418 protein-coding genes, 19 tRNA genes, 2 other RNA genes, 3 pseudogenes and 1 riboswitch (1 of these 443 running past the window's edge) are annotated in these 461,373 nt (G+C 38.3%); of the genes and pseudogenes, 261 read left to right on the top strand and 181 right to left on the bottom strand.

What is annotated here, in order from left to right; genetic code table 11:
- Positions 1-111 precede the first annotated feature (111 nt).
- The 6 genes from RICGR_RS06215 to RICGR_RS06190 all read right to left on the bottom strand — a co-directional run bounded on the left by RICGR_RS06215 (position 112) and on the right by RICGR_RS06190 (position 3,413).
- A complete protein-coding gene (locus tag RICGR_RS06215) occupies positions 112-360 on the bottom strand; it encodes a hypothetical protein (protein ID WP_040615227.1) in 249 nt (82 codons plus the stop codon).
- A gap of 250 nt (positions 361-610) precedes the next feature.
- Positions 611-1,423: a nucleotidyl transferase AbiEii/AbiGii toxin family protein gene (locus RICGR_RS06210; RefSeq protein ID WP_006035904.1), complete on the bottom strand. Its 813-nt coding sequence runs from the start codon at positions 1,421-1,423 to the stop codon at positions 611-613.
- Positions 1,420-2,259, bottom strand: a complete 840-nt coding sequence (locus RICGR_RS06205) for a type IV toxin-antitoxin system AbiEi family antitoxin (RefSeq protein WP_006035129.1) — start codon at positions 2,257-2,259, stop codon at positions 1,420-1,422. The genes RICGR_RS06210 and RICGR_RS06205 overlap by 4 nt, the downstream gene beginning before the upstream one ends.
- Before the next feature lie 797 nt (positions 2,260-3,056).
- Positions 3,057-3,132: transfer RNA gene (locus tag RICGR_RS06200), tRNA-His, on the bottom strand.
- A 25-nt stretch (positions 3,133-3,157) separates the two neighbouring features.
- Positions 3,158-3,234, bottom strand: a tRNA-Arg gene (locus RICGR_RS06195).
- A 102-nt stretch (positions 3,235-3,336) separates the two neighbouring features.
- Positions 3,337-3,413, bottom strand: a tRNA-Pro gene (locus tag RICGR_RS06190).
- Between the two features lie 280 nt (positions 3,414-3,693).
- Here RICGR_RS06190 and RICGR_RS06185 point away from each other — a divergent pair.
- Positions 3,694-7,128 carry an acyl-[ACP]--phospholipid O-acyltransferase gene (locus RICGR_RS06185; RefSeq protein WP_240992238.1) on the top strand — a complete coding sequence of 1,145 codons (3,435 nt, stop codon included), beginning with the start codon at positions 3,694-3,696 and terminating at the stop codon, positions 7,126-7,128.
- A gap of 58 nt (positions 7,129-7,186) precedes the next feature.
- Here the strand turns inward: RICGR_RS06185 and RICGR_RS06180 are convergent, their stop codons facing one another.
- The 10 genes from RICGR_RS06180 to rplM all read right to left on the bottom strand — a co-directional run bounded on the left by RICGR_RS06180 (position 7,187) and on the right by rplM (position 14,557).
- Positions 7,187-8,491 carry a replication-associated recombination protein A gene (locus RICGR_RS06180; protein WP_006034655.1) on the bottom strand — a complete coding sequence of 435 codons (1,305 nt, stop codon included), beginning with the start codon at positions 8,489-8,491 and terminating at the stop codon, positions 7,187-7,189.
- A gap of 56 nt (positions 8,492-8,547) precedes the next feature.
- Positions 8,548-9,429 (bottom strand): 30S ribosomal protein S6--L-glutamate ligase, encoded by an 882-nt coding sequence (gene rimK / locus RICGR_RS06175; RefSeq protein WP_006035602.1) that lies wholly within the window; start codon positions 9,427-9,429, stop codon positions 8,548-8,550.
- Positions 9,426-9,875 (bottom strand): ATP-dependent zinc protease family protein, encoded by a 450-nt coding sequence (locus RICGR_RS06170; RefSeq protein WP_006035850.1) that lies wholly within the window; start codon positions 9,873-9,875, stop codon positions 9,426-9,428. Before RICGR_RS06170 ends, rimK begins: the two co-directional genes overlap by 4 nt.
- A 1-nt stretch (position 9,876) precedes the next feature.
- Positions 9,877-10,263 (bottom strand): ClpXP protease specificity-enhancing factor, encoded by a 387-nt coding sequence (locus tag RICGR_RS06165; RefSeq protein ID WP_040615642.1) that lies wholly within the window; start codon positions 10,261-10,263, stop codon positions 9,877-9,879.
- A gap of 3 nt (positions 10,264-10,266) precedes the next feature.
- A complete protein-coding gene (locus tag RICGR_RS06160) occupies positions 10,267-10,917 on the bottom strand; it encodes a glutathione S-transferase N-terminal domain-containing protein (RefSeq protein WP_006035035.1) in 651 nt (216 codons plus the stop codon).
- 48 nt (positions 10,918-10,965) lie between these two features.
- Positions 10,966-11,736, bottom strand: a complete 771-nt coding sequence (locus RICGR_RS06155; RefSeq protein ID WP_006035666.1) for a cytochrome c1 — start codon at positions 11,734-11,736, stop codon at positions 10,966-10,968.
- Positions 11,724-12,914, bottom strand: a complete 1,191-nt coding sequence (locus RICGR_RS06150; protein ID WP_006035730.1) for a cytochrome b — start codon at positions 12,912-12,914, stop codon at positions 11,724-11,726. The genes RICGR_RS06155 and RICGR_RS06150 overlap by 13 nt, the downstream gene beginning before the upstream one ends.
- A 117-nt stretch (positions 12,915-13,031) precedes the next feature.
- Positions 13,032-13,613: a ubiquinol-cytochrome c reductase iron-sulfur subunit gene (gene petA, locus RICGR_RS06145; protein WP_006034749.1), complete on the bottom strand. Its 582-nt coding sequence runs from the start codon at positions 13,611-13,613 to the stop codon at positions 13,032-13,034.
- 69 nt (positions 13,614-13,682) lie between these two features.
- Positions 13,683-14,117 carry a 30S ribosomal protein S9 gene (rpsI, locus tag RICGR_RS06140; protein ID WP_006035352.1) on the bottom strand — a complete coding sequence of 145 codons (435 nt, stop codon included), beginning with the start codon at positions 14,115-14,117 and terminating at the stop codon, positions 13,683-13,685.
- Positions 14,118-14,119: 2 nt separating this feature from the next.
- Positions 14,120-14,557 carry a 50S ribosomal protein L13 gene (rplM, locus tag RICGR_RS06135; RefSeq protein WP_006035063.1) on the bottom strand — a complete coding sequence of 146 codons (438 nt, stop codon included), beginning with the start codon at positions 14,555-14,557 and terminating at the stop codon, positions 14,120-14,122.
- Between the two features lie 163 nt (positions 14,558-14,720).
- Here rplM and hemB point away from each other — a divergent pair, with 163 nt between their 5' ends.
- The 10 genes from hemB to RICGR_RS06085 all read left to right on the top strand — a co-directional run bounded on the left by hemB (position 14,721) and on the right by RICGR_RS06085 (position 24,035).
- A complete protein-coding gene (hemB, locus tag RICGR_RS06130) occupies positions 14,721-15,716 on the top strand; it encodes a porphobilinogen synthase (protein WP_006035878.1) in 996 nt (331 codons plus the stop codon).
- Between the two features lie 45 nt (positions 15,717-15,761).
- A tRNA-Leu gene (locus RICGR_RS06125) sits at positions 15,762-15,848 on the top strand.
- 38 nt (positions 15,849-15,886) lie between these two features.
- Positions 15,887-17,203 (top strand): trigger factor, encoded by a 1,317-nt coding sequence (tig, locus tag RICGR_RS06120; protein WP_006035739.1) that lies wholly within the window; start codon positions 15,887-15,889, stop codon positions 17,201-17,203.
- Between the two features lie 89 nt (positions 17,204-17,292).
- Positions 17,293-17,955: an ATP-dependent Clp endopeptidase proteolytic subunit ClpP gene (clpP, locus tag RICGR_RS06115; RefSeq protein ID WP_006035064.1), complete on the top strand. Its 663-nt coding sequence runs from the start codon at positions 17,293-17,295 to the stop codon at positions 17,953-17,955.
- Positions 17,956-18,027: 72 nt separating this feature from the next.
- Positions 18,028-19,347 (top strand): ATP-dependent Clp protease ATP-binding subunit ClpX, encoded by a 1,320-nt coding sequence (clpX, locus tag RICGR_RS06110; protein ID WP_006034999.1) that lies wholly within the window; start codon positions 18,028-18,030, stop codon positions 19,345-19,347.
- Positions 19,348-19,368: 21 nt separating this feature from the next.
- Positions 19,369-21,858, top strand: a complete 2,490-nt coding sequence (gene lon / locus RICGR_RS06105) for an endopeptidase La (RefSeq protein WP_006035440.1) — start codon at positions 19,369-19,371, stop codon at positions 21,856-21,858.
- 110 nt (positions 21,859-21,968) lie between these two features.
- Positions 21,969-22,247, top strand: coding sequence for an HU family DNA-binding protein (locus tag RICGR_RS06100; RefSeq protein WP_006035984.1), 279 nt, complete (start codon positions 21,969-21,971; stop codon positions 22,245-22,247).
- Positions 22,248-22,292: 45 nt separating this feature from the next.
- Positions 22,293-22,368, top strand: a tRNA-Val gene (locus tag RICGR_RS06095).
- A 17-nt stretch (positions 22,369-22,385) separates the two neighbouring features.
- Positions 22,386-22,462: transfer RNA gene (locus RICGR_RS06090), tRNA-Asp, on the top strand.
- A gap of 118 nt (positions 22,463-22,580) precedes the next feature.
- Positions 22,581-24,035 (top strand): peptidylprolyl isomerase, encoded by a 1,455-nt coding sequence (locus tag RICGR_RS06085; RefSeq protein ID WP_006034924.1) that lies wholly within the window; start codon positions 22,581-22,583, stop codon positions 24,033-24,035.
- On the opposite strand, the gene ispD is transcribed toward RICGR_RS06085, so the two are convergent.
- Positions 24,036-24,764, bottom strand: a complete 729-nt coding sequence (gene ispD / locus RICGR_RS06080; RefSeq protein WP_006035298.1) for a 2-C-methyl-D-erythritol 4-phosphate cytidylyltransferase — start codon at positions 24,762-24,764, stop codon at positions 24,036-24,038.
- A gap of 166 nt (positions 24,765-24,930) precedes the next feature.
- Here ispD and cysQ point away from each other — a divergent pair, with 166 nt between their 5' ends.
- Both cysQ and RICGR_RS06070 read left to right on the top strand, forming a co-directional pair.
- Complete coding sequence (gene cysQ / locus RICGR_RS06075) at positions 24,931-25,725, top strand: 3'(2'),5'-bisphosphate nucleotidase CysQ (RefSeq protein WP_006034866.1); 795 nt, start codon at positions 24,931-24,933, stop codon at positions 25,723-25,725.
- Between the two features lie 31 nt (positions 25,726-25,756).
- Positions 25,757-26,749: a malate dehydrogenase gene (locus tag RICGR_RS06070; RefSeq protein WP_040615223.1), complete on the top strand. Its 993-nt coding sequence runs from the start codon at positions 25,757-25,759 to the stop codon at positions 26,747-26,749.
- A gap of 313 nt (positions 26,750-27,062) precedes the next feature.
- Here RICGR_RS06070 and RICGR_RS06065 read toward each other — a convergent pair whose 3' ends face one another.
- A complete protein-coding gene (locus RICGR_RS06065; protein ID WP_006034703.1) occupies positions 27,063-29,351 on the bottom strand; it encodes an FtsK/SpoIIIE family DNA translocase in 2,289 nt (762 codons plus the stop codon).
- A gap of 164 nt (positions 29,352-29,515) precedes the next feature.
- Between RICGR_RS06065 and trxB the strand changes: the two genes are divergently transcribed.
- The 4 genes from trxB (at position 29,516) to RICGR_RS06045 (ending at position 32,352) form a co-directional block, all read left to right on the top strand.
- Positions 29,516-30,472, top strand: a complete 957-nt coding sequence (gene trxB, locus RICGR_RS06060) for a thioredoxin-disulfide reductase (RefSeq protein ID WP_006035641.1) — start codon at positions 29,516-29,518, stop codon at positions 30,470-30,472.
- A 25-nt stretch (positions 30,473-30,497) separates the two neighbouring features.
- Entirely contained in the window at positions 30,498-31,226 is a 729-nt protein-coding gene (locus tag RICGR_RS06055; protein ID WP_006035906.1) for an MlaA family lipoprotein, read from the top strand.
- A 91-nt stretch (positions 31,227-31,317) separates the two neighbouring features.
- Positions 31,318-31,797: a Dps family protein gene (locus RICGR_RS06050; RefSeq protein WP_006035320.1), complete on the top strand. Its 480-nt coding sequence runs from the start codon at positions 31,318-31,320 to the stop codon at positions 31,795-31,797.
- 153 nt (positions 31,798-31,950) lie between these two features.
- Positions 31,951-32,352: an RNA recognition motif domain-containing protein gene (locus RICGR_RS06045; protein ID WP_006035652.1), complete on the top strand. Its 402-nt coding sequence runs from the start codon at positions 31,951-31,953 to the stop codon at positions 32,350-32,352.
- Between the two features lie 58 nt (positions 32,353-32,410).
- On the opposite strand, the gene RICGR_RS06040 is transcribed toward RICGR_RS06045, so the two are convergent.
- A complete protein-coding gene (locus tag RICGR_RS06040) occupies positions 32,411-33,142 on the bottom strand; it encodes a ComF family protein (RefSeq protein ID WP_006034813.1) in 732 nt (243 codons plus the stop codon).
- Positions 33,143-33,297: 155 nt separating this feature from the next.
- On the opposite strand from RICGR_RS06040, the gene glmS reads away from it, so the two are divergent.
- Positions 33,298-35,133 (top strand): glutamine--fructose-6-phosphate transaminase (isomerizing), encoded by a 1,836-nt coding sequence (gene glmS, locus RICGR_RS06035; RefSeq protein WP_006034900.1) that lies wholly within the window; start codon positions 33,298-33,300, stop codon positions 35,131-35,133.
- A 31-nt stretch (positions 35,134-35,164) separates the two neighbouring features.
- Here the strand turns inward: glmS and glmM are convergent, their stop codons facing one another.
- From glmM to RICGR_RS06010, 5 genes are all read right to left on the bottom strand, one after another.
- Positions 35,165-36,499: a phosphoglucosamine mutase gene (gene glmM / locus RICGR_RS06030; protein ID WP_420806107.1), complete on the bottom strand. Its 1,335-nt coding sequence runs from the start codon at positions 36,497-36,499 to the stop codon at positions 35,165-35,167.
- A 39-nt stretch (positions 36,500-36,538) separates the two neighbouring features.
- Entirely contained in the window at positions 36,539-38,467 is a 1,929-nt protein-coding gene (ftsH, locus tag RICGR_RS06025; protein WP_006034696.1) for an ATP-dependent zinc metalloprotease FtsH, read from the bottom strand.
- Between the two features lie 124 nt (positions 38,468-38,591).
- Positions 38,592-39,221 carry a 23S rRNA (uridine(2552)-2'-O)-methyltransferase RlmE gene (rlmE, locus tag RICGR_RS06020; protein ID WP_006035412.1) on the bottom strand — a complete coding sequence of 210 codons (630 nt, stop codon included), beginning with the start codon at positions 39,219-39,221 and terminating at the stop codon, positions 38,592-38,594.
- Positions 39,208-40,527: an MFS transporter gene (locus tag RICGR_RS06015; RefSeq protein ID WP_006035926.1), complete on the bottom strand. Its 1,320-nt coding sequence runs from the start codon at positions 40,525-40,527 to the stop codon at positions 39,208-39,210. The genes rlmE and RICGR_RS06015 overlap by 14 nt, the downstream gene beginning before the upstream one ends.
- A gap of 66 nt (positions 40,528-40,593) precedes the next feature.
- Positions 40,594-41,916, bottom strand: a complete 1,323-nt coding sequence (locus RICGR_RS06010) for an MFS transporter (RefSeq protein WP_006035335.1) — start codon at positions 41,914-41,916, stop codon at positions 40,594-40,596.
- A 294-nt stretch (positions 41,917-42,210) separates the two neighbouring features.
- Between RICGR_RS06010 and RICGR_RS06005 the strand changes: the two genes are divergently transcribed.
- Positions 42,211-42,296 (top strand) — tRNA-Leu (locus RICGR_RS06005).
- 7 nt (positions 42,297-42,303) lie between these two features.
- Here RICGR_RS06005 and ispF read toward each other — a convergent pair.
- Entirely contained in the window at positions 42,304-42,906 is a 603-nt protein-coding gene (ispF, locus tag RICGR_RS06000) for a 2-C-methyl-D-erythritol 2,4-cyclodiphosphate synthase (RefSeq protein ID WP_240992236.1), read from the bottom strand.
- An 80-nt stretch (positions 42,907-42,986) separates the two neighbouring features.
- On the opposite strand from ispF, the gene RICGR_RS05995 reads away from it, so the two are divergent.
- Genes RICGR_RS05995 through RICGR_RS05970 form a run of 6 tightly spaced genes read left to right on the top strand, consistent with a single transcriptional unit; the run spans position 42,987 to position 49,028 of the window.
- Entirely contained in the window at positions 42,987-43,574 is a 588-nt protein-coding gene (locus RICGR_RS05995; RefSeq protein WP_006035169.1) for a YqgE/AlgH family protein, read from the top strand.
- Positions 43,567-43,986: a Holliday junction resolvase RuvX gene (gene ruvX, locus RICGR_RS05990; RefSeq protein ID WP_006035448.1), complete on the top strand. Its 420-nt coding sequence runs from the start codon at positions 43,567-43,569 to the stop codon at positions 43,984-43,986. Before RICGR_RS05995 ends, ruvX begins: the two co-directional genes overlap by 8 nt.
- On the top strand, positions 43,983-45,518 hold the full coding sequence (gene murJ / locus RICGR_RS05985; RefSeq protein WP_006035010.1) for a murein biosynthesis integral membrane protein MurJ: 1,536 nt from the start codon (positions 43,983-43,985) through the stop codon (positions 45,516-45,518). The genes ruvX and murJ overlap by 4 nt, the downstream gene beginning before the upstream one ends.
- Positions 45,511-46,443 carry a bifunctional riboflavin kinase/FAD synthetase gene (ribF, locus tag RICGR_RS05980; protein WP_006035582.1) on the top strand — a complete coding sequence of 311 codons (933 nt, stop codon included), beginning with the start codon at positions 45,511-45,513 and terminating at the stop codon, positions 46,441-46,443. Before murJ ends, ribF begins: the two co-directional genes overlap by 8 nt.
- A gap of 55 nt (positions 46,444-46,498) precedes the next feature.
- Complete coding sequence (locus RICGR_RS05975; RefSeq protein ID WP_006034786.1) at positions 46,499-48,235, top strand: SGNH/GDSL hydrolase family protein; 1,737 nt, start codon at positions 46,499-46,501, stop codon at positions 48,233-48,235.
- Positions 48,236-48,284: 49 nt separating this feature from the next.
- On the top strand, positions 48,285-49,028 hold the full coding sequence (locus RICGR_RS05970; RefSeq protein ID WP_006035738.1) for a ferredoxin--NADP reductase: 744 nt from the start codon (positions 48,285-48,287) through the stop codon (positions 49,026-49,028).
- A 23-nt stretch (positions 49,029-49,051) separates the two neighbouring features.
- Here RICGR_RS05970 and ribH read toward each other — a convergent pair whose 3' ends face one another.
- From ribH to mpl, 4 genes are read right to left on the bottom strand one after another with little or no spacing between them, the layout of a single operon-like run.
- Complete coding sequence (gene ribH, locus RICGR_RS05965; RefSeq protein ID WP_006035282.1) at positions 49,052-49,552, bottom strand: 6,7-dimethyl-8-ribityllumazine synthase; 501 nt, start codon at positions 49,550-49,552, stop codon at positions 49,052-49,054.
- 12 nt (positions 49,553-49,564) lie between these two features.
- Positions 49,565-50,773, bottom strand: coding sequence for a bifunctional 3,4-dihydroxy-2-butanone-4-phosphate synthase/GTP cyclohydrolase II (locus tag RICGR_RS05960; protein WP_006034958.1), 1,209 nt, complete (start codon positions 50,771-50,773; stop codon positions 49,565-49,567).
- A 41-nt stretch (positions 50,774-50,814) separates the two neighbouring features.
- On the bottom strand, positions 50,815-51,897 hold the full coding sequence (gene ribD, locus RICGR_RS05955; protein ID WP_006035431.1) for a bifunctional diaminohydroxyphosphoribosylaminopyrimidine deaminase/5-amino-6-(5-phosphoribosylamino)uracil reductase RibD: 1,083 nt from the start codon (positions 51,895-51,897) through the stop codon (positions 50,815-50,817).
- The gene (gene mpl, locus RICGR_RS05950) at positions 51,894-53,252 is read right to left on the bottom strand and encodes a UDP-N-acetylmuramate:L-alanyl-gamma-D-glutamyl-meso-diaminopimelate ligase (protein WP_006034814.1); all 1,359 of its coding nucleotides are present in this window, start codon (positions 53,250-53,252) and stop codon (positions 51,894-51,896) included. The genes ribD and mpl overlap by 4 nt, the downstream gene beginning before the upstream one ends.
- 69 nt (positions 53,253-53,321) lie before the next feature.
- Here mpl and RICGR_RS05945 point away from each other — a divergent pair, with 69 nt between their 5' ends.
- Together RICGR_RS05945 and RICGR_RS05940 are read left to right on the top strand one after the other, a co-directional pair.
- A complete protein-coding gene (locus RICGR_RS05945; protein WP_006035929.1) occupies positions 53,322-54,581 on the top strand; it encodes a 6-phosphofructokinase in 1,260 nt (419 codons plus the stop codon).
- A 142-nt stretch (positions 54,582-54,723) separates the two neighbouring features.
- A complete protein-coding gene (locus tag RICGR_RS05940) occupies positions 54,724-55,392 on the top strand; it encodes a LexA family protein (protein ID WP_006035337.1) in 669 nt (222 codons plus the stop codon).
- Between the two features lie 22 nt (positions 55,393-55,414).
- Here RICGR_RS05940 and RICGR_RS07555 read toward each other — a convergent pair whose 3' ends face one another.
- The gene (locus RICGR_RS07555) at positions 55,415-56,125 is read right to left on the bottom strand and encodes a 4'-phosphopantetheinyl transferase family protein (protein ID WP_006034723.1); all 711 of its coding nucleotides are present in this window, start codon (positions 56,123-56,125) and stop codon (positions 55,415-55,417) included.
- Between the two features lie 451 nt (positions 56,126-56,576).
- Here RICGR_RS07555 and RICGR_RS05930 point away from each other — a divergent pair, with 451 nt between their 5' ends.
- The 4 genes from RICGR_RS05930 (at position 56,577) to RICGR_RS05915 (ending at position 61,351) form a co-directional block, all read left to right on the top strand.
- Positions 56,577-58,271 carry a GspE/PulE family protein gene (locus tag RICGR_RS05930; RefSeq protein WP_040615626.1) on the top strand — a complete coding sequence of 565 codons (1,695 nt, stop codon included), beginning with the start codon at positions 56,577-56,579 and terminating at the stop codon, positions 58,269-58,271.
- 14 nt (positions 58,272-58,285) lie between these two features.
- Positions 58,286-59,410, top strand: a complete 1,125-nt coding sequence (locus RICGR_RS05925; RefSeq protein ID WP_006035521.1) for a type II secretion system F family protein — start codon at positions 58,286-58,288, stop codon at positions 59,408-59,410.
- A complete protein-coding gene (locus RICGR_RS05920; RefSeq protein ID WP_006034736.1) occupies positions 59,411-60,229 on the top strand; it encodes a prepilin peptidase in 819 nt (272 codons plus the stop codon).
- A 117-nt stretch (positions 60,230-60,346) separates the two neighbouring features.
- Entirely contained in the window at positions 60,347-61,351 is a 1,005-nt protein-coding gene (locus RICGR_RS05915) for an NAD(P)H-dependent glycerol-3-phosphate dehydrogenase (protein WP_006035516.1), read from the top strand.
- A gap of 11 nt (positions 61,352-61,362) precedes the next feature.
- Here the strand turns inward: RICGR_RS05915 and RICGR_RS05910 are convergent, their stop codons facing one another.
- The gene (locus RICGR_RS05910; RefSeq protein WP_040615219.1) at positions 61,363-63,291 is read right to left on the bottom strand and encodes an aconitate hydratase; all 1,929 of its coding nucleotides are present in this window, start codon (positions 63,289-63,291) and stop codon (positions 61,363-61,365) included.
- 192 nt (positions 63,292-63,483) lie between these two features.
- Between RICGR_RS05910 and RICGR_RS05905 the strand changes: the two genes are divergently transcribed.
- Positions 63,484-64,002 (top strand): disulfide bond formation protein B, encoded by a 519-nt coding sequence (locus RICGR_RS05905; RefSeq protein WP_006035910.1) that lies wholly within the window; start codon positions 63,484-63,486, stop codon positions 64,000-64,002.
- 15 nt (positions 64,003-64,017) lie between these two features.
- Here RICGR_RS05905 and RICGR_RS05900 read toward each other — a convergent pair whose 3' ends face one another.
- The 4 genes from RICGR_RS05900 to gyrB form a co-directional block, all read right to left on the bottom strand.
- A complete protein-coding gene (locus RICGR_RS05900; RefSeq protein WP_081441709.1) occupies positions 64,018-65,184 on the bottom strand; it encodes a serine/threonine-protein kinase in 1,167 nt (388 codons plus the stop codon).
- Between the two features lie 145 nt (positions 65,185-65,329).
- Positions 65,330-65,914, bottom strand: coding sequence for a YggT family protein (locus RICGR_RS05895; RefSeq protein WP_006035152.1), 585 nt, complete (start codon positions 65,912-65,914; stop codon positions 65,330-65,332).
- A gap of 5 nt (positions 65,915-65,919) precedes the next feature.
- Positions 65,920-66,861, bottom strand: a complete 942-nt coding sequence (locus RICGR_RS05890) for an LD-carboxypeptidase (RefSeq protein WP_006035294.1) — start codon at positions 66,859-66,861, stop codon at positions 65,920-65,922.
- 87 nt (positions 66,862-66,948) lie between these two features.
- Positions 66,949-69,360 (bottom strand): DNA topoisomerase (ATP-hydrolyzing) subunit B, encoded by a 2,412-nt coding sequence (gene gyrB, locus RICGR_RS05885; RefSeq protein ID WP_040615623.1) that lies wholly within the window; start codon positions 69,358-69,360, stop codon positions 66,949-66,951.
- A gap of 408 nt (positions 69,361-69,768) precedes the next feature.
- Between gyrB and alaS the strand changes: the two genes are divergently transcribed.
- The 9 genes from alaS to RICGR_RS07550 all read left to right on the top strand — a co-directional run bounded on the left by alaS (position 69,769) and on the right by RICGR_RS07550 (position 81,569).
- A complete protein-coding gene (alaS, locus tag RICGR_RS05880) occupies positions 69,769-72,384 on the top strand; it encodes an alanine--tRNA ligase (RefSeq protein WP_006035069.1) in 2,616 nt (871 codons plus the stop codon).
- A 31-nt stretch (positions 72,385-72,415) separates the two neighbouring features.
- Entirely contained in the window at positions 72,416-73,639 is a 1,224-nt protein-coding gene (locus tag RICGR_RS05875) for an aspartate kinase (RefSeq protein ID WP_006035916.1), read from the top strand.
- 181 nt (positions 73,640-73,820) lie between these two features.
- A complete protein-coding gene (gene csrA, locus RICGR_RS05870; RefSeq protein ID WP_006034764.1) occupies positions 73,821-74,039 on the top strand; it encodes a carbon storage regulator CsrA in 219 nt (72 codons plus the stop codon).
- Positions 74,040-74,090: 51 nt separating this feature from the next.
- Positions 74,091-74,180, top strand: a tRNA-Ser gene (locus RICGR_RS05865).
- A gap of 368 nt (positions 74,181-74,548) precedes the next feature.
- The gene (locus RICGR_RS05860) at positions 74,549-75,481 is read left to right on the top strand and encodes a glycosyltransferase family 2 protein (RefSeq protein WP_006035295.1); all 933 of its coding nucleotides are present in this window, start codon (positions 74,549-74,551) and stop codon (positions 75,479-75,481) included.
- Between the two features lie 27 nt (positions 75,482-75,508).
- The gene (locus tag RICGR_RS05855) at positions 75,509-76,183 is read left to right on the top strand and encodes a class I SAM-dependent methyltransferase (protein WP_006034969.1); all 675 of its coding nucleotides are present in this window, start codon (positions 75,509-75,511) and stop codon (positions 76,181-76,183) included.
- A 6-nt stretch (positions 76,184-76,189) separates the two neighbouring features.
- A complete protein-coding gene (locus RICGR_RS05850) occupies positions 76,190-78,469 on the top strand; it encodes a hypothetical protein (RefSeq protein WP_006035567.1) in 2,280 nt (759 codons plus the stop codon).
- 39 nt (positions 78,470-78,508) lie between these two features.
- On the top strand, positions 78,509-79,534 hold the full coding sequence (gene galE, locus RICGR_RS05845; RefSeq protein WP_006035694.1) for a UDP-glucose 4-epimerase GalE: 1,026 nt from the start codon (positions 78,509-78,511) through the stop codon (positions 79,532-79,534).
- A gap of 37 nt (positions 79,535-79,571) precedes the next feature.
- Positions 79,572-81,569 (top strand): glycosyltransferase, encoded by a 1,998-nt coding sequence (locus tag RICGR_RS07550; protein ID WP_050764025.1) that lies wholly within the window; start codon positions 79,572-79,574, stop codon positions 81,567-81,569.
- A 394-nt stretch (positions 81,570-81,963) separates the two neighbouring features.
- On the opposite strand, the gene RICGR_RS08070 is transcribed toward RICGR_RS07550, so the two are convergent.
- Entirely contained in the window at positions 81,964-82,416 is a 453-nt protein-coding gene (locus RICGR_RS08070) for an Rpn family recombination-promoting nuclease/putative transposase (RefSeq protein ID WP_275113646.1), read from the bottom strand.
- 11 nt (positions 82,417-82,427) lie between these two features.
- Positions 82,428-82,840: pseudogene (locus tag RICGR_RS08065) on the bottom strand (Rpn family recombination-promoting nuclease/putative transposase).
- Positions 82,841-83,198: 358 nt separating this feature from the next.
- Here RICGR_RS08065 and RICGR_RS05830 point away from each other — a divergent pair.
- From RICGR_RS05830 to hemW, 7 genes are all read left to right on the top strand, one after another.
- On the top strand, positions 83,199-83,774 hold the full coding sequence (locus RICGR_RS05830) for a hypothetical protein (protein ID WP_006035403.1): 576 nt from the start codon (positions 83,199-83,201) through the stop codon (positions 83,772-83,774).
- A 342-nt stretch (positions 83,775-84,116) separates the two neighbouring features.
- Positions 84,117-84,758 carry an ankyrin repeat domain-containing protein gene (locus tag RICGR_RS05825; protein WP_006035299.1) on the top strand — a complete coding sequence of 214 codons (642 nt, stop codon included), beginning with the start codon at positions 84,117-84,119 and terminating at the stop codon, positions 84,756-84,758.
- Between the two features lie 265 nt (positions 84,759-85,023).
- On the top strand, positions 85,024-86,196 hold the full coding sequence (locus RICGR_RS05820; RefSeq protein WP_040615217.1) for a beta-propeller fold lactonase family protein: 1,173 nt from the start codon (positions 85,024-85,026) through the stop codon (positions 86,194-86,196).
- 241 nt (positions 86,197-86,437) lie between these two features.
- A complete protein-coding gene (ku, locus tag RICGR_RS05815; protein WP_006034790.1) occupies positions 86,438-87,250 on the top strand; it encodes a non-homologous end joining protein Ku in 813 nt (270 codons plus the stop codon).
- Positions 87,251-87,263: 13 nt separating this feature from the next.
- Complete coding sequence (gene ligD / locus RICGR_RS07730) at positions 87,264-88,829, top strand: non-homologous end-joining DNA ligase (protein WP_081441707.1); 1,566 nt, start codon at positions 87,264-87,266, stop codon at positions 88,827-88,829.
- Positions 88,830-88,834: 5 nt separating this feature from the next.
- On the top strand, positions 88,835-89,749 hold the full coding sequence (ligD, locus tag RICGR_RS07725; protein WP_240992235.1) for a non-homologous end-joining DNA ligase: 915 nt from the start codon (positions 88,835-88,837) through the stop codon (positions 89,747-89,749).
- Between the two features lie 42 nt (positions 89,750-89,791).
- Entirely contained in the window at positions 89,792-90,967 is a 1,176-nt protein-coding gene (hemW, locus tag RICGR_RS05805) for a radical SAM family heme chaperone HemW (RefSeq protein WP_006035596.1), read from the top strand.
- A 15-nt stretch (positions 90,968-90,982) separates the two neighbouring features.
- Here the strand turns inward: hemW and trmB are convergent, their stop codons facing one another.
- Both trmB and elbB read right to left on the bottom strand, forming a co-directional pair.
- Positions 90,983-91,654: a tRNA (guanosine(46)-N7)-methyltransferase TrmB gene (gene trmB, locus RICGR_RS05800; RefSeq protein WP_240992234.1), complete on the bottom strand. Its 672-nt coding sequence runs from the start codon at positions 91,652-91,654 to the stop codon at positions 90,983-90,985.
- Positions 91,655-91,673: 19 nt separating this feature from the next.
- Positions 91,674-92,333: an isoprenoid biosynthesis glyoxalase ElbB gene (elbB, locus tag RICGR_RS05795; protein WP_006035824.1), complete on the bottom strand. Its 660-nt coding sequence runs from the start codon at positions 92,331-92,333 to the stop codon at positions 91,674-91,676.
- A 187-nt stretch (positions 92,334-92,520) separates the two neighbouring features.
- On the opposite strand from elbB, the gene RICGR_RS05790 reads away from it, so the two are divergent.
- The 3 genes from RICGR_RS05790 to RICGR_RS05780 are packed head-to-tail and all read left to right on the top strand — an operon-like array spanning position 92,521 to position 96,152.
- Positions 92,521-94,275 carry a glycosyltransferase family 39 protein gene (locus RICGR_RS05790; RefSeq protein WP_006035345.1) on the top strand — a complete coding sequence of 585 codons (1,755 nt, stop codon included), beginning with the start codon at positions 92,521-92,523 and terminating at the stop codon, positions 94,273-94,275.
- A gap of 15 nt (positions 94,276-94,290) precedes the next feature.
- Entirely contained in the window at positions 94,291-95,235 is a 945-nt protein-coding gene (locus RICGR_RS05785; RefSeq protein ID WP_006035777.1) for a glycosyltransferase, read from the top strand.
- A 5-nt stretch (positions 95,236-95,240) separates the two neighbouring features.
- A complete protein-coding gene (locus RICGR_RS05780) occupies positions 95,241-96,152 on the top strand; it encodes a 4-deoxy-4-formamido-L-arabinose-phosphoundecaprenol deformylase (protein ID WP_006035153.1) in 912 nt (303 codons plus the stop codon).
- A 1-nt stretch (position 96,153) separates the two neighbouring features.
- Here RICGR_RS05780 and RICGR_RS07535 read toward each other — a convergent pair whose 3' ends face one another.
- On the bottom strand, positions 96,154-96,879 hold the full coding sequence (locus RICGR_RS07535) for a GNAT family N-acetyltransferase (RefSeq protein ID WP_006034928.1): 726 nt from the start codon (positions 96,877-96,879) through the stop codon (positions 96,154-96,156).
- 82 nt (positions 96,880-96,961) lie between these two features.
- Here RICGR_RS07535 and RICGR_RS05770 point away from each other — a divergent pair, with 82 nt between their 5' ends.
- Entirely contained in the window at positions 96,962-97,975 is a 1,014-nt protein-coding gene (locus tag RICGR_RS05770; protein ID WP_006035584.1) for a bifunctional UDP-4-keto-pentose/UDP-xylose synthase, read from the top strand.
- Here the strand turns inward: RICGR_RS05770 and lpxK are convergent.
- From lpxK to RICGR_RS05755, 4 genes are all read right to left on the bottom strand, one after another.
- Complete coding sequence (gene lpxK / locus RICGR_RS05765; protein ID WP_006034922.1) at positions 97,935-98,927, bottom strand: tetraacyldisaccharide 4'-kinase; 993 nt, start codon at positions 98,925-98,927, stop codon at positions 97,935-97,937. The two genes, RICGR_RS05770 and lpxK, sit on opposite strands and share 41 nt — an antisense overlap.
- A complete protein-coding gene (locus tag RICGR_RS08145) occupies positions 98,927-99,070 on the bottom strand; it encodes a hypothetical protein (RefSeq protein ID WP_006035949.1) in 144 nt (47 codons plus the stop codon). Before RICGR_RS08145 ends, lpxK begins: the two co-directional genes overlap by 1 nt.
- Positions 99,071-99,083: 13 nt before the next feature.
- Positions 99,084-99,944, bottom strand: coding sequence for a pyridoxal kinase PdxY (gene pdxY / locus RICGR_RS05760; protein WP_006035171.1), 861 nt, complete (start codon positions 99,942-99,944; stop codon positions 99,084-99,086).
- Between the two features lie 37 nt (positions 99,945-99,981).
- Positions 99,982-100,058, bottom strand: a tRNA-Arg gene (locus RICGR_RS05755).
- 219 nt (positions 100,059-100,277) lie between these two features.
- Here RICGR_RS05755 and RICGR_RS05750 point away from each other — a divergent pair.
- Positions 100,278-101,555, top strand: coding sequence for an MFS transporter (locus RICGR_RS05750; protein WP_006034692.1), 1,278 nt, complete (start codon positions 100,278-100,280; stop codon positions 101,553-101,555).
- Between the two features lie 18 nt (positions 101,556-101,573).
- Here RICGR_RS05750 and RICGR_RS05745 read toward each other — a convergent pair whose 3' ends face one another.
- Both RICGR_RS05745 and ygfZ read right to left on the bottom strand, forming a co-directional pair.
- Positions 101,574-101,990 (bottom strand): hypothetical protein, encoded by a 417-nt coding sequence (locus tag RICGR_RS05745; protein ID WP_006036011.1) that lies wholly within the window; start codon positions 101,988-101,990, stop codon positions 101,574-101,576.
- Positions 101,991-102,000: 10 nt separating this feature from the next.
- Positions 102,001-102,915 carry a CAF17-like 4Fe-4S cluster assembly/insertion protein YgfZ gene (gene ygfZ / locus RICGR_RS05740; RefSeq protein ID WP_006034894.1) on the bottom strand — a complete coding sequence of 305 codons (915 nt, stop codon included), beginning with the start codon at positions 102,913-102,915 and terminating at the stop codon, positions 102,001-102,003.
- A 149-nt stretch (positions 102,916-103,064) separates the two neighbouring features.
- Between ygfZ and RICGR_RS05735 the strand changes: the two genes are divergently transcribed.
- The 6 genes from RICGR_RS05735 to RICGR_RS05705 all read left to right on the top strand — a co-directional run bounded on the left by RICGR_RS05735 (position 103,065) and on the right by RICGR_RS05705 (position 108,511).
- A complete protein-coding gene (locus RICGR_RS05735) occupies positions 103,065-103,574 on the top strand; it encodes a Csu type fimbrial protein (protein WP_006035491.1) in 510 nt (169 codons plus the stop codon).
- 54 nt (positions 103,575-103,628) lie between these two features.
- Positions 103,629-104,114, top strand: a complete 486-nt coding sequence (locus RICGR_RS05730; RefSeq protein WP_006035603.1) for a Csu type fimbrial protein — start codon at positions 103,629-103,631, stop codon at positions 104,112-104,114.
- Between the two features lie 367 nt (positions 104,115-104,481).
- A complete protein-coding gene (locus RICGR_RS05720; RefSeq protein ID WP_275113645.1) occupies positions 104,482-104,949 on the top strand; it encodes a fimbrial biogenesis chaperone in 468 nt (155 codons plus the stop codon).
- Positions 104,950-105,025: 76 nt separating this feature from the next.
- Positions 105,026-107,353 carry a fimbria/pilus outer membrane usher protein gene (locus tag RICGR_RS05715; protein ID WP_006034984.1) on the top strand — a complete coding sequence of 776 codons (2,328 nt, stop codon included), beginning with the start codon at positions 105,026-105,028 and terminating at the stop codon, positions 107,351-107,353.
- Entirely contained in the window at positions 107,344-107,847 is a 504-nt protein-coding gene (locus RICGR_RS05710) for a Csu type fimbrial protein (protein WP_006034934.1), read from the top strand. The genes RICGR_RS05715 and RICGR_RS05710 overlap by 10 nt, the downstream gene beginning before the upstream one ends.
- Before the next feature lie 178 nt (positions 107,848-108,025).
- Complete coding sequence (locus tag RICGR_RS05705) at positions 108,026-108,511, top strand: Csu type fimbrial protein (protein WP_006035027.1); 486 nt, start codon at positions 108,026-108,028, stop codon at positions 108,509-108,511.
- A 25-nt stretch (positions 108,512-108,536) separates the two neighbouring features.
- Here the strand turns inward: RICGR_RS05705 and RICGR_RS05700 are convergent, their stop codons facing one another.
- The 3 genes from RICGR_RS05700 to RICGR_RS05690 are packed head-to-tail and all read right to left on the bottom strand — an operon-like array spanning position 108,537 to position 110,661.
- Positions 108,537-109,121, bottom strand: coding sequence for a phosphoheptose isomerase (locus tag RICGR_RS05700; RefSeq protein ID WP_006034773.1), 585 nt, complete (start codon positions 109,119-109,121; stop codon positions 108,537-108,539).
- On the bottom strand, positions 109,118-109,510 hold the full coding sequence (locus RICGR_RS05695) for a YraN family protein (protein ID WP_006035523.1): 393 nt from the start codon (positions 109,508-109,510) through the stop codon (positions 109,118-109,120). Before RICGR_RS05695 ends, RICGR_RS05700 begins: the two co-directional genes overlap by 4 nt.
- 8 nt (positions 109,511-109,518) lie before the next feature.
- Positions 109,519-110,661 (bottom strand): penicillin-binding protein activator, encoded by a 1,143-nt coding sequence (locus RICGR_RS05690; RefSeq protein ID WP_240992233.1) that lies wholly within the window; start codon positions 110,659-110,661, stop codon positions 109,519-109,521.
- Between the two features lie 117 nt (positions 110,662-110,778).
- On the opposite strand from RICGR_RS05690, the gene RICGR_RS05685 reads away from it, so the two are divergent.
- On the top strand, positions 110,779-111,345 hold the full coding sequence (locus RICGR_RS05685; protein WP_006035503.1) for a Smr/MutS family protein: 567 nt from the start codon (positions 110,779-110,781) through the stop codon (positions 111,343-111,345).
- On the opposite strand, the gene uvrD is transcribed toward RICGR_RS05685, so the two are convergent.
- From uvrD to RICGR_RS05665, 4 genes are all read right to left on the bottom strand, one after another.
- A complete protein-coding gene (gene uvrD, locus RICGR_RS05680; RefSeq protein ID WP_006035249.1) occupies positions 111,331-113,499 on the bottom strand; it encodes a DNA helicase II in 2,169 nt (722 codons plus the stop codon). The two genes, RICGR_RS05685 and uvrD, sit on opposite strands and share 15 nt — an antisense overlap.
- 116 nt (positions 113,500-113,615) lie before the next feature.
- Positions 113,616-114,578, bottom strand: a complete 963-nt coding sequence (locus RICGR_RS05675) for an ABC transporter substrate-binding protein (protein WP_006035076.1) — start codon at positions 114,576-114,578, stop codon at positions 113,616-113,618.
- Positions 114,563-115,411: an ABC transporter permease gene (locus RICGR_RS05670; RefSeq protein WP_006035842.1), complete on the bottom strand. Its 849-nt coding sequence runs from the start codon at positions 115,409-115,411 to the stop codon at positions 114,563-114,565. Before RICGR_RS05670 ends, RICGR_RS05675 begins: the two co-directional genes overlap by 16 nt.
- Positions 115,411-116,136 (bottom strand): ABC transporter ATP-binding protein, encoded by a 726-nt coding sequence (locus RICGR_RS05665; RefSeq protein ID WP_006035754.1) that lies wholly within the window; start codon positions 116,134-116,136, stop codon positions 115,411-115,413. The genes RICGR_RS05670 and RICGR_RS05665 overlap by 1 nt, the downstream gene beginning before the upstream one ends.
- Positions 116,127-116,219, bottom strand: a riboswitch (TPP riboswitch). It overlaps the preceding gene by 10 nt.
- A gap of 230 nt (positions 116,220-116,449) precedes the next feature.
- Between RICGR_RS05665 and RICGR_RS05660 the strand changes: the two genes are divergently transcribed.
- Positions 116,450-116,884 carry a TlpA family protein disulfide reductase gene (locus RICGR_RS05660; protein ID WP_006035160.1) on the top strand — a complete coding sequence of 145 codons (435 nt, stop codon included), beginning with the start codon at positions 116,450-116,452 and terminating at the stop codon, positions 116,882-116,884.
- 2 nt (positions 116,885-116,886) lie between these two features.
- Here RICGR_RS05660 and RICGR_RS05655 read toward each other — a convergent pair whose 3' ends face one another.
- Positions 116,887-119,355, bottom strand: a complete 2,469-nt coding sequence (locus tag RICGR_RS05655; RefSeq protein WP_006035630.1) for a penicillin-binding protein 1A — start codon at positions 119,353-119,355, stop codon at positions 116,887-116,889.
- A 239-nt stretch (positions 119,356-119,594) separates the two neighbouring features.
- Here RICGR_RS05655 and pilM point away from each other — a divergent pair, with 239 nt between their 5' ends.
- The 7 genes from pilM (at position 119,595) to RICGR_RS05620 (ending at position 126,614) form a co-directional block, all read left to right on the top strand.
- Positions 119,595-120,536, top strand: coding sequence for a type IV pilus biogenesis protein PilM (pilM, locus tag RICGR_RS05650; protein ID WP_006034981.1), 942 nt, complete (start codon positions 119,595-119,597; stop codon positions 120,534-120,536).
- A 42-nt stretch (positions 120,537-120,578) separates the two neighbouring features.
- On the top strand, positions 120,579-121,118 hold the full coding sequence (locus RICGR_RS05645) for a hypothetical protein (RefSeq protein WP_006035439.1): 540 nt from the start codon (positions 120,579-120,581) through the stop codon (positions 121,116-121,118).
- A gap of 175 nt (positions 121,119-121,293) precedes the next feature.
- On the top strand, positions 121,294-121,983 hold the full coding sequence (locus RICGR_RS07530; protein ID WP_240992232.1) for a pilus assembly protein PilP: 690 nt from the start codon (positions 121,294-121,296) through the stop codon (positions 121,981-121,983).
- A gap of 11 nt (positions 121,984-121,994) precedes the next feature.
- Positions 121,995-123,323 (top strand): type IV pilus secretin PilQ, encoded by a 1,329-nt coding sequence (gene pilQ, locus RICGR_RS05635; protein ID WP_006035615.1) that lies wholly within the window; start codon positions 121,995-121,997, stop codon positions 123,321-123,323.
- Positions 123,324-123,375: 52 nt separating this feature from the next.
- Entirely contained in the window at positions 123,376-124,458 is a 1,083-nt protein-coding gene (locus RICGR_RS05630) for an FUSC family protein (RefSeq protein WP_006035714.1), read from the top strand.
- Between the two features lie 5 nt (positions 124,459-124,463).
- Entirely contained in the window at positions 124,464-125,534 is a 1,071-nt protein-coding gene (hemE, locus tag RICGR_RS05625) for a uroporphyrinogen decarboxylase (RefSeq protein WP_006035094.1), read from the top strand.
- 414 nt (positions 125,535-125,948) lie between these two features.
- Positions 125,949-126,614 carry a hypothetical protein gene (locus tag RICGR_RS05620; protein WP_006035813.1) on the top strand — a complete coding sequence of 222 codons (666 nt, stop codon included), beginning with the start codon at positions 125,949-125,951 and terminating at the stop codon, positions 126,612-126,614.
- A 69-nt stretch (positions 126,615-126,683) separates the two neighbouring features.
- Here RICGR_RS05620 and nhaA read toward each other — a convergent pair whose 3' ends face one another.
- The 6 genes from nhaA to RICGR_RS05590 form a co-directional block, all read right to left on the bottom strand.
- Entirely contained in the window at positions 126,684-127,838 is a 1,155-nt protein-coding gene (nhaA, locus tag RICGR_RS05615) for a Na+/H+ antiporter NhaA (protein WP_006035207.1), read from the bottom strand.
- A gap of 6 nt (positions 127,839-127,844) precedes the next feature.
- Positions 127,845-128,552 (bottom strand): DNA polymerase III subunit epsilon, encoded by a 708-nt coding sequence (dnaQ, locus tag RICGR_RS05610; RefSeq protein ID WP_006035400.1) that lies wholly within the window; start codon positions 128,550-128,552, stop codon positions 127,845-127,847.
- Between the two features lie 56 nt (positions 128,553-128,608).
- Entirely contained in the window at positions 128,609-131,365 is a 2,757-nt protein-coding gene (locus tag RICGR_RS05605; protein ID WP_040615597.1) for a valine--tRNA ligase, read from the bottom strand.
- Positions 131,366-131,370: 5 nt separating this feature from the next.
- On the bottom strand, positions 131,371-131,811 hold the full coding sequence (locus tag RICGR_RS05600; RefSeq protein ID WP_006034895.1) for a DNA polymerase III subunit chi: 441 nt from the start codon (positions 131,809-131,811) through the stop codon (positions 131,371-131,373).
- Positions 131,812-131,827: 16 nt separating this feature from the next.
- Positions 131,828-132,391 carry a transglycosylase SLT domain-containing protein gene (locus RICGR_RS05595; protein ID WP_006035167.1) on the bottom strand — a complete coding sequence of 188 codons (564 nt, stop codon included), beginning with the start codon at positions 132,389-132,391 and terminating at the stop codon, positions 131,828-131,830.
- Between the two features lie 135 nt (positions 132,392-132,526).
- The gene (locus RICGR_RS05590; RefSeq protein ID WP_006035744.1) at positions 132,527-132,868 is read right to left on the bottom strand and encodes a histidine triad nucleotide-binding protein; all 342 of its coding nucleotides are present in this window, start codon (positions 132,866-132,868) and stop codon (positions 132,527-132,529) included.
- A 93-nt stretch (positions 132,869-132,961) separates the two neighbouring features.
- Between RICGR_RS05590 and ppa the strand changes: the two genes are divergently transcribed.
- The 3 genes from ppa (at position 132,962) to topA (ending at position 137,138) form a co-directional block, all read left to right on the top strand.
- Entirely contained in the window at positions 132,962-133,513 is a 552-nt protein-coding gene (gene ppa, locus RICGR_RS05585; RefSeq protein WP_006035145.1) for an inorganic diphosphatase, read from the top strand.
- Between the two features lie 143 nt (positions 133,514-133,656).
- On the top strand, positions 133,657-134,811 hold the full coding sequence (dprA, locus tag RICGR_RS05580; protein WP_006035181.1) for a DNA-processing protein DprA: 1,155 nt from the start codon (positions 133,657-133,659) through the stop codon (positions 134,809-134,811).
- Between the two features lie 2 nt (positions 134,812-134,813).
- On the top strand, positions 134,814-137,138 hold the full coding sequence (gene topA, locus RICGR_RS05575) for a type I DNA topoisomerase (protein ID WP_006036001.1): 2,325 nt from the start codon (positions 134,814-134,816) through the stop codon (positions 137,136-137,138).
- A gap of 62 nt (positions 137,139-137,200) precedes the next feature.
- On the opposite strand, the gene xseA is transcribed toward topA, so the two are convergent.
- The 5 genes from xseA to RICGR_RS05550 form a co-directional block, all read right to left on the bottom strand.
- Positions 137,201-138,394 (bottom strand): exodeoxyribonuclease VII large subunit, encoded by a 1,194-nt coding sequence (gene xseA, locus RICGR_RS05570; RefSeq protein ID WP_006035695.1) that lies wholly within the window; start codon positions 138,392-138,394, stop codon positions 137,201-137,203.
- 78 nt (positions 138,395-138,472) lie between these two features.
- The gene (gene relA, locus RICGR_RS05565) at positions 138,473-140,683 is read right to left on the bottom strand and encodes a GTP diphosphokinase (RefSeq protein WP_006035168.1); all 2,211 of its coding nucleotides are present in this window, start codon (positions 140,681-140,683) and stop codon (positions 138,473-138,475) included.
- 92 nt (positions 140,684-140,775) lie between these two features.
- Positions 140,776-142,269 (bottom strand): D-alanyl-D-alanine carboxypeptidase/D-alanyl-D-alanine endopeptidase, encoded by a 1,494-nt coding sequence (dacB, locus tag RICGR_RS05560; RefSeq protein ID WP_006034938.1) that lies wholly within the window; start codon positions 142,267-142,269, stop codon positions 140,776-140,778.
- Positions 142,270-142,274: 5 nt separating this feature from the next.
- Positions 142,275-143,606 carry a 23S rRNA (uracil(1939)-C(5))-methyltransferase RlmD gene (gene rlmD, locus RICGR_RS05555; protein WP_006035732.1) on the bottom strand — a complete coding sequence of 444 codons (1,332 nt, stop codon included), beginning with the start codon at positions 143,604-143,606 and terminating at the stop codon, positions 142,275-142,277.
- A complete protein-coding gene (locus RICGR_RS05550) occupies positions 143,594-144,370 on the bottom strand; it encodes a 3'-5' exonuclease (protein WP_040615595.1) in 777 nt (258 codons plus the stop codon). Before RICGR_RS05550 ends, rlmD begins: the two co-directional genes overlap by 13 nt.
- A 405-nt stretch (positions 144,371-144,775) precedes the next feature.
- On the opposite strand from RICGR_RS05550, the gene adk reads away from it, so the two are divergent.
- Positions 144,776-145,459, top strand: a complete 684-nt coding sequence (gene adk, locus RICGR_RS05545; RefSeq protein WP_275113655.1) for an adenylate kinase — start codon at positions 144,776-144,778, stop codon at positions 145,457-145,459.
- Here adk and rluC read toward each other — a convergent pair.
- Complete coding sequence (rluC, locus tag RICGR_RS05540; RefSeq protein WP_006035508.1) at positions 145,456-146,403, bottom strand: 23S rRNA pseudouridine(955/2504/2580) synthase RluC; 948 nt, start codon at positions 146,401-146,403, stop codon at positions 145,456-145,458. The two genes, adk and rluC, sit on opposite strands and share 4 nt — an antisense overlap.
- A 173-nt stretch (positions 146,404-146,576) precedes the next feature.
- On the opposite strand from rluC, the gene gltA reads away from it, so the two are divergent.
- From gltA to RICGR_RS05525, 3 genes are all read left to right on the top strand, one after another.
- Positions 146,577-147,899 (top strand): citrate synthase, encoded by a 1,323-nt coding sequence (gltA, locus tag RICGR_RS05535; RefSeq protein ID WP_006035764.1) that lies wholly within the window; start codon positions 146,577-146,579, stop codon positions 147,897-147,899.
- Between the two features lie 206 nt (positions 147,900-148,105).
- On the top strand, positions 148,106-148,480 hold the full coding sequence (locus RICGR_RS05530) for a hypothetical protein (RefSeq protein ID WP_006035936.1): 375 nt from the start codon (positions 148,106-148,108) through the stop codon (positions 148,478-148,480).
- A gap of 241 nt (positions 148,481-148,721) precedes the next feature.
- The gene (locus tag RICGR_RS05525; RefSeq protein WP_006035364.1) at positions 148,722-149,399 is read left to right on the top strand and encodes a murein L,D-transpeptidase catalytic domain family protein; all 678 of its coding nucleotides are present in this window, start codon (positions 148,722-148,724) and stop codon (positions 149,397-149,399) included.
- A gap of 63 nt (positions 149,400-149,462) precedes the next feature.
- Here the strand turns inward: RICGR_RS05525 and dapE are convergent, their stop codons facing one another.
- On the bottom strand, positions 149,463-150,608 hold the full coding sequence (gene dapE / locus RICGR_RS05520) for a succinyl-diaminopimelate desuccinylase (protein WP_040615593.1): 1,146 nt from the start codon (positions 150,606-150,608) through the stop codon (positions 149,463-149,465).
- A gap of 259 nt (positions 150,609-150,867) precedes the next feature.
- Here dapE and RICGR_RS05515 point away from each other — a divergent pair, with 259 nt between their 5' ends.
- The gene (locus RICGR_RS05515; protein ID WP_006035541.1) at positions 150,868-151,878 is read left to right on the top strand and encodes an inorganic phosphate transporter; all 1,011 of its coding nucleotides are present in this window, start codon (positions 150,868-150,870) and stop codon (positions 151,876-151,878) included.
- A 9-nt stretch (positions 151,879-151,887) separates the two neighbouring features.
- Here the strand turns inward: RICGR_RS05515 and RICGR_RS05510 are convergent, their stop codons facing one another.
- Positions 151,888-152,112 (bottom strand): hypothetical protein, encoded by a 225-nt coding sequence (locus RICGR_RS05510; RefSeq protein ID WP_006034923.1) that lies wholly within the window; start codon positions 152,110-152,112, stop codon positions 151,888-151,890.
- 170 nt (positions 152,113-152,282) lie between these two features.
- Here RICGR_RS05510 and RICGR_RS05505 point away from each other — a divergent pair, with 170 nt between their 5' ends.
- The gene (locus RICGR_RS05505; RefSeq protein ID WP_006035432.1) at positions 152,283-154,631 is read left to right on the top strand and encodes a DNA internalization-related competence protein ComEC/Rec2; all 2,349 of its coding nucleotides are present in this window, start codon (positions 152,283-152,285) and stop codon (positions 154,629-154,631) included.
- Between the two features lie 393 nt (positions 154,632-155,024).
- Here RICGR_RS05505 and RICGR_RS05500 read toward each other — a convergent pair whose 3' ends face one another.
- From RICGR_RS05500 to ffh, 6 genes are all read right to left on the bottom strand, one after another.
- Positions 155,025-155,486 (bottom strand): methylated-DNA--[protein]-cysteine S-methyltransferase, encoded by a 462-nt coding sequence (locus tag RICGR_RS05500; protein WP_006034827.1) that lies wholly within the window; start codon positions 155,484-155,486, stop codon positions 155,025-155,027.
- 62 nt (positions 155,487-155,548) lie between these two features.
- Positions 155,549-155,938, bottom strand: coding sequence for a 50S ribosomal protein L19 (gene rplS, locus RICGR_RS05495; RefSeq protein ID WP_006035592.1), 390 nt, complete (start codon positions 155,936-155,938; stop codon positions 155,549-155,551).
- A 14-nt stretch (positions 155,939-155,952) separates the two neighbouring features.
- A complete protein-coding gene (trmD, locus tag RICGR_RS05490; RefSeq protein WP_006034913.1) occupies positions 155,953-156,699 on the bottom strand; it encodes a tRNA (guanosine(37)-N1)-methyltransferase TrmD in 747 nt (248 codons plus the stop codon).
- Positions 156,699-157,211 carry a ribosome maturation factor RimM gene (gene rimM, locus RICGR_RS05485; RefSeq protein ID WP_006035767.1) on the bottom strand — a complete coding sequence of 171 codons (513 nt, stop codon included), beginning with the start codon at positions 157,209-157,211 and terminating at the stop codon, positions 156,699-156,701. Before rimM ends, trmD begins: the two co-directional genes overlap by 1 nt.
- Before the next feature lie 65 nt (positions 157,212-157,276).
- Entirely contained in the window at positions 157,277-157,588 is a 312-nt protein-coding gene (gene rpsP, locus RICGR_RS05480) for a 30S ribosomal protein S16 (protein ID WP_006035131.1), read from the bottom strand.
- 158 nt (positions 157,589-157,746) lie between these two features.
- The gene (ffh, locus tag RICGR_RS05475) at positions 157,747-159,102 is read right to left on the bottom strand and encodes a signal recognition particle protein (protein WP_006035191.1); all 1,356 of its coding nucleotides are present in this window, start codon (positions 159,100-159,102) and stop codon (positions 157,747-157,749) included.
- Positions 159,103-159,246: 144 nt separating this feature from the next.
- Here ffh and RICGR_RS05470 point away from each other — a divergent pair, with 144 nt between their 5' ends.
- From RICGR_RS05470 to RICGR_RS05460, 3 genes are all read left to right on the top strand, one after another.
- Complete coding sequence (locus tag RICGR_RS05470; protein ID WP_006035700.1) at positions 159,247-159,681, top strand: cytochrome c biogenesis protein; 435 nt, start codon at positions 159,247-159,249, stop codon at positions 159,679-159,681.
- 25 nt (positions 159,682-159,706) lie between these two features.
- Positions 159,707-160,978: an HlyC/CorC family transporter gene (locus RICGR_RS05465; RefSeq protein ID WP_006035757.1), complete on the top strand. Its 1,272-nt coding sequence runs from the start codon at positions 159,707-159,709 to the stop codon at positions 160,976-160,978.
- A 96-nt stretch (positions 160,979-161,074) separates the two neighbouring features.
- Positions 161,075-161,344, top strand: coding sequence for a hypothetical protein (locus RICGR_RS05460; protein ID WP_006035104.1), 270 nt, complete (start codon positions 161,075-161,077; stop codon positions 161,342-161,344).
- Positions 161,345-161,448: 104 nt separating this feature from the next.
- Here the strand turns inward: RICGR_RS05460 and pgeF are convergent, their stop codons facing one another.
- Entirely contained in the window at positions 161,449-162,189 is a 741-nt protein-coding gene (pgeF, locus tag RICGR_RS05455; protein ID WP_006034846.1) for a peptidoglycan editing factor PgeF, read from the bottom strand.
- The gene (rluD, locus tag RICGR_RS05450) at positions 162,182-163,159 is read right to left on the bottom strand and encodes a 23S rRNA pseudouridine(1911/1915/1917) synthase RluD (RefSeq protein ID WP_006035504.1); all 978 of its coding nucleotides are present in this window, start codon (positions 163,157-163,159) and stop codon (positions 162,182-162,184) included. Before rluD ends, pgeF begins: the two co-directional genes overlap by 8 nt.
- Before the next feature lie 67 nt (positions 163,160-163,226).
- On the opposite strand from rluD, the gene RICGR_RS05445 reads away from it, so the two are divergent.
- From RICGR_RS05445 to RICGR_RS08055, 4 genes are all read left to right on the top strand, one after another.
- A complete protein-coding gene (locus RICGR_RS05445) occupies positions 163,227-163,442 on the top strand; it encodes a YgaP-like transmembrane domain (protein WP_006035140.1) in 216 nt (71 codons plus the stop codon).
- A 140-nt stretch (positions 163,443-163,582) separates the two neighbouring features.
- Positions 163,583-164,335, top strand: coding sequence for an outer membrane protein assembly factor BamD (locus RICGR_RS05440; protein WP_006035647.1), 753 nt, complete (start codon positions 163,583-163,585; stop codon positions 164,333-164,335).
- A gap of 175 nt (positions 164,336-164,510) precedes the next feature.
- A complete protein-coding gene (locus RICGR_RS08060; protein WP_050764018.1) occupies positions 164,511-164,924 on the top strand; it encodes an Rpn family recombination-promoting nuclease/putative transposase in 414 nt (137 codons plus the stop codon).
- Positions 164,925-164,935: 11 nt separating this feature from the next.
- A complete protein-coding gene (locus tag RICGR_RS08055) occupies positions 164,936-165,319 on the top strand; it encodes an Rpn family recombination-promoting nuclease/putative transposase (protein WP_275113644.1) in 384 nt (127 codons plus the stop codon).
- A 283-nt stretch (positions 165,320-165,602) separates the two neighbouring features.
- Here the strand turns inward: RICGR_RS08055 and RICGR_RS05430 are convergent, their stop codons facing one another.
- Genes RICGR_RS05430 through lptF form a run of 3 tightly spaced genes read right to left on the bottom strand, consistent with a single transcriptional unit; the run spans position 165,603 to position 169,442 of the window.
- The gene (locus RICGR_RS05430) at positions 165,603-167,234 is read right to left on the bottom strand and encodes an NAD+ synthase (RefSeq protein ID WP_006035330.1); all 1,632 of its coding nucleotides are present in this window, start codon (positions 167,232-167,234) and stop codon (positions 165,603-165,605) included.
- 13 nt (positions 167,235-167,247) lie between these two features.
- The gene (lptG, locus tag RICGR_RS05425; protein WP_006035919.1) at positions 167,248-168,315 is read right to left on the bottom strand and encodes an LPS export ABC transporter permease LptG; all 1,068 of its coding nucleotides are present in this window, start codon (positions 168,313-168,315) and stop codon (positions 167,248-167,250) included.
- Positions 168,312-169,442: an LPS export ABC transporter permease LptF gene (gene lptF / locus RICGR_RS05420; RefSeq protein ID WP_006035082.1), complete on the bottom strand. Its 1,131-nt coding sequence runs from the start codon at positions 169,440-169,442 to the stop codon at positions 168,312-168,314. Before lptF ends, lptG begins: the two co-directional genes overlap by 4 nt.
- Positions 169,443-169,553: 111 nt before the next feature.
- On the opposite strand from lptF, the gene RICGR_RS05415 reads away from it, so the two are divergent.
- From RICGR_RS05415 to RICGR_RS05380, 8 genes are all read left to right on the top strand, one after another.
- Complete coding sequence (locus RICGR_RS05415; protein ID WP_006035847.1) at positions 169,554-171,056, top strand: leucyl aminopeptidase; 1,503 nt, start codon at positions 169,554-169,556, stop codon at positions 171,054-171,056.
- A 96-nt stretch (positions 171,057-171,152) separates the two neighbouring features.
- Positions 171,153-171,530 (top strand): type IV pilus modification PilV family protein, encoded by a 378-nt coding sequence (locus RICGR_RS05410; protein WP_006034740.1) that lies wholly within the window; start codon positions 171,153-171,155, stop codon positions 171,528-171,530.
- Positions 171,527-172,372: a PilW family protein gene (locus tag RICGR_RS05405; protein WP_006035430.1), complete on the top strand. Its 846-nt coding sequence runs from the start codon at positions 171,527-171,529 to the stop codon at positions 172,370-172,372. The genes RICGR_RS05410 and RICGR_RS05405 overlap by 4 nt, the downstream gene beginning before the upstream one ends.
- Positions 172,362-172,976, top strand: coding sequence for a pilus assembly PilX family protein (locus RICGR_RS05400; RefSeq protein WP_040615199.1), 615 nt, complete (start codon positions 172,362-172,364; stop codon positions 172,974-172,976). The genes RICGR_RS05405 and RICGR_RS05400 overlap by 11 nt, the downstream gene beginning before the upstream one ends.
- 213 nt (positions 172,977-173,189) lie before the next feature.
- Complete coding sequence (locus RICGR_RS05395; RefSeq protein ID WP_006035537.1) at positions 173,190-173,564, top strand: hypothetical protein; 375 nt, start codon at positions 173,190-173,192, stop codon at positions 173,562-173,564.
- A 94-nt stretch (positions 173,565-173,658) separates the two neighbouring features.
- Positions 173,659-174,057: a hypothetical protein gene (locus tag RICGR_RS05390; RefSeq protein ID WP_006035821.1), complete on the top strand. Its 399-nt coding sequence runs from the start codon at positions 173,659-173,661 to the stop codon at positions 174,055-174,057.
- A 46-nt stretch (positions 174,058-174,103) separates the two neighbouring features.
- Complete coding sequence (locus RICGR_RS05385; RefSeq protein ID WP_040615197.1) at positions 174,104-174,487, top strand: hypothetical protein; 384 nt, start codon at positions 174,104-174,106, stop codon at positions 174,485-174,487.
- Positions 174,488-174,503: 16 nt separating this feature from the next.
- Positions 174,504-175,175: a hypothetical protein gene (locus RICGR_RS05380; protein ID WP_240992230.1), complete on the top strand. Its 672-nt coding sequence runs from the start codon at positions 174,504-174,506 to the stop codon at positions 175,173-175,175.
- A gap of 73 nt (positions 175,176-175,248) precedes the next feature.
- On the opposite strand, the gene htpX is transcribed toward RICGR_RS05380, so the two are convergent.
- The 6 genes from htpX to recO form a co-directional block, all read right to left on the bottom strand.
- Positions 175,249-176,184 (bottom strand): protease HtpX, encoded by a 936-nt coding sequence (gene htpX, locus RICGR_RS05375; protein ID WP_006035960.1) that lies wholly within the window; start codon positions 176,182-176,184, stop codon positions 175,249-175,251.
- 132 nt (positions 176,185-176,316) lie between these two features.
- Positions 176,317-177,978, bottom strand: coding sequence for a chaperonin GroEL (gene groL / locus RICGR_RS05370; RefSeq protein ID WP_006035555.1), 1,662 nt, complete (start codon positions 177,976-177,978; stop codon positions 176,317-176,319).
- Positions 177,979-178,017: 39 nt separating this feature from the next.
- Positions 178,018-178,338 carry a co-chaperone GroES gene (gene groES / locus RICGR_RS05365; RefSeq protein WP_006035156.1) on the bottom strand — a complete coding sequence of 107 codons (321 nt, stop codon included), beginning with the start codon at positions 178,336-178,338 and terminating at the stop codon, positions 178,018-178,020.
- Positions 178,339-178,611: 273 nt separating this feature from the next.
- Positions 178,612-179,859, bottom strand: coding sequence for an AmpG family muropeptide MFS transporter (locus tag RICGR_RS05360; RefSeq protein WP_006035451.1), 1,248 nt, complete (start codon positions 179,857-179,859; stop codon positions 178,612-178,614).
- 54 nt (positions 179,860-179,913) lie between these two features.
- The gene (locus RICGR_RS05355) at positions 179,914-180,402 is read right to left on the bottom strand and encodes an outer membrane lipoprotein (RefSeq protein WP_006034992.1); all 489 of its coding nucleotides are present in this window, start codon (positions 180,400-180,402) and stop codon (positions 179,914-179,916) included.
- 161 nt (positions 180,403-180,563) lie between these two features.
- A complete protein-coding gene (gene recO / locus RICGR_RS05350; RefSeq protein ID WP_006034792.1) occupies positions 180,564-181,280 on the bottom strand; it encodes a DNA repair protein RecO in 717 nt (238 codons plus the stop codon).
- Between the two features lie 264 nt (positions 181,281-181,544).
- On the opposite strand from recO, the gene minD reads away from it, so the two are divergent.
- Both minD and minE read left to right on the top strand, forming a co-directional pair.
- Positions 181,545-182,369 (top strand): septum site-determining protein MinD, encoded by an 825-nt coding sequence (gene minD / locus RICGR_RS05345; RefSeq protein ID WP_006035369.1) that lies wholly within the window; start codon positions 181,545-181,547, stop codon positions 182,367-182,369.
- Entirely contained in the window at positions 182,366-182,641 is a 276-nt protein-coding gene (gene minE / locus RICGR_RS05340) for a cell division topological specificity factor MinE (protein ID WP_006035267.1), read from the top strand. Before minD ends, minE begins: the two co-directional genes overlap by 4 nt.
- Before the next feature lie 8 nt (positions 182,642-182,649).
- Here the strand turns inward: minE and RICGR_RS05335 are convergent, their stop codons facing one another.
- The 3 genes from RICGR_RS05335 to ubiG all read right to left on the bottom strand — a co-directional run bounded on the left by RICGR_RS05335 (position 182,650) and on the right by ubiG (position 184,537).
- A complete protein-coding gene (locus tag RICGR_RS05335; protein ID WP_006035896.1) occupies positions 182,650-183,039 on the bottom strand; it encodes an acyl-CoA thioesterase in 390 nt (129 codons plus the stop codon).
- 76 nt (positions 183,040-183,115) lie between these two features.
- Positions 183,116-183,829 carry an HAD family hydrolase gene (locus RICGR_RS05330; RefSeq protein ID WP_006035629.1) on the bottom strand — a complete coding sequence of 238 codons (714 nt, stop codon included), beginning with the start codon at positions 183,827-183,829 and terminating at the stop codon, positions 183,116-183,118.
- A 3-nt stretch (positions 183,830-183,832) separates the two neighbouring features.
- On the bottom strand, positions 183,833-184,537 hold the full coding sequence (gene ubiG, locus RICGR_RS05325; protein WP_006034893.1) for a bifunctional 2-polyprenyl-6-hydroxyphenol methylase/3-demethylubiquinol 3-O-methyltransferase UbiG: 705 nt from the start codon (positions 184,535-184,537) through the stop codon (positions 183,833-183,835).
- Positions 184,538-184,704: 167 nt separating this feature from the next.
- Between ubiG and RICGR_RS05320 the strand changes: the two genes are divergently transcribed.
- From RICGR_RS05320 to lpxC, 8 genes are all read left to right on the top strand, one after another.
- The gene (locus tag RICGR_RS05320; RefSeq protein ID WP_006035092.1) at positions 184,705-189,558 is read left to right on the top strand and encodes an NAD-glutamate dehydrogenase; all 4,854 of its coding nucleotides are present in this window, start codon (positions 184,705-184,707) and stop codon (positions 189,556-189,558) included.
- 165 nt (positions 189,559-189,723) lie between these two features.
- Entirely contained in the window at positions 189,724-195,999 is a 6,276-nt protein-coding gene (locus RICGR_RS05315) for an HAD-IIIC family phosphatase (RefSeq protein WP_006035721.1), read from the top strand.
- A 37-nt stretch (positions 196,000-196,036) separates the two neighbouring features.
- A complete protein-coding gene (locus RICGR_RS05310; protein WP_006035894.1) occupies positions 196,037-198,478 on the top strand; it encodes an ATP-binding protein in 2,442 nt (813 codons plus the stop codon).
- 212 nt (positions 198,479-198,690) lie between these two features.
- Complete coding sequence (gene dnaE, locus RICGR_RS05305) at positions 198,691-202,191, top strand: DNA polymerase III subunit alpha (RefSeq protein WP_006035290.1); 3,501 nt, start codon at positions 198,691-198,693, stop codon at positions 202,189-202,191.
- Positions 202,192-202,397: 206 nt separating this feature from the next.
- Positions 202,398-203,183 (top strand): cell division protein FtsQ/DivIB, encoded by a 786-nt coding sequence (locus tag RICGR_RS05300; protein ID WP_006034993.1) that lies wholly within the window; start codon positions 202,398-202,400, stop codon positions 203,181-203,183.
- A gap of 151 nt (positions 203,184-203,334) precedes the next feature.
- Positions 203,335-204,558, top strand: a complete 1,224-nt coding sequence (gene ftsA / locus RICGR_RS05295) for a cell division protein FtsA (protein WP_006035410.1) — start codon at positions 203,335-203,337, stop codon at positions 204,556-204,558.
- A gap of 28 nt (positions 204,559-204,586) precedes the next feature.
- Positions 204,587-205,762, top strand: a complete 1,176-nt coding sequence (gene ftsZ, locus RICGR_RS05290; RefSeq protein WP_006034861.1) for a cell division protein FtsZ — start codon at positions 204,587-204,589, stop codon at positions 205,760-205,762.
- 2 nt (positions 205,763-205,764) lie between these two features.
- Positions 205,765-206,715 carry a UDP-3-O-acyl-N-acetylglucosamine deacetylase gene (gene lpxC, locus RICGR_RS05285; RefSeq protein WP_006035635.1) on the top strand — a complete coding sequence of 317 codons (951 nt, stop codon included), beginning with the start codon at positions 205,765-205,767 and terminating at the stop codon, positions 206,713-206,715.
- A 35-nt stretch (positions 206,716-206,750) separates the two neighbouring features.
- Here the strand turns inward: lpxC and rnhA are convergent, their stop codons facing one another.
- Both rnhA and RICGR_RS07520 read right to left on the bottom strand, forming a co-directional pair.
- Entirely contained in the window at positions 206,751-207,203 is a 453-nt protein-coding gene (gene rnhA, locus RICGR_RS05280; RefSeq protein ID WP_006034799.1) for a ribonuclease HI, read from the bottom strand.
- Positions 207,196-207,912: a class I SAM-dependent methyltransferase gene (locus tag RICGR_RS07520; RefSeq protein WP_006035247.1), complete on the bottom strand. Its 717-nt coding sequence runs from the start codon at positions 207,910-207,912 to the stop codon at positions 207,196-207,198. The genes rnhA and RICGR_RS07520 overlap by 8 nt, the downstream gene beginning before the upstream one ends.
- A 274-nt stretch (positions 207,913-208,186) precedes the next feature.
- Between RICGR_RS07520 and RICGR_RS05270 the strand changes: the two genes are divergently transcribed.
- Entirely contained in the window at positions 208,187-209,467 is a 1,281-nt protein-coding gene (locus tag RICGR_RS05270; RefSeq protein ID WP_006035781.1) for a transglycosylase SLT domain-containing protein, read from the top strand.
- A gap of 45 nt (positions 209,468-209,512) precedes the next feature.
- Here RICGR_RS05270 and galU read toward each other — a convergent pair whose 3' ends face one another.
- Both galU and RICGR_RS05260 read right to left on the bottom strand, forming a co-directional pair.
- The gene (galU, locus tag RICGR_RS05265; RefSeq protein ID WP_006035723.1) at positions 209,513-210,394 is read right to left on the bottom strand and encodes a UTP--glucose-1-phosphate uridylyltransferase GalU; all 882 of its coding nucleotides are present in this window, start codon (positions 210,392-210,394) and stop codon (positions 209,513-209,515) included.
- Positions 210,395-211,723 (bottom strand): UDP-glucose dehydrogenase family protein, encoded by a 1,329-nt coding sequence (locus RICGR_RS05260; protein ID WP_006035110.1) that lies wholly within the window; start codon positions 211,721-211,723, stop codon positions 210,395-210,397.
- Between the two features lie 170 nt (positions 211,724-211,893).
- Here RICGR_RS05260 and RICGR_RS05255 point away from each other — a divergent pair, with 170 nt between their 5' ends.
- Complete coding sequence (locus tag RICGR_RS05255) at positions 211,894-212,688, top strand: thymidylate synthase (RefSeq protein ID WP_006035562.1); 795 nt, start codon at positions 211,894-211,896, stop codon at positions 212,686-212,688.
- Between the two features lie 24 nt (positions 212,689-212,712).
- On the opposite strand, the gene RICGR_RS05250 is transcribed toward RICGR_RS05255, so the two are convergent.
- From RICGR_RS05250 to grpE, 5 genes are all read right to left on the bottom strand, one after another.
- Complete coding sequence (locus tag RICGR_RS05250) at positions 212,713-214,974, bottom strand: hypothetical protein (protein WP_006034954.1); 2,262 nt, start codon at positions 214,972-214,974, stop codon at positions 212,713-212,715.
- Between the two features lie 92 nt (positions 214,975-215,066).
- Complete coding sequence (gene greA, locus RICGR_RS05245) at positions 215,067-215,543, bottom strand: transcription elongation factor GreA (RefSeq protein WP_006034912.1); 477 nt, start codon at positions 215,541-215,543, stop codon at positions 215,067-215,069.
- A gap of 91 nt (positions 215,544-215,634) precedes the next feature.
- Complete coding sequence (gene dnaJ, locus RICGR_RS05240; RefSeq protein ID WP_006035384.1) at positions 215,635-216,780, bottom strand: molecular chaperone DnaJ; 1,146 nt, start codon at positions 216,778-216,780, stop codon at positions 215,635-215,637.
- A gap of 110 nt (positions 216,781-216,890) precedes the next feature.
- Entirely contained in the window at positions 216,891-218,897 is a 2,007-nt protein-coding gene (dnaK, locus tag RICGR_RS05235) for a molecular chaperone DnaK (protein ID WP_040615194.1), read from the bottom strand.
- 124 nt (positions 218,898-219,021) lie between these two features.
- Positions 219,022-219,678, bottom strand: a complete 657-nt coding sequence (grpE, locus tag RICGR_RS05230; RefSeq protein ID WP_006035529.1) for a nucleotide exchange factor GrpE — start codon at positions 219,676-219,678, stop codon at positions 219,022-219,024.
- A gap of 225 nt (positions 219,679-219,903) precedes the next feature.
- Between grpE and RICGR_RS05225 the strand changes: the two genes are divergently transcribed.
- The 4 genes from RICGR_RS05225 (at position 219,904) to RICGR_RS05210 (ending at position 222,190) form a co-directional block, all read left to right on the top strand.
- Positions 219,904-220,797: an NAD(+) kinase gene (locus tag RICGR_RS05225; RefSeq protein ID WP_006035146.1), complete on the top strand. Its 894-nt coding sequence runs from the start codon at positions 219,904-219,906 to the stop codon at positions 220,795-220,797.
- Between the two features lie 148 nt (positions 220,798-220,945).
- Positions 220,946-221,719, top strand: coding sequence for a triose-phosphate isomerase (gene tpiA / locus RICGR_RS05220; RefSeq protein WP_006035750.1), 774 nt, complete (start codon positions 220,946-220,948; stop codon positions 221,717-221,719).
- Positions 221,720-221,743: 24 nt separating this feature from the next.
- A complete protein-coding gene (gene secG, locus RICGR_RS05215; protein WP_006034963.1) occupies positions 221,744-222,094 on the top strand; it encodes a preprotein translocase subunit SecG in 351 nt (116 codons plus the stop codon).
- Between the two features lie 12 nt (positions 222,095-222,106).
- Positions 222,107-222,190, top strand: a tRNA-Leu gene (locus RICGR_RS05210).
- A 50-nt stretch (positions 222,191-222,240) separates the two neighbouring features.
- On the opposite strand, the gene RICGR_RS05205 is transcribed toward RICGR_RS05210, so the two are convergent.
- The 8 genes from RICGR_RS05205 to icmW all read right to left on the bottom strand — a co-directional run bounded on the left by RICGR_RS05205 (position 222,241) and on the right by icmW (position 231,177).
- The gene (locus tag RICGR_RS05205; protein WP_006035748.1) at positions 222,241-222,708 is read right to left on the bottom strand and encodes a hypothetical protein; all 468 of its coding nucleotides are present in this window, start codon (positions 222,706-222,708) and stop codon (positions 222,241-222,243) included.
- A gap of 35 nt (positions 222,709-222,743) precedes the next feature.
- A complete protein-coding gene (dapD, locus tag RICGR_RS05200; RefSeq protein WP_006035480.1) occupies positions 222,744-223,565 on the bottom strand; it encodes a 2,3,4,5-tetrahydropyridine-2,6-dicarboxylate N-succinyltransferase in 822 nt (273 codons plus the stop codon).
- A 106-nt stretch (positions 223,566-223,671) separates the two neighbouring features.
- Complete coding sequence (gene map / locus RICGR_RS05195; RefSeq protein ID WP_006035304.1) at positions 223,672-224,448, bottom strand: type I methionyl aminopeptidase; 777 nt, start codon at positions 224,446-224,448, stop codon at positions 223,672-223,674.
- A 27-nt stretch (positions 224,449-224,475) separates the two neighbouring features.
- Positions 224,476-227,178 carry a preprotein translocase subunit SecA gene (gene secA, locus RICGR_RS05190; RefSeq protein WP_006035710.1) on the bottom strand — a complete coding sequence of 901 codons (2,703 nt, stop codon included), beginning with the start codon at positions 227,176-227,178 and terminating at the stop codon, positions 224,476-224,478.
- A 67-nt stretch (positions 227,179-227,245) separates the two neighbouring features.
- A complete protein-coding gene (gene dxs, locus RICGR_RS05185; protein WP_006035116.1) occupies positions 227,246-229,123 on the bottom strand; it encodes a 1-deoxy-D-xylulose-5-phosphate synthase in 1,878 nt (625 codons plus the stop codon).
- 24 nt (positions 229,124-229,147) lie between these two features.
- Positions 229,148-230,173 carry a hypothetical protein gene (locus tag RICGR_RS05180; protein WP_240992229.1) on the bottom strand — a complete coding sequence of 342 codons (1,026 nt, stop codon included), beginning with the start codon at positions 230,171-230,173 and terminating at the stop codon, positions 229,148-229,150.
- A 31-nt stretch (positions 230,174-230,204) separates the two neighbouring features.
- Positions 230,205-230,723, bottom strand: a complete 519-nt coding sequence (locus RICGR_RS05175) for a hypothetical protein (protein WP_006035546.1) — start codon at positions 230,721-230,723, stop codon at positions 230,205-230,207.
- 1 nt (position 230,724) lies between these two features.
- Positions 230,725-231,177, bottom strand: a complete 453-nt coding sequence (gene icmW / locus RICGR_RS05170) for a type IVB secretion system protein IcmW (RefSeq protein WP_006035278.1) — start codon at positions 231,175-231,177, stop codon at positions 230,725-230,727.
- 212 nt (positions 231,178-231,389) lie between these two features.
- Between icmW and icmV the strand changes: the two genes are divergently transcribed.
- The 3 genes from icmV to RICGR_RS05155 are packed head-to-tail and all read left to right on the top strand — an operon-like array spanning position 231,390 to position 234,844.
- On the top strand, positions 231,390-231,842 hold the full coding sequence (gene icmV / locus RICGR_RS05165; RefSeq protein WP_006035383.1) for a type IVB secretion system protein IcmV: 453 nt from the start codon (positions 231,390-231,392) through the stop codon (positions 231,840-231,842).
- Positions 231,842-234,319: a type IVB secretion system protein DotA gene (gene dotA / locus RICGR_RS05160; protein WP_006035795.1), complete on the top strand. Its 2,478-nt coding sequence runs from the start codon at positions 231,842-231,844 to the stop codon at positions 234,317-234,319. The genes icmV and dotA overlap by 1 nt, the downstream gene beginning before the upstream one ends.
- 42 nt (positions 234,320-234,361) lie before the next feature.
- Positions 234,362-234,844, top strand: coding sequence for a hypothetical protein (locus RICGR_RS05155; RefSeq protein WP_006035071.1), 483 nt, complete (start codon positions 234,362-234,364; stop codon positions 234,842-234,844).
- 9 nt (positions 234,845-234,853) lie between these two features.
- On the opposite strand, the gene RICGR_RS05150 is transcribed toward RICGR_RS05155, so the two are convergent.
- The 7 genes from RICGR_RS05150 to pcnB all read right to left on the bottom strand — a co-directional run bounded on the left by RICGR_RS05150 (position 234,854) and on the right by pcnB (position 244,118).
- Complete coding sequence (locus RICGR_RS05150) at positions 234,854-236,026, bottom strand: hypothetical protein (RefSeq protein WP_006035955.1); 1,173 nt, start codon at positions 236,024-236,026, stop codon at positions 234,854-234,856.
- An 11-nt stretch (positions 236,027-236,037) separates the two neighbouring features.
- The gene (locus RICGR_RS05145) at positions 236,038-239,190 is read right to left on the bottom strand and encodes a hypothetical protein (RefSeq protein WP_006035172.1); all 3,153 of its coding nucleotides are present in this window, start codon (positions 239,188-239,190) and stop codon (positions 236,038-236,040) included.
- Between the two features lie 374 nt (positions 239,191-239,564).
- Positions 239,565-239,885, bottom strand: coding sequence for a hypothetical protein (locus tag RICGR_RS05135; RefSeq protein ID WP_040615190.1), 321 nt, complete (start codon positions 239,883-239,885; stop codon positions 239,565-239,567).
- Between the two features lie 12 nt (positions 239,886-239,897).
- Entirely contained in the window at positions 239,898-240,053 is a 156-nt protein-coding gene (locus RICGR_RS07970) for a hypothetical protein (RefSeq protein ID WP_006035580.1), read from the bottom strand.
- Positions 240,054-240,234: 181 nt separating this feature from the next.
- On the bottom strand, positions 240,235-241,110 hold the full coding sequence (locus RICGR_RS05130) for an LOG family protein (protein WP_006034853.1): 876 nt from the start codon (positions 241,108-241,110) through the stop codon (positions 240,235-240,237).
- 129 nt (positions 241,111-241,239) lie between these two features.
- Positions 241,240-242,865, bottom strand: a complete 1,626-nt coding sequence (pgi, locus tag RICGR_RS05125) for a glucose-6-phosphate isomerase (RefSeq protein WP_006035636.1) — start codon at positions 242,863-242,865, stop codon at positions 241,240-241,242.
- Positions 242,862-244,118 (bottom strand): polynucleotide adenylyltransferase PcnB, encoded by a 1,257-nt coding sequence (pcnB, locus tag RICGR_RS05120; RefSeq protein ID WP_081441697.1) that lies wholly within the window; start codon positions 244,116-244,118, stop codon positions 242,862-242,864. The genes pgi and pcnB overlap by 4 nt, the downstream gene beginning before the upstream one ends.
- Positions 244,119-244,385: 267 nt before the next feature.
- Between pcnB and RICGR_RS05115 the strand changes: the two are divergent.
- Positions 244,386-245,606, top strand: a pseudogene (locus tag RICGR_RS05115) (IS256 family transposase).
- 44 nt (positions 245,607-245,650) lie between these two features.
- Here the strand turns inward: RICGR_RS05115 and RICGR_RS05110 are convergent.
- Complete coding sequence (locus RICGR_RS05110; RefSeq protein WP_006035192.1) at positions 245,651-247,828, bottom strand: cation:proton antiporter; 2,178 nt, start codon at positions 247,826-247,828, stop codon at positions 245,651-245,653.
- Positions 247,829-247,929: 101 nt separating this feature from the next.
- On the opposite strand from RICGR_RS05110, the gene RICGR_RS05105 reads away from it, so the two are divergent.
- Together RICGR_RS05105 and rocD are read left to right on the top strand one after the other, a co-directional pair.
- On the top strand, positions 247,930-248,811 hold the full coding sequence (locus RICGR_RS05105) for an arginase (protein WP_006035828.1): 882 nt from the start codon (positions 247,930-247,932) through the stop codon (positions 248,809-248,811).
- 6 nt (positions 248,812-248,817) lie between these two features.
- Positions 248,818-250,089 (top strand): ornithine--oxo-acid transaminase, encoded by a 1,272-nt coding sequence (rocD, locus tag RICGR_RS05100; protein ID WP_006035066.1) that lies wholly within the window; start codon positions 248,818-248,820, stop codon positions 250,087-250,089.
- Here rocD and RICGR_RS05095 read toward each other — a convergent pair.
- A complete protein-coding gene (locus RICGR_RS05095; protein WP_040615567.1) occupies positions 250,060-250,653 on the bottom strand; it encodes a MarC family protein in 594 nt (197 codons plus the stop codon). The two genes, rocD and RICGR_RS05095, sit on opposite strands and share 30 nt — an antisense overlap.
- Before the next feature lie 105 nt (positions 250,654-250,758).
- Between RICGR_RS05095 and RICGR_RS05090 the strand changes: the two genes are divergently transcribed.
- From RICGR_RS05090 to rplQ, 45 genes are all read left to right on the top strand, one after another.
- Positions 250,759-250,843: transfer RNA gene (locus RICGR_RS05090), tRNA-Tyr, on the top strand.
- A gap of 146 nt (positions 250,844-250,989) precedes the next feature.
- Positions 250,990-251,064 (top strand) — tRNA-Gly (locus RICGR_RS05085).
- 75 nt (positions 251,065-251,139) lie between these two features.
- Positions 251,140-251,214, top strand: a tRNA-Thr gene (locus RICGR_RS05080).
- Positions 251,215-251,329: 115 nt separating this feature from the next.
- A tRNA-Trp gene (locus RICGR_RS05075) sits at positions 251,330-251,405 on the top strand.
- Between the two features lie 127 nt (positions 251,406-251,532).
- Positions 251,533-251,910 (top strand): preprotein translocase subunit SecE, encoded by a 378-nt coding sequence (secE, locus tag RICGR_RS07965; protein ID WP_040615186.1) that lies wholly within the window; start codon positions 251,533-251,535, stop codon positions 251,908-251,910.
- 125 nt (positions 251,911-252,035) lie between these two features.
- Entirely contained in the window at positions 252,036-252,578 is a 543-nt protein-coding gene (nusG, locus tag RICGR_RS05065) for a transcription termination/antitermination protein NusG (protein ID WP_040615566.1), read from the top strand.
- A gap of 199 nt (positions 252,579-252,777) precedes the next feature.
- Entirely contained in the window at positions 252,778-253,212 is a 435-nt protein-coding gene (gene rplK, locus RICGR_RS05060; protein WP_006035811.1) for a 50S ribosomal protein L11, read from the top strand.
- Between the two features lies 1 nt (position 253,213).
- The gene (gene rplA, locus RICGR_RS05055; RefSeq protein ID WP_006035316.1) at positions 253,214-253,912 is read left to right on the top strand and encodes a 50S ribosomal protein L1; all 699 of its coding nucleotides are present in this window, start codon (positions 253,214-253,216) and stop codon (positions 253,910-253,912) included.
- A gap of 307 nt (positions 253,913-254,219) precedes the next feature.
- Positions 254,220-254,753 (top strand): 50S ribosomal protein L10, encoded by a 534-nt coding sequence (gene rplJ, locus RICGR_RS05050; RefSeq protein WP_006035472.1) that lies wholly within the window; start codon positions 254,220-254,222, stop codon positions 254,751-254,753.
- A 39-nt stretch (positions 254,754-254,792) separates the two neighbouring features.
- Positions 254,793-255,182, top strand: coding sequence for a 50S ribosomal protein L7/L12 (gene rplL / locus RICGR_RS05045; protein WP_006034691.1), 390 nt, complete (start codon positions 254,793-254,795; stop codon positions 255,180-255,182).
- 172 nt (positions 255,183-255,354) lie between these two features.
- Positions 255,355-259,488 (top strand): DNA-directed RNA polymerase subunit beta, encoded by a 4,134-nt coding sequence (gene rpoB, locus RICGR_RS05040; protein WP_006035663.1) that lies wholly within the window; start codon positions 255,355-255,357, stop codon positions 259,486-259,488.
- Positions 259,489-259,731: 243 nt separating this feature from the next.
- The gene (rpoC, locus tag RICGR_RS05035; RefSeq protein WP_040615562.1) at positions 259,732-263,973 is read left to right on the top strand and encodes a DNA-directed RNA polymerase subunit beta'; all 4,242 of its coding nucleotides are present in this window, start codon (positions 259,732-259,734) and stop codon (positions 263,971-263,973) included.
- A 261-nt stretch (positions 263,974-264,234) separates the two neighbouring features.
- Positions 264,235-266,952, top strand: a complete 2,718-nt coding sequence (locus RICGR_RS05030; protein ID WP_006035012.1) for a hypothetical protein — start codon at positions 264,235-264,237, stop codon at positions 266,950-266,952.
- Positions 266,953-267,357: 405 nt separating this feature from the next.
- Positions 267,358-267,735 carry a 30S ribosomal protein S12 gene (rpsL, locus tag RICGR_RS05025; protein ID WP_006035912.1) on the top strand — a complete coding sequence of 126 codons (378 nt, stop codon included), beginning with the start codon at positions 267,358-267,360 and terminating at the stop codon, positions 267,733-267,735.
- Between the two features lie 25 nt (positions 267,736-267,760).
- Positions 267,761-268,303: a 30S ribosomal protein S7 gene (gene rpsG / locus RICGR_RS05020; protein WP_006035287.1), complete on the top strand. Its 543-nt coding sequence runs from the start codon at positions 267,761-267,763 to the stop codon at positions 268,301-268,303.
- Between the two features lie 24 nt (positions 268,304-268,327).
- Positions 268,328-270,448, top strand: a complete 2,121-nt coding sequence (fusA, locus tag RICGR_RS05015; RefSeq protein ID WP_420806106.1) for an elongation factor G — start codon at positions 268,328-268,330, stop codon at positions 270,446-270,448.
- A 21-nt stretch (positions 270,449-270,469) separates the two neighbouring features.
- Positions 270,470-271,672 carry an elongation factor Tu gene (gene tuf / locus RICGR_RS05010; RefSeq protein ID WP_006034718.1) on the top strand — a complete coding sequence of 401 codons (1,203 nt, stop codon included), beginning with the start codon at positions 270,470-270,472 and terminating at the stop codon, positions 271,670-271,672.
- Positions 271,673-271,690: 18 nt separating this feature from the next.
- Positions 271,691-272,026, top strand: coding sequence for a 30S ribosomal protein S10 (rpsJ, locus tag RICGR_RS05005; RefSeq protein ID WP_006034896.1), 336 nt, complete (start codon positions 271,691-271,693; stop codon positions 272,024-272,026).
- A gap of 37 nt (positions 272,027-272,063) precedes the next feature.
- Positions 272,064-272,735 (top strand): 50S ribosomal protein L3, encoded by a 672-nt coding sequence (gene rplC / locus RICGR_RS05000; protein WP_006035688.1) that lies wholly within the window; start codon positions 272,064-272,066, stop codon positions 272,733-272,735.
- 50 nt (positions 272,736-272,785) lie between these two features.
- Complete coding sequence (gene rplD / locus RICGR_RS04995; RefSeq protein ID WP_006035258.1) at positions 272,786-273,403, top strand: 50S ribosomal protein L4; 618 nt, start codon at positions 272,786-272,788, stop codon at positions 273,401-273,403.
- Positions 273,400-273,714 carry a 50S ribosomal protein L23 gene (gene rplW, locus RICGR_RS04990; RefSeq protein WP_006035839.1) on the top strand — a complete coding sequence of 105 codons (315 nt, stop codon included), beginning with the start codon at positions 273,400-273,402 and terminating at the stop codon, positions 273,712-273,714. The genes rplD and rplW overlap by 4 nt, the downstream gene beginning before the upstream one ends.
- Positions 273,715-273,729: 15 nt before the next feature.
- Complete coding sequence (gene rplB / locus RICGR_RS04985) at positions 273,730-274,557, top strand: 50S ribosomal protein L2 (protein ID WP_006035969.1); 828 nt, start codon at positions 273,730-273,732, stop codon at positions 274,555-274,557.
- Positions 274,558-274,582: 25 nt separating this feature from the next.
- Positions 274,583-274,876 (top strand): 30S ribosomal protein S19, encoded by a 294-nt coding sequence (gene rpsS / locus RICGR_RS04980; RefSeq protein WP_006035123.1) that lies wholly within the window; start codon positions 274,583-274,585, stop codon positions 274,874-274,876.
- 19 nt (positions 274,877-274,895) lie between these two features.
- Positions 274,896-275,243 carry a 50S ribosomal protein L22 gene (gene rplV, locus RICGR_RS04975; RefSeq protein ID WP_006034746.1) on the top strand — a complete coding sequence of 116 codons (348 nt, stop codon included), beginning with the start codon at positions 274,896-274,898 and terminating at the stop codon, positions 275,241-275,243.
- 2 nt (positions 275,244-275,245) lie between these two features.
- The gene (gene rpsC / locus RICGR_RS04970; protein WP_006035388.1) at positions 275,246-276,037 is read left to right on the top strand and encodes a 30S ribosomal protein S3; all 792 of its coding nucleotides are present in this window, start codon (positions 275,246-275,248) and stop codon (positions 276,035-276,037) included.
- 37 nt (positions 276,038-276,074) lie between these two features.
- Positions 276,075-276,488, top strand: a complete 414-nt coding sequence (rplP, locus tag RICGR_RS04965; protein ID WP_006035874.1) for a 50S ribosomal protein L16 — start codon at positions 276,075-276,077, stop codon at positions 276,486-276,488.
- On the top strand, positions 276,488-276,688 hold the full coding sequence (gene rpmC / locus RICGR_RS04960; protein WP_006034744.1) for a 50S ribosomal protein L29: 201 nt from the start codon (positions 276,488-276,490) through the stop codon (positions 276,686-276,688). The genes rplP and rpmC overlap by 1 nt, the downstream gene beginning before the upstream one ends.
- Positions 276,685-276,981, top strand: a complete 297-nt coding sequence (rpsQ, locus tag RICGR_RS04955; protein WP_006035837.1) for a 30S ribosomal protein S17 — start codon at positions 276,685-276,687, stop codon at positions 276,979-276,981. Before rpmC ends, rpsQ begins: the two co-directional genes overlap by 4 nt.
- Positions 276,982-276,992: 11 nt before the next feature.
- Positions 276,993-277,361 carry a 50S ribosomal protein L14 gene (rplN, locus tag RICGR_RS04950; protein ID WP_006035044.1) on the top strand — a complete coding sequence of 123 codons (369 nt, stop codon included), beginning with the start codon at positions 276,993-276,995 and terminating at the stop codon, positions 277,359-277,361.
- Positions 277,362-277,371: 10 nt separating this feature from the next.
- Positions 277,372-277,692, top strand: coding sequence for a 50S ribosomal protein L24 (gene rplX, locus RICGR_RS04945; RefSeq protein ID WP_006035113.1), 321 nt, complete (start codon positions 277,372-277,374; stop codon positions 277,690-277,692).
- Positions 277,693-277,708: 16 nt separating this feature from the next.
- The gene (gene rplE / locus RICGR_RS04940) at positions 277,709-278,251 is read left to right on the top strand and encodes a 50S ribosomal protein L5 (RefSeq protein ID WP_006035701.1); all 543 of its coding nucleotides are present in this window, start codon (positions 277,709-277,711) and stop codon (positions 278,249-278,251) included.
- A gap of 5 nt (positions 278,252-278,256) precedes the next feature.
- A complete protein-coding gene (gene rpsN / locus RICGR_RS04935; RefSeq protein ID WP_006034689.1) occupies positions 278,257-278,562 on the top strand; it encodes a 30S ribosomal protein S14 in 306 nt (101 codons plus the stop codon).
- Between the two features lie 20 nt (positions 278,563-278,582).
- The gene (rpsH, locus tag RICGR_RS04930) at positions 278,583-278,972 is read left to right on the top strand and encodes a 30S ribosomal protein S8 (RefSeq protein ID WP_476705462.1); all 390 of its coding nucleotides are present in this window, start codon (positions 278,583-278,585) and stop codon (positions 278,970-278,972) included.
- Between the two features lie 20 nt (positions 278,973-278,992).
- Positions 278,993-279,523 (top strand): 50S ribosomal protein L6, encoded by a 531-nt coding sequence (gene rplF, locus RICGR_RS04925; RefSeq protein WP_006034847.1) that lies wholly within the window; start codon positions 278,993-278,995, stop codon positions 279,521-279,523.
- A 16-nt stretch (positions 279,524-279,539) separates the two neighbouring features.
- Positions 279,540-279,902 (top strand): 50S ribosomal protein L18, encoded by a 363-nt coding sequence (rplR, locus tag RICGR_RS04920; RefSeq protein ID WP_006035492.1) that lies wholly within the window; start codon positions 279,540-279,542, stop codon positions 279,900-279,902.
- A gap of 18 nt (positions 279,903-279,920) precedes the next feature.
- The gene (gene rpsE / locus RICGR_RS04915) at positions 279,921-280,424 is read left to right on the top strand and encodes a 30S ribosomal protein S5 (RefSeq protein ID WP_006035328.1); all 504 of its coding nucleotides are present in this window, start codon (positions 279,921-279,923) and stop codon (positions 280,422-280,424) included.
- Between the two features lie 15 nt (positions 280,425-280,439).
- Complete coding sequence (rpmD, locus tag RICGR_RS04910; protein ID WP_006035373.1) at positions 280,440-280,625, top strand: 50S ribosomal protein L30; 186 nt, start codon at positions 280,440-280,442, stop codon at positions 280,623-280,625.
- Between the two features lie 2 nt (positions 280,626-280,627).
- A complete protein-coding gene (rplO, locus tag RICGR_RS04905) occupies positions 280,628-281,071 on the top strand; it encodes a 50S ribosomal protein L15 (RefSeq protein ID WP_006035961.1) in 444 nt (147 codons plus the stop codon).
- A 5-nt stretch (positions 281,072-281,076) separates the two neighbouring features.
- Positions 281,077-282,435 carry a preprotein translocase subunit SecY gene (gene secY, locus RICGR_RS04900; RefSeq protein ID WP_006035528.1) on the top strand — a complete coding sequence of 453 codons (1,359 nt, stop codon included), beginning with the start codon at positions 281,077-281,079 and terminating at the stop codon, positions 282,433-282,435.
- Positions 282,436-282,514: 79 nt separating this feature from the next.
- Complete coding sequence (gene rpmJ, locus RICGR_RS07720; protein WP_006034926.1) at positions 282,515-282,631, top strand: 50S ribosomal protein L36; 117 nt, start codon at positions 282,515-282,517, stop codon at positions 282,629-282,631.
- A gap of 185 nt (positions 282,632-282,816) precedes the next feature.
- The gene (rpsM, locus tag RICGR_RS04895) at positions 282,817-283,176 is read left to right on the top strand and encodes a 30S ribosomal protein S13 (protein ID WP_006034685.1); all 360 of its coding nucleotides are present in this window, start codon (positions 282,817-282,819) and stop codon (positions 283,174-283,176) included.
- A gap of 45 nt (positions 283,177-283,221) precedes the next feature.
- On the top strand, positions 283,222-283,665 hold the full coding sequence (gene rpsK, locus RICGR_RS04890) for a 30S ribosomal protein S11 (RefSeq protein ID WP_006035483.1): 444 nt from the start codon (positions 283,222-283,224) through the stop codon (positions 283,663-283,665).
- A 152-nt stretch (positions 283,666-283,817) separates the two neighbouring features.
- Positions 283,818-284,438 carry a 30S ribosomal protein S4 gene (gene rpsD / locus RICGR_RS04885; RefSeq protein WP_006034930.1) on the top strand — a complete coding sequence of 207 codons (621 nt, stop codon included), beginning with the start codon at positions 283,818-283,820 and terminating at the stop codon, positions 284,436-284,438.
- A gap of 11 nt (positions 284,439-284,449) precedes the next feature.
- Positions 284,450-285,496: a DNA-directed RNA polymerase subunit alpha gene (locus tag RICGR_RS04880; RefSeq protein WP_006035706.1), complete on the top strand. Its 1,047-nt coding sequence runs from the start codon at positions 284,450-284,452 to the stop codon at positions 285,494-285,496.
- A gap of 13 nt (positions 285,497-285,509) precedes the next feature.
- On the top strand, positions 285,510-285,905 hold the full coding sequence (rplQ, locus tag RICGR_RS04875; protein WP_006035703.1) for a 50S ribosomal protein L17: 396 nt from the start codon (positions 285,510-285,512) through the stop codon (positions 285,903-285,905).
- Between the two features lie 26 nt (positions 285,906-285,931).
- Here the strand turns inward: rplQ and RICGR_RS04870 are convergent, their stop codons facing one another.
- The gene (locus RICGR_RS04870) at positions 285,932-286,288 is read right to left on the bottom strand and encodes an Hpt domain-containing protein (protein WP_240992228.1); all 357 of its coding nucleotides are present in this window, start codon (positions 286,286-286,288) and stop codon (positions 285,932-285,934) included.
- A gap of 125 nt (positions 286,289-286,413) precedes the next feature.
- On the opposite strand from RICGR_RS04870, the gene prmB reads away from it, so the two are divergent.
- The 12 genes from prmB to RICGR_RS04810 all read left to right on the top strand — a co-directional run bounded on the left by prmB (position 286,414) and on the right by RICGR_RS04810 (position 298,123).
- The gene (gene prmB, locus RICGR_RS04865; protein ID WP_006035987.1) at positions 286,414-287,358 is read left to right on the top strand and encodes a 50S ribosomal protein L3 N(5)-glutamine methyltransferase; all 945 of its coding nucleotides are present in this window, start codon (positions 286,414-286,416) and stop codon (positions 287,356-287,358) included.
- Positions 287,342-288,376: an aspartate-semialdehyde dehydrogenase gene (locus tag RICGR_RS04860; RefSeq protein WP_006035157.1), complete on the top strand. Its 1,035-nt coding sequence runs from the start codon at positions 287,342-287,344 to the stop codon at positions 288,374-288,376. Before prmB ends, RICGR_RS04860 begins: the two co-directional genes overlap by 17 nt.
- A gap of 77 nt (positions 288,377-288,453) precedes the next feature.
- Positions 288,454-288,954: a hypothetical protein gene (locus RICGR_RS04855; protein ID WP_006035940.1), complete on the top strand. Its 501-nt coding sequence runs from the start codon at positions 288,454-288,456 to the stop codon at positions 288,952-288,954.
- A complete protein-coding gene (gene ankH / locus RICGR_RS04850) occupies positions 288,954-290,354 on the top strand; it encodes a Dot/Icm T4SS effector AnkH/LegA3 (RefSeq protein WP_006035296.1) in 1,401 nt (466 codons plus the stop codon). Before RICGR_RS04855 ends, ankH begins: the two co-directional genes overlap by 1 nt.
- A 41-nt stretch (positions 290,355-290,395) precedes the next feature.
- Positions 290,396-291,364, top strand: coding sequence for a hypothetical protein (locus tag RICGR_RS04845; protein WP_040615184.1), 969 nt, complete (start codon positions 290,396-290,398; stop codon positions 291,362-291,364).
- Positions 291,365-291,525: 161 nt separating this feature from the next.
- A tRNA-Met gene (locus tag RICGR_RS04840) sits at positions 291,526-291,602 on the top strand.
- 73 nt (positions 291,603-291,675) lie between these two features.
- Positions 291,676-292,137 (top strand): ribosome maturation factor RimP, encoded by a 462-nt coding sequence (gene rimP / locus RICGR_RS04835; protein ID WP_006034757.1) that lies wholly within the window; start codon positions 291,676-291,678, stop codon positions 292,135-292,137.
- 14 nt (positions 292,138-292,151) lie between these two features.
- Positions 292,152-293,690: a transcription termination factor NusA gene (gene nusA, locus RICGR_RS04830; RefSeq protein ID WP_006034741.1), complete on the top strand. Its 1,539-nt coding sequence runs from the start codon at positions 292,152-292,154 to the stop codon at positions 293,688-293,690.
- A 181-nt stretch (positions 293,691-293,871) separates the two neighbouring features.
- Positions 293,872-296,313 carry a translation initiation factor IF-2 gene (gene infB / locus RICGR_RS04825; RefSeq protein ID WP_006035760.1) on the top strand — a complete coding sequence of 814 codons (2,442 nt, stop codon included), beginning with the start codon at positions 293,872-293,874 and terminating at the stop codon, positions 296,311-296,313.
- Entirely contained in the window at positions 296,313-296,705 is a 393-nt protein-coding gene (gene rbfA, locus RICGR_RS04820; protein WP_006035588.1) for a 30S ribosome-binding factor RbfA, read from the top strand. The genes infB and rbfA overlap by 1 nt, the downstream gene beginning before the upstream one ends.
- 72 nt (positions 296,706-296,777) lie before the next feature.
- Positions 296,778-297,707 carry a tRNA pseudouridine(55) synthase TruB gene (gene truB, locus RICGR_RS04815; RefSeq protein ID WP_006035818.1) on the top strand — a complete coding sequence of 310 codons (930 nt, stop codon included), beginning with the start codon at positions 296,778-296,780 and terminating at the stop codon, positions 297,705-297,707.
- A 224-nt stretch (positions 297,708-297,931) separates the two neighbouring features.
- The gene (locus RICGR_RS04810; protein WP_006035048.1) at positions 297,932-298,123 is read left to right on the top strand and encodes a hypothetical protein; all 192 of its coding nucleotides are present in this window, start codon (positions 297,932-297,934) and stop codon (positions 298,121-298,123) included.
- A gap of 196 nt (positions 298,124-298,319) precedes the next feature.
- Here RICGR_RS04810 and efp read toward each other — a convergent pair whose 3' ends face one another.
- The gene (gene efp / locus RICGR_RS04805) at positions 298,320-298,889 is read right to left on the bottom strand and encodes an elongation factor P (RefSeq protein WP_040615551.1); all 570 of its coding nucleotides are present in this window, start codon (positions 298,887-298,889) and stop codon (positions 298,320-298,322) included.
- A 139-nt stretch (positions 298,890-299,028) separates the two neighbouring features.
- Complete coding sequence (orn, locus tag RICGR_RS04800) at positions 299,029-299,574, bottom strand: oligoribonuclease (protein ID WP_006035256.1); 546 nt, start codon at positions 299,572-299,574, stop codon at positions 299,029-299,031.
- A 265-nt stretch (positions 299,575-299,839) separates the two neighbouring features.
- On the opposite strand from orn, the gene plsY reads away from it, so the two are divergent.
- Positions 299,840-300,436 (top strand): glycerol-3-phosphate 1-O-acyltransferase PlsY, encoded by a 597-nt coding sequence (gene plsY / locus RICGR_RS04795; protein WP_006035052.1) that lies wholly within the window; start codon positions 299,840-299,842, stop codon positions 300,434-300,436.
- 41 nt (positions 300,437-300,477) lie between these two features.
- On the opposite strand, the gene tsaD is transcribed toward plsY, so the two are convergent.
- A complete protein-coding gene (gene tsaD, locus RICGR_RS04790; RefSeq protein ID WP_006034967.1) occupies positions 300,478-301,536 on the bottom strand; it encodes a tRNA (adenosine(37)-N6)-threonylcarbamoyltransferase complex transferase subunit TsaD in 1,059 nt (352 codons plus the stop codon).
- A 61-nt stretch (positions 301,537-301,597) separates the two neighbouring features.
- Here tsaD and rpsU point away from each other — a divergent pair, with 61 nt between their 5' ends.
- From rpsU to RICGR_RS04750, 8 genes are all read left to right on the top strand, one after another.
- The gene (gene rpsU / locus RICGR_RS04785; RefSeq protein ID WP_006035291.1) at positions 301,598-301,825 is read left to right on the top strand and encodes a 30S ribosomal protein S21; all 228 of its coding nucleotides are present in this window, start codon (positions 301,598-301,600) and stop codon (positions 301,823-301,825) included.
- Positions 301,826-301,827: 2 nt separating this feature from the next.
- Entirely contained in the window at positions 301,828-302,283 is a 456-nt protein-coding gene (locus tag RICGR_RS04780) for a GatB/YqeY domain-containing protein (RefSeq protein WP_006035889.1), read from the top strand.
- 78 nt (positions 302,284-302,361) lie between these two features.
- A complete protein-coding gene (dnaG, locus tag RICGR_RS04775) occupies positions 302,362-304,119 on the top strand; it encodes a DNA primase (RefSeq protein ID WP_006034751.1) in 1,758 nt (585 codons plus the stop codon).
- A gap of 191 nt (positions 304,120-304,310) precedes the next feature.
- A complete protein-coding gene (gene ald / locus RICGR_RS04770; RefSeq protein WP_006034837.1) occupies positions 304,311-305,429 on the top strand; it encodes an alanine dehydrogenase in 1,119 nt (372 codons plus the stop codon).
- Positions 305,422-306,828 carry a leucyl aminopeptidase family protein gene (locus RICGR_RS04765; RefSeq protein ID WP_006035343.1) on the top strand — a complete coding sequence of 469 codons (1,407 nt, stop codon included), beginning with the start codon at positions 305,422-305,424 and terminating at the stop codon, positions 306,826-306,828. The genes ald and RICGR_RS04765 overlap by 8 nt, the downstream gene beginning before the upstream one ends.
- A gap of 295 nt (positions 306,829-307,123) precedes the next feature.
- Complete coding sequence (locus RICGR_RS04760) at positions 307,124-308,407, top strand: DUF1601 domain-containing protein (RefSeq protein WP_240992227.1); 1,284 nt, start codon at positions 307,124-307,126, stop codon at positions 308,405-308,407.
- Positions 308,340-309,734: an RAP domain-containing protein gene (locus tag RICGR_RS04755; protein ID WP_240992226.1), complete on the top strand. Its 1,395-nt coding sequence runs from the start codon at positions 308,340-308,342 to the stop codon at positions 309,732-309,734. Before RICGR_RS04760 ends, RICGR_RS04755 begins: the two co-directional genes overlap by 68 nt.
- Positions 309,735-309,827: 93 nt before the next feature.
- Entirely contained in the window at positions 309,828-310,070 is a 243-nt protein-coding gene (locus RICGR_RS04750) for a hypothetical protein (RefSeq protein WP_040615180.1), read from the top strand.
- Between the two features lie 86 nt (positions 310,071-310,156).
- On the opposite strand, the gene folD is transcribed toward RICGR_RS04750, so the two are convergent.
- Positions 310,157-311,014, bottom strand: a complete 858-nt coding sequence (gene folD, locus RICGR_RS04745) for a bifunctional methylenetetrahydrofolate dehydrogenase/methenyltetrahydrofolate cyclohydrolase FolD (protein WP_006035727.1) — start codon at positions 311,012-311,014, stop codon at positions 310,157-310,159.
- 48 nt (positions 311,015-311,062) lie between these two features.
- Here folD and serS point away from each other — a divergent pair, with 48 nt between their 5' ends.
- The 4 genes from serS (at position 311,063) to RICGR_RS04725 (ending at position 315,852) form a co-directional block, all read left to right on the top strand.
- On the top strand, positions 311,063-312,337 hold the full coding sequence (gene serS, locus RICGR_RS04740; RefSeq protein ID WP_006034722.1) for a serine--tRNA ligase: 1,275 nt from the start codon (positions 311,063-311,065) through the stop codon (positions 312,335-312,337).
- Between the two features lie 11 nt (positions 312,338-312,348).
- Positions 312,349-314,313, top strand: coding sequence for an OPT family oligopeptide transporter (locus tag RICGR_RS04735; RefSeq protein WP_006035531.1), 1,965 nt, complete (start codon positions 312,349-312,351; stop codon positions 314,311-314,313).
- Positions 314,314-314,433: 120 nt separating this feature from the next.
- A complete protein-coding gene (locus RICGR_RS04730) occupies positions 314,434-315,687 on the top strand; it encodes an NRAMP family divalent metal transporter (RefSeq protein ID WP_006035964.1) in 1,254 nt (417 codons plus the stop codon).
- A gap of 89 nt (positions 315,688-315,776) precedes the next feature.
- A tRNA-Lys gene (locus RICGR_RS04725) sits at positions 315,777-315,852 on the top strand.
- Positions 315,853-315,941: 89 nt separating this feature from the next.
- Here the strand turns inward: RICGR_RS04725 and RICGR_RS08050 are convergent.
- Positions 315,942-316,064, bottom strand: a complete 123-nt coding sequence (locus tag RICGR_RS08050) for a hypothetical protein (RefSeq protein ID WP_006035489.1) — start codon at positions 316,062-316,064, stop codon at positions 315,942-315,944.
- 144 nt (positions 316,065-316,208) lie between these two features.
- Between RICGR_RS08050 and RICGR_RS04720 the strand changes: the two genes are divergently transcribed.
- Both RICGR_RS04720 and RICGR_RS04715 read left to right on the top strand, forming a co-directional pair.
- The gene (locus RICGR_RS04720; protein WP_006035067.1) at positions 316,209-317,543 is read left to right on the top strand and encodes a glycoside hydrolase; all 1,335 of its coding nucleotides are present in this window, start codon (positions 316,209-316,211) and stop codon (positions 317,541-317,543) included.
- A gap of 218 nt (positions 317,544-317,761) precedes the next feature.
- Positions 317,762-318,646, top strand: a complete 885-nt coding sequence (locus tag RICGR_RS04715) for an aminoglycoside phosphotransferase family protein (protein ID WP_006035670.1) — start codon at positions 317,762-317,764, stop codon at positions 318,644-318,646.
- A 163-nt stretch (positions 318,647-318,809) separates the two neighbouring features.
- Here RICGR_RS04715 and RICGR_RS04710 read toward each other — a convergent pair.
- Positions 318,810-318,886, bottom strand: a tRNA-Met gene (locus RICGR_RS04710).
- Between the two features lie 238 nt (positions 318,887-319,124).
- Entirely contained in the window at positions 319,125-319,415 is a 291-nt protein-coding gene (fis, locus tag RICGR_RS04705) for a DNA-binding transcriptional regulator Fis (RefSeq protein WP_006035819.1), read from the bottom strand.
- Positions 319,416-319,674: 259 nt separating this feature from the next.
- Between fis and dsbD the strand changes: the two genes are divergently transcribed.
- Together dsbD and RICGR_RS04695 are read left to right on the top strand one after the other, a co-directional pair.
- Positions 319,675-321,324 carry a protein-disulfide reductase DsbD gene (gene dsbD, locus RICGR_RS04700; protein WP_006035158.1) on the top strand — a complete coding sequence of 550 codons (1,650 nt, stop codon included), beginning with the start codon at positions 319,675-319,677 and terminating at the stop codon, positions 321,322-321,324.
- Between the two features lie 175 nt (positions 321,325-321,499).
- Positions 321,500-322,876, top strand: a complete 1,377-nt coding sequence (locus tag RICGR_RS04695; protein WP_006034657.1) for an ankyrin repeat domain-containing protein — start codon at positions 321,500-321,502, stop codon at positions 322,874-322,876.
- Positions 322,877-323,006: 130 nt separating this feature from the next.
- Here RICGR_RS04695 and RICGR_RS04690 read toward each other — a convergent pair whose 3' ends face one another.
- The 3 genes from RICGR_RS04690 to RICGR_RS04680 all read right to left on the bottom strand — a co-directional run bounded on the left by RICGR_RS04690 (position 323,007) and on the right by RICGR_RS04680 (position 326,928).
- The gene (locus RICGR_RS04690; RefSeq protein WP_006035259.1) at positions 323,007-323,927 is read right to left on the bottom strand and encodes a DMT family transporter; all 921 of its coding nucleotides are present in this window, start codon (positions 323,925-323,927) and stop codon (positions 323,007-323,009) included.
- Between the two features lie 22 nt (positions 323,928-323,949).
- The gene (gene parC / locus RICGR_RS04685) at positions 323,950-326,199 is read right to left on the bottom strand and encodes a DNA topoisomerase IV subunit A (RefSeq protein WP_006035490.1); all 2,250 of its coding nucleotides are present in this window, start codon (positions 326,197-326,199) and stop codon (positions 323,950-323,952) included.
- 138 nt (positions 326,200-326,337) lie between these two features.
- Positions 326,338-326,928: an acyloxyacyl hydrolase gene (locus tag RICGR_RS04680; RefSeq protein WP_006034770.1), complete on the bottom strand. Its 591-nt coding sequence runs from the start codon at positions 326,926-326,928 to the stop codon at positions 326,338-326,340.
- A 246-nt stretch (positions 326,929-327,174) separates the two neighbouring features.
- Here RICGR_RS04680 and rpmE point away from each other — a divergent pair, with 246 nt between their 5' ends.
- Positions 327,175-327,420: a 50S ribosomal protein L31 gene (rpmE, locus tag RICGR_RS04675; RefSeq protein ID WP_006035716.1), complete on the top strand. Its 246-nt coding sequence runs from the start codon at positions 327,175-327,177 to the stop codon at positions 327,418-327,420.
- A gap of 93 nt (positions 327,421-327,513) precedes the next feature.
- Positions 327,514-328,818 (top strand): MFS transporter, encoded by a 1,305-nt coding sequence (locus RICGR_RS04670; RefSeq protein ID WP_006034856.1) that lies wholly within the window; start codon positions 327,514-327,516, stop codon positions 328,816-328,818.
- On the opposite strand, the gene RICGR_RS04665 is transcribed toward RICGR_RS04670, so the two are convergent.
- Entirely contained in the window at positions 328,810-330,012 is a 1,203-nt protein-coding gene (locus tag RICGR_RS04665; RefSeq protein ID WP_006035608.1) for a pyridoxal phosphate-dependent aminotransferase, read from the bottom strand. The genes RICGR_RS04670 and RICGR_RS04665 overlap by 9 nt on opposite strands.
- A gap of 103 nt (positions 330,013-330,115) precedes the next feature.
- Between RICGR_RS04665 and uvrB the strand changes: the two genes are divergently transcribed.
- From uvrB to rplT, 6 genes are all read left to right on the top strand, one after another.
- Positions 330,116-332,125, top strand: coding sequence for an excinuclease ABC subunit UvrB (gene uvrB, locus RICGR_RS04660; RefSeq protein WP_006035446.1), 2,010 nt, complete (start codon positions 330,116-330,118; stop codon positions 332,123-332,125).
- 101 nt (positions 332,126-332,226) lie between these two features.
- Positions 332,227-332,301: transfer RNA gene (locus RICGR_RS04655), tRNA-Val, on the top strand.
- Positions 332,302-332,316: 15 nt separating this feature from the next.
- Positions 332,317-334,245, top strand: a complete 1,929-nt coding sequence (thrS, locus tag RICGR_RS04650) for a threonine--tRNA ligase (protein WP_006034664.1) — start codon at positions 332,317-332,319, stop codon at positions 334,243-334,245.
- Positions 334,246-334,331: 86 nt separating this feature from the next.
- Positions 334,332-334,838: a translation initiation factor IF-3 gene (gene infC, locus RICGR_RS04645; RefSeq protein ID WP_006035951.1), complete on the top strand. Its 507-nt coding sequence runs from the start codon at positions 334,332-334,334 to the stop codon at positions 334,836-334,838.
- Positions 334,839-334,883: 45 nt separating this feature from the next.
- Positions 334,884-335,078, top strand: a complete 195-nt coding sequence (gene rpmI / locus RICGR_RS04640) for a 50S ribosomal protein L35 (protein ID WP_006035173.1) — start codon at positions 334,884-334,886, stop codon at positions 335,076-335,078.
- Between the two features lie 33 nt (positions 335,079-335,111).
- Entirely contained in the window at positions 335,112-335,468 is a 357-nt protein-coding gene (rplT, locus tag RICGR_RS04635; protein ID WP_006035105.1) for a 50S ribosomal protein L20, read from the top strand.
- On the opposite strand, the gene recR is transcribed toward rplT, so the two are convergent.
- The 5 genes from recR to RICGR_RS04615 all read right to left on the bottom strand — a co-directional run bounded on the left by recR (position 335,465) and on the right by RICGR_RS04615 (position 338,489).
- The gene (recR, locus tag RICGR_RS04630) at positions 335,465-336,061 is read right to left on the bottom strand and encodes a recombination mediator RecR (RefSeq protein WP_006036014.1); all 597 of its coding nucleotides are present in this window, start codon (positions 336,059-336,061) and stop codon (positions 335,465-335,467) included. The two genes, rplT and recR, sit on opposite strands and share 4 nt — an antisense overlap.
- Before the next feature lie 36 nt (positions 336,062-336,097).
- The gene (locus tag RICGR_RS04625; RefSeq protein WP_006034810.1) at positions 336,098-336,439 is read right to left on the bottom strand and encodes a YbaB/EbfC family nucleoid-associated protein; all 342 of its coding nucleotides are present in this window, start codon (positions 336,437-336,439) and stop codon (positions 336,098-336,100) included.
- 228 nt (positions 336,440-336,667) lie between these two features.
- Positions 336,668-338,239 (bottom strand): DNA polymerase III subunit gamma/tau, encoded by a 1,572-nt coding sequence (dnaX, locus tag RICGR_RS04620; RefSeq protein WP_006035174.1) that lies wholly within the window; start codon positions 338,237-338,239, stop codon positions 336,668-336,670.
- Between the two features lie 49 nt (positions 338,240-338,288).
- An RNA gene (gene ffs, locus RICGR_RS07715) (signal recognition particle sRNA small type) lies at positions 338,289-338,386 on the bottom strand.
- Between the two features lie 13 nt (positions 338,387-338,399).
- A tRNA-Ser gene (locus RICGR_RS04615) sits at positions 338,400-338,489 on the bottom strand.
- Between the two features lie 150 nt (positions 338,490-338,639).
- Between RICGR_RS04615 and RICGR_RS04610 the strand changes: the two genes are divergently transcribed.
- Positions 338,640-340,226 carry a peptide chain release factor 3 gene (locus RICGR_RS04610; RefSeq protein ID WP_006035858.1) on the top strand — a complete coding sequence of 529 codons (1,587 nt, stop codon included), beginning with the start codon at positions 338,640-338,642 and terminating at the stop codon, positions 340,224-340,226.
- A gap of 65 nt (positions 340,227-340,291) precedes the next feature.
- Here RICGR_RS04610 and minC read toward each other — a convergent pair whose 3' ends face one another.
- On the bottom strand, positions 340,292-341,005 hold the full coding sequence (gene minC / locus RICGR_RS04605) for a septum site-determining protein MinC (protein WP_006035077.1): 714 nt from the start codon (positions 341,003-341,005) through the stop codon (positions 340,292-340,294).
- 96 nt (positions 341,006-341,101) lie between these two features.
- On the opposite strand from minC, the gene RICGR_RS04600 reads away from it, so the two are divergent.
- Together RICGR_RS04600 and RICGR_RS04595 are read left to right on the top strand one after the other, a co-directional pair.
- The gene (locus RICGR_RS04600; RefSeq protein ID WP_006034939.1) at positions 341,102-342,757 is read left to right on the top strand and encodes an AMP-binding protein; all 1,656 of its coding nucleotides are present in this window, start codon (positions 341,102-341,104) and stop codon (positions 342,755-342,757) included.
- A 112-nt stretch (positions 342,758-342,869) separates the two neighbouring features.
- The gene (locus tag RICGR_RS04595; RefSeq protein WP_006034763.1) at positions 342,870-344,414 is read left to right on the top strand and encodes a hypothetical protein; all 1,545 of its coding nucleotides are present in this window, start codon (positions 342,870-342,872) and stop codon (positions 344,412-344,414) included.
- Here the strand turns inward: RICGR_RS04595 and RICGR_RS04590 are convergent.
- From RICGR_RS04590 to RICGR_RS07510, 6 genes are all read right to left on the bottom strand, one after another.
- Entirely contained in the window at positions 344,401-345,813 is a 1,413-nt protein-coding gene (locus tag RICGR_RS04590; protein WP_006035536.1) for an ATP-binding protein, read from the bottom strand. The two genes, RICGR_RS04595 and RICGR_RS04590, sit on opposite strands and share 14 nt — an antisense overlap.
- A complete protein-coding gene (locus RICGR_RS04585) occupies positions 345,813-346,487 on the bottom strand; it encodes a response regulator transcription factor (protein WP_006035890.1) in 675 nt (224 codons plus the stop codon). The genes RICGR_RS04590 and RICGR_RS04585 overlap by 1 nt, the downstream gene beginning before the upstream one ends.
- 340 nt (positions 346,488-346,827) lie before the next feature.
- Positions 346,828-348,852 (bottom strand): NAD-dependent DNA ligase LigA, encoded by a 2,025-nt coding sequence (gene ligA, locus RICGR_RS04580; RefSeq protein WP_006035553.1) that lies wholly within the window; start codon positions 348,850-348,852, stop codon positions 346,828-346,830.
- Positions 348,845-349,489, bottom strand: coding sequence for a cell division protein ZipA (locus RICGR_RS07515; protein ID WP_006034919.1), 645 nt, complete (start codon positions 349,487-349,489; stop codon positions 348,845-348,847). Before RICGR_RS07515 ends, ligA begins: the two co-directional genes overlap by 8 nt.
- A gap of 144 nt (positions 349,490-349,633) precedes the next feature.
- Complete coding sequence (smc, locus tag RICGR_RS04570; protein ID WP_006035421.1) at positions 349,634-353,164, bottom strand: chromosome segregation protein SMC; 3,531 nt, start codon at positions 353,162-353,164, stop codon at positions 349,634-349,636.
- Positions 353,165-353,351: 187 nt separating this feature from the next.
- Positions 353,352-353,600, bottom strand: coding sequence for a glycine zipper 2TM domain-containing protein (locus tag RICGR_RS07510; protein WP_143549608.1), 249 nt, complete (start codon positions 353,598-353,600; stop codon positions 353,352-353,354).
- Between the two features lie 165 nt (positions 353,601-353,765).
- Here RICGR_RS07510 and dut point away from each other — a divergent pair, with 165 nt between their 5' ends.
- Complete coding sequence (gene dut / locus RICGR_RS04560) at positions 353,766-354,221, top strand: dUTP diphosphatase (RefSeq protein WP_006035574.1); 456 nt, start codon at positions 353,766-353,768, stop codon at positions 354,219-354,221.
- Positions 354,222-354,580: 359 nt separating this feature from the next.
- On the opposite strand, the gene RICGR_RS04555 is transcribed toward dut, so the two are convergent.
- On the bottom strand, positions 354,581-354,871 hold the full coding sequence (locus RICGR_RS04555) for a hypothetical protein (RefSeq protein WP_006035289.1): 291 nt from the start codon (positions 354,869-354,871) through the stop codon (positions 354,581-354,583).
- Between the two features lie 357 nt (positions 354,872-355,228).
- Here RICGR_RS04555 and RICGR_RS04550 point away from each other — a divergent pair, with 357 nt between their 5' ends.
- The gene (locus RICGR_RS04550) at positions 355,229-355,483 is read left to right on the top strand and encodes a hypothetical protein (RefSeq protein ID WP_040615174.1); all 255 of its coding nucleotides are present in this window, start codon (positions 355,229-355,231) and stop codon (positions 355,481-355,483) included.
- Positions 355,480-355,731 carry an Rpn family recombination-promoting nuclease/putative transposase gene (locus tag RICGR_RS04545; protein ID WP_006035611.1) on the top strand — a complete coding sequence of 84 codons (252 nt, stop codon included), beginning with the start codon at positions 355,480-355,482 and terminating at the stop codon, positions 355,729-355,731. The genes RICGR_RS04550 and RICGR_RS04545 overlap by 4 nt, the downstream gene beginning before the upstream one ends.
- On the opposite strand, the gene RICGR_RS04540 is transcribed toward RICGR_RS04545, so the two are convergent.
- On the bottom strand, positions 355,723-356,946 hold the full coding sequence (locus RICGR_RS04540) for an IS256 family transposase (protein WP_006034850.1): 1,224 nt from the start codon (positions 356,944-356,946) through the stop codon (positions 355,723-355,725). The genes RICGR_RS04545 and RICGR_RS04540 overlap by 9 nt on opposite strands.
- 50 nt (positions 356,947-356,996) lie before the next feature.
- On the opposite strand from RICGR_RS04540, the gene RICGR_RS07960 reads away from it, so the two are divergent.
- Both RICGR_RS07960 and RICGR_RS07955 read left to right on the top strand, forming a co-directional pair.
- A complete protein-coding gene (locus RICGR_RS07960; protein WP_338049523.1) occupies positions 356,997-357,296 on the top strand; it encodes an Rpn family recombination-promoting nuclease/putative transposase in 300 nt (99 codons plus the stop codon).
- Between the two features lie 79 nt (positions 357,297-357,375).
- Positions 357,376-357,741 (top strand): RpnC/YadD family protein, encoded by a 366-nt coding sequence (locus RICGR_RS07955; protein ID WP_240992225.1) that lies wholly within the window; start codon positions 357,376-357,378, stop codon positions 357,739-357,741.
- Positions 357,742-358,137: 396 nt separating this feature from the next.
- On the opposite strand, the gene RICGR_RS04530 is transcribed toward RICGR_RS07955, so the two are convergent.
- The 8 genes from RICGR_RS04530 to gatC are packed head-to-tail and all read right to left on the bottom strand — an operon-like array spanning position 358,138 to position 366,460.
- Positions 358,138-359,586 (bottom strand): NAD-dependent succinate-semialdehyde dehydrogenase, encoded by a 1,449-nt coding sequence (locus RICGR_RS04530; protein WP_240992224.1) that lies wholly within the window; start codon positions 359,584-359,586, stop codon positions 358,138-358,140.
- Positions 359,587-359,592: 6 nt separating this feature from the next.
- Entirely contained in the window at positions 359,593-360,462 is an 870-nt protein-coding gene (locus tag RICGR_RS04525; protein WP_006034951.1) for an HlyC/CorC family transporter, read from the bottom strand.
- The gene (gene ybeY / locus RICGR_RS04520) at positions 360,443-360,916 is read right to left on the bottom strand and encodes an rRNA maturation RNase YbeY (protein WP_006035653.1); all 474 of its coding nucleotides are present in this window, start codon (positions 360,914-360,916) and stop codon (positions 360,443-360,445) included. Before ybeY ends, RICGR_RS04525 begins: the two co-directional genes overlap by 20 nt.
- Positions 360,882-361,859: a PhoH family protein gene (locus tag RICGR_RS04515; RefSeq protein ID WP_006035953.1), complete on the bottom strand. Its 978-nt coding sequence runs from the start codon at positions 361,857-361,859 to the stop codon at positions 360,882-360,884. The genes ybeY and RICGR_RS04515 overlap by 35 nt, the downstream gene beginning before the upstream one ends.
- Positions 361,856-363,187 (bottom strand): tRNA (N6-isopentenyl adenosine(37)-C2)-methylthiotransferase MiaB, encoded by a 1,332-nt coding sequence (gene miaB, locus RICGR_RS04510; protein ID WP_006035186.1) that lies wholly within the window; start codon positions 363,185-363,187, stop codon positions 361,856-361,858. The genes RICGR_RS04515 and miaB overlap by 4 nt, the downstream gene beginning before the upstream one ends.
- Positions 363,188-363,194: 7 nt before the next feature.
- A complete protein-coding gene (gene gatB / locus RICGR_RS04505) occupies positions 363,195-364,688 on the bottom strand; it encodes an Asp-tRNA(Asn)/Glu-tRNA(Gln) amidotransferase subunit GatB (RefSeq protein ID WP_006035852.1) in 1,494 nt (497 codons plus the stop codon).
- 8 nt (positions 364,689-364,696) lie between these two features.
- Positions 364,697-366,154 carry an Asp-tRNA(Asn)/Glu-tRNA(Gln) amidotransferase subunit GatA gene (gatA, locus tag RICGR_RS04500; protein ID WP_040615532.1) on the bottom strand — a complete coding sequence of 486 codons (1,458 nt, stop codon included), beginning with the start codon at positions 366,152-366,154 and terminating at the stop codon, positions 364,697-364,699.
- Between the two features lie 18 nt (positions 366,155-366,172).
- Positions 366,173-366,460 carry an Asp-tRNA(Asn)/Glu-tRNA(Gln) amidotransferase subunit GatC gene (gene gatC, locus RICGR_RS04495; RefSeq protein WP_006035626.1) on the bottom strand — a complete coding sequence of 96 codons (288 nt, stop codon included), beginning with the start codon at positions 366,458-366,460 and terminating at the stop codon, positions 366,173-366,175.
- Between the two features lie 219 nt (positions 366,461-366,679).
- Here gatC and RICGR_RS04490 point away from each other — a divergent pair, with 219 nt between their 5' ends.
- The 9 genes from RICGR_RS04490 (at position 366,680) to RICGR_RS04445 (ending at position 374,717) form a co-directional block, all read left to right on the top strand.
- The gene (locus RICGR_RS04490; RefSeq protein ID WP_006034668.1) at positions 366,680-367,720 is read left to right on the top strand and encodes a rod shape-determining protein; all 1,041 of its coding nucleotides are present in this window, start codon (positions 366,680-366,682) and stop codon (positions 367,718-367,720) included.
- Positions 367,721-367,732: 12 nt separating this feature from the next.
- On the top strand, positions 367,733-368,614 hold the full coding sequence (gene mreC, locus RICGR_RS04485; protein ID WP_081441694.1) for a rod shape-determining protein MreC: 882 nt from the start codon (positions 367,733-367,735) through the stop codon (positions 368,612-368,614).
- An 8-nt stretch (positions 368,615-368,622) separates the two neighbouring features.
- Positions 368,623-369,108 (top strand): rod shape-determining protein MreD, encoded by a 486-nt coding sequence (mreD, locus tag RICGR_RS04480; RefSeq protein ID WP_006035844.1) that lies wholly within the window; start codon positions 368,623-368,625, stop codon positions 369,106-369,108.
- Positions 369,109-369,198: 90 nt separating this feature from the next.
- Positions 369,199-370,419: an N-acetylmuramoyl-L-alanine amidase gene (locus RICGR_RS07505; protein WP_006034774.1), complete on the top strand. Its 1,221-nt coding sequence runs from the start codon at positions 369,199-369,201 to the stop codon at positions 370,417-370,419.
- A 500-nt stretch (positions 370,420-370,919) separates the two neighbouring features.
- Positions 370,920-371,171, top strand: coding sequence for a hypothetical protein (locus tag RICGR_RS04465; protein ID WP_006035661.1), 252 nt, complete (start codon positions 370,920-370,922; stop codon positions 371,169-371,171).
- Complete coding sequence (locus RICGR_RS04460; RefSeq protein WP_006035479.1) at positions 371,171-371,380, top strand: hypothetical protein; 210 nt, start codon at positions 371,171-371,173, stop codon at positions 371,378-371,380. The genes RICGR_RS04465 and RICGR_RS04460 overlap by 1 nt, the downstream gene beginning before the upstream one ends.
- 148 nt (positions 371,381-371,528) lie before the next feature.
- A complete protein-coding gene (locus RICGR_RS04455; protein WP_006035982.1) occupies positions 371,529-372,608 on the top strand; it encodes a glycosyltransferase family 9 protein in 1,080 nt (359 codons plus the stop codon).
- 131 nt (positions 372,609-372,739) lie between these two features.
- Positions 372,740-373,510 carry a glycosyltransferase family 2 protein gene (locus RICGR_RS04450; RefSeq protein WP_006035011.1) on the top strand — a complete coding sequence of 257 codons (771 nt, stop codon included), beginning with the start codon at positions 372,740-372,742 and terminating at the stop codon, positions 373,508-373,510.
- The gene (locus RICGR_RS04445; RefSeq protein ID WP_006035719.1) at positions 373,500-374,717 is read left to right on the top strand and encodes an O-antigen ligase family protein; all 1,218 of its coding nucleotides are present in this window, start codon (positions 373,500-373,502) and stop codon (positions 374,715-374,717) included. Before RICGR_RS04450 ends, RICGR_RS04445 begins: the two co-directional genes overlap by 11 nt.
- Here the strand turns inward: RICGR_RS04445 and RICGR_RS04440 are convergent.
- Positions 374,714-375,538, bottom strand: coding sequence for a glycosyltransferase family 2 protein (locus RICGR_RS04440; RefSeq protein ID WP_006035793.1), 825 nt, complete (start codon positions 375,536-375,538; stop codon positions 374,714-374,716). The genes RICGR_RS04445 and RICGR_RS04440 overlap by 4 nt on opposite strands.
- Positions 375,539-375,730: 192 nt before the next feature.
- On the opposite strand from RICGR_RS04440, the gene RICGR_RS04435 reads away from it, so the two are divergent.
- The 12 genes from RICGR_RS04435 to RICGR_RS04380 all read left to right on the top strand — a co-directional run bounded on the left by RICGR_RS04435 (position 375,731) and on the right by RICGR_RS04380 (position 389,472).
- Entirely contained in the window at positions 375,731-378,754 is a 3,024-nt protein-coding gene (locus tag RICGR_RS04435) for a YhdP family phospholipid transporter (protein WP_006035269.1), read from the top strand.
- 186 nt (positions 378,755-378,940) lie between these two features.
- A complete protein-coding gene (locus RICGR_RS04430) occupies positions 378,941-379,399 on the top strand; it encodes a hypothetical protein (protein WP_006035868.1) in 459 nt (152 codons plus the stop codon).
- A gap of 93 nt (positions 379,400-379,492) precedes the next feature.
- Positions 379,493-380,944, top strand: coding sequence for a metalloprotease TldD (gene tldD / locus RICGR_RS04425; RefSeq protein ID WP_006034704.1), 1,452 nt, complete (start codon positions 379,493-379,495; stop codon positions 380,942-380,944).
- Between the two features lie 8 nt (positions 380,945-380,952).
- Positions 380,953-382,704 carry a lipid A export permease/ATP-binding protein MsbA gene (gene msbA, locus RICGR_RS04420; protein ID WP_040615170.1) on the top strand — a complete coding sequence of 584 codons (1,752 nt, stop codon included), beginning with the start codon at positions 380,953-380,955 and terminating at the stop codon, positions 382,702-382,704.
- Between the two features lie 170 nt (positions 382,705-382,874).
- Positions 382,875-383,054 carry a hypothetical protein gene (locus tag RICGR_RS04415; protein WP_040615169.1) on the top strand — a complete coding sequence of 60 codons (180 nt, stop codon included), beginning with the start codon at positions 382,875-382,877 and terminating at the stop codon, positions 383,052-383,054.
- A gap of 132 nt (positions 383,055-383,186) precedes the next feature.
- Positions 383,187-383,792, top strand: coding sequence for an SIS domain-containing protein (locus RICGR_RS04410; protein ID WP_006035189.1), 606 nt, complete (start codon positions 383,187-383,189; stop codon positions 383,790-383,792).
- 42 nt (positions 383,793-383,834) lie between these two features.
- Positions 383,835-384,608 carry a transaldolase gene (locus tag RICGR_RS04405; protein WP_240992223.1) on the top strand — a complete coding sequence of 258 codons (774 nt, stop codon included), beginning with the start codon at positions 383,835-383,837 and terminating at the stop codon, positions 384,606-384,608.
- A gap of 13 nt (positions 384,609-384,621) precedes the next feature.
- Entirely contained in the window at positions 384,622-385,671 is a 1,050-nt protein-coding gene (locus tag RICGR_RS04400; protein ID WP_006034702.1) for an undecaprenyl-phosphate alpha-N-acetylglucosaminyl 1-phosphate transferase, read from the top strand.
- A 169-nt stretch (positions 385,672-385,840) separates the two neighbouring features.
- Positions 385,841-386,098: a hypothetical protein gene (locus RICGR_RS07950; RefSeq protein ID WP_240992222.1), complete on the top strand. Its 258-nt coding sequence runs from the start codon at positions 385,841-385,843 to the stop codon at positions 386,096-386,098.
- A gap of 108 nt (positions 386,099-386,206) precedes the next feature.
- Positions 386,207-387,043, top strand: coding sequence for an MNIO family bufferin maturase (gene bufB / locus RICGR_RS04390; RefSeq protein ID WP_006035311.1), 837 nt, complete (start codon positions 386,207-386,209; stop codon positions 387,041-387,043).
- On the top strand, positions 387,027-387,809 hold the full coding sequence (locus RICGR_RS04385; RefSeq protein WP_006035459.1) for an HvfC/BufC N-terminal domain-containing protein: 783 nt from the start codon (positions 387,027-387,029) through the stop codon (positions 387,807-387,809). Before bufB ends, RICGR_RS04385 begins: the two co-directional genes overlap by 17 nt.
- Position 387,810: 1 nt before the next feature.
- Positions 387,811-389,472, top strand: coding sequence for a CTP synthase (locus RICGR_RS04380; protein ID WP_006034780.1), 1,662 nt, complete (start codon positions 387,811-387,813; stop codon positions 389,470-389,472).
- Positions 389,473-389,514: 42 nt separating this feature from the next.
- Here the strand turns inward: RICGR_RS04380 and RICGR_RS04375 are convergent, their stop codons facing one another.
- Entirely contained in the window at positions 389,515-390,399 is an 885-nt protein-coding gene (locus tag RICGR_RS04375; RefSeq protein ID WP_006035880.1) for a class I SAM-dependent methyltransferase, read from the bottom strand.
- A gap of 182 nt (positions 390,400-390,581) precedes the next feature.
- On the opposite strand from RICGR_RS04375, the gene RICGR_RS04370 reads away from it, so the two are divergent.
- The 4 genes from RICGR_RS04370 (at position 390,582) to RICGR_RS04350 (ending at position 393,787) form a co-directional block, all read left to right on the top strand.
- Positions 390,582-391,388: an ABC transporter permease gene (locus RICGR_RS04370; protein WP_006035887.1), complete on the top strand. Its 807-nt coding sequence runs from the start codon at positions 390,582-390,584 to the stop codon at positions 391,386-391,388.
- A gap of 10 nt (positions 391,389-391,398) precedes the next feature.
- Positions 391,399-392,157 carry an ABC transporter ATP-binding protein gene (locus RICGR_RS04365; protein ID WP_040615167.1) on the top strand — a complete coding sequence of 253 codons (759 nt, stop codon included), beginning with the start codon at positions 391,399-391,401 and terminating at the stop codon, positions 392,155-392,157.
- A gap of 34 nt (positions 392,158-392,191) precedes the next feature.
- Positions 392,192-392,692: a hypothetical protein gene (locus RICGR_RS04360; protein ID WP_006035808.1), complete on the top strand. Its 501-nt coding sequence runs from the start codon at positions 392,192-392,194 to the stop codon at positions 392,690-392,692.
- A gap of 726 nt (positions 392,693-393,418) precedes the next feature.
- Positions 393,419-393,787 carry a hypothetical protein gene (locus RICGR_RS04350; protein WP_040615165.1) on the top strand — a complete coding sequence of 123 codons (369 nt, stop codon included), beginning with the start codon at positions 393,419-393,421 and terminating at the stop codon, positions 393,785-393,787.
- Between the two features lie 80 nt (positions 393,788-393,867).
- On the opposite strand, the gene RICGR_RS08045 is transcribed toward RICGR_RS04350, so the two are convergent.
- Together RICGR_RS08045 and RICGR_RS08040 are read right to left on the bottom strand one after the other, a co-directional pair.
- Positions 393,868-394,263 carry an FkbM family methyltransferase gene (locus RICGR_RS08045; protein WP_275113654.1) on the bottom strand — a complete coding sequence of 132 codons (396 nt, stop codon included), beginning with the start codon at positions 394,261-394,263 and terminating at the stop codon, positions 393,868-393,870.
- A complete protein-coding gene (locus RICGR_RS08040; protein ID WP_040615162.1) occupies positions 394,239-394,646 on the bottom strand; it encodes an FkbM family methyltransferase in 408 nt (135 codons plus the stop codon). The genes RICGR_RS08045 and RICGR_RS08040 overlap by 25 nt, the downstream gene beginning before the upstream one ends.
- A 33-nt stretch (positions 394,647-394,679) precedes the next feature.
- On the opposite strand from RICGR_RS08040, the gene RICGR_RS04335 reads away from it, so the two are divergent.
- A complete protein-coding gene (locus tag RICGR_RS04335) occupies positions 394,680-395,900 on the top strand; it encodes an IS256 family transposase (RefSeq protein WP_006034785.1) in 1,221 nt (406 codons plus the stop codon).
- 108 nt (positions 395,901-396,008) lie between these two features.
- On the opposite strand, the gene RICGR_RS07940 is transcribed toward RICGR_RS04335, so the two are convergent.
- From RICGR_RS07940 to RICGR_RS04315, 6 genes are all read right to left on the bottom strand, one after another.
- Positions 396,009-396,455 (bottom strand): methyltransferase C-terminal domain-containing protein, encoded by a 447-nt coding sequence (locus tag RICGR_RS07940; protein ID WP_240992265.1) that lies wholly within the window; start codon positions 396,453-396,455, stop codon positions 396,009-396,011.
- Between the two features lie 135 nt (positions 396,456-396,590).
- Positions 396,591-396,950 (bottom strand): hypothetical protein, encoded by a 360-nt coding sequence (locus tag RICGR_RS07935; RefSeq protein ID WP_240992221.1) that lies wholly within the window; start codon positions 396,948-396,950, stop codon positions 396,591-396,593.
- 14 nt (positions 396,951-396,964) lie between these two features.
- Entirely contained in the window at positions 396,965-397,150 is a 186-nt protein-coding gene (locus RICGR_RS07930) for a hypothetical protein (RefSeq protein WP_240992220.1), read from the bottom strand.
- Between the two features lie 89 nt (positions 397,151-397,239).
- The gene (locus RICGR_RS04325) at positions 397,240-399,759 is read right to left on the bottom strand and encodes a glycosyltransferase family 4 protein (protein WP_006035498.1); all 2,520 of its coding nucleotides are present in this window, start codon (positions 399,757-399,759) and stop codon (positions 397,240-397,242) included.
- A 22-nt stretch (positions 399,760-399,781) separates the two neighbouring features.
- Positions 399,782-400,660, bottom strand: a complete 879-nt coding sequence (locus RICGR_RS04320) for an FkbM family methyltransferase (protein WP_006034730.1) — start codon at positions 400,658-400,660, stop codon at positions 399,782-399,784.
- The gene (locus tag RICGR_RS04315) at positions 400,657-401,658 is read right to left on the bottom strand and encodes a GDP-mannose 4,6-dehydratase (RefSeq protein WP_006034947.1); all 1,002 of its coding nucleotides are present in this window, start codon (positions 401,656-401,658) and stop codon (positions 400,657-400,659) included. Before RICGR_RS04315 ends, RICGR_RS04320 begins: the two co-directional genes overlap by 4 nt.
- A 185-nt stretch (positions 401,659-401,843) precedes the next feature.
- On the opposite strand from RICGR_RS04315, the gene RICGR_RS04310 reads away from it, so the two are divergent.
- Positions 401,844-403,007, top strand: a complete 1,164-nt coding sequence (locus RICGR_RS04310) for a glycosyltransferase family 4 protein (RefSeq protein WP_081441691.1) — start codon at positions 401,844-401,846, stop codon at positions 403,005-403,007.
- Here RICGR_RS04310 and RICGR_RS04305 read toward each other — a convergent pair.
- Positions 402,959-404,440 carry a mannose-1-phosphate guanylyltransferase/mannose-6-phosphate isomerase gene (locus RICGR_RS04305; RefSeq protein ID WP_006035507.1) on the bottom strand — a complete coding sequence of 494 codons (1,482 nt, stop codon included), beginning with the start codon at positions 404,438-404,440 and terminating at the stop codon, positions 402,959-402,961. The genes RICGR_RS04310 and RICGR_RS04305 overlap by 49 nt on opposite strands.
- A gap of 220 nt (positions 404,441-404,660) precedes the next feature.
- Between RICGR_RS04305 and RICGR_RS04300 the strand changes: the two genes are divergently transcribed.
- On the top strand, positions 404,661-405,785 hold the full coding sequence (locus RICGR_RS04300; RefSeq protein ID WP_006034666.1) for a glycosyltransferase: 1,125 nt from the start codon (positions 404,661-404,663) through the stop codon (positions 405,783-405,785).
- 47 nt (positions 405,786-405,832) lie between these two features.
- Here the strand turns inward: RICGR_RS04300 and RICGR_RS04295 are convergent, their stop codons facing one another.
- From RICGR_RS04295 to polA, 6 genes are all read right to left on the bottom strand, one after another.
- Entirely contained in the window at positions 405,833-407,119 is a 1,287-nt protein-coding gene (locus RICGR_RS04295) for an adenylosuccinate synthase (RefSeq protein ID WP_006035677.1), read from the bottom strand.
- Between the two features lie 64 nt (positions 407,120-407,183).
- A complete protein-coding gene (gene hflC, locus RICGR_RS04290; protein ID WP_006035458.1) occupies positions 407,184-408,095 on the bottom strand; it encodes a protease modulator HflC in 912 nt (303 codons plus the stop codon).
- Positions 408,092-409,264, bottom strand: a complete 1,173-nt coding sequence (hflK, locus tag RICGR_RS04285; protein ID WP_006034690.1) for an FtsH protease activity modulator HflK — start codon at positions 409,262-409,264, stop codon at positions 408,092-408,094. Before hflK ends, hflC begins: the two co-directional genes overlap by 4 nt.
- Positions 409,265-409,501: 237 nt before the next feature.
- Positions 409,502-410,602 (bottom strand): ribosome rescue GTPase HflX, encoded by a 1,101-nt coding sequence (gene hflX / locus RICGR_RS04280; RefSeq protein WP_006035263.1) that lies wholly within the window; start codon positions 410,600-410,602, stop codon positions 409,502-409,504.
- Positions 410,595-410,876, bottom strand: coding sequence for an RNA chaperone Hfq (gene hfq, locus RICGR_RS04275; RefSeq protein WP_006035877.1), 282 nt, complete (start codon positions 410,874-410,876; stop codon positions 410,595-410,597). Before hfq ends, hflX begins: the two co-directional genes overlap by 8 nt.
- Positions 410,877-411,158: 282 nt before the next feature.
- Positions 411,159-413,855: a DNA polymerase I gene (gene polA / locus RICGR_RS04270; RefSeq protein ID WP_006035855.1), complete on the bottom strand. Its 2,697-nt coding sequence runs from the start codon at positions 413,853-413,855 to the stop codon at positions 411,159-411,161.
- A 261-nt stretch (positions 413,856-414,116) separates the two neighbouring features.
- Here polA and RICGR_RS04265 point away from each other — a divergent pair, with 261 nt between their 5' ends.
- The 6 genes from RICGR_RS04265 to erpA all read left to right on the top strand — a co-directional run bounded on the left by RICGR_RS04265 (position 414,117) and on the right by erpA (position 417,424).
- Positions 414,117-415,178, top strand: coding sequence for a GMP reductase (locus RICGR_RS04265; RefSeq protein ID WP_006035221.1), 1,062 nt, complete (start codon positions 414,117-414,119; stop codon positions 415,176-415,178).
- Positions 415,179-415,210: 32 nt separating this feature from the next.
- Positions 415,211-415,609: a cytochrome c maturation protein CcmE gene (locus tag RICGR_RS04260; RefSeq protein WP_006035689.1), complete on the top strand. Its 399-nt coding sequence runs from the start codon at positions 415,211-415,213 to the stop codon at positions 415,607-415,609.
- 61 nt (positions 415,610-415,670) lie between these two features.
- The gene (locus tag RICGR_RS04255; RefSeq protein ID WP_006035095.1) at positions 415,671-416,219 is read left to right on the top strand and encodes a hypothetical protein; all 549 of its coding nucleotides are present in this window, start codon (positions 415,671-415,673) and stop codon (positions 416,217-416,219) included.
- 27 nt (positions 416,220-416,246) lie between these two features.
- Entirely contained in the window at positions 416,247-416,507 is a 261-nt protein-coding gene (locus RICGR_RS04250) for an FAD assembly factor SdhE (protein WP_240992219.1), read from the top strand.
- The gene (locus RICGR_RS04245; RefSeq protein ID WP_040615160.1) at positions 416,494-416,919 is read left to right on the top strand and encodes a protein YgfX; all 426 of its coding nucleotides are present in this window, start codon (positions 416,494-416,496) and stop codon (positions 416,917-416,919) included. The genes RICGR_RS04250 and RICGR_RS04245 overlap by 14 nt, the downstream gene beginning before the upstream one ends.
- Before the next feature lie 103 nt (positions 416,920-417,022).
- Complete coding sequence (gene erpA, locus RICGR_RS04240; protein WP_006035325.1) at positions 417,023-417,424, top strand: iron-sulfur cluster insertion protein ErpA; 402 nt, start codon at positions 417,023-417,025, stop codon at positions 417,422-417,424.
- Here erpA and RICGR_RS04235 read toward each other — a convergent pair.
- Positions 417,421-418,539: an anhydro-N-acetylmuramic acid kinase gene (locus tag RICGR_RS04235; RefSeq protein WP_006034721.1), complete on the bottom strand. Its 1,119-nt coding sequence runs from the start codon at positions 418,537-418,539 to the stop codon at positions 417,421-417,423. The two genes, erpA and RICGR_RS04235, sit on opposite strands and share 4 nt — an antisense overlap.
- 78 nt (positions 418,540-418,617) lie before the next feature.
- Here RICGR_RS04235 and rnpB point away from each other — a divergent pair.
- The 11 genes from rnpB to fumC all read left to right on the top strand — a co-directional run bounded on the left by rnpB (position 418,618) and on the right by fumC (position 433,508).
- Positions 418,618-418,975: RNase P RNA component class A (gene rnpB, locus RICGR_RS07580), an RNA gene on the top strand.
- 203 nt (positions 418,976-419,178) lie between these two features.
- On the top strand, positions 419,179-419,634 hold the full coding sequence (gene mraZ / locus RICGR_RS04230; protein ID WP_006034865.1) for a division/cell wall cluster transcriptional repressor MraZ: 456 nt from the start codon (positions 419,179-419,181) through the stop codon (positions 419,632-419,634).
- Positions 419,635-419,642: 8 nt separating this feature from the next.
- Entirely contained in the window at positions 419,643-420,581 is a 939-nt protein-coding gene (rsmH, locus tag RICGR_RS04225) for a 16S rRNA (cytosine(1402)-N(4))-methyltransferase RsmH (RefSeq protein ID WP_006035467.1), read from the top strand.
- Complete coding sequence (gene ftsL, locus RICGR_RS04220) at positions 420,578-420,922, top strand: cell division protein FtsL (protein ID WP_006035102.1); 345 nt, start codon at positions 420,578-420,580, stop codon at positions 420,920-420,922. The genes rsmH and ftsL overlap by 4 nt, the downstream gene beginning before the upstream one ends.
- A gap of 144 nt (positions 420,923-421,066) precedes the next feature.
- Positions 421,067-422,761, top strand: a complete 1,695-nt coding sequence (locus RICGR_RS04215) for a peptidoglycan D,D-transpeptidase FtsI family protein (RefSeq protein ID WP_006035272.1) — start codon at positions 421,067-421,069, stop codon at positions 422,759-422,761.
- 193 nt (positions 422,762-422,954) lie between these two features.
- Complete coding sequence (locus RICGR_RS04210) at positions 422,955-424,778, top strand: inverse autotransporter beta-barrel domain-containing protein (RefSeq protein ID WP_006035862.1); 1,824 nt, start codon at positions 422,955-422,957, stop codon at positions 424,776-424,778.
- Between the two features lie 351 nt (positions 424,779-425,129).
- Positions 425,130-426,947 (top strand): inverse autotransporter beta-barrel domain-containing protein, encoded by a 1,818-nt coding sequence (locus RICGR_RS04205; protein WP_006035093.1) that lies wholly within the window; start codon positions 425,130-425,132, stop codon positions 426,945-426,947.
- 351 nt (positions 426,948-427,298) lie between these two features.
- Positions 427,299-429,116: an inverse autotransporter beta-barrel domain-containing protein gene (locus RICGR_RS04200; protein ID WP_006035696.1), complete on the top strand. Its 1,818-nt coding sequence runs from the start codon at positions 427,299-427,301 to the stop codon at positions 429,114-429,116.
- Positions 429,117-429,163: 47 nt separating this feature from the next.
- The gene (locus tag RICGR_RS04195; RefSeq protein ID WP_040615158.1) at positions 429,164-430,960 is read left to right on the top strand and encodes an inverse autotransporter beta-barrel domain-containing protein; all 1,797 of its coding nucleotides are present in this window, start codon (positions 429,164-429,166) and stop codon (positions 430,958-430,960) included.
- 35 nt (positions 430,961-430,995) lie between these two features.
- Positions 430,996-431,982 carry an EF-P beta-lysylation protein EpmB gene (gene epmB / locus RICGR_RS04190; RefSeq protein WP_006035389.1) on the top strand — a complete coding sequence of 329 codons (987 nt, stop codon included), beginning with the start codon at positions 430,996-430,998 and terminating at the stop codon, positions 431,980-431,982.
- A gap of 116 nt (positions 431,983-432,098) precedes the next feature.
- Positions 432,099-433,508: a class II fumarate hydratase gene (gene fumC / locus RICGR_RS04185; RefSeq protein WP_006035944.1), complete on the top strand. Its 1,410-nt coding sequence runs from the start codon at positions 432,099-432,101 to the stop codon at positions 433,506-433,508.
- Here fumC and dapF read toward each other — a convergent pair.
- From dapF to lptM, 3 genes are read right to left on the bottom strand one after another with little or no spacing between them, the layout of a single operon-like run.
- Positions 433,505-434,335 (bottom strand): diaminopimelate epimerase, encoded by an 831-nt coding sequence (gene dapF / locus RICGR_RS04180; protein ID WP_006035341.1) that lies wholly within the window; start codon positions 434,333-434,335, stop codon positions 433,505-433,507. The two genes, fumC and dapF, sit on opposite strands and share 4 nt — an antisense overlap.
- Before the next feature lie 13 nt (positions 434,336-434,348).
- Positions 434,349-435,602 (bottom strand): diaminopimelate decarboxylase, encoded by a 1,254-nt coding sequence (gene lysA, locus RICGR_RS04175; RefSeq protein WP_006035907.1) that lies wholly within the window; start codon positions 435,600-435,602, stop codon positions 434,349-434,351.
- Positions 435,602-435,736 carry an LPS translocon maturation chaperone LptM gene (gene lptM, locus RICGR_RS07925; protein ID WP_006035125.1) on the bottom strand — a complete coding sequence of 45 codons (135 nt, stop codon included), beginning with the start codon at positions 435,734-435,736 and terminating at the stop codon, positions 435,602-435,604. The genes lysA and lptM overlap by 1 nt, the downstream gene beginning before the upstream one ends.
- Positions 435,737-436,079: 343 nt before the next feature.
- On the opposite strand from lptM, the gene RICGR_RS04170 reads away from it, so the two are divergent.
- The 6 genes from RICGR_RS04170 (at position 436,080) to ycaC (ending at position 441,810) form a co-directional block, all read left to right on the top strand.
- Entirely contained in the window at positions 436,080-436,751 is a 672-nt protein-coding gene (locus tag RICGR_RS04170) for an alpha/beta hydrolase (protein WP_006034942.1), read from the top strand.
- 56 nt (positions 436,752-436,807) lie between these two features.
- On the top strand, positions 436,808-438,601 hold the full coding sequence (gene lepA, locus RICGR_RS04165) for a translation elongation factor 4 (protein WP_006035545.1): 1,794 nt from the start codon (positions 436,808-436,810) through the stop codon (positions 438,599-438,601).
- A gap of 23 nt (positions 438,602-438,624) precedes the next feature.
- On the top strand, positions 438,625-439,401 hold the full coding sequence (gene lepB / locus RICGR_RS04160; protein WP_006035474.1) for a signal peptidase I: 777 nt from the start codon (positions 438,625-438,627) through the stop codon (positions 439,399-439,401).
- 110 nt (positions 439,402-439,511) lie between these two features.
- On the top strand, positions 439,512-440,204 hold the full coding sequence (gene rnc, locus RICGR_RS04155) for a ribonuclease III (protein WP_006034890.1): 693 nt from the start codon (positions 439,512-439,514) through the stop codon (positions 440,202-440,204).
- A 23-nt stretch (positions 440,205-440,227) separates the two neighbouring features.
- A complete protein-coding gene (gene era / locus RICGR_RS04150) occupies positions 440,228-441,112 on the top strand; it encodes a GTPase Era (protein WP_006035983.1) in 885 nt (294 codons plus the stop codon).
- 35 nt (positions 441,113-441,147) lie between these two features.
- Positions 441,148-441,810 (top strand): isochorismate family cysteine hydrolase YcaC, encoded by a 663-nt coding sequence (gene ycaC, locus RICGR_RS04145; protein WP_006035193.1) that lies wholly within the window; start codon positions 441,148-441,150, stop codon positions 441,808-441,810.
- 3 nt (positions 441,811-441,813) lie between these two features.
- Here the strand turns inward: ycaC and RICGR_RS07500 are convergent, their stop codons facing one another.
- Complete coding sequence (locus tag RICGR_RS07500) at positions 441,814-442,281, bottom strand: DciA family protein (RefSeq protein ID WP_006034784.1); 468 nt, start codon at positions 442,279-442,281, stop codon at positions 441,814-441,816.
- Positions 442,281-444,239 carry an APC family permease gene (locus RICGR_RS04135; protein ID WP_006035385.1) on the bottom strand — a complete coding sequence of 653 codons (1,959 nt, stop codon included), beginning with the start codon at positions 444,237-444,239 and terminating at the stop codon, positions 442,281-442,283. The genes RICGR_RS07500 and RICGR_RS04135 overlap by 1 nt, the downstream gene beginning before the upstream one ends.
- 195 nt (positions 444,240-444,434) lie before the next feature.
- Between RICGR_RS04135 and RICGR_RS04130 the strand changes: the two genes are divergently transcribed.
- The 6 genes and pseudogenes from RICGR_RS04130 (at position 444,435) to RICGR_RS04105 (ending at position 450,404) form a co-directional block, all read left to right on the top strand.
- Entirely contained in the window at positions 444,435-445,658 is a 1,224-nt protein-coding gene (locus tag RICGR_RS04130) for an ankyrin repeat domain-containing protein (RefSeq protein WP_006035139.1), read from the top strand.
- A 114-nt stretch (positions 445,659-445,772) separates the two neighbouring features.
- Positions 445,773-447,083 carry a glutamate--cysteine ligase gene (gene gshA, locus RICGR_RS04125; protein WP_006035746.1) on the top strand — a complete coding sequence of 437 codons (1,311 nt, stop codon included), beginning with the start codon at positions 445,773-445,775 and terminating at the stop codon, positions 447,081-447,083.
- Between the two features lie 27 nt (positions 447,084-447,110).
- The gene (gene gshB, locus RICGR_RS04120; protein ID WP_420806104.1) at positions 447,111-448,037 is read left to right on the top strand and encodes a glutathione synthase; all 927 of its coding nucleotides are present in this window, start codon (positions 447,111-447,113) and stop codon (positions 448,035-448,037) included.
- A 76-nt stretch (positions 448,038-448,113) separates the two neighbouring features.
- Positions 448,114-448,941 (top strand): NAD(P)H-hydrate dehydratase, encoded by an 828-nt coding sequence (locus tag RICGR_RS04115; RefSeq protein ID WP_006035587.1) that lies wholly within the window; start codon positions 448,114-448,116, stop codon positions 448,939-448,941.
- A 203-nt stretch (positions 448,942-449,144) separates the two neighbouring features.
- Positions 449,145-449,490 (top strand): annotated as a pseudogene (locus RICGR_RS04110) (transposase); the annotation flags it as partial.
- 62 nt (positions 449,491-449,552) lie between these two features.
- A complete protein-coding gene (locus RICGR_RS04105; protein ID WP_050764014.1) occupies positions 449,553-450,404 on the top strand; it encodes a DoxX family protein in 852 nt (283 codons plus the stop codon).
- A 250-nt stretch (positions 450,405-450,654) separates the two neighbouring features.
- On the opposite strand, the gene RICGR_RS04100 is transcribed toward RICGR_RS04105, so the two are convergent.
- The 10 genes from RICGR_RS04100 to RICGR_RS04055 all read right to left on the bottom strand — a co-directional run.
- Positions 450,655-450,900: a BrnA antitoxin family protein gene (locus RICGR_RS04100; RefSeq protein ID WP_006035162.1), complete on the bottom strand. Its 246-nt coding sequence runs from the start codon at positions 450,898-450,900 to the stop codon at positions 450,655-450,657.
- 230 nt (positions 450,901-451,130) lie between these two features.
- Positions 451,131-451,442, bottom strand: a complete 312-nt coding sequence (locus tag RICGR_RS04095; protein WP_006035913.1) for a Rieske (2Fe-2S) protein — start codon at positions 451,440-451,442, stop codon at positions 451,131-451,133.
- A gap of 42 nt (positions 451,443-451,484) precedes the next feature.
- Positions 451,485-451,814 (bottom strand): SUF system Fe-S cluster assembly protein, encoded by a 330-nt coding sequence (locus RICGR_RS04090; RefSeq protein ID WP_006034848.1) that lies wholly within the window; start codon positions 451,812-451,814, stop codon positions 451,485-451,487.
- Positions 451,789-452,286 (bottom strand): Fe-S cluster assembly sulfur transfer protein SufU, encoded by a 498-nt coding sequence (gene sufU, locus RICGR_RS04085; protein ID WP_006035762.1) that lies wholly within the window; start codon positions 452,284-452,286, stop codon positions 451,789-451,791. Before sufU ends, RICGR_RS04090 begins: the two co-directional genes overlap by 26 nt.
- 1 nt (position 452,287) lies before the next feature.
- The gene (locus RICGR_RS04080; protein WP_006034647.1) at positions 452,288-453,535 is read right to left on the bottom strand and encodes a SufS family cysteine desulfurase; all 1,248 of its coding nucleotides are present in this window, start codon (positions 453,533-453,535) and stop codon (positions 452,288-452,290) included.
- Complete coding sequence (sufD, locus tag RICGR_RS04075; protein ID WP_006035610.1) at positions 453,532-454,836, bottom strand: Fe-S cluster assembly protein SufD; 1,305 nt, start codon at positions 454,834-454,836, stop codon at positions 453,532-453,534. Before sufD ends, RICGR_RS04080 begins: the two co-directional genes overlap by 4 nt.
- A 4-nt stretch (positions 454,837-454,840) precedes the next feature.
- Positions 454,841-455,599: a Fe-S cluster assembly ATPase SufC gene (sufC, locus tag RICGR_RS04070; RefSeq protein WP_006035342.1), complete on the bottom strand. Its 759-nt coding sequence runs from the start codon at positions 455,597-455,599 to the stop codon at positions 454,841-454,843.
- Positions 455,600-455,642: 43 nt separating this feature from the next.
- On the bottom strand, positions 455,643-457,088 hold the full coding sequence (gene sufB, locus RICGR_RS04065; RefSeq protein WP_420806103.1) for a Fe-S cluster assembly protein SufB: 1,446 nt from the start codon (positions 457,086-457,088) through the stop codon (positions 455,643-455,645).
- Positions 457,082-457,555, bottom strand: coding sequence for an SUF system Fe-S cluster assembly regulator (locus tag RICGR_RS04060; RefSeq protein WP_006035154.1), 474 nt, complete (start codon positions 457,553-457,555; stop codon positions 457,082-457,084). The genes sufB and RICGR_RS04060 overlap by 7 nt, the downstream gene beginning before the upstream one ends.
- 423 nt (positions 457,556-457,978) lie before the next feature.
- Positions 457,979-461,373, bottom strand: partial view of an ankyrin repeat domain-containing protein gene (locus tag RICGR_RS04055; RefSeq protein ID WP_006036013.1) — the final stretch only. The gene runs 3,445 nt beyond the window's last position; only the last 3,395 of its 6,840 coding nucleotides appear in the window; its start codon lies beyond the right edge, outside the window; it ends in the stop codon at positions 457,979-457,981.

Here is a 461,373-nt window from a genome sequence, read left to right as displayed (position 1 = left end):
CCCTGTTGAATTCCTTTTTGTGTTCCGATTCGTTCAAAGCTTGTAATATAAGTCATACCATGTTTCTCTTCAAATTGCTGAATTTCTTAATTATAACGTATTTCTAAAGGCTTAGGTGTAAGCTACCCAGTCTATAAACGTGAGCAAGGCAATGACCCTGTCACAACTCTCGCGGCGAGCTGCGATAAAACAAGCAAACGGATTACCCTGATTTTCCAAAATGTGTTCTTGATTGCGATAGTCCAGTAATTTATGGATATAAAAAGAAAATTGGATAACCGGCTGTTCCCAAACGACCGATTGATAATGCTCAGGCCACCAACATGGGCTACCGTCTATGAGAATCGCCAATGCAAGCATCTAAAACAGACTTCCAACCAGTATCTGTTTCACTGCAAGGTGGGTTGATTTCTATTTCAAGGGGTTTCCGTTTCAAGTAAAGTCATGGTATTTCCTTATTATCGTTTATGTCAAAACAGATAATTGTCCCAAATAACGTGTATCTTACACTTTTCTCGTTCTTTGCGCTGCGCGATTAATTCTTTCCGTTCTAATGCTGACAACTTTCCATAGCTGTTATGGTTTATCTGTGTTTATAGTTAATTTATAGTTATAAAATGCTTTTCCATCTTTTACCTGGAAGCAATGAGATTACTTTTTCGAATACCTCTATTGTTGCTTTTTCAAAATCCCACTTAATTTCAGGTGATAATAGTGGACTAATATCTTGGCCAAAAGAGCCCGTATTAAGTTTTTGAATAAAATTTTTTTCAAATAGGGCACGGGTGATATTCTTATCTTCTTTTTTCGTATACTCAATAAAAGCAGAAATTGCTTTTTTAACATCAAAATTTTCTTGTTGAAGAGCAAACCACAAATCAAATAAATCTCGTCCTTTATCACGCTGATAAAAAGCGCGTAATTTAGTGCCAATGAGCTCGCTGAAATTATAACTTAATATATTAGCATTACCCGAAAACCACCGTGATTTGACAGAAAACTCTTTCGGTTGTAGCTCAAAAACAGAAAAATGTTCCCGAGTATTAATCTCAATTTTTAGTTTTTGTGTCGCAATAGCGTTTTCAGCTAAAATATTGTAAGTGAGAGTGAATGTTTTTTTGCTTCGTTTTCTTTCAGGTTCGCCCAGTATAGGATCGACAATACTTCTAATCGTTGTAATCGTTTTCCCAATAGGTTCTGCTTTAATTTGTACAAGATCAATATCTTCTGAATAGCGAATAGGGCGAGAGGTAAATAATTTATAAATTGCTGTGCCACCACGAAAAGCTAGTGAGTCCGAAATATCGGGATGATTGAAAAGCTCCACCAATAAGCGGCTAATTATTAAGTCTTGTTCAACCATTTTGTTATCTGACCAGGGTACAATTTGTCGCCATTCATTTAAATAAGCATTAGCAATCATTTCTCTAGATCCAATTTTTTATTGATAATTAGTTTCCACTTATTGTTTTTTACTTCTCGTGAGAATAATTTTTTATCTTTTTCTAATTTTATGGAAAATTTTTTAAGCGTAAGGGATTTTTGGGGGGATGCTACTAATAGGCGGCTGCGTACACGGCGATTTTTGAGCAATTGAAACAAACCATCACTCAAATCATTTGCTTTAATTAAATCCAGCAAATATCCAAGTCGTTGTATCTCGGTAGCTTTATTTATAGTGGATGCCAAATGTACTAATTTATTACGCTCTAATTTTTTTACCAAATCCATTAGTACGGTTAAAACATTATCTAGGCCTCCGCAGTGATCAGGATAAGTGACCATATCTATTGCGGTGGCTTCAGGACTTGAGACCCTTACGATACCTTGAGAAGTGTTAAAATTTTGAGTAGGGGTGCAATCGCTATTTTTTTTAGTGATAAAGACTATCTTAATACGCCCACAGGTAATAGATCGTCTTTTTTGATTGGTTATCACTTGAAATTGTTGTGGTCTATGATGTGCAGCACCATAATACTGTGCGGCACTTAACAACCCTATGTAATAGGATGCTTTAATATGCCGCATAAGATCAAAAATAAAATGATCCGCAGGGCGACATTCCAATATCCTATATTCAGGGGGCACTATAATATAAAAACCGCTTAGTGGCTGAGAAAGCTCCCCTTTTTCTTTCAGACGTCTTAAAGCCGCTCTTATTGCCGCGTCAGACACACCCAAAGCCTCTTTAACTTGAGGGAAAGTAAAGCTGCAATAACCTTTCGCCTCCAGGCGAGTCAGAAAAGTACTAATTTGCATGAATTATCCCATCCCGTAAGGTTTCGAAATGTAACACTTTTCGTTGTATTCTGCAACCGTATGGGGCACTGTTTTTCTTTCGGGGAGGTGTGGTTTAGGTTAAATGACGTTATCTCTTTGTGATTGAGCTCAGCTGTCCTCTTCTAATATATCTACCCGGAGAAAATACCGATTATTGCAGTTTTGTAGAGCTGACATTTTGATGTGAGGTTTTCAAGATGTTGGCTGCCTTTTCTATTGTTCCACAATGCTGAATAAATATCTCAAAAGCATTTTTCTCCATACTTATCCACTCCATTTATTTTTTTTATGAATAGGAATAAGGCAAGTCTATATAAGCTTTACGCAACACGTGTTGCGAATAGGTTCAGTAACATAAGAAAAAGCATCTAGCTACTTGGATGGCAAACAAAATAGCCGTGCAGAAGCTACATGATCGATTAAAAGCTGATCTGTGGCACCAAAGTAAATTAAAAGAAAGACCAGAACGGTTATGGTAGGATGCTGTCATCAAATGGTTGAAGGTATCAGCACATAAACGACAAATGGGTAGAACCTTATCTTAAAAACAAAAAATTAAGTGAGATGGATAGTGATATGATTGAAGCGATAGCGCAAGAAAAGTAAGAAACGAATGTTTCGCCAGCAAGAGTTAATCGGCTACTAGCGCTGATTCGATCTATCCTTAATAGAGCAGAACGTAATATGCACACTTAAATAGTGATCGTCTAAAAGAAGCCACGGGTCATGTGACTGGTACAAAACGGGTACATTTAGCCGGGCAACCCATTGAAAAATGGGGTGAACGATGGGGATCGAACCCACGACAACCGGAATCACAATCCGGGGCTCTACCAACTGAGCTACGTCCACCATTGAATCCAAACGGCAAAGATATTGGCGCGCCTGGCAGGACTCGAACCTGCTACCCTCGGCTTAGAAGGCCGATGCTCTATCCAGATGAGCTACAGGCGCGAAAATTACTAATTTTTTAAACGAGCTGGTTTACTTCTTAATGATAAGGAAGTGAACCGTTTTTTAATTATCGATTAAAATTAAGTACAAATCCAAAAATTTTGGTCGGGGTAGAGGGATTTGAACCCCCGACATCCTGCTCCCAAAGCAGACGCGCTACCAGGCTGCGCTATACCCCGTTAACCATTGGAACTTAATTGACATAATACGCCAACTATCGGTGCCAACTTTGCGTTAAGGATAATACCTGTGCAATTGATTAATATCAACTGATATCAACTGATCTTCTTATAACGTCACGTTAAAAAATAGTCATGTATTTTAATGGCGTGTTATAAGATAAAATTGAATAAGCGAATGGTATTTTTTACAAAAAATGAGGTTTAAAGCAAATTTTTTACTATGTTATACTGATAAGCTTTTTTAGAAGAGGTGTTGGTGGGTCTCATGAGGGGGGGAGTGCCTGTAATTAATCAGTTTTCCTTGTTAAAAAATCGACAATTTGTTCCTTTATTGTTAGTACAATTCTTAGGTGCATTTAATGATAATGTATTTAAAAATGCTTTAATTATATTAATTACTTATCAATTTGTTGCACAATCGCTTTTTCTGCAACAGCTTTCAGTGACGCTTGCGGCAATTTTATTTATTTTACCTTTTTTTCTTTTTTCTGCTTTTGCAGGTCAGCTAGCGGATAAGTTTAGCAGACGCTCCTTGATCATTTTTATCAAAAGTTTTGAATGCCTTTTTATGTTATTAGCGAGTATGGGATTTTATTTTCGCTCAGAAAGTTTATTGATGTTCGTTTTATTTTTGATGGGCACGCATTCCAGTTTTTTTGGGCCTATTAAATATGCTATTTTACCTGATTTATTAAGGAAAGATGCTTTAATTGCAGGAAATGCATTAATAGAAGCCACCACATTTATGGCTATTTTGATAGGAACACTTCTCGGCGGATTATTAATAGCGAACCATATTGATTTAAGATGGGTTTCAACAATAATGATGTCGATTGCCAGTCTGGGGTTAGGGGCTAGTTTTTATGTTCCAACGACGCGTAAAGCAAACCCAAATTTAAAATTAAATTTTCATTTTATTCAAGTTACGCTACAAATCATCCAGCAAGTGAAGATTGAAAAAAAAGTTTTCTTAGGGATACTTGCCATATCCTGGTTTTGGTTAATAGGCGCAACATTCTTAACACAATTTCCTAATTTTTCTAAAAATATTCTGCATGCTGATGCAAGTGTAGTGACTCTTTTTTTAATTATTTTTACAGTAGGGGTAGCAAGTGGTGCATTAGTTTGTAATCGTTTGTTAAAGCATAGAATAAGTATGAAATGGATACCGCTTAGTCTTTGGTTAATGAGTTTTTTTATATTTGATCTTTATTTTGCATCGAGCCAGGCTGCCACGCATACAGAAAAATTAATTAATTTTTCTAATTTTTTTAATACATTATCGCACTGGAGAATTTGTTTAGACTTGTTAGGTCTATCAATGGCGGGAGGTATTTATATAGTTCCTTTGTATACTTTCATTCAAACCGATACGGCTCGTGCACATCGTGCGAGGACAATAGCAGCTAATAATATTATTAATTCTTTATTTATAGTTCTTGCAAGTATCGTTATCGTTTTCTTACTTAAAATTGATTTAACGATTGCGCAAATTTTTTTATTGTTAGGGATTATTAATATAGGAATAGCGGTTTATGCAACACGTTTAATTCCCCAAGGATTGATTAAACCATTTTTACGAAAACTATTAAGCCTTCTTTACGACGTTAAGCTCAGTGGATTTGAGAATTATAGACTTGCAGGTGAAAGCGTTGTTATTATTGCGAATCACACATCTTTTTTAGATGTCGTACTCATTTATGCGTTTTTACCTGACGAACTTTTATTTGCAATCAATAGTTTTACTTCCCGAATTTGGTGGATACGGCCTTTTTTATATTTTTCTACTGTTTTTGAGCTTGATCCTTTAAATCCTTTGGCCATTAAAACATTAATAAAAGAGGTAAAAAAAGGACAAAAATGTATTATTTTTCCTGAAGGAAGAATTACCACAACAGGAGCCTTGATGAAGCTTTATGAAGGTCCTGGCTTGGTAGCACATCACGCTAAAGTTAATTTATTACCTATTCGTTTACAAGGAGCGCAATATACGCACTTTTCTCGTTTAAGAGGGAAAGTTCAACTACGTTGGTTTCCAAAAATTTATATTTCAATTTTACCTCCTCGAAAGTTTATCGTTGATCCCACAATGAGTAGTCGAAAAAGAAGACAAGTGATTAGTAATCAGCTTTATGACATGATGGTGGAGATGTTGTTTTGTAGCACAGATTACAATAAAACGTTATTTCAAGGATTATTAGAAGGGAGATCGATCCATAAGGGTAAAACAAAAATAGTAGAAGATGTTACACGAGTCGCTTTAAACTATAATCAATTAATTACACGTTGTTTTATTTTAGGGTCTTATATTGCTCAATGGACTCACTATCAAGACACTGTAGGGATTTTATTGCCCAATAGAGTGACTGCTGTTGTCAGTTTTTTTGCATTACAGGCTGTAAGTAGAGTTCCCGCTTTACTTAATTACACGATGGGTTTTTTCCAAATTGAATCGGCCTGTCATATTGCTCAGATTCGTTGCATACTGACCTCTAGACAATTTATAGAAGTTGTTAATTTATTTGAGCTTGTTAAGCGACTCAATGAAAAAGGCATACACATTATTTATCTAGAGGACGTGAAAAAGGAAATTTCTTGGAAAGATAAATTAAAAGCGAATTTATTTAGCCGATTTCCTCACTATTATTATTATAAAAAATTAAAAAAAGGAACGCATCCAGAAGATCCTGCAGTGATTTTATTTACTTCCGGATCAGAAGGTGACCCCAAAGGTGTTGTTCTCAGTCATAAAAATATACACGCTAATATTGCGCAGATGACGACACAGGTTGACTTTAACAAACGCGACATTTTTTTTAGTTCCTTACCTTTATTTCACGCGTTTGGCTTAACGGCCTGCATTATTTTACCTGTCTATCATGGAATAAAAACATTTCTTTATCCTTCTCCCCTCCATTATCGTAAAGTTCCCAATATGATTTATGAATGCAATGCAACGATTATGTTTGGTGCAGATACTTTTTTAGCAGGTTATGGTCGATATGCACATCCCTATGATTTTTACAGTGTTCGCTATGTTTTTGCAGGTGCTGAAAAATTAAAAGAAAAAACGCGTAAATTATGGATGGAAAAATTTGGAATCCGTATTTTTGAAGGGTATGGCGTAACAGAAGCGTCCCCTGTTATTAGCGTGAATACACCGATGCAAAACAAGCCAGGTACAGTCGGTAAATTTTTGCCAGGTATTCGTTATGAGATTGAGCCGGTTTCTGATATAAAAGAAGGAGGACGATTATTAATATCGGGCCCTAATATCATGCTTGGGTATTTAAGTAAGGAACTGGGCGAAATTATACCTCCCCCTCATGGTTGGCATGATACAGGAGATATTGTATCGGTCGATGGGGAAGGATACCTGACTATAAAGGATAGGGTGAAGCGATTTGCAAAAATAAGCGGAGAAATGCTTTCTTTAACGGCGATAGAAAACAAAATTTATGAATTATGGCCGGATAAATATCATGCACTATTCAGTGTTCCAGATGCTAAAAAAGGCGAACAACTTATTTTGATAACCGGTTATCAGTGCGCAACGCGATCTTTACTGATTAAAGCATTTAAGGAATTAGGGCTATCGGAATTAAGTTTGCCAAGAAAAATATATTTTATGGATAATATGCCACTATTAGGCAGTGGTAAGGTTGACTATAGAGCAGTAAAAGAGTGGTTGAAAAAAACGTTAATGCGTTAAATAAAAGGATACATAGAGAATTATTTATTAAAAAGTTTAACGATGAAATAAGTTTTTTTTATTCATTATTCACGGTTTTCTTTTTTAAATGCTTTAACTTTTCTGCAATTTTAAGCTCTAATCCGCGAGAAACAGGAAAATAATATTGTCGACCGACGAGTTCTTCAGGGAGATAATTTTCGCCGAATGCATAAGCATCAGGCTCGTCGTGTGCATAGCGGTAGTTTTTTCCATAATGAAGTTTTCGCATCAATTGAGTCGGTGCATTACGAAGATGAATGGGTACTTCTAAGCTTCCACTTTCTTTCACTTCGCGCATAACTTTTTTAAAAGCAGTATATACGGCATTACTTTTTGTAGTACAAGATAAATAAACGACCGCTTGAGCTAAAGCAAGCTCGCCTTCAGGACTCCCTAAACGTTCTTGCGCCATCCACGCATCTAAAGCAATGTGTAAACCCCGAGGGTCTGCATTGCCGATATCCTCACTGGCCATTCTTACAATACGTCTTGCGATATATAAGGGATCACATCCACCATCGAGCATCCGAGCGAGCCAGTAAAGGGCCGCATCGGGATCAGTGCCGCGAACTGATTTATGAAGTGCTGAAATTTGATCATAAAAAAATTCTCCATTTTTATCAAATCGTCTTAAACTCGTTTGAGTCATTTTTTTTAAACTATTTTGGTCAATAATATTATTTTCAGCTATTTCCGCTGCAATTTCTAAAAGATTTAAAGCTTGACGCGCATCGCCATCAGCCATGTGCGCTAATTGCTTTTTTATGGAAGTTTCCATCATTAACTGTTGACGGCCCAGACCATTGACCTGATCATTTAAAGCGCGATCAATGATTTTCATAATGTCATTGACACTCAATTTTTTTAATACATAAACGCGGGTTCTTGAAAGCAACGCATTATTAATTTCAAAAGATGGGTTTTCAGTGGTCGCGCCAATTAATATAAAAAGTCCTGATTCTACAAAAGGTAAAAGTGAGTCTTGTTGAGATTTATTAAAACGATGTATTTCATCAACAAAACAAATTGTTTTTTGAGGTTGATGTGTATTCATTTGGGATTTTATACGATCTGCAAGTTGTCGTATTTCTTTAACACCCGATTGTAAAGCAGATAAGGATTCAAATTTTGCCTGAATGTGATGTGCCATTAATTGAGCTAAGGTCGTTTTTCCTGTTCCGGGTGGACCCCATAAAATCATGGAGTGTAATTGATTGTTTAACAAGGCGCGACGTAACGGTTTTTGAGGCCCTAATAAATGAGCTTGACCAAAAAATTGATCTAAATGCTGAGGCCGCAAACGTGCCGCCAAGGGTGAAAAAGAATAAGTAGGTATTATCATTCCTTGATTTATACGAAAACACGCTTATACAGTCAAGAATTATGCTTCATTATTGCTTAATGCTTTTGGGATCGTTTTTCGATCGATTTAATAATGATTTCAGCAATGTTTTTTTGGGTGGCTTTTTCAATGCCCTCTAATCCTGGGGAAGAATTGACTTCCATGACTAAAGGGCCTCGATTGGAGCGTAACAAATCTACCCCTGCAATGTTTAAGCCAATAACCTTAGCGGCTCGAACAGCCGTTTCTCTTTCTTCAGCGGTTAATTTAGTCAGTCGAACAGTTCCACCTCGATGGATATTAGAACGAAATTCACCTAATTTAGCTTGTCGTTCCATCGCGGCAATGACTTTTCCGTTGACTACAAAACACCGAATATCAGCTGCTTTGGCCTCCTTGATATATTCTTGAACCATAATATGGGCTTGTAAATCTAAGAATGCTTCAATAACGCTGATAGCGGCTTGTTGAGTTTCAGCAAGTACCACCCCAATCCCTTGAGTGCCTTCTAAAATTTTAATGACTAAAGGAGGGCCGCCCACCATGCTAATTAAATCTTGAATATCATCAGGGGAGTAAGCAAATCCCGTGATAGGTAAACCGACTCCTTTGCGAGATAAAATTTGTAAGGAACGAAGTTTATCTTGAGCTCTGGTAATGGCAATAGAATTATTAGCCACATAGACTCCCATCATTTCAAATTGTCTGACGAGTGCAGAACCATAAAATGTGATGGAAGCGCCAATTCTGGGAATAATCGCATCGAATTTATCTAAAATTTTTCCTTTATAATGAATATAAGGATTTTGGGTGGTGATATTCATATAGCACCGTAAAGTATCTATAATTTTAACGTGATGACCTCTTTTCTTGGCTTCTTCTTCTAAACGACGCGTGGAATAGAGCTTTGGACGCTGGGATAAGATTGCAATTTTCATGGAATTATAGTTTTTTTGCTATGCAAATAAGAATAAGTTGGATTAATCGTAAAACGATGTTTTAACGCTGTTCGGCCTAATAACATTCTAAAACGCATGTTATCTCGACTCGTTAAAGTAATTTCAATGCTCCAGCATTGGGTCCCGAGGACAATAGTCGTTTGAATAACACATCTATTTTCTTTATGTCCTCCTGAGTCGGTCACTTCCCGTATATCAAATAGGTCTGCGGTACAGGGAATTGCTTTTTTAGGAAATCGCCGCGGTTGAGGATGTATAACAAAGCGTACTTGCTTTTGATGAGAATTTTTTTCAATAATTTCTACATGACAGGCGTGCAAAGCGGAAGTTCGAGCACCGGTGTCGATTTTAGCTTTTAAGCGAGGTATTCCTAACGCAGGTAAAGATACCCATTCTCTCCATCCAATCATGATAGGTAATGACATGTTATTTAACAATGGACAGTTTAGGTTTTGTCCCCGGTCTAACGCGAGGAGGTGGATTGTTTCCATCCTCATCATGGTTTTCTTTTTCTGTAAAAGCCATACCCTGACCGTTTTCCCGTGTGTAAATAGCTAACACGGCCTGAATAGGTGCATAGATGAGCATGGACTGGCCATTAAAGCTTGCTTCAAATTGTATCGCTTGTGTATCTATTTTTAAATTTAATACCGCGTCATTGGATATATTTAATGTAATTTTACCTTCTTTAATACAGTGCTTGGGTACTTCGACATGCGGTAATTCAGCATCTAAAACAATATAAGGCGTTAATTGATTATCAATAATCCAGTCATAAAATGCACGTAATAAATAAGAACGATTTGAGGTCATCATTTAAGTTTTTACTCCAAATTCAACTTCATTTAAAGTTGCTATAAATGAAGGGCGTTCAAATAAGCGCTCTTCATAGTCTTTAATTGCGCTTGGCATAGGAGATAGTTTAATATTTAAACGATTTAAACGCCACAATAAGGGTGCCATACAACAATCAACTAACGTAAATTCGTCACTCAAAAAAAATGATTTACCCGCGAATAGAGGAGCAAGACTCGCCAAGCTATTTTCTAATTTTTTTTTGGCATCCTGTAAAGTTTCTGCAGGTTTTATTGATTGGGAAGTATTTAACGCACTTTCAATTTGTTGCAGTAAAGGATACCAGTCACGTTCAATTCGATAGATCATTTGTCGACTTTTTGCACGGGATACGGGATAAACAGGTAATAAAGGGGGATGAGGAAAACGTTCGTCCAAATATTCAGTAATAATATTTGTTTCGTAAAGAACAAGATCACGATCAATAATCGTTGGTATAGTCCCATAAGGATTATGTTGCAGTAAGCTTTCAGGCAGTTCTGTCGATGGTACTTCTATCATCTCCGCATTAATTCCTTTCTCAGCCAAAACGATACGTACCCGATGACTATAAGGGTCATTGATATTGGCATATAAACACATCGTTGAACGTTTACCGGCAGGTTGTGCCATATAAAAAATTTCTCCATATAGTAATCATTTAAAATAACAGTGCTGAAATTAAGAAAAATTTTTATTTTCTATATCTCTCCAAATTCTTTTTTTTAAATTATAAGCAAAATAAATGAATAACAATAAAAATCCGCATACTTTTTTTCCCAATAAATGGCGATTATTTTTTGTAGGTTCAGCGGTATATGCTAAAAAATTGACTAAATCAGTAATTGTTTCTTCTAACATAAGATTTTTTGTTTTATTGTGATGAGTGGATGAATATACATTGTTGATCGTTTTTAAATCCTTAGTAGGAGACGACGTATGGGCGCTGTTGATACGTATGACGGCTAACGGGTCCGGCATAGCCGTATTTTTGATCAAGCGATTATTAACTCCAAAAGGCCTCGTATTATCTAAGTAAAAGCTAATTAAGTAATTATACACCCAATTAGTGCTTCGTGCCCGCGTTGTCAAAGAAAGATCCGGAGGGGGTTTCCCAAACCATAATAAACTTTCTTTTGGCCATAAATTTGATTTTATTTTATCGCTCGGTTTAGCCTGAGTAAAAAAGAGATTATTTTTTAATCGTTTTTGGGTTGCTACGTTGAATTTATCATTTTGTATATTGAGGTCTATCCCAAGCCGATTATAACGCATATGCTGCAATGAATGACAGCCCGAGCAATAATTCATAAAATATTTTGCACCTCGTTGTATTGAAGCCAGGTCTGATTGTTGAATTCCAGATTTTAAAGGTTTCGTTTCAAGAAATATTATTCGTGATAAAAATATAAAGTTAAACAGAAAAAAAATACTAATAATTAATTTCCACATAAAAGTGCTGATAATTTATTTTTTTCATATTTTGTATAAATCGGCATGAGTAAAAAAAAAAGAAAATATATACCGATTAAAATCTTTATAAGAACTATTTTATTGGGAGTGAGTAAAGTTGTACTTATGTAGGTAAGAAGGACAAAACTAAGACTGAAAATGGATAAAGCAAAACGAGAGTAAGCGCCACGATATCGCATTGATCGAACGGCGCTACGATCAAGCCAAGGTAAGATAAATAGTATAAATAAAAAGGCAACCATTGTTAAAATTCCCAATAATTTATTAGAAATAGCACAAAGTACGCCATAAAAGGGGGCTAAATACCAGAGTGGTTTTATGTGATTTGGGGTTAATAAAGGATCGGCTGGAGTAAAATTATTGGCATCTAGAAAATAACCATTCATTTCAGGAAAAAAAAATACAATCATTGATAAAATAAATAAAAAAATTAATAAAGCGAGTAATTCTTTAACTGAATAGAAAGGATGGAAAGGTACTTTAAAAAGTGCTTTGTTGGAAAAATTGAGTCTAGATGATAGAGACATTCCCTCGGGGTTATTGCATCCTACTTTATGTAAAGCAATGAGGTGTAAACGAATGAAAAGGATCAAAGATAAAGGAATGGCAATGATATGGAGTGCAAAAAAACGATGGAGCGTTTCTCCGGATACCATCGAATTCCCTCGAATCCAAAACAGGAGTGTTTGGCCAATACGTGGAATGGATTCGAATAATGAAGTGCCAATTTGACTTGCCCAATACGACGTTTGTCCCCAAGGAAGTAAATATCCCAAAAATGATTCAACTAATAAAATAATGTAGAGACATACACCGAGCAACCAAACAAGTTCTCGAGGTTTTTTATAAGATCCATACAAAAGACTCCGAAAAATATGTGCATAAACGAGAATAAAAAAAAGAGAAGCTCCCGTAGAATGTAAATACCGCAATAACCAGCCGTAAGGTACCTCTCGCATTATTATTTCAACAGAATTAAATGCTTCTTCAGGTGTGGGGGTATAAAACATGACGAGCCATATACCTGTCAAAATCTGTAAGAAAAAGGTAAAAAGGCTTAAAAACCCAAAAAAATACCAAAAATTAAGATTTTTTGGCAAATAATAGTGTGTAAAATATTTTCGACGATACTCATTAAAAGGAAAACGCTCAGACAACCAATTGAATATCCTTTTTTTATTTGAACGTTGAAATCTCTTTCTATTCAATTGACAATTTCCATAGTCATTATAGATCTTATTTCAGCTCGATTACTCAAGAAATCCATTTAAGATTTAGACGAGCGTTGGATTTTCTCCAATTAAAAGCGTATGTTCATTGATAAACCGATAAGGAGGAATTTTAAGATTAGTCGGTGCAGGTACATTTTTCATTACCCGTCCCGCAAGATCAAAACGAGAACCATGGCAAGGGCAGTAAAATCCACCTGGCCAATTGCGACTTAATTCTCCTTGAATCGGTTTAAATTGAGCTGAACATCCTAGATGAGTGCATAAACCGATGAGTATTAAATATTCAGGATTCAGTGAACGATATTCATTGTGTGTGTAAGCGGGTTGTTCTGCAGTTAACGAGTTAGGATCGCGTAATAAAGCATGAATCTTCCAAAGATTATCTAACATCGTTTGCGTTCTGCGGATAATCCAGACGGGTTTATTTTCCCAATTAACAACCATGGCGTGTCCAGGAGCGAGATGGCTTAGATTAACTTCCACCGATGATTGCGTCGATTGTTCACGTGTTTCTATGGCGGGCTGTAGTGATGCTATAAACGGGACAACAGAGATAGCCGCTAAGCCAAACCCCGACATGAGCGCTACTATAACAGTGAATAATTGTCGACGATTTTCTTCCATTTTTCCGTCGTTAAACGAGATAATTATATTTTAGACCTAAAAAATTCTAATAATAAACGACCATTATCGTTATCGTTTTGAATATTGAGTTCCTTTACGCGCTTTATGTCGCCCTACTTTCTTTCGTTCAACTTTTCTTGCATCACGAGTAACCAAGCCCGCCTGACGCAACAATCGTCGAAATGATAATTCGTTATCCGTGGTGTCATCAGTATTCGTAGTCGTCGATTCATCATAATCGATGAGCGCTCGACTTATACCGTGCCGAACAGCACCTGCCTGACCGCTGCTTCCACCACCCGATACGGTAACCACAATATCGAATCGGCCGATTTGGTCAAGCACGTCTAAAGGCTGATTGACTATCATTTGAGCGGTTTCACGGCCAAAATAATTTTCTAAAGTGCGACCATTTATTGAGATAATACCTGTTCCTTTTTTTAGAAATACGCGAGCGGTTGCCGTTTTACGTCGGCCAGTTCCATAATTCTGTTCTAATGCCATAATTATAACCTATCAATGCGAGTGGATTTAGGGTTTTGAGCGCTATGAGGGTGCGAAGAACCTGCATAAACCTTAAGTTTTTTTATCATCGCATAGCCTAAAGCATTTTTAGGCAACATACCTTTAATCGCTTTTTCAATAATTCGAGAGGGGTGATTTTTTTGCAATTTTTCAAACGTGGTACACTTTAGCCCGCCAGGGTAGCCCGTATAATGCATATACTGTTTATTTTTGGCTTTCGTACCCGATACAGTGACTTTCTCAGCATTGATAACGACGACATAGTCTCCTGTATCAACATGGGGCGTGAATTCTGGTTTATGCTTTCCGCGTAAAATAGAAGCCACCTTAGTCGCAAGATGGCCTAGCGTTTTACCTGCGGCATCAATTAAAAGCCATTTTTGTTTAATAAGGCCAGGCTTGGCCATCAATGTTTTCATAACTGGGAAGCTCCGAAGCTTTCTAAATGCAATGTGCCGAATAGAGCGGGTGATTCTAACAAAAATAAATCAAACAATACAAGTAGAGTATGAAGTATTGTTTATAGGGATCACTTTATGCGCTAAAGTAGTGAAGTTTAGAATATTAAAAAAGGGGTTCATTATGCGTCAGTTTCCCTATACGCGATTACGTCGTTTGAGAAAAAATCAATTTAGTCGACGTTTAATGCGCGAAACAAGGCTAAGCTGTGAGGATTTAATTTATCCAGTGTTTGTATTACCAGGAAACCACCAACGACAAACGATAACGACGATGCCTGGGATAGAACGACTTTCTCTGGATTATTTGCTGGATGAAATGACGATTCTGCAGCAATTAAAGATTCCAGCAGTTGCTTTATTCCCCGTTGTTCCGTTAGGAAACAAAACGTGGGATGCTTTTGAGGCTTATAACCCTGAAGGGTTAATTCCTTACGCGATAAGAACGCTCAAGAAAAATTTTCCTGATATGGGGATAATCACCGATATTGCACTTGATCCCTATACACAACACGGTCATGATGGTCTTTTATCGAAAGAAGGTGTTATCTTAAATGATGAGTCCATAGAAATATTAGTTAAACAAGCGCTTTGTTATGCAGAAGCAGGGGCAGATGCCTTAGCGCCTTCTGACATGATGGATGGCCGGATTGGCTTTATTCGAAAATCATTAGAGGAAAAAGGCTACAAAAATACCCAAATTATTGCTTATTCCGCAAAATATGCGTCCCATTTTTACGGGCCCTTTAGGGATGCCATAGGGACTCTCAATCAATTAAAAACAGCCGACAAAAAAACTTACCAAATGGATCCAGCCAATAGTAATGAGGCGCTCCAGGAGGTTGCGCTGGATCTTGCTGAAGGGGCAGATATCGTCCTGATAAAACCAGGATTGCCTTATTTGGATATTCTTTATCGGGTTAAGCAACAATTTGAAGTCCCTACGTTTATTTACCAAGTCAGTGGAGAATATACCATGCTAAAAACAGCGATTATGCAGGGATATCTAGACGAACGTGAGAGCATTTTAGAAAGCTTAATGGCGATGAAACGAGCGGGGGCTGACGGTATTGTGACCTATTTTGCCAAGCAAGCCGCGAGTTGGCTACAAATTCACTAGATTGATTTTTTTCATGATAAGATAGCTGTATAATTAACGACCTTTGCGAAAGTGGCGAAATTGGTAGACGCGCTGGATTTAGGTTCCAGTGGGTTAAAACCCTTGAGAGTTCGAATCTCTCCTTTCGCACCAGCATTGGCATGGGATTTTTACAAGATAAGAGCTTTAAAATGATGAATGAAATGCAAGTTTCGGTGGAAAGTCTTGATAATTTTACTCGACTCCTAAACATTACTGTACCCGCTAGCCAGTTAGAAGAAAGAAAAAAGCAGCATCTTCTTGAGCTGGCCAGAAAGACGCGTTTAGATGGATTTCGACCCGGGAAGGTGCCGCTGGGTCATATTGAAAAACTTTATGGAAAGAGTATATGGCACGAAGTTATAGAAAAAACCTTGCGTATCAGTTTATCGAATGCTTTAGAGCAAAAGACTTTAAATCCAGTAAGTCAGCCCCATATTGAGTCTATAAAAGCAGCACCGGGTACTGATCTTACTTATACCGCTCGTTTTGAAGTTTACCCCCCCGTGGAAGTTCCTTCATTAAAAGGGGTAAGTTTAGAAAAAATTAACGTGACGATAACCGAAGAAGATCTTGATAAAGTATTAGAGAAAATACGTAGGCAATATGCTGAATGGATTGAGGTGCCTGATAAAGCTTGTTATGGTGATAAGGTTACCTTTGATATTGTTTTCTCTGATACAGCGGAGAAAACGCGCAAAGATTTACAGTGGATTCTTGAGCCGGATAAAATTCCGGAAGGATTTTCTGCGCTGGTATCAAGCAAGGCTGGAGATACGTTATCGGTTTCTTTTCCACACGATCAAGAATCTAAGCAAACTTACACAGCAACAATAAAAGTAAAAAAAGTTGCTAAAGCGAAATTACCTGAGTTAGATGATACTTTTGCAAAAAAACTGGATATTAAAGAAGAGACAATGAGTGCTTTAAAACGCCAAACGAAGGAACATATGCAAATAGAATTAGATAACGTGTTGCGTGAAAAATTAAAAGCACAGATTATCGATAAATTGGTTGCCTTGCATGTTATTCATGAATTACCTAAAGGTGTACTTCATCAAGAATTCCAACGGTTAGAACAAGATATTTTTAGACAAGAAAAGCAACAAGGAAAGAATAAAAAAGATTTATCAGAAAGCCAAAAAAAAGATTTAATGCAGCTCGCACGTCGTCGAGTAACGTTAGGGTTATTATTTAATGCATTCATTGAAAAATATCAATTGCAGGCGGATGAGTCGCGGGTTCAACAATATATTGATCGATTCGCGAGCGCTTTTCAATATGATCAAATGATGCGCGATAAGCTGTATAAAGACAAAAATATGCTCATGAGTATTCGGTCTTCGGTTTTGGAAGATCAAGTGATTGATAAGCTGTTAGAAGAAGTCGAATATGTTGAAAAAACCGCTGACTATTCAGAGATTATGAACTTCACAAGTAAAAATCAGGAGATAGGAGATATCCTTTAATTCGTACATGAGACACATTAGGTTTTTAAAATAGCAGCGATGTTATCTTAAAGCGTTGTCTAAAATTTATTTTTATTTAGAGAGCCATTATGTATTTACGCAGTTTATCAAAGGAAAAAACGAACTCATTATTAGTCCCTATGGTTGTTGAACAAACCGGTCGTGGCGAAAGAGCTTATGATATTTATTCTCGATTATTAAAAGATCGCATCATTTTTGTTGTAGGACCTATTGAAGACCATATGGCTAATTTAATTATTGCGCAAATGCTTTTTTTAGAGTCTGAAAACCCAGATAAAGATATTTCACTCTATATTAATTCACCCGGCGGCGTAGTGACTTCTGGTTTAGCTATTTACGATACGATGCAGTTTATTAAACCGGATGTCAGTACGATGTGTATTGGTCAAGCAGCGAGTGCCGCTGCTTTGTTGCTTTGTGGTGGAACAAAAGGAAAACGCCATTGCTTACCTCATGCGCGGATGATGATTCACCAGCCATTAGGAGGTTACCAGGGACAAGCGACGGATATTGAAATACATACGCGTGAAATGTTGTTAGTTAGGGAAAGAATCAACAGTATTATGTCTAAACATACAGGGAAAAATACAGAACAGATTTTACGGGACACCGATCGTGATAATTTTATGGGCGCGCAACAGGCTATCGATTATGGTTTGATTGATGCGGTTTTAACAATGCGTTCAGAAGAGAGAGCCAGAGAATCTTTAGTGGCTTCGTCTGCCGATTAAATCGGTCAATGTCAATTTTTTTAATTTGTTTAAATATCAATATATGAATAATAGTTTGTTGAGGTAATAAATATGAGTAGTTCCATTAATGATAAAACCTCGGGGCCTCTTCACTGTTCATTTTGTGGTAAAAGTCAGGATGAGGTGCCAAAATTAATTGCAGGCCCTTCTATTTTTATTTGTAATGAATGTGTGCAACTATGTAGTGATATTTTACAAGAGGAGTTTCAGCAGGAAGCTCCACGCCAAGAAGGTGGAATGTCTATTCCTAAACCTTCAGAGATTCATGAAGTATTTAATGAGTTTGTTATTGGTCAAGAGTTTGCTAAAAAAATATTATCGGTGGCTGCCTACAATCACTATAAACGGCTAGAACTCATTAAGAAAGCGCGTCTTCATCCGTTGAATACTAAAGATGATACGGAATTAAGTAAGAGTAACGTATTGCTGATAGGCCCTACTGGAAGTGGTAAAACGTTATTAGCGAAAACACTCGCGCGGGTTTTTAACTTACCTTTTGCGATTGCGGATGCGACAACGTTAACCGAAGCAGGCTATGTCGGTGATGACGTAGAAAACATTTTACAAAAATTATTGCAAGCGGCGAATGGAAGCATTGAAAAAGCGCAGCTTGGGATTATTTATATTGATGAAATTGATAAAATTAGTCGTCGTGCTGAAAATCCGTCCATTACTCGAGATGTTTCAGGTGAAGGTGTTCAACAAGGATTACTCAAGTTACTTGAAGGAACAGTGGCTTCCGTGCCATTACAAGGTGGACGTAAACATCCTAACCAAGAAACAGTCCAAATAGACACAACGAATATTTTATTTATTTGTGGAGGTACTTTTTCTGGTTTAGAAAAAATTATTCGTGAACGTACCGAAAAAACTGGAATTGGGTTTTCTGCTGACGTACGTAGTAAAAAAGATAAAAAAAGTTTAACAACACTGCTCAGTCGACTTGATTCCGAGGATTTAATTAAGTATGGGATTATACCTGAGTTAATTGGACGTTTACCGGTTATTGCAACCTTAGAAGAACTTGATGAAAGCATGCTGATACAGATTTTAAAAGAACCTAAGAATGCGTTGATTAAACAATATTTTAAATTATTTAAAATGGATAATGTTGATTTAGAGTTTCGTGAAGATGCATTGCAGATGGTGGCAAGAAAAGCATTAGCCCGCAAAACAGGGGCGAGAGGTCTACGTGCAATCTTAGAAAGTGTTTTATTAGATACAATGTATGAATTGCCTTCTATGCAAAACGTCAATAAAATTGTTATTGAAGCAAGCACTGTTAGCAAAGGAGCAAAGCCCTTGTTAATTTATAAACAAGAAAAAGAAATCGAGTTGGATAATAAAGAAATAGCAGCGGGCAGTGAATAAATCTTTTTAAGGTTATGAACTATGGTAAAGCAATTAACGGATGACAGTGCAACTTCGAAGCGTTTACAGAAGCTACCACTACTTCCTCTCCGAGATGTCGTTGTTTACCCTCATATGGTAATCCCATTATTTGTAGGTCGAAAACAATCCATTAAGGCGTTGGAAGCCGCAATGACGGAGTCCAGCACTGAAAAGAAAGTTCTACTTATCGCCCAAAAAAATCCTGCTGAAGATAACCCAACTATTGAAGGCTTTTATCACGTTGGAACAATAGCGACTATTTTGCAATTATTAGAATTGAAAGATGGTACCGTTAAAGTCTTGGTGGAAGGTTCTCAACGCGGTAAGGTTACAGCATTTATTCAAGAAGAAGACTATATTGCAGCAGAAATTGAAGTGGTAGGCATACCTTCCATTGAGCTTGATCAAGAGATTGAGGTGCTGACACGAACTATTCTAAGTCAATTTGAACAATATGTTAAATTAAATAAAAAAATTCCTTTAGAAATTTTAAGTACGTTATCGAGTATTGATAATCCCGGCCGATTAGCGGATATGATTGCAGCGCATTTGACACTTAAAATTCAGGAAAAGCAAAAAATTCTCGAAATTTTTGATTTAAAAAAACGTTTAGAGTGTTTGTTAGCTTTCCTTGAAAGTGAAATTGATCTTCTACAAATTCAAAAACGAATTCGTGGACGCGTTAAGAAGCAGATGGAGAGAAGTCAGCGTGAATACTATTTAAATGAACAGGTAAAGGCGATACAAAAAGAATTGGGAGAATCCCAAGGCGTTACGAATGAGCTTGACGAGCTTGCAAGTCGAATTGAAAAAGCCAAAATGCCGAAAGAGGTAAAAGAAAAATCAGTTTCTGAATTAAATAAACTGAAATCCATGTCCCCAATGGCTGCCGAAGCCACAGTAAGTCGAAATTATTTAGATTGGATTTTATCCCTACCTTGGAATAAACGAAGCAAAGTTTGCTACGATTTAGATAAAGCGCAAAAGATACTCCAGGAAGCACATTATGGGTTAGAGAAGGTTAAAGAACGAATTATTGAATTCTTAGCGGTTCATCAACGCGTTAAAAAATTAAAGGGTCCCATTTTGTGCTTGGTGGGTCCGCCGGGGGTTGGAAAGACATCTTTGGGACAATCCATTGCTAAGGCTATAGGACGAGAATTTATACGTATGTCCTTGGGCGGCGTACGTGATGAAGCCGAAATTAGAGGCCATCGACGCACCTATATTGGTTCTATGCCGGGTCGAATTATGCAGAAAATGGCAAAGGTGGGTGTTCGAAACCCTCTATTCATGCTGGATGAAATCGATAAAATGGCGATGGATTTTAGAGGAGATCCGGCTGCAGCACTCCTTGAAGTGCTCGATCCCGAACAAAATCACGCGTTTGATGATCATTATCTTGAAGTGAGTTACGATTTGTCAGAGGTATTATTTATTGCGACAGCAAATACGCTGAATATCCCGCCTGCCTTATTAGATCGGATGGAGGTTATTCGTATTCCCGGTTATACAGAAGATGAAAAAATTAATATTGCAAAACAACACTTACTTCCTAAACAACTGAGTCAAAATGGCATAAAAATCTCAGCAAAAAACAAAGAGTTAATTTTAGCTGAAACGGCCTTGCAGGATATTATTCGTTATTATACCCGAGAAGCGGGTGTTCGTAGTCTTGAACGCGAAATTGCTAAAATTTGCCGAAAGGTAGTAACAGAAATAGCACGTAAACCGAGTGTAAAATCCGTGACGGTTACTCGTGATAACTTAGAAAAATTTCTTGGCGTGAGGCGTTATCGTTATGGCTTAGTGGAGCAGTATGACAAAATTGGACAAGTCAGTGGTTTAGCATGGACCGAAGTAGGTGGTGATTTATTAACTATCGAAGCAGCGGTTGTTCCTGGAAAAGGTAAAACAAGTTATACCGGTCATCTGGGTGAGGTGATGCAAGAGTCTATCCAAGCTGCGTTAACAGTCGTTCGGAGTCGTGCTGAAATATTGGGTATCCCTGTTCATTTTTATGAAAAAAAGGATATTCACGTTCATGTTCCAGAAGGTGCAACACCTAAAGATGGGCCGAGTGCTGGGATTGGTATGTGTACCGCTTTAGTCTCTGCGATTACTAAGGTTCCTGTGCGATCGGATGTTGCGATGACAGGGGAAATAACATTACGCGGTGAAGTATTACCGATAGGTGGTTTAAAAGAAAAGTTGTTAGCCGCACATCGTGGAGGCATACGTGAAGTTATTATTCCCGAAGAAAATAAACGCGATCTGAAAGAAATTCCTAAAAATATAAAGGAAGGTTTAATTATCCATCCCGTTCGTTGGATCGATCAAGTATTGGATATTGCTTTACAGCATTTAAAAAAAACGTTAGTTAAATCTAATGTGAGTAAGAAGCGTGAAAAAAAAATAGCGATGCCAATCAGTAAGCTAGTCAATAAAAAAAGTCAAACGAAAATTAATCCTACGACAAATACTCGTTAGCCAATTGCTTATTCCTTGACAGAGGATTCATGCTATTGATATAAACGGTCGCTTATATTCTATAGCAAGACGCTTGGGTTAGTTTTTAATTTCTACCGTTGTGAGGGTATATGAATAAATCAGATTTAATTGATGTTATTGGAGAAGCAGCGCAGATTCCAAAAAATGTTGCTGGAAAAACTTTAGAAAAAATTTTAGATTCTATTACGAAAGCTTTATGTGAAGGTGAAGATGTGAGCTTAGTGGGCTTTGGTGCACTGTGTGTTCGTCATCGTAAAGCACGTACTGGGCGTAACCCTAAGACTGGAGAATCTATACCTATTAAAGCAAGTAATGTGGTTGCATTTAAAGCAGGAAAGGTCTTAAAAGACGCGGTACAAAAAGGGTAGCAATATTTTATAAATAAGTTTAGAATGGCGTCCCTTTCTTCTATAGGGTGCTTAGCTCAGTTGGTAGAGCATCGCCCTTACAAGGCGAGGGTCGTAGGTTCGATCCCTACAGCACCCACCATCTATAGTATTTCAGGAGGAGTGGTAGTTCAGTTGGTTAGAATACCGGCCTGTCACGCCGGGGGTCGCGGGTTCGAGTCCCGTCCACTCCGCCAATTCTCTAGAAGAATTAAGTATAAATTGAAAATATCGTTCAAATTAGATAATAAAGATTCACTAGAATTTAAATAGATTTACCCTTAATTTTTTAGATTTTTTCACCTAAAATTTTTTATGCTACAGTCCATTCGTGATAAATCGCAAGGCTGGATAACAAATACTGTAATTGGTTTATTGATTATTATTTTTGCTTTATGGGGCATTCATGGGTACGTAGTGTTTCATGAAAGCGGAAATAATAAGATTGTTGCGAAGATTGCAGGTCAATTATTACGACAAAGTGATTTCGAAAAAATCTATCAAAGAGCCTATCAGCAAAATAGAGATTATTTGAATCAATCTTTTTCTCATGATAAAAAAAAAGTTGAAGCGTTAAAAGAGCAAGTGGTGCGAGAGTGGGAAATAACACAGGTTTTAGTTTACGCTGCGTTACAGTCAAAATATCGTATCAGCCAGACCTTAATCGATTCGTTTTTGTTACAGGTTCCAGCGTTTCAATCCGCAGGGCAGTTTTCTATTGAAAAGTTTTATAGTGTACTACGGGCCAATGATTATACTAAACTGGAATTTTTAGAAGAAATAAAAAAAATGTTACTGATTAATCAAGTGCAACAAGGCATCACACAAAGTGCATTTGTGTTACCTCAGGATATTCGTAATTATATAGAATATAACCATCAAAAAAGAGATTTTAGCTATCTTATTGTTCCCTATTCAATGTTTTTAAACCAACAAAACATTCCTGATTCCAGAATTTTTGCTTATTATCAAGAAAATAAACAGCTTTTTAGACAACCAGAGCAAGTGAGCATTGAATATGTTCAACTTTCCTTAAAAAATGAAAAGAATTTTCTAGAGTCTAGGGATAAATTAGCTCATTTGACCTATGTTCATCCTGACTCTTTAGCGATTGCAGCGAATACATTGGGCCTAAAGATACGTTCTACTCCATTTTTTGGTAAAACAGGTGGCCAACAAGGATTAAGCAAAAATCCAAAAATAATTACTGCGGCTTTCAGTCGAGATGTTTTACAGGGAAATAATAGTGCTGTCATTGATCTGAATACGAACACGGCAGTTGTTTTGAGAATTAAAAAATATAATTCTGAACATAGACAACTATTTAATGAGGTAAAAGAAAAAATAAAAAAAATATTGAATAAACAATATGCAATCACTAAAGCACAACAATTTGGAGAAAATCTGCTGAGAGACCCTCATAAAATAGAAATGAGTTCCATGGAAAAAATAAGCCAAAAATTAAAATGGCATTTTATGAAACAAATTGATCGACAGGATAAGAAATTAAACAAAGAGCTATTAGATGCCGTATTTAGATTGCTTCCTCCGGGTAAAAATGTTCCCGATTCATTTTGGATGAAAGGTTTTCGTTTGAAAAATGGAGATTATGCATTAATTAAATTAATTACAGTTTATAATCAACAAAATTTACCACTCACTCGCGCAGTTTCAGCGTCTTATCGTAAAGAAATAGCGAACGGATTTGGCCAATTAGATTACGCACTTTACACACAGTGTGTATTGAAAAAATTTAAATTGACTTCGTAGTTACTCTAAATAGGGGTTAAATGAGTGATCGGGTGGGTTGGATCGAATGGAAAGATAATAATCCAGTAAATTTAAATCTTCTTTAGTCGTTATTTTAATATTATCAGCACGTCCTTCTAATAATTTAGGTTGTTGTCCGATGAGTTCAATGGCGCTCGCTTCATCGGTAATACATTTATTTTTTTTGATGGCCAACGCAAGCGCTTTCACTAGCCAATGATAACGAAACATTTGAGGAGTGACTGCTAACCATATTTTTTGTCGATCCAATGTTTTAAATTGCTGTTTGTCGACGTATTTAACGGTGTTTTTAATCGGATGTCCTAATAATCCACCCACGGGATGGTCATTTAATTGGTTAATAAGAAGATCAATATCACTTTCATGTAAAAGTGGTCGAACGGCATCATGGATGACGATCCAATCGTTTTTTTTTGAAATGTTTTTTAAAGCTAACAAACCATTGAATACTGAATGACAACGTTCTTCCCCTCCCCATGCAGTCATTAAATGAGAAGAACGAACACGAAGTTTTGGCCAAAGATCGTCTTTTTTATGGATAACCACAACACATTTTTTAAACTTTGGAGAGTTGAGTAGCGTGGTTAATGTATATTCAAGTATTGTTTTTCCTTTAATCGAGATATATTGTTTTGGGAAATCGAGCCCCATGCGATGGCCAACACCAGCGGCCGGAACAATAGCGAAATAATTAGTAAAGTCTTTCATTTTGATCGTTATGTATCCAATTTTGGACAAAATAATAATGATTAATCAGGTTGTAAACGTGAAAGAAATTGAAGCATTGATTGTAAAACGTGGCCAGTTTCATATCTACGGCACTCTCTTGTTTATTATTTTTGTATTTTCTTGATGCATTGTATACTGCAAGTCTATGAATTTTTTGCTTAATGAAGTTATTTCTCTTGCTAAAAAAGTAGGGAATTTAGTGCTTACACTGTATCAAAGTGATTTTAGTGCTGAATATAAAAAAGATCACTCCCCTATAACTGTTGCTGATTTAGCCTCTCATGAGTGTATTTGTCAAGAATTGAAACGATTAACACCGGATATTCCTATTATTTCTGAAGAATCAGGATCGATTTCGTATCAAAAAAATCAAGTGTGGGATAAGTACTGGCTCGTTGACCCTTTGGATGGAACAAAAGAATTTCTAGAAAAAAACGACGAATTTACAATTAATATTGCTTTAATTGAACAAAATAAGCCAAGTTTGGGAGTTATATTTGTTCCTTGTAAGAATATTTGCTACTTTGCTCATAAGCGTTTGGGTGCTTATAAACAAGTCGGTCAAACGCAACCACAGGTTATACGTAGCCGCATTTTAAATGCCAAGGAACCTATTACTGCCGTCGTGAGTCGACGGCATGGTAGAGAAAGGATAAAAAAATTTTTAACTCAGTTTGCGCGTTTAAATTTATTGTCTTGTGGAAGTGCATTAAAATTCTGTTGGCTCGCTGAAGGCTTAGCAGATGTATACCCCCGTTTTTCGCCTACTTTTGCCTGGGATATCGCAGCCGGTCACTGCATATTGACGGAGGCAGGCGGTTTCATTATAGATGATATCGGGAAAGAGTTGGAATATAATCCATTCGTTTTACAACGATCTGGTTTTTTAGCGGTAGCGGATAAACAATATGCGTGGTTAAATTATCTTAAACCGTATTAAAAATTGATGCATTTTTTATAGGAATCGAATGATGAACAAAAAACCCATAAAAATAGCCATAACCGGAGCAGCCGGTCAAATCGGTTATGCTTTATTATTTCGTATTGCTTCAGGTCAAATGTTTGGTGCGGATCAACCAGTTATACTTCACCTATTGGAATTAGAAAAAAGCCTACCCATGCTCAATGGCGTGGCTATGGAACTGGAGGATTGTGCTTTTCCCTTATTAAAAAATATTATTTGTACGAGTGAATTGAAAGAATCGATGAAAGATATTAATTGGGCTATTTTAGTGGGTTCTATGCCGCGGAAAGCAGGCATGGAACGTGCTGATTTATTAAAAATAAATGGATGTATTTTTGCTCCTCAAGGAAAAGCAATGAATGCGTATGCGGCCTCCGATGTAAAAATTTTTGTCGTCGGAAATCCTTGTAATACCAATTGTCTGATTACCATGCACCATGCACCGGATATTCCTAAAAGTCGTTTTTTTGCGATGACGCTGTTAGATGAAAATCGTGCGCGTGCACAATTGGCAAAAAAGGCTGCGGTTTCAGTGAGTGAAGTGACTCAAATGGCTGTGTGGGGAAACCATTCGTCAACCCAATATCCCGATTTTTATCATGCTAAAATTGCGCATCAAGCGGTGATTGATGTTATTCCGGATAAAAATTGGTTAGAAAATGATTTTATTCACCGGGTACAAAAACGCGGTGCCGCCGTGATTAAAGCCAGAGGCGCTTCTTCAGCCGCTTCGGCAGCGAATGCAGTTGTGGACAGTATTTACCACTTAACACATGATACTCAAAAAGATGATTTTTTTTCAGTGGCCTCTTGTTCAATGGGTCAATATGGAGTTGACGAAGGTTTAATATTTTCTTTTCCTAGTCGCGTTGAAAATAATCAATTGAAAGTAGTAACCGATATTCAACATAATTTATTTGGTGAAGAAAAAATTAAATTAAGTTTAAATGAATTACGTGCTGAAAAAAATGAAGTAAAAGAAATGAAGCTTATTGACTAAGCGCATCGAAAACAAAAAATGTACGGCGGATTTATTTTAATTACTGTTTTTCCTCCGTACATAATTTTAAAGTATTTTTATTTTCGCTAAACTAAAAATTATTATTTTTAATTTTATAGTTTTTATTTTAGTTGGAATAAATAAAAAATAATACCGAATTATTTTTTATTTGTCTAAATATAAAAATTTTTTTTAAAAAAATAAGAACGGGAATTATAGTTAAGGTTGATTAACGAGAAAAATAATGAAGACTAACGATGGATTTGAAGTGTTTGAAAAAATTTTGAATCATTTAACAATAAGCCTAGAAAATTTATTCATTTAATCGGTCAGGTATAAGGATTTCGCGATTTCCATTACTTTCCATGGCGCTTACTAAACCGGCTTTTTCCATATCTTCCATTAATCGCGCAGCACGGTTGTACCCAATTTTCAGTCGTCGTTGAATGCTAGAAATGGAAGCTTTGCGCGTTTCTATAACAATTTGCACGGCTTGGTCGTAAAGTACATCTTTTTCACCTAAACTGCTCTCTGGAAAATCTAAATCTTTTTCTTCATTCACTTGGCTGAGATCAAGTTTATATTCTGGAGCTGCCAATTTTTTTAAGGCGTCAACAACATGGTGAACTTCGTGATCGGCAACAAATGCGCCATGAACGCGAATAGGAAGGCCTGTCCCCGGTGCTAAATACAGCATATCACCATGACCTAATAGTTGTTCAGCGCCTTGCTGGTCAAGAATAGTTCGCGAGTCAATTTTCGATGAGACTTGAAATGAGATACGGGTTGGAATATTTGCTTTAATTAAACCCGTGATCACATCAACGGAGGGTCTTTGCGTGGCTAATATTAAATGGATGCCTGCCGCTCTCGCTTTTTGAGCGATTCGAGCAATTAATTCTTCAACTTTTTTACCAACGACCATCATCATATCCGCAAACTCATCGATTAATACGATGATATAAGGGAGTTCTTCTAAAACTTCTGGTTTATCAAGCTTTCCGCAGGGATCATGAAGAGGCTGCCCTTTCTTGTTGGCTTCTTGTATTTTTTGGTTGTACCCTGCTAAGTTTCGGACACCTAAATGTGCCATCCATTTATAACGGCGTTCCATTTCGGCGACACACCAACGTAGAGCATTTGCGGCTTCTTTCATGTCGGTTACAACAGGCGCTAAAAGATGAGGAATACCCTCATAAATGGCAAGTTCTAACATTTTGGGGTCTATCATGATAAGCCTAACGTGTTGAGGAGTTGCTTTATACAAAATACTCAACAACATCGCATTAAGGCCGACCGATTTTCCTGAACCTGTTGTTCCAGCCACCAGTAGATGTGGCATTTTTCCTAAATCAACAATGACAGGATGACCCGCGATATCTTTTCCTAAGGCGAGTGATAGCGGTGAACGTGCTTGTTGATACGCAGTGGATGTTAATATTTCGCTGAGACGGACAATTTCACGATGTTTATTAGGCACTTCAAGCCCAATAACTGATTTACCTGGAATGACTTCTACAATACGTACACTGATTACCGATAATGAACGTGCTAAATCTTTTGCAAGACCCGTAATTCGACTGACTTTAATTCCTGCAGCAGGTTGCATTTCAAAACGAGTCACCACAGGACCTGGATGCACAGCGACAACCTGTACGTGTATTCCAAAATCTTTTAAACGGAGCTCAACGTCTCGGGATAATTGCTCTAATTCTTCGCACGTATACCCTGCTTTGTTTAATTTTTCAGCAGGATCCAAAAGGCTTAATGAGGGGAGAGAAGATCCCGTCATTGTTTTTTTAGTTGAAATGAGAGCGGGGGAGGAGTACGGCTTAATCGAAGGTGGTTTTGAGTGAATTTCTATGTGATTAGACGCGGAAGCGTTAATAATGGAATTAAAGTGAGGCGCTTGTTTGCTCGTTGATGTATTGAACGTATTGACGTTATAGGATGGATTGATGTGCGATTTTACTTTATCCGCTTCTCTTTTTTTGATGAGGTGCTGTGTAAATTGTTTAAATTTTTCCGTAATTTTTCCTGATATTAACACAATATAGTGACTTATTTTGTCAATGACATTTAACCAAGAAAAACCAGTTGCAAGTGTCGTGCTCGCTAATAAAAGCGCTAATAAAAATAAGGTGCTACCCACCACATTAAATTGAGCAATAAAACGGTTGGTAACCCAATTGCCTAGCTGCCCACCCGGCGTGATGCCTTTTATGGTCTGTGAACTATGTAGCGCCACCAGTCCACAAGCGGCAATGAATAGGGTGATATATCCTGTAAGCCGTAACGCTAGAAAAGGATAACTCAATGATAGACTGGAAAATCGGCCTTTAAAACATTGCCATCCCCCATACAATAATAATGCAGGAAATAAGTAGGCTAAAGAACCAAAATTATTAAAAAAGAAATGAGCCAGAAGATCTCCTAAACGGCCAGCAATATTGATTGAAGTTTTAGCATAAAGAAAAGGATGGTAAGTCCATAAGGCTAAAAATAAAAAAAGAGCCAAAGCACTACTCACAATGAGGAAACCTTCCAGTAGACGCTGTTTTAGGCTTAATTGTAAAAATGCTTCAGGTCTATTTTTTTTCAATGGGGCTCCTTATATAACGATAATCGTAAAGGTCTAGCATATCGTCTTTTTAATTACTTAGGGAAGTAGAGATACTATTTATAGCGTTCTTTGTTATACTTTATGCATTCAATTTAATTATAACAATTTTTTTATTATTTGGGTTTTACCCTAAAGTGGATATTATGAACAAGGTTCAAAATCACCGTTTAATTATTTTAGGCTCTGGACCAGCAGGATATACAGCAGCCCTTTATGCAGCAAGAGCAAATCTTAAGCCGGTACTCATTACCGGACTGCAAAAGGGCGGCCAACTCATGACCACAACTGATGTTGATAATTGGCCGGGTGATGAAGAAGGTTTGCAAGGGCCTGCGTTGATGGAACGGATGTATCAACAGGTACAACGCTTTAATAGTCATATTATTTTTGATCATATCAATCAAGTAGATCTATCAAAAAATCCTTTCAGCTTAAAAGGAGATGGCACACTTTATCATTGTGATGCGTTGATTATTGCAACCGGTGCATCGGCTAAATATTTAGGTCTACCGTCTGAAAAGGAATTTATGGGCAGAGGCGTTTCAGCGTGTGCGACGTGTGATGGTTTTTTTTATAAAGGTCAAAAAGTTGCTGTTATTGGCGGTGGAAATACCGCTGTAGAAGAAGCGTTATATATGGCTAATATTGCTGAACAGGTTTTTCTTATTTATAGAAAAAGTAAATTTTTCCGGCCTGAAGAAATTCTATTGGACAAGCTTATGGCAAAAGTTAACGCTAAAAAAATATCGTTAATGTTTGACACTGAAATCGATAAAATTTTGGGGGATGAAAAGGGAGTCAATGGGATAAAGCTTTTTAATAATAAAACAAAAGCGACGAGTCAATTAGACGTTCAAGGTGTTTTTATTGCAATTGGTCATAACCCCAATACCACGATATTTAAAAATCAATTAGACATGGAAAATAACTATATTTTGGTGCGTGGAGGCAATAAAGGTTTTGCAACCGCAACAAGTAAAAAAGGTGTTTTTGCCGCAGGCGATGTAATGGATTCTGTTTATCGCCAAGCGATTACTTCGGCTGGAACCGGTTGTATGGCCGCATTGGATGCCGAAAAATATTTAAGTGAAAACCCCTAGAATTATAATTCATTGGAATTCCAAAATGTATAGGAAATTATTAGGTTTTTGCTTATTGTTATTGATAGCATCGTCCGTTTTCGCAGTTGATTCGGATAATGGTGTAAATAACGACCCTTATGAAAATTATAATCGACATGCGTTTAAATTAAACCAAACGTTAGATAAAGTTTTTTTTAAACCCATTGCGACCGTCTATAAAACAATACTGCCTTGGCCTGTTACCAAAGGTATCAATAATTTTTTTAGCAATTTAGAGCAACTTCCCACGATTGTGAATGATTTATTACAAGGTGAGTTTTATGATGCGACTTCTGATGCATGGCGTTTTTTGATAAATAGTACAGTAGGGATCGTAGGCTTTGTTGATGTTGCGAGTCGAATTGGCTTGCCTGATCATCACCAGGATTTCGGTATCACATTAGCGAAATGGGGGTATACCTCATCTGCTTATTTAGTCGTCCCTATTTTAGGTCCTCGAACAGTACGAGATACCCTTTCCTGGGGGATGGATTATGGTGTTTTTTCAGTTTATCTCTATATTAATGATGTTGCTTGGCGAAATGCGTTAACAGCGGGAAGTTTTATTAATGCGAGGTCTCAACTACTGGATTTCGATCAGACCATAAAACAAGTTTCTTTTGATCCCTATATATTTCAACGTAATGCTTACTTACAACGTAGAAATTATTTAATTCGTAGGCGTAATTTAACACTGGATGAATATTGCGAAAACGATGATGAGACAGAGTAGTGTTGTGAATTTTTACAACAGATTATTTTAATTCCGTGATAAGTGATAATAAGAGTATAAAAATATAAACTTTGATTTTTTGGAGACTTCTATGAAAGAAACACTCAATGTTGGATTGACCGAAGCGAAACGGAAAAAAGTTGCTGAGGGTCTTATTAACTTATTGGCAAATAATTATGTATTATATTTGAAAACACATAATTTTCATTGGAATGTTGTAGGCTCTATGTTTCAGCCTTTACATAGTTTATTTGAAGAACAATATATTGATCTGTGGAATGCAGGTGATACGATTGCTGAACGAGTGCGCGCACTCGGGTTTCGCGTACCTGCAAGTTATGCTGATTTTGAAAAATTGAGCAAAATTAAGGAAGTTGTTGGAACACGCCCAATAAAGGCTAAAGATATGATTAGTCAGCTTGTACACGACCAAGAAGTGATGATTCGCTTAGCGCGCGAGTTGCTACCCGAAGTCGAAGAGGTAGACGATCAAGTATCTGTGGATTTACTCTCTGAGCGGATGCAGGTTCATGAAAAAAATGCCTGGATGCTGCGTAGCTTTTTAGAGTAGAAAAATTCAATGGAACGTTGACTCTCTATATCCTAGAGGATTGTCCTGTGTTACTATGATGGCGTTTAGTTTATCTTTGCCATAGCTAGATTGGGAAGCGTGTAAGCGGTTAATATTCTGGAAATGGCCTTTTTAGCCTTTTGGAGGTTTTGCGTGAATAAAAGATTGTATGTAGGTGGTTTAAGCTATAGCGTTGATGACGATGGGCTAAGAGAGCTTTTTACCCCTTTTGGGACTGTAAGTTTTGTTAAAGTAATTCGAGACTTCCATAGTGGCCGTAGCAAGGGCTTTGGTTTTGTTGAAATGTCTACACCGGAAGAAGCAAAAGAGGCTATAGAAGCTTTACATGGTAGTATCCATGAAAGACGAACGATAACAGTCTCTGAAGCGAATCCACCCGATTCCAATGCAGGAGGAGGTACTGGTGGCCGCCGAACTGGCGGAGGTGCTGGCGGTCGTCGAACTGGAGGTGCTGGTGGTCGTGGAATGGGTGGTGCCGGAGGAAACGGCGGCGCTTATCATCGTGGCCGTGAGCAACGAGAAGAGCAGTATTAGCACATTATAGAAAATTAGTGCGCTACTGCGATAATAGATAGAAGGTTTTATGTTCCACTTACGCTAAGTAAGCGCGGGAACAGCACCATACGTCTATTCTTTTTACACCGACATCATATAGAGCGCGGCTTGTCTCGATGAGTGTACGGCCTGTGGTCATTACATCATCGAGTAGCGCTATATGGTGGTGGGCAAGATCTGGGTGTGCAATAAAAGCATTTTTCATGTTAATCACGCGCTGGCTTGCAGAAAGCTTACTTTGAGCAACAGTATTGTGTACTCTTTTACATCGTCTATATTCAATAGGGATGTTCAGCTTTTTGGAAATAGGTTTGGCGAGTTCTATTGCTTGATTAAAGCCACGTTCGTATAGTCTTTTTTTATGTAAAGGAACAGGAATAATCCTATCGGGCAGTGGTTCTCCTTGATATCGAGCGTTTATTTTTTTAGCTAATAAAGTGCCTAAAATTTTTGCATAATCGAGTCTTTGTTGAAACTTAAGGCCAATAATGAATCTTTTTATGATGTCTGTATAAGAAAAAAAAATGCATAATTTATAAAAAGGTAAAGGATTTTTTAAACAAGCGCCACAAATAGATTGCGTTGTTAGGTAAGGGAGAGGGTTCGCACAAGAATAACATACTCTCTTTAGCCAAGGTAAGTCTTTTTCACAGGCTTTACACAGATCAATTTTTCTATGGGTCTTCTCACTGCAAATAATGCAATGATGAGAAAAAAGGTTATGAAGGATACCTTTATTTATTATTTTTAGTAGTATACTGATGTTCAATTTAAAATCCTTGTTAGTTTTTTTGAAGCATGGATAGAAGTATTAACTCATTCCTCCATGCTAAACTTTTTTTTAACAGGATTGAATGAATAACTTAATTTTTGTGGTGAATTGATTAATAAACCTCATATGTAGGTCCTTATAAGGTTTAGAATATGTGTGGAATTGTAGCTGGAATAGCAGCAGAACGTAATGTAGTCCCTAGTCTTATTGAGGGTTTGAAAAGTCTAGAATACCGTGGTTATGATTCGGCTGGAATCGCTATTTTGGATTCGAAGCAACACTTATTATGTCGGCGCACGGTCGGTAAAGTTGACGTATTAGAAAAAGCAATATTACCTGAAAATTTATCAGGGCCTGTTGGGATAGCACATACGCGTTGGGCAACACATGGTAAAACGAGTGAAGCGAATGCTCATCCCCATATATCGGGTAATATTGCCTTAGTTCATAATGGTATCATTGAAAATTATTTGCCGTTGAAGCAAAAATTGATAAAATCAGGCTATTTTTTTAAATCTGAAACCGATACAGAAGTTATTGCACATCTATTACATCAGGCGTTAAAAAAAAATAATAATTTTTTGGAGGGCGTCCAGAAAACAGTCATGCAATTAAAAGGCGCTTTTGCTATTGTGTTTCTTTATCAAGATGCACCTCAATCCTTAATTGCAGTTCGTAGGGGAAGTCCTTTAATGCTAGGGCTTGGACAAGGTGAAAATTTTATTGCCTCCGATCATTTAGCATTGGTTTCTGTTGCACAACAATTTATTTATTTACACGAAGGAGATATTGCTGAAATTTCTTCTGAAACGGTCAATATCTATGATAGCAAAGGTAATAAGGTCCGTCGTCCTAAGGATTTAATTAAAATTGATTTACCTAAAAAAATGGTGAGTAAAGGAAAATATCGCCATTTTATGGAAAAAGAGATCTTTGAACAACCCAATGCGGTTAATGCTGCACTTGAAGGTCGTCTTGTAAATCCACCCGAAGTTTGGGACGAAATTTTTGGCTCTCATTCAATCCGTCGTTTTTCTAAACTGAAACAGATACAAATAGTGGCTTGTGGTACAAGTTATCATGCAGGCTTAATTGCAGCAGAATGGATAGAAAGAAAGGTTAATATTCCTTGCCATGTTGATATTGCCAGTGAGTTTCGTTATCGCCACCATATTATATATCCCGATACATTATTTATTGCCTTATCTCAATCGGGAGAAACAGCAGATACGTTAGAGGCGTTAAGACAAGCTAAAACTGAAAATTATTTCGCAACATTAACAATTTGCAATGTTTCTGGAAGCACAATGGTGCGTGAATCTGATTTCGTACTATTGACACGAGCAGGTCCTGAAATTGGTGTAGCATCGACGAAAGCGTTTACATCACAATTAACGGTGTTATTGTTATTCACTTCTTTTTTAGGTTTGTCGCATGGTTGGAGTAAAAAACAGGAAGCAGATTATCTTTCTGAATTAAAAAGCTTACCCCAACTTTTGGAACAAACACTAAAATTAGATCCGGCTATAAAAAAATTGGCCACGTTATTTGCTGACAAGGAACATGCGTTGTTTATCGCGCGAGGAATTCATTTTCCAGTGGCGCAGGAAGGCGCTCTAAAGCTTAAAGAAATCTCTTATATCCAAGCAGAAGCCTATCCAGCGGGAGAATTAAAACATGGACCACTTGCTTTAGTTGATGCGAATATGCCCGTCGTTGTCTTAGCACCCTCTAATTTTTTGATTGAAAAAATTAAGTCAACTATTCATGAAGTACGCGCACGTCATGGACAATTGATTTTGTTTACGCAAGAGGCGTTAGATAACGAGCAAAGTAGCGGGATTATTATCTTACCTAAAGCGAGTGATTTGTTGAGCCCATTGATTTTTGTGATTCCATTGCAACTGTTAGCTTACCACGTCGCTGTTTTAAAAGGTACTGATGTGGATCAGCCACGTAATCTAGCAAAATCAGTTACTGTTGAGTGAAATTCTGTAGTTATTAAATCGTTTAATGCGCTTAATGTGCTAAAATTTGAACTGTTTTAGCTAATTTAAGGGCAATAGACTGTACTTCTGATAATTCAATCCCTTCGACCATAATTCGAACAACAGATTCTGTTCCTGAAGGACGTACTAAGAGGCGACCGTGGTTTCTTAATTGTAGGGTTGTCTTTTTTATTGCTTTTTTTAGAGGAGATGCGTTCATTATTGCAAGCGGATTTTCTGCAGGAACATTAATTAAAACTTGAGGAAATTTTTTCATTGATTTTTTGGCAATATGCAAGGGTATCTCTGCTAATTGAAGTGCTTCTAGAACTTGTAGTGCAATAATAATCCCATCCCCCGTTTTAGTAAATCGACGTGAGATAATATGACCAGAAGGCTCTCCACCTAATTGCCAATTTTTTTGTTGTAATGTTTCATTGACGTAACGATCACCTACCGCGGTACGAATAAAATCAAGTCCCAATTTTTTTGTTGCTAATTCTAACCCAAGATTACTCATGGTAGTGCCTACGATGCCGCCCGTAATATAGCCTTTTTTAAGGCCGTGTTGCGTTAATAAAAATAGTATTTCATCACCATCAACAATTTCGCCCAAATAATCAACCATCAGTACACGATCACCATCCCCATCGAAGGCGATACCTAAATCTGCTTTCTTTTCTAAAACAGTTTTTTGTAAAGTTTCTAAATGGGTTGAGCCACAATTTTTATTAATATTTAAGCCATTTGGCGCGGTCCCTAATAGGGTAAGATGAGCACCTAAGCCAGAAAATAACGACGGAGCAATATGGTAAGTCGATCCATTTGCGCAGTCCAATACTATTTTTAACCCATTTAAATGAAAAGATGGAGGGAGTGTAGATTTACAAAAATTCACATAACGAATTTTTGCATCCTCTACTCGAACTGCTTTTCCTAATTTAGCTGAATTAACCGTTTGAAACGGTCGAGTAAGATAAGTTTCGATTTGTGATTCAATGTTATCCGCTAATTTTGTCCCATCATGTGAAAAAAATTTAATCCCATTATCATAGTAAGGGTTATGCGATGCGCTGATTACAATTCCCGCTTGTGCACCGAGATCCGAAGTTAAAAAAGCAATCGCTGGAGTTGGAATAGGACCGAGAAGGTGGATATCGATACCTGCTGCAGATAGACCTGCCTCTAAAGCAGATTCAAGCATATAACCTGAAAGGCGGGTATCTTTCCCGATAAGGACTTTATTCTGTCCATTATCTAAAACTTTTCCTACAGCCCAGCCTAGTTTTAAGATAAATTCTGGAGTAATAGGGTATTCACCTACTTTTCCTCGAATCCCATCGGTCCCAAAATAGTTGAGCGTAATTTTTGTCATGACGAATCCAAGAATTAAATTCGTGATTAATTACAAGCTATCTGTGGCTGGATCATGATCAATGATGGTGGAATCCTTTTTTGAAGATAGTTTTTCTTCAGGGGAAGTCGATTGATCGTTTTTATTTCCATTATTCCAACCTTTCGGCTCTCTCGGTAGTTTACCTTTCATGATGTCATTTATTTGAGCGGAATCAATCGTTTCATATTTTATCAAGGCTTCAGCCATAATATGTAATTTTTCAATATTATCCTGCAATAATGATTCGGCAAGTTTGTAATTACGATCAATAATATGACGGCTTTCTTCATCGATTAATTGGGCTGTATCATCCGAAAACTTATTATTTTTAGCGATTTGATGACCTAAAAATACCTCTTCATTTTCTTGATTGTAAGTTAATGGACCAAGACGATCCGATAAACCCCATTTCGTTATCATGTTCCGTGCAATCTCAGTAGCCCGTTGGATGTCGTTTGAAGCACCTGTTGTCACTTGCTCCGGACCAAAAATTAAACTTTCAGCAATACGTCCCCCAAATAAACTAGCAATTTGACTCTCTAGGCGCTGCTTAGTATAGCTATAACGATCCTCTTCAGGTAAAAACATCGTGACACCTAAGGCTTTACCACGTGGGATAATCGTTACTTTATAAACAGGATCATGATCGGGGACCAAACGCCCTACAATAGCGTGCCCGGCTTCATGATAAGCCGTGAGTTTTTTCTCTTTTTCATTCATAACCATAGAGCGCCGTTCACTACCCATCATGACTTTATCTTTGGCTTTTTCTAGATCAATCATGTCAACGGTGGATTTATTTTCACGCGCTGCAAATAAAGCCGCTTCGTTAATGAGGTTCGCTAAATCCGCGCCCGAAAAACCGGGCGTGCCTCTTGCGATGATACCGGGTTTAACATCTTTACCGTAGGGAATTTTTCGAAGATGGACTTTTAGAATTTGTTCTCTACCACGAATATCAGGTAAGCCAACAATCACTTGACGATCGAATCGGCCGGGTCGCAATAAGGCAGGATCTAAAACATCGGGTCGATTCGTAGCGGCCATCACAATGACACCTTCGTTCCCTTCAAAACCATCCATTTCAACCAATAATTGATTGAGCGTTTGCTCACGCTCATCATGCCCACCGCCTAAACCAGCACCACGGTGACGGCCAACGGCATCGATTTCATCAATGAATATGATACAAGGGGCCTGTTTTTTAGCTTGTTCAAACATATCTCTTACGCGAGATGCTCCTACACCCACAAACATTTCAACAAAATCAGAACCTGAGATTGTGAAAAAAGGAACCTTTGCTTCACCCGCAACAGCACGTGCTAAAAGTGTTTTACCTGTTCCAGGAGGGCCCATTAACAAAACACCACGTGGAATTTTTCCGCCTAGCTTTTGAAATTTTGCGGGATCTTTTAAAAATTCAACTAATTCACTGACCTCTTCTTTCGCTTCTTCAGCACCCGCTACATCAGCAAAAGTAACCTTGACTTGATCTTCTCCAAGTAAACGAGCACGACTGCGGCCAAAGGATAATGCTCCCTTCCCTCCAGCACCCCCCATTTGGCGCATGAAAAATATCCATACGCCAATAAGCAGTAGCATAGGGAACCAATTGATAAAAATCCGCATCAAGAAACTTTCCTGTTGTGGTGGTTCCCCCTTGACATTGACATGTTTTTTTAATAGTTCAGGAAGTAAATACTGATCAGGAATGGGCATATAGCTGGTAAACGTCTTATCACTATGTAATTGACCTTTTATAATTTGGTTGCTTTGAATGGTTACAGATTGCACATTGCCTTGTTGGACATTTTGTAGAAATTCGGAATACGTTAGGCGTTCCCCAGCGTTATTACGAGGCTCGAGGTTATTAAATACGGTGATCAGTATAACCGCAATAATTAGCCATAAAAATAGATTTTTCAGCATGTCGTTCAAACTAGGCTACCTCGCAATTCTCTCAAAAGAGGGCATTATATACTAAATTTATACGTTTCGATTATTTTAAGCGCTTTTTACAACGTTTTAGGCCAGAAAGACATCCGTTATAAAATAAAAAAACTTATTTTCCTTGATAATAACCTATCGCAACTAAATAAACTTCTGTGGATCGTCCTCTAGAAGCAGAAGGTTTCCGAATAGTAACGTTTGCAAATAGGCTTCTTAATTCTTTTAGAAAAGCTTCAAATCCTTTCCCTTGAAAAGCCTTTACTACAAAATAACCTTTTGGCTTTAATACTTTCTTAGCAAAATCCAGTGCCAATTCAGCCAAAAAAATAGCCCTGGGTTGATCAACACTCCGTATTCCACTAAAGTTGGGTGCCATATCGGAAATTACAAGGTCGATAGGCTTCGATTGAATACGTTGTAATAGTTGTTTTATCACGGATTCTTCTCGAAAATCGCCTTGAAGGAATTCCACCGGAGTCAATGTCTCCATCGGCAAAATATCAAGGGCATAAACCTTTCCTGTGGTTCCTACGAGACGTGACGCGATCTGAGACCATCCTCCAGGGGCAGCACCCAGATCTACAATAACCATTCCAGGCTTAATTAATTTGGTTTTCTCTTGGATTTCTAACAACTTATAGGCTGAACGCGAACGAAAACCTTCTTTTTTAGCCCGTTTTACGTAAGGGTCCTTAAAATGTTCATTCAACCAACGTTGACTACTACTTTTATAGTGAGACATTGGATTGTTGCTGACAATGGGTTTCGCGTATTAAAAACTTTCCAATTAAAAAGGCGATTAGGTAACAGAAAGGTAAGATAATAAAAGCTTTTCGATAATCTTCAAGCGTATAAAAAGGTCTGCCATTATAATAACTTCCATTCCAACTAAAATGTAAGAAAATACCAATAAGTGGTTGAAATAAAGCGCCGCCCGCTACCGTAGCCATATTATTAATACCCATCGCTGTTCCAGCGACACTGGAATGATTATTATCCTTTACGACACCAAATGCCAGAGATTGGCCTGAGGCTGCCAGCCCAAATAAAAATAAACAAATGTAAAGCCAAAGTAAAGGCAAGTGAGGAATGTAAATCACTGGAATGAGCCCAATGAGTCCTAAACTCGCAGCAAATTTTAAGGGCACCCCGCGTAGGTTAACCGTGTCGGACCACCAGCCTAATAACGGGCAGCCGATGCCTATCGCTAGCCAAATCATGGTGCACGCTGCGGAAGCTGCTTTAGTGCTAATACCATAGGCGATAACAAGAAAAGGAATTCCCCAAAGAGCAGCAAAAGCGGTGATGGGCGCCCATACCATAAAAGAATAGAGCGCTATAAACCAGGTCTGATTATTCTCAGCAACTTGACGAAAACTATGTAATACACCTTTTTTGGAAGTGGGTTGAAATTTGTGTCCTTTTGAGACGACTTCAGGACTGTCTCGTACAATAAGCCATATTAATAAACCTAAAATAACACCGATAACGGCTAAGTTTAAAATAGTGTGTCGCCAACCCCAATGATCGACAGCGATGGTTAACGGTGTTTCACCGACGATAGCACCTATACAGCTCATCAACTCAACCAAACCTGTTAAGAAAGCAAAGTATCGAGAAGGAAACCAACGAGAGATGAGAACCAGTGTGCCTATAAATGCAAATGAAGAGCCCATTCCCATCATAAACCGCCCTGCAGAAGCAGTCGCTATCGTCGTCGTTGAACTAAATAGAAATGCTCCTAAAGCACACATCAGTATCGCAATGGTTAATAAACGTCGGGGACCGAATCGATCAAATAAAAATCCTGCGGGAAGTTGCATGGGTGTATAAGAGTAGTAATAGAAAGCGGTCATTGTTCCTAACGTAATTGCATTAAGCTTTAAATCACTAATGAGTTGATTGGTCATGACTGCAGGTGAAACTTGTAATATGAACTCATACATATAAAAACAAGAGGCGAGAATACAGATAACAACGGCAAGCAAAGTTGGTTTTTGCTTTGTTAAAGAAAGGGATGATAAATCGCTATTTTTTTTAAAAAGCATAAAAAAATTGAATGGAAGTCATATTACAAATTACAAAAATAAAGTTTAAAGTGCATGGCGATTAACTCATGTTCCATTGATATATTGAGATTTACAATGGGTTTCCCGAAGTAAAAAACGACTTACGAAAAATGCAATGATAAAACATACCGGCAATACAAAAAGTGCTTTCTGATAATCAACTCTATCATAAAAAGGAGTCCCATGATGCATGATGCCTTTCCAATTGATATAAAGTAAAACACCGATTAACGGTTGGAATAATGCCCCTCCTGCAACAACCGCCATATTATTTAAACCCATGGCTGTGCCGACGACACAAGGGGTGTTGTTATCCTTGACGACACCAAAGGATAAGGATTGTCCAGAGGCGGATAAACCAAAAATCCATAAAAAAAAGTATAACCAAGGGAGTGGTAGAGGTGGGCAATAGATAATAATTGAAAGACTGACGATTCCTAATAAAGCAGAAAAACTAAGCGGTTTAGAACGTGAATTAATTTTGTCGGAGAACCAACCGATCAATGGACTTCCTAAGCCGATACCGAGCCAGATCATTGCACTGGCTTTAGAAGCTGCTTCTGTTGAAAGAGAGTAACTCGATACTAAAAAAGGAATACCCCATAGAGCCGCGAATGCGGTGATTGGAGCCCAAATCGAGAAAGAATACAAAGCAATGAACCACGTTTGTTTATTTTTACAAACTTGACGCAATCTTTTTAATTCATTTTTTTTAGGAGGAGGCTGAAATTTATAACCTTTCAAGACCGTTTCAGGACTATCTCTAACCACTGTCCATACGAGTAAAGCAAGCAAACAACCCACAAGAGAGAGAGAAATAATGGTTGATCGCCATCCCCAATGATTGATAGCGGTGACTAAAGGAACTTGGCCAGCAATGGCGCCCGCTGAGCTCATTAATTGCACAAGACCTGTCAGTAAAGCAAAATAGTGAGGCGGAAACCAACGTGAAACAAGTAATAAAGCACCTATAAAAGAAAAAGAAGAACCAATACCCATTAAAAATCGGCCACATGAAGCCATCACAGCATCAGGGGTAATGCCAAATAAAAGTGCGCCTAAGGCGCAAATTAAAATAGCTAAGGTAATTAAACGACGCGGACCGAAACGATCGAAGAGCAAACCAGCAGGCAATTGCATGGGCGTATAGGAATAAAAATAAAAAGCAGCCATGGTGCCTAAACTCGCCGCGTTAAGCCCTAAGTCACGCATCAACTCATTCGTCATGACAGCAGGGGATACTTGCAAGGTATATTCATACATATAAAACAAGGCGGCCAATATGCAAATAATAGAAGCGAGGAGTAATTGTTTCTTACTGGTTAAGTCGGACACATCGTGTGACACTACCGCTTCATTGTTGTGCATTTTTTACCTCTTGTTAAATCAAGTTCCTCATGACTGTTTACTGATAGCTTTTTTAAAGCAAGTTAGGATGCTTATCAGGTCTGAGATAAGCCTATAGAAAACAATAAGTGATCAGGATTTTGATTGCAAGCCTTTAAAAATATCGAAATGACAACCTTTCGTGCGAAAATAATGCAAATCGTTTTTATTCTATACTATTTGTCTGTAGTGATGATGTTGAAATGTTTATCTACGTTTTGTTAATAATAAACATTGATCCAAAAAAATACTTTGCTTATACTGGCGACCGGTTGTGCCGGGATGGCGGAATGGTAGACGCGCCGGACTCAAAATTCGGTGATGGCGACATCGTGTGGGTTCGAGTCCCACTCTCGGTACCATTAAAATTTATTTGGCTTGGATGAGCGCAATTGCCGTTGCAGCGATTCCTTCCTCACGCCCAATAAACCCCAATTTTTCCGTAGTAGTTGCTTTTACGTTGATCTGATTTAAATCAATGTTCATATCGTTTGCTAAATTAATTCGCATTTTATTAAAATACGTTTGAAGCTTAGGGGTTTCTGCGAGGATGGTGATATCCACATTGTTTATACGCCAGTTATTTTTAACTAATAACTGGACGGTCGTTTGTAGAAAGATTCGACTATCCTTGTTTTTTAAGCAGTCATCGGTGTCAGGGAAATGTAAACCTATATCGCCCAAAGCGCAGGCACCTAATAAAGCATCCACAAGCGCATGGATGATAACATCACCATCTGAATGAGCTTTTATTCCCATTTTATGAGGAATTGTGACGCCGCCTAGGATAATGTGGTCACCCGCTTTAAAAGCGTGGACATCGTAACCATAGCCTATGCGAAAATTAATCGTCATATTTTTCTCTTCTAAAGGGATACGCATCATAACACGATAATAGGATCGGATAGAAAGCGATTTGTTGCTACGATTGAAATTTAAAGGCTGTGTTAAGGTGATATGACTTGATAACAAGCGCTTTTATTTATGAAAAACTAGGTGAGTGGTAAAAGGAGGTGATATGATTAACGACAGATTTTAGTCGAGAAAATTTAATGATAGAGTCGACGCATTATTTTACAAATTATTTTTTAGTGGCGATGCCCATTTTAACGGATGCCTATTTTAGTCGTTCAGTGGTCTATATTTGTGAGCATACTGAAAAAGGGGCGGTAGGTATCGTGATTAATCAACCTTTACAATCCTTACACGTTAACCTTGCAGAAATAGTACAGGAAATTACAGAAAGCAATCTAAAATCAACGAAAACCACTGCAGGAGCAAATTTTCCAATATTATGTGGTGGACCCATTCATCCAGAACGCGGGTTCGTAATACATGCCCCCTCCGGTGCATGGCAATCAAGTCTTAAAATGAATAGTGAAATATCAGTAACCACTTCAAAAGATATTTTGCTGGCCATTGCGAAGCAGCAAGGCCCTGAAAAATTTATTTTTTCATTAGGCTATGCAAATTGGATAGCCGGTCAAATGGAGCAAGAAATCATTAATAATTTTTGGTTAACTTTGCCGGCAAATCCTAATCTATTATTTGATGTTCCTTTTGAACAACGCTGGTTGAAAGCAATGGATTATCTGGGTGTTGATGTGACTAAATTGGCCTATATGGGTGGTCATGCCTGAAACGAAGACAGTGATAGGGTTTGATTTTGGTTTGAAATATATTGGCGTAGCAATAGGCCAAACTTCACCTTCACTCGCACAACCATTGACTAATTTAAGCGTAAAAAAAGGAAATTTGCCTTGGGAAGAAATTGCTCAATTATTAAAAATGTGGTCGCCGGATGTCATCGTTGTGGGTGTTCCATTCAATATGGATGGGACAGAGCAGCCGATAACGCGTGAAGCGCGTAATTTTTTAATGGAATTAAAAAATCGTTTTGAAATTCCGGTGTTTCCTGTCGATGAGCGGTTAACGACCGTTGAGGCACGTTCACGGCTTTTTGCGCTGGGTGGTTATAAGGCATTGAAAAAAAAATCCATTGATAGTATTGCAGCTCAGTTAATTGTTGAAATATGGTTAGAAAACCAATGAGTAAGATACTTTTTAAATCAACGTCCGTTGTTGCTTCCATGACAATGATTTCACGGATTTTAGGATTTGTTCGTGATATGATTGCCGCACGGATTTTTGGTGCTGCACCTGCAGTTGATGCGTTTTACATTGCGTTCAAGATTCCTAGTTTCATGCGGGGCATATTTGCAGAGGGTTCCTTTTCTGCAGCCTTTATTCCTACTTTATCTGAATATAAACAAATGCGCTCACCACAAGAAGTGCAACAATTTCTTGCCTATATTGGAGGAACATTAGGCCTTGTTTTGTTAATCGTTTGTATTCTGGGCATTTTAGGGAGCAAAAATTTGGTCAGTTTATTTGCGCCCGGTTTAGATCCGTATCGTTTTCAATTAGCCGTAAAAATGTTAAGAATTACATTTCCTTACTTGATGTTAATTTCTTTAACTGCTTTAGTGAGTGCAACTTTAAATTGTTATGGAAAATTTTGGGTTCCTGCGTTTACACCCGCGTTATTAAATATTTCTTTAATTTTTACCGCACTTGGAATGGCACGATTTTTTAAAGTGCCTGTTGAAACCCAAGCGTGGGGAGTGTTACTCGGAGGATTTTTACAATTAGGATTTCAATTACCTTTTCTTAATCGATTAAACTTATTGAAAAAACCGCGTTTTAAATGGCACGATCCAGGCGTTCAAAAAGTGTTAAAATTTATGTTGCCTGCTCTATTTGGTTCTTCAGTAGGTCAGATTAGTTTACTACTGAATACTATTTTTGCTTCGTTCTTAGTTGCAGGAAGTGTGACCTGGCTTTATTATTCAGATAGGCTGGCTTATTTTCCATTAGGCGTGTTTGGTGTCGCATTAATGACCGTTATTTTACCGCATCTTTCACGTCAGCACGCAGAAAAATCCCCTGAATTATTTTCTAGTACATTAAATTGGGGTTTACGTTGTAATTTACTGATTGGTATTCCTGCATCGCTAACCTTATTGATTTTATCGGGGCCACTTATCGTTACACTTTTTCATTACGGTAAATTTACGCTCGAGGACGTGGTGATGACACAACGCAGTGTGATTGCCTATTCAGTGGGTTTACAAGCATTTATGTTAATTAAAATATTAGCGGCTGCTTTTTATGCGAAACAAAATATAAAAACACCTGTTCGAATAGGAATTATCGCATTAATTGTGAATATGTTTTTTAATGCATTATTAATTTTCCCGTTAAAACATGCAGGTTTAGCATTAGCCAGTTCTTTATCCGCTTGGTTGAATGTCGGATTATTATTATGGGGTTTAAAGAGCCGTCACATTTTTCAATGGCAACCCGGATGGTTAAAGTTTTTATTACAAGTGTTATTTGCTAATGCTATATTGTGCGTATTTTTATATTGGTCTGCTGCAGCGATGCCTATTTGGGTCAATTGGGATTGGCAACAACGATTGTCACATATTTTTTTACTCGGTGTGGCGTCCATTTTTATTTATACTGGTGTGTTGTGGATGTGTGGTTTACGTTATCACGATTTAAAAGCGCACCATGACTGAACTGATTCGCAATAGTTATAATATAAAACCGAGACAGTATGGTTGCGTAGCCACTATCGGAAACTTTGATGGATTGCACCGAGGGCACCAAAAGGTTATCCAATCGTTAATCAAGCTTGCTCGACAATTTCACAGACCGACGTGTGTGATTATTTTTGAACCACATCCGCAAGAGTTTTTTTATCGCGAAAATGCACCTGCGCGTTTAATGCGGTTTCGTGAAAAATTTAAATCTTTACAAGCGTTAGGAATCGATCGCGTGCTTTGCTTACGGTTTAATAAACGTCTAGCAGAATGCAGCGCAACGGATTTTGTTAAAAAAATTTTAATTGAAAAATTAGGAATAAAAGGCTTAATGATTGGGGATGATTTTCGTTTCGGTAAAGCGCGTCAAGGTGATTGGGTGTTGTTGAAAAATCTCGGTCGCGAATATGGATTTAAAGTGTTTTCAACGCCCACCCTTTTATTTGACAACGAACGTATTGGTAGCTCGCGCGTAAGGAATGCAGTAAAACAAGCCGATTTTAAATTAGCAGAACGGTTGCTAGGCCATTCGTTTACACTCAGTGGTCGAGTCATTTATGGCGATCAACGTGGACGATTACTTGGTTTTCCGACGGCTAACGTTGGATTACATCGGCGGATAGCCCCCCTAGAAGGCGTATTTATTGTAAAGGTTTATGGTTTAGCATCAATACCCATTGCGGGAGTTGCCAATTGTGGTACACGTCCAACAATGAATGGATTGAAAAATTTATTAGAAGTTTATTTATTTGATTTTAACCGAACGATTTATGGCCAATTTATCGAAATAGAATTTTTAGAAAAAATACGCGATGAAAAAAAATTTGAGAGTATAGAAACACTCAAACAACGCATTGCGAAAGATGTAGCGACAGCAAAAGAATATTTTATAAAAAATTAAGTGCATGCCTCATTAATTTTTAATGGACATAATTAAAATAATAAGAAGAGTTCTCATGTTCAATCAATTATCTGTAAATAAATATAAAATAACGGGTGCGATTGCTTTTGGAGATAGTTTATCCGATGAAGGTATAAAATATAAAGAAAATATTTGTGGTTGCTTTCCGTTTAAATGGTTTTTATATCACTCCGATTATAATAATTTCACGAATGGTCATACGTGGGCTTATATTTTTGCGAACGTGCTTAATCATTGTTTAAAAGAGAAACTAAATTGGTTGACCTCAGAATCTCCTACTTATTTTAAGAATGTCGCAGAAGGTGGAGCAACCGCCTATAATTATAAAAATTTAACCAGTCTTTTTAAGTATTTTAAAGGTTTTATTTTGAGTTTTTTTCTAGGAAATATTCAGGAACAAGCAACGCGCATTAAAACAGATAAAAATATACTTCATCCCGACCTTTTAGGCATTATTTTTGCAGGAGCTAATGATTTGGCAACGATAGGGTATGATGATGTGAATGGTGTTGAAAGAGCAATCCAAGGAGTAAAGAAGACCATAAAAATTTTGACGAATAAAAACACAAAAAAAACGCTTAACTATTTAAAACATTTTTTATTTGTTGGGTTGCCTAATATTAGCGAAACGCCTCGATTTTCACATAAATCGGAAAAAGAAAAGACACGCATGGAAAAAGCATGTCAATTATATAATAAAAAATTACAAGAATTTTCCAATGAGTATCAATATATTGATTTTAGTTTATGTACACTTTATAAGTACGCTAATATTAATTGTTTAAATTTAGAAGCGATAAAAAAAATAGAAAAAGGTATTGTGGTTGTTGGAGAAGGTAGAAAAAGAACCCTTCTTTTTATTAAAGATGGAAAATTTGTAACCTGCACATCCAATGACGAACTGAAAAAAATAACGATTAATCTTTCTAAAAATAGAATGGATCTTTTTTCCAAGGAAGGCGAAATTGTAAGAACCAAGACTAATGAAGCTCAATTAGATGAATTTATTGACGAGATCGTTAAAAAAGCGAAGTTAAATCTCAGTATAAACGTGATCGATATTAGTATTTTTTTAGATGCCATTTTGAAAAATCCAGAAATTTATGGCTTTACTGCGGGTTGTGCTGTTTATTTCATCCCGAATAACAGAGAACACAATACGGATGAAACCGTAATTTCACAGCACATTTCAGGAAATGCTATTCTTTTTAAAGAAACTGAAGATGGTTTTTTGAGTTATCTTATAAAAGAAGGAGCAGTCGTGACAGAGCAAGGAAAAATAGCAAAGGTTAGCTTTCATTTAACTGCAAACAATCAAGCGCGTTTGGAGGAAAAAATTAAATCGGCTGTTAAAAAAGAGGTGATTAAATTAGCCGATAGCGAAGCACGTCATGATCGCTTGATAATTACGATTATTCAGTCGGTTATCAGAGGTTTTAAAAAGAAGTTTCATAAAGAAATGAGGCTTGCGATTATTAATGATTCTGTGTTGGAATCCATTAAAAAAAATAACTTAAATAGAAATACTATTTTTTGGGATGATTTACATCCCGCAAGGAGGTTGCATGAGTTATTAGCACTTAAAATTACGGAATTTATTAAAACGCATTATTTAATCCAAAATCCTTTTCAATTTAGTGATGATGCACGCATTGGAGTTAAACCGAAGTTACCTGAAAATATTTTTGCTGAATCTCCAGATGTTTTACCTTCTGAATCTGCTTTGCTTATAAAGAATAGTGAGGTACAGGATAGGGTCAGACTGAATTGACTATAAATGTTTTGACGAAAGCTATCCAGCTGATTAGACTACGCAAATTATGTCACGAAAAGAATTTTATCTAACACTCGAAAAGAGTGAACAAATTGCTCCAGACGTTAAGCATTTCACTTTTTATTATGAAGAAGGTGGGTGTTTTCAATTTATTCCAGGCCAGTTTATTACCTTGCATATTCCGACAGATGAAAAGATTCTGCGTCGTAGTTACAGTATTGCGAATAAAACGTATCCAGCGACCAATAAAATTGAATTTGCTGCGTCTTATGTCCCTTCTGGGGTTGCGAGTCAACTTTTATTTACATTAAAACCAGGTGATAAGGTTATGGCGACCGGTCCCTTTGGCAGACTGACATTACGAGAGGAGATGCCAGAACGCTATATCTTGGTAGCGACGGGAACCGGTGTTACGCCCTATCGGACGATGTTAGCCGAGTTAGAACATCGGTTTAAATTACGTCCCTGTTTTAAAGTTGTTTTGTTATTTGGTGTCCGCAGACCAGAAGATCTATTATATCGAGATGAATTTATTGCGTTTTCTGAAAAAAATGCTTGGTTTGAATTTCACGCCTATTATAGCCGAGTTAAATTGAATAAAGCATTAAGTTATGAACATATGGGTTATGTTTTGAATGCGTTTGGTGAAATTCAACCGAATGCTAAGCAGGATATTGTTTATTTGTGTGGCAACCCCAATATGGTTGATGAGGTTTTTACGTTGCTTGTTAAAAATTATGGTTTTCCTACCGATATTATTCGACGCGAAAAATATATTTCCTCTAATTAATAAAGTAGCGCTATAAGATTTATTTATTCCGATTCGATTTGTTCTAATAAGGAAATCATTGCCAGGGCCGTATCGACTGCATCGCGGCCTTTATGACAACGTTTTTCATCAACGCGCGCTAAAGCGAGTTCTTCATTGTCCGTGGTTAAAATGCCAAAAATAACAGGAATAGATTCTTGTAAAGCAATTTTTTGACATGCATAACTCACTTGTTGGCAAACATAATCATAATGATCGGTTTCACCACGGATAATTGCGCCCAAACAAATAATGGCTAAACAATTTTCATCAGAAATAGCGATTTGTTGTGCGGTAAGGCCTATTTCTATTGCTCCAGGGACTCTAACAATCGTAATGCAGGAATCTGGGAAATTAAATTCTTTTAAACGCTGTAAAGCGCCCATTAATAATTTTTCAGAAATGTTGGGATTAAATTGACTAACGATGAGCGCAATATTAAATTTATCTGCCTCCTGGGTGAAATCGAAAGGTTGAGCAGTAATCTCTTTTATTTTTTTTTGCATAAGGAATCCTTTTTATAAATTGAGTAAATGTCCAAGTTTGGATTGTTTCGTTTTTAAATAGGTGAGATTGGTTGGGCTCGGCGTCGCAATAAGCGGAACGCGCTCCGTAATTTCAATACCATATTGTTTTAAATCGATAATTTTTTGTGGGTTATTGGTTAATAATTTTATTTTTAATATTTTTAAGCGTTGTAATATTTGTGCACCTATCCAATAATTTCGATCGTCACTGCCAAAGCCTAATTTTTGATTGGCTTCGACGGTATCGAAACCTTGATCTTGTAAGGCATAGGCTTTAAGTTTATTGAGTAGGCCAATCCCTCGACCTTCTTGACGTAAATAAAGTAATGCGCCGCCGTGCTCACTAATTTGTGTTAAGGATTCATGGAGTTGCCAACCACAATCACAGCGTGTGGATCCAAACAGATCACCGGTAAAACATTCTGAATGAATACGTACGAGAGTGGGATGATAGGATTTTTTTATCTTTTCTTTAATAATTGCTAAATGGTGATGTTTGTCCAGCTGACTTTCAAACAGCTTGATTGTTAAATCACCATAGTCTTTCGTGGGTAAGTGGATAGACGCAATTTCTTTGACTAAGGACTCTGTTTGTAGGCGATATTGGATGAGGTCACGTATGGATAATAGTGTTATTTGGTGTTGTTTTGCAAATCGTTCTAAGTCGGGGAATCGAGCCATGCTGCCGTCAGGATTCATGATTTCACAGATAACCGCAGCAGAGTTTAGCCCCGCTAACCGGACTAAATCAGTGCTTCCTTCCGTTTGACCCATACGTGCCAAAACACCGCCTTTTCGAGCGCGTATAGGAAAAATATGTCCCGGCATAACGATATCTTGAGGACCACTTTTAGGATCGATAGCAACGTGTATGGTATGCGCTCTGTCGGCTGCCGAGATGCCTGTTGTAACGCCCTTAGCGGCCTCAATGGATGCCGTAAACGCCGTATTAAACGGATTGGTTGCGTTTTCTACCATCATGGGGATTTGTAAGCGTTTAATATCTTCTTCTGCTAACGCTAAACAGATTAATCCCCGCGCATGCTGTGCCATAAAGTTAATGGCCCGAGGGGTTACCTTCTCAGCAGCAAGGACAAGGTCTCCTTCATTCTCACGGTTTTCATGATCAAAAAGAATGACCATTTTTCCTAAACGAAGGTCTTCTAAAGCCGAATTAATATTAGGGGGTTGTGTCTTCATCTTCTAATTTGTTATTTCGGTGTTTAATATACCATATAAGGCTATTTTCCGCTCCATTTAAATTCAAAACAAGTGTCTCTTCCTAACGTTATCCCCTTCATTGGAATTCCTTTTTTTAAAGGATTTGGAAAATGGAAGGCTGTTTGTGCATTTTCTCCAAGCCAACGTGGTGCCACGTAAATAAAAGCATGTTGTAGCAAATTATTCTGAATAAGCGCTTGAAAAAGATGACCTCCTGCTTCTACCCAGAGATCAATTTTACCGTCTAAACCAATATGATCGAATACAGCGATTAAATTGAGCCCATTTTTGTCGTGTTTAATGGGAATGAAGCGGGTGTCAGGTTGTTGCTCTTTGAATTGATAAACTTTACATACACTCGAATGATGGAAAATAGTGACGCTTGCAGCACTCTCAAAGATTTTTGACGTTGTGGATAGATTTAGATGCGTATCTAAAATATAGAGCGGTTTTTTATAAATTTTGTGGTCTAAGCGGCTATTTAACAAGGGGTCATCGTGGCTAATTGTTTTCGCTGTCGTTAAGATAGCATCTGCTTTTTTACGATGGTGATGGGTGAACTGTTGTGCTTTTTCTCCGGTTAATTGAACTCTTTTTCCGTTTTTCCCAGCAATTTTCCCGTCCAAACTCAGGGCCAATTTGGCTGTAGTGAAAGGTCTTTTACAGGTCCACCAATAGACATAGCTGGCATAAAAATTATCAATAGCAGGCAAAGCATGTTGAATGCATTCAATGCCTGCATGTTTCAACAAGTTATCCGTATGATGACTGACCGCAGGATTAGGATCTTGAAAACCATAAATGACTTTGACGATACCGCTTTTTATAATGAGATCAGTACAAGGCGGCGTTTTTTTAGCTGAGTGACAGCAGGGTTGTAAAGTGACATATAATGTGGCGCCTTTGACATGAACAGGATTAACGCTTTGGATAGCCTCTACTTCAGCGTGAGGCAAACCACTGGCATGATGATAGCCTTTTGCAATAACCGTATTATCTTTGACCAGTATAGCGCCCACACAAGGGTTTGGTGAGCAAAATCCACGACGTATTTCAGCTAATGATAACGCTAATTCGAGATATTGACGGATAGAATGAGTCATGCTGCTAAAGCTTGAGCTAATTTTTTATGAATATTATCAAAACCACGATTACTCATAATAACAATATGGTCGGAAGTTTGAGTGACTTTAATGACCTCTTGAACAATCTCATCGACTGAGTCACAAAGAGAAAGAGGGACCGAGATGTTTTGCAATATATTATTATTCCTATTTTGTTTCGGCCACAATAACCATAGCTTATCCGCTTCTTGTAAAGAAGGACCTAACGTTTTTTGATGCCTATTGGAGCGCATGGTATGCGTTCCACACTCTAAAATAACCAATAAACGCTTTTTCCCGATTTTTTTTCGTAGACCAGAAAGTGTTGCTGCAATTGCCGTGGGGTGATGCGCAAAATCGTCATAGAGCGTTATACCATTGATTTTTTTATAAATTTCTAAGCGGCGCTTAATACCTTGGAACTGATTCAATGCAGCAATGGCCTTTTGAGGATGAATACCCACATGGTGTGCTGCAGCGACTGCACTTATCGCATTTGCGGCGTTATGTTCACCGATTAAAGACCAATGAACTTCACCTTGTTTACTATTTTTATAGTAAATTTCAAACTGACTTGCGTCGGCTTTTAATAATGCGGTGTGCCAAATAACCTCCTTATTTTTTTCATTTCCAGTGTACTCAATGGGAGTCCAATATCCTTGTGAAAGTACCTGTTGTATGTTCCTATCCCTTTGAGGACAAATAATAAGCCCTTGACTGGGCACAGTGCGCAATAAATAAGAAAATTGCATTTTAATTGCATCCAAGTTTGGAAAAATATCGGCATGATCAAATTCAAGATTATTTAAAATTAACGTTTTTGGGTGATAATGAATAAATTTCGAACGTTTATCAAAAAATGCCGTATCATATTCGTCCGCTTCGATGACAAAAAAATCACCTTTCCCTAAGCAGGCAGAATGATCAAAATTTTTTGCAAGTCCACCAATTAAAAACCCAGGATTTAAACCTGCGGCCGCTAATATCCAACTTAATAGACTCGATACGGTTGTTTTTCCATGTGTTCCCGAAACGGCTAGAACATGATAGTTGCGTAAAACATGGGCAGCTAACCATTGTGGACCTGACATATAAGGGATGTTTTGATTTAAAACATATTCGACACAGGGATTTCCTCGCGTCATGGAATTTCCCATGATTATTAAATCAGGATGAGGGTATAGATTTTTTACGTCATAACCTTCAAAAATCGGAATGTTATGAGAGGCCAAAAGTGTGCTCATCGGCGGATAAATGTGGGCGTCAGAGCCAGTAATATCAAAATTTTTTTGCTTGGCTATCAACGCAATACCGGCCATAAATGTACCGCAAATACCTAAAATATGAAGTCGCATGCAAGTCTAGAAATAGTGAGAATGTTTCAAGTATATTATTTATTTTAAATTACCTGGAGAATAAGCAGGATGTCAAAAAAAAATGTATTTTATGCGCAATCGGGTGGTGTAACGGCCGTTATTAATGCAACTGCCTGTGGTGTTATCGAAACCGCCAGAAAATATAAAAATAAAATGGGTAAAGTTTATGCAGGGTGTAATGGGATTATGGGTGCGCTGACTGAGGACTTAATTGATACCGGTAAAGAGAGTCATCAAGCCATTGCGAGTTTATATTATACGCCAGGAGGAGCATTTGGTTCTTGTCGTTATAAACTAAAAAGTTTAAAGGATAATCGCGCAGAATATGAACGTTTATTACAGGTGTTTAACGCCCATAATATTGGTTATTTTTTTTATAATGGGGGGGGAGATTCACAGGATACGGCACATAAAGTGTATAGGCTTAGCCAGACGCTGGGTTATCCCCTACGTTGCATTGGCATCCCTAAAACGGTCGATAATGACCTTCCTATCACCGATAATTGCCCAGGCTTTGGGTCTGTTGCCAAATATGTGGCTATTTCCACATTGGAAGCCAGTTTAGATGTTGCGTCGATGCATGCAACGTCGACAAAAGTATTCATTATGGAAGTGATGGGGCGTCATACCGGCTGGATTGCCGCGGCAAGTGGATTGGCTCGGCAAAACAAAGGAGATGCACCCCATATTATTTTATTTCCTGAAATAAGTTTTAATGAATCTTTATTTTTACAGGAAGTGGATAAAACAGTAAAAAAATGGGGTTATTGTGTTATTGTTTTGGCAGAAGGTGTTCAAGATGGGACGAAAAAATTTTTAGCGGAAGGAGGCACGACGGATGCATTTGGCCATAAGCAGTTGGGTGGTGCAGCACCGATTGTTGCGCAACTGATTAAAACGAAATTAGGATATAAATATCACTGGGCCTTACCGGATTATTTACAACGTTCAGCCCGGCATATTGCTTCTGAAGTGGATGTGGAACAAGCTTATGCGTTAGGTAAAGCAGCTGTTGAGCTTGCGATTGAGGGCAAAAATGCGGTTATGCCGACGATTGTCCGGGTCGCCAATAAACCTTATCAATGGGTTATTGGCGAAACAAAATTGGTGACCGTTGCAAACAAAGAAAAAAAACTGCCCCGTTCTTTTATTACTCAGTCGGGTTTTCATATTACATCGCGTTGCCGCGACTACCTGCTGCCATTAATTCAAGGAGAGAGCTATCCTCCCTATCGAAAAGGTTTACCAAATTATAGATCATTGAAAAAGATTAAAGTTAAGAAAAAATTAGAAGATTTCGCCATTTAATTAAAAATAATCTTTTCGCTACTTATCTAAAAAGGTAATATATATTACCATATATATTACTTTTTTTGACATTTATCGCGCTTTAAACACAGTATAAGTTTACTCTATGGTCATAACAATAAAATTTTAATAAAGCTATGGCATGAATATAAAAGATATAAGACGGAAAAACTTACGGATACTAGCACGTACAGCAGGTGGGATCACTGTTTTATCGGAACGTTTGGATCGTTCGCAAAGCCAAATTAGTCATTTAATAGGTAATAATCCGATTAAAAACATTGGTGATCGATTGGCCAGTCATATTGAAAAAACGTTTAACAAGCCTCACGGATGGTTGGATCATGAGCATGTTGCCGAAGAGGTTGAAGGGACTTATCATTACCAGAATATTCAACCTTATTATCAGGTTCCTTTATTATCGGCTCAAGAAGCGAAAGAACGTTTTCTGCATTTTACAAAAATTTCTGTTAAAACGTATTCAAAATACCTCAGTACTAATATTCCGCTCACATCAGATGCGTTTGCACTTCGGGTTGAAAACGACTGTATGGAAACCGCTCAAGGACCCAGTTTTTCAAAAAATTGTATTATCGTATTAGATACAGACTGTGTTCCGCACAATGCTGATTTTGTTCTCGCCAAAGTAAAGCAAGATCCGAGTAGTACATTGCTTTTTAGGCAATTAGTTTTTGATGGAAATCGGCGCTATCTGAAAGCGCTTAATCGGCAATATCCAACGACAGAAATGCAGCCTGACGATACAATTTGTGGTGTTGTGCGCTTTATGTTGATGGAATTTTCATCATAAAAGTGAACATGACTGAGGAGAATTAAATGGAGAGGGGATGTGTGTATGCGTTTACGTGAATACGTTTCCTACGGCCTTTAACGGCAATTGCCGCGGAGAAATTTGAATAAAACGGAAAATTAAAAAGCGCATAATGTGAGTTCGTCTTTTTTTGGTTTCTCAAAAGATGTAATGGGGTATATAAGGACCGCTTATATTGAGACAAGGGGTGAGTTCCCAGCGTATAGTTTTTTGCTTTTATTAACGCTTCGGTTCTTACCCATATATTGAAGAACACTTTTAATTTCTGATTCCCCTGTAACAATTGTAATCGATTATATTCTTCTGCAGAGAAAAAACGGTAAGCAATTTTATCAAGGTTGATCCCCTGTCTTATATATTCAATATCTATTCCCACGGGCGTATTCAATGTAAAAGCATACGCTAAACTATTTTTTGAATGAGAAAGATTAAATTCTATCGTGTGTTCAGCGTTTGTTTGTGTTAGCAAAGGTTTGCCAAAAGATGAATAGCTTAATTTTAATTCTTGTGGAGATTTTTTAGAATAATAGGCAAGTAAATCACGCAATATTCCTCTTGAAATAATAAACTTTTCTCGATGGATGGAAGTTAATTTATCAGCGCGATTTTTTTCTTCAGTAGAAAGCCAACGATGAAAGTGTTTATATTTTTTTTTATGGGCTTCAAATTGAGTATGCCAAATATGAATGATCGGTTGGTTTAATTCACGCATAACGAAGATTCTGATTCTTTTGTTTCTATTGATTTAATATATATTATCTGAGCGGTTTAAGCATGTGAAATGTTTACTGAGATAAAAAAAGTTTCCGTGAATAACTGACAAACGGGTTTCATTGCGAAAGCAAATGAAAATTATTTAGTTAAAAAACCTTGCTGATGACCTATTGGCCTCTATCCGCTGAGAAAATATCAAACAGTGAATAAGCTGTTTCAATTATCTTTCAGCATCGAATGAGGATAATAAGTAAGCCTATTTAAAAATAGAAGTTATTATTGTTTTAATTTTTCTATTGTCAATTTTGAGCTTTTACCAGCAAGGTATTCTTCGTTCTAGTTATAAATATAAACATTATTAAAGTAATGTGTCAATACATTTTATGGGTATTTGCGTTATACTGCTAAAAGCCATTAATAAAAATAAATCTTTATACGGATCATTAAAAATGGAAAATGTTGCTATCAATCACGTTATAAGAAAATTAATGATCGATTGGAATTTAAAAAGAGAAGATATTGCTGAAATACTTGATGAGGCTAAGCAAAAAAAAATTTCTTTTATAACCTGTTTAATGCAAACAAAAAAGATAGAATCGCTCTACTTAGCGAAGCTTTTAGCCAAAGAATTTTTTTTAGATTATCTTGATTTAGATACCCTTGATACATTGCAAATACCATGTCATTTATTAGATAAAACGTTACAACAAAGATTTAAAATACTTCCCTTATCGCAAGATAAAAAAAAATTAAATTTAGTGTTAGCTGATCCGTCGCAACAAATTGCGTTCGATACTATTCGATTTAGGACGGGTTTATGTTTGGAATATAAAATTACTGATGAAAAAAAATTGTCAAGTTTATTAGAGAAAGTCATTTCTTTAAAAAGCATAGTCATTCATCGTTCTATGGATCCGAAACCAGATGGCGATGCGCAACAAGACGCTATAAATAATCCAAATTTGTCGATAAAGAGCGTCGCTAATAACGATGTAACGATTATCAATTATGTCTACCAGCTTTTACTGGATGCGATTCGAAAAAATGCTTCTGATGTTCATTTAGAACCACTTCAAGGACGGTTGACAATACGTTTTCGGATTGATGGCCTATTATATTCGAGCGCCATATTACCTAAACCATTCATGTCACGCGTTATTACCCGCTTAAAGATTATGGCTCAATTAGATATTGCTGAACGTCGAATTCCGCAAGATGGTCGTTTTCAGGTAAAGGATAAATTTGATCGAGATGTTGATTGTCGATTAAGTACTTGCCCTACCATTCATGGCGAAAAATTAGTAATTAGAATTTTGGATAGTAACCAAATGTTGCTAAAAATAGATAAATTGGGCATGAATGAAAAACAAAAAAATGAATTTATAACTGCTTTAAAAAGTCCTCATGGAATGATTTTGGTTACCGGCCCTACGGGTAGTGGAAAAACAATCACGCTTTATACGGCTTTAAATTTTTTAAAGCATTCAACAGTTAATATTTCTACCGTTGAAAATCCCATCGAAATTATTTTGCCCGGAATAAATCAAGTCAACATAAATCCAGCTATCCATTTAACTTTTGCTTGTGTATTAAGGGCATTTTTGCGTCAAGATCCGGATATTATTATGGTCGGTGAAATGCGTGATCAAGAAACGGCTGAAATAGGAATAAAAGCAGCACAAACAGGACATCTTGTTTTGTCAACGTTGCATACCAATAGTGCTATTGAAAGTTTAATTCGCTTAGAAAATATGAATATTCCGACTTACAACATCGTTGCCTCGGTCAATTTAATTATTGCGCAACGATTAGTAAGGCGTTTATGTGACCGATGTAAAATTGAAACGCCATTACCTAAAGAATTTATTCGTAAGTTGAATTTAATAACCAATTCTAAAATTAAAACATTTGCTGCGAAGGGATGCGATCACTGTACAGAAGGATATAAAGGACGTACAGGTATTTTTGAAATTTTAACATTGACAGAAAAAATAAAAAAAGGAATTTTAAAAAAAAATTCCATGCTGGAAATAAAAAAGATGGCAGAGAAACAAGGAATGCAAACATTATATTCATCCGCCTTAGAAAAACTGAAGCAAGGGGTGATCAGTGTGTTAGAAATGGAAAGAGTGATAAAGGACTAAAAAAAAAGTTATTTATGTTAAGAATTTTTAAGCACTTATTAAAATTACAATCGCGTCATCTTTTGTTCGTTGATCTTCCAAGTAGAATGATGCGATCGATTAAACCGATTAAGATGCGAGAACTTTTGGTGTTTACGCATCAAATAGCGCGATTACTGAAGGCAGGAATTCCTTTGTTGTCAATTTTGCAATTATTAAAATCGACCACTAAAAATACATCATTAACTCATTATATACAAAAATTAATCGTCAATTTAGAAGAGGGTTTTTCGTTAAGTGAGGCACTAGAAGGAAATAAACTTTATTTTAATCAATTTTACTGTAGTTTAATTGCGCTAGGAGAAAGAACAGCTACTTTGGGTTTAATGTTTGATCGTATTGCGGTTTATCAAGAAAAAAATATGAAATTAAGATCCAAAATAACGAATGCGCTTGTTTATCCGTTGGTTGTTTTAAGCGTAGCAATTCTTGTTTTTATTGCGTTATTAATGGGTGTAGTTCCTCAGTTTGAGCAATTTTTTTCAGAAGTGGGAGCACAATTACCCTTCATTACGCGCATTATTATCTATTTATCAAAAAATATTGGATATATTAGTTTTACTTTCGGTTTTTTAGTATCAATGATAGTAATCATTTTTGTTTTTTTGAAAAAAAAATATTCTGACGTCTCTAATAAACTAGATAGTTTTTATTTAAAAATTCCCATAATCCATAAAATAATATCAGAAATAATAATAGCTCGAATAACACGTGCATTATCTACTGCGCTGGCCGCAGGATTACCCTTAGTTGATGCGCTTCAACTTGTTGCGGATTTATCCGGTAATTTTGTTTATAAAAAAGCGATTTTAAAAAGTTGTTTATTGATTCGTGATGGCGAGTGCTTTTATGCTGCTTTTTCTCACCAAAAATTATTCCCTTCAGATTTATTAGCGTTGATTAAAGTCGGAGAAGTAGGTCATTGTCTGGTTGAAATATTAAATAATACGGCTGATCTTTATGAAGAAAAAATAAATTATTTTGCTGAAAATTTATCGGTATTATTAGAGCCAATATTGATTATTTTTTTAGGGCTAATGATTTCTTGTCTTATTATAGCAATGTATTTGCCCATCTTCAAATTAGGAAGTATTATTTAGATGCAAATGATGTTAACAATTTTTTTTTCTGTTTTTTGTATTTTTTTAGGAAGTTTTTTTACGGTCGTTGTTTATCGTTTACCTTTAATATTAAATGATCAATGGAAGAAAAACGCCTTGAATTTATTAAATCAAGGAAATCTTGTTTTGACCAATGAAAAAAAATTTAATCTTTTTTTACCTTTTTCGCATTGTCCACATTGTAAAAAATATTTAACTATTTTACAGAAAATTCCTTTATTAAGTTATTTTATCCTAGGACGAAAGTGTTCGCACTGTCAGATTAAAATTTCTTTTCGTTATCCATTGATTGAGCTATTAACGTTAGTCGTTTCACTCAGCGTTATTGGACGGTTTGGGCTAAGTTTACAAACGATTTCGGCTTTAATCTTAACATGGGGGTTATTAATTTTAGCGTTTATCGATTTTGAACATCAGTTATTACCGGATATTATTATTTTTCCTTTAATGTGGTGCGGTTTGCTTTTAAGTATAAAGAAGGTTTTTGTTTCTCCAGAATCGGCTATTTTGGGTGCAAGCGGTGCTTATCTTTTTCTTTATCTACTGGCGAAAGGATATCAATGGATAATAAAGACTGAACCCATGGGAGAGGGGGACTTTAAATGTTTTGCCCTGTTAGGTTCTTGGTTCGGTATAAAAACCATACCTTATATTCTCTTTATAGCTGCTGCTACAGGTTCGTTGGTGGGTATAGTGTATTATTTGTATGATCGAGAAAGCTTGAAAGAAGGAATTCCTTTTGGCCCTTTTTTAGCGTTATCGGGTTGGGTTACTTTATTAAGTCAATTGTATCTCTAAAGTGAAAACAATTTTCTGGAGAATGAATGTTCTTGATTAAATTTAATTAAGAAATTTACTTTTTATCTTTTGTAATTCATCGTATCATTGAGGAATAGTATTTAAGATTTTGTCATAATGAAAAAACATAGGTCTTTAAAGTCATCAGACGATTGTTCGCCTATCGCTATTATCGGCGCAGGTGCTTGGGGCAGCGCCCTTGCTATCCATTTAGCACGTAACGATCAAAAAGTCCGTTTATGGGCGTATGAAAAGCAACAAATTACGGAAATAAATACGAGAAGAACCAATGAACGTTACTTGCCGGATGTACTTTTCCCTTCTAATATTACTTGCTCGGATGATTATCAAACGATTTTTTCAGGGGTACAAGATGTTTTAATTGCCGTACCGAGTATCGCTTTTCGCGACACCCTAAGAAAAATCCAGCCCTACTTACACGTGAATCAACGTTTATTATGGGCCAGTAAAGGATTAGATTCTGAAAAGCATCAACTATTAAATGAAACCGCTAAGGAGATTTTAGAAGATATCAATATGGCTGTGCTTTCAGGTCCGAGTTTTGCCAAAGAAGTAGCTAAAGGATTACCAACAGCGGTTTGTATTGCATCGGAAAATTATGATTTTGCCCACGATTTATTACTACGATTTCAGACTAAAAATTTTCGTGTGGAATTGACTCAAGATATTATTGGCGTAGAACTTGGCGGTGCTATGAAAAACATATTGGCTATTGCTGTGGGCATAACCGAGGGTTTAGGTTTTGGTGCGAATGCTAAAGCAGCAGTAATGACCGCAGGTTTATCCGAAATGCTTGAATTAGGTTTGATTTTGGGTGCAAAACAAGAAACTTTTTTAGGGCTCTCAGGGTTGGGCGATCTCGTATTAACCTGTACGGATAATCAATCTCGTAATCGTCGTTTAGGTTTAGCTTTAGGAGCAGGACAAAGTATAGAGGAAGCTAAAAAATTAATTGGGACTACAGAAGGTTATGAAACTGCAAAAAATATTTTCTTTTTAATAAAGAAATATCGAATGAAAACCTTATTTTGTGAAGGCGTTTATCAGATTTTGTATGAGAAAAAACAGCCAAAAACACTTTTTAAAAATTATTTTTCATAAAAATTTATTGTTTATTGTTTTATCCAATTGATAAGGCCACCTGCTAATAATACGTTTAATTCTCGTGGACTTAGCGTGTGAGCAGCCAGATAGCTTTTATTTTTAGTTTTATTATGAATGGTAATAACCTTTGAGTTTTGAATGGTTTCACGAACGTTTTGTATGAATAAAATATCCTCTTGGTCAATGGTGTCATAATCGCTAGCGGTGTTGAAAATGAGCGGTAAGATTCCAAAATTAACGAGATTTTGTCGATGAATACGTGCAAATTGCTTCACCAGCACGGCTTGTACACCTAAATAACGAGGTGCGATGGCAGCGTGTTCTCGGCTGGAACCTTGTCCATAATTTTCGCCACCAACAATAATCGAGCCTGTTTTCTGATAGTCTAATGCTCTTTTTGGATACGATGAGTCAATTTGATCAAAAACAAATTGACTGATTCCTATAATATTGCTCCGGAAAGGAAGTACTTTAGCGCCCGCAGGAAGAATGGTATCGGTAGAAATGTTATCACCGACTTTCATTAAGACAGGTCCTTCAATGTTATCCGCGAGAGGAGGGAAAATAGGTAGCGGTTGAATGTTAGGTCCTTTGGCTAATTTGACGTCCTTAGAATTTTTTGGAGGAGGCACTAGCATACTGATGTTAATACTAATTTTTTCGGGCTCTTTAAAACGCAAATAAACTTTATTGAGAGAACGAGGGTCCGTAATAACACCCGTTAGCGCAGAGGCGGCGGCAATTTCTGGGCTGCAGAGATACACTTGATCGGCCTTCGTTCCAGATCGGCCTGGAAAATTTCGGGGTACAGTGCGTAAACTGATTTTTCCTGATGCAGGCGCTTGGCCCATGCCGATACATCCATTGCATCCCGCTTGATGAATACGCCCACCTGCACGAATTAATTGATCTAAAATGCCTAATTCAACCATATTCTCTAAAATTTGGCGTGATGTAGGGTTGATATCAAATGAAATCCCCGGTGCTACTTGTTGCCCGGCAACTATTTCTGCTGCAATTGCGAAATCTCTTAAACCAGGGTTTGCGGATGAACCAATCATGGCTTGATAAATAGGTCGTCCAACAACCTCTTGAATAGAGACCACTTTCCCTGGACTAGAAGGTAATGCAATTAAAGGTTCCAGTTTGGAAAGATTAATTTCATCATGTTCATCATAAGAAGCATTTTTATCAGCAATAATCTCTTGCCAATCCGATTCACGTTGTTGTAATTTCAAAAATTCGCGTGTCGTTGCATCGGATGGAAATACACTCGTTGTTGCACCCAGTTCTGCGCCCATATTGGCAATAACATGACGATCCATTGCCGATAAATAACGTAACCCAGGCCCGTAATACTCAATAATTTTGCCGATTCCCCCGTCGACGTCATGCCGACGCAATAATTCCAAGATGACATCTTTAGCGCTGACCCAATCCGGTGGTGAATGGGTTAGCTTAACTCCCCAAACCTTGGGCATAGTCACATGAAAAGGATATCCCGCAATGGCCATGGCAACTTCTAATCCCCCTGCGCCAATGGCTAACATGCAAAGTGATCCGGCCGCACAGGTATGGCTATCTGAGCCTAATAAGGTTTTTCCAGGTTTTCCAAAACGTTCCATGTGTACAGGATGGCTAACACCGTTACCCGGGCCACTGAAATAAAGACCAAATTTTTTACAGGCACTCAATAAAAATAAATGATCATCTGCATTTTTAAAATCTGTTTGTAATAAGTTGTGGTCAATGTATTGTACAGAAACCTCCGCCTTTGTTTGGTGAATACCCATTGCTTCACATTCGAGCATGACCATTGTTCCGGTGGCATCTTGGCATAAGGTTTGATCTATTTTGAGGGCAATTTCTGCCCCAGATTGTAATTCACCTTCGACTTTATGTAAGTTAATTAGTTTTTGTGTTACATTTTGTGACATACTCATCTCTCTTATCTCTTAAGGTTTGAGTGAATATCTTCGACCACCTAACAAAAAGTCTCTATAAACTGCTTAAACAATAAAAGGTCACTGGGTCATAATAACTTATTGATTAGGTTGAATTTTTTTCAATTTATTAGATAATGTGTATTAGTTTACAGCATGCCTCAATATAACGGTAGGGATTAAAATATGCATTTGCCCGTTACTCGCTGGATCGATTTATTAACCTTTTTTCTATGTGCTTTAACACTCGCCGTTGCCGTCTATTTGCAATATAAAGTTGGACTTATCCCTTGTCCACTGTGTATTATCCAACGGTTTTTAATTATGTTGTTGGGTCTTTTATTTCTTATGGGGGGGTTGTTTAATTTTGAATCGATAACGCGTTGTTTTTTGCACACACTCACTTTTTTAGTGGCCACGGCAGGTGCTGTCGTTGCCAGTCGACAACTGTGGTTGGAACATTTCCCATCCGATAAATTAATCAGCTGTCAAGCGGCAATTGCCCAATTGAGTACATCGACTTATTTCCATAAAATAGTGGAATTATTCTTCCAAGGAACCAGTAATTGCGGTAGTGGAGCATGGCGATTTTTGCATTTAAGTATGCCCGCATGGACGTTAATAATTTTTATTCTGCTCGCTGCCATTTCTTTACGCCAGGTATATATTAATCGACGCAAACATAAATTACGGTTCTTATCTTAGGAATATTTTTTAAGCTTAAATCTGAGCGAACGAGTGCATGAATCGTTTATTCGCACACAGGTTTTTGGGCTTCCCATCTATCTCCAGGAAGCGAATACTGTTGTCTAATGCAATTTTTAATTCTTTAGCTTCAGGCCTTAATTCAACAGGGGCTAACATTAATAGCGCAAGCTTTTCTAGAGGTTGTTTTAGAGAAGTGAACGCTTGGCGCTGTAAATCTAAATTGAGGCTCTCCCAATAAGTATTATAATTTTCAGCCCATTTTTTATAAATAAGTATTTTTTCAAATTCATTATCTGATTTTTCTGATGGACCTATAGGCCGCCTATTTTTTAATAGATACATTAACGTTGCACCCAGTGACCAAATGTCCGCTTTATCTATATTTTTAATTTTATTTTTACAAAATTCTGGATTCGTCCATATTTCCGGAGCGATGAAATAATAAGTAGAAAATTGTGAGGCAGGCTCATCTTTATAGTAAGCACAACCGAAATCAGCCAACTCAACGTCACCATTTTCTTTAAGAAGGATATTATTCGGCTTAATATCGTTATGGATGATCCCCTCGTGAATTTTACCTTTTTCATCCCTAAATTTAGAATTATGTAACGCATCGAGTATCGTTACAAGCTGATGCACGATACGAAAAATAGTATGGAAAACAGAACGGTCTTCCGATTGAAGCTTTTCATGGAGAGTATTGCTATTGATTTCAAGGTCGCCTAATTTTCTATAACACGTATAAAAAAAATGGGTTGCTAGGCTTGAGCGATGAAAAATAGGTAATGAACATAAATGAAAGGGGAAATTTGAAGAAATTGTATTTTTAATGGAATTAACCATTTTTATTTCATGTGCAACACTTGAGCCACCTTGCTTTTTTATTAATGTACAAAATTTATTTTTGGAAGGAAACAACAAAGTGCATAGTTTAACAAATCCATTTTCGCCGTGTTTTATCGAATGTTTATTATGATAGGTGATGTGAGCATCAATGTCTCCGATTAATTCTTTTATAAAAACTTTTACTTCAGGCGTGGTACACGCTTGTGTGGATGGGGATAGTTTTTGAGCGTTCATGGGTGAAGGAACGGTTGAAGCGTTTAGAGTGAGCGTTAAATTTGGAGGACGTTTTCTCTTAAAAAGACCTGATGTAGTCATGGATGTTGGGTTAGGCATAGATAAATATTTATTTTTTATAGCCAGATTAAAATTTTATAAGGTTATTTTAGAGAACAACAATTAAAAAACTATTAAATCGACTAGTGATAAAAACAATTAGTTTTTTAAAAACGTGACTCATTAAAGGATAAATATTTTTATATTAATGACCAAATGCTAAATTTGCGCCAATTTGTATCAATGGGTGCACGATCAAAATAGATAATACTTTTAAACCGATGATGAGAATAAGCGGTGAAAAGTCAAATCTTGAAAGAGGAGGTAAAATACCACGAATAGGTTTCAATAAGGGTTCACTGATGCGTACTAAGACTTCAACAAGAGGACCATGTGCTAAAGGGTTAACCCAGCTTAAAATAGTCAACGCAATAAGGGTATAAAAGAAAATATTAATAAGTTGATTGAGCAGATCAGCAAACCCAAGCAAAACGACTCCCATTAAATGGGGTGTGGTATTAATTTGTAATCCTAAAATAAATGAAAATTTTATTATTTCTAACCCTAATAGTAATAAAATAGCTGCCAGATCAATACCGTGCAGATTGGAAATGATACGATAAATCGGTCGTAAAGGAGGATTGGTTAATGTTTCTATTAATATGAATAAAGGATTGTTCGTATTGATGTTCGCCCATTGCAAAATAACGCGCAAAAGTAAAATAAAAATATAAAGATCAAAAATAGATTGAAGCAGGAATAAACTGGCGTTATTAAAGGAATGAAGCATAAAAATTAACCTGTTATTTTGATTGTGAGCAGATTTTTATTGAGATCTAAATGCGCCTGTTTACCAAAAGGTAAACTACGGTTTTTTCTTCCATGGCCGACCTCTGGACAACGTAATACAGGGCAGTGTTGTTCTATAGCAAACCGTTTGAGTATTGTTTGAATTTTTTCTTCTTCTTCAGGTTTTGAAGGAAAAGTAAAATTCCCTAACACGATGGCCTTGACATGATTGAATATTCCTGACTGATATAAATGCTGTAACATTCTGTCGATACGATAAGCAGATTCATTGACGTCTTCTAAAAATAAAATTTTATCTCTCGTTTCAATATGCCAATCGGTGCAAAGACTCGTTTGGACGATACTCAAACTACCTCCCGTTAAAGGAGCGTATAGACTACCCAAAAATTTATTGGAGTTAAGATAAGATTGTAAATAATACGTTAATTGTGATAATTGACCGAAAATAATTTTTTTTAGTTCATTGCTGTTTTCTGTTTCAATGAAATGATGAACCACTTGATTGAGTGAAGGACCATGTAGAGTTTGCCAATGCCATTTTTGTTGAAGAAATAAATGGAGGGCGGTAATGTCACTAAAACCTATAAATAATTTACATTTTTCAGGGGCAGTTAATTTTAATAAATAAGGAATTAAACGCGTGCAACCATAACCTCCGCGCAGACACCAAATGGCTTGGGAATCAGTGTTGGACAAGGCCTCTTGTAAGTGTTGAAAACGGTTTTCGTCACTATTTGCACAAAGCAAATCAGAACCCAATAGGCTCGAAGAAATTCTTGGAATTAATTGCCAACTTTCCAGTAAGTTTTTAAGCTTTCTCATCGTTGATGTATCAGAAACTCCGCTTGCTGGAGCAATAATATCGACGATGGAATTTTTCTTTAAAGTGGGCCAAGATTTAAAGTGCGTAGATGTGAAGTGCAGCATGTTCAAGCGGTTTGAATGATAAATTGATACTCAAAATGTTGTCTCTGTTGGGAATAGTCGACCTTTAGAGCCCTACAAGCAGTTAGGTTAAATATCTAAATTGCCTACTTCTAGCGCATTTTGTTGAATAAAGTCGCGACGAGGCTCGACTTGGTCCCCCATTAAAGTCGTAAAAATTTGATCGGTTGCAATGGCATCTTCAATAGTAACGCGCACCAAGCACCGCGTGTTTGGATCCATGGTTGTTTGCCATAGTTGATCAGGATTCATTTCACCTAAACCTTTATAACGTTGTATAGCTTGTCCTCGACGCGCTTCAGCCAATAGCCATTCATAGACTTCTTTAAAGTTTTTCACGGTTTGTTTTTTAGTATCACGCTGTACGTAAGCTCCCGGTCCGATAAGTCCGTAGAGTTGTGTCGCCATGTCAAATAAGCACTGATATTCAGGCGTTTTAAAGAAGTCGTAAGAAATTTTATAGAGAGTCTCTAAACCCTGTGTGTTGATTGTAATTTCAGGTAAAAATACTTGTCGCTCAGTATCTTCACGAATCGTTATTTGATAACGAATGGCTTCATTATCGGTTGTTTTTTGTAATTGCATGTGCCAACTTTTTGTCCATTCCAACATTTTCGTTGAATCCGCTAATGTTTCGGAAGGTAAAGGGGGAAGATCTAAAATGACTTGCAAGGCATCGATGGGATAACGTCGTGACAAATGTTGAATAATCATTTGTGTTTTACGATAATTCATGATTAACGTTTCTAAACCAATGCCTTGAATAGAAAAGCTCTCGCTATGAGGGTATAGGATTGCATTATGGAGCGCGGTTTGTGTGAGATAAGCTTGTAATGCGGCATCATCTTTTAAGTATTGTTCTTGTTTCCCTTTTTTAATTTTATATAAAGGAGGTTGTGCGATATAAATAGTACCGCGCTGCAATAACTCGGGCATTTGACGGTAAAAAAAAGTTAATAATAAGGTACGTATATGCGAGCCATCAACGTCTGCATCGGTCATGATGATAATACGATGATAACGTAGTTTATCGGGGTTATATTCTTCTTTCCCTATACCGCAACCTAAAGCAATGATTAAGGTTCCAACAGCTTCCGAAGAAAGCATTTTATCAAAGCGTGATTTTTCGACATTTAAGATTTTCCCAGTGAGCGGTAAAATAGCTTGATAACGACGATTGCGCCCTTGCTTGGCGGAGCCACCTGCCGAATCTCCTTCCACAATAAATAATTCACAAAGAGCAGGATCAGTTTCTTGGCAGTCGGCTAACTTTCCAGGTAGGTCAGCAATATCGAGTGCTGTTTTTCGTCGTGTCATTTCACGTGCTTTACGTGCTGCTTCCCGTGCTCTTGCAGCATCAATAATTTTCATCATGATAGCGCGAGCATCCTGCGGTGTTTCTAACAAAAACGCTTCGAGTTTTTCTGAAGTTAATGTTTCAACGATTCCTTTCACTTCTGAAGAGACCAATTTATCTTTCGTTTGTGAAGAGAATTTTGGATCAGGGACTTTAACTGATAAAACAGCCGTTAAACCTTCTCGCGTATCATCACCGGTTGTCGCTATTTTTAATTTTTTGTTCGTTGCTTCATGCTCAATATAAGTGTTTAACGTACGGGTTAACGCAGCGCGGAAACCCGCCAAGTGGGTTCCGCCATCACGTTGAGAGATATTATTGGTAAAACAGAAGATGTTTTCTTGAAAACTATCATTCCACTGTAAAGCAACTTCAACAGAAATGCCATCGCGTTCTGCGGAAAAATAAAAAGGCTGTTTGTGAATTAATGTTTTATTTTGATTAAGGTATTCAACAAAGGCTTTGATTCCACCGATATACTTAAACTGAGTTTCTTCATTCGTTCTTTCATCAGTTATGTTAATGGCTACACCCGAATTTAAAAAAGATAACTCGCGTAAACGTTTCAGCAAAATATCATAGTGAAATTTATTGTTCTGTTGAAAGATAAGTTTATTGGGATAAAAGCGAATCTCAGTCCCTCTTTCTTGCGTTGTTCCAGTGATTTGTAGAGGAGCGGTAGGTTCTCCTAGCCGGTAAGTTTGCTCGTAAACGTTGTTATTGCGTCGAATGATAAGATGAAGCTTTTCTGATAAAGCGTTCACAACAGAAACACCGACGCCATGCAAGCCTCCCGAAACTTTATAGGAGTTACTGTCGAATTTACCACCGGCGTGCAAGACTGTCATGATAACTTCAGCCGCTGAGCGGTTCTCTTCAGTATGAATATCGACAGGAATACCTCGCCCGTTATCCTTAACAGTCACTGAACCGTCACTATGGAGGATAATATCAATTTGAGAACAATAACCAGCCAATGATTCATCGATAGAATTGTCTACGACCTCAAAAACCATATGGTGCAGACCGGTTCCATCATCCGTATCGCCAATATACATGCCAGGACGTTTACGGACAGCATCGAGACCTTTTAAGACCTTTATATTGGAAGAATCATAAGGCATACCCACTCCACTTTGTTGATTAGTGCTTTCCTTAAGACTGAGACCAGGCTCAAAAGCATGGGTATGTGAAATAGATTCACCCTTCGTTAGGGATGCGTTTCCCCCCTCCAAAATATCATTTTTAATCGACATAGTGACCAGTAATAAAAGGTTTGAAAGCCAGAAATTATACCATAAATTGGCCGTTAAACTCGAATATAATTAAGAAAATACAGGGATTTAAGACATTTGCGCAAGGAGGAGGCTCATTGGATTGATTTTAACCCTATTATATAATAAGGGATAATAAGGGAAGCTCAATTGAACGCTTTCAGTGCGCTTAAAAAAGGATAAATCGCTTTTAATTGATTGACACCAAAATCACTTGACGGGATACTCTTCGGTTTTGTATTGAGAAGAGTTTCCGATATGAATAGTAATGCCTTACGACAGTTATTTCTTAATTATTTTAAAAAGCAAGGTCATACTATTGTTCCCTCCGCTTCCTTAATTCCAGCGCATGATCCGAGTCTCTTATTTACCAATGCAGGGATGGTGCCTTTTAAGGATGTTTTTTTAGGCCTGGAACAACGATCGTATTCGCGAGCGGCGAGTGTACAACGCTGTATGCGAGCAGGAGGGAAACACAATGACCTGGAAAATGTAGGCTATACCGCGAGACATCATACCTTTTTTGAGATGTTAGGGAATTTCAGTTTTGGGGATTACTTTAAACGTGAAGCTATTTTATTGAGTTGGAAATTTATGACAGAGGAGTTAGGTCTTTCACCTGAAAAATTATGGATCACTGTATTTACTGAAGATGATGAAGCAGCGAATATTTGGCTAAATGAGGTAAAAATTAACCCTAAGCGCTTTTCTCGTTGTGGGAGGCAGGATAATTTTTGGTCGATGGGCGACACGGGGCCCTGTGGGCCCTGCTCTGAAATCTTTTATGATTATGGGCCTGGTATCTCTGGAGGGGCACCGGGCACATCTACAGCGAGTGGTGATAGGTATGTTGAAATCTGGAATTTGGTTTTCATGCAGTATCAACGTTCGTTCGATGGAAAGCACATCGCGTTGCCAAAACCTTCTGTGGATACAGGGATGGGTTTAGAACGGCTTGCTGCAGTTATGCAAGGGGTTACAAACAATTTTGATACGGATCTTTTTTTGCCTTTAATTAAAATCGTCGCTAAAGAAGCTTCTTTAACCGATTTCACCACGACTTCTTTACGGGTGATAGCCGATCATATTCGAGCGTGTGCGTTTTTAATTAGTGATGGTGTTTATCCTGGCAATGAAGGTCGTTCTTATGTATTACGTCGGATTATTCGTCGTGCTGTTCGGCATGGTCATAAAATAGGTTTAGATCGTCCTTTTTTTTACCGTTTAGTGCGTCCATTAGCGCTGCAAATGCAACACGCTTATCCGGCGCTTGTAGAAAAACAAAAATTTATTGAAAAAATTTTGCTTGAGGAAGAACAGAAATTTGCTCGAACCTTGACTCAAGGTCTTAAATTATTTGAACAAGAATTGGATAAATTAAAAGATAAAAAACAATTTCCAGGATTAGTCGCCTTTCGTCTGTATGATACCTACGGGTTTCCTGTCGATTTAACAGCAGACATGGCGCGAGAACGAGGTTTAGTGATCGATATGGCAGGGTTTACGACGGAGATGGATGCTCAGAAGAAAAAGTCTAAAGAGGCAAGTCATTTTTCGACGACGCCTCATGTACATTCGTCTGAAAAAAAAGCGACTGAATTTGTGGGGTATAAAACACGAGAACAGGCAGACATCCCCATTATAGATTTATTGGATGATAAGGACTTGAAAGAAGAATTAGCCGAAGGCGAGGAAGGTTTTGTGGTTCTTACTAAAACGCCCTTTTATGCAGAAAGTGGAGGTCAAGTTGGTGATACAGGCTATTTAGTGAATGCCACGAGTCGCTTTTTTGTGATAACGACCTTAAAAAAAGGGTCATTAATCCTTCACAGGGGTCAGTTAATCAAAGGCCATTTAAAAAAAGGAGATAAAGTGAAGGCAGAAGTGGATCCCAAAAAACGTCATGCAACGACCTTGAATCATTCTGCCACGCATCTATTGCATGCGGTATTACGTGAAATATTAGGGACACAGGTGATGCAGAAAGGTTCTCTCGTGGAGCCAGAGCGATTACGTTTTGATTTTTCGTATAGCAGCCCGTTAACATGCGAACAATTGAAATTAATAGAAAATCGCGTGAATTGGCAAATTCGGGCTAACTTACCGGTGGTTACGCAAGTCATGTCAATGGAGGATGCAAAAAAGGCAGGTGCTTTAGCGCTATTTGGAGAAAAATATGGAAATAACGTTCGCGTGTTGACCATCGGCACCTTTTCCAAAGAATTATGTGGGGGTACGCATGTTTCGCAAACCGGTGATATCGGGTTATTTAAAATAACAGAAGAGAGCAGCGTTTCAACGGGAGTACGCCGCATTCAAGCATTAACAGGACAATATGCCTTAGATTGGGTTGCGGCATTAGAGGATCAAATGAATCAGTTGGCTAAGCTTTTTCATACTTCTAAAGATACTGTATTCGAAAAAGTCTGTTTGGAGGTCAAGACTAAACAATCGTTACAAAAAAAGATTGCGGCTTTGCAACAGTCCATTGTTGCGATGATGGGAGAAGAGCTTGTTTCACAAGCGCTTACTATCAAGGGTATTAACCTGTTAATCAGCGAAATGAATGGAATTGATAGCGCAGGTTTACGTTTTTTAGTTGATCAACTTAAAAATAAACTAAAGCCAGCTGTTATTGTGTTAACGAGTATCGAACAAAAAAACGTCCAATTAGTCGTGGGGGTGACCAAAGAATTGGTTGGAAAAATCAAAGCGAATGAACTTGCCCATTCATTAGCACTGACAATGGGGGGACGGGGTGGTGGACGTGCAGATTTTGCCCAAGCAGGAGGCGGAAAACCGGAAGCCTTAGAGGCCACTTTGAAAAGTGTAAAACATTGGGTTGAGACCCACTTAAATGGCAACTATGCTTAGAATTGAATAATTAATTAAATAGATCACTGCAATGGCTTTAATTGTACAAAAATTTGGTGGCAGCTCAGTTGGAAGTATCGATAAAATTCAACAAGTTGCGAATAAAATTATTGAAACCCGTACACAAGGACACCAATTGGTGGTTGTTGTTTCTGCAATGGAAGGAGAAACGAATCGCTTGATTTCTCTTGCCAAAATTTTGAACGAAGAACCTGATTCGAGAGAATATGATTTGTTATTGGCAACGGGAGAGCAAGCAGCGACCGCCTTATTGGCAATGGCTTTATTGGCACAAGGGTGTCCAGCACGTTCTTATAATAGTTTTCATGTGCCTATTTATACCGATAATCATCATAAAAAAGCCCGTATTTTAAATATTAAAGAAGAGATATTACGGGATGATATTAAGGTAGGACGAATACCGATAGTGGCTGGATTCCAAGGAATTTCTGATTCAGGTGATATGACGACGTTAGGGCGCGGAGGTTCTGATACAACAGCAGCAGCTTTAGCCGCCGTATTAAAAGCCGATGAATGCCAAATTTATACGGATGTGGATGGTATCTATACGGCTGATCCTCGCTTTGTTCCCCAAGCGAAGCGCTTAGAGCGTATCGGTTTTATTGAAATGACGGAGTTTGCTCGCGCTGGGGCAAAAGTGGTTCAACATCGAGCGGTCGAACTTGCGAGTAAATATCATATTCCATTACGCGTTTTATCGAGTTCTCAAGAAGGGTCAGGAACTTTAATTCAAGTCAACGAAGAAGAATCAGCAATAGAGGGGGTTAAAATTACGGGAGTTACGGCAAGTCATCGTGAAGCGAAATTGACGCTGCAAGGACTAACTGCTGAAAAGGAAGCGATGTCGCTGTTTTTTTCTTTATTGAAAGATGCGCGTATTGAAATTGATATGTTGACCCAACAACAAATTTCCCCCAACCAAATGGATATAACGTTTACGTTAGCAAGAGCAGATTATCACCAAGCAAAACAACGACTCCAGACGTTGGTAAAAAAGAAATATGCATTATCTATCGTTGGTAATAAAAGATTAGCCAAGCTTTCTGTGGTAGGGATGGGCCTCCACTCTCATCCCGGCATTATTCATACCTTGTTTCAAGCGCTCGAATCAGAGAATATCCCAATTATTTTAACATTATCTTCGGCATTAAGAATCTCTCTGATGGTGAATGATGGGGAGGTACTGCAAGGCGTTCGGATTTTACACCAGATTTTTGGATTGGGTGAAAAATAAGAAAAAGAGCTTATTAAAGATTATGGAACCCTAAGTACTTTTAAAAAGAATTAAGCTTTCCTTAAGGTTTTATTAGTAGACTGAGTCCGCGAAGCTATATGTCGATTTTACATATTTTTAATGAATGAAAGAGATGTTGCGTATAGTCGATTAATGAGTCAACTAAAGGGGAATCATAAAGATGCTTATTTTGACACGGCGTATTGGAGAAACACTTATTATTGGTGACGATGTTACAGTAACTGTGCTGGGCATTAAAGGGCATCAGGTAAGATTAGGTATTAACGCCCCTAAAGAAGTTTCAGTTCATCGCGAAGAAATTTATAAGCGAATTCAAGAAGAAAAACAAAAACAAGAGGGACACGTTGATGAAGAAGATTCGGAAAGCAGCAAAGATTAATGAACTGTTTTCTAATCCTTGAAGGTAATGCTATACTCGCCAACCTCAGTCGGAGAGGTGGCCGAGAGGTTGAAGGCGCTCCCCTGCTAAGGGAGTATGGCGTAAAAACCATCGAGGGTTCGAATCCCTCTCTCTCCGCCATGTTCTCTCTCATATTTAATCTACGTTAGTTCATCTAAGAAATACAAAAGAAATAGACTTTAATCACTTGAATAAACGTTTTATCTTTTTTCATCATCGTGGTGGAATACTCCATTCAAATTGAGCTGGGAATTTAGAGGCTGCGCAATGCAATACGGATTTATTTTGACTGATATTCAAGAAATAATGAAACTATACGATTGCTTAGTCCTTATTTATCAGCATCCTGGTAAAGCTTAGTTAATGAAGCACTTATACAATTTTATTTACAGGTTCGATTTTAAGAAATATATAATATTTCTACTATTGTTAAACTATATTTAGTATAATTCCTAAAAAATTCTAATTACACAAGGCAGTGTTTCAGCATGAAGCTCATTATTCAAATTCCCTGTTATAACGAAGTAACAACGCTACCTATTACGCTTGCGGCGCTTCCTCGTCAAGTGCCAGGATTTACTCAAGTCGAATGGCTCGTTGTTGATGATGGTAGTACAGACAATACGGCAGACGTTGCGCAAAACCACGGCGTAGATCACATAGTGCGACATCATTGTAATAAAGGTTTAGCACATTCCTTTATGACCGGAATCAATGCCTGTTTAAGACTGGATGCCGACGTGATTGTTAATACCGATGCAGATAATCAATATAATGCCCAAGATATTCCGATATTACTATCTGCTATTGTTGACGGTAAAGCGGATATGGTTGTTGGAGCGCGTCCGATTAATAACATCGAGCATTTTTCAAAAATTAAAAAAAATCTTCAAAAACTTGGTAGTTGGGTTGTTCGTGTCGTCAGTAGAACAGATATTCCGGATGCGCCTAGTGGTTTTCGCGCAATCAGTCGTTCGGCAGCGAAAAAATTGGTTTTATTCAGTGAGTATACCTATACTTTAGAAACTATTATTCAAGCTAAGCAAAAAAATATAAGTGTTATCTCTGTCCCTATTCGTGTTAATAAAGATTTACGACCTTCTCGTTTGGTGAAAAGTATTCCTTCCTATATTAAGCAATCGGTCATGACGATACTACGTATTTTTGTAGTTTACCGTCCGTTTCGTTTCTTTGGTTTTATTGCGGCAATATTATCGAGTGTCAGTTTTATTATTGGGTTACGTTTTCTGTATTTCTATTTCTCAGGCACAGGGAATGGCCATATTCAATCGTTAATACTGGCTGCTGTACTGGGTTTGATGAGTTTTCAGGCGTGCATAACTGCTTTTTTGGCTGATATAATCGGCGCTAATAGGAAGCTATTAGAAGATATACGATGTAGCTTAAAAATATACAGCTAAGAAATAACATGTTGACAAATTTTAAAAATGAATTTTTTATTATTCGATTTAAATAAAGGTTATAAATGGAAATTTAAAATAGCTGGCGGGCTTACAGAAAATGACATCGTTGCCGGAAACGTATTTAATAAATATGATACAAAAAATTACGTCATACGTAAATTAATGCAGGGTTTTTCGTCATCGTTGTCGATATTGGTCAATAAAGTTAACCCAACGAAAATCTATGAAATAGGATGCGGAGAAGGTTATTGGGTTTTACATTGGAATAAACTCGGATTTACAGCATATGGATGCGATGTATCGCATCAAGTGATTGAAATTGCGCAAGCGAATGCCCGTGCCTATCAGCTGCCCAGTCAACTTTTTAATGTCCGAGATCTTTACGATTGCGATAGAACTATCTCCGCTGATTTGATTGTTTGCTGTGAAGTACTGGAACATCTTGCTGACCCTAAGAAAGCGTTGCGCAGACTCCAGGACATCGTTACTAGATATTTAATTTTAAGCGTCCCACGTGAACCTATTTGGCGATTACTTAATATGCTACGTGGTAAATACTGTTCTGCTTTTGGGAATACTCCTGGACATTTGCACCATTGGAGTAAGCGAGGTTTTGTGTCGCAGATTTCAGCCTATTTTGATATTCTCGAAATGAAAACGCCCTTTCCATGGACTATGTTGTTATGTCAACGTAAGTAAAAAAGAATGGATTCAATTAATTTAAAAATAAACAGTCCTCAAAAAGCGGCATCTAAACCGAATTGGTTAATTATAGTGAATGGATGGTTTTTTTTTGTATTCATTCTTTTTTTGTATGGCGCAATTCCTTTTCTCATGATGCCCACATTATCAACAGCACTTTGGACATTAGGTTTTTCTCAGTCTTTTTTAAATCAATCTTTATTGAGTGTTTACGCTATTAATTTCGGATTTCCACATCCTGCAGCTATTGCGTTTGGTTTAACGGGTGCATACACCAGTGCTGTATTGATGGCGATAGGCCTACACGCAGCAGATGCGTATTCCATGATGTTTGTTATTTGGTTAGCGCTCGCTTTTTACGGTGCTTATCGCTTAGGGTTGGATTTAGGGTTAACAGAAATGATGTCGCTGTTAGCCGCAGTATTATGGTTAAGTCTACCCATTGTCTACTTACACGTTACCTTCGCTATGTTAGCTCTTGGAATTGCGTTATTACCTTTTTATTTTTGGATGTCAATTCGACTTTTTTATTTTTCAGAAGCTAAACCTCCATGGGCCACCCTCTTCGGATATTGTTTAACCTGTTTAATTGCTGTATTCATGGATGGATTCAGTTTTATGATGTTTGCTACGGGTTCTTCGATATTAGCGACATATCTTTTCTATCGTTGTAAAGAGAAACGCGCTTATTTTTTAAAATTTGCATTACCTTTTCATTTTTTTGTGTTTGTTTTTTCTGCTTTATTATATATGCTATTTATTAGAAGATATAATTATCCGTTGCCACCATTACAGTATTTTCGAGCGTCCGGTATCGACCTCACTTTTTTATTAAGACCAACGCAAGGTATCTATTGGCTGTGGGATTACTTACATTTCAGTGTTAGCCGATCTATCCTTCAATATTTCGGTTTTCCTATAGGTTGGGAAACAGTTTTTAGTCTTCCTTTTATATTTTTAGGTGGAATAGCCTGGTGGAAAATTAGAAAAAAAAATATTTTGGCAAGTGGCTTCTTGTTGATAAGTATTTTTGGTTTGTGGATGGCTATGGGTCCTTCTTTGAAAGTCAACTCAAAAAGAACTTGTCGAACGCCGCTTTACGTAATGTCTTCTAAACATGCGGTTATGCCCACAGGGAATGCACTACTTTCCAAATACCTTCCAGGATTCCAGGAAATGCGAGAGTCTTATCGTTGGATGGCGTTGAGTCTAGTGGGCTTATGGATATTACAAGTAATTTTTTTTGCACAGATTCAAAAGAATCCTTGTTATCGAAACAATCGAAAAGTAATCATATTACTATTCATGCTCATTTTAGCCAACTTACCCCATCTACGCCCCATTTGGCATAATTACTTGCAGTATTGGAAAAATTTTTACCGACTCGATCACGTATTACTTCCTTTAATGTCATCAGATTTGAGTAAAGGAACTAAAGTTGCTTTTTTACCTTATCGTAATGATTTTTTAATTAATTATCTGGCTGCTAAATTACAAATATACGCTTATAATATTTCTGGAGATAAAAATCTTGCTGAGGCGCGTCAATATTGGCCGAGTATAATGCAGCGTTTCAAGCCAGAATCTGTTGATCCCTTTTTTGTTAATAATGTCCTATTATTACTAGCCACAGGACAAGTTGATGTCGTTGTTTTACCTTATATTAGTTCAGTATGGAATTCTGAAGACTGGCGAACTTTAAGCTATCATAGTGGTATAGTGCCGGTTATGGAATTGCTCGAAAAAATTTCTTGGATTACTGTGCAGAAAAGAAAATATTATGCTATTGCGAAATTAACCCCTCGTTTTTTTTTTCTGGATAAAAAGAAGTTGCTTTGTTCTCTTCAGAAACATCCTATTTCCTTACATGTCAGATTAAAGGAAAATTTTTTTCCAGAAAAAACAATGACTCAAGTAGGATTGATTAAAAAAGGACAAGTCTACTCAACTGGTCGAGCTGGTGTTTTGCTACAAGGTCCTTATATGGTCATGGAAAAAGGCCTTTATCGCTTGATATTATTCGGTTCGGCAAGCAATGTATCTGAGGCAGAGATTTATATAGTATCAACGTCCGACTCGGTCATACATACTCATTTTCCTTTTCGAAAAATTAAGAATATTAAAGAAGGTATACTCGTATCCCATGATTTTCAGCTCAACAAAATCGTAGATGGTTTTAATATTATTGTTTTCGTAGGAAAGGAAACTAAGCTACAAATCAAAGGGTATAAGCTTATCCAAGTTGATTCCCCAGTGACTATTAATTATAAAGAAGTTTATTAGGATTTATTTTTTTAATATTTTATTTAGAGAGATCGAACAATGCCCTCTGTTATTTTGGTGACTGGAGGAACTGGATTTATTGGTTCACATGTTTGTGTAGCATTTGCGAATGCAGGGTATAATATTGTTATCCTCGATAATTTGAGAAATAGTTATTTTGAAGTTGTTGATCGTTTGGAATGTATTTGCAAATTTCGATTAAAATTCATAGAGGGTGACATTCTTGATTCAAACTTGCTGGATCATATTTTTTTTGAAAATAACATTTCAGCAGTCATACATCTTGCAGGCCTGAAAGCGGTCAGTGAGTCAATAAAAAATCCTTTAAAATGTTATAATAATAATGTAGAAGGCACGCTTACGCTAATTAATGCTATGCGCAAATCTAATGTGAAAAAGCTGATTTTTTCTTCATCCGCTGCTGTTTATGGCGAACCTAAGTGTGTGCCCATCCGAGAGAATTTTCCTCTTTCTCCTATAAATCCCTATGCACGATCCAAGTTAATGGTTGAAAATATACTAACTGATCTGCATCATGCCGAGCCCGATTGGCATATTGTTTGTTTACGTTACTTTAATCCTGTAGGCGCTCACGAAAGCGGGCTGATCGGTGAAGATCCGAAAAAATTTACACATAATCTTATGCCCTACCTAACACAAGTTGCTATAGGCCGGAGTAAACAGTTCAATATTTTTGGCGGCAATTATCCTACTGTAGATGGCACAGCAATACGCGACTACATTCATGTTATGGATCTGGCCGAAGGACATGTCGCTGCATTATCAAACTACACTAACTGGAAGAGAGGGGTACTAACGGTAAACCTAAGTACAGGAAAAGGGTTGTCTGTACTTGAAGTTTTACGCGCTTTTACAGAATTTAATCAATGTAAAATAGCTTACCGTATTTTAGACAGACGACCGGGTGATGTTGCAGAATGCTGGGCAGATCCAACGAATGCCCAACGGATACTAAATTGGAAAGCAAGGCGTAGCCTGGCCCAAATCTGCAAGGACAGTTGGCGTTGGCAAAAAGCGAACCCCAATGGTTACCTATCTCATTAATCGGATTAATAAATAAAGGATCTATAAATTTGTGATCATGAGAAAATTTATTAGAAAACAACTTATTAGAATTATCAAGAAAATTGTCAATACCACATATGCTCGACAACTTATTTTGTTTGTTTATCAAATTTATGGAAAAACGCTTATTGAGCCTGAACTGAAGTTGTTAAATAATCATCGACATTCTATTCAAGGGTTGGAAAAATTACTGAATAATTACGGACATGCTATTCGAGGTGTGGAGAAAGCGTTATATCGTCATGAAATGGCATTAAACAATATACAAAGCCAATTAGAACAATTTTTAGTTAGTAATAAAAAAAACCTAGCAGTGGATTGTACAGCGTTTTTTTCAGAAACCATGCCTGCGTTCAGTTCTAATCCCGTTCCGTCAAGTATCAAAATCTCACTTGTTATTAACACCTATAATCGCATAAAGTCATTACGCAGCACTTTAAATTCACTAAATTATTTGCGTTATCCACATCTCGAAGTGGTTGTTGTTGATGGGCCAAGTACCGATGGTACATTTAATTATTTGCAAACAGTTTGGTCAGATAAAGTTAAGATTTACACGTGCGATGTTGCTAATTTAGCAACGTCGCGAAATATCGGTATTGCTCAGGCCGCGGGTGATATTATTTGCTTTATTGATGATGATGCCGTACCTGAGGCGGATTGGCTAGATGAGTTGGCTTTGGCTTATCAGGATAACAAAGTAGCTGCGGTAGGAGGATGGGTACGCGATCAAACCGGTGTCAATTTTCAAGTGTGTGATTTGATATTTGATCGAACAGGCATAAGTCAGAAAGTAAAGATTTCTAATCGAGAGCATATTAAGACTTGTGATTCCAATGGAAATTTTTTTGGAGTCATAGGCGTAAACTGTTCTTTTCGTCGTTCCGCATTACTAGAAATTAAGGGGTTTGATGAAGAATATGCTTATTTTCTTGATGAAACGGATGTAGTGATTCGTTTACTTGATGCAGGCTATGAATTACGAATAGTCCCTACAGCTGAGGTACATCATAGTCTTGCATCTAACGATATTCGAAAACATCCTGATAATATTAAATCTTTAGCCAAAATTACCAGAAGTATAACCTATTTTTGTATTAAAAATGCGGATCCTACAACCTCTATTCGACGCTGCATGGAAATAATTGAAGAACGTAAAGAACAACTTTTCCATGATATGCATTATAGGTTAGCAACCAACAGGATCGACCCTTCTGATTCGGAGCGTTTAATGGCAGAGGTTAGCCAATTTTCTCGACAAGGTATTATCGACGCGTTCGCCTTTCCTTGTCGTCAATTATTAAAAGGCCCCTCCAGCCAGGCGCAATGGAAAGATTTTTCTCGTTTGCTCGATAGTTCTCAACGTTTGAGATTAGCTTTTATTTTAAAAGAGTACTCATCGAATACGATTAATGAAATCGAGCGATTTACTTACCATCTTGCGAAAAGCTTAGCTGCTGCAGGTCACGAAATTACCGTTATTACACAAACCGAAGCGAGTAATCAACATACAGTAAGTTTTGAAGATAATCTCTGGATTCATCGACTCCCTAATAATATTTCTATGGCAGAAATTGTTCCCCAAAATAGGCCGCTCAATATACCTGACATATTTTATTATACAACGAGACAAGTACTTGCCGAGTTAGATCGCATTAATGATCGCCGCCAAATTCATTATGTAATTGGAAGTAATTGGAATCTTAGCCTTATGGCCACTGTAGCCTCGCACCGATATTCTGTTGTCTTGTATCTTTCAGAAGATTCAGCGACGGGAGAAGAAATCTTAGATTATGAAAAATTTAAAGCGCAAATAACGGACGCAGAAGCTCAGGTATTGGATCAAGCGGATCATGTTTTAGCTTATTCCAAAACGGTTTATCGAAAAATAGCATTTAAACTTAATAGTTGTCTTGATAAGAAAGGTATTACCTTATGTTCGATAGTCTGCTACCAAACTGCTGTTAAAAAAATAGAATCGATATTATATAAATTAAATTGTATTTTTGCATAGCAATAAAAATTGGTCTCTAGTAGCCCCATTCAAACCTGCATTACAGAAAAATAGACTTAATAGATACAAGATTGCCTTAATTTGTACTAGTTAATATTTAATTTAGACAAATAATTTGAACCAGTAAGTTTTCTGCGCTCTTTTTCTTGAAAACTTTATTGTCTATAGAGATTAGGCTTTTTTAAGCAATTAAATCCATCACTTCATTTTCAGATAAATGGGTTAGATCTTGAATATAACGTTTGGCATTGTTCACGGGTCAGATACCTTTTTTAAGCGCTTCGATGATATGTTCTATCCCATCTTGGATATCTCGATTAAAGGCCGTTTTGAGCAAAATCGAGAATCGCACTATTTCCGTGGCCTCGTATCTCATCGTCTGACAGCGAGATGGCTACTCTTCTAGAGTCAGTAAATCCTGATCAGATAGACCCGTTATTTCTTTGATAAGTGGAAGATTAATTCGTTTAGCTAACATTTTTTTAGCAATATTAATCGCTTTACGGTACTCTCCTTCTTGCCGACCTTGCTGTTTTAATTGCTGTGCTGCGTTCATAATATCTTCCTCATAGTCTTCGATGGTTTTAAGCTTCTCAATCACCTGGTTCACATTGGCGGTCTCACCTTTGACTAACATATAATATACCAATTGATTGAACAAATCATGATCAGGCTTTACCTGTTTAATCAGCTTTATAATATGATCGGCGATATCCTCTAGATCTCTTGTAAAAATATGTTTTTGAACAATTTCTAAGAAAGCAAGCTGTTTGTGTCGATAGATCTCCTCATCCGGCAGTACATTGAGATCGACAAGCAGGGTCATCGAAGAAATGTGCTTTTGCAAAGGGCGTGTCCTCAACGCAATCGATGAGCTTTAAGCGAAGGGTACTGACCTTTCCCATGGTAGAACAGCATCGAAATAACAACCGGTAATTTTTTGTATCCAAGGTTTAGATGCTGCTGCATAATGGCCACTTTATAGCGGTGCATGCGAAAAGGCATCAGTTCTTCTGCGGTGCTTTGATGTTCGAGATTGAGATAAACATAACCGTGCATCCCATTGACTTTCAACGAGTACAAAATATCAGAATGATGTTGTTTCAGATCCGCGTCGACAAAAGACCCGGCTCAATCTTTAACGTCGAAAAATCACAGGCTTGTTTCATGTGTTTGGGTAAATAAATCGTGATGAAGTGGGTGGCAACGTCAATATCCGTAAAAAACGTCTTAAAAATGGCATCGTGCGCATTATGAATTTGAATCGACACGGTTTTATTATCCTTATTGTGATTGAGTAAAGAATTCTAACGAAGAAGAGGGAGAAAGAAATCTTAAATTTCCCCCTTTTTTATTGAGGCTACCATCTGATACTTTCACATCGTCAATTATGAATATAAAGTCAAATTTATAAATTACTATCTATCATTTTAGATGATTTATGTTAAAATCACAATTCATATCATATGTTAACGTAATTGGTTATGTTTAATGATTACACCCATTCACTTATTCCCTCTATCAATGAGGCTGGTTTTTAGAAAATTCCACACCGTATTTGGCTAAACGACGTCAAGCCTTTGTGAAAAATTTTATATTCAAAGATGAGAATTAAAAAGGAAAACAATCATGCACAACAAAAGCAAAGATGACCATTATGAGCTCATTTATAAAAATAAACTATTAACCATAAAAGAAGTCCCTTTTTATCCAGGAAATTTGAGCGTTATTTTTTATACGCAAGATGATAAGGTCATTCAGCCTTTTCTGTTTTACATTATAAATCATTTAAAAAAAATAGTTTCTTTTGAAGAAATTTACTTACTGGTGTCAAAGTGTGCGAATAAAGCGGATGTTTGTTTATGGCCGTGGACACAGGATTTAGTCAATCGATTTAAGCAACCTTCACGTTATGATTATCCGTGTAAAACAAGATCCTTTACCAAGCGATTACAGGAAATATTTCGCGGGAGCTTTAAAGATAATAATTGTGAAAAATTTGTGGATACAACCCAATCAAATGGGTTTGAAACACCATTTGAAAATATATTGCCTCCTATTGAATCTACGTACTATTTTTTTTCAAATAAAAGAAAAAAAACCAATGAAGAAATCTGGAATGACATTATGGAAATTTTTTCACTTTACTGTGATATTAAAGGAAAAAAACGGAAAAAGAATCGAAATTTATCGATTGTAAAATAAAACGATAAAATGAATAAAGCGAATCTGAGTGATGATAATTACGATTAAGAAGTTTTTAATGATGAAGTCCGCAAGAATAGCGGGTGTAAATGAGCTATAGATCTATTTAAATTTTGCCGCCACATTCGATAGTAAAAGGAGCTAAAGCGATTCCAGTCCCGAATAGCATGGTTCATTCTGTTTATCCTAACGAATTTTACCACTAACGCATTAAACGCTAAAAATCCTTACTGTCTAACCCCTCGAAATGAGTTTTACTCTTTGGTATGATTTGCGCTAATATTAGCTTAATTTTTTATATTTATTCTATGTTTTTTAATGATTTATATAAAGGCTATAAAAATGGGAACAATGAATATAATCAATGCGATTAAAAAAAATGATCCGATAGAATTAGAAAAAGAATTGGATTTTTTTAAATTTTGTACCCACGAAGATTATGATCTCAACCAAGTGGTTCAAAAAAATGGACAAAAATTACTACATATTGCTACAAAACATGGTAGTGAAACGGTGCTTTTATTTTTACTCGAGTCTCACGTCAACATAAATGTAACTGACTATAACGGAAATACACCCGCTCACTACGCTATCCTGTATGGACAACCTAAAATCTTAAAACTTTTGAAGGAAGCGGGGGCAGATTTTTCTAAAAAAAATAATGATGGACATACGTTGGATCATTACATTAAAACTCGACCGAAAAAAGAAGAATGTAAAAGAAATAAGAAAGAATTTGAAAGGATATTGATGGATGCTTCTTCTGGGCTTACTTTGCTAGCAGAGGTAGCTATCAAATACGCCGAAATTTATTCAAACATAGAAAATACAGCGCCGAAAGAAATAGATTTCAATAAAGTTCAGGCAACTTCCTCTTTTTTCTTTCATAATTTACCGCGAGAATTTGAATATCAAACGGACCCACTTCATTTGACTAAACAGGATAACCCTTTGAATTTAAGTATAACTCCCTGCTTTAAATAATTATTTATTGGATTTTTCATAAGATAATTCCCGAGGAGATATAGGTTATTAGATTTTTAAAAATGCTATACCTCTATTTTTAAGCGTCTCATTAAACACGTGATAATACAAAAAGATAATTTCTTTAAGTTTGGCTGCCCATTATGTATTTTTCTACTGGTTAAAAATTGTTTATATTATTACTATTAAAACCGAGAATAAAAACACGTTGAATAGAAGTAGAATGGGGTTAATAAACCTCATTCATTACAATAAGGACATGAATATGAATCAAACGAATCATCAAAACACAAGCACATTTCAAATCATACAACCATTCAGTGTGATGTGCGCGGGGACTGCTGTGAATGAATTGATTGATGTGCTGAATCAAATTATCGCTAACCCATTAAATCCCTTGAATCTCACTCAATTTTTGCGTGCAGTTGCTACATTTACGGCAGCAGTCACGATCAGTTGCCCTATTGATGTGGCTAAGAAATTAGTTAGTTGCGTCAATGATAATGGATTTATCAATATCCCTGGAATTATAAATTGTCTAGGATCTATTAAGCCGAACTCTGTTTTTCGAGCGTATATAACGGGCGGATCGAATAATATAGACGTATGCACGGTTGATCCGGCAACGGGAACATTGAGTGCGCTTCAAGAGGCGGGCGGAAGTGGTTTTAATCTTCCTTATGGTATTGCACTCGATGCAAAAGGCCAGCATGCTTATATCACTAATTATTATAATGACACGGTATCTCTCTGTACGATTGATGAGACGACCGGAAAATTTAGTACCTGTCAGACGGCAGGTAATCGTTTTTTTCATCGTCCTACTGATATTGTTGTGGTCAATTTGTCCAATAATCCAGCGACTACTTTTGCGTATATTATTTATCAAAATCAAACTATCGCGAAATGCACTATTGAGGCTGATGGAACATTGAACGATTGCGAATCGTTAAGTGGTGGTTTTTACTATCCAAGAAGTATTGCTTTTAATACGCTGAGTACCTATGCGTATGTGCTTGACGGTATAGATGCGGGTGTTAATAAAGTTTTAGTGTGCACGGTTGATCCCGTAACCGGGGAATTAAATGCCTGCAGAGAAGCTTTAGAAAGTCAAGTAGGCGCAGTGAGTGGAATTGCTATCAATAAAGTAAACGGAAACGCTTATGTCGTGAATAGGTATAACAGTAACTTATTACAATGTTCCATTAAGCCAGATGGGACATTTGCTTCGTGTCATCCGACAGGTAGCGGCTTTGCAGGTGCTAGGAGCATTGCGATAATCAATGATCCGAATAATCCTTCAACGGCCTTTCTTTATGTCATGAATCAGGGGAACGATACGATCTCCACATGCACTATCGAGGCGGATGGAACGTTGAGTAACTGTCAAGCGATGAAACTTGATTTTACTCCGCTCGATATTGCGTTTCATGGCTAGATGATAAAAAATTTAAAAAGAACGAAGAAAAAATTGTTTTTGTGTCAATGTATTGATCAGGCTGATATTCTTTTTGTAGAGTTATGCAGCAGGGTCAATACTCTTTTAGTTAGAAGACCTATAATATCTCGGATAATCGTCTGATCATGAGCTATGTTCAAAAAATAAACTATTTGAAAAATTTAAATTATTCAATATGTGCTAGATTAATAAAAGGATTCACATTGAAGAGAGGGCTTGAATGGCAAGGCCTATTTGGAAAGGATATATCACCTTTGGTTTAGTGAATATCCCTGTTATTTTATATCCAGCCGAAAAAAGATTTGATATCCAGCTTAAATTAATTGATAGTCGCGATAAGGCGAGAATTCGGTATATGCGTATTAATGAGCAAACGGGCGAAGAAGTTCCTTGGACAGAGATTGCTAAGGGTTATGAGTATGATGATAATAACTATTTGGAATTAAAACAATCGGATATAAACGCTATTTCAGGAGAACATTCAAAGACGATAGATATCGTTACTTTTGTCAATAAAAATAGCATCAATACGATGAATTTCGAAAAGCCTTATTATTTAGTACCCGATAAAAAAGGTGAAAAAGCGTACGTTTTGTTGCGCGAAATCTTGAAAGAAACAAAAAAAGTGGGGATTTCTAAAGTGATTATCCATACACGGGAGTATCTGGCTGCATTGATCCCTTACGAAAAGGCTCTCGTACTGAATTTGTTGAGATATCACCAGGAGTTAAGAACGGTATCTGAATTTGAATTTCCTTCAAATAACCTAAAAAAATATAAAATTTCAGCGAAAGAAATAGAAATGGCTAAACAATTAGTTAACGGGATGACCACACCATGGAATCCTAAAGATTATCATGATGTTTTTAGAGAAGCGTTAACACAATGGGTAGAAGCAAAACTTCATCATAAAAAAATGGCTTCAAAAAAGCTTAAATCCAATGTTAAGAAAAGTAATGTTATTGATTTTGTTGATTTATTGAAAAAAAGTCTAGAAAAAAATAAAACTAAAAAATCAAAAAAGCGTTCATGAAGGGATTCATTTTATGTCTTTAAAAAACTATCGGAAAAAAAGAAATTTTAAACGAAGTACAGAACCTTATGGCGCGCTAAAAAGACATAAACAGTTCATTTATGTTATTCAAAAACATGCAGCAAGTCATTTGCATTATGATTTCCGTTTGGAATTAAACGGGGTTTTAAAAAGTTGGGCTGTCCCTAAAGGACCTAGTTTAGATAGCTCCATTAAACGTTTAGCAGTCCATGTCGAAGATCATCCTATTCAATATGCAAATTTTGAAGGAATCATCCCTCACGGTGAATATGGTGGCGGTATAGTCATGGTTTGGGATAAAGGGACGTGGAGTGATCAAAAAGAAGATCCGCATGCGTCTTATAAAAAAGGACATTTAAGTTTTGTTTTGAAGGGAAAAAAATTAAAAGGGATTTGGAATTTAGTGAAGATTAAAAATAGTCCAAAAAATTGGTTACTGATTAAGGCCAATGATAAGTACAATCAATCCGAGGATGATTATGCGATCACGGAAGCTCAGCCAAATAGTGTTTTAACGCGGTTATCTTTGCAAGGAATAGCAAAAAAATTTAAAACGGAAGCAGCCTATACACCTTACACCATTAAAAAAATTAAAAATAGTGATTTACCAAAAGCAAAAAAAAGGATGCCAACATTTATTCAACCGGAATTAGCCACATTGGTTAAAAAACCACCCATGGGTAAAGCGTGGTTTCATGAAATAAAATGGGATGGTTATCGAATAATTTGTTTTATTCACGCTAAAAAAATTAAATTCATGACAAGAAATGGGAAAGATTGGACTGAAAAATTTGAGACGATAAAACGTGAACTTCAAATGCTTCATTTAAAATCAGCTATTTTAGATGGAGAGATGATTGCTTTCAATAAACAAAAACGATCTGATTTTCAATTATTATCGAATAGTGTGAATAAAAAACAAGAATCGATATTAAGTTATGTGATTTTCGATTTGATTTATTACCAGGGTTACGATCTCCGTTACTGTACTTTACAGCATCGTAAACAAGTATTGCGGAAATTAATTCCTTTTAATAATAATAAATTAATTTTTAGTACTCATATTGAAGGAAATGATGGCGATATTTTTTTTAAAAAAGCCTGTAAAAAAGGTTTAGAGGGAATAATTTCTAAAGATAAATCGAGTCCTTATACTTCCGGGAGAAATCGAAATTGGCTAAAAATTAAATGTAATAAAAGACAGGAATTTTTGGTTGTAGGGTACACCTCTGCAAAAGGAAATAGACATTATTTTTCATCGTTGTTACTTGCCATATACCGTAAAAAAAATCAACTGCTTTATTGTGGAAAAGTGGGTACTGGATTTAACGAAATGACACTGAAAAACATAAAAAATTTATTAAATAAATATAAAATAAAGCATGTTCCATTAAAAGAATTACCGTCTTCCGTGGATCAAAAAAAGGTGACGTGGATTATTCCGAAAGTGGTTGTTGAGGTGGAATTTACGGAATGGACACGATCAGGCGTACTTCGACATCCACGCTTTAAAGGACTGCGTCATGATAAACGGCCTGGTGAAATTGTTAAAGAGTAATGAGGATGACGATAAATAGTAAAAAAATGCGGGATCAAGCCAATAGGCAGGTCAACGCAAATGTTCATTTGTCTCATCCGGACAAGATATTGTACCCTGATGCCAATATTACTAAATTAGATTTAGCCCATTATTATCAAAAAATAGAAAAGTGGATATTGCCCTTTATCATCAACCGTCCATTAACCTTACTTCGATGTCCCCAAGGTCAAATGAAAAAATGCTTTTATCAAAGACACGTAACCACTAAAACGAAGCACGTCTATGCAATCCATTTGACAGATAAGACAAGTCAGTCAGAGCCGTATCTCTATATTAAAAATAAATGGGGTCTAATAGAATTAATACAATTAGATGTTTTAGAGATTCATCCCTGGTCTAGTCGAATTGACAGCATAGAACGGCCTGATTTTATAACCTTTGATCTTGATCCTGGAATGAATCTTGAATGGAAGAAGGTTATTGAAGCTGCTTTTTTGGTTAAAGAACATTTAAAGAAAATTCACTTGCACAGCTTTGTTAAAACAACCGGGAGTAAAGGTTTGCATGTTGTCGTTCCTATAAAGCGATTATATCGCTGGGATAAAGTGAAAGTATTTACACAGACCTTTGTTAATTATTTGGCCATGCAAAATCCATCGCTTTTCGTTGCTCATATGAATAAGGCAAAACGCACGGGAAAGATTTTTATAGATTATTTGCGTAATCAACGAGGAGCCAGTAGCATTGCGCCTTATTCAACTCGAATGAGGCGCAATGCATCGATAGCGACGCCTTTATCGTGGGATGAATTAAATGTTCGCATTAAATCCGATACCTTCACGCTCAAAAATTTGCCCAAGCGATTCGCTTCTCTCAAACGCGATCCCTGGGAAAATTTTTATCTATTAAAGCAAAAATTAAGTTTACCCGTGCTATAGTAGCGATTTAAGGCTCTTCTTAAGGCAGAGATAGAACGAAAAATGCTTTTTAAGAGGATCGTTTTAGAAATTTTTAATATGCTAACCCTACCGCCATTGTCTTTATATATTCATTTTCCTTGGTGTATTCGAAAATGTCCTTATTGTGATTTTAACTCACATACGTTAGTAACAGCATTACCTGAAAAAAATTATATGAATAGGATGTTAAATGATTTAGAGCAGGATCTTGAAAAAATATGTAATCGCCCAATCCTGAGCATTTTTATGGGTGGGGGAACCCCTAGTTTATTTTCACCGGAGGCATTGAATTATTTATTAACGGAGCTTGCGAAACGTTTAGAATTTTCTGTGGATATTGAAATTACGTTAGAGGCTAATCCAGGGGCGACGGATTACTCGCATTTTTCGGGCTATCGTGAAGCAGGAATTACACGGCTATCATTGGGTATACAAAGTTTTTCAACTGAAAAATTGAAGATTCTAGGGCGTATTCACAACGGTGATGAAGCTTTTAAAGCCGTATCAGCTGCTAAAATTGCGGGCTTTACGAATATTAACCTTGATCTGATGCATGGCTTACCCCAACAACGTCTAACGGAAGGTCTTGAGGATTTACGCAAAGCAGTTTTATTAGAGCCAACCCATATTTCGTGGTACCAGCTGACGGTTGAGCCAAATACTGAATTTTATCTAAAACCGCCACAACTCCCTACTGAAGAGGAAGTATGGGAATTACAAGAGAAAGGCAAAGAATATTTTCAACAAAAAGCCTATACACAATATGAAATTTCTGCATTGAGCAAGAAGCGTTATCGCTGTGTCCATAATTTAAATTATTGGCAGTTCGGTGATTATATCGGTATTGGGGCAGGGGCACATAGTAAAATAACTGACTGTGAAAAAAAAATAATTAGACGAACTCGGAAACTAAAAAATCCAAAGGCTTATTTAGCACAAAAGAATGATTTTTTAGCGGAAGAAAAAATTATTTTAGATAAAGATTTACCGTTTGAATTTATGCTCAATGCGTTAAGACTCCACCAAAAGATTCCAATTGAATTATTTCAACAACGAACGGGACTCACTTTTTCAAGTATTGAAGCCCTACTACAACACGCGTATGACCAAGGATTACTGACATATGATTCGACGGTTATTGAAACAACGGAATTGGGTAAACGTTTTTATAATAATTTAGTGAGTTTATTTATATAAAAATCTTTTTATAATTTATATCGCTAAAAAAATAAGATCCCAGATTGAATGGCCTAACTGTTGGCCACGTTTTTCAAATTTAGTGAGTGGTCGTGTGATGGGTCTTTTCATAAATTGATTTTTTCCTGCGAGATTTTTCCATTGATGCGAATTTTCCATGACTCTTAGCATATGTTGAGCATAATTTTTCCAATCGGTAGCAAGGTGTAATTTTCCACCTAATTTATGTTTTTCACGCAACAGGTTAATAAATGGAGGTTGTATTAACCGTCGTTTGTGATGTCGCGTTTTTGGCCAAGGATCAGGAAAAAAAATTTGGACCTTATCTAAACTATGTTTAGGAATAAAATGTGCTAAAACATCAGCGGCATCCGCATAAAAAACTTTAATATTCTTGAGCTTATATTTTTCAATGTGCATTTGCATGAATGCAATTCCAGGACGATGGACTTCTATGCCTAAATAATTATTTTCAGGATAGTGTAAAACTTGTTGCAGTAAACTCTCGCCCATACCAAAACCAATTTCTAAAATCGTATAGGCTTCTCGTTCGAATAATGTTTTAAAATCTAAACAGGTGGATAATAAGTGTTGATGTGATAAGGCATCGAAGGCAATTTGCTGATTTTTATTGAGTTTTTTTTGACGACGGACAAAACTGCGGATGGGTCTGAGAGATTCATTCATGAGAAGAGGAAGATACATTTCATAATAGGTTGTTCAGTTCTTTTACTAAGCATTCAATGCCTTGAGCGACTTCCTGAATTGAACAGGCCAACATATAAGCGGGTGTGGTGACGATGCGATAGGTTTTGTCGACAACACACGCCGTTGCGGCACAAGGAATGTGTTGAGCACCTAATTTTTCTACTATTTTTGCAGTGGGGTTATCATTCCCGAGGGTTATTTTAATCCCCGCGGGGTAAAGTTTTGGTGCTAAAATCGGAGCGATACAAATAAAACCAGCCGGTTTTTTTGCATCGGCTATGCTTTTTGCAAAATGAAAGACATCGCGTTGAATGGTGTAATTTTCTTTATTTAAGCCAAAATTACACAAATTGAGCGCCACGCCAAAGCCTCCTGGGACGATCAGGCCGGTATATTCTTCAGGATTCGCGCAATCAATAGGTTTAATTTTTCCACGTGCGATCCGTGCGGATTCTTCTAACACATTGCGTTCTATATGCTCTTTTGTTTTACCTGTTTCCATATTGACGACACGTGTTTGAGGAATAGAGGGCGCCAAACATTGATAAGGTAACCCAGCACGATCTAAAGCAAGTAGGGTCAATACCGATTCATGAATTTCACTGCCGTCTAAGGCGCCACACCCTGACAAAATGACTGCGATCTTTTGTTGTTGCATTGCTTTTCCTCTTTAGAACCGTTATAAATTTGAGGGAGTCTGTTAAGGGCACATTGAAAAACGTTCCCTCATGAGAATTTTTCCATAGTTTTTTATTGAATTTAAGCCCACGTTTGTTTCGATCGTAAGTAATATTACACCATTATGATGTGATTTTTTCAACGCTAATTCAATAGATCGGATAAAAATGTTAAGTAATCTCCAAAATTCCAATAAAAAAAGTTGGTATGTTGATTTAATTTTATTGGCAGTGGGTATCGCATTTGCTTTTGGTTTATTTTTGGGGACGAGGCCATTAAGCGTGCCTGATGAGGGAAGATATGCAGAAATACCTCGTGAAATGTTAGTATTGCATGATTTCGTAACCCCCCATTTAAATGGGGTTAAATATTTTGAAAAACCGCCTTTAGTTTACTGGTTACAAGCCGGTTCGATTAGCGTTTTAAATCCGTGGATTATTCAATTAGAAAAAAAATTAAATCAATCTAAAAGAAATCAATATTTTGCACCGATTAGTGAATGGACTGTGCGTTTGCCGAATGCTCTTGTAGGCTTATTAGGTTGTTTATTCGTTTATGCTTCAGGTCGAATACTTTTTGAAAGACGAACAGGACTATTAAGCGCCATTATACTGGCGTCTAGTTTGTTGTATTTTTCATTAGCACGGCTGGTAACGCTTGATATGACCTTGACCGTGTGTTTATCCGTAAGCTTACTTTCTTTTTTAATGGCCACGAATCAGCCACCGGGGTTCAGTCGTCGATGCTTATTCTATAACGCGTATGTATTTTCAGCATTAGCGGTACTTACTAAAGGTTTAGTGGGCATACTCTTTCCAATGATGATTGTAGGGACATGGATTTTAGTTTTAAATCAATGGTATTGGTTAAAAAAATGCTTTATTCCGAGCGGGTTATTACTCTTTTTCATCATTGTTTTACCTTGGCATAGTTTAGTTCAATTCAGAAATCCTGAATTTTTTCAATTTTATTTTATTGATCAGCAATTTTTGCGGTATTCCACGTCCATTGCAAAACGTTATCAGCCCGATTGGTTTTTTATTCCCGTTTTAATGGTTGGATTTTTACCGTGGATCTGTTTTTTACCTCAAGCAATACGGAGTCACTTTCCTAGAAGTAGAAATGAACTTAAGAAAAAAAATAATTCTATTTTTCTTTTACTGTGGATAAGCTTAATTTTTATTTTCTTTTCTTTCTCACATTCCAAATTAATCCCTTATGTGTTACCTATTTTCCCTGCTTTAGCACTGTTAACAGGTCATTTTTTTTCTACTTATTGGGAAAAACCCGATATAAAATGGGGTTACTTTATTTTATCTGGGATAGGATTAGGTTTGGGAGGAATTGGTTTCGTGGGCTTAACCAAAAATTCTTTTATCATACTTTCCCAAACCGCTCAGTTTTTCTTGATAGCGAGTTATCGTGTTTTTTTATTCAGTAGCTTGATAGCAAGTTTTCTGGTCATTCAAAAAAAATTAGAAGGGGCATTTTTGACGCTAGCAGTGGGTAATGTAATCAGTTTTTTGATTATTTTTAATGGAATTCCGTACGAGGATACCCGATCGATAAAACCACTCGTCATACAACTCAACCCTTTACTAAAACCAAACGATAAAGTAGTCGTTTACTACGAGTATTATCAAGATTTGCCTTTTTATCTCAATCGGCGCGTCATCACCGTTAATATTGATGGAGAATTAGGTTTCGGTATGCGGCATCAATCGATGCGCCATTGGGCAATAAAAGACTTTAATTTCTGGCCAACATGGAATAGCTCGACTCATATTTATATGATAACGAACAAAGAAGTTTACCAACAATTGAGTAAACAAAAAAAATATTTGATTTATTTGATTGCAAAAACGCCACAAAATGTTTTACTAACGAATCATTTAGAAAAAAATAATAGTCTTTATCATTAAAAAGAGGACGGAAACATGAATAAACCCTATATTAGCGTGGTTATACCTGTTTATAACGAATCAGAAAATTTAGAACAGCTCTATCAACGATTAATGACAACATTAGATAAAATCGATAAAACCTATGAAATTATCTTAGTGAATGATGGAAGCCAGGATGATTCTTATGAGAGGCTGAATGAATTACAAAAGAGACAACCTGAAAAAATTCGCATCATTCATTTTAACGGTAATTTTGGTCAGCATATGGCTTTGATGGCTGGTTTTGAACGGGTAAGAGGAGAGATAATTATTACTTTAGATGCTGATCTCCAAAATCCTCCGGAGGAAATCTCTCGATTAATAACACTCATTGAAGAAGGACATGATTATGTGGGAGGAATACGGACAGATCGGCAAGATACTTTCTTTCGACGTTATGCATCATTAATAAATAATTGGTTGCGTTATAAAATGACTAAAATTTATTTAACCGATCAAGGATGTATGTTGAGAGCGTATCGACGGTCGCTCATTGATTTAATGATAGCGAGTAAGGAAACGTCTTTATTTATTCCAGCACAAGCCTATAGGCTTTCGATATCTCCCACTGAAATTGAAGTGGCGCATGATGCGCGGCAATCAGGCGAATCTAAATATAATCTGTATCGTTTGTTACGGTTGAATTTTGATTGGATGACTAATTTTACATTACTCCCTTTACAGATTTTTACGATGCTTGGATTGTTTATTGCAGTTTTAAGTGGTTTTTTTGTCGTTTATTTATTTGTAAGACGATTGATTATTGGACCTGAAGTTGAAGGTTTATTTACGTTATTTGCGATTGCCTTTTTATTGATGGGAATAATATTAACGGGTTTAGGGATTATGGGGGAGTATATTGGACGGATTTATCAAGAAGTACGAAATCGTCCACGTTATGTTATTAAGAAAATTATTGATGAAACCCAAGAGGGATAGTGACCATGCGTTCTCCGCAAACTCAGGTAATGGCCATTAAAGTGGATGTGGATACCGAACGAGGAACTCGTCTTGGTGTTCCTAATCTACTGAGGTTATTTGAAAAATATGCAATTTCCGTTACCTTTTTATTTTCTTTGGGACCTGATAATACGGGACGCGCTATTAAGCGTATTTTTCGTAGTGGGTTTCTTAGAAAAGTTTCACGAAGCAATGTTGTTTCTATTTACGGGTGGCGTACTTTGCTTAATGGGATACTATGGCCTGGACCGCATATCGGTAAACGTTGCGCTAAAATAATGTATGAAACTGAACGTGCAGGTCATGAGGTTGGAATTCATTGTTATGATCATGTTCGCTGGCAAGATCATGTGCATACCTGGTCTAAAAAAGAAGTGGCTCTCGAATTTAAAAAAGCCTCACTTGAATTTAAACGGATATTTTCCCGTGAAGCAAAAACGGCCGGAGCAGCAGGCTGGCAGGCTAATGCCCATAGTTTAGCCGTTTATGATGATGAAAATCTATTATACGCAAGTGATACGCGTGGCACTCATCCTGCATACCCTAAAATCAATGAAAAAATTTATAAGACATTGCAGATCCCAACGAATTTACCGACTTTGGATGAACTCATCGGACGTCCGGAATTTCCATTGGCCACACTGGATGACTATTATTTAAGTTTATTACGCTCTGATAGGGTGAATGTCTTGACCATTCATGCTGAAATAGAGGGCATGAAATATTTAGATTTTTTTGAAAAATTTCTTTGGAAAGCACGGGATCGAGGGATAATAGTTAAAACCTTGAATACAGTTGCAAGAGAAACGTTAATCCATCCGGAGGAAATTCCAATCTTAAACTTAACACAGGGGAAGATAGCGGGTCGGTCCGGTCATTTGGCACTTTTAGAATAAACTAGAGCCAAAAATGATAAAAATATTCTCTTTTTTCTTCATTAAAACCGCAACTTTCATAGAGTTTTTGCGCTTTAAGATTCGTTTTCTGAGTAACGACTTGGCAAATCTCATAATTGTGTTGAAGACTCCAATCAGTCGCGGCACACACTAAACGTTTTCCTATGCCTTGGCCTTGGTGAGCAGGATGAACACCGACTAAGCTTAAATCGGCTCGCCCCTGCTTCTCATCAATCGTAATCATGCCGATGATATGATGCGTATTGTTTTTAATGACCAGCACGATGTTGGCAACTATTTTTTGACACGCATTATTAATCCAGTGTTTATAAAGCTGATGCGTCTGTTCGGTGGTTAATTTGGGATCATTACGAAACCTTGAAGATTTACTGATTTCTATAGCAATGCGTTCCAGCTCGGAATTTGCTTGAGTAGACCCATACACTTCAACATCTTGGTAGGGAAACGATAAAGGAACATATTTTTTTTTTAATTCTTGGATATACGTTATTTTTTCATCGGCTAAAAAACCTCGGCAGAAGCTGGCAGCGTGTTGAGCGCTAGAGTCATGACTATCTATACACCAATAGACAAGTTGGATGCCCTTTTCTTTAAGTTTTTGTAAGGAGTGATAAAGTTCTTTTGAGTTGAGTTTAGGGCAGATAATCTTGGCGACCGATATCCCAAGGATATGGCTATCCCAAGTTAATAGTTGAGTGTTCTGCATAAATTAAGTAGAGTATTCGCTTTTTAGCGTCCAACTTTATAGTATTCCATTTTTAAAAATATAACTAGCTGAAGTATGAAATATGGGCTTAAAAGTATTCATTTTAGGAATTAATGGTTTTATTGGGAGTCATCTCCTTGAACACTGTTTAACAAAAACCGAGTGGGATCTGATTGGCCTTGATTTAGCGGATAATAATATTAGTGAATTTCTTCAACACCCGCGTTTAATTTTTAAAAAAGGGGATATGAATTGGGAACATGCATGGATAAGTCAACAGATTCACGCCTGTGATGTTGTTTTACCTTTAGTGGCTATTGCGACACCTGCCCATTATGTTAAAAATCCGTTAGCTATTTTTGAGCTTGATTTTGAAGCGAACCTAAACATCATTCGCCAGTGTGTTCAACATAAAAAACGTATTGTTTTTCCTTCAACCTCAGAAGTTTATGGAATGTGCACCGATGAACTATTTGATGAAGAAACCAGTAATTTTGTACAAGGACCTATTCATAAATCGCGTTGGATCTATTCATGCTGTAAGCAACTTTTAGATCGAGTCATTCATGCGTATGGATTAAAAAATGAATTACGCTATACACTGTTTAGGCCCTTTAATTGGGTGGGCGCGAAATTGGATAATCCGCATAATCCTAAGCCAGGGAGTTCTCGTGTTGTCAGTCAATTTATTGGGAATATCTTACGGGGTGAGCCTATCCAACTCGTCAATGGTGGACAACAACGTCGGTGCTTTATCGATATTGATGATGGAATGGCTTGTTTACTAAAAATTATTGCCAATGATAAGGGCTGCGCTGATCAAGCCATTTTTAATGTGGGTAATCCTGCGAATGATATTTCAATTCGGGAATTAGCTGAATTATTATTAAGCCTCATTAAAACGTATCCCAATTATGTGCAAGCGCCAATTAAACTACAAACAATCAGTGCAAGTCGTTATTATGGGAAAGGGTATCAAGATGTGGAACGTCGTCTGCCTTCGATTAAGCAGGCCGAACAGCGGTTGGACTGGCAACCACACATCGATATAAAAACTAGCTTGAAGAAGATTTTAGATTTTTATCTAGTAAAGTAATGCGATGAAGGATAGCCTTGAGAAGGGTATTATCTAATTCAGTTTTTGTTCTTAAACACCACAATCGAGTATCCACAAAACCAACACATTTTACGGCGTCTTTTTCAGTCATTATGATAATGGCATCCTCTCCATAATTAAGATCGCGAGGCTTAAACAAGTAATGATCGGGAAAAGAATGTTCAATGATCTGAAGACCTAATTGACGTAATAAATTAAAAAATTGATGTGGGTTACCAATTCCAGCGACGGCATGCACTTTTTTTCCATGAAAATGGTTTATTGATTGTTTATTTTCAGGTTGAATAAGTGGGTAAAAAAAATCGGGAATTAAAGTGAGTTTAAATTCATTAGTTTGAGTTGTTCCTTTGCTGACAACGAAATCGACTGAATTTAATCGCGAAACAGGCTCACGGAGTGGTCCAGCGGGTAAACAAAAATTATTTCCAAAACGTTCCTTGCCGTCAACAACAACAATTTCTAGGTTTCTACCGAGACTTAAGTGTTGTAAACCATCATCACTAATGACAATATTACAATTTGATCGCTTGAGTAAATGCTTAGCGCCGCGACTACGATTTGGATCAATAACGGTTGGACAACCGGTTTGCTGCGCAATCAATAAAGGCTCGTCACCTACTTCACGTGCATTACAGTTTGGATGGACGAAACAAGGAAAATTCTGGGTGTTACTACCATAGCCGCGGCTGATAATCCCTGGACGCCAGCCTTGCTCTTTTAAAAAGCGGGCAAGTCGGATAACAACGGGTGTTTTACCTGTTCCTCCGATAGTAATATTCCCAACAACAATGACAGGTACTGAGAGAGAATTTATCTTTAAAAGATGCGTCTGGTAAAGCTTACGACGTAAATAAATAATAATAATGTATACAAGCGATAATGGCCATAGTAAGTAAGCTAAAAAATTTTTTCCCCGCCAGATTTTTAACATTATTTTTTAAACATTAAGGAAGTAATACGGTTCTTTTTTTTAAGTAACTTATAATACCGAACGAGGGGAATTATGAGATTAATTAAAAGAATGGTGATGGTTGGGAGATAAGCCGTCCATAAATAGAAATGATAATCTTTCATGCGTAACTTCCTATTATTCTATTTGCCGTAGCATAACATAATTTGGGGAAACTTGTTTATAATCAGTATGAATAATTTTTAACTCCCGGCAATGTGCAATCTGTGTTGCCTGAACAACCTGATGCGTTTTATTTAATGCACATTGGAACGCAGTGAGTGCATTGTTATTTAATAAGAAATAGCCTAAATAAAGGGCTGAAAAAAGATCGCCAGTTCCATTGATAATCCTGGGACTCTTTGGAGAAGAACGGGTTGCAATAAACTGGCCCTGAGGACTTGAAAGGAAAGCATAATTATCCATCAAATTATTTTCTTTTTTTAAATTCAAGCTGGTTATGACGACAATACGTATTCCTTTTTGATGGAAAAAATTCGCGGCTTGCTTCAGTTCATGTAAAGTATTTATTTTTTTACCATATAAATATTCTGTTTCGAAATGATTGGGCGTGATGATGTTGGCGACGTCTAAACATTCGGTACGAAAGAAGTCAGGAATATCCGGTTTAACAAAACACGCTTTCCCATTGGGTGTTGCCATGACAGGGTCGCAGAGATAAATCAGCTGAGGATTAACGCGTTGAAATTGACGTACCGTATCAACGATAACAGCGCCAATTTCCTTATCGCCAAGATAGCCCGATAAAATGGCGTCACATTGTTTTGCGTGATCTAAGTCGATTAAACCTTGAATAATGGCACGTATTTGCTTTGCTGTGCAGATATTTCCTTGCCAATGACCATAGCCAGTATGGTTTGAAAATTGAACGGTGTTAACAGGCCAGACTTCAAAGCCTAAGGCTTGTAAAGGAAATGTAGCAGCTTTATTTCCCACATAGCCGTAACTCACATGTGATTGAATGGATAAAATATTCATTGCTTCTCGAAGACCTTTGTTGAGAGCCTTGCAAACGTGGTGCCCCAGGCCGGATTCGAACCGGCGACCTGTCCCTTAGGAGGGGACTGCGCTATCCAACTGTGCCACCGGGGCGAATGTTTCGTTATTATACGCGCGCATTATAATTTACGAATGAAATGATTCATTGCGGTTCATCATAAGAATATCATTTTTCTAGTTTATTTTATCTAAAAATAAGCATGAACAATTATTGAAATGCGTGAAGCATAATCTGATAAAAATCAGGCGTGCAAAATTTGGCTAATAATGCCATAATTCTCCGCGAATGAAGTTTAAGATTTAACGTGTCTCATGTCTATTGAAAAGAAACATTTTACGAACCATCCTTTTTATCCTTGGTTAGTGATTGCATTAGCGGCAGCCTTTTTATTTTATAAATATATGTTGCAAGTCTCGCCGAGTATTATGACTGAAGATTTAATGCGTGTATTTCAGATACAAGGAACGGGTTTAGGCAATTTAACGGCAAGCTTTTTTTATTCTTTTTTGATAGCACAACTTTTTGTAGGTGTGTTGTTAGATCGTTATAGTCCACGCGTATTAACCACAATGGCTATTCTGGTATGTGCCGTGGGTGCGTTTATTTTTTCTAAAACAGATACGTTAAATATAGCGATATGGGCAAGAACATTGATGGGTATTGGTGCTGCCTTTGCGACAGTGAGTTATATGAAAATGGCTAGTTTATGGTTTAAACCGAATCGATTTGCTTTTATTGGGGGTTTATTAGCAACTGCGGCGATGTTAGGTGCGGCTGCAGGCCAAGCGCCTTTATCGTTTGCGGTTACTCTTTTCGGATGGCGGGAGAGTTTATATTTTTGCGCATTGAGCGGATTTATTTTAGCCGGTTTATTTTATTTTCTTGTTCGCGATGGAAAGTATAATAAACAGTTAATGAAAACGGAGTCTGTAGAAAAAATTTCATTTCATGATATTTGGCTTGTCCTCAATAATAAACAAAACTGGCTCATTACGCTCTATAGTGGATTGGCTTTTGCGCCTATCGATGCATTTGCGGGTCTTTGGTGTATTCCTTTTCTCAAGGTGAGTTATCATGTTTCTCACACGCAGGCAGCGATATTGGCTTCTTTAATTTTTTTAGGTTTGGCTTTAGGTAGTCCTTTATTAGGGTTATGGTCAGATAAGATCAATAAACGGGTTTCTGTTATGTTGACACAGGGTTTTATTGCATTCATTTCTAGTCTATTGATTATTTATATCAATCAGTTTCCGCTTTGGTTATTGGGCGTTTTATTATTTATATTTGGGTTTAGTACCAGTGCATTTATGTTAGGTTTCACATTAGGCAGAGAATTAAATAAAATAACCGTTGCAGCAACGATCATCGCTTTAATTAATACAGGCGATATTATCTTTAGTGCGCTCACCCAACCTTTAATAGGGAAGTTATTAGATGCCAATTGGCGCGGTGGTGTGATATCCGGCGTACCCCGTTTTTCTTCCGTGGAATACCATCATGCCTTGAGCATTTTGCCCATCTATATTGTATTGTCTTTAGTGTTATTATTTTTTATACGTGATCGAGACCCACAACAAATAGAAAATTAAATTTATTTTTTTCAAGATTTACGGGATTAAATTGGCGATAACATTCGTTTTATAATCTGATTGCATAATCGGTAAATTTTGAAAGTCGTGTAAAACCTTTGCACAAGGGATTATTTGTTTTTTCTTCTCCGCTATTTGTGCTTCTTGACGGGTACGCTGATAGATCAATGCTGCCGCTGTTTGATCCGCTGCGTCATTCGCAAGCTTATTGATGGCTTCGGTTACCCGTGCAGAAAAATCGCCTAAGTTTTGTCCGCAAGCGCTTGCAACGCCGGCAATGCTACCGGCTTGTCTTGCAAATTCAATCGCCTTGCTTTGGGACTCGTCCAATGTTTTGGGTGCATCGTGAGGGAGTGGCGAAGCATTGGCGAATAGATGAACACTGATACTGAACAGTAAAAGGAAGCCTTGTATTTTTTTTTGTAATGTCCGCATAAAATAGGTTCTAGTTAGTCGAATAAGGGAGTTCTAAGAATTCTAATTTCGGGCCTTCAGGACACCCTAGCCTGATAGTATGGGAAATCGCTTTTGTTTGCAAACTGATTAAAGCTTGATAACGATTCTTATCTTCTTCGGCACTCATCATTAATGCACCTTGTTCAACCTTTTCAGCGCTATCAAAAAGAAGCGTTCCGGGTAAAAAGGAGTTTTGAGCGTTGAAACGTACGCGATAAAGCCTGCTTTTTGATTTTCCCAAATAATGAGTGCGGGCAATGATTTCTTGGCCAATATAACAACCTTTGTGAAAACAAACAGCACCTAATTCTGGAAGATTGAGTTGGTGAGGGGTAAATTGACCACTGGTTTCTGGATAGATAGTCGGAATTCCAGCGAGAATATCCAATAGATGCCAATGATGAATGTTCTGCTGTTCAAAGCGAACGTGAATAAAATGAAGCGGTGCTAGTAGGACAACACGGGGCACGGAGCCGGGAATAGAGACGCTTAAGACGTGATTCAATTCTAAAATCTCATTTTCTTTGAATGATAATTTCTGTGCCTCAAATAGGCTTTTTAGGGTAGGGCCATAAATCCCTATTTTTTGAAAGTCTTGGCTAACGTCTACTAAAACTACGTTTGAAAAAAGTGCGTATTTTTGCAATGAGGCCAATAGAAGAGGAAGTGTAGTGCGCGGTAATAAAAAATAATAATTTTTTTGGTAAAAAAATAGTCGAAAAATAGCAATGATCCGACCTTTCGCATCACAGTGAGCACCTAATCGGCTTTGTTCTGCATTAATTTCTTCCAGATCACACGTTAATTGACCCTGTAGGAACAGCGTGACGTCTTGACCACTGGCGCGAATAAGTCCGAGTTCACTCAGGTCGATGGCATTCTGATTCGTTATTTTTTCAAGCATAACTGAGGCCTTTTTCATTAAAGCAGAAAATATTCACTAAAATAAATGGAGGATTATAAATGATTTAGAATCGTTATATAAGCAACTTGAAAGGGTTATTGACTAGATAGGCAGAAAATTTAAAAAAGCTTACTTTTTTAGGGGGGGATATGGGTTTTTTAATCCGGTTTTTTATGGGTTTTTTATTTTTTTTAGTTTTTGAAGAAACAATGGGTTTTACGATGTCTAATACCTTAGCAGTGACGGCAACGGTGGGTGATGAAAATGGGGGCAAAGGGAATTGTTCGTTGAATTCAATTGCAACGATGAAATTTCCCAATTATTATCCATTGAACCCTCATCCGGATGATGCGATAGCGACGATGACCGTTACGTGTTTATCCAATCTTGAATATAATATCCAGATAAATAAAGGCGAAGGTGTTGGTGCAACTGAAGCGCATCGTTTCTTAACGAAATTAGGAGGAACTCAGCAACTTGAGTATAATCTTTTTCAAGAAGCAAATCATCAACATAAATATGGAATGGGCCAAAATGCATTGCATCGTGTTGCAACAGGACTCCCAGAGGTGCTGGCTATTTATGGTCAAATCCCGAGTAATCAGAAGGTAGAAGCAGGACCTTATTTGGATCAGGTCACTATTTTCGTAACGTTTTAATTTCGTTTAAGACATGCGATGTGCAACAAATTTTTATTGATAAGGAAATCAATTATGTTGAAAGCGCAACACGTTTATTTTGGATTTTTAGTTTTATTACTAAGCCATCCGGCGTTTGCGCCGACAACCACTGGCAATTTACCTATCAATGCGACCGTCAATGCGGCCTGTATTTTTGGTAATATTACCTCGGTAAATTTCGGTAATTATACCGGAGCTATCAATAATGCGACGGGTGGCGTTGAAGTAAACTGCACCAACGGTACAACTTACAATATTTCTTTAGGGCCTGGTACGTTTCCTGGTGCGACCGTGACGACTCGGCAAATGACAGGTACACCGACAGGTTCATTAGCTTATGCGCTTTTTCGAAATTCAGGACGCACACAAAATTGGGGTCAAACGATAGGGACAGACACCGTTGCAGGAACGGGTACGGGTGTTATTCAACCCTATACGGTTTATGGTCAAATAGCAGCGGGATTGACACCTGCGGCGGGTAGTTATAATGATACAGTCGTCATCACGATTACTTATTGATTTAAAGTGCGTATCGGGTTTTTATTTGGAAAACGTTTAACTTGTGTGAATAAATCAACGCATTCTTTGTGATGGAACTAAAAAAATAGTTTAAACAAAAACGAAAGGATTCATTAAAAATGAAAATAATATGCAAAACATGGGTTTATATTTTGGGGGCATTATGGGTTTCAAATGTTTACGCTACTATTTTAGAGATTACACCTGTTCAGCTCTCATTAGCCCCCAATAAAAGAATTGGGGTTCTTAAAGTGACTAATCGAGGAAATGAAACGAGTTTACTCCAGTTAAGTTTGTTCGATTGGAAACAAAGTCCTAATGGAAAAGATAGTTATAAAATTTCTCATGATATTCTATTAACCCCCCGTTGTTTGCGTTGCCTGCACATAAAACTCAGATTATACGTTTTGCGTTAAAACATCCTACTTATAATGCGTCGCAAAAAACCTATCGACTCCATTTAAAAGAAGTACAGCAACCCAAACAGAAAAAATTAGGTCAAACACTCTATTTTTTAATGGATATCTCACTCCCATTGTTTGTCCAGCCACAACAGCGCGTTGAAAATGGAATTTGGTCAATAAAACGTTTGGGATCTCATCGTCTTAAATTGAATTTATATAATGATGGGAACGTTTCTTTATTCGTCAATCAATGGCAGTTATTCGATAAGAATACGCCGGAGCCCATAACGAAAAAGCACTCGACTTTCGCCTATATTTTACCACGGTCCTCTCATTTTTGGATAGTAAAAGTCGATTCTCATAGTAATTATACGGATATCAGATCAAACATTAATGGAAAAAATAAAATATCAGCATTATATAAATTTTAAATGTGTATTCATTGTTTGTTTTATCATGCTTTTTATAAGTCTCGAGTGTCATGCAGAATTTGAAAAGAACGGTTCAATGAATTCTGCATTAACACAGAAAAAAAATAAACGAGAGATGATCCCCTTGTTGCTTGAAATAAAGCTAAATGGAATGTTATTACCGGGTATTGCACGGTGTTATAAAGATTTATCCGGTTCTATCTGGATTGATGAGAATGATCTGCGTCTATGGAAAATGCAAATTATTTCGCATGCACCTTTAAAATATCATAAAGAAAATTTATATAAACTGGATTGGTACCCTGATGTTCGTTATCGTTTAAATCAGTATGCGATGCAGTTAGCAATCACGGTTCCTACGCGATTATTTGACATTCAAACATTTGATCCGTTGAGTAAACGTCTAGGCCCTTTAAGACCAGAAGCGCCAGGTGCGTTTCTGAACTATGATGCCGTTGCTTTAAGGAATAATAGTGCTGAAATCAATCAGACGAATCTTTCCGCATTATTGGGCTTAGGATTATTTAATCGTTTTGGCGTAGGGACCGCTGATATATTGGCTTATAATAAATATGCTAATAATATTACGTTATTAACGACTGAATCAAATAAACTTATCCGCTTAAATACAACCTGGACTTTCGATCAACCTGAAAAAATTGCAACGTGGCGATTTGGCGATGCTGTCACGGGCTCAACTTTTTGGAGTGGCGCAGCCCGCTTTGCTGGAATTCAATATGCAACGAACTTTAATACACAACCTAATTTAGTGACGTTCCCGCTTCCGGGTTATAAAGGCGAAGCTTCTATTCCGAGTAAAGTAGATGTTTTTGTAAATAGTGTTTTGAATCAACAACATATTGTTAATAATGGTCCCTATATATTTAATAACATTCCAGTTATCTCAGGAGCAGGTCATGTGAATGTGGTGACGCAAGATGTGTTGGGCCGTAGTAAAATGATTAGTTTTCCTTATTATGCAAGCCCTCTATTACTTAAACCTCATTTAGTCGATTTTTCTTATGAAGCAGGATTTATTCGCGATAATTATGGCGTGAATAGTAATGATTACGGACGTTTTTTGGCGGTGGCGACCTATCAACGTGGCATTACGCCTAATCTGACATTAGGGGGACATTCCGAAATATTGTTTGATCAGCAAACTTTAGGTTTTTCTGCGAATTATTTATTAAATAATTACGGTGTACTCTCTTTTGCTGTGGCAGGCGGACATAATAATTCAGGGACTGGAGGGGGATTATTGGGTTTAGGTTTTGTTCGTCAGGGACCACAACTTAGTTATGGTTTTAATACGAGTTTAACAACTTTAAATTATTTACAATTGGGTGTACAACCGAACACGTCACCACCGAGTATGGTGAATCAATTATTCTTGGGATACAGTTTGGAACATTATGGGTCACTCAGTACGAGTTTTACAATGGTGAATAGCCGAAATTTTAATACGGCGAATGGAATATCAAATACCCCAACAGCGCGATTATTGACAGCGACTTATACGCATCATGTATTTAAAAATATTTCTTTAAGTTTAGGTTTTGCAGGAGATTTACGTCATTCAGAGACGAATCAAGCATTTTTAACGTTAGTTTTAGCACCGGATGTCAATCATTTTGTTACGAATTCTACAACGTGGCAAAACCATCAATGGCAAGATATGTTGCAATGGACTAAACCGACGCCTTTAGGTACAGGCTACGGCTATAATTTATTTGCTAGCAACAACAGTAATCATTATGCCGGTGTTGATGCGACGTTACAAAATGAAATCGGTGCTTACACCGTACGTATGGGACAGGCTCGTGGCCAAGCCAGTTATGAAGTCGATGCAAGTGGTAGTGCTATTTATTTTACCGGCAACGGTTTTTTAGCGCGTAAATTAACAAAAAGTTTTGCTTTAGTGAAAGTTTCTGATTTCCAGAATGTAGAGGTGTATTACGAAAACCAATTAATGGGTAAAACAGATAAAAATGGATATTTTTTAGTGACTGAGTTATTGCCTTATCAAGAAAATACCATCGAAATAGAACCGACGACATTACCTTTAAATACACAAGTGGGTATGACTCAGCAAACCATCATTCCTTATTTTAAAAGTGGGGTTCTTGCTGAATTTTCAGTGAAACGTATGCAAGGCCTTGATCTTCATGTAAAAACACCGAATGGGCAATTTATCCCCGTGGGTGCCGAACTCATAATAAATAATAATGTTTGTGATGAACGTTACCCAGTGGGTTATGAAGGCGAAGTGTACATTCCTGAAATAAAAAATGATCTTTTAGAAGGTTCAGTGGTCTGGGATAAGCACATTTATTATTTTTCGGTTCGTCTACCGAAGACCAATGACCCCATTATCGAATTAGGAGACGTACAGTGTTACTAAAACAATGTAAACAAACAGGATTTTATGTGATTATTTTATTTTTTTATAATTTTTATAGTTGTTCCGCCTATGCGGCGTGTACCGGTTTGGGTTGCTCCTGTTCAGTGGGAACCCAAGCCGTGGCGTTTGGTAGTTATGTAACGACTTCTCCTACCCCTAAAACAGCGAACGGTAATGTGGCCGTGACGTGCTCTGCATTAGTGATATATAGCGTGTCTTATGTCATTCGGTTAGCCAAAGGAAACAGCGCCACGTATACACCTCGTTTCATGAATAGCCTCGGTGTGCATTTGAACTATAACCTCTATACGACAGCAGCATTTACCTCGATTTGGGGAGATGCCACTGGAGGAACTGTGAGCGTGAGCGATTCTTATACTTCAATAGGATTGTCAACCACCCGAAATTACACCGTTTTTGGTCGAGTTCCTGCTTTGCAGCCTGTTGGACCTGGAACGTATACGGACTCGGTTTTGGTTTCAGTCACTTATTAACGCGGTCTCCTGGATTTACTGGATAATCCGTTATTCCTCTATTAGTCTTAATAAAAAGCAATTTCCTTTAAAAATTTTCTGTATGGATCGAAACCATCTTCTCATTGTGTAGTTTAAGGCTTGATAAAAAATAAATTTTTGATTTGTGGCTAAAAGTTGAGCACAAAGGGGGTTAATTATGCGTTTATTGAATGTCAGTGTTTTTTTATTTTTTTTGTTCTTGCCGTTTTCGACATTCAGTGATGAGGGGACATCCATGTTAGTTTCAGTCGATGTGGTAGGAGGATGCACCGTTCGGGCGACACCATTACTATTTGGAATTTACAATCCTGACTCACCGTTGCCTAATAATTCAACCGCACGGTTAAAAGTGCTTTGTACATTAAATATTCCCTATTATATAACCTTCGATCAAGGATCAGGATATTCCGCAACGACTCGGTTACGCCAAATGTCAGGACCTGATCACGCATCAATAAACTATATTTTAACTCAGAATCCAACACGTACTATTAATTGGGGCAATGTTATTGGTGTTGATGCGCTTTTTCAAATAGGGACAGGGATTAAACAAATAATTCCTGTTTACGGTCAGATTCCTCCTAAGCAAAATGTAGGTATTGGATCCTACCGAGATGTTGTTAATGTAGGAGTTATTTTTTAAGAACAAAAAAATTTAAATGACAGTATCAACCAAATAACTGCTTATCAATCAAGTCGCATAAGCAATGAATGATTAACAAATGCGTTTCTTGTATTCGTGCAGTGGAGGTGCCCTGAACACGTATTTCAATGTCGGTAGAGCTTAATAGCCCTGCTAAGCTACCCCCTTCCTTACCCGTCAGTGCAATAATTTTTAAACCTCTACTTTGGGCGGCTTCACAGGCTTTTAGTATATTTTTAGCGTTTCCACTTGTTGAAATGACGAGTAAAATGTCTCCTGCTTGGCCTAAGGCTCTAATTTGTTTAGAAAAAATTTCAGTGTAACTATAATCATTGGCAATCGAGGTAATGATTGACGTATCTGTCGTTAAAGCAATCGCAGGTAAACTCGGACGCTCGGTTTCAAAACGATTAATCATTTCTGAAGCGAAATGCTGCGAATCGGCCGCTGAACCGCCATTCCCACAGACGAGAATTTTATTATTATTTAAAAGACACTCAACAAAGAGTTGACTTGCCGTCAAGATAATTTCAGGTAGTGTTTCTGCGGCATCCGATTTGGTGCGTATGCTTTCAGAAAAATGCGTTTTAATACGGGCTAATAGATTCATGATTTACCTAGAAATGCATTTTTTATCCATTCTACTTGAGCGGAGTCCAGTTTGGAAACGGCAAGTAATTTTTGAGTGATAGGTTTAACGCCGACAACGTCAAAACGACAGGCTATTTTTTCGGATAAACGTTGGGATGATAAATAATATTCTGCGGCCTTCATTATTTTATTTTGTTTCATTGCATGGATAGATTCTAAACTATTACCAAACTGAAGAGATTGTCGATAACGTACTTCAATAAAAACCAATACGTTTTTATCTTTCATAATTAAATCGATTTCACCGAAACAACATCGGAAATTACGGGTAATTCGTTTAAGTTTTTGTCGACGTAGATAATCCTGGACTAGACTTTCGATATGATGACCTAACTTTTGAGTGTTCATGGTAAAGGTTATTGACTGATTGGAACGGCATATCCCTTATGAAATTGCGCGCAAGGCAATTGACGAACAATTCGACGTTGTGTATTGAATGAAAGTATTCCGGTTGTGCCTTGAAGTGTTTTTTGCGAAGACTTATGACGTTCAAATTGCTGAATAATATGAAATGCATCGACTCCTAATGCATAATATTGACTATTTCGATTAAAATCGAGAGGAAAAGACAACTTCAGCTGTTGATAAAGATCGGGTTCAATCCAGTTCCCTAAAGACCACGGTGCAGCACAGAAAATAATTTGATTTAAATCAGTATCAAAATGTTGTGAAGGTATGCCGCTATAAATGGATGCCGTTGCGTAGACCGGGATATTTCCTGCATAAAAGAATTTTAATAACGGCTTGATTTGACGCCCAAACTGCGGATTACTGACTAAAAATAGGACGTCAAAGTCCATTCGTCGCGTATGAGGCGATTTAAAATGAAGAAAATGACGTAATTGTTGAGTGACGCTAGAAGGATTTTTTGATAATTCAAGGTGATCAACCACAATTCCGCCTAAGACTTGCCATTGTTGTGCAAATAGTTTACCTATTTCTGTCCCCCAATGACCGTTTACAGTGATAATTATTGCAGAACGCTTACCACTGTTCCAAGCCATTTGTGTCACTTGTTGCACTTCATCCTGAGGTGATAAACCCAATTGATATAACCCAGAAGGCGTACTAATATCGGAATTTAAATAATTTAACGCTAAAATAGGGATGCTGGATTGCAAACTCGCAATGTTTTGTACTTGAGATTTAAGCAATGGGCCGACTATTATTCGCGCTTTTTTTGCCAAAGCTTCACTATAAGCCGCTTGCATAGAGGTCCCAACACCCGTGTCTATGAGAATAATATGAGGCGATGTTTCACTTTCATCGGCGGCAGCAAAAAAACCTTTTTTAACTGACTGAGCCACTTTTGCTAAAGGACCGTGTAAAGGTAAGAGCAACGCAATTGGTTGTTGATGCTGACCCATTGTCGAAAGAGAGGGAGTAAAAGCTTGGTGAGAGACTGGATGGGGTAAGCGAGAATGACTGGAGCAGGCCACAAGACCGATTAACAATAATGTACTTGCAATACGACATAGACTCATCAATGAAAAAAACACGTATTTTCCCAGCCAAAACTTTAAAGGTTAGCGTAATAATAATTTATTCTGATCGTTTTATGCAATGGTATAACGCTCTAAAAATTTTTAATTTTTTCTTAACGGAGTGATGACGTTATGAATAAATCAAGGCTTGATAAAGAAGATTGGGCATTTTTTAAAGAAGTCATGAAAGATGTCAAGCGTACGCCAACGGTTCACGTCAATCCTAAGCCTAAAAAAAATAGTCCTAAGCGTACACGTTTAATTGATTTCAATGATGAAAATCGATCAAACGCGTTCATACTTCGTGATCCAACCGAATTAAATATCACATCGGATGAGCCATTATTTTTTAATCGGCCCGGTGTTCAGAATAAGCGACTTAAACAATTAACGCGTGGAGATATACGTCCATCCAACTGTCTCGATTTACATCAAATGACAGTCAATCAAGCTCGGTTTGCCGTCTATCATTTTTTATTACAAAGCCAAAAATACCATTACACCTGCGTGCGCATTATACACGGTAAAGGAAAATTTAAATCGTCAGGCGCTAAGTTAAAAAATCATGTTTATTATTGGCTGCCGCAAATTTCCTGGGTATTGGCTTTTTCTTCTGCTCAAGCACGAGATGGAGGAACAGGAGCGGTTTATGTTTTATTACGTCGAATTCGTGCTTCAGCGGATTTATTTCGTGGATAATTTAGCATAGTTTGCTACCAACCATTTTGTACCTGCTTTATTAAATTTAATGTGCAAACGGGTATGTTCCCCTTTGCCATCCGCATCTATCAGCGTCCCTTCACCAAACGTGGGATGAATGACGGTTTGTCCGATACAAAATCCGGTATCACCGATTGAATGAGTGGTGTTTTGTGTTCGTTTTAAGGGTTGTGTTGGCCTAATAATCGATGTGCGTAGACGAATTTCTTCTACTAATTCTTTTGGAATTTCTGAAATAAATCGAGAGGGACGATGATGACTTTCAGTGCCATGTAAGCGTCTTACTTCAGCATAACTTAAAAATAGTTTACGCATGGCACGCGTCATACCGACATAACAGAGGCGACGTTCTTCTTCTAAGCGGCCCGGTTCTTCATGAGAGAGATGGTGAGGGAACAAGCCTTCTTCCATTCCGCATAAAAATACCCAGGGGAACTCTAAACCTTTTGCAGAATGCAACGTCATTAATTGTACACAGGCGTGTTGTTCGTTCGCTTGGTGTTCACCGGCTTCTAATGCAACGTGGGCAAGAAAAGAAGAAAGTATAGAAAGCGTACTCTCTTCAGGAATAAATTGTCGCGTCGCATTGATAAGTTCTTCAAGGTTTTCAATACGGGCTTGACCCCGCTCACCTTTTTCTTTTTTGTAATGATTAAATAAGCCACTCTGATAAAGGACGTGTTCAGTTTGCTCAGCTAAACTGAATGTTTTAATTTCTTCGTCCATTTTATCGATTAATTGGATAAAATGAGCGAGTGCATTGGCCGCACGTGAAGGTAAGCATTGTTGGTTTAATAGATACGTGGCCGCTTGCCATAAAGAAAGTGCTTGCGTGCGCGCTTCCAAGCGAAGCTTTTGTAAAGTTTGATCGCCAATACCACGCGTTGGCGTGTTAATGACGCGTTCAAAGCCAGGATCATCATTTCGATTCGCAATGAGACGTAAGTAAGCAAGCGCATCTTTGATTTCTGCGCGTTCAAAGAAACGTAATCCACCATAGATACGATAAGGGATCTGCGCGTGTATGAGCGCCTCTTCAAGTACGCGTGATTGTGCATTGGATCGATATAAAATAGCAATGTCATTGGCATGCACTTCTTTTTTTAAACCTTGCTTGATTTGGTTGATAATGAAACGGGCTTCATCTAAATCATTAAAGGCACCATAGAGTGCTATTTTGTCACCATCACCGCGACTACTCCAAAGCTTTTTCCCTAAGCGTCCGTCATTGTGTGTAATGAGCGCATTTGAAGCTGCTAAAATGACACCCGTGGAGCGATAATTTTGCTCGAGTCGTATGATCTGATGCTCTGGAAAATCGTGCGTAAAATCATATATATTTTTTACACGAGCACCACGCCATCCATAAATCGATTGATCATCATCGCCCACTATCATGAAGTAGTTTTTTCCGCTACTCAATAATTTTAACCACGCATATTGTATGCGATTGGTATCTTGAAACTCATCAACGAGAATATGTTGAAAACGACCTTGATAATAATGCAAAATTTCGGGATGTTTAATAAAAAGTTCATAGCTCCGTAAAAGAAGTTCAGCAAAATCGATAACTCCATTTCGATCGCAAACTTCCTCATAGGACTGGTAAAGTCGAACTAACGTTTTGGTATAAGGATCATTCGAGTTTTTAACGTGATGCGATCGAATACCTTCATCTTTTTGCTGATTAATAAACCATTGCACTTTTTTGGGTGCCCATTGTGCTTCATCAAGATTTAAACTCAGCAAAATTCTTTTTATCATACGGTATTGATCATCGCTATCAATGATTTGAAATGATTGCGGTAAACCCGAAGCTTCCCAATGTTGACGTAATAGTCGATGTGCGAGACCATGAAACGTACCTACCCACATCGTTTTCATAGGGATATCCAATAAATTTTCTAAGCGCTGTCGCATTTCTCCTGCAGCTTTATTCGTAAAGGTAACCGCAAGGATATGATGCAAAGAGATACCTTCTACATGGATTAACCAAGCCATTCGATGGACCAATACACGTGTTTTTCCACTGCCTGCGCCGGCTAATACCAAGAGATGCGTTTGACGCGCGGCAACAACCTGTTGCTGGGCTTCATTGAGAGATTCTAACAAAGGATGGGTAGGATTTAGCATAACGCGAATTGTAACGAAAATTTGAACCTTCTGCATGAATTATTTTTAATAATAAAAAAATAATGTGTTATTCACTTCTTGATTCAATGAGTAAGACGGTGGGTTGTGAGGCTTCGTTAAATGAGTTTTATAGCATAATCTTCAGTTTTTATTTTTTTAGAGATGATTTTGTTACGGTATAAAAACAACATAAATTTTTGATAAGCCGCTTTATCAAAATCCACTGGATATCGAGCAAGATAAGGTAACGTCGCCTGCCAAATGCGGTGATTCAATTCATTGTTTAATGCGGGATGGTCTTTAGCAAATAGTTCCCAGCTTTTTTCTGGATGAGTCATTAAATAGGAGGTTGCTTGATTCAACGCGACTAAAAATTTAACAAGCCGAGAATCGTGCAATTGGTTTTTATTGGCAATAATAATCAATTCATCATAATGGGGAATACCCGCTAATTCGACTGGAAAGATTTTTACAGGTTGATGAGCGTATTGCATTTGCAGGGGTTCGACGTTGCGCATGACGTTGACAACACCATCAACGCGATCAGTGAGTAATGCTTGTATTAAGTCGTATTGTACATTGATGGTTTGTACATCGTTGATTGTTAAATGGGCTTTATTTAATAGGCCTTTCAGCATTAAGGTTCCTTCGGCATGAGAAGTATAGGCAATACGTTTTGATCGTAAATCGGTCAGTTGACGAATGGGCCCATTTTTTTTAACCAGGAGACAATTTAAAGGATGGTTAATTAAGCTGGCAATACGTATGAGCGGCAATCCCCTCGAGACCTGAACAACGAATTGAGGTTGATAGCTGAGGGCTAAATCGGCATGGCCTGCGGCGACTAATTTAGGACCATCGTCAGGATTGGTGGGTGCAATAATATGAACGTTAATGCCTTCTTTTGAAAAAAAATGATGTGCTTGGGCAACAAAGAGTGCGGCCTGATCGGGGTTAATTAACCAATCGAGAATAAGCGTTAATGGCTTAGCGGCTGCAAGGGGAGTAATGAATAAAAAACTAACGAAAAAAAAATATTTTTTACAGCGCATGAATAAATGAATTAACGAAATGACCATGGTAAAGCCCATTGAAGTAACGTATCTATAAAGAAATAAAATAAAACGCCTAGAAAAAATAGGACGAATAATACAGCAAACATTAAATCAATTTGCATTTGAGCATTCGCGTTTAAAAGTAAAAATCCTAAACCTTGATTCGCACCCACCCATTCTCCAATAATCGCGGCTAAAGGAGCCATAGCGGTTGCTAATCGGATACCGGAGGCGAGATGGGGTAATGCAGAGGGGATACGTATTTGGTAGAGTATTTGCCACGAACTACTATTCATTATTTTAGCGATATTTAAATAAGTTTCGGGTGTTTGCTTTAAGCCATCAAGAAAATTATTGGTAATGGGGAAAAATAACATGAACACCGTCGTCATTATCTTAACCATTATTCCGTAACCCAACCAAAGTACAAGTACTGGAGCAATGGCAAAGACAGGCAGCACTTGACTGGCTAATAATAAGGGGAACAAAAGGGTATGTAAGGGGCGAAATGAACACATACAAAGCGCAATACTGATCCCTAGTAATACGCTTAAAGTAAAACCGAAAAAAATTTCAAGGACTGTGGGAATCGCTTGAAAAAAAATGAATGATCCCTGTTTAATGAGACTCTGTAATACATCAATGGGTGTCGGTAATAGATAATGAGGAAGATGAAAAACACGAATTAAACTTGTCCAGATAAAAATAAACCAGAGAGGAATGCAACATTGATGAAACAATAAAGCAAGACTTTTTTGAATGTATTGTTTACAAACCCGAAACGTGATTGTTCGTGAAGCTAAAAACAATTTTTGTAATTGACTCAATTGGTTACGTAAAAAAACAAAGACATACATTAATGAGATTCCTCAAGGCGATGTAAAAGGTGGGCTTGCCATCGTAATAGATCAGGGTTATTCAATGATCGAGGGGGTGAATCCGGTAATTTACACGGTATGGGGTTAATTTTTGCCGGATGTCCTGACATAATCGCAATATGATGGCCTAAGCGCAATGCTTCTAAGGGATCATGGGTGACTAATAGCACGGTACATCCGTTTAGTGCATGTGCAGTCATTTCTTGTAGTTGATAACGAGTCACTGCATCTAACGCAGAGAAGGGTTCATCCATTAAGACAATGGGTCGGTTCTCTAATAATACGCGAGCCAAAGCAACACGCTGTTGCATTCCTCCAGATAATTGGGCTGGATATTGTGTTAAGACCTCTCCGAGTCCCAGTTGTTTTAATAAAGCATGTGCTTTCGCATAAGGTTTATTGGTGCATCTTAGTCGATAACCTAAAAGTGTATTATTTAAAACGGTTAGCCAAGGTAATAAAGTATGCGTTTGTGGCATATACGCTAAACGGCCGTCCAAGCCTTTTTGATCAGACGTACAAATAATGGATGTTCCATTTAATCCAGCGATGAGTTGTAAAAAACGACTTTTTCCTATGCCACTTGTCCCTAATAAGCAGGTTATTTGGCCAGCAGCCAAATGGAAATTGAGCTTGTCAAATAAAATTTTATCGTGATAACGCAAGCAAGCGTTCATGATTGATACAGCGGGTGATGTTGGCATGATACTTTTCCTACGCGGGGATTATCCCGATCAGGTTTAAGGGTATTTCTCAGCCTAATGATTAGACACCCCTAAGTAATTGGGCATCTTAACAATCTCATTAATAAAATAAAAGCGAGATAACATTAAAATTTTTATCTTGTGGAATAAAGAAAGTGGATTTTCAATTTCCCTTATCATTTTGGGTGACGCTCGCTTTGTGATGGCTATTGAGGTTTAATGATTTGGAATGGAGTGCAGTTTTAAAATTTAGTTAAAAAATTAACTATAATGGTTGAAAATGAATGGATTATTTTTCTTTTGTGAGGAATGTATGCGTAAAATCTTTACATGGGTACTATTAACCAGCATTTTGTTAAGTGTGTCTAGCGTTGTATGGGGAGCCAGCATAGTAAAAGATCTTAATTTTTCTAATTATAAAGGTAGATGGGTGGTTATTAGTTATTGGGCTACCTGGTGTGAATATTGTATGGGCGAAATACCCGAATTAAATGCATTTTATCGAGCGCATGCTGACCAGGTTGCAATGTTCGGGTTTAATTATGATGATCCAGGCAATTTACAGCAACATATACAACGAAGTGGCGTTATATTTCCTACATTAGTGGATGATCCGAAAGCTAATTTTGGTATACGAGGGATATCCGGTTTGCCAACCACATTTATTATTGGACCTGATGGTCGATTGAAACATGTATTAGAAGGACCGCAAACAAAACGTAGTTTAGAAAAAGCGATTGGTTTATAACCTTAAAAAACAGGTTCGCCGATATCTCCGCTATTTTCTTGATTTTCGAGCGAGGTTGATTCGGTCTGGGTTTGAATTTCTGTAGAATCTGTCGGGATTTCATCAGTATCAGGAGTCGTCAATGAAAGATTATCTTCTTGTGTGGATAGTTTTTCCAGATTATCCTTTCGGAAATATTCTAAAACAGAACCTGGTGTTCCATTCGGTAAAAGATTTCCAGTCAATGGATCAATACTTGCCGTCACGATATCAGGCGGTTGAGGCATCGTTTTTTCAGCCTGGCCTTTTAATGCAACACGCATAAAATCGATCCACATGGGTAAGGCCGCTTTTGCGCCATACTCTTGGACTGAATGAGGCTTATCAAACCCAATCCAAACAGTTGCCACTATATTACTGTTGAATCCCGTAAACCACGTATCGACATAATCGCTGGTTGTGCCGGTTTTTCCAGCGAGATCATTTCGATTCAACACATTCGCTTGTGAACCTGTTCCATAACGTATGACATCCTTCAATGCAGAGGTCATAAGAAAAGCAATGTCAGCAGGGATAACGTGAGGAGCATAAGGACTTTCTTTTCCATCCGATGGGAGCTCAATTTCTCCACGTAGACACGCTTCACACGCTATTTTAGGTTCTGCTTTATAAATGATTTGACCTTGTTCGTTTGTAATATGATCAATGAGATAAGGTGTAATTCGAAAACCACCATTGGCAAATACCGCGTAAGCGCGCGCTAATTCAAGAGGAGTAACCTCACCTGTTCCCAGTGCGAGCGAGAGATTCCGAGGTAATTTTTTAGCATTGAAACCAAAACGTTTCGCATAAGCTAATACGTAGGGCACATCAATCGCTTGGAGTAAACGAACGGAAATAAGGTTAATGGATTTCGCTAAAGCAACACGTAAACGGGTTGGGCCACTGAAAATATGATTGTCATTCTGTGGGCGCCAAGGTTCATCACGGCCCGGTATGTCAAATACGAGCGGTGCATCATTGAAAACATTCGCTAACGTATAACCTTTAGCCAATGCTGCCGCATAAATAAAAGGTTTAAATCCTGAACCCGGTTGTCGCTCGGCTTGAATGACACGATTAAATTTACTTAAATGATAATCAAAGCCACCCACTAAGGCAGTAATTGCGCCGGTTTGTGGGTTTAATGCGACTAGTGCACCTTGTACTTTAGGAATTTGCGATAATTCCCAGGTGTTATTAGCAGTTAATTGAACACGAATAATATCACCAACCTGGACTTTATTTTTTAAAATCTCAGGGGGTGGATTAAAGTAGGTGATATCCAGTTGAGGTGTTGTCCATGCGACATTTTGCCAGGGAATAAAAATCATTTGATTATCCACTAAAAGCGCAGTGATCGCTTGATTAGTTACAGAAATTACAATGGCAGCGTATAGACCATTAATGGAAGCAACGCGATGTAATGCGTTCAACGTGTGAGTTACTTTATTGGCATCTAATGGAGCAATGTTTTTCGCAGGTCTTCTATAACCGTGTCGTTTATCATAAGCCAATAAACTCTTCCTTAAGGCGGCATCGGCTGCGATTTGCTGAGTAGCGTTGATGGTTGTGAAAACATTATAACCTTTTAAGTAGCTATCTTCACCAAAGCTTTTGTACATCATGTCACGCACCATTTCAGCGACATAAGGTGCTTTAATGATTCCGCCGGCATGGGTTTGTGGATGAGTTATCATGGGCGTGGCGATTGCCGTTTCATAAGCGGCCTTTGAAATGTAACCCAGTTCATACATGCGCAAAAGAACATGATTACGACGTTGCTTTGCAGCAATTGGATTGACTAATGGGTTAATGGCAGAGGGAGCTTTGGGTAAGCCTGCAATGGTTGCCATTTCTGGTAATGTCAGTTGATTGAGTGTTTTATTGAAATAAACTTGTGCTGCAGCCGCAATCCCGTAAGCACGATTTCCAAGAAAGATCTTATTGAGATAAAGTTCTAAAATTTGTTCTTTAGTGAATTCGCGTTCAATTTTTAAAGAAAGTAAAATTTCAGTAAATTTTCTTAGAAAAGTTTTTTCCCGCGATAAATAAAAATTACGGGCAACTTGCATCGTAATCGTACTGCCTCCTTGAACCTTGCTTCCAGTGAGCACGACTTCACCGGCTGCACGTAATAAGCCATAAAAATCAACGCCATGATGTTCTAAAAAGCGTTGATCTTCAGTGGCTAAAAAAGCTTTTACCATCAAATTAGGGACATCATTTAATCGAACAAGATTACGATGAAGCTCACCAAATTCAGCGATAGGCTGCCCATCTTGAGTATAAATTCGCATGGGGATAGGAAGTTGTACGGATTTCAATTCCTCGACATCCGGCAGTTGTTTATCAAGATAAATATAAAACAAACTTCCTACCACGATAAGCGTGATAAAAAGACTTAAAAGCATCAAAAAAAAATTACGAAAAAAATGATTCGATCGTTTCATAATGAAGACATTTAATTAAAGGGAAATATCCTATCGTAGAGTGAAAAGAGTTTAATAAAAAAATAATGTGTAATTCTATCTTTGTACACTTAATTTCAATGAAAAGAAAGTCATTCGAATTTGAATGATGCGACTTTTAAATGACTGCGCAATGTATGTATTAAATGATTGACAAAATATTGTTTGAATGCATAATAAAAGATGAACGATTAATAATCTATAAAAAGAATAAAGTAAATATGGATTTTTTCAAGGAGCGAGCCAACACGACTGATAACCCTCAGGAGACGATAGGCTTGGATATCGGCAGTCGCATGATTAAATGGGTCTGTTTGGACGAAAATCATGTATTAAAACATTATGCGATTCATGCGATTCCTTTTCCGATAACAGCGGCACACCGTGAGGCCAAAATGGCTAGCTGTTTAAAAGAAACATTACTTGAACGAGAATTTATAAAAAATTGTATCCTCAATATTCCTGATTCTCTTATTTTTAGTTACTGGGTTGAAATCGATTATCCGAGCAGTCAAACGATTCATGAAGTCATTGAATGGTTAGTCGGAAAATCAATTTTGTGTCCTGTAAATGAACTTTATTTTGACTATCAAATTTTTGATTTATCACACCAAAATCAATGTAATGTACTGATAGTAGCATGCCGTAAAGAACATTTAGATTTTCGCGTAAACATCGTTCATGAAGCCCATTTAATACCAACCGTCGTTGAAGTTAATTCGCATGCTTTAGAAAGAGCGTGTTTATTTTTTTATCCTAAATTTAATCAGGAAAATAATGTTTTACTAGAAATTAGTACAAGCCAGATGACGTTTTTGTTTTTTAATACGGACCAACCTCAACCGGTGGTGTATTGTGAAAATTTGCTGAATGAGAGGGATCAAGAAAACATTTTACTACAAATAAAACGCAATATTAAACGTTATGTTTTATCTCATCCTGATTATAGTGTAAATCAAATCACTCTCATTGGTAGCGATCCATCACTTGTTCATTATTTATTAATCCAATTAGATGGGTTTTTAAAAATAAACGTAAAAAATTTAGAAAAAGAATGCATGGCACATTCTGAATTAAATAAAAATTTTTTACGTTTATTTTTAAGTTATGGTTTGGCATTAAGATCTTATGCTAAAAAAAAGGAAAAAAATGAAATAGGCTGAATCAATAATTATATGCTCAGTTCATCGCAAACAGGTAACCGTATGAAGTCAATTAATTTATTACGTTTAAAAAAAGAAAAAAATATTGAATGGCGGAAATTTTATTTTATATGGATAGTCACGTTATTACTATGCGTTATGTTTGTTTTTTTGGAGAGAAAATTGCTTATTTGGAAAATAAAGCAATACCAATTAGCCCAAAACAGTGCACGGATGCAACTGAAAACCATCTCAGAAACAGTAGAAAAAATGAAAAAATTACAGGTCAAAGAAAAAATAGTAACCGAAGTGACAACAGTTACCCGTATTAATCATCAGAAAATTAAAAAATTTATGGATTTTTTAATTTATTTTAGCCAGTTAATAAAGCCAAATAATAATGTTATTCGCTTGTCGGAATTTAATCTCGCCGGTTATAGCGTATTACTTCAGGATATTCCTGAAAATCAATTTTTATTTTTGATAAATAATTTACAATTACGATACGGTCAAAAATTGCAATGGAAAATATTAAATAAAACATCTGAATTATATTTAGATTCCATTATTAAAATAATCTTTAACGAACATAAAAATGAATAAAGGGACTGCATTATACGTAAAAAAATTTAATTTAAAATGTATTGTGATGACACGCTTCGGTTTTAAAGGAGTTATAATGATACTTACTTTTTTAGTTGTTTATACATTCGCATACCACTATACATTACAGCCACTTTTTAAAGAAAAAGAAAACGCTAATTTAAAGCTAAAAGATTTGAATCAAAAATTAAATAAAAAATATTATGAAGTTATTAATTTTTATAAGAACAATAATGTTAATGAGATAAACAAAAAAATTAATTCATTTTTTAATCAGGATAATTCAAATTATATTTTAAAGGAAATGGTGAATCCGCTGCTTATTTCCCTGCCCTCTTATAGTAACCAAGTCAATATTTTGTCACCTAACTGTTTTTTAAAAATTATTGAAATACAAAGTAATTTTTCAAGTCATTTCAATAACATCGTAAGATTTTTAAATAAGATTTCAAAATCAAATTCCCCCCTGATTCTGAAAAATTTTAAATGGGTTTTTTCTAGCGAAAAACCAAACGCGAACAATCACGGTATTCATTTTTTTATTTCCGGTTATGTTCCTTATTTTAACAAAGCGTTAAAAATTTTGGATAAAAAATATAAACCCGTTTATAAAAATAATTTCCCATCCAAAAATAGATTAATAAAATTTCCTTTGCAAAAGATAAAGTTAATCGGATTTTTATCAAAAAATAATAATAAATTCGCGCTTGTTAAATTAGTAGACAATCAGGTATGCAAGGTAAAAATAGGTGATTATTTAGGCGTAGAACATTATACGGTTGTAGGGATTTATAATGGAGAAATTTTTATTCAAGATAAAAATTTAAAAAAAATTAAAAGCATTAAGTTTAAAATGGGAGAATAGAAAAATTTTGTATGTTAAAAACTTTTTGTAAAAAAATAATTTTTTCTTTATTTTTAGCAATCGCGTTAAATTTTCAATTAGTAGCGCACGAAAATAGTTTTGAAAAAAAAGATGAAAAAATAACGTTGAATTTTAATCACATTAATGTGAACGCTGCGTTACGCTATTTGTCTGAATTAAATAATAATAATTTAATTATTGATGAAATAATACAAGGGAAATTAAGTATTTATTTACATGATGTTAGTTGGGATCAAGCATTAGATTGTATTTTACAAACACGAGGCCTTGCTAAACAAGCGATTCCTCATGGTTGGTTTATTACTACTGCAGAAAATTTATTAAAGCAAGAAAAAGTGAATTCAGATATTCAAAAAGAAAAAAATAACTTATGTCCATTAATATTTAAAGTGATTCCCATTCGTTACAGGAAAGCATCTGAGATTATTAAATTATTAAAGGATAAAGCGAATACGCTTTTATCAGCACAAGCGATTGTTAATGCCGATAATTTAACGAATAGTTTATGGATTAAAGATTCTCCGGTACAAATGAATAGAATTATTCATTTAATTAAAAAATTAGATAAACCTATTGGGCAAATTTTGATAGAGGCACGAGTAGTCAGCATTGATCAAAATAAAGAAAAGGAATTAGGTGCGCAATTTAATTTAAGTAGAATGCGCCCGGTTAATGATCTTTTAAAGTCTACGCTTAGAAATGAGGTTAGTAACCAGAATACTCATTTATTACAACATTTAACGATGGATTTACCGCTTTTTTCAGCAAATTCTTTAGGTCTAGCTTCCTTAGGGTTACGTTTGCTGAACTTAGGAAAAAATTCTTTTTTAGATCTAGAACTCTCAGCACTAGAAAAAGAAGGAGCGGCGGAGGTTATTTCTACTCCTCATTTAATAACGGCGGATCAACAACCCGCATTTATAGAGGCAGGTGATGAAATACCTTATCAAGAAAAAGCATCGGGCGGGGGAACGAGTCTTATTTTTAAAAAAGCAGTATTGTCCTTGAAAGTGACACCTCAAATTATGCCTCAAGAGCGTATAATTTTAGATTTAGAGGTTAACCAAGATCAACCCAATTCGGTTATGGTTGATGCGCCAACAATAAAAGCACGAGGAATTAAAACCCAAATTATCGTAAAAAGTGGTGAAACTATTGTATTAGGCGGAGTCTATGAGTATTCTCAAGGTAAATTAGAGCAGCGCGTTCCTTTTTTAGGCAGCTTACCTTTAATTGGGCGGTTATTTCGTTTAACTAAGGTTTATAATAGACGAAGTGAGCTTTTGATATTTTTAACACCATTGCTTTTAAGAGGCTAATGGGCTAGACCATGTAACCGAGTTAATCTTTGTTTATTATGAATGATCCCCTATGCCATTTAAATCACCGTTTCAGCTTTATAAATTAGATCATGATCGCGTTATTCATAGCTTAAAAACAGCTATCGCACTTTTATTTGGCTTATTGATTTCCTATTTATTTAAACTTCCCCTTCAAGGAAGATGGGTCATTATCACCATTTTAGTCGTGATGTGTGCACAATCTCGCGTTGGAGCAATTTTACAAAAATCGTATATGCGCTTTTTAGGAACTATTATCGGTGCCAGTGTTGCCAGTTTGACACTATGGCTTGTTTACCCCAATGTTATATTGACGATATTAATTCTTTGTATTTCTACGGCTGTATTTAGTTATATCGCGGATAGCCCCAGTACGTGGAGCGAAGCAGGCCCTTTAGGCGCTGTGACATTGGCTATTATCCTTATTTCACAAAATCCAAATTTTTATACGGTGATAAGCCGTTTTTTAGAGATCAATTTAGGGATTGTTATTGCTTTATTGGTCTCCCGTTTTATTTGGCCTTTACATTCACATAAAAAATTTCGATATATATTAATAGATACCTTGCAAAGGCTTAAAAGCCTTGCGCAACAATTGGAAGAATTTTTGCCGACGAATAGTGACAAAAACGAAAAAACCTATGAATTTTTTGAGAACAAAATATTAAACAACATAACGATTCAAAAAAAATTATTTCAAGAAGTCATGAGAGAATCATTTGGTCGCTCTCATTTGAATCAAGTGTTTAAAAATGTTTTAAATGCTGAGAGAGAAATTTTACGTTGTATTACGTTGATGAGAAATGCGCTCATGAATTTTTCTGATCAAAACATATTAATTTTTAATCAGCATAAGGAAATACAAAAAATTTATCAACTCATTCAAGATTTTTTTAAAGAAAATATGGATAGGCTTCAAGGAAGGGAGAATAAACAATTTACCGAAGAAGAAAATTTTTTGAATTTAAAAAATTTGAAACAAAAAGTAAGATCACATTTTCAATTATTGGAAATAAATCAATCCGATCAATTTGCTATTGATTTATTTATTTTTAGTGCAGATCGATTATTGGTTCAGCTCTATACATTGCTTCGTTTAATAAAAAAAATGTAAAATTTATGAAAAATTCTCCTTATCGTTTTATACGCGCGCTTTTAAAACAACCCGTTGATCGCACACCGATTTGGATCATGCGACAAGCAGGACGTTATTTACCTGAATATCGTACTGTGCGACGTAAAGCAGGTGATTTTTTAACGTTATGCAAAACGCCTGAGCTGGCGTGTGAAGTCACTTTACAACCGTTGCAACGATTTAACCTCGATGCGGCGATTATTTTTTCAGATATTTTAACGATTCCTGATGCGATGGGTTTAGGACTTTATTTCGTGGAAGGAGAGGGACCTCAATTTCGCAAATCTTTGCAAACGATAAGCGATATTAAAGCCTTATCTATCCCTGATCCGACTGATTTAAATTATGTCATGGATGCGATTCGATTGACTCGTCAAGAATTAAAAGGAAAAGTTCCTTTAATTGGATTTGCAGGAAGTCCATGGACATTGGCTTGCTACATGGTAGAAGGCGGGAGTAGTCGCGATTTTATAAAAATTAGATCACTGTTATATCAAGAGGTTAAAACCTTGCATTATTTATTGAATAGTCTGACTCAAGCCATTATTTTATATTTACGTGCACAAATTAAAGCGGGCGTGCAAACCATCATGATTTTCGATACCTGGGGTGGATTATTGACGCCGGCCACCTATCAAGAATTTTCTTTAGAATATATGACACAAATTGTGACTAATTTAAAGAATAATTTTGAGGAAAAAATCCCTATTATTTTATTTACGAAAGGTGGAAATTTGTGGTTAGAAAAAATAGCAACATCAGGTTGCGATGCAATAGGTTTGGATTGGACGATGGAGATAGGTGCGGCTCGACAAAGAGTGAAGGATAAAAAAATAGCGTTACAAGGAAATATGGATCCCGCAGTCCTATTGGGAAACGCCAAAACTATTCGGCGTGAAGTGAAGCATATTCTTCAATCTTATGGAAATGGTTCAGGCCATATTTTTAATCTGGGTCACGGAATTTCACAATACACTCCGCCTGAAAATGTAAACATCATGATTAATGCGGTCCATGAATGGAGTCCTTTTTTTCACCAATCCCATGATTTTTAAATTTATGTTTTTAATTTTTTAAAACACTTTTTTTATAGTGATCAAATTTAAATTTTTTTCTTTTTCAATGTCCTTTAATTTTAAAGTGGCTATATAAGATAAAATGTAAAGCGGCGGCTTGGACGTTTTGCGATGGGTTTAAATAAGGTAACGGCGTTTAGATTGTGCTCGTTAAAATTCGGCTGAGGTGAATATAGTTTTTTCATGGCTATCCTATTATAAATTTTTAAATAACAAATTAATAATTTTCTTTCTATTTTTTATTTTAAAGATTGATCTAAAAATTTGATTACTATAATATTTTCTGCGTTTGGATGTTACCTGTCAAAGGAGGATCTTATTCAACTTTCCTTTTATGCTTATTATGAACGACAAGATTAGTCTATAAAATTTTCTTAACTATTCGAGGTTATTATGCCGATATTAAAACGTGACTTATATGAAGGACTTTCTACTTTAAACAAAGAATACTTGGCCGAAAAAAATATAACAGTGGATGATAATTATTCAGATATTGATTTGGGTCCTGAAGCACCTCAAATTATTAATGAACTTAAGCGAAATGAAAAAAGCAAATTGGAAATTTGTGATAAACGTTATCAGTGTGAAAAAAATAGAATAAGAAATATCGTTTTATTTTTGAGTGCAACCGTTGCTTTGTTAGGTGGCGTATTTGCTTTAGTATCATTTTTTATGATTGCGATGCCTATACTCCCTTTTTTATTATTAAGTTTTAGTTTCGTGGGAGTCATTGAATTAGTTTTAAATTATAATCTGAGTAGAGATTTAGCCCATATTTTTCATGCGCGTCGCACGTTAGACCAACTTAATAAACTGGAAATAAATATCTCTCCGGAAGATAGGGAAGCGATTGGTGAAAATATCTTAACAATACATAATCAAATAAAAAAAGTGCATGATAAAATAGATTCTTTAGAAGTTCAAGAAACCAAAACCGCTCAAAATATTTCTCAGATTTTGGCTAAGTTAGGGACATTTTCGATGCCGTCTACGCCTATTTCGAATACCGAACCTGCTAATGAAGAATCCCCCCATCGAGAAAACGCACCGAGTCTTTGATTGAGTTAATGTGGGCTATTGTTGGTTTCGAATCGAGAATAGTCCGCTACAGTGCTATCAATAAAGCGACTATCTTTCTGGTTTAAAATACAAAATATAATAACCTGAAATTCCCGATAACAGGGAACCTATAAAAACACCAAAACGGACTAATGATGTTAATTGACTGTCATCAAAAGCAAGATCAGCAATAAATAAGCTCATCGTAAACCCTATTCCACACATTAAGGCAATCCCATAAATATGTCTCCAGTTGACATGATGAGGTAGTTTTGCGAATTTCGTTTTTACGGCTATCCAACTTGATCCAAAAATCCCTATGGGTTTACCAAAAAATAAGCCAACAATAATCCCTAACGGCAAGGGGTGAAAAAAAGCTGATTTATTTAATGTGGCGAATGAAAGCCCTGCATTGGCAAAAGCAAAAAGTGGTAAAATGGCGTAAGCAATCCAGGGGTGTAATTGATGTATTAAGTCACGCAGCAAAGAATGATCATTTTTATGATCATTTTTTAATGGAATAGTAAAACCGAACAGTACACCCGCGATAGTCGCGTGGATTCCAGACTGAAGAATAAGTATCCATAACAGAATTCCTAATAGGAAATAAGGAAGAAATGGTTGGGTTTTATAATAATTGAGCAAAATAAGTCCTAGAAAAGTCAGTATTGCTAAAAATAAGTAAAACCACCCTATTTGTTGTGTGTAAAAAAAGGCAATAATGATAATTGCGCCGAGATCATCAATAATCGCCAATGCCATTAAGAAGATTTTTAAAGCAACAGGGATACGTTTTCCAAGCAATGAAAGAACACTTAAAGAAAAAGCAATATCGGTTGCCATAGGAATGGCCCAACCCGATATCCATTGTGGGTGAGCGTGATTGAACGCTAAGTAAAATAATGCAGGGACTATCATCCCTCCTAGTGCAGCACAGGTGGGTAATAAAGCTTTGGCTCGATTATTGAGTTCTCCTTGAATTAATTCCCGTTTAATTTCTAAACTGACTAAGAAAAAAAAAATAGTCATTAAGCCATCATTGACAAAATGTAAAAAGGAAAAATGCACATAAGTACCCAATTGAATATTGAAATTTAAGAAAGTTTGGTAACCCGTTTGCCACGGTGAGTTAGCAAAGATTAAAGCGAACAGCGTGGCTAACCCCAGTGCAATACCGCCCGAAGCCTCGAGTTGAAAAAATTTATGTAAAAATTGAATACGCATTTTTCATTATTCCTTCGAGTAATGAAGCCATTTACACTGCCCGGAAAGTGAATAAATATGGTTTAAATAATTTTTATGAGCCGTTAACTCTTCACAAGTGGCATAAATAATAGGTAGTGTAGTCGCCTCTGTGGTTTTTTTTTGTCGGGCATGCGTTTGAATAGTCAGTGGTTTCGGTTCGTTAAATAAATGGGTTTGACCACCCGTCATGGCAAGATAAACGCGGGCAAGTAATTCGGCATCTAATAAAGCGCCGTGTTTATCTCGTTTTGAATGGTCAATGTTATAACGCTTACACAGTGCATCTAAGCTATTACGTTGGCCAGGATGTAACTGACGTGCAAGGAGAAGGCTATCTAATATCTGACAATAATCGGTCATTTTTTTATATTTTTTTTTAGTGAGCGTTAACTCATACTCTAAAAAAGCTAAATCAAACGGGGCATTGTGAATAATGAGTTGTGAATCTTTAATAAAATTGAGTAATTCATCAGCAATGGTTGTAAATACGGGTTTATCCATAAGAAATTCAGTACTTAAACCATGAATAGCAAATGCACCCGGATCGCTGTCACGTCCTGGATTAAGATAGCAATGAAACTGTCTTTTTGTGAGCTGTCGATCGATTAATTCTAAACAACCTATTTCGATGATTCGATGCCCGTTATTAATGTCTCTACCGGTAGTCTCAGTATCTAAAATAATTTGACGCATAACATAAAAGTAAATGAATAATTAAAACTCATTTTACGTGTCGTTTGGTGAACTGGCTAGTTTTCTTTCAATAAATGTAATTGATTTTCTAATTTCTGTTGAGTGGTCGTAAAATGAATGAACCGTTGTTGTTCTTTTTCAATAATTTCAGGCGGCGCTTTTTTAACAAAAGCGCTATTATCGAGCTTGGATCGGGATCGTTGAATTTCTTTTTCTAATTTTAATAGCTCTTTTTTTAAACGTTGAATTTCAGCGTGCGTGTCAATGAGTCCTTCCATAGGGATGAGTAACTCTAAATTGTTAACAATGTTCATGGCATAATGCGTATTTTTATCTTTTTCATTAATCCAATGGATGTCGTTTACTTTAGCGAGGTTGAGAATATCTTCGTGAAAGATACGGGTATTTTTACGATCGTGTTTACTTCCTTTAAAAAGCAATAAAGAAATTTTTTTATTCGGGATTAGTTTTATTTCACTACGTAGTGTACGAACGGCATGGATGATATTTTTTAACCAAATTAAATCTAATTCTGCAGACGTGTCTTTTTTGAGCGGATCACATTGAGGGTAGTTTTGTATCGTTAAACTCGATCCGGTTTGCCCCATCAAAGGGCCGATAGCTTGCCAAATTTCTTCAGTGATAAAAGGCATTAACGGGTGTAATAGTCGCAAACTAATCTCTAAAAAGGAAATTAAGCACATTAACGTTTCTTGTCGTTCAGGTGACGAAAGATGAGCAAGAATAGGTTTCGCTAATTCAACATACCAGTCACAGTATTCATTCCAGATAAACTCATAAATACTGTGTGCCATCAAATCAAACCGATAATCTTGAACGTGTGTATTCATCTCGGCAATGCAATTTTGTAGCAAAGAACTAAACGCACGATTAATGGGAAGGGTTAGTTTATGCGTGAAGTTGAAATTGTTCTGATTTTTAGTATGCATTAAAACAAAACGCGCGGCATTCCAGAGTTTATTACAAAAGTTTCGATAACCTTCGGTTCGTTTTAAATCAAAACGTATATCACGCGTGGGAGAAGCTAATGCGCAATAGGTAAATCGTAACGCATCGGTACCTAAAGAAGGGATTCCTTTTGGAAATTGTTGTCGCGTAGCCGATTCAATTTTTTGGGCCATTTGAGGTTGTAATAGGCCTTGAGTTCGTTTTCTCACCAAATCATCCACACGAATGCCCTCTACGACATCGAGCGGGTCTAAAACATTTCCTTTTGATTTTGACATTTTTTGACCATCCTGATCACGTATGAGCCCTGTGATGTAAACGGCTTTAAAAGGAACTTGGTGAGTAAAATGTAATCCAAGCATTAACATCCGTGCGACCCAAAAAAAGATAATATCAAACCCGGTAACAAGCACATTAGTGGGATAAAATAGTTTAAATTCCGGTGTTGATTGAGGCCAACCTAACGTGACAAAAGGCCAAAGTGCAGATGAAAACCAGGTATCGAGTACATCTTCATCTTGTTTTAATCGGGTATCGGGTCTGAGAGAATAATGTTGACGGATGCTTTTTTCATTTTGACCGACATAAGCATGACCTTGCTCATCATACCAAACGGGTATACGGTGTCCCCACCAGAGTTGACGACTAATACACCAATCTTCTATGTTTTCGAGCCATTGCAAGCAAATTTTTCGCCAAGTGGGTGGAATGAAATCCAGTTTTCCTTGAATAATAACGTCTATAGCCGGTTGTGCTAAAGGTTGCATCGACATAAACCATTGGTCGGTCAGATAAGGCTCTATCACCGTGCCCGAGCGATCACCGCGTGGAATTTTTATTAAATAATCTTCTGTTTTTTCTAATAAGTGGAACTGCTCTAAATCATTTATAACGTGTTGTCGTGCAACAAAGCGTGCTAATCCGCGATATTTTTTGGGAACATGTTCATTGAGATGTGCACGAGGCGTAAAAATAGTGATACAAGGGAGATGATGTTTTTGTCCTATGGCATAATCGTTAAAGTCATGTGCGGGTGTAATTTTTACGCAACCACTACCAAATGCTGGATCGACAGAAGAATCAGAAATGATGGGGATAACACGACGAGTCAATGGAATTGCTACTTTTTTACCGATATAGGGGAGATAACGGGGGTCATCAGGGTGTACAGCAATGGCGACATCACCAAATAATGTCTCAGGTCGCGTTGTGGCAACCTGTAAAAAACCATCACACTCTACGAAGGGATAGCGAATAGTCCATAAATGTGCTTTTTCTTCTTGATGGATCACTTCAAGATCAGAAACTGCGGTTAAAAGTTCGGGGTCCCAATTCACTAAACGTTTTCCTCGATAAATTAAACCCTGGGCATATAAATCAATGAATACTTTTTCTACGGCCGCAGAAAAATCAGTATCTTGCGTGAATCGCTCTCGAGTCCAATCTATCGATGCACCGAGGTAACGTAATTGGTCGGTTATCCGACTGCCGGATTTATTTTTCCAGTCCCATATCGTGCTTACAAATGTTTCACGTCCTAAATCATGTCGAGATTTTCCTTGTGCTAACAATTGGCGTTCGACCACCATTTGTGTAGCGATCCCCGCATGATCGGTTCCGCCTTGCCATAAAACATTTTTTCCACACATTCGTTGATAACGAACTAACACATCCATTAAGGTGACTTGAAAACCATGCCCCATATGTAAGCTTCCTGTAACATTAGGGGGAGGAAGCACAATACAATAGGGCTCACCTTGTCCGGAAGGTTGAAAATAAGAATGCATTTCCCATTGTTTTCGCCAATGCGCTTCTATTTGCTGGGGATCATAGTTTTTATTTATCATGGTCAGTTTATGTGATGTGTCATTAAGTGACATTGTTGTGTTTTATAAAATTTATATTTTTGACGCGATTGATTTTTATTTTCATTTTCTTCAGATACGACTTCAATAATCCGTGAGAAGGTTGAAAAATAATCAGGAACGCGGGTGCTCAGATTCAATAAAATATCAGCATGAAGTTCGACGGGTTTGTTCACGGCGATATGAACGGTTAACAAGGGATCGATGCTTGAATCAACCTCTAAATAACGATGCGGGATAAAGCTAATATCTCGAAAGGTCCACAATAATTCATCGAACCGTTGACCTTCTTCAGCCGTATTAACCTGTATAAAAATTTTTTTGTGTTGGAGAAAAGCTTTATCGATGAGACGGCAACTAAAACGATAGCGGTCTTCTTGAAAAACTGTATTTAATAAATAAAAATCAATGGTGGTAGTGAACATAGGTTATAACAACGTGCTAAAAAGGATCTTCGGAAGGCTTATTTTCTGCTTTTTTCGCGTAGTGGTTGAAATGAGGCTTTTTTTCGGCGGCCAACATACCCGGGTCACGTGCTTTTTCAACCAGTGCATTAAAAGGATGTGATTGAGCATAACGAATGATTGGGTAAGCATAAGAGAGCCCATTTTGTGGGTTTTTAGTTTTATAGCGTGAAAGTACGCACGAGGGAACCGTTACTTTTGGATTCTGAGCTGCAAAGGATTGGCATTGCAGGCGTAACTTTTCTAAAATTTGTGTACCAACAACCACATTTTTACACGGTCTAAATAAATCGGAAACATGCGCATCCACTTCTGAAAGCCAGCGATTAGGAATTTGCATTAATCCAATTTCCGGGTTTTTCCCTAAACTGATTTGTCGGTGCGTATATCGAATGGCCGCAGAAATCGTTTTAAAGGATCGCGTATCGCCCTCAACAGAAACGACTAAAGGATTATTTCGGGATCCTGTTTGTATCATTGCATAAGGAATAGAATTGTCAGTATAAAGACTGCAAGCTAAAACCAATGTAACGAGATCCATGATGAGCGTCCAGTGTGATAATGTGTTTTCTTAACGAGAAATATACCTAGGCTTACCTCTCGTTGGCAAGGGATTTTAAGTAAAAACAGGAGTCGGTATTCTTTAAAAAAGAGATAAAATCGAGCCTATTGATTTTTATCCGGGAGGCCAAACGAATGTCCGTCCTCCTAAGAGGTGTATATGGAGATGAAAGATTTCTTGACCTCCATTTTTATTACAGTTAATAACTGTACGATATCCAGATTTATCAATACCTGCTTTTTTGGCTAAATGACGTGCTGTTTGAAATAAATGGCCTATCAAGATCGTATCGTTATCCGATAGATCATTCAGTGTCGCGATATGTTTTTTAGGGACAATGAGCTGATGTATCGGCGCTTGAGGATGTTGATCGCGGAAAGCAATCATCGCATCATCGTGATACACCATTTCAGCAGGAATTTCTTTTTTTATAATTTTGCAAAAAATACAATCCATAGTCGGCCTCTATTAGCGGGTAAACGAGGGTAGCTTAAGTCAGTGGGTTTGTTTATTATTATGCTTCAAAAATAGAATTTTAGGAAATATAAAATGTTGAATGCGCTTGTAACGTTAGGTCCAGGTAAAAAAATACCCGACGAAATAAATGTGGTGATAGAAATCCCGAGTCATAGTGATCCGATTAAATATGAGGTTGATAAGGAAACGGGTGCGCTCTGTGTGGATAGGTTTTTAGGAACAGCTATGTACTATCCCTGTAATTATGGTTACGTTCCCTCTACGTTGTCGGAGGATGGCGATCCGGTTGATGTGTTGGTAGTGGCTCCTTTTCCTTTGTTAGTGGGTTGTGTTATTTGTTGTCGCTTAATTGGCATGTTAAAAATGAAAGATGAATCCGGTAATGATGCTAAAATTTTAGCCGTTCCTATCGATAAATTATCTTCACTGTATCACACAATAAAGACGTGGAAAGATTTACCGCAACAACTGATTCAAAGCATTCAGCATTTTTTTGAGCATTATAAAGACTTAGAAAATGGGAAATGGGTCCAAGTAGAAGGTTGGGTAGGTCCTGAAGAAGCAAAAATGGAAATGGTAACGAGTATCGAACGGTATAAAAAAACTTTATCGTTGTTGAGATAGAATAGAAGGGAACGATAACTCCTTAAAAGATGATTTAATCTGTAAAGCCTGTTGTTTGTCGTTTCCTGAAAAATATCCTTGAAACATTGTGTACTAAAATGAGACACTTCATTTAAAGGTTGTCAATTAAAAATGCACATTTTATGGATAGGGCTTTGGATGAAATAGGATATTGGTTAGCGCTTTATACCATCCCACAGTGTGGTATTCATACCGCTTTACTATTATTAAAAAAATTTAAGACGCCTAAAGAAATTTTATCAGCATCGTATGATGAATTAATTCAGGCCGGTATCCGCCCAACATTGGCGAGTCATTTGAAAAATCCAGATTGGGAAAGAGTGGAATTAGGCTTACACTGGTTAGAACAACCTCAGAATTCTATTTTTCATTGGGGTCATGACGCTTATCCGTCATTATTGAATGAAATTGCTGATCCGCCACTCATTTTATTTATGAAAGGTGAGGTATCTATTTTACAGCGTCAAATGTTAGCGATCGTTGGAGCGCGTAGCCCAACCCCTACGGGCCGGGAAATTGCTTATCAATTGGCCAATGAATTAACGGAGCAAGGATTTGTCATTATAAGCGGCTTGGCGAAAGGGATTGATGGGGCAGCGCATCAAGGTGCTTTATTTGATAAAGCCGCAACGATTGCTGTATTAGGAAGTGGGATCGAATGTATTTATCCAAGTTGTCATCGCGCCTTAGCAAACGAAATAGTGGAAAAAGGAGGATTGTTGATATCTGAATTTTTTCCTAATACTTCACCGAAAGCCAACTATTTCCCTCGACGAAATAGGATAATTAGTGGTCTAAGTTTAGGTGTTATCGTGGTGGAAGCGTCTCTACGGAGTGGCTCGTTGATTACGGCACGCTATGCGTTGAATCAGGGAAGGGAGGTTTTTGCTATTCCAGGTTCCATTCGTAGTCTCTTAAGTCAGGGTTGTCACGCGTTATTAAAAGACGGAGCGACGTTAGTTGAGAATTGTGAAGATATTATACAGAGCCTCTCATTTTTACCTCAATGTGTTCTTTCTTCTGATAAGGACAACGTAGGCGTGAAGGGGGGACACAACAAAATCCCTCGATCTCCATTGACCCCCCAAAAAAACCAACGATCCAGTCTTGATTCACAGGACAAAAAGCTTGTAGAGTGCCTTGGATTTGAAACAACAAGTATTGATAGCGTGTTGGCAAGAACAAAGTTACCTATAACTACGGTGCTTGACCGTTTATCCATATTACAACTACAAGGGTATATTGATAAGGTTCCTGGTGGTTATGTGAGGAAATAAAGATGGCAAAAAATTTATTGATTGTAGAATCACCAGCTAAAGCGAAGACGATTAAAAAATATTTAGGTAAAGAATTTGAAATCTTGGCTTCCTATGGCCATATTCGTGATTTGATCCCTAAAGAAGGCGCGGTAAACCCAGAGAAAGGGTTTGCAATGCAATATGCGCTCATTGAAAAAAATGCCAAACATATGGATACCATTATTAAGGCATTTAAAAATGCGGATGCGCTTTATCTCGCAACCGATCCTGATCGTGAAGGAGAGGCCATTGCTTGGCATATTTATGAAATTTTAAAACAAAAAAAATTATTAAAAAGTAAACCTATTTATCGTGTCGTATTCCACGAGATTACTAAAACGGCGATTAAGGCCGCCATGTTAAATCCACGACGGATTGCGATGGATTTAGTCAATGCACAACAAGCACGTCGCGCATTAGATTATTTGGTTGGTTTTACTTTATCGCCTTTATTATGGAAAAAAGTCCGGCGAGGCTTGTCTGCAGGACGTGTTCAGAGTCCCGCGTTACGATTAATTGTAGAACGTGAAGAAGAAATCGAAGCCTTTAAATCTCAAGAATATTGGACAATTACAGCCAATAATCAATCGAATAATAAATTTTTTGCTGCCCGTTTAATTCAGTATCAACACAAAAAATTAAGTCAATTTAGTATTACGACACGAGAGAAGGCAACTGAAATTAAAGAAAATTTGTTACAGCGCGCCGAAGGAGATTTAGAGGTTATCAAGGTTGATAAAAAACAACGTAAACGTAATCCAGCAGCGCCTTTTACAACCTCCACTTTGCAGCAAGAAGCCGGTCGTAAATTAGGTTTTACTGCACAACGAACGATGCGTCTTGCGCAACAACTTTATGAAGGAATTGATGTCGGTGAAGGTTTAGTGGGATTGATTACCTATATGCGAACGGATTCTGTTCATTTATCCAATGAGGCTATAGTTTCAATACGTGAGCTGATTTTACAACGCTACGGGGAAAAAGATTTACCCGAGTCACCTCGGCATTTTCGGACTAAAAGTCGTAATGCGCAAGAGGCACATGAAGCCATCCGGCCGACACATGTAGAATTTTCCCCTGAGCAATTAAAAAAACATTTAGCCCCTGATCAATTTAAATTATACGAACTTATTTGGAAACGTGCAGTTGCTTCGCAGATGATTCATGCCACTATCGACACTGTGACAATTGATTTAAGTGCAAAAGCAGCGAAGGATCATTGTTTTCGAGCCAATGGTTCAACTATTGTGCATGCAGGTTTTATGACCGTTTATTTAGAAAGTTATGATGACAGCAAAGCTAAAGCATCAGATGATGATAGAATTAAATCTGAAGAAGAGAACATGTTGCCAGCATTAAAAGTAGGGGATCAAGTTAATCTTATCGACATGAGTGCCGATCAACATTTTACTGAACCGCCCCCACGTTACAGTGAAGCCAGTTTGGTGAAGGCCTTAGAAGAACGTGATATTGGTCGACCTTCAACGTATGTGCCTATTATTTCAACTTTACAGCAAAGAGAATATGTCACACTTGATCAAAAAAGATTTAAACCGACGGATGTTGGTCGAATAGTGAACAAATTTCTTACGCGTTATTTTATGCAATATGTTGATTATGCATTTACGGCGCGATTAGAAGATGAATTGGATCAAATTTCTAGGGGAGAAAAAGAATGGGTTCCTTTGTTACAAGATTTTTGGACTCCGTTTAAAACCCTCATAGAGACCACTGAAGAAACTGTCCAACGAAAAGATGTGACTCAAGAAGCTTTAGATGAAACATGTCCCAAATGTGGTAAAACTTTATCGATACGCTTAGGTAAGCGCGGTCGTTTTATTGGGTGCTCAGGATATCCAGAATGCGACTACACACGCAATATGGATGGTGAAGTAACCACAGTGAGTGAACCAGAAGTGGTTCAAGGGCGTTTGTGTCCCGATTGTGGACATGCCTTACATATAAAAATAGGTCGTTATGGAAAATTTATTGGTTGTAGTCATTACCCTAAATGTAAGCATATAGAGTCTTTAGAAAAACCCATGGATACAGGAATAGAATGTCCAGAATGTCATAAAGGAACATTACTTAAACGCAAATCACGATACGGTAAAATTTTTTATTCCTGCTCAACGTATCCTACGTGCACTTATGCGGTATGGAATGAGCCCATTGAACAAGCGTGTCCGCGTTGTGCGTGGCCTGTCATGACAATGAAGACAACGAAGCGTCGAGGAACTGAAAAAATCTGTCCTCGAAAGGCATGTGGCTATGCTGAATCTCTGCCGGAAATTACAGAAAAATAATAGTTTTTCAGAATGTTTATGTCATTCAAAACAGACTGTCATCGCAGCGGTTTAACGAAAAATTAAAGTTGTTTTTTAACTTCGCACAGTAATTCTCCTTTTGCAAGCTTTGTTGTAATTTCTTGCCCCAATTTTACTTTTTTGCTATTACGTAGAATTTTTTGACTTGTCGCATCTCTCACAATGGCATATCCCCGTGCTAAACTTGCTAAAGGACTGACGGCGTGCAATGTGCGAGATAGGCTAGAAAGTTTTTGCTCATACAAATATAACTGCCTGTTGATACTTAAATGGAGACGTTGCGCTAATTCATCGCAATGCTGAAAACTTGCCTGTAATCGTTGTTGTGGATGACGTAAGCGCTTTGCTAAATTTTCTAAATAGAGATGATTATTTTTTAATAAAGACCCGATCAATTTGATGAGACGTTGGTTTATGCTATCTAATCGACGTTGGTATTCACACCCATCGGGGCTCGCGAGCTGAGCGGCCATCGTAGGAGTCGCCGCACGTTTATCCGCAACAAAATCAGCAATAGTAAAGTCTGTTTCATGTCCAACAGCACTAATAAGCGGTAACTTACTTTTAAAAATAGCTCGGGCAACACATTCTTCATTAAAAGGCCATAAGTCTTCTAGCGTTCCGCCTCCTCTTGCTAAAATAAGAAGATCACATTCTTTGCGTTGATTAGCCGTTTTTATTTGTTCAACAAGTTGCATTCCGGCATTTTTACCTTGAACTAACGAAGGATATAAGATGACCTGAATAGCCGGAAAACGTTTTTTAAGAACAACACAGATGTCTCGAAGTGCGGCACCCGTTTCTGAGCTTATAATCCCGATTGTACGTGGAAACTGAGGTAATGGTTTTTTATGTTTTAAATCAAATAAACCTTGGGCTTTAAGTTGAGCCTTTAATTGCTCAAACGTTTTTCGCAGCATACCCTCACCCGTGGATTCAAATTGATCAATAATTAATTGAAATTCTCCTCGCGTAGGATATAAGGAAATTTTAGCACGCGCTAGAATTTGCATACCATTTTTAAGCAAATTGTCTTTATAAAGTTGTTTGCCTTTAAAAAGAGCACAACGAACCTGTGCTTTTTCATCTTTTAAAGAGAAATACCAATGCCCAGAGTTTGGGCTCGCAAAATTTGAAACTTCACCTTCTACCCAAATGGGTAAAAATGCATCTTCCAATAACGTTTGAACCATTTGGTTCAGCTCAGAAATACTGTAGATTAACTTTTTAGACATGATCAATCCGATATATAAAATAAGAGGATGTTTAAAAGCAGCATGAATATTAGCGTCATTTTTATGCGAATAAAAAATTTAGCTAATGACTTGTCTTCTGACATCGATAACATTAGGAACTTGTTTAATCCGATCCAAAACTTTACTGAGTGAGAGTAAGTTAGGTATTTCGATGGTAAGCTTAATAGACGCCTTCGGATCGGGTTTATCGCTAGCCAGTGTTAACGCAATCAAATTTAGTTTTTCATTCGCAATGAGCGTGGAAACATCACGCAATAAACCCGGTCGATTGTAAGCTTCCACGCAAATGTTAACAGGATAAACCTGACTTGCTTCTTGCCCCCACTCCGCGTCCACTAAACGATTTTGTTTTTCTGGCTCAAGATTCAGTAAATGCATACAATCATCACGGTGGAGAACAATACCACGACTTTGCGTAATAAAACCTCGAATAGGATCACCGGGAACAGGTTTACAACAACCGGCAGTTTGGGTTAACAAATCAGTAACGCCTGCGATACTAATGCCTTCAGGTAAACTACTACGGGGCTTACCCAATAGAATTTCAGGTTGCTCTAAATGAGAAGCTAATTGTTTTTCCTGTGACTGTATCGCATTTAAAAGCTGGGCTAGCCGTAAATCCCCACTGCCTAATGCGGCAAACATATCTTTTTTAGTTTTGAAATGTAATTTACAGGTGAGCTTTTCACTATCAATGTGGGTTAATCCGAGGCGTTGAATTTCTTTATTAAATAATTCTTCACCGTGCAGTAGATGTTTTTCATAGTCTTGATTTTTAAACCAATGATGGGCTTTGGCTTTCGCACGAGCGGTATATAAATAACCGAGATTTGGATTGAGCCAATCAAGACTCGGACTTTCTTGCTTTGAAGTAAGAATTTCAATTTGGTCACCAATTTTAAGTGAGTAGGTTAATGGGACGATAGCACCATTGATTTTTGCACCACGACAACGATGGCCTAATTCGCTATGGATGTGATAGGCAAAATCCAAAGGGGTCGATCCTTTGGGTAAATCAAGAATGTCACCGTTGGGTGTAAACACATAGACCCTATCGTCTAAAACAGTCGTTAGGCCTGGAACGATTGCCTTCCCACGTTTTACCCATTCTTTTTGCCATGCAAGTACTTGGCGTAACCATGCAATTTTAGTGTGGTAACTTTCTTTTTGTTGTTGGGCAGTTTCTTTATATTGCCAATGCGCGGCTAAGCCGTGTTCAGACTCTTGATGCATTTGCTGGGTGCGAATTTGAATTTCAAGTACTTTTTTATGAGGACCGATAACCGCTGTATGAATCGATCGGTAACCATTCGGTTTGGGCGTTGAAATATAATCATCAAATTGTCCTGCTATAGGTGACCATAAGTTATGGATGATGCTTAAAACATGGTAACAGTCTCTAACCGTACTGACCAAAATGCGAATGGCATTTAAATCATAAAGTTCCTCAAATTTTAACTTTTTTTGTTGCATTTTTTTGTAAATGCTATAAATATGCTTAACGCGTCCGTAGGCTTTAAAATTATGTAATTGAGCGTTATCTAACGTTTTTCTTAATTGATTTAAAATGATTTGTATATAGGATTCGCGATCAATTAATCGTTCTTTAAGAAGCTGAGCGATTTGTGTATACACCGTAGGTTCAAGATAATGTAAAGAGAGATCCTCGAGTTCCCATTGTAATTGACCTACACCCAATCGATTCGCTAAAGAAGCATAAATATCTAACGTTTCTCGGGCGTAGGCCTGGCTTGTTTTGGTATCCAACATATCCAAAGTACGCATCGTCGCTGTGCGTTCTGCAAGTTTAATAAGAACAACACGCATGTCTTTTACCATAGCAAGTAGCATTTTTCGAATATTTTCTAATTGCGTTTGATGTAGATTAGCTGCTGGACTGGCGATACGAATCGCATTCATTTGTTTTGCACCTTCAATAATTTTAGCAACATTGGGTCCTAAATGCTCACGCACAGTGTCTAAACAAAGTTCAGCGTAATTGACGCAGCTATAAATTAATGAAGCTGCAATCGTTTCTTTATCAAGATGTAAATTTAACAGAATTTCGGCCATCGTAAGGCCTTGCTGTAAACAGGAAACATGTGTAGGGGTCGTTTTTGTTTCCCCCACTATTTGACTTAAAACAGAAGCTTGCCGGATCAACTTGAAATCTTCTTGACTACGTTGCATTGCAGCATGATGTAGCCATATTTCTAAATTAATACTACCGTCATTGTTTAAGTAGAGCGAATTTTTTAGTTTAACCATTTCAAATTATCCTTGTTTTTAATTTGCAGCGCTAAAAAATTAAAAAAATCTAATGAACTGAGATAAATTTAATTTTAAGTTGAATAATTATTTTAAACATCACTTTTCGCTAAAAATTCACAAATTCGATTTTCTAATAAACGGTAACCCCCCTGATTATTTTTTCCAGGAACAGGGTCATTAATTAAAATAGAAAAAGCAAGAATGTGATGGTTTGCAGTTTGAATATAGCCCGCTAAACTACTGATTCCGTGCATGCTGCCTGTTTTAGCATGTATTTTACCTAATGAAGCACCGCCTAAGCGATGTTTTAATGTCCCATCAATCCCTGAGCGGGGTAAAGATTCAAAAAATAAGTCGCTATCGGGTAATTGCGTGTAAGCAAAATTTAATAATTTAACAAAAGCATTAGGCGTGATACTATTAGCGCGCGATAAACCAGAGCCATCGACCATTACAAGCTGTTTGAAGTTAATGTTTGTTTTGTTGGCAAGGATAGCCTGAACAGCGTTTCTCCCCGACTTCCAACTTCCTTGCACTGAAAAATATTTTTCTCCTAATTTCTTTAATAAACTATCCGCGATAAGATTATCGGACTTTTTTAACATATTTTTTATTAAAAAAGCAAGTTCGGGAGAGCTGTTTTCAGCTAATGTTTTGGCAAAGGGAGGGGTTTTTCCAAAGATTAAACTTGAATATCGAATAGAATATTTTTTTAATAATCCCGCCACAATGTCATAAGTTGCTAAATTTGGATTTTGCAGTGCAACGGCAAACGATAAGGGGCCCATTTTGCGTGAAAGATACCCTGTTAGCGTATAATGATTTTTGCTAACCGCATTCGGTTTTAAATCGAGGGAATAACGGGCTTGTTTTAAGCGTTTTGTAACGGCTTGATTATCAATAACAATCCCTAAATGACGACTACTTTTTGTAACGGTCGGATGTAATAGATTTTGAGTTGGCTTAATACTCAAATTAAAACAATTTCGATTGATGATAGTTGCTGTTACGGGCGCGGCATAGCAAAAAATTCTATCGTCAATGACACGTCCTGGAGGCCAGGTGCTTCGATCGATGACCGTGTCATCGATAATGATATTTCCCTGAACTTTATTGATATGTTGCTCATTTAATGTTTCCAGCATGTCTTTCAGATCATTCAGCGTTAAATAAGGATCGCCACTAAATTTTATATATAAATTCCCCATTAAAGTTCCATGACGAACGATTGATCCAGAATTGGTTAAAAAGCGGGTTTTAAATTGGAAATGAGGCCCTAAATACTCTAATGCAGCAATTCCAGTAAATAATTTTAAAGTACTTGCAGGAATAAAACGACGATTGGCATTATATTGATAGATTATTTTTCCCGTTGATAAAGATTGAATAGAAATGCCCGTATTAAAGCCTTTAAAATGGCTTAATATCTGATTGATATTTTGTTGAATAGAAGATGACGGTTCTTGAGTATAGTCGTTGTTATAATACGCCAAGCTTTTTATGGGATTGATGAATAATACGATGCAAAATAGTCTGATTAAGAACCTGAACGTTTTAAATAATGCGGTATTGAGCGTATTCATATTTCCTATTGAGTAAATAAACAAATAGCTTCGCTATGATGTGTTTGTGGAAACATATCCATGATTCCTGCCCGTTCTAAGTGATAACCTTGTTTTATTAATTCTTCTGAATCTCTCGCGAGCGTTGCAGGATTACAGGATATGTAGACCATTTTCTCCACCTTCCAACGTGCAATTTGTTGAATAACTTCCAATGCTCCGGATCGAGGAGGATCCAGTAGAATTTTATTGAATGTTTGTTGAGCCCACACCTCTTTGAGGATAGAACCGGTTAAATCCGCCGTATAAAATTGTGTATTATTAATCGCATTATGACGTGCATTGATCTTTGCCTGTTCTACAAGCGCACTATGTCCTTCGATGCCTACAACGGATTGACATCGAAGGGCAAGCGGTAAACTAAAGTTACCTAATCCGCAAAATAAATCCAATATCCGATCACTGAAATGAGGCGAAAGCAATTCTATAGCGTGTTGGATCATTGCTTGATTAATCGTTGCGTTGATCTGAATAAAATGATGAGGTTCGAAGAAAAACTCTAACGATCGATGCGCTTTATTTTGCAAACGATAGCTTAACAATTGAGGATTTTCGGGCCAAATACAATGCGTGGTTTTTTCATTACCCGGTTGTAAATAAAGCTGTACGCTATATTTTTTAGCAAAATTTTTAAGCGCTAGAACATCGGAATTGTTTAAAGGGACGAGATGTCTAAACACTAAACCTAAGATTTCGTCCCCAAGTGCTACTTCGATTTGCGGTATATCATGAAAAGCGTTTAAGCTTTGGATAAGTTGCTGTAGGGGAATTAAAAGTCGATCCACTCTAAAATCTAACGTTTTACAGGTTTGTATTTGTGCAAGATAATGCCCATTTTTTTCCCGGAAACCAACGAGTACCGCTTGCTTTTTAGCGACATATTTAACACCTAAACGCGCCCTTCGCCGGTATCCCCAGCCGGTAGCCATAACGGGTGCTAATAATGACGTCGGTTTGGTTTTAGCAACATGCGTGAGTTGATTCACAAGAATTTTTTCTTTATGTTGAAGTTGCGCTTGGTGATTTAAGTGCTGTAGGTTACAGCCACCACATTGATTGAAATGGGGGCATTGAGGTTGAATTCTATCGGTTGACGCGTTTAATATTTGAGTCGCCCTTGCTTCGTCATAAGCGCGTCGTTTTTTAGTATAAACGATTGAGACGCGCTCTCCAGGTAGGGCATTCTCAATGAACGTAATTTTTCCATTGATATGCGCAATTCCTCGACCTTCGTGAGAAATTCCTGTAATAAAGATAGGCGTCGTCTCTTTATAAGAATATTTTTTTAGATGTTCCATGCGTTTAAAAATTGTTTAAAATGAGGTTTACTTTCTTGAGCAAGGGTTTCGTAGATATAAGCACATTCTTTTTGATACGTTTCGAGAGAATAATTTCCGCGTATCAATTCAAAACGGAGATAGATCAAATAGGTATTGAGTACATCTGTTTCGCAATAATTCCGAATGGCTTCTAATTTTCCATTTAAAAAATAATCCCATACTTGGCTTCCATCCATGCCGAGTTTCCCGGGCAATCCTAACAGGATAGCAATATCTTGAAGCGGTGCGCTTGCACGGCTTTGATACGCCGCTAAAATGTCCATTAAATCCATATGCCTGTAATGGTACCGGCTCAAATAATTATTCCAACGAAAATGAGCATCTTCATTACCTATATTCCAATAGCTGGGGCTACTAATCCCATATAATAATGCGCGATAATGCAGGATGGGCAGATCGAAACCACCGCCATTCCATGAAATCAAGATCGGTAAATATTTTTCAATACAATTGAAAAATGTCTCAATAAGTGTCGCTTCATCGGAATTAAGATTCCCCAACGATCCTATTTTAAATTGATTTTGAGTGCGTAGTGCAACAGAAATAGAGACAATACGTTGTAAATGATACGGAAGAAAGCCGGAATTTCCGGTTTTTTCTTGCCGTTTAGCATGCATTATTTCGGCGACTTTTTGGTCGCAAGGTTCGTTTTCTAAATGATAAAGAATTCGCCCGTTTTTTGTATCAGGAACAGTTTCAATATCAAAGACGAAAGTATTCATAAAATCAGGTCGATTAAAAAAGGATAAACATCTTGAATCGTTCATCTTTATCTATCGATAAATCATTCAATGGTTCCCTATAGTTTCCGTTATGATATGCAAAAGTCATCATTTCTTACCTCGTACGAACGTGGACAAAATATATTTTTAAGAATCGCTGACATAAGTGTCTTTTTTTATAGTAGACTTCTTTTGTATTAAAATAGGTTGATTCCGACATGGTTATTTATAGATGTAATGTAAAGTTTTAAGGCTGGAGGACAGAAAGAACCTTATGACTTAAGCCCATTTTACAATGATAACCTAGGGGATAAAAACATATTTTTGGACCGATGGCTAGTCTGGATTTCGTTTTTGTTGCCATTTTTAATGGAATAGTGCTTAGATACTTAACGTGAGATAATAATAGAGATGAGAATTATTTTATTAGGTCCACCTGGGGCAGGAAAAGGGACTCAGGCAAAATTTTTAACGCGTTACTATCATATTCCTCAAATTTCGACCGGCGATATGTTACGTCTCGCAGTCAATCAGCGCACTTCTTTGGGCTTTCAGGTTAAAACATTAATGGACCAAGGCCAATTAATTTCAGATGAGATCATTATTAAATTAGTTGAATCGCGTATTCAACAAAGTGATTGTATCAACGGTTTTTTATTTGATGGATTTCCGCGTACATTAGGTCAGGCCGAAGCGATACGCGCACAACGTATTTTTATCGATTTTGTTATAGAAATTAAAGTAGACGACGATGAAATCGTAAAGCGGCTCAGTGGCCGTCGTATTCATCCCGCTTCAGGACGTATTTATCATCTCGTGTATACTCCCCCCAAAGTAGCTAATAAAGACGATATAACTGGAGAGGAGCTCATTCAACGTCACGATGATACCGAAGCAATAATACGCGAACGTTTACGCATTTACCACCAACAAACGAAGCCTTTACGTTGCTATTATCAGGAATGGCAAAATAAAGGCGAGGAAGGTTTCCCTTGCTATATTTCAATTCATGGGCAAGCAGATGTTGAAGACGTTCGTCAGCGTATTTTTTCAGCGCTTAAAGAAAACAGGCAAAAAAAAACAAATTAATGAGTATGAGGAGAACGAAGCTGATTTAACAATCGATTTAAATCTTCTGGTAGTTTAGCCTGCAAAGTGAGGGTTTTCTCTTGTGATGGTAAGGTAAATACCAGTTCACTCGCATGTAAAAAAAGTCGTTTACAGCCCAATTGACGCATTTTTTTATTGATTTCTTTATTGCCGTATTTTTCATCCCCAATGATGGGATGATTGACACATTGAGCATGAACACGAATTTGATGAGTGCGGCCCGTAATCGGTGTGGCAGTAACCAGTGTCGAATCAGAATAATACTGTTGTATAGAAAATTTTGTTAGGGAACGCTTCCCTTCGGGTTGAACGCGTACCATGCGTTCTCCTGATTGTCGTTGGTTTTTGTATAAAGGTTCCGCAACGCTCAGTAACGATGGAGGCCAATGACCAGAGACTAGCGCGATATATGTTTTTTTAATGCCATTTAAACGTAATAATTCATGAAGCTCTTTTAAAATACTCCGTTTCTTAGCCATTAATAAGCAACCTGACGTTTCACGATCTAATCGATGGACTAATTCTAAGAATTTTAATTGAGGCCGTATCAGACGAAACGCCTCTATGACACCTAACGTTATACCACTCCCCCCATGAACCGCCATACCACTCGGTTTATTCAGGACTAATAAATGCTTGTCTTCAAAAATAATGGTTTTTTCAAGAAATTTTGCTTGTTTTTCATTCAAAACCTTTTTTTTTGTGGGAAGGCCACTCAGTGATAAAGGAGGAACGCGAATGATATCACCTTCTTGTAAGCGATAATCTGGTTTTACTCTCTTTTTGTAGATACGTAACTCACCTTTTCGTATGATGCGATAAAGTCGACTTTTAGGAAGGCCTTTTAGACGCGATATGAGAAAATTATCGAGCCGCTGACCCGAATAGTCTTTTGTTATCGTTAAATATTGAATAGTTTGCACAATATCGTTAATCTAGCATAATTCTAGCGCACCTTTCTAATAATTTGATAAAATCTTATAAGCTGCCGAAATTGACATCGGTATTTTATCTTTGTTATATACACCCCGCTTTTTAGGCAATTGCTAGTTTAACTGGCGTAGGACGTTAAATTTATAAATTCACAGAGGCTATTATGACTCAATCTGCGGAAGTAACGACTAAAGACGTATCCTCTCCCACTGCAATTTTAACAGTGAATGATGTACCTCCTATTCACTTACCTGTTTGTAAAGGAACGTTAGGACCTGAAGTTATCGATGTCACTCAATTAGCAAAAGTGAATCGGTTTACCTATGATCCAGGATTCCTATCGACTGCATCCTGCGCGTCTAAAATCACGTTTATTGATGGTGAGAAAGGTATTTTACTGTATCGGGGCTATCCCATCTGTCAGCTCGCGGAAAAATCGGATTTTATCGAAGTGGCTTATTTATTACTTCATGGTGAATTACCGAATCAAGCTCAAAAAATAAGCTTTAATGGCGCTATTAACCAACATACGATGGTTCATGAACAATTACGTCATTTTTTTCATGGATTCCGCAGAGATGCCCATCCTATGGCCATTATGTTAGGTGTTGTTGGGGCGCTCTCTGCTTTTTACCATGATTTGTTAGACATTCATAATAAAGCACATCGTGAATTAGCCGCTCTCAGATTAATTGCTAAGATGCCGACACTTGCAGCAATGTCTTATAAGTATGCAACAGGGTTACCTTTTATGTATCCACTAAATCATTTAAGCTATACCGAAAATTTTATGCATATGATGTTTGGTGTCCCCACTGAAGCGAGTGCACCGAATCCTCTCTTAGCGCGTGCGTTAGATAAAATTTTTATTCTGCATGCGGATCATGAACAGAATGCATCGACCTCTACCGTAAGACTTGCAGGTTCAACGGGTGCTAATCCTTATGCGTGTATTTCTGCAGGAATAGCCGCGCTTTGGGGACGTGCGCATGGTGGCGCTAACGAAGCGTGTTTAAATATGTTACATGAAATTAGAGAGATATCACGGATTAAACATTACATCGAAAAAGCAAAGGATCCGAATGATTCTTTTCGTTTAATGGGTTTTGGACATCGTGTTTATAAAAATTATGATCCTCGTGCGGCGGTAATGAAAAAAACATGCCATGACGTTTTGGAAGAAACGGATCAAAAAGAAGTTCCTTTGTTTAAGCTTGCTTTAACTTTAGAAAAAATTGCTTTAGAAGATCCTTATTTTATTGAGAGAAAATTATATCCTAATGTCGATTTCTATTCGGGTATTACCTTAAGTGCTTTAGGGATTCCTACTAATATGTTTACAGTAATTTTTGCATTAGCCCGTACAGTAGGTTGGATTTCACAATGGGAAGAAATGATGTCTGATCCTAAATTACGTATCGCAAGACCTCGACAATTATATGTGGGTTCTCCAAAAAGAAATTATAAACCAATTGAAAAAAGATAATAAAATCCCCATCTATTTTATAGAACATGAACATTATAAATTTAATTTATTTAAACCTAAAAAATAGTAAGTTTTTTAATAATGATAAATAGTGCTGAATTATCTCTCATTTATCGATATAATAAAAATCTATTTAGGGGTTATACCACTTAGTTTTAAGTAGGTATACTGATTATTTACTATAATATTGAATCTAAGGAATTCATATGACAACCATTAAAGTGCAAAAAAAAACGAAACGAGGTAGACCTCCATTAAGTGCAGCTAAAAAAATGCAGCGTAGTAAAGCGGCACTGAATGCTCGCATGGCGCAAAAAGCGTTGCGTGCGAAGATTGCTTTGCTCAAAGCCAATTTTAAAGAGAAATTAAAAATTGCCGAACAAGAGGCTTATCAAAAAGCATTAGAAAAAGTTGTTAAAATTGAACACAAAAAAATGGAAGCTAACTTCAAGGCGTTAGAAATTGCAAAAGCGAAAGGAATGAAAAGAAAAGCAAAAAGAATGTTAACAAATCGAGGAAAGCATCAACTTAATATGAAAACCGGCATTCGTAAGCGCGGAAGACCTCGAAAAGTGAAGTGATTTCTTCATAGCGTATGGGTATAAACATTTTTGGCTCTTTTTATTTATATGAATAAGAAAGTAATCGCTTTATTTGCGGTAGGCTGGGTTGCCTTAGTCGTGAAAGTTTTGTTTCTGAATGTTTGAAAAACGCACAGTATGTAAGCTTTTTACCTATAAAATAAGGCAAAATACGTTCAAAAATTGATCGAAATATGCTATAGTACGCCTTCTTCTATTAAAAACAGGAAGGGGGATAATAGTGATATTAAAGAAAATAACAAGTTTATTACTGTTAGCAAGTGGTCTTTTTGTGATGACTGTTCATGCGAGCCCATTAAACAAAGATGTTAATCTGCAGACTGAATTGCAGCAGTTTAGTGGGCAGGCTCCTGGACTTAACCCTAAAGTATTAAAATTAGGTTTGGAAGCTTATAACAAAGCAAGAAAAGAAGGTTTAGATAAACAGCAGATTTTAACAATTGTTGACTACACTAAGCCATCAACAGAAAAAAGATTATGGGTATTCGATCTGAACAATCGTTCAGTGCTTTTTAATGAGTATGTTGCTCATGGAAAGAATAGTGGTGGAAATTATGCTACGTCGTTCTCTGATAGATCAGGAAGTTTAGAATCTAGTCTCGGTGTGTTTTTAACTGAATCGGTTTATCAGGGTAAGCACGGTACTTCATTAAAGTTAAAAGGATTAGAAAAAGGATTTAACGATAAAGCAGAAGTACGGGATATTGTTATTCATAGAGCAAATTATGCTACGGCGCAATTTGCACATAAACATGGTCGTTTAGGACGAAGTTGGGGTTGTTTTGCAGTGAGTCCAGCGGTTGCCGATTCATTAATCCATTCGATTAAAAACCGTACATTATTGTTTGCTTACTATCCTGACAAGGCATGGTTGTCACAATCACACTTTCTTTCATAACATAAACGAGAGATGGGAATATCGTAAAAGCAGCTTCCAGGCTGCTTTTTTTTGGCGTTTCATTTATTGAGTTGATTGAAGTAAAATTTTTTTTAAGATTTCCTCATAAATTTTTGATAGTTTCTCGAGTTCTTCAATGGAAACACATTCATTAATCTGGTGGATCGTCTGATTACAAGGACCAAATTCAACAATTTCTGCTCCCATAGAGGCTATAAAACGGCCGTCAGAGGTACCGCCTGTCGTAGAAATTGTAGGCACTATGCCCGTTATGTTTTTAATAATATCAAGGCAGGCTAACCGTAATTGGCCTGAAGGGCTTAAGAAAGAAAACCCACCTTCTTCCCAATTGATTTGATATTTCAGAAGATATTTTTTTAAAATATTTTCTACTGTATTTTTTAATTTTATTGAAGTGGTTCCGGGAGAATAACGAAAATTAAATTTAACGTCTAAACAATCTGGGGTTACATTATTGACACCAACGCCTCCCTGAATATTGGAGAATTGTAAACGAGTGGGTTGAAAATGAGGGTGTTTTATTCCGTCGTCCCAATCGGTACGTAATAATTCAACTAAAAGCGGACTAAATTGATGAATAGGGTTTTCAGATAATTGGGGATAAGCGATATGGGCTTGTTTCCCTTTTACTATTAAATGAGCGGATAAAGAACCACGTCGGCCAATTTTTAAAGTATCCCCTAATTTTTTTTCACAAGTAGGTTCACCCACTAAGCAATAATCTATTTTTTCGTTTCTTTTTTTAAGTACTTCAGTGACTTTCGCGATACCCTGGATACCAGGACCTTCTTCATCACTTGTAATTAACCAAGCAATTGAACCATGATGATGAGGATAATCATGAATGAATTTTCTACAAGCAACTAACATTGCAGCCAGGCTCCCTTTCATATCAGCACTACCACGTCCATAAAGTTGGCCATTGCGAATAGTCGGCATAAAAGGGGGAGTTTCCCATTTTTCTAAAGGACCTGCGGGAACGACATCCGTGTGTCCAACAAACACCAATAAAGGAGATTTTTTTCCGCGTCTAGCCCAAAAATTATTGACTTCTGCAAAAGGGAAGTGTTCAATCGCAAAGTCTAAACATTTTAAATGCTGACATAATAGAGACTGGCAGCCCTTGTCATTGGGTGTTACAGAGGGTTTTGCAACAAGTTGTTGAACTAATTCAATAAGCGGTATCATAAGCGCAGCCGATTTAACCAATAACATTGTAAACTATTTAGCGTAAAGAAACGCGATTGTCGAATATGAAATTTTAAGGATAAGCGATTGTGTGGATTATTATAATAACAACTTCAAATAAGTTTTAACTCTAACTCTCTATGCAATATAACTTACTAAACGACTTGCTTTATGAAAATGAATTCGCACCGTTAGCGTGCCAATACTATTTGCGTCGTGTATACTTAATATCAAATTTAGATAATGGAAAAAATGCTTTATGACGAGCACTTTAGTATTTATTTATTTTGTTATTGTCTTAGCATTTATCTTTGATTTTATTAACGGTTTTCACGACGCAGCGAACTCTATCGCCATTATGGTTGCAACAAAGGTTTTAAAACCTTTAACCGCCGTATTATGGGCTGCATTTTTTAACTTTATTGCGTTCTTATTTTTCCATTTAAACGTGGCAACAACGGTTGGTTCAGGGCTTATAGAACCCCACATCATTTCCCCTTTTGTACTTTTTGCAGCACTGATGGGAGCGATTATTTGGAATCTTTTAACCTGGTATTTTGGTTTACCTTCCAGTTCATCTCATGGATTAATAGGGGGCTTAGTGGGTGCAGCTTTGGTGGAAGGAGGCTGGCATGTTTTAAACTGGCATGGATTATTACCTGTATTGATAGCAATCGTTTTATCGCCTTTATTAGGGCTATCCATCAGTTGGTTGTTAATAAAATTGACGCACACTTTTTTAAAAGATATAGATTCCAGTAAAACTCAATGTTGGGCGAGACGCGCACAATTTATTGCAGGAGCTTTATTAAGTTTAGGTCATGGTGGAAATGATGCTCAAAAAACGATGGGTATCATTGCGGTCTTATTATTTTCTACGGGTCTTTTGAATGGACATTTTTATATTCCGTTTTGGGTCATTATTTCATGTAATTTTGTTATGGGGTTAGGGACTTTGATAGGTGGTTGGCGTATTGTCAATACCTTAGGAAATAAAATAACTCAGTTAACGCCGTTAAGTGGGGGATGTGCAGCAACGGGTGCCGCGCTTACCTTATTTGCCGCAACCGATTTAGGGATTCCTGTTTCAACGACCCATACGGTGACTGGCGCAATTCTCGGAGTGGGTTCAACGAACGGTTGGTTAAACACCCATTGGCCGACTATTCGGCGAATCATGTGGGCCTGGGCACTCACTATTCCAGCGGCGGGACTCGTTGCCAGTGTTGTTATGATTTTAGCAATACCTTTAAAATTTAGTTTACATTAACCGTTTAATTTATTTGAACTGTCTGGAAATCATGATCGCTTCACTTTCATCTTCATCATCTGAAAAATTTTGATGTGAACAGACTAGTTTTTGAAAGATTCGAGTAAAAAAATTACTGACACACGTTTCTTTTTTAGTCACTATTGGCATTTTTTCAGCATGCAGTTTTTCAATAATACTTTCAGCGCTAGAATTGTCTGAAGAAGAATTTTGAAGTTTAATCCTTTTAAGCACAACATATTCCTTATGAGCTAAAATAATAAAGCCGTTTCTATTCTAAATCCATTCTTTACTGTAGGCAAGCTAAACGTAGGTTAAAAATAATAACGATATTACTGTAATCATCTTTCTAAGTTGTTCTAAGACGCTATATAATGAAATAAAAATTAAAACTTAAGCAAGTTATGGCCCGCTTCTCATTAGGGTTCTTAATAGGTGTGGTAGGAATCACCCAATTTTCATATTTACCTTCATTAAAATTAACTTATATATTAATTTTAATGAGTGTCGTCCTCTTTCTATTTCCTTTTTTTAAACACTATTTTTTATCAAACTGGAGCTTATTTTTCGTAGCGTGTTGTTTAGGTTTTTCGTGGTCATTGATCATTGCTCATCACTCGCTTTCTCAACAATTGCCAAAAAAAGTAGAAGGGAAGACGCTTCGTGCAACAGGACGTATTTTAACGATACCTGAAAATTATTCAGGTATCATGCATTTTGATTTTCTTATTCAACGTTTAGAAACTTCTGTCTCGATACACTACCCTATTATTGCGCGCATTAAGGTATATTTTTATAAAAATTCAAAAAGATTAATTAATTTAAAAAAAGGAGATATTTGGCAATTTACAGTGCGACTTCATCGTCCTCGTTCATTTTGGAGCCCGGGTTGTTTTGATTATCAGGCCGAGTTATTTCAGCAAAAAATAGGTGCGACAGGTTATGTCGTCGAAAAATTTCCTGTCCGTTTAATCCATTCTGAAAATAAGCATTATTTTATTGATAATTTGCATGAGAAAATTACGACGAATGTTAGAAAAATTTTAAAAAATTATCCGTTATTAGGGCTGATTAATGCGTTAACGACCGGTGTGCGTTTTTCAATTACTGAGGATCAATGGCAGGTTATGCGAGGAACAGGGACAAATCATTTATTCGCCATTTCAGGGCTACATCTCGCTTTTATTACAGGCATTATTTATGGGCTAGTTCGTTTTATTTGTTGTCGAATACCCTCTGTTGTGTTATATATTCCGGCCCCTAAAATTGCAAGCGCTTTAACGCTTTTATGTGCTATTTTTTATAGTGCAATAGCTGGCTTTGCTCTTCCAACACAACGTGCGTTGTTCATGTTATCTGTTTTTTTAAGCGCAAAAATAGTCGGAAGACATTTTACAAACGGATATTCATTTTTTTTTACATTATTAGCGATATTAATGATTGAACCTTTTGTCGTTTTGTCAGCCAGTTTCTGGTTGTCATTTTTCGCTGTTTTTTTAATTTTTTATTCAATTTCTAATCGCCTAAAATCATTCAATAAATGGGAGTCGTGGTGTCGCATTCAAATAACCTTAAGTTTGGGATTAATTCCTTTATCGTTATTGTTTTTTCATCAAATTTCATGGGTTAGTTTTTTTGCTAATTTAATCGCTATTCCATTGATTGGATTTATCATTTTACCACTCAGTTTATTTGGTAGTTTGTTAAGTTTAATCAGTTTTAGGTTAGGAAGTATTAGCTTAATTTTATCAGAACATTTACTTGAATTCCTTTGGAAAATACTTCGTTTTTGTTCAGAAATTCCATTCACCCAATATCACAGTTATTTATCAATGCGCTGGATATTCATTGCTAGTTTAATCGCGGTCCTATTACTTTTAGGGCCTAAAGGGATACCGGGCCGCTGGTTAGGTTTTATTTGGGCGTTGCCTTTGTTTTTTTTTGAAGCGAAAGGTCCGCAACAAGGGGATGTATGGATTCATCTTCTGGATGTAGGTCAGGGCTTAGCAAGTATAGTACGTACGCAACATCACGTTTTAATTTATGATACAGGCCCACGTTTGACTCCTTCTTTCGACACGGGAAAATTAGTTGTACTTCCTTTTTTACAAACGATTGGCGTTAAAAAAGTGGATTTGATGATCATCAGTCATGGTGATAATGACCATAGTGGTGGAGCAAACATCATTTTACACCAAATAAAAGTCGATAAAATTTTAAGTAGTATCCCCGAAAAATTGTTTTTAAAAATTGTAGGCCCAGAAAAAACAATGGATTTATGTAAAGAAAACATGCATTGGGAATGGGATGGAATTAATTTCGATATTTTATATCCACCCCCAAATGATGTTTATGAAGGTAATAATAGTTCGTGCGTGTTAAAAATTAGTAATCATTTACACAGTATTTTGTTAGTCGGCGATATCGAAAAAAAAGCGGAAGATTATTTGGTGCGTACTAAACAGAACAAGGTGTTCAGTACGATTTTAGTCGTTCCTCATCATGGCAGTAAAACGTCTTCAAGTATAACGTTTTTAAATCAAGTACAGCCGGCTTATGCTTTATTTTCTACAGGTTTTCATAATCGTTTTCATTTTCCTCACCAAATCGTATTAAATCGTTATCAGCGTTTAGGTGCTAAAATTTATAATACAGCAGCAGAAGGAGCCATTACGTTAAAATTAAATGCACTGAATAAGAAGATAGAAGTAGAAACTTATTATGAAAAAAATCATCGCTTTTGGTGGGATTAAAATAATCAGTCCTATTCTTTCCAAAAATAAAATTAAAAAGGGCCGTAAAACGGCCCAAGGGGGTATATCCGTGTTGAGTAACGTCCTTGTAGCATCCCTGCTTATACTACATCCATGTAGTGCAGATATCCTTATCTATTCCATATAACATAAGGATAAACTAATTAACTTTCAAATAAAAAAATCCTAACAAGACCATTATCGAAAATTAATACCTTAGACCATTAACAACACACACTACATAGAGTAACAAACTTAAAATTTATTACAATGGGTGGTTGAGTGCTTCAGTTTTAACTTACACATTTTTTGAATAAAAACTTACAGGCGTTGAGAGGTCGTTAAAAACAGAAAGAAATTGATTATTTTTAATTAAATTTAAATTTTTACAAATTAGTTTTTAAGGCAGGAAATTTCATGGGTTAATAGCCATTTTTTTATGGCTATTTTTTCCCCTTTATAGCCACCCACTGTTTTTTGAGCGACAACACGATGACAAGGAATTAATATCGGTAGTGGATTCATTCGACAAGCGTTACCGATAGCTCGCGCCCCTGTTTTTAATTTTTTAGCAAGCATTCCATAGCTTATGTTTTTTTGAAGCGTAATTTTGCTCAAGGCTTGCCAAACGCTTATTTGAAAGGGAGTTCCTTGTAGTTGATAAGGGAGCGTAAATTTAAAATTTGGGTATTTAAAATAATAGTGAAGTTGAGTCGCGATAGTCGATAGTACTTCATCCTGAGGTTCAATTAACGGGCTTTCAGGCATTAAAAAATCAATTTTCGTAAGAAATTGATTTCTTGTCAGTATACCTAGTTTGCCAATGGGAGTTTGAAGAATAGCTTTATAAAACATCTACACTTTTTACATGAAAACGCGGCTATGCTCATAATGAAATCTATCACATAGCGTGTCGTTTAAGGAATTTTTTTTTCTTCTTTTGAGTTTATCGCAGTAATTAATTTTTCTTTAATACGCGCTGCTTTCCCACGTAAATGACGCAAATGATATAATTTTGCTTTTCGAACATCACCACGTCGTTTAATTTCTATGCTCACCGTTAAAGGACTGTAAAGAGGAAAAACGCGTTCTACACCTTCACCATGTGAAATTTTTCTTACTGTAAATGTAGAGTTGAAACCTCGACTACGACGTGCAATTACAACGCCTTCAAAAGACTGTAATCGTTCACGTGTGCCTTCTTTGACTTTAATTTTTACTGCGATGGTATCCCCTGCACGAAAATCAGGAATATCTTGTTTTGACTGCATTTGTTCTGTTTCAATAATTTGTATGAGATTGCTCATCACTCGCTCCAATTTTATTCACTATTTTCACGGATAAACTCGGCTAATAATACCTGTTCCTGCTCGTTAAGTATATATTTTTTTAACAAATCAGGTCGTTGTTGCCACGTTCGCCCTAAGGCGTGTTTTAAACGCCAACGTGCAATCGCGGTATGGTTTCCTTGCAGTAAAACAGCGGGAACGTTTTTTTCCTCTAGACTTGCAGGACGCGTATAATGTGGGTAATCCAATAGGGCTGAATGAAAGGAGTCTTGTGAAGCGGATTTCTCATCGCCTAATGCGCCGGGTTGTAATCGGGTTATGGCGTCAATAAGACACATCGCAGCTAATTCTCCACCACTGAGAATAAAATCGCCTATAGACCATTCTTCATCAACGTCGGTGTTTATAAGACGATGATCGATACCTTCATACCGGCCAGCAATTAAAATGAGCCCTCGACGCCGGCTTAGCTTTTGAATAATGGATTGATTCAAGGTTTTTCCTTGGGGAGAAAGATAGCTGACTAAAGGCGGTATATGTAAACGTTTCTGACGGGTTTTAGCCATCTTGATTGCGGCATGCAAGGGCTCAAATTTCATGACCATGCCTGGCCCCCCACCGTAAGGACGATCATCTACAGTGTTATGCTTATCTTGTGCAAAATCCCGCGGGTTCAAAAAAGATAGCGTTATCAAACCTTTTTTTTGAGCACGCCCAGGGATACTCACATTCAGGGGAGTGAACATTTCAGGGAATAAGCTAATAATCTGTATGTCCATCAGAAATTAGCATCCCAATCGACAATCATAATTTTGGTTTTTAAATCGATAGATTGAATGGTTTGATTGAATAAAAAGGGGACTAAATATCTTTTTTTATCACTGATTACTAAAACATCATTCGCCCCGGTGGCAAAAATAATTTGAATGATACCGAGATAAATGTTTTCGCGATTATAAACTTTTAGTCCTTCTAAATCGGCCCAGTAATACTCTCCGGCGTGTAACGGAAAAAATTGATCACGTTCAACATATATTTTATAATTGGTATAAAAACGAGCAGATTCTGGTGTTGTACTGTTCTCAAACAATGCTAATAACTGCTGGCCGTGCAAACAGCATTTTTTTACACCGACTAAAATAGGGGACGAGCGTTTACCCGGCGCTTCTAAATACCATGGACGATAATCGATAAGGTTAGTAAAAGGCTCTGTATAGGAATTAATCTTAACCCACCCGTTAATGCCATAAGGTTTTCCTATACTGCCTACCAAGATCTTTTTTCTTACCAACACACCCCCACATACGGCAGTATCAATTTAGCATCTCATACAAGGTGTCTGAAGAGAGAGACCGATTAATCGGTCTTATTCGTATCTGTTTCGGTGCTACTTGTATCCGTTTTTTCTTTATTAAGGCCCGCGCTTTCCTTTTTCGCTTTTTTGAGAAGACTGTAGACTTGCTCTGAAAGCTGAGCACCTTGAGATAACCAATAACTGACCCGATTTTCTGTAATCTTTAATACGACTTCTTTTCCTGAAGCAATAGGATTGTAAAAGCCTAAACGCTCGATGTAACGTCCATCACGTGGTTTCCGCCTATCTGTTACAACGATGTGGTAAAAAGGGCGTTCTGTACGACCTCCTCGTGCTAAACGAATAGTAACCATGGAATAAGTTTTCCTCTTTGTTTTTTACTGTCTCTGTCTATTTTAAGCGCTCCATTGAGCGGACTTTGAATAATCAACCGCTATAAACGAAGCCTGGCTGGATTCTACGCAAATTTTACTCGTTTGGGAAGGGCTTTTTCCCACGCGGCTTTATTCGATTATCGCGGATAATGGTTCTGAAGCCCTTGTAAGAGCTTCGTCATTGAGCCAGGTTTCGAAAAACGCTTCATCATTTTTTGCATTTGATTAAATTGTTTTAATAATCGATTAACATCTTGGATTTGAGTTCCTGAACCAGAAGCAATACGACGTTTTCTCGATCCCTGAATAAGGTCTGGGAATTGACGTTCTTTTTGAGTCATCGCGCATATAATTGCCTGCATTTGAGACATTTGTTTTTTATTAAGTGTATTTTTAGCATTGGCTAACAAAGCCATATTATTGCCTTCAGGAAGCTTATTTAAGAGCTTCTCCATCCCTCCGATATTGTCCATTTGTTTCAGCTGGTTTAAAAAATCCTGCAGATCAAATTTTTTCCCTTTTTGCAATTTTTGATTGAGTTTTTGTATTGATTTCTGATCCGTATGACGCTGTACTTCTTCTACCAATGACAGAATATCACCCATTCCCAGTATCCGGGATGCAATTCTATCAGGATAAAAAGGTTCAAGTGCTGTAACTTTTTCACCGGAGCCGATAAATTTAATCGGCTTCCCTAACATAAATTTTACGGATAAAGCAGCGCCTCCGCGTGCGTCAGCATCCATTTTGCTAAGAATAATTCCAGAAAGAGGAATGACGTCATTGAAACCTTGAGCCACTTTTACGGCATCTTGCCCCATCATACTATCCAGTACAAATAAAGTTTCTATAGGATTTCCCACAGTATGGATAGTACGAAGTTCCTCCATCATTCTATCGTCAATATGTAAGCGGCCGGCCGTATCAATGATCACAACATCTACCCCTTTATTTCGGGCTGTTTGAATCGCTGTTTGAACGATAAAAGTTGGCGTTTGCGAAGCGCAACTCGGATGAAAGAGTACATTACTGTTTTCGGCTAAATTTTCAAGTTGTAAAATAGCTGCAGGGCGGTGAATGTCAGTACTGGTGAGTAGCACCGATTTGTTTTTTTGCGTTTTTAACCAAGCGGCTAACTTTGCAACGGTTGTTGTTTTTCCCGAACCTTGTAAACCTGCGATCATCATCACAATAGGTGTTTGAGCGGAAAGGTTTAATTCAGACAAATGACTGCCCATTATGGTGGTTAAGGTATCATTGACAATTTTAATGAATGCTTGACCGGGGGCGAGGCTTTCTGTGACTTTTTGTCCGATGGCGCCTTGACGCACCTGTTCAATAATGGCTTTGACGACTGGATAGGCGACATCGGCTTCAATGAACGCTTTTTTTACTTCACGTAGACTTTCCTTAATGTTATGTTCATTTAAACGACCTTGACCACGAATATTTTTAAACGAGTGTTTTAATCGAGCAGTTAAATTGTCAAACATAATTTTATAGTGCCTTCATTTTTCATAATTTATTAAAGAGTAAATTGAAACGTATTCAATGGCAAAAATTTATGAAAGGCCATGATGTATGGCTAGAAAAATTCTGCTATTGTACCCGTTTAGCCGAGGAGTAGGTGGATTAATATGGTGCCTTATGCTGATTTTATTCATAGTTTTCTTGCAACTTTAGCGCTGATTGTTTTGGTGAGTGCCTCACTCCAAGCATTGTTATTGGCAGGCCAAGAATGGATACTTAAACAGCATAAACAAGCTTTTGGGTTTATTCAATATTTCCCGCCTCTGGAAGTGATGGAAATCCAACTTTTTAAGCTGATTGCGCTCGCTATTATTTTGTTATCAGTGATTTTAACAACGAGCTTCATTTTATTTCACCCTGTTTTTTTCAAGCAGTGCGTTTATCAAAAATTATTGATATCTTTATTAGCCTGGGGGATTCTTTTAATGCTTTTAATAGGAAGAAGTTATTTCGGGTGGAGAGGAAAAATAGCAATTAGCTGGACGTTAATGGGTGCAAGCTTAATGGGTATTGTTTATTTAATGGCGTATTTTTATGCTTAATCTTTAAAGGATGAAATGGAGTGTAATGCATTATTCGTTTACATTTCTAGTGAGTTTATTAGTTGTTTTGTTATTAGCGGCTGTATTTTTTTCATTGGCAGAAGCCGCTATGTTATCCATTAATAGGTATCGGTTACGCCATTTGGTAAGACATCATAATCTGCTGGCTAAACGCGTACAGGATTTGTTAAAAAGACCGGATCGTTTGCTGGGAGTTATTCTTCTCTGTGGAACGTTTGTTGATATTATGGCGTCTGCAGTGGTTACACTGCTCGTGCTTCACTATTTCTCACCATCAGGCGTTTTTTTGGCGACTTTAGGACTTACGTTTGTTGTTTTAATTTTTTGTGAAGTCGCTCCAAAAACGTTAGCGACGTTGTATCCCCAGCCCATCGCATTATTTGTGGTTTGGCCTTTAATTATTTTGCTTTATGTTTTATACCCGATTGTTTGGCTCACCAATTTATTGGCGAATACGACGTTAAAACTAGTCGGTGTTAAAATACCAAAATTGACCCTCGAGCAATTATCGCGTGAAGAACTCATTAGTTTACTCCGGGAAGGAACTGGATATAGACCCAATGATTATAAAACGATGTTACTCAAAGTACTCGAACTCGATAAAGTCACTGTAGAAGATATTATGATTCCTCGGCAGGAGATTATTGGCATTGATATTAATCAACCGTGGGGAGTGATCTTACGCCAACTCATTAAGAGTGAATATACACGATTACCGATCTATCGAAATTCTATTGATGAGATAATAGGAATTTTACATTTTCGAAAAGTTTTAAATAGCTTAAGTAGGCAACAGTTAAGTAAAAAAGTATTAGTTGAAGCAGCAGAAGAAGTTCATTTTATACCTGAAGCAACTGCATTAAATAGCCAATTATTAAATTTTCGACGTGAAAAACATCGAATTGGCTTGGTGGTTAATGAATATGGTGAGATTCAGGGTCTTATTACCTTAGAGGATATATTAGAGGAAATTGTTGGTGAATTTACGACGGATATGGCATTAATGCGTCGCGCTGTTTCATTACAAGCCGATGGGAGTTATTTGATAGATGGTGGGATTGCCTTGAGAGATTTAAATCGGCAATTAAATTTAAATCTACCTTTACGTGGCCCTAAAACATTAAGTGGGTTTATTATCGAAAGACTTGAAGTTATTCCAAAACGAGGAGCTTTATTTCGATTTGAAAATAAAACGATGGAAGTTATTTTAATAAAAGATAATAGAATTAAACTCGTTAAACTATTTCCAACCGCTTCGACATTCTCTAAAAAATAATTAAAAGAGTAACTCTAAAAATTATTTTTTGAAAAAAAATAATTACTTGATATAATTACTACTTTATTTAAATTGATTTTTATTGAAGGTTATAAAATGTATCGAGTGACTAAAAGGATATTTTCCCATGCACAACCGAGTTTAAGAAACTCAATTGATTTGGCGCGCAAGGCTTTTTATTGGGAAAAAAAAGAAATGGCAATTACAAAGTTAGCTCCTAATCCTCTCGAAAAAGAGAGTTCTGAAAATAGAGATAAAACACGCGTGGATCCATCCTTTTCAACAGCTAGTTTTTTTACAGGAATAGGAGTAAAAGAGTCAGAAGGGGACATTGTTTCTATGCCGTCACTCACGCCTATCCAATAAATTATTTTTAATTCAGGGCTGTTTTTACTAAAAATTTAAAGGGGATCACTTATCTTAAGGTGGACTATTTATAAAATGTAAGCTGAATGCTTGTTGAGTGAAGATTAAGGTAAATTTATCCAAATAAAATTTAGCATCCGTCCTGTTATGTGATTTCTACGGTAAGAGAAAAAATGGTATTTATCAGAATAAGTACAATAATGACCACCATAAATAGCCGTTATTCCCAATTGGCATAGCTGTTGTTTGGCTAATTGATATAAATTGGCATGCCATTGTGTTGAATTATTTTTTAAAGGTTTAAATGCTTTTTCTGCGATAGGGTCCTTATTGACAAAGGCTTCAAAAACCTCTTCTCCAACGGTGAATGCGTGAGGACCAATCGCAGGGCCTAACCAAACGAGTATATCCTGGGGTGGTAAAGCGAATGCGTGGATAGTTTTTTCTATAATGCCCTGATGTAAACCTCTCCAACCGGCGTGGATGGCTGCGACACAAGGATAAGAGGGGCTACAGATCAATAAGGGTAAACAATCGGCAGTTTGTACAGCGCAAATGGTTTGAGGTGATCGTGAATAAATGGCATCTGCGTCGAGATTAACGAAGGAATCGGCTGAAATGACCCGATTCCTATGTTTCTGATTTAACCAAATAATCGGTTTTTTTAAGTTGAACTGCGTTTGTAAAAGTTGACGGTTTTTAATGACATTTTTTAGGTTGTCACCGACATGCGTCGCAACGTTGAAACTATCATAAGGCGGATGACTAAAACCACCGAGTCGAGTGGTTGTATAGGCTTTGATCCATTTTGGAGCTGGCCAGTTAGGAATGATTAAATTAAGCATTGAGTTTTTCGAACTTATCTTTTCGTAGGCAGTGAATAAGTTGCTTCATATCTTCAGGTAATGGGCTATGCCATTCCATCGGTTTTAAGGAAATAGGATGTGTAATGCCTAAACAGTGTGCATGTAAAGCTTGCCGAGAAAAATGATGTAAGCAATGAATCAGCAATGGGCTTGCTTTTTTGGGTAAATGAAAACGACCTGAATAGGTTTTATCGCCCACTAAAGGATGATGGATATGTGCCATATGAACGCGAATTTGGTGCGTGCGGCCCGTTTCTAATTGTACGTTGATGAGCGTATGGTGATTAAAACGTTCTATGACACGATAATGAGAAACGGCGGGTTTTCCATGGTTTTCGGTAACGGCCATTTTTTTTCTAAGTTTGGGATGGCGGCCGATAGGTGCATTGATAGACCCTCCAGCGATTAACAGACCTTGAATAATGGCGGTATATTCACGCTTCATTGTTCGTGCTTGCAATTGTTTGACGAGTTGAGTATGGGCATTTAGAATTTTAGGAATAATTAATAAACCTGAGGTATCTTTGTCTAAACGCTGTATGATTCCGGCTCGAGGAAGTTTTTTAAGCGCAGGTAAATGATGGAGTAGTGCGTTAACGAGTGTTTTATGCCTATTTCCTGCCCCAGGATGAACCACTAAGCCTGCGGGTTTGTTAATAACAACTAGCGCATCGTCTTCAAAAATGATATCAAGCGGTAAGTTTTCTGCTTCCCAATCGATTGCTTCATGGAGATTGGCCACAATAGTAATTTTAGCGCCTGGTTTTATTTTATCCCGCGGTCGTTTAAACTCATTATCGACCAAAACACGTTTATCGTGAATCCATTGTTGTAAGCGGGTACGAGAATAAGCCGGAAATAATTGACTTAAAATTTGATCGAGCCGTTTTTCAGCCAGATCTTCCGGAACAATGGCTTGGCAATTTATGACATGAGTTGTGTTTTTCATAGAATATCGCGCTATAATGCTGACGGAGCAAAGCCTTTTTATGATGACTTAATAGAGGATACTATCTATGTTCAATGTAGTAAGCAATCTTGAATCCAACGAACGCCTTTCACGTTTAGTGATAGGTATTGTTCTACTGATTGGTGTGTTATTGGGTCTTGGCAAATTATTTGCTTTTTTAGTGGGGGTTATCCTTATTATAGAAGCCATTATCGGATGGTGTGGTATCCCTATTTTGGCAGAAAAATTTAAATTAAATGAAATTTTTCGTAAAAAAGATTAAATAGAATAGGTGGTGTGGTCAAATTAATAATAATAAATTAATTTGACTTTCTGAATGTGGGTTAAAAACTAAATAGTTTATGTCGCTTATTCCTTCATTCAATTAAAAAAGGAATAAAGTATAGCTTTATTGTAAGTATTGTGAAAAAAATTAATATTGTTTTTTTAGTCGGTTTTATAATGGCACTGCTCAGCGCGTGTGCGAGTCATTCTAACAATCCATTTATTGCTTTTAAAGGCCAAACCGTCAGTCAAGTTTATCAAAATGCAAGAGCGTCTTTACTGGATGGAGAATTTAGTCAAGCGATTAAATCTTACGAAGCATTAGCGGTCTTATATCCTTTTAACCGTTATTCAGAAAAAGCACAACTCGGATTAATTTATGCTTACTATAAAGACGGAGATTCACCTTCAGCAAAAACAGCAGCACAACGTTTTATTTATTTATATCCACATAGTCAATATATTGATTATGCGTACTACATGCGCGCGATGGCGGATATGGATCAAGATAGAGGCTGGTATTTACGCTACGTGCCTATCGATCTTGCGTTGCGAGATCCCGGTACCATGCGTTTAGCATACCAAGAATTTGCTGAATTGATTCGCCGTTATCCGGATAGCCCTTATGTTCCCGACGCTCGTCAACGCATGATTTATTTACGTAATTTGTTTGCACGTTATGAATTACATATTGCTGACTACTATTTTCGTAGAAAGGCATATATTGCTGCAGCCAATCGTGCGAATGAGATTATACAACAATATCAGGGAGCACCAGAAGTGAAGCATGCGTTAATGATTATGATTAAAGCGTATCGTATTTTAGGTTTGGAAACACTCGCAAGACAAAGTTTAGCCATTTATAGGCTCAATTATCCGGATTCTATTTGAAATAGTATCCATATTGTATTTCAATAGCCAGACTTCTATCTTAACGATAGAAATAAACGGTTATGAACTGGATGCAAAATCAGAAGTTAGGGTGGATTAAAGAGAATACATGAACTAAAATAAATTTATAAATAAAGATGCTCTTGTGCTCAATCACAATAAGGATAATAAAACCGTGTCGATTCAAATTCATAATGCGCACGATGCCATTTTTAAGACGTTTTTTACGGATATTGACGTTGCCACCCACTTCATCACGATTTATTTACCCAAACACATGAAACAAGCCTGTGATTTTTCGACGTTAAAGATTGAGCCCGGGTCTTTTGTCGACGCGGATCTGAAACAACATCATTCTGATATTTTGTACTCGTTGAAAGTCAATGGGATGCACGGTTATGTTTATCTCAATCTCGAACATCAAAGCACCGCAGAAGAACTGATGCCTTTTCGCATGCACCGCTATAAAGTGGCCATTATGCAGCAGCATCTAAACCTTGGATACAAAAAATTACCGGTTGTTATTTCGATGCTGTTCTACCATGGGAAAGGTCAGTACCCTTCGCTTAAAGCTCATCGATTGCGTTGAGGACACGCCCTTTGCAAAAGCACATTTCTTCGATGACCCTGCTTGTCGATCTCAATGTACTGCCGGATGAGGAGATCTATCGACACAAACAGCTTGCTTTCTTAGAAATTGTTCAAAAACATATTTTTACAAGAGATCTAGAGGATATCGCCGATCATATTATAAAGCTGATTAAACAGGTAAAGCCTGATCATGATTTGTTCAATCAATTGGTATATTATATGTTAGTCAAAGGTGAGACCGCCAATGTGAACCAGGTGATTGAGAAGCTTAAAACCATCGAAGACTATGAGGAAGAGATTATGAACGCAGCACAGCAGTTAAAAACAGCAAGGTCGGCAAGAAGGTCGGCAGCAAGGTCTGTACGAAGGCCGGCAAGAAGGAGAGTATTGTAAAGCAATTAATATTGCTAAAAAGCTTATCGCTGAAGGTCGATCGATTCAATATATACAAGACTTAACGGATTTATCTGAAACTGAAGTGATGGACTTAGTTGATAAGCACTAAATTATAGCGTTTCTAATAAAAACGCTAACTACTGAAGAAGTTATTAAAATTCATGATGACATTCTTAATAACTCAGATGGTCTTGCTGGTATCTTTGTTCATAAATCCTTAGAAGCTGCTTTCATAGCTGAAAATTACTCCTTTTATGGAGTAATGATCTGAATACGCGAATTAAATTTTTTTCTTTAACTGTTTAGAGAACGCCGAAGTAATGGGATAGCGCCGCTCTTGGCCAAAAGCACGCGGCGTAATACGTGGACCAGGCGCTGACTGCTGGCGCTTATATTCGTTTTTATTCACTAAATGGATAATTTTTTGTACTATTTCTCGAGGGAATCCGGCTTGAACAATGTCGTTAATACTTTTATCGTGTTCAATGTAAAGTTCTAGAATAGGGTCAAGTTGCGCATAGGATGGCAATAGATCTTCATCTTTTTGGTTTTCAAAGAGTTCTGCACTGGGTGCGCGTGTCATTAATGAATTTGGAAAGATTTTGCAACGATTGCGATAAATCGCGAGTTGATAAACACGAGTCTTTGTAACATCCTTAAGAACTGAAAATCCACCGGCCATATCACCATATAAAGTACCGTAACCCACAGCAAGCTCGCTTTTATTGGTACAATTTAAAAGTAAGTTTCCATGGTGGTTAGATAATGCCATGAGCAAAACTGCACGACACCGTGCTTGAATATTTTCTGCAATAATTCCTTTCGGTGGATGTTTTGGATCTAAATTTAATGTGGTTAAAAACGCTGAAAAACTAGGTTCAATCGATAGTGTTTCAATAGAGACCTGTAGATTGCTACCCAGTTCTTTTACAATTTCTTGACTTAATTGAGAGGTGTAACGAGAAGGTAAAAAGACTGCGTGCACACGATCGCTTCCTAACGCATCGACAGCGATTGCTAATACTAATGCAGAATCAATACCACCAGAGAGACCAATTAAAACGCCTGGAAAATGATTTTTATTGACATAGTCGGCAACGGCCAACGTTAACGCATTATAAATGGCTTCATCGATTGGGGGTTTGGTTAACCGTTTTTGTGGCACGAAGTGGACGGATGAATGAATGGTGAGATCCACCAACCATAAGTCCTCTTTAAAAAAATCGGTTTCTGCAACACAGTGTCCTTTTGCATTCAGTGCGAAAGAACCTCCATCGAATACGAGATTATCCTGACCGCCTACACCCTGCACGTAAAGAACAGGCAAATGTGTTTCTTTGGTACGAGCCGTCGCTATTTTTAAACGTTGATGAGCCTTTGTATAATCAAACGGGGAAGCATTGATGACGACTAATAATTTCGCGCCGTTTTCTTTATGTGTTAAAGCAGGTTGGCTATGCCAGAGATCTTCACAGATTAAAATACCAACGGGTAAGCCTTTTATGTTAAATAAACCGTGTTGTGTTCCCGATTTAAAATAACGACATTCATCAAAAACGCCATAATTCGGTAAATATTGTTTATGATATGTGTTCACTATTTTTTTATTTTCCAATTGACTGACCGCGTTAAAAGTCCCTTGGGAAGAGAAGTCAGGGTAGCCTAATAAAAGAGTGACACCGATTGACTTTTCTTGGATAATTTTTAAAGCTTGTTGGATTTGTTGTTTAAAATCTTCACGTAAAAGTAAATCTTCAGGAGGATAACCAGTTAATGCAAGTTCAGGAAAAATTAATAGATCAACAGAAGCGTGTTTCGCTTTTTGTATGTTATCTAAAATGATTTGTGTATTTCCTTGAATATCGCCGACTAAGAAATTAGATTGTGCGACAGCAATGTGAAATAATGACATAATAACCTCGTACTTATCTTGTCCAATGCATTAATAGGATAGCGATCAACATAAAAATAAAGAGCGGGAGTAACGCTGCTAAAAAAGGAGGCCATTGATAGACAATGGCAAAAGGGCCCAAAAAATTATTTAAAAGATAAAAGCTAAATCCAATCGTTATTCCAGCAAGGGTTTTTAAACTGGTAGCAAGGGTTCTGAGGTGTTTAAAAGAAAAAGGAATTGCTAAACACATCATAACCCATAACGAAATAGGTTCAACAATCCGTTTCCAAAAAGCGAATGAATACGGGCTTGTATTTAAATGATTTTTTTTGCGGTAATGAATATATTCATGCAGTTGTCTTAATGACATTTCTTCCGGTTTAATAATTGAGATAGTTAACAGTTTTGGACTAAACGAAAATGGCCAAATTTCATGCGCGATAAATTTTTTCTTTACTTTGTTGAGAGTAATGAGGCTGGTCGCGATGTCATAGGCATGCCATGCCTTCGCCTTATAATTCACTTGTTTGGCGAAACTTGCTTTCAAGAGATTGTTATCATCATCAAATTGATAACAATTCACGTGATTTAAATGGGTGGGATCTAAAATAGATTGGATATAAATAAAATTATGTCCATCGCGAATCCAAACCGATCCTTGTTGAGTGGTTAGTGTTTGTCCTTTGGTGGTCAGAAAAAATTTATGACTTTCTGCAAGTCGAGCGGCATGGGGTGCCAAACCTTCGCCAATCAAAACCGTTATAAAAACCATCCATAAAGTCGCTTTAATTAAACTCCAAGCCATCTGATAAAGTGAAACACCGTTGGCGTGTAAAATCATTAATTCACTGTGTTTTGACAAAACGTTTAAGCCAAGAATACTACCGAGCAAAATAGCGATTGGGAAAAAATTATAAAATTGAGAAGGCAACGTCAGTAATACATAGGAAAAAGCACTGGTTAATGTATAGTGACCCGTTCCAATATCACGCGTTTCTGAAATTAATTGAATCAGCGCGAACAGAATGAGTAATATTCCCAATACAGATAGTGTTGTATGGATGATGGTTCTGCCTAAGTAGCGATCGATAATGTTCATTGGCTACGTTTAAATAAACAGAATAAATGATATTTGATGTGATTCCACCCCAAAGCATAACACCAAGCCACGAGGATGGTAAGAATAAGCAGGCCATGTATCGGCCAAAGACCGAGGGTATAAGAAATAGTGCCGTTTTCTATCCAGTCTCGCCCGACCAATAATAAATTAAGATACACAATATAAATGCCTATGACGGGTAATACATGAAGAAATTTTCCTTGTCTTGGATTTACTCGGCTTAAAGGTATTGCAAGTAAAGAAAGAAGGAGAATTGAGAGAGGTGCTGAAAGTCGCCATTGAAGCTCAGAAAAATAACAGGCTTTGTGCGGTGGACTCGCATTCCATAATGCCATACTCGATAAAGTATCTTGCTTTTTATGGGTTGTCGTACGGGGTAGGTTGATATGTATTCCATAATTTTGGAAGGCAGTAATATAATATTCCGTTTGACCCGGCGTTCCTTGGTAGCGTTTTCCATTGACGGCAACAAAAAAGGGCTCTTTGGTATGCGGGTTAAGGGTTTGGTAGCCACGATGAGCACTTAATATCGTCCAGGGCGTTATTTCTTGGGACGCTTCTTTGGGGCTTGTTTGTGCTAAGAAAATGTTTTTTACAGTGTGGTGATCAGTGGAAACCTTTTCGACATAAATGATACGATGACCTTGGTTTGTTTGTTGAAAGCGGCCCGGTTGCAAAGTTTGCAGTTCTATGGCTATTCCTGTTTGTGTAAGTAATTTATTTCGATAACTGAGTAAAGAAGGGCTTAACCAAAGACTTAATCCAGCCACGATGAAGAAGAGTAAAAAAATAAAAGGAAGGCTTAATCGTGTTAATTGACCTAAACTGAATCCGCAGGCGTTGAGCACCGTCATCTCATAATCGGCATAGAGACGACCATAGGTGAATAGTATAGCTAGGCATAAACTAAATGGAAGAAGTATGGCTAAAAACCGAGGAGATTCTAAAACGATAAGCTTCCATAAGATATTTGCTGCAAATTTTCCATAGGCGACTTGATTCAGATAATGAACAAACTCGTTACTGATTAAAATAAGGAATAAAAGGCTAGTAATAAGCAAAAGACTGGTAAGTACCTCTCGAGTTAAATAGCGAAAGAGAATCATTTTTATTAAAAAATAACAGAAGAACTCAGATTATTTCATAAAGAGGGTGCTGAATCTAGCAATAACATCATTGAACTAAAATTGATTTTAATAAAATAATTTGAGGTGCTTATGCAATATACTATAGAATCCGTTGATCTCGTTAAACACAATAGTGATTGTTTAATTGTTGCTGTTTTTCAAGATAAACGCCTTTCTCGAACCGCTCAGTGGTTCGATCATCAAAGTCAGGGCTATATCCAAAAAATTTTGGAAAAAGGAGATTTACAAGAGGAATGCGGAAAAACACTTCTGCTTTATAACATCCCTGAAATTCCAGCGACCCGAATGTTACTTGTTTATTGTGGGAAGGGATTCGATTTATCGTTGTTTGATTTTCGTAAAATGATAAGTGGGATGGCTTGTGCACTGAAAATGATACAGGCTGAGCAGATAACCAGTTTTTTAACAGATATTTCCGTAAAATCATCTGATCTCGATAGACAAATTCGTCAAAGTATCGAGCTGATTGAAGATTGTTTTTATTGTTTTGATGAATTAAAAACAGATAAAAACAATAAAAGCGTTCCACTATCAAAACGGTTTATTTTTAATGTTCCCTTGCAAGAGGTTGCGAAAATTTCTTCTGAAACAATAAAACACGCCATAGCGATTACAGAAGGAATAAAATTAACAAAAGATCTGGCTAATTTACCGGCTAATTGGTGTACGCCGCAGATGATGGCTGAACAAGCCAAAAAATTGGCGCATGAAGCAGGACTTCGTATTCATGTTTTAGAGGAAGATGCCATAAAAAAAGAAGGAATGGGTGGATTATTAGCGGTTGCACAGGGCTCAGAAGAACCTGTTCAGTTTATTACGTTAGAATATCTGGGTGCGGAGAAACAAAAACCAATTGTTCTTGTCGGTAAGGGTGTTACATTTGATGCGGGTGGAATTTGCTTAAAGCCTGCATTGGGTATGGAAGAAATGAAATATGATATGTCCGGTGCTGCCGCGGTGCTCGGCGTATTAAAAACAATTGCTCAGCTTGAACTGCCAATTCATGTGGTGGGCATTATTCCTTTAACTGAAAATTTACCCAGTGGACGTGCAGTTAAACCCGGTGATGTGGTAAAAACACTCGCGGGACTCAACGTCGAGGTTATCAATACCGATGCAGAAGGTCGTTTAATTTTAGCGGATGCGTTAACCTATAGTGAGCGCTTCAATCCGGCAGCGGTGATTGATATGGCGACACTGACAGGGGCTATTATTGTGACATTAGGCACAGTAGCCACCGGTATGATGAGTAATACAACAGAACTGGCACTTGAGATAGAGAAAGCAGGTCAAGAAAGTCAAGATAGGGTATGGCCATTACCATTATGGGATGATTATCAAGAACAAATTAACAGCAACGTCGCGGATGTTTCTAATGTGGGCATCGGTGGAGGAAAAAGTATTACAGCGGCTTGTTTTCTCTCTCGATTTACAAAAAAATTAAATTGGGCGCATTTGGATATTGCAGGAACAGCTTGGAAAAGTGGACCTGAAAAAACGGCAACAGGTCGGCCCGTTTCTTTAATCGTTCAATTTTTATTAAATCGTTGTAAGAATAATAACAGTGAGTGATGATAAAATCTTAAATCCGTAACAATTAATGATTTATTGCATAATAATTTTATTATTAATATAATAAGTCAGAATGGACGAGGTTATGGAATCGAGATGAAAAAAATCACACGATGTAGATATCAACAGGGATTTAGTCTCATTGAAGTGATGCTTGCGGCAATGCTATTAAGTTTTAGTGTATTAGGTTTTGCCAACGCTCAATTATTGGCTTTGCAGGCGACTGAAGAAGCCTATGCTATCAATGTAGCGCGTTTAAAAATGGTAGAATTGGCTGAAAAATTGAAACGCTGTAAACTGCAACCGTTTTGTCTGCGCCAAGTCCGTCTTCAATGGAAAAAAGAAGTGGAAGAAAGCCTTCCCCAAGGAATAGGTTTGATTTCAGAGCATTTATCTATCGTCCGAAGCAACGTTCAATGGTTCTCTCATTTTTCAAAATCTTCAACATCGATCGCGTTATGGTTTAGTCTATGAATCGGGGAGAACAGGGCTATAGCTTCATTGAATTAATGATAGCTATTAGTTTAGCCTTATTTCTGAGTGTGGGAATGATGACTCTTTTTAGTGATAGTCGTCACAGTTATCAGTTGACTCAACGTTTGAATGCGAACTTAGTAAAAGTTCGGATGGCTTTTTATTTACTGAGTCACGATATTCGTATGGCGGGTTTGATAGGTTGTGTGAATTTAATCGATAATGGGTCGTTACACCGTCTTTTCATGGGAGAGACGAGCTTAGTCGTTTGGCATAAAGGAAATACCACAGCGAACGTCAGTTTACCAAAATTAGCACGGTATCAAAAAAACAGTGATGTCATTTTAGTCCAATTTCTTGATCCCAACACCGTCCCCGTAAAGGAAGCGAAGTCCACGCAGATCACCTTCGCCCGTAAAACTACATTCCTCCTTCACGATGTTTTATTGATGAGTGATTGTCAACACGCTGAAATGATTCATTGGAATCATGTCCATTTGAGGTATCGTTATCAAGAAAATAGTGAAATAGGATTTTTTAACAAAATTATCTATTACATTGCCGATACAGGACGTAAAAATGAAAAAGGACAGGTCACTTACGCGTTATATCGGCGTCATTTAAATGAATCTATTTACAAACCGACCGAGTTAATCGAAGGAATCAGCAATATGACCATACGATTAGGCATGAAAAAAAAGGATGGAACCTTTTATTATGAAAAGGCCGACGAAGTAAAACAGTGGGATGCAGCACGCAGTGTGGAAATTAAACTACGATTAAACGATGGAAAACGACAACAAAAAGAATGGACGCAAGTGATTAATTTACGTGAGCGATAAAACGAGAAGTCCTCATTCCCTTTTTAATAGATCACAACAAGGAGAGCATGGTGCGGAACAACCTGCAAAAGAGATGCGTTTAATGTTTAGTGAGAAAAAGGAATTTATCATTTTATTATTAACAATTAATAAAAATAATCAAAAAGGATTTATACTCGTGACCGTGTTATTTTTCTTTTTTATCATGTCGTTGATGACGCTATCGATATTACATCATTCGTGCTTAGAGCTTCGCATGAGCCGAAATTTTTTGATGACTTCACAGCAGTTTCAGGCCGCTGAAGCAGGATTAAAAAAGGCAGAACATTGGGCTGAAACGCTTCAAACACCGGCGTTATTTTTACAGAAGTCCTTTACTGAGGAAGGCTTTCAAATGGATACAACACTGAGACGACATACCCTGCCTTATTGCATTCATCCTTATTCAGCGTATGTCTATGACATCATTGTAAAAACAAGTAAGGACGGTTCAAATGCATTGCGTTTGCAGAGTACTTACGTCATTAAAACAAACCATCTGTGCCAATCACGCGAGCGGCAATTAACGAGAACTGGACGTTATTCCTGGCGAGAATTGAACGCTTTATCATCCCATAAAAAATAAAGAAGACAAGGCCTTATCCTGCGTGTTGAATCATAACAGTGAATGATAGTGCGATGCATCCCTTGTTAACGATTTTTTTAATGGATAATCGAGATAAATTTTTAAAAAAAATGATTAAATAATTTATTTTAATCTAGTCAAGCGAACGATAATCGATTAGACTTTACGAGGTTATAAAAAGAAAGGAAGAACTACAATAAAGGAGTTACATCAATGTCTTTTATTTCTGCATTAATCAATTTTAGTGAAAATGGTTTTTTTGAATTAACCAATTCCCACCTTATTCTCGATAATATTCACGTTCTTGATCGGCGTATTCAGTATCTTAAAAAATACGAACCTGAAATTAATTTTTATCGAATTCATGTAAACAATATTAATCTCATTTCGGATGTTCTCCCGCATGAAACGTACCAACCTCAACCGGTTTTAAATGGCGCCATTACGGAGTATAACTCACGGGATTGGAGTGATAAATTGACGGATGTTGCGCTCGTTCAAATGATGCAGATGAATGGGTTTATGGCGCCTTTACGGATTAGAGATGAGGGGGAAAGTCCAGAAAGGCAATTGACGACGCTAAAATAAGCCTTATTTTCGGGTATTAACGCAATCGAATGGCTGGGATTCGATTGAACTGGAAAATGTCTTTTTTTATCACGGTCGTCAAATTTACTACGAAGTGACCGATGATTTTTATAAAGCGTTATTAAACGCGTTGGTTGAAAACGATGCGTTGAGAGAACTCAGTTTAAATCCATTCTCGCTGACGAAACATCGAAAGGATTTAATTCATTTTTTGACAAAACATTTTTCCTTGGAAGCATTGCATCTCGTGATAAATGACGGGAGTCAACAGGATTGGATCACGTTAGGCCACAGCGTAACGCTCCATCCTAAACATAAAATTTTGAATTTGAGTAATAGTGTTCTTGACATCCATGCGTATTCAGCTTTGTCTAACGTATTAGATAGGAATTATCGCGTGGATATTGCTACCCGACCGTCCCGCAGCGCTCATTTATGGGACGTGTATGAACGTTTAAGGGAACGTTCACTCAAATCATGTAGAGCGGTTTAAGGAAGATTATTTAACGCAGAATCAATTATTGAGCATAGCGTTCAGGGTGTTAGACTTTCTTCATGTACTTCGATTCGATCACAGTGAAGAACGTCTGTTATTGGAGCAGCAATTTGATTTTTTAGTCGATAATGAAGGTTATCGTGCGATCGCATCGGATCAAAAAGAAGCTTGGGCCGAAAAGATAAAGGTGTTGCCACTGGTTTATCAAAATCATATCGACTATTTAGAACAGGAAGCATCCTTCGTTCAGCTTCAGATGAGTGAAGTGGTGGCGGATGGAAGTAAAACGATAGGTTATGTGTTGTTGGAAAAAGCGTTAGAAACGCAAAATCCAAAAGCGCTTAAAACGTTATTGAATGCGAATATTAATTTATTTGAATTTCAACACAATGGACGATCCTTTTTTAGTGAGAGTACTTCAAAGTAAAGGGGATTTAAAAAAAATGGTGGTTGACTATATTCGAAGTGATCAACGACTCCTTGAACGGGCTTCAGAATATTTAGTGACTTATCCTGATTTAAGGAACCTTTTTAAAAAATTTTTTAAGGAGCATTTAGATGATTATGGTGCTCATTTAGTAAAAAAAGATAATCCCACAGTGTTATTCTTAATCGCCAAAAAAATATTACATACGTGGAGGTCGATTGTCGAGCTCGAAAATCCTTCAGAAAAACGAGGCAAAGAATGTGCTGCAATCTATCTGGTTTTAGATAAGAGTCTTCAAATTATGGAAAAAACCTCCGAAGATACCTACAATGCGTTCGATGCAGTGCATACATTTGAGAGAAGATTCGACAAAAGCGTTACGCGGTTTTTTAATACCTCGTTTTTACATGAAAAAATATTGGAATTAATTCATAAATTTGAGATTCAATTACTCCTCAGAAAAAAAGAAATTAAGGAGAAGGAGATAAACCAGTTAAAAGAAAGAGCGGTTTCTCGTGAAAAATTTTTAAATTTAGAAGCTAAAAATACAGATCTAGAAGCTGAAAATGCGGAGATAAAAGCTCAATTAAAAGCGTTCATGAAGAAGATGCAGCGTGTAGCCGATGATGCCGATCCAGAAGCCGCTGGTGAAGCGGCGTGTTCAAGAAGCGGATTTTTCCAGCCTTAACGCGAGCGCTATTCGTGCTTAGAAAAACCAGGACGAACCGGAATGTGCTGCACCCGTTTTACCGTGATTCAAATCACCTTTGATCGATTGATTCGTTTTCTTTTTGTAAACGTTCAATGCGTAGTTCTAAGGGCGGATGACTTGAAAATAAAGCTCGAAATCCACGACTTTTATGCGATATTTTTAACGTCGATAGAGAAGGGGCTCGAGTGTCTTCAGGTTGTTTCGTTTCCATTGCTTTTTGTAGGGCGCGTAATGCTTCAATCATTTTATTACGACCCGCTAATTGAGCGCCGCCTTTATCTGCTCGATATTCACGATGTCTCGAAAAAGCCGCGACTAAAATGCTACCTAAGAAGGTAAACAAGATATCAAAGACCATCGACAGCATAAAAAAAAGAGGACCAGGTCCGCTGGCGGTTCCTTCGTTGTTATTGTTACGTCCGGCTGCACCTACAGAGATCACATAAGCGACAATACGTGATAAAAAAAGTGCGAAAGCGTTAATGACACCTAAGATAAGCGTCATCGTTACCATATCACCATTGGTGATATGAGTAATTTCATGCCCTAATACACCTTCAACTTCGTTTGGATTCATTTTTTGTAGTAGACCACTCGAAACCGCCACTAAAGCGTTTTTTTTAGTAGGACCTGTTGCAAAAGCATTGAGTTCAGGTGATTCATAAATTCCCACTTCAGGCAAAACCTTTAAGCCCGCTTTGCGCGCTAAGGTATGAATCAGGTCAAGGATGTTTTTTTCTTCACCCAGTGCCGTGCCAGGATCAATCATTTTTAAATTCATACTTTTTTTGGCGACCCACTTGGAGGTAAAAAGTGAAATAAAAGCACCGGCTGTTCCCCACAATGTACAAAAAATAGCTAATGATAGATAATTAATACCATGCGTGGTGAGATAACTGTGTAGACCTAACACATGAGTCACAATGGAAATCGTGGCAATGACTAAAATATTAGTACCTAAAAATAATAGAACACGACTGAACATAAAAATAATTCCTTAATGAAGAAAGGAGTATTCTGCTGTTTTACAAGTGTAGTTAATTTGTTGAAAAAGAAAAACCCCGCAATTAGCGGGGTTTTTAATGATATGAGATCGATTGCTTGTTGTCAGCAGTGGTTACATCATGCCACCCATGCCGCCCATACCACCCATGCCGCCCATGCCGCCCATATCAGCAGGAGCAGCAGCTTCGTCTTTTTTAGGAGGTTCAGCAACCATACATTCCGTGGTAATCATAAGACCTGCAATAGAAGCAGCATTTTGTAGTGCAGTTTGGGTTACTTTGGTCGGGTCTAAAATACCCATTTTTATCATATCACCATATTCACCGGTTGCTGCATTATAACCGTAGTTTCTTTCTTCACTGTGCAGCACTTTGTCAATCACCACGTCCGGGAGTCCACCGGCGTTCGCCACGATTTGACGTAAAGGTGAACGCATTGCTTCAGCAACAATACGAATACCATGTGCTTGATCAGGATTAACTCCTTTGAGATTTTTTAAAGCGTTTAAAGCGCGAATTAAAGCAACCCCACCACCAGGGACGGTACCTGCTTCGACTGCAGCACGTGTTGCATGTAAAGCGTCTTCTACGCGTGCTTTCTTTTCTTTCATTTCCATTTCAGTGGCTGCACCGACCTTAATCACTGCAACACCACCGGATAGTTTAGCGGAACGCTCTTGTAATTTTTCTTTGTCGTAATCAGAAGTGCTGGCTTTAATTTGAGCGTCAATCTCATCGATGCGAGATTGGATGACGCTTTTTTCACCTTGGCCATCAATGATCGTCGCATTATCTTTCGTAATGACAACCCGTTTAGCCGAACCTAAATCTTCTAGCGTCGTTTTTTCAAGATTTAAACCAACTTCTTCAGCTATCACATTCGCTTTTGTTAAAATACCAATGTCTTTTAGCATTTCTTTACGTCGGTCACCAAAACCAGGTGCTTTCACGGCGCACACCTTGACAATACCGCGAATGGTATTAACAACTAAGGTTGCGAGCGCTTCACCTTCTACATCTTCTGCAATAATAAATAAAGAACGACCTTCTTTCGCAACACTTTCAAGCACAGGTAATAACTCACGAATATTAGAGATCTTCTTATCGACTAAGAGAATATAGGGATTATCTAATTCGCACGCCATGCTTTGTTGGTTGTTGATAAAGTAAGGGGAGAGATAGCCTCGATCAAATTGCATCCCTTCTACCGTATCAAGCTCATTTTGCAGACCAGAACCATCTTCTACGGTAATAACGCCTTTTTTACCTACTTTTTCCATTGCTTTGGCAATGATTTCACCAATTGCTTTATCAGCATTTGCCGAAACAGTACCGACTTGTGTAATCGAATGGTTGTCATCACAAGGTTCTGAAATCGCTTGTAATGATTCTATTGCAGCAGTGACCGCGTTATCAATTCCTCGTTTGAGATCCATAGGATTCATGCCCGCAGCAACGGCTTTCATTCCTTCACGTAAAATAGATTGCGCTAATACAGTCGCTGTGGTTGTTCCATCACCTGCTTCGTCTGAAGTTTGAGAAGCAACTTCTTTAACCATTTGCGCGCCCATATTCTCAAATTTATCTTTGAGTTCAATTTCTTTTGCAACGGATACACCATCTTTAGTAATGGTAGGAGAGCCAAAACTTTTGTCTAAGATGACGTTTCGACCTTTGGGGCCTAATGTTACTTTGACAGCTTCAGCGAGTATATCAACACCTCTTAGGATAGAAGTGCGTGCATCTACACCAAATTGTAAAACTTTTGCAGCCATTTTATAATTCCTCTGAATAAAAAAAGGTTAAAATTGTAATTAATCGTTGATTAATGCTAAGACATCATCTTCACGCATGATAAGATATTCTTTGCCATCAAGCTTGATTTCCGTTCCGCTATATTTTCCAAAATAAATTTTATCGCCTACTTTAATGGTTAACGCTTGGATTTGACCTGATTTCAAACGCTTACCGTTTCCTACAGCGACCACGAGACCCCGCACTGGTTTTTCTTTTGCAGTATCGGGAATAACAATACCACCTACGGATTTCTCTTCTTCGTCATCACGTTTGACAAGAATGCGATCATTCATAGGCACCAAACTTTCAACTAAAGGCTTTTCTAATGCTACACTCATGCAGATTTCTCCTTAAGAATTACTGTCAAAATGAGGATATTAACCAATTAACCCCCGTAAATAGGAGCTAACTATAATGGTGTTTGATAAAGGATACAAGAAATGAACTTTATTACACCAACACCCCTTATATGGGGAGTATGCCGAGAAAATTCAAGTCATCACGAATAAAATAGACTCGATTTTTTCTTTATTTTTTGATTTCAATGATGACTGAGCAATGAAAAAATCCCAAAACAATCCACAGGAAGCCGATAGGACTGAACGATACGTTCACGCTGTTTTTTCGACGGCAGATACAGACGTAGGGTGGTTAAAATGGTGACGGAGGTACCCTAATAGCACTAAGCCCGGTAGAGAAGCGGCAAGTGATAATACAAAAAAAACGGGCCAACTGTAATAAGTCACCAGAAGACCAGCGAGTGGACCTACGAAAACACGTCCCATACTGGAGAATGTGGTGAATAAAGCGAACTGAGTCGCAGTATAACGCGGATTGCATAAACTCATAAATAAAGCAATGAGGGCGACACTTCCCATGGCGTTACAAAAGCTATCAACGGAAACGGTAAAAACGAGCCAATGATAATTATGCCCGACGAGTGCAAGTTGAAGAAACGTCAAAATAGCTAACGTTTGTAAAATGCCAAAATATAATAGCGCACGAAATAAGCTAATACGCGTCATTAAAATCCCTCCGACAAGGAGTCCTAGCAAGGTCGCCATAAATCCGATACCTTTGTTAACAAAAGCCACCGTGCTTAAAGAAAAGCCTAACCCCCGAATGAGAAACGGTGTTGTTAATGAAACACTGAGCGCATCACCAAATTTATAGAGTAAGATAAATAATAAAATTAATCCCGCGGATTTTCGACTTAAAAAATCTCGGAAAGGCTCGATGATAGCAGCCCGTAGAGTACCGGGGGGGTGCTCTAAAAATTGAGGTTCTTCACCCAACCAAACCCCCCAAAGGCCAATAGTGATTAATCCCGCCATCAATAAATAGGTATTACGCCAGCCAATATGTTCGGCTAACGCTAAGGCGACCGCACCGGATATTAACAATGCGGTTCGATAACCCCAACTGTAGAGCATCGTTCCTAACCCGCGTTCGCTGGGTTTGAGGACGTCGGTTCGATAGGCGTCGATTGCCATATCCTGTGAAGCCGAAAGAAAAGCAACAAGAAAAGCAACCGTTATGAGCATTGTCGTATGCGTTTGAGGATGGGCTATCGCCATCATGGAAATCGCTATAATCAAAGCAAACTGGAGGAGAATAATCCAACCCCGACGTCGTCCTAACAAAGGGGGGATCCAGCGGTCAAGCAAAGGCGCCCAGAGAAATTTATAAATATAAGGCTGACCAATGAGCGCTAAACTGCCAATAGCCAGTAAACTAGCACCGGTTACAGTGAACCACGCTTGAAGTGTGCTTGAGGTTAATGCGAGCGGGAGGCCAGAAGAAAATCCGAGTAAGAAAGTAGAAAACAGATTACGCTTACTGAACCTATTCGTCGACATTATTTCCTCAGAAAAGAGAACGATAGAACCTTTTTTAATAAACGTCTAATTTTATTAGCGTGCAGCGTAATCGGGGTCAGCGATGAGGCGTGGACGTCCTCCCGCATTATATTGTACTAACACGTGTTGACCACAATGGAACGAAGAGTCCGGTGCTTGTACGATGGAAATGAGTGAATTATTTTTAAGTTTAATGATGTATTCCATGGCGGTTTGCGTTGAAAGACGCTGCTGGACTTGGTTCCCTCCAAGCCCCCCTAACAAGGCGCCACCAATACCTGCCGCTAAACTCCCGTTGCCACCGCCTATTTGGGATCCTGCAATCGCACCGAGTGCTCCACCGGTTATGGCGCCGATACCGAGATCATCATTATTTCCCGTTACGTTTACAATTCGACGGTTTGTTATTACACCTTTTTCAATACGATGAATGTGCCCCGCACTACGGGTTGTATACACATCGGGTGATAATGAAGTTGTGCACCCTGTTAAGAGCGATAATGTGCATATAACGTATAGATAATGGATACAGGACTTCTTCATAATGAATCTCATGGATTATCTGAGTGAGCGCATCTTTCGAGCCGCGTTGTGTTTCTTCATTGATAATGACAAATAGTAATAGGGTGAATGAATTCCGTCAATCTATTCTATACACCTTTAAAAATTGACCCGATTGGTTTGTGTTGAGGTCAATCTTTTTATTAGGAGGGGATGAATAATTCGCGGCTGCGAATTGTTTTACCTTCAAGCAGGTAATTTAATGCGAGACGGAATAAACGTTTTGCGTCTAATAAATGGCTGGGTGTATCCCAGGACTCATGATGCATCGCTAAAAGGGATGCGCCAGAAAAAATGAATTGCTGAGGTATTGATTGATTGAAGCAGTCAACCAAACCCTGACTCGGAATGAATTGATAAAATTGGTGTGGTAAAAGCGCTTGATGGGTTCGGCTTTCTTTATTCAAAGAGAGTGCATAACCTAATTCAGCTAATAATTTTTTTTCAAATAAACGTAAAGCAAACATGGGATTGTCAAATAGACGATATAATGTGGTTTGATAAGCGTGGAATAACTCTGGATAAGGATCATAACGATAAAGTAAATAGGTTAATAGTTCATTGAGATAAAAACCACAGGCTAAAAGCGGACCCGTAAGTGGTGGAAGAGGGAACATATGGGGTTCTGCATTGATTAAAGACAGGAGATCCGTTTTTCCACGCCAGGAAAGTAATAGAGGAACAAAGGCTTGTAATGTACCTTTAAAACGTGATTTTTTCCCGCGTATTCCCCGTGCGCCTTTTGCTATAAGGCTTATTCTCCCGTGTTGGGCGGTAAAGGCATCGATTAATAAGCTGGTATCTCGATAAGGTCGCGTGTGTAAAATATAAGCAGCTTGTAGTTGAGGGGCATTTAACATGAGATGAAATAAAACGAAATACGCGTCGATCGATAGTCTTGTATTTTTAGTGTACAAAAAATAAAAAATAAACTTTTATTTTTAGGTAAGAATAACTTCCACTTCTTATGGAAATCCAGTAATATTAGCCTATATAGTGTTTTAATAGTGCATGAATCAATATATAGTGTAGCGACCTACAAAGCAATGCACTCACCGAATCTAAAAAATAATCTTACTGCATGAATCACAACAATGTTCTTTCAATTAATATAGGAGCAACTCTTGGCTGAAGTTATTGTTATTACATCTGGAAAAGGCGGGGTTGGTAAAACGACAAGTAGTGCTGCAATGGCAGCAGGTCTTGCTTCCCGCGGATTTAAAACAGTGGTTATTGATTTTGACATTGGTTTACGCAATCTTGATTTAATTATGGGGTGTGAACGGCGTGTTGTTTTTGACTTTGTCAATGTGATTCGCGGCGAGGCGAATATTAAGCAAGCGTTAATTAAAGATAAAAGACTCGAAAATCTTTCTATTCTTCCGGCTTCACAAACACGGGATAAAGATGCTTTAACCCAAGAGGGTGTGGAAAAAGTTTTAGAAGAACTTAAAAAAGAATTTGATTATATTCTTTGCGATTCTCCGGCTGGAATAGAACGCGGTGCAACATTAGCGATGTATTTTGCAGATACAGCTATCGTGGTGAGTAATCCAGAAATCTCTTCGGTCAGAGATTCCGATAGAATGCTCGGTATTTTAGATAGTAAATCTCGACGCGCTGAACTGGGTTTGGAATCTGTTAAACAATACTTATTATTAACGCGCTATTCGTTAACCCGTGTAGAAAAGGGGGATATGCTGAGTGTGGATGATGTATTGGATGTTTTATCTATCCCTTTATTGAGTGTTGTCCCAGAATCACAAGCCGTCTTGCGTGCCTCTAATGCGGGAGTACCTGTGACATTGAATGGAGAAAGTGATGCACATCAGGCTTATGCAGATGCCGTTTCTCGTTTATTAGGGGAGGAAATCCCGTTTAAATTTACAAAAGTAGAAAAGAAAAGTTTACTCCGTCGTCTCTTTGGTCGTGAGGAGATAGCGACATGAGTTTATTAAATTATATTTTTAGAAGTCGACAAGAAAATAGCGCTACACAAGCAAAAAAGCGTCTACAATTTATTCTTTCCCACAATTGTGGGAAAAGTAATATTGATTTTCAAAAATTGCAGCAAAAAATCAGTGAGGCAATTATTAATATCATTCGAGAAGACACTTCAATTGATATTGATCACAATAATGTTCAAGTCGAACTTGAAAAAACAGGGGATTTTTCTGTATTAGAATTAAATATAACGTTGCCCAATGAAGAAGTGGCCTAGGTCTCGCTTTATTCATTGGGAACCAAACGTTTTTCTCCAGGTTTTGATACCGCCACATAGATTAAGCGTGCTTCCGAAACTTTAATGTTGGAGGTTTCGTTTACACCGCCATTATAGCGTTCTGCATAAACGTCTACGTCGATAAAGAGCGAGGTTTTTCCTACGCCAATTATTCGAGTATAAAAACTGGCAATATCGTATATAAATAAAGGCTTCAAGAATTTTAACTCCTTGACAGCAACCGTAACGACAGGTCCCTTTGCACGTTTTGCGGCGGCAATAGCGCCTGCAATATCAATTTGAGACATTAACCATCCGCCAAAAATATCCCCGGCTTTATTAGCGTCATTGGGTCTTGTTTTTACACGGAGCGTCGGTTCGGATAAATGAGTAGTCATCGTTATCTTCAATAGGTTAAAAATTAAAGTATAGCAAAAAAATGAATTAAACTTTTAATGGATACGGTGTTTACGTTTATTCAAACGACCGATTTATTTTTTCCTGTTGAATCTGACTTAAATATTCAATCATTTCAAATGGCGAGGAAATCTCTCCGGAAGCGGCCCACTGAGTCCTATCCTCTTTAGGGTCAATAAAACCATACAGTGCAATGAGGCTAAACATTCCTGCCGCATTGGCGGCGTCAATATCACGTTTAGCGTCACCGACATAAATACAATTTTTTGGCGAGCAGTTAATACATTGACACGCATGCAAGAGGGGCTCGGGATGAGGTTTGCTATAGTTCAGTGTATCTCCAGCAATGATACAGTGCGCTTTCTTTAATAAAGGAAACTTTTTTATTAAATGCTGAGTCAAAAATTGAGATTTATTAGTCACAATGCCCCAGGGCCATTTTTTTTCGTGCAGGTAATGAATTAAAGGTTCGATTCCCGGAAATAATTGGGTGTGTACACAACTATGTTGACGGTAATAATCAAGAAACTGAGCGCGTAAAACAGGAAAAATAGGATCCGTTGCTTGAATTTTTAATCCTAAATTTAATAAACCGAAAATGCCCGAAGAGATGAAAGGTCTAATCGTCTCAATGGGTAAGGGTTCACTGTGTTGCGATCGTAAAATCTGATTCAACGCTTCAGCTAAATCAGCGGCTGTATCTAATAAAGTACCATCCAGATCAAAAAGGATTCCTTTTATTTTTGACGCGGCTGAAATTAAAAATGGCATGATTTAAGCTCGTTTCCTAAAGGCCGCAAGATAATTGATGCGAATATCATCGCTTAAAGCGTAATGTTGGAGAATAGGGTTATAATGGATGCCTTGCAATTTTTGCAAGGTTAAATAAGCTTTTCGGCCTGCAAGCGCTAATTCGGAAGGCCGAATAAATTTTTTATAGTCATGTGTTCCGCGAGGTAAAATTTTGAGAAGGTGTTCTGCGCCGAGTATTGCTAGAAAGTAAGCGCGAGGATTACGATTAATCGTAGAAAAAAAAATACGGGCATTGGGCTTGGCTAACTGGCTACAGGCCTGGATAAGCGAAAGGGGGCAAGGGACATGCTCCAAGAGTTCCATGCAGCACACAACGTCATAAGATTCACGCTGATGGGTCGCGAAGGATTCTGCTTCAGCTGAAAAATAATCAATGGGAAGCTGATTGTCCGCCGCATGCTTTTTTGCAACATCGATGAGTGCACCACTTTTATCGATGCCGGTAACTTCTGCGCCTCGTTGAGCCATCGCTTCAGCGAATATCCCTCCACCACAGCCCACATCAATGACCTTTTTCCCTTTTAAAGTTTGCCACGTTTCCAAAAATTCTAAACGTAATGGATTGATAATATGGAGTGGCTTACAGGGCCCGTCAACGTCCCACCATTGATCGGCCAGCGCTGTAAACTTGTTTATTTCTGCAGAGTCGCTGTTAGAAGCTAGCATAAATATTGGATGTTTTTCATTGGTTTTTTAAAGGGAGCGTATTACAATGGGATAGTTTACTTGACCCCTCATAATGTGTCTATTGGTTATAAACAAGGAATAGTGAAGTTTTAAGATGGCTTGCCAACGGGTATGAGGAATTTATTAACTCAATGATTAAGTTCACTATGAACAACCTAGCTAACCGTGTTTATAAATCGATTATCGATAAAATTTTAAAGTTTGCGTTACAAAAAATACCTCAGGAACAATCTGAATTATTTACAGTGTTTGCGAAGCAGTATTACGCCCATACGGATTTAGAAACATTAGAAAATCGCTCTGAAGAAAATCTTGCGGCGGCACTGGTTTCTCATTGGAATCTTATTTACCAACGGTTGCCGGGCCAGGCCAAAATTCATGTCTATAATCCGAGTCTTGAGAAAGAAGGCTGGGAAAGCAAATATAGTATTGTACAAATTGTCGCTGAGGATAAACCTTTTTTAGTTGATTCCACACGTATGGAGATCAATCGGCAAGGCTTTAATATTTATTTCAATATTCACTTTGGTAATATCAAATTACGCCGTGATCAACAGGGAAAAGTAGTCGAAGTTTTACCCTGCGATGCAATAGCGGATAAGCAAACCGAAGCTTTAATTTACTTGGAAATTGATAAAGAAACAAATACTGAAGCCCTCAATAAGCTTGCTAAAAAATTGGGAAAAGTATTAGAACAGGTTTGTTTAGTGGTCAATGATTGGCCTGAAATGCGAGCGCGAATGCAGAATTGTTTAAAGGAATTAGAACATAATTCGCCGCCTTATGACCTCGAAGATGTCAAAGAATCAAGAGATTTTCTGGTTTGGTTGTTAAATGATCATTTTACTTTTTTAGGTTGTCGCGATTACTTTTTGAGTAAAGATCATAAAACGTTGCGTATGGTCAAAAAATCAGGATTAGGTGTATTAAGAGATGAAACCCGAAGTAAAGAAGAAAAACTTTTAACAGAGTTACCACCCGAAGCACGTCGTCTTGCTTTTTCTCCGCAAGTGCTTGTTATTTCTAAAACAAATAGTAAATCCAGGGTCCATCGATCAGTTTATGCGGATTATATTGGCGTAAAATGTTTTAACGAGCAAGGTGAACTCATTGGGGAAAGACGTTTTATTGGTCTTTACACATCAACCGTTTATCATAGCGATCCCCGTAGCATCCCACTGATACGACGTAAGATACAATTAATTTTACAAAATTCAAAACTTCCTTTAAAAGGCCATGCAGGAAAAGCGTTGCTGGATATTCTTTCGAGTTTACCACGCGATGATTTATTTCAAGCTTCCGTCAAAGAATTAACACAACTTGCATTAGGTATTTTGTATATTCAAGATCAAAGAACGGTTCGTTTATTCGTGAGACAGGACAATTATCGACGTTTTATTTCATGTTTAGTTTATCTTCCAAAAGAACAATTAAACACAGATTTACAACGCCAGATGGAAAAAATTTTGGTACGCGAATTTTCAGGCATAGAAATTGGATTTTCAACATTATTTGGAGATTCTAACCTTGCCCGTATCCATTTTTTAATTCGAACGGATCCTAAAAAAGAATTGACGTACGATGTGAAAAAAATTGAAAAACAACTTGTTGAAGTCACGCGATCATGGAAAGAAGAATTGCGTCAAGCGTTGATTGATTATTATGGTGAGCAGGAAGGTGTGCGTCTCTTTCAAAAATATAGATATGCTTTTCCAAGCGGTTATAGAGATACATTTTCTGTGATTACGGCCGTGCATGATATCGCGCAAATCGAAAAAATTTCTCTCGAGCATCCCTTAGAGATGAATTTTTATCCTTCTGAAAATGAGAAGGGGGTTCCATTAAGATTTAAATTATTTCAGGTCGGTAAACCTATTATTCTCTCTGATGCACTGCCCGTATTAGAAAATATGGGATTGTGTGTTATTGATGAATGGCCACAAGAGATTACATTGCCCGATGGCCATCGGGTTTGGATTAATGATTTTGGCGTTAAACCCGTCAACATTGATGATGTTGATGTTTCACAAGTAAAAGAAATTTTTCAAGACGCTTTTAGCAAGATATGGTCTGAAGAAGTCGAAAACGATGGTTTTAACCGCTTAATATTGGCCGGTCAGTTAACCTGGCGCGAAGTTTCTGTATTAAGGGCCTATACCAAGTATCTTCGTCAGATCGGAGTACCGTTTAGCCAGGCGTATGTTGAAAAGGTTGTCTCGCGAAATGCAGGGATTGCTAAAATTTTAGTGAAGCTCTTTAAATATTATTTTGATCCGAAACGTCAAAATGAATCGGGTAGCATGATAGCAAGCCTGGAAAAAAGCTTACAATCTGCACTCGATGCAGTCGTTCGTTTGGATGAAGATCGTATTTTGCGCAATTTATTTGAAGTCATTCGAGCGACTTTGCGAACGAATTATTATCAAACTGATTCTGAAAACAATCCAAAACCGTGGTTAGCCATTAAATTAAACCCCAGTCAAATTATGGATCTACCGTTGCCTAGACCGATGTATGAGATTTTCGTTTATTCGCCGCGTGTTGAAGCCGTTCATCTAAGAGCTGCGAAGGTAGCCCGTGGTGGTATTCGTTGGTCTGACAGAAGAGAAGATTTTCGGACAGAAATATTAGGTTTGATGAAGGCACAGCAGGTCAAGAATGCGGTGATAGTGCCTGCCGGTGCTAAAGGTGGTTTTGTTTGTAAGCAGCTCTATGAAAATGCTGATCGCGAAGCAGTGATGAAGGAAGTGATTTCGTGTTATCAAACGTTTATGCGAGGCTTGTTAGATTTAACGGATAATTTGAAAAATAATAGCATTATACATCCTGAAAACGTAGTACGTTACGACGAGGACGATCCTTATTTAGTGGTTGCGGCAGACAAAGGTACAGCAAGTTTCTCAGATATCGCCAATGCTATCGCAGCGGAATACAATTTTTGGTTGGGTGACGCCTTTGCTTCGGGTGGAAGCGTGGGTTACGATCATAAAAAAATGGGAATTACGGCTCGGGGGGCATGGGAATCGGTTAGAAGACATTGTAGAGCCCTTGGATTAAATCCGGATAAAGATGATTTTACGGTGGTGGGTATTGGTGATATGTCAGGCGATGTTTTTGGTAATGGAATGTTACTATCGCGTCATATTAAGCTTGTTGCCGCATTTAATCACCTGCACATCTTTATTGATCCCAATCCCTGTCCAGAAAAAAGTTTCGAAGAACGAAAGCGTTTATTTCATTTACCTCGTTCTACATGGAAAGATTACAATGCTCATTTGCTTTCTAAAGGAGGGGGAATTTTCCTACGCTCACAAAAATCGATTGTCTTATCGAGTGAAATTAAAAAATTATTAGATATTCATCAAGATTCTATAGCGCCCGATGGATTAATTCGAGCACTATTAAAAGCAAATGTCGATTTACTGTGGAACGGAGGGATTGGCACGTATGTGAAAGCGTCCAATGAACGAAATGCCGACGTAGGCGATAGAACCAATGATAATTTACGGATTGACGCGAAAGAATTGCGTTGTCGTATTGTCGCTGAGGGGGGTAATCTTGGTCTAACGCAGTTGGGTCGAGTCGAATATGCTTTAAATGGCGGATTAATTTATACCGACTTTATTGATAATTCTGCAGGTGTTGATTGTTCTGATCATGAAGTCAATTGTAAAATTTTATTAAATGCCGTTGTTACTGCCGGTGAAATGAGTTTCGAAGAACGAAATACGTTATTAGCGGAAATGACCGATGAGATTGCTAAACTGGTTCTTTATGACAATTATTGTCAAACGCGTACGATTAGTTTAGCGGCCATGCATGCTCAGCAAGAATTGGAATTTCATCGTCGTTACATTCAAGAACTTGAGCAGCATGGTAAACTCAATCGTGCTTTAGAGTTTCTTCCGGATGAAAAAGCCTTATTAGAGAGAAAGGCAATGGGTAAAGGGCTTACCAGCCCTGAAATTGCTGTATTACTTGCTTATACCAAAATGTGGGTAAAAACAGAATTACTCGAAGAACATTCCTTAGAGGAAGATTATTTAAAACGCGTTTTAGAATCTGCATTTCCAAAACCACTACGGGGCCGTTTTTCTCAATTTATGCAACACCATAGCTTGCGACGTGAAATTATTGCAACGAAAATAAGTAATGCGATGGTCAATGATATGGGCATTACCTTTGTTTTTCGTTTAAAAACCGAAATTGGCGCTGATATTGCTTCTATTGCGCGTGCTTATGCGGTTGCTCATCATGTGTTTAGTTTTTCTGAATTGCTTGGGTTGGCAGAAAATTTAAATGATGAGGTTACGCCCGTTACACGGTATGCCATTATGCGTCAATTTAATCGGTTGATACGACGTGCAACGCGATGGTTTATTTATAATTACAAAGAGCAGTTAATTGATATTTTAGGAATGGTTGACAGGTTTAGGCCGTCGGTTATTGCTTTAAGTAAAAATTTACCTCATTTACTCTGTGGCGAAGAAAAAGAACAGTGGGAAAGACATATTCAAGGACTTGTTGAAGCAGGCATCTCTGAAAGTATAGCCAAACGTATTGCGAATGTTGATCACGAATATGCTTTATTAGATGTCATCGATGCTGCACAAAAAAATAATTTGGCGTTGCAAGACGTGGCTACGCTCTATTTTATGGTGGGTGAGCGATTTAGTTTTACGTGGTTACGATCTCAAATTATGAAAATAACGATAGAAACATTATGGGATAATTTGGCCCGAGTTATTTTATTAGAGGATCTTGATAAGCAACAACGTCGTCTAACCGTGATTATTTTACAGTGTGTTATTGATAAACAAGGGAATAATGAAATCTGTTTAGAACAATGGGAAGCGGATAATCACGATTTGATTAAACGCTGGGAACAATTTTTAGCGGATTTACGGAGCACAGGTGAACTGAAACTGATGATGTTTTCAGTGGTCATCCGAGAATTAGTCAGTATGGTTAATGTTTCTAACGCGTCTATACTCCACTAGATAAAAACTTATTTATTCATTTAATTTAAAATTATTTTTTGTAATTAAAAATTGTTTAATAATTTTAATTAAATTTAACTTTTTTTTTAAAAAATACTTTTAATATGTTGGAAATGCTAATATAATTTTCAATTCGTGAATTTTTACAACAAAAATGGAATAAATATGTTAATTTTTTCTACGTTTACCGCAGATTATCTCAAATCCCCGCTTCACTATTTACTCGAAAAATTTTATGAAAAAACGATCGATTTAAGATACACCGATACTAATTTATTGATATGGATTAATCGATGTTTCAGTGAAGAAATAAATGAACCAATTGTCATTTTGTTTAGATTAATTGATCTAAAAAATTTTAATAATGATACGGAATCCATTTATTTAGAAGAAAATTTAAATAAACTTATTGAAAGCACTACTAAATTAAAGAAAAATAAAAAACAAACAGTGATCGTTGTATTATGTCCAAGCCCAGAAGATTTTTACAATGAAAAAATTAAATCTTTAGAATTTTTTTTCTTAGAAAAATTACAGAATTATAAAATTCATACCGTATCATTTCCCGAAATTGATGCGCAGTACTCGCTTTCCAACTTTTATAATCCGATGGTTGCAGATACTCGAATTCCCTATAGTTTCGAGTTTTATGTCGCACTGGCTAATGTTTTAGCACGGAAATTACATTGTATTCAACAGACGCCCTACAAAGTAATTATCGTCGATTGTGATAATACGTTATGGACCGGTGTCGCAGGAGATATTGGTCCAGAAAATGTCGCATTTGAAAAGCATAATCTTGATTTACAATCGTTTTTAGTCAGACAGAAAAAAAATGGAGTATTTATTTGTTTATGTAGCAAAAATGAAGAAGCAACGGTCAATAAAGTTTTTTCATTGCAAGAAGATAAGATGATTCTGAAAATGTCTGACCTAACCCTACAAAAGGTGAATCGTGATACCAAATCTAACAATATTTTAGAAATCCTACGCGAATTAAATTTATCTAACGCAAAAAATGCGATGTTTATTGATGACTCCGAAAGAGAAATTAATGATGTAAAACAAACTTTACCAGAAATTCTTTGCGTGCAGATGCCGCAAACCTATAAAGAATATACGCATATATGGTCTTTTGATATGGATGAATATGCATCCATTACACAAACGGATAAAGAACGATTGAACTTATTTAAAGAACGAAAAATATTAACTAACAATGCTGATTTTAACGACACTATTGAAAAACTAAAAATAAAACGGCAAAAAGAAAATCCTCTGATTATAAGTCAAGTCAAAAAAAGTCAAAAAGCTGAAATAGAAAGAATTGTACAAATGTCAAAAAAAATAAATCAATTTAATTTGTTTCCTTTTTCAGAGCGATCGGACGAAGCTATGGATATCGAATATTTACTGGTTAATGATCACATAACGTGTTTTATTGCGACAATAGAATATAAAAATATTTCTGAATCAACGCGTGAAGATGATTCGTATTTAATTCAGGGCGATCTAACAGGGTTAGCACTTTGTAAGCTGAACACCGGACATTTATTAATCGATGGATTTTTTCTAAGTTGCCGAAATACGGGATTGGAAGTGGAATATGCGTTGATTAAACAGATTGCGCTTTATGCAAGCGAAAAAAAATTGGATCAAATTAAAATAAAATTTAAAAAAACGGAAGTGAACAAATTAGCGGAAACCTTTGTAGATATTCTATGTGATGAGTTGAATACCAATGCGGCTATACGATTTTTATTAAGAAATTTAAATGAAAAATCATTTATGCATACTGGATTTAAAAGCCTCTTTAAGTCAATCGGTTTTTTACCTAAAGATTTGGACAAAAGGCTTCACGAAGAAATAATTTTTGAGTTTCCTACTTCTTTTTTAGCTCAATTAGACCCTTATTGCTTTGCTGAAAAAACAATGAAAGCCAATTTAGTGAGTAAATCTATTTCGAACCAAAGATGGATTAGTGAAAAAGATATTACGAATGCTAAACCTTATTTAACTTTACTAGAAAAAGAGACTGCAACGCTTAAACCCTTAGTCGAAAAATTCTCTATTGGTTCTAAATTTAAATCAATGGATAATTTGACTGAAAAAATTATTGCTCAATTAAAATTTTTGCTCCCTCATCATACAAACGATTTTCCGGAAAATATTTCTTTAGTTCATTTAGGATTAACCTCTTTACAGGCAACTTATTTAAGCGCATCGCTCTATGATGATGAAAAAGTAATCATAGATAACGCACTATTACTGAGTTCGGAAACAACAGTATCGATTTTAACAGATTATATTCATCAGAAAAAAAATAAACGGGATATAACTGAAAAAGAAAATAAAAATGACGAAGACAACGCAAGGTTACCTTTTTCTTTTCAGGAAGAACGAATTTTTCATGCGGAACAGAAGGAAGGTGCTATTAATAAATATTTAATGGCATTTTGTTTAAAAACTGACGAAATAAATGTTCATTGTTTAAAAACAGCTTACCAGAAAATGATTCATTTTTTTGATGTTTTTGGATACTATTATTCGATGGAAAAGGGGAAATTAATAAAATCTATTATTAAACCCCAATACAGAACAATTAAGTTTAATTATGAAAAAATTGATGATGAAACAGGCTTAATTTCTACGATACAGAAAAAAAATAGTACGCCATGGCCAATGATTAATTCGCAAGAACTGATCGGTTTGACTGTTTTTGAGGTGGAATCTACTAAAAAATTTTTTATTTTTTTTCAAATTCATCATTGTATTTGTGATGCATTTTCAGTCAATGTTTGGTTAGACGTGTTATCTAAATTTTATAATGCATCTTTCAGATCCACTGAGTTAAAATTAGCTAAAGCGGTATCCTATCAAGCGTTTATTGATCACAATAACAAAAAAATAGAAGATGCATGTTTTCAACAAGAAGCTAAAAAATTTTGGTTGCAGCAGCTCTCTATGGTCGATTTTGCTATAGAAATCCCTCCGAACAAATCGATAGATGCTTATGCAAAACGAGCGACTGAACTTAAAGCGAAAAGATATGAATTTGAAATGTCGTCGCAGGATTCTATAAAATTGAATCAGTTAGCGAGTTCGAATGGGGTTACTGTTTACAGTACACTCATGAGTTTATTTAGTATTTTAATCGCAAACTATACCTTTAACGAAAACGTAACTATCCTGAGTGCCGCTTCAGGAAGAGAACCTCCTTTCCTTAATACGCCCGGGTTTTTTGTGAATTTACTGATTAACGTTTTTGATTTAAACGAAAATCAAACCTTTTGTGATTTTCTTATAGAAAATCATAAAAATATTTTAAATAGAATAAAATTTCAAAATTACCCTTTTGCGGAAATTGATAAAATTTTACAAAAAAAAGGATTTTTTAATGTATTAGAAAATATAGCCTTGATTTTTCAAAACAATAAAACACCTCAGTTACGATTAAAGGATAAAGTAGCTGAGTTAATAGTGCCTCAACAGTCCATGCTCTTAGATATGAGGGAATATTGCCGGTTCGGTAAATTTGCACTGTTTATTCAACCCACTCCGCAAAAATTTATGTTGACAATTGAATATGCCGAAGCGGTGTATACCCCAGATTTTATAAAACGCATTGCTAAAAATTTTCTATATGTCGTAAGTCAGGTGTGTAATACTTCATTTTATGAACTACAAAGGCTCAAATTGAAAGAAATATCAGTGGTTTGTGATGAAGAACGAAGTGAGTTAATGACTTTGAGCCGAGGTCCGGAACTTGATTTCTTTAGACTCAATCAATACGATAGTTTAGTTCGGAAATTTCAGAAAACTGTTGAAAAATACCCGAATAATAATGCGCTTTGTTATGATAAGCATCGTCGAAGTTATCGAGATATTGATAATCAATCAACGCAAGTTGCGCATGCGTTAATTAAAAATGGAGTAAAAAAAGCCGATTTTGTAGGAATATTTCTGGAAGCTAATCATTTATTTTTTATAGCGGAATTAGCAACGTTGAAAATCGGAGCAATTTTTGTTCCGCTTTCTAAAGAGGATCCGATCGATCGTCTTCTATTAATTATTAATGACGCAAAAATTAATTTTCTCGTTATAGACGCGGGGACGAAAGATTTATTGGAACAGCTACTTAAACGTTTATCAGGTACGCCGATTCAAGTTTATCAGATGGATGCGTCTCAATGGGAGGATAATATAACTGATTTGCCTCCATTACCTTTCGTGAAAGAAAATAAAGAGGCCTGTATCGTTTATACGTCGGGTTCTACCGGCGTTCCAAAAGGAGTCGTCATAAAACAGAAAGCTATTTTACGATTGGTTGAATCGCCTCATTATTTAGAAGTCAGTGCGAATGATAATATTTCACAGACCGCAAATCATGCGTTTGATGCCGCACAGCTTGAATGTTGGCTGGCGTGGAATAATGGCGCTTGTTTAGTTATTTTCGATAAAAAAACTTTTTTAGATCCAAAAATTTTTAAAAAGGAATTAATCGATAAAAAAATTACGATTATGTGGTTTACTGTCGCATTATTTCATCAGTATGCTTACATGGATCCTTCTATTTTTAGAAACGTAAACTATTTAATTACCGGTGGAGATGTCGTCGATAAAAAAGCAGTCGTCCGTATACGGAACTGCCCTGATGTTAAAGTGAATATTGTTGAGGCGTATGGTCCAACTGAAACAGGTATTTTTACGTCAACGTGTACTATTCATGATGAAATTATAAAAAATTATAGCCAATTACCGATAGGAAGACCCGTCAACAATACGGAAGTTTATGTGTTATCCCCATTTAACCAATTTGTTCCAATGGGCGGAATAGGCCTTTTATTTATCGGGGGAAAGGGTGTAGGTGATTATTTCAATCGACCAACATTACAGGAAAAATTCTTATCTAAACAAAACTATTCCTCTAGTAAATTATATAATTCGGGTGATTTAGTGAAATGGGGAGTGGTTCAGAATCAAGAACAGTTGATTTTTGAACGTCGAATAAATGATAAAAATATAAAAAAGCAAGGTTATTTTGTATCGCTATCTGAAATTGAACATGTTTTAATCGGGCATCCTGCAATAAAACAAGCGGTCGTTTTGGAACTCCCAGAGAAAAAATTATTGAAAGCCTTTTTTATACGAAACAAAAAATTTCCTGTCTTGAAAAAAAATCATTTAATCCAATTTTTGAGCAAGAAATTACCACATTTTATGCTGCCATCATGCTATCAAGAAGTTGAATTTTTTCCAATAACGCGTAATGGAAAGTTAGATAAGCGTATGTTATTAAGTTCTCATTTAGAATTGAATGAAGAGAAAGAGTTGTCAACGTGTTTAATCGAAAACGAATTAAAATTATTACAGGCGTTTCAAAATGTTTTAATCGGTGTCAATATGGGGGTAGAAGATAACTTTTTTTATTCGGGTGGAACCTCCATTCAAGCCATACAATTAATCGCGGAAATTGAGCAATCGCTTAACAAAAAGATTTCTTTTGATATTTTGCGAAGAAATCCTACGCCACGATCCTTAAATAACTATTTAGAACTCAACGATTTATCTGAATATGAGGTAATAAATGGATTAAAACAATTAAAAACGGGAAGTTTTGAGACTCCCCCTATTATTTTTATTCATCCAGCAGGCGGAGGTTTATTTTGCTTTAATCAATTAATAAACGCTTTAGAAGAAATTAATTTGTCAAATGCCTGTTATGGAATTGAAGACCCCATTATTATGGATCGGACTGTTAAATCGTTAACCATTAAACAGATGGCTACATTATATTTAGAATGGATAGATAGAAAAATGGATGTCCCTTACATGATAGCAGGGTATTCTTTCGGAGGAATGATTGCTTTAGAGATGGCAGCGAAATTGGAAAAACAAAAACGGAATTGTTTAGGCGTTATTTTGTTTGATACGTGGGTTGTTTCCTGTGCGGATGAAAAACTTAAAGAAAGATTGCGAAAGGATGTCATAGAATATTGTAGGGAAGTCATACAACAGGTCAATGAAACGTGTAAACTTGGAAATATAAAAGAGTTAACTGATGTTATGAATAGGCAATGTGAACATTATCAAGACATTGGTTTTCGATTTACACCCGATCAATTATCCTCGACCCCTGTTCGTTTGTTGAAGGCGACTGATGTGGAGAAATTTAATGAGATGGAGAAAAAAACGCACTCTAATTTTCTCGAAAATTTTATAAAAAAAGAATTATTTGACACAAAACTGGTTACCGGCAATCATTTTAATTTTCTCGACAGAAAAGAGGGATTAGTGGAGTTGGCGAGTTCTATTGCCGATTTTATTGATAAAATTTCTAAGCCTAATCCGTTAAAGAAGGAGGTTAAGAATAACAATCTTTTCTTAAAAAAAGAAATGAATCATTTAATCAACTATTCTGTTCAGTCGTTACGCAGGTAACGACTACACTATTTTTTAAATTTTTTGGATATTAATAATGAATTTTCAACGTATCCTCGATGCATTACCTTTTTCGATCTACTGGATAGATAACCGAAAAAAAACATTTAGCGGAGGAAACCAACATTTCCGATCAGCATTGAAAATAGATTCTTTATCAGAATTTGTGGATAAGCCGATAGCAAATTTTTTTTTAGGTGATTATTTGAGAATAGTGAATGAGTTGCTTAATAAAAGTATCCAAAGTCACGATCAGGATTTTTCTTCGGTGTGTCAAAAATGCGTTAATGCGTATGAAGAACCGATACTGATTCAATGTAGAACACCGCATTCAAAAAAAGAAACGATTACAATTTTTAGTGAAATTTATCCTCAATCTCGCGATGTTAACCAATATTTATTCGATAAAAATGAGAAGTTAACCGTCTATTTAAATAATATCATTGAAAATATACCTGCAAGTATCTATTGGAAAGATCAAAATAGTATTATTTTAGGCGGAAGTAAATTACACACAGAATTAACCGGATTTTCGGATTATAAGGAAGTGATCGGTAAATCAGATTATGATTTTGTTTGGAAGGAATTTGCAGAACAGGTTCATGAAAATGATCGGTTTGTTATGCAACACGACCAAATGGTTAGTTTTGAAGAAAAGGGTATGCTATCGGATGGAAAAACACATACTTTTTTGACTCAAAAATCACCGTTAAAATCAAAGTCTGGTGAGATTATAGGCGTTCTAGGGGTTTCAATTGATATTACAGAACTTAAAAAAACTCAAAAAAAATTGAAGAAATCAAAATTATTAGCCGAAACCGCTAATCAAGCAAAAACTAAGTTTCTTGCGAGTATGAGTCATGATATACGCACACCTTTAGCGGGGATTATTGGTTTATCAAAAATACTTCAACAACGTTTAAACGTACTTGAGGACAAAAATGATTTATTGATGATAGGTAATGCCAGTAATCAGTTATTAAGGTTACTGACGAATATACTGGATGTTGCTTCATTAGAAAACGCGAGTGATTTACAACTTAAAATTGATAATTTTTCTATTCAAGAATTAGCAGAATCGTTACAAAAATTATTATTGCCATCAATAAAAAGTAAAGGACTGACATTGCAGCTCAATGTAGATGTTTCTTTTACAGGGAATATTGCAAGCGATCAAAGTAAATTAGAGCGAATTCTACTCAATTTGGCAACCAATGCGATTAAATTTACTGAAAAAGGAAAAGTAACGATTAGCATTAAAGAATTGAACTTACCGCGGCAATTAGAGGGAACCTATATAGAATTCATGGTGACTGATACGGGCATAGGCATCCCCCCAGAGCAATTGACATCAATTTTTGATCCTTTTTTTCGGATAGAGCCGAGTCACAAAAAAAGCACTGAATCGAGTGGTTATGGTATAGGCCTTTATACGGTAAAAAAATTTGTTAGATTATTGGGTGGTGAAATACACGTTAAAAGTCAAATGGGCGCGGGTACAAGTTTTTTCTTTACTTTATTGATGAAATTAGCTCCTCACAACCAACGTTTAAAAGTTAAAAATAAAACTAAAAATGTACAACCTTTTGTTTTTTTAGATAATAAAAAATTATTTGAAATTAAAAAGTTTAAGGAAACAGAACAGGAAATTAAAAAAAATATTTTACTGATTGAAGACGATCATTTAACCATTAAATTTTCAAAAGAATTGTTTGCTCAGGCGGGGTATAACTTAACGGTCATTTCTACGCTGCAAGAAACCATCGCTTTCGCAAAAAACCACGCGTTTGATTTGATTATTACGGATTTGGGATTGCCGGGTCTTCGTGGGAATGAAATTGCTGTTTTATATCGCTATTGGGAACGAATCAATAAAAAGCCAATGGTGCCCATTATTTCTTTAACGGCGTATGGAAAAGAAAAAGTTAAAGAAGAATGTTTAGCAGCGGGAATCAATGAAATATGGCTAAAACCATTGACGAAAGAAAAAATAAAAAAATTAGATAAATATTTTAAAATAAAAAAAATTAACGATTTAGAATTAAATTTTAGAGAGCAATTACAATCAAGGAATTCTGAATATAACGAAGAAAATGATCCAATCACAAAAAAGGATAATTTTTTGGATATTATTCATTCATACCCAATCTACGATAAAGGCATTGCACTTGAAAATCTAAATGGCAACCTCGATTTATTGAACGAAATTATTGAAATGTTTAAACTTTCTATCAAGGATTACATCCAAAAACTAGAAAAGAATTATGAGCGAAAGAATTGGGAAACGTTTGAAACGATAGTACATAAAATAAAAGGCGGGGCCTGTTATGCAGGGGCGATTCGGTTAAACTATGTGTGTAAAAATTTTTTACGGAGTTATTTAGCAAATAAAACACAAGAAGTAGATACATTTTATCCTTTTCTGATTAACACGTTAAATGAAACATACCACGCAATAGAATCTGAACAAAACGATTAAACAGCCAAAATATTTTCGTTTTTTACGATAAGTCATTTCCTGCAAGCTTTCTTTTCAAAAAAATTATGGCAAAATACAAGACTCATCAATGAGAACACAGGGGTTGTGTTACGCGAAAGTAGTGTTCGTCAACTATCGAAGTAATCCATAGATTTACATCAACATGGATTGGTTAAGCAATATAATAGACGGCAATTCGAGTATGTAGAGTTATGTCATCCTTTATTCACCTGCACCTTCACTCAGAGTATTCTTTGGTGGACGGTTTGATCCGTATTGAAAAGCTTGTCGATAAGGCGTGCGAGCTATCTATGCCGGCACTCGCGGTAACAGATTTATCCAATTTATTTGCAACGATTAAATTTTATCAAGCGGCGATTAAAAAAGGGATTAAACCTATCATCGGTGCTGAATGCCGGGTAAAAGATGACCAAGAGGGCCAAGAATATCAACTCATTTTACTGTGTCAAAACCTGCGAGGCTATCGGAACTTAATACAGTTAATTTCAAAATCTTATCTCGAGAATGCAAAAGAAGGACAACCGCTTCTTCAAAAGGATTGGTTTTCTATTTATTCAGAGGGTTTAATTGCATTATCAGGCGCAAGAGAAGGCGATATTGTGTCTTGCTTAATGAAAAAAAACAAGTCATTAGCGGTAGACTATTTGCAATTCTGGCTCCGTTTATTTCCGAATCGTTTTTATTTACAGGTACAACGATTAGGTCGCCCTTTAGAGGAAGAATATATTGAATTAAGTGTCGGTTTAGCGGCAAGCTTCAATGTTCCGGTGGTTGCAACGAATGAGGTATGCTTTCTTGTTCCTGAAGATTTTGAAGCGCATGAAGCTAAAGTGTGTATCAATAATGGTTATCTCTTAAATGATCCTAAACGGCTCAAGTTTTACACCAATCAGCAATATCTTCGTTCGATGGAAGAAATGGTTGTTTTATTCGCGGATATCCCCTCAGCACTCAGTAATTCAGTTGAAATAGCCAAACGGTGTAATCTCGAAATTGAACTGGGTGCTTCTTTTTTACCTAATTTCCCTATTCCAGAGGGAATGAGCGCAGAAAAGTTATTAACCCAAGAGGCGCAATCCGGTTTAACGCGATATTTAGGTTCTCAATCTTTTTTACGTGTATCGCAGACGAAAAATAAAGAATTCCAGCCGATTGAAAAGTTGACTTCACCACAGACTTTCAAAGCATTTGAAAAAATTTATTTTGATCGCCTACATTCTGAGCTTCAAGTGATTAATTCGATGGGCTTTGCAAGTTACTTTCTTATTGTTGCTGATTTTATTCGCTGGGCCAAAAAAAACAAAATTCCTGTGGGTCCTGGTCGGGGCTCTGGAGCCGGCTCTTTAGTCGCTTACGTACTACAAATTACCGGTTTAGATCCGCTACGATATGATTTACTTTTTGAGCGGTTTTTAAATCCAGAACGTATTTCTATGCCGGATTTTGATATTGATTTTTGTATGGAAGGACGGGATAGGGTCATCGACTATGTAACTACACGTTATGGGCGTAATGCCGTTTCACAAATTATCACGTACGGAAGTATGGCAGCCCGTGCTGTCGTTCGAGATGTCGGGCGAGTGTTAGGTTATCCCTATGGTATGGTGGATAAAATTGCTAAATTAATCCCTTTTGAATTAGGGATTACGCTTGAAAAAGCGCTCACTCAAGAGGATGAGTTAAAAACGCGATATGAAAATGAAGATGAAATAAAAATACTGATCGATTTAGCCAAAAAATTAGAAGGATTGGTACGCAATGTCGGAAAACATGCCGGTGGGGTCGTGATTGCACCTTCTCAATTGGTAGATTTTACACCCCTTTATTGTGAGCGGGGAGGAACGCATTGTATTACTCAATTTGATAAGGACGATATTGAAAAAGTGGGCTTAGTAAAGTTTGATTTTCTAGGCCTGCGGACGTTAACCATAATCGATTGGGTCGTACAAGCGATTAATAAAAAAAAGAAACCCGAAGAGGAGTTACTGGATATTGGAACGATTCCTCTGGATGATGTTAAAACGTTTGATTTATTAAAGGCATGTAAAACGACGGCTATCTTCCAACTCGAATCGCGAGGAATGCGTGATTTAATAAAACGGTTGTGTCCAGACAGTTTTGATGAAATTGTTGCCTTAGTTGCTTTATTTCGTCCAGGCCCCTTGCAGTCTGGGATGGTGGATGATTTTATTAATCGTAAACATGGACGTGCTCACGTTCAATATGCTCATCCTCTTTTAGAGCCGATACTAAGTTCTACTTATGGAATTATTTTGTACCAAGAACAAGTCATGCAAATTGCACAAGTATTAGCAGGTTATACATTAGGTGCTGCAGATTTGTTACGTCGTGCCATGGGTAAGAAAAAATCAGAAGAAATGGCGCAACAAAGAACGATTTTTATGAAAGGAGCAGAACAGGAAGGAATTGAACGTTCTTTAGCGAATCAGATCTTTGATTTAATGGAAAAATTTGCAGATTATGGATTTAATAAATCCCATTCTGTTGCCTATGCGTTAGTTTCCTACCAGACTGCATGGTTAAAAACACATTACGCTGCAGAATTTATGGCGGCAGTTTTATCATCCGACATGGATCATACCGACAAAGTAGTGATCTTTCTTGATGAATGCCGCGCTATGAATTTACCCATTTTACCGCCGGATATTAACTGTAGCGAATACAAATTTACGGTAGATGATGATACAGGCGCCATTCGATACGGTTTAGGTGCTATCAAAGGTTTAGGTCTTGGCGCAATAGAAATGTTAATAGAGCAACGTCAACAAGATGCATTTCGTGATTTATTTGACTTGTGTCAACGCGTTGATTTTCAAAAATTAAACCGAAGAGGGATAGACGCTTTAATTTGTTCAGGGAGTTTAGATAGTTTTGGACTCAATCGTGCTACTCTTTTAGAAAATGTTGAGGCGGCCTTACAAGCCGCCATACAGAAATCATTAACAAAAAGTTCGGGTCAAAAAGATTTTTTTGGATTAGAGATGGTTTCTCATTCAAATCAAATGACGCATCAGAAAGATTGGCCAAAATTAGAACGATTACAAGCGGAAAAAGACGCGTTAGGTTTTTATTTAAGCGGTCATCCAATAGAAAATTATTCGAATGAATTGCCGCACTTTATTACGTCGTCTTTACGTGAGTCAATGATTAAGTCCGGTCATACGATTACCATTGCAGGTTGGGTTTTGAATATTCGTTCATTATGGACAAAACGGGGCGATAGAATGGCAATTCTGACGTTAGAGGATACAAACGGACGTTTAGAAGTCACCTTATTTAATGAGGGTTATGCTCAATATCGTGATAAGCTGAGTAAAGATAAACTACTCATCATTGAAGGAGAGGTTCAACAGGATGAATATACTAAAAATATGCGGATTTTAGGGAAAAAAATTTTAGATATTAACGAAGCACGTGCAAGTCATGCAAAAAACGTAATCATTAAATTTTCTAAACCGCATGTTAATCCCTTATTATTGGATGATTTAAAAAAAATAATGATTAATTTTTGTCCAGGACCTTGTCCTACCTGCATTGCCTATTATCATCCTGAACTTAAAACACAAGTTTTTTTAAGTTTAGGTGACACGTGGAAAGTGAAACCTCATGATGATTTATTAAAAGCACTACGCGAAAGATTTGGTGAAGAATCTATCCGTATTCACTATTAAGTTGAGTATGAACCATATTCTTTTTGGTTAAGATGGGAAATCTTAATAACTTCCTGATAGTAACGGATAGAGGGTTGTTTTTTCAAAGCCGCTTAATGGGATTTAAATACGGAAGAGTGCACTAAGCTCAAATGAGCAAAACTGGCAGAAACACATGATATAGATTATCATCCCTTTTGATTTCATGTATTTCTGATAATTGGACGATGGTGAAAAACGGGAAAGTAATTGAAAACCAACGGTATGAACGGCAACGCGATAAATCGAGATTGATTCGTTTAAGTTCTTTTTTGCCCTTAAAAGGATGGTTTTTTAAATTTTCGTTGAGTGTACTTGTTGTATTAAGTTTCATTTTACTTTGGCAAAAATTATCGAATCCCAGTTGTTTTCCGATTAAAAACATTAAAATTAGCGGTGATTTAACGTATGTTAAACAACACCGTCTTCAACAAATTATTGTACCTTTTTTAGCGAGAGGGTTTTTTCGCTTAGATAGTCGGGGCTTGAAAGCGCAAATTTTACATGAGCCCTGGATAGCGAGCGTCACTTTAAAACGATTTTGGCCAAATACATTAACCGTCAATTTTGTAACGAAAAAACCCATCGCTTTTATTGGTAATGGCATATTGGATGATAAGGGTAACGTTTTTATTCCTGATAATGAAGCATTGAGCAGATTAGATTTGCCAGTTTTTGTAGCACCTTTAGGTCAGCAAAAGCTTTTATTGCAAATCTATAACACGATGAAACCTATGTTAGCAACGTTAAATTTAAAAATAAAAATGCTAAAACTTGCCAATCAACACTATTGGTATTTGAAATTAAGTAACGGATTATCCGTTTATTTAAGTCAAAATCAACCTTATAGCGAATTAGAACGGCTGGTTGATGTTTATTCTGATGTTATTGCAAGTAAAGTAACTATGGTAGATTATGTGGATCTTCGCTATGCCCACGGTATGGCCGTAAAATTTAAAAAATACATTTCTTAGTTTTTAGGGAAGTTATTGATTAATTTACGGACAGCCTGAGTACAATTTTCAGCTCAGAAAAATAACGTTGACGCCGTTTCTACCCTAATAATCAAAAAATCAAACGACGAAATTTGAAAATTTTAGAGAATTTAATTGAAGGTGAAATAATATGGCAAAGAAATCAGTGAAGCATTTGATTGTAGGATTAGATATTGGTACATCTAAAGTGAATGCCCTGGTGGGTGAAGTAAAACCGAATGGTATCGAAGTTATTGGTATGGGAATTTATCCTTCATTAGGATTAAAACGAGGGGTCGTCGTCAATATCGATGCAACGGTTGATTCAATTCAGCAAGCGGTGGGTGAAGCGGAATCAATGGCAGGATGTCCAGTGCGTAGTGTTTATACAGGTATCGCTGGAAATCATATTCGAAGTTTAAATTCTCATGGTATCGTGGCCATTCAAAACCAAGAAGTGACTCCTGTGGACGTTGAACGTGTGATTGATGCCGCCAAAGCGGTGGCTATTCCAGCTGATCAAAAAATATTACACATTTTACCGCAGGAATTTATTATTGATAGTCAAGAAGGTATTCGTGAGCCCATCGGTATGTCAGGTGTGCGGTTAGAAGCGAAAGTACATATGGTCACCGGTGCGGTTAGTGCAGCACAAAACATTATTAAGTGTATTCAGCGGTGTGGTTTAGAAGTTTCAGAAATAATTTTAGAACAATTGGCTTCGAGCCATTCGGTTTTAACTGAAGATGAGAAAGAGTTGGGTGTGTGTTTAATAGACATCGGAGGGGGCACAACCGATATTGCTATTTTTACTGAAGGGGCTATACGTTTTACCTCCGTTATTCCTATTGCAGGTGATCAGGTTACCAATGATATTGCCGTTGCATTAAGAACACCGACACAAAGTGCTGAGCAGATTAAAAAACAACATGCATGTGCATTACCCGAGTTGGCACATGCAGAAGAATTAGTTGAAATATCAGGTGTGGGCGATCGACCCGGACGGACACTGACGAAGCGTGCGCTCGCTGAAGTTGTGGGTCCACGTTATGAAGAACTTTTTCATTTAGTGAAAACAGAATTATGTCGTAGTGGGTTTGAAGAATTTCTTGCCGCAGGGGTTGTATTAACAGGGGGTGCTTCTAACGTAAAAGGCAGTGTCGAATTAGCGGAAAAAATTTTTAAGTTGCCTGTCAGAATAGGGCATCCACAACATATTACTGGAAATGATGAAATAACGACCAATGGTATGTATGCGACCAGTACCGGTTTATTATTATATGGTTATCAACAACAATGCGAGCAACGAAAGCCTAACGTTTTATTTGCGAGGAAAATAGCACGTATAAAAAATTGGTTATGTGAAAATTTTTAAATAAGATATTGAAATTTAGGAGTTAACGATGAGCAACGAATTTGATTCCTCCAATGCACCGATTCAAAACGCTGTTATAAAAGTGATTGGTGTGGGTGGCGGTGGCGGGAATGCACTTGAGCATATGTTGGCGCAGGATATTACTGGCGTTGAGTTTATTTGTGCGAACACGGACGCTCAAGCATTGAGAAATTCTTCAGCAGAATGTTTGTTACAATTAGGACAACAAATAACCAAAGGTTTAGGCGCCGGCGCAAATCCTGAAGTCGGTCGATTGGCCGCTGAAGCGGATCGCGAGCGTATTCGAGCGGCTTTAGAAGGTGCAAATATGGTTTTTATAACGGCAGGAATGGGTGGAGGAACAGGAACAGGCGCTGCACCCGTTGTCGCAGAAATCGCTAAACAAATGAAAATTTTAACCGTTGCGGTCGTGACTAAACCGTTTGAGATTGAAGGTAAAAAGCGTTTACGCTTAGCTGAAGAGGGAATTAAACAACTGAGTCAATATGTTGATTCATTGATTACGATTCCTAATAATAAATTAATGAGTGTTTTAGATAAAGATATTAGTTTTTTAGATGCATTTAAAGCGGTAAATGATGTATTATTCGGCGCTGTCAAAGGGATTGCTGCATTAATCACGCGTACGGGCTTAATTAATGTTGATTTTGCAGACGTTAAAACAGTGATGTCAGAAATGGGCATGGCCATGATGGGAACGGGTATAGGGACAGGTTCTGAACGTGCCCGCCAAGCTGCAGAGGCAGCGATTGGTAGTCCTCTATTAGAAGATATCGATTTAGCGGGCGCACGGGGTGTCCTCGTTAATATCACGGCAGGGCCGGATCTGTCTATGCGAGAGTTTGGTGAAGTGGGTGAAGTGATTAAAAAGTTTACTTCAGAAGAAGCCAATGTTGTTATTGGTACGGTCATCGATCCTGAAATGTGTGAAGAATTACGTGTAACGATAGTGATAACAGGTCTTCTCGGAAATTTTTCACAAGGAATACCCAAAGGAACAGGAGACTCAAATCTAGTCAGGGCCGCTGACGGTAGCTTAGACTATCATCAGTTAGAACGTCCTACTGTATTGCGTAAACAAGGTATCGTTTCGTCGACGCGATCAACCAGCGAGAATGCGTCCACTGATATTGAATATTTTGATATTCCGGCTTTTTTACGTCGACAAGAAGAGGTTTCTTAAGCGTGTCTAGAAAAAATAATTCAGTTCACGTTGTACGCGCGTTAAAACAGCGTACATTAAAAAATGTTATTAAAGCTGCAGGAATTACATTGCATAGTGGTGAAACAGCCATTTTAACATTGAGACCTGCACCGATTAACACAGGAATTATTTTTCGACGAATAGATTTTAATCCTATTGTTGAAGTGCAGGCTCGCGCTGAACATGTGGGAGAAACTACCTTACAAACGACATTATTAAAAAACGGGGTTAGGGTTGCGACCATAGAACATTTGATGTCTGCTATGGCGGGTTTGGGAATTGATAATGCCTATGTTGATATTACGGCATCTGAAATTCCTATTATGGATGGAAGCGCAGGTCCTTTTATTTTTTTGATTCAGTCAGCAGGAATAGAAGAACAAAGTGCTTCTAAACGTTTTATTCGAATTAAACAAGCGATTAAAGTGACAGAAGGGGATAAATGGGCTGCTTTTGAACCTTTTGATGGCTTTAAGGTTTCCTTTGAAATTGATTTTAATCACCCTCTTTTCCAAAATCGAAGTCAAAAAGCAAGTATTGATTTTTCGACAACGTCCTATATTAAAGAAGTGAGTCGCGCACGAACATTCGGTTTTATGGCAGATTATGAAAGATTACGTGCAGTACGACTTGCGTTGGGCGGAAGTCTTGATAATGCAGTGGTCGTCGATGAGTATAGAGTGTTGAATGAAGATGGATTGCGTTATGAGGATGAATTTGTACGCCATAAAATTCTGGATGCTGTGGGTGATCTGTATTTATTAGGCCATAGCCTTATCGGGGCATTTAACGGCTACAAATCAGGTCATGCACTGAATAATTTATTATTACGACGTCTACTGAGTAATGCCGATGCGTGGGAGTATGTTGAATTTAAAGATGAAATAAAAGCCCCGTTGGCGTACCGACGAGCGGTGCTTAATGCCTGTTAGAGAGATCAATAATATATAAAAAATTTTTACGCATTTTAAAATGATCCTAATAGCTTATCGAGTGCAACGTTGGCTAAATAATCGACACGATCATTTTCTGGATGGCCGCTATGTCCTTTTACCCATTCCCAACTGATTTGGTGGCGTTCGGCTTGTAAAGCAAGTTCTTTCCATAAATCAGAATTTTTAACAGGTTTTTTATTTGCCGTCAGCCAAGCACGTCGTTTCCATTGAGGTAACCATTCAGTGATGCCTTTTTGGACATATTTTGAATCGGTAGAAAGTATAATTCGACAGGGTTTTTTTACAGCGATTAAGGCTTGGATAGCGGCCATCAGCTCCATGCGATTATTGGTGGTTGAGGCTTCTGTACCGGAGAGGGTTTTTTCTTTCCCTTGAAATCGTAAGAGCGCTGCCCAGGCTCCAGGACCTGGATTTCCTCGACAGGCACCGTCTGTAAAAATTTCAATTTTTGGTATTTTAAGCATGATGTGGTCCTCGCGCATTTGGCGCTAAGAGTTTATTATTCAGTACGGGAGGGAATTGCCAAACCAAGCCGAGGCCATTAAGGCGTTTTACACGCTTCTCAGCAATGATCAAATAAATTCCTCCCATATAAGGAATAAGCCAAGGTGATAATCGTTCTAGCCAGGCTAGTTTTTTAAAGACCCATAAACCCGGTGGACTTGATAAAGGAGGACGAAACAAAAAGCTTTCAATATGCTGAATTTCTCCTCCCAAGTGGTGTATCCATTGGCACAGTGTTTGGATGGTATGAAAATGCTTGCCCAAAATAGGTTTTTTTTTAGTGATTGAAAATAAACGATATAACCCCCACAAACTCGTAGGATTGACGCCTAATAGAATGAGATGTCCATTGGGTATTAATACGCGCCAAGCCTCAGTCAGTATTGCTTGGGCAGTATTTTTTCTTACATCTAAGGTGTGAGGCATTAGAATGAGACTCACGCTATCATTGGCAAAAGGTAAGTGAGTATATTGGCTCTCTAAATAGGCGTAGTCTATTTTGTCAGTTAATTGCCTTGGTTCTGAAGAGATGACGATTTTATGAATGATGGGGCTCGCGGTTAAGCCCAATAATAAATGGGGCCCCAATAATAGTAAATGTTGGCCCCCATAATGCGTTATGAGGTGGGCTATGCGACGATTTTCTATCTCTAAATAATATTTTTCCAAAAGTGATTCCAGGTTTATAGAGGACGAGTCGTTTATTCAACGTTCTAAGTTATTTTATGGAGCGTATTATCGCATAGGTTGTGGTCTGCTAAGAAGATATTTAGCGAAGGCAGGTAAGACATTTTTTTCATAAAAAACAATGAAAAAAAGAAGAAGTTGAGAGAGTTAAAAACCCGTTAAAATGTAATTAAAACACTTACAATATTTAACTTTAATTGATCCCTTGTAAGCCTTTTATCTTGACCTGCCTAAAAGCCCCCCGTAAGATCTCCTTATGACTAATAAAACGATTAAAATTTATACATTACTACTTTCTGTGCTGATTGTTTTAGCAGTAGGTATTACAGCTTGTGTCCAATTTCCAGATTCTAAAGCAGCAGGAATGGGCCACGAAAATGGGACAGATGAGGGTGCCCATAAAGCCCAGCAGACTTTATTTTCGAAATCGATTGAAAATAGTAGTCATTTAGCACCTCGAAATGCTCAAGCGCTTTATGGTGCCTTAGATAAAGGGACACTTTGGGCGCCCATTCGAGCGCATTTACAATTATCTGCTCGTGAGGAGAATCAGCCTCAGGTCCAGAAGCAAATTCGCTGGTTGGCTAAAAATCCTGTCTATTTAAAAGAGGCGATAAACCAAGCAGCACCTTATATTTACTATGTCTATTCGCAGGTAAGACTTCGTAATTTACCGACAGAATTGGTTTTATTGCCTATTATTGAAAGTGGCTATAATCCAAATGCGACGAACACATCTTCAGGTGCGGCAGGTCTATGGCAGTTAATGACGAGTACGGCGCGAGGATATGGTGTTCATCAGGATAGAGGCTTTGATGGTCGTCGAGATATTTATAGCTCAACGAATGCGGCTTTAAATTATCTGACGTACTTAAAAAGCTTTTTTGGTGGAGACTGGTTATTAGCCATAGCGGCTTATGATACAGGTGAGGGGAACGTACAGAACGCAATCCGCCATAATGCAGAGCGCGATAAAAACACGCATTTCTGGGCATTACCATTGGCTTCAGAAACACGTTCTTATATTCCGCGACTATTGGCGTTAGCGGCCATTGTTAAAAATCCGGCTAAATATGGCGTGAGTTTACCTCCGGTGAGTGCTAAACCTTATTTAGCGCAAGTTGACGTAAATAGCATGAGTTTGACGCATGTGGCTAAATTAGCCGGTATGAGTGTTGCAGCGTTAAAGGAATTGAATCCGGGCGTGAAAAATGCTTCGGCTTCGATTAAACACTTAGCTTTACCGATTGATAGAGTCGCGTTGTATAAAATGGAATTAGCGGCTGCTTCAAAAGGTTCAAGTAAGAATAGTTCAATTCAACTTGTCAGTAATCAGCCTCAATCAGACGTAGCGACATTGGGAGATAAGAAGAAAGATAGGTCCGATTCACAGAAGATATATTTGGTAAAAACCGGCGATACATTGAGTGATATTGCGAAACAGTATCATGTATCGGTTAAGAAAATACAAGTTTGGAATAAGCTCGATAGCGACTTCCTTAAGCCTGGCGAAAAATTAAAAATTATGCGTTCATAGCAAAAATTTTAAAACGAAGAATAATCGTTCTTCGTTTTTTTTTATTTACATAGTGTTTAAGTTTTTTAAGTAATTGGTAAATAAATCTTTAATTTCTGGATGTTTTAAAGCGTGAGCAAAGGTTGCTTTTAGATAACCTAGTTTATTTCCGCAATCATATCGCGTCCCTTCAAACTCCCACGCATAGACCCTCTCGTCTTTTAACTGGCAAGCAATGGCATCTGTCAGTTGAATTTCATCATTTTTTCCACAAGAGATTTTAGAGAGATAAGAAAAGATAGTCGGTGTCAGGATGTAACGGCCGACGACTGCTAAATGAGAAGGGGCATTTTGGTAAGGAGGTTTTTCGATGATCGAATTAACCTCACTTAATGGACCTTCTTTCAGGTTATAACCAATGACACCGTATTGTTCACTCTCTTCAGGAGCAATAGCTTGGACTGCAATAATAGTATTTTGTTTTTCCTGATAGATAGCAAGCATCTGCTTTAAACAAGGCGTTTTCGAATCAATTAAATCGTCAGCAAGCAACACTGCAAAGGCATCATTATTAATAAGAGGACGCGCGCATAAAATAGCATGTCCTAAACCCAAGGTATCCGGTTGGCGTAAATACACACAGCTCACCCCTTCCGGTAAAATATTTTTTACGATAGCTAATAGTTCTTTTTTATTGGTTTTAGCGAGTTTGGTTTCGAGCTCATAATTGGAATCAAAATGATCTTCAATGGCTCGTTTACTGCTACTGGTTATAAAAATAAGTTCATTAATTCCCGCAGCAATCGCTTCTTCTACCGCATATTGAATGAGTGGCTTGTCAACGATAGGTAGCATTTCTTTAGGACTTGCTTTGGTAGCAGGTAAAAAGCGAGTTCCTAAACCGGCTACTGGAAAAAGTGCTTTGGTGATTTTTTTTATTTTTTTCATCTAATGCCCCCCACGCCCAATACTATAGTATTTAATTTTTAATTGTTTTAAATAATTGGGGTCATAAAGATTTCTGCCATCAAAGATAACCGGATCTTTTAGACGTTTTTTAATCAGTTCGAAGTTTGGATTAAAAAAGATGTCCCACTCGGTGACGATAACTAAGGCATCGGCCTCTATTAAGGCATCTTCTGCACTCGCGCTACAGCTAAAATGATCGTGTTTGGCATATAAACGCATGGCTTCAGTCATTGCGACGGGGTCATAAGCTTGAATTTTCATTCCTTGAGCCAAGGCCGCAGTGATAAAAACGGTGCTCGGGGCTTCACGCATATCATCCGTATTGGGCTTAAACGCCAAACCCCATAAGGCAATGGTTTTCCCGTGTAGATTATGTTGAAAATACTGAGATAGTTTATTAAATAAAAGTTTTTTTTGGTTATTATTAACGTGATGAACAGCATTTAACAAACGTGCATGGTAATCCACGGATTTTGCGGTGGCTTCTAAAGCAAGTACGTCTTTCGGAAAGCAAGAGCCACCGTAACCACATCCAGGATTGATAAAATGATAACCAATCCGTGGATCGGAACCAATACCAATACGAACCTGTTCTATATCGGCGTTTAAACGTTCTGCCAGTTGACTCATTTCATTGATAAAACTAATTTTAGTCGCTAAAAAAGCATTAGCCGCATATTTTGTCAATTCAGCTGAACGAATATCCATCGCAATTAAACGATCATTGTTACGATTAAAAGGCCTATAAAGATTTCTCAGGTGGAATTCAGCGTCTTTATTTTCCGTACCAACAATAATCCGATCCGATTGCATAAAATCATTTACTGCAGCGCCTTCACGTAAAAATTCAGGATTCGAAGCAACATAAAAAGGAATCTTGAGTCCACGTTGATTAAGCTGATTTTGAATGATTGCTTTTACTTTATGAGCAGTACCGACGGGTACGGTTGACTTATTGACAATTAATTTGGGTTCAACCAATAATTGACCAATGCATTCTGCAACCTTAAGTACGTGACTTAAATCAGCAGACCCATCCTCGTCTTGGGGCGTATTCACGGTAATAAACTGATAAAAACCATGTTGAATGCCATCTTCAGGATGAGTGCTAAAATGAAGACGCCCAGCACGTAAGTTTTTATCGAGTAAATTGGGTAGATTAGGCTCATGAATAGGGCATTCACCTTGTTGTAAACGCTTTATTTTTTCTTGATCAATATCAATACAAAGCACTTTATTTCCATGTTCAGCTAAACACGCTGCTGTGACCAAGCCGACATAACCTGCACCAAAAAGATTAATTCGCATTTATTTCAAAAGAAAACAAGAACAAGGCATTTTATGAGTTTACTCTAAAGAGTCGCACTACGCGTTTTACGAGCGATAGTGTAACGTAGAATGATGATCGCTTCAATTTTAATGAACCTTACGTTACACTTTAACATTTAAAGCGTTAAAACGTTTAGTGAGTCATTTTGATGCGGGTTTATTTAGATTTTTTACACCATATTCTTAAAAAAGGGCAACCTAAAATAGATAGAACGGGAACCGGCACATTGAGTACATTTGGCTATCAAATGCGTTTTGATTTAAATCGAGGTTTTCCCCTTCTGACAACAAAAAAAATACATTTAAAAAGTGTTATCCATGAGTTATTGTGGTTTTTACGGGGGGATACCAACATTCATTATTTGAATGCGCATCAAGTTAGCATTTGGGATGAATGGGCAGATTCGAAAGGAAACTTAGGACCCATTTACGGTAAACAATGGCGATCGTGGCCAACAACAAACGATCAAAGCATTGACCAGCTGAGCACGCTTATTCAGCAAATAAATGTCAACCCTGATTCACGACGACTCATTGTCAGCGCGTGGAATGTGGGTGAGCTGAAAAAAATGGCCTTACCGCCGTGTCATTTATTATTTCAATTTTATGTCGCGAACGATCAACTTTCTTGCCAGCTTTATCAACGCAGTGCAGATGCTTTTTTAGGAGTTCCCTTTAATATCGCTTCCTACGCACTATTAACACAGATGATCGCACAACAATGTCATTTAAAAGTGGGAGAATTTATTTGGACGGGGGGTGATTGTCATATTTATTGTAACCATCTTGAACAAGTGCATTGTCAACTTGCAAGGCAACCTTATTTAGCCCCTCAATTAAAGATTTTGCGCAAGCCAAAAACCCTATTTGATTATGTGTATGATGATTTTTTAGTAACCGATTATCACTATCATCCTGCCATTAAGGCCCCTGTAGCCGTTTGAAATCATAAAGAGCTCATTAAAAAATTAAGGTTGAAAAAAACCGGGGACCTGGGTTGTTTCAATCTGAAAATCAGCGGAATAGCCGGATAACGCTTCTGCCCTACTATTATTATTCACCCACATTTGGCACATTAACTTATTAAGCTTATCTGTTTCCGTCGACGTGCTTTCCGTTTTAAGCAACGCTGTTTTTGGTTTGACTCCTTTTATTGCTATTATTGGTCTGCTATTTGTAGCCCGCTTAGATTCAAACGTTTCGTTATTAACGATAGATTCAGCTTTCATTGCATGCAATATTCTTTCAAATCGCTCTGCTAATTCGACAACTCTATCATGTAAATAAGAGCGGTTAAATAGACCTCTCACGGCATTCAACGATTTTTCTTTAATTTTTTGCATGATAATCAGAACTGCAGAAAGCGTGGCGTCCGTATTTTCGTTGAAATCGCATTTAATCATTTGAAGACTTTTAGCCAGATCCAGGTAGAGTTCAGCACATTCCTTATTTCTTCTTTCTGCAAGATTTTGAAGTTTTACTATTTTTCTCCAGATTGTTAATATCCCATAGGCGATAGAAATTAAAAATGAAGGATGTTCTTTTTCTACCAAGAGGCTATTGTAATGATCTAAATGATTTTTAAGATCGTTGAATATGTGAATTAATCCCTTATAATTCGTGCCTTTTAGAGACTCTAAGGCCTGTGTTATTAAATGGGAGTCTTGTTTTATATGCTCAATAATACGTTTTCTGACGACCCCTTGACATTGAAATACGTTAACAAGAAACGATTCTTTTTCATTCTCTGAAAATTCAAATAGATTGACTTGTGCATTTAATAAATTCTGCAAGAGCTGGATATTTTGTGTTTTTAAGACTTTCTGGAGCAACACATAACCCACTGTTTGGTTTCGATGAGGAATGTATAATCGAATCAGAGAAGATTTGTCCATATGCACCGTTTGCCAAATATGATCAAAAACAAAATGACTGAGGCCTGTATTCTCCTGAAATACCCTAATTAAAAACGGCTCTTCCTCATGGCACGGAAACTCATACCAACGTGCACAGGCATTTAATAACGTTTTCATTGCTTCCCGATTGTGGGTTTCCAAGGCTTTTTTTAACAAAATATAACCCACCGTCCTTCTCGTTTCCAACATTTTATGAATGTCCAGTTGAATGAGTGCAGCAGCGTCATCATAAATAAGAGGATTATAGGGTTGATAAATAAATTGCAATGCGTTCATACGATGTTCAGATCCCGTGACTATCGGGTTTTTATCCCCTAATAAAAGAGCAAATCGCGTTTCTAATTGTTTTTCTTTTTCTAACGTTTTGTTCGGATCAGATTGAAGTTGTTTCAATGATTCCAACGTGCTGAGCGCTATTTTGAACAGTCGAGATTGTGACAAATGTGTTTCTTTGAAATGTTCTAAGTTCAATTTAGAGAGGCGTTGTTGAAGCGCTCGATAGGTTTTTAGTGTGTTTTCATCGACAGGTTCCAGTAATGTTATTTTAAGTTGAGGATTATTATCTAATAGATCCAGCAAAGCAGAATAAGCAAAAGGATCGGAAATACGGCCTAAAATTAATGATTTAAGCGTAGGATGTTGTTTCAAAACTTCACAAAAGGCCTGCCAGGCTGACGGATTTGCTTCGGTAATGTCAAGATGTAACGTGTCTAGTTTGGCATAAAGTAAAAAAGCAACTAGGTTTTCGATATACGCAGATAGCGAAAAAGGCTTTAGAATAAGTTTTTTTAAACACGTATTTTGGACTAATGTATTTAAGAATTGCTTATAAAAATGGTGCGTCGTCAACAGGTCAATCTGATGATTGGAATAAAAAAAAAGTTGATCCAGCTCAATGAAATCCCATAACTGAGTGAGCAAAGAGAGTAAGCTTTTTTCTAATGCCTCTAGTTGCCTTTTGGGACTGTTAACTCCCTTTTTTGGATATCTAACAGCGAAATTCAATGGCATATTTTTTAACGGATGACGAGAAGACAGGGGCGTTATTGAAAAATCTTCATGATTACCTTCCGAGCAATGTGCGATCGGTTGAATCACAGATTCTAAAGATCGTGAAAGCGGTTTTCTGAGAGAAAAATCTGGAACGACTTGAATTTTTTTTAAAATAATCTGTAAAGGAAATTTAAATGTGTTTGCTTTGAGAGAGGTAAGATTTTTTTTAATGTCACAAATATTATCCGAAAAAAGCGTATCGTTTTTTAATTCAAAAACACCCGTTTCAAGAAAGTTTTCCAATGCAAAGGTGAAAAACATAATAATTCCTTTTATTTTAATAATTTTTAATAAGTCTAACCGAATTTAATTCGTTTGAATAGATTAACGAGATTAATAGAAATTTTAACCGTTTAGATATATTCGACTTTGTCGATTGCTAAATTAACTAAACCGGAAGGTGTTTGAACTTCGACCAGATCACCTTCTTCTTTGCCAATAAGTGCACGTGCAATAGGCGAGGCGACCGATATTTTTGAATGTTTAATATCGGCTTCATCTTCACCGACGATTTGATAAGTGACCTGTTCATGCGTGTGCGTATTCATCAAATGGATGGTCGATCCAAAAATGACTTTTCCTAAGTTATTAAGTTTCGTAACATCAATAATTTGAGCACTTGCTAATTTATTTTCGATTTCAGTAATGCGACCTTCAATAAAACCTTGCATTTCTTTGGCAGCATGATACTCAGCATTTTCCTTCAGATCACCATGAGAACGGGCTTCTGCGATAGCCGCAATAACTTGTGGTCGTTTTAAGGTTTTTAGTTGGTGAAGTTCTTTCTTTAAGTATTGAGCACCACTGATAGTCATAGGAATTTTTTTCATGAGGTTTCTCTAATTACTGGGTAGCGTTCATCAGCATCTTATCTGAAGTTGATTTTTTGATCATACCTTTTTTAATTTAACTTTTCGAGCGTCAGTATTGCTTACTGAAAAACTTCTTTACATGTTCAAACCATATTTTTGCTTTTGGATAATGATTCCCATTTTTTAACGCATTCTCAAGCGCTATAACTAATTCCTTTTGTGCCTTCGTTAAATGAACCGGCGTTTCTACACTCACACGACAGAGTAAATCACCCGTTCCTCCCGGGCGACCTGGAACGCCTTTCCCACGTAAGCGTAATACTTTCCCACTTTGTGTTTCAGGGGGTATATGTAAATTGACGATACCGGTTAATGTGGGAATTTGTATATCGCCACCTAACAATGCTAAGGTTAAATGAATAGGAACATCGCAATATAAATTATTTCCTTCTCGTTTGAATAAAGGATGTGGTTTAAGATGAATTTGTACATAAAGATCACCTGCGGGGGCACCACGATGACCTGCTTCACCTTCACCTGCTAAACGAATCCGATTTCCTTCGTCTATTCCTGCAGGAATTTTCACCGCTAATGTTTTCGTTTCTTGAACATGGCCTTGGCCACGGCAATCTGGGCAAGGCGTTGTGATGATACGCCCTTCGCCATGGCACTCAGGGCACGTTTGTTGGATTGTTAAAAAACCTTGTTGTATGCGAACTTGTCCTTGACCCCCACACGTTTTACAAACAATAGGCTTCGTCCCTTTACGGGCACCTGAACCCTGGCAGCTTTTGCAGGTCACAAGACGTGGGATACGGATTTGTACGGTAGTCCCGTGAATGGCAGATTCTAAATCTAATTCGAGTGTATAGCGTAAATCAGCACCTCGTTGTGCACGCTGGCTTTGTTGGGGACCGCCACGATTACCAAAAATGTTACCGAAGACATCACCAATATCACCAAAAACATCATTAAAATTAAAGCCCTGTGCATTCCCACTCGTTCCTGTGGACTCTACACCCGCATGGCCAAATTGATCATAGGCAGCACGCTTTTTAGAATCGGATAAAACGTCATAGGCTTCACTGATCGCTTTAAATTTTTCCTCCGCTTCTTTTGCTTGTTGGGTTTCAGCAGCATGATGCTTATCAGGATGGTATTTCATAGCTAATTTACGGTAAGCTTTTTTTAGTTCACTGTCGGTTGCATGACGGGATACACCCAGTGTTTCATAATAATCAGTTTTTTTTGCCATAATAAGAACCAAAAATTGTACTGCTCAACGAAGGATTTTAAAGCGTTGATAGAATAGTTAGATTTGACCGCGTTACTCGTTAATAACGAGTAACGCGGAATTGGATACGGTTATCCTTTATTTTTATCGTTATCTTTTTTGTCCTTATCTTTCACTTCTTCAAATACGGCATCAACAACATCGTCTTTGTTGTCTTTAGCGCTCTCTGTTTGCTCGTGAGGAGCGTCGTCCGTTTGATTTGCGGTGGTGGTATCCTGGGCACTCGCATCGGGTTGTGCATGGAGACGGTCAGACATTTTGCTCGATGTTTCTGTAAGCGCTTTTAGTTTAGCTTCAATGTTTTCTTTGTCAGTGCCTTTCAACGCGTCTTTTAATTCCTCGATTGCTTTTTCTAATTGAGCTTTTTCATCGGCGTTAATTTTATCACCGGCATTGGTTAAAGCCTTACTAACGCCATCGATTAAACTGTCTGCTTCATTCCGTGTTTTAATAAGCTCGCGGAATTTGCGATCCTCATCCGCATGTATTTCAGCGTCCTTGACCATTTTTTGAATTTCTTCTTCAGATAAACCACTACCGGATTTGATAACAATCTTTTGTTCTTTCCCCGTTGTTTTATTTTTAGCAGATACGTTAATAATACCGTTTGCATCGATATCAAAGGTGACTTCGATCTGTGGTGTACCGCGTGGACCCGGCGGAATATCTGTCAAGTCAAAACGTCCCAAGGTTCTATTGTCTTTCGCTTGTTCTCTTTCACCTTGCAATACATGTATGGTTACTGCGGGCTGATTATCTTCTGCCGTTGAAAATACTTGGCTTTTCTTAGTAGGAATAGTGGTATTTCTTTCAATAAGCGGCGTCATGATTCCGCCTAAGGTTTCTATTCCTAATGAAAGCGGAGTCACATCGAGCAACAGTACATCTTTCACATCACCCGCTAATACACCACCTTGAATAGCAGCACCTATCGCGACGGCTTCATCAGGGTTGACATCATGGCGCGCTTCCTTACCGAAATAATTTTTAACAATTTCTTGTACTTTAGGCATGCGGGTTTGTCCACCCACTAAAATAATTTGTGATATCTCTTCAACAGAAAGTTTGGCATCTTTAATGGCTTTTTTGCAGGGTTCTATGCTTTGTTTGATAAGATCGTCAACAAGAGACTCCAGTTTAGCACGCGTTAATTTAATATGAAGATGTTTAGGGCCACTACTATCAGCGGTAATATAAGGGAGATTAATATCCGTTTCGTGGGTTGACGAAAGTTCTATCTTCGCTTTTTCAGCGGCTTCTTTGAGTCGTTGTAAAGCAAGTGGATCCTTGTGTAAGTCAATACCTTGGTCCTTTTTAAATTCATCGGCTAAATAATTAATAACGCGCAAATCAAAATCTTCACCACCGAGAAAAGTATCGCCATTCGTTGCGAGTACTTCGAATTGATGCTCGCCATCCACTTCGGCGATTTCAATAATGGAAATATCAAAAGTACCACCACCTAAATCATAAACGGCTATTTTGGCATCAGTCCCTTTTGCGCTTTTGTTTTTTTTATCTAATCCATAAGCGAGTGCTGCAGCGGTAGGCTCATTGATAATACGCTTAACCTCTAAACCCGCAATTCGGCCTGCATCTTTCGTTGCTTGACGTTGTGAATCATTAAAGTAAGCGGGCACGGTAATAATCGCATCTTTTACTTCATAGCCTAAATATTTCTCAGCGTCCCTTTTTAATTTCATTAAGATTTGCGCAGAAATTTCTTGGGGAGACAATTTTTTACCGTTGACTTCAACCCAAGCATCTCCGTTTTTTGCAGGAACGATCTTATAGGGAACCATCTTGATATCTTTTTGTACTTCAGCATCAGTAAATTTACGACCTATCAAGCGTTTTACGGCAAAAATAGTTTCAGCCGGCTTCGTGACGGATTGACGCTTAGCCACTTCACCTACTTTAATTTCATTATGATCAAAACTAACAATAGAGGGTGTAGTTTTCCGACCTTCTATGTTATCAATGACCTTTGCTTTGCCTCCTTCCATAATAGCCATGCAAGAGTTTGTCGTACCCAAATCGATGCCGATTATAGTGTTTTTTGGTTGTGCACTTGCCATAAATTTCTCCGCGATAAGTAACTCATTTTTTACTGGTATCAATTGAGTTGAAAATAATTGGTTGATTGAAAACTAGCAACTTCTCTTAAAATTGGGTTAAAAGTTCAATTTTCAAGGTATAAAATCAAGAAGTTTTTTCTTTTGATTTGGCGACCACGACAAGCGCAGGTCGAATGAGTCTACCATGCAATAAATAACCTTTCTGTAATACGCGTATAATGGTATTCGGCGTCATCTCATCATTTTCTTCTGCAAGCATGGCTTCATGAAAGTGAGCGTCAAAGGGCTGGCCAGCAGGCTCTATCGATTTAACACCGTTCTTTTCTAATAAGTGTTCTAGCTGTTTGAGTGTCAGTTGAATACCGGATAACGCGGCATCTTGTTCTTTCGTTTTCGCATGAAAAAGCGCTGTTTCTAAACTGTCTTTTATAGGCAATAATTCGTTAATAAATTTTTCTAATGAAAATTTATGGGCATTCTCAATGTCACGTTTAGCGCGGCGTTGAATATTATCCATTTCCGCCAACTGATATATTTTTTGTTCTTCGAGATGCGTTAATTGATTTTTCGTGTCATTGAGTTGCTTTTCCGCCTCTTGTAATTGAAATTTTAGTGCTTTATAGGAAGGATGTTTTAATAGTTTTTCTTCCTCCTTCGGCGTCGATTTTTTCTTTTCTGAGGAAATTTCCTCTTCTTTTGGGGTTGAACGAGAGGAGTCTTGTTTTGCTGTAGTGCTCAACTTTTCCCAAGTCGTTTTTTTAGAAGTGTCTTTTTCAGTCATTTCTGACGGCTCCCATTGTTAAAAGTTAATGATCTACACATGTAGAAAATAGAGATATACCCATAAATTATGGAGATTTCAATGTTGGGATTCAAGAGTGAGATCGAAATTGACGCTAAAATTTAACTAAAAAATGAATCAAGACTACTATATAAAGATACCCTGAGTTGACGCGATAAAAAGTTTCGACCAGGATATTGTCGATTTTTTCATGAGCTCAAAACTATGCGTAAAATTTTTACAACTATTGGTTTGATTGGTCGGCAAGGGATGAAAGACGTGAGTGATACACTCAGAGTCATCGTGGACTATTTGCAATCTCATCATTATGAAGTCTTAATAGAAGACGACATTGCATATTGTTTTAAAAATCGTCGATTGTTTTCAAGCACACGGGATCAGTTAGCGCAAAAGGTTGATTTGCTGATTGTGGTGGGTGGTGATGGAAGTCTTATCAACGCGGCTCATAGTGCTGTAAAACATAATACGCCCGTATTAGGTGTCAATCGCGGCCGCCTTGGTTTTCTTACGGATATTCATCCACAGGATTTAGAAAATAAAATAGGGGAGGTATTAACCGGAAATTATCAGGAGGAGAAACGGTTTTTACTGAGTGCAACGATTGCGATGCCATTAGAGAAGGTGCAACAAGCGAGTGGCATTGCCTTAAATGAAGTGGTATTGATGCCGGGCAATGTCGCACGAATGATTGAATTTTCCATCAGGATTGACGATCAATTTGTTTGTGTTCAACAAGCAGATGGCTTGATTGTTGCAACGCCAACCGGATCAACCGCTTATGCGTTATCAGGTGGAGGTCCGATTTTGTATCCACAACTGGAGGCTATTGTTTTAGTTCCTATGTTTCCGCACACCTTAAGTGCAAGGCCCATTGTTGTTTCATCAAAAAGTCATATTGTCATTCATATCGATACACACAGTACCGCAGCGCCCGGGTTAAGTTGCGATGGTCAAGAACGTCTATCCGTTCCTGTCGGTGCTAACATTAGTATTCAAAAACATACAAAACCACTTCGATTAATTCATCCCTTGGATTATAATTACTTTGAAACGTTACGAAGTAAATTACACTGGCATAAATACAATCCAACGAAATAAAATTTATTATTGATGTATGTGACAGTGTCAATTCTCAAAATTTACAAACAAAAGAAATTGGTTTTGGATTAAAAAGAGCGAACGACTAGATTTTGAAATAGGCTAGGCTAACGATTGATTGAATAAAAGGCTTAGAGGAATTTAAAGAATGCGTGGACAATATATTATTGGTAATTGGAAGATGAATGGATGTAAAACGTCGGTCACTTCATTACTCAATGCACTTAGAGATGTTGAAAAAAAAGAGCAGTCCAATGTGACGATGGTCGTTTGCCCTCCTTACATTTTCCTTGATAAAACTCAAAAAATGCTTGAAAAAAGCCCCTTGCAATGGGGAGGGCAAAATATGGCTGCTGAGCCAGAAGGACCCTATACTGGTGAAATATCAGGCTTGATGCTCTATGAATTTGGTTGTCGATATGTATTGCTCGGTCATTCAGAACGTCGCCAGCATTATGCTGAAACCAATGATCAAATCGCAAAGAAATTTAATTTAGCGGTAAACTCGGGACTGACGCCCATTCTTTGTGTGGGTGAAACATTAGCTGAACGTCAAGCGAATCAAACACAAGTCGTATTACAAACGCAATTAGAAAAAATCATCGCGCATGCGAGTCCTTTATTACCACAGGCTATCATTGCTTACGAGCCTGTTTGGGCGATTGGTACGGGCGTATCTGCTGAGCCTGAGCAAGCGCAGGAAATACATCAATTTTTACGGGATCAAATTAGAATGGTGGATTCGGACCTTGCGCAAATATTACCTATACTGTATGGTGGCAGTGTTAAAATCAGCAATGCTAACGCATTGTTTCAGATGCCTGATATCGATGGCGGTTTGATTGGTGGTGCGTCGTTAGATGCTTCGGAATTTTTATCCATTTATGAAATCATGACCTCCATTGAACGTCATAACAGTTAAATTTTAGTGCCCATAAGTTGTTTTATGTTACAGCAGTTTTTAGTTTTAATGCATGTTATTATTTCCTTAGCGTTAATTGCTTTGGTCTTGATACAACAAGATAAGGGGGCTGAGTTAGGCGCAACGTTTGGAAGCGCGGCTTCGCAGACCGTTTTTGGTAGTCAGGGTTCGAGTTCTTTTTTACTAAAATTAACGGGGTTATTCGCTTTATTATTTTTTATGACCAGCTTAAGTTTAGGTTATCTTGCAGGACATCGCGCAAAACAGGATCCTATCCAAAATTTAGTGAACAGAGGGCACGCTTCGTCGTTCGCTCAACAGAGTGAACCACCGCGCCTTGAACATGAACCACCTTATCCGCACCCTTCCGATTAATCGTTTTTCGTTGCCGAAGTGGTGAAATGGTAGACACGCCGTCTTGAGGGGGCGGTAGCGAAAGCTGTGCCGGTTCGAGTCCGGCCTTCGGCACCATGAACCAATGTTGTGTGTGTTTATTGCGAGAAAATTTTTATGAATGCCAGTTATTTTTTGTTCTTGGGTAACTCCGATGAATGGTGGGATGAAATCAACCATTTATTTCCATTCCATAGATAAGTAAATGTATAGCGTGCATGAAGTTTTTTCTTACCTTTTAATGTAAAGGTGTATAAACCGCTATCAATGGCTTTATTACAGCCTATTTTTATCGTTCGCGAATCAATTTTTCCAATAGGGTGTTGGCTTAAGAACGTTTTAAAGTATTCAATGCGTTCAATACTCGTGACCCGTGGTTTGCTTGAGAGTGTGGCCAACAAGATCGCGTTATCAGTATAGTTTTTATCCACTTTAAGTGGGTTTCTCGTTTTAAGTGATGTATTCCAGCGATCAAATAACGCAGCTATCGTTTGCTTGTTCGTTTTAACACACGCCATATGGTTCGTACTCATCGCCAAAGTAGAAGCACTAAAGCAACTGAGCAAAAAACTGGCAATAATCATTTTTCGATACATTAAGAATATCCTTATAAAAATTTATGAATTTAATTTCAATACGCTCTCAGTAACTCATTAATAGCTACGTTAGCACGGATGCGACTATCAATTTGTTTGATAATAACAGCGCAATTTAATTGGCACTTTCCTGTTTTGGAGGGAAGGCTTCCTGCGAGAACGACTGAACCTGCAGGAACTTGACCATAAGTAATTTCATCTGTCGTACGGTTATAAATAGGTGTACTGCGTCCAATAAACACACCCATCCCAATCACACTATTTTCTTTAACAATGACACCCTCTACAATTTCTGAGCGTGCTCCAATAAAACAATGATCTTCAATAATGGTGGGTTTCGCTTGTAAAGGCTCGAGTACACCACCAATTCCAACGCCACCCGATACATGAACATTTTTTCCAATTTGTGCGCAGGAGCCTACGGTTGCCCACGTATCGATCAGGCTTCCTTCATCGACATAAGCACCTATATTGACAAAGGATGGCATAAGGATAGTATTTTTAGCAATATAAGCGCCTTGTCGAACAGAAGCATTGGGTACGATACGTAAACCTTGTTCTTCAAATTGCTTTTTAGTGTAATGTGAAAATTTTAATGGAATTTTATCAAAGTAATGGGTATATCCCGCATCGATGTGTGCATTTTTGCTTAATCGAAAAAATAATAAAATCGCTTCTTTTACCCAGGTATGAACGAACCATTGATTGTGTTTTTTCTCAGCGACACGCAACTTACCTTGATTAAGTAATTCAATTACTTCTAAAACAGCCGATTGATGTGCAGGATGAATGGTTTCTGCATCCATTTTATTGATATTTTTATACGTTGTTTCGACGATCGTTTTTAAAGATTCCATAAACGCGGTTATATTCCAATTTGAATGATCAATCAAAGTATACGTGACTACCAAAAAAAGCAAGAAATAGGGATGAATATCAATGGGTTATCCGATTTTTTATTATTCAAATAATAGTTTGTTCTTCCTTGCGTTTTGTGAATACGTCGTATCCATTTGAGGTAACCAGCAAGGTGTGTTCCCATTGTGCGGATAAACTATGATCTTTGGTAACCACCGTCCAATGGTCAGGCATCAGCTTAACAAAACGCTTACCAGCATTGATCATAGGTTCAATGGTGAATGTCATACCAGGAACGAGTTGGACTCCTGTTCCTGCCTGACCATAATGGAGTACTTGCAGATCTTCGTGAAATATTCGACCAATCCCATGGCCACAATATTCACGTACGACCGAAAAGCCTTCTGATTCCGCAAAATGTTGTATGCACGCGCCAATATCACCGAGATGAATACCGGGTTTGACTAATTGTATGGCTTTATATAAACATTCTTGAGTGACCCTGGATAAACGTTGCGCTAATATCGAAGGTTTTCCAACAAAAAACATTTTACTGGTATCCCCGTGGTAACCATCTTTAATAACCGTCACGTCAATATTAAGCATATCTCCCGTTTTTAACACCCGATCGCTGGGAATCCCATGGCACACTTGATGATTGATAGACGTACAAATTGATTTAGGAAAACCGCGGTAATTTAAAGGCGCAGGAATGGCGTGTTGTTCATTGACAATGTAATCGTGACAGATTTTGTTTAGCTGATTGGTGGTAACGCCTGCTTTTACATGCGGTTCAATCATTTCCAAAACTTCTGCAGCCAATCGACCTGCAGCCTTCATTTTTTCAATTTCTAATGCTGTTTTTATAATAATCGATGACATAATACGTTTTTAATTGAAGCTCATAAATTAATGGATTTGACCATGACAATATTTATATTTTTTTCCAGACTGACAAGGGCACGGATCATTACGCCCTATTTTATTAAAATGACGCTGTGTAGTCTGTGGAAAGGTTGTTTCAGCGGTTTCAGCGTTATTTGGGGTATATAACGGGTGGTGCTGAAAATCAAGAAGTTGTGGAATTTGTTGACGTCGCTGTTCTTCTAAACGCATCGCATCTTCAGGGGTGCTCATTTGCAGACAACTGAGCAAGCTTGTGACTTGATATTTTAACTGATCTAAAAGTTCAGAAAATAATATAAACGATTCACGTTTGTATTCTTGTTTTGGATTTTTTTGTGCATAACCACGAAGATGAATCCCCTGGCGTAAATGATCCATAGCGGCGAGATGTTCTTTCCACAACGTATCAAGGGTTTGTAGCATTAATGTTTTTTCAACTTGACGGAGCGTCGCCGAACCAAACAGATTTTCTTTTTCAACATAGGCATTTTGAGCCGCTTGGGTTATTTTTTCACGAAGATTTTCTTCCAGAAAATGAGGGTCTTTTAACCAAGTATCAATGGGTAAATCCAGACAAAAGTCTTGCTTTAACTGATTTTTTAAACCAGGAATATCCCATTCTTCTTCTAGGCTTTGAGGAGGGACATGTTGTTCAATAACACGGTAAATAACATCAGCCCAAAGGTTATGAATGACCGGTGAAATATCCTCAGTCGCTAATAATTCGTGACGTTGTTCATAAATCACTTTACGTTGTTCATTAGCGACGTTGTCAAATTCTAATAATTGTTTGCGTACATCAAAGTTACGTCCTTCAACTTTACGTTGTGCATTTTCTATCGCGCGCGTGATCCAGCGATGTTCTATCGCTTCACCGGGCTGCATTCCAATTTTTTGCATAATCATCGCAACACGATCCGAGGCAAATATTCGCATGAGATTATCGTGTAGTGACAAATAAAAACGTGAAGAACCCGGATCACCTTGCCGACCAGAACGTCCTCTCAATTGATTGTCAATCCGACGTGATTCATGACGCTCACTACCAATAATATGCAAACCGCCGGCTGCAATGACCTCATCATGTCTTTTTTGCCAGTTGCGTTTATGTCGTTCGATTTCTTTTGCAGACGTATTACGCGGCAACGCAGCAAGTTCAGCTTTTAAATTGCCTCCTAAAACAATATCCGTTCCACGACCCGCCATATTCGTTGCAATGGTCACTGTCCCGGGCCGACCTGCTTCGGCAATAATTTGAGCTTCTTTTTCGTGAAATTTGGCATTAAGGACTTGATGGGGAATGTTTTCTCGCTGTAATAACCGTGATAAATATTCTGATGTCTCAATGGATGCTGTGCCGACTAATATAGGTTGTTGTCGTGCACGACAGGCTTTAATATCATCAATGATGGCATTAAATTTTTCATCTTTGGTGAGATAAATTTGATCCGCTAAATCAAGCCGTGAAATGGGCAAATGGGTCGGAATAACAACGACTTCTAAATTATAAATTTGTTGAAATTCATAGGCTTCCGTATCGGCGGTGCCTGTCATTCCTGCCAATTTATGATAGAGGCGAAAGTAATTTTGGAACGTAATAGACGCTAAGGTTTGATTTTCATTTTGGATGTGCGTCTTTTCTTTTGCTTCGACCGCTTGATGTAAACCATCGGACCAACGTCGACCGGACATTAAACGCCCTGTATGCTCATCGACAATAACAACTTGATTATTTTGCACGATATAATCAACATCACGATGAAATAAATAATGTGCGCGAAGCGCTGCATACACATGATGCATTAATCCAATCGTTGTGAGATGATAGAGATTCTCACCCGGCTTTAATAAACCTTGTTTGACTAACAGTTCTTCTACTTTCTGGTGTCCTTCTTCCGTTAAATAAGCGTGTTTGGTTTTTTCGTCGAGATAAAAATCGCCAGGACCCTCTTCTTCTTTTCTCAAAACGAGCTGAGGAATAATGTGATCGATTTTAATATAAAGTTCAGAACTTTCTTCACTTGCACCAGAAATAATTAACGGCGTGCGTGCTTCATCAATTAAAATGGAATCGACTTCATCCACAATGGCAAAATTTAAAAGACGTTGTGACTTCTCTGCCAATGAAAAAGCCATGTTATCACGCAAATAATCAAAGCCAAATTCGTTATTGGTCCCATACGTAATATCCGCCGCATACGCGGCTTGGCGTTCTGGTAGAGGAAGATCCGATACGATGACCCCCGTACTTAAGCCTAAAAAGGAATAAACAGGCCTCATCCATTCTGCATCGCGTTGTGCTAAATAATCATTGACAGTAACGATGTGGACACCTAAACCACTGAGCGCGTTCAAATAAGCAGGAAGGGTTGCGACTAACGTTTTACCTTCACCTGTGCGCATTTCAGCAATTTTTCCACGGTGCAAAACCATGCCACCAATTAATTGCACATCGAAATGGCGTAAACCTAATACACGAACACTGACTTCACGTACCACCGCAAAGGCTTCTATAAGAAGCTCATCTAAAGAACAACCATCGTTTAAACGGGCTTTGAATTCGGCGGTTTTGGCTTGCAGTTGTGTGTCAGACAAACGTTGCATGCGGGGTTCTAACTGATTAATCGCCGCTACATTTTTTTCGAATTGTTTTAATAATCGTTGATTACGACTGGGAACCCATTTACTTAAAAGCTTAGAAATCATAACGTTAAAAAAATCTCAATGCGCTTTACTCACGTTTTGGACGAAAGCTTAGAATGTGCTCACTGTACTAAAAAGTAAGGGATAGCGCTAGTCGTTGTTTAATTAAAGACATCAGCGCTGTCGTTTCTAATTCAGCTTGAGCAAGCAATACAGAGGGATCGCCATGTTCAATAAATTCATCAGGGAGCCCTAATATCAATAAGTCACAAAAAATACCCTGCTGATGTAAAAACTCACTGACTGCCGATCCGGCCCCACCTACCTTAACATTTTCTTCTAAGGTGACCAATAAGCGATGCGTTTTTGCTAAACGGGATAGCATTTTTTCGTCTAAAGGTTTAACGAAGCGCATATTGATGACTGTCGCATCCAACTGATCCCCGATGTGAAGTGCAGGATGGAGCAGGGAGCCAAAGGCGAGTAATGCGATCGTTTGGCCTTTTCGACAGATTTCAGCTTGACCGAGAGGTAATAACGACATTTCTTGCTGAATCGTAGCCCCTACACCCACCCCGCGTGGATAACGTACTGCACAAGGTGTTGAAAGGTGAAAGCCGGTATAAAGCATTTGTCTTAATTCGTTTTCATTACTAGGGGTCATCAGGGTCATGTGAGGAATACAGCGTAAATACGATAGGTCAAAACAACCCTGATGCGTAGCGCCGTCACCACCAACAATTCCAGCACGGTCTAAAGCAAACAATACGGGTAGATTTTGTAACGCGACGTCATGTATTAATTGATCATAAGCGCGTTGCAGAAAGGTCGAGTAAATAGCAACAACAGGTTTTAGACCGGCGCAAGCGAGCCCCGCTGCCAAAGTAACCGCATGTTGTTCAGCAATGCCAACGTCAAAGTAACGGTCGGGGTAACGTTCGGAAAATTCGACGAGATCGGAGCCTTCACGCATGGCCGGTGTAATGGCAATTAAGCGTTCATCGATAGCCGCCATATCACAAATCCATCGCCCAAAAATGTTGGCATACGTTTTTGGTTTTATCGGATTCGTTTTTGTTGAATTGCATGTTAAAAAATGTGGATTAACGGCATGATAAGCGATTGGATTTTCTTCGGCTGGCTTATACCCACGACCTTTGGTCGTGATGACATGAACGAACTGTGGTCCTTGGAGTTGACGTAAATTTTTAAACGTATTCAGTAATAAAGGTAAATCATGTCCGTCAAGGGGGCCAATATAATTAAAACCAAGCTCCTCAAACAAAGTACCGGGTACGAACATCCCTTTAACATGTTCTTCAGTGCGCTTAGCCAGCTTACGAATGCGAGGAATGGATTCCAAAATTTTTTTACTACCTGCTCTAACGCTTGAATAAAGTTTACTGGATAATATGCGGGCAAAATAATTAGATAAAGCACCTACATTGTTAGAGATGGACATGTCGTTATCATTGAGTACGACGAGTAGATCGGCATGAATATCGCCCGCATGATTTAACGCTTCAAAAGCCATACCCGCAGTTAATGCACCATCTCCAATGACCGCAATGGCTTTTTGTTTCGTATTGTTTTTTTTTGCTGCGATACTAAAACCTAATGCAGCACTGATAGACGTGCTTGAATGACCCACACCAAAACTATCAAATAGACTTTCATTTCGGGAGGGAAAAGGCGCTAAACCATGTGTTTTTCGAATGCTATCTAATTGGTCGCGACGACCAGTCAGTATCTTATGCGCGTAAGCCTGATGACCCACATCCCAAATAATAGCATCATGAGGCGTGTTAAACACATAATGCAATGCAAGAGTAAGTTCTACGGTACCTAAGTTCGCTGCAAAATGGCCACCACATTGATTCAGTGTTTGAATAAGAAATGTTCTTAATTCAGCGGCTAATTGAGGCAGTTGCGCGGGTGCGAGTTCACGCAACTGCTGGGGAGAATTAATCCGGACTAATAAAGAACATCGGCTATTATTGAGGTCCATGTCATTTATAAACAAAAATGATGCTTAATTATGATTCGAATTAAGAAGTGCTTGTGTCTGATTCTGTAATTGTGCACGTTCATTACTGTTAAGTTCAAGGACTAGAACCGACATAGTAGCGAGTAAACGTTCTAATGTCATCCGTGTATGATAGCTTTCGGCTAGATTTTCAGCGAGTAGCTCAGTTTGTTCGCGTTGTAAGGTCGCAGGATTTTCCTTGATTAAGTTTTCATACCAATTTTTATCAAGAATTCTACGTGTAGCCATAAAATTTTCTAGTTTTAATGGGCTGACTGGCGCATGGGTTTGACGCATTAATGTCATGAGCACCGGCTGAAGTGCAGGATCAACGTTGCGAGGACAGATGGGTTGACGTTCGGTATATAATTGATAAAAATTACTGAGCGCTATACTTTGTGTGGTTAAATAGCGACGTAGCGTAGCAAGATACTCTTTAACCGGTTTTTCACTGAGTTTAATTTTTAAATTAGTTTGTTTATCTCCCTCTAAATGAGCAGCCCATTGATTAAAATTAATGGTGTTTACAGGTGTTAACGTATTGGTTAAGGCATGAATAACATTTTTAGCAACGGTTTCTTCAGTAGGATTGTAGCTGATAGGTTGTAATAAACTATTAATGTCGATTGAGCCTAAAGGATTTTGTTCCACATTCGGATTAGATTGTTGGTAAGGCTCCCAGGTAAGTACTACTTTATTATTGATATTATCCATTAAGTCAGCCGATTGTTTTAATAATTGCTGTGTCAAAGGACTCACCAAAGGTGAGCTTGGATGGAGCAAATAAGCCGCTTGAGCAGTGTTAATGACAATCGTTAAGGCATCATCCGCGGGTGCCAGGTTCATTAATTTTTTTGAGATCGCCTCGCTACCATAACCCGCTACTAACTTTTTTATGCTCAGGGCCGTGAGATTAAGTGGTGGAATGGGATCTATATCGGCATAGCAAGGTAAAGCGAATAAAAAGGGTAACGTTAGAAAAATACGGATGAAATGGATTTTAATTTTTTTTATTTTTGATGGGTACATCATAACATCCTCATGGCGTTTGAGAGTAAATTTTTTAGTCATTGGCATTCGATGACGGGTTGTTTGCAGGGGCGACTTGCGGTAAAAAAATATTTGGAGGACTCGGAACGGTATTTTTTGAAGACGGTAAAGGTCCAGGGACAGGGATATTGGCATAAGGGTTCATTTTGACATTTTTTTCCCAAATAGTCGGTGTGCTTTTTGCCCACGGATTAGGCTGAAGCCAAGGGTTTTTGTTGGGGTGCGTTGCAGAAGCAGAAATATTTTCTGCTGGCGTAAAGGCTTTATCGGTATTGGGGTGATTTGAATGCGGTATTGGTTTTTTTGAAGAGGACTGAGAGGGTGTTTGCGCTTCGTTGAGGGGGAGGCTATCAGACTCTGTGGATTTTAAAGTATTTAGAATGGCTTGTGAAGCACGCATTTCAGATTGTTTAATTTCATTATGATAATCGTGTAGCGGATCGTTTGAAATTTCAAAATACGTAGCGTGTGCCCCATTTTCAAAAAACATAAAGAGAAAAATAGAGAGCGTAAACAATATTTTTTTTAACATGTCATTCACCCTCCAGAGCTTTTAAAACCAAGTTCAACCGATCTTCTGAAAAAACACGAGCCAATAAGCGCAAACGCTCAAAGCTAATATTTCTACGGAGAAATAAACCCGCTTCATCCTCTGGGCTTTGACTGACTTCTTCCGCGTGCATCAATAATTTTGCGGCAGATCCGGGGTGTGACGTGTCGAGCGCTTGAAGTAATCGTAAGGTACGCGACATACCAAGATGATTGCCTAAACGAATAAAGAGCGCTTGCTTGGCTAGTTTATCGAGATCAATTTTATCGATAGTATCCAGTTCTTTAGCGAAGGTTACAAGGCTTGCTTCAAGTGCAGCATCACCATTTTTGGTCCACGTTTCAACGCTTTCCATGAAGCAAAGAACGCGATAAATCAAAGGATCTTGATAGTGTTTCCAATAAAGGTGCGAACCTTTGTGAGAAAGATCAGGCATAATATATAACTTACTTTATTTTAATATTCTTTCCTATTCTGTATAAAACGCTACAAGGCTTAATTATCCAACTTAATGCGCATTAAATCAAATTGAATGTCTTGCAAATTAAAAATGGACGAATTAACCTCGAAGGTTATTGTTGGGAGCTAAAATTTGCAAGTTGATTGAGGCCAAGATAGTATAGACAATTAAACCCAACGCGGGGTGATATGAGTTTTTTTGGTCGTATAAAAAAAATAATGAAACCGGCAGTTGATGTTCCAAAATGGATAGACTATCCGCGATGGGTTAAAAGAAATCGGTTTTTTTTCAGGTTTATTAAAAAGTCCTTTATTCCTCATCACGCTAAAATGCAGGAATCCTTTGAGGAAGCGCTGTTACGACTTAAATTGACTCCTGCTGATTTAGTTCAACGCACTAAAGTATTTACGCGCTTATTGTGGATATGGATTTTCCTTTTTTTAGTAACCATTTTTTATAGTATTTATCTTTTCTCTATTCATGCTTATCGAGGGTTTTATCCTTGTCTTGGTATAAGCCTCATTATTTTAACCCAAGTTTTCCGCTATCATTTTTGGCTCTTTCAAATTAAACAGCGGCGTTTAGGTTGTTGCTTTCGTGACTGGTTAAACGGTCAATTTTTTACGAGGAACAAAAAATAATGAAAAAGTTTTTATTGGCTGGTTTTTTTTGTTTATTCCCATCCCTCGTGTTGTCCGATACGTTAAGCTTAGCACCCGCGTCGGCTGATTTATCAATGACTTATTTAGCCACCATTTTTGGGGTTGTAGATGGGGTATTACATGGAACAGGAAGTCAAATTTTAGGTAGTATGTTCGGTGCGTTTAATTCGATCATATTAGTCATGGCATCTACGGTATTAAGTTATGTTTTATTTGTATCGATCTTAAATACATCACATGAAGGGGAGTTCCTCGGCAGAAAATGGTCATCAATTTGGGTTCCACTCAGAACCGTCGGTGGTATCGGCTTATTGTTACCCAAAGCGACGGGTTATTCTTTTATTCAAGTGCTTGTCATGTGGGTTGTGGTTCAAGGTGTAGGTGCTGCAGACGAGGTTTGGAACGTTGCGTTAAACTATATGAATCGCAATGGCACCATTGTTGAACCTATCCAATCGCTAGCCCCTGATCACAATTTAGGAGAGGGGGATAATACCTTTCTCATCAATAGAGCTGGAAATATTTTAAAATCGGAAGCCTGTATGCTTTCTGTTCAAAATGCGCTAACCCGAGAAATCGCACAAAATGCGGGAGAGAAGGTGTACGTTCCTAATTTTATGAGCTCCTTATCGGTAACAGGAAAGAGCCCTGGCGGCGCTAACACAGGGTTACCTATCGATTACTCAAAAGATATTGGGGGTTTTATTACGTTCCCTGGAAAAAAAGGCTTAGTCAATACACCTTATGCTAAATATATAGGGATATGCGGAAATGCTTCATGGAATTTTATTGGGAAGGATGATCACAATCAGGTTGATAATCCAGCGCAATTAACAGCGAATGATAGTGCGAGTATTGCAGCAAGGCAAATGACATTAGATTTAGGTGGCCTTGCGAAATCGATTGCCAATAAATTAGTCCCCCCTAACTCCACGACTCCTATATTACCTATTCAATTAACAGTAGACCCTAGTCTTTTTAGCCCAAACAGTTTAGTGGATGCAGGGGATGATTATTTTGCGATTGTAAAACCTGCATTACGATCCTTGAATGATGATGCGAGCCAGCAATACAAAAAATTTATTACCAAAGCGAAAGAAGCTGGATGGATACTCGCCGGCAGCTATTATTATAATATGGCACGGTTAGAGCAAAGTATAAAAGAAAATACAGGCTTATTAGCCATTAAAGATAAATTGAATACGTCGTTTTTCCCAAACTATGATAAAGGAAGTTTCAATGATATCAGCAATGAAAATGTTAAAATTAATTTAAAAAATAATTTACCGATGAACAACGGCGTTATTGATCGTTATGTCGATGCTGAAATGGCACTGGCAGGGTCAAATAATAACCCAGGTCCTGAAGCGAATCCCACTTTTCCAGAAAATAAAGGAGAAATCCCCGCTGTTGGCAAGCTTGTTAATGGGCTGATGAATATCATCTTTCCACAAGTGTATGATTTCGAAAAAACACTCTCCGATAATATTAATAAACAACATAAGGACCCTATTTTTGCGCTAGTTTCTGTAGGAAATGGCTTAGTGGCTATGGTCGAAAAAGTATGGATAGGGATCCTCGGCGCAGCAGTTGCGTTAGGTGGAATTAGTGGCGTCGTTTCATTTTTCTTTCCAGGACCTGCCATTGTAGCCGGTTTAGTCGCTTCGGTCATTATATCGGTATTTATGCCATTAATTACGATTTGGATGATTATCAATTTAATTCTCGGTTCATTATTATCTTATTATGTCCCCCTTATCCCCTTTTTCTTATTTACGTTCGGTGCAATTACATGGTTTGCAGTTGTTTTAGAGGCTGTTTTAGCAGCACCCCTCGTGGCATTAGGCATAACGCATCCTGAAGGGCATGACTTTTTAGGGAAAGCTGAACAATCTATCATGTTACTTGCAAGTGTTTTTTTGCGTCCTATGTTAATGGTGTTTGGTTTGATTTTCGGTATTATTTTATCTTATGTTGCTTTATCCGTATTTAATCGTGGTTTTGCGATAGCAGTGCAGTTTTTAACAGAATATAACGGCGATTTATTGAGTATTATCTATCAATTAGCGATGATGGCGATTTATACAGCAGCGATATTAGCTATCGTTAATCGATCGTTTGCAATGATTTATGAAGTGCCTAATAAAGTGCTACGATGGATTGGTGGCCCACAAGAAAGTGGTCATGAAGAATCGATGTTGCAAAGTATTCGTGGTCAGCACGATCGAGATATAGGCCATATTGCGCAGCAAGCGCCTACTGCTCAAACGTTTAATGATGCGATAACAACCGGACAACAAGCAAGTAAAGCGATGTTGCCAGGAAATCAAACGTCTGCCACCACAGAAGGGGGTGATGAAGGTGGTACACCTCCTCCAGGCGGTGGTGGTGGCGCTTCAGGAGGCGGCGGAAGTAGCAGCGCAGCGCGTACCGCGGCTGAGACAGCGGCGTTATAAGTGACATTTTTTCTATAACCCCCCATAAAAAAAGGTTCTGTGATGAATGATGAAAAGCCCGATTTTGGTCTGGAAGCGTTATTTTCACAACTTTCGAAAATGACCTCCTATACGGAGGTCAATCGACAAGCTTACTTATATTTATTGTTATTGTGGAATTATTTTGAAGTTTCTTTCTCTGAAACAGAAAATAATACATCTAAAACTGAAAAACCAAACATTATCCACATGGATCATGCTTATTCAATCGTTGACTATGGGACGTGTCTGAAAGTATCTGCAGGAAGACATTACGGGTGCACATCGACAGGCCGATTACTGACCACCGTGAAAGAGATGATTAAATTGTTAAGTCATCGAGGCGCTAAACAACTACACTGCGAAGGGTTAATCGCCGCGAAACGTTTTGCTTGGTTAGAATGTGAAAAATACAAAATTAAGATTATAAATTTTATTCCGGACAAGCAAACATTAATACTTCGTAGCCGTTTGCCTCATCTAGATAGTTTTCGTCCTCAATTTTAACCGAAAAACCTATAATCGAAGTTCCATTGATGAATTTTCTGACGTTTGCTCTTCTTCGGAGTCATAGCCAGCATCGGATTGATAATCTTCTTTAGAGGAATCCATTTTTTTTATCGCGTTATACTCTTTTTTAAAATTTTCTTTAAGTGCTTGATTCGCCTTATGTAAACGTGTAGTTTGCAGTAAGTTTAACGAAAGTTTTTCCTTAATAACCGTCGATTTACCGTGGTTATCACATTGCTTGAGTGTATAATTTATTTTATTCGGATCGATTGCAATGCCGTCTTGTTTAATGATTGCTTCAAAGGCTGTGACCATTCTTTCAATGTCATTATTACAGATTATAGCGAGAAGATAGAATGTGAGTAAGGCAAGGAGAGCAACAGCAGGACTTCGACATTGAAATCCAATTTCTCCGATTTGTCTCGTGATTCCATTTCTATCAGGAACAGTCACGATAATATGAAATGTTTCGTCTGCTTTTTGATTTGCCAATTTATACAGTAATCTTTCTTTAAGATTCGGAATGTCGATTTTCCAACCGTGAGTTGGTTCAGGTGCAACACCTATCGAGAGTTTATCAAGATCGATTTCATTCACTGCAAAGCTTGTAGCAGAATTTTTTGAGCGAAGTTTTTTTTCCTCATTTCGGATATGCAATTTAAGCGCAGCTAATTTAGACCAGATTAAATTTATTTTTCTTACGTTATTATTATATTTTTTGCTTATTATATTCCAGTAATCACTAAAAGCCGCGCTTAATTCTTTTTCGTCAGCAGGGTTATTAAACACCTGATTTTGAATTCTTAATGTGTCGATTAATGTCGGGTAAACGTCCTGTTTAATGCGCTCAAGTTTCGATTTTAATTTGTTTTGAGCCGAATTTTCAGTTTCTGTAGGATCAAAATTGGTTTGAATTTCAGTTTCAGCAGCGGATAAAATCGTTTTATACACCTGTTGAAGCTTTTCATGGGATTCTTTCAGAATAGTGCTCAATACATTCTGGGTTAATTCTGATTTATAAAGAGCTTTTCCCTCCATAGAAAGATTATCTTCCAATTTCCCCCCAAACATTTTAAAAAACTCTGCTTCATCAAACTGAGGTAAATCATTTTGTAATGAATGACAAAGTTTTGTAGTTATTATTTCAAAGTTTTTTAAGTGAAGATCAAATAGTGACATAAACGGTTCCCTTAACGAAATCTAGAAACAGAAGGAATATGGACAGGCTGACATAGTTGTTTATTGATAGTATCAAGTTCATGTGATTGTAGTTTTAATTTATTTTTAATTTCAGTTTTTAGCAACTCTATTTCTGAAGGTTTTATGTCGAGTTCTGAATTAAAATCGCAGATTAACAGCGGATCGGTCGTATGACGTAATTCATTATAGGCGGCTGTAAAAAGCTGTAATTTTTTTTCCATGTCCGCTGAACATTGACCGACCTGGATGGTACAAATGGATCCGTTTTTGAAACTATTAACGGCATGAATCATTTGCGAAAAACTAATTTCGTTGACGTAGTTTGTTTGATAACCCATATAATCCTTAATCATAGTGCTCATATTTTTCCACGATTGATATGTTTCATAGAACAATGACTTATCATCGGTCCGTGTAACCGACCAGGTGCATTTTTCTTTATTCGATAACGTTTGCTCAAAAGTAAGCTTTTGATTAACTTCAAGTGCATTTTGTTTATAAAAAACATTGCTTTTAACAGAAAAAAAAGAAGTTGGAGAAATAGAGGGATTGACATCAGTGACCACACAACAATGATGTGGAATATAGACCGCTCCTGGGGCGGTTGAGCTTATTGCTGTCTCATGTCCTAATACGACATCGGCTTCTTTCATTTTTTTCATATTTTCAAGCTTTGCGATTCGGGTATACAGTGAATGATTCAGAGATTCTAATTTTTTTCTGAAAGAAAAAAGCCATTGAATATCAATTTTCCACTGGTCTCTTTTTTGTTGAATTTCTTGAAGGTTATAAAATTTAGATAATGTATTTAAGGTTTTTTCTACCTGCGTCAAAATATTTTTTTTGTCAAAAGGGAAAAGAGTAGCGTTGCTCGCAAGAATTTCACAAGTAATGGTTTCAGCGAGATTTTTATTTAAATAAGCCCATTTATTATTTCTTAATTGACCATTTATTTTTTCGAGTAAGATTTTAATTTGATCCGAATCAACAGACATCAACGTAGCCGATAGTGCGTTATTTAAATGAGTTTTAAATCGATCGCTATCCTCTTCCTCAACTAAATGAGGGTAGATTAAAAGCTTAGATTCAATTTCAGATAATAGTTCATGCCGTTTAGTAAGAAGCTTATTTTGAAACGTATGTAGCTTGTCTAATTCGGTTTTTAATGCGTTGACCGATTGATACGTAATGGCTTCATCGGTTAAGGGGGTTAAAGAAAATTGCTTTTTAAATTGTTGATCGAGTTTTTTTTGTTGTTTAGCATCCAGTATAAGTTTAATCGGTTGATTTGTGATGAGTCGTAATTTTTTTTCTAACCAACGGGTAGCATCACAATGGTCAATGTCGTTGTCTTGGGGAAGCGTTTTATGCAATGTTTCTAAAGCTTTCTTACGAAGCATTAAACGTAATGCTTGAAAGATTTCTTGATCAAATTGATGATTGGCCTGAGAACAAAAATAAGGATACTTTAATTGAAGTTCGGTAATAAATTCTGCAGGAGAATCGGTATATTGTAATTCTATAGGGAACGTTGATTTTTCGGTGTCCGTTAAAATCAAATCCATTGAACCTTCCGGTAGCGTATGAAATGATGAAAGACGATGAATATTAATTTTTTTAAAAATGGGATCTAAACGAAGATTAGGGAGATAATGTTCAAACTGTTGATCAATATTTTCTCGAAGTTGTTCCTGTAACCTTTGTTTACTCGCTTCCAAAAGATTTAGAGGAGCCGAATTATTTTTTATTAAACGCAGTATACTATTTTTTGCAGAAGTTTCTTCTAATAGTTGATTTACAGCTTCTTGACTCGCTTGAGCGATTCCATTGATTGGTTGATTTGGATCTAAGCGTAAACCGTGATCAGAAGCTTTATGGTTTAAAAGGTTTTCAGCAATTTTAATAAAATTAACCCGTTCATTGCGTTGTAACATTTTTATGCAACAATCAATTAAAATTTTCTGACTCACATCGACGATGTACGGTTTATAATCTTTGTTGTCCGATTCTAATGAATCAAAAATATAAGGCGCGAGTTGTTCTGCTTTATTTAAATGAGCGAACGATCTTAAATTATTGTTATTTATTTTTTCTATAATGAGGCAAAAAAGATGAGGGTTGTTAGAAAGTTCGAGTGTTAATTGGTTCGCACGATACGCAGCTTTTTCTTGAAGTTCAGCATCAAAATCAATACGCATATCGCTATTAATCAGAAATGAACGTTTAGCAAACTCGGTTGCTTTTTTTACAAATGCTTGAGTCAACGCGTTAACCATGGTCGAGTGATTGTCTTGTTTAAACGTGTCGGTTAGTTGTTCGGTGAGCGTGATGAGATTTCGAGTATTATTTTTATTTTCTTCTAATGCGGGACTCAATAAGCTATTCACAATGAATGGATCGGTTAAAATCTTTGTTGTCGCCGGATTAGAATCGTGCAAATTATTTATTTCAGGCCATAGGGTGGTTAGTTGAGCGTTTGAATGATCGTTATTGAGTAATGTCGTAGTCGTATTTTTAGCTAATCGTTGACGCTTTTCTTTTTCGCTATTTAAATCGAGTAAACAGTCTAATAAAGGTTTATTTTTATCTGAATAAAACGTTGTCAGTGTTGTATTGTATTCGACAGTAAAACGTTGCAATAATTCTGTTTCAAGCTTTTTTTGAATCTCATGAAGAGAGTTTTCTGTTGTCGGTTGGTTTTGCGCGGGTGAAGAAGATTCTTGATCTGTTGGGACTTCTGCTTTTAGTGGACTGGACGGCCTTTCGCGATTTTCGGTTGCCTGCGAAAGGGGGTGAGACGATAGGAACAAATGAGGTGTACTGTTGTATCGTTTTTTTGTATTGTAAGAGGCATTTGGATCCATTAACGCGCCCAATTCTTTTTGAAAGCGATAACAAGGAGAATCAATTGAAGATCTTGTTCCGCGAGAAGGATTATGATTCAAATTAATCAAATCGGAAGAATTATATCCCGATGACGCAGAAAAATTTTCTGAACTGGAGCTATTTTTTTGTATAGGATTTAAAAGAGGACCTGAACATAAAAGTTCCGAAGTAGAATCACTTAGTCCAAGATTTGTACCATGCATAACTTGCACTCCATGTGTTGTTGTGTTGGATGGAACTTGATTAAATGTTTTCATATCAAGTTCGTTTTGAATTTGTTTTAATTCAGATTTTTTTTCAAGCTTTAGATTATCATAATCAACATTTAATTGACTATAGTCTTTTTGACTACGAGCAAGTTTATTTTTTAAATGATCTATTTCATGATTCCTTTCAATTAATTTTTTTTCCTTATCGGCAGCTGAGTGAGTGAGTGTTCCAACTTTTTTTGTGAGCGTAATGAGTTGATTTTTATGAGTTGACTCAGATTCTTTTAGCCTATTGCGTCATTTCGCAATTGATTTATCAACGCATTTAAATTTTCATTTTTTTGAATTGTATTTTCGAATCTTTGTTGTAATTTCAGAAAATCCTCACGTTGATGGGCGGTTTGTTTTAATTGTTCATCCTTTTAAGTTTCTAATTGTTTAATTTGAGTGTGAAATGTTTCACAACGTTGATTTAAATCATCATTTTCTTTTAATAGTTCAGAAGAAGTTTTTAACTTTAATTTTTGTAATGCAATTGAAACACGAGAACGAACATTATTGACAGATAATTCATTTTTAAGTGTTCTATTTTCACTTTCTAAACAATCCCTTTGTGTGCGCAGTTGATTATTTTCCCTATCAATCCAATGGCAAGCATTTTCTAAAAAAGAAATCTGTTCTTCTAATTCTGTCATTTTATCTTTTAAATGTGTTGTATTTTTATCTACATTATTTAATGTCATTGTCTGATTTAATCATTTCTTTTTCAGAATTTTTGTCAAGTGTTTTTTTGTTTTTTGGGAATTTGGAGAAGAAAGTGATGTTTTTTGTTTACGAGAGGTATCGTTTAAAAATTTATGTTTCTTTTCAATGGATTCTTTAACCGAAACGCGTTGATTTTTAAAAGGCATTTTTTTTATTCCTTGTTTTTTCTTTGTTAATCGTAACAAATATTTTTATTTATTTTATTTTACAGATTAAAACTTAAGGAAGTCTTAAGGTTTTCTTAATGAAAGAAACCATTTGTTTTTACAAAAATAAATGGGTTTGCGATGACGTGAAAAATTATATCCGTTTTATAATTTATTTATTTCACGTTAAATTATAAAATTGAGCAATGATTTTCCAGGCTTGTTCCGCTGTTTCAACGTAACGAAAAAATTTTAAATCGTTTACGTCAATCATTCCCTCACTCACTAAAAAATTAAAATTAATTAATTTGGACCAATATTTTTTACCGAATAACAATAAGGGAATGGGCTTAATTTTTTTGGTTTGTAATAGGGTTAATGCTTCAAAAAGTTCATCGAGGGTACCGTAACCGCCTGGAAAACAGACTAAGGCTCTGGCACGAATGAGGAAATGCATTTTACGGATAGCAAAATAATGGAATTGGAAACATAAATCCGGCGAAATATAAGGATTAGGACTTTGTTCATGTGGTAAAACGATGTTTAAACCAATGCTTTTTGCGTTGACATCTTGGGCTCCTCGATTAGCGGCTTCCATAATGCCAGGTCCACCACCTGTGACAATCACGAAATGACGGCGTTTATTTTTTTGACACCGTTCAGAGATAATTTGACTAAAACGTTGTGATTCTTGATAATATTTCCCTTTTTCGAGTTGATTTTTAAGTCTCTTTTCTTCTTTTTTGGCAGAGAGATTCGTTGGATTTTGTTTTAACGTGTGTTGTATCTTTTTTAATTGTTGCTTCGTTATTTCAGGATCGATAACACGAGCACTACCAAACACAACAATCGTGGATTCTATCTTTAACTTTTGTTGGGAAAGTTCAGGCTTTAGTAATTCCAATTGTAAACGCACAGAACGTAATGATTTGTGGAGTAAGAAGTCATGATCTAAAAAAGCCAGCTCATAAGCAGGCCAGGCTACTTTTTGATGGTCCCGACGTTTTTTGAGTTCATTTTTTGCAGAGGAAAAGGGTTTCGAGTTGACACTATCCATGCATGAACCTTGAAAGGAAAATGATAAGTATATCAGTGCCCTCTGAGTGTGGCTAATTCATTATTCATTGAAGCTGATTTTGTTGATTTCTTTAGAACAACCGACTGACGGATAGAATACGATAAACGTTCATATTTTACGCGTGTGCTTTAATGAACAATTTAGGGTTTGAAAACGTTCAATGAATGCTCGTGTAGAACTGTCCAAAGGGGTCATTAAGGAGGTATCCGTGTTGTTCAACTGTTGATAAATTGTTTTATTTAATTGTTTTCCATACTCAACGCCCCATTGATCAAAGGGATTAATCTGCCAGATAACACTTTGTACAAAAACTTTATGTTCATAAAGTGCGATTAATAATCCTAAACTAAAGGGGTTAAGTTCATTCAATGCCAAGATAGTATTGGCATGATTTCCAGGGAGGCATTGATAACCGTTATCACTCACGTAACCTTCCATAAATACTTTGCTTTGGCTAAGTACACTGGAAATAACCTGTCGATGATCGTTAATATTCATTGAGGGGTCACGTAATGTACAAATGAAATCAGCTGAAAAATGGGCTGTACCTTGGTGAAAGAGTTGATAAAAAGTATGTTGCGCATTTAATCCATGCGCACCGAAAATAATAGGACACGTTGCATAGTCGATTGGTTTTCCATGAATAGAAATTGATTTTCCGTTGCTTTCCATTTCTAATTGTTGCAAATAAGCCGGTAAATAGTGTAGCCGAGTATCGTAAGGGAGTATGGCATGTGCTGACGTTTGAAAAAAATTGACTTGCCATACGCCTAATAAACCGAGTATGACGGGTAGGTTGGTTCGCCAAGGTTGATTGAGGAAATGTTGATCCATCGTATAAGCACCCTGAAGCAGCGTGCGAAAATTGGACATACCTACGGCTAAAGCAATCGGTAAACCGACTGCAGACCATAAAGAATAACGGCCACCCACCCAATTCCAAAGTGGAAATATATGCGCGGGGTCGATGCCAAACGCAATCGCTTTTTCGATGTGGTGAGTGACGGCTAAAAAATGCCGTTTGGTGGATTGTGCACCGTATTTTTCCTGAAAGTGTTTGAATAATTGTGTGGCACTGGAGAGGGTCTCGTGCGTCCTAAACGATTTGCTGGTAATAATAAACAAACTGGTTTCTAAATTTATTTTTTTTATTAAATACGATAATGAATCATCAATGGGGGAAATAAAATGAAGATTGATCGAATTTTCTTTCCAGGTTTTTTTTAAGGCATGCACGACCATGCGGGGGCCTAAATCGGAGCCTCCTATGCCTAAATGAATAATATCAGTTATTTTTTTTCCACTCCATCCACGCCATCGATGTTGATGTATTGCGTCTACAAACTGTTGCATTTTATCGAGATTGGTATGAATTTTAACTAAAATATCTTCTCCGTTAATCAGGAGCCCCTTTTTATGGGGGTTACGTAATGCAGTATGGAGCGCAGGAAGATGCTGTGTCGTATTCACACAAGCGCCTTGAAATAAATCGTTAATTTTCTGTTTTAAATGGAGTCTATCCGCTAATTGAATTAATAAAGTCAATGTTTTTTCAAGTATTGGGTTTTTTGAATAATCAACAGTTAAGGGTTTTTCCGTTAAACTAAAGGTTTTAGCCCGAAACGGATCATTTAAAAATAATTCGGTCAGTGGTATTTTTTTTAGGTCTGAAGCATGTTGTTTTAAATTTTTCCATTCATCCGAATGAGTAAAGCGAGAGGGTGCGCCATTCATAGTGTTCTTCCCCGTTTTCTAGGGCCTCTCGTTTCTCGAGACGTTAAGGTCGCGGCATGTATTAATTTTTTTCGAGTCATCTCATCCGCGTCTAAAAAACGTATCCACCAGGTTGCAATCTCAGAATCGACTTCTTTAATTTCAGTACGTAACAATAAAAAATCAAAAGCAGCACGAAAACGCGGGTGATGTATTAAACGGTGTAACATAAAAGGTTGTCGTTTTAACAATCGATGTTGTAAATCCCAAATTTCTCGAATGACAGTGCTATATCGACGTGAGAGTGTAATCATTTTTTGCTGTTTATTCAGTGCATAGTTAACAGCCTGTTGATGAGCGACAAAACGAGGATTCTGTTGGGCAATGAGCTGTTGTGTTTTTACTTTTACGGTAGGCCATAAAAATACGGCAAATAAAAAAGCAGGTGACACTGTTTTTTTTTCCCGGATGCGTCTATCGGTATTTTTGCAAATAAGTGTTAAAAGTTTGTCGGTATCATCATTGCTTTCTCGTTCAGGAAGCGGAAATAATTCCTGGAGTAAGTGATAGTGTTGAAGCAATTGGTAGTTTTTTTCAGCTTGGCCATGATGAAAAAGTTTAAGGACTTCATCAAATAAACGAGCAGGCGATACATAACGAAGAAGGGGGGCAAGCTGGGGTATCGGTTCTGCGGTTGCTTTATCTAATTGAAAATTTAATTTTCCAGCAAAACGAATAGCGCGTAATAATCGAACGGGGTCTTCTTGATAGCGCAATCGCGGTTCACCAATGATGCGAACAATTTTATTGTGGATATCTGCAAGCCCCCCGCAATAATCGACCAACGAAAAATCAGCAATATTGTAGTATAAAGCGTTTAATGTAAAATCTCGGCGCCATGCATCTTCTTCGATAGTTCCATAAACGTTATCCCGTAATAACATCCCATGCGTTGCAATTTTACGGTGCTTAAACGATTTTTTTTTGCTTCGTGCTCGAAACGTACTGACCTCTATAATTTCTTTGCCAAAACGGATATGCGCGAGTCGAAAACGTCTGCCAATTAATAGGCAATTTCTAAAAAGTTTTTTAATGGCTTCCGGGCTTGCATTTGTAGCAATGTCAAAATCCTTAGGTTTTTGCTTGAGTAAAATATCACGTAAGCACCCTCCTACTAAATACGCACTGTATTTATGTTGACGGAGACGATATAAAACCTTGAGCGCATTATAGCTAATATCTTTGCGAGAAATAGTATGTTCAGCCCGGGAAATAATTTGAGGGGGTGAATGCGCTATTTTCTTTGAAAATAGCCGATGAAAAAAATGCTTAATAATGATGGTTTTCCTCTAAAATAGGTTTATGCTAGCATAATGCAAAGTTTTTGGTACCCCAGAAAACACGAATAGCCGATAGAAGGCTGGTTTTGCACAGATTATCTATCCTGATCGATACGAAAAGAAAGGCGAATCATAAACTTTGGGGGAGTATTCAATTAACTGTGTCAACGCTAAACTAAATCAACAATTTTAGGAGTTGACATGAAACAAGCCATACTCAGTAAAGAATTTGAAGCTGAAGCGATAGCACGGCTAAAATCAGGAGAATCGTTAACAGGAAAAGATGGAATATTAACGCCGTTAATAAAACAAATTATCGAAGCATCGTTAGAGGGGGAAATAGACGCTCATTTATCAGAATCTAAAGCAACGGATATCTCAAATCGACGCAATGGAAAAACCAGTAAGTTATTAAAAACGGGGACAGAAAGTTTTGAGCTAGAAACACCCCGAGACCGTTTAGGAACGTTTGAACCACAAATGGTTAAGAAACGTCAAACGGTTTTAAACGAGTCCTTAGATAACAAAATACTGTCATTGTATGCACTTGGGATGAGCTATGAGGCGATCCAAGAACATCTGGCGGATATGTATGGTCTTGAGGTTTCAGCCGCTAAAATTAGCTTGATAAGCGATAAATTAATGCCGGTTATAACGGAATGGCGAAATAGACCGTTAGAATCTGTGTATCCCATCGTATTTCTCGATGCCATGCATTTTAAGGTGCGTATTGAAGGAAAAGTCAGTAGTCGTGCTTTTTATTCGGTTTTGGGTGTTAACAATCAGGGTCGTAAAGAAATTTTAGGGCTGTATCTTTCTGAAAATGAAGGTTCTCGTTTCTGGCTACACGTTTTAAATGATTTGTGCGCTCGCGGAGTTGAGGATATTCTCATTGCTAGCATTGACGGATTAAAGGGTTTTCCTGAAGCCATTGCTGAGGTTTTCCCCCAGACAGAAATTTAGCTTTGTGTGATTCATCAAATCCGTAACTCATTAAAGTACGTGACCAGCAAAGATCAAAAATCCTTTATGGCTGATTTAAAATTGGTTTATCGTGCGAGCTCCAAGGATTTAGCCGAGCATCGCCTATTGGAGCTTGATGAAAAATGGGGTAAAAAATACCCTGCTGTGATTAAGTCTTGGCAAACTCAATGGGAGCGTTTGTCTCAGTATTTTAAGTACCCAGAAGAGCTACGACGTATTGTTTACACAACGAATATAGTGGAGGGGTTTCATCGGCAAGTGCGTAAATATACCAAAAATAAAGGCGCTTTTACTAGTGAAAATGCCTTACTTAAATTAATTTACTGTGCCTGTCAAAAAATACTAGAAAAGTGGTACCAGCCCCTGCATAATTGGGCCTTAATTGCCTCTCAACTACAGATATTTTTTGATGGCAGATTAAATTTACAGTTACGATAAAATTATTAATGACACAGTTTTGTGAACACTCTCAACTTTGGTGATTAATGTGACGTTTTATAAACTAATAGGATTAATAAGTCTTCCTTGTGAAGAATCGTTTCTTTATTGGGGTTAATTTTTCTGGCCTTTTGACGTTCCATGCCGAGTACTATTCCATCAATGTGTGTTTTTTTCAGGGCTTCAGCAATACTAAGTCCTACAAAAGGGTGATTTTTGTCGAGTAAAAAGGTTTTTAACTCAAGCTGGTTGAATAATTCTAATTCTTCATGATAGGTTGTTATTTTTAACAATTGACTAAACGTATCGATTTGTTCATCACTCCCTAAAATAAATAATTTATCATAAAGTCTAATTTTCTCATGATGGGTGGGGCTTAGGATAATTTTAGGACCCCGATAAAGCGCAATAACATGGATACCAAATTGTTGGAAAAGCTTTAATTCTTGTAACGTTTTATTAATAAAATAATAATTATTTTGGATATCTGTCCCTTTTAAATTAATCCCCCACGCATTTAATTCATCTTTAAACGTTTCGTGAATGCTGGGTGTTTTGATGTTGGCTAGAAATCTTTTTTCAAGCCAAGGATAAAATTTTTGCAAAGGTTTATGTAATAAACTAAATAACGCGAGTGCAACAATCAGTAATACTAAAATAATGGACCACGTATGAAAGTAAGTAATGGCTAACGTCGTAAGAACAGTTAACGTAAATGTCCACCCTAAGACAATAATCGGTTTAATGGCCGTATGTCGTCGATGAGGAAAGGCGCGATAAGCAAAGATCATTCCCCAAATAAAAGGGGATGCGAATAAGAAAGCAATTAAGCAACTTAATGTGTTGACCCAATAGGTATTACTAATCCATTGGTTTATTTTTGGAAATATCCATTTTTCGCTTAAGCTAAAAATGATAGCGACCATGACGCTATTAATCAGTAAACGCGTAATATATTGACTATACATAACCCGTTTTTTCTTTAGCCTTAAATAACGATGGATAAGTATTGCGTAATGATTTAAAAATGCGCTTGTGCGCGGAGGGAGATTTTTTTCTAAAAATTGACTGAAAGTTGCTGAAGATAAAATGAGATAGGGTGTTGTAAAGGTCGTCACGGCCGAAACGGCAATAATAATGGGGAAAAGGGCTGGGCGTGTGACCTGAAGGGTTAGACCCAGCCCTGCGATAATAAAAGAAAACTCGCCAATTTGAGCCATACTAAAACCTGAACGTACAGCAGTTGTTAAGCTTTGTCCTGCGACTAAGGCGCCGGTTGCAGTTGCAAAAATTTTAGCAACAATAGTCAGGATAGAAATGAATAGGACAACTCCACTATTTTGAATGATGATACTTGGATCGATGAGCATACCGACAGAAATAAAAAATACAGCCGCAAAGATATCACGGATAGGACGCATATATTGTTCAATAAACTGAATCAAATCAGTTTCAGCTAAAATAGACCCCATAATGAATGCGCCTAAAGCAGTCGAGTAACCAAAATAAGCAGCAATACAAACCAGTATTAAGCATAAAGCGACAGATACAATGGTTAAGGTTTCTTGATTGGCAATATTGACTAACTTTCGGATTAACGTTGGAATTAAAAAATAACCAATCAAAAACCAACTCCCGACAACAATAAAAAGTTTGATAGCGGAATCTGCAAGTGTGGTAGAAATAACGGCATGGGTCCCCACCACAATGGAAAGACCTGCCAGTAATAAAATAGCTAATAGATCCTCCACAATTAATACACCGAATATCAGCTCAGCAAAATGTTTACTCTTTAAGCCCAATTCTTCCATGGCTTTAATAATGATGGTGGTTGATGAGATAGAAAGTGCAGCCCCTAAAAATATACAGTCATAAATAGGCCAGCCTAAAAATTTGCCTAATAAAAAGCCGATCAATAAAACAATCACGACTTCAAAAATTCCAGTAATGATAGCCGGTGTCCCGACCCGTTTCAGTTTGTGAAAACTGAAGTCTAAACCCAGTGAAAACATCAAGAAAATAACGCCTAATTCGGAGAGCGTACGTAAACTGGGCACATCGGCGACTAAATCATAAGGAGGAATGTGAGGACCGACGATCATTCCGGATAATAAATAACCTAATACGACCGGTTGTCTTATTTTTTGGAATAAGAGCGTGACGAGGCTCGCTACACCTAATATAACAGCAAGATCTTTAATAAGGGGAGCAAGAGGTTGCATAAATCTATTGTTAGTCGGCTTTTCAGATATATCAAGTTTAAGTGGATTTAGATATGATAAGCATTCAAAAATAAAATGAATAATAAAGAGGTAGAAATAAATTGAGCGGTTCACTTTCCTTAATTGGTTATGCATCAGGCGTTGCTGCGAATGATGAAGGGTGTGCCAACGGCCCCATACAGCTAAAAAAACAGGGTTTAGCGCAACAATTATCTGAGCAGAACATTCCCAGTCATTGGCAAGCGATGCTTATTCCAGGTGATCCTACCCACACGAAGTTGCAACGTATACGACAACTGAATATCGAATTATCCACGTTAACGTTTCGTTGTGTTCAACAGAATAAACGGTTTGCTGTATTAGGGGGGGACCATTCTTGTGCAATAGGAACGTGGAGTGGAGTCGCTGCCGCATTAGCAGAACAATCCAACAGTAAATGGGGAATGATCTGGATCGATGCACACATGGATAGTCATACCTTTGAAACAACGCCAACTGGAAATGTTCATGGGATGTCGCTGGCCGTTTTACTAGGTCATGGCGATAAATTGCTCACTCACATCGCAATGCCTCGCCCTAAGCTCTGTCCGAAACATTTAGTTTTAATAGGTATTCGTAGTTTTGAAACAGGAGAGCAAAAGTTATTAGAGCGTTTAGGGGTACGTATTTATGATATGCACTGTATTGAAAAAAAAGGATTAAAGACTGTTTTCACAGAAGCCTTAGCGTATATGAAAGAAAATAATTTAAAAGTGGGAGTGAGTTTAGATTTAGATGGTATTGATCCTTTTGATGCGCCGGGGGTCGGGGTGCCAGAGGTTAATGGTATTTCAGGAAGAGATTTATGTCAGGTGCTTATTCAATTACGTCAAGAACCGCAACTGATGGGCGTTGAAGTCGTTGAATACAATCCTTATCATGATAAGAACAATAAAACCGAATGGTTAATCAAAGAAATATTACTGAGTATTTTTGGAGCCTAAAACGAAATGGGAAAGCAACGTGTTTTAACAGATGAGTTACTACTGAGTGAAAACCACAATTTAACGAATAACTTTATTGAGCGAGAACAACAGTATGGTGCAACGAATTATGATCCGTTGCCGGTGGTGCTGAGCCGTGGTTTAGGTGCCGAACTTTGGGATGTTTCAGGTAAACGTTATATCGATATGATGAGCGCTTATTCAGCCGTTAGTCATGGGCATAGTCATCCGCGCTTAGTGAACGTTTTAACCCAGCAAGCACAACGCTTGGCTATCTGTTCTCGCGCTTTTTATAGCGATAAGTTAGGTGCTTTTTTAAAGCGTATTTGCGCTTTAACGCAGATGGACTGTGCTTTACCGATGAATACAGGGGTTGAAGCAGTAGAAACGGCCATTAAGGCGGCTCGAAAATGGGCGTATACCGTAAAAAAAGTCGCTGAAAATCAAGCGGAGATTATTGTTTGCCGAGGGAATTTTCATGGTCGTACAACGACGGTGGTAGGAATGTCGTCCAAACCTCAATATCAATATGGCTTTGGTCCTTTTGCATCGGGATTTAAATTGATAGAGTATGGCAGTGCAACCGCGTTGTCTTCGGCGATAACACCCAACACAGCTGCTTTTCTTGTAGAACCTATTCAAGGCGAACGAGGCATTATTGTTCCACCGCATGCTTATTTAAAAGCCGTTGAAAAAATTTGTCGCGAAAATAATGTCTTGCTTATTCTTGATGAGATACAAACCGGCTTAGGGAGGACCGGTCGTTTTTTGGCGTGTGAGCATGAAAATGTTAAACCGGATGGTTTAATTTTAGGGAAAGCCTTAGGGGGTGGTTTATTGCCTGTTTCATTATTTTTAAGTCGTCGTGATGTCATGCAGGTTTTTGCACCAGGCGATCACGGGAGTACTTTTGGCGGCAATCCGTTAGCAGCAACCGTTGCTTTGGAAGCTTTAAACGTACTTATTGATGAAAATTTAATTCAACGTTCAAAAGAGCTGGGCGAGTATTTACTTCAAAATTTATTGAAAATAACCTCTCCTGTGATTAAAGAAGTGCGAGGTCAAGGTTTATTTATTGGTCTAGAGCTTGATTCACGTTATGCAAAAGGTCGCGATATTGTTTTAAAGCTCCTCGATCAAGGTTTATTAAGCTATGAAACACACGATACGGTTATTCGTTTGGCGCCACCTTTAGTGATTAGCAAAGATCAACTCGATGAAGCATTAACCTTATTGAAACAAGTAGTGTCAACTTATACTATTCAGATATCTCGCTAAACCGGTTAAAAACATTTGCACCGCAATCGTGGTTAAAATCATTCCCATTAAACGCTCTAATGCAGCAATGACTTTAACACCCAGCAATTTTTGTAAAGGTATGGCAATTAAAAGCAGTAATGTTGCTGCCAATGAAGCAGCCGCTAAAGCAGCAAACCATTTGCCCATTTCGTGAGGCGCTTGACTCGCCAGCAAAATAACCATGGTCATGCCGGAAGGTCCTGCGAGAAGAGGAATAGCCATGGGAACAATAAACGGCTCACCTTTCGTTTGTACTTCACGCTTATTTTGGCTCGCAGGAAATAACATTTTTATGGCGATAAGGAATAGGATAATTCCACCAGCAATACCTAATGCGGATTCGCTAATATGTAAGCTATTTAAAATGGGCTTCCCGCAGAACAAAAAAAGTGTCAAAATAAAAAAAGCAATTAAGCTCTCACGAAAGATAATTTGAGTACGTCGACAAGGATCAACTTGTTTAAGTAATGACAAGAAAATAGGAATATTTCCGAGAGGGTCCATCACAAAGAAAAGTGTCACTGCCGCAGAATAAATGTTCATTTGAAAATGCATAATAAAAATACAAAAAAAATATTTATCTATTGTAATAAGAATAGTGGTTGACATCCAGGCTTGACTTTCGCAAAATAGCCCCCTCAATTTTGAGGAGGGGTTCCCGAGCGGTCAAAGGGAGCAGACTGTAAATCTGCCGGCTCAGCCTTCGAAGGTTCGAATCCTTCCCCCTCCACCAGTTTATTTTGTTAAATAGGTTTAACAAAAAAGCTGGGAGTGTCGCGAAATAAAACCGAGAATAAGTTTTTAGTGGCTTCTTGAAAATTGAGCGACCTTACACCTTATAAAAAGAGTGTAATGCAAAAAAGTGTATAAACGTTAATTGCGGGTGTAGTTCAATGGTTAGAATTCCAGCCTTCCAAGCTGGCTATGTGGGTTCGATTCCCATCACCCGCTCCAGAAAGAGAACCGGTGCGGCGTGGGTGATCGTAACCACAGGAAACTTCAAGTGAACAGCGTATCATAATGCAGAAAGCCCACATGGCTCAGTGGTAGAGCACTTCCTTGGTAAGGAAGAGGTCACCGGTTCGATCCCGGTTGTGGGCTCCATAAGAATTTTGTGGGGCTTGCTGAGGGAAGAAACTTATTTAAATGAGAAATTAGATTCAAATGTCAAAAACCGAGAGACATTCAATTATAAATCCACGTGAATTCGATTTGAATTAGGCCAGTAGCTCAATTGGCAGAGCAGCGGTCTCCAAAACCGCAGGTTGGGGGTTCGATTCCCTCCTGGCCTGCCAAAAGTCTCGGCTTGGCACGCATGGATAAAATGAAGGAACCGAAGTCATTTGTCTTCAAGCCTGCTTAACAGGTAGCTAGCGTAAGAAACGAAGTATTATTTTTGAAGAAACGATAGAAATAGATGAAATGAAGAATGTAAAGCTTGAAAATAAAACCACTGTAGTGAAAAGAGAGTGGATACTTTGGATAATGATGGGGATTGTTTTCCTACTATCTATTTATACAAATCATTATTTTTCACATCAAGTCATCGCTATTCGCTTGATAGGTTGGATAATAGCGATACTTATTTTGGCCTCCTTATTTTTTTATACGGCAATAGGACGGCAATTTTGGGTATTTGCGCAAGCTTCACGTGCTGAGTTACGTAAAGTCGTTTGGCCAACACGGGAAGAAACCATCCGTACGACGTTGATCGTCATCGTGATGGTTATCGTGGCGGGTTTGTTTTTATGGGCTATAGATACACTCTTGTTATGGGCAGTTGCTTTTTTAACAGCATAAATAAAGAGGATAGTTAACATATGACAGAAAAAAAATCAGGGCTTCGCATCGATGCGAAGGAGCAATCATCAAGCGACCCTATTTTAACACCCGATCATGAAAAAATGTCTGCCGTAAAGGAAAGTATGACAGAAGGATCGAAGCAATGGTATGTTGTTCAGGTTCGTTCGGGTTATGAACGCAAGGTATTAGATGCATTAAATGAGCGAATTAAACAAAACGATTTAACAGAAAAATTTGGCCAAATTATTGTTCCGACTGAAGAAGTCATTGAAATACGGCAAGGTCGTAAGCGTAAAACGGCGCGAAAATTTTACCCGGGTTATGTTTTGGTTGAAATGGATATGGGTGAAGATAGTTGGTATCTCGTTCAAAAAACACCCGGCGTGATTAAATTTATTGGTGGAACGAGTGATAAACCAGTGCCTTTGGGTGAACGAGAGGTCAGTAAAATTTTACAGCGCATGCAGGAGGGCGTCGATAAGCCTCGACCTAAAGTTTTATTTGAGGTGGGTGAAGTGGTGCGTGTTGTGGATGGGCCTTTTGCTGACTTTAATGGTGAAGTTGAAGAGGTTAATTATGAAAAAAATCGACTGCGCGTTTCAGTGATTATTTTTGGTCGCTCGACACCCGTCGAATTAGAGTTTGGTCAAGTTAAAAAAGCTTGATGCATGAGGGCCCTTTTTTAGAAAAAAAGGTTAGAGAGAATATACGCATCGCAAATGGGGTTTTTCGTCAAGATGACGGGAGAGTAAGTAACCGTAAGGTTGCAAACTGAGCGGCATACGAAGCAAACGTTTCATTGCGAAGCGTACGTCAATGGGGAGCTTGGTGGTTACGCTAAGCGTTTAACCCGGAGGTAAAAAAATGGCAAAGAAAGTACAAGCCTATGTAAAATTACAGGTGAAGGCCGGCGAGGCTAATCCTGCCCCCCCTATTGGTCCTGCTTTGGGACAACAAGGGGTGAATATTATGGAGTTCTGTAAGGCGTTTAACGCGCGAACTCAAAATATGGAAAAAGGGATGCCGATGCCTGTTGTCATTACGGTTCACACGGATCGTAGTTTTACATTTGTTATTAAAACACCACCTGCATCTTATTTAATTATGAAGGCTGCGGGCATCAGCAAAGGCAGTAGTATCCCCAATAAAAATAAAGTGGGTAAAATTACGCGTCAACAATTGGCAGAAATTGCAACAGTTAAAATGCCGGACTTAACCGCAAGTGATTTAGAAGCCGCTATGCGATCGATAGCAGGCACCGCGCGTAATATGGGTATTGACGTTGAGGGGGAAGCATAAGATGGCTAAATTAAGTAAACGATTTCGCTTGATGAGAGAAAAAGTGCTTCCTGGAAAGACTTATACTGTTCTAGAGGCTATTACTTTATTAAAAGAATTTCCGGTGAAATTCAATCAGAGTGTTGATGTGAGCATTAATCTTGGCATTGATTCGCGTAAGTCGGATCAGGTCGTCCGTGGCGCAGTTGTTTTGCCACATGGAACAGGAAAAACACCACGCGTTGCTGTATTTGCTCAGGCAGTCCATGCTGAAGCAGCAAAAGCTGCGGGTGCTGATATCGTGGGTTTTGACGATTTGGCGGAGACTATTAAAGCCGGTAATTTCGATTTTGACGTGCTGATTGCAACGCCGGACGCAATGCGCTTAGTAGGACAGCTGGGCCCGTTATTAGGACCCAGAGGTTTGATGCCAAATCCAAAAATAGGGACGGTCACTATGGACGTCGCCACAGCAGTATCTCATGCTAAATCGGGTCAAGTTCGTTACCGCGCCGATAAAGGTGGAATAATTCACTGCACCATTGGTAAATTGAATTTTGAGCCCGAACAATTGTTACAAAATTTAGAAGTGCTCATCAATGTGGTTAAAAAAGCGAAGCCGACTACGGCAAAAGGAGTTTATTTAAAGAAGTTAAGTTTATCCAGCACAATGGGTCCCGGTTTATCAATTAGTTTAGCATCACTGGATTCAACGCCATGAGATAGATAAGGGGCACATTTCAGTATAAGTGAATAAGATGAAAGAGCATAAAATGAATTTTTATCTTGACTATTTAAGGTATTTAGGATAGAAGGACTACCCTCCACTCGATATATATCAGTGGAAAAGAATTCGCAGTTAAAGGGCTTTCCCTCTAACTGTCGGAGACCGTAGGTGCATCTAATAATATTGAGTGAATAAAATACGTGGTGCTTAATTTTACCTACGCAGACGGTGACCCTTTTGGCCACCAAGCCTTCAACCATTCATCAATGGTTGAAACAATAATGATGAGGAGAAGACTAACGTGACATTAAGACTTGAAGATAAACAGGCCATTGTTGCGGAAGTTGGAGAGGTTGCAAAAAATGCATTATCGGCAGTAACAGCGGAGTACCGTGGTTTAAGTGTCAGGGAAATGAGCCAATTACGCGTGCAAGCAAGAGGTTCTGGCGTTTATTTACGTGTGGTACGTAATACGCTGGCGCGGCGTGCTTTAGCGGGTACTGGCTTTGCATGCTTACAAGATACGCTCGTAGGTCCTTTACTGTTGGCATTTTCTCAACAAGAGCCTGGTGCAGCTGCGCGGCTCATACAGTCATTTATTAAGCAAAATGAAAAATTAATCGTTAAAGCGGTTGCCTTTGATGGTCAATTACTCGCTGTAAATGAACTCGAAAAACTTGCAAATCTTCCAACCCGTAATGAAGCGATTGCGACATTGATGGCCGTTATAAAAGCGCCAATCACTAAATTAGTGCGTACGCTGGCTGAACCACACGCCAAACTCGTACGAACATTGGATGCTATCCGTGAAAAACAGCAACGTGCTGCTGCGTAAACGTGTAATTAAAGTTTTTATTTTTTTGGAGTGATAACTATGAGTGCAGAAGGTAAAACAAAAGATGATATATTAAATACAATTTCTAATATGAGTGTTATGGAAATTGTTGATTTAATTAAGCGCATGGAAGAGAAATTTGAGGTTTCTGCAGCCGCAGCAACGGTTGCAGCGGCGCCTGCGCCTGGTGCAGCTGCCGCTGTGGCCGAAGAAAAAACTGAATTTAATGTGGAACTGAAAGAGGTGGGCGCTAATAAGATTAGTGTGATTAAAGCAGTCCGAGAAGTGACGGGTCTTGGTTTAAAAGAAGCGAAAGACTTAGTTGAATCTGCACCGAAAGCAGTGATCAAAGAAGGATTATCGAAAGCAGATGCTGAAGCCCTGGTCGCTAAGCTTAAAGAAGCAGGCGCTACGGCTGAAATGAAATAACACGATACCAATAAAAGAATGCCTAGCTTTAATCTAGGCATTCTTTATGATGTGACGAATGAATGTTTACGCTGAACATTTTATATTTAAAATATATGCGGCTAATCCCAGCACAAACTAAACCCGTAGGGTGGCGGTTTTTTATTCTTGTTTCTAACTAGGTGAACTTTAGATGGTAACTCGGACATCCCCGACAACAGAGCAAGCAAATTCTTCTTATTCATTTACCGAAAAAAAACGTATTCGGAAAAATTTTGGTAAACAAGCAACCATAATGGAAGCGCCTTATTTATTAGCGACGCAAATTGAGTCTTATCATCGATTTTTACAATTAGATACCTCACCGGATGCGTTAGAAGATAAAGGACTTAATGCAGCCTTTAAATCTATATTTCCTATTTCTTCTTACGCCAGTGGTGAAGCGACGTTGGAATATATTAACTATCGAATTGGTCAACCCTCTTTTGACGTTAAGGAATGTCAAGCACGGGGATTAACCTATGGCGCGCCTTTACGCGTTAAAATGCGTTTAGTTATTTATGATAAAGAGGCTGTTCCGGGCTCAACCAAGATCAAGTATATTAAAGAGCAAGAAGTCTACATGGGCGAGTTGCCTTTAATGACAGATACAGGAAGTTTTGTTATTAATGGTACTGATCGCGTGGTTGTTTCACAATTACATCGCTCACCGGGCGTATTTTTTGAACATGATAAAGGGAAAACCCATTCTTCAGGTAAGTTGCTTTATGCTGCACGAATTATTCCTTACCGGGGCTCCTGGTTAGATTTTGAATTTGATCCGAAAGATAATTTATTTGTTCGTATTGATAGACGTCGTAAATTAGCAGCGACTATTCTTTTGCGTGCTTTAGGTTATACATCAGAAGAAATTTTAGCCTTGTTTTTTAATAACAATGTTTTTTATTTAAAAGGTGAAAATGCTGTTTTAGATTTAGTCCCCGAGCGCTTACGGGGAGAAATTGCGAGTTTTGATATTAAAAATGCAGCGGGCAAAGTGATTGTTGAACAAGGTCGACGGATTGCCGTTCGACAAATTCGCGAAATAGAAAAAGCGAAAATTAAACAATTAGAGCTGCCCATCGATTATTTGATCGGTAAAACATTGGCAAAACCCGTCGTTAATACAGAAACGGGTGAAATTTTAGTGGATGCCAACGCAGAACTGACCGCGGACATTATAAAAAAATTAATAGAAGCGCGAGTAGAAAAAATAGAAACCTTATACACGAATGATTTAGATTCAGGGGCTTATATCTCAACAACGCTACGCATTGATCCAAGTCATAATCAGCAAGAAGCGCTTGTTGAAATTTATCGCATGATGCGGCCGGGTGAGCCACCAACGAAGGAAGCAGCAGAAGCTTTATTTAAAAATTTATTTTTTGTTTCCGATCGTTACGATTTGTCCTCCGTAGGCCGGATGAAGTTTAACCGACGTTTAGGGCGAGAGGAGATTACGGGCTCCGGCACGTTAACGAAAGATGATATTGTCGGTGTATTACGAGAATTAATCGAAATTCGAAATGGTAAGGGTGATGTCGATGATATCGATCATTTAGGAAACCGTCGAGTACGAAGTGTCGGTGAAATGGCTGAAAATCAATTTCGTATTGGTTTAGTGCGCGTTGAACGCGCAGTTAGAGATCGTTTAAGTGTTGCTGAATCTGAAAATTTAATGCCGCAAGATTTGATTAATGCCAAGCCTATCTCAGCGGCTATCAAAGAATTTTTTGGATCAAGCCAATTGTCACAATTTATGGATCAAGTCAATCCGCTTTCAGAAATTACGCATAAACGACGAGTTTCTGCTTTGGGTCCGGGTGGTTTAACGCGTGAGCGAGCAGGTTTTGAGGTTCGCGATGTGCACCCCACCCATTATGGTCGAGTCTGTCCCATTGAAACACCAGAAGGCCCTAATATCGGTTTAATCAATTCGTTAGCCGTTTATGCCAGAACAAATGATTACGGATTCCTTGAAACGCCTTATCGCAAAGTTGAAAATGGTAAAGTCACTCAAACCATTCAATATTTATCCGCAATAGAAGAGGGAAAATATGTCATTGCGCAAGCGAATACACGACTGGATAGCCATGGAAAATTAATTGATGATTTAATCCCTTGTCGTCATCGTAATGAATCCATGCTAACGACAGCGGATAAGGTGAACTATATGGATATTTCGCCGGCACAAGTTGTTTCGGTGGCCGCTTCATTGATCCCTTTTTTAGAGCATGATGATGCCAATCGAGCGTTGATGGGCTCAAATATGCAACGCCAAGCCGTTCCTACCTTGCGTACGGAAAAACCTTTAGTGGGCACCGGTATGGAACGAAAAGTCGCCGTTGACTCGGGCGTCGTTATGGTGGCTAAACGAGGTGGTATTATTGATTCAGTGGATGCGGGTCGTATTGTCGTACGCGTTGATGATGAAGAAGCACTTGCAGGTACCGCAGGTGTTGATATTTATAATTTAACAAAATATACACGTTCTAATCAAAACACCTGTATTAATCAGCGACCGTTAGTAAAAAAAGGCGATAAGATTAAAAAAGACGATGTTCTGGCTGACGGTCCTTCAACGGACTTAGGTGAATTAGCATTAGGACGTAATTTGCTTGTCGCCTTTATGCCCTGGAACGGGTATAACTTTGAAGATTCTATTCTTATTTCAGAGCGTATCGTTTCTGAAGATTGTTTTACCACAATACATATCGAAGAATTAACCTGTATTGCACGGGATACTAAATTAGGTTCCGAAGAGGTTTCTTCCGATATTCCTAATGTTGGGGAAAGTGCACTTTCTAAGTTAGATAAGTCAGGTATTGTACATTTAGGTGCTTGGGTGGAAGCAGGTGACATATTAGTTGGAAAAGTGACGCCAAAAGGTGAAACACAGCTAACACCGGAAGAAAAATTATTGCGTGCGATATTTGGGGAAAAAGCATCTGATGTTAAGGATACTTCGTTACGCGTTCCCTCAGGGATGCGGGGTACGGTCATTGATGTTCAAGTATTTACACGAGATGGATTAGAAAAAGATAAGCGTGCGTTAAGTATTGAAGAAATGGCTTTAGATAAAATTAAAAAGGATTTATATGACGAATTTAGAATTCTAGAAAATGATTGTTATCAACGACTGGAAGTTTTATTAGTGGGCGCTACAGCCAGTAGTGGGCCTAATAAATTAAAGTCGGGTTCTAAAATTACTTTAACGTATTTACAAAGCTTAACGAAAGATCAATGGTTTTCTATTAGTTTACGTGATGAAACGGTTAATCAACAGTTGGAAGCGGTCGCTAAGCAATTAGCTGATGCCCGCCTTGCATTGGATGAAAAGTTTGAAAACAAACGAAAAAAACTAACGCAAGGCGATGATTTAGCACCGGGAATACTTAAAATTGTTAAAGTTTATTTAGCGATTAAACGGTGTATTCAACCGGGCGATAAGATGGCGGGGCGGCATGGTAATAAAGGCGTTATATCGACGATTATTCCGGTCGAAGATATGCCGTACATGGAAGATGGTACGCCCGTTGATATCGTACTTAATCCTTTAGGTGTCCCTTCACGGATGAATGTCGGCCAAGTGCTTGAAACGCATTTAGGATGGGCCGCAAAAGGGTTGGGCAACAAGATTGCAAAAATGCTTGATGCTCAAAAAAGCATTAAAGAAATTAAACATTTCTTAAGTGCTATTTATAACGATAATAAAGAAACGGCACAAAAAGTAAATCTCGATAAATTATCGGATGCATCTATTTTAGAGCTTGCGGAAAATCTACGACAGGGCGTGCCGATGGCAACCCCTGTTTTCGATGGAGTCACTGAAGCCGAAATTAAACGGATGTTACGTTTGGCGGATTTTCCGGAATCAGGTCAAACAGTACTCTATGATGGTCGAACGGGGGAGCGCTTTGAGCGGCCAGTTACACTCGGTTATATGTACATGCTGAAGTTGAACCACTTAGTTGATGATAAAATGCATGCGCGATCGACAGGCTCTTATAGCTTAGTGACGCAACAACCTTTGGGCGGTAAAGCTCAATTTGGTGGTCAACGATTTGGTGAAATGGAGGTTTGGGCGTTAGAAGCTTACGGGGCCGCGTATACTTTACAAGAGATGTTAACCGTCAAATCAGATGATGTGTCCGGTCGGACAAAGATGTATAAAAATATTGTTGATGGCGATCACCAAATGGAAGCAGGTATGCCCGAATCCTTTAACGTATTAGTCAAGGAAATACGCTCCTTGGCCATAAACGCAGAATTAGAAACTAAAGATTAATCTGAAGTGGAGAGTGTAACCTTGGCTACTAAACCAAAAGCAGATAAAGCAGATACCGTAAAGTCAATACAAGAACATGCTGCGTCTGAAGCAGAAATGACCAAAAAAACCGAATCAACAGCGTCGCTATCTTCTGGACCATTGGAGTCCCAGTCGCCCCCTGAAAACTTAGTCAGTATGGCAGAGGCGATTGAATCCAGTTCAATCAATGAAAGAATGAAAACTCTGGCGGATAAGCCATTAATGTCGGATTTATTAGGAATACTCAAACAAGAAGATTATTTAGATGAATTTGATAATATTCGTATCTCGTTAGCTTCGCCTGAAATGATTCGCACTTGGTCTTATGGTGAAGTCAAAAAACCAGAGACGATTAATTATCGTACCTTCAAACCCGAAAGAGATGGGTTATTTTGTGCAAAGATTTTTGGACCGATTAAGGATTACGAATGTTTATGTGGCAAATACAAAAGACTGAAGCATCGGGGCGTTATTTGTGAAAAATGCGGTGTAGAAGTAGCGCTCACGAAAGTGCGACGTGAACGGATGGGTCATGTGGAATTAGCCAGTCCAGTGGCACATATTTGGTTTTTAAAGTCGTTACCCTCCCGTATCGGTTTATTACTGGATATGACATTGCGTGATATCGAACGGGTTCTCTATTTTGAGGCGTTTGTCGTTATAGAACCCGGTATGACGACATTAGAACGCGGTCAGCTTTTAACGGATGAACAATACTTAGAAGCTATCGAAGAACACGGTGACGAATTTGATGCACGTATGGGCGCCGAAGCCATACAACAATTATTGATTACTTTAAATTTGAAAGAAGAAATTAATACGTTACGAGAAGAAATCCCTAATACAAACTCAGAGACCAAGTTAAAAAAATTCTCTAAACGCTTAAAGTTATTGGAAGGATTTGAACAATCCGGTAACAAACCTGAATGGATGATATTGACTGTTTTGCCGGTTTTGCCACCTGATTTACGCCCATTAGTTCCTTTAGACGGGGGACGTTTTGCAACGTCCGATCTCAATGATCTTTACCGTCGAGTCATTAATCGTAATAACCGTTTAAAACGCTTACTCGATCTGAATGCTCCCGATATTATTGTCCGTAACGAAAAGCGAATGCTGCAAGAGTCGGTCGATGCTTTATTAGACAATGGTCGTCGTGGTCGTGCGATTACGGGAAGTAATAAACGGCCGCTGAAATCTTTAGCGGATATGATCAAGGGTAAACAAGGTCGATTTAGACAAAATTTACTCGGTAAGCGCGTTGATTACTCCGGTCGTTCCGTTATCGTCGTTGGTCCTACCTTAAAGCTACATCAATGTGGTCTGCCGAAGAAAATGGCCTTAGAGCTATTTAAACCTTTTATTTTAAGTAAATTACAATTTCGGGGGCTAGCGTCTACGATTAAAGCGGCCAAGAAAATGGTCGAAAATGAATCACCTGAAGTATGGGATATACTTGAGGATGTGATTCGAGAACACCCGGTTTTATTAAATCGAGCGCCGACATTGCACCGTTTAGGTATTCAAGCCTTCGAGCCTATTTTAGTTGAAGGTAAGGCAATTCAGTTACATCCTCTTGTTTGTACGGCATATAACGCGGACTTTGACGGCGATCAAATGGCGGTGCATGTGCCATTAACGATCGAAGCACAGCTCGAAGCACGAACGTTAATGATGTCAACAAACAACATTTTATCGCCGGCCAATGGAGAACCCATCATTCTTCCTACGCAGGATGTGGTATTAGGGCTTTATTATTTAACACGTGAAAAAATTAATGCGAAAGGTGAAGGTCTCGTTTGTTCTGATCTGAATGATGTGCGCCAGTTATATGATGCGGGTTATGCGGATTTGCACGCCAAGATTAAAGTGAGAATAACGGAAGTATTATTCGATGCGAAGGGCGATCGTAAAGAAACGGTACAATTGGTCAATACGACCGTCGGCCGCGCTTTGTTACGTGAGACCTTACCCGATGGTTTACCGTTTGCTTTAATTAACAAGACACTGAATAAAAAAGCGATCTTAAGCCTTATCAATGAATGCTATCGGCGTTTAGGTTTGAAAGCAACTGTTATTTTTGCGGATAAATTAATGTATACCGGTTTCAGCTATGCGACTCGTGCGGGTATTTCCGTTGGAATAGAAGATTTAATTATTCCTGAAAATAAAGCAACGATTATTTCAAGCGCTGAAACTGAAGTAAAAGAAATTGAATTGCAATACGCCTCAGGCTTAGTGACCCAAGGGGAGCGCTATAATAAAGTGGTTGATATTTGGTCGCGTACAAATGACCATGTTGCGAAAGCAATGATGGAAAAGCTAGCGACCGAACACGTCAAAGCGGCGGATGGTTCAATCGTATCACAAGAATCGTTTAATCCTGTATACATGATGGCTGATTCGGGTGCTCGTGGTTCGCCTGCACAAATGCGTCAGTTAGCGGGTATGCGGGGATTGATGACCAAACCGGATGGCACGATTATTGAGACTCCCATTACGGCGAACTTCCGTGAAGGGTTAGACGTATTACAATATTTTATTTCGACGCACGGCGCGCGTAAAGGTTTAGCGGATACCGCGTTAAAAACCGCTAATTCGGGTTATTTAACGCGACGTTTAGTGGATGTTGCACAAGATATGGTTGTGACAGAGGATGATTGTGGAACGACCTTGGGTATCGTCATTACACCCCATATTGAAGGGGGGGAAATTATGGTCCCCTTACGCGAGCGGGTGTTAGGCCGTGTTTTGGCGGAAGATGTGAGCTTGCCCGGTAGCGATGATGTTGTCGTCAACAAAGGGATTTTATTAGATGAAAATTGGGTTAATATCTTAGAGGAACGTGCAGTCGATCAAGTGAATGTCCGTTCACCGATTACGTGCGAAGCCAAATATGGGATCTGTGCTGCCTGTTATGGCCGTGATTTGGCACGTGGTCACTTAGTCGGTATTGGTGAATCGGTGGGTGTTATTGCGGCGCAATCGATAGGTGAACCCGGTACCCAGTTAACCATGCGTACCTTCCATATTGGTGGTGCGGCTTCGCAGGTTGCTTTAGCAAATCATATTCAAGTAAAGTCTAAAGGCCGTATTAAATTACATAATATTAAACTGGTTAAACATAATGATGGGCATTATGTCACTGTTTCGCGTTCAGGAGAGTTAACCTTATTAGATCCGCAAGGTCGTGAAAGGGAACGTTATAAATTACCTTATGGAGCGACTATTAAAGTTGCGGATGATACTGAAGTAGTACCGGGTCAATTAATTGCTCAATGGGACCCACATACGCATCCTGTTGTGACTGAAGTCGCCGGTTATGTTAAGTTTATCGATCTCATTGATGGGATCACCATGAATCGACAAACGGATGAGCTGACCGGTTTAACGAATATTGTGGTGATGGATTCCAAACAACGCGGCTCGGGCGGAAAAGAATTACGCCCTATGGTTCGGCTGACGGATAAAGAAGGCAATGATCTCTTTTTACCCGGTACGCGTCTGCCTGCACATTATTTCTTACCCATTAATGCTATTTTGAGTTTAGAAGATGGTGCTGCTGTCGGTGTGGGTGACATTGTCGCGCGTATTCCACAAGAAACCTCAAAAACGCGGGATATTACGGGAGGGTTGCCGCGTGTCGCGGATCTTTTTGAGGCACGTAAGCCCAAAGAGCCTGCTATTTTAGCAGAAATTTCCGGTATTATTAGTTTTGGTAAAGAAACGAAAGGGAAGCGGCGTTTAGTGATTACGGGGAATAGTGGTGAAATATTTGAAGCGCTTATTCCTAAATGGCGTCATGTCACTGTGTTTGAGGGTGAACATGTCGAGCGAGGCGAGATAGTCGCTGACGGACCCTTAAATCCCCACGATATCTTACGTTTATTAGGGATCAATGCGCTAACGAATTATATTGTGAGTGAAGTGCAGGAAGTTTATCGTTTGCAAGGCGTGAAAATCAATGATAAACACATCGAAGTGATTGTTCGTCAGATGTTGCGTAAAGTCAATATTTTGGATGCAGGTGAAAGTAAATTTTTAAAAGGAGAACAATTAGAAGAATCTCGTGTTAAAGAAGAAAATAAGAAATTACTCGCTGAAAATAAATTGCCTGCGCGTTTCGAAGCCGTATTGCTGGGTATTACTAAAGCATCTTTAGCAACGGATTCTTTTATTTCAGCCGCGTCATTTCAAGAAACAACGCGTGTACTCACAGAGGCTGCGGTCACTGGAAAACGCGATGAATTAAAAGGCTTAAAAGAAAACGTCATTGTAGGCCGTTTGATCCCGGCGGGTACAGGTTTTGCTTATCATGCGGAAGTACGCCGTCAACGGGCTGCCAACCTATTAGCAAGACAGCAACGCTTAAATGCGTCGACGACGCCACAAATGACAGCAAGCGATGTAGAACAAGCGCTGAGTCAGGCGCTCTCTGAACCGAAAGAAGATAAGAAATCATAATTGTTTTGGCGTTCGTCAATAATAATAACGTGTTGCAAGGAAGAATGAATTTCTGAAATTCATTCTTCCTTGTTATTTTCAGTTTCCTAAAAATTCAATAATTAATCGCTATTTTTTAGATCCGGCAGTCTTCATTCTTTGTTAATGGTTTTATGTTTTACTAAACTCCAATGAAGTCTTGATGATTCTTTCTGTATGCAAAATAGAAATTTCAGCGTTTACAAAAATTTTAATCTCCGAGGTGCTTCGTATAAATCGGGAATGTTACTGCTCGTCAATTATTTAACGGAGCAGGAATGGAAACAAGCGACTATTTTTTCAGCACGATTAGATTTAATTGGTAAACAGGTCGAAGTCCTTTATAAAAACTACGCTAATGCGCTTAAAAATGAGACTGTTTCTTTTAAAATAGCGAAAAAGAACTTGGAAAGTTTGTTGGGTGAATTTACAAGAATTCTGATGACCCATACTCAATTAGAAAATCCCTATCAAGCGTTACTTGAAGCTGAACGTTATGCAGTGTGGTTAAAAGGACGTCAATGCTATGAAACCCAATTTTTCCTCCCCGTAAAAAAAGAGGATGATACGCTAAATGATGGGATCACTTTCAGCGAAAGACCAGTCTATGATCAGGAATTATTGGGCCTCGATTATTTAAATCATGATAATTTTTGGTTTCAATCCCTCAAAGCGTGGCAACAAAATTTTATAAACGATAACCGCGCTGTGCTTTCTACGTGTTCTATTCCTGCTGCACTACGCCATATTCCAGGTCTTGCAAATGCCTCTTTTCATCACTGTCAAATGAATAATAAAAACGTGCTCACTTATTTTCGGCATGCCACGCAAGTGCCTATTGATTTATTGAAAGAGAAAAAGGCCAAGAACGAGCAATTCCGCATAACTTGCTTAAATATTGCCTCTCAGATCAGACAAAGTATAGAAAAAAGAGAAAGTCAAAAGACGTATAACTCACTAGGGGAAATTATTATTTTAACACAATCTTTTCTATCACCTGGAAAAGCAGCGCATCTAAAAGCGAGATTGATGAGTGATGCGAGCGATAATGATACGAATATTTATACGCTTAAAGAAAAAGCAATCCGTTTATTTCAAAACGCGTTAGCAAATCCAGATGAATTAATCCAAGCGGATAACAGCACATTCCTTTTTTTCACCCCAGAAGAGCGCGAGAAAAAGAAACAACTTTATTATAAAGATTTTTTAAACAAATGGGGATTAATGACCAAAGAGAATAAAACGGTTCAATATAAACACTATAGACCACTTAAAATAACCTTGTTGTCAACCAATCATCCGCTGAATGTCTTGCGTCATCTGGAAGCTTACTCGCTTCAAAATACGCATAATGAATTAAATACAGCGTTATTGCTGGGCGTTATTGCACGTTATTTAACGTATTCTCAGTTAACACATCATTATTTCAGAAACAATAATCAATGGGACAATAAAAGGCTGCCTCAACTTTTAGCGTCCTGGGCGCATTTAGAATTGGATACTCAGCTCAGCGAATTGATAGAAAGACTTACGCTCTGTGAAAATGGAGCAAAGATCGCTAACCATAATTTATTTATAATCAGGTGTATTAAAAATTTATTAACGGTCGATCGAAAAGTATTTTTAGATAAAAATATAGTTTTACTGCTAGACGCTTTACAAACTTTACTTTCTATTCCAAATGGCCAAGGTGTTTTGAGCCTGGATGAACGCCATAAACCACAACTAAGAAGTATTGCTGAGATAGTTCTTGTCAATTGCTTAAATGGGATCGTCTGGTTAGCGTGTAAAAGTGGAAAAGATCGCACAGGAGGTGCTGCCGCTGCGGCGGATGCCGCAGCGATTTATTATCAACAGAAAAAAAAATTTCCCCATTACCAAGACAATAAACAAGATAGGGAAGATTATCTAACGCTCTTAAAAGAAGTTTTAAACTCAGGCCATCAACAACACATTGCTTTTGAAAACGCACCGGGTGCTCAAGGGTTAATGAGATCGATTTATTTTCTTCCCTTTGATCTTAAATTGGATAAAAATAAGGTCTTGCGCGAGACTCAGTTAGCCAGCTTAAATAAGCTGAAAGCCAAAAAAATGAGCGATAAGCCCTTTTTTTATCACAAAATTTTAAAGGAGGGTCTACGCGATATAAAAGATAAAACACAAAAGCTTACAATAGATCCCCATTCCACAGTAGGTGATTGGAATCAAAATTGGACGCACTATTTTATCAATGGAAAAAGTGTCGCAACACTACGAAAACATCAACCCTTTGAAAACGAAAATGATTTATCTCGATTTATTGGAATTCATTTACTTCAAGAAATACAAGAAGAGACACTAAAAAAATATTATGAGATCCTAGTTTTATACGCTTTTCATCAAGAAGGTTTTTTACAGGCCTTTTCAACGCTCAGTCTTCAAACAATGAATAAATACCATCACTCTCTGTGTCTTGATCACCTTGATGTTCACGTTAATCTTTCTTGGTTGGATAAAAGTAAAAGTATACAAATTGAAGAGATTGGTTATGCTAAAAAGAAAAAAAATTCGAATGGCGAAAGTGCCCAATTATTGAAGAATGAGGCGCTCATCCTTCAAACGTATTCTTGTATTGGGTTGAAGTTCGATAGCGTTAAAAACAGGGGTTATCAACTCGACGTCAAGATTCAAAACGCGAGCGTAGACTGTTTTAATGAACCGTTCAAATCTATTTTCTTAAAAGAACTAAATTTCCTTGAAGTGTTTATAGGCTTTATACAATCGCTTCTCATCGCTATTAAACGCCACTTTGATGAACGATTTAAAAAATCATGTTCAGTGTTAGATGAAAAATGGCTCATAAAAGCGAATTCGATTTTTTTTCAGAAACCAGAGGGCACGGATAAATGGGCGTCTAAAAAGGATAATGAGAGAGAATTCCAGAATGATTTTTTGAATATTCGTTCGCATGAATCTCGGTAAATCATGAATGGCCATAAGAAATAGCAACGAATAGCGTCGCATCATTATAAAAGAGGTGTATAACCGAACAGTCGACTCACGACATTAATTAATAGTATTTCGTGTGGATAGCTATTGTTGGCTTTCTTTTGATTCGTTCAGAGAGAAGTCTAGAAAAGATACGGAATAAAATAAAAAATTAAGATGAAAAATAGCTTAAAAAGCAGTAGGGATACTTGACATCTTGAAGTGGTCTCTTTACAATCTCGCCCCTCTTCATCTGATGAAGAAAAGAGTTTTTTGATCATACTGTGACATCTAAAAAGTTAGTGCAGCGCGCAACTATCGTTTATTATGCACTAAAAAAAGAAAGTATTTAAAGTATTTAGAGTAAATTTAAGCCACATTTTTAAGCAAAGAGATTACATGGCCACAATTAATCAATTAGTACGAAAGCCGCGTGTGCAAAGACGCGTTAAATCAATGGTTCCTGCTTTGAGCAGTTGTCCTCAAAAACGGGGTGTGTGCACGCGTGTCTATACCGTTACGCCTAAAAAACCTAATTCTGCTTTACGTAAAGTGGCTCGGGTACGTTTAACGAACGGGATGGAAGTGACGACGTATATTGGTGGTGAAGGCCATAATCTTCAGGAACACTCGGTTATTTTGATGCGCGGCGGACGGGTTAAGGATTTGCCTGGTGTAAGGTATCACGTCGTACGTGGCGCCTTGGATGCTTCAGGCGTATCAGGTCGAAAACAAGGGCGTTCTAAATATGGCGCTAAAAGGCCTAAAGATAAGTAAATGAACTAGTTAGGAATTTGAAATTATGCCAAGAAGACGTGTTGCAGCAAAAAGGGTTATTCTGCCTGACCCAAAATTTAAAAGTGAGTTACTCAGTAAGTTCATTAATTCCGTAATGAAAAATGGTAAAAAAGCGGTTGCAGAGAAAATCGTTTATGGCGCTTTAGAGTGGTTGAATCTCCGATTAAAAGAGAAGTCTAAGAAAGCGGAAGGAGCGAGCGGGGAAAATAATCAGAATAAGCAGCAAGATTTAGATGCGGCTACGTTGCTTGACGTTTTTGATCAGGCGCTAGACAATATCAGGCCCAATGTAGAAGTGAGAGCGCGGCGGGTCGGTGGTTCAACGTATCAGATTCCAGTAGAGGTGCGTCCATCGCGGCGTACTGCTTTAGCAATGCGCTGGCTAAAATTAGCGGCTAATCAGCGTAGTGAAAAAACGATGGCGCAACGCTTATCGGCTGAAATTTTGGATGCTTATGATAATAAAGGCATTGCCGTGAAGAAACGAGAAGATACACACCGTATGGCTAAGGCTAACCAAGCTTTTGCCCATTTCCGGTTCGGCTGATAGTTAAAAGTTTATAAAAAGGTACTGAACGTGGATCGACAAACACCCATAGAGCGCTATCGAAATATTGGCATTATCGCCCATATTGATGCGGGGAAGACAACAACAACAGAGCGAATTTTATTTTATACCGGTGTATCACATAAGCTGGGCGAGGTTCATGAAGGTACAGCGGTTATGGATTGGATGGCTCAAGAGCAGGAGCGTGGTATTACGATTACCTCTGCTGCGACAACCTGTTTTTGGGACGGTATGGCGCATCAATTCCCTCAGCATCGTATTAATATTATTGATACGCCAGGGCATGTTGACTTTACTATTGAAGTAGAGCGGTCATTACGTGTGCTGGATGGTGCGTGTGTTGTTTTTTGTGCCGTGAGTGGTGTTGAGCCTCAGTCGGAAACGGTATGGCGTCAAGCCAATAAATATCAGGTGCCCCGCCTTGCTTTTGTCAATAAAATGGATAGAGCAGGGGCTGATTTTTTGCGTGTTGTTGAGCAGATAGAAAAACGTTTAGGAGGGCGGCCCGTTCCTCTTCATATTCCAATAGGCGCAGAAGAAAATTTTGAAGGCGTGATTGATTTAGTCCAGATGAAAGCGATTTATTGGGATGAAAATACGCAAGGTATGCGCTTTGAATATCAGGAGATACCCGATGCGCTCAAAGAGGAATGTCAAGCGTGGCATGAAAAATTAATTGAAACGGTTGCTGAAGTTTCTGAAGAAATGACAGAGCGCTATCTAAATGGCGGGAAATTTACGCTCGATGAAATTAAAAAGGCGCTACGCGTACTGACGTTAGATAATAAAATTGTTCCTGTACTTTGTGGTTCTGCTTTTAAAAATAAAGGTGTCCAAGCGATGTTAGACGCAGTTATCGAATATTTACCTGCGCCTAATGATGTTCCCCCGATTAAAGGGATACTGGATGATGCCGAACAAACACTTGCAGAAAGACCACCTGTCGATGAAGCGCCTTTTGCTGCGCTTGCGTTTAAAATAGCAACCGACCCTTTTGTGGGTTCCCTCGTTTATTTTCGCGTTTATTCAGGTGTTGTAAAAAGTGGTGATACCGTTTACAACCCGGTTAAATCGAAGAAAGAAAGAATCGGTCGTATTGTTCAGATGCATGCGAATACGCGCGAAGAGATAAAAGAAGTTCGCGCAGGGGACATTGCTGCTGCAGTGGGTTTGAAGTATACCACGACAGGGGATACGCTTTCAGAGATGAACCATATTATTACATTAGAACGTATGGAGTTTCCTGAGCCCGTCATTTCAGTTGCGGTAGAGCCTAAAACCAAGGCCGATCAAGAAAAGATGTCTATAGCGCTCAGTAAACTGGCTCAAGAAGATCCTTCTTTTCGCGTGCGAGTTGATGAGGAATCAGGGCAGACTATCATTTCAGGTATGGGTGAGTTGCATTTAGAAATTATCGTTGATCGAATGAAGCGAGAGTTCAGCGTTGAAGCGAATGTAGGAAAGCCTCAAGTAGCGTACCGCGAAACAATACGTAAGCCTGTAGAGCAGGAAGGAAAATTTGTTCGTCAAAGTGGTGGTCGTGGTCAATATGGCCATGTATGGATAAAATTAGAGCCATTAGAAGCCGGTAAGGGTTATGAGTTTGAAAATGCTATCGTGGGTGGTGTTGTTCCTAGAGAGTATATACCCGCTGTTGATAAAGGAATAAAAGAGCAATTAGAAAATGGTGTGATAGCAGGCTATCCGGTTGTCGATGTCAAAGTAACACTGTTTGATGGTACCTATCATGATGTCGATTCGAGCGAAATGGCTTTTAAAATAGCAGGTTCTATGGCGTTTAAAGAAGGTGCACGCAAAGCATCTCCGGTTTTATTAGAGCCCATTATGAAGGTTGAAGTGGTAACGCCTGAAGAATATATGGGTGATGTGATGGGTGATCTGAATCGCCGTCGTGGTATTTTACAAGGAATGGAAGAATTACCCGCAGGTGCGGGTAAAATGATACGTGCTGAAGTCCCGCTTTCGGAAATGTTTGGTTATGCGACCGACTTGCGCTCAGCGACTCAAGGACGTGCTACTTATACGATGGAGTTTGGTAAATATAACGAAGCGCCCGCAACGATTGCGGATAGTATTATTCGAAAAAAAGATGATAGTCATTAAATAGATATTGAGGTAAAAATTATGGCCACTGGAAAGTTTGTGCGAAATAAAACCCACGTTAACGTGGGAACTATAGGCCACGTTGATCATGGTAAGACCACTTTAACGGCAGCAATTACTAAATGCATGGCGGATAAATTTGGTGGAGAGGCCATTGCATTTGATAAAATTGATAAGGCTCCCGAAGAAAAAGCACGGGGTATTACCATTTCAACTTCACACGTCGAATATGAAAGCGAAAAACGACACTACGCGCATGTGGATTGTCCTGGCCATGCCGATTATGTGAAGAACATGATTACCGGCGCTGCGCAAATGGATGGCGCGATATTAGTGGTCAGTGCGGCCGATGGTCCTATGCCTCAAACTCGGGAGCACATATTGTTAGCACGACAAGTTGGTGTGCCAAATATCGTCGTGTTTATGAATAAATGTGACATGGTGGATGATGCGGAATTATTAGATTTAGTTGAAATGGAAATTAGAGAATTGCTTTCTAAATATGAATTTCCAGGTGATGATATCCCTGTTATTCGTGGATCGGCTAAGAAAGCCTTGGAAGGTGATTGTGAAGGCGGTGGAGTGTTTGCGTTGATTAAAGCGATGGATGAATATTTTCCAGAGCCTGTTCGTGACACGGACAAGCCCTTTTTAATGCCTATCGAAGATGTTTTTACTATTTCAGGTCGTGGTACAGTGGTTACCGGTCGTGTTGAGCGCGGTGTTGTTAAAGTAGGTGATGCGGTGCAGGTTGTTGGTTTAAGAGCAGTACAAGATACTGCGGTAACCGGTGTTGAAATGTTCCGAAAATTACTGGATCAAGGTGAAGCGGGCGATAATATTGGTGCGCTTATCAGAGGGTTGAAGCGCGAGGATGTAGAACGGGGTCAAGTGTTAGCAAAACCAGGTACGGTAGAAGCGTGGACAGAATTTGAAGCAGAAATTTATGTTTTGACAAAAGAAGAAGGTGGGCGTCATACCGCATTTATGAATAACTACAAACCGCAGTTTTATTTCAGAACAACGGATGTGACAGGGACGATTAAACTTCCCTCAGGTTCTGAAATGGTAATGCCGGGTGATAACGTCAAGATAACAGTGACGCTGATGAATGAATACGGTGTTGCGATGGAACAAGGTTTACGTTTTGCTATTCGTGAAGGTGGTAAAACGGTTGGATCGGGTGTCGTTTCTAAGCTTATTAAAAAAGGTAAAAAGGCCTAAGGTCAGTAGGAAATTGTTATGTCGTTACAAAGTCAAGATTTTCGTATTGTGCTACATGCCTTTGACCATCGTTTGATTGATAAAGCAACTGAAAAGATTGTTAGCTCATTAAAACGGACGGGTGCGATTATTTGTCCTATACCCTTACCGACGAGGATTAAGAAATTAACCATTAACATTTCACCACATGTGGATAAGGATGCACGTGATCAATACGAAATTCGGACGCATAAACGTTTAATTGATGTCTATGCTTCGACGGATAAAACAGCCGATGCACTGAAACGTTTGGACGATTTGCCTTCAGAGGTAAGTATTGAGCTCAGAACGATGAGTGATAAAAAAGATAAATAATGTATTAAAAAGCTAAATTTAGTGAAGGTATTTAGTTATGACAATGGGTTTAATCGGTCGAAAGTGTGGCATGACGCAGCTTTATGCAGAAAATGGTACAGTTATACCCGTCACCCTTATTGAAATACAACCGAATCGTGTGGTTCAAATTAAGACGAAAGAGCGGGATGGCTATGAGTCTATTCAAGTCACTACGGGAAAAAAATTGTCATCTCGCCTGAATAAGGCTGAAGCAGGACACTTTGCTAAGGCCGCTGTTGAGCCGGGAATAAATCTTTGGGAGCTTCGAATCACTGAAGAAGATCACGAGTTTCTTAAAGGCATCTCTTTAGGAATGGAAATGACTATTGATAAGCTATTTAAGTTAGGGACCTATGTCGATGTGACGGGAACGAATAAAGGGAAGGGATTTGCAGGTGTAGTGAAGCGATATCATTTTTCGACGCAAGATGCTACACATGGTAATTCGCTTTCACATCGCGCACCAGGGTCTATTGGTCAACGTCAATCACCGGGGCGAGTTTTTAAAGGGAAAAAGATGTGTGGGCAATTAGGAAATCGACGTTGTACCGTACAGTCCTTAGAAATCGTTAGGATCGATACCGAAAGGCATTTGCTACACATAAAGGGAGCCGTTCCTGGGGCGCCTGGTGGGCAGGTTATTGTTAAACAGGCAGTAAGAAAGAAAAATAAGCAGAATAAAGGTTAATCTCCTTTGCGAGAGATTAATTTAAAAACATAAATTTTTGGAATGGCTTTATGCAAGTGGCTTTACTAACAAAGAGTGGTGTGAATCAAGAATTACAGTTATCAGAAACGGTGTTTGGCTGTCGTTTTAATGAGCCTTTAGTACATCAAGTCGTTACGGCTTATTTAGCCGGGGGACGACAAGGGTCGCGGGCTCAAAAAAATCGCTCTGCGGTCCGCGGTGGCGGAAGAAAGCCTTGGAAACAAAAAGGGATGGGGCGTGCAAGGGCAGGAACAATACGAAGCCCGTTGTGGCGTGGCGGTGGGGTTACTTTTGCCGCAAGCAAGCAGGATTTTACGCAAAAAATCAACAAGAAAATGTATCGTTTTGCCATTCGCTCGATCTGTTCAGAATTATTGCGGCAAAATCGTTTTGTTGTTTTAGAGTCCTTTGAAATAGAAAAACCTAAAACGCGTGATTTAGTTGCACTGCTTCAATCGCTTAACATTTCCCAAAAAATTCTTATTGTTCTTGAAGAAGTAAATGAAGTGACTTACTTGGCAGCAAGAAATTTACCGCATGTTGAGTTAACGGATGTAGAAGCGATTAACCCGGTTGGTTTAATCGATTGCCAAAAGGTATTAATAACAGCTACTGCTTTAAAACAAATTGAGGAGTTATTAGCATGATGAATACTGCCCTCACTCAACGTTTACGTCGGTTTAAGATTATCGTAAGGCCGCATTTATCAGAAAAATCAACAAAGATTGCTGATAGATATCGTCAATTTGTTTTTAAGGTGTCAAAAAATGCGAGTAAGTCGGAAATTAAACACGCGGTAGAATCGTTGTTTAATGTTAAAGTAAATGCAGTCCAATTATTGAATGTAAAACCGAAGCTTCGTCGTTTTAAGCAAATTGAAGGTTATCGCAAAGCCTGGAAAAAAGCTTATGTCAGTTTGAAAGAAGGCTTTGATATCGATTTTACCGGAACAAAATAGAGAGAATTAAGTATTATGTCTACTAGAAAAGCAAATCCAACTTCGCCAGGTCGTCGCTTCGTCGTTGAGGTTTCTAAAGTTGGTCTCTATAAAGGTAAACCATACAGTCATCTGTTAACGTCAAAACCAAAGAAAGGGGGACGTAATAACCGAGGCAGAGTAACGACACGTCATCAGGGAGGAGGGCATAAGCAGCAGTATCGCTTGATTGATTTTAAACGTGACAAAGAAGGAATTACAGGGCGCGCTGAAAGAATAGAATACGATCCGAATCGAAGTGCGCATATTGCTTTAATACTTTATCCCGATGGTGAGCGTCGTTATATTTTAGCACCGAATGAACTTAAAGTAGGAATGCCTGTAACCTCTGGCTCAGAGGCTTTGATTCGCCCCGGCAATTCACTTCCCTTGCGCAACATTCCTGTGGGAACGATATTACATGCGATTGAGCTTAAGCCCAATAAAGGCGCCCAATTGGCACGTAGCGCAGGCGTATCGGTACAGCTCATTGCACGTGAGGGAGATTATGCTACTATACGCTTGCGCTCAGGCGAGCTAAGAAAAGTTCCCGTTGAATGTAAAGCAAGCATAGGCGTTGTTAGTAATAATGATCATAATTTACGGTCTTTAGGGAAGGCTGGCGCGTCTCGTTGGCGTGGGATTCGTCCTACGGTCAGAGGAGTAGCGATGAATCCTGTTGATCATCCTCATGGCGGAGGTGAAGGTAAAACGTCCGGTGGTCGACATCCAGTAAGTCCTTGGGGTCTTCCAACAAAGGGTTACAAAACGAGACGGAATAAGCGTAATAATAAGATGATTTTGCAACGGCGTAAAAAGAAATAATTTTTAAAGTAATGAGGTGTTATTCGTGCCACGCTCAGTAAAAAAAGGTCCCTATATACAAGAGCACTTATCAAAAAAAGTGCAGGCAGCTCAAGCGTCTAACGTTAAGCGTCCCATTAAAACGTGGTCGCGTAGTGCTATGATTTTGCCAGAGATGATAGGCTTGACGATAGCCGTTCATAATGGTCGCGATTTTGTTCCTATTTATTTAACAGAGAACATGGTCGGTCATAAATTAGGAGAGTTTTCAATCACGCGAACGTTTCGTAGTCATCGAACAGCGGATAAGAAAGCCAAAGGCGCAGACGAAAAAAAATAGTTAATGAGGTTTAGAAAAAGTGGAAGTTGCAGCACATTTAAAATATGCACGGTTGTCACCTCAAAAGTGCCGATTAGTAGCAGATCAAGTACGTGGCTTAACGGTAGAAAAGGCACTACAAGTATTGGCTATGAGCGCCAAAAAAAATGCAAGTGCTATAAAAAAGGTTCTAGAGTCAGCCATGGCAAATGCTGAACATAATGCAGGTTTAGATATTGATACGTTAAAAGTATCCACTATTTTTATTGATCAAGGGCCCACATTGAAGCGTATGCACGCACGAGCCAAAGGCCGAAGTAATCGTATTTTAAAGCCAACTTGTCACATTACTGTAAAAGTTTCAGATGATAACGGGGAGAAAAACTGATTATGGGCCATAAGGTAAATCCTGTTGGAATTCGTTTAGGCATTACCCGAACATCAACAGCACGGTGGTATGCAAAAAAATCACGTGAGTATGCGGATAATCTTTACTATGATTTGAGTGCGCGTAAATTAATAGAAAAAGCGCTGCTTCAGGCGGGTGTTTCATCCATACAAATAGAACGAGCTGCTAGAAAATCGAAAATTACTATCTCCGTTGCTAAACCAGGAGTTGTTATCGGGAAAAAAGGTGAATATATCGATCAGTTGAGAGATCAATTAGAAAAAATTATGCGAGTGCCCGTACGACTTTCTGTCCTTGAAGTAAAAAAGCCTGAGTTGGATGCGAAATTGGTTGCAGAAAATATTGCTCAGCAGTTAGAGCGGCGCGTTATGTTTCGTCGTGCGATGAAGCGAGCGGTGCAAACTGCTTTAAGATTAGGTGCGCTTGGAATTAAAATTACTGTTGCAGGTCGGTTAGGTGGTGCGGAAATTGCACGAAGTGAGCGCTATCAAGAAGGAAGTGTCCCCTTACATACGTTTCGCGCAGATATTGATTATGCGCTTGCTGAGGCACAGACAACCTATGGAAAATTAGGTGTGAAAGTTTGGATTTATAAAGGTGAAGTTTTTGATCGTTCAAAAATTTCGAGTTTAGAAACAGCAGAGGCTAAGACGCAATTCCTGGATGACCGAAATAAGAAAAAGCATTATAGTCGTAGGCGTCAATCGCCACCGACGAGAACTGCTGTGAATCCTACTGTGAATAAAGAAATTGTAGATGAAGCTGCGCGTTAAAATAATATTTAAAAATAGGTAAAGTTGGGAAAATATTATGTTGCAACCCAAGCGAACAAAATATCGTAAACAATTTAAAGGTCGTAATCGCGGTATCGCTACGCGAGGTGCAGAGATTAGTTTTGGACAGTATGGTTTGAAAGCAACGGCTGCAGGATTTATTACTTCCAGACAAATTGAAGCGGCCCGTCGCGCGTTAACGCGACACATAAAAAGGGGTGGAAAAGTCTGGATTAGAGTATTTCCAGATAAGCCTATTACGAAGAAACCGTTAGAAGTTCGACAGGGTAAAGGGAAGGGTAGTGTTGAATATTGGGTAGCCGTTATTCAGCCGGGACGCGTTTTGTTTGAGATGGAAGGCATATCGGCTGATATTGCGAAAGTTGCTTTAAAATTAGCAGCCGCTAAATTACCGATGAAAACGAACTTTGTTACGCGGACGGTGCTTTAATGAATAAAAAAGAATTACGAGGTTTATCTCCTGATTTACTGAAGGATGAAATATTTAAATTAGGACAGGAGCAGTTTAAATTAGAAGCGCAACATGCGACGCATCAATTGACGGCAACACATCGATTGAAGGTGGTTAGGCGGATGTTAGCGCGATCACTCACTATTTTACATGAAACTACTATGGGCCAAAAAATATGAGCCAAGCGAGTAAAGTGAATCGAACCTTGATGGGTCAAGTCATCAGTAATAAGATGGATAAAACGATTAATGTTTTAATCGTTCGCCGAGAAAAGCATCCTAAATATGGAAAATACTTGAAGAGAAGCAGTAAAATTCTGGCGCATGATCCTGAAAATTCTTGTTTTGAAGGTGATACTGTCCTTATTCAGGAAGGCCGTCCGATTTCAAAACGAAAAGCGTGGACACTTTTAAAAGTAGTTGAAAAATCAGTTAATCAGCGACCTCGTTCGGATAGCGGAATAGCAGGATAGGGGAATTTATTATGATACAAATGCAAACAGAATTAGCAGTGGCTGATAATAGTGGCGCGCGTAGTGTTATGTGCATTAAAGTATTGGGCGGATCAAAACGGCGGTATGCAGGTGTTGGGGATGTTATTCGAGTGAGTGTAAAGGATGCTGTCCCGCGAGGGAAAGTGAAAAAAGGAGAAGTGTGGCATGCTGTTGTCGTTCGTACGAAAAAAAGAGTGCGTAGAGGCGACGGTAGCGTAATCCGTTTCGATAGTAATGCAGTTATTTTATTGACTGCGCAGTTGCAACCTTTAGGTACGCGTGTGTTTGGTCCTGTTCCCAGAGAACTACGTACCGAACGGTTTATGAAAATTATCTCTTTGGCTTCTGAAGTATTATAAGGTAGAGCAAATGCGTAAAATTAGGAAGGGTGATACAGTTATTGTCTTAACGGGTAAAGATAAAGGTAAACAAGGTAAGGTCCTGGCGATTAACGTTTCCAAAAATTCCGCGCGTGTAGAAGGGATTAACGTTGTCAAAAAGCACGTTAAGCCGAATCCACAAAAGAATGTAACGGGGGGTATTGTAACGCGTGAGGCTTTTATCCATTTGACCAATGTGGCGATCTATAACCCCATAACGAAAAAGGCCGATAAAGTGGGAATAAAAATAGTAGACAATGAAAAAAAGGTGCGAATATTTAAATCTAATAATGAGCGGGTTGATATCTGATAAGTGAGATTATTTAATGGCAAGGTTAAAAGAATATTATTTAAACACGGTGCTCAAACAACTAAAACAAGAATTTTCTTATAAGAGTGTTATGGAAGTTCCGCGTATTATAAAAATTACACTGAATATGGGTGTAGGTGAAGCCGCTTCAAATAAGAAGATGATTGATTCAGCGGTATCCGATATGACATTAATTGCCGCTCAAAAACCGGTGATTACAAAGGCAAAGAAGTCTAATGCGGGGTTTAAAATTCGTGAAGATTGGCCTATTGGCTGTAAAGTCACTTTACGTAAAAACCGTATGTATGAATTTTTAGATCGGTTAATTAGTGTTGCGATACCTCGAATTCGAGATTTTCGCGGGTTTAGTCCGCGCTCATTCGATGGCCGTGGAAATTACAGTTTAGGGATACGTGAGCAAATTGTGTTTCCTGAAATTAAATACGATACAATTGATACATTACGAGGGATGGATATTACGATTACGACAACAGCAAAGACGGACAAAGAAGGGCAGGCATTATTAGCTGCATTTGAGTTTCCATTTAAAGAGAATTAATTTTTATGGCGAAGAAAAGTGTAATTATGCGACAGAAGAAGCGCGAAATCATCGTAAAAAAATATGCGCTAAAACGCGCAGAATTAAAAAAGATTATTAATAGCGTGGCTTCATCGGATGAGGATAAGTGGTTGGCGCAACAAAAAATTCAGCTTTTACCGCGTGATTCTTCGCCGGTGAGACTGCGAAATCGTTGTCGTTTAACAGGAAGGCCGCGTGGTGTTTATCGTCATTTTGGTTTGTCTCGAAATATGCTCCGAATTTATGCCATGAAGGGCGAGCTTCCAGGATTGGTTAAATCAAGTTGGTAAGGTGAAATTTACATATGACTATGCAAGATCCTATCGCAGATATGTTCTGTAGAATAAAAAACGCCCAGGCGGTTGAAAAGCCAACGGTATCCATGCCTTCATCAAAAATTAAGTTAGCGATTGCTAAGTTATTAAAAGAGGAAGGCTATATCAATGATTATCAATGCGAAGCCCAAAATTCAAGATCATCGCTGACACTTTTTTTAAAATATTATTTAAATAAGCCCGTTGTTGCAAAGTTAAAGCGGATTAGTCGTCCCGGCTTACGTTTTTACCGTGCGGCAAATGAGTTACCTAAAGTGGTTGCTGGTTTAGGAATTGCTATTGTTTCTACTCCGAAAGGCTTAATGACAGACAGAGCTGCGCGTGCTATAGGTCAAGGCGGTGAAGTCATCGCTATCGTCGAATAAAACACGAGGTAAAGATTTGTATGTCAAGAATTGCAAAAAATCCAATAAATTTCGGCGATGCTCATGTTACACTGGATGATAGGTTATTAATTGTAAAGGGCAACAAGGGAACCTTAAATTTAAAACTCCCCAAAGAGATTAATGTCGAGATTAAAGAGAAGTCATTACAGGTTAACCCGAGAGAGTCAACTGCACAAGCAGATGCTTTAGCAGGAACAACCAGTGCTCATATCGCGAATGCGATTGAGGGTGTCGTCACAGGTTTTAAGAAGGTGCTTCAGTTAGTCGGTGTGGGTTATCGCGCGAGTGTGCAAGGGGGGAAAATAAATCTCGTGTTGGGTTATTCACATCCTAGGGAATATGAAATTCCAGAAGGAATTACAATAACAACACCAACGCCTACCGAAATTATAATACAGGGTTTTAACAAGCAATTAGTCGGTCAGGTTGCAGCAGAAATACGTCAGTATCGTCCACCAGAACCTTATAAGGGAAAAGGCGTGCGTTATGCGAATGAGCGTATTAAATTGAAAGAAACGAAGAAAAAATAGTTAATATGAGGTGGGCATGTTAGATAAGAAGTTAAAACGAAAACGCAGAGCAACAAAGACACGTGCTAAGATACGTCAGTTAGGCGTAGCCCGTTTGTGTGTTGCGCGTACTTCTCAACATATTTATGCGCAAATTATCATATCTGCAGATCACGGGGATAAAGTATTAGCCAGTGCATCTACACTTGATAAAGAAATTAGGGCGTTGGGTACAAGAGGAAGCAATATTAAATCAGCGAAGCTCGTGGGTGATTTTGTTGCAAAGCGGGCATTAGCGGCAGGAATTAATCGGGTTGCTTTTGATCGTTCAGGTTTTAAGTATCATGGCTGTGTTAAGGCGTTGGCAGAGGCGACCCGGGAAGCCGGATTGCCCTTTTAATTAAAAGGTTATTCATCGATGAGTTTTGATCAATCAACAAAAAGTGATGGTTTGCAAGAAAAATTAATTGCGGTTAATCGTCATGCTAAAGTCGTTAAAGGCGGACGTATTTTTAGTTTTGCAGCAGGGGTTGTTGTAGGTGATGGTAAAGGACGAATAGGTTTTAGTAAACGTCCGGCTCGAGAAGTTTCTGTTGCGATGCAAAAAGCACTCGAAAAAGCGCGGCGGGATATGCTTTATGTCGAATTGAATAATCACACGGTATTTCATCCATTGATAGGTCGACATGGTGCAACGAAAGTGATTATACTTCCGGCTATTGAAGGAACCGGTATAATCGCTGGGGGCCCAATGCGTGCGATTTTTGAAGTCCTCGGTATTAAAAATGTCATTGCTAAGATTATTGGATCCTCAAACCGAATTAACGTTGTACGCGCAACACTAAAAGCTTTATCGAGTATGTCTACACCGGAAATGATTGCAGATAAACGTGGAAAATCGATTAAAGAAATTTACGAATAGCGAGGATAAGTACAGATGTTAGAAAAAAAATTGCGCTTAACACTCGTGAGTAGTATTTCGGGTCGTTTACCTCGTCATATTGCTACCGTCCACTCTTTAGGTTTAAAGCGAATAAACCAGGTCGTTGAGGTGAAAGATAATTTTTCGATCCGTGGCATGGTTGAAAAAGTAGCTTACTTATTAAAAATTGAGGAAATGTAACGATGTATCTGAATACATTAAAGCCAGCGACCGGATCCAAGCAGGTTGCCAAACGGGTAGGAAGAGGAATAGGTTCTGGGTCTGGAAAAACCTGCGGCCGAGGCCATAAGGGGCAACGTGCACGTGCGGGAGGCTTTCATAAACTCGGTTTTGAAGGTGGCCAAACCCCTTTGCAACGACGGTTACCTAAGTTTGGTTTTACAGCGACGTCGGCCCATTCCTTATCGCTACGTATTGATGTTTTAAATAAGATAAAACAAGATGACGTTACCATTATTGATATTAACGTTCTAAAATCGTTTAACTTAGTCCCCGAAACGATTCAGGAAGTTAAGCTCATCGCAACCGGGGAACTGAAAAAGGCACTGACTATAAAAGGTATAAAACTCACTAAAGGAGCAGAAGCATTAATTAAAGCTGCCGGTGGCCGTGTTGAGACGGCTTAATAGAGATGGATAAAATCAACCGTCTCGTTTCAGCTTCAAATAAGGGAGTACGTACACCTAATAGTGGGTTTAGCGAGCTTAAAGCCCGCTTACTTTTTGTTTTGCTTGCATTGATTGTTTATCGTATTGGCGCGCATATCCCTGTTCCAGGTTTAGATCCGCATCGTTTAGCTGATCTATTCAGTCATCAGAGCAATAGTATTTTAGGTCTTTTTAATATGTTTTCTGGGGGGGCGCTTTCACGCTTTACTGTTTTTGCTTTAGGTCTTTTACCCTATATTTCAGTCTCTATTATTGTTCAGCTTTTAACAGCAGTCACGCCCGCGTTAGAAGAGTTAAAGAAAGAAGGGGAATCTGGACGACGTAAATTGAATCAGTATACGCGATATGGGACAGCGCTCTTGGCCTTCGTTCAAGCGGTGGGTATGGCCAAATGGTTGGTCGGTAATCACGTTGTTTTAAATCCAGGTTTTTTCTTTTACTTTGTTGCAACGATTACGTTAGTGACAGGCACAATGTTTTTAATGTGGTTAGGTGAGCAAATAACGGAGCATGGCATTGGCAATGGCATTTCATTGATAATATTTTCCGGAATTGTCTCAGGTCTACCGGTTGCCATGGCAAAGTCTTTAGAGCAATTTAGGCAGGGCCAGGTCCAATTTTTAACCTTACTTTGTATTTTAGCGGTTATTCTTTTGGTAACGGCGTTTGTTGTATTTATGGAGCGAGGTCAACGCCGTATTACGGTTAATTATCCACAACGCCAACAAGGACGAAAAATTTATAGTGCGCAAACGAGTCATTTGCCGTTAAAGATCAATATGGCGGGTGTTATTCCACCGATATTTGCTTCGAGTATTATGTTGTTGCCAGGAACTTTTGCCAATTGGTTCGCTAATCTAAAAGGAATGGGTTGGTTAGGAAAACTGAGTTTTTGGTTATCACCAGGCCAGCCGCTTTATATTTTATTATTTGCTGCAGCAATTATATTTTTCTCTTTTTTTTATACCGCTTTAGTTTTCAATCCAAGGGAAACGGCAGATAATTTAAAAAAATCAGGTGCTTTTATTCCTGGGATAAGACCGGGTGAGCAAAGTGCTCGTTACATCGATACAACGATGACGAGGCTTACATTAATAGGGAGTCTTTATTTAGTTTTGGTTGCTTTATTACCTGAATTTATGATATTCACTTGGCACGTCCCTTTTTATTTTGGCGGGACTTCCCTATTAATTATAGTTGTTGTTATCATGGATTTTATGACGCAGGTTCAATCTTTGTTGATGTCACATCAGTATGAATCATTACTTAAAAAGGCTAATTTGAAGGGTTTAGGTGGTGGATCGTCGTCTGGTCTTTATTAAAAATAGAGGATTATGCGGTGAGCTTCATTTTTTTGAAAACGGGTGAGTAGACGTAGGCGCTTAAATTTTAGAGGTTATTATGAAGGTTAGAGCATCGATTAAAAAAATTTGTCGAAATTGTAAGATTATTAAACGAAAAGGAAAACTAAGGGTAATTTGTTCTGCTGAAGCACGTCATAAGCAACGACAAGGTTAATAGAATGCTTAAAGTGCGCCTCCACCCTGTTTGTGTTATGCCTGTCATAATCGCTTACATTATGAATGCGGATGCGAAATACTAATTTAGACAATTTTCTGTAAATGTTATTGATTTTTTTTCAAGAGTGGGATACCCTACTGCGCCTTCTGAAGTATCTTAAATTTAAGGGTTTGGAGTGAAAAATGGCTCGAATAGCCGGTGTCAATATACCAATAAATAAACATGTCGTCATAGGGTTAACCGCCATTTATGGCGTAGGTCGTTCTCGTGCCTTAAAAATATGTAAGGGTCTCAATATTTCACCGGAGACGAAAGTGAAGGACCTTTTAGAGAAACAATTAGATGCCATACGACAGAAGATTATTACGTACAAAATAGAGGGTGACTTACGTCGCGAAGTTTCTATTAGCATCAAGCGTTTAATGGATTTGGGCTGTTATAGAGGCATTCGGCACCGTCGGGGCTTGCCTGTTCGTGGTCAACGTACCCGCACGAATGCGCGTACACGGAAAGGTCCTCGTAAAATGATTCGTAAAGATTGAACCGCGTTTTAACAGAGAAAGGCATACTTGTGGGTATTTACTAATATGGCAGATTACAATTTACATGCATCGCAGCAATTAACGATGGCTGAGAGGGCGGGGTCGCATCGTAAGCGTAAAGAGATTGTTCCCGATGCAATCGTTCATTTGAGCACCTCTTTTAATAATACGATTATTTGTATCCGTAAAGGAGGGGATACTTTAGGGATATCCTCAGCGGGAGCGTGTGATTTTAAAGGGACTAAAAAAGGCACGGCTTTTGCGGCTCGAGTCGCTTTCGAAAAAGCGATTGAAAAAGCAGTCGATAAGTATAAATCAAAATATAAACATAATTTAGGACGCGTTGAAGTGAGAATTAAAGGGCCAGGTCAAGGGTCTGAGCAAGCGATAATGGCTTTAAAAAATAAGGATATTGAGGTTACTCAAATCTTGAATATTACAGGCGTGCCTCATAATGGTTGCCGACCGCCCAAACGGCGTCGTGTATAGGCAAAATGGTTATGTTTCTTTAGTTAGATCAATAAGAAGCTGAAAAAATAAGTTTCCAGTGTTATTAAAATTGGGTGAAACGTTGGGTGAAACGAAAGAAAAAAACTTTAAAATGAAGACTACTATATTAATAATTGGGAGTAAAGAATTTAATGGCTAGATACCGAGGTCCGACTTGTAAATTAGCGCGTAGATTGGGAACTGATTTACAGTTAAAAAGTGGTATACGTGCACTCGATAGCAAATGTAAGTTGGCTACGCCTCCTGGTATGCAGCCTGCAAAGCGAGGACGATTATCTGAGTATGGTGTATTGCTGCGGCAAAAACAGCTTATTCGGCATACCTATGGTATTTTAGAAAGACAATTTCGCCTTTATTACACAAAGGCTTCTAAGCGCAAAGGGATTACAGGCGAAAATCTTCTTAAATTGTTAGAATGTCGTTTGGATAACGTAGTCTATCGGATGGGTTTTGCGTCGACGCGTGCTGAAGCAAGACAGTTGGTTTCTCATCGAGCCGTAAAAGTTAATTCGACTATTGTTAATATCCCTTCTTACCAAGTTAAGGTCGGTGATGTTATTGAGATAAAGGAAAAAAGTAAGTCTCAAACGCGTATTCAAGCAGCAATAGAACTCACCAAACAAAAACCTCAACCGGCTTGGATAGATGTAGATTCTACTCAGTTACAGGGGGTCTTTAAGTTAATTCCAGAGCGAAGTGAATTACCATTAGAATTTAATGAGAATTTAGTCGTTGAGTATTACTCTAAGTAAGAAGGTAACCCATGTCGACGAATGTTAAGAAATTTTTAACGCCTCAAACCATTGAAGTGCAAACGATTGCACCGAACCGGTCACTGATTACTTTACAACCTTTTGAGGCGGGTTTTGGCCATACCTTGGGAAATGCTTTACGTCGTGTTTTGTTATCTTCTATGCCGGGTTGTGCAGTTGTGGAAGCTAAAATCGAAGGCGTACTTCATGAATATAGTAGCTTAGAAGGTGTTCAGGAAGATATTATTGATATTTTACTCAATTTAAAGGGTGTTGCTTTTCAGATGCATGGAAAAGAAGAAGTCACGCTTGAGTTAATTAAAAATACAGTGGGCCCTGTTTGTGCGGGTGATATTACTCTACCCAGTGATATTGAAGTTAAAAATCCGGACTTTGTTATTGCACATCTAACAAAACCCAAAGAATTTAAAATGACGCTGAAAGTGGCTAGAGGGCGTGGCTATCAACCTGCATCGTTGCGTAAAGCCGATGAGCGTTTTGTAAGTGAAGTCGGAGCTTTACAACTTGACGCACGTTTCAATCCTATATTACGCGCAACCTATTCAGTAGAAAATGCACGTGTAGAACAACGCACGGATCTGGATAAATTAGTGATTGATCTCGAAACGAATGGTACTATTGATCCAGAAGAAGCAATACGGCGCGCAGCAACGATCATTCAAGAACAATTGCGTACTTTCGTTGAGCTTAAACATGAAACAGAAGAAGAAGTAGTCGATGAGTTTGTTGATATCAACCCGATGTTATTACTTCCCGTTGATGAGCTCGAATTAACTGTGCGGGCCGCTAATTGTTTAAAAGCAGAACATATCTATCGTATTGCTGATTTAGTGACGAAAACTGAATCAGAGCTGCTGTCTACGCCAAATTTAGGAAAGGTTTCTTTATGGGAGATTAAAACTGCTTTACAAAAACGTGGGCTCTCTTTAGGCATGGAAGTACCTATTCAGCAGCTCGCTTCTTTAAAAAAATCCTTAGAAGCCACTGAAGAAACTGGAAAATTAGAGAAAACGGAAGATATTAATAAGATTAACTAAAAGGTAGCGAGTTATGCGTCATCTTAATGCAGGCCGTCAATTAGGGCGAACGTCGAGCCATCGGACAGCAATGTTTCGAAGCATGGTTAGCGACTTGCTCACAAAAGAAATGATACGTACAACGTTGGCAAAAGCCAAAGAACTTCGTCGAATTGCTGAGCCGCTCATTACGTTAGCAAAGGAAGACACTGTTTCTAAAAGACGTTTGGCATTTAGTCGTTTACGTAATAAAGAAACGGTCGCATTGCTATTTAACAATATAGGCCCACGATTTAAAAAACGATCGGGGGGGTATTTACGAATACTGAAATGTGGATATCGGGTTGGCGATTCTGCTTCTATGGCGATGGTGGAACTGGTAGAACGTGCTGAAAAAAATGAAGCTCGTCCTGTCGAGGTATCGGCATAAGCGGGGTAAAAACACAACGAACCTGTTTATTTAGAGTGAACGACTTCGTCTGCTTTATCCAGGGTTTCCTGTAATTCACGGTTAAATTGTTCCAAGAGTACGTTCGAGTAATCTCCTTTTTTGATTGCCTTTTCTAAGACAAGAAGGCTGTACTTAAGTCGAATGAGCCCGCAATAAGCACATGATCCCAAGAGCTTATGCAAGGCTGATTCAAGTTTTTTTTGCTGCTTGTTTTGAAAAGCGAGATTGATTTCTGCGCGTAATTGTGGTGTTTCTTTTAGAAATAAGTGAAGTAATTCTTTAATTATTTTATGTGAATCTTTTGTAAAGAGCTGATTGAGCCTGTTATCAATGATGGGTAAGTCGGATAATTTTTTTTTCACGTCCATTATCCCTCTCGTTTATTTTTAACGTAACGCAATGTTATTTTTCCACCTATCGTTGTGATTGTTTCTCAATAGAGCCTATGTTTAAATGGGAAGAATTCTAAATCAATTTTAAAAAATTCGTGGCTAAATTATCTTATCGCATACCTAATGATGAGCTTAAGGCTGCATTACTCGAATTTAGACATTTACAGGATATATTACGCTGGGGTTATACGCAATTTAATCAAGCGAATCTTCATTATGGTCATGGCACTGACAATGCATGGGATGAAATTGTTTACTTAGTATTATCCACGTTAAAATGTGGACCACAGTTAAATTCCTTTTTTTTAGCATCGAGTTTGACGCTTGCTGAACGCCGATTGTTAATAGAAAATATAAGACAACGCGTGGAAGAACGTATCCCGACCGCTTATTTGGTGAATGAAGCGTATTTTGCAGGATTGGCTTTTTACGTTGACGATCGCGTACTTATTCCGCGCTCACCTATCGCAGAATTAATCCAGTCTGAACTGAATCCTTGGATTGAAAATACCAAAAAAATTCACACTATTCTTGATCTGGGGACAGGGAGTGGTTGTATTGCGATTGCATGTGCTTATGCTTTTCCAGAAGCGCGCGTTGATGCGGTTGATCATTCTAAAGATGCACTTAAAGTCGCCGCAGTGAATGTGAAAATTCATAAGCGACAGGGTCAAATCAACTTAATTTATTCTGATTTTTTTCAAAATTTAAAAAGACGACGTTACGATATTATTATGAGTAACCCGCCTTATGTTGATGCAGAAGATTTTATGTGTTTACCTTTAGAATATCGGCATGAACCGAGAGCCGCGTTAGCGGCAGGGAAAGACGGTTTGGACGGTGTTATTCAAATTCTTAAAGAGGCAAAAAAATATTTAAAAGAAAAAGGTATTTTAATTGTAGAAGTAGGGAATAGCAAAAATGCGTTGATCAAACGTTATCCGCACATCCCTTTTTTCTGGCTAGAATTTGAACAGGGCGAAGCGGAAGTATTTTTATTAACTCAAGAGCAATTAATGTGTTATGAGAAAGCATTTTAATTTGGCACTCGTTGGTGCAACAGGTTTGGTGGGGCAATCGGTATTCGCTATTTTACAGGAACGAAAATTTCCGGTTGATACGCTTTATTTACTGGCTAGCGAACGATCGGCCGGCGAAACAATGATGTTTAATAAACATGCGTTATGCGTAACACAGTTAGCCGATTTTGATTTTAAACACGTGGATATCGCATTCTTTACCGCAGGTTCGGCAATTTCTGCTCAATATGTTCCAGAGGCGATTAAAAATGGCTGCTTAGTGATTGATAATACCGCTCATTATCGTTACGACAAGGACGTCCCGCTTGTCATTCCTGAAGTGAATCCTGAGGCGTTAGCAGGTTATAAAAAACGTCTCATTATCGCAAATCCAAATTGTGCCACGATACAAATGCTTGTCGCATTAAAACCGATTTATGATGCCGTTGGCATCGCACGTATTAATGTAGTGACTTTCCAATCCGTTTCTGGAGCAGGCAAAAGGGCTTTCCAAGAATTAATTCAGCAAACAACTCAATTATTAAATGGATTGCCTATAAAAAAACCTCACGCATTGACACAACAAATTGCATTTAATGTGATTCCACAGATCGACGTCTTTGAAGGAAATGGATACACCCGGGAAGAAATGAAAATGGTCTGGGAAACACAAAAAATTTTATCGGATAAAGAAATTCAGATCAATTCGACTGCTGTACGCGTGCCGGTATTTTATGGCCATTCAGAAGCGGTACATATCGAAACAAAGCAAAAAATAAGTATAGCAAGGGCTAAGCAGTTATTAAAAAAAGCCGCGGGTGTTTGTGTGCTTGATAAATCTGCAAATAATGGGTACCCAACACCTTTTTCGCTCCCAGAGAGTGATGATGTCATGGTGGGTCGACTTCGTGAAGATATTTCCCATCCATTGGGTTTAGATATGTGGATAGTCGCGGATAACATTCGTAAAGGCGCTGCTTTAAACGCGATACAAATTGCAGAACTTATGATTAAAAATTATCTTCACGCTGAAAAATAGCCATTTTTTAATTGATTTTTTGTAAAACAAACTGTTTTTGTTTACAATAAAAAGCAAGTAATCAATGAAAAAAAGCGATGGCAAATCCCAATAAAAAAAATCTTTCTTTAGAGCAAGATATACTTACAGAAGTGATTGAGCAGCATTCCCATTCCCGCTCGTATCACGACGAGAGTGATACGGTCATGAACCCAGACGATGAAAGTGATAGCGGTACAGGACAGGTTACATTGAGTGTCGAAACCTTATTCGCCTATTTAAACGCCCTATTAAATAAAGAGCGTCGCGAACGCCTAGACGGGCAAAAAAAATTTGGCATTTGCCCGGATACCGAGGATCCAAATCATTTACTCGGTAAAAAAGGGTTATGCGCAACAGGTTTTAACGAAACGCCAAAAATGCACCCCTTATTAGCACAGAGCCAACAGTTTAGTGGTGATGATCCTTCAATAAATGCGATTCCTGCAGACAATCGTGAAGCTATAAAACGATTTCCTGAAAAACGACTTGAAAATCAACTACGATTACAAAAAAATTTGGGTTTGGGCGCCACTAAAAATGTAACGCTTAGTCGATAATGAATCATACGTTTGCACATGAGATTTTATTTGGCACATTATCTGGAGTCGAACGGTTTATACAGTCGGGTGCGGATATAGAAGAAATCGATGAATATGGATTTTCACCATTAATCGAAGCAACCATTGCGAATAAGGACGACATCGTCGCGCTATTATTAAGATATGGTGCAGACATCGATAATGTCGATACAACAGGGCGCACTGCATTGCATTGGGCTGTCGATAATCATAATCTTTCTTTATGTGAATTACTGCTTGCCCATCATGCGAATGCGAATGCGTACACGTTTGCAGGCCAGCCTGTCTTAGTTTACCCTTTGCTCAGACAACAACGTGAATTAAAAAAACTTCTTTATCGCTATGGTGCTCAATTAAGCTTTGCCCAAGATTTTATACAAGCGAAATTGCTCGGTCATCGTTATGAATTGTTAGGTCAGGTGGATATTGTTAATGCGAACGAACAGTTTATCGAAATGAACTACGAAGGTTTTTTTTTAGAGTTTACACTCGATGTTATATTCAATTCGTTGCGACGCTATCAAAATCATTTTTCATCACGTCATTTACGACCTTACTTCGAAAACGTTCAGAAATTAATACGCGCATTTTCTAATGCGCAGGCGCTACTCAAATATCAACGTTATACGATAAACATTAAGAATTATACAGAATCTATTAATGATTTACTGAATCAAGAATTATTGTTATTACCCGTTGCTTATGAAGGTCATGTGATCACATTCATTAAATATAAAAACTTTTTAGTTCGTTGCGATCGCGGTGAAAATGCGTGTCATGAAGGGAGTATCGTTATTTATGCCTGTCGAAATCTTTATGCCTTTAATGAAGCGTTTTGTAAACAATTAATGTATAGGCGTCAATCGCGTGAATTTTTGAACAAGCGAATAAAGCAGTATTTAGATTTAGTTTACATGACGAATTTACCGATTCGGAGGCAACGGGTGGGTAATTGTTCCTGGGCCAATATAGAAGCGAGTATTCCAGCCATGTTATTTATGTTGGAAAGTGTCAATAAAGAAGGTCATCTTCTTTCTCATTTTGAAAATGGGCAACAATACGCATTCAATTTTTTTAAAGATTGGCAAAACTGGGACAAACAGCGCGCTTTAGAAGAGTGCATACACACTTTTTATGATGCGAACCCAGCACGAAGAGCAACCAAGGCAACACAATTAGCGGCTATTTTGTTTCAACAATTAGCATATGATCGGAATGAAATAAAACAAGCAGAATCTATTTTAAAAATTTTATCGCTACCTGATTATGATTATTTATTAAAAAGCTACCTGATGGTATATTGGCAATTAAATAAAACAAAACAAGGAAAAGAATTAATGAATTTATTAGATGCGTGTGGGGTTGTTGTAACGCTATAATACGTTATTATTATAATAAGGAATGATTGGAGCTTAAGGAGATGAATAACGAAATTAATGTCCACCGGGGAACCTTTTTTCCATTAAACACTCGACCATTAAAAATACCAGAACCAATTAAAAAGGTTAATCCGGTTAATAAAAACGCCGTTTACAACTTAACGTGGAATGGTTTTTATTGGGAGTTACGTCAGCGAGGGACTAAGCATTTTATGCGGTGCTATGGATTTTCTTCAAGAAAAAAATTACAACTGTTTATCGCAAGATCTAATCTTTGGCAAGAAAAAATAACGTTAGGTCATTTTGAAACAAACACGCAATCAGAATTAATGGCTTATTTAGGCGATAAATTTTTTGATCAAGTATCGTTAGAGCATAATTTTAATCCAAAAAACCATAAACTATCGACCATTCATTATTTTATATATAATTATAACTTAAGCTTTGCGGCGTTAAGTTTAGGATTTTCTAGTTTACAATCTTTTCTTAATTTTTTTGCAAAAAGTTCTTTTGTAGCGGATTACTCAATAAATAAAGCAGAAAATTTATCGATAGCGATAGGAGTCCTACAAAAAGCAGATCCGATCGAAATGAAAAACGAATTAGGTCAGCTCTATAATGAGCCTTTAATCGAGAATAAACGGTTTGAAAGATATAATTATACCTTGGAGGAATTAAAATTAGCGTTGGAAACGGAAAATTTTTCCATCGTCATAGCCAGTTTAGGGGGAGGTAGTATCTATGCATTCAATAAAAAACTAAAACGTTTAAGCCCTGTCATTAACGTTCAGTTAGATGATTTAAAGAAAAAATCATGGGAGGCATTATTACAAAATATACCTCTCAAATGGTGGAAAGTTAAGTTGGATCAATTTTTTTCTCAAAAAGAAATGTTTTTTAGGGAAAGGGCTTGCGCCCAACAATTTTTTCACGTGCAGCCGCAAAATGTTATAGCCCCTACAGGATATACTGCCTATGCACCAGGAGGTATCGGTTTATCCTCTCCTTAACGTAGTTTATCGTTAACCTCAATAATTCTTTTAACGTCGCAATGGGAAAACCTCTAAGGCGAGTAAAGGTAAGCTCGGTGAGACACGATATAAGCCTAAATTTAGAGTCGTTTATCCCATTGTAATTATCACACTGAATAGAGTATACTCGGTGCCGCTATCGCGGGGTGGAGCAGTCTGGTAGCTCGTCGGGCTCATAACCCGAAGGCCGTAGGTTCAAATCCTACCCCCGCTACCAGTTTTATTACAGCGAAAGGCCCCATTTAGGGGCTTTTTATTTGGAGAGAATAAATAATACAAAGTTTTTTCAAATGATAAGAAACAATTCAGCGATAGAAGCGAGGTTATCACCCACGATTGAGGCACTCGGCTATGAGTTGTGGGCCTGCGTCTATCTGAGAGAAGGTCAAAAAAATAGATTACGTATCTATATTGATAGTGAGAAAGGCATTACGCTTTCGGATTGTGAGCGCGTAAGCCGGCAGGTGGGTGCATTATTGGATGTTGAGGACCTTTTACAAGGTCACTATCACTTAGAGGTTTCTTCTCCTGGTTTAGATAGGCCGCTTATTAAAGAGGATCATTTTCAGCGTTACGTGGGTTACCCAATACATGTTTTTTTACAATCACCTATTGATAATCAACGCAAATTTAAAGGCCTTTTGCAATCAACAAGGGCTTCTGGGATAGTACTGAACCGAGAAGGAAAGGAATTTGTATTAACATGGGACAATATTTTACATGCGAATGTATTGCCTAAGATGAATAAATAACCCGGAGGCAGGCTATGAAAAAAGAAATTTTACTAGTGGCAGAGACGGTATCTAACGAAAAAGATGTTGATAAAGAGCTTATTTTTAAAGCGATAGAAGCCGCTTTAGCGATGGCAACTAAAAAAAAAGCAGGTGAAGACATTGACGTTCGTATTGCTATCGATAGGCGTACCGGTGACTATGAAACGTTTCGCACGTGGACGGTCGTTGCAGATGAAGCTGAATTTAATCATTCTGATGAAATACCCGTTTCTTTTGACCCCTTAAAACACATTCAATTAAGTGAAGCTAAAAAACGTCATCCTAATAGCCAAATAGGCGATATTATCGAAGAGCGTATGCCTTCTGTGGAATTTGGTCGTATTGCAGCTCAAACGGCAAAACAAGTGATTATTCAAAAAGTCAGAGAAGCTGAGCGTGCTAAAATAGCAGAGGCTTATACGAACCGAGTCGGTGAGTTGCTATCAGGTATCGTCAAGCGGGTGACGAGAGAAGGTTTAATTGTAGATTTAGGGGCTAGCGTCGAGGCTTTTGTCCCACGCGAAGAAATGATACCGCGTGAAGAGATACGTTCTGAAGATCGTTTGCGGGGGTATTTATATGCGGTCAATCCACAAGTTCGAGGTCCACAATTATTGATGAGTCGCACCCGTCCAGAAATGCTGATTGAACTTTTTAAAATAGAAGTTCCAGAGATTGGCGAGGAGTTAATTGAAATTAAAAGCGCAGCGCGCGATCCAGGGTCACGTGCTAAAATTGCAGTGAAAACAAATGATGGTCGTATTGATCCAATCGGTGCCTGTGTGGGCATGCGTGGTGCACGCGTGCAAGCGGTTTCTAGTGAGTTAGCAGGTGAACGGATTGATATTGTCTTATGGGATGATAATCCTGTTCAATTAGTGATCAATGCTATGGCACCTGCTGAAGTGGCTTCTATTGTCGTGGATGAAGATACAAAAGTGATGGATGTCGCCGTACAAGAGGATCAATTATCTCAGGCGATTGGTCGCAATGGTCAAAATGTACGTTTAGCGAGTGAATTAACCGGTTGGATTATTAATGTGATTACCGTAGAAGAAGCGGCCAAAAAAATAGTAAAAGAATCGGAAAATTTACAAAATCTTTTTATAGAGCAACTGACTATTGATGAAGCGCTTGCCGAGATGTTAGTCCGGGAGGGATTTACGAGTTTAGAAGAAATTGCTTATGTCTCCGCGCAAGAGCTGTTAGCTATCGAAGGATTTGATTCAATCTTAGTCGAGATGCTCCAAACCCGTGCTAAAGAAGTATTGGCGTTACAAGCACCAACGAAGCAAAAATCTTCAACAACGGAGCATGAAAAATTTTTAGAACCCCATCGGGATTTACTATCCTTAGAAGGGATGACTGAAGAAATAGCGACTACATTGGCGAAAAGAGGTGTTTCTTCACGTGAAGCGTTAGCTGAGTTGGCAGTGGATGATCTCCTTGATATCATCGAATTAGATCGTGAAAAAGCCGGTAAACTGATTATGTCAGCGCGCGCGCCTTGGTTTGTTGAGGAAAAAAAATAAGCGTTGAAAGGAGTTATTGTCCACCTAAAAAAGTAACGAAAAATAATGAGGATTTGAATAAATTTGAATGTGTTTTTGAAGTTAACAGGTTTTTATCGTCAATACATCACGTGTATTTCGGGAAATGATGAAGTGTTTAATGGTTTTCGACACTGTCAAATAGTGACAGGAGAAGCATAATATGACAGAAAATATTAAAGATAAAACTGAAAGTAAGGTTTTTAATGAATCGAGTAAAGATGGCGCAGTGGATAGTGCTAAAAAAGTGATTACATTAACGCGGACGCGTAAAAGTACCAGTTTGCTTAAAGTCAAAGATACTTCGGGTAAAGCCAAAACGATTAAAGTACAAGTTCGCAAGAAAAGAACGTATGTGAAAAGTAATGAGGGCTTAATTGACGAAGAAACGAATCGGGCGAATGAAGCCAAAGAAAAAGAAGCCTTAATACAGCAAGAAAAAAAACAAGCGACTGAAAAATTATCGACGATGACAGAGACGCAGGATAAGCAAACGGCTGGAATTAAAAAAACGATCGATGAAACGGAAATTGTCAGTGGAGGAGAAAAGAAAGAACACGTTCCTCGTTCTGAAAAAGCGGTAGCACCTGTATCTCCTTCTAAAAAAACGAAGCCACCCAGTGAAAAGCTGGTCATTGCCTTACCAAAAAATACAGAAAGAGTGGATCGCGATAAAAAACATAAAAATCGCAATTTAAAAGAAAAAGAAATGGCGAAATATCGACACAAAGCGATTTATCAATTTGAAGATGAATCCGATGAGCAATTCCGTCATCGTAAAAAAACAGGAAAATCGAAACGACCGAGTCAATTATTACAGCAACAATTTGAAAAACCCGTCATAGCGGTTGTTCATGAAGTTGAAATCCCCGAGACGATTACCGTCGGTGATTTAGCGCAAAAAATGTCAATAAAGGCCGCTGAAATTATTAAAGCATTAATGAAATTAGGTGTGATCGCCACGATTAACCAAGTTATTGACCAGGATACGGCGATACTCGTGGTAGAAGAAATGGGGCATGTTGCAAAACCCGTGAGTTCGAATGCATTAGAAGAAGGTTTAATCCATACAACGCAAGAAAAAATGGGCGAATTATTGCCTCGCCCACCCGTAGTGACCATTATGGGCCATGTTGACCATGGAAAAACCTCACTTTTAGATTACATTCGGCGAACGAAAGTGACACAGAAAGAAGCGGGTGGTATTACACAGCATATTGGTGCTTATCATGTCGAAATATCGAAAGGCGTTATTACCTTTTTAGACACGCCGGGTCATTCCGCTTTCACAGCGATGCGAGCGCGTGGTACACGGGTAACCGATATTGTTATTTTGGTTGTCGCAGCCGATGATGGGGTTATGCCACAGACCATCGAAGCGATTCAACATGCGAAAGCAGCCAATGTGCCTATCGTCGTTGCAATTAACAAAATCGATAAACCCGAAGCTGATCTCGACAGAATAAAAAATGAATTAGCGAAGCAAGGTCTTAATCCTGAGGAATGGGGTGGAGATACGATGCTTATCCCTGTTTCAGCAAAAACAGGTCAGGGTGTTGATGATTTATTAGATTCGCTATTGGTTCAAGCAGAGGTGCTTGAATTAAAAGCACCATACGAGGGTCCCGGACAAGGAATTGTCATCGAGTCACGATTAGATAAAGGAAAAGGTTCGGTTGTAACGATATTAGTGCAACGGGGAAAACTTCGTAAAGGTGATTTATTGTTAGCGGGCACGGCTTATGGTCGTGTCAGAGCATTACTGGATGAACAGGGAAAATTAGTTGAAGCGGCAGGGCCTTCTATGCCTGTTGAAGTACTGGGCTTATCCAGTACGCCAGTGGCAGGAGATGAAGCCGTGGTTGTTGCCGATGAAAAAAAGGCACGAGAAATTGCTTTATTTCGTGAAGGGAAATTACGTGAAGCGAAATTAGCACAACAACGAATGCTTAAAACCGGTGATATTTTTGGTCAACTCGATGAAAATCAAGTTAAAACGTTAAATATAATTGTAAAAACCGATATGCAAGGATCTGCTGAAGCCTTACAAGAAGCTTTAAATAAACTGTCTACTTCTGAAGTTAAAATAAAAATTGTCTATATCGGGGTCGGTGCGATTACCGAATCGGATGCGAACCTCGCGTTAGCTTCAAAAGCATTAATTTTAGGATTTAATGTTCGAGCGGATGCTACTGCGAAAAGAACAGTAGAAAAAGAAGGCCTCATCATGAACTATTATAGCGTTATTTATGACCTGATCGATCAAGTTAAAAACATCATGAATGGATTGCTTACGCCAGAAATAAAAGAAAAAATTCTCGGTTTAGCCGAAGTTCGCGAAGTTTTTCGATCAGCGAAGCTGGGTGTTATTGCAGGATGTATGGTGACAGAAGGTTTAGTCAAACGTAATGCACCGATTCGATTACTGCGTGATAATGTTGTTATTTATGAAGGTGAATTATATTCTTTACGTCGATTTAAAGAGGATGCAACGGAGGTTCGTCATGGTATGGAATGTGGAATTGGCATAAAAAATTTTACGGATATTCGAGTAGGCGATATGATCGAAGTTTATGAACGTGTTTCAATATCAAGAACAGTCTAATGCAAAAGAACTCTAATCGCGTTGCGCGTATTGCTGATCTTATTAAAAAAGAATTAAGCAATCATATTTTAAACAAGGAAATAGCGGACAGTCGTTTGAAATTCATTACCATTACCTCAGTGAAAGTTTCTCGAGATCTTTCTTATGCGGATATCTTATTTACGCAGTTATCGGTAGAAAATTCAGACGAAAAACAAAAAGATAAGGAATTAGCCGTTCAATTAGTAAGAAAAGCATCTGCTCGTTTACGTTATGCCTTAGCTCAGCGTTTACATTTATATAAGATACCTCGTTTGCGATTTTTTTATGATGATTTTTTGGAGGAAAGTCATCGACTCCATTGTTTAATTGAACAAGCAATGACTAAAGATAAATCAAAACGTACTGAATAAAATTCTTGAAACCCTATCAATATTGAAAAGAGACATCAATAAATAGTTTTTTACTATAATAAAGAATAAATTATGCAGGCTCTACGTTCTAAAAAACGCGCAATAACAGGTATTTTATTGCTTGATAAGCCGAAGGGAATGACATCAAATCAGGCTTTACAAAAAGTTAAGCAATTATTTTTAGCCGATAAAATTGGGCATACCGGGAGTCTCGATCCGTTAGCAACGGGTTTGTTACCTTTATGTCTTGGAGAAGCCACCAAATTTTCTCAATTTCTACTCAATGCGGATAAACGTTATGTGGTGAGTGCGCGTTTGGGTATTAAAACCAATACGGGAGACGCTGAGGGTGAAGTAATTAAATCGTGTCCTATTGCGGACTATTCCCTTAACGAACTCGAAGCTATTTTGTCTCACTTTCGTGGGTCAATTTTACAAACACCACCGATGTTTTCAGCTTTAAAATACAAAGGCCAGCCGTTATATAAATTAGCGCGACAAGGTATCGTTGTTGAACGTCGCCCACGAACCGTTAAGATACATTGTTTACACTTACTTGAATCCAATGAAGATAAAAGCGTACTGAGTCTAGAAATTAAATGTAGTAAAGGAACGTATATCCGTACCTTAATTGAAGATATTGGTGAATCCTTGGGTTGTGGTGCTTATGTACAGAATTTGCGTCGCTTAGGCGTGGCTAATTATTGTGCGGATCAAATGGTGAGTTTAGATGAATTACAGGCGTTAAGCCAAAATGAACGCTATGAAAAATTATTGAACTTAGACAGTTTGTTAAGTGAATGGCCTATTTTTAAAGTCTCGCAGGCCGCCGCCTATTATCTCTATTGCGGACGAACTCTCTTATTACCTAATTTGCCAAAACAAGGTTTGTTGCGCTTGTGTCTAAAAGAAAATGATCGTTTTATTGGCATCGGCGAAATTTTGGAAAATGGGCGTGTTATGCCTCGGCGTTTAATTGACTTTAATAAATCAGGATTTTAATTTGGAATCGTTTTAACGGTCAAATTTTATACTGAATGCGATAAAGGTTATTCTCATGAGATTTCCTGGCAATGAATCCGTTTTTTAAATGTTGCGTGTATTGACGCCCCGAGGGGTTAACTTGGCTATATTTTAATCAATCAATAGCAATCTTATGGTAATTAATACGGTCTTTGCTAGGCTTAAAGGAGAGACGTATTGAATTGTTTAAATTAGGAGCTCATATGAACAAAGGTAAATTTCCTCACGATAAGAAACAACAAAAAAATCCTTTTCAAAGCCAAGGTCACAAACCACAATGGCCAGGCCATAACCCCAATCAAGAACCTAACAAACACAATCCAGGACACAATCCGGAGCATAACCCAAACAATCCAAATAAACCACAATGGCCAGGTCAAAAAGACAAACGTTAAAATGTAAGGCTTTTGGAAAGTTTTGCTAAATTTTTTTAGCATTTGATTGGAGCAGGAGCGCAACTGAGATGGATGATTTTTTTAGATCATCCATCTTTTTTTAGAGTAGATGATATTACGAGGGAAATCGCTTACCTTACTGCGCGTTTTTGTCAAAAACGCTAAAATTTTCTTTTTAGAGCAATCATAATAGAATCTATTCTTTTATGCGGGAAAGATATTCCCCAGTCCGCGTATCCACTTTAATTAATTCGCCTGTTTGGACAAATAAAGGAACGCGTACGATAGCGCCTGTTTCTAAACGAGCGGGTTTCCCACCTCCGCCTGAGGTATCACCACGTAGGCCCGGATCAGTTTCTACTATTTTTAAATTAACAAAATTGGGGGGCGTTACACACAAAGGGCTTCCATTAAATAAGGTTAAAATGCATAAGTCTTGTTCTTTTAACCATAATTTGGCTTGATTGACTACTTGACGGTCAGCGGCGTATTGCTCAAATGTGACCGGATCCATAAAATGCCAAATATGACTATCGTTATAAAGATAATGAACCTCAATATCAAATACATCGGCCGCTTGCAGCGTATCACCCGATTTTAACGTACGTTCGATCACGCGATTGTTTTTTAAATTACGTAATTTTATCCGATTAAACGCTTGTCCTTTCCCTGGTTTTACATAATTATTTTCCAATATGACATAAGGGTCATTATCTAACATAACCTTCATACTGTTTTTTAATTCATTGGTGGTATAGACAGTCATCATGTATCTCACATTTTTTTAAAATAGACTTATTTCTCATTCAAGTTTAAAAGTGGGTCTGCCTTCTCGAATCTATTCGATTGAAGAACAAGGTATCAACCTTGTCTTCTTAGCGGTAAAAAGCCAATTTAAAGTATCTTTAAAGTTTAAATAAATGCTCCCGATAATAACGGAGTTCATTAATAGAATCTCGCACGTCTTCTAAGGCTAAATGCTTTGATTTTTTTTTGTAGGCACCTAAAAGATTGGGGCTCCAGCGATAAGCAAGCTCCTTCAATGTACTCACATCCAAATTTCTATAATGAAAATAGTTTTCTAATACAGGCATACAGCGCGCTAAAAAACGACGGTCCTGACAAATACTATTCCCGCACATAGGTGATTTCTGAGGAGGAACATGTTTCATAATAAACTCTAACGTTTGTTTTTCGGCTTCCTCTTCGGTCATTTTACTGAGTCTGACTCTATCGAGTAAACCCGAGTTCTTATGTTGGCGTTTATTCCAATCATCCATATGGGTCAAGATAGATTCAGATTGAAAAATGGCAAACACAGGACCTTCTTCTATAATTTCTAATTGAGAATCGGTGATAATGGTCGCAATCTCAATGATTTTATCTTGATTGGTATCAAGTCCTGTCATCTCGAGATCGATCCAAATTAAATTACCTGCTTTAGGCGTCATGTAAAGCTCTTTAATCATTATTACTAAAAATAATCTACAAAAATAAACGTTCTAAAAAATTTTCCATATGAAAAGTGGCTACGCAATGAGATGCATCGCAATTTTTTATCACAAAAATTATTTATCGTTTATAGTATACCCTGGCAACCGTTCAAGATGCGACTATTTAGAACTTGAAACCTAAAATTAATGATATAGGCGTTTATGTAATGAAAGACGTGCTGAATGGAACCTTCGTGAGGATTGTATTGATAGAGGAAAATTTATGCAATTGCTATTTTTTTTAATGGCTTACTTATTGGGTTCAGTATCCAGTGCGATTATTGTTAGTCGATTTGCAAATCTACCGGATCCTCGTACGCAAGGTTCTAAAAATCCAGGGGCAAGCAATGTCTTAAGGTTGGGTGGAAAAAAATTAGCGGCACTGGTTTTGTTCGGTGATCTTTTGAAAGGATGGATTCCGGTGATGGTCGCTAAGTGGTTAGGTTTATCGTTATCCTCTTTAGCGTGGGTGGCTTTTTTTGCTTTTATCGGTCATCTTTTTCCTGTTTTTTTTGGTTTTCGTGGGGGAAAAGGAGTTGCAACGGCATGGGGTGGATTGTTTGCTGTGGCATGGCCTTTAGGCGTAGTCGGCCTATTAAGCTGGAGCGTTGTACTCATCCTCTTTCGTTATATTTCAGTTGCATCCATGGCGGCTTCACTAGTGACATTTTTTTATGCATTTTACGCGTATTCTTTTTCGGTTTATTTTCCTATCTTTCTCATAACGTTGTTATTAATAGCCGGTCACGCTTCAAATATTAAACGTTTATTTCAAGGAAAAGAACCTCAATTAAACCGACGTGTATTCAATAAAAAATAACGTTACAAACGACCACAAAAACGAGGATAGGCCAATCATCTTTAATCTAATTGGTCGAGAGGATAACGAGCAATCGTTCTTATGATTAAATCATTATCATATTGTCCTAAATTCAAACGTCGATAACCTAAATAAGCAATCATGGCGCCATTATCGGTACAAAAACGAGGTTGTGGATAATAAAGTGAAACATTTTGTTGGGTTGCCAGCGTCTTAAGTGCTTTTCTGAGCTGGGTATTCGCCGCGACACCCCCGGCAACGACTAAACGACCTAAACCCGTTTGATTTAAAGCGCGCGCGGTTTTTGCAACGAGGGTATCCACCACGGCAGATTGAAATTCATAAGCAATATTGGCTTTTGTTTGATCGGTTTTATCGCTATTTTTAAACGTTGTATTCACGAAGGTTTTAAGACCACTAAAACTAAAATGACAATCCGGTCTATTCAGCATCGGTCGTGGAAATTGGTATTGTTTCGATTTCCCTTTTTCAGCGAAAGCCGCAATAGCAGGCCCGCCTGGATAGGCGAGCCCTAATAATTGGGCTGTTTTATCAAATGCTTCACCGGCTGCGTCATCAAGACTTACCCCTAAAATTTTATAGCGGCCAATATGGGTTACCTCCGCTAATAAGGTATGACCGCCTGAAACGAGTAATGCAAGAAACGGAAATTCAGGCATTGGGTCGTCCAACATCGGCGCAAGCAAATGCGCTTCCATGTGATGGACACCTAAGCTTGGAATGCCAAGGGCCCAACCTAAACTACGCCCAAAGGTTGCGCCGACTAAGAGTGCGCCAGCAAGACCAGGGCCTGAACAATAAGCGATCCCATTAATGGCTGAGAGCGAAAGATGAGCAGCAGATAAGGTTTCTTGAAGTAAGGGTAATATTTTGAGTATATGATCACGTGAGGCAAGTTCTGGAACAACCCCCCCATAGCGATTATGAAGCTCAATTTGGCTATATAACGTATGAGCAAGGAGACCTTTTTGGCCATGGTAGAGCGCGATACCCGTTTCGTCGCAAGAGGTCTCAATCCCTAATACACAAGCGATCTTTTGGGGTTGGCAATGAGTTTTTTTTGAATAGAAACTTTGCATTTTTAGAGATTGCTGGTTAGAATTAGCACCTATTTTAACTTTAATTGAGGAAGTGTACTACATGCCTGGCGTAATACTTAAAACCAGCGAAACACTCGAATCAGCAATCCGTCGTTACAAGCGTGCCTGTGAGAAGTCAGGTATTTTCGCTGAAGTGCGACGTCGAGAATACTACGAGAAACCGACTGAGGCACGCAAGCGTCGTTTTGCTGCAGCAGTGAAACGTTGTCGCAAGCGTTTGATGCGTGATAATCCTTGTTTTATCGCTAAAACCAAACGTAAGCACTAAACATGATGATGGCAACGCTCAAACAGCGCATTCAGGAAGATACGAAAACGGCCCTTCGAACGCAGGACAAGCAGCGTCTCAATGTGATGCGGCTTATTTCGGCTGAAATTAAACAAGTTGAAGTGGATGAGCGCATTGAAGTGGATGATAAGCGTATTACACAAATACTGAATAAAATGATTAAGCAACGTCGCGATTCCATTCAACAATTTGGCAAGGCGAAGCGTGATGATTTAGCGGAACAAGAACGTTTGGAAGTCAATGTTATTCAAATGTATTTGCCTGAACCTTTAAGTGAGGCCGATATTGATCGGCTATTATCCGAGTCTATTACCAAAGTAGGCGCTACCTCCGTTAAAGATATGGGAAAGGTCATGGCAGAACTGAAAGAAAGGATTCAAGGTCGTGCGGATATGACGCAGATTAGTAAAAAAATTAAAGCACGTTTGGGGCCTTAGAAAAGTTATCTGCTTTTTTATTTCTGCAAAAGACTTAAGTTTCATTGACTAAAGTCGTCTATTTTCTATCAGGAATATATGTCAATAGCACCTATTCCGCAGGAGTTTATTAATGAACTTTTAGCGCGCGTTGATATCGTGCAGCTGATTGATGCGCGCGTTCCATTGCGAAAAAAAGGGAAAAATTATATTGCCTGTTGTCCTTTTCATTCCGAAAAAACCCCTTCCTTTACAGTGACTCCCGAAAAACAATTTTATTATTGCTTTGGTTGCGCTATCAGTGGAAATGCGTTCAATTTTTTAATGGATTATGAAAAACTCAGTTTCCTCGAGGCGGTAAGCATCTTAGCAGAATCGTTGGGTATGGAAATTCCACACGCTGCAAAACAGCAAGAAGTTTATAAGGACTCCGCTAATCTTTATACGCTATTAGAAGAAGTTGCTCAGTTTTATGCGAACGAACGCCAACAAAATAAAACGGTACGTTATTATCTAAAGCAAAGAAATCTTTCTGACGAGATAATGACACAGTTCCGTTTAGGTTATGCCCCTTTGGGTTGGGATACCTTATTGAAAGCCTTTAAAAAGGAGACAGAACGTTTATTGACGGTCGGTTTATTAATCAAAAAATCCAAAGGTCAAGGTTATTATGATCGTTTTCGTGACAGAGTATTATTCCCTATTCGTGATAGAAAGGGACGTGTTATTGGATTTGGTGGTCGCACAGTCACTCAAGGGGAACCCAAGTATTTAAATTCACCGGAAACATTGCTTTTTCATAAAGGGAAAGAACTGTATGGCCTTTATGAGGTCTTTCAGCATAATCGCCATGTTGAACGTATTCTGGTGGTAGAAGGCTATATGGATGTTTTAGCCTTATTTCAAGCAGGGTTTCCTTTTGCGGTCGCGACGTTAGGGACAGCAATGAGTCGCGATCAACTCAGTCGACTCATGAGTCATACGCAAGAAATAATTTTTTGCTTTGATGGCGATTCTGCGGGTAAGAAGGCAGCGTGGCGTGTACTCGAGCAAAGTTTAGCGTTGTTAACCGACGGTTATATATTCCGTTTTTTATGCTTACCCCATGGAGAAGATCCGGATTCTTTTATACAAAAAAAAGGAGCGGATGAATTTATGACTTTTATGGAACAGGCACAGTCTCTCACCGAATTTTTGTTTAGCGGATTGTTAGCGCAAGTGGATATTACTCAATTAGAAGGTAAAGCGCGTTTAGCGAAATTAGCAGTTCCACTGATTGAAAAAGTGACGCAAGGCATTATGCAATATAAATTATTTGAGCAATTAGCGCGTTTAGTGAATATCGATGTGATGACACTGAAAAAAATAACCACGCATACCACCAATCACCCTCTTAAAACAATGCAAAAAAAAATAAATCCAGTCAGTAAAGTCAATCGTTTTTCTCCGATGCGTTTGGCCATTGCGCTATTAATACAATTCCCACACATTGCTCAATCACTTTCTGATAAACAATGTCAAATCTTAAATACATTAAAATTACCCGGCAGTGATTTATTGGTTCAATTATTTTCGGTTATCAAACAACAACCCGAATTAACCAGTGCAATGCTCCTTGAATATTGGCGAGACGATGAAGTCCATTACAAAATTCTTAAACAACTGATGGGCTATTCGATCACAATTCCGAAATCAGGTGTACAAGCAGAATTTGATGATTTACTCAAATTTTTAAAGAAATCCGTTATAGAAAACCAAATTGATAATTTATTACAACAAGGAAAACAAACGGGGTTAAACGTACAGGAAAAAAAACAATTATATCACTTAATGTTGACAACCCTTCATGAGCGCTAATTAACGGGATTAAAACAATTTTTTGAGCAGTTCATGAACCATTCAACGTTTTTTATAGCATTTAAAAAACAAGAATGGACTTTTTAAAAAATCTGTGTATTTTGTGTGATGTTCTTTCCTCTTTTTAAAGATAATAGCCAAAAGTAACACAAGGAATGGATATAAACTAAACCGGTTAATAGGGAGTGGATATGCGTATTGGTGTTCCTAAAGAGATTAAGAATCATGAATATCGCGTCGCGATTGTACCTTCTATTGTTCGCGAGTTGACTGCACAAAATCATCGCGTGTTTCTTGAAACAAAAGCTGGAAATGGCGTTGGTATTGATGATAACGATTATCAAGAAGCGGGTGCCGTTATCGTTAATACGGCACAAGAAGTCTTTGGAGAAAGTGATCTTATTCTGAAGGTTAAAGAACCGCAACCTCAGGAATGTGCTTATTTAAATGAAAAAAAAACCTTATTTACGTTTTTACATTTGGCCGCAGATAGGAAGCAAACAGAATTATTATTGGCATCCAAGTGTACAGCGATTGCGTATGAAACAGTAACAGATGCGCAAGGAGGTTTACCGTTATTAACACCGATGAGTGTCGTTGCAGGCCGAATGTCGATACAAGCGGGTACTCATTGTCTAGAAAAGGCACAGCGTGGAAGAGGTATTTTATTATCGGGTGTTCCTGGTGTTGCTTCGGCCAGCGTTGTTGTTTTAGGAGGTGGCGTTGTGGGAAGTAATGCCATCCGTATGGCGTTAGGTTTAGAAGCCCAAGTCACGGTATTGGATAAGTCTGCAATGAAGTTAAGAGAACTCGATCTTCACTTTGGAGGTCAACTCAATACTGTTTTTTCAACACAAGATGCCATCGAAAAATATGTACCGCTGGCCGATTTATTAATCGGAGCCGTTTTAGTGCCGGGTGCCGAAGCCCCTAAAATAGTGACACGAGAATTATTAAAAAAAATGCGTCCAGGTTCTGTGGTTGTCGATGTATCTATTGATCAAGGCGGATGTTTTGCGACGAGTCGGCCGACAACGCACACTCATCCGACCTATTACGTTGATGATATTGTTCATTATTGCGTGAGTAATATGCCGGGGGCTGTACCGCGTACGTCGACGTTTGCGTTGACACATGCCACATTACCTTACATTTTAACGTTGGCGAATAAAGGGATTGATAGAGCACTGACTGAAGATGTTTATTTAAGAAATGGGTTGAATATTTCACAGGGAAGAATTACACATCAAGCGATTGCGCATGGGTTTGATAAACCTTATGTTTCTGCGGGAGAAATCTTAAGTGCTTAATTGTTTTGTTCACGAGTCATCACAATCGATTCCTATTTATGCTATTTTAGCTGAGCAATGGTCAACGTGGCTGACCAAGCAGTCCACGTTGACACAAGACTGGTTACACAATATTAATTTTATTCCGTATTCAGGAAATTATAGCTTTATTCCTAATGGAACAGGTGAATTGCACCATGTTTTATTGGTCACTCAGGATGAAACTGATTTTTGGACATTTGGCGTGCTACCCAGTGTGTTACCTGGAGGACATTATCATATTGAGGGAATAGATGGCACCCAATTACTGCAAATTGCTTTGGTGTGGGGTTTGGGGGCATATGAATTTACGCGTTATAAACCATCGATTCGACCGGTCGCACAGCTCCTTATTCCAACCCAGAAATTTCCTTCATTAAAGATAAAACTGGAGGCGATTTATCGGGTTCGTGATTTGATTAATACACCTGCTGATGATATGACGCCGGTTGAATTGGCCGAAAATGTATTTGAGATTGGAAAAAACTATCAAGCAGCAGTCACACAAATCGTTGGTGACGATCTATTAACAGCGAATTACCCCGCAATTTATACAGTGGGCAAGGCGAGTTGTCATGAACCTCGTTTGATTGATTTACGATGGGGGGATAACCAACATCCTAAAATTACACTGGTTGGGAAGGGTGTGTGTTTTGATTCAGGGGGATATAATTTAAAGTCTTCAAGCGCGATGTTAGCCATGAAAAAGGATATGGGTGGGGCGGCCAATGCGATGGGTTTAGCTGAAATGATCATGGCTTATCAGTTGCCGGTGCGGTTACGGTTATTAATTCCTGCGGTAGAAAATATGATTTCAGGAGGTGCCTATAAACCTGGCGATATTATCCAAACACGACATGGTCTAGCCGTTGAAGTGGGAAACACAGATGCTGAAGGTCGTCTTATTTTAGCGGATGCGTTATGTGAGGCGGATAGTGAAAGCCCAGAACTGTTGATTGATTTTGCGACGCTAACCGGCGCAGCTCGAAGCGCCGTCGGAACAGAAATAAGTGCTTTTTTTACTGATCATGAACAATTAGCCCAGGATATTATCCGACATAGTCAACACGAGCAAGATCCCGTATGGCGTTTACCGTTGTATAAACCGTATCAAAAATTACTGGAGAGTAAGTTTGCACATTTAAATAATTGTGGCGCATCCCCTTTTGCAGGTGCTATTACTGCCGCATTGTTTTTACGTAGTTTTATTAGTGAAGAGACAACGTGGTTACATTTTGATTTTAATGCTTACAATGTTAATACTAGACCAGGCCGACCGGAAGGTGGAGAAGCCATGGCGATATTAGCCGTATTTAGTTATTTATTAGAAAGATATCCTTTTCAAACGAAACAACTACCTCATAAAAACAAAGTTATTTAATGACTATTGAATTATTAGAAGCAAAGCTAAATATTTTTGCTTTTTCTACATTTGATTCAGAATATGGATCAGTAATACCTAAATTGACCATTGGTTTATGCAGAGGCATGATGATCGCTCTCGCACATAACGCTTAAATTTTTTATACTAAAAAATTATTATTGATGCAGTTACTTAGTATTAAAAAATTAAATTAAAGCTTAGAGTAGGTAGTAAAGGTTTAAAAAATGAATTAAAATTTAGATATAAAACAAATTGAAAAATTTATTTTAAAAACCATACAAAATAAAATAATATGAATAATATAAGGATTAATAGAAAAATTCAACAATTGCAAACTACGAATAGTTTGTTTAAGCTTTTTTACGAGGAAGAAGCTCAGTTTGATTCAGTTAACTTATCCACACTGCTTAATAAACTCAGCAAAATCATTTTCTGGAAATGTTTCTCTCCTTGCGAAAAAAAGATTTTAAAAATTGTTTCTTTAATTCCACTCTATGATTTTGCTCCTCAGGGAATTGCTAATATATTAAATGCTTTTTCTAAATGGCCAATTTCCATACACAAAACCTCCTATGCAGAAGCAATTAAGCATTTAATACAAAAAATTCCTTATCGAGCTCATGAGTTTAACCCACAGGAGATTGCAAATACACTCAACTCCCTAAACAAATGGCCGGAGTGCCTGAAAGAAGCTTCCTCCCAAAAAGCGATAGATGCACTTGTTAATTGCATTCCTGAAAAAGCCCATGGTTTTAATACGCAGGAAATTGCAAATACACTCAACTCTCTCAGCAAATGGCCCGAGTGCGTGAAGGAAGATTTCTACCAAAAAGCGATGGATGCGCTTGTTAATTGCATTCCTGAAAAATCGCATGGTTTTAATACACAGGATATTTCGAATACACTCAACGCATTGAGTAAGTGGCCTCAATGGATGAAGCGAGTCTCTTACCAAAAAGCGATGGATGCGCTTGTTAGCTGCATTCCCGAGAAAGCCTGTGATTTTAAGGCACAGCATATTTCGAATACACTCAACGCATTGAGTAAGTGGCCTCAATGGATGCAGCAAGCTTCTTACCAAAAAGCGATGGATGCACTTGTTGATTGCATTCCCGAAAGAGCGCATGACTTTAATCCACAGGGTATTGCGAGTACGCTTAATGCATTAAGCAAGTGGTCTTCTGATCGCTTGACGGAGAGAGTCTTTTACGTAAAAGCGAGGGATGTACTCGTTAGCCGCATTTCTCAAAAAGCTCATATCTTTAAGGCGCGGGAGATTTCGAATACACTCAATGCACTAAGCAAGTGGCCTGAACGCACGAGGGGAGTTTTTTACCTTAATGCGATTGATGCGCTTATTGACTGCATTCCTGAAAAAAGCCATGACTTTAATGCGCAGGAGATTGCAAATACACTCAACTCCCTCAGCAAATGGCCTGAGTGCATGAAGAAATCCGTTTACTCAAAAGCGATAGACATGGTCGTTGAGTGCATTCCCGAAAGAGCGTGTGACTTTAAGGCACAGGATATTTCGAAATACACTCAACGCATTGAGCAAATGGCCCCAATGTATTAAAAAAGCCTCTTATCTGAAAGTGATGGATGTGCTTGTTAGCTGTATTCCCGAGAAAGCGCATGATTTTAATACGCAGGAGATTTCGAATACACTCAATGCACTAAGCAAGTGGCCTGAACGCACGAGGGGAGTTTTTTACCTTAATGCGATTGATGCGCTTATTGACTGCATTCCTGAAAAAAGCCATGACTTTAATGCACAGGAGATTGCAAATACACTCAATGCACTCAGTAAGTGGCCTAGGTCCATGAAGCGAGTCTTTTACTCAAAAGCGATAGACATGCTCGTTGAGGGCATTCCCGAAAGAGCCGATGACTTTAATGCACAGAATATTTCGAATACACTCAACGCATTAAGCAAGTGGCCTAATCGGATAAAGGAAATGTCTTACTTAAAAGCGATAAACGCGCTCGTTGACTGTATTCCTGAAAGAGCGAATACGTTTGATTTGCAAAATATTGCGAACATACTCAACGCATTCACCAAGTGGTCTGAGTGCATGAAGAAATCCGTTTACTCAAAAGCGATAGACATCCTCGTTGAGGGCATTCCTGAAAGAGCCGATGACTTTAATGCACAGATTATTGTTAGTCTAGCCTTAACAGGTTGTCTATTCCAACTCGCGGATTCTTCAAATTTTTTATTAATTAAGATGAGAGAAATAATTAAAAATAATGAAAAAATTATTCTAAAAGAATTAGATCCGATAATCGCTAAACAATTTTGTCAAATTCATCGATATCAACCTGATCTCATGACAGACGAACTTGAAACAGTTATTAAAAGCGATCGATTTAAGCTCAAATTTAAATCTGAAAAAACAATTCAGTCTAAGCTACAGCAAAGCATATTTCAGCAGCTAATTGTTTCTTTCCCAAAAACTGAATTTATAAATGAGTATTTTATAGATTTTACACGGGTTGATATTGCTTGTCCCAAAGAAAAAATTCTCATACAAGTCAATGGTCCGGATCATTATGTAGGTAAGATTCTGAATCTATCGAGTCAATTTAATAAGCACCTTTTTGAGAAACTAGGTTGGTCTGTAGTTATTATTCCGTATTTTGACTGGGATGAACTTTCTCATAACAAGGATAAACAAATATACCTCGAGAAAAAGGTCTCCTCATTATTAAAATGGCCGCTTGAAGAAAATCGTAGAGGAGTTATTCCGTGTGAAAATGTTAACGTTTCCGATTTCTCATCTGTTCATTATGAAAACAAAAAAGAAAAAGCTTTAGGTTTATTTAAAAGGAAAAAACAAGTAAGACTTCAAAAAAAGATAGGAAATATAGATAATTATAAACCTCTGGTTTCACAAGTATAGGAAAATATACTCCAAAATAGACCTCTATTAAAACAAGTTAGACCCGATGAACTTGAAGCAGCTTATGATGTTTTCAAAGGATTCTATCAAGATTTGTCTAGACAAATAAGTTTAAAGATTCTTAAAAAGATAACGCGTAAAGGATTGGATGAAGCCATCTACTTAAAAAAAGTTGAATTAGTTTCATCCAAAACACTCTTTTATTTTTTTCAATGCAAACCCTTCCGTTATGGAATACGTCTTAATGCAGAAATTTATCCAGAGTTAGCCTTTACAGAAAGAAAACTGAAAGAAACATTATACCAAGCTTGCGCATTAACCAAAAAAGCGCAATAGATTTTTAATGATAAAAAAGCTTTTTTGTTACAGAATATTTTTTGATCCTATAAACTTTATCCCATAACCAATTTGATAGTTAGTGATTACTCGATATCCTGACACTCAGCAGCAAATAAAGTATTTTCTAATAACATAGCCACCGTCATAGGGCCCACGCCGCCCGGTACAGGAGTAATATAACCCGCAATTTCTTTAGCACTGGAAAATTCGATATCACCATGCAGTTTTCCACTGGGTGTGCGTGTGATTCCGATATCAATCACAATAGCATCGGGTTTGATCCAAGGGCTTTGAATAATGCCTGCTTTACCTATAGCACTAACTAACACATCGGCTTGTCGGATATGAGTGTGTAAATTACGAGTGGCACTGTGACATAGTGTGATGGTACAACCTGCATTTAAGAGCTCTAAGGCCAAGGGTTTACCTACGATATTTGAAGTGCCGACAATAACAGCATTTAAACCTTTTAGTTGAATTTTTTCATAAGCCAATAAACGCATTACGCCATAAGGAGTACAAGGCCGTAAAAAAGGGCGGCCTTGTGCTAAAAGACCTAAGTTGGTTGGATGAAAACCATCGACATCTTTGCGTGGATCGATACTGTCTAGGATATGTCCGGTATTCATCGAGAGAGGAAGCGGCAGTTGAATGAGTATGCCATGCACTTTCTGATCAGAATTTAAGCGTTTAATTAAATTAAGTAGCGCGAGTTCAGTGGTATGCTGTGGCAGATCATAGGCAAAGGAATTCATCCCTATGTCTCGGCAAGCATCCCGCTTGTTACGCACATAGATTTGCGAAGCCGGATCTTCACCCACCAAAACGACGGCTAAACCAGGCGTTACAAGGTTTTGATTACGTCGCTGTTCAAGTCGTTGTTTTAACGCAAGACGTGTTTCTTGAGCAATCGCTTTGCCATCAATGATAATTGCAGTCATAATTACTTTTTAGCTTACCGTTTTAAAAAAGAGCAATCTAGGCATTATATGTTAGATCCAAAATATTTACGTCATGATATTCAAATAGAAGAAATCGCGAAACAACTGGCGAATCGTGGTTATCAACTCGATACACGCTTGATAACGCGTTTAGAAGCTCAACGCAAAAAATTACAATCTGAAACTGAAAGCTTGCAAAACACCAGCAATCGCAGTGCAAAAGCCATAGGCTTAGCAAAGTCCAAAGGGGAGTCAATTACTGGTTTACTCGAAGAAGTTGCAGACATAAAAAAACAACGTGAAGTGTGTGAAGGAAAGCTTAAAGACATACTTGAAGAATTGTCGGCTATTTATCTAACGATTCCAAATTTGGCTCATGCATCAGTACCGATAGGGCAAGATGAATCTCAAAACAAGACACAACGTCATTGGGGCAAAGTTCCTCATTTTGATTTTGCAGTAAAAGATCATGTCGCATTAGGTGAAGCAAATGGCTTGATGGATTTTGCCAGTGCCAGCAAAATTGCTGGATCGCGTTTTGTTGTTTTATACGGCCGCTTGGCAAGATTACAACGCGCGCTGATACAGTTTATGTTAGATGTTCATATTAAAGAACATGCCTATCAAGAGGTTTATGTACCTTATATTGCCAATACTGAAAGCTTAATGGGTACCGGTCAATTACCCGGTTTTGCTGAGGACTTATTTAATTTAAAAGGTGAGCAGGGTTTTTATCTTATTCCTACCGCTGAGGTATCGGTCACTAATCTCGCTCGCGATACTATTTTTGCTGCGACGGATTTGCCTAAAAAATATGTTGCACATACCCCTTGTTTTCGTAGCGAAGCAGGTTCTTATGGTAAAGATACACGCGGTATGATCCGTCAACATCAATTTGAAAAGGTAGAACTGATTCGTTTTGTCGAACCTAAAAATTCCTATCACGCTTTAGAAGAATTAACCCAAGAGGCAGAATCAATACTGCAAAAATTGGAATTACCTTACCGTGTGGTTGCTTTGTGTACCGGCGATTTGGGTTTTAGTTCGGCAAAAACGTATGATTTAGAAGTGTGGTTGCCGAGTCAAAATACTTATCGTGAGATTTCATCGTGCAGTCATTTTGAATCTTTTCAAGCGCGTCGTTTAGCAGCGCGTTGGCGTAATCCAGAAACCGATAAAATTGAGTTGATACATACGCTTAATGGTTCAGGTTTAGCGGTGGGACGTGCCTTAGTCGCACTGATGGAAAACTATCAAACGAAAGATGGAAAAATACGGATACCAGAAGTGCTAAAAAATTATATTCAAGATGATTTTATTTAAATTGAATGCTTATGCATGCTGACAACAAACAGCCATCCGGAGTTATTACCTTAAGAGTGATAGTCTTAGGTATTTTTTTAGCGATATTGTTGGCTGCCTCGAGTACTTATTTAGCGTTAAAAGTTGGAATTTTACCTTCAGCATCTATACCTGCAGCCATATTGGCGATGGCAATACTTCGTTTGTTCCACAATGGAAGTATTTTTGAAGCGAATCTGATTCAGACCGCCGCTTCAGCTGGAGAAGCGGTTGCAGGAGGTATCGTATTTATTATTCCAGCATTGGTTATCATTGGTTATTGGAGTTATTTTCCTTATTTCGCTAATTTAGCCATTGCGAGTTTAGGTGGGTTATTAGGTATTTTGTTTTCGATTCCGTTACGTAAAATTTTAATCAATACACCACAACTTTATTTCCCAGAAGCGCGCGCCATATCTGAAGTCTTAAAATTAAGTCAAAAACAAAGCTTCCATATTAATAAAATGCTAGTGGGTACCAGTTTGGGAGCGGGTTTGGAATTCGCGCAAACCGGTTTAAAAATGATTGTGGTAGCCACTGAAAAATGGATGGTATTCGGGCAATCCACAATTATCGGTTTTGGTTTAGGTTTTGCACCCGCTTTAATTGGCGTGGGTTATTTGATTGGTTGGAATGTTGGTCTTAGTTTGTTGTTAGGTGCGTTTATTGCTTGGGGGATAAGTGTACCTTTATTGAGTTATTTTGTTCCGGTGGGCAACACTTTTATGTTAGCAAAAAGCCTAACGATTTACGCGAGCGATATTCATTATATTGGTTTAGGTGCCATGTTAGCGGCGGGATTATGGACGTTATTAAATTTATTACGTCCTTTTTATCTTAGCTTGCGCTTATCACTACAAGGTTTATTCCAGCCGCTAAAAACCTCACTATCTCCTACCGAACAAGACATCCCCTTAAATTATTTACTTGCGGGTTTGAGCTTAGTTATTGTGAGTATTTATTTTTTATTCGATTATTTATTACCTATTCACAGTTTAATGTTTGCATTGCCGCAATTATTTATTATTGGTGCAGTGTTGTATGTGTTAGTGATAGGTTTTGTGTTTGCAGCACTATGTGGTTATTTTTCCGGTTTGGTAGGGGTTACCGCCAGTCCAGGATCGGCCATCGTTATTTCAGGTTTATTATTTATCGCATTAATATTACGTGCATGCTTGTTTTTTAAAGGACATGTATTGTTAAGTTCACAATTACTCGATGCGGCCGCCATGACCATCATTATCGGTGCAGTGGTCGCCGGTGCTGCTTGTATTGCGAATGATAATATTCAAGATCTGAAAGTAGGGCATCTGATTGGTGCAGCGCCATGGCAGCAACAAGTCATGCTAATACTGGGTGTGCTCATAGCGGCGTTAGTTATTCCAGTGGTGATGCAATTACTTTTTAATGTGTATGGACTTGCTAATGTATTGCCGCATGCCGGTATGGATCTCCAACAAAGCTTATCGGCGCCACCTGCCGCTATGATGGCTGGCTTAACAAAAGGCGTATTTAATCATGATCTGCCTTGGAATATGTTAGGTATAGGTGCGGTTATTATGCTGATATTAATTCTTGTGAATGCACTGACTAAAATGGGTATCTCTTTGTTAGGTGTCGGTATGGGAATTTATTTACCCTTAAGTTCTTCCACGTCCTTATTTATCGGAAGTTTATTGGCCTACGCTATTAAATTGCATTTACAAAAAAAGCAGTCGAATGATACGATATCCCATCTCAATGTTCAGCATCAAAATGCCACTTTGTTAAGTTGCGGATTAGTTGCAGGTGCAGCATTAATGGATGTACTGTTAGCTATTCCTTTATCAATCACTGGAAATACCCATTTATTTGCTATTTTTCCTGCAAGTTCAGGAATACTTACAAACGGATTAGGTTTTCTAAGCCTCCTGGTTTTGGCAGCGTGTTTCTATTGGGCTGTTCAAACGAAAAAATAATTTCTTCCAAATAGCTTACAAAAAAGAAGCATTTCGTTATTGATAATGATTATCACTATCATTGATAAAAACTAAAAGTATTGATAAAATGCGAGATTAAATAATAAATAAATGAAATCCATGTCTTTTTCGCCTGTTTTAAAAACCCATCGTACACCCAAAAAATGTTTATTATGGCTCAGTTTATTAGGGCCTGGCTTCGTGGTGATGTTGGCCGATACGGATGCCGGCAGTTTAATTACAGCCGCTCAAAGTGGCGCTGTTTGGGGGTATCGACTACTGGCGTTGCAATTCCTTTTAATGCCTATTCTTTATATTGCCCAGGAATTGACAGTACGTTTAGGGATTACCACCGGCATGGGTCATGGTGAATTAATTAAGCATTATTTTGGTAAAGTGTGGGCGTGGTTATCGGTTACGACGTTAGTTGTTTCTTGCATCGGTGCTATACTCAGCGAATTTAGTGGTTTAGCCGGTGTCGGCGCATTATTTAATATTCCAGCGTGGGAAACGTTATCGCTCGTTGTTACCTTTTTGACGATTGTTGCCTGGACAGGTTCGTATCGTTCAGTCGAACGAGTGGCTATTCTTTTAGGCTTATTTGAATTAATTTTTCTGTGGGTGGCCTGGGATGCTAGGCCGGTAGGACGCGAAATCCTGAGTGGATTAATCCATATTCCGTGGCAGAATAAGTCTTATCTCTATTTGTTGGCGGGAAATATTGGTGCAGTTATTATGCCATGGATGATTTTCTATCAACAATCTGCTGTGTTAGACAAAGGACTGAATGCAAGTCATTTACGAATAGCGCGTTGGGATACTGCCATAGGCGCTATCATTACGCAATTGATCATGGCGTCCCTATTAATAGCGACTGCGGCGACTATCGGTAAAATAAATCCAGAAGCCTCATTGAATACGGTTCAACAAATCAGTCAAGCGATTACGCCCAGTTTAGGTTGTACGGTGGGTCGCGTTTTATTTGCGCTTGGTATGACGGGTGCAGCGCTAGTTGCCAGTATCGTTGTTTCTCTTACTGCAGCATGGGGCTTGGGTGAGGTGATGGGTTTTCGTCGCTCCTTAGAACATCGTCCTAAAGACGCACCTTGGTTTTATGGTATTTATACCTTAATTTTAGTTTTAGGCGGTCTATTAGTGGCTTCCGGTCGCGTAAATTTAGTTCACTTAAGTGTCGGCGTTGAAGTGATGAATGCGTTGTTATTACCTTTTGTATTAGGATTCCTTTACTTATTAGCATTAAGGGCCTTACCCAAAGAAGTTTCTTTAAAACCGCTTTATGCTATTTTAGTTGGAATTATTTTATTAGTGACTTCTTCTTTTGGTTTATTCGGAGGACTTTCAGGAATTTTATAAATTAACGGTAAAAATGTTTTGAATCACCACGAAATTGTTTTTTAGGATTGCTATTCCTGCGTAAATTGTCTACAATCTCCGCTTTCCTTGGGCCGTTAGCTCAGTTGGTAGAGCAGTAGACTTTTAATCTATTGGTCGATGGTTCGATTCCATCACGGCCCACCAGTTAAATCAAAGACTTATACTATTATTTCGTGTCATTCTGAAGGGATTTCTAACGGATACGTGCGTATATCTTTTAAATATTAATCCTCTCAGTGTAATAAATCTTGATCAGAAAGCCCTAGAAGATCTTTAATAGCGCCATACTCATAGCCCCGAGCTAATATCTTCTTAGCAATCTTTAAATCTTCTTCGTACCGCGCGCCCCTCGACATTGAGGGGTCTTTCCACTTAAGGAGTAGATTAGCACATAAAACTTTAACTCTTAAGCGGGTAAAACAAGTACTAGATAATATAAGCGTTTATTTTTATTGTTATTAGTATAATAAACCATTATTTTTTTAAAAATTGAGGTTTATATGACACAAACTATAAAAATTGATTACTTAGAAACACATCAAACGATTGAAGGATTTGGTTGCTTTGGTGGGCGTGAAATACCTTTTTTTCGAGATGAAAAACGTGATGATATCATGAAAGCTTTATTCCAGGACCTACAATTGTCTATGGTGAGAACAGAAGTTCACCCAAATTTTTCAACTAAACCCGGCGAAAGAAATTTCGATATGGACGCTAATTTAAATATTCCTCCCAATGATCCTTACTTCGATAATCCTGATCAAGATGAAGTAGAACGTCGATCCCAGCTTTGGGTGTTAAAAAATGTCAAAAAACAAAACCCAAATATTAAAATAGTTCCTAGTGTGTGGAGCCCGCCCTATTATATGAAAACAGCTTTTAAAAAATTATCTAAAAATTATTATACAGAATTTGCAAATTTTTTAGCTGATTATATTGAAGCCTATGAAGAAGCAGGGCTTTCCATTTTTGCCATGTCTCCCCAAAATGAGCCAGAAAACATCATCTCTCCGTGGGACGTTTGTCTTTGGCTGCCTTCTGATACGGCTTCCTTTGTCGAAAAACAGATGAACCCCATTTTTAAGCAACGCAATTTAGAGACAAAAATCATGGTAGGAGAATCAGCGCATTGGGGATTCAATAGCATCATGCTCAATTTAGTTTCTTGGTTTATGAAAGATAAAAAAAATATTGATATCTTGGCGAGTCATGCTTATTCAATACCCAACCTTAAAGGTAAGGTCAGTTACGATACCAACCCACTTGGCCAATTACCCTTGGATTATCAATCTGCTTGGATTACTGAATCTTGTGCGACCACATCGTTCGATCCCAGTATGGAATTAGGTATGCAAGCCGCTATTTGTATTCATAAATTTTTAGCAGTTAAAAACGTTAATGCCTTTATTTTTTGGTTAGGCATGATTAGAGGTAAAAATAATGAAGCGTTGATTTCTTCAGATGGTGTAGGCAATTATCAATTAACCAAAATATATGATGTTTTAGGTAATTATTCAAGATATATTAAAGAGGGTTATTATCGCCTCACCACGAATAGCCCACAGCTTGCTTCTACGCTTTATGTCTCTGCTTTTAAGGCTGAGAGTGAAAAATTAACAATTATAACAATTAACGAAAGCGATAATGAGGTGCCTATTTCTATTCAACTAGAGCAAGCTCCACCATCGATACAAACATTAATTCCTTATAGAACTCCTGAGGAAATAGGATTACGTTGGCAAGAGGAAGAAGCCATCCATATTATAGAGGGATCATTCAGAACAACGTTGTTCCCTCGTTCAGTGACAACATTCACGTCATTCAATACTGCATAGAACAGAAGAGAATAATATCTATAAGCTTACAAAAATGCAATTCATTTTACCTATGTTGGATCATTAAATGTGAAAGGACTTTAAAAAAGCTAGAGTACCTGGGTAACCCTCCCGTAAAATACCACAACCATTAAATAGAGTTTTTTGGTAAATTACTGACCAGGAGGGTTACCCATGAATGAGTAAAAGGTTAATAAGAAAACCATTATGATAATATAATGCAGCTTCCCAAAGAATTAATCAAAAATATCCTGAGTATCTATGGGCCGATAGGTAGAGAGTGGTTAGACAGTTTACCTCACTTATTGTCTCAGTATGCCAAAAAATGGCAGTTGATCATTAAAGATTGTTTTAATAACGCCAGTTTTAATGTTGTTGCTGAAGTGATTTTGGATAATGGGCATTCTGCTATTTTAAAATGTGGTGTTCCTAGCAAAGAATTTATAAATGAAGTAGCGGCTCTTCAGCACTTTAGTGGTAGAGGGTCTGTCAAATTACTGGATGCAGAAGTGGGTGTTGGTGTTATGTTACTGGAAAGGCTAATACCTGGTACTTTGCTAGAAGAAATTTTTGATGAAACACAAAGAATAGTAGCCAGCGTAGAACTCATACAGAAACTACATAGACCTTGCCAAGAGACTACACAATTTCCTAGCTTAGCTGATTGGTTTCAGGGGTTTCAGCGTTTTTATCACTATTTTCAAGGTGAAACAGGCCCTTTCCCGAAATCTTTGATTGAACGTGCTGATGCGATTAACCAAGAATTATTAGCCTCGATGGAATCTCCGGTATTACTACACGGGGATTTGCATTACGGCAATATTTTATTATCAGATAAATATTGTTGGTTAGCGATTGATCCCAAAGGCGTGATAGGTGAACGTGAGTATGAAATTCCTTTTCCTCGTTTGAAAGATGAAGTGAATGAAAAGCTTATTAAACGCCGATTAGATCAATTTATAGAGATTTCTGGATTTGATAGGTCACGTGTGTTGGGTTGGGCCTTTTGCAAAGCGGCATTAGCAGCCTGGTGGTCATTTGAAGATCAGGGTGAAATTTGCCAATCTTTTCTACAGTGTGCTGAAATAATATCAACGTTTTAAAAAATAAATTTATCTCTGAGCCTGTAAATAAAATTATGTAAGTGCTTCATAAGCTATCGCTTTCAAGCGATGCTATCGAATTAGAGGGTAGATTCCCCTAAAACAACGTCCTTACACAAAACGGTTTACAGGCCCCTAAGTCTTTGAATGAAGATCATGATGGTGGTGGCTATGGGTGGGCTCGAACCACCGACCCTAGCATTATGAATGCTATGCTCTAACCAACTGAGCTACATAGCCACAAGGTCGCCTATTGTGCTAAAGCAGTACTGAGTCTGTCAAGTGACAAAAATTAAAAAGGTTTAATTTTTATTTTTTAAGCGCTCCTATTGAAATAATATAATTTGAATTTTCTTGGAATGAACAGCTACCCGTCCTGGAGGAAAAAACATCCAGCTAAATTCGCGTGTTTTTAAAGAGATTATTTTTTATTGTTGTTATTTTTTTTTATAGCAAAAATAATTGACTGATCTATGGTCTAGGCAAGATCGCATTGTTTTAGTTTTTTTCGTAAAGTACCTCTGCTGATACCGAGCAATTTAGCGGCTTTGGTTTGGTTCCCACGTGTTTGACGTAATACGACTTCTAATAAAGGGGATTCAACCTCCGCTAAAACGAGACCATAAAGATTAGAAGGTGAATTACCATCTAATTGTGAAAAGTAATTTTCTAAAGCCTGTTCAACGTAAGTTTTTAGCGGCTGTTGAGGTGTTCCAGCGCTAGCAACCTGGATAGGTAGAACAGGAAGTTGATCGAGTGCATTTTGCATATAGATTATCCTTTGAGACTTGATTAGGTCAGAGGAACCCCCATAATATAGTAGCGAAGAGGTTGCGACAAGCGTCTTTAAGCGGATTTTTTCAATTTCTTTTACCTTTCAGCAAAATGGGTGACCTCATTTTTCATTGAATAGTTTAGCGTGATTTAGTTTTTTTGGTACTATAGGCGAGGAAAATTGTTTAGGAAAGTGTATTTAATCGTTGTGATGGGGTATTTATACTTCTCTTCATTCATTTAGGAAAGCCATTTTGTTTAATTTTATTAAATGCTTAAAGATATTATTCGGTTTACTGTTGTTTATCGAGCTTCCTGTTTATGCGTCGCCTCACGTATTGCCGGCAGATCAGGTTTTCCACGTTTTTGTAAAGCGTTTAAATAATAAAGCATTAACGGTACATTGGACCATTAAACCTGGATATTATCTTTACCGCAATAAAATTCATTTTAAAAGCACACCTCTACGGATAAAGTCAGTGACTTTCCCCAAAGGACTCAGAAAACATAATCCATTTCTGGGCGACTATGAAATCTATCAAGGGCAGATGAACACCATATTAAATTTTGCGCATCCACTTCCCGACCAAAAACTTCATTTGGAAATCCATTATCAAGGCTGTGCGAAAGCCGGGTTTTGTTATCCCCCCGTGGTAAAACACATCACGTTCAATCATGCTGGAATATTAATGAAGCCCCATCAGTTAAAGAAAACGATGAAAGCGAAGAGTAGGCCTGATTTAAAAAAAACATTAAAAGTAACGAATGAACAAAGTAAAATAGCCCGCTTGTTAGCAAATCATAATATTTTTTGGACGCTACTGAGTTTTTTTGGATTTGGTTTACTCTTATCCTTGACTCCTTGTGTTTTACCTTTAATACCCATCTTATCGGCTATCATTTTGGGTCAAAAAAAATTAACAACAGCAAAAGCATTTAGTCTATCTTTCACGTATGTTTTTGCAATGGCACTGACGTATTCGGTCGCCGGTGTTTTTGCAGGTTTAGCAGGCAGCTATTTGCAAGCCTTTTTACAAAGCCCGGAAGTTATTATTGTCGTTTGTTTACTTTTTGTTTTTCTTGCGTTTTCCTTGTTTGGTTTTTATGAATTACGTTTGCCCACGCGGTGGCATGAAAAACTCGTTCATCTGACCAATCGTCAGCAAGGTGGTAATTACATCGGCGTGAGCTTGATGGGTGCTTTGTCGACACTTGTTATTTCACCTTGTGTGACGGCGCCTTTAGTGGGTGTATTAACATATATAGGCAATACAGGTAATGCACTTTTGGGAGGGCTTGCTTTATTTGTTCTAGGTCTGGGTTCAGGCGTGCCGTTATTAATTATTGGAACGTCAGCAGGGAAGTGGTTACCTCGATCAGGTCCTTGGATGAACGGCATTAAAATCGTTCTCGGTGTATTGATGCTGGGGATGGCAGTATGGTTGCTTGGTCGTGTTATTCCAAGTCATTCACAACCTTTTGGGGGGTTACATCCAGATCAAGTCAGGGTTTTGAAAACGAGTCATTTTCACAGTATTAAAGGGATTCCGGCATTAAAAAAAGCCTTAGAACAAGCAAAAAAACAAAATAAGCCTGTATTGCTCGATTTTTATGCCGATTGGTGTTTATCCTGTAAGGAGATGGAGCGAATCGTATTGACCACACCGCACGTTAAATCATTAATGGCTCAGTTTATCGTGTTAAGGGCCGACGTTACAGCGAATGATGTATCCGATAAAGCGTTAGAACATCGATACCATGTAGTCGCGCCACCGACGTTCCTCTTTTTTACGCCCAATGGACAAGAATTAACGGACTTTAGAATAGTGGGGTATGAAAATAAGCCGTTGTTTGCTAAACATTTAAAACAGGTTTTGGCGATTAAACAAAATTGTTCTCATTAGTTGGATGTATTAATTTTTTTAAATAAAAATTTTAATAAAAATAAAAACTTAAAAACATGATAAAAAAGGACACAAAAGAAAAAGCGAATAAGTTGATTTAAGTATTGATTTTATGCCATTATATTTCTTGCACATTATCTAGCTATTTAAAGAAATTAATGAGAGGGAAATTAAAATGGAAAACAAAACGATCAATAAAACTGGATCATTTAAAGCATTGAATATTAATTTGAATGAAGTCGACGACAAGGGGAATACATTACTACATCTTGCAGCAGCTCAAGGAGACTTAAATAAGTTACGCTATCTAATGACTCATCATGCTCATTTACGTGAAATTAAAAATAAGTTCGGCAGTACGCCTTTGCATTATGCAACATGGCAGGGTCAATTGGAAAGCGTTAAATATTTAGTTGAGCACGGGGCTGATTTAAACACCAAAGACAATTACGATCAAACGCTATTGCATGCAGCGGCGTGGAATGGTTATTTAAAATTAGTGAAATATTTTCGAAGAAAGGGACTTTCATTCGAAGATAAAGATCAAAGTGGGAATACACCCTTACTATCTGCCGCTAAAAATAATCATTTGTCGGTCGTGAAATTGCTTATCTTGGAAAATGCAGATATAGACGTTAGGGATAATAACGGAAATAATATTTTATTTATAGCCGTTGAAAACGGTAACATAGGAATAATCGATTTTCTTGGGCGAAATAAAAAAATAGGGGATTTATCCGTTTTTAGAGACCGTGACAATAATACGCTCCTCCATATCGCGTGTGCAAATGAACATATCAAGCTGGTGAAATACTTGTTATATTTCCATCAAGGTTTTAGTTTAGAAGCTAAAAATGACCATGAAGAGACGCCTCTACATAGCGCTGTATACGCTAATAATATTAAACTCGTTAACTATTTGCTTGAGCAAGGAGCGGATATTAACGCTAAAAATGATGAGGGAGAAACGCCTATAGTGATTGCGACACATAATGAAAATGAAGAACTCGTTAAATCTTTGCTTCAACACGGTGCTCATCTCGAATCAATAAATCATATGGATAATATTCGTGTCCATGAAGTTCGCCTCGATAACCCCGAACAATTAGAACAATACATCGTAAAACAAAAAAACGTTTCGAGTGCTAACTTATCTGAGCCGAACGTGAATCAAGGAAAAGTGAAGCATCTCAAAATGCGTCAACAGGCTTCAAAACCGCAAGAAAACACATCCATGTATGATCCTTTTAATATGCACGGATTAAATGATTCACTGCCTTTGTTGGGAAATACAACAGGATTTTTTCAAAATCACAGTCAAGCGGCGCAAGGTGAGCTTAGTGCGTTTAATTCGAGTTCAATTTCAGAAATGGATGGGGGCATGAATAACTCCACGGGTGCATTGCTTTTAGCACAGGCGTTATTTAAAAAACCAGGAAAAAATAAAAATACGTACACCAATAAAAATGAAAGATACGAACAGGAAGAACGAATCATTGAGGGGCTTAATACGTTTGATGCAAATAACTTAACGACGACGAATAGACCATAAAAAACGTCGTTTAAATTTTAGAATGATACAATTGTAAGGTAATATAGTTTTAATGTGCACATCGAAATAGAGACTATCTATTGCTATATTGCCTTATAACGTCTCTAAAATCGAATAGCCTATTTGATTTTCATAAAGACTGTGATGATTGAGGTAGATTTTTAGGCCATTGGATGATTAATACGCCTAATAAAATAGTAACAACGCCGATTACTTCTGACCATTGCGGACGATTGTGAAAAAAAACAAAATCCCAAAGTAGGGCCATGATAGGAACAATATACATGACCGTGCTTGCGCGGACAGCATCCCACTCGCGAATTAAATAATAATAAATAATCCAAGCGAGGGCGGTGGAAAATATACCCATATAAAGACTAGCGGCCCAGATAATGGGCGTATGAAACAACAGATAGCTACTTGGCCAATGTTCGAAAAGGAGCGATGTGAAGGTTAAAAAAATGAGACTGGCCCAATGCTGATGATAAATGTTGGCAAAAAAATCTAATCGGGTTTGGCCTGATAACATACGTTGATTGAGTAAATTACCCACTGAATAACAAATAGCCATTAGTAAGAGTGAGAGTGTGCCTAGAAAAGCAGAATAAGTGGAGTCAAAACGAAGTAATGGGCCAAAAATAATACAAATGCCGAATAAACCGACGAGTAGACCGATACACTTTGAAAAAGAGAAATTTCTTGTTTGGGGAGAAATTAAGCTAAAGAGTAATGTCCAAATCGGTACAGTCCCGTTTAAAATGCCGGCTAATCCGGCTGAAATATGTTGTTCACCATAAAATAAGAAGAAAAAAGGAAGTCCTTGTGAGAAAAGTCCCATGATCCAAATGCGCCAGCGCAGATTAAACGGGACAGCGACACTTTTTTTATAAAAGCAAAAAATAAGACTTAACGTGATTAAAGCGAAGCCGACACGAAGCACCGCGCCAAAAAAAGGAGGAACTTCTAATACGACGGCTTTAATCGCGACAAATGAACCACTCCAAAAAGCAGCGAGTAAAAAAAACAAACCATAGTTTATATTTTTATTCATGATTAAAATAAACCATCACTGTTTAAACCGACGTCAAACTATCTAATTTTTGTAATCCGCGGGGTAGTTTACGACCACGTTGTCCTCTTTTACCCCTATAATGGATCCAATCGCGCGCTTTCCAAACCACTTGTTTTTTTCCAGAAGTTAAGAGTAATGAACTGTTTTTGGAAGGTAAGCTTGTTATTTTTGCTATAAATTCTTCACGTTGTTCACGTTTTTTTGAAGAAATTTGCATCATTTTATTGCCTTTCCCACGTGAAAGTTGTGGTAACTCGTATGCAGAAATGATTAATAAATAACCTGTATTCGTAGCCAGTGCAACATAACTCGAGTCGATAGCGTTAAGCGCTAACAGCGGGAGAACATGCGCATGAGCCGATAGTTTTAATAAGGATTTTCCATTCCGATTTTTAGAATACATCTCGGATAATTGTGTAATAAATCCATAACCAGCATCCGAACTGACTACTATTGCTTGATCGGGATTACCGCTTATCATGCTTTCAAACTGAACGCCGGGCGGGGGATTAAAACGACTCGTCAAAGGTTCTCCTGAACTTCGTGCCGAAGGGAGCGAATGGAGAGGCGTTGAATAACTGCGTCCTGTCGAGTCCATCAAAACCAATAGCTGGTTACTACGACCGAGTACCGTCGATTTTAAAGCATCACCGGCTTTAAAACTTAAGCCACTGACGTCAAAATCATGGCCTTTTGCTGCGCGGATCCATCCTCGTGTTGATAAAATAACCGTCATGGGTTCAGAAGAAATAATTTCGGTTTTTTGTAGTGCTTGTGCAGCGCGTCGTTCAACGAAGGGGGATCGCCGTAGGTCGCCATAACGCTTCGCATCTTCTTGTAATTCAGAGCGAATAAGACGTTTTAATTGCGTTTTTGACGATAAAATTTTTTGTAGATTATCTCGTTCTGCGATTAAACTTTTTTGTTCTGCTCGTAATTTAATTTCTTCTAATTTCGCAAGTTGTCGTAAACGTATTTCTAAAATGGCGTCTGCTTGAATGTCACTTAATTTATAGTGACGCATCAATTGGGTTTTCGGATCATCCACTTGACGGATGAGGTTGATGACTTCATCAAGGTGGCAATAGACTATTAAAAAGCCTTCTAAAAGATGAAGCCTCTGTAAAATTTTATTTAAATGAAATTCTAAACGTTTTTTTACGGTGGTTTGTCGATATTCGAGCCATTCCTGAAGGATGGCACGCAGATTTTTAACCTGAGGTCGTCCATCGAGACCTATCATGTTGAGATTGATACGATAGCTGCGTTCTAAATCGGTTGTTGCAAATAAATGATCCATCAGGGCATCGGTATCAACCCGACTCGATCGAGGAATGATCACAATCCGTGTAGGACTTTCATGATCCGATTCATCCCGTAAATCGTCAATCAATGGCAACTTTTTATCACGGATTTGTTCGGCAATTTGTTCAATAATTTTGGCACCTGAAACTTGATAAGGGAGTCCGGTAATAATAATTTGGTTTTTTTCCTCCCGGTAGATCGCGCGCGCGCGAATAACACCATGACCTTGTTGATAGATGGTGCACATTTCTGAACGAGGTGTGATGATCTCTGCTGCAGAAGGGAAATCAGGACCCTGAATCAATGCGCAAAGATCAGTTAATGTCGTATTCGGTTCATCGAGTAAGCGAATACAGGCATTAACGACCTCGATCAGATTATGAGAGGGGATATCCGTTGCCATCCCCACAGCAATACCGGATGCGCCATTTAATAAGATATTTGGTAGACGGGCAGGCAAGCGTTTAGGTTCCTCGAGTGTGGCATCGAAATTGGGTAACCAATCCACCGTGCCATCAGAAAGTTCGGTCAGTAATGCGTGAGCATAACGTGTTAAACGTGATTCAGTATATCGCATGGCAGCAAATGATTTCGGATCATCTTGAGAGCCCCAATTTCCTTGTCCATCAATGAGTGGATAGCGGTAAGAAAACGCTTGTGCCATTAATACCATCGCTTCATAACAGGCGTTATCCCCGTGGGGATGAAATTTACCTAAAACGTCACCGACGGTCCGCGCTGATTTTTTATGCTTTGCAAGCGCGGTTAAACCAAGCTCGGACATCGCATAAATAATACGCCGCTGAACGGGTTTTAATCCATCACCAATATGAGGTAAGGCACGATCAAGAATGACAGACATGGAATAGTCAAGATAGGCCTTTTCTGTAAAAGAACGTAAGGCTTGATGCTCAGGGTATTCAACGATTGATTTGCTTTTGACCATGGGTTTATTCGCTTGAAAAATCCATCCTCTTGTTGCGAGTAAGTATAAGATGAACAGGGTATTTTACAAAACAAATAAAAAATCTTTTTTATAATGATCCTTAAAAGACGAAAAAATGACCTTTTTATAGAGTTATCATTAAAATTCACAACCCAGCGACCATAAATGCTTTACATCAATTCCTTGATTGGGAGGAAATAAGCTGGCGTTCGAGTAATGTAAATAATGGTAACTCAATGTTCCTTTTAAGGTTTTATTGATTCGCCAACGTAGACCAAAGCCCATTAAATCTTGAAAAGCAAATTGACTTCCTAAATTTCGATGACCTAAATGATGGTTAGAAAGAAAGCTGGCTCCTATCCCAAGCTCTAGATAAGTCTGAGTAGAAAGTAACCACGCTTCTCGGCTTTGTAAGCGCATTAACGGGGATATGGCGAAAATATGAATAGCGCGGGGTTGATCCGCTAGTGGAGGGTTCGTACGCCATTTTGCAACGCTGAGATCCCAATAACCGGTTACATTTAAATGCGACGTCTCAAAACCTGCCCACGGCCAAAATTGTTGAATAGAGAGCCGATAACCTTTTAAATGATCAGGTTTTCCCATCCCATAGGCAATTTGTATGCCATGCGTTGAGGCAAAAGCGGGTTGAAAACTGAAATTAAAAAGTGTCAATAGAAGATGGAAAAAAAATCGATATTTTTGACTGAAACTTGAAAATTTTACCAAATTATTTCCTTATCCTTGTTTTCAGATGGCGTATCCTTCGTTCTAATATAGACTGCACCACGCTCCCGGGCGCCCATTTTTTCCCGTTGATCCTGATATTGATTTTTGGATAAAGCACCCACTGCCAAATAGCTTACTTTTTAACATTAGACCTTATTTTCAGTAGCAGGGAGTCAAAAATTTTGTTTTATAATTTGTTCTGTTATAATGCCGACCTCATTTTATTCAAGGGATATAAAAATTATTATGCAGCAAGATATCCATCCAGTCTATAACGCAATTACTGTTACATGCAGCTGTGGTCATCGTTTTGACACGCACTCCACGTTGGGTGAACCGTCACTTACGATAGAAGTATGTTCAAAATGCCATCCTTTTTATACCGGCAAACAGAAAATTGTCGATACCAGCGGTCGGGTCGATAAGTTCAAACAAAAATATAAGCATACACTTAAAGTCGCTGAAAAATCTAATCCAGCAGAAACTACTTAGTTAATCCAATTTTGGCATAGCTTGTTTAAAAATCGTTTAATTTTTAATTCCATGTGCCTATTTTCATTTCTATTAATTCTGGGGGTATGACTTATGCCGAAGAAACGTATTGACCTTTTTCCCTGGTTAGTATGCGGTTTAGGGGCTCTTTTCTACTGTTATGAATATTTTTTGCGCATTTTACCGAGTGTCATGACAGAAGACTTGCTCAAAATGTTTAATATCAGTGGTGTCGCTTTCGGAAATTTAGTTGCTTTTTATTATTATGCCTATACGCCAATGCAATTGCCGGTGGGTATCATGATGGACAGATTTGGGCCTCGAAAGTTATTAGTGTTTGCCTGTTTACTGTGTGCTTTAGGGACTTATTTATTCGCTCATTATAACCTGTCTACCGCGCAATTAGGTCGGTTTTTAGTCGGATTTGGGTCGGCTTTTGCTTTTGTAGGTGTCCTTAAATTGGCTTCAATCTGGTTCCCGCCTTCTCGTTTTGCGTTTATTGCAGGGATGGCCACGTCACTGGGTATGATAGGCGCAATGACTGGGGATATTATTTTATCAAAGCTTGTGTTTTCCCTAGGGTCAAACGTCACTTTAAATATTGCAGCGGTCATTGGGTTACTATTAACTGCAGGCTTATGGTATGTCATTCCTTCGACCAAAACAGTTAACGTGGCTAACAACAAACCCACTGATCCCATGTTGAGTTATGACAAGTTTTTTTCAGCTGTTTTTAAACTTTTTAGAAATCCACAAATATGGTTAGTCGGCGTCATCGGAACCCTTCTTTACTTATCACTTTCCGCTTTTGCAGAAGTATGGGGAATTCCTTATTTGATTCGGGTTTATGGATTATCAAATTCGTCTGCGGCAGTTAAAATATCATTAATTTTTCTAGGCTGGGCGATTGGGTGTCCATTAGTCGGTTGGATATCCGACAAAATCGGTAATCGACGTCGACCCCTTATTATAGGGGCTTTATTAGGGGCTTTATTATTTACGTTACTTATTTATTTTCCATTTATGGTTCATGATTACTTAGGACTTTTGTTATTGAGTTTTGGCCTCTGTAGTTCCGCACAAGTGATCATTTTCCCTGTTGCTCGAGAACTGAATATTCAGGCCTTAGCAGGAACCGCGATTGCGGTGACCAACTTATTAGTGATGTCAGGCGGCGCTTTATTTCAACCGTTGATTGGAAAAATTTTAGATGTGTTATCAGGGACCCATATTCGTGGGAATTTGATGGCGTTCTCCATTGAAAGTTTTCAACATGCATTAACGATAATTCCCATTGCATTTCTTATCGCCGCAGTATTGGCGCTTTTTCTTAAAGAGACACGCGGCGTTGTCGCGGATGAGGCGCTTGATTTTGATGATAAAAAGCCTTTACGTTAAAGGCATTGCATTCATTAATGTTGTTTTTAATTGTAATAATGCTTTTTCTAAAAGGGTTTCTTCAAGTGCATAGGACAGTCGCAAATAACCCGGTGCGCCAAAAGCTGAACCTGGGACTACAGCAACATGAGCGTTGTTCAGTAAGAAATCGGCCAGTTCGTAATCAGAAGCAAACGGTTTATCTTCGCCAATAAAGGCATGAAATGAAGGAAAGCTATAAAAAGCACCTTGTGCGGGTAGGCAATGTATACCCGGGATTTTATTGAGCTCGGCGACAAAAAAATCATGACGCCAATGGTAAATTTTATTCATGTGTAGGACATCGGTTTGTTGACCGGTTAAAGCGGCAGTAGCCGCGAATTGAGCGATTGAATTCGGGTTAGAGGTACTTTGTGACTGGAGGTTCATCATGCCTCGAATGATCGTTTTAGGCCCGGCCGCATACCCGATGCGCCAACCTGTCATCGCATAAGCTTTTGAACAACCATTTAATACAAGGGTCCTGTTGGCTAATTCTGGACAAACATTAAGGATGTTTTTAAAAGGTTGGTCCCCCCAATAGATATGCTCATAAATGTCATCAGTAAGAATAAAGACATGAGGAGTGCGTAATAAGATTTGAGCAAGTTGTTTTAATTCAGTGGGTGTATAAACCATCCCGGAGGGGTTTGAAGGACTATTAATAATCATAAGACGCGTTTTATCGGTTATCGCTGCTTGGAGTTGTTGCGGTGTGATTTTCAAAGAAGATTCTGTGGAAGTGGGGATAAAAACAGGTTTGGCTTCTGCCAATAAAACGATATCAGGATAGGAAACCCAATAGGGTGCCGGAATGATAACTTCATCCCCTGGGTTTAATAATGATTGCATCAGATTATAAATGGATTGTTTAGCACCACTTGAAATAATGACCTGATCCAAGGAATAATCCAATTGATTGTCGCGCTTAAATTTATCAATAACGGCTTGTTTTAAACGCGGTATACCATCAACGGCAGTATATTTAGTAAACCCATCGTCTATCGCCTGGTGTGCAGCGCGTTTAATGTGGTAAGGCGTATCAAAATCGGGTTCGCCTACCGTCAGATTGATAACCGGTTTTCCCTGAGCTTTAAGCTGATTAGCCGTTGCCGATAGGCTTAACGTGGGTGAGGGTTTAATTTGGGAAACACGGTGTGATAGATTTATTTTCATAGAATCGATTGAATTCAGTTAAACTACAGTTAAGTGCTTTATTATCAGTGAGAGATGAATACGAAAGCAAGTTCCTTTTTTATTGAAGCAAAAGCGATGTTACATGCCTAAAAATTTTGAATTGATTTCAAATTTTAAACCTGCAGGAGACCAGCCCACCGCAATTAAAGCGCTGGTTAAGGGCTTGCAATCGGGTTTAGCGTACCAGACTTTATTGGGCGTAACCGGTTCGGGTAAGACGTTTAGTATTGCGCATGTGATACAAAAAATACAGCGGCCTGTTCTTATTTTGGCCCCTAATAAAACGTTAGCCGCACAGCTGTATGGGGAAATGCGGAGTTTTTTTCCACATAATGCGGTGGAATATTTTGTTTCTTATTATGATTATTATCAGCCCGAAGCGTATGTTCCCACAACGGATACTTATATCGAAAAAGATGCCGCGATTAATGAACATATCGAACAAATGCGTCTATCGGCCACTAAATCGTTGTTAGAACGTCGCGATGTCATTATTGTTGCGACGGTATCGGCTATTTATGGTTTAGGTGATCCCAATACGTATGTGGATATGATGCTACATATACGTCGTGGTGACGAGATCTGTCAACGTTTTATCCTCAGACGTTTGGCTGAACTGCAATATACGCGGAATGATACTGATTTTCGTCGTGCAACCTATCGCGTGCGCGGCGATGTTATTGATGTTTATCCTGCGGAATCCGCTGAAGAAGCGGTACGGATCGAATTACTGGACGACACGATTGAGCATTTGAGTTTTTTTGATCCGTTAACCGGTGAATTGTACCGGCGAGTACCCCGGTTAACTATTTATCCAAAAACACATTATGTAACGCCACGAGATAAAATTTTAAGTGCGGTAGAATCCATTCAAAGGGAGTTAAAGGAACGTTTGGCGCAGTTACAATCAGCCCATAAATTAATAGAATTTCAACGTTTGGAACAACGAACCCGTTTTGATATCGAGATGCTTTTAGAGCTTGGTTATTGTAATGGCATAGAAAATTATTCACGCTATTTATCCGGTCGCGATGCAGGTCAGCCGCCGCCTACATTAATGGACTATTTACCAAAAGATGCGTTACTCGTGATTGATGAATCGCACGTGACCGTTCCGCAACTGAGTGCAATGTATCGAGGTGATCGTTCACGAAAAGAAACGTTAGTGGCGTATGGTTTTCGTTTGCCATCGGCATTGGATAACCGGCCTTTACAATTTCAAGAATTTTCTGATTTTGCTTTTCAGACGGTTTATATTTCTGCAACGCCGAGTACTTATGAATTGGAACGTTCAGGGGCTATTGTGGAGCAGGTGATTAGACCCACAGGGTTAGTCGATCCCGTAATTGAGGTAAGGCCCCAAGCTACACAAGTGGATGATTTACTTTCTGAAATCCATTATTGCGTGGCCAAAAATGAGCGTGTTTTAGTGACTACATTAACAAAGCGTTTATCCGAAGACTTAACAGAATATTTGGCCGAACATAACGTGAAAGTACGTTATCTTCATTCGGATATTGATACCGTAGAGCGCGTTGAGATTATTCGTGATTTACGTTTAGGTCAGTTTGATGTTCTGGTTGGAATTAATTTGCTTCGTGAAGGACTGGATATGCCAGAAGTTGCGCTGGTTGCCATTCTGGATGCGGATAAAGAAGGGTTTTTACGTTCAGAACGTTCTTTAATTCAGACGATAGGCCGCGCTGCTCGCCACATTCAAGGCAGAGCCATTTTGTATGCGGACAAAATAACAGGTTCAATGCAAAAAGCGATTGACGAAACAGAAAGACGCCGTAATAAACAGTTGGCTTTTAATAAAAAGCATCATATTACGCCGAAAGGAATTGCCAAAGCCGTTCATGATATTCTTGAAGGTGCCAAGAGCGATATGTCTACGCATAAACAGCGCGTACTGAACGTAGCTGAAGCGCGTGCGTACTACGCGACATTATCGCCTGAAGAATGTGCGAAACACATCAAACAATTAGAGCGTGAAATGTTTCATTATGCGAAAAATTTACAATTTGAAGAAGCCGCAGAAACGCGGGATAAATTAAAAAAACTGAAAGAAAAAATAATGGGAATCGATTAAATAGTTGCGTCTCAAAATCAAGAATGTTATTTTTCCCTCTTCGTTTTTTTAGATAATTGAACAACGCGTTTCATTAAAAAAACTTAACTTTCATAATCTGTAGGCACGTAGCTCAGTGGTAGAGCACCACCTTGACATGGTGGTGGTCGGTGGTTCGATCCCACTCGTGCCTACCAATTTTTTAGAGAACTATGCCTGTCATTACTTTACCGGACGCACAACAGCGTACTGTTGCCAATAACACAACCGTTTATCACGTGGCAGAGCAAGTGGGCCCTGGCTTGGCGAAAGCGGCTATCGCGGCAGAAGTCGATGGTCAATTCGTCGACTTAACGTACCCGATTACAAAAAATATTCATTTACGGATAGTGACGGCCCGTGATCCCGAAGCATTAACGATTATTCGGCATTCAACGGCGCATCTATTAGCGCATGCAGTCAAACAGTTGTTTCCTATGGCACAGGTCACGATGGGTCCTGTTATTGAAAATGGGTTTTATTATGATTTTGCCTTATCACACCCCTTTACGCCTGAGGATTTATTAAACATTGAAAAACGTATGCGGGAATTAGTGAAACAAGATATTCCCATACAACGTTCAACGTTACCACGAGATGAAGCTATTCAGTTTTTCAAAGCGTTGGGAGAAGACTATAAAGCAGAAATTATTACAGCAATTCCCAAAGAAGAAGTATTATCATTGTACCGTGAAGGTGATTTTGTTGATCTATGCCGTGGGCCTCATGTGCCAAGTACCGGAAAACTTAAAGTATTTAAATTAACGCATGTAGCCGGCGCGTATTGGCGTGGCGATGCAAAAAATGAAATGTTGCAACGCATTTATGGCACAGCATGGCTCACCGAAAAAGATTTAAACGAACATTTATATCTTTTAAAAGAAGCTGAAAAGCGTGATCATCGTAAGTTAGGGAAGCAACTCGATTTATTTCATGTCCAAGAAGAAGCGCCAGGCATGGTCTTTTGGCATCCTCGAGGCTGGACGGTTTATCAACGTATTGAGCAGTATATCCGCTCTTGCTTGAAAAAAGCGGCCTATCAAGAGATACAAACACCTCAATTATTAGCACGCCAACTGTGGGAAAAATCAGGTCATTGGGATAAATTCTTTAAAGAAATGTTTACGACAGTGACTGAAAATACTGAATTTGCGATTAAGCCGATGAGTTGTCCGGGCCATATCCAAATTTTTAACCAAGGGATAAAAAGCTATCGTGATCTTCCTTTACGTTTAGCTGAATTTGGTTCTTGCCATCGTAATGAACCTTCAGGTGCATTGCATGGTCTCCTGCGGGTTCGTGGATTTGTTCAAGATGATGGTCATATTTTTTGTACAGAAGATCAAATCCAATCCGAAGTATCTGCTTTTATTGATTTACTTTATAACGTTTATGCAGACTTTGGTTTTAATGACGTTATCCTTAAATTAGCAACGCGCCCAGAAGCGCGTGTGGGTTCTAATGCTAGCTGGGATAAAGCAGAAAAAGCCTTAGCGCTTGCTTTAGATGCAAGGAAGGGTTTGGAATGGACCTATGCTCACGGTGAAGGGGCTTTTTATGGGCCGAAAATAGAATTTTCTTTAAAGGACTCCCTCAACCGTATTTGGCAGTGCGGAACCCTGCAAGTCGATTTTTCAATGCCACAACGGCTAGGCGCCGAGTATGTCAATGAACGTGGCGAACGCCACGTTCCCGTGATGTTGCATCGTGCTATTTTAGGCTCTATAGAACGCTTTATAGGGATATTAATTGAACATTATGCAGGCCATTTTCCGCTTTGGTTAGCGCCGACCCAGATAGTTATTATGACCATTACGGATAAACAGCATCATTATGCCAAAGAAATCGCTCAGGAATTAGAGGCGTTAGCGCTGCGCGTTAAATTGGACTTGAGAAATGAAAAAATCAGCTTTAAAATTCGCGAACATAGTTTGCAGAAGATTCCTTATCAGCTCGTGATAGGCGATCAGGAAGTCGCATCAAAACAAGTGACGGTACGTAGACAAACAGGGGATAGTTTGGGTAGTATGTCGGTCCCGAAGTTTTATAAAGAGATTCGGCAGGCTATTGTGCCGAAGAGTCGAATCAATACGGAGAATTAATTATCAGTACAGTAAAAGTTATTCAGCAAAGACCAGGAGGCGGGTTTCAACCGAAGTCAGGTAGCCAAGGTAGCCATACGAAAAAGGTGAGGGTAAATCACGAGATACGCGCATCTCAAGTAAGACTAATTGGTGCGAATCGTGAACAATTAGGCGTGGTTTCCTTAAATGATGCGTTTAGGAAAGCGGAAGAGGCCAGTCTCGATCTCGTGGAAATTGCGCCGACAGCAATCCCTCCCGTTTGTCGGATCATGAATTATGGTAAATATCTTTTTGAATTAAGTAAACAAAGAACAGCGCAAAAGAAAAAACAAAAGCGTATTCAATTAAAAGAAGTGAAGTTTCGACCGGTGACCGAAGAAGGTGATTATCAGGTTAAGTTGCGCAACCTAATACGCTTCCTACAGCAAGGTGATAAAGCGAAGATTACAGTACGGTTTCGGGGACGTGAAATTGCTCACTTACATTTAGGCGCTAAACTGATTGAGCGCTTAGAAAAGGATCTGGCGGCTTATGCAGCAATTGACGATAAACCGAAGATGGAAGGTCGACAGATGGTGTTAGTCGTGAGCCCCAAAAAACGAAATAGCTAAAAGAACGATAAATTATTGAATAGAAGTCATGCGGAGTACACGCTTATGCCCAAATTAAAAAGTCACCGAGGTGCTGCAAAACGCTTTAAACCGACAGCGCAAGGTTATAAATGTGCGCAATCGCACCATAATCACATTCTTACGAAGAAAGACAGTAAACGTAAGCGACACTTGCGGCATACCCATTTAGTCGATCAAAGTGATGTCTGTGCGGTGGAACGACTATTACGAGGGTCTTAGAGAATAAAGGCTAATTAAAAGAGGTTAAAGAGAATGCCAAGAGTAAAACGTGGGGTAACAGCAAGAGCTCGACATAAAAAGATATTAAAAGCAGCCAAGGGTTATAGAGGCGCGCGTAGTCGAATTATCAGGGCAGCAAAGCAGGCCGTGATAAAAGCGGGTCAGTATGCGTATCGTGACAGAAAGCAAAAGAAGCGCGATTTTCGTGCACTCTGGATTGTGCGTATTAATGCGGCAGCACGTGAGCAGGGAATGCGCTATAGTCACTTGATTGCGGGTCTTAATAAGGCAGAAATAGCGGTTGATCGTAAGATTTTAGCGGATTTAGCAGTGACGGATAAAGCCGCATTTGCGCAGTTCGTTGAAAAAGCCAAACAAGCGTTAGCCTAAATCGTTACACGTGACGTTAGGGATCGGGCGAGTGTATGGTTGTCGATAAATTCCAGCTCGCTTCCTAATGGGACGCCGTGTGCAATGCGGCTTAACTTAATTCCTTTTTGTTTAATAAGCTCAGTGAGATAGTGAGCTGTTGCTTCGCCTTCTACGGTAGGATTCGTCGCTAAAATGATTTCTTGTGGTAGCTGGGTATTAATGCGTTGAATGAAATAGTGAATACCCAGTTCTTTAGGGCCTATACCATCCAGGGGTGATAATCGGCCCATTAAGACAAAATAATAACCGCGATAGCTGCCTGTTTGTTCGATAGCAAGTACATCAACGGGCGTTTCTACCACGCACAGTAAGCGACGTTCTCGATTTGGATTTGAGCATAATGCACAAATAGGTGTTTCGCTTAAGTTTCTACAGTGTTCGCAATTTCCAATTTCTTGGACTGTTTGCGTAATCATTTTTGCGAGCGTTAACGCGTCCCCACGTGCTTTCTCAAGCAAATGGAAAACCATACGCTGGGCAGACTTAGGTCCTACTCCAGGCAAACAGCAAAATTGCGAAATTAATTGTGAGATCAAAGGGCTAAAGGCCATATCGATGACACCTAATTTTTGTGCGGAATAAATTGCTTATTTGATTGTGGTTGATATCATATCATCACTGAATTTAGCTTGCATAAGACTGGTTAAATCATTTAATTTTTGACGCGATGCCTTCTCAATATCTTTAAGCGCAGCATTAAATGCAGCAACAAGGAGCTCTTCTATAAATTCTTTGGGCTCCTTTAATGAGGCGGGATCCAGCCAAACGGATTTCACCCGATGTTGACCATCCATTTCAACGTGAACCATACCTCCGCCTGCTTCTCCAGTGACCACGATTTGATCGAGCTCAGCTTTAGCAGATTGCATTTTAGATTGCATGTCTTGTGCTTGTTTTAAAAGTGTGTCTAAATCAACTTTCATATTCATTTTATTTTCCTCTTTGTAGGATAACCTGACTCGTCGCGTTCATGCGAGAGTTCAATGTAAGAAGTTCCGTTGAATCAAAATAAATCCATTACAGGGCATTAGCCATACCTCATTGGACGCGTGTTCAACGAAGCGCGCTTCGTTCTAAAAAAGTTCCATCAGAAAATGGACGTTCTGTTAAGATACTTGTTCGAATCTTGAAGTGCAATGGGTATATAAAGAAGTGATTCACTCTTTATCCAGGATTTGAATTGATTGCGGCTGTAATTTGGCATCAAATGTTTGCATAATTGCTTGGAGCGTCGGGTCGTTTTGCAACGCTTCGGTTGCTTGTTCTAAACGTTGTGACTGATGTTGTTGTTCTAGACGCGCGGGCGTTGATAGAGAGGTATCGCCCACACCGATTGATAAGGTTATGGGTTTTTTAAAATATTCCGAAAGTGCGTGTGCTAATTTTGTTTCTTGCTTAGCACTCCGTAGCGCCGCTTGTCGCGGGTCGAGACATAAAGAAACATGGTTATTGTGATAGCTTTGTAAGGCACACTGCTGCGCTAAAGCATGGGTTAACCCCGTTAATTTTAATTGCGCAATTAGTGTGGGCCAGTGTAAATCTTTTTCATTATTAGGTAGGATGGTTTTGTCTGTTTTGTGCGTGGCGATAGGTTGTTTTTCGGGTGCGGGTGTCCTGGTTTGTGTTAATTTTATCGGATTAATCTCCGAATCATCTCCTGCGGGTTTAAATGCGAGTAACCTCAGTAACATCATTTCAAAACCCAGTCGTGGCGTCGGTGCGAGTGTTATATCACGCCGGCTGAATAAAACAATTTGATAATAAAGTTGGATAGCTTCCGGTGAAAGCGTTTGAGCGAAGTCAATAATAGTCTGTGTATAGTTGACTTCTGTCTTAAACCGTTGACTCAATGCCATCTGATGTAAGCAAGTGAGAAGCTCATCCATCACACATGAAAAATCGACACCGAGTTCACTGAATTGTTCGACTAAAGACCACAGTTTGGCGGTGTCTTCTAAAATTAATGCGTCAAGTAACTGTATTATTTCGCTGTGAGCGACATGGCCCAGTAACGTATTAATATCCTGTTTTGTCAGATTTTGGTTGGTATAAGCGATCGCTTGATCTAATAAACTCAATGCGTCACGTAAGCTGCCTTGTGCCGCTTGTGCGAGAGGCGCAAGCGCCTCAGGTTCGAAAGGTATCTTTTCTTTTTTTAAAATGTTGGCGAGCTGGTTACTTATTTGTACAGTGGTAATCGTTTTTAAATGAAACTGTAAACAGCGTGAAAGTATTGTTGCAGGTAAACGTTGTGTATCCGTCGTCGCGAGCAAAAAAATAACGTGGGGCGGAGGTTCTTCGAGCGTTTTTAATAACGCATTAAAGCTATGTGAAGAAAGCATATGCACTTCATCGATAAGGTAGATTTTATAGCGACCTTGGCTGGGTGTGTAATGGACGTCAGCCAGTAGATCACGAGTATCTTCTACTTTAGTGCGTGATGCTGCATCCACTTCAATAAGATCGGTAAAACGGTTTGCATGAATCGCTTGACATGAAATACATTGATTACAAGGTTCAGGTGTAATCTGTGTTTGACAATTTAAGCATTTAGCCAGTAAACGGGCTAAAGTCGTTTTTCCAACACCCCGTGTCCCTGTAAAAAGATAAGCGTGATGAATGCGCTGTGTACGCAAAGCATTTTTTAGAATGCGGCACGTTGATTCCTGACCGATTAACTCGTCAAATGACTGAGGCCGATATTTTCGCGCAAGGACTTGATAACTCATAAAAACCCCTTGACTCGACTGGCAGAGCGTTAATGTTTAATGGAGGCAGTTATACCAGCCACACCTCGGCACCCGCATGGACAACTACCGCTGCTTCCTTCCGGATCTGACGGGGTTCGCTGACATTACGCTGCGAAGGGACCGATATAACCACCATTGTTGGCGGAGAGAGCGGGATTCGAACCCGCGGTAGGGATAAACCTACACACACTTTCCAGGCGTGCTCCTTAAGCCGCTCGGACACCTCTCCTAAAAAATTGCCAGGGTAAACTAGAATACGTCATTTGGCAATTAGCATTATCAGGATTTCAGTGAAAGATAAAGACAGTAACAAAATTTCGTATACAATAACAACCCTTTTAAAAATGATTCGTAAACGCATTGAATTGAGGTGTTGTCTATGTCCAATGCACTATACCCTATCGATATTTTATCGAGGCGAACGTTTGCCATTATTTCTCACCCGGATGCAGGTAAAACCACATTGACAGAGAAGCTCTTGTTATGGGGAGGGGTGATTCAACGTGCAGGGACTGTTAAAGCACGTAAAGCTACACATCATGCGACCTCGGACTGGATGGCTTTAGAAAAAGAGCGAGGAATTTCAGTGACGACTTCAGTGATGCAATTTCCCTATCAAAATTGCGTTTTTAATTTACTCGATACGCCGGGCCATGCTGATTTTTCTGAAGATACTTACCGCACCTTAACGGCGGTTGATTCCGCATTAATGGTTATTGATGCAGCGAAAGGCGTCGAACCGCGAACAAAAAAATTATTAGAGATTTGTCGTTTACGCAAAATCCCTATTTTAACATTTATTAATAAAATGGATAGAGAAGCCCGTACGCCGATTGAATTATTAGATGATATTGAATCCACGTTAGGGATTGCTTGTGCGCCCATGACGTGGCCTATCGGCATGGGAAGACAATTTAAAGGCATTTATCATCGATTAAAAGATAAAATTTGTTTTTATGCGCCGTCCAGTCATTTAAAGCGTGGAAAAAATGAATGTTTCACAGGGATAAATCAACCTCATGTCAAAGAACGGGTGGGCGATTTATTCGATGCATTGAAAGACGAATTGGCGCTTATTCAGGGAGCGAGTACCGAGTTTAATGCGCAGGCTTATCAAGCAGGAAAACTCACTCCTGTTTTTTTTGGCTCAGCAATTCATAACTTTGGTGTACAAGAATTATTAGCAGCATTTGTTCAATATGCGCCTTGTCCGCAACCCAGAGAATCTGATGTTCGACGTGTACACCCCACAGAAGCTAGTTTCAGTGGGTTTGTATTTAAGATTCAGGCCAATATGGATCCTGCACATCGTGATCGGGTTGCTTTTCTGCGAATATGCGCTGGAAAATACACACCGGGTATGAAACTATTTCATGTTCGGATGCAGCGTCAAATCACGATGCACAATGCGTTAACGTTTATGGCAGGTAACCGGGCGCGAACAGAGGAAGCATGGCCAGGCGATATCATTGGCTTACATAATCACGGTACGATACAGATAGGTGATACATTCACACAGGGAGAAAATTTAAAGTTTACCGGTATTCCTTCGTTTTCTCCGGAGTTATTTCAACGGGTTCGTTTAAAAGATCCCTTAAAATCAAAAGCCCTATTAAAAGGGTTAACGCAATTGTCTGAAGAAGGCGCGATACAGATTTTTAAACCGTTGAACACACACGAATTAATTTTAGGCGCTGTAGGTACGTTACAATTTGATGTTGTGGCTTACCGATTAAAACACGAATATAGAGTAGAATGTGATTATGAAGCGGTTCATTACGTTGCAGCACGCTGGGTCAGCGCAGAGAATACGCAGCAATTAAACGTCTTTCAAAATAGCGTTGCGTCTCATTTAGCTCATGATGTCAAAGGAAACTTAATTTATTTAGCGCCAAGCCACGTTAATTTGAGCCTTATGATGGAACGCTGGCCTGCTCTTTATTTTTCACAATTAAAGGAAGTTTAGAAGTGCAAGGCCGTTTCCATAACGCACAGGTTTGAAATCGTGCGTGGGTGAAAAATAAAAAATACTTAAATCAGTGGTTTAAGGTGTAATCGTTCTTGTTCTAAAGAGATATGCACACTGCCTTTATTCATTGTTCCTTGCAAATCCTGCAAGTCTTCACTTAACCAATAATGACCGGCGATAGCAACCAGTTCGGCTTCTAGATTTTGACAAAAAATGTGTGCCTGTTGATTTCCTGTAACACCGGCAAGGGCTCGACCTTTTAATTTTCCATAAATGTGGATATTACCATCAGCGAGCAGTTCTGCTCCGGGACTCACCGAGGCGATGACAACCAAATCACTATTTTTTGCGTAGATTTGTTGGCCAGAACGTACAGGCTGAGTAATCAATTTAGACTGGATGGCAGACGGAGCGGAATTGAGCTTATGTGAAGTATCCGGTGTTGATTCAGTTTTTATATTAGCCAGAATAGCCAGACCGGATTGGATCGCAAACGTTTGTTGTTCTGCGTTACCACCCCGTATGCCGACAGGAATTAATCCGTAACCCCGTAAACAACTAATGAGGCCCGGAAAATCAACCGATCCTGTCGGTAAAGAAAATAAATCTAATATAATCGGTAATTGTTGAAAAAAGCGCGGTGTTTGTTCGACTAAGGGTTTTAATTGTTGGTGAATACGTTGTGTATCAGTGCTCAGTAAATGAAATGTAGTTAATGTAAATAAACTCGCTTTTAATTTAAACGCTTCTTGTGACGTTCCTACCAAACTGTGCATAATTGGTCCACCTGATGGCTATAAAATGTCGAAATAAAGCAAGCATTATATACTAAAACTAAAATAGGGAATGGTCGTCCTTTCATTGGAAGAAGAATGGAAAAAATTTGGCTCAATCGTTATCAACAAATACCCGCTGAGATTAATCTACAGGCGTATCATTCGCTGAATCAATTTTTTGCGCAGGCATGCCGAAAATTTTCTTCACAACCCGCGTTAAGTTTTTTTCAACAAACCATTAACTATCAACAATGGGCTGATTTAAGTCATCACCTATCCGCTTTTTTACAGCAGCAATTAAAATTAAATAAAGGAACAAGAATTGCCCTCATGTTACCTAATTGTCCACAATATATGATATCTATTTTTGGAGCGCTCCAAGCAGGATTAACAATCATTTCGGTTAATCCATTTTATACCCCATTCGAATTGACTCGACAAATAAATCATTCACGTGCTGAAGTCTTCATTGTATTAAGTCATTTATTCGAGAATATAAGGGATGCGATAAAAAATACGTCGATAGACTATGTGATTACAACCCGTTTAGGTGATCTGTTGACTTGGCCAAAAAGCTGGATAGTGAATACATCCACGTGGTGGCTGATGAAACATCAAAAGCAACATTATAAAGCGACGTATGTTATTGATTTTTTAACCGCTTTGAAAATAGGCCAACATTTAACGGTATCACCTATTTCGATTCAGCAGGATGATCTTGCTTTTTTACAGTACACTGGTGGTACAACAGGATTACCTAAAGCGGCTATGTTAACGCACGGCAATTTACTTGCGAATATACAACAACTGAGTGCCTGGGTCAGATCTTTTTTGAAAGAAGGCAAAGAAACATTTATTACCACGTTACCACTTTATCATATTTTTTCGTTGATGGTTAATGGACTGATATGCGTGCATTTAGGCGGTAATAATTGCCTCGTTCCGAACGCACGAAATATAAAACAATTGATTCAAGTGCTTTCAAATACTTCTTTTAGCATACTATTAGGCGTCAATACCTTGTTTAAGGCGTTATTAAAACAAAGCGCATTTAAAAATCTAGATTTTACCCATTTAAAAATTGCTTTAGGGGGTGGTGCACCCATCCAATCCAGCGTTAAAATTGCCTGGAAAGAAATAACAGGGAAATTATTGTTAGAAGGCTATGGTTTAACAGAAGCTTCTCCGGTGGTGTGTGCACCACCTTGGGATTTAGCCGTCGCCGGCAATCATGTGGGTTTGCCACTTCCGTCGACCGATATTCGTCTTTGCGATGATCAAAAAAATGAAGTGCCTCTCGGAAAAGTAGGCGAACTGTGGGTGAGAGGACCTCAAGTAATAAAATATTATTGGGAACAAACGGGAAAAGTAGAAAATGCATTAACGTCGAATGGATGGCTTCTCACGGGAGATTTAGCCTGTATGGATCATCAGGGTTTTGTGTTTATTAGGGGACGAAAAAAAGAGCTTATTTTAGTTTCCGGTTTTAATGTCTATCCAGAAGAAGTTGAGCAGGTTATTCAACAAAATCCTAAAGTAAAAGAAGTTGCTGTTATAGGTATTCCATCTGATAAAACCGGTGAAGCGATTAAAGCGTATGTTGTGAAAAAAGATCAAAGTCTAACGACCAATGACGTATTAAAAAATTGTCGACTTGCTTTAACGGACTATAAATTATCGAGCGAAATAGTATTTTTAAATCGTCTTCCAAAATCTACATTAGGAAAAATTTTAAAAAAAGATTTACGCTAACAGATTTATGAATAACCAGTGAATCTATCTATTTAATTGACAATTTTTTTTAATAAAAGTAATCTACTCTGTTCACGTAATACCCATTAAAAAATAATAAATAAAGGTATTTATGGATATTAAACAATTTAATAACGCATTATGTCACTATAATCGATCGTTAACACAGATTAACGAATCTGATTTTTCATATACGCTCAGTATTAAAAACGCAACCGACGTTTTTTTTAAAGAAATAAATAAAATAGATAGTCAGTTAATTTCCTATTTTTTAGAAAATCTAGATAAGGAAACGATACCAAATAATAAAAAACAAGCCGAAGCATTCAAATTTTTTTTGATATTGGCTATTCAGAGTTATAAAGAGCCCGTAGATTTTATAGAGGCAATGTTTCCTGAATATATTGAAAATAAACATTTAAAATCTGATTGGTGGATTATTCGTATTTTACAATTTTTTATTTTTTTATTTTTTAAGCCGAAGTTAACGCTCTTAAATTTACCTGATACTGAAAAAATTAAAAATGCAGTGGAACGGATTCAGCGGCCACATAAAAATAAGGAATTTTATGATGCTTTAGAAATGATTATGGATAAATTTTTAAAAAAAGACTTATTAGTAAAAGATTATTTACCACTCAATCAAAATGAAATGGATGATCAATGGGAGCATTATAAAAAAAAACCTTGTTATACGTTTAAAGACTTTAAAATGGATGGGCACTATCATTTAGATACTGATGTTCTTTTAGATTATTTAAGTAAAAGAATAAGTTTTTTTACCGATTCGAAAGAAAAAAGATTTTTGAGTTTTTCATTGGCGGCGTTAAGAGATTATGCATATAAGGTTGATATTTTTTCATTTAAGAATAAAGTTGAAGAAATTAAAAACTATTTAAAGGAAAATTCATATCACCATCAGGGAAGAGTAAACGGTATTCTTAATTTAATTGAAAAAATTATGCAAAGAATGCATATTTTAAACAAAGATTTATTTAGTATTAATTTTTATTGTAGCGATGAGTATCTTACCGAAAAAATAGATTATTTGAAATTTTGTTATGAACACCATAGAGCTCGTTGGGAAAAGTCATATCATGACGGCGAAAATACAGCGAATTACTATGAACTTTTAAATAGTTTTGAAAATATACTTTACGATGCTATTTTTATTCTCGATAGGGATAAACTGGCTGAAAATTTACGTTTTAACGATATTGCAATTATTTTACAAGATAAAGAAAATATTTCTGAGCGTTCAACGAGCGGTGTTGAGCGACTTAAATCTAAAAAAATGCTTATTAAAAATTTAGATTTAAAATTAACTGAGTTACGAAACCACACCGCACAGTTAAGAAATTTTACCAAAACGGTCGTGTTGAACCGTTTAGCGGACGATATGTATCAATTAATTGAGCATATTGAAGAGGTTGCTCAAAATTTAAGCGAAGAAATTCATGAAATGGAATTTCTTTCTTCAGATTTTGAAGATGAACAATCCGAAGCGTTTGAATCGACTCGAGTATCTACAAAAGAAATCCAACGTTCGAATGCTTCAATTTCTTCAATGTACAGATTTTTTAGCACAGTTGATGAAGACAACCGACCTGAAAAACAAAATAGAAGTCCCCTGTTACAACAGGCTACCGTTTCTTAGGAAACCGAACTTCAACGTGTAATCCAATGTGATCGGGAGGTGTATCTAAACTTATTGAGCCCTTATGCAATTTTATAATTTGTTCTACAATGGCAAGGCCTAGGCCACTGCCTTGCGTGTTAGTTCCTAAGACACGGAAAAAACGCTCAAATACGCGCGTACGCAATTTATCAGGTATGCCAGGTCCATTATCTATAACGTGCAAAATAACGGAATTATCCGTATTCATGAGAAGGACTTTAATAATGCCCTCGGTAGGGGTGTAACGAATAGCATTGTCAACGAGATTACGAATTAAGACATGCAAGCCCGTTGTATTTCCGAGTAACATATAATCGGAATCGTTGGCCACTAATTCGATTTCGATTCGTTTTAGGACGGCGTTTGGCGCTAATTGTGCAATGACTTCCGTTGCTATGCATGATAAATCGACGTGGGTAAAGTGTTCGGGCAAGATCGTTTCAGGGCTCAACCGGCACAACGTCAGTAATTGTTGAATAACATGCGAACAACGATCGACACTGGCAATGACTTGTTTTAAATTTAAGTAACATTCTTCTGAATTGGTTGTTTTGAGTGCGACTTGTGCCTGTGTTTTTAAAGCAGCAAGTGGCGTATGCAGTTCATGAGCCGCTTCTGCTGCAAAACGTTGTTCGCGTTCGAATGCTTGTTGTAAACGGAAGAAAAGTTTATTGAGCTCATCGACTAAAGGTTTTATTTCTGCAGGAACTTCATTTAAATCCACTGGGTCAAGGTGATCAACAGCTCTTTCAGCCATTTCTTTAGCAAAAAAACGGATACTTTTTAAGCCTCGGCCGATAGCGAGCCAAATGAGGAGCCCGGATAGAAGATAAATGAAGAGTGTGAGCGAAATATCTCGAATGAGCATGTCATTAATGAATGTAGCGCGCGCAGCGTATTGTTCTGCGAGCACTAAGATAACGCTGTGTTTCTTATCATAGATGGTAAACGTACGCCATTTTTGGCCATTGATCATCTTATCGTTTAGCCCGGGTTTACTGATAAACGATTGTGTGGGTGTTTTTTCTGAGCTTAATAATAACTTATTATCTTCATCCCACAATTGGAATTTATAACGCAATTGTTTTTGAGTGTGCTGAGTGCTGCTTAAAAGCGAGTAGGACGCATTTTTTTTGAAAATACCGCCAATATTGAGTTGGGATTGAATGACATTAAGCATTGAGGGTGTCAAAAAACGTGGATTATTCGTGATCGTTTTAAGAAGCCAACCCGTTTCGACTAATAAATTATCTAAGCCGGCATTGATCACTTCGTCATCGATATAATAGGTCGCAGAAGCAGTACCTAAGATAGCAAGGATAATAATGCTAACAAGATTGGAGAATAAAAAGCGTTTAATCGAAAAAATAGTAAACATTAATTATTTTCCTTCTCTGCCATATAACCCACACCACGGATGGTCCGAATAAAGTGTGTATGAGCTAATTTTTTTCGTAGATTATGGACGTGGACTTCAAGTGTATTACTATCAATATCATCTTCCCAACCATAAAGACATTGATTCAGTGAATCCCGAGAAACCACATGCCCCGCATTTTCTAATAATTTTTGCAATAAACTAAATTCACGACGCGATAAATTGACCACTTGTCCTTTCAGTGTGACGGTAAATGCACTGGGATTTAATTCGATATCGCGATACGTTAATAAAGGAGAAGCACGATTGTTAGAAGAACGTCGTTGTAACGCGCGTATTCGAGCAGACAGTTCATCTAAATCAAAATAATACTTCGAATAATAATCATCAGCACCACTATCTAAACCTTTTACTCTATCCTCAACGGATTGACGTGCAGTGAGAATAAGTATAGGGGTTGTAATACCTGCTGCACGTACTTCGCGTAAAACACTTAAGCCCGATAGTTTTGGTAAATTTAAGTCAAGTAAAATGACATCAAACGATTCTGTTTTGATAGAACTTAATGCGGTCTGGCCATCAGTCAGCCAATCAACCGTATAACCATATTGTTTTAGCCCTTTTTGAATGCCGTCACCTAATGATCCATCATCTTCAACTAATAGAATGCGCATAGTTTCCTCATTATTGTTATTTTTATAGTTAACTGCATTTTGAATGCATGGTTTCTTATTAATTAATATTGGATGTGTTCGTTCACACACCGGTAGTGTTTTAAGCTATTTGAAAGCAAACTGTTTTTTTCACATTCCTCCATCGCGATGATATAAAAATATACCGCATGGTCAAAAATTGCTCCGAAATTTTTAGATTCCAATAAACGGTATTGCTTCATAAATGTCAATCATCGTTTCCATTTTTAGTGATATTTTGTTCAAAACAAAAACTAAAAGAGAGAATACATGACCAAACATGTCAAAATAGATGATAAAGAAGGTAATTTTACGATAAAAATTATTCTTTTAATAGCTCTAAAAATTTCTTTTCTGTAAGAACCGTGAGTTTTAATGCGTGAGCGCGAGTCAATTTAGAGCCGGGATTATCACCTGCAATCACATAATCCGTGTTTTTGGATACGCTAGAACTTACTTTTGTGCCTAATTTTTGAAGTAATTGAGTGGCCTGTTCTCGGCTCAATGTGGATAAACTGCCGGTTAAAACGACATTTTTTCCAGTAAAGGGAGAAGTTTGCGATGGAGGAATGAATTCCGGTTTTGGCCAGGTAATTCCTGCTGCTAATAGGTTTTTGATCACATCGAGATTATGTTGTTCACTAAAAAACTTTTTGATATGGGTGGCGACAACAGGACCTATATCGGGAATGGTTTGTAGCAATGCAGAATCAGCGTCCATGATAGGCTTCAACGCTTGAAAATGTTGAGCCAGATTGAGTGCTGTGCTGATGCCGACATCACGTATCCCGAGACTATATAAGAAACGAGTTAACGTTGTTTTTTTACTGGCCTGGATTGCGCGGTGTAATTTTTGGGCTGATTTTTCACCAAAATGGTCCAGTGCAGCGAGTTGTTTGATGGTTAAATGATAGAGATTAGAAACATCCTGAATGAGGCCCGTATCGACAAGCTGATAGGCGATCTTCGTTCCTAAACCTTCGATATTCATTGCTTGACGTGATGCAAAATGCTTAATGGCCTCTTTGCGTTGCAGAGGACAAAAAAGGGCACCACTACAACGTGCGATAGCTTCTGTTTCTACTTTAATGATGGCAGAACAACAGATAGGACACTGTTTGGGCAACGTGAGTGGCCGTGTATTGGCAGGACGTTTTTTTTTAATAACCTGGACCACTTCCGGAATCACGTCGCCGGCTCTGCGGATGATCACAGTATCACCTTCACGTATGTCTTTACGTTTAACTTCATCCATGTTATGTAACGTGGCGTTACTAAGGGTTGCCCCACCCACAAAAACAGGCTGTAAACGCGCAACGGGCGTTAAAGCGCCGGTACGACCGACTTGAAATTCAATGCTTAGAATTTTTGTTGATGCTTCTTCTGCAGGAAATTTATAGGCCAATGCCCAACGCGGCGCACGGGATATAAACCCCAATTGTTTTTGTAACGCGAGCGCATTGACTTTGTAAACAACACCATCTATTTCATAGGGTAGCGAAGCGCGTTCCTTTTGTATTTTATGATAATATGCCAAAGCGGCCGTTATATTTTTAGCTAATTGCGTTTGGGGACAACGGGGTAGGCCCCACTGTTGAAATTGATTTAAAATAGCGGTGTGCGTAGAGGCTAATTTTCCATTTTTAATGATTCCAATACTGTGGGTGAAAAAAGCTAAAGGCCTTTCTGCTGTTATTTTGGGGTTTAATTGACGTAGACTTCCTGCGGCTGCATTACGCGGATTGACAAACATTTTTTCACCCTTTTTTTTAAGCATTTCGTTGAGTTGTTGAAACTTTTTTTTAGGGATATAGACTTCCCCACGTACTTCCAAATCATTCGGATAATGTTGACCCTGGAGCTTTAAAGGGATACTCAAAATGGTGCGTATGTTTAAAGTAATATCTTCCCCGCGATGGCCATCACCGCGTGTTGCAGCACGAATTAATTGCCCTTTATGGTAGGTTAAACTGACCGCGATACCATCTAATTTGGGCTCACAGGCATATTCAATGGCTTCTTGCGTCTGTAAGCGTTCTTGTATGCGTTTATTAAATGCAAGCACTTCTTTCTCTGAAAAGGCATTTTCCAAAGAAAGCATAGGGAGTGCATGTTGAACGTGTTTAAACGTCGTTAAAGGCGTGCTTCCAACGCGTTGTGTGGGTGAGTCGGGCGTAATTAATTCAGGATACCGTTTTTCGATCGCTTCTAATTCGCGAAAAAGCGTATCATATGTCGCATCATTGATGAGGGGCGCATCAAGAATGTAATAGTGATAATTATGCGTATTAATTTTTTTTTTGAGCTGAATAATTTTTTTTATGAGGTGATCAGGTGGTTTAGGCATACGTATGAAGTTGTGAATGAAAACGCGTTAAATCTTCAATAGGTTGGAATTGTCTATCACAGATTGTTCCACCTAAATCGTGTATCAACGTTTGTGCAGTTTCCCACATCCTATCCAATGCAGTCAGTGCTGACTTAACGTGATGAAGGGACATAAAAAGGCATAGACCTGGACAAACAATTTCTCCAATATGATCTAAGTCAAATGTTCCAGGTTCGATGGCTGAAGCGAGACTAAATAAAACTTCCTTTTGAGTGAATGGGTCTGCATAAAAGTGAAAAATATTCATTTTTCCATAATGAAAACCAACACTCGTCAGGGTTTGGATCAGTTCATATCCACGATAAGGTCTTTGCTTAGGTGCCATTAATTGTAAAATGATATAGTTATTCAGTTCCGAGTTTGAATCTACCGCGTTTGTATTAGCGGGTTTTGAATGGAATGGAGTCACCGTCGGTTCGCGTCGCGATGTGGGTAATTCTACGTGAGGGGAGGGCTCTTCTACTGAAAACGAAGTGTTTTGTTTGAATTTTTCTTTTTTACTGCGAAAATGGCCATGCCAAATGAGCAAGATTAAGCCCAAAACACCAAAAAAAATAATGCCAGGTAAAATAACAAGTAAATAGTCAATGTCCATTACATCGAACCCTCTTGAAGGAAATCGGTATTTTTGCTCAGGAAAGTATTTAAAGTTTCTAAGCCTGTCTCCACCCTCTGCGAGGAAGAAAAAATAACATTTTATGCCCCATCAATGAACATCATTGGGTTTTTTATTGTAAGCTTAAGTTGTTGCCATGGCTATGGCTTTTTCAAGATCAACGGCAACCAGGCGTGATACGCCAGGCTCATGCATCGTAACCCCTGTTAAATGATGTGCCATTTCAATGGCTACTTTATTGTGACTAATAAAGATAAACTGTATTTCATTCGACATTTCTTTTACGAGCTTACAAAATCTTAAAACATTGGTGTCATCTAAAGGGGCGTCGACTTCATCTAACATGCAAAAAGGTGCTGGATTAAGCTGAAAAAAAGAAAAAACGAATGCGATGGCAGTCAATGCTTTTTCTCCTCCTGAAAGGAGATGGATCGTGCTATTTCGTTTTCCAGGGGGTTGTGCCATGATGCAGAGACCGCTGCTTGGCGAATGGGGATCATGGTATTGTAATGAAGCCGTACCCCCTGAAAAAAGTCTGGGAAATAACGTCATAAAATTGTGATTGATTTTGTCAAAGCTTTCTTTAAAACGCATACGGGTTTCTTTATCCATTTTTTGAATAGCAGTGTGTAGTGTTTCTAAGGCTTCACTTAAATCCTGATGTTGTTTTTCTAAGTAATGTTCACGTTCTAAAACAACCTGTTGTTCTTCTAAAGCGGCAAGGTTTACGGCCCCCATGTGCTCAATACGCTGAATGATTTCTGTCAATTTTTTTTCGCATTCAGTGATATCTCTATTCAGTATGGGATTGTCAGATAACAGTTTTTTTAATTCAAATCCTTGTTCTTTTAATTGTTCTTCCAACGTTTTCGATCGGACATGAAGTTCTTGTGAAAACAAGCGTTGTTGTTCTAAGGTATTACGATCAGAATTTAAACGATTTTCCAGTGTGTGTAAGCGTTCTTCAGCGTGTTTAATATGACGTTCAATCGTTTCTAATTGGGTTTTATTTTCTTTCAGTTGTAAATACAACGTATCGCGTTTACTAATAAAAGCATTTAATTGTTGTTGAAGTGAGTCGATGGAGTTTTCTGCGTTCAGTTGATGTTGGAGTTGAATAAGTCGTTGTTCTAATGGATGATACTGTTGTTTTAGATTGGTTAAATGGGTGCATTCCGTTTTTAATTGATGCTGCGTTTCCTGTAAATATAACGCATGTTGATGCAGTTCTTTTTCATGCATTTTAGCAATACGCGCGGATTCATTATAGTGACGTTCTCGTTTTTCCTTATTTTCTAAGTGTTCAAGACGTTGTTTTTCTATTTGTTTGAGTGCGGTATCGGCTATTTTTTTTTCTTTAATGCTTTGCTGAAGTTTTTCTTCTGTCGTTTTATACAGTCTATCGGTTTCTTTTAATTCTTTTTCTAGCTTTAAAAGATGCTGTTGGGCTTGGTTTATTTGAGCGTGTTTGACTTTTTGACGTGCGCTTAAATCAGCCTGTTGAGTAATATAGTCGGCCGATAATTGTTGTTGTAACGTTTGTGCCGCTTCCAATTCATGGAGTTGTTTTTGAAGCTGTTGATAGATCTGTTGTTTATTATCTAGTTGTTCTTGAATAACACGCTGATCAAGGTGTAATTGCGCTATTTCACGTTCACGTTGCAGTAAGCCTGCTTTGTGGTCCGTATGCGCCGTTAGATGAATCCAGTGATTTCCTAAGCAAATTCCCTCACGTGTGATGATGGATTCAAAACTTTTTAATTGAGGAGTATGTTGCATGGCTTCGGAGACGTTTTCGGCAACATAGATTCCCGCAAGTAAATGTTCGAGTGGCCAAGGAGCGGTCAATTTACTGCTGATAGGTGCAAGTGTTAAATGTTTTTGAAAAGCGGTTGCTAAATAATCACAAGGCTTAGATTTTGTCATGAAACTAACAGTATGGGGTGGCGGGTTATTTAAAAAATCATCTAAAGAATCACGATCAGTCAAGCAGACGGCTTGAATATGTTGATTCAAAGCAACTTCTACGGCGCGTTCCCAGCCTGTTTCAACGTGAATCAATTGGGCAAGCCGGGGTTGTTCGATTAAATTATATTTTTTAAACCATTCTAATAAGGTTTCTTCACGTTTACCGAGCGCTTCTTGTTGTAAGGCCATTAATGAAGCATATTCGCCTTGCATGATTTGTTGACGACTTTTTAATTGATCGAGCTCAAGAATAATCTGCTGAAAAGAGCGACGTTTATCAAGAATGTGTTGTGTTATTTGTTGGAGCTGATGTTTGCATTGGGATTGCTTTTCTGAAACAGAAGTGAGCATTTCGTCAAAATTTTCAGGGTTTTTTTCAAATGAAGTGAATCGTTTCGTGTACTCATCGTGCTCTGCTTGTAAATTTTTGATACGTAAACGTAACGTTTCCGATTGCGTTTGATAATCATCCTGTTGTGTTGCAACAAAATGATGGTGTTGTTGGCGTTTAACAAACGCGATTTGAATGGTTTCCCATTGCGTTTGCCAATTTGTATACTGTGTTTTAGCGTGGTTGAGTGAATCTTGGCTTTTTTGTGTATCAGCTTCCCGTTCAGCGTATTGTTGCTGCAGTTCGCTCAGTTTTTGATTGATTTGAATCTGAAGCGCTTCGTGATGTTGACATTGTTGCTCAAGCGCTGTTTTCTTTTGCGTTAAATCAGTCAACTCCTTTTTATTTTGCTGAAGTTGACTCATTTGAGTGCGTAAGTTTTCTTCCGAACGGGTTATTTCATTTCCCAATGTATAATATTCTGTCTGAATGCTATCACAGGTTAGCCTCATTTGGACTTGTTGGTTGCGAAAATGTGTCATTTGTTCGAGCACCTGTTGGTGTTCGTGTTGAGATAGGTTGAGTTGCTCTTCAATCGATTGTATGTTCGCTAATTGAGATTGCAGTTCTTCCTGAAACGTTTGATAACGTAAGGTTTGTAACTGCGCTTTTAGAAAACGTTCTTCTTGTTTCAATGCTTTATAGCGTTCTGCAGTGTTCGCTTGACGTTGTAAGTGCTTCAGTTGTTTACGGAGCTCTTCTTTTAAATCATTTAAACGGTTTAAATTTTCTTGGGTATGCGTTAAACGTAATTCGGTTTCACGACGTCGTTCTTTGTATTTTGAGATACCCGCGGCTTCTTCGATATACGATCGGAGCTCTTCGGGTTTCGCTTCCACGATACGAGAAATCATGCCTTGCTCGATAATGGCATAGCTGCGTGGTCCTAAGCCGGTACCTAAGAAAATATCGCGAATATCCCGTCTTCGGCAACGGGTTCCATTGAGGGAATAGATAGATTGGCCCTCGCGTGTGATTTCACGGCGAATCGAGAGGTGTGCGTAGCTACTGTATTGACCACCGAGGCTCCCATCGGCGTTATCGAAATGAAGCTCGATAGAAGCCCTACCAAGAGGCTTACGCGTATGGCAGCCATTAAATATGACATCATCGAGTGATTCACCCCGTAATTGCTTCGCAGAGCTTTCACCCATCACCCAACGGATGGCGTCAATAATATTTGATTTCCCGCAGCCATTAGGCCCTACAACAGCCGTAAGATTGGTTGGAAATGACACGATGGTGGGGTCAACAAAGGATTTAAACCCCGCTAATTGGATACTTTCAAGACGCATAAGTCATTAATATCAATTCGACAGACAAAAGTATAGCATTTATAGGAAATATAAAAAAAATTGGCTTTTATATCGTTAAAAAGTGAGTGTTTTAATAAAACGAACAGGCAATTGCATTAAAAAAGCCTAAACAGACGATCTCTTGCGAGAAGAACGTGTGTCTAGGCTGCCTGTGTTAAACGCTTTTTTAATATCGGTTGTAACGGTAACCTGAGCTGCCTGCTAATTGACTGCCGGCTACGGCACCCACACCTGCACCAGCGATGGTCGCCACGGTTCTACCTGAACCGCCGCCTATTTGGTTGCCTAAAAGCCCCCCTACAGCAGCGCCACCCAGCCCTCCGGCAACACGTCTTTCATCAGGTGACATCGTATCACAGGCACTGAGGCCGACTAATAAAACGCCTATTAAGACGAATAAATTAACTTTTTTCATACTATACCCCATGGAAATGAAATATTTTTTAATCATTGGATTTATCGTTCTTACAAAAAGTATAGGCAGCAGGTGCGCTAAATACCAGCGATGAACACTAAAATCGTTTAAGATTTATACAATGGACTTCGGTTATAATAACCCTTTTTTCAATCAGGTTGATTTATGCAAAACATCCAATTAAAAATTTTGGATCCACGATTAGGTGAGCAATATCCCTTACCCCACTATGCAACAGAGGGGTCTGCAGGATTAGATTTACGGGCATGCATACACAAGCCATTACCATTAATGCCCAATCAGACGGAGCTCATATCGACCGGCTTAGCTATTTATATCGCACACACGCATTTGGCAGCAGTCATTTTACCGCGTTCGGGTCTCGGTCATAAACATGGTATTGTGCTAGGTAATTTAATCGGTCTCATTGATTCTGATTATCAGGGTGAACTTTTTGTTTCTTGCTGGAATCGCGGACAGACGTGTTTTCATATCGAACCGGGTGATAGAATCGCGCAATTGGTGTTTGTTCCCGTGGTTCGTACCCAATTTGAATTAGTTCAGGAGTTTGTAGAAACCGAACGGGGGGGCCATGGGTTTGGACACTCAGGCATACAATAAGGGTATGCAAATAAAAACGTGTGTAGTGCCGCCATGAAGCGCTGGTAATAAATAATAAATAAAGAGAAAGAAAAATAGAGACTTATTTATTGAGCCAATACAGAATTAATAAAGAAAATCGGTCTCCTATTTTAAGACGTAGAATTTCCACGTGCTAATGCAATTTTAATTGAGGTTCTAAATACTCCTTTTTTGCTCTAAAAATATGGTTGTGCCCGCAGATATTTCAACCATAGTTTTATCTTGTTTTGCGGCATAAATTTTTAGTTTTTTATGTAAAGAAATTGGCAGACGGATTGGCAGATTCTTTTTTATTTCAGACTAGATTTATCTTTAAATGATTGTTTTTTAGGCATAATCTACTTAGTATGTATATGACCTGCTGCTAATTGGTGTAAAATACTAGCGATATAAGTATGGGGTCTCAATCCATGTTCTGCTGCCATTTTTCTAATAACATGCATATCAGCCGTCTGGACACTAACGCTTATTTTCTCTTTTTCCTTGAAGTAATTGGCGGCGGCTTTTTTAGCTAAATTAATCTCTTGTTTTAATTTCTTAGTACTTTTCCATTCACCACGATCAAATGAGTCTGATAATTGTTTCTCTTCATCATCTAGATCAAAAATAGCTTGTCGTTTTCTAGACATACATTATTACTTCTCATTTAGATATTTTTTAGTTGCCTTTCTGCTTGGAAAAATTGTTTTTAAAAAAATATAATTTTTTTCCTTAACAAATGGGACTAAATAAATAAACGAAAGTAGCCTATTATATGCCATTCGATCACTTTTTTGTTATTCTTTATAAATTAACCACCTCTTGGAACTAATATTACCTAAAGAGCTAGCGCTAGGGTTTAAATCTAAATACACGATTTAGCGGAGGCGAAAAAGGCTTTTTCATAATAAAACTAATGTCTTATTCAAAATACCCATTAATTATTACCATTTTAGACATATTCTGATAAACTTCTTTCTACGCAATCACAATAAGGATAACAAGACGTGATAACTATTAAAGTTCAGAAAAAAAGCAAGCCAGATCCGAAAACGACTCCGCCTGGAAAGATTTTCTTGACGTTTATTTCAAAGAATGCATGGAGTTTTTATCCAAAAATTGCAAAGGAAATGGATTGGGGAGTCTCGTATGAAACGTTAGATAATGAACTACAGTCTATTATGACTGATGCAATGGTTGGTAAAACGTTTGTTGATAAACTCATAAAAATCAAATCGCTGAAAGGAACTAATAACAAGTGAAAACTACGATTCACCATCCCCACGACAAATTTTTTAAACGTAATTTAAAGGAAAAAAAGATAGCTATCGATTTCTTAAAGGCTTATTTACCTCAGGAAATTTATAAAATTATAGATATTAATACGCTTCAATTAACTGAAAAAAGCTTTATTGTCCCAGAACTAAAAGAAATTCATAGTGATATTATCTATAAATGCGAAATCAATGGAGAGTGTTCACCAAACTGTGTCATTAATAATTTATCGTAACTGTAAATTTAGCCTGCCATCAAAAAATATCTGCAGTTGAGAAGCAATTAAAGCCCAATTATGCAGGGGCTGGCACCACTTTTCTAGTATTTTTTGACAGGCACAGTAAATTAATTTAAGTAAGGCATTTTCACTGGTAAAAGCCCCTTTATTTTTTGTATATTTGCGTACTTGCCGGTGAAACCCTTCAATAATGTTGGTTGTGTAGATAATACGCCTTAATTCTTCAGGATACTTAAAATACTGGGAAAGCTTATCCCATTGAGTTTGCCAAGACTTAATCACAGCAGGATATTTTTTACCCCATTTTTCATCGAGTTCTAATAGGTGATGCTCGGCTAAGTCCTTGGAACTCGCACGATAAACCAATTTTAAATCAGCCATAAAGGATTTTTGATCTTTGCTGGTCACATACTTTAATGAATGACGGATTTGATGAATCACACAAAGCTGAATTTCTGTCTGGGGGAAAACCTCAGCAATGGCTTCGGGAAAACCTTTTAATCCATCGATGCTGGCAATGAGAATATCCTCAACTCCCCGAGCACGTAAATCATTTAAGACACTTAACCAGAAACGAGAACCTTCATTTTCAGAAAGATACAGCCCTAAAATTTCTTTACGACCCTGGTTGTTAACCCCTAAAACCGAATAAAAAGCACGGCTACTGACTTTACCTTCAATACGTACCTTAAAATGCATGGCATCGAGAAATACGATCGGGTACACAGATTCTAGCGGTCTATTTCGCCATTCCGTTATAACCGGCATTAACTTATCGCTTATCAGGCTTATTTTAGCCGCTGAAACCTCAAGACCATACATATCCGCCAGATGGTCTTGGATCGCCTCATAGCTCATCCCAAGTGCATACAGCGATAGTATTTTGTTATCCAAGGATTCGTTTAAAACCGTTTGACGTTTTTTTACCATTTGCGGTTCAAACGTTCCTAGACGGTCTCGGGGTGTTTCCAGCTCAAAACTTTCTGTCTCCGTTTTTAATACTTTACTTGTTTTTCCATTGCGTCGGTTCGATAACTCAGGCGTTTTCGATTCTGATAATAAATGGGATTCTAATTCACCTTCTAACGACGCTTCGATAATTTGTTTTATTAACGGCGTTAATATTCCGTCTTTTCCTGTTAACGATTCTCCTGATTTTAGTCGGGCTATCGCTTCAGCTTCAAATTCTTTACTCAGTATCGCTTGTTTCATGTCAACTCCTAAAATTCTTAATTTAGTTTAGCGTTGACACAGTTCCTTGAATACTCCCAATCAATGAGAAATCAGGCTACCTTTTTTTCCTAGTAGAGCATGAGTCAACGGCTAACGATGAGTTAATGGCTTTTCGTTTACTTCACTATATTGTTTCTCTCAGCCACGAACACCTTCAACAAGGGCATAAAAAACTACCCATTATTTTGCCATTATGTATTTATCATGGCGAAGTGTCGCCTTATCCACATTCCACAGACCTTTATGACAACTTTGAAGACTCTGAATTAGCACGTAAAGTCGCTTTCAAGCCATTTAAGCTGATAGACCTTACTGTCCCTATCAGATGAGGAAATTAGCCAGCATGGCCTTCTTTCCCTCATGGAAATGTTATTTAAACACCATCGGGATAAGAATTTTCTATCAATTATGCGGAAAATGCTCAAAACTCAGCTTGTGCAAAATGTAATCAAACAGCTTAATATTTCCTATCTGAGTGATATGCTAAACTATGTGTTATCAACGACTCAAGATGAAACTGAACCACAAGCAGATAGGGTATTAATTAAGGAGTTAGTAGGAGCCTTCCCCCAACAAACTGAGGTTATTATGACATTCGCACAACAACTTGAACAAAGAGGCCTACAGCAGGGCCTACAGCAAGGTCGGCAAGAAGGAGAGTACTGTAAAGCAATTAATATTGCTAAAAAAATGTTAGCTAAACGAATTAATTCTTCACTTATCAAAGAAATAACGGGTCTATCCGATCAGGATTTACTGATTCTAGAAGAGTAGCCATTTTTTTCTCACTATTTAATAGGGTATTATGGCCCTTGCGTAGCTACTAGAACAAAAAGGCCTAAAAAATGGCCTTAAAAAAAGAAGGCGAGCACCGTAAGGTTATTGCTATTGCGGCTATTGCTCAAAAATCTTCTAGTTGAAGGCAGCTCTAGGAGCTGTCCAAAAGTTAACTGTCCTTTCTGAAGAAGAAATTATGGCTTTGGTGGACAAACATTAAAAGCGAAGCTTGAAACCTGTAAATAAAATTGTGTACGTGATGCTATGTGCTCTATAAAGACATGAAAGCCGTTGCCGCCACAAAACGGTTTGCTGACTCTACATAAAGGTTAACCGAATGGCAGGCTGTGTTTAATAACTAAAAAGAAATGGGAGGCAATTAAAAAAGTTAAATTAATCGGTATTTAAACAGATATATTTAATTTCTAAATAATCTTCAATACCATATTTTGAACCTTCCCGACCCATGCCGGATTGTTTAAAACCACCAAAAGGAGCAACTTCATTCGATGTACGCCCCGTATTGACGCCAACAATTCCATAGTCAAGTGCTTGTGTGACGCGGATAATGCGGTCAACATTTTTGGTATAAAAATAAGCAGCAAGTCCGTATAGAGTGTCATTGGCCCACTCAATCACTTCTTTTTCTTTCGAGAACCGAAATAACGCAGCCACCGGTCCAAAGGTTTCTTCTTGAGCAATGAGCATGTCTTTTGAACAATTTTTCAATAAAGTAGGCTGAAAAAAATTGCCGCCTAAAGCATGCTTTTTGCCTCCACACATCAGTTCGGCACCTTTATCAAGTGCATCCGCAATATGTTTTTCTACTTTCTTAATAGCCGCTGAATTGATTAAAGGACCGATTTGAACCTGTGGTTCTTGGCCATTTCCTACATTTAATTGTTGAATAGCGTGTGTCAATTTTTTTGTAAACGATTCATACATTTTTTCATGAATATAAAAACGATTGGTACAAATGCAGGTTTGACCACTATTACGAAATTTTGACGCCACTGCACCTTGGATGGCTTGATCACTATCCGCATCTTCAAACACAATAAACGGTGCATTTCCACCTAATTCTAACGATATTTTTTTGATGGAATGCGCTGCTTTTTGCATGAGTAATCGACCAATAGCGGTTGAACCGGTGAATGAAAGTTTGCGTATGACAGGGTTGTCTGTAAAGTGATTGCCAATCAATTCAGAATCACCGGTGACAATGTTCAATACACCGGGAGGAATTCCGGCTTTTTCAGCAAGTACTCCGAGCGCTAAAGCGGAGAAAGGAGTGAGTGTTGAAGGTTTAAGTACTAGTGTACAACCTGCTGCTAAAGCCGGCGCACACTTACGTGTTATCATGGCGTTGGGAAAATTCCAAGGCGTTATTGCAGCGACGACACCGATGGCTTGCTTGTTAACAAACAAATGTTGTTGGGGTAAACCTGCCGGTATAATATCACCGTAAATGCGTTTGGCTTCTTCCGCGAACCATTGAATAAACGATGCGCCATAGCGAATTTCTTCTTGGGCTTCACTGAAGGGCTTACCTTGTTCTATCGTGAGTAACAACGCTAAGTCATCACTATTTTCTAAAATAAGCGTATACCACTGATGCAGTAATTCACTGCGTTCCTTGGCTGTTTTAGACATCCAGCGTGGCAAGGCTGCTTCGGCTGCAGTCACAGCGTGTTGGAGATGAGTGCTTTCCAAATCGGGAACCGTTCCAATGATTTCCAGTGTTGCAGGGTTATTCACAGTTATATTTTTTGGGGTGGTGATCCATTTTCCATTGATATAACACTGTTGCTGAAAAAGAGAAGGGTTTTTTAATTTCATCATCGGATCCTATTGCGTTTTAAGCGGTTTGTTTACGGGTTCAATCGTGACTTGTAATAAACGGATGACACGATTATCGGCACGTAAAACTTTAAAATGAAACGGATAAATCGTTGTACTCGCGCCCCGCTTGGGTAAATATCCAAAACGATTCGCAATAACACCGCCTATGGTATCAAATTGATCGGTTTCTAAATGAGAATTAAAAAACGCATTGAAGGCTTCAATGGGCATTATGGCTTTTACAATAAATTGATGGGGAGTTTGTTCTTGAATAAAAATTTCTTCGTCCGTATCGTGTTCATCCTCAATTTCACCGACGATTTCTTCTAAAACATCTTCAATGGTGACGAGACCCGATGCAGCACCATATTCATCAACGACAATCGCCATGTGATAATGTTTACGTTGAAATTCTTTGAGTAAACTGTCTAAGCGCTTACTTTCAGGTATAAATACAACAGGGCGTAAAATAGTATGGATATTAAAATCGTTTTGAGAAAGCGGGTTGTATTTGAGTAGATCTTTTGCCATGAGTAAGCCAATGACCTGCCTTTCGTCATTAATGACGGGAAAACGCGAATGAGCCGATTCAATAACCAGTGGAAGTATTTCAGATAACGGCGCTTTTGCAGAAATAGCAGTGATTTTAGCATGAGGAATCATAATATCTCTTACCTGACTGTCCGAGATTTGTAATACCCCTTCGAGCATTTTGAGTGCTTGTGAATTAAGTAAGTTGCGTTGTTTGGCGTAATGCAATAATTCAATGAGTTGCTTTCTATTTTTAGGAGCTTGTTTGAAGACATTAAAACGTGAAAACCAAGATTGACGATTTTTTTTAAACTTAATTTTATCGTCAGATATAGGGGTTTTCATAACCTAATTCCTTTAATAATTGGATCTCAAGGGTTTCCATTTTCACCGCTTCATGACGATGTGCATGATCATAACCTATCAGATGCAAACAACCATGAATAATAAGGTGCGCCCAATGCGCTAAACGTGTTTTTTGCTGTTGTTTGGCCTCTTGGTTAATGTGTGTTGCACAGAGGACTAAATCGCCTAAAAAAGGTGAAGTGACTTGGGGTGGTGGTTCAAAAGGAAACGATAAAATGTTGGTCGCCCCTTTTTTATGTCGATACAGCGTATTGAGTTTCGCACTTTCTTTTTGAGTAACCAGCCGTATATTCACGATGTTATTTTCAGTTTGACCGGATAAGGCCGTATGAACCCACCGTTTAAGAAAGTAACGACTGGGAATAAACGAGTTTCTCACCCTGATTTGAAGTGTGATTTTAATCCGTTTTTCGTTGATTTTCGTTTTGTGCATAGGCCTGTAATATGGCTTGTACTAAGGTATGCCTCACAATATCGTGCATTTCAAATTGAGTAAAACTAATCCCTTTGATATTTTTTAAAAAGGTTAAACAATGACATAAACCGGATTCTTGGCCCCGCGGCAAGTCGGTTTGTGTCGTATCACCACTGACAACCACTTTGGAATTAAAACCAATGCGTGTCAAAAACATTTTCATTTGTTCTTTGGTTGTATTTTGTGCTTCATCTAAAATAATAAAGGCATCATTTAACGTGCGACCGCGCATATACGCTAAAGGGACTACTTCGATAACATGTTGTTCAACCAGTTGCATAACTAGATCAAAACCCAGCATATCATTTAATGCGTCGTAAAGCGGTCGAAAATAAGGATCGAGTTTTTGAGAAAAATCACCGGGTAAAAAACCTAATTTTTCACCGGCTTCAACAGCAGGTCTAACGAGAATAACACGGCTAATTTGTTCCTTCTCGAGCGCGGACACGGCACAGGCGACGGCCAAGTAAGTTTTACCGGTTCCTGCGGGGCCTAAACCAAAATTGATATCATGTTTTAAAATGCGATCAAGATATAAAGCTTGATTGGGGCTATGCGGTTTAATGGGCCCTTGTTTGGTTTGAATGACTATTCCAGGTGTTTTCGTTGCTTCGAACGTCATTGTGGGATCCGTTTGAGCTGTTTGTAACACCAGGTGGATCGTATTCGAAGTGAGCGCAGTTTTAGTTCCTGTTTCTTCGTAAAGATGATGTAAAACCTTTGCGGCCATTTCGACAGCGGAATGAGAACCATTAATTTGAAAGTCATGCCCACGATTGTAAATATAAACGTTGAGTTTTTGTTCAATTTGACGTAAATGCTGATCGAATGGACCACAAAGATTCGCTAGACGATGATTATCTTCAGGCATCAGTTGAAAGGTATAGGCGTTCGTATTCAATGGACTCTGTGCTCTCCTCGTAAAGAGTTTCTTAATACCTCAGTAATTGTAATAGGTACTAATTGACCAATCCAATGTAGTGGACCCTTAAAATTAACGACACGGTTGTTTTCTGTACGTCCTTGGAGCTCCTCTTTATTTTTTTTAGAAGGGCCTTCCACTAATATGGGCTGAATCGTACCACACATTTTTTTACTGAGGGTCTGTCCTTGAAATACTAGGAGATTTTGCAGAATCTGTAAACGTTGTTTTTTGGTAGCAAGCGATACACTATCAGGAAGTTCTGCAGCAGGGGTGCCTGGCCTGCGGCTATAAATAAAGCTAAATGAATGATCAAAACCGATGGATTCGACTAATTGAAGTGTGGCGCGAAAATCAGCCTCCGTTTCCCCGGGAAAGCCGACAATAAAATCGGATGAGAAAGCGATAGTGGGTCGGACTTGACGTAATTGACGGAGTTTAGATTTGAATTCGAGTACCGTATAACCGCGTTTCATGGCGGCTAAAATTTTGTCAGATCCACTTTGCACCGGTAAATGTAAATGATTCGCTAATTTGGGTATATCCGCATACGCTTGAATGAGTCGATCTGAAAAAGCGAGGGGGTGAGAGGTTGTAAAGCGTATTCGTAAAATGTCATCGATAGCGGCAATATAACGAATTAAATCCGCTAAATCGGCAGTGCCGCCTTCAAAGCGAGGACCCTGGTAATCGTTAACGTTTTGTCCTAACAAAGTAATTTCACGAACACCTTGCTGACTCAGGTGGACGACTTCCGCGAGGACGTCATCCAACGGTCGACTTATTTCTTCGCCGCGTGTATAAGGGACAACACAAAAACTGCAATATTTATTGCATCCTTCCATAATAGAGACTAAAGCGCGGGGACCTTCGGCGCGAGGTTCAGGTAAGTTATCAAATTTTTCGATTTCAGGAAAAGAAATATCGACGATAGGCTGTTTTTTTTCTAACACGTCATTAATCATATCCGGAAGTCGATGTAATGTTTGAGGTCCGAATACAATGTCCACAAAGGGTGCGCGCGAAATAATCGCAGAGCCTTCTTGACTGGCAACACAACCCCCTATCGCAATAATAATATCACGACGCAACGATTTAATTTTTCGCCATTGCCCAAGCTGAGAAAACACTTTTTCTTGTGCTTTTTCACGAATAGAACAGGTATTCAAAACAATGACATCCGCTTCGTTAGGATTCGATGTTAAACACAATCCATGTGAATGATGTAACAGATTATAGAGACTATCCGAATCATATACATTCATTTGACAACCATGTGTCTCAATATAAATTTTCTTTAAACGCATAAATTTTTTAGTGATCGAGTTTTTCTTTTAACAACTGATTCAGTTGTTGTGGGTTTAGTTTTCCGCCCGAGGCTTTCATAACCTGGCCGACAAAAAAACCAAATAGTTTATCTTTTCCAGCTTTATATTCGGCTAATTGCTGAGGATGTTTTTCTAAAATTTCATCAATCATTTTCGAGATAGCGGTGTGATCCGTGACTTGACGTAAATTTTTTTCTTTAATAATTTGATCGCTTGTTTTATCGCTATTCCATAAAGCTTCAAATACATTTTTCGCAATATTACTCGACAGCGTCTGATCGGCAATACGGTGCAATAAACCGGCAAATCGTTTCGGACTGAGCGGTGATTCATGAATCGTTAAATTTGCTTTATTCAGCGCGGCAGCCAGTTCACCCATGATCCAATTGGCTGCTAGTTTAGCGGGTACTTTTTCGTTAACCACCGCTTCAAAATAATCAGCAAGTCCGCGTGTTGCGGTGAGTAAACTTGCATCGTAAGCACTCAGCTGATAGTCCTTTTGGAAGCGTATCCATTTTTTTTGAGGTAATTCAGGTAAACTCTGGTTGATTTTTTCTATCCACTCTGCAGAAAGGGAGACGGGACATAAATCAGGGTCTGTAAAGTAACGATAATCTTTTGCATCTTCTTTACTTCGCATGGAACGCGTTTCTTGTTGATCCGTATCATATAAACGCGTTTCTTGAATGATGTGCCCGCCGTTTTCTAAGACGTTAATTTGACGTTCAATTTCGTATTGAATTGCTTTTTCGACAAAACGAAAGGAGTTTAAATTTTTAATTTCAACGCGTTGACCCCACGTTTTTTGATGTACTTTCCGTACAGAGACATTTGCGTCACAGCGAAAAGAACCTTCTTGTAAATTACCATCAGAGATATCCAGATAACGCACTAAACTGTGTAAGGTTTTAAGATAGATAACAGCTTCTTGGGGCGAGGTTAAATCAGGCTCTGAAACGATTTCTAGCAAAGGGGTTCCTGCGCGATTCAAATCGATGCCGGTCATGTTTTCGAATCCTTCATGAAAAGATTTACCGGCATCTTCCTCTAAATGAGCACGTGTAATACGAATCGTTTTTTGTTCGCCCTGATCTAAATGTATCGTTATTTGACCTCGTCCAACAATGGGATATTCATGTTGACTAATTTGATAACCTTTTGGAAGATCAGGATAAAAATAATTTTTGCGTGAAAAAACGGAGTAATGAGGAATGTCTGCTTTAATACTTAAACCAAACTTAACGGCCATCCTCACTGCTTCAGCATTTAAAACAGGGAGGACGCCAGGTAATGCCAAATCGATTGCACAGGCTTGTGAATTAGGGTTTGCACCGTAAGCGGTTGCTGCGCCTGAAAAGAGTTTTGATTGCGTTGATAATTGAACATGTACTTCAAGCCCGATAACAGGCTCCCATGCATCGCCTGTTGCACGTTTTTGAAAAGGTACGCTTTTTTTGTTTAATTGAGATTCGTCAAGCATAGCTGAGTTCATCGTGTGTAGTTCTCCGGTGTTTTTTTATGCCAATTCGTTTCCTGTTGATAACGGTGCGCGACATTCAGTAATTTGGCTTCTGAAAAAGGACGACCAATCAGCTGCATTCCTAAAGGAAGGTTGTCAATAAATCCTGCGGGGATGGAAATAGCGGGTAGACCAGCCAAATTGACAGCAATCGTATAGATGTCGGATAAATACATACTCACCGGATCGTTCGTTTTTTCACCCAGTTTAAATGCGGTTGTTGGTGTCGTGGGTCCTAATAGAATATCAACATTTTGAAAAGCGTCTTCAAATTCTTGAATTAACAGTGCACGAATTTTTTGCGCTTTCACATAGTAAGCATCGTAAGAATCGGCCGATAAAACATAAGTGCCCATTAACAGTCGACGTTTGACTTCATTGCCAAATCCTTCCCCACGGGTTCGTTCATAAAGGTCATTTAAATCAACTGGATTATTGCAACGATAACCATAGCGCACGCCATCATAGCGCGCGAGATTCGAAGAACATTCAGCGGAAGCAATAATATAATAAGGGGGAATGACCAGTGGACAGTTCGGCAGACTCACAGCGCTAATTTTTGCACCTAATTGCTCATAGCATTTTATAGCTGTTTCAATCGTTGTGGCAACGCTCGGATCAAGAGCGTCTGAAAAATATTCTTTAGGCAAGCCAATTCTTAAACCGTCCAGTGAATCATTGAGTGTTAATCGGTAATCAGGCACAGGGCAATCGATGCTGGTTGAATCTTTTTCATCAAAACCGGCCATAACATTCATGAGTAGCGCGGCATCTTCTGCAGTGTGGGTCATGGGACCGGCTTGATCAAGACTGGAAGCAAACGCAATGAGCCCATAGCGTGAAACGCGACCATACGTTGGCTTAAGTCCCGTGAGGTTACACAGCGCTGCAGGTTGTCGTATGGAACCACCGGTGTCTGTGCCGGTTGCTGCAGGCGTTAAACGCGCTGCAACTGCCGCACTCGAACCGCCAGAAGACCCGCCAGGCACCCGTGAAATGTCCCAAGGATTTTTAACGGAACCGTAAAAACTATTTTCGTTGGATGATCCCATAGCAAACTCATCCATGTTGGTTTTTCCTAAGAGTACAGTTCCTGCTTGTTTCAAAGCGTGGACCAATGTGGCGTCATAGGGAGGGATGAAATACGCTAACATTTTAGAGGCACAACTGGTTTCAATCCCTTTTGTGCAAAAAATATCTTTATGCGCAATAGGAATACCAGTTAAAGGTCCTGCGCGACCTTTGTGATAGCAAAGGTCCGCTTGTTGCGCCTGTTCAAGCGCACTTGCGTGAGTGACACGAATAAAACTATTGAACGTTTTATCATAGTGATCAATCCGTGTTAAAAAATGTTGAGTTAATTCAGTACTTGATATTTTTTTGGCATGAAGCGCAGCGGATAATTCAGTGAGTGTGTGGTGGTGCATCATTATTAATCTCTAAAGTTATTCTAAAACAAGAGGAACACAATAAAGTCCTGCTTCGGTATGGGCTGTCAGTTGTTGGAAATCTTTTCTATCGACGGTCTCCGTTATTTTATCAGGACGTAAACGTTGCGTGATGCCGAAAGGATGAGCAACCGGTTGTATCGACATCGTATCGACGTCGTCCATTTGACGAGCGAGCTTCAGAATGTTTTGCAAACTGGTTAAATAATGCGTGACTTCTTCAGCGTTGATTTGTATTTTGGCGAGATCAGCCATTTTATTAACATCTTCCCGTGTAATGGTCATTACGAATAAACTCCTCCGAACGTACTTTAAAGAGGTCGATATTATACCGATTACGACGAGATTTGCTAATCTCTGAACGCAGGAGGAAGATGGGAACGCTGACTTGGTTTTGTTTTTTGATTGGGTTGGGTTCTTGCATAAAATCTTCTAGATTTGCTAAAGTGCTTAAGCACGCACTATATTGTGTAGGTAAACGCTCATCCCTAGGTGGTCAACTTTATGCTAAGCAAATTCCGTGGTTTATTTTCTAAAGACATTTCCATCGATTTAGGCACGGCAAATTCATTAATTTATGTGCGTGGTGAAGGGATTGTTCTGAATGAACCCTCCGTTGTTGCCATTCGTTCAGAAGAAGGAAACCAACGTCGTGTATTGGCCGTTGGCTGGGAAGCGAAACGGATGTTAGGTCGTACGCCAGGTAATATTACGGCAATACGTCCTTTAAAAGACGGTGTTATTGCTGATTTTTATGTAACGGAAAAAATGTTGCAACATTTCATTAGTAAAGTACATCAAAATCGCTTTTTGCGTCCAGCACCCCGAATTTTAGTGTGCGTGCCCTGTGGTTCAACGCAAGTTGAGCGGAGAGCCATTCGTGAATCCGCTTTAGGTGCAGGCGCAAGAGAAGTTTATTTGATTGAAGAGCCCATGGCGGCAGCGATTGGTGCAGGAATGCCAGTGGATGAAGCACGCGGGTCTTTAGTCGTTGACATTGGTGGTGGAACCACTGAAGTTGCTGTTATTTCTTTAGGAGGGGTTGTTTATTCTCAATCGGTCCGTATAGGAGGGGATCGTTTTGATGATTCCATTGTTAATTATGTGCGACGAAGTTATGGAAGCTTAATTGGTGAGCCGACGGCAGAACGGATTAAGCACGAAATTGGTACTGCTTTTTCGTTGGCTGAAGTCCGTGAAATTGAAGTGCGTGGACGTAATATTTCAGAAGGTGTTCCAAGAGCTTTTGTTTTGAATAGCAATGAAATCTTAGAAGCGTTGCAAGAACCATTAGCCAATATTATTGGTGCTATTCGCACCGGGCTAGAACAAACACCTCCAGAATTAGCCGCTGATATTTCAGAAAGGGGAATGGTGTTGACAGGAGGAGGCGCTTTATTAAGAAACTTAGATCGTTTAATCACCGAGGAAACGGGTATGCCTGTCGTCGTCGCAGAGGATCCATTAACGTGTGTCGCCAGAGGAGGTGGTCGTGCCATTGAAATTATTGATGAAATGCGTGGAGATTTTCTAGTCAAAGATTAATAGGGAAATACGATTAAACTATTATTTAACCGCGGAAAAAAATCTTTAGGATTAAGACTTGTTTTTTTTGTTTTTTTGTCGTTATTACTTATCTTATTGGATTATCACCATTATTTATTTTCACTTCGACGCCTATTAAATAACGTTGTGGCGCCCTTGCAGTATACCGTTGATGCACCTATTCATTTCTTTCATACGATAAGTCGATATTTTGTAATGCAGCGAAAATTGCAAACTGAAAACATCGCTTTGCGAGGAGAACAGGTCGTTTTGCTTGCTAAACTGCAACGCTATGCGGCTTTAGAAAGTGAAAATAGACAATTAAATCAACTATTAGCCGCAACTGAACACCTCAAAAAACAGCATTTTCGTTTAGCACGATTGTTACGGGTTAACGCCGATCCTTTACTGAACGAAGTGATTGTTGATAAAGGACAATCTGAAGGGATAAAAGTAGGCCAACCTGTTTTGGATGCAAATGGTGTTATGGGTCAAGTGATTAGTGTTAATTTTTTTAACAGTCGTGTATTATTACTCACTGATTTTCGTAGCGCAATTCCCGTGCAAGATGTGCGAAGCGATGCGAGAGGAATTTTAGTGGGAAGAGGGCGTATAGCCAAACTTTTATTAAAAGATATTCCAGATACCGTGGATATTAAAGTGAATGATCTGTTGGTGACTTCCGGTTTAGGTGGTCGCTATCCTGCAGGTTATCCTGTGGGTATTGTCAGTACCATTAATACCAACGTTGCAACACCCTTTGCGAGTATACAGGTTGATCCCAGTGCTCAATTAAATAGAAATCGGCCAGTCGTGATTATTTCTCCGGTCAGTGATTCAACGGTGTTCACGCATTCAAAAGCAAAAGCGTCAAGCAAGACCATTAAAAAGTAGGGTAGCCCATGAGACCGCTTTATTTTTCTACGTTATGCTTCATGGTGATTAGTTTTTCAGGAGCAATTTTACTGAATATCCTTCCTTTACCCCCGATGTTCGCGTTATTTTTTCCGTTATGGTTACCCTTAGTGTTAATTTATTGGATCATGGTATTGCCTGGACATATTCATTTTACATTAGCCTGGTTACTTGGATTATTCATCGATGTGTTATATGGAAGTTATTTGGGTGAACATAGTTTGGCACTCTGTGTTGTTGCTTATTTGGCCTACCGTTTTCATTTGCAATTTCGAATGTTTCCTGTACCACAGCAAATGTTATTTGTCTTCGTTATGTTAATAATCTATCAAACAATACTCATTGTGACACAAGCGTGGTTAGGTTTTGTAATCGATTTTCGTTGGGTTTGGATTTCTTTGTTAATGAGTGCGCTCATTTGGCCGTTGATAACTTATCTGTTAAGAATCAATCCTTTAGAAATGCGCCATTAATTTTTAATTGATTTAAATTATTTTTTGTTTCTATCAGGAAAAATATTTAGTAGAATGTAAACCGGAATAAAATTAAAAACGGAGAGAATAATGAAAGAGAAAAGGATATCGGTAGATAAACGAAATTTTGATAAGCGTCAACGGTTTATCGTTTTACATTACACTGCTTTCGACGAAAAAGATTCATTAGAAACGTTGACGCGTGGTGGTTTGAGTGCGCATTTTTTAGTTCCCAAACAACCTTTTAAAGTCGATGAAGAATCCTATGATTATTATAAATTGGTCGATATCAATGATCGCGCTTGGCATGCAGGGTGTAGTCATTTTAAAGGAAGAGAGAGTTTAAATGATAATTCGATAGGTATCGAAATCGTTAACTATGGTTTTGGTTTAGTACAAGATTCTGGAGAGATAGTATTTACTTATCAGATTGAAGCACAATTGAAAACTTTTATTGTTGAAACTTTAAAAGCACAGCATGAGCCAGTTTACCAGCAATTAGTGAATGAAAAATTACTCGATGCTTTTTTATCTGATATGCAACGTGGCATGATACCTCCCTCCGATCGTGAGCGCTATAAGGAAAAAATCTCAGAAGCAATAATTGAAGAATATAAAAAACGGGCTGAACAGTGGCGACAATCAAATGATCGATTTCTTTCTATTACACCAAAGGATCTTTATCAATTAGAACAAGAAAAAAAACTCGTTTGGGATGACTATACTGATCACCAATATGATACGTTGGTAAAGCTTATTGAAGAAAACATTAAGCCTGCAATGGCCATAATTGATGAAGAAAGCGAACATTCATATTATCAAATTCCACCCCAATTTATACTGGGTCACAGTGATGTTGCACCCGGCAGAAAGATCGATCCCGGTCCACGTTTGTGGAAAAAATTAGCGGAACGAAATATCGGTGCTTGGCCTGATGAGGCCGAAGTATGTGCTATTGAACAAGCAATAACCCTTGAACATGGAATTGATTATAAATGGATACAAGATGCCCTAGGACACTATGGATATGATATTAATTCTACGGGTCAATTCGATGAACAAACACAAAATGTCATCCGATCCTTTCAAATGCATTTTGAACCTGAAAATTATTCAGGCACGCCCAGTGTGCGAACGATTAGTCTTTTAGAAGCCTTACTAAAAAAATATTATCCCGAAAGTATGTTAACCGATTATCCTCGTTCTTTTAATTTACCGACTGAAAAAAAAAGTAGCGTCTTTTTTAAAGAAACGAGAAATCCAGAAAATAATAATGAAACAAATTCATTCGCATGTTGTGTAATGAGTTAACGCAGGCTTGTTTAACCCTCAAAAAGTTATCGTTTTTTTTAATGTTTATCTTATCGTTTAAATAAGATAAACATTTTTTTAGTGAACGCTTTAAAAATTTAATCAATCACTTTTTTATGCGAAGGTAAGGATAACCTATCATTAAATTGCATAAGTTGTGAAAAAGCACTTGAAAACTTGTGGATAATGCAATACTTTGCTAAAGTAATTATACGTGATTGAATAAAACAATGTAAGTAAAAAAGATGCATACTAAATATAGTTGTTTGAAAAAAAATATCCACTATATCTAGTAACATTCATTTATTTATTTATGCATCAAAATTTAAAAAAACGAATACTTTAAAAATCGTATCACGAAAAAACTTCCGACAAAGCAGTTATTAGAAAATAGAGAACGTATCAATTAGTATCTTGATTGCTTTAACTCAACAAAATCAATCTCATCGAATTAAAAAAATTTTCCAGCAATCTAAAAAAGGGTTCCAAGGGGGGAATGTATGCTTCGTAAAGCGAGTAATAAGCGTAGTTTATTCAGTTATTCGGGTAATGCAGCATTCAAAAAACGAATTGCACCGAAAATAGCCGCTCATATTGAAAAACCCATTAATGTTTCTTTAAGTGGTGAGGATGTCTCTTTAAATAAATGGTTGATGGACAATTTAAGCACTATTTTGCCTATACACGTTAGGTTAACAGGAAATCGATCCTCGAAAATAGCAGCCAAATGTTATCCAAAAAAGGGGGAATGATGAGTAAAGTAAAGATAAGGCTATCTGACGGATCCGAATTTGAACATGATTTTGGATGTAATAATCATTATGCCGAAATGTTTCAGATTATTCGCGAAATTATTGGTATTGATTCTCGCGTAAAATGGTTTAAGGACATCAAAGATGAATTTTATAATATACAATGCTTTGGCGATGTAAAAGTCGATATTTCTAAAGATAAGGCTTAAATCCGTTTAAACATAAAATTTTTTTATAAAAGAAATGTTTTATTACCTGGAAATTAACGCCTATCATGAAAAAATATTTGACTTTTCCTTAAAGATGAGCGTATTAAATTTTTATCACAAATAAATACAATAGGATTAAAATAAGGACATGCCTTTTTTACCGAAAAGGATTTTAATTATTTGCACCCGCCGTTTAGGCGATGTGCTTCTTGCTACGCCTTTAATTCGAACCTTTAAAGTGCATTGGCCCAAAGCCAAGATTGATCTTTTAATTTTTAAAGGCACAGAGTCTGTACTCAATGCGAATCCAGATATCAACACCATTATAAGCATTGAAGAACAACCAAATTTTTCTCAACATTATCAGCTCGTTAAAAAAATTTTTCGGCGCTATAATCTTTCGGTTTCTACGTTACCTGGGGATAAAACGAGCTTATACGCTTTTTTCGCCTCAACCTATCGAATCGGTGTGTTAGGAACGGATAAAAGTCGTTGGTGGAAACGCCTTTTACTTTCTAAAGCGATCCCTTTTGATAATATTTCGACCCATACGGTATTGATGAACCTGCGTTTAGCAGAAGCGCTACAACTCACACCGCATCCAGAAATTGTTATTACGTGGCAAGAAAAAGATAAATATAACGTCAATCAATGGGTTGATCTCAATAAAAAGATAGCGATTTTACATTTATGCCCTAAATTTTCTTATAAAGAATGGACGAAAGAAGGTTGGATAGGTCTTGCGCGTTGGTTATTACAAGCGAACTACCGTGTGGTTTTGACCGGTGATAAAACGAAAACAGAAAAAAAAATGGCAGCCGATCTCATGCGTTGTTTACCCGAAGGGGTTATTAATACAGTGGGTCATTTCAGTTTGAATCAACTGGGTTTTTTATTAAGTCAGGCAACGCTTTATGTGGGACCCGACACAGTGGTAACCCATATGGCCGCAGCATTAGGTACACCAACCCTGGCTTTATTTGGCCCAAGTAACCCTATAAAATGGGGTCCTTGGCCAAAAGCCTGGACATTACGTAATCCTTTTGTTCGAACGGGATCACAATTCCGAAATAACGTGTATTTGATGCAAGGTTCAGGTGTTTGTGTGCCTTGTTTTCAAGAGGGTTGTGATCGACATAGCCAAAGCCACAGTCGTTGTTTAAAAAATATAACCTTTCAACAAGTTATTGATAACATTCAACTGTTGATGGATCGTGCGTCAATTTAAGCAGCGCTCATTTTTTTTGCGCTTTGAGAGATAAAAAAGCAGTTTGCGAAATCAGTAGAAATCCTTATTTCAGTAACGATTCATTGACTCTAAAAATATGATATATTCCGTTATTTCTTAGATTTGTTGAAATGATCCTTGCATTAAGTGTGATTATTATAACGAAGGATGCTGAAAAAACGATTCAATCGTGTTTGGACTCTGTAAAATGGGCTGATGAAATTATTATTTTTGATTCAGGCAGCCAAGATAGTACGTTAGAGTATTGCCGATCGTATACGCAGAAAATTTTTTTAACCGATTGGCCAGGATTCGGTGTGCAAAAAAATCGCGCTTTAAATAAAGCAAAGGGTCAATGGGTTTTATCGATTGATGCTGACGAAAGCTTAAGTGACGATTTGATCGAAGAAATAAAACAGATTATTTATCATAATCCCCAAGAAAGACATGATGCGTTTGAAATAAAAAGAATCTCGTTTTTTGCAGGGAAAAAAGTGCGTTATGGTGATTGGCGTAACGATAAAGTGGTCCGGTTATTTCGTCGCTTGCCGCCTATTCAGTTTACATCGTCGATGATACATGAACGATTAAAAGGTTATCGACATTTAGGGCGTTTAAAGAACCCTATGCTTCACAAAACCATGGAAACAATGAGCCACGTATTAATGAAGTTAGAGTATTATTCGAGTTTTGGTGCGCAGGTCGCTTATCAAAAACGAAAAAAATCTACCTTATTTAAAGCAATTCTACACGCGCTTTGGTGTTTTATTCGAGGTTATTTGCTAAGACTGGGTTTTTTAGATGGACGAGAAGGTTTTATATTAGCCATATCGAATGCTTCCGGTGTTTTTTATCGCTATATAAAATTGATTTATCTTTATAAGACACATCATGTCCGTTAATTCATTCAGCGTGTATCCATCTCGCGATTTTTTTCAACGACTCAGTCAATTATTTGCGGTGTTGACCGTATTGACATTACCGCTCTCGACGGCCGCATTAATGATTTTTTTTTCTTCGTCAGTCCTTTGTAGTGTGTTGGCTGGACATGTCTATGAAAAATATCTTATTTTACGCGATAACCCGATGGGGTTAATGTTTATTTTATTTTTTAGTTTATTTTTGCTAGGGCTTACGTATACAACAGTGCCAAGGGCAATGGCTTTTCATACGTTAATAAAATACAGCAAATTTTTGTTAGGTTTTTTTTTATTGAGTGTTTTTCGAGATAAAAAAACGGCGCGATATGCTTTTTTTGCCTTTTTATTCTCAGCAACGTTAACGTTATTCATTTCGGTCATTAAATTTTTTGGATCATGGGACTTTTTACATCGTTTTCCTGCTGATTCTGGCGTTTTTAAAGATCATATTTTTACAGGATTTTTATTGGCAATGACCGGTTATTGCTATGCTGTATTGGCTTTTTCAATAAAAAATGCAGGGCGCTGGTTGTTTGGTTTACTCTCACTGGTCGCCGTTTACGATGTATTGTTCATTAATCTCAGTCGATCCGGTTATCTTGTTTTATTTAGTTTGATCCTATTACTGGCGTGGCAGCAATTTTCTTGGAAAGGGTTGTCTATGAGTGTCTTCATTTCAACTTTTTTAATCGCTGGTTTATTATTTTTACCTGCCAATTTTAAAAACCGTTTTGCGTTAGCGCAGAGCCAAATGACACAATATCGTCACGGAAGCTGCGATACATCAATCGGTTTACGTTTAGAATTTTATCAAAATAGTTTAAAACTTATCAAAAAACATCCTTGGATTGGAACCGGTACAGGAAGCTTTGCAAAAGATTATTTATCGATTACTTCAGAAAAACACGTTGCAACACAAAATCCTCATAATGAATATTTTAATATTATTGTCCAGTTTGGCTTACTTGGATTTATTGTATTATTAGCCTTGTTTGTTGTTCATGGTATAACAAGTTTTCGTTTAACAGGGAACCGCCAATATTTTGCACAAGCCGTTCTCCTCTCGATTGCAGTCGGATCCTTATTTAATTCCTGGCTCATGGACGTCACACAAGGCTGTTTTTACGTTATTTTTACCGCACTCTGTTTTGCTTCTTTACCGCTTGCGTCCACTAAAAATTCAGATTAAATGAATCTATCGAAACCCACTTTGGCACGAATTTGTTTATTTTGGATAATTTGTTTGAGTAAACTCAAATTTTCCCCCTGTTGTGCGCGACCGTTGAGCGGATGCCATAAATGAATGACAGGAATGGCAAATTTTCCTGATTTGCGATAAACGCCGGCACGAATTAAGCGGATGACTAAATCAGAATCTTCATAGCCCCACCCTACGAAACGTTCATCGAAACCATTAACGGTCAAAAAGTCTTTTTTCCATAAGCCTAAATTACAACTTTTTGCACCTTGCCATCGTTTCGCGTGTAATTTTCGTAGTTTATTAAAAGGCACACGTAATAAAGGAAATAATCGATTCGATTGGCGATGAAAATAACGTAATATCCATTGTTGCGCACTGTCTTTATAGACAGGGTACGAGGTTTTTAGAATGGTTTCTGTTCCTTTTTTTTCAAGAAGTAAACGATGGCCTGAAACAAACCATTGTGGCTCTGCCAACAAGTGATGTTTTTCAATAAAATCGGGAAAAGGGATACAGTCGCCATCAAGAAAAATAAGATAATCAGCGTTTGTGTAAAAACTGGCTTTATTGCGGATTTTAGCGGCTTGAAATCCTTCATCTTTTTGCCAAATCTGTTTGAGCGGATAATTAACGTGATTTTTTAATTGATTAATTAATAGTCGTGTGGCGAATGTTGATCCATCATCAGCGACAATGACTTCAGAAGGTAACTGGGTTTGATGGGTTAACGCTAATAATACAAGGCGCAAAGCTTCAGGACGATTAAAGGTCGTTATAATAACGGAAATAGAGAACGATTTGGGTCGCATATTCGATTTTTAGAAGTAGATTATCATTTCATTAAAAGAAATAAAAATTTTAAAGTATAATGAATCCGGCGTTAATCACAAGCATGCATAACGTGCCACACAGGGAAAAATTCTTGATTGCGTTGATTTGTACTCATTTAATTTAGCTTTTTAGAGCCTCGGCATCACCGTTCATTTTTTGGTTTTCATTGAATGAAAAATTTGTTGTATTCTTTATTGCGTTTACTCCTCGTATTTTTAACGAGTAGTATCGTTTTTTTTGCATTAATTGTGGTTACCGGGAAACTTTTAACCCCTTATTTCGACAAGAAAGCGCCTGTCATTTCCCATTTAATAAGTAATATATTGAAAAAACCGGTCGAAATTAAACAGTTTTCTATCGCTTGGCAAGGTTTAACACCGATTTTTCACGCCTCTGAAATCGCTATTTGGGATAATACACAACATCATCGTTTATTAAGTATTCATACACTGAATATAGGTATTAATATCTTTCGTAGTTTATTACACGGCAGTTTTCGATTGGGTCCTGTTGATATCAATGGTGTTGAATTAGTGGTGCATCAACTGAACGATAATTCACTCGTGTTTACTGGAATTAGTACATTATTGAATCAATCTTCCATATCAAAAACAAAAGGGATGAATGAACTAGCGGCTTTGATTTTAACAGAACCGCAGTTCAGTTTAGAAAATATCGGGTTGACGTTTTATCCAAAAACAGGTCCAGTATGGCCCCTCATGCGCGTCGCGCTGCGGTTGAAAAATAACCGTAATAGGCATCAAGTCAGCGGTCAATTACATTTTTTACAAGAAAAAATGTCTACTCTGAATTTTAAAGCCGATCTGGAAGGGAGACCTTCTGCGTTTTCGTTGAATAATCTGAAAGGGCTTATTTATTTGCAAGGTCACCATATTTTATTGGATCAATGGATGAATGCGTGGAAACCAACCGTGCAGATATCCTCTATAAACACGAATTTCGAAATATGGGCAAGATGGCAATCGGATCATTGGGATCAATTTCAAGGGTTCATTGATAATTTGCAGTCAGCCCAAGTAAAAATGGAGAAACAACCGCTGCTTTCTTTTTCGCCTTTTATTATCAATCTGCTCGGACAATCCACGCCTCAAACGTGGCATATCGATGCGGTGGTCCATCAGTTTGGGATGAAACGTTGGCGAGCGATCCCAGGAATTCAAAATTTAGATGCGTATCTTCATATCACTCCGGATCATGGAAAACTGGTTGCGCATTCCAATGGAGGTTATTTTGATTTTGGCCCGTTATTTAAATCTCCACTCCCTGTGAATCGTTTATTCAGTCAATTGCATTGGCAGAAAAAAAATAATGAATGGATTATTCAAGTGCCCCAATTTGAAGCCAATAACGATGAGGTATCTGTTAATGCACAGTGGGCTTTATTAGTTCCTAAAGTCACCGAACAATCCGAAATGAGTTTATTGGCGCATGTGAAATTAAATGATTCGGGCGCGTTGAGTCACTATTTACCGCAAACACAACTTGGACCCGAACTTATACACTGGTTGAGTACGGCGATCAACAAAGGATCCAGTGTGGGCAGTTTAGTATTACAAGGACCTTTAAATCAATTTCCATTTGACAAACATAACGGAACTTTCTTAATCGATACCCACATAAAAGACGCGACTTTAACGTATGATAAGGCGTGGCCTCGGCTAGAAAAACTCAATGGTGACCTCATTTTTTCAGGTCGGAAAATGCATATCTCCGTTCATTCAGCAAATTTGTTGGATACGACGTTAAACAATATACAGGCGGATATTCCTATCATAAAAAAAAAGGTGCAGGCTGTATTAACGCTGGTGAGTCATGAAATAAATACCCGTTTAGAACAAGGTCACGCTTTTTTGATGGCAAGCCCTTTAGCGAAAGGTTTATTAGGTCAATTGAAAAATTTAATACTCATAGGCCCCCTGAATCTTCGTTTGCAAATGGCTATTCCACTTGAAGCAGGAAAACAAAAATTAACCGTATTGGGTTCAGGTCAGATTGAACGCGCGCAACTAAAAATTCCTCAACATGCTATTCAACTTGATCAACTAACAGGTTTTTTTAATTTTAATGAAAACGGTGTAACAAACTCAGCATTAACCGGAATATTGTGGAAAAAGCCCATTGAATTAGCGATTCATTCCATACCAACGCTACAAATAACTGTACATTATGAAGGGATTTTAACGCAGTTAAAGCCAGAACAACAAGGATGGCAATTCAGTGTTGATAATAAAATGGCGAAGGGAACTATTTTAATTCCCAATGATAACGTAAAACCCATTGTAGCCCATTTTGAAAAGATTAATTTAGATTCGTCAGCGGAGTTCAATAAAGTCAATACGTGGAATTTTAAGCAATTGCCTAAAATGAATGTGGATGCTAAAGCCGTCTATTATAATGCCATTCGTTTAGGTGCCGTACAATTGAAATTAAATCCAGTACTCGGGGGAGTGCTCATTAGAGAATTAAATGCAGGGGATGAAAATTATCACCTGATTGCGAGCGGTGCTTGGCATATTCAAGGAAGTCATTCCACCGAATTGAGAGGACAACTTGACAGTGGTCAGTTAAGCAATTTTTTACGAAATTGGGGGTTGCCGACCAGTATGATTGCAGAGCAATCGCATATAAAATTTAATTTACACTGGTTAGGTTCGCCCTATCAAATAAATCTTAGAAAATTAAACGGATATTTTTCGTTTAATGCGACGAATGGTCAGATCGTGGATATTGGTTCTAGTAACGAAGCGAAGTTAAATTTTGGACGGTTACTGACGTTTTTAAGCATACAAAGCTTAACACGACGTTTGCAATTGGATTTTAGTGATTTAAAAACGAAAGGGTTTGATTTCACGAACCTCCAAGGTCATTTCACGTTAAGAAATGGACATGCAGTAACACGCGACACCACGATTGAAGGGCCTGTTGCACTGATAAATATTGCAGGACGCGTCGGTATATTGAATAAGGATTATGATTTAACCATTAAAGTCGTACCCCATTTTACATCCAGTTTACCGGTCATTGTGGGCTTAGCGGGAGGGCCTGTTGCGGGTGTCGTGACGTGGTTAGCCAATGCGGTGCTAGGTTCGACCGTGCAAAAAATTGCCGAAACGTCCTATCATATCACAGGCTCTTGGGATAAACCCGATGTGGTGAAAACTTCTATCCGTTAATCGCATGTCCAATGCTCAATAATAAAGGTTCCTTGTTGTGTTCAATAAAAATAAACATCATTTTTTTATGCGTTAGATTGCACAGCAGGTAGAGGTTTAATTAATCCTTTACTTCATTATTTAAGCAAAACATCACGTGAAGAATTTGAATTTTATTTACCGTTTGTTTTAGAAAAATGTATTAATGTGAATCAAAGTTTTTCTCATGCGGTAGTACTTTTTTCTATTTGGATAAAAAAATCTCCAGCAATGTTATTAGAAAATTTAAAAAATGCAAAAATGAAACCCTATTTTGATAGAACCGAATTTAGCCATGAAGGTGAAGAATGGTTGTTTCCACAATTACTTCACATGTTTGTCAATTTCGTAGAAAAAGAAAATATGACGGCCAATGCGCTTATGGATAGATTGTTTGACATTTTTGATTTTTTCAGTGTGCCGGAAGTATTGGTTCACAATATCATTGGCTATGACCGGTTAAAAGCGTGTATTGAGGAATGCCCTTCAATTTTTAAAGAAATCTTAATCCAAAAAATGATTGAATTTATTGAGTTAAATAAAACAATAGATATCGGCTTGAATAGCTATCACTATTTAACTGATGAAATGCAACCTATTCATCCACAGTACAAAAAATACCAATGATACGGTCAAGAGGGATGGATTTTTAAATGATCATCATGCATTGAGGTGCTATTAAAATTGCATCCTGACTGCAGCTAAGATAGGATGACAAACATGATAAAAAACAATTTGATTTTAGCGCGTGAAGCGCTTTTAGATCCAGCAGGCTTGACAGAAAATCAGTTACAAAAGATTTTAGCGCGATTGTTAGCGCCCCAAATTGATATGGCTGATTTATATTTCCAAGTTAGTCAATTAGAGAGCTGGATATTAGAAGATAGTATTATTAAAAATGGTAATTTTGCTATCGAACGGGGTGTGGGTGTGCGCGCCATTAGTGGTGACAAAACAGGTTTTGCTTATTCGGATGATATTCTATTGCCCGCTTTAGAATCAGCCGCAAAAATGGCTGGAAACATTGCGAGTATGGGCCAACAGGGCCACGTTCGTGCATGGGAAAAAAACACACGTTTGAAACCACTCTATGAACCCCTTAATCCTATTTCGTCGTGGACAGAACAAGAAAAAATAAACTTACTTCGTCAAGTCGATGACCTTGCTCGTTCTTCTGATTCACGCATTAAGCAGGTTAATGCGAGTTTAGTGGGGACGCAAGAAGTCATCTTAGTCCTGAATAATGAAGGATGTATGGCGGCTGATATTCGTCCTTTAGTGCGTTTAAATGTGAGTGTCATTGCTGAAGATAAAGGCGTACGTGAACAAGGTTTTGCAGGGGGCGGTGGCAGGACCGGCTATAGCTATTTTATTAACGATCAGGTGGCACTCCATCTTACTCAAGAAGCCGTACGTTTAGCACTTTTGAATTTAAATGCCGTTAAAGCCCCTGCAGGAACGATGCCGGTGGTATTAGGACCCGGTTGGCCAGGTATTTTATTACATGAAGCAGTAGGCCATGGTTTAGAAGGGGATTTTAATCGAAAAGGAAGTTCTGCATTTTCGAATCGAATCGGGGAACGTATTGCTTCACCCGGTTGTACGGTGGTGGATGACGGGACATTGCCGAATCGGCGCGGTTCAATGACGATAGATGATGAAGGAACCTGCTCGCAGCGGACGGTTTTAATTGAGAAGGGTATTTTGAAAGCGTATATGATGGATAAGTTAAATGCCCGTTTAATGGGGACCCATTCAACGGGAAATGGCCGTCGTGAATCGTTTGCACATTTACCGTTGCCACGGATGACCAATACGTATCTGTTGCCTGGCCCTTATGTTCCAGAAGAAATTATTGCAACGGTTAAAAAGGGTATTTATGCCGTGAATTTTTCCGGCGGGCAAGTGGATATTACATCAGGAAAATTTGTTTTTTCAGCGTGTGAAGCGTATTTAATTGAAAATGGCCGCGTCACACAGCCTGTTAAAGGGGCGACTTTAATTGGCAATGGGCCAGATGTATTAACACACGTTTCGATGATAGGTCGTGATCTTAAATTAGACAGTGGTATTGGTAGTTGTGGTAAAGAAGGTCAGAGTGTCCCCGTAGGTGTTGGACAACCCACCTTGAAAATTGATGCATTAACCGTGGGTGGGACTACGTTTAATTAATAAAAAATATGACAGAACCATCGACAGTGCACTATCACAAAGGGTTTTATAGCTATCGGCGTTTATTGCATTATCTCCATCCTTATTGGGGCTGGTTTTTATTAGGCATCCTGGGCACTATTTTATTAGCGAATACGGATGCTGGGCTCATTTGGTTTTTAAAACCGTTGCTTAATAAAGCCTTTGTGAATAAAGATGAACATTTTATTCATCTTCTTCCTTTTATTTTAATGATTGCTTTTTTAATGCGAAGTAGTGCTAATTTTTCATCCAGTTACTGTTTAGCCCGCGTCGCACGAAGTGTGGTGATGAACATCCGACAGGATATTCTCATTAAATTACTTCGCTTGCCTACTACGTTTTATGATAAAACGACATCAGGCCAACTTCTTTCGACCATTATTTATAATGTGGACCAAGTGGCGAACGCAAGTACCGATGCATTAATCACGTTAGTCCAAGAAAGTTTTTTTGTTTTGGGATTAATTATTGTGATGTTGATGGCCAGTTGGCAATTAAGTGTATTATTTTTTATTACGGTTCCTTGTATGGTTTGGATCGCTCGTTATTCAAGTCGACGTATGCGCAGTTTAAATAGTGCCGTTCAGGAATCGATGAGTGAAATGACACAAGTGGCTGAAGAAGTAATCGACGGCTATAAAGTGATTCGTATGTTTGGTGGTGAAGATTATGAAATTAAAAAATTTAAAAAATTATTAGCACGAAATCGATTTCGTGAGCTTAAAGTAGTGGTGACGAATTCTCTGGCCAGTTCAGGCGTGCAATTAATAGCAGGTGCCATTGCTGTTGTAACGATTTATTTAGCCATTTCACATTTAACGCATATTACGGCAGGGGGCTTTACTTCCCTCGTGAGTGCTATGTTACTTCTACTCAAACCCATGCGTAATTTAGCGGCAGTCAATAACATTATTCAACGTGGAATTGCTGCAGCGGGGAGTATCTTCCTATTATTGGACGAGAAAAATGAACCTGATGAAGGCACCCATACGCTGAATGTATTAAAAGGTCATTTAGAATGTCGAAAGGTCAGTTTTGCTTACCTCTCTGAACAACTCATTTTGCAGGATATTCGTTTCACCATAAAACCAGGTGAAACGATTGCTTTAGTAGGTCGTTCGGGGAGTGGAAAGTCTACGTTAGTCAATTTATTACCTCGATTTTATGATAATTATTTAGGGAATATTTTAATCGACGGTATGGATATCCGTGAAATAAAGCTTAAAGATCTCCGGAATCAATTTGCTTTAGTGTCCCAGCATGTCGTCTTATTTAACGACACGATTGCACACAATATCGCCTATGGACAATTAAGCCATGTGAGTGAAGCTACGATAGTCCGTGCTGCGCAGGCTGCTCATGCCATGGAGTTTATTGAACAATTACCACAAGGCCTGAATACTTTGATTGGTGAGAATGGTGTGCTACTATCCGGTGGTCAACGGCAAAGAATTGCCATTGCACGCGCTTTGCTTAAGAATGCGCCGTTTTTAATCCTAGATGAAGCAACTTCTGCATTAGATACGGAAGCAGAACGCCATATACAAGCGGCTTTGGAGAAGTTGATGCAGAATCGAACCACCTTCGTGATTGCACATCGGCTTTCAACCGTAGAGCGTGCAAAGCAAATTTTAGTTTTAGATGCAGGCCAAATTATAGAGCGGGGAACACATCAAGAATTACTTGAAAAGAATGGTTATTATGCCAAGCTTTATAGTATGCAGTTTAGGGATTGTTAGTCGTTTCGAAAACGAAGTAAATAATTCATGTCACACGTTAAATGGAATTTTTTTATTAATCGGTTAAAAAAACAGTCAATTTTTTTTCCTTAACGTTAGAAATTGGCGCAGGTTGGGCGAACATCTTTTTTATGAAACGTTGTCTATAAAACAGCAGAAAGAATGTCGCTTTGGAATTACGTGAAAATATTCCGTGTGAAGACGGATGGGCATACACATTGGCTCGAAAAATTTCTGGGCAAAGAATATTTGAAAAAAAATATAAACAATCGTATCGATGGTTTATAGAACGTGAACAGGTTAATGTTCCTACAGAATTATCGAAGAAATTATCCCTTATTTCACATTAAAATCGAAAGAATTTTTTCCATTTAAATTTTTACCTTATATTGAGTGTAATCTGTGTATTAGACTTACGTTTAGGCCTAAAGTAGAAAACGGGTGATGAAAATTGAACAGTTAATTTTAAAAACGGATTTAAAATGTTTGCAGAAAAATTTCTTACCGAAACGAAACAGATTATAGATAAACTGAATGTAAAGGATATAGAGGACATCGTTCAATTAATCGTTGAATTAAAACAGCAGAAAGGACGTCTCTTTTTCTTAGGTGTTGGTGGAAGTGCAGCAAACGCTTCACATGCGGTTAATGATTTTAGAAAACTTGCGGGTATCGAAGCCTATTCGCCGACGGATAACATCGCCGAACTAACGGCACGAACGAATGATGAAGGCTGGCGAACGGTATTTTCAAGCTGGTTAACGGTGAGTTGCTTGACTGCAAAAGACATGTTATTTGTTTTATCCGTGGGTGGAGGTGATTTGGAGCGAAATATTAGTCTTAATCTTATTGCTGCAGTCGATTATGCCAGGAAACAAAATTCTAAAATAGTGGGTATTTGGGGAAGAAACGGAGGTTATCCCGCAAAACATGCGGATGCTTACGTATTGATTCCTACCGTCAATGTTGACCATATCACACCTCATGCTGAAGCGTTTCAGGCAGTGATATGGCATTTAATGATTATGCATCCTCAGTTAAAAAGGATGACTCCAAAATGGGAATGGGAAGAATCGGCCAAGGTATAAATTTTTCTCTGTTTCTCGGATTATCTCAATCGCCTTAACGGGATGATGGTATTGGCTGCAACGTTTTTTATTGTTTTATTTCTTGATGAAGGAGTAGATAGGATGAAGCTCAACGCGTTAACCATTAACTTATTTGCCGATGGAGCAGAAATGGCAGACCTATTAGCGTGGTATAAAAATCCGTTGATTAAAGGGTTTACTACCAACCCAACGTTAATGAAAAAATCAGGGATTACGGACTGTCGAAAATTTGCGAAAGAACTTTTACAAGCCATCCCTGATCGACCCATTTCATTTGAAGTTTTTTCGGATGATATCGTCGAAATGGAACGCCAAGCCTTGGCGATTAGTGCTTTAGCAGAGAACGTTTACGTTAAAATTCCGATTACCGATAGTCAGGGTCAATTTACGTTCAAATTGATTGAAAAACTGGCGCAGCAAGGCATTAAACAAAATATAACCGCATTGACCACCGTAGAACATGTTGTTCAAGTTAGTCAGTTACTCGGAACGCATACACCTGCTTACCTTTCCGTATTTGCAGGCCGGATTGCGGACACGGGTATTGATCCGGTCCCTTTAATGGCTAAAGCGCTCCAGATTCTAAAAGAAAAACCCAACCAAGAATTAATTTGGGCCAGTTCTCGAGAAGTGCTGAATATTATTCAAGCTGAAAATATACACTGCCCGATTATTACAGTGACCCCGAGTCTTTTAAAAAAACTAAGTGGGCTCGGTAGAGATTTAAATGAAGTATCGTTGGAAACGGTAAAAATGTTTAGAAATGATGCGATCGAAGCGGAATTTGTATTATAGATAAACGCTAAAAATGATTCATTTTCTCTCTGCTGAAATTAGTTTCAGTATGACTGTGTGTTGTATTTTTTTATTGCGCCCATTGGCGTTACGTCTTGGCTTAGTGGATATGCCGGATATCCGAAAACAACATCAAGGCCATATCCCTTTAATAGGGGGAATCGCGATGCTCATGGGTTTATTAGCTGGGTTATTAACCTTGCCTATTTCCTTGCAAAATTACCGGGGTTATATCGCAGGTTGTGGTTTACTCGTTTTTATTGGTTTATTCGATGATTTTCACGAATTGTCGCCAAAAAGTCGTTTTCTTGCACAAATAATGGCCCTATTACTCATGATTTTTTGGGGGAAAATAGTGATTACACATCTTGGCAATCTCATTTTTTTTAAAGCAATTCATTTAAACCACTTAAGTAGTTTATTGGTAACGCTGATTGCTGGCTTGGGTGTGATTAACGCCATTAATATGGTAGATGGTGTGGATGGTTTAGCAGGAACGTTGGTTTTCATAGAACTCAGTTTACTTTTTTATTGTGCAACAGCGACACACCATTTTTTTTCACAAGAAATGCTTTTACTATTACTGATGGCATGTGTACTCGCTTTTTTAGGATTTAATTTTCCTTTTCCTTGTCGTACACAAGCGCAGGTATTTATGGGGGACGCAGGAAGTATGTTATTAGGATTTAGTTTAGTGTGGTTTTTAATCGAGCTTTCTCAATGTCATTCTCAGCCGATCATGCCCGTAACAATGTTGTGGATTGTATCGGTCCCACTCTTTGATGCGACGGCGGTTATGCTTTATCGTCTTCTAAAGGGCCAACCCCCTATTTTTTCAGATAGACAACACGGTCATCATGTATTAATGGCCTTAAATTTTTCTCCATTACAAATTAATATTCTTTTCGGGTGTTTAAATGTTGTATTCGGTTTAATCGGGTTGTGTGCTTTTTATTATCAATTTAATGAAAGTGTGATGTTTCTCAGTTTTTTGATACTTTTTATTATTTATTTTTTTATTGTTAATTATTATCGCAATTCGTTAATAAAAAAAACAAATTAGTTTATTTTTTGTGCGCTTATGGATTTAAAATTAAAAAATACTTGCATTCTTTTACAATTATGTATAAAAACTAAGTGTCACTCGCTGTTCTATAATTTAATGCTATAAGCAGCGAATTCGTGATAGAAAAATTTTTCTTATCTATTTTTATTATAGGGGATAAATGATCATGATCATGAAAAAATCAGGTTTAGTTATCGCTGCTACTGCAGCCGCCATATTTTTATCAGGTTGTGCAACAGGTGCGCGAAACATTCCAGAAAATACGCCTCTCTGTGAAGCATCTTGTCCTCCACCCTGCGTGACGCCATGTAATACCTGTAAATGCATGAGTCAATGTAAGCAAGTATGTCCTCCAAAATACAAAAAACATCGCCATCGTCGCTGCAGAACTGCTGAAAATGCAACCAATCAAATGAATGGATAATGTCTTAAATGGAATGACTGTTCATTAATGATAAGACTGTGTACAATAAAAGCCGCGTAGTAGTACGCGGCTTTTTTATTAAAAGATTTTTATGGGTTAATCCTGACAATGGATGCTTTTCTCGGTTTTGGTCTGGGTTTACGGTCGCAACATTTTCCCTATATTTTAGAACATCAACCTAAAGTCGATTGGTTTGAAGCAATGACTGAGGATTATTTAGTCGCGGGAGGAAAGCCACTTTATTATCTTCATCGCATCCGCGAACATTATCCGTTAGCGCTGCATGGCGTTTCTTTGTCGATAGGAAGTTATGATCCGTTGAATAAAGACTATTTAAAAAAAGTAAAAGCACTCGCAGATAAACTACAACCCGTTTGGATTTCGGATCACTTGTGTTGGACGGGTATTGATGGTTTTAATATGCATGATTTATTACCGTTACCTTATACTGAAGAAGCATTGAAGCACGTCGTTTCCCGTGTTAAACAGGTCCAAGATTTTTTAGGCCGACGCATTTTGCTAGAAAATGTTTCAAGTTATATTGAATACCGCGATTCGTCTGTCACCGAATGGGAGTTCTTAACGGCAGTCGCTGAACAAGCCGACTGTTTCATCCTGCTTGATATTAATAATATTTATGTCAGTGCTGTTAATCATCACTTTGATCCACTAGTGTATATCAATGCGATTCCTATTCCTCGGGTGCGTCAGTTTCATTTAGCTGGTCATAAAAATTGTGGCGATTATATTATTGATACGCATGATGCGCCTATTATTGAAAAGGTATGGTCCCTTTATACGCAAGCGGTAAAGCGATTTGGCAAAGTGGCTACGATGATAGAACGGGATGATAATATACCCGAGTTTCCGGTATTATTGACTGAATTGCAACAGGCCAAAAAACGAGCACAAACGATCTGGAAAGAACATGTCTGCATTAGCTAATGTGCAACGCGCGATGCAAACCCATTTAATGGATGAAAATGGGAAAATTTTAAATTGGCTGGTAAAGCCAGTAAAGGGGACACTGCGGGAACGTTTAGCGGTCTATAGCAATGCTTATATCTGGCGTTTGGTCGATGCTTTAGCGCAAGAATATGGAGTACTGGCTCAGTTTTTAGGTGATGAAGCGTTTATGGCATTGGCTGAAGCATTTATTGATGCGCATCCATCACGGGTTTATTCAATTTCAAAATTTAGTGAACCCTTCGTATCGTTTTTAATGGATAACACCCCTTATTCTGAAAAACAGTATCTCGGTGAATTAGCACAATTGATTAAGGCATTGAACGCGTGTTTAGAAGCAGCGGATGCACCGTGTTTGTCTGTAAAAACCCTTGCTGAAATTCCTGAACAAAATTGGCCCTCGTTATGTTTTACATTTCATCCGTCTGTTCGTTATTTTCATTTCAATTATAATATTTATGCGGTATGGCAAGCCTTCGTTCAGGAAAAGCCGAGACCTGAGTTACAGAAGATATCGACGTATTGTGTGGTTTGGCGTAAAGCGTTGCAATCTTATGTCACGTCGATAACCGAGGCGGAAGCATTGGCCTTCATGCAATTAAGCCGAGGTTCGTGTTTTGCGGATGTGTGTGAAGCGGTTTATGATAAAGGTCTTATGCAGGAATCCCAAACGGCACACTTTGTAGCCAATTTGTTATCAAAATGGTTAAATAATCATTTACTTTCGGGGGTTTATTTTTCTTAAAATGGCGACACGATATCTATTTATTACTGGCGGCGTAGTTTCTTCTTTAGGAAAAGGGATTGCTGCCGCTTCCTTAGGCGCCATTTTAGAATCCAGAGGACTTAAAATTAGCTTATTAAAATTGGATCCTTACCTCAATTTAGACCCAGGGACGATGAGTCCTTATCAACATGGGGAAGTGTTTGTCACCGAAGATGGTGCTGAAACCGATTTAGACTTGGGTCATTATGAACGTTTTGTCCGTACTAAAATGACGAAAGATAATAATTTCACCGCAGGCCAAATTTATGCTCGAGTCCTTCGCAAAGAACGTCGTGGAGATTATTTAGGCGGTACGGTGCAGGTTATTCCTCATGTGACCGATGAAATAAAGCAAGCGATATTAAAAGGTGCGCAAGGCGCTGATATTGCTTTAGTGGAAATTGGGGGAACCGTAGGCGATATTGAATCTTTACCGTTCTTAGAAGCCATTCGTCAGTTACGGATTGAACTTGGAAATCGCTATACATTATTTATTCATTTAACGCTCGTGCCTTATATTAGTACGGCAGGCGAAATCAAAACGAAGCCGACGCAACATTCCACGAAAGAATTGCGCTCTATCGGTATACAAGCCGATATGTTGATTTGCCGCGCTAAAGAAGAGATTCCCGAACACGCCCGCGAAAAAATTGCTTTATTTACGAATGTAGAATTGTCAGGTGTTATTTCCTTGCCGGATGTGAATACGATTTATCGAATTCCTTTATTGCTACATCAGCAATGTGTGGATGAAAACGTATTGCAACGTTTTGGTTTGAAGAATTACCCGCCTGCTGATTTAAAAGCATGGGCGGAAGTGGTTGCAGCCAAAGAAAATCCAACGGCTGAAGTAAAAATTGGTATGGTCGGAAAATATATGGGACTTGCGGACTCCTATAAATCCTTAAGTGAAGCATTAGTCCATGCGGGTATAAAAACGCATACCCATGTGAACGTCATTTATATCGATGCAGAGGCGCTCGAACAACAAGGTGTAAAATTACTGGAGCCATTAGATGCTATTTTAGTACCCGGCGGATTTGGGAAAAGGGGAATAGCGGGTAAAATTCTCGCTGCACAGTATGCCCGTGAAAATAATATCCCTTACCTGGGTATTTGTTTAGGGATGCAAACTGCCTTCATTGAATTCGCGCGCCATGTTGCGGGTTTAACCCATGCGCATAGTACAGAATTTGATCCAGAGACGCCTTATCCCGTGGTTGCGTTAGTAACCGAATGGACGACGGTTGATGGTCATGTTGAAAAACGCGATAAAAATTCTGATTTAGGCGGTACGATGCGTTTAGGGGGGCAACGTTGTTACTTAAAACACGAAACAAAAGCAAGCGCTTTATATCACCAAGACAGTATTATTGAGCGCCATCGACATCGCTATGAAGTGAATAATCAACTATTACCTTGTTTAGAAGAGAAAGGACTTATCGTTTCGGGTCGTTCCGAAGATGGAAATTTAGTAGAAATGATTGAATTAGAAAATCACCCGTGGTTTATAGGATGCCAATTTCATCCGGAATTTACATCGAATCCGCGCGATGGCCATCCGTTGTTTGTTGGTTTTGTTGAAGCAGCAAAATTACAGCATAAACAGTTAACAAAAATGCCCAATTCCTATACACACTAGCTCACTCGTTTTTTTTATAAAAAAGATAATGAATTAAAAGATTTATTTTTTAATGCAGGAGGCGACACATCGAATGCCAAAAGGGTAGGAAATCCATTTTCCAAGCGCGAGTTCCATTTGCATAAGAACGGATAAGACTTTACTTTTTCCCGTTTGACGAATTTTCTTTTCGACTAATTGACGTTGTTCAGCATCTGATTTTTTAAATAGGCGTTTATTCCATACTTTAGCTAAGAAAAAAACAGGATAAATAAAAACCCCAAGATGAGAAGAACGGGTTACTATAAATCCATGTTGTGTAATTAATTGGCAAAGTTGAGAAAGTTTATAGCGTCGAAAATGTTTACAAATTTTATCATGTACGTCGTATAAATGTGGGCCGGAAGGTACTTCTAAAATCAAAACACCATTAGGCTTCAAAATTCGATAAATTTGTTTTAGTGTCATGCTATCGTTTTCTATATGTTCGAGTACATTTAATAAAACAATGGCATCTATACAGCTATCAGGTAAGGGACATTGCGAAATATCAAAACGTAACAAAGGAATAGAGAGTTGCATTGATAACTCTAGAAGTGGCTTATAAAGGACATCAGCACCCATAAGAATAGCTTCTGGAAATAATTGATTTATTTTTTTTAGCATATAACCAGAGGAACAACCTATTTCTAAAATAGTGGGTTTTTTTACTGTCGACAAGATTTTTTCTAATTTAGAAAGTGCGTAATTTCGAGAGGCCTGATCAATAACATGATCCTCTCCCGCAGCATTTTCGTGATATGTAGTAAGATCATCATTCCAACCTGCGTTATTGGTGCTATAATGCAGAACCTTAGTTCGCTCGCAACCAACTTGAAAGTCATAACCTGTCCATAGAGGGCAAGGGCCATTTTTTAACAGAGGAGGTAATTGAAAGGGAAGATGCATATTTCCATTTCCTTATCGATAATATTCACATTAATAGTTTACACGAAAAAAATTTTTACTAAACTAAAATAATTGAAAAAATTAATTGAAAGGTTAGAGAATAAATATTGACGCGCGCGCCCGCGCTGCGTATATTCAGAACATGGCGTTTTTACGCGTAAAATAAGCATAGCAGAATTATCATGGACGCTTCATTGCATAAAAAATATCAGCTCGCGTGGGATGATATTGCAGACGGTTTAAAATCTTGGCGAATTTCGTTGTTAATGGCTTGGCATGAAATAAAACTGCGCTATCGTCGTTCAACATTGGGCCCTTTTTGGATTACGTTGACCATGGCATTTACTATTTACAGTATGGGAATGTTATATGGTCGCTTGTTTAAAATGGATTTAAAAAGCTATTATCCGTTTCTTGCGACAGGCATTCTGGGTTGGAATTTAATTTCATCCATTGTCAATGATGCAACGATGGCCTTTGTGAATGTCGAGCCGTTTATTAAACAAATGAAACAGCCTTATTTCGGTTTTATACTTCAATCCGTTACTCGGAATTTCCTTATATTTTTTCACCATCTTTTAGTATTAATTCCGCTTATTTTTTTATCTTATTTTAAATTGAATAGTAATACATTATTTATAGTCATTAGCTTAATTGTACTTTGGATTAATGCGGTTTCTTATAGCACGTTACTTGCTTTTTTGGGAACACGATTTCGTGATATACCGATACTCGTTGCGAGTTTTATTCAGATCGTTTTTTTCTTAACACCCATTATATGGTCGCCAAGTAGTTTACCCGTAGGGTATCATTATATTATTGATTTAAATCCTTTTGCACAATTTATGGAATTATTTAGAAATCCTTTGTTAGGGAAACTACCTTCCTATTATGCATTATTGACCTGCTTCGGATTAACGATAGCGGGTGTTCTTTCTGCATTTATCATATTTACGCGCTATCGCGCTAGAATTTCATATTGGTTATAATGAATTTTCAATGGCACTTATAGAACTTAATTCCTTATACGTTGATTTTCCTATCTATCATCACAACGCTCGTTCAATTAGGAAATCCTTTTTGCGTTTTACAGGGGGAGGAATTATACATAAAGAAAAAGAAACCTCACGTATCGTTATTGTTAAAGCGTTAGATAATATTAGCTTTACTTTAAACCATGGTGACCGACTCGGGTTGATTGGTCATAATGGCGCTGGAAAAAGTACATTACTCCGCGTACTCGCTAAAATATATGAACCGAGTCAAGGAAGTATCACGATTGAAGGGAGAGTTTCTCCACTGCTCAATGTTATGTTAGGTGTTAATCCTGAATCAACAGGTTATGAAAATATTTTAATGCGAGGAGTTTTGTTGGGGCTTAGTCAAAAAGAAATTCAAGAAAAGGTACAGGAAATCGCTGATTTTACGGAACTCGGTGATTATTTATCAGTGCCTATTCGCACGTATTCGACCGGGATGCAGTTAAGATTGGCGTTTGCAGTAGCGACGTGTATTAAGCCAGAGATTTTATTAATGGATGAAATGATAGAAGCAGGTGATGCTAATTTTAAAAAGAAGGCAGAAGCACGTCTTACTGGATTTATTGAACAAACCAGTATTTTGGTTTTGGCATCGCATTCTAATGAAACCATCCGCCGACTGTGCAATAAAGTTGCTCTTTTAGAGAAAGGAAAACTGAAATATTTTGGACCTTTAGAGGAAGGGTTTGTTGTTTATGAAAAGTTAAATAGTGATTAATGGAGTCTGTTTTTATTGAATGAGGATTGATTCAATGCCTAGAACCGTACCTAAAATTAAATCTATTTACTTATTCGAAATTTTTTGGTTATTGCTGCTATTAACGTATGCCAGTATCGCTTATTTAACGTCCCTTCATGTTTCTTTTTTTAATTCGGATTGGGTAACGTTTTTCAAATTTTTTGATGATCTCGTTTTTGAACAGGGTCATTATAAAGATTGGATACTATTTCCCGCGCCACATTTTTTTCCAGATATGTTTGTTTTTTTTCCATTTTTTTTTCTAACGAGAAATATCTATTTTCAGTTTTTGATTGTAAGCTGGATAATGATAATATTATACTATTCCAGCATTAAAATAATTTACAGTCAGTTTTTTACTAAACAGTCTACTCTTTTTTCATTGGCAGCAACTTCCGGTCTTTTTTTATTAGCGTTTAAAAATAAATCGCCTTATATGCTTGCGCTTGTACCCGCGATTCATACGAGTGAGCTTGTTGCAGGATTATTTTTACTTGGAATACATTTTTTTTGATAGATTATAATACATTGGATTATAAAAGCTATTTTTTATGCGTTGTTTCGGCCGTGATAGCCTTTGGCTCGGGGTTATCTGATTTGCTTTTTATAATTTAATTTATAGCCCGCATTTTTTTAACGTACAGTTTTTTGATGGTATTTAAAAAAATTAAACCTCGTTTAGGGTTCATTTTTTCGATTCCAGTTCTTGTTTGTGCTAGTTTAGGATCATTTCTCACTCAATTTGTGGTTCCGAAAAATGTTTTATTAGACTATTTGGAATATCCATCCGTTTCAAAAATATCGATTCAGAATATAGCGATGCAATGGTCTGCAATAATACAAGAGATAAAAAGTCTTAATAATTATAAAATTGGAATGGTTTTAGTTTTATTTTATTTTTTTATTATTGCCATATTAATGAATAGTTTTTTTAATGGTTTTAAAAGAAAGAATAAATTTTTTTTGATAAAAAAATAGTTTTTTTATCTATTTTTATACTGACGAGTATTCTGATTAATATAATGAGTTTATTTTTTTTGGTGGCGGTATTTCCCATGTCGTTAAGAGATGTTTTATAACTTTTTATTATTTTCCTTTTTTATTATTTTTTTTACCGTTGTCTTGCGTTAAACATTATTTTTTTCTTAGTAAAACGATGATAAGCCTATCTTTTTTAGTATTTTTTTATTTTTTAATGAGTTTGTATTCTTTATTTCATAAAGCAGAGTTTAAGGTGCACATGAGTTATTATCCTAAAGAAATTCGTTGCATTGATCAATTATTAAAAGGACATCGTCATTACGGGATTGCTCAGTATTGGGATGCGAACGTCATTACTTCCTTGAGTAAAGCGCACTTACAAGTTGTTCCTTTTAATCCAAATTTAACCCCTTTTTATTGGTCAATTAATATAAAAAAATTTGAAAAACCTATCAGTTTTATCATTGTGGATAAGAGAGATATTCGATCATTGCATAAGAATGAGATTTATGCAAAATACGGCGTCCCTCAAAAAGAGGTTACCTGTTATTCAAGGAAGGTTTTGATCTATCCTAGAGAAAGTATCAAAGGAACTTCTCCTCCGCCTAATTTTAAAATATTTTCATAAAAAATAGTGAGCCATGGCGTATAATTATTATTGAAAATAACGAAATAGACAAGTAATCACCTAACAAGGAAAAAAATTATTTAATGTGATAGATTTTGTAGATTGTTCAGTAATTCTGTGTGATTAAATCCTGCAATTAGATTTAAATATTTAAATTTAGTAAGATGCTCATGCGCAATAACATGAAAGCTTTTTGAACAATTAAAATCTAGAAAAGTATCTTTCTCAATCGCAAAAACATAAGGGAAAATATCCAATAGACGTTCTCTAAATTCAGGTAAAGTGATTCGTTGCATGACATTGAGGCACCAATGGTTCATTTCTAAATACACAGTGGGCTTGAATTGATTTAAAATTTTTTTGGCTCCTTCGAGCACAAATAGTTCGTAACCTTCAACATCAATCTTTATAAAGTCCACTTTATTTATTTTGAAAGAATCAAATATATGATCTAAAATTTTAACAGTGACTTGAATTTCAAACGCTTGACCAGAGGACGAATACGAATCAGCAATAAAAGATCCGCTAAAAAGGCATTTATTCCTTGCATGATCGAAGTAGATTCTTTGTTTCCTAGTGCAAAATTATATTTCTGAATATTAGTCATACCAGAACGATGTATATTTTTTTCAAGAAAATTAAAGGTAGCGGGAACGGGTTCAAAAGCTATAACCTTCCCTTTTTTACAAATACTCGCAAGAGCAATTGCGCTTAGACCAATGTGTGCGCCTATATCTAATACATTAAAATAGTCTTGACAAAAATTTTTAAAAATATTAATTGTAAAGGGTTCATAGTCTTTGATTATATTAGTTAAATAAGTAGTATCACCTAGGGAGTATTCAATTAACTGTGTCAACGCTAAACTAAATCAACAATTTTAGGAGTTGACATGAAACAAGCCATACTCAGTAAAGAATTTGAAGCTGAAGCGATAGCACGGCTAAAATCAGGAGAATCGTTAACAGGAAAAGATGGAATATTAACGCCGTTAATAAAACAAATTATCGAAGCATCGTTAGAGGGGGAAATAGACGCTCATTTATCAGAATCTAAAGCAACGGATATCTCAAATCGACGCAATGGAAAAACCAGTAAGTTATTAAAAACGGGGACAGAAAGTTTTGAGCTAGAAACACCCCGAGACCGTTTAGGAACGTTTGAACCACAAATGGTTAAGAAACGTCAAACGGTTTTAAACGAGTCCTTAGATAACAAAATACTGTCATTGTATGCACTTGGGATGAGCTATGAGGCGATCCAAGAACATCTGGCGGATATGTATGGTCTTGAGGTTTCAGCCGCTAAAATTAGCTTGATAAGCGATAAATTAATGCCGGTTATAACGGAATGGCGAAATAGACCGTTAGAATCTGTGTATCCCATCGTATTTCTCGATGCCATGCATTTTAAGGTGCGTATTGAAGGAAAAGTCAGTAGTCGTGCTTTTTATTCGGTTTTGGGTGTTAACAATCAGGGTCGTAAAGAAATTTTAGGGCTGTATCTTTCTGAAAATGAAGGTTCTCGTTTCTGGCTACACGTTTTAAATGATTTGTGCGCTCGCGGAGTTGAGGATATTCTCATTGCTAGCATTGACGGATTAAAGGGTTTTCCTGAAGCCATTGCTGAGGTTTTCCCCCAGACAGAAATTCAGCTTTGTGTGATTCATCAAATCCGTAACTCATTAAAGTACGTGACCAGCAAAGATCAAAAATCCTTTATGGCTGATTTAAAATTGGTTTATCGTGCGAGCTCCAAGGATTTAGCCGAGCATCGCCTATTGGAGCTTGATGAAAAATGGGGTAAAAAATACCCTGCTGTGATTAAGTCTTGGCAAACTCAATGGGAGCGTTTGTCTCAGTATTTTAAGTACCCAGAAGAGCTACGACGTATTGTTTACACAACGAATATAGTGGAGGGGTTTCATCGGCAAGTGCGTAAATATACCAAAAATAAAGGCGCTTTTACTAGTGAAAATGCCTTACTTAAATTAATTTACTGTGCCTGTCAAAAAATACTAGAAAAGTGGTACCAGCCCCTGCATAATTGGGCCTTAATTGCCTCTCAACTACAGATATTTTTTGATGGCAGATTAAATTTACAGTTACGATAAAATTATTAATGACACAGTTTTGTGAACACTCTCATCACCTACTATTTTATATTTTTTTGAATTAATTGAAATTTTTTTCAGCATATTAATCTGCTTTAATTAATATTTTTATATGATTTCAATAGTCGGAAATGGAAAAATAAATTTTCCACCTTGAATTAAGTATTCTTTTTCTCTTCGCAAGATATTTTCTTTGAAGTGCCAAGGTAACACTAAAAAATAATCAGGTTTTATTTTTCGGGCCTCTTGATCAGAGATAATGGGGATATGTGCCCCAGGTGATAACCGGCCAAATTTCTCTTCATTGACCTCAGCAATAGCAAGAATTTCTTTTGACGTAAATCCACACACTTGTAATAATACATTTCCTTTTGTAGAGGCGCCATAGCCTACTATTCGTTTTCCTTCGGATACGAGTCTTTGAATTAAGGTTTTAAGTTTATTTGTATGTTCAAAAACACGATCTTTAAAATTTTGATAAGGTGTAAGCGTTAAAAAACCCATGTTAATTTCTTCCTCTAAAAACCAATGGATAAGTTCGATATCGGGTTTTATAGAACAATGAGTATTTTTGGTTGCTGTAATCGCAAAACTTCCACCATTTATATTATTTAAGCTTACAGTCAGCAGTTTTAAATCAGCAGCCTCTAAGATTTTTTTGATGACATGTAATGAATAATATTCTAAATGTTAATGACAAATCGTATCGTACGTATTTAACCGTATCATTGCGGGCATATAACTTTGTTCAAAATGCCAAATTCCATCGTCGGCTAAAATAGAATGAATTTCTTGCGCAAAATAGATGGGATTTTCTAAATCATAGAACATAGCAATTGAGGTTACGATTTTTGCAGGTTGGTCTGTCATTGAAAAATAATGATTGGCACTGAAATAATCAGGAACTAACTTAATGTCTTTCGGATAATAGGATGAAAATTTTATTCCCGTGGGATCCATGCCAATGCGTTGAATATGTGGATTTGAATACGCCTTAAGGAGAGTACAATCGTTACTACCGATATCAAGGATCGTATGACCCGTTTGCAACCCGGCTAACCGCTCTAAGTACCGTATAACGTGAGATGATCGATCATGGATTGGTTGAGGCCAGAACGATAACCATAATGAACACCATACATCTCTTCAAAATTACAAGAATGCCGTAGTTGTAAAAGCCCGCTTTTCGGACACCATACTAATTCAAGAGGAGCCGTTGTGATAGTATCTGTTTTAGAAAGAGGAAACACACCGGTTAAAGCATGATCGCCTAATGCAGTATGCTAATGAGATTTTTGTCTTTTGAAAACGCGACAGTGTTCAATTTTTTTATACTTGATCAATGTAGTATCTCCTGAGTTGATGGTGTAAAATTTTGCTCAAAGATTGCTAAAAATTGAGTGGCAAATTGATCATAGCTAAAATGCTTCTTTGCATAGTCGCGTACTTTTTTCTGAATCGCTAAAACCTTTTCTCTATTATCAATCGTATATAAAACAGCATCAGCAAATTTTTCACAATCACCGACGTCGACGAGTTGTAAAAAATTTGAGACTTCGCCGAGTTCAAGTGTAATTTGAGGAATATTAGTGGCAATAACGGGTGTATTAAGGTAAAGTGCTTCGTTAATTTGGGTTGGAAAATTACCTTCGTTTTCAGATGTAAAAACGAGTGCGCTCGCTAATTGATAGACTTGTATTAATGCCGTATCAGTTAAACGTGGCAAATGAATTAAATAGTTGTTTTTTTGTTTTTTAGAGATAAATTGCGTCGTAAGAACACCATAAAGTCTTTTCTTCATGCCTTTTGCTTTTAATCGATCGTTTACAATATTAATAATTTTCGAAAAATCATCTAATCGTTTAGACGTTCTATCTCTCGTCGGATAAAAAATAAATAAACGGGGAAGTTTTTCGCATAATGTGTTAATCAACGAAGGATTTTCTTTTTTTTGTGGGGAGGGGAGGTACGGTAATGGAAAAGAAATTATTTTTTCTTTAGGTACTCTTAAGATAGTATCCGGTAAATAATTCCGCGTGAACTCAGAATTAGTAAGAATTAATTTGGCTTTTTTTGTTAATGTTCTCGCAATAGAACGCCATACCCAATGGTCACCCATTTCACGTGAGCCTTGATAAAAGTGAGGAAGATAATCAGGTAGATACAAAAATGTAGATTTTTTCACCCGATAGACTTCAGGAAATAAAAAATAATGGGGTACGATGACGTGCGAAATAGAGTGATCTTGATTGATAATTTTTATATAGTGATTTTTTTTTATTTTTTGAATGAAAAAGTTAGAATATAAAAAAATATTAAAAAACGACGGTTTTTTAAGAAAAAAACCTACTTTAGTAGTAAATTTATTAATCATTCTAATTGATTTTTTAATGATTCTAATTAATAAATTCACTAAATAAAATGATTTTAGTTGAACAGATGTTTTTTTATTACCTATTTTTTGAATGAGAATATTCTTTTCTTTTTCGATAATGAGTATTTTTAATTTGCGGGGATCACTCATATATGCTGAAAAAAAGCCATACATTTTACCCAAATCGGAACGACGACTGGTGACGATAACCGTAGAGTGCTGCGCTAAAATTCGAGCGATCAAATTGACAACACGGGCTATACCTTCTACACAATAATAACTAGAGTCTGGGCCTCTTTCAATATGAGGTCCAAATTGATGAAAGGGTATCACGATGGATTTTTCAATCGATTGTTTTTTTGAGCTATTTTTTTTAACCGTATTAATGTTATAAAGTAAATTTATAGGTGAAGCGACCTGATCGGAGCGTAAAATCTCAGTCATGGTCCGATCAAAGATGGGCCAGACATAGTCCGGATCATACAATTTTCTGACTTCTGCTTGGCTCGTAATAATTTCATGACTTAATGTGTAATCTCCTTTTTTTAATTGTTGTGCGAGATTAACGAGTGCTGTTAAGTTTTCAGCCTCTCCAGGCGGTGATACGTTTTTAAAATAACGAGATAATAAACATCCTTTCAAAAAAAGAACTGGACCACCTAAGGTCATATATTCAATAGGAGGTAAATAACAGGTCGTGGGCTCAGTGTAATGATAAATGAAGCCGCTTAATTTGTTTAAAGCCGTTAGAAAATCTTTACGATCTAATGTTCCAATAACCTGGAGATTGGGAACAGGTACAATTTGAATCCCAAATATTTTGTATTCATTCCCCCGAAAATATTTTTTTATTACATTATAATAATGGCGATAATAGGGATTATCTAAAATGCGAGGACACATTAAGCCTAAACTATATTTGGGTAAACAAGTGTTCTTTTCAAATGTCCAAGAATCTTGTAACGCCATAACCTCATCCGCTAAACAATAAGGGATGACGCGGGTTTCTAAACGTTTTATCCAAGAATCTTCAGTAGAGAGAACTTCTTCATGATGCGGGCAAAACCAAAAATTTTCACGCTCAGTGATCAGATCAAGTAGGCGATAATTAAGCATGAAATGAGATAAAGGATAGGATTGACCATAAACTCTGTAAATGACTTTACCATGGTAGACCTTTAAAAACTCTTTTAACCAATTGGGGTCAATAGTAACAATAGCTATTTCAAAATATTGATTCAGAATTTCTGCAGCTTCAGATGAAATAGGATTATAAAAAAATTGGGTCTTGGATAGGATTGCAATGGCTTCATGAGGAAGGGTTGAATGAACTGAACCGGACCAATCAATGACTGCCGATTGATCAATGATTGAACTCAAATAAGGCGGATTAAAAACTTCATACCCCAGCATTCGTAATCTTTGGAGTTCAGTAGTCACCAATAATTTATGCATGCCTAACCAAAATATACGTTTTTTTTTCATAAACTCCTTCTCCATTAATTTTCTAAATTTTTTTTAGGATAGATGAAAATAACCTCTTAAAAAAATGATTGATTAATTTAAATAAAAAATTTAGATGACTCCATAGTAAACGTATATTTTTCAATACAATGCGTTTTGCTAAGATAATTTTTCTCTTTTCATTGATTTTATTTTGTTGGATAAATGGTTTTATTTGATTATAAATTACAAAACTATCGAAAATATTAGGAGGATACTTAAACGCTTGACACAGTTCTGTATGTTTTGAACTTACATAAAAACGATTCAATTGATCACTATAAACGAAAGAGTAGCCAGCACTTAATAGCAGGGGTTCCCACGTTTGATAGGTTTCTTGATAATCCATCGGTGAAATAGCTTCAACAAGAATTATCCACGGTTGATAGTACTCCCATCGGTTACTTTGAATAACTTCCTGCTCAAAACCTTCGACGTCTAATTTTAAAAAGTGAATTTCTTGAAGCGGAGGAACATATTTTTCAAAGAGTTGCTCTAAAGTGATTACTTGAATAGTTTTATTTTTTATGGAATAACCTTGAGTATAGTGCTTTTGAGCAATCGTCTTACTGAAAGTTGATAAACCGGTATTTTTATTCGAAGGATCCTTTATAATATAAAATTCTAAATGCTTTTCTTGATTGCCAATAGCCAGAGGTAGATTAATGTCTCTGGGTCTATGGATTAAAAATTCTTGATGTTGCGTAAAATTAGGTTCGATATTGATACCTTTCCAATTTTGATGTTCATAAAAAAATTTAGTTATTGAGTCATCGTGAGGTGAAAAAGCACCAACGTCGATGTAAAAGCCTTTTTTAATATGTTTTAATGCGCGCCAAAGCATAATATCTTCAAAATTTTGCGCATAAGAAATGAATGTCATTGAATAGGTTCCAACTGGGATAAATCGTGTTTATTTTTTAGACGTGCAATATCACTATCGACCATCATCCCGATGAGTGTCATGAGTTGTGTTTTTGCTGTCCAATGAAGTTGTTTATGAGCTTTTGTTGGATCACCTAATAAAACATCAACTTCAGCCGGTCTAAATAATTTGGGGTCAACAACAAGAAAATTTTGATAATCTAAACCAACATGATTAAACGCCAATTGACAAAAACTACGAACAGTGGTGGTGTGGCCAGTGGCAATAACATAATCGTCAGGAGTATCCTGTTGGAGCATGAGCCACATGGCTTCAATATAATCCCCTGCAAATCCCCAGTCCCGTTTGGCATCAATGTTCCCTAAACGTAATTCTTTTGCTAAACCGAAGTAAATTTTGGCGACCGCATTCGTAATTTTACGGCTAACGAATTCAATTCCTCTTAAGGGGGATTCGTGGTTAAATAAAATCCCGTTTGAGGCGTGCAAACCAAAACTTTCACGGTAATTGATGCTTATCCAATGCCCATAAACTTTAGCGACGGCATAAGGACTTCGCGGATAAAAAGGCGTTTTTTCATTTTGTTTTTCCGCTTGAATCAAACCAAATATTTCACTACTGGACGCTTGATAAAACCGAGCACTGGGATGGGTTAAGCGAATGGCTTCTAAAAGGTGAGTGACACCTAATGCGGTCACTTGGCCCGTTAAACTAGGTTGTTCCCACGAAGTGCCCACGAAACTTTGCGCGGCAAGATTGTAGATTTCATCTGCTTCAGAGAGTTCCATCGCACGTATTAACGATGCGGGATCGATCATGTCGCCATTAATGTAGTGAACGCGAGATTCAATACCCAGTTCACGCAAGCGCCAGAAACTATCGCTCGTTCTTCGTGCAGTTAAACCGTATACCTTATAATTTTTTTTTAATAAAAATTGCGCAAGATAGGCACCATCTTGACCCGTAATCCCAGTAATTAAAGCGCGTTTAGTCATTTCTATCCTAAAAATGAAAAAATTGATAATAAAAGAGTTAATTCTATATGGAGATTTAACGCAGAATCCTTGTGAAATTGCTCCTAGGCTGAATTAGGCTTGAAATCGTAACAAAATTTTGAATAAATATCTAGGGCCTATTGCGAGAGTAAAAAAGATAAACTCACGTGTACACAGGGACAGCGATGATGAAAATTATTATTAATGGGCATTCCATAAAAGCCCCCTTAACAGGGATTGGTTTGTATACCCGACAGTTATTTCAAGGATTAAAACACAATGGACGGATAACTGAGCTTATTTGTATTCCAGAAAATACAGGAACGATTGGAAAAGACATTAAAAAAAATTCTTTTTCTCCCATTAAGAAAATGATTAAGTCATTGCCAGGAACCTATACCACGTTTAATCAATGGCGATCACTCAACTTTAGACGAAAAACCCGTTTACTGGCTCAAAAAAACTTTATTTATCATGAACCCAGTTACATTTTACATCCCTATGCGGGGCCAAAAGTATGCACGGTGCATGATTTATCACATATTCATTATCCACAGTATCACCCACGAGAAAGAGTAAAATTTTTATCAAAGCAGTTAGCCAAAAGTATAGCCAGCGCACAACATATCATTACTGGCTCGAATTTTATTCGTAACGAAATTATAAATTTTTTTAACGTGTCTCCCGATAAGATCAGTGTCGTTTATCATGGCGTCAGTAAACGTTTTCAACCTTACACTCAAAACGAGTTAAATCCTATTGCGCGTTATCAATTAACCAAAAAAAAATATTTATTGAGTGTCGCGACGCGAGAACCACGAAAAAATATAAAACGCTTACTACACGCTTATTCCCGATTACCTGCTTCATTACGTAAACAATACCCGCTTGTTTTAATAGGAAGTAAAGGCTGGAATAGTGTTCAATTAGAAAAATTAATCGATAAGCAGGTTAGAAAAAAAGAAATTTATGACTTAGGTTATGTTCCAGATTTAGATTTGCCTTATCTCTATGCAGGGGCCGCTGCATTTCTTTATCTTTCTATTTACGAAGGCTTTGGTCTTCCTATTTTAGAAGCCTTAGCCAGTGGAATCCCCGTCATTGCATCGAATGTATCGAGTATACCGGAGGTCATGGGAACAGCAGGATGCTTAGTCAATCCGTTTGATGTGATGTCAATAACCGAACGATTAAACGAGATATTAAACGATCCAATTTTACGTGATCATCTGAAACAGAAAGGGATTGTACACGCGGCTCAGTTTTCTTGGGAAACATGCATTACCAATACCATTGGAGTTTATGAATCGATATTGGCTTCATCATCTGTTACTGTTTTACGTTCGTAATTATCTTTGAATCGGATAATATCATCTTCGCCTAAATAACTTCCGGTTTGTACCTCAATGACAATTAAGTCGTGTTTCTCCAAATTACTTAAGCAATGTTTGCAGCCTAAAGGAATAAATGTCGATTCGTTAGGATACAGTATAAGTTGTTTTTGATCGTTTTTTATGGTTGCAACGCCTGAGACAACAACCCAATATTCACTGCGATAGCGATGCATCTGCACCGATAAACTGGCACCGGGATAAACCAGCAAGCGTTTGAGTTTGTAATGAGGACCTTCATCTAAAACGGTATAATGGCCCCAAGGACGATAAACCGTTTGATGATAGCGATAAGCCGGATGGTCATTGCGCTTCAGTTCTTCAACCAATTGTTTAACGTTTTGAATATGACTCTGTTGGCAAATCAACAAGGCATCCGGCGTATCGACAATGGTTAAATTTTTTATTCCTAATAGACCGATGACCCGGTTGGAATGTTGACTATAGATATTGGTGTTATAGGTTTCCTTTAAAAAAACATCGCCGAGGATGCGATTATTATTTTCTTCTAATTTTACAAACGTATTGAGAACGTCCCAGGAACCCACGTCGGACCAACCAAAATCAGAAGGAATGACTGTAATATTGTCTGCCTTTTCCAATAACGCATAATCAATAGAAATGTTTTCTAACACCGTAAAACTGGGCTCATCGAGGCTAAGTTTATTGTGGCGCGTCACATTTTTTTTTACACTGTGATTCCAACAGGCTAAGCTCTTGAGATAGAACGCTGGAATGTATTTTTTTACGGTTTCCAGAAAAGTTTTAACGCGAAAACATAAAATTCCTGAATTCCAAAGATAATTACCTTCTTCAATAAAAGACTGAGCATTTTTATAGGTTGGTTTTTCATAAAATTGGATGACCTTATAGGCCGAAAGGATTTCATCCGTTTTAGAATATTGAATATACCCATACGCTGTTTCTGGTTTATAGGGAATAATTCCAAATAAAGTTAATAACTCTTTTTCAGCTAATTTTTTTGCTTTTTCGACACACGCGTTAAATTTATCTTGATTTAAAATAATATGATCGGCAGGTAAGACCAGTAATGTTGCGTCAGGATGAATAACTTCGTTTGTAAAAAATGCGCTAAAAATAATCGCTGCAGCAGTATTCCGTGAAAAAGGTTCTAATATAAAATTGAATGTATTAGACGCTGGATCATAACCTAAATCAGTCAGCTCCTTTTTAGTGTGATAATAATATTCAAAATTCGTGACGGTAATGATTTTTTCTATATGAGGGATGTTCAGTGTACGTTGATATGTTTTCTGTATCAATGAATGGGGTTCATCATTAATTCGAATAAAAGGTTTCGGGTAGGTTTCGCGAGAAACAGGCCATAAACGAGATCCATTTCCACCGGATAAAATGACAGGGATAAGCATCTTTAATTCATCCTTGTTTATTGAGGGGATTTTCCTTTTCTTTAAGTGAGTGCTCTGTGATCGTAGAAATATCGATTGTTATGAATGAATAATCCGATTAAATCATTATTTAATTTTAAAGAGGATACCTCGATAACTTAAAGAAGGCTATTCAAACATAGCTTATTTAGTATAGCAATATACTGATTGTATTGAGAACGGTAAAAGATAGAATAGATCGATGGAAACTATCTTACATTTAGGCAAATTTTCAAAGGATTATGCAGGAGGAATCGAGACGGTTGTTGATGGATTACTTTCTGGATTAAGTATGGATTTCAAATTGTTCAATTTGGTTTCGAATACGCAATTTAAAAATAAGCTCACGAAGCGGACAGGCTATATCGAATATTGTTCCCCTTTAGCAGGCGTATTTGCTCGGACGCCTTTTTGTCCAACAATGCCTTACCAATTAAAAAAACTCTATCAACGTTATCGTTTTTCGATTGTCCATTTACATTTACCCAATCCTATGGCGCATTTTGCTTCAGAAATATTACCTCTTTCGGTGAAACGAATTGTAAGTTGGCACAGTGATGTGGTTCAGCAAAAGAAGTTCATACGTATCTATCAGCCTTTCGTTAATCATTTACTCAAAAAAACCCATGCCTTAATTGTTGCCACCCCTTATTTAGCTCAAAATTCGATACAAATTAAAACGGCTAGAAAACGTAATATTATTTCTATCATTCCTTATGGCGTTGATTTCGATTTTTTTTTAATCAATAAATATCGAAAAGAAATTGATCAAATTAAGAACCAGTACGCTCACCGTTTTCTCATATTTGCTTTAGGTCGGCATGTCTATTACAAAGGGTTTTGTTATTTAATTGAAGCCATGAAACAGTTACCGAAGGATGTGATTCTATTACTTGGAGGCGTAGGAGCGCTCACCTGCACGTTGAAACGACAGGTTAACTATCTGCAGCTCGAAGACCAGGTCCATTTTTTAGGAGCAATCCGTAAGGAAAATTTACCGGCTTATTATCATGCCTGTGATGTGTTTTGTTTACCTTCAATCTGTCAAAGTGAAGCATTCGGCATGGTTCAATTGGAAGCGATGGCGTGTAAAAAACCGGTTATTTCGTGTGATCTGACATCCAGTGGAAACCAGTTGAATCAAAACGCAGTAACGGGTTTCGTTGTTCCGCCTCGTTGTCCTAACGCGTTAGCCAAGGCAATTTACACACTTTATCAGGATCCTCTCGCGCGGAACGCTTTAGGGAATTCCGCCTATCATTATGCAAAAAAGAAATTTACTTTACAAAATACGGTTGCTCAAATAAAAGCAGTGTACTGTCGTTAGAAAACGTCTATTTCGTGCTTCATTTTTATTAGAGGTAAAAATTTTATTTAAAATAATGATTTCGTCACAATGGTTTCGTCCCGTTCAGCGCCAGTAGAGATAATGACAATGGGTACATTGAGCAGCGTTTCAATGCGATGTAAATAATTTTGTGCGTTTTGAGGCAGTTGATTTCGTTTCTTTATGGATGTCGTTGATGTTTGCCAACCAGGAAGTTCTTCGTAAAGAGGAACACAATGAATCAGATCTTCAGGATTTTGCGGTAAATGGGTTAAACGTTTTGAACCGAATTGATAAGCCGTACACAACTTAATGCAAGGTAAGCTATCGAGCACATCAAGTTTGGTTAAACATAAACCCGAAACGCTATTGAGCTGAATAGCACGGCGCAATAAAACAATATCCAGCCAACCACAGCGACGTGGCCGTTGAGTGACACTCCCGTATTCATTTCCGCGATTTCTAAGGTTATCACCATCGTTGTCGAATAGTTCCGTGGGGAAAACACCAAGACCTACACGCGTACTGTATGCTTTACTGACGCCTAATACATAATCGAAACAACGAATTCCTAAACCACTGCCCGTTGCTGCAGAGCCGGCAACCGTATTGGATGAGGTAACAAAAGGGTAGGTACCTTGATCGACATCTAAAAAGGTGCCTTGTGCGCCTTCAAATAATAAAGAATGTTGTTTTTGGTGGTATTCCGTGAGTAAAGCAGGGATATCGGTCATTAAAGGAACTAACTGTTGACCTAAGCGGAGTAAGTGTTGACAGGTTTCTTCATAATGGATTGTTTCGGCATGGTAGTAATGCTCAAGCAAAAAATTGTGATATTGAAAAAGAATGTTCAATTTTTCAGCAAATTGCTGTGGATTGTAAAAATCACAAAGTCGTAAACCGCGTCGAGCAACTTTATCTTCATAAGCTGGACCTATTCCTCGTCTTGTTGTACCGATGGCATTTTTTCCGTTTTTTTCACGGGCTTCATCCAGTGCAATATGGGTAGGCAGAATAAGAGGACACGTCATACTTAATTTGAGTCGTTGGCGTACAGGAATACCTTGTTGCTCAAGTTCTTTTATTTCGTGGATGAGTGCATCCGGAGAAATGACAACACCATGACCAATGAGACATTCGACATTGGCATTTAAAATTCCTGAAGGAATTAAACGGAGAATCGTTTTTTTACCCGCGATGACTAACGTATGGCCTGCGTTATGTCCGCCTTGAAAACGCACAACCGCTTTGACCTCGGGAGTTAATAAATCGACAATTTTTCCTTTTCCTTCGTCACCCCATTGACAGCCCACAAGAATGATTGTTTTTGACATAATTTAAAATTCACTCAATAAAAAATTTAATACGCCCATAAAAAAAATTTCATTATTTTACAGTTTATTCAAGTGTGTTCGTTTCAGTTAATTTGATTTGAGGGACGTCATTTTGACGAGCAACGTCTTTCATATTGGACATGAAAGCGTGCTTTGTGGTTTTTTTAAAACCGCGCTGATAGATTTGCAGATCAAGGTACAAGCGAGCAAAGGTTGGGTTTTTAGTATAGGCCTGATTATAACGTTTAGCAGCTTCAGCATCACCTTGTGCACAAATGTGTGCTGCTTTCTCTCTTGCCTGCGCTAAAATTAAAGTTGCTGAATGGTCCGCATGCGCACGGATTAATTCCGCATTCGCTTTTCCTTCAGCACGAAGTGCAATCGCGTTCGTTTCTTGTTGTGTACGCATGGCATCTACTAATCGTTCACGGACATCGGGAGATAATACAAGCTGCTGAAAGCCAATTTGTGTGAGTTTAATACCGATTGGTTCAAGCTTTTTATTGGCTATCGATAAGACGAACTTCATTTGCGAGGGTGTCCCCTTCAAGATAAGTTGGTTAAAAGATAGAGGAGTATTTTTATCACGGAATAAAGCTGTTAATTGTTGATGGACCTGTTGTTTAATCGATTGAAGATTGTTTTTGGTTTTTTTGTAAAAGCGTCGGGGGTGGTTGATAAACCAGTTCACGTAATAAGCGATCGTAATAGGATATTTTTGTAAATAATGTTCATCACCGACCTCCGTCACTGTGAATGTCTGCAAGCGACTATCCAGTAATATCGGTCGCATAAAAAAGGGTATGATAAAATGGATGCCTGGTTTCAGAGTGTGAGCGGGATGCACCGATTTTTCTTCAGACAAAACGAGACCCGTATACCCTTCGGGGATGATAATAATGCATCGGTAAAGAATAAAAAATAAAACGATGAGCGCACCGAAAAGAAAATGGATTTTTTTTCGTAGAATACTCATTCATATCCTCCGGAATTTGCGTAAATACTAGGGATAGTATTATCGGGTTGATGAATCAATGAAGGAGTGTCCTTTTTTTTAGGTTGAGGATGAACCGCTGACCCATTTATTCGATTTGTTTTATTCGCATGGATCGCATTCGATTTTTCCACGGTTAAAGAAAAATGGGTCGGTGAAGGATTAGTCACAACAAATTGAGTGCTCTGCGCCATCATGGTTTGTAAACTCGATAAATAAAGTCGTTGACGGGTTAATAAAGGCGAGGCCTCATAAGCCGGCAATAAGGCCAAAAAGCGAATAATATCTGTTTTAGCCTTTAATACAGTTTCTTCTCGGTAAATATTAGCGTCTGTAATCAGTTTTTCTGCGGCTGCTTTAGCGCGTGGCTCTAATTGAAGCGCATAAATATGCGCTTGTTTTTCAAGTTGCTCTTTGTCCTGTTGAGCATGGCGTGTGTCAGAAAAAAGTGCCTCCAATGATTTTGGGATTTGAATGGAACCTAATTCAATCGTTTTAATGGCTAAACCGGTTTGTTGGTTGAGGCGTGTATTGAGTTGTTGTCGTACGTTATCGGCAATCGAAACAGGGGGCGTGTTCAGCAGTTGATTTAAAGTATACTGGCTAAGAAGTCGATTGACTGCGTTGTGCAAGGTGGCTTGTAGCGTCAGTAAAGGATGCGCATTTCTAAAAAGATAATTGTGTGGATTAACGATCGCATAATCTGCCAGGATATCAACCGCAATTTCATTGCCGTCTTTGGTTAAGAGTGTCATCGTCGTAGAGAGTTTATTAATATTCTCAAAATTGATCAGTGTATAGCGTTGAAAAGGTTTGAGAACCCAATGATAACCAAAGCCTTCCGTGGAGTGATACGCGCCAAACGTTGTGATGACCGCGGATTCACCAGGATTAACCTTAAAAAAACCAAGCGCAAACCAAGTAAGTAAACAGAAAAACAAAGCCATGCGGATTGACTTCCTATTCACTTGTGTCGGGATCCATGAACGCGATCGCGTTGATTTCGTATTAAAAACTTTTAACTTGAAAAAAGTACTAATTTTTTTCAGTAAATCACGTAAAAATGCTTCGAGGTCAGGGGGGGTCTGTTTCGATCGTCCTGTCCACGGATCTTTGTTTTTGCTGGGATCACCCGGTTCGTTCCAGGGCATAGTATGCTCCACTTGTTAGTTTTTTAAGATTTTTAACGCACTGTCTTCAGAGTTTTCCTATTAGGACTAAAAAATCAGCTTTCAAAGATTGAGCAGACCATGGAGCACTCATAAAAGCCACCTCGTCTGCACCGCCTAGACCAGTAGAACATTTTAGGCATCCTTGGACATAATCGCAACTATTAATCAGAAATACAACAGAAACCGTAAAGAAATGACGATTTTAAGCAGTGATGATTATTGATTGGTTTGATAAGCGAGACACTCAATCACTGCAGATTTTAATAAATCGATTCCTAAGGCGAATTGGGCCGATATCCAAACCTTTGTGGGTAAGCCCGTTGCGCTACGTTCTAAACGGGGTGAAGAATCATTCAGCCTATCAATTTTATTAACGACAATTAATTGCGTAATCGGAACCGTATGGATCCGTTTTAAAACGTGATCCACCGCGTGAGTGCATTCTTTTTTTTCTGTATTGGCGGCATCGACGACATGTAATAATAAGTCAGCGTGTTGTGTTTCTTCGAGTGTAGCACGGAAAGCGGCGATAAGATGATGGGGGAGATGACGTATAAAACCTACCGTATCGGCTAAAATAGCGATTTTTCCGTTCAGAGACATGCGACGTATGCTGGGATCGAGTGTGGCGAAAGGCTGATTCGCAATCAATACGTTTGATTGCGTTAACCGATTAAATAATGTGGATTTTCCAGTATTGGTGTAACCCACTAAGGAAATATAAGGCGCCTTTGATTTTTTTCTGGCGCGTTGACTTTGCGCACGTTGGCGTCGAACTTTTTCTAAACGTTTTTTAATCGTTTTGATTTGTTGTCGAATCAATCGTTTATCCGTTTCTAATTGTGTTTCACCAGGACCACGTAAGCCGATACCACCACGCTGTCGTTCTAAATGGGTCCAGCCACGGATTAATCGTGTGGAAAGATGTTCAAGCTGAGCAAGCTTAACCTGTAATTGACCTTCAAAAGTACGCGCGCGTTGTGCGAAAATGTCTAAAATTAACCCCGTGCGCCCGAGTACACGACAGTGTAATTTTTGCTCTAAATTACGTTCTTGAGCAGGACTGAGATCATGATTAAATAGGATTAACTGTGATTGATGCGCAAGGCCCGCGGTCCGTATTTCTTCAAGCTTACCCACACCAATAAAGTATTTTGCTTGAGGTTGATATTGTCGCCCGGTAATGAGTGCCGTCGGATGAGCACCCGCTGCTAGAGCTAGCTCCCGAAATTCTTTTATTATTTCTTCATTTTCATATTTTTTAAAATAAATATGGACTAAAAGTGCTAGCTCACCGCGTTGGGGACGTTCAAACATTACTAATTTCAAGTTCCTCGTCAGTCACATTACAATTTTGTAGGTCATTGTTTTCATCAACCGTGGCTAATTTAACATTCTTTGCAGGAACGACTGTTGAAATAGCGTGTTTGTAGACCATCTGGCTAACTGAGTTTTTTAATAAGACTACGAATTGATCAAATGATTCTACTAAACCCTGAAGTTTTATTCCGTTAACGAGATAGATCGAAACAGGAACTTTATCTCTACGCAAGGCGTTCAGAAAAGGATCTTGTAGTTGCCCTTTAGACATAATTAGCTTCTCCATGCAAATTTTAAATATAACTATAATCTCAAAAAGCCTTGGTCTTAAATTTATTTAGCTTATAACCAAGCGGAGTAAGTTTAGCATGGTAAAGCCATAGGGCATAGCCCTTCCACTGAAGAGTTTTCTTTTATCAAAAAAATCAGAGTCAATTTCAATAAAAGTCAAGTTGTTATTCATGAAGAGAATAGAAAAATGGCATGAAAAATAACGACTGCGTTTAAATGCGTTTAAGGATCATTGACGAATGGATATAACGGGATAATGGAGTTAAATCGTTTTATTCCAATTTGAACCGATTTGAATATCCACAACCAGCGGCACAGACAATGTCGTTGTATGGACCATTAAGTTTTCAATCAGCCGTTTGGCCCGTTGAAGATCATGCTCGGCAATTTCAAAGACTAATTCATCATGCACTTGCATAATCATGTGCGCATCCAGCTTTTTTTTGATAAGTTCAGCATCTATCCTAATCATCGCTTTTTTTATAATATCTGCGGCACTGCCTTGTAAAGGCGCGTTGATAGCCGCACGTTCGCTGGCTCGACGTTGTAGCGAATCGTTTGAATTAATGAAGGCTAAATTTAAACGACGTCCAAATAAGGTGGTGACGTAACGTTGTTCATGCGCGCGTTGGCGTATGCGTTCCATATAACGTTTGACACCGGGATAACGATCAAAATAACGTTCAATATAATTTTTTGCGTCTTCACGGGAGATGCCGAGTTGCCGGGCCAAGCCGAAAGCAGACATTCCGTACATAAGACCAAAATTGATTGCTTTCGCGCTGCGACGCTGTTCATGCGTGACACGTTCTAAAGGAATATTGAGCACTTCTGCTGCAGTGGCTTGATGGATATCAAGGCCTTGTGCGAAGGCTTTGAGCAAGCCTTTATCTTGCGAAAAATGAGCAATAATACGTAATTCAATCTGAGAATAGTCTGCCGCAAGAATAAAATAGCCTGGGGGTGCAATAAAGGCCTGTCGAATTTTTCGACCTTCGTGCGTTCGTGCGGGAATATTTTGTAAATTCGGATCCGAAGAAGAAAGTCGTCCCGTGACAACGGCCGCTTGATGGTAAGAGGTATGGACGCGACCTGTTTTTGGATTAATTTGCTCTGGAAGCTTGTCTGTATACGTTGATTTTAATTTACTTAAGCGGCGATGTTTTAAAATAATCTTCGGTAATGGAAATGTTAAGGCGAGTGCTTGCAAAACATTTTCAGAAGTGGAGGCTTGACCTTTCGGTGTTTTTTCTAAAATAGGTAAGCCGTGATCATCAAACAAAATGGTTTGTAATTGTTTTGGCGATCCTAAATTAAAGGGTTTTCCAGCCAATTGAAAGGCCTGTTGTTCCAACGTTAATAAACGTTTTGCAATCGAACGACTTTGTTTTTTTAATAAGGGGGCATCAATCAATACACCATGTCGTTCCATGCGTGCTAATACAGTGACTAATGGCATTTCAATCTCCGTGTAAACCGTCGATAAACCGACTACATTGTCGAGTTGGGGTTTGAGTGTTTCATGTAAACGTAAAGCAATCGCTGCATCTTCGGCGGCATACGGTCCTGCGTCTTGGAGATTGATTTGATTAAATGTTTTTTGTTTGGCGCCTTTGCCTGCAATTTCTTCAAAGCGTATCGTTTTATGATCGAGATGTTTGAGGGCCGCGCTATCCAGACTATGTTGATTACTGGCGCTATCGAGTAAGTAGGATTCGAGCATGGTATCGAAGTCTATTCCTCGTAATTGAATGCCATAATGGGCGAGAATGTTCATATCATATTTTAAATGATGACCAATTTTGATTTGTTTGGGATCTTCAAAAAGAGGTTTTAACTGCTGCAATACCCACTGTCGATTTAATTGTTGAGGAGCGTCTGGATAGTCATGCGCGAGAGGAATATAAACAGGCTTTTCACCTCCTATTGCAAAAGACAAGCCAACCAGTTCGGCTTGCATGACATTTAAACTAGTCGTTTCAGTATCAAATGACCAACCGTTCGCTTGCGTTAATTGTTTAAGAAAAACGTGAAAAGATTGCTCGTCAAGGATTAATGAATAAGCGTTTACAGGCGGCGGGGTATGGATGGTTGAATCCGGGGAAGCTAAATTTTTTTCCAAATCGCGCAACCAGCCTTTAAATTCTAATTTTTTATAGTATGCGCTTAAAACAGAATGATGGGGTGCCTGAGGACGGAATTTTTCTAAATCAAATGACAGATCAACGTCCGTTTTAATGGTGACTAATTGGCGCGATAAAAGCAGTTTATCGCGCGATGCTCTTAGATTATCACCGACTTTTCCTTTAATAGCCGAGGCGTTTTTTATCAGTGATTCGAGATTACCATAATGATTGAGCCATTTTGCTGCGGTTTTAGGCCCTACGTTAGGAACGCCAGGAACATTATCGACGGGATCACCGATTAAACTCAAGTAATCCGTTATTTGTTCGGGTGCTACACCAAATTTATCAATGACCCCCTGACGATCGAGTCGTGTATTGGTCATCGTATTCACTAAAGTAATCTCTTCACAAACCAATTGGGCAAAATCTTTATCGCCGGTCGAAATTAAAACCGGTCGCAGATGTTGTAGGGCTTTCGTGGCTAACGTGCCAATGACATCATCGGCTTCAACGCCGGAATGTATCACAAGTGGCAAGCCTAAACCTCGAATGAGCGCGTAAAGCGGTTCTATTTGCACTTGTAAATCATCAGGCATCAACGGGCGATGCGCTTTATATTCTGAATATAAGGCTTCACGAAATGTTTTTCCTTTGGCATCAAAGACGACGACGATATATTCCGGGTCGTTCTCCTTCATTAATTTACGGAGCATACTGATAACACCATAGATCGCACCGGTGGGTTCACCTTTCGAATTCATTAATGGGGGAAGTGCATGAAAGGCCCGATAAAGATAAGAAGTGCCGTCGACGAGGATAAATGGTTTTTTCATAAGGTTTTTTTTTAAGTGAAGAGTTCGTGGCTGCGTTTCATTGTGAAGAACCTCGTGGAGAGAAAAGCATTTTTTATCATGAAAAGAGTATATGTGCCGTTCAGTGTTGAAATTAATAGTATTTTCGTTATGATGCCGAATGCTATAATAGCATAGCTTATTAAAGCTTAAAGCCGCTTATAGTGGGATATTCCCAGAGGCAACGCAACGATCATTTGCTTTTTTGCCGATGCGGTATCGGGTCATGTCATTGAGGTTATTATGCGCATCGATCAAGAAATAAAACTAGATTTTAAGGATGTTTTAATTCGGCCCAAACGGAGCACATTACAAACGCGCGCGGAGGTTGATTTAACACGCGATTATACCTTCAAACATTCGCAGTGTTCATGGAAAGGCGTCCCGATTATTGCATCGAATATGGATCATACCGGTACTTTTGAGATGACTGAAAGCCTGGCAAAACATCAATTATTGACGGCTATTGGCAAGTTCGCATGTTTACAGGATTGGGAAAATTTTTCGAGCCAACATGCAAAGTCGATCCCTTATTGTTTCCCAACCATCGGGATTAAAGAAGAAGATATCCAAATACTCGCAAACATTATTAAAATAGCCGCGTGTCCTTTTATTTGTATTGATGTGGCCAATGGATATACCCAACGTTTTGTCGATCGTATCCAGCTATTGCGAAAAAAATATCCTAAAAAAACGTTAATGGCTGGAAATGTAGTCACCGCTGAAATGGCTGAGGAGCTTATTTTAGCCGGTGCAGATATTGTTAAAGTCGGTATTGGCTCGGGTTCTGTGTGTACCACGCGTCTAAAAACCGGTGTGGGTTATCCGCAGCTTTCGGCAATCATCGAATGTGCGGATGCCGTGCATGGTTTAGGAGGGCACTTATGTGCAGATGGTGGTTGTGTTTCGCCCGGGGATGTGGCGAAGGCATTTGCTGGAGGCGCTGATTTTGTTATGTTAGGAGGAATGTTCGCAGGCCATGAAGAATGTGCAGGCGAAAAAGTGGAGGAAAATGGTCATTGGTTTATGCGATTTTATGGAATGAGCTCCCGTGAAGCCATGCATAAATATCATGGGAAAATGAATCGTTATCGTGCAAGCGAAGGTCGTTCAGTCAATATTCCTTACCGAGGAACGGTTGAAAATACGGTACTGGATATTTTAGGGGGGTTACGTTCTACCTGCACTTATGTGGGTGCGCAACGGTTAAAAGAGCTTTCTAAACGGACGACTTTTTTACGCGTGACTCAACAATTAAACGAAGTATTTGCGGCATTACAAGTCAATGAATCTATGACCGATTAATTATTTTTTGTAAGAGCGGATATAAAAATAGAATGAATGGACTCCAAAAAAAACGTTTGAATTTTGTCGTGTTTTTAATCGTCATCAGTCTGGTTGTTATCGGTTTATCCGTGTATGCCTTGAAACAAAATATTAATTTATTCTATACCCCTTCCCAATTGGTTCGAGAACATTTAGCGCAAGGCCAACTGTTCCACTTAGGAGGGCAAGTGAAGAAAGGGACAGTGAAGCAACACGGTGAACCGGGGTTGATATCGTTTGTAGTGAGTGATGCATCCCATCAGGTTTTGGTTGAATACCAAGGCGTCTTACCGGATTTATTTCGCGAAGGTCAATCCGTCGTGATAAAAGGAAGTTTGGACAAAAATGGGATTTTGCAAGCGAAACAAGTGCTTGCAAAACATGATGAACGCTATCAATCCATGCCATAACTTCAGTCATTACTTTTTATATATTTTTTAGTTTTTTTGTTGATCGAAATAGGGAAATACAATGAACAAAATAACGTCTTTAAAAATACTCATTGCAGTCGCGTTGATTGTTATCGCCAGTTTGGCTTATCTGCTATTAACTCGATTTTTTCCGAGTGAAGAAGTTTTTTTTATGGGATCGCGCGCGTTAACACGCGGGTTGATTTTGGATCTTGCGATTAAAAAGAAAGATTATCCCAGTTTTTTGACAGAAAATTCTGCTTTTTTAGTGGTTCACCCCGCACAATCGGCTGAAGATCATCGCGCTGACATCCTTGAAACGCGTGATATTTTTGCGTTGATTGAAAAAACAAATAAAAATACGATACACGAAACTGACCCGCTTTACGCAGAGCTTGAATTACTTTTTTTAAAGAAAAAACCTTTAGGAATACGCGCAAATTATATGACTTTAGCCAGTTTGGGTGTGAAAAGCTTATTTTTTAATCCCGACTATCTGAATACGTTTTCGCAAATTTATCAGGATAAGCTTCCTCATGCGGCAGGGTATGCTATTATGGGCGATGGCAGTCAGCGACAGATCCGCGATATTTTAATCAACGCATTTTGATTTTTGAACTCAGTTATTAATGATTTTATGATGAAGCAGTTGGAAAAAAAACGACAACGGTTACGTTGGCAATGTCGACGTGGCATGCTGGAGCTCGATCTTCTTTTAAAGGCCTTTTTAGATAATCGTTATTTAAGTTTAACCCCTTCAAATCAAGTCTTATTTGAACAGTTACTGACTTATTCTGATTCGGCGCTTTATGCTTATTTAATTCAGCGCAAACCTGTGTCGGATAGCCTCATGCAAGCCTTAATCGAACAGGTCAGAGTGCGTTGTGTTGGCGAGTAGTTACCGGTTAAAACCCTCTTATTATTTAGCTATTTTACTCCTTGTGGTTCATGGTGGGGCCATTGCATGCTTGTGTTTTTTACCCTGGCCATGGTGGACCAAATTTCTATTAAGTTTGGCGTGTTTGATGAGTTTTATTACGCTTTTTTGTCAGCACGTTTTATTAAATAATCCGCATTCCGTGATTGAGTTTTGGCAAAAGCGTGCGGATTGTTGGCAATTAAGGAATAATATCGGTGAAATAAGCACACAGCAACTGGCCGGTAATAGTCTCTGTACGCGCTATTTCGTGTTACTCAATTTTGTTGCGCTCACAAAGAAGAAAACCCGAATTTCTTTAATTTTATTTCCAGATAGCTTAGATTTCAAGGATTTCAGACAATTGCGTCGTCAATTACATCGTGTGAATTAATTGTTTAACCCATTTGAGCGCTTTTTAAAAAGATAAACGTTCGTAGGCCTTCGGCCAAAAATAAGATATAATTTTTCCCATCTGGATACAAACTTTAAATTTTATGTCAAAAGCATCACCGCATTGTCATCCCCAAGAACCATTTTTCACTGAAACGCAGCCCGTGAGAATTACTGAAAGCGCAGCGCATAAAATAGAAGCGCTCATCACGGAAGAAGGAAATTCACAATTAAAATTGCGCGTATTTATTACCGGGGGTGGTTGTTCTGGTTTTCAATATGGATTTAGTTTTGAGGAAGCGATGAATGAAGATGATACGCTGATCATCCAAAAAAATGGCAAGGATCAAAAAAGGGAGGTTCAATTATTGATTGACCCCATTAGTTTGGGCTATTTAACCGGCGCAGAAATCGATTATAAATCAGACTTAACAGGCGAACAATTTATCATACGTAATCCGAATGCTAAAACGACGTGCGGCTGTGGTTCTTCCTTTGGAATTTAATTTTTTAAATAAATCCCACCGAGTATGACTCCTTTTTGAGCGCCAGTGACTTCCGGAAGGTTGCTTATTTTACCTTCTAATGTCTGTTTTGCAATCCATGCAAATGCCATGGCTTCAAGCCAATCGCTTGATATTCCTTTCTCATCGGTTAAGTACAAACGATGTGGATAACAATGATGTTGTAAGCGTTTTTTTAAAAAAGTATTTTTACTGCCTCCCCCACAAAGCAAAATGACACCCGCTTTGCTTTTTAGACGTTGTATCGCGTGAGCGACATGGCGAGCAACGAGCTCACAAAGGGTTGCTTGTACGATAGCGGGCGTTAATGGTTGAGCGAGTGACGTGAAATGGGATCGTATCCAGTTTAAATTAAAATATTCAGGTCCTGTACTTTTAGGTGGTTTTAATTGAAAATAGGGATCCGATAAAAATTGGTTTAACAAGGTTGGATCAAACGCAGCACTCGCTGCCCAAGCGCCTTCTTCATCAAACCATCGCTTGAGATGAAACTGTATCCATTGATCCAGCAAACAATTCGCAGGACCCGTATCAAAACCTAAAATTTCTTTTTTTTGATCCGCCGGCAAATAGGTGATATTAGCAATTCCGCCGAGATTTAACACGAGTGTGTCTTCTTTTTTAGTGCGAAAAAGTAAATTATGGAAAGCCGGTGTTAAGGGTGCACCTTGACCTCCAGCGGCAATATCTCGTCGGCGAAAGTCAGCAATGGTGGTGATGCCTGTTTTTTCCGCAATAATATTTGGATCACCAATCTGCAGTGTAAACGGGTAATTTGAACCACGAGGATAATGAAAAACAGTTTGTCCATGACTGCCTATCGCTAAAATAGCGTGCGCCGTATGGTGACTTTTTTCTAATAATTTTTTAACGACATCGACTGAAATCAATGCGATTTTTTGATCAAGCTCTGCAAATTTTATGATGTTAATGGAACGAGTGGTATAAAATTTGACAAGTGCTTTCCGTAATGCCGGAGGTAAAGGAGATTGCGAGGTCGAAAGTAGCATGGGATGGTTACTTGAAAAATCAACTAATACGGCGTCCACAGCGTCCATACTCGTGCCTGACATTAAACCAATATATAATTTTTTCATGAAACCCAACCGTTATTGAAATAAGCAGTTAATTCTATTGCAATAAACGAGGAAAAAATAGTACGCTATCCACGCGATAGAGTTAGCTAGACAGTCGCTGTAATAATTATCATTACAGAGGAAAGTCCGGGCTCCATTGGGCAAAGTGCCAGGTAATGCCTGGGAAGCGCGAGCTTACGGAAAGTGCCACAGAAAATAGACCGCCTAAGATTTATAATGATGGGTCTCAGGTAAGGGTGAAAAGGTGTGGTAAAAGCACACCGCATCACTGGTAACAGTGGTGGCAAGGTAAACCCCACTTGGAGCAAGACCAAATAGGAACCTTTTAGACGCGGTCCACGTTAGGTTCGGGTAGGTCGCTTGAGATATACGGTGACGTATGTCCTAGATGAATGACTGTCCACGACAGAACCCGGCTTATCGGCTAACTCTTCTTTTTTCTCAATGATAAATTTCCCTCATTAATGACACTTTTTTGGGATCGCTTCTTTTCATTTTTAGTATTTTGTGCGGATGAAGACCAACTTTTGGGTTGTTTTTATCGAAGTCCAGTGAAGGCTTGACAAGTAGTAATTCTAATTCCTATAGTGTAATTAAGTGGCAAAAAGTGGGAAAGTGTGGAAAAAAATGGGATAAATTATGTTTCGGGGTATAAATTTGGTCGTGCTTGATTCGAAAGGTCGGATAAAATTACCGGCACGCTATCGACAGCGATTACCACTGGATAAAGAACCTCAATTTGTATTAACCATTGACACCGAATCGCCTTGTTTATTGCTTTATCTTTTGCCGGAATGGGAAAACATTGAAGAAAAATTGCAAACCCTACCGAGCTTTAATCCCGCTGCGCGACGTATTCAACGATTACTTATCGGTCATGCAACCGATTTGGAAAGTGATAATAAGGGTCGAATCTTACTGCCCGTTTTGTTGAGAGATTATGCTCAATTAGAAAAAGAAATCATGGTTGTGGGTCAAGGGAGAAAAATTGAATTATGGGCCGCCAGCACCTGGGAGGACTATCGCACACAATGGGTCGAAGAGACGGTTACAAAAGACGCGATACCCGATGAATTAAAGAACTTAACCTTGTAGGCGGTTCTATGCAAAAACAAGAACAACATCAACCCGTTTTACTGACCGAGGTGATTGAAAACCTCGTCCTTGATAAGGACGGGATTTATGTTGATGCAACATTTGGACGGGGTGGCCATGCAGGCCAGATTTTACAGCGTTTAAGTGATAAAGGGAGATGCATTGCTATTGATAAGGATCCTGCGGCGATGGCGTTTGGCATCCAGCAATGGGGCCATGATAAACGGTTTAAAATATATCAAGGTTCATTTAGCCAGCTTAAAACAATGGCTGAGCGTGAAGGTGTGATCAATAAAGTCTCTGGAATTTTATTTGATTTAGGCGTTTCTTCACCGCAACTTGAAAAAGCCGAGAGAGGATTTAGTTTTTTACGAGAGGGGCCATTAGACATGCGTATGGATCCTCTAACAGGAATCAGTGCCGCAGAATGGCTCGCTCATGCGAAAGAAAAAGAAATCGTTAAGGTATTAAAGAATTATGGCGAAGAACGTTACGCAAAACGGATTGCCAGAGCAATCGTCGAAGAACAAAAATTAAGACCCATTGTAACGACCGTGCAGTTAGCCAATGTGGTGAAATTAGCACATCCTCATTGGGACCGATTTAAACATCCTGCGACACGAACGTTTCAAGCCATACGTATTCAGATTAATAATGAATTGGAAGATTTAAACGTTTCTTTAGGACAAAGTATTGATGTGTTGAAGCAAGGTGGACGCTTACTGGTGATTAGCTTTCATTCATTAGAAGATCGAATCGTAAAACGTTTTATTCATCAGCATGCTCATGAAGCAGTGGAACTAAAAAAACTACCGTTTATGCCAGCTGAATGGAAGCGACCGAGATTAAAAAAGATAGGTCGAGGAGTTAAACCAGATGCCTATGCGATCAAAACGAATCCACGATCGCGTAGCGCTCTATTACGAATAGCGGAGAAAATAGCATGAATAGTGCAGCGCGTGCTTTAACACAAAGTGCTTTAACGTGGGAGCGAGGACAATGGGTTGTTTCATTGAAAATGTTGGGGCTTTTTTTATTAATACTGGCCGTATTATCTTCAGCACTTTCTGTGATCTATATTAAAGCGATGCAACGTAATTTGTATAGTCAATTACAAACCGCTCAACAAACCTATGATCAGTTAAAAACGGAATGGAGCCAATTATTACTTGAAGAAAATACCTGGGTTGCGCCCGTCAGAATACAAAATTTAGCCCAACAAAAATTAGGTATGCGAATCCCTGAAATGAAAAATACCATTTTATTAACAAAATCACTCTTAAAATGAGTGTCATTTTTTTTATCCCTCATGGGGTTCATTTATTTTTAGGGGATAAAAAAAAGGTAGGCTATTTTTTTCTCACGCTATTTTCGGGGTTTTACGCGTTGTTTTCGGACAATGCTCTTCTTCATTTGATTGAGTAAGCGTTTCATGCCGGATCTCAAAAAAAACAATCGTAGGTTAACCTTCTCGACTTATCAATGGCGTTTAATGATCATCGTGTTCATTTTATTGTTGATTGCGTTGGGGTTGATCGCAAGACTTGTCAATTTAACCATTATTAATCGACAATTTTTACAACATCAAGGGAATGCAAGAACCATACGGACAGTCACTATTCCCGCACATCGCGGTATCATCTTCGATCGACACGGCGAACCCTTAGCAGTCAGTACGCCCGTCGTGGCTATTTGGGTCGATCCCACTTATTTTAAGCCCACAAAACAACAACGTTTGAATTTAAGTCATTGGCTACAGATCAGTCCACAAAACATTCATGAAATGGTTTTACATGGTCGATATAAAGAATTTGTTTATTTAAAACGGGGTTTAAATCCACAGTATGCCCAACACATCAAGAATCTAAAAATACCGGGTGTTTTTTCACAAAAAGAATATCATCGTTATTACCCAGAAGGCCCCGTAATGGCACATATCGTGGGTTTAACGAACGTCGATGATAAAGGTCAAGAAGGCTTGGAGCTTGCTTATAATTCGTGGTTAACGGGTCAATCCGGTTTAAAAAAAGTGATTAAAGATAGGCTAGGGCATATCGTCGCCGATATCCGATCGATACGTCCGCCACGATCAGGACATAATTTAACATTAAGTATTGACAAACGAATCCAATATATCGCTTTTAGAGAGCTGAAGTCAGGAATCGAGCGCTATCAAGCAGATTCTGGATCGGTTGTTGTACTGGATGTAAAAACGGGTGAAATTTTAGCCATGGTTAATTGGCCATCTTATAACCCCAATAATCGATTAACAACACACAAGGGTCAGACTCGGAACCGGGCATTAACGGATTTGTTTGAACCGGGATCAACGATTAAAAGTTTGAGTATGGCCAGCGTATTAGCCAGTGGTCGATTTACGCCAGAGAGTCCGATCGATACGAATCCGGGCTGGATGATCGTCGCGGGCAAACGCATTCGGGATGAACACAATAATGGCGTCATGGATTTAACGAAAATATTACAAATTTCAAGTAATATGGGGATGTCAAAGCTTATTCTTTCGCTTCCTGCAGAAAATTTATGGAATACGCTCCATCAAGTCGGCTTTGGTCAAATTACACAAAGTGGTTTCCCTGGCGAACGAACTGGTAGTCTCCCCCATTTTAAAGTATGGAATCCATTTGTATTAGCAACCTTATCGTTTGGCTACGGTATTTCAGTAACGGCGTTACAACTTGCACAAGCGTACGCTGTGTTGGCGCACGAAGGCATTAAGTTACCGGTTACTTTTCTCAAAGTACCTGAAACAGAAGTTCCTGTTGGGCAACGGGTGCTCGATAAAAAAATTAGTCGAGAAATATTAGACATGTTAGAGTCGGTGTTGACAAAAGAGGGAACGGCGCCTTTAGCGCGTGTTCCTGGCTACCGCGTTACCGGAAAAACCGGTACCGTGCGCATCGTTGGCGCGCAAGGTTATGAAAAACACCATTATAATAGTCTCTTTATCGGTATTGCACCGGCCAGTCGGCCGCGTCTGGTGGTTGCTGTGATGGTGCATGATCCAAAAGGTAAACGCTATTATGGAGGCTATACAGCAGGACCCATTTTTTCGCATGTCATGAGTCATGCACTACACGTGCTCAATATTCCACCTGATAATGGGTAAACGTCATTAAACGATTCCCAAAAATCGTAAAAGTCTTTATGAATGATGGAAGATGCAGCCATTCAGTAGGCAGAATAAAATTAAACGTATATACTCGTCAATTGTTGGAAAGCATCCATTAAAAAACTTCTAAACGTAAAGCTATTTCACACATTCCACGTTCAAAAACGATTCAATGCATGGAAGCGAATAGATGTTTAAAAATATTACTTTTACTTTTACTTTTACTTTTTCATTTTCATTCTTTTTTTTGTGTTTTTTTATCGCCCCGCTTCAGGCGCGAGAACCGTTACCACCGCGTTTTTCAGCGGAAGCGTATACGGGCGTGTATACGGTGGGTCGAGCGGATTTAATGGTGTCCTTAGACGGTGATGGTCAGCATAATCTGTATGTAGATCCCCAAGGCGGTTACGGAACGGATCAAGAATGGTATGGCGATGTTGGTTTAGGTTATCGATGGATTAGCAATGATGCCGCGATAGTGGGATGGTACGTGTTTGCCGGTCATTCATGCGTTGAAAACAGCAGTGGATTTTGGATAACGAATCCGGGTGTAGAGATCATGGGAAGTCGCTGGGATGCTCGGATTAATGCGTATATTCCGGTGGCAGGACGCAGTGATGATTTAGGAGGGATTGAATCCACGACGGCAGGCCCCTCTTTTTTTACGGGTCACAGTGAGCTACGAACGGTGTCTTTTACGGCGTTCAATGAAGTGCAACAGGTGGGTAATGGAGCCGATGCGCGCGTGGGTTACCAGTTATTTTCAGGTGTGCCTTTAAAAGCAGTTGTGGGCGCTTATTTTTTTGAGATTCCGCATGCTGAAAACGTGCGCGGGGGCGGTGCAGGAGTGGATTATTGGTTTGACGATTACGTTCGGGTTTTTGCCCGTTATAATTACGATAATAGGCAACACAGTCAGGTCGTGGGTGGTTTAGGGATTAGTTTTGGAGGGGTTCGGAACGGTCATTGGGCCGATCCGAGTTTATCGGAACGGTTAACGGATCCGGTGGAACGTTATATCGCCAATTTGGGTCATGGTTCGGGGATACCGAGTCAAACGATCCGATATGGAAGGGGAAGCGGCAGCCGAATCGAGGTGCTCCAGGATAATATTGCGTTTTTTAGTCAAACGGGAGGGCCGGATAATGGCGGAACCAACTTAACGTTGGCCGATTGCACGTTTGAAAACCCGTGTGGACCCACCGACTTTAGTCAAGCGGCTGTTAATACGTTAAATACGTTATTACCGAATACGCGGATGTATTTTAATGGGGGAGGTTATACTGCGGGTGAAGAGGGAGGTGGCTCTACCCCATTAAGGTTAAATAATGGTCAAAGTGTGCATTCTCGGACTGCGGATTATTCAGCGCCAGCCACAGGCACAGAACGTTCAACGTTTGCTGGCGCGTTTACTTTAACCGGCAATAATCATTTAGAAAACATTATTTTGATCCCTATTGTAGGAAGATTCCCAGATACCGGGGTGACTCTGGAAAGTGGAAATAATCAGATTACAGGGAGTAGTATTGGAACTGCAAACAATCGTTATTTGTTTGCTATTGAGAATTTTGGCGACAATACACGGGTTGATGCATCAACTATTTTTTCAAATATTCTAGGTGTGGTTACGACCGATTCTAATTTTACGATGCAAAATAGTACATTGGATTTACTTAATGTAGAGAATGTGGGTGTTGATGGGATTTTAGCAGTGGGTGGAAGTATTTCGATTATTGATTCAAGGATTCGCGTGGCAGGGTCATCGGCGAACGCTGCTGCCGTAGGCATACGAACCTCCAGCAATAGCGATGTTGCGGTGACCCATTCGGAAATAGCCGTTAGTAATGATACGGGTGCTGCAGTGGTACTCGAAAACAATAGTGGTACTATTAATGTTCTAGAGAGTGATTTGAACGTCGATGGTACGAATCCGTTCATCGCGACGGGCCTTCCTGTAAATATTGGCGCAGGAACGGTGTGTGTTGTGAATGGAGCGGTGGTCGCTTGTCCCTAAAAAATTTTTTCTAAATGTTTGCATGTAAAATCGTTTAAGGATGATTTGTGCAATGGATTAAATGTATTTTTCTTTCGTTTCCTCTTTTATTGTGTATCGCCCCGGTTCTCATGAGTCATGCACTACACGTGCTCAATATTCCACCCGATAATGGGTAAACGTCATTAAACGATTCCCAAAAATCGTAAAAGTCTTTAGGAATGATGGAAGATGCAGCCATTCAGTAGTCAGAATAAAATTAAACGTATATACTCGTCAATTGTTGGAAAGCATCCATTAAAAAACTTCTAAACGTAAAGCTATTTCACAGATTCCACGTTCAAAAACGATTCAATGCATGGAAGCGAATAGATGTTTAAAAATATTACTTTTACTTTTACTTTTTCATTTTCATTCTTTTTTTTGTGTTTTTTTATCGCCCCGCTTTACGGGCGAGAACCGTTACCGGTGCGTTTTTCAGCGGAAGCGTATACGGGCGTGTATACGGTGGGTCGAGCGGATTTAATGGTGTCCTTAGACGGTGATGGTCAGCATAATCTGTATGTAGATCCCCAAGGCGGTTACGGAACGGATCAAGCGTGGTACGGCGATGTCGGTTTAGGTTATCGATGGATTAGCAATGATGCCGCGATAGTCGGATGGTACGTGTTTGCAGGCCATTCACGCGTTGAAAACAGCAGTGGATTTTGGATAACGAATCCGGGTGTAGAGGTCATGGGAAGTCGCTGGGATGCGCGGGTGAATGCGTATATTCCGGTGGCAGGACGCAGTGATGATTTAGGAGGGATTGAATCCACGACGGCAGGCCCCTCTTTTTTTACGGGTCACAGTGAGCTACGAACGGTATCTTTTACGGCGTTCAATGAAGTGCAACAGGTGGGTAATGGAGCCGATGCGCGCGTGGGTTACCAGTTATTTTCAGGTGTGCCTTTAAAAGCGGTTGTGGGCGCTTATTTTTTTGAGATTCCGCATGCTGAAAACGTGCGCGGGGGCGGTGCAGGAGTGGATTATTGGTTTGACGATTACGTTCGTGTTTTTGCCCGTTATAATTACGATAATAGGCAACACAGTCAGGTCGTGGGTGGTTTAGGGATTAGTTTTGGAGGGGTTCGGAACGGTCATTGGGCCGATCCGAGTTTATCGGAACGGTTAACGGATCCGGTGGAACGTTATATCGCCAATTTGGGTCATGGTTCGGGGATACCGAGTCAAACGATCCGATATGGAAGGGGAAGCGGCAGCCGAATCGAGGTGCTCCAGGATAATATTGCGTTTTTTAGTCAAACGGGAGGGCCGGATAATGGCGGAACCAACTTAACGTTGGCCGATTGCACGTTTGAAAACCCGTGTGGACCCACCGACTTTAGTCAAGCGGCTGTTAATACGTTAAATACGTTATTACCGAATACGCGGATGTATTTTAATGGGGGAGGTTATACTGCGGGTGAAGAGGGAGGTGGCTCTACCCCATTAAGGTTAAATAATGGTCAAAGTGTGCATTCTCGGACTGCGGATTATTCAGCGCCAGCCACAGGCACAGAACGTTCAACGTTTGCTGGCGCGTTTACTTTAACCGGCAATAATCATTTAGAAAACATTATTTTGATCCCTATTGTAGGAAGATTCCCAGATACCGGGGTGACTCTGGAAAGTGGAAATAATCAGATTACAGGGAGTAGTATTGGAACTGCAAACAATCGTTATTTGTTTGCTATTGAGAATTTTGGCGACAATACACGGGTTGATGCATCAACTATTTTTTCAAATATTCTAGGTGTGGTTACGACCGATTCTAATTTTACGATGCAAAATAGTACATTGGATTTACTTAATGTAGAGAATGTGGGTGTTGATGGGATTTTAGCAGTGGGTGGAAGTATTTCGATTATTGATTCAAGGATTCGCGTGGCAGGGTCATCGGCGAACGCTGCTGCCGTAGGCATACGAACCTCCAGCAATAGCGATGTTGCGGTGACCCATTCGGAAATAGCCGTTAGTAATGATACGGGTGCTGCAGTGGTACTCGAAAACAATAGTGGTACTATTAATGTTCTAGAGAGTGATTTGAACGTCGATGGTACGAATCCGTTCATCGCGACGGGCCTTCCTGTAAATATTGGCGCAGGAACGGTGTGTGTTGTGAATGGAGCGGTGGTCGCTTGTCCCTAAAAAATTTTTTCTAAATGTTTGCATGTAAAATCGTTTAAGGATGATTTGTGCAATGGATTAAATGTATTTTTCTTTCGTTTCCTCTTTTATTGTGTATCGTCCCGGTTCTCATGAGTCATGCACTACACGTGCTCAATATTCCACCCGATAATGGGTAAACGTCATTAAACGATTCCCAAAAATCGTAAAAGTCTTTATGAATGATGGAAGATGCAGCCATTCAGTAGGCAGAATAAAATTAAACGTATATACTCGTCAATTGTTGGAAAGCATCCATTAAAAAGCTTCTAAACGTAAAGCTATTTCACAGATTCCACGTTCAAAAACGATTCAATGCATGGAAGCGAATAGATGTTTAAAAATATTACTTTTACTTTTACTTTTTCATTTTCATTCTTTTTTTTGTGTTTTTTTATCGCCCCGCTTCAGGCGCGAGAACCGTTACTGCGTTTTTCAGCGGAAGCGTATACGGGCGTGTATACGGTGGGTCGAGCGGATTTAATGGTGTCCTTAGACGGTGATGGTCAGCATAATCTGTATGTAGATCCCCAAGGCGGTTACGGAACGGATCAAGCGTGGTACGGCGATGTCGGTTTAGGTTATCGATGGATTAGCAATGATGCCGCGATAGTCGGATGGTACGTGTTTGCAGGCCATTCACGCGTTGAAAACAGCAGTGGATTTTGGATAACGAATCCGGGTGTAGAGGTCATGGGAAGTCGCTGGGATGCGCGGGTGAATGCGTATATTCCGGTGGCAGGACGCAGTGATGATTTAGGAGGGATTGAATCCACGACGGCAGGCCCCTCTTTTTTTACGGGTCACAGTGAGCTACGAACGGTATCTTTTACGGCGTTCAATGAAGTGCAACAGGTGGGTAATGGAGCCGATGCGCGCGTGGGTTACCAGTTATTTTCAGGTGTGCCTTTAAAAGCGGTTGTGGGCGCTTATTTTTTTGAGATTCCGCATGCTGAAAACGTGCGCGGGGGCGGTGCAGGAGTGGATTATTGGTTTGACGATTACGTTCGTGTTTTTGCCCGTTATAATTACGATAATAGGCAACACAGTCAGGTCGTGGGTGGTTTAGGGATTAGTTTTGGAGGGGTTCGGAACGGTCATTGGGCCGATCCGAGTTTATCGGAACGGTTAACGGATCCGGTGGAACGTTATATCGCCAATTTGGGTCATGGTTCGGGGATACCGAGTCAAACGATCCGATATGGAAGGGGAAGCGGCAGCCGAATCGAGGTGCTCCAGGATAATATTGCGTTTTTTAGTCAAACGGGAGGGCCGGATAATGGCGGAACCAACTTAACGTTGGCCGATTGCACGTTTGAAAACCCGTGTGGACCCACCGACTTTAGCCAAGCGGGTGTTAATACGTTAAATACGTTATTACCCAATACGCGGATGTATTTTAATGGGGGGAGCTATTTCGCAATTAATCCTGGAATTAATCCATTGACCTTAAATAATGGCCAAAGCATCCATTCTCGGACTGCAGATTATTCAGCGCCTGCAACAGAGTCTGATCGCTCAACGTTTGGTGGCGCGTTTACTTTAACCGGCAATAATCATTTAGAAAACATTATTTTGATCCCTTTCTTGGGAGTTGTTCCAGATACGGGAGTGCGAATAGAAGGCTCTAATAATCAGATTACAGGGAGTAGTATTGGAACTGCAAACTATCGTTATTTGTTTGCTATTGAGAATTTTGGCGACAATACACGGGTTGATGCATCAACTATTTTTTCAAATATTCTAGGTGTGGTTACGACCGATTCTAATTTTACGATGCAAAATAGTACATTGACATTGGATTTACTTAATGTAGAGAATGTGGGTGTTAATGGGATTTTAGCAGTGGGTGGAAGTATTTCGATTATTGATTCAAGGATTCGCGTGGCAGGGTCATCGGCGAACGCTGCTGCCGTAGGCATACGAACCTTCAGCAATAGCGATGTTGCGGTGACCCATTCGGAAATAGCCGTTAGTAATGATGATACGGGTGCTGCAGTGGTACTCGAAAACAATAGTGGTACTATTAATGTTCTAGAGAGTGATTTGAACGTCGATGGTACGAATCCGTTCATCGCGACGGGCCTTCCTGTAAATATTGGCGCAGGAACGGTGTGTGTTGTGAATGGAGCGGTGGTCGCTTGTCCCTAAAAAATTTTTTCTAAATGTTTGCATGTAAAATCGTTTAAGGATGATTTGTGCAATGGATTAAATGTATTTTTCTTTCGTTTCCTCTTTTATTGTGTATCGCCCCGCTTCAGGCGCGAGAACCGTTACTGCGTTTTTCAGCGGAAGCGTATACGGGCGTGTATACGGTGGGTCGAGCGGATTTAATGGTGTCCTTAGACGGTGATGGTCAGCATAATCTGTATGTAGATCCCCAAGGCGGTTACGGAACGGATCAAGCGTGGTACGGCGATGTCGGTTTAGGTTATCGATGGATTAGCAATGATGCCGCGATAGTCGGATGGTACGTGTTTGCAGGCCATTCACGCGTTGAAAACAGCAGTGGATTTTGGATAACGAATCCGGGTGTAGAGGTCATGGGAAGTCGCTGGGATGCGCGGGTGAATGCGTATATTCCGGTGGCAGGACGCAGTGATGATTTAGGAGGGATTGAATCCACGACGGCAGGCCCCTCTTTTTTTACGGGTCACAGTGAGCTACGAACGGTATCTTTTACGGCGTTCAATGAAGTGCAACAGGTGGGTAATGGAGCCGATGCGCGCGTGGGTTACCAGTTATTTTCAGGTGTGCCTTTAAAAGCGGTTGTGGGCGCTTATTTTTTTGAGATTCCGCATGCTGAAAACGTGCGCGGGGGCGGTGCAGGAGTGGATTATTGGTTTGACGATTACGTTCGTGTTTTTGCCCGTTATAATTACGATAATAGGCAACACAGTCAGGTCGTGGGTGGTTTAGGGATTAGTTTTGGAGGGGTTCGGAACGGTCATTGGGCCGATCCGAGTTTATCGGAACGGTTAACGGATCCGGTGGAACGTTATATCGCCAATTTGGGTCATGGTTCGGGGATACCGAGTCAAACGATCCGATATGGAAGGGGAAGCGGCAGCCGAATCGAGGTGCTCCAGGATAATATTGCGTTTTTTAGTCAAACGGGAGGGCCGGATAATGGCGGAACCAACTTAACGTTGGCCGATTGCACGTTTGAAAACCCGTGTGGACCCACCGACTTTAGCCAAGCGGGTGTTAATACGTTAAATACGTTATTACCGAATACGCGGATGTATTTTAATGGGGGAAATTATGCTGCAATTAATCCTGGAATTAATCCGTTGACCTTAAATAATGGCCAAAGCGTCCATTCTCGGACCGCGGATTATTCAGCGCCAGCCACAGGCACAGAACGTTCAACGTTTGGTGGTGCGTTTACTTTAACCGGCAATAATCATTTAGAAAATATTATTCTGATCCCTTTCTTGGGAGTTGTTCCAGATACGGGAGTGCGAATAGAAGGCTCTAATAATGTGATTACAGGGAGTAGTATTGGGACCGTGAGCAATCGTTATGCGTTTTCTGTACAGAATGTTGGTATAGGTACATATATTGATAATACCTTTTTTTTTGCTGCCCAAATGGGAATTATAACCTATGGTTCAAATCTAATCGTTCTAAAAAGTACAGTGGATGTTGAATTAGTAGGTGGTGGTACTGGGATTGAAATTATGAATAACAATGCGTTTGTGATTGATTCAGCGATTCGGCTTACGGGAACGGGGGCTTTCCCCTTTACAGGGATAGAAACCTCATCAAACACGAATGCTAGTACTAGTATTATAAATTCGTCAATTGATATTATTCATGAAAATGTTAATGGTAATGCGGTTGCGTTACATAATGGGCGTGGCAGCAGCATGACCGTTCTCGATAGTAGTTTAAGTGTTGAAGGCGCCCACGTTGCGATAGCAAGAGGAGCGGTGACGGTTAATGATGGAACGACGTGTAGGGTCAATGGCGCTATAACGGCTTGTGCTTAAAGAATCGATTAAAAAATAAATTCAATTGAAATGTTATGAAAAAAAATTGGCAGACCTTTCTCAAAGAAGCGGTGGCTGATCCGGCCGAATTACTGGATCGATTAGCACTGAATCCCCAGTTATTATCTGCTGCGCAGCACGCCTCGAGATTATTTCCCTTGCGCGTACCAAGCGGTTTTATTGACAGAATGCAAAAAGGGAATCCTGCGGATCCCCTCTTACAACAAGTGCTTCCAATCGCAGCCGAAGCGCGAATACAGGCTGATTTTAGTGACGATCCGTTACAGGAAAACGCCGCGAATCCGCTTCCGGGCTTATTGCATAAATATTATGGCCGCATATTGCTGACGATGACCGGCGCTTGTGCAATCAATTGTCGCTATTGTTTTCGTCGTCATTTTCCGTATGGAAAAAATAAAGTGGGAGGTAAGGCATGGCACGCTATAGTGGCATATATTCAAGCCGATACGTCTATTCGCGAAGTTATTTTAAGTGGAGGGGATCCCTTATTAGCGCAAGATGATTATTTGAAACACCGTATCAACGATCTCGCCGCTATTCCACACGTAAAGATTGTCCGTATCCATTCCCGTTTACCTATTGTGATTCCCGAACGAATGACTACTCCACTTTTAAATGCATTGACAGGAACACGATTGCAACCTGTTTTGGTGACACACTGTAACCACGCGAACGAATTAAATGATTCTGTTCAACAAGCCATCGAAAAGTGTCGTCAACGAAAAATACACGTTCTGAATCAAGCGGTGTTGTTAAAAGGCGTTAATGATTCGGTTGAAGCACTGGTTCATTTGAGTGAACGTTTATTTGAATGTGGAATTTTACCCTATTATTTACATCGGTTGGACAAAGTACAAGGCGCGACGCATTTTACAGTGAATGAAGAAAAGATGAAGCCGCTTTTAAAGGCGTTGCGAGAACGATTGCCCGGTTATTTAGTCCCGAAATGTGTTTATGAACAAGCCGGTGCATTATCTAAAATGCCCTTTATGGAGGATTAAGTGAAGTATGCACATTAAAGCTAGCGAATTGAAAACAGAGACTTTATACTCCGTGCAAACGGGTTTGAAAAATTTAAACGGGTACAAAGCGTACGATAAAAGTTGATAGGTGTACGATGTCTGAAAATTCAAAAAATAGCCGTGTTGAAACCGATAGTATGGGTTCTATTAACGTTCCCGCGCAACATTATTGGGGCTCGCAAACGCAACGAAGTGTGCGTCACTTTGACATCGGTGGTGAACAAATGCCTTTGGCGGTTATCCATGCATTTGGTATTTTAAAAAAGGCGGCCGCAAAAGCGAATCTCGAATTAGGATTATTAACAAAAGAGAATGCAGATTTAATCATTCAAGTGGCCGATGAAGTAAAATCGGGACAACTGGATGCTGAATTCCCTTTGCGCGTTTGGCAAACGGGTAGCGGCACGCAAACCAATATGAATGTGAATGAAGTCATTGCCAATCGCGCTATCGAACTAGCCGGCGGGGAACGGGGTACTAAAAAACCAATTCATCCCAACGATCACGTGAATAAATCACAATCCTCGAATGATACCTTTCCCACCGCAATGTATATTGCAGCTGCGGTGGCGATGGTCAAAAAACTCATCCCTGCGGTACAAACCTTATATGGTGCACTGATTGAAAAAGTGCATGAATTTAAAGCGATTATTAAAATAGGCCGTACGCATTTGCAAGATGCGGTTCCTTTAACATTGGGTCAAGAATTTTCAGCGTATGTGGATCAATTAGAATCGGCATTAGCACATATCGAACAAACCTTGCCAGGGCTTTATCAATTGGCGATAGGCGGCACGGCGGTGGGGACAGGATTGAATACGCATCCAAAATTTGCTGAATTAACCGCAAAGTTTATTGCTCAAGAAACGAAATTACCTTTCGTTTCAGCCAAAAATAAATTTTCTGCGTTAGCCGCGCATGAGGCTTTAGTGTTTGCAAGTGGGGCGCTTAAAACCTTAGCCTGTGCGCTAATGAAACTTGCAAACGACATTCGTTGGTTAGGGTCAGGCCCGCGTTCAGGTTTAGGTGAACTTATTTTACCCGAAAATGAGCCTGGTTCTTCCATCATGCCGGGTAAAGTGAATCCGACACAATGTGAAGCGATGACAATGGTGTGTATTCAAGTGATGGGAAATGATGCCGCCATCACCTTTGCAGGAAGCCAAGGTAATTTTGAACTGAATGTGTATAAACCGTTGATGATTTATAACTTTTTACAATCGGTCGATCTGTTAAGTTCTGCGTGTATTTCATTTACGCGTTATTGCGTGAAGGATTTAAAAGCGAATCAGACTAAAATTAAACAATTTCTTGAAAACTCATTAATGTTAGTGACGGCATTGAATCCTATCATTGGCTATGATAAAGCCGCTAAAATTGCGCATAAAGCGTTACAGGAAGAAATGAGTTTACGGGAGGCCTGTGTCGCATTGGGTTATCTTGATGCGGAAACCTTTGATAAAGTCGTTGATCCTAAAAAAATGCTGGGACCGCGAGTGGATTAATCAATAGAACCACGAAAGACATAAGTGGGGGTTCCGCGTAGAAAAACCGGTGAATGTTCAGATTCCCATCGGACGGTCAGCAACCCCCCTGGTAAATTGACCTTTACTTTTTTAGTGAGTCGGTTGAGTAACCGTCCAGCAATCACCGCTGCACAGGCACCGCTACCACAGGCTTGCGTTTCCCCAACGCCGCGTTCATAAATACGGAGATCGATTTGCTTGGGATCACGAATTTTCATCAATTCCAGGTTACACCCTTGTGGAAAATAAGGATACGGATGTTGATTCAGATAAAGTCCTAAGTCTTCAAGGGGTGCTTTTTCTAAACAATTGACTTGTATCACGCAATGCGGATTACCTAAAGAAAGGACACAACAATCAAAGCGTCCAAAAGGCGTTTCGAGAGGATGAATGGGGGCTTTTGAGGGGTTGATAAAAGGAATTTTTTCCGGATCAAAAATCGGTAGACCTAAATTAGCCGTGACTTTGCCGCTTTCTTCCATGGTGAGTTCTAAACGATTATTCATGGTCATCAGATGGATGGGATTTTTATACCGTTTTTTTTCGATTAAGTATCGAGTCACACATAAAGCACCATTACCACATTGCGCGACCTCATTCCCGTTTGCATTAAAAATACGATAATAAAAATGTTTCGATTGAGAACGCGGTTTTTCAATTAATAACAGTTGGTCAAAGCCAATGCCGCGTTGCCGATGTGCCCATTTTCGTATTAATTTAGCACTCGGTTTAAACGGTTGTTGTAAGGTATCTACAATAACAAAGTCGTTACCCAATAAATGCATTTTAATAAATTCAGTTTTCATGGAATTATCGATTTTAGGAGATAGGAGGTATCGTTTCATTGGCCAATAATTGTGCTAACGTTTCACGTGAGCGAATTAAAAACACGCGATCCGTGTCAACCATAAGCTCGGCGGCTCTTGGTCTAGAATTATAGTTGGAACTCATTGAAAAACCATAAGCACCACTGTCCATAATGGCTAAGTAATCACCCGCGCGTAAGACGAGTTCGCGATTTTTACCAAAAAAATCACTACTTTCGCAAATGGGACCAACAATATCATATTTTTTTTTACGGGGAAGAGAACGTTGAACGATAGGTAAAATAGCGTGCTCAGCCTGATATAAGGCGGGGCGAATGAGGTCATTCATACCCGCATCGACAATCGCAAAATGTTTACGATGGTTTGATTTAAGGTACTCCACTTTAGTGACCAATATACCCGCTTGGGCTATCAGTGCACGACCTGGTTCGAGGATTAAAGTGAGTGTTGAGTTTCTTTTTTTGAGCAATGCTAAAATTTTTTGACTATATTCTTGAACCGATGGAACGTTTTCAGTTTGATAAGTCACGCCTAAGCCACCGCCTAAATTAATTGTTTTTAATAAAATATGTTCTTTTTTTAATGCTTCAGTGAGTTTCAAAAGATGTTCTAACGCCTGTAGAAAAGGATCGATGGTTGTGATTTGTGAACCTAAATGACAACTGATTCCACGAATCGTTAAATGGTTTGATTGCGCCGCATAACGATAAAGTGTTAAGGCATCCTTTTCGTTTAAACCAAATTTAGTGTCGTTTAAACCCGTGGTTATATAGGGGTGGGTTTTGGGATCGATATTCGGATTGACACGTAAAGCAATCGGTGCCACCGCACCTATGTTTTTGGCAAGTGCTTCGATTCGGAATAATTCACCACTGGACTCGACATTAAAACAACCGATGTGGGCGAATAAGGCGGATTTGATTTCCTCGCAGGTTTTACCGACACCAGAAAATACCGTGTTTTCTGCATGCCCACCGGCGCGAAGTACGCGATCGAATTCACCGCCGGATACAATGTCAAATCCGGCGCCCCAGTGGGCTAAAAGCGCTAAAATAGCGAGATTTGAATTCGCTTTGACCGCATAACAAATCTGATGTCCGTTCTGGATGAAAGATTTAAAGGCACACCATTGTTCATATAAACGGGATTTAGAATAAATATAACAAGGTGAGCCATAATGCGTTATTAATTGAGTAATGGGGATCGCTTCTGCCTGTAAAATGTGATCGAAATAAATAAAAGACATTAGATGACAGATTGCATAAAAGGAGGAACGGAAGATTTTTGATGCGGGAGATATAAAGGGCCCATTTGTCCACATCCCGTTAAAAAAAATAAAACGCTTAAATAAAGAAGAGAACAGCCAATTTTTGTTTGCATATAAATACTAGATGTTAAATGTTCTCACCTAAAAAATAAAAACGATTGAATGGTCAATCGCTGTTACAAAAAAATTGTAAAATTCTATTGTAAAGTGTTCGAACCCCTAGTATATAGTAACCGCAATAAAAAGGGGTCGAATGATTCAAAAAAACGCATTCATTTTAGGATGCTAACATTTTATACGGGTGTTGGGTTTCCTTTTATCGCATTCACTGAAGGTTAATTCTTAAACAGACGACGGGGAAAATTTAAAAATAATAGGGGGCGGTATATACTAAAAATAGAATGATTTTTTTGAAGCAATCGCGCAAAAACTAGCTTAATTTTTATGAGGTTCGCAATGGAAAACCCAAAGTCGTTAGATTACTTAGAATTCAACCCGATCCAATCTCCATCAGCCAGTATTATCTGTTTGCATGGATTAGGTGCAAGTGGTCATGATTCCGCCAACATGGCACGAGCGGTTGCATTAAGTACAGGTTTCCGCTTTGTTTTTCCACATGCACCCGTAAGGCCGATTAGTTTAAATGGGGGTGTGAAAATGCCTGCCTGGTATGATATCCATGGATTGACATTTGGTTCGCCTGAAGATGAAATGGGTATTCGGGAAGCGGCACATAGTTTATTTGAGTTAATAGAAAAAGAAGTGGGAAGAGGAATACCGGCGCATCGGATTGTTTTAGCGGGGTTTTCACAGGGAGGCGCGATGGCGTTGTATACCGCATTACGTTTCCCACGCGCATTGGCAGGAATTTTGGCGTTATCAACGTATTTGCCCCTACATCATTTTTTAGAAAAAGAAGCCAGTGAAGCGAATCGTTCAACCCCTATTTTTATGGCACATGGCGACGAAGATAATATTGTTGCGCCCGCATTAGGTGAGTTTTCTTATAACTGTTTAAAAAAATTAGCGTATCCGGTCCAGTTTAATCGCTACCCTATCGGCCACAGCGTTTGTCCACAAGAAATTATGGATATTACGCAATGGTTACAACAACGGTTACAGAAATAAGGTTATACTCCCTGTCGAATCATACAACCAACAACGATATCCATTAAACACTCATCATGAAAAACATTCGGAATTTTTCCATTATCGCGCATATTGATCATGGAAAATCAACAGTGGCAGATCGATTAATCCAAGTTTGCGGAGGCTTAACAGCGCGAGAAATGTCCGCGCAAGTATTAGACTCGATGGAACTTGAACGCGAACGTGGTATTACGATCAAAGCACAAAGCGTTACGTTGTATTACACCGCACAAGATGGGCAACGGTATCAGTTAAATTTTATTGATACGCCGGGCCATGTGGATTTTTCGTATGAAGTATCGCGATCGTTAGCGGCGTGTGAGGGGGCATTATTAGTCGTTGATGCTGCTCAAGGCGTTGAAGCGCAAACCGTTGCGGTGTGTTATACAGCGATTGAACAGGGGTTAGAAGTATTACCGGTCATCAATAAAATCGATTTACCACAAGCCACACCGGAAAATGTTATCCAAGAAATTGAAGAGATCATTGGTATACCGGCTCAAGATGCCGTGAGAGTCAGTGCAAAAAAAGGCACTGGAATCGTAGAATTACTTGAAAAATTGATTCGTGTTATTCCTCCACCCCAAGGGGATAGACAGCAACCTTTACAAGCGTTAATTATTGATTCTTGGTTTGATTCCTATTTGGGTATTGTTTCTTTAGTACGCATAAAAAATGGCTGTTTAAAAGTGGGTGATAAAATTCAAGTGATGTCCACCGGGAAGCATTATAACGTGGATCAATGCGGCATTTTCACACCGAAACGACACGCGATGGACACATTGTGTGCCGGTGAGGTTGGTTTTGTCATCGCAGGTGTTAAAGATATCCATGGCGCACCCGTTGGAGATACCTTAACTCACCTCTCAACGTCTGCCGTTGTCCCTTTACCGGGTTTTAAGCGTGTTCATCCCCAAGTATTTGCGGGCTTATTTCCCGTTAACACCGAAGAATTTAGTGATTTTCGCGATGCGTTAGAAAAGCTGAGTCTCAATGATTCGTCACTTTTTTACGAACCAGAAACCTCCGAAGCATTAGGATTTGGTTTTCGTTGCGGTTTTTTAGGCTTGTTGCATATGGAGATCGTACAAGAACGTTTAGAACGAGAATACGATTTAGATCTCATCACAACCGCACCAACGGTTGTTTATGAAATCGTAACGTCGAAAGGAGAAATCGCTCATATTGATAATCCAGCCGAGCTGCCGCCAGCCCATTTTATTCAGGTGATGCGAGAGCCCATTGTTTTAGCCAATATACTGGTGCCGCAAACTTATTTAGGGGCTGTAATTACATTGTGTAATGAACGACGAGGGGTACAAACGAAATTACTTTATACGGGTAAACAGGTTTCTATCGCGTATGAATTACCGATGAGCGAGGTAGTTTTAGACTTTTTTGATCGTTTAAAATCGTTAAGTCGAGGCTATGCTTCACTTGACTATCATTTTATTCGTTTTCAAGAAGCGGACTTAGTCAAGTTGGATATTCTCATTAATGGTGATAAAGTCGATGCGCTGGCTTTGGTCGTCCACCGTAGTCAATCACAATACCGAGGCCGACAATTAGTGGCAAGACTGAAAGATCTTATTCCACGACAAATGTTTGAAGTTGCTTTGCAAGCCGCAATAGGCAACCATATTATCGCAAGGGAAACCGTGAAGGCCTTGCGTAAAAATGTGATTGCTAAATGTTATGGTGGTGATGTTTCACGTAAGAAAAAATTATTGGAAAAACAAAAAGCCGGTAAAAAACGCATGAAACAAGTGGGTCGTATCGAGATCCCTCAGCAAGCCTTTTTAGCCGTATTACAACTGGATAAAAAATAATCTTTTAATCTTGAGTAACGATAATGAATTTAAATTTTGAATTTTTTTTAACGCTGGTGGTTATTATTACCGGTGTGATTACTCTCGCAGACCTATTGATTTTTGCGCCACGTCGGAAGCGAAAAAAAATAACGCATCCGTCGATAGTCATCGAGTATGCCCGCTCTTTTTTCCCTGTTTTATTCTTCGTATTACTTATACGTTCTTTTTTAGCGGAGCCTTTTCGAATCCCTTCAGGGTCAGAAAAACCCGATTTGTTAATTGGGGATTTTATAGTGGCCAATAAGTTTATTTATGGTATCCGTTTACCCGTAACGCATAAAAAAATGATTTCGGTCAGTGAACCCAAACGGGGTGATATTATTGTATTTTTATGGCCGAAAGATACCTCCACGTATTTCATTAAACGCGTGATAGGCGTACCCGGTGATGTGATTACCTATAAAAATAAGGTATTAACGATCAATGGCCAGCAGGCGTCACAACAGTTATTAGGGGAAACAATGGATAGCGATGGCAGGCATGAAAAATGGCCCGTTTTATTAAAACGTGAAAATTTACTCGGCATTCAACACGATATTTATTTACGCCCGGATCAATTCGCAACAGATTTTTCAGTCGTTGTACCCCAAGGAAATTATTTCGTCATGGGCGATAATCGAGATAATAGCTTAGATAGTCGTTATTGGGGTTTTGTTCCTGAAAAAGATCTCATTGGGAAGGCCATGTGGGTATTTTTTAGTTGGGATAACGAGCATCATCGTGTTCGTTGGGATCGATTGGGTTTACGAATCCATTAGCGAATTATAGACAGGGACTGTGTGCCGTTGCCGGTTAACAATGATCATGGGGATAAAAACGATCGCGATATTCTCAATCGACACGTTTCTTATTTTAAGAGGCACTTTTAGTGAAATCCGAAATAGAAAGTTTATGTGAAAAGTTAAATTATCAATTTAAAAATCCTGAATTATTGGAAGATGCGCTGAGCCATCGTAGCTTTCGTGGCAATAAAAATAATGAACGATTAGAATATTTGGGCGATGCGGTATTAAACTTTGTGATTGCGGCCGCATTATTTCGCCAAAATATTAAAGCACGTGAAGGTGAATTAAGTCGTCTCCGTGCTAATTTAGTCCGTGGCGAAACGTTGACCGATCTTGCTCAAGGATTTGAGTTAGGGAAATATTTACGTCTCGGTGCGGGAGAGTTAAAAACGGGAGGTGCCCAACGGAAATCTATTTTAGCTGATGGCATGGAAGCGGTTGTGGGGGCTATTTACCTTGATGGGGGTTTTCAAGCCTGTGAAACCTGCATTTTACGCTGGTATGCGAATCGTTTAGAAAATATCGAAATGATTCCTGATCTGAAAGATCCTAAAACGCAATTGCAAGAATATTTACAAGCCAAAAAATTAGCATTACCCGTCTACACAATTCTTGCTTTAGAAGGACCCGCTCATCAGCAATCGTTTAAAGTGGAGTGTCAAATTCAGGGTTTACCCCATAAAGCAATAGGATTAGGAAGTAGTCGACGTCGTGCTGAACAAAAAGCCGCAGAAAAAATTTTAGAAGAATTAGCGATAACCGTTAAAGAGAACTAAACAAAGCGTATAACCCTAGCAATATGAAAAATTTAAAAACGCATTGCGGTAAAATTGCAATTATTGGTCGACCGAATGTCGGTAAATCGACATTACTGAATAAAATTTTAGGTGAAAAATTAACCATTACATCGTCTAAACCTCAAACAACACGCGATCAAATTTTAGGGATTAAAACCGATTTACACACGCAGTTTATTTATAAAGATACGCCTGGTATTCTTCAAAACGCAGGGCGCCGGTTGAGCCGTACATTCACGCGGTCAGCCATTCAGGCGTTAATTGACGTCGATCTCATTGGTTTTGTTATCGAAGCGGATCGTTGGACAAACGAAGAAGCGGCGATTTTAGAACGAATAAAACCATTAAAACGTCCTGTGATATTGATTATTAATAAAGTCGATAAAATAAATGATAAGCACCGTTTACTTCCTTTTTTAAAATGCTGTTATCAAAAAATGTCTTTTTTAGCCATTGTGCCTATTTCAGCACTAAAAGGACAAAATATCGATGAATTAGAAAAAGTTATTGCAAAAGCATTACCCCACGCAGCGTTTATTTACCCCCCCGATCAATTGACGGATCGGAGTCAACGCTTTTTAGTCGGAGAATTTATTCGAGAAAAATTGATGCGTTATTTACATCAAGAAATCCCTTATGGATTAACCGTGAGTATTGAACAATTCATCGAGGAGAAAAAAATCATTAAAATTTCTGCGCTTATTTGGGCAGAACATTCACGCCAAAAAGCGATTATTATCGGTAAAAAAGGCGAATTGCTCAAAAAAATAGCGTCTGAAGCAAGAAAAGATATCGAAGCGTTTTTGCATAAAAAAATTTATTTGGACGTATGGATCAAGATTAAAACAAGAAAGCCGAATGAAGAAGGAAATTTAAAACGCGTTTAAAGTTACAAACACAGGTATCATGGAGGAATAGTAACATGCACGAATCAATGCTTTTTGCCCAAAAACAAGCGGGTGATAATCGTTTATCGAAGGACAATGCGGCATTATTATTTATCGATCATCAAACGGGTTTATTTCAGTTGGTGAGGGATTATCACTACGATGAATTTAAGAATAATGTTTTGGCATTGGCCGCTATCGGCACGCTTTTTCATTTACCGACTATTTTAACAACAAGTTTTGAATCAGGTCCAAATGGTCCACTTATTCCTGAATTAAAGCATACGTTTCCTAAAGCGCCGTTTATTCCACGACCCGGTCAAATTAACGCGTGGGATAATGAGGATTTTGTGAAGGCTGTCAAAGCAACGGGACGCAAAAAATTAATTATTGCGGGAATCGTCACTGATGTTTGCGTTGTATTTCCGGCGATATCGGCTTTAAGTGAGGGTTATGATGTCTACGTCGTTGTAGATGCCTCAGGGACATTCAATCTTGCGACGCGCCATGCAGCGCTGAGTCGTATGGCGCAATGCGGAGCGGTTTTAACGAATTGGTTTTCAATTGGTTCTGAGTTACAACGCGATTGGCGCGATAAAGGCGAAGGATTGACGCAATTACTGAAGGATCATTTAGTGCCTTATGCAAATCTTATTTGTAGTCATGAGGTCTCTCATGATGCTGAGCAAGAAACGTGAACCTCACTTTTTGGTAGAGGTTTCATGTCGTGCAATGCGTAATAAGGCGTGTTGCAATGATTTAATTTTTATATGTTGCGCAGCATTTTTAATGAGTTGAGCACTACTGGATGATAAGGGAGGTGGCGCTGAGCGTGAAATTGAATGGATAGGATGAAAGTGAGGTTGGATGTTCCATTCAATCTGTTTCAAATCACGCAACGCGTCGTAATGAATTAATTGTTCAGTGATAGTCGGGAGCCGATAGCGCAATTGTGTCGCCCAGGCCGCACTCGCGCATTCAATAATTAAATGACCTTCGCGAAAATTAGCGATCCGAGTATGCTCACCAAGAGAACCCATTTCAGTGTGCCAAATTTGATTGAGTCGGTTTAATTGAACAACTTTGGCTTGAATAAACGCCAATAAGCTTTCCGAATCATCCTGCAAGATAGTGACCAGCCTTTTTTCTCGCGATAGTTTTTTAGTCATCAGTCTATTTTCATCGGTAAAATAACAAGTTGCGCACCGAGTAAATGTAAGCGCCGTTGTAACATGATGGCTGTTTCGTTATGCAGTAAACGGGTTATCCAATTATCTTTCGTGAAAATAAGCTTACTCGCGAAAAAAATCGAATTTGGAAATTCTTTTATGATTTTTTTAGAAAGCAGGGTTAATTTTTCGGTCGGATCAGTGCCATAAGCCACATAACTTTTTGCCGCTAAGCCTTGTTCATGACAGTAGGTGATAAAATAATCGAGCATTGTCTGTGTATTTTTTTGCATCGTTGTCAATTCTTTTCGAGCACTAAAACTTTCCACATCAACGATACCAACGGTAACAAATATAAAATTTTTAAAATGATTCGGAAACATACGGAGTACCCATAATAGATTGTACAGACCAATGCCTCGATGTTTCCCGACCATAATGACAGCGGTCGCTTCTTTCGGTTGCAGTGGTTTGGGAGGCTTAGAAGCGTTTAACGGTGTGCTTGTCATCAGGAGATCAATCGTATGTAATTTTTTGAAAACCAGCGTGTAATGTTTTTTGACCAATAGGCAAATGAAAATGACTAAACTGGTAATGAAGACGGTGACCCAGCCGCCAAACGTGAATTTTGATATCAGTGTCGTTATCAAGATACAAAAGGTGACTAAAAAGGCAAAGGATGAAAAAATGAATCGACCTAACCAATGGGAAGAAGCATCCTTTCGATGCGTGACCCAATAAACGCACAGACCCAGAATAGAAAGCGAAAAGGTTAAAAATACATTCATGCTATAGAGAATAACGAGCCAGGAAACACGCCCTTCACTCAACCAAAGGATCAAGAGTGCGGCAATGCCAAATACAATGATTCCATTTTGTGTCACTAAACGACTGGATAGATGACGAAAACGATTGGGTACCCAACTGTCGATGGCCATATTGGCTAATACACTGGGGCCGGCTAAAAAACCGGTATTAGCGCCGACAAGTAGTAAGCCGGCTTCAAGCAATAAAGTGAGGGTTAAGAGGGCTTTCGCCCATGCAGAATCCCCTAAAATGTGATGAAACACAACGGCATTTAAGGTTTGACCGTAGACAGGATGTGCATGCCATAATAAATAAAGTAAAATGATCCCGCCGGCGGTAAAACTTAAGGAAAGTGCCATATAAAACATGGTCCATTTTCCGGTGCGTACCCGGGGCTCCATGAGTCGATTCACATTGTTAGAAACGGCTTCAATTCCAGTGTAAGTTCCACTGCCTAACGAATAAGCCCGTAACAATAAGGCCGTAATAAATAACCAGCCCGTTTGTTGTGAAATTGCAAAAGTGGTGGTGAACGTATCTGAAAACACGCGAGGTAATGTACTTTTATGGACCATAACACCATAAATGATTAAAAAAAAGTGCGTGACCACAAAACCTAAAAAAATAGGCATTAACACTTTTATCGATTCTTTCATCCCTCGTAAATTTAATGTAATCAGTACGATAATAACAAACGCGCAAGCGAATAATTTATAATTTAAAAAAGAAGAAGGAAGTAAGCTCAATAAGGCATCAATACCGCTGGCTACAGAGATTGTAATCGTTAAGACATAATCGACAATAAGTGCAGCACCTGAAATCAGTCCAGCATACGGACCCAGGAGTTGAGTAGAAACTTTATAACCCCCCCCACCACTGGGAAACAACGTAATAACTTGATTGTAAGCGAGCGCGATAACAAAAACGGTGAGAATCGTTGCAATAGAAATATAAAGACCCAATGAACTGTAATGAGGTCCTAAAGCAATAAAGGCTTCTTCAGGACCATAACACGAAGACGATAATCCATCGGCACCCAGACCCACCCACGCTAAAAAAGCGACTAGAGCAATATTGCGTTGTGTCGAAGGATTTAATGGGTTACGGGGTTTACCGAGCAAAAAACGACCAAGACGTTGAAAAAAAGTCATGCTCATCAAGATACTGAATAAAAATCTACTATAACGAATTAAACATTATTTTTAAAGTCATGTTTTTTGTATGCTTTTTGCAAGGACGAGGCAATGTGATATGCTGCTGCCTTCCTGTTGTTCAGTGTCAACTGATTCAATGAGGTTATTTATTGAATTTGGAATGAATATAATAATTTTTTATAAAGGATGAATATGGATATCACAATCGTGGATGAATTTTTAAAAAAAGTTTTTAAGAAAACGTGTCATTTAATCGATAATTCCCCTTCATTTTACACGCTTGAATTTTCTGATCCCTTCACAATTTGTGAATTTGAAAAATGGGCCGATGTCTGTAAAAAATTTTTATCTCAATATCACTTAAGAACCGGCGCAACGTTCTTTTCCTATTCCAAAACGTTTCATAAGCGCTGTGCATTACAACTCTACAAATTACCCCTTGAAAAAATTTTAGAAGCGCTGACGGCCTTAAATAAAGATTTAAATTTACAGCAGGCTATTCTTCTGAACGATCCAAAAGAGGCTATCAACGTACTTTTAGATGATGGAGCCCAGGTTAATAGCAAGGATGTAACGGGTGAAACTCCTTTACATCGTGCAGTGAAAAAAGGCGATAACAAAATCATTCAGTTGCTTTTAAAAAAAGGGGCATTGATTAATGAGGTCAATAGTAACGGTGAAACTGCGCTACATCTGATTGCCAAGACCCTTGACCTGACGACACTCGAAAAATTGCTTGCAACACCTGGGATAGATATCCATGCAAAAGATAACGAGGGTAATATCTGTTTGTACTCAATGGCTTTTTTAGGTAAACAGGAGATGTTAGAAAAACTCTATCAAGCAGGCATCCCTATTGACACCGTTAACAATTACGGTGAAACGCCTTTATTTTCCGCGATCTATGGGATTAATCCTTTAGCGGTAAAATTCTTTTTGGAACGAGGCGCTTCTGTTAATCATCAGAGCGTAAACGGTACGACTCCTTTAATTGCCGCCGTTCTATTGGCTGCCCATCATTCTGAAAATTTTTCTCCGGCGATGCATACGATACTAACAACACTTTTAAACGTGGGTGCTGATCCCATGATGAGGACATTGGCCGGTGAGTCGGCTTTACAAATTGCTGATAAAGCCAATAACGTCCATGTCGGTAAACTGTTGATTGATACCGTATTAAGCGTTGATCTGATGACGGTCAAGCCTTATTTTCAGTCACATGAACTTTCTAGTTATTGGGATATTTCAGTTCAAAAGTTGTATTATGAGTGCCTAGAAAAATCTTTAGAGAATGGAATGCAGAATCATCATACGGCCTCTATAATGCCATTTTTTTCTAAAACGCAACCGGTTTATGAGATAGATAGCAATAAAAGGAGTGCGGATCATTCAATGAGCAGTTATACAAACCTATAAATTTTTTTCCCTCTCAGTCTAAACCGATTGCTGAAACGTATGGATAGGACTTTTTTAAGTCATTGGTTAAAATAGACTAAAAAAGTCCTTTTCCTTTTTAATAAGGGTAGTGCAATGACCACAACATCAGAAAATCGATATGAGATTCCGTGTTTAGCATCCCATTGTTTAGAACCGCTTCATCAATTAGAACAACGTTTACTTGGCCAACAAGCGACCATTGAGAATTGGTTGCGTGAGCAATGGCGAAAAACACCTGCACCTTTTTATGCCTCAGTTGATTTACGTAATGCCGGATTTAAATTAGCACCGGTGGATACGAACTTATTTCCAGCAGGATTCAATAATCTAAATGAAGCATTAATTCCGTTGGCGGTACAAGCGGCACAAGAAACATTAGAACGCTTAGTTCCAGGTTGTTTGCGGATCGCGCTCATCCCTGAAAATCATACGCGAAATAATTTTTATTTTGAAAATTTGTATGCATTACAAGATATTTTAACGAAAGCGGGTTTTGAAGTGAGAATCGGTTCTTTATTAAAGGAGATTCAATCTCCTCAAGAAATGACATTAAAATCAGGCAATGTCATCAAGTTGGAGCCGATTCAACGTCAAGGGGATCAAATCAAACTGAATGATTTTTTACCGTGTTTTATCCTGTTAAATAATGATTTATCACAGGGGATTCCTGAAATATTACAAGGTATCCAACAAATTATTTTACCCAATGTTCGTTTAGGGTGGCATAATCGTTTAAAATCAAATCATTTTTATCATTATGAACAAGTGACAAAGGAATTTTCACAATTACTGGATTTAGATCCGTGGTTGATTACCCCTTATTTTTTTCAGTGTCGTGATGTTGATTTTGCGCGGCATGAAGGTGAACAATGTATGCGTGAAAAAACGCAACAACTTTTACACGCGACTGAAAAAAAATATGCGCAATATCACATTAAAGAAAAACCCTATGTGGTTATTAAGGCGGATGCGGGGAGCTATGGAATGGGTGTTTTAACGATTGATAAAGCGGAGGAAATTGCCACGCTTAATCGTAAAAAAAGAAGTGATATGACTGTTTCGAAAGGAAGTCGTCCGATTGAAAAGGTGATTATTCAAGAAGGGGTTTACACCTTTGAAACCTGGAATGATGCGGTTGCAGAACCTGTCGTTTATCTCCTCGGGCACTATGTCGTGGGTGGTTTTTATCGTGTCCATACGGGTCGTGGTGTCAGTGATAATCTGAATACACCGGGGATGCAATTTGAACCATTACCTTTTTTGCAGGCCTGTAACATTCCTGAAAAAAAAGGTCAACAAAAGGGAAAATGTGCCAATCGTTTTTATGTGTATGGTATTATTGCTCGGCTGGCTGTATTAGCAGCAGCCCGCGAGCACGCTGAAATTTTAAAAAAAGTGGAGTAAATCGTGCTTAAACCACTTGGCGTTGTCATGGATCCTATCGAACAGATTAATCCAAAAAAAGACACCACATTCGCCCTATTGCTTGCAGCACAACAGCGAGATTGGCCCATCGTTTATATGGAAGCACGCGACCTTTTTTTAGTAAACGAGAAACCTTACGCGCATGTACGTGCGTTGCACGTTGATGACGATAACACTTCCTGGTTTAATTTGGGTAAAGAAAGTGTTATTCCATTAACCTCGTTATCAGTGATATTGATGCGTAAAGATCCACCCATCGATATGCACTATATTTATACCACCCAATTACTGGATAAAGCGCAACAACAGGGTGTAGGTGTTGTCAATCATCCTTCACGCTTACGTGATTTTAATGAAAAATTGTATACACTCCATTTTCCAGACTGTTGCCCACCGAGTTTAGTGACATCACGTCTTCAGGCAGCACTCGAATTTTTGCATAAACACGGCGATATTATTGCGAAGCCATTAAATGGGATGGGCGGATCCTCCGTTTTTCGATTGCGCGTCAATGATCCCAATAATCACGTTATCTTAGAAACCTTAACGGAAAACAATCAATCCTATATGATGGTGCAGCGCTATATTACTGAAGTGTTAGCAGGCGATAAACGGATTATGATGATAGATGGCGAACCATTTCCCTACGCGTTAGCGCGTATTCCACCGCTGGGTGAAACACGCGCCAATTTAGCGGTGGGTGGAAAAGGAAAAGTTGTTAAACTCAGTAAAAACGATTATCGGATTTGTCAGCGCGTAGGTCCTTCTTTACGTGAAAAAGGACTATTATTTGTTGGCCTCGATGTTATTGGGGATTATTTGACTGAAATTAATATCACGAGCCCGACCGGTGTTCGTGAAATTGATGCGCACTGTGAGGGTAATATCAGCGATCAATTCATCAATATGCTTTATTCTCAATATTCTAAATGATAATGGCATCTTTTCTTCTTGGAATGAAGGATGAACCCGATCGGCGTGTGGATAAATCACTTAAGGAGAGATTGGTATGAAACAAGACGCTTCTCCTATACAATTTAAACATTTTAAGACGTATTTAAGCCCTCGTCCTCGAGATGCACATAAAGGCTTATTTGGTCATGTGCTTGTTATTGGTGGTTATCAGGGAATGACGGGGGCAGCGCGTTTAGCCGCAGAAGCTGCATTGCGTGTGGGTGCAGGTTTAGTGAGTGTGGCGACACAAGCAGAATCCATTACACCGATTATGAACGGGCGCCCTGAAATTATGGCGCATACGCTCAAAACAAGTCGCGACCTCATGCCATTACTAAAAAAAGCAAACGTTGTGGTTGTTGGAACAGGTTTAGGTCAGTCACGCACATCGGAACACGTGATGACAGTGCTTTTAAAGACTTCGCATGTCAAGGTTGTGGATGCGGATGGTTTAAACGTATTGGCAAAAAAACAACCTAAAAAATCAAATCATTGGATACTTACACCGCATCCGGGTGAGGCTGCACGTTTATTAGAGTGCTCAGTAAAAGCAATTCAAGCGAATCGAATAGAAGCCGTTAAAGCGCTTCAAAAACGCTACGGTGGCGTGATTGTTTTAAAAGGAGCACAGACGCTGGTGTGTACCCGCAAATCCTTATGTATGTGTCTTGCAGGGAACCCGGGTATGGCCAGCGGTGGTATGGGCGATGTTTTAAGTGGTGTGATTGGTGGACTGTTAGCCCAAGGATTTTCTTTACAAGGTGCTGCAGAATGTGGTGTCTACTTACATGCAACGGCAGGCGATAAAGCGGCTGTATCAAAAGGTGAACGCGGGTTATTAGCGAGTGATTTAATGGATTACTTACATCAACTCGTTAATTGAAAACTACTCAAAACGAACCGGGTTACTGGGACGTATGTTTTTAGAGTCTATAAACTAAGTTGTGTAATTAGTAATAGAATTAATCATACCTAAGGTTATTAAAGGGGAATACGGAGAAACTGAAATAGCGATTCCTCGGGATCGAAGCACTACCTTTGAACCTCAGATCATACCACAGGGTAAAACCCGTTTTGAGGGATTAGACAGTCGATGAGGCGGAAACAGCCTTGACAGTTTTTGACCAAATCTGGGATGGGCAATACCCAGCCATTAGCCAAATTTGGTTACGCCATTGGGAAAATGTCATTCCTTTTTTTGGGTTATCCCCCTGAAATTCGTCAGGTGATTTATACGACCAATGCGATAGAATCACTGAATATGACTTTACGGAAATTTATAAAAAATAAACGGGTTTTTCCCTCAGATGAAGCGGCATTTAAACAAATTTATTTGGCGATGCAAATTATTGCTAAAAAATGGACTATGCCCATCCGCGATTGGAAACCTGCTTTGGCTCGCTTTACCATCGAGTTTGGAGATAGAATTTAAATGCTCTATAACTTATTTACACAATTTTATTTGCAGACTCTATTTTTTAATTTGGAATGAGTATGTTTAAACGAATGTATTTATTTTTTGTCAACCTAGCGCTCTTAGGCGTTTTATTAAGTTTAACTATTTTTGGGTTGACACGCGATAAACTTGCCGCTAATCCTACGTTTTTTATCATATTCTTAAGTTTAATAGGCATCCTATCGCTTTGTATGATGCACCGTTATATCTGTATCCCCTTTTTGTTTGCAGTCTTTAGTGTTTTATCGGTGGTACGAATTTTAAGTTTACATCACAGTCTTCAACCGATATATCCTCTGTTGGTGAGTTTGTTATGTTTGGTGGTTTTGTTTTTGACGATTGCTTACCAGGATGTAAAAAAACGACCTATTCAACTCAGAAATGTTCCACAAACCCGGTTTAATATGTCCGCGTATGAATGGCATTTAAGTTTTATTCGAATTTATGTTGGCTTTGATCTGATTGCTCACTGTACTGAAAAATTGTTTGCCGGACAGATTCCTTTTCAAGCGGATGTCACTGCCTTTAAACATTTAAATGTAATCGATCCCGCCTTTTTTGTACGTTTTGCAGGGCTATGTGAATTAGCGGGCGTCATTTCGCTTGGTTTAGGTTTACTGACCCGTTTGGGCGCTTTGAGTACTAGTTTATACCTTATGATGGCGACGCTAATTGGCCATCATTTTTTAAAAGGCTTTATTTGGGCTTCACCGGGAGGAGGTTGGGAATATCCGGTCATGTGGAGTGTTTTTATTCTGAGCTATGCGGTATTAGGTGCTGACGAATTTTCTATTGATGGTGTTTTAGATAAACAGTTTCATTTACCTCGTTGGTTAAAACGATTCATGGGTGTGATGAAATCCGATGGACAAATAGAGCATACCGTGTGACTTAACGTGATATTATTCACAATTTCTGTGTGTAGCCCAAGGATTTTCTTTACAGGGTGCTGCAGAATGTGGTGTCTTACTTACAACAGCAGATGATAGAGCGGCTGTATCAAAAATGAACGCGGGCTATTAACGAGTGATCTAATGGATTACTTACATCAACTCGTCAACTGAAATACACTGAGAACGAACCGGGCCAGTGGAACATTAGCCGTGAAAGTTATCATCTAGGTGGAGGAGAGATTGTTTTTTACCGATTTCCCCTATAATGGGCAGCATACTGAGCGAGTAACTCTCGTATCATACTCTGATAATTTGTATGATGCTTTTCAGCCTCATCCTTAAAAAATTCAAGGCTTTCTTTAGTTAACGATAAAGTAATTTTTTTAGTTTCAGTTTTTAATACTAACTGATGCGGTTTTGGCAAAAAATCAGGAATTATTTTGATTTTTCCAATGGGCTCATCAGTATAATTAATTCTTTTGGTTTTTTTCATAAATGCGTTTCCTCTTTCTCCAATAACCTGCTCCAATAAGACGAATATTGTTGAAACGATACGTAAACCTAACGGTCATTTCGTGATATTATTCACAATTTCTGTGTGTAGATTGTGTAAAAATATGTGTAAAAGCGTTTGAACGCATTTACAGGATTGACTCGACAACGCGTGTTCACAGAATAAACAATTGAAGCGTTTGTTCATTCGAGAAGTGAAGATTCTAAACGTTATTCAAGCGCGACTTGAACAATCCCATCCATTAATCGAGCAGGGTAGGTTTTAATTCCCATAAAAGCAGGCGCGCGCGTTGCAGCCCCTGTTTTAATGCAAAAACCAGCACCGTGCCACGGGCAAATGATTTCTTCTCCTTCAATTTCACCACCTTCCAGGGACTGATCTTCGTGCGTACATGAATTTTTTAATGCATAAAATTCGCCTTTTAGATTGAAAATTAATAAGGATAAACTATTCCAATGAAATACGTGATAACTACCGACAGGAAGACTTTCTGCATCGATCACATTAACCCAATTGGCCATTTATTTCTCTCCAGAGCGTGTTTAACAAGATGATAAAAAACGTTATAACATACCGAGTTGTAATTTAGCCGCTTCAGACATTTTTGCAGACGTCCACGGGGGATCCCACACTAATTCAACCTGCGTTTCATGAACGCCATCGATAGCATTCACCGCGTTTTCGACCATACTGGGAAATGTTTGTGCAACCGGACAGCCGGGCGTTGTTAACGTCATTTGAATCGTGACATGACCAGGCACGTCAATAAAGATATGATAAATGAGGCCTAAATCGTAAATATTAACCGGTATTTCAGGGTCATAAATATGTTTAAGCGTGTTTACAATCGAATTTTTTAAAGTGGCTTCATTCAGCGGATAATGTATGGTCATAGGATAATAAAGATGAGGATTCGGTGGATACTAACGACTGGTTTTGTTTTAAGGCAGCAAGTAAGGTATGCCACGCGAGCGTTGCACATTTTACCCGTGCCGGATAGGCTTTTACACCGGCAAATACAGCTAATTTTTCGAGGTCCTGTAATTGTTCAGCGGTCGTTAATTCACGCGTTAATAGCTGATGAAAGCGTTCAAAGCATGTTTCGGCCTCTTTGCATGTTTTTCCTGACAAAATCTCCGACATGAGCGACGCCGATGCGATAGCAATGGCGCAACCTGAGCCTTGAAAACTAATTGCTTTGATTTTACCGTGATCTATTTTCAGATAGACGGTTAAGCGGTCACCACAGATCTGGTTAAAACCATGAGCAAGCCGATTTGCCAATGGCATCGTGTGATGATGACGAGGATTGCGCCCGTGATCTAAGATCATTTCCTGGTAAAGTTCGCGTAAATGAGACATCATTTTATTTAAACAATTGCTTTAAAATATGTAAACCCCTGATTAAAGCATCAATATCTTCTTTATTATTATAGAGTGCCATTGACACACGCACGGTGGAATCAACATCGAAGCGTTGCATTAAGGGCATGGTGCAATGTTGACCGGCACGTACAGCAACTCCCACTTCAGCATTTAAAACATCACTGATATCATGCCCATGAATACGCCGCCCTCGTGAATCATTGACGATAAAATTCAAGATAGCGGCTTTTTCTTTTGCCATGCCAATGAAACGTAAACCCTGAATGGCTTGTAAATGTTGAATGGCATAGTCGAGTAGTTGTTGTTCATGACAATGGATCACATTAAAGTCGAGTTGATTGAGATAATCAATTGCCGCGCCTAATCCAACGGCGCCTGCAATATGCGGTGTACCTGCTTCAAACTTATACGGTGGTTCACGATAATGACTTTTTTTAAGGCCAACTTCAGTGATCATACTGCCGCCCCCTTGATAGGGTGGCATGCGCGCTAACAATTCGTATTTGCCATACAAAACGCCAATGCCGGTCGGCGCAAATAATTTGTGGCCAGAAAAGGCATAAAAATCACAATCTAACGCGTGGACATCTATTTTTTGATGGGCGACTGCCTGCGCACCGTCAATCAATACTTTTGTTTCAGGACTATTCGCATGAGCCCAATCGATGATCGATTGAATGGGGTTAATCGTCCCTAAGGTGTTGGAAACGTGACAAATTGACACGAGTTTTGTTTTAGCATTGAGTAAACGTTGGTATTCTTCCAATACTAATTCACCCGCATCATTAATCGGTATAATTTTAAGTTGAGCACCCGTTTGTTCGCACAAAATTTGCCAGGGAACGATATTGGCATGATGTTCCATATGCGAAATAATAATTTCATCACCCGCACGAAGGTGACTTAAACCGTAGGTTTGCGCCACTAAATTAATGGCTTCCGTGGTGCCGCGGACGAAAATAATTTCTGCCGATGATTTTGCATGGATAAAGTGTTGAACTTTCTGACGGCTCTGTTCAAATGCGTGCGTCGCTAATTCACTTAAGGTATGGATACCGCGGTGCACATTACTATTTTCATACTGATAAAAATGGTGTAAACGTTGGATAACAGCGTAAGGCTTTTGTGTACTTGCCGCATTATCCAGATAAACGAGCGGGCTCCCTTTTATTTTTTGTTGTAGAATAGGAAAGTCAGCTCTTATTTTTGTTAGATCACAGGTGTTCATGGCTGATGATTAAAATGAGGTAAAACGACATCCTTTAACAAAGGCATGTGTTGAAGGATATCGTGGGCAAAGGCATTCACCAATAAATCAGTGGCTTGGTTTATGGTTAATCCACGGGATTGCAAATAAAATAAAGCATCGTTATCCAGTTGGCCGATGCTTGCACCATGCGTACAGTGGATATCATCTGTAAATAATTCAAGTTGTGGTTTACTATTCATTTCACTGTGGGCTGATAATAATAAATTTTTATTCAATTGGTGTGCTTTGGATTGAATCGCGTCTTCACGGACTATCAATTTACCATTAAACGTCGCACGTGCATTATCACCAATAATACCCTTGTAAAATTCGTCACTCTGGGTTTTCGGACTGACGTGATCAATGACGGTACAGTAATCGATTTGTTGATGACGAAATGCTAAATAGAGCCCCTTTAATTGACACTGTGCCTGTGGTGCTAATAATTTAACGATAATATCACGACGTATTAATGCGCTATTTAATGCGAAAGAATAAGCGGAAAATTGACTATTTTCCTGTTGTGACACCGATAAGCTGCCGACATGTTGGGCCTGTTGACTCTCGTTAATGTATTGATAATGTTCGATATGACTATTGGCCGATAAATAACATTCGGTGACGCTATTTGTAAAATAAGGGGTATTTTTTTTAGACGTCATATCGATATACTTTTCCACAATCGTGGCGTGACTATTTTCTTCCGCGATAATGATATTACGTAAAGGAATAAAGCGATTGGGTGTTTCATCCGTATTAATAAATAAAACGTCGATAGGCGTGTTTAAACAGGTATTGGCCGGTAAATAAATAAATGCACCTTCTCGCAGAAAAGCCGTGTTTAATTGTGTAAAACTATTTTTCTCGACTGCGTTGGAGTTGACGTGTGCCTTGACTAATTCCGGATGATGATGGTGCATCTGAATCAAATGGGTTATTCGATCATTTTGCGCTAAATCGATTACGGTGGATAAATGCGGCGCAAAAAAACCATTCACAAACACTAAACGAACGCCTATCGTAGCTTCGAGAACCGGATCAGGGGGGGATGATGATGCCACTAAAAAATAAGGGGTTTGATGCAATGTATTGAATGACGTGTATTTCCAATCGGCCTGTTTTTTACTCGGGAAGCCCATTGTTGTAAAGGCGTCTAATGCCGTTCGTCTTAATCGCGTGAGATAGGCTTCTCCCTGGCCGAATAAATTTTTTTCGGTGCGCTGATACTCTCGGGAGTAATGCGCAATGGCGTTAAAATCGCTTCGTTTATTATTTAACATGTGTTTACACCCATGATTTTTCTTGTTGTAAAAAAGTAGCATAACCTTCTTTTTCTAAGGTTTGTGCTAAAGAAAAATCACCTGATCGAATAATTTTCCCACCAGCCAGTATATGCACATAATCAGGCTTAATATAGTCGAGTAAACGTTGATAATGCGTAATAAGCATCATCGCTCGTTCGGGCGAGCGCAGCGTATTAACCCCCTTCGCAACTATTTTTAAAGCGTCAATATCAAGACCAGAATCGGTTTCATCTAACAGTGCTAATTGAGGTTCTAATAAGGCCATTTGTAAAATTTCATTGCGTTTTTTTTCCCCCCCAGAAAAACCGGCATTGACTGCCCGGTAAAGGAAATCGTGATCCATTTCAACAACATTTAACTTTTCTTTTACGCGTTTTAAAAAATCCATCGCATCCAGTTCGGTTTCACCGCGTGCTTTACGTATTGCGTTTAAAGCCGCTTTGAGTAAATAAATATTACTCACACCAGGGATTTCAATCGGATATTGAAAGGCTAAAAATAACCCTGCATGCGCGCGTTGTTCAGGAGCAAGGCGGGTTAAATCTTCACCTAAATAGCGGATTTCGCCCTGGGTTATCGTATAATGAAAACGTCCGGCAATGATATTGGCTAAGGTGCTTTTACCCGAACCATTGGGCCCCATGATGGCGTGAATTTCACCCGGTTTTATATGCAGATTAATTCCCCGTAATATTTTTTTATTATCAATTTCAACCTGTAAATTTTTAATTATTAACATATTTTTTACGTTCTTTGTGTGGATATAAATGCTCGTTTTGTTTCTAACCAATACTTCCTTCCAAACTGAGACTCAGTAATTTCTGAGCTTCAACGGCAAATTCCATTGGTAATTCTTTAAATACGGCTTTGCAAAACCCATTCACAATAAGTGAAAGTGCATCTTCGCGGGTTATACCGCGCTGCAAACAATAAAACAGTTGATCTTCGCTAATTTTCGACGCCGAAGCCTCGTGTTCTATTTGTGCAGTCTGATTTTTAACTTCAATACTTGGGAAGGTATGCGCTTTACAGTGTTGACCGATTAAAAGTGAATCGCATTGGGTATAATTACGGGCATGGTCCGCTGTTTCAGCGATTTTGACTAAACCACGATAACTGTTTTGTCCGTGACCGGCACTAATTCCTTTTGATAAAATAGTACTTTTTGTATGTTTACCGATATGGATCATTTTCGTTCCAGTGTCTGCTTGCTGTTTATGGTGCGTCAGTGCCACTGAATAAAACTCGCCGACAGAAGCATCACCTTGCAGGATAACACTCGGATATTTCCAGGTAATCGCGGATCCTGTTTCAACTTGCGTCCACGAAATTTTTGATTGTTTGCCACGACAATGACCGCGTTTCGTCACAAAGTTATAAATTCCCCCTTTACCTTCTTTATCACCGGGATACCAATTTTGAACCGTCGAATATTTAATTTCAGCATGATCTAAAGCAATGAGCTCGACAACAGCCGCATGTAATTGGTTTTCATCACGTTGGGGTGCCGTACATCCTTCTAAGTAACTCACATAACTTCCTTCATCAGCAATAATTAACGTGCGTTCAAACTGGCCTGTATTCGCAGCATTCATTCGAAAATAGGTGGAGAGTTCCATGGGGCAGCGTATTCCCTTGGGAATATAACAAAACGATCCATCCGTAAAGACAGCGGCATTTAAGCAGGCATAAAAATTATCAGCATACGGAACAACAGTCCCTAAATAGCGTTTTATCAACTCAGGATATTCTTGCACGGCTTCGGAAAATGAACAGAATAGAATTCCCATTGCTTTTAGTTTTTCTTTAAAAGTGGTGGCAACCGAAATACTGTCAAAAACAGCATCGACCGCAACACCGGCTAAACGTTCTTGTTCTTTCAGTGAAATGCCAAGCTTCGTATAAATCCGTAGCAATTCAGGATCAACTTCGTCTAAGCTTTTCAATTGCTTTTTGAGTTTAGGTGCCGAATAATAACTAATCGCTTGGTAATCAATGGCTGGATAATCCATATAATCCGCCCAATGGGGTTCCGTTAAACTGAGCCAATGACGGTAAGCCTTTAAGCGCCAGGCTAATAAAAATTCAGGCTCATTTTTTTTCGCTGAAATATGGCGAATAACGTCTTCATTGAGTCCGCAAGCAAGTGTATCGGCAGGAATATCACTGACAAAACCATGGGGGTAATCTTGCTGTAATAAGGTCTCTAAAGTGGCTTGCGTCATGATTTTTTTTCGGCTCCCAAGGGAAGTAGGTAATCGATAGGGTGCAATAGGCTTAAATGACTAAGCTTCATGGGCTGAATCAGATCCGCCAAACTAATGTGCATGAAGGTCATTTGAATAAAAGCGCTAATCCTACGCCAATTATCGCGAATCGTACACTGCTGGGCGAAGCGACACGTTCGCGTTCGATGACTGCATTCGGTTAACGCAATAGGGCCTTCTAACGTTTGAATGAGTGTTCCCAGTGAAATATCCGCGGCGGGATAGGCCAATAGATAACCGCCTCGAATACCGCGGTTGGCGTGTAATAGACCTCGATGCGTTAAATGTTTTAGCAATTTACTGGTTGTCGGTAAAGCGATACCTGTGCGTTCAGCAATCTTTTTGGCATTAATTGCAAGTCCAGGATGCTGAGAGAGGTAGGCCATGATGACCACGGCATAATCAGTCAGTTTACTCAGTCTTAACATCGACGTAATTTTTATTGCATGTCTAAAAATGGGACTATTTTAGTCCTATTCTAGATTAAAAACAAGCGACTAAATCCCATTCAATGTACAAAATAAAGGATGCCTCCGATTAACGGAAGCATGAATAGCGAATAAAAGCTGTTCGATAGCTTTATTTAATGGGTTAGTGGAGAGGTCATGACAAGTTAACAGGAGTTTCACCCCAAGTATTTAAGCTTGCACCAAAATCCGTTTTAAATTTTTAGAAATAGAAGTTTTAATAATCAAGCCATCCTGTTGATAGAAAGAAATGTTATGTTTTAATCGGTGCTGATATTTCTGAAGCCAAGCAGAAATTGCGATAAAAATAGGATTTCTTTGTGCTCGACCGGTGCGGGCCTGACAACGTTCAAGTCTGGACTATTCCAAATATAGCGAATCGATTTATAACCGTTCTCCAATCATGCGATATGGTCCACTTTGGGGATGCCTTCTAGTGAGGGTTTTCTCATGTTCTATAAAGGGATTGAATGATTTTTCTATGGGCACATAAGAGGCTCGTTCCGCTTTATTCATTCGATGAACAACAGAATGCCTACCAAACATACCAAATAACCACTTCGTAAAATAAACGTGACTGACCCAGTGACCCGGATACTCAAATTCAACGTCATTTTTTAAAGAACTTCTGAAGCTGTTCACATCTTCTAAGGTTGGCATTTCGTGAAAATGGGGAGGGCGTATTTCAGTTTTTTCTTGACCGAATGGCATAAATAATGTGGATATCCATGCAACACTTTTTATTTTTAATTCATTCACGAAACGATTGATTAGACAAGAGAGACCGGTTGCTGAATTTGTAACCGGTCTCTCTCCCGTGTTATGAACAACACGAGGGGAGCGACAATGATGCTTTGTTTTAACATGTTTTAAGCGTGAAGAAAGGGTTGGTTTTGAGGTGAAAAAATGAAAAGGACTCATGGTGTCCTTATGGGTAAACATGAACGTTGAAGGAGCATTTTTTGTCAATGATTTGACAAGAGAACGACGTTGTTTTGTTACATTGGAATTCGCTAATGTACGACCTTCTTCGGTGGATTGAAATTGAGTAGGTTGAATAGATTGAGAACGTAAAATAGCACGAGATTCTTTTTCTAAAATTGCTTCCTGTTTTCGTTTAGCCTGTTCAAAGTCTTCAACGACATACAAATCAGTTAAATTTTTGGATAGAACTATTTTTTGATTTGAAAAGGTAAAGGATAACGTTTCTAATTGAGGCTCGTTATAAAAATTTTCTAAAACAATCGTAAACGGTTTTATTGTGTTTGAAGTCGTTAATGTATTCGTAAAGATTAAATTCGTTTTATTGTGCTGATAAAAGGTATTAAAATCACTTTCTCTTGGGATAATAATTTCTGTATTTTCTTCGACATTCTCAATGCCTAAGGTGATAAAATCATGGGTCTCATCGACGATGAAAGGAAAAGGTTGTAGAGTGAGATTCGGAAAGTTGCCAACGATTTTTAGTGGCGCCACATTTAAAATAATCTGTAAATAGTCTTTATACCAATGGGTTAATAAGGCGTCTTTTAAACGAACAGCAAGATAATCGACAAGTATGTTTTTGTATAGACGGGTACCTAAGATGAGGACTAAATCATTCTCGAATGTTCTTTCTCGTTTTGAAGCTAATAATTGAAATTCATGGGTGTTGTTTTGCGATAAAATGATAACAGTGATTGCATTCGTTGCGATGCCTAAGTCTGTTTCAATTTTAGTTTTTATTTGACGAAAGTCTACTGTATCGATAGCGCGACTGAAGGGGTCGTGATGAAGAATGACGTCGTTCAAGGTTAACAACAGTGGAGGTAATGAAGGTTGAATAATTAAAAGTCCTTGACCGCCATTACTATAAAAGTGAGTTTCAAAGGCATATTTATCATTATAGACGACTTGGTGACCATGATGACCGATTAAAACCCTTTGATTTTGGAACGTCTTTATATTACAAAGCATATTCAGGCGACGGGCAATCGGTGAATAGAACGTGATAATATCGGTTATATTTTTTTGGCTTCCTGTAAAAAAAAGATAATGAGTATCATTAGTTATTTTAATTTCAGTCCCGTCAATAAATTGAAAAAAAATGTTTTTTAATTCAGAATAAATGATTTCTAATTTAAAATTGTTAAGACTAAAATTAGAAGTTTTGACGAAATTAAAAAGAATTTTGTGTATTTTATTGCGATCATTGATGATGACCGTACCATTAATATCCCTATTTTCAAGCAAAGCATTTAATGTTTTCAGAGACGCCTTGGCTTCAATCACTTTTGGTAACACGTCTAAATAGGTTGGGCTGAGAAAAATTTCTGAATTAAATTGATAATCAAAGGTTATCCTACTGCTTGCATTGCTTTTAGCAAGCGTAATTGTTTTGAGCGCTCGAAAAATTTTATTGACTTTTTGTTCTGGAAAGTGAAAAGTGATTACTTTTTTTGATGAGGATAGGGCATATAAGTCAGAAATATCTGCATTCATTAAAAATCGATGGTTTAAAGTGTTATAGAAATTAAACAGGGTAGTGTTACTGTCCAAGGTCAAGTTCACTGAAATCATTCCTGATCCCGATTGAATGCTGTAGATAAAATCACCTTGTTCGGCAGTATTATTTAATGTGCTATAGGGGTTTAAATAAAAGGTTGTGGTGTAATGACACGTTGAATTTTTGGGGACAAAAATAGTATCTGCTTTTTCAAACGTGGGGCCACCGAGGACGTCTACTTTCTGTGTATCACAGCCGGTAATAACCGATAGCGAGAAGTTCCCGCAAATCAGGTTCTCAATATGCTTGATATCCAGCGTATCACGACTATCACTATAGTTTAAAAAACCTTTATTCAGGTTGATCGTTACTTTTTTTTCAGGTTTAAACTCTTTTAAGTTTAGCGTATCTATTCCTCCTTTTCCGTCTAATCCTCTTTTCCCAAAATAATTTGCATTGACGATTTTATTGGCCCCTACAATAAAAGTATCTGCTTTATATCCACCGGCATATCGTTTCGCACCATTATTCACGACAAAGATATTAGAAATATCGTCAAAACCAAATGCGTAATCCTTTCCTTCACCGAGGTCATAAAACGCGGTATTACCGAGGGTATTATTGGTTATATTCAGTCCGAGTGCCGCGTCACACCGAAAAACAATTTCAGGAGGCGGTGGTACCCCGTCTTTTGTTGTTGGAAGACAAAATAATTGTGCTCCAGGAGGCGCCGCAATTCTCTCTCGAGACACTTTTAATTCAGATTGAGATCGTTTTCGTTTAAAATAAACGGAGTTATCTACAATATCTTTAAAAGAAGGACCGCAGACTTTCTTGAGACCTAAACAGTGTTTTCGTTGCATAAAAAATACATTCCCACACGATGCCTCAACGAGTTGGCAGATTATCCCATTTTTCACAATCCCCGGAAAAACAAAATACTTAATTTCAGTAAAATTTTTGATATAATTGAATTGTTTTGCGAGTAAGCGTTCATATTCAGCACCTTCCTCTATCATCGTTTGAAGATAGGCTTCAGGTTTTAGCGTAAGGAAAGCAAGGCATCCTTCTTTAAATTTTTCCCACGCGGTTAACTGAACGTAATGATCTTCATTAGAAACTTTTTTTACAGCACCATAGATTTGGGTTCCCAAGATGATAATAACACTGGCGATATCGGCAAGTGGATTAAACAAAGCGGAAAGTCCCAACGCTGCAATAGTCACTGAAGACAATTCAAGCATTTCGATCCCTATTCCTAACACATCCGTTGTTAAGAAAATTCCATCGCTGA

This window comes from Rickettsiella grylli, assembly GCF_000168295.1.
Classification (GTDB): Bacteria; Pseudomonadota; Gammaproteobacteria; order Diplorickettsiales; family Diplorickettsiaceae; genus Aquirickettsiella; species Aquirickettsiella grylli.
Note: the sequence above shows the minus strand (reverse complement) of the source record. Positions and strands in the feature narration are given on the sequence as shown.

What these genes read in the sequence shown, in the direction of transcription:
- RICGR_RS05270 (WP_006035781.1), top strand. Translation starts at nt 208,187, where the DNA reads ATGACTAATAAAACGATTAAAATTTATACATTACTACTTTCTGTGCTG.
- elbB (WP_006035824.1), bottom strand. Translation starts at nt 92,333, where the DNA reads ATGCAACAACAAAAGATCGCAGTCATTTTGTCAGGGTGTGGCGCCTTA.
- epmB (WP_006035389.1), top strand. Translation starts at nt 430,996, where the DNA reads ATGAAAAAAAATTGGCAGACCTTTCTCAAAGAAGCGGTGGCTGATCCG.
- RICGR_RS04715 (WP_006035670.1), top strand. Translation starts at nt 317,762, where the DNA reads ATGCAGCTTCCCAAAGAATTAATCAAAAATATCCTGAGTATCTATGGG.
- dnaK (WP_040615194.1), bottom strand. Translation starts at nt 218,897, where the DNA reads ATGGCAAGTGCACAACCAAAAAACACTATAATCGGCATCGATTTGGGT.
- pilQ (WP_006035615.1), top strand. Translation starts at nt 121,995, where the DNA reads ATGTTAAAAACTTTTTGTAAAAAAATAATTTTTTCTTTATTTTTAGCA.
- RICGR_RS04380 (WP_006034780.1), top strand. Translation starts at nt 387,811, where the DNA reads ATGGCGACACGATATCTATTTATTACTGGCGGCGTAGTTTCTTCTTTA.
- RICGR_RS04105 (WP_050764014.1), top strand. Translation starts at nt 449,553, where the DNA reads ATGTTTAAACGAATGTATTTATTTTTTGTCAACCTAGCGCTCTTAGGC.
- RICGR_RS04530 (WP_240992224.1), bottom strand. Translation starts at nt 359,586, where the DNA reads ATGATGAAATTAAAAAACCCTTCTCTTTTTCAGCAACAGTGTTATATC.
- ycaC (WP_006035193.1), top strand. Translation starts at nt 441,148, where the DNA reads ATGCACGAATCAATGCTTTTTGCCCAAAAACAAGCGGGTGATAATCGT.
- xseA (WP_006035695.1), bottom strand. Translation starts at nt 138,394, where the DNA reads ATGTCTAAAAAGTTAATCTACAGTATTTCTGAGCTGAACCAAATGGTT.
- clpX (WP_006034999.1), top strand. Translation starts at nt 18,028, where the DNA reads ATGAGTAGTTCCATTAATGATAAAACCTCGGGGCCTCTTCACTGTTCA.
- topA (WP_006036001.1), top strand. Translation starts at nt 134,814, where the DNA reads ATGGCAAAAAATTTATTGATTGTAGAATCACCAGCTAAAGCGAAGACG.
- recO (WP_006034792.1), bottom strand. Translation starts at nt 181,280, where the DNA reads ATGTTAAATGCCCCTCAACTACAAGCTGCTTATATTTTACACACGCGA.
- RICGR_RS05900 (WP_081441709.1), bottom strand. Translation starts at nt 65,184, where the DNA reads ATGCCTAACCCAACATCCATGACTACATCAGGTCTTTTTAAGAGAAAA.
- RICGR_RS04720 (WP_006035067.1), top strand. Translation starts at nt 316,209, where the DNA reads ATGACACAAACTATAAAAATTGATTACTTAGAAACACATCAAACGATT.
- rlmD (WP_006035732.1), bottom strand. Translation starts at nt 143,606, where the DNA reads ATGGAACATCTAAAAAAATATTCTTATAAAGAGACGACGCCTATCTTT.
- rpsI (WP_006035352.1), bottom strand. Translation starts at nt 14,117, where the DNA reads ATGGCATTAGAACAGAATTATGGAACTGGCCGACGTAAAACGGCAACC.
- secY (WP_006035528.1), top strand. Translation starts at nt 281,077, where the DNA reads ATGGATAAAATCAACCGTCTCGTTTCAGCTTCAAATAAGGGAGTACGT.
- RICGR_RS05745 (WP_006036011.1), bottom strand. Translation starts at nt 101,990, where the DNA reads ATGCGGACATTACAAAAAAAAATACAAGGCTTCCTTTTACTGTTCAGT.
- RICGR_RS05530 (WP_006035936.1), top strand. Translation starts at nt 148,106, where the DNA reads ATGACAACCATTAAAGTGCAAAAAAAAACGAAACGAGGTAGACCTCCA.
- icmV (WP_006035383.1), top strand. Translation starts at nt 231,390, where the DNA reads ATGAGTTTTTTTGGTCGTATAAAAAAAATAATGAAACCGGCAGTTGAT.
- RICGR_RS05905 (WP_006035910.1), top strand. Translation starts at nt 63,484, where the DNA reads ATGCATTTGCCCGTTACTCGCTGGATCGATTTATTAACCTTTTTTCTA.
- RICGR_RS05860 (WP_006035295.1), top strand. Translation starts at nt 74,549, where the DNA reads ATGAAGCTCATTATTCAAATTCCCTGTTATAACGAAGTAACAACGCTA.
- ubiG (WP_006034893.1), bottom strand. Translation starts at nt 184,537, where the DNA reads ATGCTAGCTTCTAACAGCGACTCTGCAGAAATAAACAAGTTTACAGCG.
- RICGR_RS05395 (WP_006035537.1), top strand. Translation starts at nt 173,190, where the DNA reads ATGTCTTTTATTTCTGCATTAATCAATTTTAGTGAAAATGGTTTTTTT.
- RICGR_RS05855 (WP_006034969.1), top strand. Translation starts at nt 75,509, where the DNA reads ATGAATTTTTTATTATTCGATTTAAATAAAGGTTATAAATGGAAATTT.
- groES (WP_006035156.1), bottom strand. Translation starts at nt 178,338, where the DNA reads ATGAGTGTAGCATTAGAAAAGCCTTTAGTTGAAAGTTTGGTGCCTATG.
- rplO (WP_006035961.1), top strand. Translation starts at nt 280,628, where the DNA reads ATGTATCTGAATACATTAAAGCCAGCGACCGGATCCAAGCAGGTTGCC.
- RICGR_RS05825 (WP_006035299.1), top strand. Translation starts at nt 84,117, where the DNA reads ATGGGAACAATGAATATAATCAATGCGATTAAAAAAAATGATCCGATA.
- RICGR_RS05930 (WP_040615626.1), top strand. Translation starts at nt 56,577, where the DNA reads ATGGAAAATGTTGCTATCAATCACGTTATAAGAAAATTAATGATCGAT.
- uvrD (WP_006035249.1), bottom strand. Translation starts at nt 113,499, where the DNA reads ATGCTAAATCCTACCCATCCTTTGTTAGAATCTCTCAATGAAGCCCAG.
- RICGR_RS05645 (WP_006035439.1), top strand. Translation starts at nt 120,579, where the DNA reads ATGAAGTCAATTAATTTATTACGTTTAAAAAAAGAAAAAAATATTGAA.
- RICGR_RS04255 (WP_006035095.1), top strand. Translation starts at nt 415,671, where the DNA reads ATGAACAAAATAACGTCTTTAAAAATACTCATTGCAGTCGCGTTGATT.
- RICGR_RS04350 (WP_040615165.1), top strand. Translation starts at nt 393,419, where the DNA reads ATGAGTTATTATCCTAAAGAAATTCGTTGCATTGATCAATTATTAAAA.
- RICGR_RS04555 (WP_006035289.1), bottom strand. Translation starts at nt 354,871, where the DNA reads ATGTCTAGAAAACGACAAGCTATTTTTGATCTAGATGATGAAGAGAAA.
- infB (WP_006035760.1), top strand. Translation starts at nt 293,872, where the DNA reads ATGACAGAAAATATTAAAGATAAAACTGAAAGTAAGGTTTTTAATGAA.
- thrS (WP_006034664.1), top strand. Translation starts at nt 332,317, where the DNA reads ATGCCTGTCATTACTTTACCGGACGCACAACAGCGTACTGTTGCCAAT.
- RICGR_RS04410 (WP_006035189.1), top strand. Translation starts at nt 383,187, where the DNA reads ATGTTTGCAGAAAAATTTCTTACCGAAACGAAACAGATTATAGATAAA.
- RICGR_RS05705 (WP_006035027.1), top strand. Translation starts at nt 108,026, where the DNA reads ATGCGTTTATTGAATGTCAGTGTTTTTTTATTTTTTTTGTTCTTGCCG.
- rplL (WP_006034691.1), top strand. Translation starts at nt 254,793, where the DNA reads ATGAGTGCAGAAGGTAAAACAAAAGATGATATATTAAATACAATTTCT.
- RICGR_RS04405 (WP_240992223.1), top strand. Translation starts at nt 383,835, where the DNA reads ATGATGGTATTGGCTGCAACGTTTTTTATTGTTTTATTTCTTGATGAA.
- RICGR_RS04315 (WP_006034947.1), bottom strand. Translation starts at nt 401,658, where the DNA reads ATGACTAAACGCGCTTTAATTACTGGGATTACGGGTCAAGATGGTGCC.
- RICGR_RS04455 (WP_006035982.1), top strand. Translation starts at nt 371,529, where the DNA reads ATGCCTTTTTTACCGAAAAGGATTTTAATTATTTGCACCCGCCGTTTA.
- hemB (WP_006035878.1), top strand. Translation starts at nt 14,721, where the DNA reads ATGCGTCAGTTTCCCTATACGCGATTACGTCGTTTGAGAAAAAATCAA.
- secG (WP_006034963.1), top strand. Translation starts at nt 221,744, where the DNA reads ATGTTACAGCAGTTTTTAGTTTTAATGCATGTTATTATTTCCTTAGCG.
- RICGR_RS04365 (WP_040615167.1), top strand. Translation starts at nt 391,399, where the DNA reads ATGGCACTTATAGAACTTAATTCCTTATACGTTGATTTTCCTATCTAT.
- RICGR_RS05730 (WP_006035603.1), top strand. Translation starts at nt 103,629, where the DNA reads ATGTTGAAAGCGCAACACGTTTATTTTGGATTTTTAGTTTTATTACTA.
- RICGR_RS05250 (WP_006034954.1), bottom strand. Translation starts at nt 214,974, where the DNA reads ATGTTTTTCACCTTTGCATTGGAAAACTTTCTTGAAACGGGTGTTTTT.
- rpsG (WP_006035287.1), top strand. Translation starts at nt 267,761, where the DNA reads ATGCCAAGAAGACGTGTTGCAGCAAAAAGGGTTATTCTGCCTGACCCA.
- RICGR_RS04780 (WP_006035889.1), top strand. Translation starts at nt 301,828, where the DNA reads ATGATGATGGCAACGCTCAAACAGCGCATTCAGGAAGATACGAAAACG.
- rpsC (WP_006035388.1), top strand. Translation starts at nt 275,246, where the DNA reads ATGGGCCATAAGGTAAATCCTGTTGGAATTCGTTTAGGCATTACCCGA.
- rplW (WP_006035839.1), top strand. Translation starts at nt 273,400, where the DNA reads ATGATGAATACTGCCCTCACTCAACGTTTACGTCGGTTTAAGATTATC.
- RICGR_RS04250 (WP_240992219.1), top strand. Translation starts at nt 416,247, where the DNA reads ATGATGAAGCAGTTGGAAAAAAAACGACAACGGTTACGTTGGCAATGT.
- RICGR_RS04060 (WP_006035154.1), bottom strand. Translation starts at nt 457,555, where the DNA reads ATGTTAAGACTGAGTAAACTGACTGATTATGCCGTGGTCATCATGGCC.
- RICGR_RS05770 (WP_006035584.1), top strand. Translation starts at nt 96,962, where the DNA reads ATGGGCTTAAAAGTATTCATTTTAGGAATTAATGGTTTTATTGGGAGT.
- groL (WP_006035555.1), bottom strand. Translation starts at nt 177,978, where the DNA reads ATGGCTGCAAAAGTTTTACAATTTGGTGTAGATGCACGCACTTCTATC.
- RICGR_RS04540 (WP_006034850.1), bottom strand. Translation starts at nt 356,946, where the DNA reads ATGAAACAAGCGATACTGAGTAAAGAATTTGAAGCTGAAGCGATAGCC.
- hflC (WP_006035458.1), bottom strand. Translation starts at nt 408,095, where the DNA reads ATGAGTATTCTACGAAAAAAAATCCATTTTCTTTTCGGTGCGCTCATC.
- rplR (WP_006035492.1), top strand. Translation starts at nt 279,540, where the DNA reads ATGTTAGATAAGAAGTTAAAACGAAAACGCAGAGCAACAAAGACACGT.
- erpA (WP_006035325.1), top strand. Translation starts at nt 417,023, where the DNA reads ATGTCAAAAGCATCACCGCATTGTCATCCCCAAGAACCATTTTTCACT.
- RICGR_RS05405 (WP_006035430.1), top strand. Translation starts at nt 171,527, where the DNA reads ATGAATCGGGGAGAACAGGGCTATAGCTTCATTGAATTAATGATAGCT.
- RICGR_RS05320 (WP_006035092.1), top strand. Translation starts at nt 184,705, where the DNA reads ATGAACAACCTAGCTAACCGTGTTTATAAATCGATTATCGATAAAATT.
- RICGR_RS05255 (WP_006035562.1), top strand. Translation starts at nt 211,894, where the DNA reads ATGCGGGTTTATTTAGATTTTTTACACCATATTCTTAAAAAAGGGCAA.
- RICGR_RS05315 (WP_006035721.1), top strand. Translation starts at nt 189,724, where the DNA reads ATGTTAATTTTTTCTACGTTTACCGCAGATTATCTCAAATCCCCGCTT.
- hfq (WP_006035877.1), bottom strand. Translation starts at nt 410,876, where the DNA reads ATGTCTAAAGGGCAACTACAAGATCCTTTTCTGAACGCCTTGCGTAGA.
- RICGR_RS05600 (WP_006034895.1), bottom strand. Translation starts at nt 131,811, where the DNA reads ATGTTCACTACCACCATTGATTTTTATTTATTAAATACAGTTTTTCAA.
- RICGR_RS05590 (WP_006035744.1), bottom strand. Translation starts at nt 132,868, where the DNA reads ATGGATTGTATTTTTTGCAAAATTATAAAAAAAGAAATTCCTGCTGAA.
- ribH (WP_006035282.1), bottom strand. Translation starts at nt 49,552, where the DNA reads ATGCAAAAAAAAATAAAAGAGATTACTGCTCAACCTTTCGATTTCACC.
- RICGR_RS04665 (WP_006035608.1), bottom strand. Translation starts at nt 330,012, where the DNA reads ATGAAAATAAATCTATCACACCGTGTTTCCCAAATTAAACCCTCACCC.
- RICGR_RS06155 (WP_006035666.1), bottom strand. Translation starts at nt 11,736, where the DNA reads ATGTGGAAATTAATTATTAGTATTTTTTTTCTGTTTAACTTTATATTT.
- rpsP (WP_006035131.1), bottom strand. Translation starts at nt 157,588, where the DNA reads ATGGTTACTATTCGTTTAGCACGAGGAGGTCGTACAGAACGCCCTTTT.
- trmD (WP_006034913.1), bottom strand. Translation starts at nt 156,699, where the DNA reads ATGGACATACAGATTATTAGCTTATTCCCTGAAATGTTCACTCCCCTG.
- rpsD (WP_006034930.1), top strand. Translation starts at nt 283,818, where the DNA reads ATGGCTAGATACCGAGGTCCGACTTGTAAATTAGCGCGTAGATTGGGA.
- RICGR_RS04170 (WP_006034942.1), top strand. Translation starts at nt 436,080, where the DNA reads ATGGAAAACCCAAAGTCGTTAGATTACTTAGAATTCAACCCGATCCAA.
- rpsL (WP_006035912.1), top strand. Translation starts at nt 267,358, where the DNA reads ATGGCCACAATTAATCAATTAGTACGAAAGCCGCGTGTGCAAAGACGC.
- RICGR_RS05715 (WP_006034984.1), top strand. Translation starts at nt 105,026, where the DNA reads ATGAATTCTGCATTAACACAGAAAAAAAATAAACGAGAGATGATCCCC.
- RICGR_RS05945 (WP_006035929.1), top strand. Translation starts at nt 53,322, where the DNA reads ATGTCAAAAAAAAATGTATTTTATGCGCAATCGGGTGGTGTAACGGCC.
- RICGR_RS06160 (WP_006035035.1), bottom strand. Translation starts at nt 10,917, where the DNA reads ATGGCACAACCTGCCGGTAAACGTTCAACGATGTGTTTATATGCCAAT.
- RICGR_RS04595 (WP_006034763.1), top strand. Translation starts at nt 342,870, where the DNA reads ATGGATATTAAACAATTTAATAACGCATTATGTCACTATAATCGATCG.
- RICGR_RS05790 (WP_006035345.1), top strand. Translation starts at nt 92,521, where the DNA reads ATGTTAAGTAATCTCCAAAATTCCAATAAAAAAAGTTGGTATGTTGAT.
- RICGR_RS04845 (WP_040615184.1), top strand. Translation starts at nt 290,396, where the DNA reads ATGAATAACGAAATTAATGTCCACCGGGGAACCTTTTTTCCATTAAAC.
- RICGR_RS05380 (WP_240992230.1), top strand. Translation starts at nt 174,504, where the DNA reads ATGGTGGTTGACTATATTCGAAGTGATCAACGACTCCTTGAACGGGCT.
- RICGR_RS08145 (WP_006035949.1), bottom strand. Translation starts at nt 99,070, where the DNA reads ATGAAAGATTATCATTTCTATTTATGGACGGCTTATCTCCCAACCATC.
- ftsA (WP_006035410.1), top strand. Translation starts at nt 203,335, where the DNA reads ATGGCAAAGAAATCAGTGAAGCATTTGATTGTAGGATTAGATATTGGT.
- rpmD (WP_006035373.1), top strand. Translation starts at nt 280,440, where the DNA reads ATGTTAGAAAAAAAATTGCGCTTAACACTCGTGAGTAGTATTTCGGGT.
- ftsL (WP_006035102.1), top strand. Translation starts at nt 420,578, where the DNA reads ATGAATAGTGCAGCGCGTGCTTTAACACAAAGTGCTTTAACGTGGGAG.
- dacB (WP_006034938.1), bottom strand. Translation starts at nt 142,269, where the DNA reads ATGAATACGCTCAATACCGCATTATTTAAAACGTTCAGGTTCTTAATC.
- RICGR_RS05260 (WP_006035110.1), bottom strand. Translation starts at nt 211,723, where the DNA reads ATGCGAATTAATCTTTTTGGTGCAGGTTATGTCGGCTTGGTCACAGCA.
- fumC (WP_006035944.1), top strand. Translation starts at nt 432,099, where the DNA reads ATGTCTGAAAATTCAAAAAATAGCCGTGTTGAAACCGATAGTATGGGT.
- RICGR_RS05850 (WP_006035567.1), top strand. Translation starts at nt 76,190, where the DNA reads ATGGATTCAATTAATTTAAAAATAAACAGTCCTCAAAAAGCGGCATCT.
- rplP (WP_006035874.1), top strand. Translation starts at nt 276,075, where the DNA reads ATGTTGCAACCCAAGCGAACAAAATATCGTAAACAATTTAAAGGTCGT.
- rimP (WP_006034757.1), top strand. Translation starts at nt 291,676, where the DNA reads ATGATAAGAAACAATTCAGCGATAGAAGCGAGGTTATCACCCACGATT.
- ybeY (WP_006035653.1), bottom strand. Translation starts at nt 360,916, where the DNA reads ATGCACAAAACGAAAATCAACGAAAAACGGATTAAAATCACACTTCAA.
- ligA (WP_006035553.1), bottom strand. Translation starts at nt 348,852, where the DNA reads ATGCCTAAACCACCTGATCACCTCATAAAAAAAATTATTCAGCTCAAA.
- rnhA (WP_006034799.1), bottom strand. Translation starts at nt 207,203, where the DNA reads ATGCTTAAAATACCAAAAATTGAAATTTTTACAGACGGTGCCTGTCGA.
- RICGR_RS05410 (WP_006034740.1), top strand. Translation starts at nt 171,153, where the DNA reads ATGAAAAAAATCACACGATGTAGATATCAACAGGGATTTAGTCTCATT.
- era (WP_006035983.1), top strand. Translation starts at nt 440,228, where the DNA reads ATGAAAAATTTAAAAACGCATTGCGGTAAAATTGCAATTATTGGTCGA.
- ligD (WP_081441707.1), top strand. Translation starts at nt 87,264, where the DNA reads ATGTCTTTAAAAAACTATCGGAAAAAAAGAAATTTTAAACGAAGTACA.
- relA (WP_006035168.1), bottom strand. Translation starts at nt 140,683, where the DNA reads ATGGTTAAACTAAAAAATTCGCTCTACTTAAACAATGACGGTAGTATT.
- RICGR_RS04310 (WP_081441691.1), top strand. Translation starts at nt 401,844, where the DNA reads ATGATGAAAATTATTATTAATGGGCATTCCATAAAAGCCCCCTTAACA.
- rpsE (WP_006035328.1), top strand. Translation starts at nt 279,921, where the DNA reads ATGAGTTTTGATCAATCAACAAAAAGTGATGGTTTGCAAGAAAAATTA.
- ppa (WP_006035145.1), top strand. Translation starts at nt 132,962, where the DNA reads ATGTTGAATGCGCTTGTAACGTTAGGTCCAGGTAAAAAAATACCCGAC.
- mraZ (WP_006034865.1), top strand. Translation starts at nt 419,179, where the DNA reads ATGTTTCGGGGTATAAATTTGGTCGTGCTTGATTCGAAAGGTCGGATA.
- RICGR_RS05470 (WP_006035700.1), top strand. Translation starts at nt 159,247, where the DNA reads ATGGTGCCTTATGCTGATTTTATTCATAGTTTTCTTGCAACTTTAGCG.
- RICGR_RS05110 (WP_006035192.1), bottom strand. Translation starts at nt 247,828, where the DNA reads ATGCAACCTCTTGCTCCCCTTATTAAAGATCTTGCTGTTATATTAGGT.
- RICGR_RS07950 (WP_240992222.1), top strand. Translation starts at nt 385,841, where the DNA reads ATGATCATGAAAAAATCAGGTTTAGTTATCGCTGCTACTGCAGCCGCC.
- orn (WP_006035256.1), bottom strand. Translation starts at nt 299,574, where the DNA reads ATGACGCCTAAAGCAGGTAATTTAATTTGGATCGATCTCGAGATGACA.
- RICGR_RS04400 (WP_006034702.1), top strand. Translation starts at nt 384,622, where the DNA reads ATGATTCATTTTCTCTCTGCTGAAATTAGTTTCAGTATGACTGTGTGT.
- lon (WP_006035440.1), top strand. Translation starts at nt 19,369, where the DNA reads ATGGTAAAGCAATTAACGGATGACAGTGCAACTTCGAAGCGTTTACAG.
- dxs (WP_006035116.1), bottom strand. Translation starts at nt 229,123, where the DNA reads ATGGACCTCAATAATAGCCGATGTTCTTTATTAGTCCGGATTAATTCT.
- RICGR_RS04295 (WP_006035677.1), bottom strand. Translation starts at nt 407,119, where the DNA reads ATGTCAAAAACAATCATTCTTGTGGGCTGTCAATGGGGTGACGAAGGA.
- dnaE (WP_006035290.1), top strand. Translation starts at nt 198,691, where the DNA reads ATGTCATCCTTTATTCACCTGCACCTTCACTCAGAGTATTCTTTGGTG.
- RICGR_RS04115 (WP_006035587.1), top strand. Translation starts at nt 448,114, where the DNA reads ATGAAACAAGACGCTTCTCCTATACAATTTAAACATTTTAAGACGTAT.
- mpl (WP_006034814.1), bottom strand. Translation starts at nt 53,252, where the DNA reads ATGCGACTTCATATTTTAGGTATTTGCGGTACATTTATGGCCGGTATT.
- RICGR_RS05685 (WP_006035503.1), top strand. Translation starts at nt 110,779, where the DNA reads ATGAATAAATCAAGGCTTGATAAAGAAGATTGGGCATTTTTTAAAGAA.
- RICGR_RS04590 (WP_006035536.1), bottom strand. Translation starts at nt 345,813, where the DNA reads ATGTTTACTATTTTTTCGATTAAACGCTTTTTATTCTCCAATCTTGTT.
- mreD (WP_006035844.1), top strand. Translation starts at nt 368,623, where the DNA reads ATGAGACCGCTTTATTTTTCTACGTTATGCTTCATGGTGATTAGTTTT.
- RICGR_RS05515 (WP_006035541.1), top strand. Translation starts at nt 150,868, where the DNA reads ATGACGAGCACTTTAGTATTTATTTATTTTGTTATTGTCTTAGCATTT.
- rpsM (WP_006034685.1), top strand. Translation starts at nt 282,817, where the DNA reads ATGGCTCGAATAGCCGGTGTCAATATACCAATAAATAAACATGTCGTC.
- parC (WP_006035490.1), bottom strand. Translation starts at nt 326,199, where the DNA reads ATGGTCAAAAGCAAATCAATCGTTGAATACCCTGAGCATCAAGCCTTA.
- RICGR_RS06070 (WP_040615223.1), top strand. Translation starts at nt 25,757, where the DNA reads ATGAACAAAAAACCCATAAAAATAGCCATAACCGGAGCAGCCGGTCAA.
- RICGR_RS07515 (WP_006034919.1), bottom strand. Translation starts at nt 349,489, where the DNA reads ATGGACATTGACTATTTACTTGTTATTTTACCTGGCATTATTTTTTTT.
- RICGR_RS04670 (WP_006034856.1), top strand. Translation starts at nt 327,514, where the DNA reads ATGCCGAAGAAACGTATTGACCTTTTTCCCTGGTTAGTATGCGGTTTA.
- rplN (WP_006035044.1), top strand. Translation starts at nt 276,993, where the DNA reads ATGATACAAATGCAAACAGAATTAGCAGTGGCTGATAATAGTGGCGCG.
- RICGR_RS05355 (WP_006034992.1), bottom strand. Translation starts at nt 180,402, where the DNA reads ATGAAGAAGTCCTGTATCCATTATCTATACGTTATATGCACATTATCG.
- rluD (WP_006035504.1), bottom strand. Translation starts at nt 163,159, where the DNA reads ATGAAAAACACAACTCATGTCATAAATTGCCAAGCCATTGTTCCGGAA.
- RICGR_RS06165 (WP_040615642.1), bottom strand. Translation starts at nt 10,263, where the DNA reads ATGACCTCAAATCGTTCTTATTTATTACGTGCATTTTATGACTGGATT.
- RICGR_RS06205 (WP_006035129.1), bottom strand. Translation starts at nt 2,259, where the DNA reads ATGCAAATTAGTACTTTTCTGACTCGCCTGGAGGCGAAAGGTTATTGC.
- RICGR_RS05145 (WP_006035172.1), bottom strand. Translation starts at nt 239,190, where the DNA reads ATGAAAACATTTAATCAAGTTCCATCCAACACAACAACACATGGAGTG.
- trxB (WP_006035641.1), top strand. Translation starts at nt 29,516, where the DNA reads ATGAACAAGGTTCAAAATCACCGTTTAATTATTTTAGGCTCTGGACCA.
- lptG (WP_006035919.1), bottom strand. Translation starts at nt 168,315, where the DNA reads ATGAACATTATCGATCGCTACTTAGGCAGAACCATCATCCATACAACA.
- lptF (WP_006035082.1), bottom strand. Translation starts at nt 169,442, where the DNA reads ATGATTCTCTTTCGCTATTTAACTCGAGAGGTACTTACCAGTCTTTTG.
- ribF (WP_006035582.1), top strand. Translation starts at nt 45,511, where the DNA reads ATGACTGAACTGATTCGCAATAGTTATAATATAAAACCGAGACAGTAT.
- RICGR_RS07955 (WP_240992225.1), top strand. Translation starts at nt 357,376, where the DNA reads ATGCGGAAAATGCTCAAAACTCAGCTTGTGCAAAATGTAATCAAACAG.
- ygfZ (WP_006034894.1), bottom strand. Translation starts at nt 102,915, where the DNA reads ATGCTTGAAAAAATAACGAATCAGAATGCCATCGACCTGAGTGAACTC.
- RICGR_RS05750 (WP_006034692.1), top strand. Translation starts at nt 100,278, where the DNA reads ATGTCTATTGAAAAGAAACATTTTACGAACCATCCTTTTTATCCTTGG.
- RICGR_RS05330 (WP_006035629.1), bottom strand. Translation starts at nt 183,829, where the DNA reads ATGCCATTTTTAATTTCAGCCGCGTCAAAAATAAAAGGAATCCTTTTT.
- lpxK (WP_006034922.1), bottom strand. Translation starts at nt 98,927, where the DNA reads ATGTTAAAAATCTGGCGGGGAAAAAATTTTTTAGCTTACTTACTATGG.
- RICGR_RS05915 (WP_006035516.1), top strand. Translation starts at nt 60,347, where the DNA reads ATGAAAAAACATAGGTCTTTAAAGTCATCAGACGATTGTTCGCCTATC.
- rplA (WP_006035316.1), top strand. Translation starts at nt 253,214, where the DNA reads ATGGCTAAATTAAGTAAACGATTTCGCTTGATGAGAGAAAAAGTGCTT.
- gltA (WP_006035764.1), top strand. Translation starts at nt 146,577, where the DNA reads ATGACTCAATCTGCGGAAGTAACGACTAAAGACGTATCCTCTCCCACT.
- RICGR_RS07500 (WP_006034784.1), bottom strand. Translation starts at nt 442,281, where the DNA reads ATGACTAAAAAACTATCGCGAGAAAAAAGGCTGGTCACTATCTTGCAG.
- tuf (WP_006034718.1), top strand. Translation starts at nt 270,470, where the DNA reads ATGGCCACTGGAAAGTTTGTGCGAAATAAAACCCACGTTAACGTGGGA.
- RICGR_RS04880 (WP_006035706.1), top strand. Translation starts at nt 284,450, where the DNA reads ATGTCGACGAATGTTAAGAAATTTTTAACGCCTCAAACCATTGAAGTG.
- RICGR_RS05925 (WP_006035521.1), top strand. Translation starts at nt 58,286, where the DNA reads ATGTTAAGAATTTTTAAGCACTTATTAAAATTACAATCGCGTCATCTT.
- rplQ (WP_006035703.1), top strand. Translation starts at nt 285,510, where the DNA reads ATGCGTCATCTTAATGCAGGCCGTCAATTAGGGCGAACGTCGAGCCAT.
- RICGR_RS04440 (WP_006035793.1), bottom strand. Translation starts at nt 375,538, where the DNA reads ATGCGACCCAAATCGTTCTCTATTTCCGTTATTATAACGACCTTTAAT.
- RICGR_RS04375 (WP_006035880.1), bottom strand. Translation starts at nt 390,399, where the DNA reads ATGCATCTTCCCTTTCAATTACCTCCTCTGTTAAAAAATGGCCCTTGC.
- RICGR_RS05890 (WP_006035294.1), bottom strand. Translation starts at nt 66,861, where the DNA reads ATGCTGCACTTCACATCTACGCACTTTAAATCTTGGCCCACTTTAAAG.
- RICGR_RS04235 (WP_006034721.1), bottom strand. Translation starts at nt 418,539, where the DNA reads ATGAAAAAATTATATATTGGTTTAATGTCAGGCACGAGTATGGACGCT.
- icmW (WP_006035278.1), bottom strand. Translation starts at nt 231,177, where the DNA reads ATGCCTGATCTTTCTCACAAAGGTTCGCACCTTTATTGGAAACACTAT.
- tsaD (WP_006034967.1), bottom strand. Translation starts at nt 301,536, where the DNA reads ATGCAAAGTTTCTATTCAAAAAAAACTCATTGCCAACCCCAAAAGATC.
- gshB (WP_420806104.1), top strand. Translation starts at nt 447,111, where the DNA reads ATGGATCCTATCGAACAGATTAATCCAAAAAAAGACACCACATTCGCC.
- rpoC (WP_040615562.1), top strand. Translation starts at nt 259,732, where the DNA reads ATGTCGGATTTATTAGGAATACTCAAACAAGAAGATTATTTAGATGAA.
- RICGR_RS04210 (WP_006035862.1), top strand. Translation starts at nt 422,955, where the DNA reads ATGTTTAAAAATATTACTTTTACTTTTACTTTTACTTTTTCATTTTCA.
- rplD (WP_006035258.1), top strand. Translation starts at nt 272,786, where the DNA reads ATGCAAGTGGCTTTACTAACAAAGAGTGGTGTGAATCAAGAATTACAG.
- RICGR_RS05655 (WP_006035630.1), bottom strand. Translation starts at nt 119,355, where the DNA reads ATGAAACGATCGAATCATTTTTTTCGTAATTTTTTTTTGATGCTTTTA.
- RICGR_RS06015 (WP_006035926.1), bottom strand. Translation starts at nt 40,527, where the DNA reads ATGCTTTTTAAAAAAAATAGCGATTTATCATCCCTTTCTTTAACAAAG.
- RICGR_RS05675 (WP_006035076.1), bottom strand. Translation starts at nt 114,578, where the DNA reads ATGGTCATTTCGTTAATTCATTTATTCATGCGCTGTAAAAAATATTTT.
- ku (WP_006034790.1), top strand. Translation starts at nt 86,438, where the DNA reads ATGGCAAGGCCTATTTGGAAAGGATATATCACCTTTGGTTTAGTGAAT.
- RICGR_RS05895 (WP_006035152.1), bottom strand. Translation starts at nt 65,914, where the DNA reads ATGCTTCATTCCTTTAATAACGCCAGTTTATTCCTGCTTCAATCTATT.
- RICGR_RS04730 (WP_006035964.1), top strand. Translation starts at nt 314,434, where the DNA reads ATGTCTTTTTCGCCTGTTTTAAAAACCCATCGTACACCCAAAAAATGT.
- rplK (WP_006035811.1), top strand. Translation starts at nt 252,778, where the DNA reads ATGGCAAAGAAAGTACAAGCCTATGTAAAATTACAGGTGAAGGCCGGC.
- RICGR_RS08050 (WP_006035489.1), bottom strand. Translation starts at nt 316,064, where the DNA reads ATGTCGAGGGGCGCGCGGTACGAAGAAGATTTAAAGATTGCTAAGAAG.
- RICGR_RS04810 (WP_006035048.1), top strand. Translation starts at nt 297,932, where the DNA reads ATGAACAAAGGTAAATTTCCTCACGATAAGAAACAACAAAAAAATCCT.
- RICGR_RS05175 (WP_006035546.1), bottom strand. Translation starts at nt 230,723, where the DNA reads ATGTTAAAAAAAATATTGTTTACGCTCTCTATTTTTCTCTTTATGTTT.
- lepB (WP_006035474.1), top strand. Translation starts at nt 438,625, where the DNA reads ATGAATTTAAATTTTGAATTTTTTTTAACGCTGGTGGTTATTATTACC.
- bufB (WP_006035311.1), top strand. Translation starts at nt 386,207, where the DNA reads ATGGATGCTTTTCTCGGTTTTGGTCTGGGTTTACGGTCGCAACATTTT.
- RICGR_RS04860 (WP_006035157.1), top strand. Translation starts at nt 287,342, where the DNA reads ATGAGAAAGCATTTTAATTTGGCACTCGTTGGTGCAACAGGTTTGGTG.
- RICGR_RS05700 (WP_006034773.1), bottom strand. Translation starts at nt 109,121, where the DNA reads ATGAATCTATTAGCCCGTATTAAAACGCATTTTTCTGAAAGCATACGC.
- RICGR_RS07535 (WP_006034928.1), bottom strand. Translation starts at nt 96,879, where the DNA reads ATGCAGAACACTCAACTATTAACTTGGGATAGCCATATCCTTGGGATA.
- galE (WP_006035694.1), top strand. Translation starts at nt 78,509, where the DNA reads ATGCCCTCTGTTATTTTGGTGACTGGAGGAACTGGATTTATTGGTTCA.
- RICGR_RS05460 (WP_006035104.1), top strand. Translation starts at nt 161,075, where the DNA reads ATGTATCGAGTGACTAAAAGGATATTTTCCCATGCACAACCGAGTTTA.
- RICGR_RS05155 (WP_006035071.1), top strand. Translation starts at nt 234,362, where the DNA reads ATGAATGATGAAAAGCCCGATTTTGGTCTGGAAGCGTTATTTTCACAA.
- gatC (WP_006035626.1), bottom strand. Translation starts at nt 366,460, where the DNA reads ATGACCATTACACGGGAAGATGTTAATAAAATGGCTGATCTCGCCAAA.
- RICGR_RS05630 (WP_006035714.1), top strand. Translation starts at nt 123,376, where the DNA reads ATGCCATTTAAATCACCGTTTCAGCTTTATAAATTAGATCATGATCGC.
- lptM (WP_006035125.1), bottom strand. Translation starts at nt 435,736, where the DNA reads ATGCAAACAAAAATTGGCTGTTCTCTTCTTTATTTAAGCGTTTTATTT.
- RICGR_RS04855 (WP_006035940.1), top strand. Translation starts at nt 288,454, where the DNA reads ATGGCAAATCCCAATAAAAAAAATCTTTCTTTAGAGCAAGATATACTT.
- tldD (WP_006034704.1), top strand. Translation starts at nt 379,493, where the DNA reads ATGATAAAAAACAATTTGATTTTAGCGCGTGAAGCGCTTTTAGATCCA.
- grpE (WP_006035529.1), bottom strand. Translation starts at nt 219,678, where the DNA reads ATGACTGAAAAAGACACTTCTAAAAAAACGACTTGGGAAAAGTTGAGC.
- RICGR_RS04205 (WP_006035093.1), top strand. Translation starts at nt 425,130, where the DNA reads ATGTTTAAAAATATTACTTTTACTTTTACTTTTTCATTTTCATTCTTT.
- rpsU (WP_006035291.1), top strand. Translation starts at nt 301,598, where the DNA reads ATGCCTGGCGTAATACTTAAAACCAGCGAAACACTCGAATCAGCAATC.
- dnaQ (WP_006035400.1), bottom strand. Translation starts at nt 128,552, where the DNA reads ATGCGTCAAATTATTTTAGATACTGAGACTACCGGTAGAGACATTAAT.
- ribD (WP_006035431.1), bottom strand. Translation starts at nt 51,897, where the DNA reads ATGACTCATTCTATCCGTCAATATCTCGAATTAGCGTTATCATTAGCT.
- sufC (WP_006035342.1), bottom strand. Translation starts at nt 455,599, where the DNA reads ATGTTAATAATTAAAAATTTACAGGTTGAAATTGATAATAAAAAAATA.
- RICGR_RS04585 (WP_006035890.1), bottom strand. Translation starts at nt 346,487, where the DNA reads ATGCGCATTCTATTAGTTGAAGATGATGGATCATTAGGTGACGGCATT.
- csrA (WP_006034764.1), top strand. Translation starts at nt 73,821, where the DNA reads ATGCTTATTTTGACACGGCGTATTGGAGAAACACTTATTATTGGTGAC.
- dut (WP_006035574.1), top strand. Translation starts at nt 353,766, where the DNA reads ATGCAAAACATCCAATTAAAAATTTTGGATCCACGATTAGGTGAGCAA.
- RICGR_RS07970 (WP_006035580.1), bottom strand. Translation starts at nt 240,053, where the DNA reads ATGCCTTTTAAAAATCAACGCGTTTCGGTTAAAGAATCCATTGAAAAG.
- rplC (WP_006035688.1), top strand. Translation starts at nt 272,064, where the DNA reads ATGACAATGGGTTTAATCGGTCGAAAGTGTGGCATGACGCAGCTTTAT.
- RICGR_RS04265 (WP_006035221.1), top strand. Translation starts at nt 414,117, where the DNA reads ATGCGCATCGATCAAGAAATAAAACTAGATTTTAAGGATGTTTTAATT.
- rplE (WP_006035701.1), top strand. Translation starts at nt 277,709, where the DNA reads ATGGCAAGGTTAAAAGAATATTATTTAAACACGGTGCTCAAACAACTA.
- RICGR_RS07555 (WP_006034723.1), bottom strand. Translation starts at nt 56,125, where the DNA reads ATGCGTGAATTAAACCAACCGATCATTCATATTTGGCATACTCAATTT.
- RICGR_RS05135 (WP_040615190.1), bottom strand. Translation starts at nt 239,885, where the DNA reads ATGACATTAAATAATGTAGATAAAAATACAACACATTTAAAAGATAAA.
- RICGR_RS06055 (WP_006035906.1), top strand. Translation starts at nt 30,498, where the DNA reads ATGTATAGGAAATTATTAGGTTTTTGCTTATTGTTATTGATAGCATCG.
- RICGR_RS04135 (WP_006035385.1), bottom strand. Translation starts at nt 444,239, where the DNA reads ATGACTTTTTTTCAACGTCTTGGTCGTTTTTTGCTCGGTAAACCCCGT.
- RICGR_RS05975 (WP_006034786.1), top strand. Translation starts at nt 46,499, where the DNA reads ATGTTCAATCAATTATCTGTAAATAAATATAAAATAACGGGTGCGATT.
- RICGR_RS05595 (WP_006035167.1), bottom strand. Translation starts at nt 132,391, where the DNA reads ATGGATCTCGTTACATTGGTTTTAGCTTGCAGTCTTTATACTGACAAT.
- rpsQ (WP_006035837.1), top strand. Translation starts at nt 276,685, where the DNA reads ATGAGCCAAGCGAGTAAAGTGAATCGAACCTTGATGGGTCAAGTCATC.
- ftsZ (WP_006034861.1), top strand. Translation starts at nt 204,587, where the DNA reads ATGAGCAACGAATTTGATTCCTCCAATGCACCGATTCAAAACGCTGTT.
- RICGR_RS05785 (WP_006035777.1), top strand. Translation starts at nt 94,291, where the DNA reads ATGAATAAACCCTATATTAGCGTGGTTATACCTGTTTATAACGAATCA.
- sufU (WP_006035762.1), bottom strand. Translation starts at nt 452,286, where the DNA reads ATGATGTCTCATTTACGCGAACTTTACCAGGAAATGATCTTAGATCAC.
- RICGR_RS07505 (WP_006034774.1), top strand. Translation starts at nt 369,199, where the DNA reads ATGAAAGAGAAAAGGATATCGGTAGATAAACGAAATTTTGATAAGCGT.
- RICGR_RS04215 (WP_006035272.1), top strand. Translation starts at nt 421,067, where the DNA reads ATGCCGGATCTCAAAAAAAACAATCGTAGGTTAACCTTCTCGACTTAT.
- rpmC (WP_006034744.1), top strand. Translation starts at nt 276,488, where the DNA reads ATGAATAAAAAAGAATTACGAGGTTTATCTCCTGATTTACTGAAGGAT.
- dotA (WP_006035795.1), top strand. Translation starts at nt 231,842, where the DNA reads ATGAAAAAGTTTTTATTGGCTGGTTTTTTTTGTTTATTCCCATCCCTC.
- rplB (WP_006035969.1), top strand. Translation starts at nt 273,730, where the DNA reads ATGTCTACTAGAAAAGCAAATCCAACTTCGCCAGGTCGTCGCTTCGTC.
- rlmE (WP_006035412.1), bottom strand. Translation starts at nt 39,221, where the DNA reads ATGTCTCACTATAAAAGTAGTAGTCAACGTTGGTTGAATGAACATTTT.
- RICGR_RS05920 (WP_006034736.1), top strand. Translation starts at nt 59,411, where the DNA reads ATGCAAATGATGTTAACAATTTTTTTTTCTGTTTTTTGTATTTTTTTA.
- folD (WP_006035727.1), bottom strand. Translation starts at nt 311,014, where the DNA reads ATGACTGCAATTATCATTGATGGCAAAGCGATTGCTCAAGAAACACGT.
- dnaX (WP_006035174.1), bottom strand. Translation starts at nt 338,239, where the DNA reads ATGAGTTATCAAGTCCTTGCGCGAAAATATCGGCCTCAGTCATTTGAC.
- RICGR_RS04525 (WP_006034951.1), bottom strand. Translation starts at nt 360,462, where the DNA reads ATGAAAACCCCTATATCTGACGATAAAATTAAGTTTAAAAAAAATCGT.
- RICGR_RS04465 (WP_006035661.1), top strand. Translation starts at nt 370,920, where the DNA reads ATGCTTCGTAAAGCGAGTAATAAGCGTAGTTTATTCAGTTATTCGGGT.
- greA (WP_006034912.1), bottom strand. Translation starts at nt 215,543, where the DNA reads ATGAAAAAAATTCCTATGACTATCAGTGGTGCTCAATACTTAAAGAAA.
- lysA (WP_006035907.1), bottom strand. Translation starts at nt 435,602, where the DNA reads ATGTCTTTTATTTATTTCGATCACATTTTACAGGCAGAAGCGATCCCC.
- RICGR_RS04100 (WP_006035162.1), bottom strand. Translation starts at nt 450,900, where the DNA reads ATGAAAAAAACCAAAAGAATTAATTATACTGATGAGCCCATTGGAAAA.
- RICGR_RS05335 (WP_006035896.1), bottom strand. Translation starts at nt 183,039, where the DNA reads ATGACTACTCATTTATCCGAACCGACGCTCCGTGTAAAAACAAGACCC.
- RICGR_RS04080 (WP_006034647.1), bottom strand. Translation starts at nt 453,535, where the DNA reads ATGAACACCTGTGATCTAACAAAAATAAGAGCTGACTTTCCTATTCTA.
- RICGR_RS05995 (WP_006035169.1), top strand. Translation starts at nt 42,987, where the DNA reads ATGATAGAGTCGACGCATTATTTTACAAATTATTTTTTAGTGGCGATG.
- plsY (WP_006035052.1), top strand. Translation starts at nt 299,840, where the DNA reads ATGCAATTGCTATTTTTTTTAATGGCTTACTTATTGGGTTCAGTATCC.
- dnaJ (WP_006035384.1), bottom strand. Translation starts at nt 216,780, where the DNA reads ATGGCAAAAAAAACTGATTATTATGAAACACTGGGTGTATCCCGTCAT.
- trmB (WP_240992234.1), bottom strand. Translation starts at nt 91,654, where the DNA reads ATGAATGAATCTCTCAGACCCATCCGCAGTTTTGTCCGTCGTCAAAAA.
- miaB (WP_006035186.1), bottom strand. Translation starts at nt 363,187, where the DNA reads ATGCGTTTAAAGAAAATTTATATTGAGACACATGGTTGTCAAATGAAT.
- RICGR_RS05940 (WP_006035337.1), top strand. Translation starts at nt 54,724, where the DNA reads ATGAATATAAAAGATATAAGACGGAAAAACTTACGGATACTAGCACGT.
- nhaA (WP_006035207.1), bottom strand. Translation starts at nt 127,838, where the DNA reads ATGCGTATTCAATTTTTACATAAATTTTTTCAACTCGAGGCTTCGGGC.
- RICGR_RS04320 (WP_006034730.1), bottom strand. Translation starts at nt 400,660, where the DNA reads ATGACATTCATTTCTTATGCGCAAAATTTTGAAGATATTATGCTTTGG.
- RICGR_RS05465 (WP_006035757.1), top strand. Translation starts at nt 159,707, where the DNA reads ATGCATTATTCGTTTACATTTCTAGTGAGTTTATTAGTTGTTTTGTTA.
- RICGR_RS04445 (WP_006035719.1), top strand. Translation starts at nt 373,500, where the DNA reads ATGTCCGTTAATTCATTCAGCGTGTATCCATCTCGCGATTTTTTTCAA.
- RICGR_RS05830 (WP_006035403.1), top strand. Translation starts at nt 83,199, where the DNA reads ATGCACAACAAAAGCAAAGATGACCATTATGAGCTCATTTATAAAAAT.
- rsmH (WP_006035467.1), top strand. Translation starts at nt 419,643, where the DNA reads ATGCAAAAACAAGAACAACATCAACCCGTTTTACTGACCGAGGTGATT.
- minE (WP_006035267.1), top strand. Translation starts at nt 182,366, where the DNA reads ATGAGTTTATTAAATTATATTTTTAGAAGTCGACAAGAAAATAGCGCT.
- ald (WP_006034837.1), top strand. Translation starts at nt 304,311, where the DNA reads ATGCGTATTGGTGTTCCTAAAGAGATTAAGAATCATGAATATCGCGTC.
- RICGR_RS05670 (WP_006035842.1), bottom strand. Translation starts at nt 115,411, where the DNA reads ATGTATGTCTTTGTTTTTTTACGTAACCAATTGAGTCAATTACAAAAA.
- tpiA (WP_006035750.1), top strand. Translation starts at nt 220,946, where the DNA reads ATGCGTGGACAATATATTATTGGTAATTGGAAGATGAATGGATGTAAA.
- htpX (WP_006035960.1), bottom strand. Translation starts at nt 176,184, where the DNA reads ATGTTCAGTCGTGTTCTATTATTTTTAGGTACTAATATTTTAGTCATT.
- RICGR_RS05310 (WP_006035894.1), top strand. Translation starts at nt 196,037, where the DNA reads ATGAATTTTCAACGTATCCTCGATGCATTACCTTTTTCGATCTACTGG.
- RICGR_RS04735 (WP_006035531.1), top strand. Translation starts at nt 312,349, where the DNA reads ATGCATGCTGACAACAAACAGCCATCCGGAGTTATTACCTTAAGAGTG.
- rplT (WP_006035105.1), top strand. Translation starts at nt 335,112, where the DNA reads ATGCCAAGAGTAAAACGTGGGGTAACAGCAAGAGCTCGACATAAAAAG.
- RICGR_RS04335 (WP_006034785.1), top strand. Translation starts at nt 394,680, where the DNA reads ATGAAACAAGCCATACTCAGTAAAGAATTTGAAGCTGAAGCGATAGCA.
- RICGR_RS05415 (WP_006035847.1), top strand. Translation starts at nt 169,554, where the DNA reads ATGCAATATACTATAGAATCCGTTGATCTCGTTAAACACAATAGTGAT.
- rpmI (WP_006035173.1), top strand. Translation starts at nt 334,884, where the DNA reads ATGCCCAAATTAAAAAGTCACCGAGGTGCTGCAAAACGCTTTAAACCG.
- secE (WP_040615186.1), top strand. Translation starts at nt 251,533, where the DNA reads ATGAAGAATGTAAAGCTTGAAAATAAAACCACTGTAGTGAAAAGAGAG.
- cysQ (WP_006034866.1), top strand. Translation starts at nt 24,931, where the DNA reads ATGAATTTTTTGCTTAATGAAGTTATTTCTCTTGCTAAAAAAGTAGGG.
- rpmE (WP_006035716.1), top strand. Translation starts at nt 327,175, where the DNA reads ATGCAGCAAGATATCCATCCAGTCTATAACGCAATTACTGTTACATGC.
- sufD (WP_006035610.1), bottom strand. Translation starts at nt 454,836, where the DNA reads ATGTTAAATAATAAACGAAGCGATTTTAACGCCATTGCGCATTACTCC.
- tig (WP_006035739.1), top strand. Translation starts at nt 15,887, where the DNA reads ATGATGAATGAAATGCAAGTTTCGGTGGAAAGTCTTGATAATTTTACT.
- RICGR_RS04095 (WP_006035913.1), bottom strand. Translation starts at nt 451,442, where the DNA reads ATGGCCAATTGGGTTAATGTGATCGATGCAGAAAGTCTTCCTGTCGGT.
- RICGR_RS05910 (WP_040615219.1), bottom strand. Translation starts at nt 63,291, where the DNA reads ATGTCACAAAATGTAACACAAAAACTAATTAACTTACATAAAGTCGAA.
- RICGR_RS05030 (WP_006035012.1), top strand. Translation starts at nt 264,235, where the DNA reads ATGTTACTGCTCGTCAATTATTTAACGGAGCAGGAATGGAAACAAGCG.
- RICGR_RS06010 (WP_006035335.1), bottom strand. Translation starts at nt 41,916, where the DNA reads ATGCACAACAATGAAGCGGTAGTGTCACACGATGTGTCCGACTTAACC.
- efp (WP_040615551.1), bottom strand. Translation starts at nt 298,889, where the DNA reads ATGACTGTCTATACCACCAATGAATTAAAAAACAGTATGAAGGTTATG.
- RICGR_RS05780 (WP_006035153.1), top strand. Translation starts at nt 95,241, where the DNA reads ATGCGTTCTCCGCAAACTCAGGTAATGGCCATTAAAGTGGATGTGGAT.
- RICGR_RS06215 (WP_040615227.1), bottom strand. Translation starts at nt 360, where the DNA reads ATGCTTGCATTGGCGATTCTCATAGACGGTAGCCCATGTTGGTGGCCT.
- dnaG (WP_006034751.1), top strand. Translation starts at nt 302,362, where the DNA reads ATGTCAATAGCACCTATTCCGCAGGAGTTTATTAATGAACTTTTAGCG.
- RICGR_RS04695 (WP_006034657.1), top strand. Translation starts at nt 321,500, where the DNA reads ATGGAAAACAAAACGATCAATAAAACTGGATCATTTAAAGCATTGAAT.
- RICGR_RS05695 (WP_006035523.1), bottom strand. Translation starts at nt 109,510, where the DNA reads ATGAACACTCAAAAGTTAGGTCATCATATCGAAAGTCTAGTCCAGGAT.
- RICGR_RS05180 (WP_240992229.1), bottom strand. Translation starts at nt 230,173, where the DNA reads ATGATGTACCCATCAAAAATAAAAAAAATTAAAATCCATTTCATCCGT.
- RICGR_RS04200 (WP_006035696.1), top strand. Translation starts at nt 427,299, where the DNA reads ATGTTTAAAAATATTACTTTTACTTTTACTTTTTCATTTTCATTCTTT.
- RICGR_RS06180 (WP_006034655.1), bottom strand. Translation starts at nt 8,491, where the DNA reads ATGATAATACCTACTTATTCTTTTTCACCCTTGGCGGCACGTTTGCGG.
- ffh (WP_006035191.1), bottom strand. Translation starts at nt 159,102, where the DNA reads ATGTTTGACAATTTAACTGCTCGATTAAAACACTCGTTTAAAAATATT.
- RICGR_RS04760 (WP_240992227.1), top strand. Translation starts at nt 307,124, where the DNA reads ATGAATAATATAAGGATTAATAGAAAAATTCAACAATTGCAAACTACG.
- rpsK (WP_006035483.1), top strand. Translation starts at nt 283,222, where the DNA reads ATGGCAGATTACAATTTACATGCATCGCAGCAATTAACGATGGCTGAG.
- RICGR_RS04370 (WP_006035887.1), top strand. Translation starts at nt 390,582, where the DNA reads ATGGACGCTTCATTGCATAAAAAATATCAGCTCGCGTGGGATGATATT.
- RICGR_RS04300 (WP_006034666.1), top strand. Translation starts at nt 404,661, where the DNA reads ATGGAAACTATCTTACATTTAGGCAAATTTTCAAAGGATTATGCAGGA.
- ankH (WP_006035296.1), top strand. Translation starts at nt 288,954, where the DNA reads ATGAATCATACGTTTGCACATGAGATTTTATTTGGCACATTATCTGGA.
- RICGR_RS05445 (WP_006035140.1), top strand. Translation starts at nt 163,227, where the DNA reads ATGTTCAATGTAGTAAGCAATCTTGAATCCAACGAACGCCTTTCACGT.
- RICGR_RS05735 (WP_006035491.1), top strand. Translation starts at nt 103,065, where the DNA reads ATGGGTTTTTTAATCCGGTTTTTTATGGGTTTTTTATTTTTTTTAGTT.
- fis (WP_006035819.1), bottom strand. Translation starts at nt 319,415, where the DNA reads ATGCAAAATGCACTCGATCAACTTCCTGTTCTACCTATCCAGGTTGCT.
- rbfA (WP_006035588.1), top strand. Translation starts at nt 296,313, where the DNA reads ATGCAAAAGAACTCTAATCGCGTTGCGCGTATTGCTGATCTTATTAAA.
- recR (WP_006036014.1), bottom strand. Translation starts at nt 336,061, where the DNA reads ATGGCCTTTAGCCCTTTGATCTCACAATTAATTTCGCAATTTTGCTGT.
- gyrB (WP_040615623.1), bottom strand. Translation starts at nt 69,360, where the DNA reads ATGCCTTATGATTCTTCCAATATAAAGGTCTTAAAAGGTCTCGATGCT.
- RICGR_RS05130 (WP_006034853.1), bottom strand. Translation starts at nt 241,110, where the DNA reads ATGGATAGTGTCAACTCGAAACCCTTTTCCTCTGCAAAAAATGAACTC.
- nusA (WP_006034741.1), top strand. Translation starts at nt 292,152, where the DNA reads ATGAAAAAAGAAATTTTACTAGTGGCAGAGACGGTATCTAACGAAAAA.
- RICGR_RS04625 (WP_006034810.1), bottom strand. Translation starts at nt 336,439, where the DNA reads ATGAATATGAAAGTTGATTTAGACACACTTTTAAAACAAGCACAAGAC.
- RICGR_RS04600 (WP_006034939.1), top strand. Translation starts at nt 341,102, where the DNA reads ATGGAAAAAATTTGGCTCAATCGTTATCAACAAATACCCGCTGAGATT.
- rpsN (WP_006034689.1), top strand. Translation starts at nt 278,257, where the DNA reads ATGGCGAAGAAAAGTGTAATTATGCGACAGAAGAAGCGCGAAATCATC.
- rocD (WP_006035066.1), top strand. Translation starts at nt 248,818, where the DNA reads ATGGGAAAGCAACGTGTTTTAACAGATGAGTTACTACTGAGTGAAAAC.
- RICGR_RS06085 (WP_006034924.1), top strand. Translation starts at nt 22,581, where the DNA reads ATGCTACAGTCCATTCGTGATAAATCGCAAGGCTGGATAACAAATACT.
- RICGR_RS04260 (WP_006035689.1), top strand. Translation starts at nt 415,211, where the DNA reads ATGAATGGACTCCAAAAAAAACGTTTGAATTTTGTCGTGTTTTTAATC.
- secA (WP_006035710.1), bottom strand. Translation starts at nt 227,178, where the DNA reads ATGATTTCTAAGCTTTTAAGTAAATGGGTTCCCAGTCGTAATCAACGA.
- RICGR_RS05095 (WP_040615567.1), bottom strand. Translation starts at nt 250,653, where the DNA reads ATGAACATTTATTCTGCGGCAGTGACACTTTTCTTTGTGATGGACCCT.
- uvrB (WP_006035446.1), top strand. Translation starts at nt 330,116, where the DNA reads ATGCCTAAAAATTTTGAATTGATTTCAAATTTTAAACCTGCAGGAGAC.
- RICGR_RS05620 (WP_006035813.1), top strand. Translation starts at nt 125,949, where the DNA reads ATGCCGATATTAAAACGTGACTTATATGAAGGACTTTCTACTTTAAAC.
- RICGR_RS05500 (WP_006034827.1), bottom strand. Translation starts at nt 155,486, where the DNA reads ATGTTTTATAAAGCTATTCTTCAAACTCCCATTGGCAAACTAGGTATA.
- polA (WP_006035855.1), bottom strand. Translation starts at nt 413,855, where the DNA reads ATGAAAAAACCATTTATCCTCGTCGACGGCACTTCTTATCTTTATCGG.
- RICGR_RS04130 (WP_006035139.1), top strand. Translation starts at nt 444,435, where the DNA reads ATGGATATCACAATCGTGGATGAATTTTTAAAAAAAGTTTTTAAGAAA.
- msbA (WP_040615170.1), top strand. Translation starts at nt 380,953, where the DNA reads ATGACAGAACCATCGACAGTGCACTATCACAAAGGGTTTTATAGCTAT.
- RICGR_RS05960 (WP_006034958.1), bottom strand. Translation starts at nt 50,773, where the DNA reads ATGAAGACACAACCCCCTAATATTAATTCGGCTTTAGAAGACCTTCGT.
- RICGR_RS05150 (WP_006035955.1), bottom strand. Translation starts at nt 236,026, where the DNA reads ATGTCACTATTTGATCTTCACTTAAAAAACTTTGAAATAATAACTACA.
- smc (WP_006035421.1), bottom strand. Translation starts at nt 353,164, where the DNA reads ATGCGTCTTGAAAGTATCCAATTAGCGGGGTTTAAATCCTTTGTTGAC.
- hemW (WP_006035596.1), top strand. Translation starts at nt 89,792, where the DNA reads ATGCTTTTTAAGAGGATCGTTTTAGAAATTTTTAATATGCTAACCCTA.
- pgeF (WP_006034846.1), bottom strand. Translation starts at nt 162,189, where the DNA reads ATGCTTAATTTAATCATTCCTAACTGGCCAGCTCCAAAATGGATCAAA.
- RICGR_RS05505 (WP_006035432.1), top strand. Translation starts at nt 152,283, where the DNA reads ATGGCCCGCTTCTCATTAGGGTTCTTAATAGGTGTGGTAGGAATCACC.
- truB (WP_006035818.1), top strand. Translation starts at nt 296,778, where the DNA reads ATGCAGGCTCTACGTTCTAAAAAACGCGCAATAACAGGTATTTTATTG.
- rpmJ (WP_006034926.1), top strand. Translation starts at nt 282,515, where the DNA reads ATGAAGGTTAGAGCATCGATTAAAAAAATTTGTCGAAATTGTAAGATT.
- lepA (WP_006035545.1), top strand. Translation starts at nt 436,808, where the DNA reads ATGAAAAACATTCGGAATTTTTCCATTATCGCGCATATTGATCATGGA.
- hemE (WP_006035094.1), top strand. Translation starts at nt 124,464, where the DNA reads ATGAAAAATTCTCCTTATCGTTTTATACGCGCGCTTTTAAAACAACCC.
- RICGR_RS04490 (WP_006034668.1), top strand. Translation starts at nt 366,680, where the DNA reads ATGCTAAGCAAATTCCGTGGTTTATTTTCTAAAGACATTTCCATCGAT.
- RICGR_RS04690 (WP_006035259.1), bottom strand. Translation starts at nt 323,927, where the DNA reads ATGAATAAAAATATAAACTATGGTTTGTTTTTTTTACTCGCTGCTTTT.
- RICGR_RS06170 (WP_006035850.1), bottom strand. Translation starts at nt 9,875, where the DNA reads ATGTCATTACCTATCATGATTGGATGGAGAGAATGGGTATCTTTACCT.
- RICGR_RS05660 (WP_006035160.1), top strand. Translation starts at nt 116,450, where the DNA reads ATGCGTAAAATCTTTACATGGGTACTATTAACCAGCATTTTGTTAAGT.
- minC (WP_006035077.1), bottom strand. Translation starts at nt 341,005, where the DNA reads ATGCACAGTTTGGTAGGAACGTCACAAGAAGCGTTTAAATTAAAAGCG.
- gatA (WP_040615532.1), bottom strand. Translation starts at nt 366,154, where the DNA reads ATGCACCACCACACACTCACTGAATTATCCGCTGCGCTTCATGCCAAA.
- RICGR_RS05820 (WP_040615217.1), top strand. Translation starts at nt 85,024, where the DNA reads ATGAATCAAACGAATCATCAAAACACAAGCACATTTCAAATCATACAA.
- RICGR_RS05360 (WP_006035451.1), bottom strand. Translation starts at nt 179,859, where the DNA reads ATGTCGACGAATAGGTTCAGTAAGCGTAATCTGTTTTCTACTTTCTTA.
- murJ (WP_006035010.1), top strand. Translation starts at nt 43,983, where the DNA reads ATGAGTAAGATACTTTTTAAATCAACGTCCGTTGTTGCTTCCATGACA.
- gatB (WP_006035852.1), bottom strand. Translation starts at nt 364,688, where the DNA reads ATGCTTGACGAATCTCAATTAAACAAAAAAAGCGTACCTTTTCAAAAA.
- rplF (WP_006034847.1), top strand. Translation starts at nt 278,993, where the DNA reads ATGTCAAGAATTGCAAAAAATCCAATAAATTTCGGCGATGCTCATGTT.
- RICGR_RS04090 (WP_006034848.1), bottom strand. Translation starts at nt 451,814, where the DNA reads ATGACCATACATTATCCGCTGAATGAAGCCACTTTAAAAAATTCGATT.
- hflK (WP_006034690.1), bottom strand. Translation starts at nt 409,264, where the DNA reads ATGCCCTGGAACGAACCGGGTGATCCCAGCAAAAACAAAGATCCGTGG.
- hflX (WP_006035263.1), bottom strand. Translation starts at nt 410,602, where the DNA reads ATGTTTGAACGTCCCCAACGCGGTGAGCTAGCACTTTTAGTCCATATT.
- rpsH (WP_476705462.1), top strand. Translation starts at nt 278,583, where the DNA reads ATGCAAGATCCTATCGCAGATATGTTCTGTAGAATAAAAAACGCCCAG.
- rpoB (WP_006035663.1), top strand. Translation starts at nt 255,355, where the DNA reads ATGGTAACTCGGACATCCCCGACAACAGAGCAAGCAAATTCTTCTTAT.
- pgi (WP_006035636.1), bottom strand. Translation starts at nt 242,865, where the DNA reads ATGAATGGCGCACCCTCTCGCTTTACTCATTCGGATGAATGGAAAAAT.
- RICGR_RS05225 (WP_006035146.1), top strand. Translation starts at nt 219,904, where the DNA reads ATGCGTAAAATTTTTACAACTATTGGTTTGATTGGTCGGCAAGGGATG.
- gshA (WP_006035746.1), top strand. Translation starts at nt 445,773, where the DNA reads ATGACCACAACATCAGAAAATCGATATGAGATTCCGTGTTTAGCATCC.
- RICGR_RS05300 (WP_006034993.1), top strand. Translation starts at nt 202,398, where the DNA reads ATGGTGAAAAACGGGAAAGTAATTGAAAACCAACGGTATGAACGGCAA.
- RICGR_RS05970 (WP_006035738.1), top strand. Translation starts at nt 48,285, where the DNA reads ATGTCACGAAAAGAATTTTATCTAACACTCGAAAAGAGTGAACAAATT.
- RICGR_RS04460 (WP_006035479.1), top strand. Translation starts at nt 371,171, where the DNA reads ATGAGTAAAGTAAAGATAAGGCTATCTGACGGATCCGAATTTGAACAT.
- clpP (WP_006035064.1), top strand. Translation starts at nt 17,293, where the DNA reads ATGTATTTACGCAGTTTATCAAAGGAAAAAACGAACTCATTATTAGTC.
- ispD (WP_006035298.1), bottom strand. Translation starts at nt 24,764, where the DNA reads ATGAAAGACTTTACTAATTATTTCGCTATTGTTCCGGCCGCTGGTGTT.
- RICGR_RS05205 (WP_006035748.1), bottom strand. Translation starts at nt 222,708, where the DNA reads ATGTATCGAAAAATGATTATTGCCAGTTTTTTGCTCAGTTGCTTTAGT.
- alaS (WP_006035069.1), top strand. Translation starts at nt 69,769, where the DNA reads ATGAATAGTAATGCCTTACGACAGTTATTTCTTAATTATTTTAAAAAG.
- petA (WP_006034749.1), bottom strand. Translation starts at nt 13,613, where the DNA reads ATGGAAGAAAATCGTCGACAATTATTCACTGTTATAGTAGCGCTCATG.
- ruvX (WP_006035448.1), top strand. Translation starts at nt 43,567, where the DNA reads ATGCCTGAAACGAAGACAGTGATAGGGTTTGATTTTGGTTTGAAATAT.
- RICGR_RS06050 (WP_006035320.1), top strand. Translation starts at nt 31,318, where the DNA reads ATGAAAGAAACACTCAATGTTGGATTGACCGAAGCGAAACGGAAAAAA.
- RICGR_RS05875 (WP_006035916.1), top strand. Translation starts at nt 72,416, where the DNA reads ATGGCTTTAATTGTACAAAAATTTGGTGGCAGCTCAGTTGGAAGTATC.
- dapF (WP_006035341.1), bottom strand. Translation starts at nt 434,335, where the DNA reads ATGAAAACTGAATTTATTAAAATGCATTTATTGGGTAACGACTTTGTT.
- RICGR_RS04435 (WP_006035269.1), top strand. Translation starts at nt 375,731, where the DNA reads ATGAAAAATTTGTTGTATTCTTTATTGCGTTTACTCCTCGTATTTTTA.
- pdxY (WP_006035171.1), bottom strand. Translation starts at nt 99,944, where the DNA reads ATGAATATTTTATCCATTCAATCACATGTGAGTTACGGCTATGTGGGA.
- rplS (WP_006035592.1), bottom strand. Translation starts at nt 155,938, where the DNA reads ATGAGCAATCTCATACAAATTATTGAAACAGAACAAATGCAGTCAAAA.
- serS (WP_006034722.1), top strand. Translation starts at nt 311,063, where the DNA reads ATGTTAGATCCAAAATATTTACGTCATGATATTCAAATAGAAGAAATC.
- RICGR_RS04360 (WP_006035808.1), top strand. Translation starts at nt 392,192, where the DNA reads ATGCCTAGAACCGTACCTAAAATTAAATCTATTTACTTATTCGAAATT.
- rplM (WP_006035063.1), bottom strand. Translation starts at nt 14,557, where the DNA reads ATGAAAACATTGATGGCCAAGCCTGGCCTTATTAAACAAAAATGGCTT.
- rplX (WP_006035113.1), top strand. Translation starts at nt 277,372, where the DNA reads ATGCGTAAAATTAGGAAGGGTGATACAGTTATTGTCTTAACGGGTAAA.
- RICGR_RS05430 (WP_006035330.1), bottom strand. Translation starts at nt 167,234, where the DNA reads ATGTCATTATTTCACATTGCTGTCGCACAATCTAATTTCTTAGTCGGC.
- nusG (WP_040615566.1), top strand. Translation starts at nt 252,036, where the DNA reads ATGACAGAAGGATCGAAGCAATGGTATGTTGTTCAGGTTCGTTCGGGT.
- rimK (WP_006035602.1), bottom strand. Translation starts at nt 9,429, where the DNA reads ATGAAAATTGCAATCTTATCCCAGCGTCCAAAGCTCTATTCCACGCGT.
- RICGR_RS04610 (WP_006035858.1), top strand. Translation starts at nt 338,640, where the DNA reads ATGTCCAATGCACTATACCCTATCGATATTTTATCGAGGCGAACGTTT.
- RICGR_RS06210 (WP_006035904.1), bottom strand. Translation starts at nt 1,423, where the DNA reads ATGATTGCTAATGCTTATTTAAATGAATGGCGACAAATTGTACCCTGG.
- rpsJ (WP_006034896.1), top strand. Translation starts at nt 271,691, where the DNA reads ATGTCGTTACAAAGTCAAGATTTTCGTATTGTGCTACATGCCTTTGAC.
- pilM (WP_006034981.1), top strand. Translation starts at nt 119,595, where the DNA reads ATGGATTTTTTCAAGGAGCGAGCCAACACGACTGATAACCCTCAGGAG.
- ligD (WP_240992235.1), top strand. Translation starts at nt 88,835, where the DNA reads ATGACGATAAATAGTAAAAAAATGCGGGATCAAGCCAATAGGCAGGTC.
- dapD (WP_006035480.1), bottom strand. Translation starts at nt 223,565, where the DNA reads ATGGAATCTTTAAAAACGATCGTCGAAACAACGTATAAAAATATCAAT.
- RICGR_RS05550 (WP_040615595.1), bottom strand. Translation starts at nt 144,370, where the DNA reads ATGAATACTTTCGTCTTTGATATTGAAACTGTTCCTGATACAAAAAAC.
- RICGR_RS06100 (WP_006035984.1), top strand. Translation starts at nt 21,969, where the DNA reads ATGAATAAATCAGATTTAATTGATGTTATTGGAGAAGCAGCGCAGATT.
- dprA (WP_006035181.1), top strand. Translation starts at nt 133,657, where the DNA reads ATGGATAGGGCTTTGGATGAAATAGGATATTGGTTAGCGCTTTATACC.
- dapE (WP_040615593.1), bottom strand. Translation starts at nt 150,608, where the DNA reads ATGATACCGCTTATTGAATTAGTTCAACAACTTGTTGCAAAACCCTCT.
- RICGR_RS05665 (WP_006035754.1), bottom strand. Translation starts at nt 116,136, where the DNA reads ATGCCAACATCACCCGCTGTATCAATCATGAACGCTTGCTTGCGTTAT.
- glmS (WP_006034900.1), top strand. Translation starts at nt 33,298, where the DNA reads ATGTGTGGAATTGTAGCTGGAATAGCAGCAGAACGTAATGTAGTCCCT.
- RICGR_RS04385 (WP_006035459.1), top strand. Translation starts at nt 387,027, where the DNA reads ATGTCTGCATTAGCTAATGTGCAACGCGCGATGCAAACCCATTTAATG.
- RICGR_RS04450 (WP_006035011.1), top strand. Translation starts at nt 372,740, where the DNA reads ATGATCCTTGCATTAAGTGTGATTATTATAACGAAGGATGCTGAAAAA.
- galU (WP_006035723.1), bottom strand. Translation starts at nt 210,394, where the DNA reads ATGAAAAAAATAAAAAAAATCACCAAAGCACTTTTTCCAGTAGCCGGT.
- RICGR_RS04305 (WP_006035507.1), bottom strand. Translation starts at nt 404,440, where the DNA reads ATGCTTATCCCTGTCATTTTATCCGGTGGAAATGGATCTCGTTTATGG.
- RICGR_RS07510 (WP_143549608.1), bottom strand. Translation starts at nt 353,600, where the DNA reads ATGAAAAAAGTTAATTTATTCGTCTTAATAGGCGTTTTATTAGTCGGC.
- map (WP_006035304.1), bottom strand. Translation starts at nt 224,448, where the DNA reads ATGTCATCGATTATTATAAAAACAGCATTAGAAATTGAAAAAATGAAG.
- RICGR_RS07550 (WP_050764025.1), top strand. Translation starts at nt 79,572, where the DNA reads ATGAGAAAATTTATTAGAAAACAACTTATTAGAATTATCAAGAAAATT.
- RICGR_RS04325 (WP_006035498.1), bottom strand. Translation starts at nt 399,759, where the DNA reads ATGAAAAAAAAACGTATATTTTGGTTAGGCATGCATAAATTATTGGTG.